The sequence below is a fragment of the Streptomyces sp. NPDC046379 genome (genome assembly GCF_055587785.1).
This window is the reverse complement of record NZ_JBVJFP010000002.1, coordinates 269442-671631: the sequence shown is the minus strand read 5'-3', so window position 1 is coordinate 671631 and position 402190 is coordinate 269442. Positions and strand designations below refer to the sequence as shown.

344 protein-coding genes and 5 pseudogenes are annotated in these 402190 nt (G+C 73.6%); 147 read left to right on the top strand and 202 right to left on the bottom strand.

Annotated features, from left to right (window positions below):
* Positions 1–22: 22 nt before the first annotated feature.
* The 14 genes from eboE to ACZ6KF_RS06795 form a co-directional block, all read right to left on the bottom strand.
* The gene (eboE, locus tag ACZ6KF_RS06860; protein ID WP_469237577.1) at positions 23–1192 is read right to left on the bottom strand and encodes a metabolite traffic protein EboE; all 1170 of its coding nucleotides are present in this window, start codon (positions 1190–1192) and stop codon (positions 23–25) included.
* Between the two features lie 3 nt (positions 1193–1195).
* Positions 1196–2044, bottom strand: a complete 849-nt coding sequence (locus ACZ6KF_RS06855) for a TatD family hydrolase (protein WP_469159829.1) — start codon at positions 2042–2044, stop codon at positions 1196–1198.
* Positions 2044–2694 carry an EboA domain-containing protein gene (locus tag ACZ6KF_RS06850; RefSeq protein WP_469159830.1) on the bottom strand — a complete coding sequence of 217 codons (651 nt, stop codon included), beginning with the start codon at positions 2692–2694 and terminating at the stop codon, positions 2044–2046. The genes ACZ6KF_RS06855 and ACZ6KF_RS06850 overlap by 1 nt, the downstream gene beginning before the upstream one ends.
* A complete protein-coding gene (locus ACZ6KF_RS06845; protein WP_356637501.1) occupies positions 2691–3641 on the bottom strand; it encodes a sugar phosphate isomerase/epimerase family protein in 951 nt (316 codons plus the stop codon). Before ACZ6KF_RS06845 ends, ACZ6KF_RS06850 begins: the two co-directional genes overlap by 4 nt.
* Positions 3638–4630, bottom strand: a complete 993-nt coding sequence (locus tag ACZ6KF_RS06840; RefSeq protein WP_469159832.1) for an SCO3242 family prenyltransferase — start codon at positions 4628–4630, stop codon at positions 3638–3640. The genes ACZ6KF_RS06845 and ACZ6KF_RS06840 overlap by 4 nt, the downstream gene beginning before the upstream one ends.
* Positions 4627–5778 (bottom strand): inositol-3-phosphate synthase, encoded by a 1152-nt coding sequence (locus ACZ6KF_RS06835; RefSeq protein ID WP_469237575.1) that lies wholly within the window; start codon positions 5776–5778, stop codon positions 4627–4629. Before ACZ6KF_RS06835 ends, ACZ6KF_RS06840 begins: the two co-directional genes overlap by 4 nt.
* A gap of 196 nt (positions 5779–5974) precedes the next feature.
* Positions 5975–8518: a PQQ-dependent sugar dehydrogenase gene (locus ACZ6KF_RS06830; protein WP_469159834.1), complete on the bottom strand. Its 2544-nt coding sequence runs from the start codon at positions 8516–8518 to the stop codon at positions 5975–5977.
* 96 nt (positions 8519–8614) lie between these two features.
* A complete protein-coding gene (locus ACZ6KF_RS06825) occupies positions 8615–9613 on the bottom strand; it encodes a sugar phosphate isomerase/epimerase family protein (RefSeq protein ID WP_469159835.1) in 999 nt (332 codons plus the stop codon).
* Between the two features lie 27 nt (positions 9614–9640).
* Entirely contained in the window at positions 9641–10870 is a 1230-nt protein-coding gene (locus tag ACZ6KF_RS06820) for a Gfo/Idh/MocA family protein (RefSeq protein ID WP_356636480.1), read from the bottom strand.
* A 94-nt stretch (positions 10871–10964) separates the two neighbouring features.
* On the bottom strand, positions 10965–12026 hold the full coding sequence (locus tag ACZ6KF_RS06815) for a substrate-binding domain-containing protein (protein WP_356636478.1): 1062 nt from the start codon (positions 12024–12026) through the stop codon (positions 10965–10967).
* 17 nt (positions 12027–12043) lie between these two features.
* Positions 12044–13066 carry an ABC transporter permease gene (locus ACZ6KF_RS06810; protein WP_469237573.1) on the bottom strand — a complete coding sequence of 341 codons (1023 nt, stop codon included), beginning with the start codon at positions 13064–13066 and terminating at the stop codon, positions 12044–12046.
* The gene (locus ACZ6KF_RS06805) at positions 13063–14580 is read right to left on the bottom strand and encodes a sugar ABC transporter ATP-binding protein (protein WP_469237571.1); all 1518 of its coding nucleotides are present in this window, start codon (positions 14578–14580) and stop codon (positions 13063–13065) included. The genes ACZ6KF_RS06810 and ACZ6KF_RS06805 overlap by 4 nt, the downstream gene beginning before the upstream one ends.
* 173 nt (positions 14581–14753) lie before the next feature.
* Positions 14754–15935, bottom strand: coding sequence for an ROK family transcriptional regulator (locus tag ACZ6KF_RS06800; protein ID WP_356636472.1), 1182 nt, complete (start codon positions 15933–15935; stop codon positions 14754–14756).
* A gap of 222 nt (positions 15936–16157) precedes the next feature.
* Positions 16158–17105 carry a beta-ketoacyl-ACP synthase III gene (locus ACZ6KF_RS06795; RefSeq protein WP_469237569.1) on the bottom strand — a complete coding sequence of 316 codons (948 nt, stop codon included), beginning with the start codon at positions 17103–17105 and terminating at the stop codon, positions 16158–16160.
* A 339-nt stretch (positions 17106–17444) separates the two neighbouring features.
* Between ACZ6KF_RS06795 and fdhD the strand changes: the two genes are divergently transcribed.
* The 4 genes from fdhD (at position 17445) to ACZ6KF_RS06775 (ending at position 23552) form a co-directional block, all read left to right on the top strand.
* Positions 17445–18293, top strand: a complete 849-nt coding sequence (gene fdhD, locus ACZ6KF_RS06790) for a formate dehydrogenase accessory sulfurtransferase FdhD (RefSeq protein WP_356636468.1) — start codon at positions 17445–17447, stop codon at positions 18291–18293.
* A 321-nt stretch (positions 18294–18614) separates the two neighbouring features.
* The gene (locus tag ACZ6KF_RS06785; protein ID WP_356636466.1) at positions 18615–20486 is read left to right on the top strand and encodes a sialidase family protein; all 1872 of its coding nucleotides are present in this window, start codon (positions 18615–18617) and stop codon (positions 20484–20486) included.
* 306 nt (positions 20487–20792) lie between these two features.
* Positions 20793–22619 (top strand): AMP-dependent synthetase/ligase, encoded by a 1827-nt coding sequence (locus ACZ6KF_RS06780; protein WP_469237567.1) that lies wholly within the window; start codon positions 20793–20795, stop codon positions 22617–22619.
* Between the two features lie 96 nt (positions 22620–22715).
* Positions 22716–23552, top strand: coding sequence for an aldo/keto reductase (locus tag ACZ6KF_RS06775; protein WP_356636461.1), 837 nt, complete (start codon positions 22716–22718; stop codon positions 23550–23552).
* Between the two features lie 81 nt (positions 23553–23633).
* Here the strand turns inward: ACZ6KF_RS06775 and ACZ6KF_RS06770 are convergent, their stop codons facing one another.
* Positions 23634–26978 (bottom strand): nSTAND1 domain-containing NTPase, encoded by a 3345-nt coding sequence (locus tag ACZ6KF_RS06770; RefSeq protein WP_469237565.1) that lies wholly within the window; start codon positions 26976–26978, stop codon positions 23634–23636.
* A gap of 64 nt (positions 26979–27042) precedes the next feature.
* Between ACZ6KF_RS06770 and ACZ6KF_RS06765 the strand changes: the two genes are divergently transcribed.
* Positions 27043–29133, top strand: a complete 2091-nt coding sequence (locus tag ACZ6KF_RS06765) for a glycosyltransferase family 39 protein (protein ID WP_469237563.1) — start codon at positions 27043–27045, stop codon at positions 29131–29133.
* Here the strand turns inward: ACZ6KF_RS06765 and ACZ6KF_RS06760 are convergent.
* Both ACZ6KF_RS06760 and ACZ6KF_RS06755 read right to left on the bottom strand, forming a co-directional pair.
* Positions 29130–30065, bottom strand: coding sequence for a class I SAM-dependent methyltransferase (locus ACZ6KF_RS06760; RefSeq protein ID WP_469237561.1), 936 nt, complete (start codon positions 30063–30065; stop codon positions 29130–29132). The two genes, ACZ6KF_RS06765 and ACZ6KF_RS06760, sit on opposite strands and share 4 nt — an antisense overlap.
* 138 nt (positions 30066–30203) lie before the next feature.
* Positions 30204–31955, bottom strand: a complete 1752-nt coding sequence (locus tag ACZ6KF_RS06755; RefSeq protein WP_356636455.1) for a glycoside hydrolase family 6 protein — start codon at positions 31953–31955, stop codon at positions 30204–30206.
* A gap of 358 nt (positions 31956–32313) precedes the next feature.
* On the opposite strand from ACZ6KF_RS06755, the gene ACZ6KF_RS06750 reads away from it, so the two are divergent.
* On the top strand, positions 32314–35229 hold the full coding sequence (locus ACZ6KF_RS06750) for a glycoside hydrolase family 48 protein (RefSeq protein WP_356636453.1): 2916 nt from the start codon (positions 32314–32316) through the stop codon (positions 35227–35229).
* A 152-nt stretch (positions 35230–35381) separates the two neighbouring features.
* Entirely contained in the window at positions 35382–38048 is a 2667-nt protein-coding gene (locus ACZ6KF_RS06745) for a cellulose binding domain-containing protein (RefSeq protein WP_469237559.1), read from the top strand.
* A 69-nt stretch (positions 38049–38117) separates the two neighbouring features.
* Here ACZ6KF_RS06745 and ACZ6KF_RS06740 read toward each other — a convergent pair.
* From ACZ6KF_RS06740 to ACZ6KF_RS06730, 3 genes and pseudogenes are all read right to left on the bottom strand, one after another.
* Positions 38118–38278 (bottom strand): annotated as a pseudogene (locus ACZ6KF_RS06740) (rhamnogalacturonan lyase family protein); the annotation flags it as partial.
* A 59-nt stretch (positions 38279–38337) separates the two neighbouring features.
* On the bottom strand, positions 38338–39078 hold the full coding sequence (locus ACZ6KF_RS06735; RefSeq protein ID WP_469159845.1) for a class I SAM-dependent methyltransferase: 741 nt from the start codon (positions 39076–39078) through the stop codon (positions 38338–38340).
* Positions 39079–39086: 8 nt separating this feature from the next.
* Positions 39087–39392 carry a 4a-hydroxytetrahydrobiopterin dehydratase gene (locus ACZ6KF_RS06730; protein WP_469237557.1) on the bottom strand — a complete coding sequence of 102 codons (306 nt, stop codon included), beginning with the start codon at positions 39390–39392 and terminating at the stop codon, positions 39087–39089.
* 167 nt (positions 39393–39559) lie between these two features.
* Here ACZ6KF_RS06730 and ACZ6KF_RS06725 point away from each other — a divergent pair, with 167 nt between their 5' ends.
* Both ACZ6KF_RS06725 and ACZ6KF_RS06720 read left to right on the top strand, forming a co-directional pair.
* Complete coding sequence (locus tag ACZ6KF_RS06725) at positions 39560–40423, top strand: helix-turn-helix domain-containing protein (RefSeq protein ID WP_469159847.1); 864 nt, start codon at positions 39560–39562, stop codon at positions 40421–40423.
* A gap of 59 nt (positions 40424–40482) precedes the next feature.
* Entirely contained in the window at positions 40483–41301 is an 819-nt protein-coding gene (locus tag ACZ6KF_RS06720) for an SAM-dependent methyltransferase (RefSeq protein ID WP_469237555.1), read from the top strand.
* 39 nt (positions 41302–41340) lie between these two features.
* On the opposite strand, the gene ACZ6KF_RS06715 is transcribed toward ACZ6KF_RS06720, so the two are convergent.
* The 4 genes from ACZ6KF_RS06715 to ACZ6KF_RS06700 form a co-directional block, all read right to left on the bottom strand.
* A complete protein-coding gene (locus ACZ6KF_RS06715; RefSeq protein WP_469237553.1) occupies positions 41341–42090 on the bottom strand; it encodes a glycerophosphodiester phosphodiesterase family protein in 750 nt (249 codons plus the stop codon).
* 65 nt (positions 42091–42155) lie between these two features.
* Complete coding sequence (locus ACZ6KF_RS06710) at positions 42156–42584, bottom strand: OsmC family protein (protein WP_356636439.1); 429 nt, start codon at positions 42582–42584, stop codon at positions 42156–42158.
* A gap of 109 nt (positions 42585–42693) precedes the next feature.
* Positions 42694–44793 (bottom strand): phage holin family protein, encoded by a 2100-nt coding sequence (locus tag ACZ6KF_RS06705; protein ID WP_356636437.1) that lies wholly within the window; start codon positions 44791–44793, stop codon positions 42694–42696.
* A gap of 79 nt (positions 44794–44872) precedes the next feature.
* A complete protein-coding gene (locus tag ACZ6KF_RS06700) occupies positions 44873–45286 on the bottom strand; it encodes a hypothetical protein (RefSeq protein WP_356636435.1) in 414 nt (137 codons plus the stop codon).
* 83 nt (positions 45287–45369) lie between these two features.
* Between ACZ6KF_RS06700 and ACZ6KF_RS06695 the strand changes: the two genes are divergently transcribed.
* Positions 45370–46143, top strand: coding sequence for an MBL fold metallo-hydrolase (locus tag ACZ6KF_RS06695; RefSeq protein WP_469237551.1), 774 nt, complete (start codon positions 45370–45372; stop codon positions 46141–46143).
* Positions 46140–46760: a DedA family protein gene (locus tag ACZ6KF_RS06690; RefSeq protein ID WP_356636431.1), complete on the top strand. Its 621-nt coding sequence runs from the start codon at positions 46140–46142 to the stop codon at positions 46758–46760. Before ACZ6KF_RS06695 ends, ACZ6KF_RS06690 begins: the two co-directional genes overlap by 4 nt.
* Before the next feature lie 226 nt (positions 46761–46986).
* On the opposite strand, the gene ACZ6KF_RS06685 is transcribed toward ACZ6KF_RS06690, so the two are convergent.
* The 4 genes from ACZ6KF_RS06685 to ACZ6KF_RS06670 all read right to left on the bottom strand — a co-directional run bounded on the left by ACZ6KF_RS06685 (position 46987) and on the right by ACZ6KF_RS06670 (position 50987).
* Positions 46987–48048 (bottom strand): MBL fold metallo-hydrolase, encoded by a 1062-nt coding sequence (locus ACZ6KF_RS06685; RefSeq protein WP_469237547.1) that lies wholly within the window; start codon positions 48046–48048, stop codon positions 46987–46989.
* A complete protein-coding gene (locus tag ACZ6KF_RS06680; protein ID WP_469237541.1) occupies positions 48045–49340 on the bottom strand; it encodes an aminotransferase class I/II-fold pyridoxal phosphate-dependent enzyme in 1296 nt (431 codons plus the stop codon). Before ACZ6KF_RS06680 ends, ACZ6KF_RS06685 begins: the two co-directional genes overlap by 4 nt.
* Before the next feature lie 87 nt (positions 49341–49427).
* On the bottom strand, positions 49428–50036 hold the full coding sequence (locus tag ACZ6KF_RS06675; protein WP_469237539.1) for a hypothetical protein: 609 nt from the start codon (positions 50034–50036) through the stop codon (positions 49428–49430).
* A gap of 156 nt (positions 50037–50192) precedes the next feature.
* Positions 50193–50987 carry an RNA polymerase sigma factor SigF gene (locus ACZ6KF_RS06670; RefSeq protein WP_356636423.1) on the bottom strand — a complete coding sequence of 265 codons (795 nt, stop codon included), beginning with the start codon at positions 50985–50987 and terminating at the stop codon, positions 50193–50195.
* A 253-nt stretch (positions 50988–51240) separates the two neighbouring features.
* Here ACZ6KF_RS06670 and ACZ6KF_RS06665 point away from each other — a divergent pair, with 253 nt between their 5' ends.
* Positions 51241–53052: a thiamine pyrophosphate-requiring protein gene (locus ACZ6KF_RS06665; protein WP_356636421.1), complete on the top strand. Its 1812-nt coding sequence runs from the start codon at positions 51241–51243 to the stop codon at positions 53050–53052.
* Here the strand turns inward: ACZ6KF_RS06665 and ACZ6KF_RS06660 are convergent.
* Both ACZ6KF_RS06660 and ACZ6KF_RS06655 read right to left on the bottom strand, forming a co-directional pair.
* Positions 52988–53356, bottom strand: coding sequence for a hypothetical protein (locus ACZ6KF_RS06660; RefSeq protein ID WP_469175929.1), 369 nt, complete (start codon positions 53354–53356; stop codon positions 52988–52990). The genes ACZ6KF_RS06665 and ACZ6KF_RS06660 overlap by 65 nt on opposite strands.
* A 61-nt stretch (positions 53357–53417) precedes the next feature.
* The gene (locus ACZ6KF_RS06655; protein WP_356636419.1) at positions 53418–53555 is read right to left on the bottom strand and encodes a hypothetical protein; all 138 of its coding nucleotides are present in this window, start codon (positions 53553–53555) and stop codon (positions 53418–53420) included.
* Between the two features lie 145 nt (positions 53556–53700).
* Between ACZ6KF_RS06655 and ACZ6KF_RS06650 the strand changes: the two genes are divergently transcribed.
* From ACZ6KF_RS06650 to ACZ6KF_RS06640, 3 genes are read left to right on the top strand one after another with little or no spacing between them, the layout of a single operon-like run.
* Positions 53701–54069, top strand: a complete 369-nt coding sequence (locus ACZ6KF_RS06650) for a DUF2795 domain-containing protein (protein WP_356636417.1) — start codon at positions 53701–53703, stop codon at positions 54067–54069.
* A 10-nt stretch (positions 54070–54079) separates the two neighbouring features.
* The gene (locus ACZ6KF_RS06645) at positions 54080–54493 is read left to right on the top strand and encodes a CBS domain-containing protein (protein WP_356636415.1); all 414 of its coding nucleotides are present in this window, start codon (positions 54080–54082) and stop codon (positions 54491–54493) included.
* An 8-nt stretch (positions 54494–54501) separates the two neighbouring features.
* Complete coding sequence (locus tag ACZ6KF_RS06640; RefSeq protein WP_356636482.1) at positions 54502–55050, top strand: type 1 glutamine amidotransferase domain-containing protein; 549 nt, start codon at positions 54502–54504, stop codon at positions 55048–55050.
* Between the two features lie 70 nt (positions 55051–55120).
* Here the strand turns inward: ACZ6KF_RS06640 and ACZ6KF_RS06635 are convergent, their stop codons facing one another.
* Positions 55121–55465, bottom strand: a complete 345-nt coding sequence (locus ACZ6KF_RS06635; protein ID WP_469175925.1) for a DUF6158 family protein — start codon at positions 55463–55465, stop codon at positions 55121–55123.
* 57 nt (positions 55466–55522) lie between these two features.
* Between ACZ6KF_RS06635 and ACZ6KF_RS06630 the strand changes: the two genes are divergently transcribed.
* Positions 55523–56653: a baeRF2 domain-containing protein gene (locus ACZ6KF_RS06630; protein WP_356627955.1), complete on the top strand. Its 1131-nt coding sequence runs from the start codon at positions 55523–55525 to the stop codon at positions 56651–56653.
* 49 nt (positions 56654–56702) lie between these two features.
* Here the strand turns inward: ACZ6KF_RS06630 and ACZ6KF_RS06625 are convergent, their stop codons facing one another.
* The gene (locus ACZ6KF_RS06625; protein ID WP_469159855.1) at positions 56703–58322 is read right to left on the bottom strand and encodes an ABC-F family ATP-binding cassette domain-containing protein; all 1620 of its coding nucleotides are present in this window, start codon (positions 58320–58322) and stop codon (positions 56703–56705) included.
* Between the two features lie 114 nt (positions 58323–58436).
* Here ACZ6KF_RS06625 and ACZ6KF_RS06620 point away from each other — a divergent pair, with 114 nt between their 5' ends.
* Positions 58437–59960 (top strand): phosphatase PAP2 family protein, encoded by a 1524-nt coding sequence (locus ACZ6KF_RS06620; RefSeq protein ID WP_469159856.1) that lies wholly within the window; start codon positions 58437–58439, stop codon positions 59958–59960.
* Positions 59961–60034: 74 nt separating this feature from the next.
* Positions 60035–60862, top strand: coding sequence for a methyltransferase domain-containing protein (locus ACZ6KF_RS06615; RefSeq protein WP_469237537.1), 828 nt, complete (start codon positions 60035–60037; stop codon positions 60860–60862).
* Between the two features lie 64 nt (positions 60863–60926).
* Here ACZ6KF_RS06615 and ACZ6KF_RS06610 read toward each other — a convergent pair whose 3' ends face one another.
* The 22 genes from ACZ6KF_RS06610 to ACZ6KF_RS06505 form a co-directional block, all read right to left on the bottom strand.
* Positions 60927–61211 (bottom strand): gas vesicle protein K, encoded by a 285-nt coding sequence (locus ACZ6KF_RS06610; RefSeq protein WP_356627951.1) that lies wholly within the window; start codon positions 61209–61211, stop codon positions 60927–60929.
* Positions 61208–61396, bottom strand: a complete 189-nt coding sequence (locus ACZ6KF_RS06605; RefSeq protein WP_356627950.1) for a gas vesicle protein — start codon at positions 61394–61396, stop codon at positions 61208–61210. The genes ACZ6KF_RS06610 and ACZ6KF_RS06605 overlap by 4 nt, the downstream gene beginning before the upstream one ends.
* Positions 61393–62184 carry a GvpL/GvpF family gas vesicle protein gene (locus tag ACZ6KF_RS06600; RefSeq protein ID WP_469159858.1) on the bottom strand — a complete coding sequence of 264 codons (792 nt, stop codon included), beginning with the start codon at positions 62182–62184 and terminating at the stop codon, positions 61393–61395. The genes ACZ6KF_RS06605 and ACZ6KF_RS06600 overlap by 4 nt, the downstream gene beginning before the upstream one ends.
* Positions 62181–62558, bottom strand: coding sequence for a gas vesicle protein (locus ACZ6KF_RS06595; RefSeq protein WP_356627948.1), 378 nt, complete (start codon positions 62556–62558; stop codon positions 62181–62183). The genes ACZ6KF_RS06600 and ACZ6KF_RS06595 overlap by 4 nt, the downstream gene beginning before the upstream one ends.
* Positions 62555–63664, bottom strand: a complete 1110-nt coding sequence (locus ACZ6KF_RS06590) for an SRPBCC family protein (RefSeq protein ID WP_469237535.1) — start codon at positions 63662–63664, stop codon at positions 62555–62557. Before ACZ6KF_RS06590 ends, ACZ6KF_RS06595 begins: the two co-directional genes overlap by 4 nt.
* Positions 63661–64233 carry a DNA primase gene (locus tag ACZ6KF_RS06585; RefSeq protein ID WP_356627946.1) on the bottom strand — a complete coding sequence of 191 codons (573 nt, stop codon included), beginning with the start codon at positions 64231–64233 and terminating at the stop codon, positions 63661–63663. The genes ACZ6KF_RS06590 and ACZ6KF_RS06585 overlap by 4 nt, the downstream gene beginning before the upstream one ends.
* A complete protein-coding gene (locus ACZ6KF_RS06580) occupies positions 64230–64496 on the bottom strand; it encodes a gas vesicle protein GvpG (protein ID WP_356627945.1) in 267 nt (88 codons plus the stop codon). Before ACZ6KF_RS06580 ends, ACZ6KF_RS06585 begins: the two co-directional genes overlap by 4 nt.
* Before the next feature lie 4 nt (positions 64497–64500).
* On the bottom strand, positions 64501–65274 hold the full coding sequence (locus tag ACZ6KF_RS06575; protein WP_356627944.1) for a GvpL/GvpF family gas vesicle protein: 774 nt from the start codon (positions 65272–65274) through the stop codon (positions 64501–64503).
* Positions 65271–65696 carry a gas vesicle structural protein GvpA gene (locus ACZ6KF_RS06570; RefSeq protein ID WP_356627943.1) on the bottom strand — a complete coding sequence of 142 codons (426 nt, stop codon included), beginning with the start codon at positions 65694–65696 and terminating at the stop codon, positions 65271–65273. The genes ACZ6KF_RS06575 and ACZ6KF_RS06570 overlap by 4 nt, the downstream gene beginning before the upstream one ends.
* A gap of 135 nt (positions 65697–65831) precedes the next feature.
* Positions 65832–66197: a gas vesicle protein GvpO gene (locus ACZ6KF_RS06565; RefSeq protein ID WP_356627942.1), complete on the bottom strand. Its 366-nt coding sequence runs from the start codon at positions 66195–66197 to the stop codon at positions 65832–65834.
* Between the two features lie 84 nt (positions 66198–66281).
* Positions 66282–68135: a transketolase gene (locus ACZ6KF_RS06560; RefSeq protein WP_469237534.1), complete on the bottom strand. Its 1854-nt coding sequence runs from the start codon at positions 68133–68135 to the stop codon at positions 66282–66284.
* A complete protein-coding gene (locus ACZ6KF_RS06555; protein WP_469159860.1) occupies positions 68132–69568 on the bottom strand; it encodes an NAD(P)/FAD-dependent oxidoreductase in 1437 nt (478 codons plus the stop codon). Before ACZ6KF_RS06555 ends, ACZ6KF_RS06560 begins: the two co-directional genes overlap by 4 nt.
* A gap of 244 nt (positions 69569–69812) precedes the next feature.
* Complete coding sequence (locus ACZ6KF_RS06550) at positions 69813–70175, bottom strand: phage holin family protein (protein ID WP_469159861.1); 363 nt, start codon at positions 70173–70175, stop codon at positions 69813–69815.
* A gap of 40 nt (positions 70176–70215) precedes the next feature.
* On the bottom strand, positions 70216–70848 hold the full coding sequence (locus ACZ6KF_RS06545; protein ID WP_469237533.1) for a GNAT family N-acetyltransferase: 633 nt from the start codon (positions 70846–70848) through the stop codon (positions 70216–70218).
* 18 nt (positions 70849–70866) lie between these two features.
* Positions 70867–71790 carry a S66 peptidase family protein gene (locus ACZ6KF_RS06540; protein ID WP_469175912.1) on the bottom strand — a complete coding sequence of 308 codons (924 nt, stop codon included), beginning with the start codon at positions 71788–71790 and terminating at the stop codon, positions 70867–70869.
* Positions 71787–73751, bottom strand: a complete 1965-nt coding sequence (locus tag ACZ6KF_RS06535) for a S9 family peptidase (RefSeq protein WP_469237531.1) — start codon at positions 73749–73751, stop codon at positions 71787–71789. The genes ACZ6KF_RS06540 and ACZ6KF_RS06535 overlap by 4 nt, the downstream gene beginning before the upstream one ends.
* A 3-nt stretch (positions 73752–73754) precedes the next feature.
* Positions 73755–75059 (bottom strand): M20/M25/M40 family metallo-hydrolase, encoded by a 1305-nt coding sequence (locus ACZ6KF_RS06530; RefSeq protein ID WP_469159865.1) that lies wholly within the window; start codon positions 75057–75059, stop codon positions 73755–73757.
* Positions 75052–75885: a M55 family metallopeptidase gene (locus tag ACZ6KF_RS06525; RefSeq protein WP_469159866.1), complete on the bottom strand. Its 834-nt coding sequence runs from the start codon at positions 75883–75885 to the stop codon at positions 75052–75054. Before ACZ6KF_RS06525 ends, ACZ6KF_RS06530 begins: the two co-directional genes overlap by 8 nt.
* Positions 75886–75996: 111 nt before the next feature.
* Positions 75997–77136, bottom strand: a complete 1140-nt coding sequence (locus tag ACZ6KF_RS06520; RefSeq protein WP_356627934.1) for a glycine amidinotransferase — start codon at positions 77134–77136, stop codon at positions 75997–75999.
* A gap of 96 nt (positions 77137–77232) precedes the next feature.
* On the bottom strand, positions 77233–77445 hold the full coding sequence (locus tag ACZ6KF_RS06515) for an MbtH family protein (protein WP_356627967.1): 213 nt from the start codon (positions 77443–77445) through the stop codon (positions 77233–77235).
* A 59-nt stretch (positions 77446–77504) separates the two neighbouring features.
* Positions 77505–84194, bottom strand: coding sequence for an amino acid adenylation domain-containing protein (locus ACZ6KF_RS06510; RefSeq protein WP_469237529.1), 6690 nt, complete (start codon positions 84192–84194; stop codon positions 77505–77507).
* 3 nt (positions 84195–84197) lie between these two features.
* Positions 84198–85019 (bottom strand): thioesterase II family protein, encoded by an 822-nt coding sequence (locus tag ACZ6KF_RS06505; protein WP_469237527.1) that lies wholly within the window; start codon positions 85017–85019, stop codon positions 84198–84200.
* A 228-nt stretch (positions 85020–85247) separates the two neighbouring features.
* On the opposite strand from ACZ6KF_RS06505, the gene ACZ6KF_RS06500 reads away from it, so the two are divergent.
* Positions 85248–86267: a diiron oxygenase gene (locus ACZ6KF_RS06500; RefSeq protein ID WP_356627931.1), complete on the top strand. Its 1020-nt coding sequence runs from the start codon at positions 85248–85250 to the stop codon at positions 86265–86267.
* Positions 86268–86389: 122 nt separating this feature from the next.
* On the opposite strand, the gene ACZ6KF_RS06495 is transcribed toward ACZ6KF_RS06500, so the two are convergent.
* Positions 86390–88021 (bottom strand): AMP-binding protein, encoded by a 1632-nt coding sequence (locus ACZ6KF_RS06495; protein ID WP_356627930.1) that lies wholly within the window; start codon positions 88019–88021, stop codon positions 86390–86392.
* Positions 88022–88349: 328 nt separating this feature from the next.
* Here ACZ6KF_RS06495 and ACZ6KF_RS06490 point away from each other — a divergent pair, with 328 nt between their 5' ends.
* The 5 genes from ACZ6KF_RS06490 (at position 88350) to ACZ6KF_RS06470 (ending at position 101513) form a co-directional block, all read left to right on the top strand.
* Entirely contained in the window at positions 88350–91574 is a 3225-nt protein-coding gene (locus tag ACZ6KF_RS06490; RefSeq protein WP_469237526.1) for an amino acid adenylation domain-containing protein, read from the top strand.
* Complete coding sequence (locus tag ACZ6KF_RS06485; protein ID WP_469237524.1) at positions 91571–98059, top strand: amino acid adenylation domain-containing protein; 6489 nt, start codon at positions 91571–91573, stop codon at positions 98057–98059. The genes ACZ6KF_RS06490 and ACZ6KF_RS06485 overlap by 4 nt, the downstream gene beginning before the upstream one ends.
* Before the next feature lie 244 nt (positions 98060–98303).
* Positions 98304–99383, top strand: coding sequence for a guanitoxin biosynthesis L-enduracididine beta-hydroxylase GntD (gntD, locus tag ACZ6KF_RS06480; protein ID WP_469237522.1), 1080 nt, complete (start codon positions 98304–98306; stop codon positions 99381–99383).
* A gap of 56 nt (positions 99384–99439) precedes the next feature.
* A complete protein-coding gene (locus ACZ6KF_RS06475; RefSeq protein ID WP_469237520.1) occupies positions 99440–100210 on the top strand; it encodes an SDR family NAD(P)-dependent oxidoreductase in 771 nt (256 codons plus the stop codon).
* 76 nt (positions 100211–100286) lie between these two features.
* Complete coding sequence (locus tag ACZ6KF_RS06470; RefSeq protein ID WP_356627925.1) at positions 100287–101513, top strand: cytochrome P450; 1227 nt, start codon at positions 100287–100289, stop codon at positions 101511–101513.
* On the opposite strand, the gene ACZ6KF_RS06465 is transcribed toward ACZ6KF_RS06470, so the two are convergent.
* Positions 101500–102288: a thioesterase II family protein gene (locus ACZ6KF_RS06465; RefSeq protein ID WP_469237518.1), complete on the bottom strand. Its 789-nt coding sequence runs from the start codon at positions 102286–102288 to the stop codon at positions 101500–101502. The genes ACZ6KF_RS06470 and ACZ6KF_RS06465 overlap by 14 nt on opposite strands.
* A gap of 153 nt (positions 102289–102441) precedes the next feature.
* On the opposite strand from ACZ6KF_RS06465, the gene ACZ6KF_RS06460 reads away from it, so the two are divergent.
* Together ACZ6KF_RS06460 and ACZ6KF_RS06455 are read left to right on the top strand one after the other, a co-directional pair.
* Positions 102442–102786 (top strand): acyl carrier protein, encoded by a 345-nt coding sequence (locus tag ACZ6KF_RS06460; RefSeq protein WP_356627923.1) that lies wholly within the window; start codon positions 102442–102444, stop codon positions 102784–102786.
* The gene (locus tag ACZ6KF_RS06455; protein WP_469175898.1) at positions 102783–104525 is read left to right on the top strand and encodes an acyl-CoA dehydrogenase family protein; all 1743 of its coding nucleotides are present in this window, start codon (positions 102783–102785) and stop codon (positions 104523–104525) included. The genes ACZ6KF_RS06460 and ACZ6KF_RS06455 overlap by 4 nt, the downstream gene beginning before the upstream one ends.
* A gap of 165 nt (positions 104526–104690) precedes the next feature.
* Here the strand turns inward: ACZ6KF_RS06455 and ACZ6KF_RS06450 are convergent, their stop codons facing one another.
* Both ACZ6KF_RS06450 and ACZ6KF_RS06445 read right to left on the bottom strand, forming a co-directional pair.
* Positions 104691–106055, bottom strand: a complete 1365-nt coding sequence (locus tag ACZ6KF_RS06450; RefSeq protein WP_356627921.1) for a helix-turn-helix domain-containing protein — start codon at positions 106053–106055, stop codon at positions 104691–104693.
* Positions 106056–106292: 237 nt separating this feature from the next.
* Positions 106293–106928 (bottom strand): 4'-phosphopantetheinyl transferase family protein, encoded by a 636-nt coding sequence (locus tag ACZ6KF_RS06445; RefSeq protein ID WP_356627920.1) that lies wholly within the window; start codon positions 106926–106928, stop codon positions 106293–106295.
* A gap of 128 nt (positions 106929–107056) precedes the next feature.
* On the opposite strand from ACZ6KF_RS06445, the gene ACZ6KF_RS06440 reads away from it, so the two are divergent.
* The 5 genes from ACZ6KF_RS06440 (at position 107057) to ACZ6KF_RS06420 (ending at position 112574) form a co-directional block, all read left to right on the top strand.
* On the top strand, positions 107057–108040 hold the full coding sequence (locus ACZ6KF_RS06440) for a helix-turn-helix transcriptional regulator (RefSeq protein WP_469237516.1): 984 nt from the start codon (positions 107057–107059) through the stop codon (positions 108038–108040).
* A gap of 179 nt (positions 108041–108219) precedes the next feature.
* The gene (locus ACZ6KF_RS06435) at positions 108220–109671 is read left to right on the top strand and encodes an MFS transporter (protein WP_469237514.1); all 1452 of its coding nucleotides are present in this window, start codon (positions 108220–108222) and stop codon (positions 109669–109671) included.
* A 32-nt stretch (positions 109672–109703) separates the two neighbouring features.
* A complete protein-coding gene (locus tag ACZ6KF_RS06430) occupies positions 109704–110732 on the top strand; it encodes a 3-oxoacyl-[acyl-carrier-protein] synthase III C-terminal domain-containing protein (RefSeq protein ID WP_469159876.1) in 1029 nt (342 codons plus the stop codon).
* A 46-nt stretch (positions 110733–110778) separates the two neighbouring features.
* A complete protein-coding gene (locus ACZ6KF_RS06425; protein ID WP_469237512.1) occupies positions 110779–111078 on the top strand; it encodes an acyl carrier protein in 300 nt (99 codons plus the stop codon).
* A complete protein-coding gene (locus ACZ6KF_RS06420; RefSeq protein ID WP_469237510.1) occupies positions 111075–112574 on the top strand; it encodes an AMP-binding protein in 1500 nt (499 codons plus the stop codon). The genes ACZ6KF_RS06425 and ACZ6KF_RS06420 overlap by 4 nt, the downstream gene beginning before the upstream one ends.
* A 79-nt stretch (positions 112575–112653) precedes the next feature.
* Here ACZ6KF_RS06420 and ACZ6KF_RS06415 read toward each other — a convergent pair whose 3' ends face one another.
* The 6 genes from ACZ6KF_RS06415 to ACZ6KF_RS06390 form a co-directional block, all read right to left on the bottom strand.
* Positions 112654–113613, bottom strand: coding sequence for an HAAS signaling domain-containing protein (locus ACZ6KF_RS06415; RefSeq protein ID WP_356627914.1), 960 nt, complete (start codon positions 113611–113613; stop codon positions 112654–112656).
* Positions 113610–113948, bottom strand: a complete 339-nt coding sequence (locus ACZ6KF_RS06410; RefSeq protein WP_356627913.1) for a PadR family transcriptional regulator — start codon at positions 113946–113948, stop codon at positions 113610–113612. Before ACZ6KF_RS06410 ends, ACZ6KF_RS06415 begins: the two co-directional genes overlap by 4 nt.
* 90 nt (positions 113949–114038) lie before the next feature.
* Positions 114039–114764: a class I SAM-dependent methyltransferase gene (locus ACZ6KF_RS06405; RefSeq protein ID WP_469237508.1), complete on the bottom strand. Its 726-nt coding sequence runs from the start codon at positions 114762–114764 to the stop codon at positions 114039–114041.
* Between the two features lie 114 nt (positions 114765–114878).
* On the bottom strand, positions 114879–117383 hold the full coding sequence (locus ACZ6KF_RS06400) for a SpoIIE family protein phosphatase (protein ID WP_469237506.1): 2505 nt from the start codon (positions 117381–117383) through the stop codon (positions 114879–114881).
* A gap of 157 nt (positions 117384–117540) precedes the next feature.
* Positions 117541–119916, bottom strand: a complete 2376-nt coding sequence (locus tag ACZ6KF_RS06395) for an MFS transporter (protein WP_356627910.1) — start codon at positions 119914–119916, stop codon at positions 117541–117543.
* A 104-nt stretch (positions 119917–120020) separates the two neighbouring features.
* Positions 120021–120467: an SRPBCC family protein gene (locus ACZ6KF_RS06390; RefSeq protein WP_469159881.1), complete on the bottom strand. Its 447-nt coding sequence runs from the start codon at positions 120465–120467 to the stop codon at positions 120021–120023.
* Between the two features lie 139 nt (positions 120468–120606).
* Between ACZ6KF_RS06390 and ACZ6KF_RS06385 the strand changes: the two genes are divergently transcribed.
* A complete protein-coding gene (locus ACZ6KF_RS06385) occupies positions 120607–121647 on the top strand; it encodes an Rv2578c family radical SAM protein (protein ID WP_469237504.1) in 1041 nt (346 codons plus the stop codon).
* A gap of 53 nt (positions 121648–121700) precedes the next feature.
* Here the strand turns inward: ACZ6KF_RS06385 and ACZ6KF_RS06380 are convergent, their stop codons facing one another.
* The gene (locus ACZ6KF_RS06380) at positions 121701–122282 is read right to left on the bottom strand and encodes an adenylosuccinate lyase (protein ID WP_356627907.1); all 582 of its coding nucleotides are present in this window, start codon (positions 122280–122282) and stop codon (positions 121701–121703) included.
* A gap of 405 nt (positions 122283–122687) precedes the next feature.
* Between ACZ6KF_RS06380 and ACZ6KF_RS06375 the strand changes: the two genes are divergently transcribed.
* From ACZ6KF_RS06375 to pssA, 9 genes are all read left to right on the top strand, one after another.
* Entirely contained in the window at positions 122688–124517 is a 1830-nt protein-coding gene (locus tag ACZ6KF_RS06375; protein ID WP_356627906.1) for a 3-hydroxyacyl-CoA dehydrogenase family protein, read from the top strand.
* A 136-nt stretch (positions 124518–124653) separates the two neighbouring features.
* Positions 124654–125481, top strand: coding sequence for a TetR/AcrR family transcriptional regulator (locus tag ACZ6KF_RS06370; RefSeq protein WP_469237502.1), 828 nt, complete (start codon positions 124654–124656; stop codon positions 125479–125481).
* A gap of 379 nt (positions 125482–125860) precedes the next feature.
* Positions 125861–127204: a crotonyl-CoA carboxylase/reductase gene (gene ccrA, locus ACZ6KF_RS06365; protein WP_356627904.1), complete on the top strand. Its 1344-nt coding sequence runs from the start codon at positions 125861–125863 to the stop codon at positions 127202–127204.
* A gap of 12 nt (positions 127205–127216) precedes the next feature.
* On the top strand, positions 127217–129265 hold the full coding sequence (locus tag ACZ6KF_RS06360; RefSeq protein ID WP_356627903.1) for a protein meaA: 2049 nt from the start codon (positions 127217–127219) through the stop codon (positions 129263–129265).
* Positions 129262–130281: an HpcH/HpaI aldolase/citrate lyase family protein gene (locus ACZ6KF_RS06355; RefSeq protein WP_356627902.1), complete on the top strand. Its 1020-nt coding sequence runs from the start codon at positions 129262–129264 to the stop codon at positions 130279–130281. Before ACZ6KF_RS06360 ends, ACZ6KF_RS06355 begins: the two co-directional genes overlap by 4 nt.
* A 5-nt stretch (positions 130282–130286) precedes the next feature.
* Positions 130287–130799 carry a MaoC family dehydratase gene (locus tag ACZ6KF_RS06350; RefSeq protein WP_356627901.1) on the top strand — a complete coding sequence of 171 codons (513 nt, stop codon included), beginning with the start codon at positions 130287–130289 and terminating at the stop codon, positions 130797–130799.
* 3 nt (positions 130800–130802) lie between these two features.
* Entirely contained in the window at positions 130803–132008 is a 1206-nt protein-coding gene (locus ACZ6KF_RS06345; RefSeq protein WP_356627900.1) for an acyl-CoA dehydrogenase family protein, read from the top strand.
* Between the two features lie 172 nt (positions 132009–132180).
* Positions 132181–132837, top strand: coding sequence for a phosphatidylserine decarboxylase (locus ACZ6KF_RS06340; RefSeq protein ID WP_356627899.1), 657 nt, complete (start codon positions 132181–132183; stop codon positions 132835–132837).
* A 22-nt stretch (positions 132838–132859) separates the two neighbouring features.
* Positions 132860–133678: a CDP-diacylglycerol--serine O-phosphatidyltransferase gene (pssA, locus tag ACZ6KF_RS06335; RefSeq protein WP_469237601.1), complete on the top strand. Its 819-nt coding sequence runs from the start codon at positions 132860–132862 to the stop codon at positions 133676–133678.
* A 97-nt stretch (positions 133679–133775) separates the two neighbouring features.
* Here pssA and ACZ6KF_RS06330 read toward each other — a convergent pair whose 3' ends face one another.
* The gene (locus ACZ6KF_RS06330) at positions 133776–134912 is read right to left on the bottom strand and encodes a glycerate kinase (protein ID WP_469237599.1); all 1137 of its coding nucleotides are present in this window, start codon (positions 134910–134912) and stop codon (positions 133776–133778) included.
* Positions 134913–135108: 196 nt separating this feature from the next.
* Between ACZ6KF_RS06330 and ACZ6KF_RS06325 the strand changes: the two genes are divergently transcribed.
* Complete coding sequence (locus ACZ6KF_RS06325) at positions 135109–135600, top strand: NUDIX hydrolase (protein WP_356627898.1); 492 nt, start codon at positions 135109–135111, stop codon at positions 135598–135600.
* 67 nt (positions 135601–135667) lie between these two features.
* Here ACZ6KF_RS06325 and ACZ6KF_RS06320 read toward each other — a convergent pair whose 3' ends face one another.
* Positions 135668–135865: a DUF2191 domain-containing protein gene (locus ACZ6KF_RS06320; protein ID WP_356627897.1), complete on the bottom strand. Its 198-nt coding sequence runs from the start codon at positions 135863–135865 to the stop codon at positions 135668–135670.
* Between the two features lie 79 nt (positions 135866–135944).
* Between ACZ6KF_RS06320 and ACZ6KF_RS06315 the strand changes: the two genes are divergently transcribed.
* Together ACZ6KF_RS06315 and ACZ6KF_RS06310 are read left to right on the top strand one after the other, a co-directional pair.
* Positions 135945–136682 (top strand): SIR2 family NAD-dependent protein deacylase, encoded by a 738-nt coding sequence (locus ACZ6KF_RS06315; protein ID WP_469159886.1) that lies wholly within the window; start codon positions 135945–135947, stop codon positions 136680–136682.
* 98 nt (positions 136683–136780) lie between these two features.
* On the top strand, positions 136781–137635 hold the full coding sequence (locus ACZ6KF_RS06310; RefSeq protein WP_469237500.1) for an endonuclease/exonuclease/phosphatase family protein: 855 nt from the start codon (positions 136781–136783) through the stop codon (positions 137633–137635).
* A gap of 51 nt (positions 137636–137686) precedes the next feature.
* On the opposite strand, the gene ACZ6KF_RS06305 is transcribed toward ACZ6KF_RS06310, so the two are convergent.
* The 3 genes from ACZ6KF_RS06305 to ACZ6KF_RS06295 form a co-directional block, all read right to left on the bottom strand.
* Positions 137687–138190 (bottom strand): methylated-DNA--[protein]-cysteine S-methyltransferase, encoded by a 504-nt coding sequence (locus ACZ6KF_RS06305; protein WP_356627894.1) that lies wholly within the window; start codon positions 138188–138190, stop codon positions 137687–137689.
* A 35-nt stretch (positions 138191–138225) separates the two neighbouring features.
* The gene (locus tag ACZ6KF_RS06300; protein ID WP_469237498.1) at positions 138226–139707 is read right to left on the bottom strand and encodes an AlkA N-terminal domain-containing protein; all 1482 of its coding nucleotides are present in this window, start codon (positions 139705–139707) and stop codon (positions 138226–138228) included.
* Between the two features lie 454 nt (positions 139708–140161).
* Positions 140162–142072 (bottom strand): heavy metal translocating P-type ATPase, encoded by a 1911-nt coding sequence (locus tag ACZ6KF_RS06295; protein ID WP_469237496.1) that lies wholly within the window; start codon positions 142070–142072, stop codon positions 140162–140164.
* Positions 142073–142139: 67 nt separating this feature from the next.
* Here ACZ6KF_RS06295 and ACZ6KF_RS06290 point away from each other — a divergent pair, with 67 nt between their 5' ends.
* The 3 genes from ACZ6KF_RS06290 (at position 142140) to ACZ6KF_RS06280 (ending at position 144350) form a co-directional block, all read left to right on the top strand.
* Complete coding sequence (locus ACZ6KF_RS06290; RefSeq protein WP_356627891.1) at positions 142140–142502, top strand: ArsR/SmtB family transcription factor; 363 nt, start codon at positions 142140–142142, stop codon at positions 142500–142502.
* A 426-nt stretch (positions 142503–142928) separates the two neighbouring features.
* Positions 142929–143411 carry a hypothetical protein gene (locus ACZ6KF_RS06285; RefSeq protein ID WP_469159890.1) on the top strand — a complete coding sequence of 161 codons (483 nt, stop codon included), beginning with the start codon at positions 142929–142931 and terminating at the stop codon, positions 143409–143411.
* 264 nt (positions 143412–143675) lie between these two features.
* Entirely contained in the window at positions 143676–144350 is a 675-nt protein-coding gene (locus ACZ6KF_RS06280; RefSeq protein WP_469237494.1) for a CAP domain-containing protein, read from the top strand.
* Between the two features lie 39 nt (positions 144351–144389).
* Here the strand turns inward: ACZ6KF_RS06280 and lpdA are convergent, their stop codons facing one another.
* The 8 genes from lpdA to ACZ6KF_RS06240 form a co-directional block, all read right to left on the bottom strand.
* Positions 144390–145811 carry a dihydrolipoyl dehydrogenase gene (gene lpdA, locus ACZ6KF_RS06275; protein WP_356627888.1) on the bottom strand — a complete coding sequence of 474 codons (1422 nt, stop codon included), beginning with the start codon at positions 145809–145811 and terminating at the stop codon, positions 144390–144392.
* 135 nt (positions 145812–145946) lie between these two features.
* Positions 145947–146228, bottom strand: coding sequence for a DUF6343 family protein (locus tag ACZ6KF_RS06270; protein ID WP_469237492.1), 282 nt, complete (start codon positions 146226–146228; stop codon positions 145947–145949).
* Positions 146229–146263: 35 nt separating this feature from the next.
* A complete protein-coding gene (locus ACZ6KF_RS06265) occupies positions 146264–146689 on the bottom strand; it encodes a CBS domain-containing protein (RefSeq protein WP_469237490.1) in 426 nt (141 codons plus the stop codon).
* A 23-nt stretch (positions 146690–146712) separates the two neighbouring features.
* Positions 146713–147354, bottom strand: a complete 642-nt coding sequence (locus ACZ6KF_RS06260) for a phosphoribosyltransferase (RefSeq protein WP_356627885.1) — start codon at positions 147352–147354, stop codon at positions 146713–146715.
* 233 nt (positions 147355–147587) lie between these two features.
* Complete coding sequence (locus tag ACZ6KF_RS06255) at positions 147588–148106, bottom strand: O-acetyl-ADP-ribose deacetylase (protein ID WP_469159894.1); 519 nt, start codon at positions 148104–148106, stop codon at positions 147588–147590.
* On the bottom strand, positions 148103–149512 hold the full coding sequence (locus ACZ6KF_RS06250) for a phytoene desaturase family protein (RefSeq protein WP_469237488.1): 1410 nt from the start codon (positions 149510–149512) through the stop codon (positions 148103–148105). The genes ACZ6KF_RS06255 and ACZ6KF_RS06250 overlap by 4 nt, the downstream gene beginning before the upstream one ends.
* A gap of 74 nt (positions 149513–149586) precedes the next feature.
* A complete protein-coding gene (locus ACZ6KF_RS06245; RefSeq protein ID WP_356627882.1) occupies positions 149587–150432 on the bottom strand; it encodes an inositol monophosphatase family protein in 846 nt (281 codons plus the stop codon).
* Entirely contained in the window at positions 150429–150965 is a 537-nt protein-coding gene (locus ACZ6KF_RS06240) for an isocitrate lyase/phosphoenolpyruvate mutase family protein (protein ID WP_469237486.1), read from the bottom strand. Before ACZ6KF_RS06240 ends, ACZ6KF_RS06245 begins: the two co-directional genes overlap by 4 nt.
* On the opposite strand from ACZ6KF_RS06240, the gene ACZ6KF_RS06235 reads away from it, so the two are divergent.
* The gene (locus ACZ6KF_RS06235) at positions 150964–151674 is read left to right on the top strand and encodes an ArsR/SmtB family transcription factor (RefSeq protein WP_356627880.1); all 711 of its coding nucleotides are present in this window, start codon (positions 150964–150966) and stop codon (positions 151672–151674) included. The genes ACZ6KF_RS06240 and ACZ6KF_RS06235 overlap by 2 nt on opposite strands.
* Before the next feature lie 157 nt (positions 151675–151831).
* Complete coding sequence (locus ACZ6KF_RS06230; RefSeq protein ID WP_356627879.1) at positions 151832–152494, top strand: hypothetical protein; 663 nt, start codon at positions 151832–151834, stop codon at positions 152492–152494.
* 58 nt (positions 152495–152552) lie between these two features.
* On the opposite strand, the gene ACZ6KF_RS06225 is transcribed toward ACZ6KF_RS06230, so the two are convergent.
* The 7 genes from ACZ6KF_RS06225 to ACZ6KF_RS06195 all read right to left on the bottom strand — a co-directional run bounded on the left by ACZ6KF_RS06225 (position 152553) and on the right by ACZ6KF_RS06195 (position 160972).
* The gene (locus ACZ6KF_RS06225) at positions 152553–154136 is read right to left on the bottom strand and encodes an NCS1 family nucleobase:cation symporter-1 (RefSeq protein WP_469237484.1); all 1584 of its coding nucleotides are present in this window, start codon (positions 154134–154136) and stop codon (positions 152553–152555) included.
* Positions 154137–154195: 59 nt separating this feature from the next.
* Positions 154196–155215 carry a TIGR03842 family LLM class F420-dependent oxidoreductase gene (locus ACZ6KF_RS06220; RefSeq protein WP_356627877.1) on the bottom strand — a complete coding sequence of 340 codons (1020 nt, stop codon included), beginning with the start codon at positions 155213–155215 and terminating at the stop codon, positions 154196–154198.
* 11 nt (positions 155216–155226) lie between these two features.
* Positions 155227–156630, bottom strand: a complete 1404-nt coding sequence (hydA, locus tag ACZ6KF_RS06215) for a dihydropyrimidinase (RefSeq protein WP_356627876.1) — start codon at positions 156628–156630, stop codon at positions 155227–155229.
* 42 nt (positions 156631–156672) lie between these two features.
* The gene (locus tag ACZ6KF_RS06210; protein ID WP_356627875.1) at positions 156673–157959 is read right to left on the bottom strand and encodes an aspartate aminotransferase family protein; all 1287 of its coding nucleotides are present in this window, start codon (positions 157957–157959) and stop codon (positions 156673–156675) included.
* Complete coding sequence (locus tag ACZ6KF_RS06205; protein WP_356627874.1) at positions 157956–158798, bottom strand: nitrilase-related carbon-nitrogen hydrolase; 843 nt, start codon at positions 158796–158798, stop codon at positions 157956–157958. The genes ACZ6KF_RS06210 and ACZ6KF_RS06205 overlap by 4 nt, the downstream gene beginning before the upstream one ends.
* Positions 158799–158954: 156 nt before the next feature.
* Positions 158955–160622 (bottom strand): hypothetical protein, encoded by a 1668-nt coding sequence (locus ACZ6KF_RS06200; protein ID WP_469175856.1) that lies wholly within the window; start codon positions 160620–160622, stop codon positions 158955–158957.
* 98 nt (positions 160623–160720) lie between these two features.
* Complete coding sequence (locus tag ACZ6KF_RS06195) at positions 160721–160972, bottom strand: helix-turn-helix domain-containing protein (RefSeq protein ID WP_356627872.1); 252 nt, start codon at positions 160970–160972, stop codon at positions 160721–160723.
* Between the two features lie 32 nt (positions 160973–161004).
* Here ACZ6KF_RS06195 and map point away from each other — a divergent pair, with 32 nt between their 5' ends.
* From map to ACZ6KF_RS06170, 5 genes and pseudogenes are all read left to right on the top strand, one after another.
* The gene (gene map, locus ACZ6KF_RS06190; protein WP_356627871.1) at positions 161005–161772 is read left to right on the top strand and encodes a type I methionyl aminopeptidase; all 768 of its coding nucleotides are present in this window, start codon (positions 161005–161007) and stop codon (positions 161770–161772) included.
* 294 nt (positions 161773–162066) lie between these two features.
* The gene (locus tag ACZ6KF_RS06185; protein ID WP_356627870.1) at positions 162067–164619 is read left to right on the top strand and encodes an ATP-dependent Clp protease ATP-binding subunit; all 2553 of its coding nucleotides are present in this window, start codon (positions 162067–162069) and stop codon (positions 164617–164619) included.
* A 115-nt stretch (positions 164620–164734) separates the two neighbouring features.
* The gene (locus ACZ6KF_RS06180) at positions 164735–165496 is read left to right on the top strand and encodes a hypothetical protein (protein WP_356627869.1); all 762 of its coding nucleotides are present in this window, start codon (positions 164735–164737) and stop codon (positions 165494–165496) included.
* Positions 165493–165786, top strand: a complete 294-nt coding sequence (locus ACZ6KF_RS06175) for a hypothetical protein (RefSeq protein ID WP_356627868.1) — start codon at positions 165493–165495, stop codon at positions 165784–165786. The genes ACZ6KF_RS06180 and ACZ6KF_RS06175 overlap by 4 nt, the downstream gene beginning before the upstream one ends.
* Before the next feature lie 111 nt (positions 165787–165897).
* Positions 165898–166162: pseudogene (locus tag ACZ6KF_RS06170) on the top strand (acyl esterase); the annotation flags it as partial.
* Between the two features lie 130 nt (positions 166163–166292).
* On the opposite strand, the gene ACZ6KF_RS06165 reads toward ACZ6KF_RS06170, so the two are convergent.
* A complete protein-coding gene (locus ACZ6KF_RS06165) occupies positions 166293–166700 on the bottom strand; it encodes a DUF6278 family protein (protein WP_356627867.1) in 408 nt (135 codons plus the stop codon).
* A 205-nt stretch (positions 166701–166905) separates the two neighbouring features.
* Here ACZ6KF_RS06165 and ACZ6KF_RS06160 point away from each other — a divergent pair, with 205 nt between their 5' ends.
* On the top strand, positions 166906–168660 hold the full coding sequence (locus ACZ6KF_RS06160; protein ID WP_469175852.1) for an SGNH/GDSL hydrolase family protein: 1755 nt from the start codon (positions 166906–166908) through the stop codon (positions 168658–168660).
* A gap of 57 nt (positions 168661–168717) precedes the next feature.
* Here ACZ6KF_RS06160 and ACZ6KF_RS06155 read toward each other — a convergent pair whose 3' ends face one another.
* From ACZ6KF_RS06155 to ACZ6KF_RS06140, 4 genes are all read right to left on the bottom strand, one after another.
* The gene (locus tag ACZ6KF_RS06155) at positions 168718–169497 is read right to left on the bottom strand and encodes an exodeoxyribonuclease III (protein WP_356627865.1); all 780 of its coding nucleotides are present in this window, start codon (positions 169495–169497) and stop codon (positions 168718–168720) included.
* 53 nt (positions 169498–169550) lie between these two features.
* Positions 169551–170183 carry an MBL fold metallo-hydrolase gene (locus ACZ6KF_RS06150; RefSeq protein WP_469175987.1) on the bottom strand — a complete coding sequence of 211 codons (633 nt, stop codon included), beginning with the start codon at positions 170181–170183 and terminating at the stop codon, positions 169551–169553.
* Positions 170184–170230: 47 nt separating this feature from the next.
* Complete coding sequence (gene pcaDC / locus ACZ6KF_RS06145; RefSeq protein ID WP_356627864.1) at positions 170231–171526, bottom strand: bifunctional 3-oxoadipate enol-lactonase/4-carboxymuconolactone decarboxylase PcaDC; 1296 nt, start codon at positions 171524–171526, stop codon at positions 170231–170233.
* A gap of 197 nt (positions 171527–171723) precedes the next feature.
* Positions 171724–172398, bottom strand: coding sequence for a lytic polysaccharide monooxygenase auxiliary activity family 9 protein (locus ACZ6KF_RS06140; protein ID WP_469159904.1), 675 nt, complete (start codon positions 172396–172398; stop codon positions 171724–171726).
* A 441-nt stretch (positions 172399–172839) separates the two neighbouring features.
* Here ACZ6KF_RS06140 and ACZ6KF_RS06135 point away from each other — a divergent pair, with 441 nt between their 5' ends.
* Complete coding sequence (locus ACZ6KF_RS06135) at positions 172840–173610, top strand: calcium-binding protein (protein ID WP_469159905.1); 771 nt, start codon at positions 172840–172842, stop codon at positions 173608–173610.
* Between the two features lie 23 nt (positions 173611–173633).
* Here ACZ6KF_RS06135 and ACZ6KF_RS06130 read toward each other — a convergent pair whose 3' ends face one another.
* Positions 173634–173882: a hypothetical protein gene (locus tag ACZ6KF_RS06130; RefSeq protein ID WP_469237482.1), complete on the bottom strand. Its 249-nt coding sequence runs from the start codon at positions 173880–173882 to the stop codon at positions 173634–173636.
* 144 nt (positions 173883–174026) lie between these two features.
* On the opposite strand from ACZ6KF_RS06130, the gene ACZ6KF_RS06125 reads away from it, so the two are divergent.
* The 3 genes and pseudogenes from ACZ6KF_RS06125 (at position 174027) to ACZ6KF_RS06115 (ending at position 175161) form a co-directional block, all read left to right on the top strand.
* Entirely contained in the window at positions 174027–174254 is a 228-nt protein-coding gene (locus ACZ6KF_RS06125; RefSeq protein ID WP_469159906.1) for a DUF6059 family protein, read from the top strand.
* A 104-nt stretch (positions 174255–174358) separates the two neighbouring features.
* On the top strand, positions 174359–174733 hold the full coding sequence (locus ACZ6KF_RS06120) for a helix-turn-helix transcriptional regulator (protein ID WP_469175985.1): 375 nt from the start codon (positions 174359–174361) through the stop codon (positions 174731–174733).
* Positions 174734–174743: 10 nt separating this feature from the next.
* A pseudogene (locus ACZ6KF_RS06115) lies at positions 174744–175161 on the top strand (VOC family protein).
* 194 nt (positions 175162–175355) lie between these two features.
* Here the strand turns inward: ACZ6KF_RS06115 and ACZ6KF_RS06110 are convergent.
* Positions 175356–175925: a DoxX family protein gene (locus tag ACZ6KF_RS06110; RefSeq protein ID WP_356627859.1), complete on the bottom strand. Its 570-nt coding sequence runs from the start codon at positions 175923–175925 to the stop codon at positions 175356–175358.
* 568 nt (positions 175926–176493) lie between these two features.
* Here ACZ6KF_RS06110 and ACZ6KF_RS06105 point away from each other — a divergent pair.
* Positions 176494–177405 (top strand): LysR family transcriptional regulator, encoded by a 912-nt coding sequence (locus tag ACZ6KF_RS06105; protein ID WP_469237480.1) that lies wholly within the window; start codon positions 176494–176496, stop codon positions 177403–177405.
* Between the two features lie 325 nt (positions 177406–177730).
* On the opposite strand, the gene ACZ6KF_RS06100 is transcribed toward ACZ6KF_RS06105, so the two are convergent.
* The gene (locus ACZ6KF_RS06100) at positions 177731–178303 is read right to left on the bottom strand and encodes a CGNR zinc finger domain-containing protein (protein ID WP_469237478.1); all 573 of its coding nucleotides are present in this window, start codon (positions 178301–178303) and stop codon (positions 177731–177733) included.
* Between the two features lie 160 nt (positions 178304–178463).
* On the opposite strand from ACZ6KF_RS06100, the gene ACZ6KF_RS06095 reads away from it, so the two are divergent.
* A complete protein-coding gene (locus ACZ6KF_RS06095; RefSeq protein WP_356627856.1) occupies positions 178464–178919 on the top strand; it encodes a VOC family protein in 456 nt (151 codons plus the stop codon).
* Between the two features lie 255 nt (positions 178920–179174).
* Here ACZ6KF_RS06095 and ACZ6KF_RS06090 read toward each other — a convergent pair whose 3' ends face one another.
* From ACZ6KF_RS06090 to ACZ6KF_RS05980, 23 genes are all read right to left on the bottom strand, one after another.
* Complete coding sequence (locus ACZ6KF_RS06090) at positions 179175–180287, bottom strand: prephenate dehydrogenase (RefSeq protein WP_469237597.1); 1113 nt, start codon at positions 180285–180287, stop codon at positions 179175–179177.
* 168 nt (positions 180288–180455) lie between these two features.
* Positions 180456–181307 carry a class II aldolase/adducin family protein gene (locus ACZ6KF_RS06085; protein ID WP_469158185.1) on the bottom strand — a complete coding sequence of 284 codons (852 nt, stop codon included), beginning with the start codon at positions 181305–181307 and terminating at the stop codon, positions 180456–180458.
* A 55-nt stretch (positions 181308–181362) separates the two neighbouring features.
* A complete protein-coding gene (locus ACZ6KF_RS06080; RefSeq protein WP_469158186.1) occupies positions 181363–182898 on the bottom strand; it encodes an FAD/NAD(P)-binding protein in 1536 nt (511 codons plus the stop codon).
* Positions 182899–182901: 3 nt separating this feature from the next.
* The gene (locus ACZ6KF_RS06075; protein WP_356627853.1) at positions 182902–183384 is read right to left on the bottom strand and encodes a flavin reductase family protein; all 483 of its coding nucleotides are present in this window, start codon (positions 183382–183384) and stop codon (positions 182902–182904) included.
* Between the two features lie 313 nt (positions 183385–183697).
* Positions 183698–185170: an MFS transporter gene (locus ACZ6KF_RS06070; protein ID WP_469237476.1), complete on the bottom strand. Its 1473-nt coding sequence runs from the start codon at positions 185168–185170 to the stop codon at positions 183698–183700.
* Between the two features lie 52 nt (positions 185171–185222).
* Positions 185223–186422: an acyl-CoA dehydrogenase family protein gene (locus ACZ6KF_RS06065; protein ID WP_469237474.1), complete on the bottom strand. Its 1200-nt coding sequence runs from the start codon at positions 186420–186422 to the stop codon at positions 185223–185225.
* A gap of 298 nt (positions 186423–186720) precedes the next feature.
* Complete coding sequence (locus ACZ6KF_RS06060; protein ID WP_469237472.1) at positions 186721–188373, bottom strand: AMP-binding protein; 1653 nt, start codon at positions 188371–188373, stop codon at positions 186721–186723.
* Positions 188370–189122 (bottom strand): class I SAM-dependent methyltransferase, encoded by a 753-nt coding sequence (locus ACZ6KF_RS06055; RefSeq protein ID WP_469158189.1) that lies wholly within the window; start codon positions 189120–189122, stop codon positions 188370–188372. Before ACZ6KF_RS06055 ends, ACZ6KF_RS06060 begins: the two co-directional genes overlap by 4 nt.
* A gap of 23 nt (positions 189123–189145) precedes the next feature.
* Positions 189146–190099, bottom strand: coding sequence for a helix-turn-helix domain-containing protein (locus ACZ6KF_RS06050; protein ID WP_469158190.1), 954 nt, complete (start codon positions 190097–190099; stop codon positions 189146–189148).
* A gap of 336 nt (positions 190100–190435) precedes the next feature.
* On the bottom strand, positions 190436–191296 hold the full coding sequence (locus ACZ6KF_RS06045; RefSeq protein WP_469237470.1) for a cytochrome c oxidase assembly protein: 861 nt from the start codon (positions 191294–191296) through the stop codon (positions 190436–190438).
* The gene (locus ACZ6KF_RS06040) at positions 191293–191787 is read right to left on the bottom strand and encodes a DUF2243 domain-containing protein (RefSeq protein WP_356627846.1); all 495 of its coding nucleotides are present in this window, start codon (positions 191785–191787) and stop codon (positions 191293–191295) included. Before ACZ6KF_RS06040 ends, ACZ6KF_RS06045 begins: the two co-directional genes overlap by 4 nt.
* Before the next feature lie 8 nt (positions 191788–191795).
* Positions 191796–192473, bottom strand: a complete 678-nt coding sequence (locus tag ACZ6KF_RS06035; RefSeq protein WP_356627845.1) for a hemerythrin domain-containing protein — start codon at positions 192471–192473, stop codon at positions 191796–191798.
* 17 nt (positions 192474–192490) lie between these two features.
* The gene (locus ACZ6KF_RS06030) at positions 192491–193024 is read right to left on the bottom strand and encodes a hypothetical protein (protein WP_356627844.1); all 534 of its coding nucleotides are present in this window, start codon (positions 193022–193024) and stop codon (positions 192491–192493) included.
* A gap of 151 nt (positions 193025–193175) precedes the next feature.
* Positions 193176–194351 (bottom strand): zinc-dependent alcohol dehydrogenase, encoded by a 1176-nt coding sequence (locus tag ACZ6KF_RS06025; protein WP_469237468.1) that lies wholly within the window; start codon positions 194349–194351, stop codon positions 193176–193178.
* Entirely contained in the window at positions 194348–194848 is a 501-nt protein-coding gene (locus tag ACZ6KF_RS06020) for an SRPBCC family protein (protein ID WP_356627842.1), read from the bottom strand. Before ACZ6KF_RS06020 ends, ACZ6KF_RS06025 begins: the two co-directional genes overlap by 4 nt.
* Before the next feature lie 105 nt (positions 194849–194953).
* Complete coding sequence (locus ACZ6KF_RS06015; RefSeq protein ID WP_469237466.1) at positions 194954–197203, bottom strand: SWIM zinc finger family protein; 2250 nt, start codon at positions 197201–197203, stop codon at positions 194954–194956.
* Positions 197200–200211, bottom strand: coding sequence for a DEAD/DEAH box helicase (locus ACZ6KF_RS06010; RefSeq protein ID WP_469237595.1), 3012 nt, complete (start codon positions 200209–200211; stop codon positions 197200–197202). The genes ACZ6KF_RS06015 and ACZ6KF_RS06010 overlap by 4 nt, the downstream gene beginning before the upstream one ends.
* Before the next feature lie 115 nt (positions 200212–200326).
* A complete protein-coding gene (locus tag ACZ6KF_RS06005; protein WP_469237464.1) occupies positions 200327–200923 on the bottom strand; it encodes a sugar kinase in 597 nt (198 codons plus the stop codon).
* On the bottom strand, positions 200920–202065 hold the full coding sequence (locus ACZ6KF_RS06000; protein WP_356627840.1) for an ROK family glucokinase: 1146 nt from the start codon (positions 202063–202065) through the stop codon (positions 200920–200922). The genes ACZ6KF_RS06005 and ACZ6KF_RS06000 overlap by 4 nt, the downstream gene beginning before the upstream one ends.
* Before the next feature lie 208 nt (positions 202066–202273).
* Positions 202274–203077, bottom strand: a complete 804-nt coding sequence (locus ACZ6KF_RS05995) for an ATP-binding cassette domain-containing protein (protein WP_356627839.1) — start codon at positions 203075–203077, stop codon at positions 202274–202276.
* The gene (locus ACZ6KF_RS05990; protein ID WP_356627838.1) at positions 203074–204111 is read right to left on the bottom strand and encodes an ABC transporter permease; all 1038 of its coding nucleotides are present in this window, start codon (positions 204109–204111) and stop codon (positions 203074–203076) included. Before ACZ6KF_RS05990 ends, ACZ6KF_RS05995 begins: the two co-directional genes overlap by 4 nt.
* Positions 204108–205112, bottom strand: coding sequence for a sugar ABC transporter substrate-binding protein (locus ACZ6KF_RS05985; protein WP_356627837.1), 1005 nt, complete (start codon positions 205110–205112; stop codon positions 204108–204110). The genes ACZ6KF_RS05990 and ACZ6KF_RS05985 overlap by 4 nt, the downstream gene beginning before the upstream one ends.
* Before the next feature lie 198 nt (positions 205113–205310).
* Positions 205311–206048: a GntR family transcriptional regulator gene (locus ACZ6KF_RS05980; protein ID WP_469175981.1), complete on the bottom strand. Its 738-nt coding sequence runs from the start codon at positions 206046–206048 to the stop codon at positions 205311–205313.
* Between the two features lie 130 nt (positions 206049–206178).
* Here ACZ6KF_RS05980 and ACZ6KF_RS05975 point away from each other — a divergent pair, with 130 nt between their 5' ends.
* Entirely contained in the window at positions 206179–207201 is a 1023-nt protein-coding gene (locus ACZ6KF_RS05975) for a Gfo/Idh/MocA family protein (RefSeq protein ID WP_356627836.1), read from the top strand.
* Between the two features lie 247 nt (positions 207202–207448).
* On the opposite strand, the gene ACZ6KF_RS05970 is transcribed toward ACZ6KF_RS05975, so the two are convergent.
* Both ACZ6KF_RS05970 and ACZ6KF_RS05965 read right to left on the bottom strand, forming a co-directional pair.
* Entirely contained in the window at positions 207449–208141 is a 693-nt protein-coding gene (locus ACZ6KF_RS05970; protein WP_356627835.1) for a response regulator transcription factor, read from the bottom strand.
* A 103-nt stretch (positions 208142–208244) separates the two neighbouring features.
* Positions 208245–209495, bottom strand: coding sequence for a sensor histidine kinase (locus ACZ6KF_RS05965; protein ID WP_356627834.1), 1251 nt, complete (start codon positions 209493–209495; stop codon positions 208245–208247).
* Between the two features lie 181 nt (positions 209496–209676).
* On the opposite strand from ACZ6KF_RS05965, the gene ACZ6KF_RS05960 reads away from it, so the two are divergent.
* Entirely contained in the window at positions 209677–209877 is a 201-nt protein-coding gene (locus ACZ6KF_RS05960; RefSeq protein WP_356627833.1) for a hypothetical protein, read from the top strand.
* 50 nt (positions 209878–209927) lie between these two features.
* Here the strand turns inward: ACZ6KF_RS05960 and ACZ6KF_RS05955 are convergent, their stop codons facing one another.
* The 3 genes and pseudogenes from ACZ6KF_RS05955 to ACZ6KF_RS05945 form a co-directional block, all read right to left on the bottom strand.
* Positions 209928–210323, bottom strand: coding sequence for a guanyl-specific ribonuclease (locus ACZ6KF_RS05955; protein WP_356627832.1), 396 nt, complete (start codon positions 210321–210323; stop codon positions 209928–209930).
* A gap of 84 nt (positions 210324–210407) precedes the next feature.
* Positions 210408–211313, bottom strand: coding sequence for a DMT family transporter (locus ACZ6KF_RS05950; protein ID WP_356627831.1), 906 nt, complete (start codon positions 211311–211313; stop codon positions 210408–210410).
* A gap of 143 nt (positions 211314–211456) precedes the next feature.
* Positions 211457–212084: pseudogene (locus ACZ6KF_RS05945) on the bottom strand (dihydrofolate reductase family protein).
* Between the two features lie 196 nt (positions 212085–212280).
* On the opposite strand from ACZ6KF_RS05945, the gene ACZ6KF_RS05940 reads away from it, so the two are divergent.
* Positions 212281–213060, top strand: a complete 780-nt coding sequence (locus ACZ6KF_RS05940) for a 3-oxoacyl-ACP reductase family protein (RefSeq protein ID WP_356627957.1) — start codon at positions 212281–212283, stop codon at positions 213058–213060.
* Between the two features lie 433 nt (positions 213061–213493).
* Here the strand turns inward: ACZ6KF_RS05940 and alc are convergent, their stop codons facing one another.
* Positions 213494–214624 (bottom strand): allantoicase, encoded by a 1131-nt coding sequence (alc, locus tag ACZ6KF_RS05935; protein ID WP_469237462.1) that lies wholly within the window; start codon positions 214622–214624, stop codon positions 213494–213496.
* A 211-nt stretch (positions 214625–214835) separates the two neighbouring features.
* Positions 214836–216173 (bottom strand): allantoinase AllB, encoded by a 1338-nt coding sequence (allB, locus tag ACZ6KF_RS05930; RefSeq protein ID WP_356627829.1) that lies wholly within the window; start codon positions 216171–216173, stop codon positions 214836–214838.
* Positions 216174–216374: 201 nt separating this feature from the next.
* Between allB and ACZ6KF_RS05925 the strand changes: the two genes are divergently transcribed.
* On the top strand, positions 216375–217172 hold the full coding sequence (locus ACZ6KF_RS05925; protein WP_469237460.1) for an IclR family transcriptional regulator: 798 nt from the start codon (positions 216375–216377) through the stop codon (positions 217170–217172).
* Positions 217173–217390: 218 nt separating this feature from the next.
* Here the strand turns inward: ACZ6KF_RS05925 and ACZ6KF_RS05920 are convergent, their stop codons facing one another.
* On the bottom strand, positions 217391–217705 hold the full coding sequence (locus ACZ6KF_RS05920; protein ID WP_356627827.1) for a DUF5955 family protein: 315 nt from the start codon (positions 217703–217705) through the stop codon (positions 217391–217393).
* Positions 217706–217901: 196 nt separating this feature from the next.
* Here ACZ6KF_RS05920 and ACZ6KF_RS05915 point away from each other — a divergent pair, with 196 nt between their 5' ends.
* Together ACZ6KF_RS05915 and aceB are read left to right on the top strand one after the other, a co-directional pair.
* Positions 217902–218501 carry a nucleotidyltransferase family protein gene (locus ACZ6KF_RS05915; protein ID WP_469237458.1) on the top strand — a complete coding sequence of 200 codons (600 nt, stop codon included), beginning with the start codon at positions 217902–217904 and terminating at the stop codon, positions 218499–218501.
* A gap of 211 nt (positions 218502–218712) precedes the next feature.
* On the top strand, positions 218713–220341 hold the full coding sequence (gene aceB, locus ACZ6KF_RS05910) for a malate synthase A (protein ID WP_356627825.1): 1629 nt from the start codon (positions 218713–218715) through the stop codon (positions 220339–220341).
* An 83-nt stretch (positions 220342–220424) separates the two neighbouring features.
* Here the strand turns inward: aceB and ACZ6KF_RS05905 are convergent, their stop codons facing one another.
* Together ACZ6KF_RS05905 and ACZ6KF_RS05900 are read right to left on the bottom strand one after the other, a co-directional pair.
* Positions 220425–220712 (bottom strand): Rdx family protein, encoded by a 288-nt coding sequence (locus ACZ6KF_RS05905; RefSeq protein WP_356627824.1) that lies wholly within the window; start codon positions 220710–220712, stop codon positions 220425–220427.
* The gene (locus ACZ6KF_RS05900) at positions 220709–221623 is read right to left on the bottom strand and encodes a HipA family kinase (protein ID WP_356627823.1); all 915 of its coding nucleotides are present in this window, start codon (positions 221621–221623) and stop codon (positions 220709–220711) included. The genes ACZ6KF_RS05905 and ACZ6KF_RS05900 overlap by 4 nt, the downstream gene beginning before the upstream one ends.
* Before the next feature lie 204 nt (positions 221624–221827).
* Between ACZ6KF_RS05900 and ACZ6KF_RS05895 the strand changes: the two genes are divergently transcribed.
* Positions 221828–222301, top strand: coding sequence for a hypothetical protein (locus ACZ6KF_RS05895; RefSeq protein WP_356627822.1), 474 nt, complete (start codon positions 221828–221830; stop codon positions 222299–222301).
* 14 nt (positions 222302–222315) lie between these two features.
* Here the strand turns inward: ACZ6KF_RS05895 and ACZ6KF_RS05890 are convergent, their stop codons facing one another.
* Positions 222316–222573 (bottom strand): DNA-binding protein, encoded by a 258-nt coding sequence (locus ACZ6KF_RS05890; RefSeq protein WP_356627821.1) that lies wholly within the window; start codon positions 222571–222573, stop codon positions 222316–222318.
* Between the two features lie 367 nt (positions 222574–222940).
* Positions 222941–223519 (bottom strand): Dps family protein, encoded by a 579-nt coding sequence (locus ACZ6KF_RS05885; RefSeq protein WP_356627819.1) that lies wholly within the window; start codon positions 223517–223519, stop codon positions 222941–222943.
* 212 nt (positions 223520–223731) lie between these two features.
* On the opposite strand from ACZ6KF_RS05885, the gene ACZ6KF_RS05880 reads away from it, so the two are divergent.
* Together ACZ6KF_RS05880 and ACZ6KF_RS05875 are read left to right on the top strand one after the other, a co-directional pair.
* On the top strand, positions 223732–223941 hold the full coding sequence (locus tag ACZ6KF_RS05880; protein ID WP_469175979.1) for a hypervirulence associated TUDOR domain-containing protein: 210 nt from the start codon (positions 223732–223734) through the stop codon (positions 223939–223941).
* A complete protein-coding gene (locus ACZ6KF_RS05875) occupies positions 223938–224282 on the top strand; it encodes a DUF3140 domain-containing protein (RefSeq protein ID WP_469158205.1) in 345 nt (114 codons plus the stop codon). The genes ACZ6KF_RS05880 and ACZ6KF_RS05875 overlap by 4 nt, the downstream gene beginning before the upstream one ends.
* Here the strand turns inward: ACZ6KF_RS05875 and ACZ6KF_RS05870 are convergent.
* Positions 224264–225817 carry an IucA/IucC family protein gene (locus tag ACZ6KF_RS05870; protein ID WP_469237456.1) on the bottom strand — a complete coding sequence of 518 codons (1554 nt, stop codon included), beginning with the start codon at positions 225815–225817 and terminating at the stop codon, positions 224264–224266. The genes ACZ6KF_RS05875 and ACZ6KF_RS05870 overlap by 19 nt on opposite strands.
* A 112-nt stretch (positions 225818–225929) precedes the next feature.
* On the opposite strand from ACZ6KF_RS05870, the gene ACZ6KF_RS05865 reads away from it, so the two are divergent.
* The 3 genes from ACZ6KF_RS05865 to ACZ6KF_RS05855 are packed head-to-tail and all read left to right on the top strand — an operon-like array spanning position 225930 to position 229573.
* Positions 225930–227423, top strand: coding sequence for an IucA/IucC family protein (locus tag ACZ6KF_RS05865; RefSeq protein ID WP_356627815.1), 1494 nt, complete (start codon positions 225930–225932; stop codon positions 227421–227423).
* A 60-nt stretch (positions 227424–227483) separates the two neighbouring features.
* The gene (locus ACZ6KF_RS05860; protein WP_469237454.1) at positions 227484–228755 is read left to right on the top strand and encodes a VWA domain-containing protein; all 1272 of its coding nucleotides are present in this window, start codon (positions 227484–227486) and stop codon (positions 228753–228755) included.
* The gene (locus tag ACZ6KF_RS05855) at positions 228755–229573 is read left to right on the top strand and encodes a hypothetical protein (RefSeq protein WP_469237452.1); all 819 of its coding nucleotides are present in this window, start codon (positions 228755–228757) and stop codon (positions 229571–229573) included. Before ACZ6KF_RS05860 ends, ACZ6KF_RS05855 begins: the two co-directional genes overlap by 1 nt.
* Before the next feature lie 48 nt (positions 229574–229621).
* Here the strand turns inward: ACZ6KF_RS05855 and ACZ6KF_RS05850 are convergent, their stop codons facing one another.
* Entirely contained in the window at positions 229622–230248 is a 627-nt protein-coding gene (locus tag ACZ6KF_RS05850; RefSeq protein ID WP_356627812.1) for a winged helix-turn-helix transcriptional regulator, read from the bottom strand.
* A gap of 81 nt (positions 230249–230329) precedes the next feature.
* Between ACZ6KF_RS05850 and ACZ6KF_RS05845 the strand changes: the two genes are divergently transcribed.
* From ACZ6KF_RS05845 to ACZ6KF_RS05830, 4 genes are read left to right on the top strand one after another with little or no spacing between them, the layout of a single operon-like run.
* Positions 230330–231538 carry a pyridoxal phosphate-dependent aminotransferase gene (locus ACZ6KF_RS05845; RefSeq protein ID WP_356627811.1) on the top strand — a complete coding sequence of 403 codons (1209 nt, stop codon included), beginning with the start codon at positions 230330–230332 and terminating at the stop codon, positions 231536–231538.
* 28 nt (positions 231539–231566) lie between these two features.
* Positions 231567–232169, top strand: a complete 603-nt coding sequence (locus ACZ6KF_RS05840) for a histidine phosphatase family protein (RefSeq protein ID WP_356627810.1) — start codon at positions 231567–231569, stop codon at positions 232167–232169.
* Positions 232170–232221: 52 nt separating this feature from the next.
* A complete protein-coding gene (locus tag ACZ6KF_RS05835) occupies positions 232222–232857 on the top strand; it encodes a hypothetical protein (protein ID WP_356627809.1) in 636 nt (211 codons plus the stop codon).
* Between the two features lie 58 nt (positions 232858–232915).
* Positions 232916–233338, top strand: coding sequence for an acyl-CoA thioesterase (locus tag ACZ6KF_RS05830; RefSeq protein ID WP_356627808.1), 423 nt, complete (start codon positions 232916–232918; stop codon positions 233336–233338).
* A gap of 167 nt (positions 233339–233505) precedes the next feature.
* Here the strand turns inward: ACZ6KF_RS05830 and ACZ6KF_RS05825 are convergent, their stop codons facing one another.
* The 6 genes from ACZ6KF_RS05825 to ACZ6KF_RS05800 all read right to left on the bottom strand — a co-directional run bounded on the left by ACZ6KF_RS05825 (position 233506) and on the right by ACZ6KF_RS05800 (position 237539).
* Positions 233506–234900: an 8-oxoguanine deaminase gene (locus tag ACZ6KF_RS05825; protein WP_469237450.1), complete on the bottom strand. Its 1395-nt coding sequence runs from the start codon at positions 234898–234900 to the stop codon at positions 233506–233508.
* A 58-nt stretch (positions 234901–234958) separates the two neighbouring features.
* Positions 234959–235861, bottom strand: coding sequence for a factor-independent urate hydroxylase (pucL, locus tag ACZ6KF_RS05820; RefSeq protein ID WP_469237448.1), 903 nt, complete (start codon positions 235859–235861; stop codon positions 234959–234961).
* Between the two features lie 7 nt (positions 235862–235868).
* On the bottom strand, positions 235869–236273 hold the full coding sequence (gene uraH / locus ACZ6KF_RS05815; protein ID WP_469158210.1) for a hydroxyisourate hydrolase: 405 nt from the start codon (positions 236271–236273) through the stop codon (positions 235869–235871).
* On the bottom strand, positions 236270–236785 hold the full coding sequence (gene uraD / locus ACZ6KF_RS05810) for a 2-oxo-4-hydroxy-4-carboxy-5-ureidoimidazoline decarboxylase (protein ID WP_469175802.1): 516 nt from the start codon (positions 236783–236785) through the stop codon (positions 236270–236272). Before uraD ends, uraH begins: the two co-directional genes overlap by 4 nt.
* A 140-nt stretch (positions 236786–236925) precedes the next feature.
* Positions 236926–237294 carry a helix-turn-helix domain-containing protein gene (locus ACZ6KF_RS05805; protein WP_356627803.1) on the bottom strand — a complete coding sequence of 123 codons (369 nt, stop codon included), beginning with the start codon at positions 237292–237294 and terminating at the stop codon, positions 236926–236928.
* Complete coding sequence (locus tag ACZ6KF_RS05800; RefSeq protein WP_356627802.1) at positions 237291–237539, bottom strand: hypothetical protein; 249 nt, start codon at positions 237537–237539, stop codon at positions 237291–237293. Before ACZ6KF_RS05800 ends, ACZ6KF_RS05805 begins: the two co-directional genes overlap by 4 nt.
* A 210-nt stretch (positions 237540–237749) precedes the next feature.
* Between ACZ6KF_RS05800 and ACZ6KF_RS05795 the strand changes: the two genes are divergently transcribed.
* Positions 237750–238319: a TIGR04222 domain-containing membrane protein gene (locus ACZ6KF_RS05795; RefSeq protein ID WP_469237446.1), complete on the top strand. Its 570-nt coding sequence runs from the start codon at positions 237750–237752 to the stop codon at positions 238317–238319.
* A 62-nt stretch (positions 238320–238381) separates the two neighbouring features.
* Positions 238382–238801, top strand: a complete 420-nt coding sequence (locus ACZ6KF_RS05790; RefSeq protein ID WP_469237444.1) for a hypothetical protein — start codon at positions 238382–238384, stop codon at positions 238799–238801.
* 103 nt (positions 238802–238904) lie between these two features.
* Here ACZ6KF_RS05790 and ACZ6KF_RS05785 read toward each other — a convergent pair whose 3' ends face one another.
* The 5 genes from ACZ6KF_RS05785 to ACZ6KF_RS05765 form a co-directional block, all read right to left on the bottom strand.
* On the bottom strand, positions 238905–240011 hold the full coding sequence (locus ACZ6KF_RS05785; protein ID WP_356627799.1) for a lytic polysaccharide monooxygenase: 1107 nt from the start codon (positions 240009–240011) through the stop codon (positions 238905–238907).
* Between the two features lie 163 nt (positions 240012–240174).
* Positions 240175–242388: a glycoside hydrolase family 6 protein gene (locus tag ACZ6KF_RS05780; protein WP_469237442.1), complete on the bottom strand. Its 2214-nt coding sequence runs from the start codon at positions 242386–242388 to the stop codon at positions 240175–240177.
* A 143-nt stretch (positions 242389–242531) separates the two neighbouring features.
* The gene (locus ACZ6KF_RS05775; protein ID WP_469237440.1) at positions 242532–244742 is read right to left on the bottom strand and encodes a glycoside hydrolase family 3 N-terminal domain-containing protein; all 2211 of its coding nucleotides are present in this window, start codon (positions 244740–244742) and stop codon (positions 242532–242534) included.
* A gap of 134 nt (positions 244743–244876) precedes the next feature.
* Positions 244877–246004 carry a glycoside hydrolase family 12 protein gene (locus tag ACZ6KF_RS05770; RefSeq protein WP_356627796.1) on the bottom strand — a complete coding sequence of 376 codons (1128 nt, stop codon included), beginning with the start codon at positions 246002–246004 and terminating at the stop codon, positions 244877–244879.
* Between the two features lie 254 nt (positions 246005–246258).
* Positions 246259–248673: a glycoside hydrolase family 9 protein gene (locus ACZ6KF_RS05765; protein WP_469237438.1), complete on the bottom strand. Its 2415-nt coding sequence runs from the start codon at positions 248671–248673 to the stop codon at positions 246259–246261.
* A gap of 812 nt (positions 248674–249485) precedes the next feature.
* Between ACZ6KF_RS05765 and helR the strand changes: the two genes are divergently transcribed.
* Both helR and ACZ6KF_RS05755 read left to right on the top strand, forming a co-directional pair.
* The gene (gene helR, locus ACZ6KF_RS05760) at positions 249486–251630 is read left to right on the top strand and encodes an RNA polymerase recycling motor ATPase HelR (RefSeq protein ID WP_469237436.1); all 2145 of its coding nucleotides are present in this window, start codon (positions 249486–249488) and stop codon (positions 251628–251630) included.
* 64 nt (positions 251631–251694) lie between these two features.
* Complete coding sequence (locus tag ACZ6KF_RS05755; protein WP_469158217.1) at positions 251695–251865, top strand: hypothetical protein; 171 nt, start codon at positions 251695–251697, stop codon at positions 251863–251865.
* 148 nt (positions 251866–252013) lie between these two features.
* On the opposite strand, the gene ACZ6KF_RS05750 is transcribed toward ACZ6KF_RS05755, so the two are convergent.
* From ACZ6KF_RS05750 to ACZ6KF_RS05740, 3 genes are all read right to left on the bottom strand, one after another.
* Positions 252014–253036, bottom strand: a complete 1023-nt coding sequence (locus ACZ6KF_RS05750; RefSeq protein WP_356627792.1) for a LacI family DNA-binding transcriptional regulator — start codon at positions 253034–253036, stop codon at positions 252014–252016.
* 69 nt (positions 253037–253105) lie between these two features.
* Complete coding sequence (locus ACZ6KF_RS05745) at positions 253106–254713, bottom strand: AMP-binding protein (protein ID WP_356627791.1); 1608 nt, start codon at positions 254711–254713, stop codon at positions 253106–253108.
* The gene (locus tag ACZ6KF_RS05740; protein WP_469237434.1) at positions 254710–256383 is read right to left on the bottom strand and encodes an AMP-binding protein; all 1674 of its coding nucleotides are present in this window, start codon (positions 256381–256383) and stop codon (positions 254710–254712) included. The genes ACZ6KF_RS05745 and ACZ6KF_RS05740 overlap by 4 nt, the downstream gene beginning before the upstream one ends.
* 145 nt (positions 256384–256528) lie before the next feature.
* Here ACZ6KF_RS05740 and ACZ6KF_RS05735 point away from each other — a divergent pair, with 145 nt between their 5' ends.
* From ACZ6KF_RS05735 to ACZ6KF_RS05725, 3 genes are all read left to right on the top strand, one after another.
* On the top strand, positions 256529–257335 hold the full coding sequence (locus tag ACZ6KF_RS05735; RefSeq protein ID WP_469237593.1) for a helix-turn-helix transcriptional regulator: 807 nt from the start codon (positions 256529–256531) through the stop codon (positions 257333–257335).
* Positions 257336–257761: 426 nt separating this feature from the next.
* Entirely contained in the window at positions 257762–260578 is a 2817-nt protein-coding gene (locus tag ACZ6KF_RS05730; protein WP_469175783.1) for a helix-turn-helix transcriptional regulator, read from the top strand.
* A 333-nt stretch (positions 260579–260911) separates the two neighbouring features.
* Complete coding sequence (locus ACZ6KF_RS05725; protein ID WP_356627787.1) at positions 260912–261718, top strand: S1 family peptidase; 807 nt, start codon at positions 260912–260914, stop codon at positions 261716–261718.
* Positions 261719–261853: 135 nt separating this feature from the next.
* Here ACZ6KF_RS05725 and ACZ6KF_RS05720 read toward each other — a convergent pair whose 3' ends face one another.
* Positions 261854–262957, bottom strand: a complete 1104-nt coding sequence (locus ACZ6KF_RS05720) for a winged helix DNA-binding domain-containing protein (RefSeq protein WP_469237432.1) — start codon at positions 262955–262957, stop codon at positions 261854–261856.
* Between the two features lie 140 nt (positions 262958–263097).
* Here ACZ6KF_RS05720 and ACZ6KF_RS05715 point away from each other — a divergent pair, with 140 nt between their 5' ends.
* The gene (locus ACZ6KF_RS05715; RefSeq protein ID WP_356627785.1) at positions 263098–264081 is read left to right on the top strand and encodes a polysaccharide pyruvyl transferase family protein; all 984 of its coding nucleotides are present in this window, start codon (positions 263098–263100) and stop codon (positions 264079–264081) included.
* A 347-nt stretch (positions 264082–264428) separates the two neighbouring features.
* On the opposite strand, the gene ACZ6KF_RS05710 is transcribed toward ACZ6KF_RS05715, so the two are convergent.
* Positions 264429–265472 carry a glycosyltransferase gene (locus tag ACZ6KF_RS05710; RefSeq protein WP_356627784.1) on the bottom strand — a complete coding sequence of 348 codons (1044 nt, stop codon included), beginning with the start codon at positions 265470–265472 and terminating at the stop codon, positions 264429–264431.
* A gap of 120 nt (positions 265473–265592) precedes the next feature.
* On the opposite strand from ACZ6KF_RS05710, the gene ACZ6KF_RS05705 reads away from it, so the two are divergent.
* Positions 265593–266057 (top strand): SRPBCC family protein, encoded by a 465-nt coding sequence (locus ACZ6KF_RS05705; RefSeq protein WP_356627783.1) that lies wholly within the window; start codon positions 265593–265595, stop codon positions 266055–266057.
* Positions 266058–266238: 181 nt separating this feature from the next.
* Here ACZ6KF_RS05705 and ACZ6KF_RS05700 read toward each other — a convergent pair whose 3' ends face one another.
* The 4 genes from ACZ6KF_RS05700 to ACZ6KF_RS05685 form a co-directional block, all read right to left on the bottom strand.
* Positions 266239–267411 carry an XdhC family protein gene (locus ACZ6KF_RS05700; RefSeq protein ID WP_356627782.1) on the bottom strand — a complete coding sequence of 391 codons (1173 nt, stop codon included), beginning with the start codon at positions 267409–267411 and terminating at the stop codon, positions 266239–266241.
* 157 nt (positions 267412–267568) lie between these two features.
* Positions 267569–269956 (bottom strand): xanthine dehydrogenase subunit D, encoded by a 2388-nt coding sequence (pucD, locus tag ACZ6KF_RS05695; RefSeq protein WP_469237429.1) that lies wholly within the window; start codon positions 269954–269956, stop codon positions 267569–267571.
* The gene (locus ACZ6KF_RS05690) at positions 269953–270639 is read right to left on the bottom strand and encodes a (2Fe-2S)-binding protein (RefSeq protein WP_469158226.1); all 687 of its coding nucleotides are present in this window, start codon (positions 270637–270639) and stop codon (positions 269953–269955) included. The genes pucD and ACZ6KF_RS05690 overlap by 4 nt, the downstream gene beginning before the upstream one ends.
* Positions 270639–271526: an FAD binding domain-containing protein gene (locus ACZ6KF_RS05685; RefSeq protein WP_356627779.1), complete on the bottom strand. Its 888-nt coding sequence runs from the start codon at positions 271524–271526 to the stop codon at positions 270639–270641. The genes ACZ6KF_RS05690 and ACZ6KF_RS05685 overlap by 1 nt, the downstream gene beginning before the upstream one ends.
* A 383-nt stretch (positions 271527–271909) precedes the next feature.
* Between ACZ6KF_RS05685 and ACZ6KF_RS05680 the strand changes: the two genes are divergently transcribed.
* Both ACZ6KF_RS05680 and ACZ6KF_RS05675 read left to right on the top strand, forming a co-directional pair.
* Complete coding sequence (locus ACZ6KF_RS05680) at positions 271910–273583, top strand: PucR family transcriptional regulator (RefSeq protein ID WP_356627778.1); 1674 nt, start codon at positions 271910–271912, stop codon at positions 273581–273583.
* A 153-nt stretch (positions 273584–273736) separates the two neighbouring features.
* The gene (locus ACZ6KF_RS05675) at positions 273737–274510 is read left to right on the top strand and encodes a hypothetical protein (RefSeq protein ID WP_356627777.1); all 774 of its coding nucleotides are present in this window, start codon (positions 273737–273739) and stop codon (positions 274508–274510) included.
* A 171-nt stretch (positions 274511–274681) separates the two neighbouring features.
* Here the strand turns inward: ACZ6KF_RS05675 and ACZ6KF_RS05670 are convergent, their stop codons facing one another.
* Positions 274682–275488: a GntR family transcriptional regulator gene (locus ACZ6KF_RS05670; protein WP_469237427.1), complete on the bottom strand. Its 807-nt coding sequence runs from the start codon at positions 275486–275488 to the stop codon at positions 274682–274684.
* 166 nt (positions 275489–275654) lie between these two features.
* Between ACZ6KF_RS05670 and ACZ6KF_RS05665 the strand changes: the two genes are divergently transcribed.
* Positions 275655–276518: a (2Fe-2S)-binding protein gene (locus ACZ6KF_RS05665; protein ID WP_469237425.1), complete on the top strand. Its 864-nt coding sequence runs from the start codon at positions 275655–275657 to the stop codon at positions 276516–276518.
* A 293-nt stretch (positions 276519–276811) separates the two neighbouring features.
* Positions 276812–277858 carry a DUF2637 domain-containing protein gene (locus tag ACZ6KF_RS05660; protein WP_356627775.1) on the top strand — a complete coding sequence of 349 codons (1047 nt, stop codon included), beginning with the start codon at positions 276812–276814 and terminating at the stop codon, positions 277856–277858.
* 117 nt (positions 277859–277975) lie between these two features.
* On the opposite strand, the gene ACZ6KF_RS05655 is transcribed toward ACZ6KF_RS05660, so the two are convergent.
* Both ACZ6KF_RS05655 and ACZ6KF_RS05650 read right to left on the bottom strand, forming a co-directional pair.
* Positions 277976–278434: an ATP-binding protein gene (locus tag ACZ6KF_RS05655; protein ID WP_469237422.1), complete on the bottom strand. Its 459-nt coding sequence runs from the start codon at positions 278432–278434 to the stop codon at positions 277976–277978.
* Between the two features lie 391 nt (positions 278435–278825).
* Entirely contained in the window at positions 278826–279455 is a 630-nt protein-coding gene (locus ACZ6KF_RS05650) for a hypothetical protein (protein ID WP_469237421.1), read from the bottom strand.
* Positions 279456–279693: 238 nt separating this feature from the next.
* Between ACZ6KF_RS05650 and ACZ6KF_RS05645 the strand changes: the two genes are divergently transcribed.
* Complete coding sequence (locus ACZ6KF_RS05645) at positions 279694–281220, top strand: helix-turn-helix domain-containing protein (RefSeq protein WP_469237420.1); 1527 nt, start codon at positions 279694–279696, stop codon at positions 281218–281220.
* 7 nt (positions 281221–281227) lie between these two features.
* Here the strand turns inward: ACZ6KF_RS05645 and ACZ6KF_RS05640 are convergent, their stop codons facing one another.
* Positions 281228–282469, bottom strand: coding sequence for a protein phosphatase 2C domain-containing protein (locus ACZ6KF_RS05640; RefSeq protein WP_469237418.1), 1242 nt, complete (start codon positions 282467–282469; stop codon positions 281228–281230).
* Positions 282470–282601: 132 nt separating this feature from the next.
* Between ACZ6KF_RS05640 and ACZ6KF_RS05635 the strand changes: the two genes are divergently transcribed.
* Complete coding sequence (locus tag ACZ6KF_RS05635) at positions 282602–283084, top strand: DUF456 domain-containing protein (protein ID WP_356632689.1); 483 nt, start codon at positions 282602–282604, stop codon at positions 283082–283084.
* Between the two features lie 2 nt (positions 283085–283086).
* On the opposite strand, the gene ACZ6KF_RS05630 is transcribed toward ACZ6KF_RS05635, so the two are convergent.
* The 5 genes from ACZ6KF_RS05630 to ACZ6KF_RS05610 form a co-directional block, all read right to left on the bottom strand.
* Complete coding sequence (locus ACZ6KF_RS05630) at positions 283087–283587, bottom strand: methylated-DNA--[protein]-cysteine S-methyltransferase (RefSeq protein WP_469237417.1); 501 nt, start codon at positions 283585–283587, stop codon at positions 283087–283089.
* Entirely contained in the window at positions 283584–284978 is a 1395-nt protein-coding gene (locus ACZ6KF_RS05625) for a bifunctional transcriptional activator/DNA repair enzyme AdaA (RefSeq protein WP_469237591.1), read from the bottom strand. The genes ACZ6KF_RS05630 and ACZ6KF_RS05625 overlap by 4 nt, the downstream gene beginning before the upstream one ends.
* A gap of 99 nt (positions 284979–285077) precedes the next feature.
* Entirely contained in the window at positions 285078–286178 is a 1101-nt protein-coding gene (gene rsgA, locus ACZ6KF_RS05620) for a ribosome small subunit-dependent GTPase A (RefSeq protein ID WP_356632685.1), read from the bottom strand.
* 310 nt (positions 286179–286488) lie between these two features.
* A complete protein-coding gene (locus tag ACZ6KF_RS05615) occupies positions 286489–287940 on the bottom strand; it encodes a cellulose binding domain-containing protein (protein WP_469237416.1) in 1452 nt (483 codons plus the stop codon).
* 250 nt (positions 287941–288190) lie between these two features.
* Positions 288191–289510, bottom strand: a complete 1320-nt coding sequence (locus ACZ6KF_RS05610) for a radical SAM protein (protein ID WP_356632681.1) — start codon at positions 289508–289510, stop codon at positions 288191–288193.
* A 124-nt stretch (positions 289511–289634) separates the two neighbouring features.
* Here ACZ6KF_RS05610 and ACZ6KF_RS05605 point away from each other — a divergent pair, with 124 nt between their 5' ends.
* From ACZ6KF_RS05605 to ACZ6KF_RS05575, 7 genes are all read left to right on the top strand, one after another.
* Entirely contained in the window at positions 289635–290246 is a 612-nt protein-coding gene (locus ACZ6KF_RS05605; protein WP_469237414.1) for a TetR/AcrR family transcriptional regulator, read from the top strand.
* 41 nt (positions 290247–290287) lie between these two features.
* Positions 290288–291547: an FAD-binding protein gene (locus ACZ6KF_RS05600; RefSeq protein WP_356632679.1), complete on the top strand. Its 1260-nt coding sequence runs from the start codon at positions 290288–290290 to the stop codon at positions 291545–291547.
* Between the two features lie 165 nt (positions 291548–291712).
* Positions 291713–292933 carry an ROK family transcriptional regulator gene (locus ACZ6KF_RS05595; RefSeq protein WP_469237412.1) on the top strand — a complete coding sequence of 407 codons (1221 nt, stop codon included), beginning with the start codon at positions 291713–291715 and terminating at the stop codon, positions 292931–292933.
* A gap of 281 nt (positions 292934–293214) precedes the next feature.
* Positions 293215–294426 (top strand): ABC transporter substrate-binding protein, encoded by a 1212-nt coding sequence (locus ACZ6KF_RS05590; protein ID WP_469158384.1) that lies wholly within the window; start codon positions 293215–293217, stop codon positions 294424–294426.
* A gap of 17 nt (positions 294427–294443) precedes the next feature.
* On the top strand, positions 294444–295433 hold the full coding sequence (locus ACZ6KF_RS05585; RefSeq protein WP_356632675.1) for a carbohydrate ABC transporter permease: 990 nt from the start codon (positions 294444–294446) through the stop codon (positions 295431–295433).
* Positions 295430–296377: an ABC transporter permease subunit gene (locus tag ACZ6KF_RS05580; RefSeq protein ID WP_469237410.1), complete on the top strand. Its 948-nt coding sequence runs from the start codon at positions 295430–295432 to the stop codon at positions 296375–296377. Before ACZ6KF_RS05585 ends, ACZ6KF_RS05580 begins: the two co-directional genes overlap by 4 nt.
* Before the next feature lie 12 nt (positions 296378–296389).
* The gene (locus ACZ6KF_RS05575; RefSeq protein ID WP_469237408.1) at positions 296390–299281 is read left to right on the top strand and encodes a glycoside hydrolase family 2 TIM barrel-domain containing protein; all 2892 of its coding nucleotides are present in this window, start codon (positions 296390–296392) and stop codon (positions 299279–299281) included.
* Between the two features lie 580 nt (positions 299282–299861).
* Here the strand turns inward: ACZ6KF_RS05575 and ACZ6KF_RS05570 are convergent.
* The 3 genes from ACZ6KF_RS05570 to ACZ6KF_RS05560 form a co-directional block, all read right to left on the bottom strand.
* Positions 299862–300374 carry a hypothetical protein gene (locus ACZ6KF_RS05570; protein WP_469237406.1) on the bottom strand — a complete coding sequence of 171 codons (513 nt, stop codon included), beginning with the start codon at positions 300372–300374 and terminating at the stop codon, positions 299862–299864.
* On the bottom strand, positions 300371–302110 hold the full coding sequence (locus ACZ6KF_RS05565; protein ID WP_469237404.1) for a PHP domain-containing protein: 1740 nt from the start codon (positions 302108–302110) through the stop codon (positions 300371–300373). Before ACZ6KF_RS05565 ends, ACZ6KF_RS05570 begins: the two co-directional genes overlap by 4 nt.
* Before the next feature lie 179 nt (positions 302111–302289).
* Complete coding sequence (locus ACZ6KF_RS05560; RefSeq protein ID WP_469237402.1) at positions 302290–302475, bottom strand: hypothetical protein; 186 nt, start codon at positions 302473–302475, stop codon at positions 302290–302292.
* Between the two features lie 456 nt (positions 302476–302931).
* On the opposite strand from ACZ6KF_RS05560, the gene ACZ6KF_RS05555 reads away from it, so the two are divergent.
* Together ACZ6KF_RS05555 and ACZ6KF_RS05550 are read left to right on the top strand one after the other, a co-directional pair.
* Positions 302932–304107, top strand: coding sequence for an NAD(P)/FAD-dependent oxidoreductase (locus ACZ6KF_RS05555; RefSeq protein ID WP_356632665.1), 1176 nt, complete (start codon positions 302932–302934; stop codon positions 304105–304107).
* A 65-nt stretch (positions 304108–304172) separates the two neighbouring features.
* On the top strand, positions 304173–305093 hold the full coding sequence (locus tag ACZ6KF_RS05550; protein ID WP_356632663.1) for an RNA polymerase sigma-70 factor: 921 nt from the start codon (positions 304173–304175) through the stop codon (positions 305091–305093).
* On the opposite strand, the gene ACZ6KF_RS05545 is transcribed toward ACZ6KF_RS05550, so the two are convergent.
* The 3 genes from ACZ6KF_RS05545 to ACZ6KF_RS05535 form a co-directional block, all read right to left on the bottom strand.
* Positions 305080–306789 (bottom strand): DUF2264 domain-containing protein, encoded by a 1710-nt coding sequence (locus tag ACZ6KF_RS05545; RefSeq protein WP_469237400.1) that lies wholly within the window; start codon positions 306787–306789, stop codon positions 305080–305082. The two genes, ACZ6KF_RS05550 and ACZ6KF_RS05545, sit on opposite strands and share 14 nt — an antisense overlap.
* A gap of 495 nt (positions 306790–307284) precedes the next feature.
* Positions 307285–308355 carry a rhamnogalacturonan acetylesterase gene (locus ACZ6KF_RS05540; protein ID WP_356632659.1) on the bottom strand — a complete coding sequence of 357 codons (1071 nt, stop codon included), beginning with the start codon at positions 308353–308355 and terminating at the stop codon, positions 307285–307287.
* 130 nt (positions 308356–308485) lie between these two features.
* Positions 308486–309895, bottom strand: coding sequence for an RICIN domain-containing protein (locus ACZ6KF_RS05535; RefSeq protein WP_469237398.1), 1410 nt, complete (start codon positions 309893–309895; stop codon positions 308486–308488).
* A 649-nt stretch (positions 309896–310544) separates the two neighbouring features.
* Between ACZ6KF_RS05535 and ACZ6KF_RS05530 the strand changes: the two genes are divergently transcribed.
* Both ACZ6KF_RS05530 and ACZ6KF_RS05525 read left to right on the top strand, forming a co-directional pair.
* Positions 310545–311495, top strand: coding sequence for a TIGR01777 family oxidoreductase (locus tag ACZ6KF_RS05530; protein WP_469175381.1), 951 nt, complete (start codon positions 310545–310547; stop codon positions 311493–311495).
* A gap of 162 nt (positions 311496–311657) precedes the next feature.
* Positions 311658–312734: an NADH:flavin oxidoreductase/NADH oxidase gene (locus ACZ6KF_RS05525; protein ID WP_469237396.1), complete on the top strand. Its 1077-nt coding sequence runs from the start codon at positions 311658–311660 to the stop codon at positions 312732–312734.
* A gap of 45 nt (positions 312735–312779) precedes the next feature.
* On the opposite strand, the gene ACZ6KF_RS05520 is transcribed toward ACZ6KF_RS05525, so the two are convergent.
* Positions 312780–313412, bottom strand: a complete 633-nt coding sequence (locus ACZ6KF_RS05520; protein WP_469237394.1) for a VOC family protein — start codon at positions 313410–313412, stop codon at positions 312780–312782.
* A gap of 61 nt (positions 313413–313473) precedes the next feature.
* Here ACZ6KF_RS05520 and ACZ6KF_RS05515 point away from each other — a divergent pair, with 61 nt between their 5' ends.
* Positions 313474–314097, top strand: a complete 624-nt coding sequence (locus ACZ6KF_RS05515) for a hypothetical protein (RefSeq protein WP_469158248.1) — start codon at positions 313474–313476, stop codon at positions 314095–314097.
* A gap of 93 nt (positions 314098–314190) precedes the next feature.
* Positions 314191–314835 carry a ThuA domain-containing protein gene (locus tag ACZ6KF_RS05510; RefSeq protein ID WP_469158249.1) on the top strand — a complete coding sequence of 215 codons (645 nt, stop codon included), beginning with the start codon at positions 314191–314193 and terminating at the stop codon, positions 314833–314835.
* An 18-nt stretch (positions 314836–314853) separates the two neighbouring features.
* Here ACZ6KF_RS05510 and ACZ6KF_RS05505 read toward each other — a convergent pair whose 3' ends face one another.
* From ACZ6KF_RS05505 to ACZ6KF_RS05480, 6 genes are all read right to left on the bottom strand, one after another.
* Entirely contained in the window at positions 314854–315897 is a 1044-nt protein-coding gene (locus ACZ6KF_RS05505; RefSeq protein WP_469158250.1) for a LacI family DNA-binding transcriptional regulator, read from the bottom strand.
* A gap of 101 nt (positions 315898–315998) precedes the next feature.
* On the bottom strand, positions 315999–317012 hold the full coding sequence (locus ACZ6KF_RS05500) for a hydroxyacid dehydrogenase (protein ID WP_469237392.1): 1014 nt from the start codon (positions 317010–317012) through the stop codon (positions 315999–316001).
* Between the two features lie 84 nt (positions 317013–317096).
* Positions 317097–318044: a homocysteine S-methyltransferase gene (mmuM, locus tag ACZ6KF_RS05495; RefSeq protein ID WP_469237390.1), complete on the bottom strand. Its 948-nt coding sequence runs from the start codon at positions 318042–318044 to the stop codon at positions 317097–317099.
* The gene (locus ACZ6KF_RS05490) at positions 318041–319648 is read right to left on the bottom strand and encodes a hypothetical protein (protein ID WP_356632639.1); all 1608 of its coding nucleotides are present in this window, start codon (positions 319646–319648) and stop codon (positions 318041–318043) included. The genes mmuM and ACZ6KF_RS05490 overlap by 4 nt, the downstream gene beginning before the upstream one ends.
* Positions 319649–319714: 66 nt before the next feature.
* Entirely contained in the window at positions 319715–319990 is a 276-nt protein-coding gene (locus ACZ6KF_RS05485; RefSeq protein WP_356632637.1) for a hypothetical protein, read from the bottom strand.
* 163 nt (positions 319991–320153) lie between these two features.
* Positions 320154–320459: a hypothetical protein gene (locus ACZ6KF_RS05480; protein ID WP_356632635.1), complete on the bottom strand. Its 306-nt coding sequence runs from the start codon at positions 320457–320459 to the stop codon at positions 320154–320156.
* Positions 320460–320815: 356 nt separating this feature from the next.
* Between ACZ6KF_RS05480 and ACZ6KF_RS05475 the strand changes: the two genes are divergently transcribed.
* A complete protein-coding gene (locus ACZ6KF_RS05475; protein ID WP_356632633.1) occupies positions 320816–321220 on the top strand; it encodes a VOC family protein in 405 nt (134 codons plus the stop codon).
* On the opposite strand, the gene ACZ6KF_RS05470 is transcribed toward ACZ6KF_RS05475, so the two are convergent.
* Positions 321206–321889: a helix-turn-helix domain-containing protein gene (locus tag ACZ6KF_RS05470; RefSeq protein WP_469237388.1), complete on the bottom strand. Its 684-nt coding sequence runs from the start codon at positions 321887–321889 to the stop codon at positions 321206–321208. The two genes, ACZ6KF_RS05475 and ACZ6KF_RS05470, sit on opposite strands and share 15 nt — an antisense overlap.
* Positions 321890–322116: 227 nt before the next feature.
* Here ACZ6KF_RS05470 and ACZ6KF_RS05465 point away from each other — a divergent pair, with 227 nt between their 5' ends.
* Both ACZ6KF_RS05465 and ACZ6KF_RS05460 read left to right on the top strand, forming a co-directional pair.
* Complete coding sequence (locus ACZ6KF_RS05465; RefSeq protein ID WP_356632628.1) at positions 322117–322386, top strand: hypothetical protein; 270 nt, start codon at positions 322117–322119, stop codon at positions 322384–322386.
* Positions 322387–322528: 142 nt separating this feature from the next.
* Positions 322529–322708, top strand: a complete 180-nt coding sequence (locus tag ACZ6KF_RS05460; RefSeq protein WP_356632626.1) for a hypothetical protein — start codon at positions 322529–322531, stop codon at positions 322706–322708.
* Positions 322709–322810: 102 nt separating this feature from the next.
* On the opposite strand, the gene ACZ6KF_RS05455 is transcribed toward ACZ6KF_RS05460, so the two are convergent.
* Positions 322811–323710 (bottom strand): NAD-dependent protein deacetylase, encoded by a 900-nt coding sequence (locus tag ACZ6KF_RS05455; protein WP_356632624.1) that lies wholly within the window; start codon positions 323708–323710, stop codon positions 322811–322813.
* A gap of 264 nt (positions 323711–323974) precedes the next feature.
* Complete coding sequence (locus tag ACZ6KF_RS05450; protein ID WP_469158252.1) at positions 323975–324937, bottom strand: AraC family transcriptional regulator; 963 nt, start codon at positions 324935–324937, stop codon at positions 323975–323977.
* A gap of 81 nt (positions 324938–325018) precedes the next feature.
* Here ACZ6KF_RS05450 and ACZ6KF_RS05445 point away from each other — a divergent pair, with 81 nt between their 5' ends.
* Positions 325019–325933 (top strand): Rossmann-fold NAD(P)-binding domain-containing protein, encoded by a 915-nt coding sequence (locus ACZ6KF_RS05445; RefSeq protein WP_469237387.1) that lies wholly within the window; start codon positions 325019–325021, stop codon positions 325931–325933.
* Here ACZ6KF_RS05445 and ACZ6KF_RS05440 read toward each other — a convergent pair.
* Entirely contained in the window at positions 325881–327035 is a 1155-nt protein-coding gene (locus tag ACZ6KF_RS05440; protein WP_356632618.1) for a YihY/virulence factor BrkB family protein, read from the bottom strand. The genes ACZ6KF_RS05445 and ACZ6KF_RS05440 overlap by 53 nt on opposite strands.
* Before the next feature lie 122 nt (positions 327036–327157).
* Between ACZ6KF_RS05440 and ACZ6KF_RS05435 the strand changes: the two genes are divergently transcribed.
* The 15 genes from ACZ6KF_RS05435 to ACZ6KF_RS05365 all read left to right on the top strand — a co-directional run bounded on the left by ACZ6KF_RS05435 (position 327158) and on the right by ACZ6KF_RS05365 (position 341977).
* A complete protein-coding gene (locus ACZ6KF_RS05435; RefSeq protein ID WP_356632616.1) occupies positions 327158–328795 on the top strand; it encodes an acyl-CoA dehydrogenase family protein in 1638 nt (545 codons plus the stop codon).
* 354 nt (positions 328796–329149) lie between these two features.
* Positions 329150–330373 (top strand): GAF domain-containing protein, encoded by a 1224-nt coding sequence (locus ACZ6KF_RS05430; protein WP_469237589.1) that lies wholly within the window; start codon positions 329150–329152, stop codon positions 330371–330373.
* 201 nt (positions 330374–330574) lie between these two features.
* Entirely contained in the window at positions 330575–331765 is a 1191-nt protein-coding gene (locus ACZ6KF_RS05425; protein WP_469237385.1) for a hypothetical protein, read from the top strand.
* A 17-nt stretch (positions 331766–331782) separates the two neighbouring features.
* Entirely contained in the window at positions 331783–332355 is a 573-nt protein-coding gene (locus tag ACZ6KF_RS05420; protein ID WP_356632610.1) for a GNAT family N-acetyltransferase, read from the top strand.
* A 127-nt stretch (positions 332356–332482) separates the two neighbouring features.
* The gene (locus ACZ6KF_RS05415; RefSeq protein WP_310739661.1) at positions 332483–332566 is read left to right on the top strand and encodes a putative leader peptide; all 84 of its coding nucleotides are present in this window, start codon (positions 332483–332485) and stop codon (positions 332564–332566) included.
* A gap of 150 nt (positions 332567–332716) precedes the next feature.
* Positions 332717–334414, top strand: coding sequence for a nitrite/sulfite reductase (locus ACZ6KF_RS05410; RefSeq protein WP_356632608.1), 1698 nt, complete (start codon positions 332717–332719; stop codon positions 334412–334414).
* Positions 334411–334590, top strand: a complete 180-nt coding sequence (locus ACZ6KF_RS05405; RefSeq protein ID WP_356632606.1) for a hypothetical protein — start codon at positions 334411–334413, stop codon at positions 334588–334590. The genes ACZ6KF_RS05410 and ACZ6KF_RS05405 overlap by 4 nt, the downstream gene beginning before the upstream one ends.
* A complete protein-coding gene (locus ACZ6KF_RS05400; RefSeq protein WP_356632604.1) occupies positions 334587–335297 on the top strand; it encodes a phosphoadenylyl-sulfate reductase in 711 nt (236 codons plus the stop codon). Before ACZ6KF_RS05405 ends, ACZ6KF_RS05400 begins: the two co-directional genes overlap by 4 nt.
* The gene (gene cysC / locus ACZ6KF_RS05395; RefSeq protein ID WP_469158257.1) at positions 335294–335920 is read left to right on the top strand and encodes an adenylyl-sulfate kinase; all 627 of its coding nucleotides are present in this window, start codon (positions 335294–335296) and stop codon (positions 335918–335920) included. The genes ACZ6KF_RS05400 and cysC overlap by 4 nt, the downstream gene beginning before the upstream one ends.
* Complete coding sequence (gene cysD, locus ACZ6KF_RS05390) at positions 335917–336855, top strand: sulfate adenylyltransferase subunit CysD (protein WP_356632602.1); 939 nt, start codon at positions 335917–335919, stop codon at positions 336853–336855. Before cysC ends, cysD begins: the two co-directional genes overlap by 4 nt.
* 2 nt (positions 336856–336857) lie before the next feature.
* Positions 336858–338192: a sulfate adenylyltransferase subunit 1 gene (locus ACZ6KF_RS05385; protein ID WP_356632600.1), complete on the top strand. Its 1335-nt coding sequence runs from the start codon at positions 336858–336860 to the stop codon at positions 338190–338192.
* 207 nt (positions 338193–338399) lie between these two features.
* Positions 338400–339509: an aliphatic sulfonate ABC transporter substrate-binding protein gene (locus tag ACZ6KF_RS05380; RefSeq protein WP_469237383.1), complete on the top strand. Its 1110-nt coding sequence runs from the start codon at positions 338400–338402 to the stop codon at positions 339507–339509.
* Positions 339510–339546: 37 nt separating this feature from the next.
* A complete protein-coding gene (locus ACZ6KF_RS05375; protein ID WP_356632596.1) occupies positions 339547–340335 on the top strand; it encodes an ABC transporter ATP-binding protein in 789 nt (262 codons plus the stop codon).
* On the top strand, positions 340322–341227 hold the full coding sequence (locus ACZ6KF_RS05370) for an ABC transporter permease (RefSeq protein ID WP_356632594.1): 906 nt from the start codon (positions 340322–340324) through the stop codon (positions 341225–341227). Before ACZ6KF_RS05375 ends, ACZ6KF_RS05370 begins: the two co-directional genes overlap by 14 nt.
* Positions 341228–341239: 12 nt before the next feature.
* Positions 341240–341977 carry a sirohydrochlorin chelatase gene (locus tag ACZ6KF_RS05365; RefSeq protein ID WP_469175356.1) on the top strand — a complete coding sequence of 246 codons (738 nt, stop codon included), beginning with the start codon at positions 341240–341242 and terminating at the stop codon, positions 341975–341977.
* A gap of 92 nt (positions 341978–342069) precedes the next feature.
* On the opposite strand, the gene ACZ6KF_RS05360 is transcribed toward ACZ6KF_RS05365, so the two are convergent.
* Positions 342070–343800 (bottom strand): glucuronyl esterase domain-containing protein, encoded by a 1731-nt coding sequence (locus ACZ6KF_RS05360; protein ID WP_469237381.1) that lies wholly within the window; start codon positions 343798–343800, stop codon positions 342070–342072.
* A gap of 232 nt (positions 343801–344032) precedes the next feature.
* Positions 344033–344590, bottom strand: coding sequence for a DUF1697 domain-containing protein (locus ACZ6KF_RS05355; protein WP_469237380.1), 558 nt, complete (start codon positions 344588–344590; stop codon positions 344033–344035).
* 211 nt (positions 344591–344801) lie between these two features.
* Between ACZ6KF_RS05355 and ACZ6KF_RS05350 the strand changes: the two genes are divergently transcribed.
* On the top strand, positions 344802–347057 hold the full coding sequence (locus ACZ6KF_RS05350; RefSeq protein ID WP_356632586.1) for an MMPL family transporter: 2256 nt from the start codon (positions 344802–344804) through the stop codon (positions 347055–347057).
* 164 nt (positions 347058–347221) lie between these two features.
* On the opposite strand, the gene mgt is transcribed toward ACZ6KF_RS05350, so the two are convergent.
* A complete protein-coding gene (gene mgt, locus ACZ6KF_RS05345) occupies positions 347222–348418 on the bottom strand; it encodes a macrolide-inactivating glycosyltransferase (RefSeq protein ID WP_469237378.1) in 1197 nt (398 codons plus the stop codon).
* Positions 348419–348662: 244 nt separating this feature from the next.
* On the opposite strand from mgt, the gene ACZ6KF_RS05340 reads away from it, so the two are divergent.
* Positions 348663–349526 (top strand): phosphotransferase enzyme family protein, encoded by an 864-nt coding sequence (locus ACZ6KF_RS05340; protein ID WP_469175347.1) that lies wholly within the window; start codon positions 348663–348665, stop codon positions 349524–349526.
* Positions 349527–349599: 73 nt separating this feature from the next.
* Here ACZ6KF_RS05340 and ACZ6KF_RS05335 read toward each other — a convergent pair whose 3' ends face one another.
* The 3 genes from ACZ6KF_RS05335 to ACZ6KF_RS05325 all read right to left on the bottom strand — a co-directional run bounded on the left by ACZ6KF_RS05335 (position 349600) and on the right by ACZ6KF_RS05325 (position 353212).
* Entirely contained in the window at positions 349600–350916 is a 1317-nt protein-coding gene (locus tag ACZ6KF_RS05335; protein ID WP_469237375.1) for an MFS transporter, read from the bottom strand.
* A 176-nt stretch (positions 350917–351092) separates the two neighbouring features.
* Positions 351093–351848 carry a 3'-5' exonuclease gene (locus tag ACZ6KF_RS05330; protein ID WP_356632578.1) on the bottom strand — a complete coding sequence of 252 codons (756 nt, stop codon included), beginning with the start codon at positions 351846–351848 and terminating at the stop codon, positions 351093–351095.
* A gap of 119 nt (positions 351849–351967) precedes the next feature.
* Positions 351968–353212 carry an SAV2148 family HEPN domain-containing protein gene (locus tag ACZ6KF_RS05325; protein WP_469158266.1) on the bottom strand — a complete coding sequence of 415 codons (1245 nt, stop codon included), beginning with the start codon at positions 353210–353212 and terminating at the stop codon, positions 351968–351970.
* 286 nt (positions 353213–353498) lie between these two features.
* Between ACZ6KF_RS05325 and glgX the strand changes: the two genes are divergently transcribed.
* From glgX to ACZ6KF_RS05310, 3 genes are all read left to right on the top strand, one after another.
* Entirely contained in the window at positions 353499–355616 is a 2118-nt protein-coding gene (gene glgX / locus ACZ6KF_RS05320) for a glycogen debranching protein GlgX (RefSeq protein WP_469237373.1), read from the top strand.
* A 187-nt stretch (positions 355617–355803) separates the two neighbouring features.
* Positions 355804–358152, top strand: coding sequence for a malto-oligosyltrehalose synthase (gene treY, locus ACZ6KF_RS05315; protein WP_469237371.1), 2349 nt, complete (start codon positions 355804–355806; stop codon positions 358150–358152).
* A gap of 77 nt (positions 358153–358229) precedes the next feature.
* A complete protein-coding gene (locus tag ACZ6KF_RS05310; RefSeq protein ID WP_356632570.1) occupies positions 358230–359480 on the top strand; it encodes a M14 family zinc carboxypeptidase in 1251 nt (416 codons plus the stop codon).
* Between the two features lie 483 nt (positions 359481–359963).
* On the opposite strand, the gene ACZ6KF_RS05305 is transcribed toward ACZ6KF_RS05310, so the two are convergent.
* The gene (locus ACZ6KF_RS05305) at positions 359964–360524 is read right to left on the bottom strand and encodes a DUF1707 and FHA domain-containing protein (RefSeq protein WP_356632568.1); all 561 of its coding nucleotides are present in this window, start codon (positions 360522–360524) and stop codon (positions 359964–359966) included.
* A 193-nt stretch (positions 360525–360717) separates the two neighbouring features.
* Here ACZ6KF_RS05305 and treZ point away from each other — a divergent pair, with 193 nt between their 5' ends.
* On the top strand, positions 360718–362463 hold the full coding sequence (gene treZ, locus ACZ6KF_RS05300) for a malto-oligosyltrehalose trehalohydrolase (RefSeq protein WP_469158268.1): 1746 nt from the start codon (positions 360718–360720) through the stop codon (positions 362461–362463).
* Between the two features lie 45 nt (positions 362464–362508).
* Here the strand turns inward: treZ and ACZ6KF_RS05295 are convergent, their stop codons facing one another.
* The 8 genes from ACZ6KF_RS05295 to ACZ6KF_RS05260 form a co-directional block, all read right to left on the bottom strand.
* Positions 362509–363447 (bottom strand): aminoglycoside phosphotransferase family protein, encoded by a 939-nt coding sequence (locus tag ACZ6KF_RS05295; RefSeq protein WP_469237369.1) that lies wholly within the window; start codon positions 363445–363447, stop codon positions 362509–362511.
* A 71-nt stretch (positions 363448–363518) separates the two neighbouring features.
* Positions 363519–364646 carry an aminopeptidase P family protein gene (locus tag ACZ6KF_RS05290; RefSeq protein ID WP_356632562.1) on the bottom strand — a complete coding sequence of 376 codons (1128 nt, stop codon included), beginning with the start codon at positions 364644–364646 and terminating at the stop codon, positions 363519–363521.
* A gap of 280 nt (positions 364647–364926) precedes the next feature.
* Positions 364927–365580 carry a PDZ domain-containing protein gene (locus ACZ6KF_RS05285; RefSeq protein ID WP_469175337.1) on the bottom strand — a complete coding sequence of 218 codons (654 nt, stop codon included), beginning with the start codon at positions 365578–365580 and terminating at the stop codon, positions 364927–364929.
* A 108-nt stretch (positions 365581–365688) separates the two neighbouring features.
* Positions 365689–366891, bottom strand: coding sequence for a damage-control phosphatase ARMT1 family protein (locus tag ACZ6KF_RS05280; RefSeq protein WP_469237367.1), 1203 nt, complete (start codon positions 366889–366891; stop codon positions 365689–365691).
* A gap of 5 nt (positions 366892–366896) precedes the next feature.
* Positions 366897–367595, bottom strand: a complete 699-nt coding sequence (locus tag ACZ6KF_RS05275; protein WP_469158272.1) for a ScbR family autoregulator-binding transcription factor — start codon at positions 367593–367595, stop codon at positions 366897–366899.
* A 430-nt stretch (positions 367596–368025) separates the two neighbouring features.
* A complete protein-coding gene (locus tag ACZ6KF_RS05270; protein WP_356632554.1) occupies positions 368026–369828 on the bottom strand; it encodes a S8 family peptidase in 1803 nt (600 codons plus the stop codon).
* 258 nt (positions 369829–370086) lie between these two features.
* Entirely contained in the window at positions 370087–371583 is a 1497-nt protein-coding gene (locus ACZ6KF_RS05265) for an aromatic amino acid lyase (protein ID WP_469237587.1), read from the bottom strand.
* Positions 371584–371632: 49 nt separating this feature from the next.
* Positions 371633–372598, bottom strand: a complete 966-nt coding sequence (locus ACZ6KF_RS05260; protein ID WP_356632550.1) for an ABC transporter substrate-binding protein — start codon at positions 372596–372598, stop codon at positions 371633–371635.
* A 364-nt stretch (positions 372599–372962) separates the two neighbouring features.
* On the opposite strand from ACZ6KF_RS05260, the gene ACZ6KF_RS05255 reads away from it, so the two are divergent.
* The 4 genes from ACZ6KF_RS05255 to ACZ6KF_RS05240 are packed head-to-tail and all read left to right on the top strand — an operon-like array spanning position 372963 to position 377013.
* On the top strand, positions 372963–375461 hold the full coding sequence (locus tag ACZ6KF_RS05255) for an ATP-binding protein (RefSeq protein WP_469237365.1): 2499 nt from the start codon (positions 372963–372965) through the stop codon (positions 375459–375461).
* Positions 375458–375934 carry a roadblock/LC7 domain-containing protein gene (locus tag ACZ6KF_RS05250; protein WP_356632546.1) on the top strand — a complete coding sequence of 159 codons (477 nt, stop codon included), beginning with the start codon at positions 375458–375460 and terminating at the stop codon, positions 375932–375934. The genes ACZ6KF_RS05255 and ACZ6KF_RS05250 overlap by 4 nt, the downstream gene beginning before the upstream one ends.
* A gap of 37 nt (positions 375935–375971) precedes the next feature.
* Positions 375972–376427 carry a DUF742 domain-containing protein gene (locus ACZ6KF_RS05245; protein WP_469158275.1) on the top strand — a complete coding sequence of 152 codons (456 nt, stop codon included), beginning with the start codon at positions 375972–375974 and terminating at the stop codon, positions 376425–376427.
* A complete protein-coding gene (locus ACZ6KF_RS05240; protein WP_356632542.1) occupies positions 376414–377013 on the top strand; it encodes a GTP-binding protein in 600 nt (199 codons plus the stop codon). The genes ACZ6KF_RS05245 and ACZ6KF_RS05240 overlap by 14 nt, the downstream gene beginning before the upstream one ends.
* A 149-nt stretch (positions 377014–377162) precedes the next feature.
* Here the strand turns inward: ACZ6KF_RS05240 and ACZ6KF_RS05235 are convergent, their stop codons facing one another.
* The 9 genes and pseudogenes from ACZ6KF_RS05235 to ACZ6KF_RS05195 all read right to left on the bottom strand — a co-directional run bounded on the left by ACZ6KF_RS05235 (position 377163) and on the right by ACZ6KF_RS05195 (position 384863).
* On the bottom strand, positions 377163–377831 hold the full coding sequence (locus ACZ6KF_RS05235) for an ABC transporter permease (RefSeq protein WP_469237363.1): 669 nt from the start codon (positions 377829–377831) through the stop codon (positions 377163–377165).
* Positions 377828–378508: an ABC transporter permease gene (locus tag ACZ6KF_RS05230; protein ID WP_469237361.1), complete on the bottom strand. Its 681-nt coding sequence runs from the start codon at positions 378506–378508 to the stop codon at positions 377828–377830. Before ACZ6KF_RS05230 ends, ACZ6KF_RS05235 begins: the two co-directional genes overlap by 4 nt.
* Positions 378505–379635, bottom strand: coding sequence for an ABC transporter ATP-binding protein (locus ACZ6KF_RS05225; protein ID WP_469158387.1), 1131 nt, complete (start codon positions 379633–379635; stop codon positions 378505–378507). The genes ACZ6KF_RS05230 and ACZ6KF_RS05225 overlap by 4 nt, the downstream gene beginning before the upstream one ends.
* Before the next feature lie 301 nt (positions 379636–379936).
* The gene (locus tag ACZ6KF_RS05220) at positions 379937–380824 is read right to left on the bottom strand and encodes a pectate lyase (RefSeq protein ID WP_469158388.1); all 888 of its coding nucleotides are present in this window, start codon (positions 380822–380824) and stop codon (positions 379937–379939) included.
* Positions 380810–381169: pseudogene (locus tag ACZ6KF_RS05215) on the bottom strand (RICIN domain-containing protein); the annotation flags it as partial. The pseudogene ACZ6KF_RS05215 and the gene ACZ6KF_RS05220, both read right to left, overlap by 15 nt.
* A gap of 222 nt (positions 381170–381391) precedes the next feature.
* Positions 381392–381799 carry a peptide-methionine (R)-S-oxide reductase MsrB gene (msrB, locus tag ACZ6KF_RS05210; RefSeq protein ID WP_356632535.1) on the bottom strand — a complete coding sequence of 136 codons (408 nt, stop codon included), beginning with the start codon at positions 381797–381799 and terminating at the stop codon, positions 381392–381394.
* 13 nt (positions 381800–381812) lie between these two features.
* Positions 381813–383198, bottom strand: coding sequence for a UDP-N-acetylmuramate--L-alanine ligase (murC, locus tag ACZ6KF_RS05205; protein WP_356632533.1), 1386 nt, complete (start codon positions 383196–383198; stop codon positions 381813–381815).
* A 254-nt stretch (positions 383199–383452) separates the two neighbouring features.
* Positions 383453–383926: an indole-3-glycerol phosphate synthase gene (locus ACZ6KF_RS05200; protein WP_356632531.1), complete on the bottom strand. Its 474-nt coding sequence runs from the start codon at positions 383924–383926 to the stop codon at positions 383453–383455.
* Between the two features lie 127 nt (positions 383927–384053).
* Positions 384054–384863, bottom strand: coding sequence for a pyrimidine reductase family protein (locus ACZ6KF_RS05195; protein WP_356632529.1), 810 nt, complete (start codon positions 384861–384863; stop codon positions 384054–384056).
* A 37-nt stretch (positions 384864–384900) separates the two neighbouring features.
* Here ACZ6KF_RS05195 and zapE point away from each other — a divergent pair, with 37 nt between their 5' ends.
* The 10 genes from zapE (at position 384901) to ACZ6KF_RS05145 (ending at position 396150) form a co-directional block, all read left to right on the top strand.
* Positions 384901–386004 carry a cell division protein ZapE gene (gene zapE / locus ACZ6KF_RS05190; RefSeq protein ID WP_356632527.1) on the top strand — a complete coding sequence of 368 codons (1104 nt, stop codon included), beginning with the start codon at positions 384901–384903 and terminating at the stop codon, positions 386002–386004.
* Between the two features lie 542 nt (positions 386005–386546).
* Positions 386547–387128, top strand: coding sequence for a carbonic anhydrase (locus ACZ6KF_RS05185; protein WP_356632525.1), 582 nt, complete (start codon positions 386547–386549; stop codon positions 387126–387128).
* Positions 387129–387136: 8 nt separating this feature from the next.
* Positions 387137–388651, top strand: a complete 1515-nt coding sequence (locus ACZ6KF_RS05180) for a SulP family inorganic anion transporter (protein WP_356632523.1) — start codon at positions 387137–387139, stop codon at positions 388649–388651.
* A gap of 130 nt (positions 388652–388781) precedes the next feature.
* Positions 388782–389777, top strand: a complete 996-nt coding sequence (locus ACZ6KF_RS05175) for a slipin family protein (RefSeq protein ID WP_469237359.1) — start codon at positions 388782–388784, stop codon at positions 389775–389777.
* A 63-nt stretch (positions 389778–389840) separates the two neighbouring features.
* Positions 389841–390695, top strand: a complete 855-nt coding sequence (locus tag ACZ6KF_RS05170) for a polysaccharide deacetylase family protein (RefSeq protein ID WP_469175326.1) — start codon at positions 389841–389843, stop codon at positions 390693–390695.
* Between the two features lie 96 nt (positions 390696–390791).
* Positions 390792–390989 carry a hypothetical protein gene (locus tag ACZ6KF_RS05165; RefSeq protein WP_356632517.1) on the top strand — a complete coding sequence of 66 codons (198 nt, stop codon included), beginning with the start codon at positions 390792–390794 and terminating at the stop codon, positions 390987–390989.
* A 57-nt stretch (positions 390990–391046) separates the two neighbouring features.
* Positions 391047–391745, top strand: a complete 699-nt coding sequence (locus ACZ6KF_RS05160; RefSeq protein WP_469237357.1) for an aminoacyl-tRNA hydrolase — start codon at positions 391047–391049, stop codon at positions 391743–391745.
* Positions 391746–391827: 82 nt separating this feature from the next.
* A complete protein-coding gene (locus ACZ6KF_RS05155) occupies positions 391828–392616 on the top strand; it encodes a DUF4142 domain-containing protein (RefSeq protein ID WP_356632513.1) in 789 nt (262 codons plus the stop codon).
* Positions 392617–392730: 114 nt separating this feature from the next.
* A complete protein-coding gene (locus ACZ6KF_RS05150; RefSeq protein WP_469237355.1) occupies positions 392731–394335 on the top strand; it encodes an MbnB/TglH/ChrH family RiPP precursor modification enzyme in 1605 nt (534 codons plus the stop codon).
* A gap of 117 nt (positions 394336–394452) precedes the next feature.
* Complete coding sequence (locus ACZ6KF_RS05145) at positions 394453–396150, top strand: alpha/beta hydrolase (protein WP_469237353.1); 1698 nt, start codon at positions 394453–394455, stop codon at positions 396148–396150.
* Positions 396151–396249: 99 nt separating this feature from the next.
* On the opposite strand, the gene hemQ is transcribed toward ACZ6KF_RS05145, so the two are convergent.
* Together hemQ and hemG are read right to left on the bottom strand one after the other, a co-directional pair.
* Positions 396250–396981, bottom strand: a complete 732-nt coding sequence (hemQ, locus tag ACZ6KF_RS05140; RefSeq protein WP_356634659.1) for a hydrogen peroxide-dependent heme synthase — start codon at positions 396979–396981, stop codon at positions 396250–396252.
* Positions 396982–396985: 4 nt separating this feature from the next.
* Positions 396986–398461 (bottom strand): protoporphyrinogen oxidase, encoded by a 1476-nt coding sequence (gene hemG, locus ACZ6KF_RS05135; RefSeq protein ID WP_469158282.1) that lies wholly within the window; start codon positions 398459–398461, stop codon positions 396986–396988.
* Positions 398462–398616: 155 nt separating this feature from the next.
* Here hemG and ACZ6KF_RS05130 point away from each other — a divergent pair, with 155 nt between their 5' ends.
* From ACZ6KF_RS05130 to ACZ6KF_RS05120, 3 genes are all read left to right on the top strand, one after another.
* Positions 398617–399627 (top strand): DUF4349 domain-containing protein, encoded by a 1011-nt coding sequence (locus ACZ6KF_RS05130; protein ID WP_469237350.1) that lies wholly within the window; start codon positions 398617–398619, stop codon positions 399625–399627.
* A 68-nt stretch (positions 399628–399695) separates the two neighbouring features.
* A complete protein-coding gene (locus ACZ6KF_RS05125) occupies positions 399696–401096 on the top strand; it encodes an FAD-dependent oxidoreductase (protein WP_356634653.1) in 1401 nt (466 codons plus the stop codon).
* Positions 401097–401242: 146 nt separating this feature from the next.
* Positions 401243–402061, top strand: coding sequence for a rhomboid family intramembrane serine protease (locus ACZ6KF_RS05120; RefSeq protein ID WP_356634651.1), 819 nt, complete (start codon positions 401243–401245; stop codon positions 402059–402061).
* The last annotated feature ends 129 nt before the right edge of the window (positions 402062–402190 follow it).

The window sequence follows — 402190 nt, the reverse complement described above, 5'->3', positions numbered from 1 at the left end:
GGGGTGGGGCCCTCGGGGCGGGTCATGGCAGCTCCTTGAGGCCGAGATCGGTCAGCAGGTCACGCGCGAGGGTCAGTTCGGCGGCGATGCCGTCGGTGAGCTGGGCGCGGGCGCGCGGGCGCAGCTCGGGCGGGAGGGCCTGCCAGGTGTAGGTCTCGACCTCGAGGTGGCGGGTGAGCGGGCGGGGGCCGCCGACGAGCCGGGCCAGGGCGGTCTTCAGGACGGGGAGGGTGGAGGTGAGGGGCGCGGCGGGGGCGGCGTGCAGGGGGACGTGGAAGTGGGCGCGCCAGGGTGCGTCGTCGGGCAGGGCGTGGCCGGCGAGGGCCTCGCCGAGGTCGTCGGTGCCGCGCAGTCCGGTAGCGGTGAGGGTGCGGGTCTGGTGCAGGAAGCGGGGTTCGTCGAAGGCGGCGAGGGCCTCGCGGACCTCGGGGAGGCGGGGGCGCTCGGCGTGCAGGGCGGCGGACAGCTGGGACTTGACGACGGGGACGCCCGCCCGGGCGAGGGCGTCCAGGGCGGTGTCCGGGTCTTCGAAGGAGGTGGCGAGGTGGCAGGTGTCGACGCAGATGCCGATGCGGTCGTGGCCGACGGCGGTGAGCGGGGCGATGGCGTCGCCCGTGGTCTCGACGACGCAGCCGGGTTCGGGTTCGAGGCCGACGCGCAGGGAGCGGCCGGTCAGGTCGCACAGGGCGTCGAGGCGTTCGCCGAGGGTGCGCAGGGCGGTGCGGGCGGTGTCGTCGCGTCCGGGGTCGCGGGCGGTGCGCCAGGCGAGCGGGAGGGTGGAGATGCTGCCCTCGGCGACGTCGTCGGGCAGCAGTCCGGCGAGGAGGCGGGCGAGGGCGGTGGTGTGCTCCAGGCGTTCGGGGTCCGCCCAGTCGGGCTTGTAGACGCGGTACTTGACCTCGCCGGCGCCGAAGCCCTCGTAGGGGAAGCCGTTGAGGGTGACGACCTCCAGGCCGCGCCGGTCGAGTTCGGTGCGCAGGGCGCGCAGCGCTGCCGGGTCGGTGACGAGGGCGTGGGCGGCGTCCTTGGCGAGCCACAGGCCGATGCCGAGGCGGTCGCGGCCGAGGCGGCGGCGGACGGGTTCGCAGTGGTCCCGGAGCTGGGCGAGGACGCCGTCGAGGGTCTCGGCGGGGTGCACGTTGGTGCAGTAGGCGAGGTGGACGGTGGTGCCGTCCGGATGGCGGAAGCGCATCGCTCACTCCCCGCCGCGCAGAATGGAGTTGCCCTCGTGGGTGGCGCCCGTCTCGGCGACGGAGAGGTTCAGCCGCCCGCTGAGCCCGTAGAAATCGACGGGGTTGCGCCACAGCACCCGGTCGACGTCGTCCTCGGAGAAACCCTCGGCCAGCATCAGGTCGCCGACCCTGCGGGTCTTCAGCGGGTCGCTGCGGCCCCAGTCCGCGGCGGAGTTGACCAGCACCCGCTCCGGCCCGTACGCGCGCAGGACGGCTACCATCCGCTCCTCGTCCATCTTGGTGTCCGGATAGACGGAGAAACCCAGCCAGCAGCCGCTGTCCCTGGCCTCCTCGACCGTGGTCTCGTTCAGGTGGTCCACCAGCACCCGCTCCACCGGCAGGTCGGACTCGCGCACCACGTCGAGGGTGCGGCGCAGTCCGGCGAGCTTGTCGCGGTGCGGGGTGTGCACCAGGGCGGGCAGACCGTGGTCGGCGGCCAGCTGCAGCTGGGCGGCCAGCGCGGTGTCCTCGGCCGGGGTCATCGAGTCGTAGCCGATCTCCCCGACGGCGACGACCTGGTCCTTGACCAGATAGCGGGGCAGCTCGTCCAGCACCGGCACGCAGCGCGGGTCGTTGGCCTCCTTGGGGTTCAGGGCGACCGTGCAGTGGTGGGCGATGCCGTACTGGGCGGCGCGGAACGGCTCCCAGCCCAGCAGGGAGTCGAAGTAGTCCAGGAAGCTGGCCGGCGAGGTGCGGGGCTGGCCCAGCCAGAACGACGGCTCCACCACCGCGCGCACGCCCGCGGCGTACATCGCCTCGTAGTCGTCGGTGGTCCGCGACGTCATGTGGATGTGGGGATCGAAGATACGCATCAGGAATCCTTGCCGTGGGGGGTGTCCGTGCCGTGCGGGGCGCGGGCGGACTCGGTCAGGGCCAGCACCCGGTCCAGGTCGGCGGGTACGGGACGGCCCGCGGCGGTGCGTTCGGCGGCGTAGTCGCCGAGCATCCGGGCGAGTTCGGCGTCCCCGCGGGCGCGCTCCTCCAGATCGGCCACCTCGGTGAGGGGCACCCCGGTGAACAGGCACTTCAGGACGGCGTGCCGCCAGCCGTGGGCGTCCAGGTGCCGGGCGGCATACGGGCCGACGGCGGCGGCGACGAGCCGGGTGTCGTTGGTGCGCAGGGCGTCCTCGACCAGCGGGAGGGCGTCCGGGCCCGGCACGAGGTGCGGCAGGGCGTGCAGTACGGCGCGGCGTTCGGCGGCGGTGCCCCGGCCGTAGACGCGGCGCAGTGCGGGCGGGTCGGCGTGGGCGGCGGCGAGGATCAGCACGCGGGCGGCGTCGGCGTGCTCGTCGCCGCACCGCCGCCCGGCCTCGGCGAGGCGCAGCTCCCACACGGAGACGGGCCCCTCGGCCCCGGGGTGGGCGGCGGCCTCGTCGAGGGCCTGGTCGAGCCAGGCGCGGGCGGCGCCGGGGAGGCGGGCTTCGAGACGGGTGCGCACTCCGTCGAGCGTGGGGTTGTTCATGAGGTGCTCCCTTGGGGGGTCGCCGGCCGCTGCGTCGCGTCGGCCGCGCCGGCCGTCACCGCCACTCCCGCCGCCCGTGCCGCCTGCCGCAGGAAGGGCAGGGACCGTTCGGCGAAGTGGGGGCCGGCGTGGGAGTGGCGGGGCAGTTCGACCACGGTCAGGCCCTGGTATCCGGTGGCGGCCAGCGCCGCGAGGACCGGCGGGAAGTCGATCTCGCCGTCGCCGAAGGGGAGGTGCTCGTGGACGCCGCGGCGCATGTCCTCGATCTGGACGTGGCGCAGCCAGGGTCCTGCGGCGCGTACGCAGTCGGCGGGCGGGAGGGGTTCGAGGCACTGGCAGTGGCCGATGTCCAGGGTGAGTCCGAGCGGGCCGTCCGGCTCGGGGTCGCCGAGCAGGCCGCGCAGGCGGTGGAAGTCGTCCAGGGTGGCGAGGAGGTGGCCGGGCTCGGGTTCGACGGCGAGCGGGACGCCGGCGGCGGTGGCGGCGTCCAGGACGGGGCCGAGGCCGTCGGCGAGCCGTCGCCAGGCGGTGTCCTCGTCGGTGCCGGGGGGTGTGATGCCGCTGAAGCAGTGCACGGCGTGCGCGCCGAGGCCGGCTGCGACGCGGACGGCGCGGACCAGCAGGTCGGTGCGGCGGGCCCGGTCGTCCGGGTCCGGGTCCAGCAGGGAGGGGCCGTGCTTGCGGCGCGGGTCGAGCACGTAGCGGGCGCCGGTCTCCACGGTCGCGGTCAGCCCGAGGGCCTCCAGGCGGCGGCCGGCCCAGTGGGTGCGGGCGGCCAGGTCGGGGGCGAGCGGGTCGAGGTGCATGTGGTCGAGGGTCAGGCCGACGCCGTCGTATCCCAGGTCGGCGAGCAGGCCGAGGGCGTCGTCCAGCCGGAGGTCGGCGAGGCCGTTGGTGCCGTAGCCGAACCGGAGGGGCGCCGGCTGCGGGGTGGGCGCGGTGGTCATGTGACGCTCACCCTTCTCGCGTACCGGCGGCCGAGGGGGGCGAGGGCGGCGACGGCGAGGGCGGTGACGCCCGCGCCGGCACGGGCTGCGAGGGCGGCCTGGAGGGGAATGGTGGCGCGGATGCCGCCGCCCACGGCGCGCTGGGTGAGCGGGGGCGACGGGTTGAGGGCGGCGTGCAGGTAGGGGCGGGCGGCGGTCGCGGCGTAGGCGGCGGCGAGAGCGGTGCCCAGGGTGGGCAGGGAGGCGGGGAGGCTCGCGGTGCCGTGCCGCGGCGTGGGCCGCCGGACGGGGCGCGCCGTCTCGTGCGGCGGCACCCGCTCGGGCCCCGGCGGACCGGGGGCGGCTGCTGCCCGCCGGCCCGCCGGGAGTCGGGAGGGGTGGCGTGTCACCAGATGGGTGAGCAGGCCCGTGGTGGCGAGGGCGGCGAGCGGCGGCAGGGCCGCGCCGCCCTGGGTCTCGCGGCGGGAGACGGCGGTGACCGCGAGGGTGTGCGCGCCCAGGAGCGCGGCCGAGGGCAGGGCCTCGCGGGTGCGGCCCGTGGTGGCCGCCGCGCCGAGCAGGAGGTCCAGGCCCCGGGCGGCGGCCATGGCGGCGGGTCCGGCGGGGGTGTGCTTGAGGGCGAGGTCGTACGCCCAGACGGTCGCCGCGAGCGGGGCGGCGACGGCGAGGGCGGGGCGGCCCGCGCGGGCGGCGAGGGCCAGCCCGGCGGCGGTGAGGCCGCAGGCCGCGGTGAGCGCGGCGGCGGGCCGGACGCGGCCGGAGGGCAGTGGGCGGTGCGGGCGTTCCACGGCGTCCTCCGCACGGTCAGCCCAGTCGTTGAGGGCCATGCCGGCCTCGTACAGGCACAGGGAGGAACCGATGGCGAGCAGGGTGCGCGCGTCGGGGCGCGCGGCCGCCGCGGCGGCGCCGGCCAGGGCGTCGCCGGGGACCGTGAACAGGGCGGGCAGCCGCAGGAGTTCGGCCCAGGCCCGGCGTCGGCCGCCGTTCACCGGCCCTCCCCCGTCCCGGCGGCGGCGCGCAGCCGCTCGGCGAACACGGCCAGTCGGCGGTACTGCTCGGCGAGCGCCGCGGGCGCCTGGCCCACCGGGTCCTTGAAGTAGAAGGCCAGTTCGGCGAGGGGGCCGCCGAGGCCTGCCTCGTGGGCGCGGGCGGTCAGCCGGGCCAGGTCCAGGACGAGCGGGGCGGCGAGGGCGGAGTCGCAGCCCTGCCAGATGGTCTGGAGGATCATGCGGTTGCCGAGGAAGCCGTCGAAGGCGATGTGGTCCCAGGCTGTCTTCCAGTCGCCGAGCGCGGGTACGTCGTCGATGTGGACCTCGCCCTCGGGGGTGACGCCCAGTGTGTCGGCGAGGACCCGTTCCTTGCCGGCGTTCTTCGCCGCGGCGGCGGCCGGGTCGGCGAGGGCCGCGCCGTCGCCGCCGCCGAGCAGGTTGGCGCCGGACCAGGCGCGCACGGTCAGCGCCCGCTGGGCGAACATCGGGCCCAGCACCGAACGCAGCAGCGTCTGCCCGGTCTTGCCGTCGCGTCCGGCGTACGGCAGACCGGTGGCCGCCGCCTCGGCGGCGAGCGCCGGGTGGTGCAGGCCGGTGGAGGGCGTGAAGTTGACGTAGGAACAGCCGGCGCGCAGGGCCGCCGCGGCGTAGAGGGAGCTGGGCGGCAGGGCGTCGCCGTGCGGCAGCGGTTCGGTGGAGGCGACGTTCACCACCACCGTGCGGGCGAGGTCGTGGCGCCGCTGGAAGTCGCGCAGGGCGGCGGTGAAGTCGGCGATCAGGTCGTCCGGGGTGCGGGTGTCGCCGGGGGTGGGGCCGCCTGGCCTGATCTCGCCGTCGGCGGCGGCGAGTTCGGCGGCGACGGCCGCGGGCAGGCCGGGCGGGAGGACGCCGCCCGCGGCGAGGGCCTCGGCGCGTTTGGGCAGCGGGCAGGTTTCGACGTCGTGCCCGCCGAAGACCAGGGAGGACAGCGGGGGCAGGGCGCAGCCCTCGAAGAGCGGGGTTTCGGTGACCATGCCGGTGGGCGGGTGGAGCCCGGCGGTCACGGCGGCGCAGCCGGCCACGACGGTCGTGGCGACGGAGCCGCGGGCGCCGATCAGCCAGACGCCCACGCGGGCGCCTGGGCTGGCGGGGGAAACGGACGCGGACATGGGCAGCCTCCTTGTCGATCGCGTCGTAACGGAACCCGGAGCGGAACGGAGCGGTACAGATCAGAACCGGACAAGATCGGAGCTGGACGGCCGGAAAGGGACAGGACCGGCACCGGATGGCGGCGGGCGGGAGTCCGGCGTCTCCCGCCCGCCGCCGCTCAGGGCCCGGTGCCGGTCGTACCGGGGGGTGGGCGGCTCAGCCGGTGGTGAAGGTGAAGTCGTCCACGTCGAACAGCGGGCCGGGGCCGGCGCCCTTGAACACCAGGTACAGCGTGGTGGTGCCGCGGGGCGCCGAGGACAGGTCCGCGGTGACGTCCCGGAAGACGTCCCAGCCGCCGGTCGCCGGCACCGCGGCCCTGCCGAGCAGGGTGCCGGCGGGCGAGCCGGCGCGGATCTCCAGGGTGCCGCCCGCGCCGCCGGAGGAGACGCGCGCCGTGACGCTCTCGGCGTTGGCGAGGAGGTACGGCTCGAAGGAGATCCAGTCGCCGTCGTGGACGTCGCCGACGGTACGGCCGCCGTGCGCGGTGTCCTTGGTGATCACCGTGACGCCGGCGCTGTCGCCGAAGTGCTCGGCCTGGCGGTGCCGGGGCTGGAGGACGTTCTGGTCGTGGGTGGTCAGCGGGGCCTGGCCGCCGCCTCCGCCGTCGGTGTACTCGGCGTCGAACACCCCGAAGATGTTGGCGTTCTCGTCGTGACCGCCGTCGGCGCTGGTCCGGATGGTGCCGGAGCAGCCGCTCGCGGAGGTGAGCGGGTGGCCGTGGGAGTCGTGGCCGAGGACGAAGGTGACCTTGACCTTGGCGCAGTCGACGGCCCTGCCGTCCTCGGGGTCGGTGACGCGGACCCGGAACGGGATGGCGTCGCCGAAGGAGAACAGCTGTCCCTCCTTCGGGGTCTCCAGGACCACGGTGGGCGCGGTGTTGCCGACGACGATCCGCACACTGGCGCTGCCGGTGCGGCCGGTCGGGTCCTTGGCGGTCACGGTGGCGGTGTAGGTGCCGTTCTCGCGGTAGCGGTGGGTGGGGTGGGCGGCGGTGGAGGTGGCGCCGTCGCCGAAGTCCCAGCTGTAGGTGAGGGCGTCGCCGTCCTGGTCGGTGGTGCCGGCGGAGGAGAAGGAGACGCGCAGCGGGGCCTGGCCGGAGGTGCGGTTCGCCGCGGCCTGGGCGACGGGCGAGTGGCCGTCGGTGGCGTTCTCGATGCGGTAGAGGGCGGAGTTCTCGTCGCCGCCGAACCAGGCGAGGCCGTAGTCGAGGACGTAGAGGGCGCCGTCCGGGCCGAAGGCCATGTCCATGACCTGGGTGCCGGTCCACGGCACGTCGTTGATGGCCTGGACGGCGCCGTCGGCGTCGCTGGTGATCCGCTTGATCCAGCGGCGGCCGAACTCGCCGGCGAAGAAGTCGCCGTCGTAGGCCTCGGGGAACTTCACCGGTGAGTCGAGGGCGGGGTCGTAGTGGTAGACCGGGCCGCCCACCGGGGACTCGGAGCCGGAGCCGAACTCGGGCACGGAGCCGCCGTCGTAGGGGATCCACGCGGGCTGGGCGGGCGGCAGGTCGGTGAGGCCGGTGTTGTTCGGCGAGGTGTTCTTCGGGGCGGCGCAGTCGAAGGCCGCTCCGGAGACGCCGGTCGCGAAGTCGTAGTCGCGGTAGGCGTCGTTGTCGCCGGTGCAGTACGGCCAGCCGAAGTTGCCGGGCCCGGTGACGCGGGCGAACTCGACCTGGCCGGCCGGTCCGCGCTCCGGGTCGGCGGCGCCGGCGTCGGGGCCGTAGTCGCCGACGTAGAGGACGCCGGTCTCCTGGTCGACGCTGAAGCGGAACGGGTTGCGCAGGCCCATGGCGTAGATCTCGGGCCGCGTCCGGTCCGTGCCCGGCGGGAAGAGGTTGCCCTCGGGGATCGAGTAGGAGCCGTCGGCGTTCACCTTGATGCGCAGGATCTTGCCGCGCAGGTCGTTGGTGTTGCCGGAGGTCCGCTGGGCGTCGAAGGCGGGGTTGCGGTTCTCCCGCTCGTCGATGGGGGTGAAACCGTCCGACTGGAACGGGTTGGAGTCGTCGCCGGTCGACAGGTACAGGTTGCCGGCGGCGTCGAAGTCGATGTCCCCGCCGACGTGGCAGCAGATGCCGCGCGTCGCGGGCACGTCGAGGATCTTCTTCTCGCTGGCGAGGTCGAGGGTGCCGTCCGTCCTCAGCACGAACCGGGAGAGCCGGTTGACGCCGTCGAAGGGGGCGAAGTCGGCGGCTGTGCCGGTCTCGGGCGCGTCGCCCGCGGGGGTGTCCAGCGGGGGCGCGTAGTAGAGGTAGACGAAGCGGTTGTCGGCGAAGCCGGGGTCGACGCCGATGCCCTGGAGTCCCTCCTCGTCGTGGGAGTACACGTCGAGCTTGCCGGCGAGGCGGGTGTTGCCGGCGGCGTCGGTGAGGCGGAGTTCGCCGTCGCGCGAGGTGTGCAGGACGGAACGGTCCGGCAGCACGGCGAGCGACATGGGCTCGCCGACCTCCGCCTCGCCCTTGGCCAGGGTGACCTGCTGGAAGTCCTCGGCGGTCACCGCCGCCCCGTCGTCGGCCCCGTCGGCCGCCGTGGCCGGGGGCGCGGCGAGCGTGAGGGACGCTCCCGCGAGCAGCGCGCCGGTCAGCAGCGCGACGGTTCTGCGGAAGGAGCGGCGGAGGGTGCCGCGGGTGGCGCCCTGCCTGCGCGGGGTGCGGTCGTTGCGGGTGGTGCCTTCCTTGCCGGTGGTGCGGTCGTTCCCGTGCACGTGTGCCTCCGGAAAAGGGGCGGGTTGTACGGGGCGGGTGCCTGCACCGGGGCGAGCGCGCCGCCACCCCGGTGGGGTCGTGCGAAGGTCGGTGCCTCAGTTGCCGAACGCCGCGTCGAAGGAGGCGGCCGGCGGCTCGAAGTCGTACGCCTTCAGCCGGGCCAGCGCCTCTGGGGCGCCGTGGAGGCGGTCCATGCCGGCGTCCTCCCACTCGACGGAGATGGGGCCCTGGTAGTCGATGGAGCGCAGCATGCGGAAGACGTCCTCCCAGGGGACGTCGCCGTGTCCGGCGGAGACGAAGTCCCAGCCGCGGCGGGGGTCGCCCCAGGGCAGGTGGGAGCCGAGGCGGCCGTTGCGGCCGTCGAGGCGGGTGCGGGCCTCCTTGCAGTCGACGTGGTAGATCCGGTCGCGGAAGTCCCACAGGAAGCCGACCGGGTCGAGGTCCTGCCAGACGAAGTGGGAGGGGTCGAAGTTGAGGCCGAAGGCGGGCCGGTGGCCGATGGCCTCCAGGGCGCGGTGGGTGGTCCAGTAGTCGTAGGCGATCTCGCTGGGGTGGACCTCGTGGGCGAACCGCACGCCCTCGGCGTCGAAGACGTCCAGGATGGGGTTCCAGCGCTCGGCGAAGTCCTCGTAGCCGCGGTCGATCATGGACGCGGGGGCGGGCGGGAACATGGCGACCAGGTGCCAGATGGCCGAGCCGGTGAAGCCGATGACGGTGTCCACGCCGAAGGCCGCCGCGGCGCGGGCGGTGTCGGCGATCTCGGCGGCGGCGCGGCGGCGCACGCCCTCGGGCTCGCCGTCGCCCCAGATGCGGTCGGGCAGGATGGCGCGGTGGCGCTCGTCGATGATGGCGTCGCAGACGGCCTGGCCGACCAGGTGGTTGGAGACGGCCCAGCACTTCAGGCCGTACTTCTCCAGCAGCTGGTGGCGGCCCTTGACGTACGAGGGGTCGGCGAGGGCCTTGTCGACCTCGAAGTGATCGCCCCAGCAGGCCAGTTCGAGACCGTCGTAGCCGAAGTCCCGGGCGAGCCGGCAGACCTCCTCCAGGGGAAGGTCCGCCCACTGGCCGGTGAACAGCGTGAAGGTGCGCGGCATGGGAAAGCTCCTCGTCAGGACGGTGGTTCAGACCGCGATCGGCGTGTAGACGGAGTTCTTCTCGGCGCTCTCCTCCACCGCCGCGAGCACCCGCTGCACCTGGAGTCCGTCGGCGAAGGACGGTTCGGGGCGGCTGCCCTCGGCGACGGCGTGCACCAGGTCGCGGGCCTGGTGGACGAAGGTGTGCTCGTAGCCGAGTCCGTGGCCCGGCGGCCACCAGCCCTCCAGGTAGGGGTGGTCGGGCTCGGTGACCTGGATGCGGCGGAAGCCGGCGTGGGCGCCGGGCTCGGTGCCGTCGTGGTACCAGAGCTCGTTGAGGCGCTCCAGGTCGAAGGCGAGCGAGCCGCGTTCCCCGTTGAGCTCGATGCGCAGGGCGTTCTTGCGGCCGGTGGCGTACCGGGTGGCCTCGAAGGAGGCGAGCGCGCCGGACGGGAAGCGGGCGGTGAACAGGGCGGCGTCGTCCACGGTGACCTGCCCGGTGCCGCCGGCCGAGCCCGCCGACAGCCCGCGGGCGGCGCCGTCGGGCAGCGGGCGCTCCCGGACGAACGTCTCGGTGACCGCGGACACCCCGGCGAGCCGCTCCCCGACCAGGTACTGGGCGAGGTCGACGATGTGCGCCCCGAGGTCGCCGAGCGAGCCGGAGCCGGCGAGTTCCCTGCGCAGCCGCCAGGTCAGCGGGGCCTGCGGGTCGACCAGCCAGTCCTGGAGGTACGACACCCTGACGTGCCGCAGGGCGCCGACGCGACCCTCGGCCACCATCCGCCGGGCCAGCGCGGTGGCGGGCAGCCGGCGGTAGTTGAAGCCGACCATCGCCACCTGGCCGCGTGCGTAGGCTTCTTCGGCGGCGGCCGTCATGGTCTCGGCCTCCTCGACGGTGTTCGCCAGCGGCTTCTCGCACAGCACGTGCTTGCCCGCGGCGAGCGCGGCGAGGGCGATCTCGGCGTGGCTGTCGCCGGGGGTGCAGATGTCGACCAGGTCGACGTCGTCCCGTTCGACCAGGGCCCGCCAGTCGGTCTCGGCCGCCGCCCAGCCGTGCCGGTCGGCGGCGGCGCGCACCGCGTCCGCGTCCCGTCCGCAGATCACGGCCAGCACCGGGCTCAGGGGCAGGTCGAAGACGCGGCCCGCGGTGCGCCAGCCCTGGGAGTGGGCGGCGCCCATGAAGGCGTAGCCGACCATGCCGACGCGCAGCGGCGGCCGTTCGGGCGCGCGCGCCGCGTTTTCGCTCTCCGCTTCTGCTGCCTGCTGCGGCTGTCCCATGGGGATGTCCTCCTCGTCGTCGTGGCGCGATGGGGGTGGGGCCCGGCCGGCGGGCCTGTCCGCGCCGCCGTGCCGGGCCGTCGTACGGGACGCCTCACTGGAAGCCGGTGGACATGTACTGGTCGACGTTGGTCTTGTCGACGACGGCCGAGTAGAGGGTGATGGACGCCGGGATCTCGTACTCGGCCATGCCGCCGACGCCCTTGCCCTGGCCGAGGGCGCGGGCGAGGTCGATCGCGGAGGCGGCCATGGTGGGCGGGTACAGGACGGTCGCCTTGAGGACGCCGCTGTCGGCCTTGATGGCCTGGAAGGCGGCGAGCGAGCCCGCCCCGCCGACCATGAGGAAGTCGTCGCGCCCGGCCTGCTCGATGGCGCGCAGGGCGCCGACGCCCTGGTCGTCGTCGTGGTTCCACAGGGCGTCGAACTTCGACTGCGCCTGCAGCAGCTGGGCCATCTTGGCCTGCCCGGACTCGACGGTGAACTCGGCGGCCTGGCGGGCGACCTTCTTGATGTTGGGGTAGTTCTTCAGCGCGTCGTCGAAGCCCTGCGTGCGCTGCTGGGTCAGCTCCAGGTTGTCCAGGCCGGCCAGCTCGATGACCCGGGCGTCGGGCTTGTCCTTGAGCTTCTCGCCGATGTAGTGCCCGGCGTTCAGGCCCATGCCGTAGTTGTCGCCGCCGATCCAGCAGCGGTACGCCTGCGGGGTGTTGAAGATGCGGTCCAGGTTGACGACCGGGATGCCGGCCCGCATGGCCTTGAGCCCGACCTGGGTGAGGGCCTTGCCGTCGGCGGGCAGGACCACCAGCACGTCGACCTTCTTGTTGATGAGGGTCTCGATCTGGCCGATCTGCTGGGCGGTGTCGTTGGAGCCCTCGGTGATCTCCAGCGTGACGTCCTGGTACTTCTCGGCGCGGCTCTTGGCGTTGTCGTTGATGGCGTTGAGCCAGCCGTGGTCGGCCTGCGGGCCGGCGAAGCCGATGGTGACCGGCTTGCCCGGCTTGTCCTCGGCGGCGGGCTGGTTGTCGGCGGCCTTGTCGCCGTCGCCCGAGTCGGAGGGCTCGTTGCTCGTGCAGCCCGACAGGAGGACGCCGGCCGAGACGGCGGCGGTCCCGAAGAGCATGCCTCTGCGCGAGGTGAGTCGCGTGGGGAGTTGTGTCATGGCGGTGAACCCTTTCCTCAGGTCGTGCTCGCGGTACGGCGCTGGACCAGCACGGCGGCGACGATGATCGCGCCCTTGGCGATCTGCTGGACGTCGCTCTGCAGGTTGTTCAGGGCGAAGATGTTGGTGATCGTGGTGAAGATCAGGACGCCGAGCACGGAGCCGGTGATGGTGCCGCGCCCGCCGCTGAGCAGGGTGCCGCCGATGATCGCGGCGGCGATGGCGTCGAGTTCGTAGAGGTTGCCGTTGGTGTTCTGGCCGGAGCCGGACAGGATGATCAGCAGGAAGGCGGCGATGCCGCTGCACAGGCCGGACAGCAGGTACAGGTAGAGCCGCTGGCGGCGGACGTCGATGCCGGCCAGCCGGGCCGCCTCCGCGTTGCCGCCGACGGCGACCGTGCGGCGTCCGAAGGTCGTGCGGTTGAGCACCAGCCAGCCGATGACGGTGACCACGGCGAAGACCAGGACCAGCGGCGGGACGCCGAGCACGTACGCATCGCGCTCGCCGAGGTCGAGGACGGAGCCGACGGTGACGATCTGCGTCTTGCCGTCGGTGATCTGCAGGGAGAGGCCGCGCGCCGAGGCCAGCATGGCGAGGGTGGCGATGAACGGCACCATCCCGCCGTAAGCGATGAGCAGTCCGTTGACCAGTCCGCACCCGAGGCCGACGACCACGGCGGTGAAGAGGATGCCGCCGAAGCCGTACTCCTGGGTGGCGACGGTGGTGGCCCACACGGAGGCGAGGGCGACGATGGCGCCGACGGACAGGTCGATGCCGCCGGAGGTGATGACGAAGGTCATGCCGACGGTGACCACGCCGATCACCGACGCCTGGGTGAGGACGAGTTGGAGGTTGCGGGTGTCCAGGAACTCGTCCGGCTTGGTGATGCCGCCGATCAAGATCAGCGCGGCGAGCACGCCCAGCAGGGACAGGGTGCGCACGTCGGCGCGGAACAACTTCTCACGCCAGGCCGGGGACTGGCCGCCGGCCGGCCGCACCTTGCCGGTGCCGCCCCGCGGCGGGGAGACGGGCTGCGTCATGACGCCGGGCTTCCTTCCATCACAAGGTCGAGTACGCGGTGTTCGTCGAGCTCACGGGCGGGGGCGGTGTGCACGACACGGCCCTCGCGCAGCACCAGCACGCGGTCGGCGAGGCCGAGCACCTCGGGCACCTCGCTGGAGACCAGCAGCACGGCGAGGCCCTCGTCCGCGAGGCGCCGGACGACCGCGTACAGCTCGGCGCGGGCCCCCACGTCGACGCCCCGGGTCGGCTCGTCGAGCAGCAGGACCCGGCAGCCGCGCAGCAGCCAGCGGGCCAGGACCGCCTTCTGCTGATTGCCGCCGGAGAGCGTGCGGACGGGCACGGAGGGGTTGTCGGGCCGCAGGGACAGTTCGCGGGTCGCCTCCCGCGCGGCACGCAGTTCGGCGCCCCCGTCGATCCAGCCGGCCCGGGAGAAGCGGGACAGGGAGGAGACCGAGACGTTGCGGGTGACGGACTCCAGCATCAGCAGCGCCTGCGCCTTGCGCTCTTCGGGGGCGAGCCCGAGGCCGGCGCGCACGGCCGCGCGCACACTGCCGGGCCGCAACGCCTCTCCCGCGACGACGACCTGACCGGCCGTCGGCTTCCTGGCCCCGTAGATGGTCTCCAGGATCTCCGAGCGCCCCGAGCCGACCAGTCCCGCCAGGCCGACGATCTCTCCGGGCCGCACGGTCAGGTCGAACGCCTCGAACTCGCCCTCGCGGGCCAGGCCCCGCACTTCCAGCAGCGGTTCGCCGCGAGCCGGTTCGGCGGGCCGCTCGGGGAAGACGTACTCGACGTTGCGGCCCGTCATCAGCGCCACGACCTCGCGGGTCGAGGTCGACTCGGCGGGCAGCCCGCCCGCCACGGCCCGGCCGTCCTTGAGCACCGTCACCCGGTCGCCGATGCGCCGGATCTCCTCCAGCCGGTGCGAAATGTAGACGACGGCGACGCCGTCCGCGGTCAGGTCGCCGACGATGCGGAAGAGGTTGTCGACCTCGTCCGGGTCGAGCGCGGCGGAGGGCTCGTCCATCACGATCAGCCGCACGTCGTGGGACAGGGCCCGCGCCATGGAGACGATCTGCTGCTGGGCGGCGGAGAGTTCGCCGACCAGCCGGCCGGGGTCGATCTCCGGATGCCCGAGGCGTTCGAGGAGCTGAGCGGTGGACGCCTGAGCCGTCCGCCGCCGTACGACGAAGCCGGCGGCGGTGGGCTCGTGGCCGAGGTGGACGTTCTCGGCCACCGACAGGTGCTCCACCAGGTCGAGTTCCTGGTAGATGGTGGCGATGCCGAGACGCATCGCGGCGATGGGCGAGCGCAGGACGACGGGTTCGCCGCGCCAGCGGATGGTGCCGCCGTCGGGCTGGTGGGCGCCTGCGAGGACCTTGATGAGCGTGGACTTCCCGGCGCCGTTCTGGCCGAGCAGGCAGTGCACTTCACCGGCCTGGACGTCGAGGTCGACGCCGTCCAGGGCGCGGACGCCGGGGAACGACTTGGTGATGCCGGACATGCTGAGCAGGGGTGTGTCTGATGCCATGTGGGTTCCCCTTGGCAGACGTGCGGGGCCGTTTCAGGGCAGGACGGGGCAGCGGGGGGGGCGGAGCCCGGGCTGGGTGTGGCTGGTGGGGCGGGTGGGGCTGGGCAGGGCGGAGCTGTGCTGTGCGAGGTGCGGTACCGGAGGGCGAGGCGCGAGGGGTCGCGCTCGTGGGGCTACGCGGGGGAGAACAGGTGGTCGCTGATGAGCCGGGCCGCGCCGATGACACCGGCGGTGGGGCCAAGCTCCCCCAGGACGATGGGCAGGTTGCCCGTCGCCAGCGGCAGGGACTGGCGGTAGACCTGGGTGCGGATCGCGGCGAGCAGGGTGTGGCCGAGGCCGGTCACCCCGCCGCCGATCACCACCAGGCCGGGGTTGAAGAAGCTGACCAGGCCGGCGATGACCTGGCCGGTGCGGTTGCCGCCCTCGCGGATCAGGTCGAGGGCGGTCGGGTCGCCCGCGGCGGCAGCGGCGGCGACGTCGGCCGAGGTGAGCGTGCCGGCCGTGTCCAGCCGGGACGCCAGTTCGACCGAAAGCCCCTGCTGGGCCGCCTCCAGTGCGTCGCGGGCCAGCGCCGCGCCGCTGAAGTGGGCTTCGAGGCAGCCGCGGTTGCCGCAGGCGCACGGGCGCCCGTCGGGCACGGCCTGGATGTGCCCGATGTCGCCCGCCGAGCCGGTCGCGCCGCGGTGGACGCCGCCGCCGACGACGATGCCGCAGCCGATGCCGGTACCGATCTTGACGCAGAGGAAGTCGCCCACGGAGCGTGCGACGCCCGCGTGCATCTCCCCCATCGCCATCAGGTTCACGTCGTTGTCGACCATGACCGGGCAGCCGAGTTCCTGGCTGAGCGCCTCCCGCACGGGGAAGCCGTCCCACCCCGGCATGATCGGCGGCGCCACGGGGACGCCCTCGGGGAAGCGGACCGGCCCCGGGACGCCGATGCCGGCGCCGTCGAAGCCCTCCGCGAGCCCCGAGGCCCGCAATTTGGCGGCCATGGCCAGGACCTGTTCGAAGACCGCGACCGGGCCCTCGCGCACCTCCATCGGCTGGGTGATGTGCCCCAGGATCTCCAACTCGGCGTTGGTGACCGCGACGTCTATGGAGGTCGCACCGATGTCGACACCGAGGAACCGGAGGTTGGGGGCGAGCCGGATGTTGTGCGACCGGCGTCCGCCGCGCGAGGCGGCGAGTCCGTCGGCCACCACCAGGCCCGTCTCCAGCAGCCGGTCCACCTCGACGGCCAGCTTGGACCGGGAGAGGTCGACCTGATCGCCGAGCTGCGCGCGGGAGTTGGGACCTCCGTCGCGCAGCAGTTTGAGCAGCCTGGCCTGGTGGGCGTTCGCGGGTCGCGCCGTCATGCGTCTCACGATCCCCTCCCCGCCTCGTATCGGCCGTCGTTGTCCGGCTTTCGAGGGGGAAAGTAGCAGCGGCTGCCGGGAGTGGGAAGAAGTCGCGCAGGAATTACCGCCGACTTTTTCCACTGACAGGACAAAGGCCGACGCTTGGCGCCTTTACGAGCGCCGTGCGGGCCCGGCGCCCCGGTCGGCGACGGAGCGGCCCGCGGAGGACGGGGCCGCCCCTCAAGGGCAGCGGACCACCTGCCCCGCATACGACAGATTCCCGCCGAATCCGAACAGCAGCACCGGATCGCCCGTCGTGATCGCGCCCTGCTCGATCAGCTTGGACAGGGCGAGCGGGATGCTGGCCGCCGAGGTGTTGCCGGAGTCGACCACGTCACGGGCGACGACCGCGTTGACCGCGCCGATCCTCTCCGCGAGGGGTTCGATGATGCGCAGGTTGGCCTGGTGCAGGACCACGGCGGCGAGGTCGGCCGGGGCGAGCCCGGCACGTTCGCAGGCCTGCCGGGCGAGCGGCGGCAGCCGGGTGGTCGCCCAGCGGTACACGCTCTGCCCCTCCTGCGCGAACCGCGCCGGCTCGCCCTCGATGCGCACGGCGTGCCCCATTTCGGGCACCGACCCCCACAGCGCGGGCCCGATGCCGGGCGGGGCCCCCTCGGGACACGCCTCCACGACGACGGCCCCCGCCCCGTCGCCGACCAGCACGCAGGTGGTGCGGTCGGTCCAGTCGGTGACGGCGGACATCTTGTCGGCGCCGACGACGAGGGCGCGGACGGCTCCCCCGGCGCGCACGGTGTGGTCGGCGGTGGCGAGGGCGTGGGTGAAACCGGCGCAGACCACGTTCAGGTCGATGACGGCGGGCGCGGGGACGCCGAGCCGGGCGGCGACGCGGGCGGCCGTGTTCGGGGAGCGGTCGACGGCCGTCGAGGTGGCGACGAGCACCAGGTCGATGTCGGCCGGGGTCAGCCCGGCCGCCGCGAGGGCCTTGGCGGCGGCGTGCGCGGCGAGCTCGTCGACCGGCTCGTCGGCGCCGGCGATGTGCCGGGTCCGGATGCCGACGCGGCTCCTGATCCAGGCGTCGCTGGTGTCGACCAGGCCGGCCAGGTCCTCGTTGGTGAGCACACGGGCGGGCTGGTAGTGGCCCACCGCGGCGATCCGCGAGCCGTTCATCAAGGGTGGTCCCCTCCTTGCGGTGAGTCGTGGGGATCATCAGTCTGAGCAGTGACTCACGGGTACAACGGCAGCCGGGACGACAGGAAACCGGCATCCGCGTTGTCGGCTTCCCGCAGTCGGGGCGCCGGGACCCCCGCGCCGGGCCACCCGGACTCCGGCGGTCGGGGCCCCGGAATCCGGCAGCCGGGCCCCCTGACTCCCATTCGAGGGCCTCGGACCGCACGATGAGCCCTCGGCGACCACGGTCGCGCACCGCACCCCACGGCACCCCGGCCGTGCGGGACAATGAGACCGCGCAGCGGAACCGGCGCCGACCGGAGCGAGGGACGCAGGGACATGGGACGAGTCACGGAACGACGCAAGGTGCTCCGCATCCGGGACGGCGCGGTCACCAGCCGCCCGGACACCCTCGTCGCCGAGGAGCCCCTGGAGATCCGGCTGAACGGCAGGCCCTTGGCGATCACCATGCGCACGCCCGGCGACGACTTCGCGCTGGCCGCCGGTTTCCTCGTCAGCGAGGGCGTCCTCGCCGAGGGCGCCGACCTGCGCTCGGTCGTGTACTGCGCGGGCGCCACGGCGGACGGCTCGAACACGTACAACGTCGTGGACGTGCGCACCGCCCCCGAGGTCGTCGTCCCGGACATCACGCTGGAGCGCAACGTCTACACCACCTCCTCCTGCGGTCTGTGCGGCAAGGCGAGCCTGGACGCGGTGCGCACGACGGCCCGCTGGCCGATCGCCGACACGCCGCCGCTGCGTGTCTCCCCCGAACTGCTCGCGAGCCTGCCCGACCGGCTCAGGTCGGCCCAGCGCGTCTTCGACCGCACCGGCGGACTGCACGCGGCGGCCCTGTTCACGGAGGACGGCGAGCTGCTGGACGTCCGCGAGGACGTCGGCCGGCACAACGCCGTGGACAAGCTGGTGGGCCGTGCCCTGCGCGAGGACGCGCTGCCGTTGTCCCGCACGATTCTGCTGGTGTCGGGGCGTGCGTCGTTCGAGCTGGCGCAGAAGGCCGTGATGGCCGGCGTCCCGGTGCTCGCGGCGGTGTCGGCGCCCTCGTCGCTCGCCGTAGACCTGGCCGTGGAGACGGGGCTGACCCTGGTGGGCTTCCTGCGCGGCGGCTCCATGAACGTCTACGCGGGCGAGGGGCGCATCGCCCTGCGCCCGGCCACCACGCACGGCTGACGGTCGGCGCAGCCCCAGGCGCACCTCCGAACGCACCCCCGGGCTCATCCTGGAACGCTCACTCGAACGCGCCCCGGGGGGGCGCACCTCCGAACGCACGCCCCGGGTCACCCGAGGACGCACCGGGGCGCACCCGGGCGCGCCTTCGCCTACTTCCCTATGAGCCGATTTACGCTCTTTCGCTGACGCTTCGTCAGACAGCATCCTGACCCTCCGTCACTCCGCACAGCCGTCCGGGGTGTGTCGTTGCCGCCAACCGCCTTCCGGCGTGCATACGTTGGAAATGGATGTCCATATGTTCTGACAAATGAAGGGTCACTTATGCCGTCCATGCCTCGCGCACGTCTGAGAGCCACCCTCACCGCGGGCGTCGTCATGGCGGCCGCGGCCGCCCTGCCGGGCCCCGCACAGGCCCGGGCCCTCACGGCCGCACCGGCGTTCCAGCAGCAGGTCGTCTTCAAGGCGTCCCAGGACCCGGGATACGCCTGCTTCCGCATCCCGGCGATCGTCCGCACCGTCCAGGGCACCCTGCTGGCCTTCGCCGAGGGCCGCGTCCTCAACTGCGGTGACGCGGCCGACATCGACATCGTCGTCAAGCGCTCCACCGACGGCGGCCGGACCTGGGGCCCCCTCCAGGTCGTCACCCACGGCGACGGCGACACCCACGGCAACCCGGCGCCCCTGGTCGACCGCAGGACCGGGCGGATCCTGCTGGCCGAGACGTACAACACGGGCCGTACGGACAGCGAGAGCTGCGACATCCCCTGCGACCGCAGGCCCCACCTCCAGTACAGCGACGACGACGGCCGCACGTGGTCCGCGCCGCGCGACCTCAGCCCGCAGATCCGGCCCGCGCACTGGAACTCCTGGTACGCCACCGGCCCCGTGCACGGCATCCAGCTCACCCGCGGCGGCCGCGCCGGCCGGCTGGTCTTCGGCGTCAACGCCGAGACGTGGGACGGCGCCCGCGTCACCCGCAACCACGCCGCCCTCGTCGTCAGCGACGACGGCGGCGCCACCTGGCGGATCGGCGCCACCGACACCTGGCCCCTCGCCCACGACGGCAGCTTCCGGCAGAAGCCCTCCGAGGTGACCCTCGCCGAACGCGCCGACGGCGCCATCCTGGTCAGCGGCCGGGAACAGGAGGGCACCGACCTCGGCCACCGCACCCAGACCGTCAGCCGCGACGGCGGCGACAGCTTCGAGGCCCCCTTCAAGGCCCTCCCGGACCTGTACACCCCGCAGGTGCAGGGCGCGCTCCTGCGCCTCGGCGACCGGATGCTGCTGTCCGCGCCGGCCGACCCGGACCGCCGCCGGACCATGATGATCCGCTCCTCCTACGACGGCGGCGGCACCTGGGAGAGCGTGGACCGGGGCGCGGTGGTCACCGAGGACTGGTCGGGCTACTCCGATCTGGTGGACATCGGCGGCGGCACCGTGGGGCTGATGTACGAGGGCGGCACGGCCGACGCCCGCGACGAGATCCGCTTCGCCCGCTTCACCGAGGACTGGCTCGGCCCGCGCCGCGCCGCCGACCCGACCACCGCCGACCACGCCGTGTTCGCCCGTCGTGCCACCGTCCTCGGCGGTCCCGCGCGCATCGACGGGGTCTTCGGCGGCGCGCTCGCCCTCGACGGCGCCGACGACGCCGTACGGCTGCCCTACCGCCCCGAACTCCCGCTCGGCACCAAGGACTTCACCGCGTCCCTGTGGTTCCGGTACACCGCGCGCTCCGGGGAGCAGCCGATGCTGTGGATGGGCGGGGTCGGCACCAGCCAGCCGCAGGTGTGGCTGCGCGGCGAGCCCGGCAGCGGACGGCTGCGCGGCCGGATCACCACGCGGGAGGGCGCGCGGACGGTGCGTACGGTCGAGGTGGCCACGGCCGGCGCGTACAACGACGGCAAGTGGCACCACGCGGCGCTGCGCCGCGGCGGGGGCCGGCTGACGCTGTTCGTCGACGGCCGGCCGCTGAGCACCCCGGACGTGTCCGGCTCGGTCAGCCGCAACTCGCCGTTCGGCGTGCACATCGGGCAGCGCGTGGACGGCCGGGCCCACTTCGCCGGCGCCCTGGACGAGGTCCGCGTCTGGGACCGGGCGCTGACCGACGCGGAGCTGGCCGCCGTGCGCGAGCGGAACAGCGGCCCGCTCTCCCACACCGTCGCCTGGCTGCCCCTGGACGAGGTGAGGCCCTGACGCCCCGCCGCGGACCGCTCCGACCGGGGGCGGACCGCTCCGGACCGGGGACTGGCCCGACCGGGACCGGACACGGGACACGGACCGACCCGGGACCGGACACGGACACGGGACCGACCCGGAACCGGACACGGCGAGGGATCCGACCCGACCCGGGCTGAAGACCATACGAAGGCGATCGTCCGGACTCGTACAGATTCCGTGGAGATTGCGGAAGCGAAACTTACTCCGTCGTCAGGAACCCGACCCCTGGGGTAGCTTTCACGCCCTGTATTGGCGAGTGTCGCAGGGAGAGGGGAGCCGGGTTTGCGCGAGTTCACCACCCCTCCGTCGGCGTCGGCGCCCCGGGCGGGCGGTCTGGCCGACGCCGTCTTCCAGTACGCCGAGGAGGACCCGGACCGCGTCGCCCTGGGCCGCAAGGACGCGGCCGGGCTGTGGCGGGACGTGACGTCCGCCGGGTTCCGCGACGAGGTGCTGGCCCTGGCCAAAGGGCTGCTCGCGGAGGGCGTCCGCTTCGGCGACCGGGTCGGGATCATGTCCCGCACCCGCTACGAGTGGACCCTGTTCGACTTCGCCCTGTGGACGATCGGCGCGCAGGTCGTGCCGCTGTACCCGACGTCCTCGGCGGAGCAGTGCTTCTGGATGCTCTACGACGCCGAGGTGACGGCCGCGGTCGTCGAGCACGAGGACCACGCGATGACGATCGCCACCGTCATCGACCGGCTGCCGCGCCTGAAGCGGCTGTGGCAGCTCGACGCGGGCGCGGTGCGCGAGCTGTACGACGCCGGCGCCCATCTGGGCGACGAGGTGGTCCACCGGCACCGCGGTGCCGTCACGCCGGACTCCGTGGCGACCGTCGTCTACACCTCGGGCACGACCGGCCGGCCCAAGGGCTGTGTGCTCTCGCACGGCAACTTCATGGCCGAGGCGGACAACGTCGTCGCCCGCTGGGAGCCGGTGTTCCACTCGAAGAAGGGCGACGAGGCGGCGACCCTGCTGTTCCTTCCGCTCGCTCACGTGTTCGGCCGGATGGTGGAGGTCGCGGCGATCCGCGGGCGGGTGCGCCTCGGCCACCAGCCGCGGCTCGACGCCGCCGCGCTCCTGCCCGACCTGGCCGCCTTCCGGCCGACGTTCGTCCTGGCCGTGCCGTACGTCTTCGAGAAGGTGTTCCACGCGGCCCGCCGCAAGGCTGAGCGGGAGCGCAGGGCGGGGCCGTTCGAGAAGGCGGTCGAGGTGGCGGTGCGCTACGCCGAGGCGGTGGAGGCGAAGGAGTGGGGCCTCGGGCCCGGTCCTTCGGCGGGGCTGCGGATGCAGCACCAGTTCTTCGACAAGCTCGTCTACGCCAAGGTGCGCCAGGCGCTCGGCGGGCGGGTGCGCAACGCCATGTCGGGCGGCTCGGGGATGGACCGGCGGCTCGGGCTGTTCTTCGCGGGCGCGGGCGTGCCGATCTACGAGGGGTACGGGCTGACCGAGTCCACGGCGGCGGCGACCGCAAACCCGCCCGGCCGCACCCGGTACGGCACGGTGGGGCAGCCCGTGCCCGGGGTGAGCGTGCACATCGCGGACGACGGCGAGGTCTGGCTGCGCGGCCCCACCGTCTTCCAGGGCTACCTCAACAACCCCAAGGCCACCGACGAGGCCCTCCGGGACGGCTGGCTGGCCACCGGCGACCTCGGTGCGCTGGACGAGGACGGCTTCCTGACCATCACCGGCCGCAAGAAGGAGATCCTCGTCACGTCGAGCGGCAAGACGGTGGCGCCGGGCGTGCTGGAGGAGCGCGTCCGGGACCATCCGCTGATCGCCCAGTGCGTCGTCGTGGGCAACGACCGCCCGTACATCGCCGCCCTGGTCACCCTCGACCGGGAGGCCGTCGACCACTGGCTGCAGATGCGCGGCGCGTCCCGGCCCTCCCCCGCCGACCTGGTGCGCGACCCGGACCTGGAGAACGAGGTGCGGCGCGCGGTGGTCGCCGCGAACACGCTGGTCTCCCAGGCGGAGTCGATCCGCACCTTCCGCATCCTCGCCCAGCCGTTCACCGAGGAGCACGGGCTGCTGACGCCGTCGCTGAAGCTGAAGCGCCGGGCGATCGAGCGGGCGTACGCGAAGGAAGTGGACGCCCTGTACGCGACGTGACCTGATTTTCCCGGTCAGGAATGCGCGGAGCCCCGTGATCGTTGACGATGGGAGTACCCGAGTACCATCTGACGACAACCGAAGGATCAAGAGCTCGTGAGCAGCAAGGTCCCCCCGATCATCCTCAACAACGGCGTCGAGATGCCCCAGCTGGGTTACGGCGTCTGGCAGGTGCCGGACGACGAGGCCGAGAGCGCGGTCGGCGTGGCGCTGGAGGCCGGGTACCGCAGCATCGACACAGCGGCGATCTACGGCAACGAAGAGGGCACCGGCAAGGCGATCGCGGCCTCCGGCATCCCCCGCGAGGAGCTTTTCGTCACCACCAAGCTGTGGAACAGCGAGCAGGGCTACGACTCCACCCTGCGCGCCTTCGACGAGTCCCTCGCCAAGCTCGGCCTGGAGTACGTCGACCTGTACCTGATCCACTGGCCGCTGCCGTCGAAGGGCCTGTACGTCGACACGTACAAGGCGTTCGAGAAGCTGCACGCCGACGGCCGGATCAAGGCCATCGGCGTCTCCAACTTCCTGCCCGAGCACCTGGAGCGGCTGATCGGCGAGACGTCGGTCGTGCCGGCGGTCAACCAGATCGAGCTGCACCCGCACCTCCAGCAGCAGGCCTCCCGCGACTACCACGCCCAGCACGGCATCGCCACCGAGGCCTGGTCGCCGCTCGGCCAGGGCAAGGGCCTGCTGGAGGTCCCGGCGATCGTGGCCATCGCCCGCAAGCACGACCGCACCCCGGCCCAGATCGTCCTGCGCTGGCACCTGCAGCTGGGCAACGTCGTGATCCCGAAGTCCGTGACGCCGTCGCGGATCAAGGAGAACATCGACGTGTTCGACTTCAGCCTCGACGACGAGGACCTGGCGGCGATCAGCGCCCTGAACGAGGACCGGCGCATCGGCCCGGACCCGGCCGTGTTCAGCATGGCCTGAGCCGGCGCACGACACCCCTCCGCGCGCGTGCCCCGGAACCCCACACGGGTTCCGGGGCACGCGCGTGCCGCGTACGCGCCGTCAGGAGCGGCAGACGTCCCGGTGGGGCACGGACGGCAGATACCGGCGCCACTCGGCCGGGCCCGGTCCGCCGCCCGCCCGCGCGCACAGGGCCTCGACGGCCGCGGCGGGCGACATCGCCCCCAGTTCGCGGTACGTATGGGCCGTGTCGACGGCCAGTTCCCAGCCGGACCCCACGAACCCGACGCCCCTCAGGGGCACGTCCCCGACCGGCACCACCGCCGCCGGGACCCGTGGCGCGGCCGTCTCCCAGATCCGTACGGTCCCGTCGGACGAGCCGGCCGCGAGCAGGGAGCCGTTCCTGGAGAAGCCGAGGGCGGTCCGGTCGGTGGTGGGGTCCACCGCGCGCAGCACGGCGATCCGCCGCCGCTCGCGGACGTCCCACAGCGTGAGCCGGCCGTGGACGTCGGAGACGGCGAGCAGCCGGCCGTCGCGGGTGACGGCGCCGGCGGCGAGATGGTCCTCGCCGGTCACCGCCTGCCGCGTGGTGCCGGCCCGCAGGTCCCGCAGGACGCCCTCGGCGGTGAGGACGACGCGGCCGTCCAGGTCGAGGGCGAACCCGCCCCCGCTCGGGGGCGGCTCGTCGACTGCCGGCCGGTTGTCCCGGTCCCACCCCACCACGCGCCAGGGTGCGCGGGCCAGGCCGTGCAGGGACAGGGTGCGCACGATGCTGGTGCGCCGGCTCTCGCGGTACCGCAGCACGCCGGCGCGCAGGTCCAGCCTGATGTCCCCCACGGTGAGCCCGCTGGCCGGGAACGTCAGCAGCGGCACGGGCGGGCGGCCGTCGTCGGTGGGGTGCGGCACGGCCGCCCGCCACAGGGCGAGCGAGCCGGGACTGCGGACGAGGGCGTAGGGGCCGGCGAACTCCACCAGGTGCGCGCCGGTCGGCGTCGGCATCCGGGTGCGTTCACGGCCGGCCCTGAAGTCCCAGGTCACGACTCCCTCGGCGGTAGCGGCGGCGACGGCCCGCCGGTCCGGGGTGAAGGTGAGCGACTCCCCCGCGCACAGCGCCCGCCGCGTGGCGTGCGGGACGCGGCCGGCGACCGGCCGACGGGTGGCGACGTCGAGGACGTTCAGCCGCTCGCCGCCATCGGAGCACCAGGCCAGATACCGGTCGTCGGCGCTCAGCGCGGGCAGCGCGCCGCCGTCGGCGACCGGAACGTCCTCGATCAGCGGCCGGCCCCCGCCCACGTCCCGGACCTGGGCCGTCGCCCGCCCGTCCATCAGCCGACGTACGACGAAGGTCCTCCCGCTCGGTCCGAACGCGCCGTCGGTGTCGGTCGCCGGGCCGGCCAGGAGTCTCCGGGTGCCGCCCGCCACCAGGTCGCTGACCAGCAGGTCGCGGCGGCCGGCACTCCAGTGGGCGATCAGCCGGCCGTCCGCCCGGACGTCCACGACGCCCTCCGACAGACCGGCGAACCGGTCCGACCGCAGCCGCCGGTGGGCGGTGACGTCCCACTGCGTGACCCGGTCCCGCACCACGGTGGTGAGGATCCGGCCGTCGCGGCTCAGCCAGGCGGGTGCGTTGACCGCCCGGCCGTTCTCCTCGGGCTGGACGAAGACGTCCTGCTCGCTCTGGGTGGCGGCCGTGCGCAGGGCCTGCCGGGTCTCCGGGAGGTCGGCGGTGGCCCAGGCGGCGAGGGCGAGCCGCATCGCGGTGCGCGGCTCGGCGGCGCGCAGGCCGTCGGCGAGCGCGACGGCGCGGCGGGCCTCCGCCTCGTCGCGGCCCCGCGCGTTGACCTCGCTCTGTCGCCAGGCGGCGAGACCTGCTGTCACGCACAAGCACAGCAGCACCGCGAGCGCCCCGGTCAGGACGCGCGTCCGGCGAGCCGCCCGGTTCGCGGCCGCGCGCTCCCGCTCGTCCGCCTCGATGCTCGCCGCCAGGAACTCCCGTTCCAGCACGCTCAGCCGACCGGCCGAGCCGTCCGGGAACGCCTCGCGCGCCTCGGTCAGCCGCACGCCCCGGTACAGAGACCCCTCGTCCCGCTCGACCTCGGCCCAGGCGCCGGCCGCCCGGGTGAGCAGGCGGTGGGCGCGCAGCCGTTCACGGTCCTCGTCGACCCAGCCGCGGAGCCGGGGCCAGGCGGTGAGCAGCGCCTCGTGGGCGAGCTGGACGGTGTCGCCGTCGACGGTCAGTAGGCGGGCGCGGACCAGGCGTTCGAGGACAGGGCCGGTCGCCGGGTCGCCGTCGAGTTCGGCGCGGTCGACGGGCCGGCCGGTGTCGGCGGTGCCGTCGCCGGGGTTGACCAACCGTGACAACAGGGCACGGGCGGCGGTTCGTTCGGTGGGCGTCCAGGCGGCGTGGACGGCCTCGGCAGTGTGCGCGACGGCGCCCCGCACGCCGCCCAGGGCCTCGTAAGCGGCGAGGGTGAGGGTCCTGCCGGTGCGGCGGCGCCACACCTCGCGCAGGGCGTGCGCCATGAGGGGCAGGCCGCCTGGTTCGCCCGTGACGTCGGCGACGATACGGGCGGTCAGGGCGCGTTCCACGACCAGTCGGCGTGCGGCGGCCGGCCGGACGACCGCCTCCCTCAGCTGCTGCGGGCTCATCGGCCCGACGAGCAGGGTCGAGTCGCGCAGCGCTTCGGCGAGCGGACCGTGCTCGGCGCAGCGGCCGTAGAAGTCGGCACGTACGGCGAGCACCACCCGCAGCCGGCTCGCCGGATCGGCCGCGGACAGCAACCGGCCGACGAACAGCTCGCGTTCGGCCCGGTCGAGGCCGTGCGCAAAAATCTCCTCGAACTGGTCGACCACCAGCAGCGTGTCCCCCGGCGCGGAGTGCGGCGCGAACAGGTCCTCGTGGGTGCCGGCCAGGATCGCCGTCGGCGTGAGGAGCCGCACCGCCGCCAGGTGACGCGCGCCGTCCCCGATGTCGCGCAGGGCTGGGACCAGCCCGGCCCGCAGCAGCGACGACTTGCCGATGCCGGAAGCGCCGACGACCGCCGACACCCTTTTGCGGACCGTCAGTTCGAGCAGTTCGGCGACGAGATCCGCGCGCCCGTGGAAGAGGTACCGGTCCCCGCCGTCGAACCGGGCCAGCCCTGGATAAGGGCTCTCGGCGTCGGCGGGCCCGGGCGGAGCGGCGTTGCCGGCCACAGCCTCGTGCCAGCGGCGTGTCCACTCCTCCGAGTCGCCGCCGCACGCGGTGACGTACGCGAGGAGCACGGGCAGCGTCGGCAGCCGTTCGCCCGCGGCGGCGGCGGACAGCGTAGGCCCCGAGTAGCCGGCGCGGGCCGCCATCGCCCGGTAGGTGGGCGTGCCCGCCTCGTCGCGCAGCCTGCGCAGGTCGTACGCGAAGCGCTGGACGGCCCCCGCCGCCGGGTCCAGCGGTTTCTCCCGTCGCCCCATCCCCGTCTCCCCCCCGTTCGACCGGCGGCCCTCACGCTAACAATCCGCCGCCCCGATCGATTGATTGACCCTTCGGACGGGGGCTGCCCATCAATCGCCGGGCGTCTGGAATCGACGGCATGCCCTCTCGGGCGCCGATTCCCCTCCCCTGCGACCGCCGGAGCCCGTCATCGCCGTCGACCAGCACACCAGACCCCTGCCCGCCGCCCCGGCAGGCGGGGAACCCCTCCCGAGCCGCGGACCCGTCGTCCTCGTCCCGGCCGCGCTCTCCCTCGCCCTCGGGCTGTGGGGCGTGCGGCGCGGCGGGGCGTGGTGGCGGGACGAGGCGGTCACCTACGACATGGCGCGACGCGGGCTGCCCGACATGTGGGCGACGCTGGGCCACAACGACGCCGTGCACGGCCTCTACTACCTCGTCGTGCACGGCCTGTTACGGGTCTTCAACGACGCCGACCCGCTGCTGGTGCTGCGGCTGCCCTCGGTGCTGGCCGTCGCGGTGGCCTGTGGACTGGTGGCGCTGCTGGGCCGGCGTCTGGCGGGGCCACGCGCGGGGCTGCTGTCCGGGATCGCGTTCGCCCTGCTGCCGCCGGTGCAGTGGTACGCGCAGGAGGCGCGGTCGTACGCGATGGTGTGCGCGCTCGTGGTGTGGGCCACGCATCTGCTGCTGCGGGCGGTGCGCGAGGGCACGCGCGGGGCCTGGGCGGCGTACGCGGCGGTGGTGCTGGCGGCCTGTCTGCTGCACGAGTTCGCGGTGCTGGCGCTCGCCGCGCACGCCGTGGCGGTGCCGGCCCGGACGCGCCGCGCCTGGCTGAGGGCGTCCTGGCCGGTGTGCGCGGCGCTGACGCCGCTCGCCGTGCTGAGTTCACGCCAGTCGGACCAGGTGGCGTGGATCGGCGGCCTGCGGTTCGGGGCGGTCGCGGCCTTCGCCGGCGTCGCGGCGCTGGGCGTGCTGTGCGCGTGGGCGGCCGGTCCGGGCACGGGGCCGGTACGGCTGCCGGTGCTCGGGCTGGCACTGCTCGTACTGCCTGCGCTGCTGCTGATCCTGGTATCCCTGGTGAAGCCGCTGTACGTGGACCGGTACGTGCTCTACGGCCACGCCGGCACGGCCCTGCTGATCGGCGCCGCCCTGGACCGGCTGATCTCGGCGGGCGTCCGGGTCCGGGCCTGCGCGGTGCTCGCTGCCGGGGCCGCCCTGCTGGCCCTCCTGCCCTCCATGGTCCACCAGCGGACGCCGGCCTCCCGCACCGACGACGTCACCGCCGTCGCCCGTGCCGTGGCCGAGGCCGCGCCCGACGCCGACGGCGTGCTCTACACGCCGAGCCGCCGCAGGGTGTGGTCGTACCCGGACCCCGCTCCCTTCCGGGGCCTGCGTGACCTCGCCCTGGACCGCGCCCCGTCCGACTCGCACACGCTGTACGGCACGGAGGTCGGGGCGCCGGAACTCCCCGCCCGGATGCTGGCGGCGCGGCGCATCCTCACGCTCGGCGACCCGGAGGGACAGCCCCTGGACGGCACGGCCGGGGAGCGGACCAAGCGCCGGCTGCTCGCCGCGTACTTCGCACCGTGCCGGACCTGGCACGTCGGGGGCGCCCGCCTCACGCTCCACGCCCGCCCCGGGCACTGCCCCCGACCGTCCCCTCCGGTACAGTCCGCGATCATGCGGCGCACCTTTCTCGCGCTGGTCACGGCCGGGGCCCTGACCGGCTGCTCGTTCCTCGCCGAGGACCGTCCCTGCACCCTGATGGACGTGGACTCCCAGGTGTCCGCGGTGTGGCGGCCCGGCGACTTCGGCGGGCGGGACGCCGTGACGGTGCGGCTGTGCGTCGAGGACGCCTGCGAGGAGCGGGTGTCGGGCGGCCCGGACGAGCACCTGGCGGGGGTGTCGGTGCGGCTGCCGGACGACGCCGGTCCGGGCACGGTGCCGGTGGAGCTGACCGTGACGTCCGGGAAGGACGGCGAGGTCGTCGTCGCCGACCGTACGCGGGCGCGGCTGCGGGAGGAGCACCCGAACGGCCGCTCGTGCCCGCCCACCGTCTGGACGGCGGCGTTCCGCGCCCACCCGGTCGACGGGCTCACCTCGACGAAGGGCCTGGCGGTGCGGCCGGCCGCGGAGCGCCGGGCGACGGGTGAGGCGGCGGGCTCGGCGGAGCACTAGGGGAGGCGTGCCGCCGTGTGGACCGTCTTCGCCGTCAGATAGAAGACGTCCCTGCGGTGGTGCAGGCTCGCCTTGTCGTCGGGGTCGAGCAGGCGGTCGAGGGTGGCGAGGTCGGTGGCGTCGAGGCGGTCGGCACAGGCCTCGCGGGTGCGGGTGAGGGTCGCCACCAGGGTGGCGCGGGCGCGGTCGGTGGTCGGGGCGGGCAGGTCGAGCAGGAAGCTGCGGGTGCCGGTGGGGCGCAGGCCGGCCGCGGCCAGGAGGGCCTGCCAGTCCTCGGGCTCGTCGACGCTGCCGGGCAGGGACGCGCGCGTCTCGGCGAACCAGTCGGCCGTCACCGCGTCGATGCGGGCCTGGAGGCCGGGGCGGCCGATGCCGATGTCCCGGGGCAGGAACCGTACCGGCAGTCCGCCCTCCACCAGCGCCAGGGTGCCGCCGGGGGCGAGGCGCTCGGCGAACGCGGTCAGGGCGGCGCGCTGGTCGCCGAGGTGGTGGAGGCTGTTGGCGGCCCAGATCAGGTCGGCCGGGTAGTCCAGGTCGTCCAGGACGGCCGGGAGTTCGCCGGACAGGGTGGTGAAGCGGTCGTCCACACCGAGGCGGCGGGCGCGGTCGCGGGCCCGTTCCAGCAGGGGCTCGGCGGAGTCGGCCGCGACGACCCGGGCGCCGGGGAATGCCTCGGCCAGCAGGCAGGAGATGACTCCGGGGCCGCTGCCCGCGTCGACGATCAGGCCCGGCTCGGTCTGCTTCTTGCCCAGCCAGGCCAGCGCCCGCTCGTACAGGGGGGTGTACAGCTCCGCCTCCTGCTCCAGCCACGGGGCCATCTCGACCCAGTCGAGGTGGGAGTGGTCGTGGTGGTGCCGGTGCCCGGGGGCATGGTCCTGGTCCTGTGCGTGCCGCTGGTCGTGTTCCTGCTGGTGGATGTGGTCGTGCGCCATGGGGTCAGCCTCTCCTGCGGTGTGCCGCCAGCGTGCGACGGCACACCGCGGGAGAGCAAGCTGCCTTGCCGTTACGGCAAACCCGCCGGGATCCGGGCCGCGCGGCCGGACCCCGGCGGTGCCGCTCAGTTCACCGGGTCAGGACAGGGGCGGGTACGCGTTGCGCACCAGTTCCTGGAACTGGGCCGAGAACCACTGACCGGCGATCGGCGCGTTCGCCAGCGCACCGGTCGGGTTGTTGCCGTTGCGGGCGTTGCCGCCGTACGTCGGGTCGCACATGCGGTCGAAGCGCTTGCCCTCGTTGTTCGGGATCTCCTCGCTCGCACCGTCGGACTCCCCCGGCGGCTTGACCCAGACGTAGGCGTCGATCCCGGCGGCGGGAGCGGCCTTGGGACGTTCACCGATGCCGGCACCGCTCTGGTTGCACCAGTTGCCGGCGTGGATGCGCCGGTCGATGCGGCTGCCGTTGACGTAGGCGTCGACGGAGGTCATCGGACCCGGGCCGGCGGGCCGGGCCGTGCCGCCCCAGCCGTTGCGGGAGGTGTCGATCATCATGCCGAGGCCGGACGGGAAGCCGGCCGCGACGAGCTTGTTGCGCAGCGCCTGCGCGAAGGTCTGCTCGTCCGTGTAGTTGTTCCAGTCGAGCCACTTGGACTGACGCACCGTCTGGCCGTTGACCGAGTCGGTGATCTTGAAGTAGGGCTCCACCGTGGCGCTGTAGTTGGCCGTGTTGGTGACGAAGCCGTGGACGTCGCTCAGGCTGGCGCCGTTGGTGGTGGCCACCTTCTTGAACAGCTGGACGGACGGGTCCAGGTTGGTGTCCCAGCCGAGCCAGCCGTGGTGCGCGGCGTCGATGTAGTTGTAGACGTTCGGGATGGCCCCGAGCTTGTCCAGGGCGTAGCTGACGCCCTTCTCGTAGTTGCCGTTGTTCTTCATGGTCACGCAGGCGTCGGTGGTGGTGTTGGTGCCGCCGGCGTTGGTGACCAGGTTGGGCAGCGAGTCGGGCTCGATGACGGTGGCGATGCGCAGACCCGCGTACTTCGGGTCGGACAGGATCGCCGCGATCGGGTCGATGTACTGCGTCTTGTACTTGTCGATCTCCGTCGGGCCCAGCTCGCCGTTGGAGGCGAGCGCGGCGCAGTCGCGGCCGGGCAGGTCGTAGATGACGACCTGGAAGACCAGTTCGCCGCTGCCCTTCTGCTTCAGCGCCTCGTCGAGGTGCGCACGCAGGCCCATGGACTCGCTGGAACCCGCGATGGCGGCGATGCGGTCCATCCACACGTAGGTGGGCTGGTTCGCCACGCGGCTGCCGCCCGGTTCGGCCGCGGCCTTCGCCGACCAGTTCGGGTTGACGTACACCTTGGCGCCGGCGTACGGGTTGTCGACCTTGGTGCCGGGGTTCGGCGGCGGGTCGGTGGGGCCGGGCGTGGTCGGGTCGGGGTCGGGCGTGCCGGTGCCGCCGCCGTCGTCGACGTTGCAGGTCACCCCGTCCAGGGTGAAGGTCGCCGGGACGGCGTTGGTGCCGCTGAACGTGCCCTGGAAGCCGAAGCTGGTCGAACCGCCGGTGGCGAGCGCGCCGTTGTAGCTCTCGTTGGTGGCGGTGACGGCGCTGCCGCTCTGGGACACCTTCGCGTTCCACGCGCTGGTGACCTTCTCGCTGCCGGCGTACGACCACTTCAGCGACCAACCGGTCTTGGCGGCGCCGTTGTTGGTCAGCGTCACCTGTGCGGTGAAGCCGGTGTTCCACTGGTTCTGGATCTTGTAGTCCACGGTGCAGGGCACGGCGGCGGCGCCGACGTCACCCGGCGCCGCGGCGATCGCGGTGCCGGTGCCGGCGGCCATGAGTGCCAGGGCGGCGAGCAGCGCCGTCCTCGTGCGGGTGGGGCTCATGAGTGTGGGGTCCTCTTCTCGCTCCGGAAGCGGTCGGTCCGTCCGCTGCGACCGGTGCGAGGAAGGGAGTCCCCGGGTGCCTTGGTGCTGAACACGGGGGTGTCGCATGAGCGACTCCTTGCAGACCGGACGTGCCGTGACGGACGCGTCGACTGATGGAACCGCTCCCACTGGTGAAGCGAAGGTAACGCCAAGTTCCTGTGAAGGACAGGGAGTTGCTTGACTTTTTCAAATCGATCCCCGTCGAATCTTTTCGACTCTTCAAGCGTCTTGACCCCCCACACCCCGATCCGCACTATGGGAGCGCTCCCACTGGTCAAGCCTTGACATCTCCCCGAGCCGCAAGGAGGGAGCAGCGATGCCCCCCAGAACCAGACGCCGCAGCGCGCGGCGGTTATGGACCGCCGTCGTGGCGGCATTCGCGGTGCCGTTGTCCATGCTCGCCGCGAACCCCTCGCCGGCGCATGCCGCCGCCGTCGCGTGCAGCGTCGACTACAAAGCCAATGACTGGGGTTCCGGCTTCACCGCCGACCTGACGATCACCAACCGCGGTACGGACGTCATCGACGGCTGGACGCTGACCTACTCGTACTCGGGCAACCAGCGCCTGAGCAACGGCTGGAACGGCAGCTGGTCCCAGTCCGGTTCGGCGATCACCGTGAAGAACGCCTCGTACAACGGCCGGATCGCCGCCGGCGCGGCCGTGACGACCGGTGCGCAGTTCAGCTACAGCGGGACGAACACCGCGCCGACCACCTTCTCGATCAACGGCACCCCCTGCCGGGGCGCCCACCAGCCGCCCATCGCGGTGCTGACCAGCCCCGCGCCGGGCGCCGTCTACACCCAGGGCGACGCGGTCCCGCTCGCGGCGACCGCCGCGGCGGCCGACAGCGCGACCGTCACCAAGGTCGAGTTCTACGACGACACGACCCTGCTCGGCACCGACACCACCTCGCCCTACACGTTCTCCGCCTCTGGCTTGACCGTGGGCAGTCATTCCCTGGTGGCCAAGGCGTACGACAGCCTCGGCGCGTCGGCGTCGTCGGCCCCGGTCGGCATCACGGTCGCGTCGGGCCCGTCCGTGGTCGCGACCCCGGCCCAACTGCCCATCCGCCAGGGCGAATCGGGCACGTACGAGGTCAAGCTGTCCACGCAGCCGTCCTCGAACGTCACCGTCACCACCACCCGCACCGGCGGCAACACCGGCCTGTCCGTCACCGGCGGCGCCTCGCTCACCTTCACGCCGCAGAACTGGAACACGGCGCAGAAGGTGACGATCACCGCCGACTCCTCCGGCAGCGGCGCGGCGACCTTCGAGTCGACCGCAACAGGACACGCCAAGGCGACGGTCACCGCCACGCAGATCGCCGGGGCGAAGGAGTACGACGCCCGCTTCCTGGAGCTGTACGGGAAGATCACCAACCCGGCGAACGGCTACTTCTCCCCGGAGGGCATCCCGTACCACTCGGTCGAGACGCTGCTCGTGGAGGCGCCCGACCACGGTCACGAGACGACCTCCGAGGCGTACAGCTACCTGCTGTGGCTCCAGGCCACCTACGGCCGGATCACCGGTGACTGGACGAAGTTCAACAACGCGTGGGAGATCATGGAGAAGTACATGATCCCGACGCACGCCGACCAGTCGACCAACTCGTTCTACAACGCGTCCAAGCCGGCCACCTACGCGCCGGAGTACGACACGCCCAACCAGTACCCGTCGAAGCTCGACACCGGCGTCTCGGTCGGCCCCGACCCGATCGCGGCCGAGCTGAAGAGCGCGTACGGCACGGACGACGTCTACGGCATGCACTGGCTGCAGGACGTGGACAACGTCTACGGCTTCGGCAACTCGCCCGGCAAGTGCGAGGCGGGCCCGACGGACACCGGTCCCTCGTACATCAACACCTTCCAGCGCGGTCCGCAGGAGTCGGTGTTCGAGACGGTGCCGCAGCCCACCTGCGACGCCTTCAAGTACGGCGGCAAGAACGGGTTCCTGGACCTGTTCACCGGCGACGCGTCCTACGCCAAGCAGTGGAAGTTCACCAACGCCCCCGACGCCGACGCACGCGCCGTGCAGGCCGCGTACTGGGCGGACAAGTGGGCCAAGGAGCAGGGCAAGGGCTCCGAGGTCGCCGGAACGGTCGCCAAGGCGGCCAAGATGGGCGACTACCTGCGCTACGCGATGTTCGACAAGTACTTCAAGAAGATCGGCAACTGCGTGGGTCCGGCCGCCTGCCCGGCGGGCACCGGCAAGGACTCCTCGCACTACCTGCTCTCCTGGTACTACGCCTGGGGCGGCGCGACCGACAGCTCGGCCGGCTGGGCCTGGCGCATCGGCTCCAGCCACGCCCACGGCGGCTACCAGAACCCGCTGGCGGCCTACGCGCTCGCCAACTACGCCCCGCTGAAGCCGAAGTCGCCGACCGGCGCGGCCGACTGGGCGAAGTCGTACGACCGTCAGCTGGAGTTCTACCGCTGGCTGCAGTCGTCCGAGGGCGCGATCGCGGGTGGCGCGACCAACAGCTGGGCGGGCCGCTACGCGACCCCGCCGGCCGGGACGTCGACGTTCTACGGCATGTACTACGACGAGAAGCCCGTGTACCACGACCCGCCGTCCAACCAGTGGTTCGGCTTCCAGGCGTGGTCCATGGAGCGCGTCGCCGAGGTGTACCAGCAGACCGGCAACGCGCTGGCCAAGTCGGTCCTCGACAAGTGGGTCGACTGGGCGCTGAAGCACACCACCGTCAACCCCGACGGCTCCTTCCGGATCCCGTCGACCCTGCGGTGGTCGGGCCAGCCGGACACCTGGAACGCCGCGAGCCCGGGCGCCAACAACAACCTGCACGTCACCGTCGTCGACTACACCAACGACGTCGGCGTGGCCGCCGCGTACGCCAAGACCCTGACGTACTACGCGGACCGCTCCGGCGACACGGAGGCAGCCAGCACCGCGAAGGCGCTGCTGGACGGCATGTGGGAGCACAACCAGGACGCGCTCGGCATCGCCGTCCCGGAGACCCGCGCCGACTACAACCGCTTCGACGACCCGGTCTACGTCCCCAGCGGCTGGACCGGCACCATGCCGAACGGCGACACGATCAACAACTCCTCGACCTTCCTGTCCATCCGGTCGTTCTACAAGAACGACCCGTCCTGGTCGAAGATCGAGAGCTACCTGGCGGGCGGCGCCGCGCCCACCTTCACGTACCACCGGTTCTGGGCCCAGGCGGACATAGCCACCGCCCTGGGTTCCTACGCGGAGCTCCTCGAATAAGTCCCCGCTGAAAGCTCCGCGTCGGGCGCCGGGCGGTCCCCCAAGCGCACAGGGGGCCGCCCGGTCGTCCGTCCCGGCATGCCGATGGCATGCCTCAGGCACATGCACCGCACCTTTCCTGTCCTTCTCCCCCAAGAAGGGATCCCCACACCGTGCGAAGAAAGCGCATTCTCACGACCGTGCTCGCGCTCGCGGCCGGTCTGATCGCCGGCGCGCCGCCGGCGATGGCGGCCGAGGCCGACGCCGACAGGGCCGAGGTGTCGATCGCGGCCGACACCTACACCTGGAAGAACGCCCGCATCGACGGCGGCGGCTTCGTCCCCGGCATCGTCTTCAACCGCAGCGAGCCGGACCTCGCCTACGCCCGCACCGACATCGGCGGCGCCTACCGCTGGCAGGAGTCGACCAAGACCTGGAAGCCGCTGCTGGACCACGTCGGCTGGGACGACTGGGGCCACACCGGCGTGGTCAGCATCGCCTCCGACTCCGTCGACCCGAACCGCGTCTACGCGGCGGTCGGCACCTACACCAACAGCTGGGACCCGGGCAACGGAGCCGTGCTGCGCTCCACCGACCGGGGCGCCAGCTGGCGAAAGGCCGACCTGCCGTTCAAGCTGGGCGGCAACATGCCCGGCCGCGGCATGGGCGAACGCCTCGCCGTCGACCCGAACCGCAACAGCGTGCTCTACCTCGGCGCGCCCAGCGGCAAGGGCCTGTGGCGGTCGACGGACTCGGGCGCCACCTGGTCGCAGGTGGCGAACTTCCCGAACGTCGGCAACTACGCCCAGGACCCGAGCGACACCTCCGGATACGCCAGCGACAACCAGGGCATCGTCTGGGTCACCTTCGACGAGTCCACCGGCAGCGCCGGCAACGCCACCAGGACCGTCTACGTCGGCGTCGCCGACAAGGAGAACGCCGTCTACCGCTCGACGGACGCGGGCGCCACCTGGTCCCGGCTCGCCGGGCAGCCCACCGGGTACCTCGCGCACAAGGGCGTCCTCGACGCGAAGAACGGCTACCTGTACCTGGCCTACAGCGACACGGGCGGCCCGTACGACGGCGGCAAGGGCAAGCTGTACCGGTACGCCACCGCCACCGGCGCCTGGACCGACATCAGCCCGGTCGCCGACGCCGACACTTACTTCGGCTACAGCGGCCTGACCGTCGACCGGCAGAACCCGGGCACGGTGATGGCGACCGCGTACAGCTCCTGGTGGCCGGACACCCAGATCTTCCGCTCCACGAACAGCGGCGGGACCTGGACCAAGGCGTGGGACTACACGTCGTACCCGAACCGCGAGAACCGCTACACCATGGACGTCTCGTCCTCCCCCTGGCTGACCTGGGGCGCCAACCCGTCGCCGCCCGAGCAGACGCCGAAGCTCGGCTGGATGACCGAGGCGCTGGAGATCGACCCGTTCGACTCCAACCGCATGATGTACGGCACCGGCGCGACGATCTACGGCACCGAGAACCTGAAGAACTGGGACACCGGGGCCAAGTTCACCATCAAGCCGATGGTGCAGGGCCTGGAGGAGACCGCGGTCAACGACCTCGCCGCTCCCCCGTCCGGCGCCCCGCTGCTCAGCGCCCTCGGCGACATCGGCGGCTTCCGCCACACGGACCTGACCAAGGTCCCGTCGATGATGTTCACCCAGCCGAACTTCACGTCCACGACCAGCCTCGACTACGCCGAGTCCAACCCCGGCACGGTGGTCCGCGCCGGCAACGTCGACTCCGGCCCGCACGTCGCGTTCTCCACGGACAACGGCGCCAACTGGTTCGCCGGCACCGACCCCTCCGGCGTGACCGGCGGCGGCACCGTCGCGGCGGCGGCGAACGGCAGCCGGTTCGTGTGGAGCCCGCAGGGCGCGGGCGTGCACTACGCGACCGGATTCGGCACCTCGTGGACCGCGTCGTCGGGCATCCCGGCGGGCGCGATCGTGGAGTCGGACCGGGTCGACCCGATGACCTTCTACGGCTTCAAGTCCGGCAGGTTCTACGTCAGCACGGACGGCGGCGCGACCTTCACCGCGTCCGCGGCGACCGGCCTGCCCTCCGGCGACAGCGTCCGCTTCAAGGCGCTGCCCGGCGTCAAGGGCGACGTGTGGCTCGCGGGCGGCGCGCCGGACGGGGCGTACGGGCTGTGGCACTCGACGGACGGCGGCAGGACGTTCACCAAGCTGTCCAACGTCGAGCAGGCCGACACCATCGGCTTCGGCAAGGCGGCGGCCGGCTCCTCGTACCAGACGCTGTACACCAGCGCGAAGATCGGCGGGGTGCGCGGCATCTTCCGCTCCACCGACAAGGGCGCGACCTGGACCCGGATCAACGACGACGCCCACCAGTGGGGCTGGACGGGCGCGGCGATCACGGGCGACCCGCGGGTGTACGGCCGGGTGTACATCGCCACCAACGGGCGGGGGATCATCTACGGCGACTCGTCGGACTCCGGCACCGTTCCGGATCCCGAGCCGGACCCGGATCCGCCGGCCGGCGCCTGCGCGGTGACGTACAAGGTCACCAACCAGTGGTCCGGCGGCTTCCAGGCGGACGTCCAGGTCACCAACACGGGCACGAGCGCGTGGTCCGGCTGGACGCTGGGCTTCACCTTCGCCGACGGGCAGAAGGTCGGCCAGATGTGGAACGCCGAGTTCACCCAGTCGGGCACGGCGGTCACGGTGAAGAACGTCGGCTGGAACGCCAACGTGGCGCCGGGTTCGTCGGTGGGCTTCGGCTTCACCGGCACTGCGCCGGGCACGAACACGAAACCGGCCGCGTTCAAGGTCGGCGGCCAGAGCTGCACGGTGAGCTGAACCAGGGCCGAGGGCGCGTGCCGGATGCGGCACGCGCCCTCTCCTCCTGCGCCGGCGGCCCGCCGGCCACGGTGTGTGGACCGTCGGCCGGGGGGCCGTCGGCATGCCCGCGCCGATGAAGAAGCTCCGGTGCGGCGGCGGTTGCAGCCGGTGTTCTGCCGGGCGACGCCCGTGCGGCACGTCGTGTCGTGCAGCAGCGTGGTGATCCGCGTGCCGGTCCCGTGCGGGGAGCCTCCCTTCCCTCAGTGGTCGCCGGCCGCCGTCGGGCTGCCGTGCGCCGCGAAGACCTTCACCGTTCGTTCCTGCGGAACGCCAGGACGGTGAACCAGGGATCGGGGCGCGGCCGGTCCTGGTCGGGGAGGGCCGCGAGGCGGGCGGCGAAACGGTCGGCGCGCGGGTCGCCGGGCGGCAGCGTCATGAACCAGCCGCGGTGCAGGTCGGCGATGGTGCGCCGGGGGCTGCGTCCCTGGCCGGCGCCCCGGAAGCGGGTCCGCCCGGCGGGCAGCAGCCCGTGTGCGGCGGCGTACGACGCGACGGCGGCCGCCTCGTCCACGGCGGGCAGACGGGGCCGGTCGGCGAGGACGGCGTCGATGTCGCTGCCGACGTTGTGGGCCGCGGCCTTGTCGACGGTGGTGACGTACACCCCGCCGGGACGCAGCACGCGGGCGCACTCGCCGACGACCGCGCGGACGTCCGCCGGGCCGGACAGCAGATGGAGCAGCCAGACGCTGCTCACCGCGTCGAACCGGCCGTCCGGGAAGGGGAGTCGGCGGCTGTCGGCGAGAACGACGGCGCCGGGGAGGCGGGCGGCGGCGCGCCGGGCCATGGCCTCGGTGAGATCGGCGCCGAGGACGCGCAGCCCGGGGCGGGCGAGGCGCCGGGTGACGATGCCGGTGCCGCAGGCCACGTCGAGCAGGCTGCGCGCGTCGCCGGGTATGAGGCCGAGGACGGCTTCGGCGGCGGCCTGCGCCCTGGGCTCGCCGCCGCGCAGGCCGTCGTACCGCTCGGCCTCCGCGCTGTAGTCCAGCACGGCGGGCCTCAGCCGGCGCCGTGCGCCGGGGCCAGGGACTCGACCCGGCGGGCCAGTTCGAAGTCGAGCGCGGTGAGCCTGCCGCCGGCGCTGTGGGTGCTGACGGTCAGGGCGACCGTGTCGTAGCCGAGCGTGAGGTCGGAGTGGTGGTTCAGCTCGTCCTGCACGGCGGCGACGTGCATCACGAGGGCCGCCGCCGCGACGTGCGAGGTGAGCCGGTAGGTGCGGGCGAGCCGGTTCCCGTCGGCGGTCCAGCCGGGCAGTTCGGCGAGCCGGTCCTCGATCTCCTGCGGCGACAGCGGTTCGACGGCCATGGCGCGCTCCCTCGGTACATGACATGGGGGTGTGGGGGGTCGTACGGGTGGAACCGGTGCCTGTTCAGCGTGCCACAGGCGGGGCGTGACGGGGCTGGTCTGTGAGACGGGTGGGTGAACATGACACACTGCAGACGGACTTCCGGCGCGTAGGGGAGGCGTGGCGCGTGAGTGAACGGCGGCCCGCGCCGACGGTCGGGCAGGTGGTGCTCGGCAAACGGCTCCAGGAGCTGCGCGAGGCGGCGGGGCTCAGGCGCGAGGAGGCGGCCCGCGTGCTGCGGGTGGCGCCGGCGACCGTGCGGCGCATGGAGACGGCCGAGGTCACCCTGAGAATCCCGTATCTGCAGATCCTGCTGCCCGCGTACGGCGTCCCGGAGGACGAGGTGGCCGCGTTCGTGTCGCTCGCCGAGGAGGCCAACCAGCCGGGCTGGTGGCAGCGGTTCCACGATGTGCTGCCGGACTGGTTCAGCCTGTTCGTCAGCCTGGAGGGCGCGGCGCGGATGATCCGCTCCTACGAGCCGCACTTCGTGCCCGGTCTGCTGCAGACCGAGGAGTACGCGCGTGCCGTGCTGGAGGCCGGGACGATCGGGCAGGAGGGCGCGGAGACGATCGAGCGGCATGTGTCGCTGCGGCTGGCCCGGCAGAAGCTGCTGCACCGGCCGGACCCGCCCCACCTGTGGGTGATCATGGACGAGACGGTGCTGCGGCGGCCGGTGAGCACCCGGCCCGAGGTGATGCGCGGCCAGTTGGACCGGCTGCTGGAGGCGGCCGAGCTGGACCATGTCACGCTGCAGGTCGCGGAGTTCGCCAACGGCCCGCACCCGGGCACGTACGCGCCGTTCGCGCTGTTCCGGTTCGCCGAGCCGGAGTTGCCGGACATGGTGTTCACCGAGTACCTCACCGGCGCGCTGTACCTCGACTCGCGTACCGAGGTCTCCGCGCATCTGGAGGTGCTCGACCACATGACGGCGCAGGCCGCGTCGGCGCAGCGCACGAAGAAGATCCTGCAGGAGTTCCGCGGGGACTTCTGAGGCCGGCCCGTTTCCGGACGCCCCGACTCCTGTCCGTCCATCCGAGGAGAGCAATCCGCATGACCGCTTCCGACGCCGAGTCCGCCGTCCGCATCGACACCAGCCGGCCGCATCCGGCGCGGGTGTACGACTGGTGGCTGGGCGGCAAGGACAACTATCCCGTCGACGAGGAACTGGCGCGCAAGATCCTCGCCGCGGACAGCACCGCCGTGCGCGGCGCCCGCGCGAACCGCCGGTTCATGCACCGGGCGACCCGGGCGGCGGCGCAGTCGGGGATCCGGCAGTTCCTGGACATCGGCACGGGCATCCCGACCCGGCCCAACCTGCACCAGGTCGCCCAGGAGGTCGCTCCGCAGGCGCGGGTCGTGTACGCGGACAACGACCCGATCGTGCTGCGGCACGCGGAGGCGCTGCTGCACGGCTCGCCGGAGGGCAGTACGGACTACGTGCACGCCGACGTGCGGGACCCGGACACCATCCTGCGGCTGGCCGCCGAGACGCTGGACCTGACCCGGCCGGTGTCGCTGTCGCTGGTCGCGCTCACCCACTACCTGGGCGAGGCGGCCGGACAGGGCAATGTGTACGACCTGCTCAGGACGTACGTCGACGCGCTGCCGTCGGGCAGCCTGCTGGTGCTGTCGCAGGTGACGCCGGACATCGCCCCGGAGGGCGTGGCGCAGGCGGCGCGGCTGTTCGAGCGCAGCGGCACGCCGTTCTTCCCGCGCACCCGCGAGGAGTTCACCCGCTTCTTCGACGGTCTGGAGCTGCTGGAGCCGGGGATCGTGCCGGTGACCGAGTGGCGGCCGCAGGAGGAGGACGTGGCGGCAGCGGCGGAGGGCGAGGTGCCGGTGTACTGCGGGGTCGCCGTCAAGGGCTGATCCGCACGATCCGCACGGGAGGACGGCCCCGCCCCGGCGTCAGTCGCGGCGGGGCGTCGGCGCGCAGGCGGGGCCCGCGAGGGCGGTCGCGCGCCGGGGGCGGTCGGTGACCACGACGTCCACCCGGGGGTCGCCGAGGAAGGTGCGCAGTCCGGCGTCGTCGTTGACCGTCCACACCATGGCGAACAGGCGGTGCCGGGCCGTCTCGCGCAGCACGTGGGCGCGGGCCAGGCGGTGGTGCACGGCGACGCCGTCCGCGCCGCAGGCGCGCACCCGGCGCAGCGGGAACAGCTCGCTCGCGCGGACCGCGGCGACCCGCCCGGCCGGGATCTCCTTGCGGTCCCTGCCCAGCGACAGCAGGGTGCGCACGCCGGGGAAGGCCCGCTTGATCTCGGCGACGGAACGGTCCTCGAGGGTGGTGGCGACGAATCCGTCCGCGCCGAGCAGCGCGACGGCCCGCGCGGTCAGCTCGCGTTCGTAGCCGGTCTCCTTCAGATCCAGGTGGCCGAGCATGCGGCCGGCGATCAGCTCCAGGACCTCGTCCACCACCGGCACCGGGCGGCCGGCGCGGGCGTTCAGCTCGGCGTGGGTGATCGCCGAAATTAGGGGTCCGGTGTGGCCCGCCCGGGCGTCGTGGTGCACGACGAAGACGCCGTCGGCGGTGCGTCGGACGTCGAACTCGGCGTACCGCGCGCCCGAGTGGGGCGCGTCCTCGTACGCCTCCCGGGAGGCGGCGGGGAAACGTTCCGTCCCGCCGCGGTGGGCGGAGACGGCGGGGCGTCGCGGCATGGCGGTCGGCTCCGGGGGTGTCGCGGGCCGCCCGGAGGGACGGCCCGCAGCGGGTGTCACGAGCGTCAGACGAGCTTGGCGTCGAGCGTGATCGGCACGGCCTTGAGGGCCTGGCTGACCGGGCAGTTCACCTTGGCGTCCTCGGCGGCCGCCTGGAACGCCTCGTTGTCGATGCCGGGGATGGTGGCCTCGACGGTGAGGTGGATGCCGGTGATGCCCTCGCCCGGCTGGAAGGTCACGTCGGCGGAGGTGACCAGCTTGGTGGGCGGGGTGCCCGCCTTGGCGAGGCCGTTGGAGAAGGCCATGGAGTAGCAGCTGGAGTGGGCGGCGGCGATCAGCTCCTCCGGGCTGGTCCTGCCGTTGGCCTCCTGGGCGCGGGAGGCCCAGGTCACCGGCTGCTCGCCGATGGCGCCGGAGGAGTCGAAGGTGACGACGCCGTTGCCCTGGAGCAGGTCGCCTTCCCAGACGGTGTGCGCGGAGCGGGTGGTTGCCACGGTTGTTCCTTTCGCATGCTGCGGACGGCCCCCGTGGGACCGGGGTCTTGGGCCCTATCCGATCACATTACGGCGCGCCGGGCGGCCAACGGCGGATGGCCGGCGTCGGTCAGGCCGCCGTCTCCCGGTCCGGCCGGGCGGGCAGCGGCGCCCGGTGTCCCGCGCACTCGCGCAGCCAGCGCCGCAGCACCCGGTGCACCTGTTCGGCGCCGACCGGCTCCGTCCCCTCCGCGGCGGGCGCGGACAGGGCGAGCGGCGACATCAGGAACGGCTTGGACTGGGCGCCGCCGAGGCCGCCGTGCGAGCCGATCTGCTCCTCGAAGGCGAGGACTTCGCCGTCGGCCGGGTCGTGGAAGGAGTTGACCATGATGTCGGCGGCGTGCGGGAAGGAGTGCGTACGGCGCACCGCCTCGGCCGCGCCGGGGCCGAACCCGGCGAGGGGGCCGGGGTGTTCGTCGTCCAGCTCGTCCACCGGCGCCTCGGCTCCGTACGCGCCGAGCACGACGCCGCCGTGCCGCTCGTCGGCGACCAGCAGGAAACCGATGCCGGGATGGTTGGCGAGGGTCGGCAGCAGCGCCGGGTGACGGGCGTCGATCTCCTCCTTGGTCATGCGGTGGTGCACGTCCGGGAACGAGATCAGCCCGAGGTTGCCGGAGGCCAGCACGATCGGCTCGGAGCCGCGCGCCGGGCGGTCCTGCCCGGCGTCCTCCTCCACGGGCCGGCGCAGCGCCGCGCGGACCGCCGCCCGGGCCTCCGCGCCGCTGCGGGTGCGCCCCGCCCGGCGCGGCACGGGCAGCCCGCAGCCGGCCCGCACCAGGTCGGCGAGGGTGAGCCCGTAGCGGGCGCGGAACGTCTCGCCGGGGCTCTGGCCGTGGTCGGACAGCAGGACGATCCGGTAGGGGCGCGGGGCGTGCTCGGCGACCTTCTCGATCAGCGCCAGCGAGCGGTCGAGCCGGGCGAGCACCTTCTCGGCGTCGCGGCTCGCCGGCCCGGAGTGGTGCGCCACCTCGTCGTAGGCCACCAGGTCGGCGTAGACGGCGGTGCGCCCGGCGAGCAGGTCGCCCACCACGGCGGCGACCACGACGTCCCGTTCGACGACGGTGGCGAAGGCGCGGACGAAGGGATACAGCCCGCCGCGGGAGACGCGCGGGCGGTCGCCGCGCAGCCGGGCCGCGGTGGACTGGGCTATCTCCCGTCCGGCCTCGGCGACGAAGGACAGGGCGGTGCGCACGGCGTTGGCGGGGTCGGAGAAGTAGGCGAAGTAGCCCGCGCGGGACCGGTTCTCCGTGCCGCGCCGCCGGGTGGCGATGGACAGCACCAGGGCCTGTTCGTCGGCGCCGCCGCCGAAGAGGTTGCCGCGGCTGGCGCCGTCCACGGCGAGCAGTCCGGGGTCGCCGGTGCGTTCCACGGCGCGGCGCTGCAGCAGGGCGGCGCTGGTCGGGCGGTTGCTGACCATCACCTCCTGGCGGTCCTTCTCGTACCAGCGGAACGCGGGGACGTCGAAGGTGCTGCCGTGCAGGATGCCGAGCTGGCTGGCGCCGGTCTGGCTGGACCAGTCGGTGCGCCAGGGGGTGAGCCGGTGGGTGGGGCCGCCGGGGGCGGCGGGGTCCCCCGGCGTCCCGCGGCCGAGCATGCGGGCGACGGTGGGCATCAGGCCCTTGGCCACGGCGGACGTCAGCACGTCGTGGCCGACGCCGTCGAGCTGGAGGAACACGATCCCGTGGGTGACCGGGCCGGGCGGCAGGGGTCTGCGGCGGCGGTCGGCGAGGCGGTAGAGCCGGCGCCGGTAGGCGTCGTCGTCGCGCACGGCGAGCGCCCCGCCGGTGGCCGAGGCGACGGCGGACATGGCGGCGGCGACCAGGACCGCCGTCTCCGGCTCGGCCGCGCCGCGTTCGGCCGGGTTGAGATCGAGGGCGAGCAGCAGCAGCGCGCCGTTGAGGAAGAACACCAGCAGTCCGAGGACCAGCGCGGGCACCAGCAGCAGCAGGCGGACCAGCAGCGGCCACACGAGTGCGGACAGCAGCCCGAACGCGCCGGCCCCGAACGCGGCCGTGACGGCGATGTCCGTGGCACTGTCGCCGTCCGCCGAGCGCAGTTGGAAATCCGGCAGGACGCCGGCGAGCACCAGCATGGTGACGGTGCCCGCCGCCCACACCGCGACGCTCCGCCCGACCTGGCTGACGATCCGCCGTCCACGCCCACCCAGCACGCCCTGCCCACCTCACGTCCCGGCCCGCCGGCTGCCCGGGCCCGCACCCAGCGTGTCACACCGTGCCGGCCGGGCCCCGCTACCGGCCGTCGTAGCCGGCGGTCGGCATGGACAGCCGGCGGTGCACCCGGGCCTTCATCTGCGCGTCGTACGACGGCTCCGCGCACCCGACCGTCTCCACCCGCACCCCGCGGCGGGCGCACTCCGCGGCGAACTCCTCGACCGACGAGAGCGCGCGTTCCAGCACCCGGCGGCTGGGCGCGACGAACACGTCGGAGCCCGCCCGCACCCCTTCCCACAACATGCCGTGGTCGGGCCGCAGGCCGCGCACCAGCAGCTCGCGGGTGACGACGTAGCCGCGCTCGGCGGCCCAGCGGGCGCACATGGCGTGCTGGCTGCGCGAATCCACCAGGAAGGGGTCGGCGTCGAGCTCCTCGAGCGGCGTCAGGCTGGCGATGGCCGTGACGCGGACCGGACCGGCGCCTTCTCCCATGGCGTCCCCCTCACCTCACGGTTTCGCCGCAGACCCTACTCCTGCCCGTACGCTTCGGGGAGTCGCGCGAAGGAGGCAAAGAAGTGCCGGTGGAGATCACCTGGTGGGGGCACGCCACCTGCACCGTCGCCGACTCGGACGTACGCCTGCTCACCGATCCCCTGTTCGCACGCCGGCTCGCGCATCTGCGCCGCCGCCGGGGCGCGTTGCCCCCGCCGGACGCCCGGCGCGCGGACGCCGTGCTGATCTCGCATCTGCACGCCGATCATCTGCATGTGCCGTCGCTCGCGCCGCTCGCGCCGGGCACGCGCCTGCTCGTGCCCCGGGGCGCACGCCGTGCGGTGCCGGCGCTGCGCCGGCTCGCGCATCTGGACGTGACCGAGGTGGCCCCCGGGGACGCGATGCGGATCGGGGCGCTGGACGTCCGGGTGGTGCCCGCGCTGCACGACGGCCGGCGGCTGCCGTTCGGCCCGCGCCGCGCCCCCGCGCTCGGGTATGTCGTCGAGGGCGGGGCGCGCACCTACTTCGCCGGGGACACGGGCCTGTTCGACACGATGACGGACGAGGTGGGGCCCGTCGACGTGGCGCTGCTGCCGGTCGGCGGCTGGGGGCCGTACCTCGGCGAGGGCCACCTCGATCCCGGGCTGGCGGCCGAGGCGCTGGCGCGGCTGGCGCCGGCCGCCGCGGTGCCGGTGCACTACGGCACGTACTGGCCGATCGGGATGGACGCCGTGCGCCCCCACGAGTTCCACACGCCCGGCGAGGAGTTCGCCCGGCTCGCCGCGGTGCGCGCGCCGAAGGTGGCGGTGCACCGGCTCGCCCACGGCGAGGGCGTACGCCTGGAGGTCGCCCGGTGACCTGGCTCGCGGCCGCCGCGACGAACCCGGAGACGACGCAGCAGGCGTTCGGCTATCCGACGCTGTTCCTGCTGGTGCTGGCCGGCGCGCTGGTGCCGGTGGTGCCGACCGGCGCCCTCGTCAGCTCGGCGGCCGTGGTCGCCTTCCACCAGACCGCCCCGTTCTCGCTGGCGCTGGTGTTCGTGACGGCGTCGCTGGCGGCGTTCCTCGGGGACGGCACGCTGTACTGGCTGGGGCGGCGCGGGATGCGGTCGAGGAACGGCTCGCGCTGGCTGGAGGCGATCCGGGCGCGGGCGCCGGAGGACCGGCTGGCGCAGGCCCAGGAGAAGCTGGCCGACCACGGAGTGGCGGTGCTGGTGCTGTCCCGGCTGGTGCCGGCGGGGCGGCTGCCGGTGATGCTGGCCTGCCTGCTGGCGAAGTGGCCGCTGCGCCGCTTCGCCCGCGGCAATCTGCCCGCCTGTCTGGCGTGGGCGGTGACCTACCAGCTGATCGGCATCCTCGGCGGCTCGCTGTTCCCCGAGCCGTGGGAGGGCGTGGTCGCCGCGGTCGCGCTCACCCTGCTGATCAGCGCGGCCCCGGCGGTGTGGCGGCGGCTGCGGAGGGCGGCGCGGGCGTAGGGCGGGCGGCGGAGGCGTGGGCCGGGGGCGCGGGCGTGGGTCGAGGGCGCAGGCCGGGCGCGCGGGCGTGGGTCGAGGGCGCAGGCCGGGCGCGCGGGCGTGGGCCGGGGGCGCGGGCCGGGGGCGCGGGCGTGGGCCGGAGTGCGCGACAGGCCGGGCGATCATGGGCCGGCAGCGCGCGACAGGCCGGGCGGCGCGGGTGTGCACCGGCCCGGCGCGCCGGCGGTCACTCCAGTACGCGCGAGCCGCCCACCGGCAGGTCCCACAGGTCGTCGCGGTCCAGGCCCGCCTTCCGCCACGCGGCCCGCACCCGGCGGAGCGGCTCCAGCACGGGCTCGGCGGACAGGACGAACGTCACCCAGTGCATGGGCGCCATCCGACGGGCGCCCAGGTCGCGCACCGCCCGCACCGCCTCCTCCGGGTCGCAGTGGACGTCGCTGAGCCACCAGCGCGGGTCGTAGGCGCCGATGGGCATGAGGGCCAGGTCGATGCCGGGGTAGCGGCGGCCGATCCGCGTGAACCAGTGGCCGTAGCCGGTGTCGCCCGCGAAGTACACGCGCCGGCCGTGCGGGTCGGTGAGCACCCAGCCTCCCCACAGGGAGCGGCAGGTGTCGGTCAGGGTGCGCTTGGACCAGTGGTGGGCGGGGACGAAGTCGAAGCGGACGCCGTTCAGTTCGGCGGCCTCCCACCAGTCCAGCTCGGTGACGCGGGTGAAGCGGCGGCGGTGGAACCAGCCGCCGAGGCCGGCCGGCACGAACACCGGGGTGTCGCGCGGCAGTCTGCGCAGGGTGGGGGCGTCCAGGTGGTCGTAGTGGTTGTGGCTGATCACCACCGCGTCGACGGGCGGCAGTTCGTGCCAGGGCACGCCGACGGGCGTGATCCGCGCGGGCGTGCCGAGGATGCGGCGGGACCAGACCGGGTCGGTGAGGACGGTGAGGCCGCCGACACGCAGCACCCAACTGGCGTGTCCCGCCCAGGTGACGGCGACGGCGCGGGCGTCCACGCGGGGCAGCGGGCGGGGCTCGAAGGGCAGGTCCCGCACCCCGGCGAGGCCCTCGCGGCCCGGCCGTATCGCGCCCTCGCGGGCGAAGCGGGCGGTGGCCTTCAGGCCGGGCAGGGGGGCGGTGAGCCGGTCGTGGAACGTGCGCGGCCACACCCTGCGCTCCCCCAGCGGGCGCGGTTCGGCGAGGGGCGGGAAGGGGGGCGCGAGCGGGGACCGGGACGGGTCCGCGGGGTCGTCGGCGTCCCGGGGGGACGTGCTCGCGGTCGACTCGGACTGCTGCGTCATCGAGGAGGCTCCCATCGCTGAGCGTCGTCGCTGAGATGGTCGAGGACCGACCCGAGTCTGCTCAACGCGCCGCGCACTCGCGGCAGTTCCAGCGGATCGGGCGCGTCGAGGCAGGCGGCGCGCTCCGCGTCGGGACCCGTCGCGCGCTCCGCGTCGAGACCCGTGGCGCGCCCGGCGTCGCCCGTGCCGAGCAGCGGGCCCGTGCACAGGCGGACGCGCAGCGCGCCCAGGTCGTCGCCGAACCGGTGGCCGCCGGGCGCGGGCATGTCCAGCCGGCCGGCCAGGAAGTCCTCCAGTTCCTGTGCGTCCCCCACGCCCCGCTCGGCGAGCGCGGACCGGAACGGGGCGAGGTCGGCGTACAGGTGGCGGCCCGCCCTCGGGGGCACGGCCAGGGCGCCGGCGGCCACCACGGTGTCGTGCACGGCGCGGGCGAGGCGGGCGTGCAGGGCGACGGTGGCGGTGACGCGGCGGCGCACCGGTTCGGGCTCGTCCAGGGCGTGCGCGGCAGCGGCGGCGACCGGGGCGGCGACGCGGGCGTCGAGCGCGGTGAGCACGTCCAGCACACGGGCGCGCAGCCCCTCGGCGTCCTCGCCGACCGCGAAGCGGGCGACGGCGGCGGGCCAGCCGGCGGGCAGCAGCGCGCCGGCCAGGTCGGTGACGACGGTGACCCGGTCGGGCAGCATCTCGGCGGGGCTGACGAGCACGGTGTCGCGCGGGGCGTGCAGGGTGTCGCGCCAGGTCTCGTCGCTGACCAGGTGCAGGCCCTCACCCGCGGCGGCCTCGACGGCCTCGTGCAGCACCTCGGGGGGCGCGACGGTGGCGGTCGGGTCGTCGGCGACGGACAGCACCAGCAGCCGCGGGTCACCGCCCTCGGCGCGCACCCGGCGCACCGTCTCCAGCAGGGCGTACGGATCGGGCACGCCCCCGCACTCGGCGGGCGTCGGGACGTGGAAGACGGGTCTGCCGAGCAACCGGGCGTACGGCGCCCACCAGGCGGCGCAGGGCCGGGGCGCCAGGACGTCGCCGCCGAGCGCGGCGGTGAGCGCGAGCAGCAGGGCGGGGGCGCCGGAGGCGGCGACGACGCGGTCGGGGCGGACCGGGAGTCCGCGCCGGTCCCAGTAGCCGCAGGCCGCGGTGAGCAGGGCGGCGCCGCCGCCGACGGGCTCGCCGCCGGGCCGGGTCGCCGCGGCGGCGAGGACCTCGGAGAGTTCGGGCAGGACCGGGAGCCCGTCCTCGGGGAGGGGCGGCCCGTAGCGGACGGGTCCGTGACCGGCCGGCTCCGTCCGCCGCATGGGTACCTCCGGTGTGCCGCTCGAGCCGCGTGCTGCTGGCGCCGCTGGTTGCCTGTCGTGCCTCTGCGTACCCAGACTGCCCCGGTGTCAGCCGTTCATGGGCGGACGCGTGCGGCGCAGCCGGTACGCCGCCCCGCCGAGGGCGCCGGCGATCAGCACACCGCCGGCCACCAGGGCGGTCGCCGACCCGCCGAAGGCGCCGCCCGTGCCGGCGCGGACGCCGTGCCGGACGGGGGCGGGGGTGCGGGTGTGGGCGGGGGGAGGGACCGGGGCGGGGGTGCAGGGGTCGTGCGGGGCGGGGTGTTCTCCGGGCTCGTGCTTTCCGGCGTCGTGCTTTGGGGGGGCGCCGGGCTCGTCGTGCTTCTTCGGGGGGTCGTGCTTCTTCGGCGCGTCGGGCTCGAAGGGATCCTCGGGCTCGACGGGCTCGACGGGCTCTTGGGCTTCATGGGGCTTCCCGGGCGCGAAGGGGTCCTCGTGCTCCCCCGCCCCCTCCGGCGCGAGGGGATCTCCGTGGTCCCGCTCCCCCGGCTTGGGACACGGCCCGTCCGGCGGCCCTGCGTCCGCGAAGACCGCGGCGGGGCGGGCCCGCTCCGCCGGTTGCGCAGGCGCCGCGGGGACGGCGCCGGCCAGGGAACCGCCGGCCAGGCAGCCACCCGCCAGGGCGGCGACGAACAGGACACGGACGCTGCGACGCATGGGCGGGCTCCTCGGGGCACGGGGACGACGGTGACGACGGCGGGAGCACGCCGTCCGTGCCCCCACGGCCATCACAGCCCTCCCCCGCGCCTCCCGCGCGCGGCCCGCACCCATTGGCGGCAACCGGGACCCCGTGCGGGTGACGCCAGACCGGCGTTACGTCGCGTCGCGCAGCACCTGCTCCCGCAGCCGGACGCAGCAGCGGTTGATCAGCCGGGACACGTGCATCTGCGAGATCCCCAGCTGCTCGGCGATCCGGCTCTGCGTCATGTCCCCGAAGAAGCGCAGGTACAGAATGGTCCGCTCGCGCTCGGAGAGCGCGGCGAGCCGGGGCCGCACGGCCTCCCGGTCCACCACCGTGTCCAGGGCGGGGTCCGGGGAGCCGAGCACGTCGCCGAGCGAGGAGCCGCCCTCGGCGCCGGACAGCTCCGCGTCGAGGGACAGGGCGCTGAAGGACTCCAGCGCCTCCAGGCCGGCCTTCACGTCCTCCTCGCTCAGGCCGGTGTGCCCGGCGATCTCGGCCACGCCCGGACGCTGCCCGGAGGTGGTCGCGGCCAGTTCCTGGCAGGCCGCCCGCACCCGGTTGCGCAGCTCCTGCACGCGCCGGGGCACGTGCAGGGTCCACATGTGGTCGCGGAAGTGGCGCTTGATCTCGCCGGTGACGGTGGGGACGGCGTAGCTCTCGAAGGCGTTGCCGAGGGCGGGGTCGTAGCGGTCGACGGCCTTGACCAGGCCGAGGGCGGCGACCTGGCGCAGGTCCTCGTAGGACTCGCCGCGGCTGCGGAACCGTCCGGCGATCCGTTCGGCCATGGGCAGCCAGGCCTCGACGATCTCCGCGCGCAGGGCGTCGCGGCGGGGGCCGGGAGGCAGGGCGGCGAGTTCGCGGAAGGCGTCCGCGGTGTCGGGGGCGTCGTCGTGAGGGTGGTGCTTCGCGGTCGCTGGGGTACGCATGATGCGCAGCAACTCCCTGCTGGGTGCTCTGGGTCGGGCGGTCACCGTGGGAGCGCGGGCGCGACCGGCGGCCGTGCGCGGGCGGCCCCCGCGGCGGGGGTCTTCCCACGGACGTGCCTCCGGTCCGAAGCACGGGGGTGCGCCTGCCCAACCCCCCGGGCGCCAAACCACGCCTTTTCCACGGCAGGTTTTCGGGCGGCGGGCGGGGTGACTCGTAGGGTCGCGCCACCGGGCGCCGAGAGGGAGGACGTCCATGAGCACCCAGGTCTCCGACCATGTCCTGCAGCGGCTGCGCGACTGGGGGGTGGAACATGTCTTCGGCTACCCCGGCGACGGCATCAACGGTCTGCTCGCGGCATGGGGCCGCGCGGAGAACCGGCCGCGCTTCATCCAGTCCCGGCACGAGGAGATGTCCGCGCTCCAGGCGGTCGGCTACGCCAAGTTCAGCGGCCGGCTCGGCGTGTGCGCGGCGACGTCGGGTCCGGGCGCGATCCATCTGCTGAACGGCCTGTACGACGCCAAGCTGGACCATGTGCCGGTGCTGGCGATCGTCGGCCAGACGCACCGCACGGCGATGGGCGGCTCGTACCAGCAGGAGGTGGACCTGCACTCGCTGTTCAAGGACGTCGCCTCCGACTTCCTGGAGACGGTGACGGTTCCCGAGCAGCTGCCGAACGTCCTGGACCGGGCGATCCGCACGGCGTACGCCCGCCGCTGCCCGACCGCGGTGATCATCCCCGGCGACGTGCAGGAGCTGGACTACTCGCCGCCGACGCACGACTTCAAGATGGTCCCCTCCAGCCTGGACCGCAGCGGCTGGACGGCGGTGCCCTCGGAGGAGTCCCTGCGACGGGCGGCGGAGGTCCTCAACACCGGGGACAAGGTGGCGATCCTGGTCGGCCAGGGCGCGGCCGGCGCGCGCCGCGAGGTCGAGACGATCGCCGACCTGCTCGGCGCGGGCGTGGCGAAGGCGCTGCTCGGCAAGGACGTGCTCAGCGACGAACTCCCGTACGTCACCGGCTCGATCGGGCTGCTGGGCACCCGTCCCTCGTACGAGCTGATGCGCGACTGCGACACCCTGCTCACGATCGGGTCGTCGTTCCCGTACTCGCAGTTCCTGCCGGAGTTCGGCAAGGCGCGGGGCGTGCAGATCGACCTCGACCCGCACATGGTGGGGATGCGCTACCCGTACGAGGTGAATCTGGTCGGCGACGCGCGCGAGACGCTCCAGCGGCTGATCCCGATGATCGAGTCGGGGCGCGGGCGCGAGTGGTTCGAGACGGTGTGCGACAACGTCAAGGACTGGCGGCAGGTGATGGAGCGCCGGGCGGAGCTGTCGGCCGACCCGGTGAACCCGGAGTACGTGGCCCGCGCCCTGGACCCGCTGCTGCCGGCGAACGCGATCGTCACCTCCGACTCCGGTTCGACCGCCAACTGGTACGCGCGCCATCTGACGATGCGGCCGGGGATGCGGGGTTCGCTGTCCGGGACGCTGGCGACGATGGGCTGCGCGGTGCCGTACGCGATCGGTGCGAAGTTCGCCCATCCGGACCGGCCGGTGGTGGCGCTGGTCGGGGACGGGGCGATGCAGATGAACGGGCTCGCGGAGATGATCACGGCGGCCAAGTACCGGGACGCCTGGGAGGATCCGCGTCTGGTGGTGGGCGTGTGGAACAACCGCGACCTGAACCAGGTGACGTGGGAGCTGCGGGCCATGGGCGGGGCGCCGTCGTTCCTGCCGTCGCAGGAGCTGCCGGACGTCCAGTACGCCGCGTTCGCCCGTTCCCTCGGCCTGACCGGCATCCGGGTGGAGAAGCCGCAGGACGTGGAGGCGGCCTGGCGGGCCGGACTGGAGGCGGACGGCCCGGCGGTGATCGAGTTCCTGACCGATCCGGCGGTGCCGCCGATCCCGCCGCACGCCACCTGGGAGCAGATGGAGGCCACGGCCGCGTCGCTGCTGCGCGGTGACGCGGACCGGGGCTCGGTGCTCAAGCAGGGCATCAAGTCGAAGATGCAGGAGTTTCTGACCCAACGGCCGGAGCAGGGCCCGGACGCGCAGGACTGACCTCGGCGGGGGCGGCGGCCCGGCGGCGGGCGAGCCACAGGCCGGCCGCCGTCGCCGCCGAGGCCGCGCCCAGGACGGCGACCGCGCCGGCCAGGCTGCCGGTGGCGGCGGCGACGCCGATCAGCGCGACGGGGCAGACGAACTCGCCGAGGAGGAACGCCGCCGTCCACAGCCCGGTGCCGCGCCCGCGGTCGGCGTAGTCGAGGCGGGACATCGCCGCCGTGACCAGCGAGGGCAGCAGCACGACCGTGCCCAGGCAGTTGATCACCGCGCCGGCGATCAGCACCGCCGGGTGGGAGGCCATGCCTCCACGAGCGGTGGGGCGGGGGGTGGAGCCGACTGTCCGCCCTGGTCACCGGCCACGCCTAGCCCTCCAGCGATCGAATCTCCGGATCGCCCCCATCCGTCCCGTGGATGCCCGGAAGCACCGTTTCCTCGTAACGCCCCATCGCCAGCATCACGCCGAGCAACAGGAACGGAATGAGCACAGCCAGCAGTGCCATGTGGCCTGTCCTTCCCCGGATCGCCGCGTGGGGGGTGGGGGTGGGATTCCGGCGTCGGGTGTCCGGCTTTCCGGCCCGCAAACCCGGTGTCGGCCTCCCCGGGCTCGGGTACGCGGAGCGCACCCCCGAACATCTGGAGCGAAACATGCAGCGAGGCAGTGACCGGCTGAGCGTCCACCGGGACGAGGAGATGAAGCACGAACTGCAGGGGCTGCTCAGGTCGGGCCATCCCACCCGCAGCGAGGAGTGGCACGACCCCGAGCCCGCCGCCGACGACGACCCGCGCATCGCGGGCGGGCCGGCCATGCCGGGCTCCCTGCCGGAGGTCCGGCTCGAGCTGGGCAGGATCCTCGGCCGCAGCGCGTTTCCGGCCGGGCCGGGCGAGCTGATGGGCGTACTGCGCCGCAAGAACGCGCCGGACGCGCTGATCGAGCCGCTGAAGCGGCTGCCGCGTTCGGCCCGCTACGCCAATGTCCAGGAGCTGGCGCGGGACCTGACCCGCGAGGAGCGCTGAGGAGGCGGCCATGGCCGAGTTCGTGAGGGAAGTGATGACCCCGGGCGTGGTCGCCGTCCGCCCGGACGCGTCGCTGGTGGAGGCCGCGCAGCTGATGCGCACCCAGGACATCGGCGACGTGGTGGTGGCCGACGGCCAGCGCGTCGTCGGCATGCTCACCGACCGTGACATCACCGTGCGGGCGGTGGCCGAGGGGCTGGATCCGCTGACGGTGAGCGCACAGCAGGTGTGCACCCCGGAGCCGCTGGTGGTCCGCCCGGAGGACCCGGTCTCGACGGCGGTGGCGCTGATGCGGGAGAAGGCCATACGGCGGCTGCCGGTGGTCGAGGACGGGCTCCCGGTCGGCGTCGTCACCCTCGGCGACCTGGCGATGGCCCAGGAGCCGGACAGCGCACTCGCCGACATCAGCAGGAAGGGACGGTGAACGACCCCATGCGCATCGCGTTTCTGACCGCACCCGAGGGCGTCGAGCAGGTGGAGCTGACCGACCCGTGGCAGGCGGCGGCCGACGCCGGTCACCGGCCGGTGCTCGTGTCGACGCAGCCGGGCGAGGTCCAGGCGTTCCATCACCTCGACAAGGCGGACACGTTCCCCGTGGACGAGGTGGTCGGCGAGACGTCCGCCGACTCCTTCGACGCCCTGGTGCTCCCCGGCGGCGTCGCCAACCCCGACTTCCTGCGCACCGACGAACAGGCGGTCGGCTTCGTGCGGGACTTCTTCACCCGGGGCAGGCCGGTCGCGGCGATCTGCCACGCCCCGTGGACGCTCGTCGAGGCGGACGTCGTGCGGGGCCGGGTGCTGACCTCCTGGCCCAGTCTGCGCACGGACATCCGCAACGCGGGCGGGACCTGGGTGGACGAGCAGGTCAAGGTCTGCGACCACGGCACGAACAAGCTGGTCACCAGCCGCAAGCCGGACGACCTGAAGGCGTTCTGCGAGACGTTCCTGGAGGTGTTCGCCCAGGAGACGGCGTCGGCGTAGCGGCCGGGCGGACAGCCGCGGGAGGCCGGCCGGGACCGACCCGGCCGGCCTCCCGCGGCTCTGCGACCGTCTACGACCGCCGGGCGCGGCCTCCGCCCGGGCCGCCGCCCGCGTCCCCGGAGCCCCACTTCCCCACCGGCGTCTCCCGCTCGCGCGTCCCGTCCGGCTCCCGCTCTCGCGCCCCGTCGCGGGTGCGGCCCGGGGCGACGAAGCGGTCCGGGTTGCGGCGCAGATACTCGCCCTCCAGCTGCGCCATGCGCTCGTTGTGGGCGCGCAGCGCGTCGTTCGAGCCGTGCAGCAGCGTGTCGTGGCGCGTGCGGTGGATGGTCTCCAGCTCCTTCATGAGCTGCTGGTCGTCCAGCCGGTCGGGTTCGACTCCGGTCATCGTGGTGCCCCGCTCGTCGTGTTCATTCATGCGGTACGGGTACCCGCCCGGCAAGCACTACCCCCGAGCGGCATCCGGGAGGGAGCCATGGATCTCGCGTTCCTGAATCCACTGTACGAACATCCCGGCCCCTGGGCCTCCGTGTACGTCGACCTCTCCCGGCACGCGGAGGACATGGCACACGAGCGGCATCTGACCGCGGAGGCGATGGCTCGGGACCTGCGCGCGCAGGGCGCCGACGAGGCCACCTGCCAAGCCGTCCGCGACGCGCTGGAGGAGCTGCGCCACTCGTCCGAGCCGCACGGCCGGGCCCTGTTCGCCCGCGCGGGTGAAGTGGTCCTCGATCCGTCGCTGACCCGCCCGCCGCAGGGCGGCAGCTGGGCCCAGTGGGCGCCGCTGCCGCGCGTCGCCCCGCTGCTGGACCTGGAGGGCGAGGACACCCTCTGTGTCGTGGCCTACGTCGACCGCAAGGGCGCCGACTTCGAGCTGCGCTCCGCGATCACCAGGGAGCAGGCCGGGTCGGTGACCGGACGCCAGTGGCCGATCCACCGCACGAGCAGCGTCGACTGGTCGGAGCGTCACTTCCAGCTGCGGGTGGAGAACACCTGGGAGCACAACGCGGCGGAGATCGCCGACGCCCTCGCCGTCTGCCAGGAGGAGACGCGGGCCGACCTGCTGATCCTGGTCGGCGAGGACCGCGAGCGGCGGTCGGTGCACGAACGGCTGCCCAAGCGGCTCCACGACCGGGTGGTCGAGGCCCGGCACGGTGCGGGCAGCAGGCTGCTGGACGCCGATGTGGAGGAGGCCCGGGCCGCCCACGCGCGGCAGCTGGCGCAGACGGAGCTGGAGCGGTTCCTGGCCGCGCGGGCGCCGGACGCCGAGGGGCGCGCGGCGGCCGTGGAGGGCGTGCCGGCGCTGGTGGAGGCGGCGCGGGAGCACCGTATCGACGAACTGGTGATCCGACCGGACGGCGCCGACACGCACCGGGAGGTGTGGATCGGCGAGGATCCGGACCAGCTGGCGGTGCGCCGTACGGAACTGAAGATCCTCGGCGAGCAGAACTCCTGGTCGGCCCGCGCGGACGACGCCCTGATCCGCTCCGCGGTGGCCACCGGCGCTCCGGCGATCTCCCTGGCCCCGGCCCTGGAGGGCGAGGAGCACCGGCAGGACCAGGACGTCCCGGTGGGCGGGATGGGCGCGCTGCTGCGCTGGGCCTGACGGCCTGACGGCACCCACCTGACCCGGGGCCGGCCCGCCCCGCCGGGCGTCAGCGCGCCCGTTCCACCCGGCGCTCGTCCCACACCGGCTCGGGCGTCTCGCGGACCCGGCCGTCGCTGCCGAAGACCAGGTAGCGGTCGAAGGAGCGGGCGAACCAGCGGTCGTGGGTGACCGCGAGGACGGTGCCGTCGAAGGCCTCCAGGCCTTCCTGGAGCGCCTCGGCGGAATCGAGGTCGAGGTTGTCGGTCGGCTCGTCGAGCAGCAGGGCGGTGGCGCCCTCCAGCTCCAGCAGGAGGATCTGGAAGCGGGCCTGCTGGCCGCCCGAGAGACGATCGAAGGTCTGTTCGGCCTGGGCGGTCAGCTCGTAGCGGCGCAGCCGGGACGTGGCCGCGCCCCGGTCCTGGGCGTGCTCGCGCCACAGGATGTCGAGCAGCGTGCGGCCGGTCAGCTCCGGGTGGGCGTGGGTCTGCGCGAAGTGGCCGGGCACGACCCGCGCGCCCAGCTTCCACTCCCCCGTGTGGGCGACGTCCTCGCCGGCCAGCAGGCGCAGGAAGTGCGACTTGCCGGAGCCGTTGGAGCCGAGGACGGCGACGCGTTCGCCGTAGAAGACCTCCAGGTCGAAGGGTTTCATGAGGCCGGTCAGCTCGAGGCCGGCGCAGGTGATCGCGCGTACCCCGGTGCGTCCGCCCTTCAGGCGCATGCGGATGTCCTGCTCGCGCGGCGGCTCAGGCGGCGGGCCCGCCTCCTCGAACTTGCGCAGCCGGGTCTGGGCGGCGGCGTACCGGGAGGCCATCTCGTGGCTCACGGCGGCGGCCTGGCGCAGGTTCAGCACCAGCTTCTTCAGCTGGGCGTGCTTCTCGTCCCAGCGCCGGCGCAGTTCCTCGAAGCGGGCGAAGCGCTCGCGCCGGGCCTCGTGGTACGTGGCGAACCCGCCGCCGTGCACCCAGGCGTCGGCCCCGGCCGGGCCGGGCTCCACGGAGACGATCTTCTCGGCGGCGCGGGCGAGGAGTTCCCGGTCGTGGGAGACGAACAGGACGGTCTTGCGGGTCTCCTTCAGCCGCTCCTCCAGCCAGCGCTTGCCGGGCACGTCGAGGTAGTTGTCGGGCTCGTCGAGCAGCAGCACCTCGTCGGTGCCGCGCAGCAGCGCCTCCAGCACGAGCCGCTTCTGCTCACCGCCGGACAGCGTCCGCACCTGCCGCCACTGCGCCTTCTCGTACGGCACCCCGAGCGCGGCCGTGGTGCACATGTCCCACAGCGTCTCCGCCTCGTAGCCGCGTACCTCGGCCCAGTCGGACAGCGCCTGCGCGTACCGGAGCTGGGCGGCCTCGTCGTCCACGGTCATGACGGCGTGCTCGGCGGCGTCGACGGCCCGCGCGGCCTCCCGGATGCGCGGCGGGGCGACGGACACCAGCAGGTCCCGCACCGTCGTCTCGTCCCGCACCGACCCGACGAACTGCCGCATCACGCCGAGGCCGCCGCTGACGGAGACCGTGCCGCCGTGCGGTTTCAGCTCGCCGGAGATCAGCCGCAGCAGGGTCGTCTTGCCGGCGCCGTTGGGCCCGACGAGGGCGACCACGGCGCCCTCGCCCACCCGGAAGGAGACGTCGCCGAGCAGCGTCCTCCCGTCGGGGAGGTGGTACTCGAGGTGCGCGGCTTCCAGATGTCCCATGGGGTGGCATTCTGCGGGCGGGGCCGGTCGCCCGGCAAACGCTTATCCGTGCGGACGAGGGCCGGGGCGGCCCGCGCGGACACCAAACCGCCGTCTCCGGGTATCAGCACTGTCATGAGCCCCGACGTCGACCTCACCCTCCCCGAGCCCGGTCCTCATCTTCTGCGGGACAAGCTCCTCGCCCTGGACAGCCGTCTGTTCGAGTTCGCCGCCGAGCGGCACTGGCCCGCCGCCGGGCCGGTGCTGCCGCGGCTGAGCCGGAGCGCGAACCACGGTGTGCTGTGGTTCGCCGCCGCGGCCGTGATGGCGGCGAGCCGTACCCCTCGGGGCCGACGCGCCGCCGCGCGCGGCCTGGCCTCGCTGGCCCTGGCGTCCGCCACCATCAACACCGTCGGCAAGCGCAGTGTGCGCCGCCCCCGCCCCGTCCTGGACCCCGTGCCGGCCGTGCGGCAGCTCAAGCGGCAGCCCATCACCACGTCGTTCCCCTCCGGCCACTCCGCCTCGGCGGCGGCCTTCGCGGCCGGCGTGGCCATGGAGTCGCCCGCCTGGGGCGCCGCCGTGGCGCCGGTGGCGTTCTCGGTGGCGATGTCCCGCGTCTACACCGGCGTGCACTTCCCGAGCGACGTCCTCGCGGGCGCGGCCCTCGGCGTGGGCGCCGCGTACGTCGTACGGGGTCTCGCGCCCGGCCGGGCCCAGGTGGCGCCGCCGGCCCGGCCGCGGGCGGACGTCCCGGCGCTGCCCGAGGGCGAGGGGCTGGTGATGGTGGCCAACAAGGCGGCGGGCAGCGCCGACCGGGTGCGCGCGGTGCGGGACGCCCTGCCGCGGGCGGAGATCGTGGAGTGCGGGGCGGACGAGGTGGGCGACGCCCTGGAGAAGGCGGCGGCGCGGGCGCGGGTGCTCGGCGTCTGCGGCGGCGACGGCACGGTGAACGCCGCCGCCGGGACCGCCCTGCGGCACGGGCTGCCGCTCGCGGTGCTGCCGGGCGGCACGCTCAACCACTTCGCCTACGACCTCGGCGTGGAGGACGTCCGGTCCTTCGTGCGCGCGGTCGAGCGGGGCGAGGCCGTGCGGGTGGACATGGGCCGGTTCGTCTGCGGCGACAAGCAGGGCGTCTTCGTCAACACCTGCAGCCTCGGCGTCTATCCGGAGCTGGTGCGCGAGCGGGAGCGCTGGGCGGAACGGATCGGCAGCTGGCCCGCGGGCGTGCTGGCGGCGCTGCGGGTGCTGAGCGCGGACCGGCATCCGCTGGAGGTCGAGGTCGGCGGACGCACCCGGCCGTTGTGGCTGCTGTTCGCCGGCAACGGCACCTACCGCCGGATGGGGCTCGCCCCCGCGCGCCGCCTCGACCTGGCCGACGGTCAGCTCGACGTGCGCGTGGTGCACGGCGGCCGTCGCCCGGCGCTGCGGCTGCTGGCCGCCGCCCTCGCCGGCCCGCTCACCCGCTCCCCCGCCCACGCCGCGGTCCAGGTCGCACGGCTGCGGCTGTCCGGCGTGGAGCCGGGCACGCTGCTCGCCCACGACGGAGAAGTCACCGAGGTGGCGGGCGAGGTGACGCTGGAGAAGCTTCCGGAGGCGCTGGTGGTGTACCGGCCGCTGCCTCACGCGCACGTTTGGCCGACGAACCGTCAGTCCGCATAGTGAAAGCATATGTCTCAGCATTCGGCACGCGCGTACCGTGACGATCAGTCGTCACGACGAGAAGGGGTACGGCCATGCCGAAGGCTCGGGAGACCGCCGTCTACACGCACGGACACCACGAATCCGTGCTGCGTTCGCACACCTGGCGCACCGCCGCCAACTCCGCGGCCCATCTCCTGGGCGTGCTGAAACCCGCCATGAAGGTCCTGGACGTCGGCTGCGGGCCCGGCACCATCACCGCCGACCTGGCGGCCCTGGTGCCGGAGGGCCGGGTCACCGGCGTCGACCGGGCGCCGGAGATCCTGGAGCGGGCGCGGGCCGAGGCGGCCGGGCGGGGACTGGTCAACGCGGACTTCGCGGTGGCGGACGTGCACGCCCTCGACTTCCCGGACGACTCCTTCGACGTCGTCCACGCCCACCAGGTGCTCCAGCACGTCGGCGATCCGGTGCAGGCACTGCGCGAGATGAGGCGGGTCACCCGGCCCGGCGGCCACATCGCCGTGCGCGACGCGGACTACGCGGCGATGACCTGGTACCCCGCCTCGCCGGGCCTGGACGACTGGCTGGACCTGTACCGCGAGGTCGCCCGCGCCAACGGCGGCGAGCCGGACGCGGGGCGGCGGCTGAAGGCGTGGGCGCTGGAGGCCGGGCTGACCGACGTCACGGCCACGTCCAGCACCTGGACCTTCTCGACGCCGGACGAGCGGGCGTGGTGGAGCGGGCTGTGGGCGGACCGCACGGTGGAGTCCGCCTACGCCCGCCGCGCCACCGAGGGCGGCCGGGCCGATGCGGCACGGCTGCGGGAGATCGCGGCGGCGTGGCGGGCGTGGGGCGAGTGCGACGACGGCTGGTTCGCGGTCCTGCACGGCGAGATCCTGTGCCGCGAGGACGACGGCCGCTGACTGCCGATTCCGCTCCCGATCCGCGGCTGCGGACCGGTCGTTCCCGGGCACCCTGCCGCCCCGGTCACTCCCGGGGCAGCAGAGGGCCGAGCGGTCCGAGGTCCAGGTTGAGGTCCTCGGGGCGCAGGCCGTAGCGGTCGCGCAGCTCGGCCATCCGGTCCTCCAGCAGCATCAGCGTCAGCCCGATCCGCTCCTCCTGCTCCTCGCTGAGGTCGCCCTGGTCGAAGCGGCGCAGCGCCTGCCGTTCCATGAGCTGGCGCAGCAGTTCCACGACGGTCAGCACCAGCTTGATCAGGTCCCGCTCGACGGTGTCGGGCTCGAACTCCACGCGGCCTCGGCGGGCGGTCACGTCGGATCACCCCACGGCGACGGCACGTTCTCGTTGACGGAGCTGATCAGGGCGTTGAGGTCGATGCGGACCAGGTCGACGTCGGCGATGCGCAGGGTGATGTCGCCGGCGATGACGACACCGCCGGCGAGCAGCCGGTCGAGCAGGTCCACGAGGGCGATCTCACGGCGTTCGACGACGGTCACGGCTTCTCCCCGGCGAACGAGTAGGCCGCCCAGGGGCCGGTCAGCTCGACGCGCAGGCCGGGCACGCCGGCGGGCGACTCGTCCTTCGTCCGGTCCACGATCTCCACGAACTCCTCCGAGCGGGCGCGCGGCACCAGATACGCGGCGTTGAGCACGTTGCGGCCCGCAACGCCGGAGAGCGCAGGGTTCTGCGGCGGGTGCAGCCGGACGTCCTCGGCGTGCTCGGCGAGCGTCCGGTGCAGGCGCTCGGCGAACCGCTCCGCCTGCTGGAGGCCGTCCTCGCTCTCCCGGAGCCGGCGGCTGCGCAGACGCAGGTAGTCGCGCCCCGAGGCGGGCTTCGCCTGCGCCGGGTCCTCGTCCCGCCCGGACGCCGGCTGCTCGGCCGGCGCGGACTCGACGTACACCTTGACGCCCCACTCCACCCGGCCCTCCAGCCGGTCCAGGGTGCGCTGGAAGTCCCGCTCGCGGGCCTCCAGCATCGTCCTGACGCCGCTGTCGTCCCGGAAGACGGTGGCCAGGCGCATCGGCAGCGGTGTGGTGACGGTGGTGAGCGCGTCGATCACGCCCTGGTGGGCGCGGGCGGTCGCGGTGAGCCAGTCCAGGTCCTCCAGATGGGCCCGCAGCGGCTCCTCCGCGAAGTCCCGCTGCGGGACCACGCTGACGACGGCGACCAGGCCGCCGTGGTGCAACAGCCGGGGCGGTTCCCCCGCGACGCCGGTGAGCTGGCACTGCAGCGGCTGCTCGAAGGGGCGGCACACGGCGTAGACGTAGCGCAGTCCGGTCGTCATGGCCTGTCCTCCTCACGCACGTCCAGGACCTCATGGACCTCACGGTCGTGGCCGCTGCGGTCCGGCGACTCCAGGGCCTCCAGGCGGGCCAGCCGCTCCCGCAGCTCGGCGTTCTCCCGGGCCAGCTCGGAGCGGCGGGCCTTGGAGGACAACGCGGGGTCGTCCTCCCACCAGTCGATGCCCATCTCCTTCGCCTTGTCGACGGAGGCGACGATCAGCCGCAGCTTGATGGTGAGCAGTTCGATGTCGAGCAGGTTGATCCGGATGTCACCGGCGATCACCACGCCCTTGTCGAGGACGCGCTCCAGGATGTCTGCGAGGTTCGCGCCGCTGCCGTGACCGTAGGGGTCGGGCAGCCGGCTCGCGGTCGTCATCGACGGCTCCCCGCCTCGGCGTCCTCGTCCTCCGTGTCGTCGGCGCCCTCCTCGTCCACGTACTCGTCGTCCTCGTACTCGGCGTCGGCTTCGGCTTCCTCCGGGGCCTCGGCCTCGGCGTCCGGCTCGGCATCGGCCTCGTCGTCGTACGCGGCCTCCGCGTCGTCCGCCTCGTCCGTCCGGTCCTGCTCCTCATCCTCGTACCGGTCGTCCGCGTCCGCATCCGCGTCCTCGTCCGCGAGCGCGTCCTCGTGGGAACGGACGACCTCGCCGTCGCGGATCTCGCCGCGCCAGCCGTCCTCCGCCTCCCCCTTGAGGGTGATGAAGCGGGCGAAGTTCTTCAGGTCCAGCCGCGCCCGGCGGCCCTGGGCGCGCCAGAGGTTGCCGGTCTTCTCGAAGAGGCCCTGCGGGTAGTACTCGACGACCAGCAGCACCCGGGTGAGGTTCTCGGCGAGCGGGTGGAAGGAGACGACGCCGCGCGTGGTGCCCTTGGCGCCCTCGGAGGACCAGGCGATCCGGTCGTCCGGCACCTGCTCGGTGGTCTTCGCCTTCCAGCTGCGGTTGGACCAGAAGACCTTCGCCTGCCAGTCGGACGTCGTGTCGTCGGCGCGGTTCGCGCTCTTGACGCCCTTGGCGAAGGTGCTGAAGTCCTGGTACTGCGTCCACTGGTCGTAGGCGGTGCGCAGCGGCACGCCGACGTCGATCTGCTCCATGATCACGGTCGGTTTGCGGCCCGACCCCTTCTTGCGGCCGCCCTTGCCGCCGCCGAGGTTCTTCAGGGCGCCGACCACGTTGTCCTTGGCGCGGGAGGCGCCCAGCTCCACGGCGGAGCGCAGCGGGCCCTTGCCCTCGGCGATCTTGCGCCCGCCGTCCCGCGCGAGCCTGGCGAAGCCGGGGCTCTTGCCGTCGGCGATGTCGTTGAGCCTGACCGTGGTCTCGCCGAGCTTGCGGCCGACGCCCGTCAGCATGCGCTGGGCCTGGGCGGCGAGGTACTCCTGCAACTCCGCCTTGACCCGGTCCGCGGCCTCGCTGCGGGCCACGCCGGTGAGGGGGTTCTTGGCGGCTCCGCCTGCCGCGGAGGCCGTCCGTCCCAGGGTCTCCGTCATGCGTCGTCGCCTCCCTTCGGCAGCCGGGCCCTGCTGCCCCTGGCCGCGGCCGTCTTCTTCGCGGGCGCCTTCTTGGCCGCCTTCGCCGTCTTGGCCGCGCGCTGGGCGGGGGCCTTCTTCGCGGCCCTGCCCGCCGACCGCCGGGGGCGCGGCTCGTCCTCCTCGCCGCTCTCGTCGTCGACGCCGTCCCCGGCGTCGTAGGCGTCCTCCGGGCCGTCGTCGGCATCGTCGTCCCGGTCCCGCCGCGCCGGGCCGCCGGTCAGCTGCTCGCGCACCTGGGCGGTACGGCCGTGCAGCCGGTCGGCGAGTCCGTCGAGCTGCCGTTCGACCATCGCGCCGGACGCCGCCTTGCCCATGCCGCGCAGGTCCTGGCGCAGCTGGTCGCCGATCTCCTTGAACTGCGGGTTGTTCCGCAGCTGTTCGGCGACGAGCCCGGTCACCGCCCGCGGAGTCAGGTTCAACCGCTTGCCGGCCACGAGGCCGCCGACGGCGACCGCCAGTTTCAGTTTCCTCGTCCGTCCGAGGACGTATCCGGCCCCTATGGCGAGGCCCAGTCCCACTCGGTTCATGGTGTCGTCCACTTGCCCGTTCCCGCGCTGTCGTCGCGCGCCGCCGTTTCCAGCCGGTCCAGGAGGTCGTCCTCCTGCCGGTCGAACTCCTCCTCGGTGATCTCCCCGGCCTCCAGCCGCTTCTCCAGGCGGGCCAGTTCGGCCCGGATGGTGGCCGGGTCGTAGTAGATCCGCTCGGCCTCCTGGAGCACCTGCCCGATGACCCAGGCGCTGCCGCGCACCGGTGCGAACGGCAGCAGCAGCACCTCCGAGATCAGTCCCATGGGCTCAGCCGGCGCCGGTGTCCGCGCCGGCCGTCGCGGCGCCCGCCGGCTCGCCCGGGCCAGGCTCGACGAAGCTGTACGGCGGCAGCGGGCCGTTCACCCGGATCTCCAGGTGCGGCAGGTCCTGACGGGCCCGTTCGACGGCCGCCAGGAACTCCTCGGCGGTCTTCCGGTCGACCAGGAAGGACACGTTGGCCAGCCAGCCGGTGGACTCGGGGCCCACGCCGACGGCCGCGGCGGCCGGCTCCAGGGTGCGGCGCAGCGCGAGGCCGTCGTCGGCCTCCTTCACCTTGACGGCGGAGGCGACCAGCTCGCCGAGCCGGATCTTGTCCTCGTAACTGCCGCCGCCCGCCTGCCGGTTGGCCTCGGCGAGCGCCCGGATCTCGGCGTTCTCGGCCATGACGTGGTGCAGGACGGCCTCTTCGACGTGGTTGGCCTTGATGTTGTACTCGACGCGGCCCTCCAGCTCGCGCAGCCGCTCCTGGTAGTGCTCGGCCCGCTCGGCGAGGACCCCGGTGACCGCGGCGTCGTCGGGGGCGACGCTGCCGAACCGCATGGGCAGCACGCAGCCGGCCGATCCGGCCTCGGCGAGCACGGTCTGATGGGCGAGCAGGTCCTTGCGCTTGGGGCGCAGGCCTTCGGGGGCGTCGCTGACGATCGCCGCGAGGTCGCCCTCGCGCAGGATGCGCACCGGCCGGGGCGGGTCGCCGACGCCGCCCATGCCGTCGGGGAGCGCGGGGTGCGAACCGGCGGTGATGCCGTAGACGTAGGTGCTCACTCCTGCTCCTCCTTCCGGCGCGCGGCCGCGGTCTTGCGGGCCCGCGGGCGCTCCTCCTCCTGGCCCTCGTCACGGGCCTGCTTGAAGGCGTCCGAGATGGTCTGCGCGGCGCCGGACAGGGCGCCCTTGGACTTGCCGCGCGCGCCGCTCTCGGTGATCTGGCCGACGACGTCGGGCAGTCCGGGGCTCTTGCGCGGACCGGCCTCGAGGTCGAGGCGGTTGCAGGCCTCCGCGAAGCGCAGATAGGTGTCGACGCTGGCGACGACGACGCGTACGTCGATCTTCAGGATCTCGATCCCGACCAGGGACACGCGCACGAATGCGTCGATGACGAGCCCCCTGTCCAGTACAAGCTCAAGCACGTCGTAGAGGCCGCTGCTGCCGCCTCCGCCTCCGGTCTGCTGTGCCGGTACAACGGTCATTCCGGCTCTGCCTCCTCGGTTGGGTCCCGATGGTGTGATCGGTGATGGGATGTGTCGGTATGTGGTGATAGGGGATGCACCGATGCGACGGTGCGTCGGATCGCGGGCCGTTGCGCGCCGATGCGCGCCGCGGTTCTAGCGGCCGCCGCTGCGGTCGGCCCGGCCGCGTTCGTAGCGCTTGACGCGCCGGTAGCCCGTGAGCTGCCCCTGCGGGTCGAGTTCGACCCGGTAACTGGCCATCAGGCTCATCGTGTCGGGCACCCGGGCCAGTTCGAGCACCTCGACGTCGAGTGCCCAGCCGTCCTCGGTCTGTTCGAAGGACGACACGGACTCGGCGGTCATCCCGGTCAGCTCCTCCAGTTGTGCCCGCGCCTGGCGCAGCACTTCCATGGGGCCGGGCCGGTCCCGGGCACCGTCCTGGTGCTGTGAGGACTGTGAACTCTGCGAAGCCTGCGGCTCCTGTGCGGTCTCGGATTCGGATGTGCTGTTCGTGTTCGACATGGCCACCTCACGCATCGGGTGGCCGCAAGAGCGTTCGCCAAACCTCCGCGAACGCTCCGCATCCGCATCCGCGTTCTCACACGCTCAGCGCACGACGCCCTGCTCCACCAGGAGTCGTACGGCGGCGGCGACGGACTCGGCGTCGATGCCGGCCGCGTGCAGCTGCTCCTCGGGCGAGGCCGAGCCCGGCATCGTGCGGACCGCGAGCCGCACCAGGCGGGGCGTGGGGCGGCCGTCGAGGAAGGCGTCGAGGACGGCGTCGCCGAGGCCGCCCTCCTCCCGGTGGTCCTCGACGGTGATCAGGCAGCCGGTGTCCTCGGCGGCCCGGCGCAGCGTGAGCCGGTCGACGGGCTTGACCGAGTACAGGTCGACGACCCTGGCCCGGATGCCCTCGCGGTCCAGCGCGTCTGCGGCGGTCAGCGCCTCGGGCACGGTGACGCCCGCGGCGACCAGCGTCACCCGGTCCTCGTCGGAGGAGCGCAGGACCTTGCTGCCGCCCACCGGGAAGTCCTCGTCGGGCCCGTAGATCACCGGGGCCGCGCCGCGCGAGGTGCGCAGATAGCGGATGCCGTCGAGGCCGGCCATGGCGGCGACGAGCTTGGCGGTCTGGTTGGCGTCGCACGGGTACAGCACGGTCGAGCCGTGCACGGCGCGGAACATGGCCAGGTCCTCCAGGCCCATCTGGGAGGGCCCGTCCTGGCCGATGGCGACGCCCGCGTGCGAGCCGACCAGGTTGACGCCGACACCGCTGATGGACGCCATGCGCACGAAGTCGTACGCCCGGGTGAGGAAGGCGGCGAAGGTGGAGGCGTACGGCACCCAGCCGCGCGTCGCCAGGCCCACGGCCGCGGCGACCAGTTGCTGCTCGGCGATGTAGCACTCGAAGTAGCGCTCGGGGTGTTCCTTGGCGAAGAACTCGGCGCGGGTGGAGTCGCTCACCTCGCCGTCGAGGGCGACGACGTCGCCGCGCCCGGCGCCGAGGGCGGCGAGCGCCTTGCCGTAGGCGTCGCGGGTGGCGACTCCCTTCTCGGCGCCCTTGTCCCAGCGGGGCAGCCGGATGTCGCCGGTGGGCACGGAGTGCAGGGCCCTGGTCTCGGGCGGTTCGTGCACCTGGACGCGCAGGTCGCGGGGGCCGCCGAGTTCGGCGACGGCGTCCTCGGCCTCGGGCAGCGGCTTGCCGTGCAGGCCCTCGCGGTCCTGGACGGCCTCGACGCCCTTGCCCTTGAGGGTGCGGGCGAGGATGGCGGTGGGCTGGCCCTTGGTGGAGATCGCCTCGCCGTAGGCGCGGTCGACGGCGTCGACGTCGTGGCCGTCGACCTCGACGGTGTGCCAGCCGAAGGCCTGGAAGCGGCGGGCGTAGGCGTCGAGGTCGTGGCCGTGCCGGGTGGGGCCGCGCTGCCCGAGCCGGTTGACGTCGACGATCGCGGTGAGGTTGTCGAGGTGCTCGTACGCGGCGTGCTCGGCGGCCTCCCACACGGAGCCCTCGGCGAGTTCGCTGTCGCCGCACAGCACCCACACCCGGTAGTCGGCGCGCTCCAGCCGTTTCCCGGCGAGCGCGATGCCGACGCCGACGGGCAGTCCCTGGCCGAGCGACCCGGTGGCCGTCTCGACCCACGGCAGCCGCTGCGGGGTGGGGTGTCCTTCGAGGCGGCTGCCCAGCTTGCGGAAGGTGAGCAGTTCCTCGTCGTCGATGACGCCGGCCGCCTTGTACGCGGAGTACAGCAGCGGGGAGGCGTGGCCCTTGGACAGGACGAAGCGGTCGTTGGCCGGGTGGGCGGGGCGTTCGAAGTCGTAGCGCAGGTGGTGGGCGAGGAGGACGGCCATCAGATCGGCGGCGGACATCGAGGACGTCGGGTGCCCCGAGCCGGCGGCGGCGGAGGCCCGGACGCTGTCCACGCGCAACTGCTGTCCCAGTTCGGCGAGTTCCCGGGTGTTCATCGGTCTCCTTCGGCGGGGGTGTCGGGCCGGTCGGCGGGCGGGTCCGTGCGCTTGACGGGTCCGGGGGTTGGATGGTCCCCGCCGGGCCGGCCGGGTGCGGGTTCGGCGGGGGGCCTTCCCGCAGAGGCGCCGTTCGGCACGCGTGCCAGTTCCGGCGACGAGGTGTCCAGCGGCACCGACCAGGACCGTACGAGGCCCAACTGCACGGCCTGGCGCGGCAGTACGGCGTCCAGCAGCCAGTCGGCGGCGACCCGGACCCGGTTGCCGGGCATGGCGGCGAGGTGGTAGCCGCGCGTCACGGCGCCGGCGACCGGTCCGGCCAGCGGCACCCCGAGCGGGTTGGCCGCGGCCTTCACGCCGCCGAGGTCCACGACGAACCCCATGTCACGGTGGCGGTAGGCCTTGCGCTCGCCGACGCCGAGGGAGGCGGCGACGTTCCGCGCGCAGAGCCTGCCCTGCCGCCAGGCGTGCTGGGCGGTCATGGGCGTGTACTGGCCGGGCTGCTCCAGGTCGGGCACGGCCGCGGCGTCGCCGCAGGCGAACACCTCCGGGCGGCCCGGCACTTGCAGGTGCGGGTCGACCAGCAGGCGTCCGCGTTCCAGGGGCAGGCCGAGGGACTGTGCGAGCGGGTCGGGCCGTACGCCCACGCACCACACGAGGGTGCGGGTCTCCACGAACTCGCCGTCGGTCAGCAGCACGCCGTCGTGCGTGGCCTCCTTCACGGAGGTGCCCATGCGCACGTCGACGCCGCGCTCGCGCAGCACCCGGTCGGCGGTCTCCGACAGACGTTCGTCCATCTCGGGCAGGACGCGGGGGGCGACGTCCAGCAGCATCCAGCGCGGGCGCATGCCCTCGCGCAGGGGGTGCCTGCGGACCTGGGAGTCGGTGAACAGCTGGCCGTGCGCTGCCACCTCGGTGCCGGTGTAGCCGGCGCCGACGACGACGAACGTGCAGCGGGCCGCGCACTTCTCGCGGTCCTCTGCCGCCGCCGCCAGCTCCACCTGCCGGGTGACGTGGTCGCGCAGGTAGAGCGCCTCGGGCAGGCCGCGGAAGCCGTGCGCGTGCTCGGCTACGCCGGGGATGGGCAGCAGCTTGTTGACGCTGCCCGCGGCGAGGACGAGGCGGTCGTACTCCAGCGTGCCCGGGTCGCCCTCGGGGCCGGTGTAGTGCACGGTGCGGGCGTCGAGGTCGATCGAGTCGGCCTCGCCGAGGACGAGGCGTACGTGCGGGAGGGTGCCGGAGAGGGACACGGTGACGCGGCGCGGCTCCAGGATTCCGGCGGCGACCTGGGGAAGCAGGGGCAGGTACAGGAAGTAGTCGGTCGGGTTGAGCAGGGTGATGTCGGCCTTGCCCCGGGACATCCGCGACAGCTCGCGGGCCGTGCGGTATCCGGCGAAGCCGGCTCCGACGATCACGATGCGGGGTCGACTCACGGTTCGCCTCCGGCGGTCGTCTCGTACGAGGTGTTCCGCGTTTCCCCTGCCGGGGGTGGCAAACGTTTCCCCTGCCGGGGCTGGTTCGGGGGTGGGGTGCGGCGCAGTGGGGGTGTTTGCGCAGTTCCCCGCGCCTGCGAAAGCTGCGGACGCCGGGGATCCGTCGCGACTTGCAGCTGCGGGCCGGCGGGGGTTTCTCGCGCAGTTCCCGCGCCCCCGGGGGCGTCGCGGTCCCCCGGCGTGTTCAGGAACGGGGGGTGTCCGGAGGGAAGGGCGGCATCGGCGGGTAGGAACGGGTGTCCGGCGCGGCGGGCGTCGTCGGCCGGGCGGCGTTGCGGAGCGCGTACGCGGCCGCCGCCAGGATCGCCGCCGTGATCAGGGCCGCCGCCCAGCCCGGCAGGGCAAGGGCGAGGGCGAGGCCCACGGCCAGCGCCACCGCCGCGCCCGCGTAGAGGGCGAGCGCGCCGGACGCCGCGTACAGGGACGCCCTGCGGCGCTGCTTGCGCGTCTGCCGGCGCAGTTCGTCGCGGACCGTCTCCCGCGCCACCTGGGCCAGCTCGTCGGCCAGGCCCTTGTCGATGTGCTCCAGATGTTCGAGGCGTTTCATCCGGTGCGGGTACCCGGCCGCACGCCCGGAACACCGGGGATCAGCCGGACGCCCGCATCTCGGTGGTGAGCGCCCACCGTTCGTGGTCGCGCCAGGCGCCGTCGATGAACAGCATCTTCGGGGAGAACCCCTCCAGGCGGAAGCCGCAGGCGCGGGCCAGGGCGATGGACGCCGTGTTGCCGGGCTGGACGTTGATCTCCAGGCGGTGCAGCCGCAGCGGACCGAACGCGTAGTCGATGACCAGGTCGAGTCCCTCGCGCATCAGCCCCCGCCCGGCCGCGTGCGCGAACGCCCCGTAACCGAGAGCACCGCTCTGGAACGCCCCGGCGACGATGTTGTTGATGTTGATGAACCCGGCGATGGCGTGCGGCTCCCGCTCACTCCCGCCGCCCCGCTCCCCCGCCTCGCCCCGCGCTCCCTTCCCGTCCTTCTCACCGTTCTCGCCCTTCCCGCCCTTCTCGCACACGAGGAAGCCGGCCTTCGTCGGGTCGTCGATCAGCCGGCCGGCGTAGCGGGAGTAGGCCGAGGGGGTGTCCGGCGGGAACAGCCACGGGTGGTGCAGGTCCTTGCTCTCCCGGACGCGGGCCAGGAACTCGGGGCCGTCGTCGAAGGTGAAGGCGCGTATGCCCACGCGGGGGCCCTCGGCGAGGTAGCGGGATGCGATGTGCGGCACCCCGCCACCTTACGACGCTCAAGCCAGGGCGGGCTCGTCGAGGACCAACGTCCCGGCCCCGGCGTCCAGTTCGGCGCTCACCCCGAAGGGCATGGTCAGCGCCCCCTCGCCGTGTCCGAAGCCGAACTCCTCGGCGACGGGCACGCCGAGGCCGCCGAGCCGGTCGGCGAACATGGCCCGGACCCGGTCGTGGGGATCGCAGCCCTCCCAGGACCCGAGCAGGATCCCGCGCACGCCGTCGAGCCATCCCGCGCGCAGGAGCTGGGTGAGATACCGGTCCAGGCGGTACGTCTCCTCCCCCACGTCCTCCAGGCAGAGCAGGCCGCCGGCCGCGGAGGAGCGGGCGTGCGGGGTGCCGAGTTCGGCGGCCAGCAGGCTCAGACAGCCGCCGAGCAGGACGCCGCGCGCCCGGCCGGGGACGAGGGCCCGGCCGTCGGAGGCGATGGTGCGGACCGTCTCCGGGGCGAACAGCGTGGCCCTGAGATGGTCCTGGGCGCGGGCGTTCTTGAGGAAGTCGACGCCCGCCGCCATCGGCCCGTGCAGGGTGACCAGGCCGAGCCGGGTGGCGAACGCCTCGTGCAGGGCGGTGATGTCGCTGAAGCCGACGAACACCTTCGGTCCGGCCGCGCGCATGGCCTCCCAGTCCAGGAGGTCGGCCATGCGCTGGACGCCGTAGCCGCCGCGGGCGCACAGCACGGCGTCCACGGCCGGGTCGCACCAGGCGGCCTGGAGATCGGCGGCCCGGTCGGCGTCCGCGCCGGCCAGGTAGTCGAACTCGGGGTGCCGGTCGAGGACATGCGGCGCGACGACGGGGTCGAGGTCCCAGCCGCGCAGCACGTCGAGCCCGGCCTGCAGGCGCTCCTCCGGCACCGGGCCGCTGGGCGCGACCACGGCGACGCGGGCGCCGGGGGCCAGCCGGGCGGGGCGGACGAGTTCCCTCACGTGGTCAGCTCCAGTCTCGGCACACCCGGCGGGTTGAACCCGAACACCTGCGCGTACAGGGAGAGTTCGGCCTCCAGTGTGCGGATCATCGTGTCGGCCCGCCGGAAGCCGTGGCCCTCGCCCTCGAAGGCGAGGTAGGCGTGCGGCACCCCGCGCCCCGCCATCTTGGCGAGGAACCGTTCGCACTGCGTGGGCGGGCAGATCACGTCGTCCAGTCCCTGGAGCAGCAGGAACGGCGCGGTGATCCGGTCGGCGTGCTCGGCCGGCGAGCGCTCGGCGTACCGTTCGGGCACCTGGGCGAGCGGGCCGACCAGGCTCTCCAGGTACTGCGACTCGAAGTCGTGGGTCTCGCCGGTCGCCCAGCCGGTGAGGTCGAGGATCGGGTAGATGATCGTGCCGCAGGCGTAGACGTCGGTCGTGGCGAGGGAGGCCGCCGCGGTCCAGCCGCCCGCGCTGCCTCCCCGCACGGCGAGCCGGTCCGGGTCGGCGCCGCCCTCGTCGGCGAGGGCGCGGGCGACGGCCGCGCAGTCCTCGACGTCGACCACGCCCCACTGCTCGCGCAGCCGGTCGCGGTACTCCCGGCCGTAGCCGGTGGAGCCGCCGTAGTTGACCTCGGCGACGCCGATGCCGCGGGAGGTGAAGTAGGCGATGGACAGGTCCAGCACCAGCGGCGAGCGGCCGGTCGGACCGCCGTGCGCCCAGACGACGTACGGCGGCAGCTCGGAGGCGGGCGCTGCGCAGCCGGGGTGGTGGGGCGGGTACACGTGGGCGTGGATGTCGCGGCCGTCGGGTCCGGTGAAGGTGCGGATCTGCGGCTGGGGGTAGTACGCCGGATCGACGGCGTCGTGGTGCTCGGCGCCGATGACGCGGGCGTGGCCGGTCCGCGTGTCCAGTTCCACGACCTCGTAGGCGCTGCGCGGGCCGGCGCCGACGGCGACGACGCGCTCTCCGTGGGCGGCGAGGGTGGGCGCGAACTCGGTCCAGGGGCCGGCCGCGTCGACGACCTCGCCGGTCTCGGGGTCGAGGACGCCGAGGGCGGTGGCGCCGCGTCCGTGCACGACGGCGACGAGGCCGCTGTCCAGCGGGGCGAACCAGCGCTGGCCCACCTTCCACAGCGGTCCGCCGAACTCCTCCTCGCGAGGGCACAGGGGCACGCCGTCGCGGTAGAGGTTCCACCAGCCGGTGCGGTCGCTCGCGTACAGCAGGGCGCCGTCGGGGGCGAAGTCGGCCTGGGCGATGGACTCCTCGGGGCCGCCGGCGAGCGTGCGGGGCGACTCCAGGACGCCGTCCGGCGTGACGTCGGCGACGATCAGCTCCGTGCCGTCCCAGGGCATCCGCGGATGGTCCCAGGCGAGCCACGCCGCGCGCCGCCCGTCCGGGGACAGGCGCGGTCCGGTGACGAACCGGTGCCGGGCGGGAGCGAGTTCGCGCACGGCGGCGCGGTCGTCGGCGGCGGAGCCGTCCAGCGGCACCGCGACGGGCACGCGGCGCACGTCGCTCGGGCCGTCGCCGGTGAACTCCTCCAGCACGCACCACACTTCGCCGCGCTCCAACACCAACCGCGGGTCCGCCCAGCGCAGTCCGCCGCCGACGGACAACAGCGGGGTGAGCGGACGCGGCTCGCTTCCCGGCTCCCAGCGGTACAGGCGCTGGTCGGTGAAGTGGGCGAACACCAGAAGCGGCCGGCCGTCCGCCTCGGCGCCGGCCCAGGGCAGGCCGCCGTATTCGATGACCCGGCTGCGCACGTTCCACGGCGCGGGCAGCACCGACTCCTCGGTGCCGTCGGCGTGCCGGCGCACGAGGGTGCGCCGGCCGCCCTCGGCAGGGCGCGGCTCGGTCCACCAGACCTCGTCGCCGACGAAGCCGACGTACTCGGGGTGTCCGTCGTGCGCGGCGGCGAGGGCCGCGTCGACGGGCGAGGGCCACGAGCCGTACGCCAGGGTCTGCATGGTCTCCCCCATCGGTCAGGCGCTTCGCAGGAAGCGGTCGAGGACACGGACGCCGAAGTGCAGCGCCTCCACGGGGACGCGTTCGTCGACCCCGTGGAAGAGCGCCTGGTAGTCGAAGCCCTCGGGGAGCTTCAGCGGCGCGAAGCCGTAGCCGGTGATGCCGAGCCGGGAGAACTGCTTGGCGTCGGTGCCGCCCGACATGCAGTACGGCACGACGTGCCCCTCGGGCGCGAACTCCTCGACGGCCGCCCGCATCCGCGCGAACGTCGGCGCGTCCACGGGCGCCTCCAGGGCGACCTCGCGGTGGTGGAACTCCCAGTCGACGTCCGGCCCGGTGAGCCGGTCCATGGTGGCCCGGAACTCCTCCTCGGCGCCGGCGAGGAAGCGTCCGTCGACATGGGCGACGGCCTCGCCGGGGATGACGTTGACCTTGTAGCCGGCGTTCAGCATGGTCGGGTTGGCGCTGTTGCGGACGGTCGCCTCGACCAGCTGGGCGGCCGGGCCGAGCTTCTCCAGCAGCCGGTCGACGTCCCGCAGGTCGGTGTCGATGCCGTACAGCGCGGCCAGCTCGGTGAGCGCGGCGCGCACGGTCGGCGTGAGCCGCAGCGGCCACTCGTACTCGCCGATGCGGGTGATCGCGGCCGACAGGCGGGTCACCGCGTTGTCCCGGTTGACCTTGGAGCCGTGCCCGGCGCGGCCCCGCGCGGTCAGCTTCATCCAGCCCGTGCCGCGCTCGCCGGCGGCGATGGGGTAGATGTGGCGGCCGGAGCCGTCGTGGAAGGTGAACGCGCCGGACTCGCTGACGCCCTCGGTGCAGCCCTCGAACAGGCCGGGGTGCCGGTCGGCGAGGAAGCCGGAGCCGTCGACGGCGCTGTCCTCCTCGTCGGCGGTGAACGCGATCACCACGTCCCGCCGGGGCCGGACGCCCTCGCGGGCCCAGGCGCGGACGACCGCGAGGATCATCGCGTCCATGTTCTTCATGTCGACGGCGCCCCGGCCCCAGACGACGCCGTCGCGGATCTCCCCGGAGAAGGGGTGCACGCTCCAGTCGGCCGCCCGGGCGGGCACCACGTCGAGGTGCCCGTGCACGAGGAGGGCGTCCGCGGACGGGTCGGTCCCCTCGATGCGGGCGACGACGTTGGTGCGGCCCTCGGTGCGCTCCAGCAGCACCGGCTCCAGGCCCGCCTCGGCCAGCCGTGCCGCCGCGTACTCGGCGGCGGGCCGCTCCCGGCAGTCGCCGCCGCCCCGGTTGGTGGTGTCGATGCGGATGAGGTCGGAGGTGAACTCGACGACCTCGTCCAGTGCGCGCTGGTCAGCCATACTGCTCCTCCACGGCGGCCGAGACGACGGTGGTGACCGCCTTGAAGGTGCGGATCCCCTCGAACATGGTGGCACTGGTGTACGCCACCTTGCGCTCGCCGACGCGTGCGACGCCCGGCACGACGGTGGCCGCCATGGCGAGGTGCTCGGCGTCGAACTCGACGGCGACGGTGTGCGGGCCGGCCTGCACGGGCTCGTGCCGCACGGCCAGGGCGGCGGCCTCCTTGGCGGCCGCCCGGATGTCGGCGGCGGTCCGGGCCGGCGTACGGCACACGGCGGCGTACCGCGAGACGTGGTCCTTGACGGCGACCTTCCGCGCCTCGGGGGCATAGCCGAGCGCGTCCTCGCAGGCCACGTCGTCCCCGGTGACCAGGACCACGGGCACCCCGTACTCGGCGACGACGTGCGCGTTCAGCAGGCCCTCGCTGGCCCGTACGTCGTCCAGCCAGACGCCGGTGATGGAGTTGGCGAGGTAGGTGTGGGCGAGGACGCCCTCGGCGCCGGCGCCGGCGTGGTAGCCGACGAAGGCGATGCCGTCGACGTCGCCGTGCTGCACGCCCTCGACCATCGACAGCGACTTGTGCCGTCCGGTGAGCATCTCCACGCGCTCGTCCAGCCGCTCCAGCAGCAGGTTGCGCATGGTCCAGTGCGCCTCGTTGACGACGACCTCGTCGGCGCCGCCGTCGAAGAAGCCCAGGGCCGCCGCGTTGACGTCGGAGGTGAACATGGAGCGGCACCGCTCCCACTGCGGTGTCCCGGGCAGGACGTCGGCCGGCCAGGTGACACCGGTGGCGCCCTCCATGTCGGCGCTGATGAGGATCTTCATGGTGCGCCACGTTACGCGCCGGGGCGCGAACAGGCCATGAGGGGTGTGCCGGGCCGGGCACGGGGGAATGCGGGGGCCCGGCACACCCGGTCGGGGGGACCGGCTACGGGGTCAGACCAGCGGCCGGTAGTCGAGGTTCGGGAAGTAGTCCTCGCGGGTGCCGGTGCGGCGCACGTCCCAGGTGGCGCAGTGCAGGGAGCCGCCGTACTCGAAGACGTGCCGGAACGGGACGGTGAAGACCTCGAAGTCGTACTTGGCGAGCAGTTCCTGCAGCGGCTTCTCCTGCTCCTCCACGATCACCTTGGTCGGGGAGATGCTGAGCACGTTCATCGACAGCCACTTGGAGGACTGGCAGTACTTCGGCATCTCGTCGTTGGTGAGCACCGGCTGGGGGGCCTCGACCAGCTCCCAGTCGTTGGCGTAGAACATCTTCTCCTCGCCCTCGCGCAGCGGCCGCTCGGGGTTGGTGAGGATGAGGCCGGGGCGCAGCGGGACGAAGGTGCAGTCGATGTGCGAGGGGAAGAAGTCCAGCGGGAAGTGGACCGTGTGGACGCGGAAGCCGCGCGGCTCCAGGTGCTGCTTGAGCCAGCGGATGCCGGCCCGGTTGGTGGTCATCGACTCCTGGACGAGGATGTCGCGGCCGAGCCGGCTCATGTCGGCGGCGTCGAAGACGACCTCGTCCTGGTTGATGCAGAACTCGAAGGAGTGCATCTCGGCGTGGCGCTTCTCCAGCGGCCAGTCCCAGAACTCCTCGCGGTACATGTCGTCGGCCATGGACGGCTTGGGCGCGGTGGTCCACAGCACGCGCGGGTCGGCGTTCCAGTACTCGTAGACCAGCTTGCGGTAGGGCTGGTACTCGAAGTAGCGGGCGCGGCGCGACATGGTCGCCTCGATGATCTCGTTGCCCATGGTGATCATCACGTCGCGCGGGCAGACCGCGCAGTACTGGTTGGGCACCTCGAAGTCGGGGGTGACGACCGGGCGGGAGAAGTCGTGCGGCTGGGGGCGGCGCACGGTGACGCCCTGGGACTCCAGCAGGGCGGCGAGACCCGCGAGTTCCGCGTTGGCGAGGTCGATGGCGTCCTGGGACTTGGGGCCGGTCGGGAAGGGCTCGCCGGGGGCGTTGCGGACGGCGGGCCGGCTGCCGGGTTCGACCGGCTCGAAGTTGGCGTTGTCGGCGGAGCCGACGACCATCTCCTCCAGCGGGTCCCATTCGTTCCAGGAGTTGACGACGACGGAGTCGGTGTTCATGTCTGCGGCCACCTGTCCTTGTGGAGGTGCGGGGGTGCGGGGTGAGGCGGTTCGTGGGGGGTGGGGGTACGGGGGTACCGGCGGCGGGGTGTGCGGTTACGCGGCGTCCGTGGCGGCGACGAGGCTCGCCGGGCGCATGTCGGTCCAGTTCTGCTCGATGTGGTCGAGGCAGGTCTGCCGGTCGCTGTCGGCCACGACGACGTCCCAGCCGGGCGGGACCAGGGCGAAGGCGGGCCACAGGCAGTACTGGCGCTCGGCGTTGACGAGCACGTGGAAGGTGCCGTCCTCGTTGTCGAACGGGTTGGTCATGTCGTTTCCCAGCTCTCTTTCCAGGAGTTCGTCGGCGGTGGCGCGCCGATCCACGGGGGTCAGGTGAGTTCGCCGGCGAGGGCGCGGGCCGTGCGGCACCGGAAGACGGTGCCCACGTCGAGGCTGCGGCCGAGGTCGGCCTCGATCCGGCCGGCGAGGCGCAGCGCGGTCAGCGAGTCGCAGCCGAGGGCGAAGACGTCGTCGTCGGCGTCGACGTAGGTCCGCTCCAGGACCTCCGCGATCAGCTCGCACAGCCGCTGTTCGACGGGTCCGGCGGCGGCGCCGGGCGCGGGCGGGCCGGTGAGCAGCCGCCCGGTCGGCTCGCCGAGCGCCGTCGGCAGCGTGGTGAGCAGTTCGAGCAGGTCGGCGGCGGTCCGCCGGCCGGCGTCGGCGTCGAGCAGGTCGGGGCGGTGGCCGACGACCAGCCGGAGCCGGTCGCCGGGTGCGGCCATCAGCTTCAGCGGATAGTGGTAGGGGTCGTGCCCCGTGAAACCCACCAGGCGCAGCCCGTCGTCGGGGCTCGGCAGGGTCTGCGCCGTGGGGTAGTTCTCGAAGACGACGCAGGTGTCGAACAGCGGGCCCCTGCCCACCGCGCGCTGGAGGTCGGCCAGGGCGAGGTGGTGGTACGGCAGCAGCTCGGCCTGTTCGCCCTGGAGCCGGCGCAGCAGGCCTGCCACCGTCTCCGCGGGGTCCAGGCGCACCCGGACCGGCACGGTGTTGATGAACAGGCCGACCATCTCGTCCACGTCCGGCAGATCGGCCTCGCGGCTGGAGACGACGGCGCCGAAGGTGATGTCCCGCTGCCCGGTGCGCCGGTGCAGGCACAGTGCCCACGCCACCCGGACCAGGGTGTTGAGGGTGACGCCGTGGGCGCGCGCCGCGTCGAGCAGGGCCGCGGTGGCGGCCTCGGACAGCTCGACCGTGGTCGTCTCGGGCAGGGCGCGCACCCGCGCGGTGTCCCGGCCGGGGCACACCAGCGTGGGCTCCTCCAGTCCGGCCAGCGCCTCGGTCCAGGCGGCCCGCGCCTCGTCCCGGTCCTGGGCGGCGAGCCACTGGAGGTAGTCGGGGTAGTGGCCGGGGACGGGCAGTCCGCGGTCGTCGCCGTCCTGGTCGAACAGGGCGAGCAGGTCCCGCAGCACCAGGGAGGTGGTCCAGCCGTCGACGAGCATGTGGTGCATGCTCAGCACCACCTCGTGCCGGTCCTCGGCGAGCGCCAGCACGGTGCAGCGCATCAGCGGCGGCCGGGCGGGGTCGAAGCGGCGGCGCCGGTCGGCCTCCAGCAGCTCCGTCCGCCGCGCGTCGCGTCCGGCCGGGTCGAGCGCGGTGAGGTCGTGGGTCTGCCACGGCATGGCGACCCGCTCGGGGACGGCCTGCACGGGCTCGCCCGACCGGCGCTGGAGGAACGCCGCGCGCAGCATCGGGTGGCGCTCCAGCAGGGCGTCGCAGGCGGCCCGGAACCGGTCGGTGTCGAGCGGGCCGCTGGTCTCCAGGGCGATCTGCACGTTGTGGACGTCGAGGTCGCCGCTGTCGTAGCGGGCGTGGAAGAGCAGCCCCTCCTGCGTCGGGGTCATCGGCAGCAGCCGCTCGACCGGCGTGCCGATCCGGGCGGCGAGCCGGGCCCGCTCCTCGGCCTCCTCGCGCTCGGCGCGCTCGGGCCGGGCGGTGCCGTAGGCCACCAGCGCGCGCAGCGCCGCGAACCACAGCTCGGCCAGCCGGCCGGCCTCCGCGTCGGACAGCAGCCGCCGGGCCCACAGCCACTGGGCGACGAGCCGGGGCCCGGCCGCGCCGCCGGCTCCGGCAGGTCCATCCTCGACTGCCGCGTTGACCTCGACGACATGGGTGAGCGGCATCCGCGGGTCCGCGCCGAGCGGCAGCGCGTCCGCCTCGGGCGCGACGCCCCAGTCGGCCTCCGCCTGCTCGGAACGGTCCTGCCGGCCCAGGTAGTTGAAGCACACCTGGGGGCGTGCGCCGCCGGCCAGTTCGGCCGCCGTGCCGGGGTTGAGGTGGCGCAGCAGTCCGTAGCCGATGCCGCGCCGCGGGACCCGGCCGAGCTGGGCGGCGACCCGGCGTACGGCCTCCCCGAGGCGGGCGTCGGACGCGGGGTCGTCGCCGGGCGTCCAGTCGGGGGCGCCCGCGTCGAGCCGTACCGGGTACAGGGAGGTGAGCCAGCCGACCGTGCCGGACAGGTCGGCGTCGTCGGCGAGCGACTCGCGGCCGTGTCCCTCCACGTCGACCAGGACCGCGCCGCCCGCGTCCGTCCCGGCGCCGCGCCAGGCGGTGACGGCGAGGGCGAGGCCGGCCAGCAGGACGTCGTTGGTGCGGGCGCCGAACGCGGCGGGCGCCTTGGACAGCAACGGCTCGGTGAGGTCCTCGGGGAGGGTGAGGCGCAGGGCGCCGGCGGTGGCGTGGATGTCCAGCGACGGGGACAGCCGGGCGTCGGTCAGGGTGACGCCGCCGGGGCTCACCGTCCGCTTCCAGTACGGCAGTTCGGCGAGCACCTCGGGCGACTGCGCGGCGGAGCGCAGCCGTGCCGTCCACTCCCGCAGCGGCACGGGTACGGGCTCCAGCCGCACGGCGCCGCCGGACGCGGCCTCGTGCCAGGCGGTGTAGAGGTCGGTGAGCAGGATGTGCCAGGACACCGCGTCGACGGCCAGGTGGTGGACGGTGACGAGCAGCCGCCCCTGGCGTCCTTCGCCCGCGTCGAACCAGGTGACCCGCAGCATCGCGCCGGCGCGCGGGGCGAGGGCGTCGGCGTCCTCGGCGGCGCGGGCGGCGATCAGGGCGCGCAGGGCCTCGCCGGTGGCCTGCGTGCCGGGGACCTCGATCCGCCGGACCGCTTCCCGCGCCCCGGCCGGGTCGGCGGGGGCCAGGGCGAGGTAGCCGTCCTCCCGCAGCCGGCCGCGCAGCGCCTCGTGCCGCTCCAGGACCGCGTGCACGGCGGTGACCAGCCGGTCGCCGGCGCCGAGGCCGGGCGGGACGCTGAGCAGGGTCGACTGATGGAACGCGTCGTAGGCGCCGCCGTGTTCGCGCAGGCGGTGCATGACCGGGGTGACGGCGGTGGGCTCGGGCGACGGGGCGGTGGCGGGCCCGGTCCCATGGGCGGCGGTGGCGGGGGCCCGGTGGGGCTGCGGCTCTGCCGTCGGGACGGACTCGGGACGGGTGGCCGGCCGGGACTCCGGCCGGTCGCGGCGGACGGGCTCGGCGGGCGCGGGCTTCTTCGGCGCCGCGCCGAGCAGGGCCGCGAGCGCGGCGGGCGTGCGCTGGGCGAAGACCTGTTTGGGCGTCAGCCGTACGCCGGCCTCGCGCGCCCGTGCCACGAGCTGGATGACGGTGATGGAGTCGCCGCCGAGCCCGAAGAAGTCGTCCTCGACCGCGACCGCGTCCAGGCCCAGCACCTGCCCGAACAGACCGGCCAGCGTGTCGGCGGCGTCGTTCCGCGCGGGCTCCGGGGCGGGGTCGGACGCAGCGGAGGGGGCGGCGGGCGCGGAGGCAGCGGCAGCGGCGGGCGCGGAGGCGGTGGGGCCGGTGGCCGGGGCGGGTTCCGGCGCCGTCCGGTCGGCCGGCGCCTGCGTTGCCGCGAGGGCGGAAGGCGTGCGGTGCGCGAAGACCTGCTTGGGCGTCAGCCGCACCCCCGCCTCGCGGGCCCGCGCCACCAGCTGGATCACCGTGATCGAGTCACCGCCGAGCGCGAAGAAGTCGTCCTCCACGCCGACGGGCTCCAGGCCCAGCACCTGTCCGAACAGCGCGGCGAGGGTGGTGGCCAGGTCCCGGGGGGCCTCCTCGGGCGGGGCCTGCCGGTCGGGGGCGGACTCCTCCGGGGCGGGCAGCGCCGCGCGGTCGACCTTGCCGTTGGGGGTGACCGGGAGCGCGGGCAGCGTGACGAACGCCGAGGGGACCATGTGGGCGGGCAGCCGCTCGGCGACGCGCTCGCCCAAGGTCGCCAGGTCGGCCTCCCTGCCGGGCACGGCGACCACGTAGGCGACCAGGCGCGGGGCGCCGCGCCGGTCCGCGCGGACGGCGGCGGCGACCTGCGCGACCGCGGGGTCGACGCCGATCATGGCCTCGACCTCGCCGAGTTCGATGCGGTAGCCGCGGATCTTGACCTGGTCGTCGGTGCGTCCGCCGTACATCATGACGCCGTCGGGCCGCCACCAGACGATGTCGCCGGTGCGGTACATCCGGGCGCCGGGCGCGCCGAAGGGATCGGCGACGAAGCGGCAGGCGGTCAGGCCGGGGCGGCCGGCGTAGCCGCGGGCGAGGACGTCGCCGCCGATGTACAGCTCGCCGGGGACGCCGGGCGGCACGGGGCGCAGGCAGGCGTCCAGGATGTAGAGGCGGGCGGCCGGGACGGGGCCGCCGATCGGGACGGCGCCGGTCGGCAGCGGGTCGCCGGGCTCGATGCGGTACTCCATGCAGCCGACGGTGGTCTCGGTGGGGCCGTACTCGTTGACGACCGTCACGTTCGGGTGGCGGGAGCGCCAGGGCGCGAGTGCCTCGCCGGTCAGCTGCTCGCCGCCCAGGACGAGTTCGCCCGTGGGCGAGTACCAGTCGTCGGAGGCGGCGAGCACCGGCAGGTGGCTCGGCGTGGCCTTGACGAAGGCCGGCGGGTGGTCCTCCGCGCCCGCCGGGGCGTCGAAGTCGGTCAGGTCGACCAGCCGGACCAGTCCGCCCAGGGTGAGCGGTCCGAACAGGCCGGTGACGGTGAGGTCGAACGACGGGTGCGAGTGCACCAGCGCCTGCCGCGCCAGGCCCGGATAGGCGGAGCGGGAGAAGGCGAGGTAGCCGTCGACGGTGCGGTGCTCCACGACGACGCCCTTGGGGCGGCCGGTGGATCCGGAGGTGTAGATGACGTAGATGACGTCGGTGGGGCTGGTCCGCACGTCCGGGGCGACGGCGGGCCGGGCGGTGAGCGCGGACCGCAGGGCCGGGTCGTCCAGGCCGATCACGACCGGGTGCGCGGCGAGCGCCGGGTGGGCGGCGTCGGCGCAGACGACGGCGGAGGGCGCGGCGTCGTCCAGCATGTAGGCGATGCGGTCGGCCGGGTAGGCGAGGTCGACCGGCACGTATCCGGCGCCGGCCTTGAGCACCGCGAGCAGCGCCACCAGCAGGTCGGTGGTGCGCGGGAGGGCGACGGCCACCAGGTCGCCGGGGGCGACGCCGCGTTCGGCGAGGAGTGAGGCCAGCCGGTTGGCGGCGTCGTCCAGCCGGCGGTAGGTGAGGGTGCGGTCTGCGTCGGCGACGGCCGGTGCGTCGGGGGTGCGGCGGACCTGGTCCTCGATACGGCGGGTGAGCGTGGCCGGTTCGGGCAGTCCGCCGGCGCCGCGGCCCCACTCCCCGAGCACCTGGTCGCGCTGCGGCGCGGTCAGCAGGCTCAGCCGGGCGACGGGGGTCTGGGGAGCGTGCGCGAAGGTGTCGAGGAGCAGGCGCAGCAGGGAGCGGATCAGTTCCAGGCGGGCGGTGTCGAACAGGTCCCTGCGGTAGCTGACGTTGAGCCGCATCCGGGGGCCGGCGACGGCGACGACGCTGAGCGGGTAGTGGGTCGCACCGGTGATCTCCGGCGCGCCGTCGGCCTCGGCGTCGGTGTCGGCGCCGGGCTCGGCCAGTTCGGTGAGAGGGGTGATCCGCAGTCCGGGCACGCCGTCGCGCAGGGCGTCGAAGCCCTGGGGCGCGGTGCCGAAGTTGACGGAGGTGTCGAAGAGGGTGTCGAGGCCGGTGAGGCGGCGCACCGCGGCCAGGCCGAGGTGCTGGTGCGGGGCCAGGGCGAGCTGCTCGTCCTGGCCCCGGGCGAACAGCGCGGCGAGCGTCTCGGCGGGGTCGATCCGCACCCGGACCGTCACGCCGTTCATCAGCAGGCCCACCACCGAGTCCGCGCCGGGCAGTTCGGCCGGACGGCCGTGCACGGTCTGCCCGAACACCACGTCGTCCCGTCCGGTGAGGACGGACAGCAGCAGCGCCCAGACGCCCTGGACCACGGAGTTGAGGGTGAGACCGTGCGCGCGGGCGGCCCGGGCCAGCGCCGTGCTGGTGTCCTCGGACAGGGTGACGTGGGTGAGCGCGGGCATCGCCTCGGGGTCGGCCTCGGCGGCGCCGGGCGCGACGAGGGTCGGCTCCGTCAGCCCGTCCAGCGCGGTGCGCCAGGCCGCCTCGGCGGCCTGCCGGTCCTGCCGGGAGAGCCAGCGCAGATAGTCCGTGAGGGGCGTGCCGGCGCGCGGGGCGCCGCCCCGGCCGCCGCGCTCGCGGTGGTAGAGGGTGAACAGGTCCTCCAGCACGAGCGGCAACGACCAGCCGTCCAGCAGGATGTGATGGTACGTCAGCACGAAGGCGTACTGGTCGTCGGCGAGGCGCACCAGGGCGAACCGCATCAGCGGCGGGTCCGCCATGTCGAAGCGGCGCCGGCGCTCCTCCTCCAGGAAGACCAGCAGCTTCTTGCGGCGCACGGACTCGTCCTCGGCGGAGAGGTCCAGCTCGGTCCACAGGGTGTCCACGGTGCGCCGGATCAGCTGCACCGGCTGTCCGTTGGCGCGCTCGCGGAAGCCGGCGCGCAGCACCCCGTGCCGGGCCAGCGTGCCGGCGCAGGCCGCCCGCAGCGCCGTCGGCGAGACGTCGCCGCGCAGTTCGAAGGGGGCCTGGATGGTGTAGACGTCCGCGGCCTCGGGGTCGTACAGGGCGTGGAAGAGCATGCCCTCCTGGAGCGGGGTGAGGGGCAGGACCGCCTCGATCGGCGACTGGGTCTCGTGTTGGGTCTTCAATCCTCACAACTCCCTGGGCGAAGGGCCCGGTTCGGCGTGCTCCAGCGCCTGCGTGATCGCGTCGAGCGTGTGCTGCGCCCCGCTGAAGAGGTAGTCGTGGCCGCCGGGCAGCAGTCGCAGCGAGAAGCCGTCGGCGGCGCAGGCGCGCCAGTCCTCCAGCCGCTCCCGGCCCACCAGCGGGTCGTCCGCGCCGCCGAGGACGTGCAGCGGGCAGCCGGGCGGGGTCGGCTCCGGGGCGGTGTACGCCTCGGCCAGCGCCAGGTCGCGGCGGACCGTGCGCAGGGCGTAGCTCAGGTACGCCGGGTACCGGCGCAGACTGGGCGGGAAGCCGCCGAAGCCGTCGAGCCAGTCGAGCAGGCCCTGGTCGTCCAGGTGCGAGACGCGCTTGAGGACGGGGGCGTGCGGGGCGCGGGAGGCGGAGACGAGCAGGGCGACGGGCGGGGTCAGGCCGCGGCGGCGCACGCGCAGGGCGATCTCGTAGCCGAGCAGCGCGCCGAAGCTGTGCCCGAACAGGCCGTAGGGGCCGTCGAGTTCGCCGCAGATGCCGTCGAGGACGGCGTCGGCCAGCGCTTCGAGGGTGTCCGGCAGCGGCTCGGCGCTGCGGACGCCGCGCCCGGGCAGTTCGACGGTGGCGAGTTCGACGCCGGCCGGGGCGAGCAGCCGCCACGGGGCGTACGAGGCGGCGCTGCCGCCGGCCTGGGGCAGGCAGATCAGCTTGAGACGGGCTCCGGGCGCGATGACCCGGCCGACGATCCACGGACTGTCCACGCCCCGCGCGGGGGTGTGCGCGGGGTGGGAAGGTCGTGCGGCGGTATGAGTTCGCATCCCGCTCCTTTCGTCGGCCGGCACTCTTGTCGGGGCGGTGACCCGCGGGGATCATCGTGCGGACCCCCGAACTCCCGTACCAGGCACGCCGACCGGCAACAGGTCTGCCGCCCAGTTGCCCAGCGCCTGCCTGGAGCCGGGGACGCGGCGCGGCGACGATCGGCGGGACACTCCTGCTGACGATCGGCGGGACACTCCTGCTCCTGTGCCGAGGGGATCGCAAACCCGATGACCGCCCTTCCTGACGAGGCAGCCGACCCGACGTTCTTCACCCTGGAATCCGCCAAGGCGGACCTCATGCAGGTGGAGAGCCTCACCCGGGCCTGCCTGAACTGGGACTACGGCAAGCGCGACAGCCGTGTGTGGAGCCTGTACGAGAAGAACAAGGCCGCCCAGTGGAACGCCACGACCGACATCGACTGGGACCACGACGTGCAGTTCGGCGCCGAGCTGACGGAGGAGAACGGCGCGAAGCTGGCGTCGTTCGTCGTCGGCGAGGGCAGCCCGGTCCCGCCCGAACTGCTCACCCAGTTCCGCTGGGAGTACCAGGCGTGGATGTGCAGCCAGTTCCTGCACGGCGAGCAGGGCGCGCTGGTGACCACGGCGCGCCTGGTCGAGACCGTGCCCGACATGGACGCCAAGACGTACGCCGCCTCCCAGGTCGCCGACGAGGCGCGGCACGTCGAGGCGTTCGCCCGTTACATGGACGAGAAGCTCGGCGTCGTCTACCCGGTCAACCCGGGCCTGGGGACGCTGCTGCACGACGTGCTGTCGGAGTCCCGCTGGGACATCGTCTACCTCGGCATGCAGGTCGTGATGGAGGGCCTCGCGATCACCGGACTGCGGCTGGCCAGCAGCGGCTTCGGCGACCCGCTGATCCGGCAGATCACCCGGATGGTGGCGGCCGACGAGGCCCGGCACATCGCCTTCGGGGTCACCATGCTCACCGGCATGTACCAGGAGGTGACGTCGGCGGAGCTGCGCGACCGGGAGGACTTCCTGCTGGAGGCGATCCGGCTGATGTCGCGCCGGTTCATGCTGCGCGAGCTGTGGGAGCGGATGGACCTCGACGTCGACAAGGGCGTGGTGTTCGCCCGGACGAACCCGATGATGTCGACGTACCGGCAGCTGCTGTTCCAGCAGGTCATCCACGTTCTGCGGCAGCTGGGGATGCTGACGGAGAAGGTGCGCGAGCTGTTGATCGCGGAGAACCTGGTCCGCACGGAGACGATGGCCGCGGTCCGCTGACCGGCCGGCCCGCCCCCGGCCCACCACTGCCCCGGCGCGAAACGGCGCGCCGGGGCAGTGGTGTGTGCGCATCGCGGGGCGGTCCCGGGCCGGGCCCGCCCCGGCCGGGGCGGGCCCGGTGGTCATCCCTCGGGCGTCAGGGGCCGGGTCGCGTCGGCGAACCAGCCCGCGCAGACGGCCTTCCAGATGACCCGGCGGCGGGGCTTGCCGCTGGTGGTGACGGCGATGCCGCCGCGCGGCACCTCCAGGGCGAGCAGTTCGGCGTCGCCCAGCCACTCCGACAGCACCTCGTGGGCGATGGCGTGCCAGCCCTCCTGGACGCCCGCGAAGACGGCCACGCCGGTCGGCGCGCCGTCGCGGACGCCGAGCAGCACGGCGACCCGGCGTTCGGGAATGCCCCGCTGGTGCAGCAGGGTCTCCAGGCTCTCGGCGAACACCATCTTGCCGTTGACCTTCAGCCCGTCGCCGAGCCGTCCGATCACGAACAGCTGGCCGTCGCGCACGAAGCCCGCGTCGCCGGTCTCGAGCCGGTCGCCGAGGCTGGTGCCGGAGGCGGTGCCGGCGTCGCCGACGTAGCCGGAGGCGATGGAGACGCCGCTGACGACGATCTCCCCGACCTGGCCGTCCGGCAGTTCCTCGCCGTCCTCGGAGACGATGGCGACCCTGCGGTCCTCCAGCGGCCCGCCGCAGCCGACCACCGCCGTCCCGGCGAGCGCGGCGGCGTCGCCGTCGTAGGGCTCCCCGGTCGTCCAGCCCGCGCCGGGGGCGAGGCCGGTGACGGCGAGGGTCGCCTCGGCGCTGCCGTAGGCGGGCAGCAGCGCGCCGCGGTCGAGGCCGTGCGGGCCGAGCAGGGCGTGGAAGTCGAGCAGCACCTGCGGGTCGATCCGCTCCGCGCCGATGATGACGCACCGCAGCGAGGAGAAGTCCAGGCCCTCCAGGTCGGCGGGCCGCACGCGGCGCAGGATGTACGACAGGCCGAAGTTGGGCATGGCCGTCATGACGATGCGCTGCTCGCTGATGTGCTTGAGGTAGCGCAGCGGCGAGCGGATGAAGTCGTCGGGCTGGAGCATGTGCCCGTCGAAGCCGGTGACGACGACGTTGAGCAGGAAGCCGACCAGGCCCATGTCGTGGTGGACGGGCAGCCAGCTGATCGCCGGGTACTCGGGGGCGCAGCCGAGCCAGCGGCGCATGCCGGTGAGGTTGGTGCGCAGGGCCTCGGCGGAGATGCGCACGCCGCGCGAGAAGCCGCTGGACCCGGAGGTGAACTGCACCAGCGCCGTCTCGGGCAGCGGGTGGGGGCGCTCCAACGGCTGCGCCCCTTCGACGAGTTCGTCGAAGACGACCGGCTCGGGGACGTCGGCGGCGGCGGAGATCTTGCGGATCCGCTCCAGCGACTCGTCGTCGCAGACCGTGATCCTGGGCCGCACGGTGCCGAAGAGGTGGGTGGCGTGCTTCTCGTAGTCGTCGGCCTTCTGGAAGGCGAACGGCGGCGCGATGGTGCACGGGGTCGCGCCGGCGGCGAGCGCGCCGAAGAACGTGGCGACGAAGCCGGGGCCCGAGCGCTGCACCAGCGCTACCACGTCACCGCTCTCGACGCCGTTCGCGCGCAGTGCGGCGGCGGTCCTCAGCACCAGGTCCCGCAGGTCCCGGTAGGACCAGAAGTCCCAGCCGTCGCCGCGCTTCGCGTAGTACAGGCCCCGCTCGGCGGACGCCTCGTCCAGCCAGTCGAGCAGGCCCCGGTCCGGGATTGCCAACGTCCTCGTCCTCCGGTGTGTCGGGCGTCAGGAAAGGTCCGCGGTCGCGGCGGGGCCCGCGCACGGGCGGGCGCCGCGCCCGGTGCCTGCCAGCCTTGGCGGGGCGGACGGGCGGCGCCAGGCAGGGACACCGGTAACTCGGCCACGGGGGGCGGCAGTTCCACCAGCAACATCGATTGCCGGTCGGTTGCCTGGTGACCGCCGCGGCGGCCGTGCAGCATCGAGCGGGGTTCCAGCTCCCGATCCGCCCCTGACGACGCGGACGGTCACGCATGCACGGAAGGCCTCGGAAGTCCCCCGGAAGTCCACGAGAGCGGTTACGAACCTGATGACATCACGCGACGCCGACGCCGGTCTGCTTCCCGACACCGGCCCGCTTCCGCTGACCGCCGCCCAGCGCGGGGTGTTCCACGCCCAGAGCCTCGACCCGAAGAACCCGGCCTTCAACACGGTGGCCGTCATGGAGGTCCGGGGACCGCTGGACGGGGAGCTGCTCAGCCGTGCGATCCGCCGGTCGGAGGCGGAGAGCGGCACCTTCGACGTCGAGTTCGCCGAGGGACCGGAGGGCGTGTTCCAGCGGCCGCTGCCGCCGGGCCGCTCCTCGTTCGAGGAGCTGGACCTGACGGGCGAGGACGACCCGTTCGCGGTGGCGCGGGAGCTGGTGGACCGCGACCGGAGCACCCCGCTGGACCTGACGCGGGACACCCTGTCCGCGCACTTCCTGATGCGCGTGGGCCCCGACCATCACCTGTGGTACCAGCGCAGCCACCACATCCTGTCCGACGCGTTCGGCTCGGTGCTGCACTCGCGCCGCATCGCCGCCCACTACGAGGCGCTGGCCGCGGGCGCCGAGGCCGCGGGCGAGCCGCTCGGCGCGCTGCGGGACCTGCTCGCCGAGGAGGCGGAGTACCGGGCGTCGGCGGACTACACCGCGGACCGGGACTACTGGAACGGCGTCCTGGAGGACCGGCCCGAGACGGTGAGCCTCGCCCCCGGCATTCCCACCGGCGCGGCCCCCTCGGCGCTGCGCGAGCAGGCGCGGCTGTCGGCCGGTGAGCTGACCGCGCTGCACGCGGCGGGCCGTGCGGCGCGTGCGCCGTGGACGGTGGCGCTGCTGGCGGCCGTCGCCGCGTACCTGCACGGCATGACCGGCGCCGAGGACCTCACGATCGGCGTCCCGGTCACCGCCCGCCTCGGCGCGCGCTCCCGGAACACGCCCGGCATGCTGTCCAACCAGCTGCCGCTGCGGCTGGCCGTGCGCCCCGCCGAGGGCCGCCTCGACCTGGTCCGCCAGGTGGGGCGCCGGCTCGGCGAGCTGCTCACCCGCCAGCGCTACCCGTACGACGAACTCCGCCGCGACCTGCGCCTGCTGGGCTCGGGCGAGCAGCTGTACGGCGTGCTGGTCAACATCATGCCCGCCGGTTCGGAGACGGCGTTCACCGGACGCGAGGCCACCCTGACCACGCTGTCCGGCGGCCCGGTGACCGACCTCAACATCACCTGCCACCCGGAGCCCGACGGCACCGGCGCGCGCGTCGACTTCGAGGCCAATCCGGACCGCTACACGCCCGAGGAACTCGCCGCGCACCGGCGCAGGTTCACCGCGTTCCTCGCCCGGTTCCTCGCCGCGCCGGGCGACCTGCCGCTCGGCCGGCTCGAGGTGGCGGGGCCCGAGGAGCGGGAGCGGGTGCTCGCGGCCGGCACGGGCGCGGGCGGGGTGGTGCCGCGCACCTTCCCGGAGCTGTTCGCGGAGCAGGTCCGGCGCGCCCCGGACGCCCTGGCGGTGCTCTCCCCCGCCGGCGCCCTGGACTACGCGGGCCTGGACGCGCGCGCGAACCGGCTGGCGCGGGCGCTGCTGGCGCGCGGTGCGGGGCCCGAGCGGCTGGTGGCCGTGGCGCTGCCGCGCGGCGCCGACGCCCTGGCCGCCGTGGTGGCCGTCCTGAAGTCGGGCGCGGCCTATCTGCCGGTGGACCTCGGCTATCCGCGGGCCCGGCTGACCGCCATGCTCGACGACACCCGGCCGCTGCTGATGCTCACCACGAGCGAGGCGGACGACCCGAGCCTCGCGCCCGGCGTGCCCCGTCTGCACCTGGACCTGGAGGCGCTGGACGGCTTCCCGGAGACGGACGTCGAGGACGCCGAGCGCCCCGCGCCGCTGCGCACCGGGCACCCGGCGTACGTCATCTACACCTCGGGCTCGACCGGCCGCCCCAAGGGCGTCGTCGTCCCGCACACCGGTCTCGCCGCCCTGGTCGCGCACCAGCGCGCGCAGCTGGACCTGGCGCCGGGCACGCGCGTGCTCCAGTTCGCCTCGCCCAGCTTCGACGCCTCGGTGTGGGAGCTGTGCACGGCGCTGCTCACCGGCGCCGCCGCGGTGACCGCCCCGGCCGAACGGCTGGCGCCGGGACGGCCGCTGGCCGACCTGGTCGCCGAACTCGGCGTCACCTGCCTGCTGCTGGCGCCCTCCGCGCTGGCGGCGATGCCGGCCGACGCCCTGCCCGAGGGCGTCAATCTGGTCGTCGGCGCGGAGGCGTGCTCGCCGGAGCTGGTCGCGCGCTGGTCGCCGGGCCGGCACATGGTCAACGCGTACGGGCCCACCGAGTCGACGGTGATCGCCACCCAGACGGGCCCGCTGTCCGGACGGATCGTTCCTCCGATGGGCCGCGCCGTGCCGGGCACCCGGGTGCGGCTGCTGGACGCGGCCCTGCGCCCGGTGCCGCCCGGCGTGCCCGGCGAGGTGTACCTCAGCGGCGACGGCCTGGCCCGTGGCTACCTGGGCCGTCCCGGCACCACCGCGCAGCGCTTCGTCGCCGACCCGTTCGGCGCGCCCGGCGCCCGCATGTACCGCACCGGCGACCTGGCCCGGTGGAGCGCCGGCGGCGAACTGGTCTACCTGGGCCGCGCCGACGACCAGGTCAAGGTGCGCGGCTTCCGCATCGAGCCCGGCGAGGTCGAGGGCGTGCTGACCGGCGCGCCGGGCGTGGGCGGGGCGGTGGTCGTCGCCCGCGAGGTGCGGCCCGGGACGAGGCTGCTGGTGGCCTACGTCGTCCCCGCCCCGGACGCCGCGACGGCCCCCGACCCGGTCGCGCTGCGCGCCTTCGCCGAGGAGCGGCTGCCCGGCTACCTGGTCCCGGCGGCGGTGACCGTGCTGGAGGCCTTCCCGCGCACGCCGGGCGGCAAGGTGGACGTCAAGGCGCTGCCGGAGCCGCGGTTCGAGACCGCGACCGCCTACCGGGCGCCGTCCACCGAGCGCGAGCGGATCCTGCACGAGGTGTTCACCGAGGTGCTGGGCCTGCCGCGGATCGGCGTCGACGACAGCTTCTTCGACCTCGGCGGCGACTCCATCACCGCGACCCGGCTGGCGGCCCGCGCGCACGGCGCCGGTCTGCTGCTCACCGCCAAGGACGTCTTCGGTCACAAAACCATCGCACGGCTCGCCGAGGCGGCCCGGGACACCGACCCGCAGGCCGCGCTGCCGAGCGCCGAGAGCCTGGTGCGGCTCGACGCGGACGAACTCGACGAGCTCGAAGCCCAGTGGGGGACAACACTGTGAGACAGACATCCCTGGAAGCGGTGCTGCCGCTCACGCCGTTGCAGCAGGGCATCCTCTTCCACGCCCTCTTCGACGAGGGCGGCGGAAAGGACGCGGCGACCGCGGCGGGCACCGCGAACGCGGCGGATTCCGCCGGGCGGAGCGTCGACTTCTACACCGTGCAGACGCCGCTGGAGCTGACCGGGGCGCTCGACGTGGAGGTGCTGCGCCGCTCCTGCGCCGCGCTGCCCGCCCGCCACCCGAGCCTGCGGGCCGGGTTCCTGCGCCGGCGTTCCGGCGAGGCGGTGCAGGCGATCGCCCGGTCCGTCGAACCCGCCTGGGAGGAGGTCGACTTCTCCGGCTTCGACGCCGAGGAGCAGGGGCCGCGCCTGGCGGGCCTGCTCGCGGGCGACCGGGCGCGGCGCTTCGACATGACGAAGCCGCCGCTGCTGCGTTTCACCCTGGTCCGGCTCGCGCCCGAGCGGCACGTCCTGGTGCTCACCAACCACCACATCCTGCTGGACGGCTGGTCGCTGCCGCTGGTCCTGGCCGACCTGTTCCGCATCTACCGGGACGGCGGCACGGCGGACGGGCTGGAGCCCGCGGTCCCGTTCGGGGACTACCTGGGCTGGCTGGCCGCCCAGGACCGGGACGAGGCCGAGCGGGCCTGGCGCTCCGCGCTGACGGGCCTCGACGGGCCGACGCTGGTGGCCCAGGGCGCGGCGGCGGACGCCGCGGACCGGGGGCAGCAGCGGGCGGTCGCCGAGCTGTCCGAGGCCGACACCGAGCGGCTGACCCGCGCGGCCAGGTCGCGCGAACTCACCCTCAACACAGTGGTCCAGGGCGCCTGGGCGCTGCTCCTGACCCTGCTGACGGGCCGTCAGGACGTGGTGTTCGGCAACACGGTCGCCGGGCGTCCGCCGCAGTTGCCGGGCAGCGAGCGCATGGTGGGACTGATGATGAACACCGTGCCCGCCCGGGTGCGGATCGACCCCGCCGAGCCGGTCGCGGACCTGCTGGCGCGCGTCCAGGCGGAGCAGTCGGCGCTCACCCGCCACGAGTACCTGGGCCTGGCCGACATCCACCGCGCGGCCGGCGTCACCGAACTCTTCGACACCACCGTCGCGTTCGAGAACGTCCCCGTCGAGAGCGCCGTCCGGGGCGCGGAGGTGCCCGGCCTGTCCGCGGGCATCCTGCGCGACATCGCCGACGGCGACACGGACGCCTTCGAGGGCACCCACTACCCGCTGAGCCTCGCCGTCCACCCCGACGAGCGGCTGCGGCTGGAGCTCAACCACCGCGCGGACGTGTACGACACCGACGCCGCGGCGGAGGTGCTGCGGCTGCTGTGCGGGCTGCTGCGCGACATCGCCGAGCGTCCCGAACTGCCCGCGGGCCGGCTGCCGGTGCGCTTCCCCGCCGAGCGGGAGGAGATCGTACGGCGCACCGGTGGCCGTACCGTGGCACGCCCCGCGCAGACGCTGCCGGAGGTGTTCGAGGCGCAGGTGCGGGCCACCCCGGACGCGGTCGCCGTGAGCGACGGCAGGACCGGGCTGACCTTCGCCCGGCTCAACGCCGAGGCCAACCGGCTCGCCCGGCTGCTGGTCGCCGAGGGCGCGGGCCCCGGCACGCTGGTCGGGGTGGCCCTGCCGCGCACGACGGACGCGGTGGTGGCGATCCTCGCGGTGCTGAAGTCGGGCGCCGGCTATCTGCCCATCGACGTCGAGTACCCGGCGGAGCGCATCGCCGCGATCTGCGCGGAGGCGGCGCCCGCCCTGGTCCTGGCGGCCTCGCAGGCCGCGCCCGCCCTGTCCGCCCGAACGCTCCTCCTGGACCGGGCGGAGCTGCCCGACGACGCCCGCGACCTCACCGACGCCGACCGCCCGGCCCCGCTGCGGCCGGCCCATCCGGCGTACGTGATCTACACGTCGGGGTCGACGGGCCGCCCCAAGGGCGTCGTGGTGGAGCACCGGAACCTGGTCAACATGTTCCACAGCCACCGGGTGAACTTCTTCGAGCCCGAGCGGGAGCGCCTGGGCGGGCGGGCGCTGCGCGCCGCCCTCACCAACTCCCTCGGCTTCGACGCCTCGTGGAGCCAGCTGCTGTGGATGGTCGGCGGGCACGAGCTGCTCCTCGTGGACGACACCGTCCGCAAGGACGCCCTCGCGCTGGCCGCGCTGGTCGCCGCCGCGGCCGTCGACGTGGTCGACACCACGCCGTCGGTGGCCCGGCAGATGCTCGCGGCCGGCATGTTCGGCCCCGCCGACGGGCGGCACCGCGTCGGCGTGCTCGCGCTGGGCGGCGAGGAGGTCGCCGCCGACCTGTGGGAGCGGCTGCACGAGACGCCGGGCCTGTCGGTCTACAACCTCTACGGCCCCGCCGAGTGCACGGTCGACGCCATGCTGTGGCACGGCGGCGCGACGGCGGGCCCCGCGATCGGCACCCCCGCCGACAACACCCGCGTGTACCTGCTCGACGCGTTCCTGCGGCCGGTGCCGGACGGGGTCGTGGGCGAGCTGTACATCGCCGGCGACGGCGTGGCGCGCGGCTATCTGGGCCGTCCGGGGCCGACCGCGGAGCGGTTCGTCGCCGACGTGTTCGGGGAGCCGGGCGCGCGCATGTACCGCACCGGCGACCTGGGCTGCCGCCGGCCCGACGGCGTGGTGGAGTACCGGGGCCGCTCCGACTTCCAGGTGAAGATCCGCGGACACCGCATCGAACTGGGCGAGATCGAGGCCGCGCTCGCCGCGGACCCGTCGGTGGCGGAGGCGGTCGCGGCGGTCTCCGCCGACGCCAAGGGCGTGCAGCGCGTCGTGGGCTACGTGCGTGCCGCCGAGGGCGCCGAGGTGCGGCCCGAGGACCTGCGCGCGTCCGTCGCCGGGCGGCTGCCGGCGTACATGGTCCCTGCGCTGGTCATGGCCGTGGACGCCTTCCCCCTCACGCCCAACGGCAAGGTCGACCGCAAGGCCCTGCCGGAGCCGCGGTTCCGGGCGACGAGCGTCTACCGGGCGCCGTCCACCGAACGCGAACGGGTGCTGCACGAGGTGTTCGCCGACGTGCTCGGCCGGGAGCGGGTCGGCGTCGACGACAGCTTCTTCGACCTCGGCGGCGACTCGATCATCGCCATGCAGCTCGCGGCCCGCGCCCACCGCGCCGGGCTCGCCGTGGGCGCCCGCGACGTCTTCGTCCACAAGACGATCGCCCGGCTCGCACAGGCCGCCCGCGACGTCGTGGAGCAGCCCGCCGAGGCGGCCGCGCCGACCGGGCCGCTGCTCGACCTCACCGAGGCGGAGCGGGCCGAACTGGACGCGCTGGGACGGCCGTTCGCCGAGGTGCTGCCGCTGACGCCGCTCCAGCAGGGCATGCACTTCCACGCGATGCTCGCCGCCGACGGCGTCGACGTCTACACCGCGCAGGCCCCCGTCCGGCTCGCCGGCCGCCTCTCCCCCGCCGTGCTGCGCACCGCGTTCGAGTCGGTCCTGGCCCGCCACACGGCGCTGCGCGTGTCGTTCGCCCTGCTCGGCTCGGGCCGTCTGGTCCAGGTCGTGCACGAGGACGTACGGGTGCCCTGGCGGGAGGTCGACGTCTCGGCGCTGGGCGAGGCCGAACGCGACGCCCGCATCGCCGAGTTGCTGGCCGACGAGCGGGTGCGCCGCTTCGACCTGGCCGAGCCGCCGCTGCTGCGGGTCACGCTGGTCCGGATCGCCGACGACGACCACCTCCTCGTCGTCTCGCACCATCACGCCCTGCTCGACGGCTGGTCGCTGCCGCTGTTCTTCCGCGACCTGTTCGCCTGCTACGCCCGCGGCGGCGCCGCCCCCGACGCGGCGCCCGCGCAGTTCACCGACTTCCTGCACTGGCTCGACGGGCAGGACGCGGACGCGGCGGCGCGGGCCTGGAACGAGGCGCTCGCCGGGTTCGAGGAGCCGACACTGGTCGCCCCCGACGCGGAGGCCGCCACCGCGACCGTGCCGCACCTGGTGACCGAGGCCTTCGACCCGCAGCGCACCGCCGAACTGGCCGCCGCCGCCCGCGCCGCGGGCCTGACCCTCAACACCCTGCTCCAGGGCGCCTGGGCCGTCGTGCTGGGCGGACTGCTGGGCCGCGACGACGTGGTGTTCGGCGCGACCACCGCCGCCCGCCCGCCGGAGCTGACCGGCTCCGGCGACATCGTCGGCCTGCTGATGAACACCGTCCCGGTCCGGGTCCGGCTCGACCCGTCCCGTCCGCTGGACGCGCTGCTCACCGACGTGCAGAACCAGCAGGCCGGGCTGCGCCCCTACCAGCACATCGGCCTGACCGAGGTGCAGCGCTCCCTCGGCCTCGGCGAACTCTTCGACACCGTCCTGGACTTCGCCAGCACGCCCTTCGACGGCTCGGCGATCCAGCAGCAGGTACCGGGCCTGACGATGTCGGTGGACGGCGAGCCCGTCCCCGGCGCCTCGCACTACCCGCTGAACCTGGTCGTGGTGCCGGGCGAGCGGCTGAGCCTCGAACTCAGCTACCGCGCGGACCTGTTCACCGAGGAGGCGGGCGCGGCCCTGCTCGCCCGGGTCCGCCGGGTCCTGGAGGGCTTCCTGGCCGCGCCCTCCGCGCCGCTGGGCCGGCTCGACCTGCTGACGGACACGGAGCACGAACTGCTGCGCTCCGCCGCCGAGGGGCCGGCCGCCCCGGAGCCGAGCACCTTCCCGGCGCTGTTCGAGGAGCGGGTCCGGGCCCGTCCCGACGCGCTCGCCGTGCTCGACGGCGAGCTGAGGCTGACGTACGCCGAACTCAACGAGGGGGCGAACCGGCTGGCCCGGGCGCTGGTCGAGCGGGGCGTCGGCCCGGAGGACGTCGTCGGGGTGGCGCTGCCGAAGTCGGCGCGGTCGGTCCTCGCGGTCCTCGCGGTGCTCAAGGCCGGCGCCGCCTATCTGCCGCTGGACCTCAACTATCCGCTGGAGCGGCTGCGGCACATCCTCGGCGACGCCCGCCCCACCCTGGTCCTCACCACGACCGGGGCGACCGGGCAGCTCGCGGAGGCGGGCGCCCGGCGGACCATGTGCCTCGACCTGGAGAGCGCCGACGCGTACGACGGCGGGAACCTGACCGACGCCGACCGGAGGGCGCCGCTGCGGCCCGCCCACGGCGCGTACCTGATCCACACCTCGGGTTCCACCGGCCGCCCCAAGGGCGTGCTGGTCCCGCACCTGGGCATCGCCGCTCTGGCCGCCCAGCAGCGCGCCGGGCTCGCCCTGCGCCCGGACGAGCGGGTGCTGCTGTTCGCCTCGCCCAGCTTCGACGCCTCCGTGTGGGAGCTGGCCACCGCCCTGCTCACCGGCGCCTGCGCGGTCACCGCGCCCGCGGACGAGCTGCTGCCCGGCCCGGCGCTCGCGGCCACGGTCGCCCGGCACGGCGTGACCGCGCTGCTGCTGCCGCCCTCGTCGCTCGCGGTGATGCCCGAGGACGGGCTGCCGCCCGGGGTCACCCTGGTCGTCGGCGCCGAGGCGTGCCCGCCCGACCTGGTCGAGCGCTGGTCGGCGGGCCGCCGCATGGTCAACGCCTACGGTCCGACCGAGGCCACCGTCATGGCCACGATGAGCCGTCCGCTGCGGGGCCGGGTCCGGCCGCCGCTCGGCGAACCCGTCGCCGGCGCCCGGGTGTACCTGCTCGACGACGCGCTGCGGCCGGTCCCGGCCGGGGCGCCGGGCGAGCTGTACCTGGCCGGGGACGGGCTCGCGCGCGGCTATCTGCGCCGGCCCGGCGCGACGGCCGAGCGGTTCGTCGCCGACCCGTTCGGGCCGCCCGGATCACGCATGTACCGCACCGGCGACCTGGCCCGCCGCACGGCCGACGGCTCCCTGGAGTACCTGGGCCGGGCGGACCACCAGGTCAAGGTGCGCGGCTTCCGCATCGAGCCGGGCGAGATCGAGGCGGTGCTCGCCGAGGACCCGGCGGTCGCACAGGCCGTGGTCGTCGTGCGCGAGGACCGGCCGGGGCACCGGCAGCTCGTGGCGTACGCGGCCGGCGTCGCAAACGCCCGCCCGGAGCCCGCGGCGCTGCGGCTGCGGGTCGCCGACGCGCTGCCCGACCACATGGTGCCCGCCGCCGTCGTCGTGCTGGACCGGCTGCCGCTCACGCCGAGCGGCAAGCTCGACCCGGCCGCCCTGCCCGCGCCCGACTACTCCGCCGCCAGTGAGAGCCGGGCCCCGCGCACCGAGCGCGAGGAGCGGCTGTGCGCCCTGTTCGCCGAGGCGCTCGGCGTGGAGCGGGTCGGCATCGACGACAGCTTCTTCGACCTGGGCGGCGACTCGATCGTCTCGATCCGGCTGGTCACCCTGGCTCGCGAGGCCGGTCTCGACCTCGCCCCGCGGGACGTGTTCACCCACAAGACCGTGGCCGCGCTCGCGGTGGCGGTCAAGGAGCTCTCCCCCGCCCCCGGCGCGGACCCGGCCGGGGAAGAGGAGGAGCCGCTGATCCAGCTGGACGCCGCCGAGCTGGACCGGTTCGCGGAGGACTGGCGCTAGCCGCCGGCTCCGCCGCACCACCCGCCGTACCACCCCGGCGACGCACCACCACGGCACCACGAGCACCACACCGCACAACCGCACCACCGCACGACCACTGGACCGCATCACCGGCCGGGACCCTGCTCGGCCGGTCCAGTGCGCACGACACGCGGTCCGGCCGCACCGACGAGGCGCGGCGCGGACCGCACAGGACCGAACGACGGACGACCCGAGCGGTCACGACCCGGTGAGGACACCGACCATGACAACCACCCTTCCGACTGTCGACGCCTCCCGCCGGGACGCGGCCGACTCCCCGGCGCCCTGCCTCGACTCCCCCGTCGAGTACCGCCTCGACGCCGACGAGGTCGCCGAACTGCGGTCCGCCGCCGAGAAGCTGGGCGAGGTCCACGGCGCCCCGAGCCTGCCCGAGTTCTACGACGGCGCTCTGGCCGCCGAGGAGTTGCTGCCCGCCGGACTGCGCACCTTCCTGCTGACGTACCGCAGGAGCGAGCGCAACGCCGCCTGCCTGGTGCACGGCTTCCCGGTGGACGACGCCGAGCTGGGCCCGACGCCGGGCCACTGGCGGGAGGCGATCCACGGCGACAGCGCCCGCCCGCAGGAGCTGTGGCTGGCACTGTGCGGCATGGCGCTCGGCGACCCGTTCGGCTGGGTGACGCTCCAGGAGGGGCGGATCATCCAGAACATCCTGCCGATCCGGGGCGACGAGGACCGGCAGAGCGGCTACGGCAGCGACGCGCTGCTGGAGTTCCACACCGAGGACGGCTTCCACCCCAACCGCTGCGACTACCTGCTGCTGTTCGGGCTGCGCAACCCCGACGCGGTGCCGACGATCGTGGCGTCCGTGCGCGACACCCGGCTCGACGACCACGACCGGGCGGTGCTCGCCGAGGAGCGCTTCCACATCCGCCCCGACACCGAGCACATCCGCCAGCTGGAGACCTACCACCCCGACCACCCGGCGCTGCCCCGGTTGCGCGAGATGGCCGCGAACCCGGTGCCCACCGCCGTCCTGTCCGGCGACCGGACCAGCCCGTACCTGCGGATCGACCGGCCGTTCATGGACGCGCTGCCCGGCGACACCGAGGCGGAGGCGGCGCTCGACCGGCTCATGGCCGAGCTCCAGCGCGTGCAGCAGGACATCGCGGTCGGCCCGGGTTCGATGCTGATCGTCGACAACTACCGCGCGGTGCACGGCCGCCGGCCCTTCACCGCCCGCTACGACGGCAGCGACCGCTGGCTGAAGAAGCTCACCGTCAGCCGCAACCTGCGGCGCAACTTCAGCGGGTACGCCCTCGGCAGCCCGCGCGTCATCGTCTGACCGGCCGTACCGAGCACCGCCGTCGTCACCCGCAGCTGAAAGGCAGGCAGCACCTCATGCGCACCGTCATCGTGTCCGGCGCGTCCAGCGGAATCGGGCACGCCACCGCCGAGCGCTTCGCCCGCGCCGGCGACTACGTCGTCAACCTCGACGTGCAGCCCCCGGCGCCGGACACGGCGACGGGGTCGCGCGAGGGCGGCGGCGAGGTCCACTGGGTGAAGCTGGACGTCTCCGACTGGGACGGCGTGCGCGACGCCGTCGACCGGGTGGCCGCCGAGCGGGGCCGCCTGGACGTCGTCGTCGCCAACGCCGGCATCAGCGTCCGCCACGGCATCCTGGAGATCACCGAGGCCGAGGCCCGGCGCACCCTCGACGTCAACCTGATGGGCGTCCTCGCCCTGTGGCGGCACTCCGTCCCGCACATGCTGCGCGCCGGCGCGGGCGTGCTGCTGGCCACCGCCTCGGTCAACGGCTCCCGCGGCTACCCGCTGTACGCCGACTACAACGCCAGCAAGGCCGGCGTGACGTCGCTGTGCCAGACGTTCGCCGTGGAGCTGGCCCCGCTGATCCGCACCGCGTGCGTGGCGCCCGGCGCGGTGCTCACGCCGATGCAGCGGGCCGAGTACACCGACGCCATGCTCGACGAGGTCAACGAGCGCATTCCGGCCCGCCGGCACGCCTCGCCCGAGGAGATCGCCGACGTGTTCCACTTCCTGGCCTCGCCGCAGGCGTCGTTCGTCTCGGGCCAGCAATTCACCGTGGACGGCGCGGAGACCGCCGGGGCGACCACGGCGTTCTTCCCGGGCCCGACCGAACCCGTCGGCTGACCGGCCGCCCCCCTGCGCAGCACCCCCTTCGCACCCGATCTTCCCTATCGCACCACCGAGTCCGAGGACTACGACCATGACGACCCGCCCCGTGCTCGATCCGGGAACGCTCGACGCGGTGGATCTCGCCGATCCGCTGCTGCACGCCGGCCACGACCTGGGGCCGCTGTGGCGCAGGCTGCGCACCGAGGCGCCGGTGCACTGGCAGCCGGAGGGGCCGAGCGGGCCCGGGTTCTGGGTGGTGACCGGTTACGCCGACGTGGTGTCGGTGCTCAGCGACAACGAGACCTTCACCTCCGAGCGGGGCAACGTGCTCGACACCCTGCTCGCCGGCGGCGACTCGGCGGCCGGGAAGATGCTCGCCGTGACCGACGGCGGCCCGCACAAGGCGCTGCGCAGCGCGCTGCTGAAGCCGTTCTCGCCGCGGTCGCTGGACGTCGTGGTGGACAGCGTGCGGCGCGGCACCCGGCGGCTGGTCGAGGAGGCGGTCGAGCGGGGCACGGTCGACTTCGCCGCCGACGTCGCCGCGCACATCCCGCTCGCCGCGATCTGCGACCTGCTCGGCGTGCCGGCCGCCGACCGGCAGCACATCATCTCCCTGACGTCGGGGGCGCTGTCGTCGGCGGACGGCGTGCCCGACGAGGAGGCGACCTGGTCGGCCCGCAACGGGCTGCTGCTGTACTTCTCCGAACTGGCCGCCGACCGGCGCAAGAAGCCGTACGACGACGTGGTCAGCCTGCTGGTGACGCGGGAGATCGACGGGCGCCCGCTGACGCACGAGGAGATCGTCTTCAACTGCTACAGCATCATCATGGGCGGCCACGAGACGACCCGTTTCGCCATGGTGGGCGGGCTGCACGCGCTGATGCACCGGCCGGACCAGTGGGCCGCCCTCACGTCCGGGGCGGCGGCCGTCTCCACGGCGGTGGAGGAGGTGCTGCGCTGGACCACGCCGGCCCTGCACAGCGGGCGCACCGCGACGCAGGACGTGCTGCTGGGCGATCAGTTCGTGGAGGAGGGCGACATCGTCACGACCTGGATGGCCTCGGCCAACCGGGACGAGCGGGTCTTCGAGGACCCGGACGTCTTCGACCTGTCCCGCACGCCCAACAAGCACGTGTCGTTCGCGCACGGGCCGCACTTCTGTCTGGGCGCCTTCCTGGCCCGGGCCGAGCTGTCGGCGCTGCTGGAGAGCCTGCGGGAGCTGGTCGCGGTCGCCGAGCCGGCCGGCGAACCGCGGTACGTCTACTCCAACTTCCTCAGCGGCCTGTCGGCCCTGCCGGTCACGCTCAAGGCCGCGTAGCCGCCGTCACGCCGAGCCGTTCCAGTTCGTCGAGGACCGCCGTCAGCGTCGCCTCCGGATGCGCCTGCGGGTAGGAGTGCCCGCCGGGCACCACCCGCGTCCGGGGCGGCGCTGCCGTCGTGTACGCCTCCCAGGGTTCCACCTGCGCCCGGGTCGCCACGCTGTCGTCGGCGCCGGCGAACGCGACGAGCGGGCAGCGCACCGGCGCGGGCCCGTCGAGCAGGTAGCGCTCGGCGAGTTCGAGGTCCGCGCGCACGGGGTGCAGCAGCATGTCCAGGAACTCCGGGTATTCCAGGAGCTGTTCGGGCAGGCCGCCGTGCTCGCGCAGCCAGGCGACCAGCCGGGTGCGGTCACTGCCGGTCAGCGGCTCGCGGGCGAGCGGCACGTGCGGGGCGCGCGATCCGGACACCAGCAGCGCCTCGGGGCCGCGCAGCCCGTCCTCCCGTTCGATGCGCCGGGTCAGCTCAAAGGCGACGACCGCGCCGAAGCTGTGCCCGAACAGCACGTAGGGCAGGCCGAGTTCGCCGCGCAGGCCGTTCAGCAGGGCCTCGGTCAGCGAGTCGAGGGAGTCCGGCACGGGCTCGTCGATGCGGGATCCGCGGCCCGGCAGCTCCACCGGGGCCAGCTCGACCCCCTCCGGCAGGAACGGCCGCCAGCCGCCGAAGGACGCCGAACTGCCGCCGGCCTGCGGCAGGCACAGCAGCCTCAGCCGCGGCCGGCCGACGGCGTACCGGGCGCTGATCCACTGCGTGGTCACGGGGTCGGGTGCACTCATGCCGGACAGCGTTACCGGCCCGGACCCACCACGGCCAGGCAGCGCGGCGGCAGTTTCGGCGGAAGCAACACCCCCGCCGGGCGGGCGAGTTGCCGAGAGCTTGCCGGGCCGGTTACCTGGGGCGGCCGTACGATCCTCCCTACCGTCGGCGTCATGACTGACACCCCTGCCGCAAGCTCCACCGAAGCCGTCGCGCCCGTGATCCTCGGGATGGTCCGGCTGATCGCCCCGCGCAAGCCCGAGGCCGTCGACCCGGGCGACCGTCTCATCGGCGACCTCGGTTTCCACTCCCTCGTCCTCGCCGAGCTCGGCTACAACCTGGAGGACCTGTACGGTCTGCGGTCGCTGACGCCGGAGGAGGCCATGAAGCTGGAGCGCGTCAGCGACGTGATCGACTGGGTGGGCACCGAGGTGGCGGCCGGCCGCGCCGAGCTGCCCGCCGAGGAGGAGGTCACGCTCCTCTTCGCCCGCTACGGCCTCGACGACACCGCGGCATGACCGGGCGCGCCTTCGACCGGCCCTCCTACGGGCTGGCCGCCGAGCTGGACGAACTGCTCGGCGACCCCGCCTCGGGGAGCGGCCCGTTCTCCTTCGCCCGGATCGTCGAGCACGAGGAGCGGGGTGAGCTGCCGCCGGGCGCGGTGGAGCAGCTGCGCGAGTGGGGATTCGCCCGCTTTCTGGTGCCGGAGGCCTTCGGCGGCGGGCTGCGGAACCTGGAGCAGCTGTTCCTGATCACACGGGTGCTGGCGCGCCGGAACCTGACGGTGTCGGTGATGTTCGGTTCGGCGCTGCTCGGGGTCAACCCGGTGTGGCTGTGGGGCGACGAGGAGCAGCGGGCGCGGGTCGCCGAGGGCATGCTCGGCGGCGACCTGGCGTGCTTCGCGGTGTCGGAGCCGGACCACGGCAGCGACCTCGGCACCAACGAGGCGGTCGCGGTGCCGGACGGGGACGACTACCTCCTCAGCGGCGAGAAGTGGCCGGTCGGCAATGCCACGCGGGGCCGGTTCCTCACCGTGTACGCCAACGTCCAGGGCGTGGGCTCGTCGCTGCTGCTGCTCGACAAGTCCCGGCTGGACGAGTCGACGTGGACCAACCATCCCTTCGTGCGCACGGTCGGCCTGCGCGGGCACGACCTGAGCGGGATCGTCTTCCAGGGCACGCGGGTGCCGCGGGGGTCGCTGCTCGGACGGCCCGGCGGGGGTCTGCCCGGCATCCTCCAGGTGCTCCAGATCACGCGCACGGCGATCGGCGCGCTGTCGATGGGCACGATGGACTCGGTGCTGCGGATCGCGCTGCGGCACGCGCGGGAGCGGGTGCTGTACGGGCGGGAGATCTACCACATCCCGGTCATCCGGCGGCACCTGGTCCGTTCCCATCTGGACCTGCTCGTCGCCGAGTGCACGGCGGTCCCGGTGACGCGGTCGCTGTCGGTGGCGCCGTCGCGGCTGAGCCTGTGGTCGTCGGTGGTGAAGTACCTGGTGCCGACGCTGGGCGAGGAGGTCGTCGCGGAGGCCGGGCGGGTGCTGGGCGCCCGGAGCTATCTGCGCGAGGGCGTGGCCGACGGCGCCTTCCAGAAGCTGCAGCGCGACCACGCGATCGCGAGCATCTTCGAGGGCACGACGCACGTCAACCTGCACAGCATCGCCTCGCAGCTGCCCGCGGTGGCGCGGGTCGCCGACCGGCCGGCGCGCGAGGGCAACACGGTGCTGCGCGCGCTGTTCGACTGGTCCGAGGAGGCGCCCGTGTGGGAGCCGTCGGGCCGGGCGCTGCGGCTGACCAACGCCAGCGAGGACGAGATCACCCGCGGCTGGGAGCCCGCCGTGGCGCGGGCCCGGCTGATCGCCGAGCGGGAGCTGCCGACGGCGGAGGCGGTCGCGCTCAGCCGGGTGCTGGACGAACTGTCCACCCGCCGCAAGGCGTTCTACGCGGTGATCGCGACGGGCGAGCTGGACGCGGGCACGGCCGAGGCGCAGGACGTGGCGGTGGAGCACTGCTTCCACCACGCGGCGGCCTCGTGCCTGTACACGTGGCTGTACTCCTTCGAGGAGGAGCGTACGACGCCCCTGGGCACGGCATGGGTGATCCTGGCGCTCCAGCGGGTGCTGTCCCGCCTCCAGCCGGGCGTGGAACTGGACGAGTCGCTGCTGCCGCGCCTGGAGTCACTGATGCTGTCCTGCCTGGACGGCCCCGACCACTTCTCGCTGGACGCGGTGAAGGCGGCCTGCCGGGCGGGGTGACGGGTGTGCGGGGCGTGTCGGGCCACGGGCCGCCGGCCGGCGGCCCGTGGCGTCCGAACCGACGGACCGTGGCCCGGCCGGCGGGGCCCGCGGCCCGCCGGCCGGGGCGTCCCCCGGGTCGAACGGGCCCGACCGGCGGACGCCTCACCGTCGGATCACGTCGGGTCAGGCCACGTCGACCGGGTGGCCGGACCTCGTCGTCGGGGCCGAGCCGACCAGGTCCTCGTCCGGGGACGGGGAGTGGGTGGCGTCGCCGGAGCGGGTGGCCGTGCGGGTGACGACGTGACGGACGAGAGCGTGGATGCGGTACTCGTAACGGCCCTGACGGTTCGTCTGGACGAGCGAGGCGTCGGCCAGTTCGGCCAGCAGATGCGCTACGCGCGTCATCTCGCGGTCTCGGTCGGGCCGGGTGGCGAGCACGTCGTCCAGGGAGAAGCCGTCGGGCAGCGTGACCAGATCGTGCAGCAGCGCCCGGTGCGGGGCGGGCAGCAGGTCGTAGCTCCACCGCACGCTGCCGGACAGGGTCCGGTGCGCGCTCAGGCCGCCCGCGTCGACCTGGTCGAGCAGCTGGAACAGCGTCTCCTCGCGCAGCAGCGAGGTCAGCGGCAGCGACCGCAGGCGCTGCGCGGCGATCTCGATGGCCAGCGGCACCCCGTCGAGGAGCCGGCACAGCGCGGTGACCTGCTCCATGTGCTGTGCGAGATCCAGCGTCGGCAGGCAGGCCTGGACCCGGCGGAGCAGCAGCTCCACGGCGCTCGGCACGGCGTCCCGGCCCGGGGCGTCGTCGACGGCGAGCGGCTGGACCTCCCAGCTCTCGGCCGCGCCGGCGGCCAGCGCCCGGCGGGAGGTGACGAGCAGATGCAGTCCGGGATGCCGGTCGAGCAGCTGACGGGCGAGGCGCGCGGTCTGCCGTATCACCCGCTCGGCGGCGTCCAGCACCAGCAGCCGACGGGTCGCGGTTCCCGGCTCGCCGACCAGGTCCCTGGTGATGCGGGCGAGTTCGGCCTGCGCGCGGGCCGGGTCCAGATGCTCCGGCGTGCAGTCGTGCAGTTCGGCGACGGCGACGCCGTCCGGGAACAGCGGGCGCAGCCGGGCCGCCGCCGCGAGCGCGAGCCGGGTCTTGCCCACGCCGCCGGGCCCGGTGAGCACGACCAGCCGGCTGCGCTGCGCGCTGGCGAGAATGTGCCGCATGTCGGCCTGCCGGCCCACCAGCGGGTCGCCGAGCGGCCGGGGCCCGTGCCAGGGGGACGGCGTCCCCGCGCCGTCCCCCGGCGTTTGGGTGCGCTGCTCCGGAATGCCCGGCATGAGCGGCCAGCCGGCGCCGCTCCAGGGCGCCGCGTCCGCGGGCGCCGCGCCGAGGGCACTGAGCAGCAATTCGACCGAAACCCGACGCGGATTGGTGTTGGTGCCGGTTTCGAGATTGCGGATCGTCCGGACGCTGACGCCGGAGCGCTCCGAGAGCTCCTCCTGCGTCCATCCGGAGATTTTCCGCCGATTGAGCAGAAACTCACGCAGTTGGTGAATGTCCATTCTGCCGTAGGAAGTGAACTCATCCTGAATCACCATTGACAGAATCCCCCTTGGAAATGAAACACACAGACCGCCGCATGATCACCCCGTGGCGGCGGACACGACGTGGTCCTCCGCCGTGTCAACACCGCCATGCCCCATGTTTTGGCCAAGACCGGACCCTACTCGACCGAAGAACCGAACGGGAGTTCCGCCCCTTACAGGAAGACGCCACCTGACCGCTTCCTGCCAGATTCCCTACACCAGGCACACCGCTGCCAGAAGGTACCCGGAACGCGCCGTCCAACGGCCCCGGAAGCCCCCGGACCCGTCCGGCGGATCGCCCCGGAACGTACCGTCGGGAGCCAACCTGACCCGAAAGTCATTAAATCCGAAACGACTTCCCAGCCGTGGCGAAAACGCCTTGTAGGAAGCCTCTTTCGCGCAGAACAGCAGGCGGTCCCGTGGCACGTCGGACGCGGTCCAAACGTCGTCTTCCAGCCACTGTGCGGCGGCGCTCGGCACGATCCGCGCGGCGACCGCGGCGGGCAGCGGCGCGGCTGGTTCCGCGTCGATCCCGAGCGCCGTGACGTCCGACGCGCGGGCCACGGCGGCGGCGCGGTAACCGCGGCAGTGCGTCATGCTCCCGACGACGCCCTCGGGCCAGCGCGGCGCGCCCGACGCGTCCGGGAGCAGCGGGCCCACCGGCGCGCCGAGCCGCCGAAGCGCCCGGCGCGCGCACCCGCGCACGGTCGTGAACTCCCGCCGCCGCTCCGCCACCACGCCCTCCACCAGCGCCTCTTCGGCGGCGAACAGCGCGATCGACGCCTCCGGCCCGTCGTCCCCGTACGCCTCCCGGGCCTCGACGCCCGGCGGCACGAGATCGCCGATCATGCCGGGACTTCGCAGGAAATAAGGGCGTTCGACACCCGCCGGACCGGAGGGACTTCTGCTTGATCCGCGAACTTCATGTGAGGATGATGCGCGAGATCCGGGGAGTGACGGGACCACGGGGGTGCTCCATGTTGCACAGACTAGGGTTGGACGACCTGAGCGATGCGGTGTACAAGCAGCTCATCGCCGGGCGGTACCGGAGCGCGGACGACCTGGCCGACCACCTGGGCGTCACCGCGGACGACATACGGCCGGCCCTGGACCGCCTGGCCAAGCTGGAGCTGATCCGGCCCGCGCCCGACGGCGTCGGCGAGCCGGTCGACCCCCGTCTCGGCCTCAAGCAGCTGCTGCTGCGGCAGATGTCCGGGATCGACGAGCGGCTGCGCGAGTTCGAGGAGGACCGCGCCGCCGTCATGGCACTGATCGACGAGTACACCGAGGCGCGTCCCGGCGCCGGGGAGGTGCCCGGCACCTCGTACGTCACCGGCCGCGAGGCGGTCGCCGAGGAGCTGCGTGAGCTGTCCGGCCGGGCCGGCGCCGAGTGGCTGGCGTTCGTGCCGGACGGTTCGCCGTCCGTGAGCTGGCTGGAACAGCTCCAGGTGCTCCAGCGGCGGGCCGGCGCCCGTGGCGTGGACACCCGTACCGTCACCACGGACAGCATCCGCGGCGACACCCGGGCCGGGCTGCGCGCCGCCTGGGAGGCCGAGCCGCACAACCGGGTGCGCACGGTGCCGTCGCTGCCGGTGCATCTGCTCGTCGTCGACCGTTCCCGGGCGCTGCTGCCCGCCGATCCCGCCGACCCCTGGCACAGCGTCCTGCACTTCACGGCGCCCGGCGCGGTCGAGGCGCTGACCTCGCTGTTCGAGAGCGTGTGGGAGAGCGCCGTGCCCCTCGGCGCCGCCGCTCCCACGGTGGACGAGCACGGACTGAGCCCGCGCGAGAAGGAGTTGCTGCGGCTGCTGGCGCGCGGCCTGAACGACGACGCCATCCGCCGGCGGCTCGGCGTCTCGCTGCGCACGGTGCGCAGGATCGTCGCCGAGCTGTGCGTGCGGCTGGGCGCGGCGAGCCGTTTCGAGGCGGGTTACCAGGCAGCCAAGCGCGGCTGGATCTGACGCCCGGCCGGCCCCCGGGCCCGGTCCGTGCCGAGCGGCAACTTTCTCCCCCGGAATTGCCGGTGCGCTGCCTGGCCGGGCCGGTGACGCATCGACCAGCATGCTCGTCGGGATCCGAGGCGCCGCCCCGGACCGGTGAGCACACGAGCGAGCACACGAGCGACGGGGGACGCACGACGATGGAGCGGTCACGTCCCGGGGGCTCCCCCGCGGAAGACGCCCCCGAGGAGGACACCCCCGCGCGGCCCGCGGGCGAGGAGACCTCCCCCGGTGAGGCCACCGCCACGGAGCCCACCGCCGCCGGCGGCCCCGCCGGGCAGTCCAAGCTCCCGTCCCTGTGGCGCAGCCGCGACTACGTCTACTGGTGGACCGGGGAAGGGCTGAACCAGCTCGGCACCAGCGTGTCCACGCTCGCCTTCCCGCTGCTGATGCTCTACGCGACCGGCTCCGCCGCGCAGGCCGGCACCATCACCGTGCTGCACATGCTCGGCAGGCTCGCCACCCTCGTCGTGGGCGGCGCGCTGGCCGACCGCGTCTCCCGGCGCGCCCTGCTGTGCCTGGCCGCGCTGGCCGAGGCCGTGTCGATGGGCGCCGTCGCCTGGCTGGTGTACCGGGGCGACCCGCCGGTGCTCGCACTGGACGCGCTCGCGCTGGCCGGCGGGCTCGCGGCCGGGCTGAGGTCGGGCGTCACCGCGCCGGTGATCCGGCGGATCGTGCCCAAGGAGCAGGTCGCCGACGCCACCGCCCAGGGCATGGGCCGCGACATGCTCGCCCAGCTCCTCGGCGCCCCGCTCGGCGGCCTGCTGTACGCGACGGCCCGCTGGGTGCCGTTCCTGTTCGACGCGATCACCTTCCTGTTCATCGCCCTGTCCTCGCTGCTGATCCGCCGCCCGCTCGGCCCCGACCGCACGCCCGGGAAGGAGCGGCGGCCCGGTCTGGCCGCCGACGTCCGTGCCGGGCTGCGCATGATCCGCCGCAGCGACTACCTGGTCTTCACGCTGGCCTGGGGCGCGCTGCTGAACACCGTGGCGCAGGGCTTCATGCTGCTGTTCGTCGTCATCGTGAACCACCGCGGCGGCAGCCCCACCACCATCGGCGTCGTCACCTCGCTCGCCGTCACCGGCGGCGTGCTCGGCGCGGTCGCCGGGCCGGCGCTGATGCGGCGCATCGGCGCCCGGCGGGTGCTGCTGCTGTCCGCGTGGCTGTTCACGGCGTCCTTCGCCGCCGTCGCCCTGGTCCCCCGGCCCTGGCACATCGGGCTCGTGATGCTGATCGGCATGACCAGCATGGTCCCGATGAACATCGTCACCGAGTCCTACGAGGTCCGGCTGGTTCCCGACGCCTATCTGGGCCGGGTGGCGTCGACGGGCCAGTTCTGCTTCCAGGCCGTGCAGTGGACCGGCCCGCTGGCCGCCGGCTTCCTCGCCGACGCGGTGGGCGTGGAGCGCGCGGTGCTGATCCTGGCCGCCGCGATGGCCGTCCTGGCGCTGGTCCTGCACGCCGGGCGTCGCCAACTGGCACTGTTGGACACGCCGTTGGAGGAGGTCCAGGAGCTGGCCGAGCCGGCGCAGCCCGCGGAGCCGGACCCCGAACCCGTCCTCACCCACCCGTCGAAGGGCCGGGCGGGCTGATCCACCCCGTTCAGCAGTGAAGGGACCACCACATGGCCACGTCAGTGGAGCCGGGCATCGTCGCGACGGGCATGGCCTTCGGCGAGCGGTACGGCGTGCGCGAGACCGCGGCCGGCTACGTTCCCGATCCCGAGACGGTCGTCGCCCTCGGCTACGAGACCTACCACCGCGTCGCCGAGGGCGTCACCGCGACCGACCTCGCGGCCGCGGCCGCCCGTGAGGCCCTGGAGAACGCGGACCTGACCATCGGGGACGTCGACCTGATCGTCGTCGGCAACTCCGACGTGCCCGACTACCTGGGCTGGGACCCCTCCGCCGCCGTGGCCCGGGCGCTCGGCGCGCACGGCACGCCCACCGTGCTGTTCACCCAGGCGTGCGCCGCCTGGTCGCCGGCGCTGGACCACGCGGCGGGCGCGATGGCCCTCTCCCCCGGCGTGGAGACCGTGCTGCTGGTCATGGTCAACGTGCTCAGCGAGGCGCACAGCAACCGCATGGACTTCAACGGCTGCGTCGCCAGCGACGGGGCCGTGGCGGCCGTCGTGCGGCGCGGGCACCCGAGGCTGCGCCGGCTGTCCTCCGCCCAGTTCACCAACCCCGAGTACGCGGACCTGTTCCGCATCGAGTTCGGCGGGGCCGCCAGCCCGCTGCCGCCGCCCGGCCGGGGGCTGAAGGACGTCAGTCCGATGGCCTCGGTCTACCGGCACTTCGGCCGGGACCCCGAGCGCTTCCAGGCGTTCATGAAGGAGCTCAGCCGCCGGCTGGCGGACGTCGTCGACGAGGCGCTGGCCCGCGCCGGACGCGACCGCGGCGAGCTGGCCCGGGTCATCCACATCAACGACAGCCAGCCGACGTTCCGCGCGGTCGCCGACGCGGTCGGCATGCCCCTGGACCGCACCAACGCCGCACTGGCCCGCGGCCTCGGCCACATGGGCGCCGCCGATCAACTGGTCTGCCTGTGGCGGCACATCGAGAACGGCGAACTGGCGCTCGGGGACCTGGTGGCGCTCACCGGCGTCGCCTCCCCCGGCATGCACTGGTTCTGCACGATCGTCGAAGTGTGAGGCGGCGGCGCGCAAGACGCCACGCACCTGCGAAAGGAATGACGATATGCCCGCCGAGCCCCCTGCCGCGCCGGTGATGCCCTCGGCCGTGTCCGAGGCGGACATCGCCGGCTTCGTCGTCGAGCGGTTCCTGCCCGGCGTCGACGCCGCCGAGCTGGACCCGGAGTACGACCTGCTGGCCACCGCCGTGATCGACAGCCTCGGCGTGCTGCACATCGCCGCCTGGCTCTCCGACGAGCACGGCGTCCTCGTGCCCGACGAGGAACTCACCACCCGCAACTTCCGTACCGTGCGGGCCATCCGGGCCACGGCGGAGCGCGCCGGGAGCGGGGAGGCGAGGGCATGAGCCGTTCCCTCGCCGCCGCGTTCGCCGAACGCGCCGCGGCGCAGCCGTCCGCGCCGGCGCTGATCTGGGACGGGCACGCGGTGAGTTACGCGGAACTGCACACGATGGCCTGCCGGGCCCGGGACCGGGTGGAGGCCGCCGCGCCGCGCGCCGACCGCCCGGTGGGCCTGCGGGTGCGCAAGTCGCCGGAGACGGTGGCCCTGGTGCTGGGCTGCCTGATGGCGGGCCGCGGCTTCCTGCTGCCGTCGCACGAACTGCCCGAGCTGCCGCTGAAGGAGCTGTACGGGCAGGCCGGCTGCGTGGTCGTCCTCGGCCTCGCCGACGACCCGCTGGTGGACGTCGTCGTGGACGTCGGCCCCGGCCCACAGGCCGCCGTGGGAGCGCTGGAGACGCGCCCGCCGGCCGAGGTCGCCGAGGACGCGACCGGGTTCATGCTGACGACCTCCGGCTCCACCGGACTGCCGAAGATCGTGCCGATCTCCTCCGGCGCGCTCACCCGCTTCACCGCCTGGGCGGCAGACGCCTTCGGCATCGCCCGGAGCACGGTCGTCCTCAACTACGCGCCCCTCAACTTCGACCTGTGCCTGCTGGACGTGTGGACCACCCTGGCGTACGGCGGCACGGTCGTCCTCGTCGACCCGGACCGCGGCGCCTCGGCGCAGTATCTGCACGGCCTGGTCACCGAGCACCGGGTCACCTTCGTCCAGGGCGTGCCGCTGCTGTTCCAGCTGCTCGCCCGGGCGGCGGCCGACTCGGGCCCGCTGACCACGCCCGAGCACCTGGTGTTCGCGGGCGAGAGCATGCCCGCGAAGATCCTGGCGGACCTGCCGGAGGCGTTCCCGTCGGCCCGCTGGTACAACAACTACGGCTGCACGGAGACCAACAACAGCTTCCTGCACGAGGTGGACCTCGGCCGTCCGGTCACCGCGCCGCTGCCGATCGGCAGACCGCTGCCCGGGGTGCGCTGGCTGCTCGTCGGCGAGGACGGCCGTGCGTTGACCGGCCGCGGCCAGGGCGAGCTGCTGGTCAGCACCCCGTTCCAGACGGCCGGTTACGTGAATGTGCCGGGCGGCGAGAAGTTCGGCCCGCATCCCGACGGGGAGCCCGGCGTCGTCTACTACCGCAGCGGCGACGTCGCCGTGCGCCACGAGGACGGCTCGCTGAGCGTGCTCGGCCGGACCGACTTCATGGTCAAGGTGCGCGGCACCCAGGTGAGCACCCAGCACGTCGAGAGCATCCTGCTGGAGCACCCGGCGGTCGTCGAGGCCGCCGTCGTCGCGCTCCCGGACCCGGAGGCGGGCCACCGGCTGCACGCCCGGATGCGGCTGACCGCGCCCGGCGCCGCGGGCGTCCTGGCGCTGCGGCAGTACTGCGCGGAGCGCGCGGTCCGCGCGGCCGTGCCCAGCGTGTTCGAGACCGTGTCGGAGCCGCTGCCGCGGACGTCGACGGGCAAGGTGGACCGCAACCGGATCAAGGCCGACCTGCTCGCGCGCTGACCGCGTCACAGGGCGGACGCGGGAACGCGGGAAGGGGGGCTGCCCGGCCGGGCAGCCCCCCTTTCCGCGTGACGGTGCCTCAGCCGCGCGCGCCCCGGAAGGCCTTGGCCACCGAGACCGCGCCGACGACGAGCACGATGAGCGCGGCGCCGCTGTAGACGGGGTCCGGTGACTCCCAGAGGGTCTTGCCCTCGGCGAGGAAGTCCGGGTTGAACAGCTCCTGCTGGTACAGCACCCACGCCAGCGGCAGCGTGAACAGCGCCTGGGCGACCGCGTGCCAGGTGGCCAGCCGCACGGTCCAGCCGCGTGCCACCACCCGGGCGAGCCCGATGCCCACCAGGCCGGCGAGGCCCGCGAGGACCGGCCAGATCCACCCCGACCACAGGTCCGGGTGGAGCACCTCCAGCCACTCGCCGTCCCCGGCCGCGCCGTCGCCGTCCGCCCAGAAGGGTTCGGCGGTGTGCTGCCAGACGATCAGCCCGAACAGGAAGGCGTCCCAGACCACTTGGGCGATGGCCCCGAAGCCGCCCTGGTCCGGCTGCCGTACGTCCGGCAGGTCGTCGGGGGTCCACCGAGCCGCGCCCGTCACCCCGCGGCGGTGCCGGACCCGCTCGGTCACGGCGAACACCAGCGTCAGCACGGCGACCAGTTGGGCCCCGACGGTGATCAGGGTGCCGACGCCGGAGCGCAGCGCGGCGCCCACGTCGTCGGTGTCGGCCAGCTCCAGCAGGACGAGGCCGACGGTGATCACCGGCAGGACGGTGGTCAGCAGGACGGTCAGCAGCCGGAGATAGGCGGGATAGAGATCGGGGCCGATCAGCGCGAGCGGCCGCTCGGTGTAGCGGGCGGCGCAGCGGACCGGGTCCCCCATCTCGGTGAGCACCTCGCGCTCCGCCGTCCGGGGGTCGGCGGCGTTGCGTCCCTCGACGGTGTCGGCGATCGTGGCGCGGAGTTCCTCCGCGATGTCGTCGCGCTGGTCGGCGGGCAGCCGCCGGACGACCTCGTGCACATAGCGTTCGGTGAGCACGCCCGTACTCATTCGTTCTCCTTGGTCAGTTGTGAGATCGAGGCGACGAGGTCCTGCCATTCGCGCACCAGCCCGGCGCGCACTCGCGAGCCGTCGGCGCTGACCTGGTAGAACTTCCGGGGCCGGGACTCGTCGGTGTTCCACTCGCTCGTGAGCAGGCCCTGTTTCTCCAGGCGTCGCAGCAGTGGGTAGAGCGTGTTGCCGTCGACGGTAACCCCCGCATCGTTGAGCGTCTCCAGCAGCGCGTAGCCGTAGCTCGGCTTCCGGAGCAGTGCCAGGCAAGCCAGCACGACCGTTCCACGACGCAGCTCCTGCGCCTGGCTGAGGGTCATCTCTTCTACGGACACGACTCACACGATACTGTGTGCCGCACACTAATGTCACGCGACCGGGTGCGGCCAACCGGTGAACGGAGTACGACGGTCGGGGGTTGCGGGTCAGACCGGCCGGCCCGCCACCAGCCACTTCGACGGCACCTGGATCGGTGCGCCGTCCGGTCCGGGCTCGGTGGTCGTCAGCGGCAGGTCGCCGCTCGCCAGCACGGTGAGTCCGGCGGCGCGCAGGAACTCGGGTATCGCGTCGTCGGCCACCTCCCCGGGGGCTATGCCGTGCCGGAAGATCGAGGCGAGCTTGGCGGGCGGGCCCCCGGGGCGGGCGGCCAGGTCGCGCAGGGCGGTTCCGGCGGCCTGGGCGAGCTCGACGAGGAAGGCCCTGCCGCGGGCGCCGACGAGGCTGGCGATGCCCTCCGCGAGGGGCCGGCGGTCGCCGGGCTCGCTCTGGTGCAGGACGCCGCGCATGTAGACGTTCACGTCGCCGAGTTCGGCGTGCAGGGCCGCGGCCTCGCTCGGCTCGGCCGCGTCCAGGGTCCGGTAGCCGGCCCGCCCGGCGGGGTCGGCCTGCCGGGCGTGCGCCACGGCCGCGTCGGACAGGTCGACGCCGAGGACGCGCGGGAAGCGGTCGGCGAGGAACCGGGTCTGGGTTCCGTTGCCGCAGCCCAGGTCGACCAGGGGCAGGTCCGGGTCGGCCAGGTGCGGCTCGAACAGCGGCAGATGCAGCCCGGCGGTCAGCTCCGGCCCGGCGTCCCACAGGACCGCGCCCTGCCCCTGCGGCGCCTCGCTCCAGAAGCCCTCCCAGGCCGCGCGGTACCGACTCGTCACGCTCATCGCCGACAACTCCCCTGATCCGACGCCGTGTTCGCCCGTGCGAGCCGACGGGCGAGTACGGTCTACCGCGGGCGGGCGACGCCCACAAGGCCGGGGGCGCACGCCCGCACGAACTCAGCGGCGCGGCAGGGTCAGTTCGAACCAGACCGACTTGCCGGACGCGGTGCGGTTCGCGCCCCACTCGCGGGCGAGGGTGCTCACCACGCGCAGACCTCGCCCCTTGAGGTCGCCGGGGCCGGCGCTGAGCAGCGTGGGCAGCTCGTGGTCGTCGTCGTCCACCTCGCACAGCAGCGTGTCCCCGCGCACCAGCCGCAGTTCCACGGGCCGCCGGTGCGAGTGGCGCACGGCGTTGGTGACCAGCTCGCCGACCATCAGCTCGGCGTTGTCCGCCAGACGGGCCAGTCCCCACGCGTGCAACTGCTCGCGCACCGCCGCCCGGGCGCGGCGCACCTCGGCCACGTCCAGGGGCAGCCGCCACTCGGCCACGTCCTCGGGCCCGATGCCGGTGAGGCGGGCCATCAGCAGCGCCACGTCGTCCTTGCGTCCGCCGCGGGTGTTGAGGGCGCGGATGATGGTGTCGCAGGCGTCGTCCATGGAGGCGGCCGGGTGCGCGGCGGACTCGCACAGCGTGGCCAGCCCGACGCCGATGTCCTCACCGCGCATCTCGACCAGCCCGTCGGTGCACATGACCAGCCGGTCCCCCGGCCGCACGCTCACCCGCACGGCCTCGAACGGCACCCCGCCCACGCCGATGGGCGCGCCGGTCGGCAGCTCCAGCAGCTCGCTGCGCCCGTCCTCGGCGCGGACCAGCACCGGTGGGATGTGCCCGGCGTTGGCGAGGTGCAGCTCGCCGGCGATCGGGTCGTACACGGCGTACAGACAGGTCGCGAGGTGGGTGTCGCCGAGCCGCTGGGCGAGGTCGTCGAGGTTGCGCAGCAGCTGGGCGGGCGGCAGGTCCAGGCCGGCCATGGTCTGCACGGCGGTGCGCAACTGGCCCATCATCGCCGCGGAGTTGAGGCCGTGACCCATGACGTCGCCGACGACGAAGGCGGTGCGGGCGCCGGGGAGTTTCACCGAGTCGAACCAGTCGCCGCCGACGCGTCCGAGCAGGGTGCCGGGCAGATAGCGGGTGGCGATGTCGCAGCCCGCCATGCGCGCCGGGATGTGCGGCAGCATGCTGTCCTGGAGGGTCTCGGCGACGTTCTCCTGGAAGGTGTACATCCGGGCGTTGTCGAGGACGAGGCCCGCGCGGGCGGCGAGTTCGGCGCCGGTGACCCGGTCCATGTCGTTGAACTCGGGGCGCTCCGGGTGCCGCAGCAGGATCATGAAGCCGAGGACGACGTTGCGCGCCTTCAGCGGGACCACCAGCATCGAGCGGCCGGTGATCAGCGGGCGGATGTCCCGCTTCTCGAACTGCGAGGCGATGGCGTGGCCCATCTGCTCGCTGATCCGCGGCACGAGGACGGGCTCGCCCGTGGTCATGCACTGGAAGAACGGTGTGTGGGCGGGGAAGGGCATGGCCTCGCCGACGGGCACGACGTCGTCCCAGCGGCCGGGTGCGTCGGTGTGCTCGACGGCGACCCGGTGCCACAGGGTGGTGGTGTCCGGCACGCCCTCGGGGAACCCCTCGCCGGCGACGACCTGCTCGCGCAGATAGGTGCCGGCGACGTCGGTGAAGCGCGGCACGACCGCCTTGCTGACCTCGACGACGGTGCGGGACAGGTCGAGGGAGGTGCCGATCCTGCCGCTGACCTCGTTGAGGAACTCCAGGCGCTCACGCACGGCGGCGTACTCGAGGTCCTCGCGGTCCTCCTCGGCCTCGTCGCGCAGGTCCGCGGGGACGGGTTGCCCGGCGGCGAGGGCGCGGGCGAGGCGCTCGCGGCGGGCCTTGCGCTCGGCGCGCCGGGGCACGCCCCAGTCGGGGGTGACGGGCACGCGGGCGTTCCGGCTGAACTCCAGGACGGGGTAGCCGAGTTCGAGGACCTGGGCGGCGATGCGGGCGCTCTCGTCCACGCTCATGCTGGGCAGGATCTCGGGCAGGCCGCGGGCGAGTTCGTCGGCGTCGGGGAGGTCGGTGTGGCGGGCGAGGCCGGGGGTGACGTGCTCCACGGTGCCGGGCTCGGCGTCGGCCCCGCCCTGCGGGTGGGCGACGGCGGCGTCGGCGGCGAGTACGAGGAGGCGTTCGGCGCCGGGCCCGACCAGCGGGTAGGCCCACCACAGGATGTCGGTGCGGTGACCGCCGCGCCCGGTGAGCCGGGCGCGGCCCGCGGCCGGGTAGGACAGCCCGCCGTCGAGGGTGGCGCCCAGGTCGGGCCCGAGGCCGCCGAAGCCGCCGTACGGGCTCTCGTGGCCGTCGGGACCGCCGTACGGACTCTCGTCGTCGGGCTCGGGCAGTGCCCCGGAGACGGGCAGCAGGTCGATCGCGGGGCGGCCGATCGCGTCCTGCCGCGCGGGGCCGAACAGCCGTTTCGCCCCGGTGCTCCAGTGGGAGACGAGGCCCTCCCGGTCGACCACGACCACGGCCAGCGGCACCCGGCCGGCCGGGGCGCGCCCGTTCGGCGGCGCGCCGTCCTCGGCGGGATGACCGGGAGGTGCTTGCCGATCGGCGCCACGGTCCATGGCCCAGGCCCTCTCTCCCCACGGCTGTGCAAGATCTGTGCCCCCGGCCACCACCGTAGGGCGCGGTCCGTCACGATGTGCGGCAATCCGGGAATTCGTGCGACCGCTCCGCGCGGGGCGCACGCCCGCCCGCGCGGGGGGTCGCGGAGGGCCGGAGTCAGTCCTCGTGGCCCAGCTGGAGATCGCGTTCGGTGCGTCCGCCGCCCGCCACTTGCAGCACGGTGGCCACCGGCGGGTAGCCGGCGGCGATGACGGTGTACTCGCCGGAGGACAGGTCGACGAACCGGAACGTCCCGTCGGCGCCGGTGGTGAGGGTGTCGACGACGTTCCCGGCGGCGTCCAGCAGCGTCACGCGGGCGTCCTCCACGGGCCGGCCTCCGGTCGCCCGGACGGTGCCGCGCAGCACGGCGCCGCCGGCGAGTTCGACGTCCTGGCGGGTCTCGCGGGCGGCCTGGACGCTGACCGGCAGGGCCGCCGGGCGGAACGCGGGCGCGCTGGCGGCGAGGGTGTACTCCCCGGCGACCAGCTCGGTCATCACATAGCCGCCCTCGCGTCCGCTGCGGGTGGCGGCGACGACCTCGCCGTGCACGTTGGTGAGGGTGACGGTGGCGTCGCGCACGGGGCTGCCGTCGGCGGTGAGCACGCTGCCGGCGAGGCGTCCGGCGCCGCCGAGGACGACGTCCAGCTCGACGGGCCGCTCCCCGACGGTCACGGAGACCGCCTGCGGCTGGTGGCCGCCCGCCGCGGCGATGAGGACGTACGACCCGGCGCCCGGCGTCGACAGCGCGTAGCGGCCGTCCTCGCCGCTGGCGCCCCGCCCGATCTGCTGTCCGGCGACGTCGATGAGGGTGAGCGCCGCGCGGGGCACGACGGTGCCGTCGGGGTGCTGCACCGTGCCGCAGACCGGGACTCCGGCCGCGTAGGCCGCGCGGGCCTGCGGGATCGTGGCCGTGTCGGTGACGGGGGCGTTGTGGGACACCAGCGGTTTCTCCTTGAGGAAGAAGGCGAGGAACAGGCCGAGCGCCAGCACCGGGACGAGGTACAGGAAGATCCTCGGCATGGCGTCGGCGTAGGCCTGGATGTAGCCCTCGCGCAGCTCGGGGGGCAGCGCGTGGACGGCGGCGGGGGTGATGGACTGCGGGTCGGGCAGTCCGGCCCCGGCCGGCAGCCGGTCGTGCAGGGAGTCGGCGAGCCGGTCGGCGAGCAGGGAGCCGAACACGGCGGCGCCGACGCTGCCGCCGATCTGCCGGAAGTAGTTGGTGGCGCTGGTGGCCACGCCGAGGTCGGCGGGGCGCACGGAGTTCTGCACGGCGACGACGAGGACCGGCAGCACCATGCCGATGCCCGCGCCGAGGACGGCCATCCAGACGCTGTAGTGGAGCCGCGGGGTGTCGGGCTCCAGGCGGGACAGCAGCCACATGCCGAGCACGGACAGGGCGCCGCCGAGGATCGGGTGGGCGCGGTAGCGGCCGGTGTGGCTGATGAGCTGGCCCGAGACGATGGAGGTGACGACGATGCCGCCCATCATCGGCAGCATCAGCAGCCCGGACTCGGTGGCCGAGGCGCCCTCGACCATCTGGAGGTAGGTCGGCAGATAGCCGGCCGCGCCGAAGAGGGCGACGCCGACCACCAGACCGACCAGGCCGGTGACGTTGAAGACGGAGTCGCGGAACAGCCTCGGCGGGATGAGGGGTTCGGCGGCGAAGCGCTCGGCGGCCAGGAAGAGCAGCGTGGCGGCGAGCGCGCCCGCGCCGAGGCCGAGGATCGTCCGGGAGCCCCAGGCGTACTCGGTGCCGCCCCAACTCGTCAGCAGGACCAGGCAGGTCGAGGCCGCGGCGAGCAGCAGCGCGCCGAGGACGTCGAAGCGGGGCCGGACCGCGGGCCGGGGCAGTTTCAGCACGACGGCGACGACGGCCATGGTGAACAGGCCGAAGGGGACGTTGACGTAGAAGCACCAGCGCCACGACAGATGGTCGGTGAAGTAGCCGCCGAGCAGCGGTCCGGCGACGGAGGCGAGGCCGAAGGCGGCCCCGATCATGCCCATGAACCGGCCGCGGCGCCGGGGCGGCACGATGTCAGCGATGATCGCCTGGACGCCGATCATCAGCCCGCCCGCGCCGACGCCCTGCACCGCGCGGTAGGCGATCAGCTGGTCCATGGTCTGCGCGCGGCCGGCGAGCGCCGAGCCGACGACGAAGACGGCGATGGCGAACTGGAAGACGCCCTTGCGGCCGAGGAGGTCGCCGAGCTTGCCGTAGATCGGCAACCCGACGGTGGAGGTGAGCAGATAGGCGGTGATCGCCCACGACATCCGGTCCAGGCCGTGCAGTTCGCCGACGATCCGCGGCAGGGCGGTGGCGACGATCATCTGCTCCAGGGCCGCGAGGAGCAGCGCGAGCATCAGGCCGAGGAAGACCAACCGCACGCGGCGCGGGCCGAGTTCGGCGGTGGCCGCCGGGGGCGGCGGGGCCGCGGGCGGCGGCGAAGGCGCCGCCACGACCGGCTCGTCCTGCACCAGTGTCGTCCCGCCCACGTACCGCTCCCCTCGTCGCGCTGCCGCACATTTCCGCGTAAAGCGTCAACTGCGAGCAGGCGCGACGAGTTACGGCTGGGCCGGCTTCCGTGACGGGAGCCGGCCTACTTCTTCTCGACCTCGGCGGCCAGGTTGGCCAGCAGGGCGTCGTAGATCCGGGCGAGGCCCTTGGGGGCGAAGGTGCGCTCGAAGAAGCCGCCGATGCCGCCGGCGCCGTCCCAGGTGGTGGTGACGGCGACCCTCGATGCGCCCTCACCCGCCGGGGTGACCCGCCAGGTGGTGACCATGGAGGAGTTGCGGTCCTTCTCGATCAGCTCGCCGTCGCTCGGTTCGGTGACCTCCAGCAGGCAGTCGCGGACGCGCTTGCTGGTGGCCTGGAGCTTCCAGTGGACGAGGGTGCCCTCGCCGTCGCCGCCCTCGCGGACCTCGTACTCGCTGAACTGCTCCGGAAGGATCTTCCCGCGCGTCCCGCTGTAATCGGCGATGGCGTCGAACACATCCTCCGGACCCGCCGCGACGACCCGTTCCGTGCCGGCCTCGACCTGCGCCATTGCGTTCCTCCAGTAGCTGGTTCTCGGGGTTGACGGCAAGCCAACCACCCCACGGCCCGGCCGCCCAAATCACACGGTCGCGCGCACGATCAAGGGAACATGTGTTCTATTCTGAGGCCAGTGCTACCGAGGAGGCGTCATGCGCTGGGAGAACCTCTCACTGGAGGCGGGCGGCCGCGGCCCTGCGGACGCCGGGCTGTTCGGCGCGGACGCCGTGGTCACGCGGACGTTCGACGCCCCGGAGTTCCGGGGGATCACCTTCCACGAGGTGCGGGCGAGGTCGATCGTGAACCGGGTGCCGGGGGCGTCCCGGATGCCGTTCGAATGGACGGTGAACCCCTACCGGGGGTGCACGCACGCGTGCGTCTACTGCTTCGCCCGCAAGACGCACAGCTATCTGGACCTGGACACCGGGCTGGGCTTCGACTCGCAGATCGTGGTCAAGGTGAACGCGCCGGACCTGCTGCGCCGCCAGTTGTCCTCGCGCCGCTGGCAGGGCGAGCACATCGCGATGGGCACGAACGTCGACTGCTACCAGCGCGCCGAGGGCCGCTACCGCCTGATGCCGGGCATCCTGGCCGCCCTGCGCGACCACGCCAACCCGTTCTCCATCCTCACCAAGGGCACGCTCATCCTGCGCGACCTGGAGCTGCTGACCGAGGCGGCGCGGGTCACCGACGTCGGGATCTCGGTCTCGGTCGGCTTCACCGACCCGGAGCTGTGGCGCACGGTGGAGCCGGGCACGCCCGCGCCGGAGCGGCGGCTGGACGTCGTACGGACGCTGGGTGGGCACGGCATCGGGTGCGGGGTGCTGATGGCGCCGGTGATCCCGTTCCTGGGCGACCGTCCGGACCAGCTGCGGGCCACCGTGCGGGCGATCGCGCAGGCCGGGGCGACCTCGGTCACGCCGCTGGTGCTGCACTTGCGGCCGGGCGCCCGCGAGTGGTTCATGGCCTGGCTCGCGCGCGAGCACCCCTACCTGGTGGCGCGCTACGAGCGGCTGTACGCGGACGGCGCGTACGCCCCCAAGTGGTACCAGCGGCGGATCACCCGCCAGGTGCACGAACTGGCCCAGGAGTACGGCATCGGACCGGCCCGCGCGGGCATGCCCCGCCGCGTCCGCGAACCGGAGCCGCTCTCGACGGAGCCGGCGGAGCCGGTCCAGCTGTCCCTCCTCTGAGAGGGCCCGCGCTGGAGGACGACCGGCGTCGGCGCCGGGGCGGGGCAGCGGCCTCACCCGCGCCGCTGCCCCGGGATCCGCGCCAGCGCCCGTACCGCCGCCTCCGCCAGGGGCGGGTGGGCCAGGGCCTCGTTCAGCACGGGGACCGCCCGGGCGTCGCCGAGTTCGCCGAGGCCCTCCACGCAGGCGAGGGCGACACGGCGGTACGGGTCGTGGGGGCGCAGGCGGCGCTGCAGTGTGGTGATCAGGGCCGGGACGGATTCCGGGGCACCGAGCCGGACCAGGAGGCGGACCGGGTGCAGGGCGTAGGCGACGCGCAGTTCGTTGGTGGCGAGGGCGGCGGCGGCGCGGGCGGTGCGGGGGTCGCCGAGGCGGGCGAGGGCGTGGGCGGCGGAGGCGCAGCGGGGCGGGTCGCGGTGGTTGAGGAGCAGGACGAGCGACTCGAACGCCCGCCGGTCGCCGGCCAGGCCCAGCCGGAAGGCGGCCAGTTCCCGCGCCCACAGCGGCCGGCCCGGCTCGGTGAGCACCCGGGCCAGTGCGTCGAGGTCCCCGGTCGCCGTCAGCTCCGCGAACTCGGGCGGGGCGCCGGACTCCCGCCGTAAGCGCTCCGTGAGCGATCGCAACTCTTCGTCCATGTCCCGAGGGTACAAACGCTCCCGCGCGGAGGGATCCACATCACACAGACATCGCCGGGACGGGGGCTGGCGCGCTCGTTACCGGCGAGTTAAGCTCAGACGAGCGAGCCACCCGCTCGCACCCCCTCGCCACGGCCTGGTGACGCAGCCGTGGCGGGCGCAGTCGGTTCGGTACCCCGTGTACCGCAGTACGGCTCGGCTCCGGGACAGGGCCGGCCGGCATCACCGTTCGCCGGACGTGTGCGCGTCCGCGGCGACGGCTCCCGGGCGTGTGCGCCGGGGCCTGCGTGTCAGGCCCCTGACAGCCCGGCATCACCCGCAACCGCAGCTCCGCACGCACCCGGTGCGCCCCTTCGGCGCACCGGGGCGCGTTCCCAGTCGTCACCCTCATCCAGGAGTCCCGCGATGGCCGCTCCCCTGTCCCCTTCTTCTCCCGCTTCCCCCGCCCCCGCCTCCGGCTCGCCCCTGCGCACCGTCGCCGTCGTCGGCCTCGGCACCATGGGGACCGGCATCGCCGAGGTGCTGGCCAGGGCCGGCCGCGAGGTCGTCGGCATCGACATCAGCGAAGCCCAGGCCGCCCGGTGCGTCGCCGCGCTGGAGGCCGCGACGGCCCGCGCCGTCGAGCGGGGCCGCATGACCGAGCGGGAGCGGACCGCCGCCCTGGCCCGCGTCCGCACCTCCACCGACCTGCGGGCCGCCGCCGACGTCGACCTGGTCGTCGAGGTGGCCCCGGAGTCGTACGAGATCAAGCAGCAGATCTTCCGCGAGCTGGACGGCGTCGTCCGCCCGGAGACGATCCTGGCCACCGGCACCAACGCCCTGTCCGTCACCCGGCTCGCCGCGGACTCCGCGCGCCCGGAGCGGGTGCTGGGCCTGCACTTCTTCAATCCGGCCCCGGCGATGAAGCTGGTCGAGATCGTCTCGTCGGTGCTGACCGCGCCCAGTGCCGTCGACGCCGTCACCGGCCTCGCCCTCGACCTGGGCAAGGAGCCGGTCTCGGTCGGCGACCGGCCCGGATTCGTCGCCGACGGCCTGCTGTTCGGCTACCTCAACCAGGCCGCCGCGATGTACGAGTCCCGGTACGCCTCCCGCGAGGACATCGACGCGGCGATGCGGCTGGGGTGCGGGCTGCCGATGGGCCCCCTCGCGCTGCTCGACCTGGTCGGCATCGACACCGCCCGCACCGTCCTGGACGCCCTGTACGCCGAGTCCCGCGACCGGTTGCACGCCCCCGCGCCGATCCTCAAGCAGCTCAGCGAGGCGGGCCTGACGGGCCGCAAGGCCGGCCGCGGCTTCTACACCTACGACGCCCCCGGCGGCGCCGCCGTCGTGCCGGACGCCCTGACCCCGGCCGGGGACGGCGAGCGGGCGCCCGGCCGCCCGGTGCGCTCCGTCGGCGTGGCCGGCTCGGGGACCATGGCCTCCGGCATCGCCGAGGTGTTCGCCAAGGCGGGCTACGACGTCGTGCTCGCCGCCCGCAGCGAGGAGAAGGCACAGGCCGCCAGGGCCCGGATCGGCGCCTCGCTGGCCCGCTCGGTCGACAAGGGCCGTATGACTGCGGAGGCCGCGGCGCAGACCCTGGAGCGGATCGTCCCGGCGGGCTCCTACGACGCCTTCGCCGACGTCGACCTGGCCGTCGAGGCCGTCGCCGAGGACCTGGACGTCAAGCGGCAGCTGTTCGCCGCGCTGGACAAGGTCTGCAAGCCCGGCGCGGTCCTGGCCACGACGACCTCCTCGCTGCCCGTGGTCGCCTGCGCCCGCGCCACCTCGCGCCCGCAGGACGTGATCGGCATGCACTTCTTCAACCCGGCCCCGGCGATGAAGCTGGTCGAGGTCGTCCGCACGGTGCTGACGGCCGACGACGTCCACGCCACCGTCCGCGAGGTCTGCGGCCGCATCCGCAAGCACCCCGTCGACTGCGGCGACCGGGCCGGGTTCATCGTGAACGCGCTGCTGTTCCCGTACCTCAACAACGCGATCAAGATGGTCCAGGACCACTACGCGTCCCTGGACGACATCGACGCCGCGATGAAACTGGGCGGGGGCTATCCGATGGGTCCCTTCGAGCTGCTGGACGTGGTCGGTCTGGACGTCTCGCTGGCCATCGAGAAGGTCCTGCACAGCGAGTTCCGCGAGCCGGGCCTGGCCCCCGCGCCGCTGCTGGAGCACCTGGTGGCCGCCGGCTGCCTCGGCCGCAAGACGGGGCGCGGCTTCCGCGAGTATGCCCGCCGCTGACCGTCCGGGTGACTGGTTCCGCAGGGACGCGGACTGGGGCGGACTGCTCGGCCCCGCCGGCGCTCCCCCGCCCTCCCCGGGCGGGGGAAGTGCCGGGCCCGCGCGCCGAACTGCGCACATGCAGTACGTTCGGGTCATGTCCCAGCCCGCCAAGTCCTCACGTACACCAGCCACGCCCGACGCACCGGAGAGCGCCGCGGGCAACCGCGCGGCGGCCCAGCGGCTGAAAATGCGCCGGGAACTGGCCGCCGCGGCGATGGAGCTGTTCGCGACCAAGGGCTACGAGGCGACCACCGTCGACGAGATCGCGGCCCGCGCCGGGGTGGCCCGGCGCACCTTCTTCCGCCACTTCCGCTCCAAGGAGGAGGCGATCTTCCCGGACCACGACGACACCCTGGTCCGGGCGGAGGCGGTGCTCAACGCCGCGCCCGCGCACGAGCATCCGCTCGACACGGTGTGCCGCGGCATCAAGGAAGTCATGAAGATGTACGCGGGACGCCCGGAGATCTCCGTCGCCCGCTACAAGCTGACCCGCGAGGTGCCCACCCTGCGGGAGGCGGAGATCGCGTCGGTGGCCCGCTACGAGCGGCTGTTCACCCGCTATCTGCTCGGCCACTTCGACGAGCACGCCCACGACGACGACGCCAACGACGACCCGCTGCTCGCCGAGGTCGCCGCCTCCGCCGTGGTCACCGCCCACAATCACGTGCTGCGGCGCTGGCTGCGGGCCGGCGGCCAGGGGGACGTGGAGGCGCAGCTGGACCACGCCTTCGCGATCGTCCGCAGGACGTTCGGCGCCGGGATAGGCGTCGGCCGCACCTCGGCGCCCAAGCCGCCGTCCGGCCCGGCGTCCGGCCCGGCGTCGATCTCCGCGCAGGGCGAGGTGCTGGTGGCCGTGGCCCGCACGGACGCCCCGCTGGCCGAGGTCATGCGCACGATCGAGCAGGCGCTGAAAGAGCGCTGAGTCACCCTCCCGCTGTGATGACGGCCACCCGCCCGGGTGGCCGTTTTGGCATGTCAGAGGCGCTTTTCGCCCGGCTCCGGCGGGCCGTTCGATCGATCATCGCTCATATGTCGCGTAAAGATTTCATCTGAGAGGAATTTCTGGCACCCAGTGCCTTGCGAGGTGTCACGGGGTGCCATACGTTGAGGGTGTCCGGGCTGTCCCCGCGGGACCGTCTCGTCCCGCGCGCCCGGACGCCTGCGTCACAGGCACCCTCCCGCGCCACAAAGCGCCGCCCACCGCACCACCCGCCGAACCGACGGCACACCCACACCCTCAGCAGCACCGACGCAACCCTCAGCGCCCTTCCCTCGGGGCGCTCACCGCCGGAGGCAACACCGTGACCGTGAAGGACATCCTGGCCGCGATCCAGTCGCCCGACTCCACGCCGGCCGACTTCGCCGCCCTGCCGCTGCCCGAGTCGTACCGCGCGATCACCGTGCACAAGGACGAGACCGAGATGTTCGCGGGCCTCGAGACCCGCGACAAGGACCCGCGCAAGTCGCTCCACCTGGACGAGGTGCCGCTGCCCGAACTGGGCCCCGGCGAGGCGCTGGTGGCCGTCATGGCCTCCTCGGTCAACTACAACTCGGTGTGGACGTCGATCTTCGAGCCGCTGTCGACCTTCGGCTTCCTGGAGCGCTACGGCCGCACCAGCGAGCTGGCCAAGCGCCACGACCTGCCGTACCACATCATCGGCTCCGACCTCGCGGGCGTCGTGCTGCGCACCGGGCCGGGCGTGAACTCCTGGAAGCCCGGCGACGAGGTCGTCGCGCACTGCCTCTCCGTCGAGCTGGAGTCCAGCGACGGCCACAACGACACCATGCTCGACCCGGAGCAGCGGATCTGGGGCTTCGAGACCAACTTCGGCGGCCTCGCCGAGATCGCGCTCGTAAAGTCCAACCAGCTGATGCCCAAGCCGGACCACCTGTCGTGGGAGGAGGCGGCGGCCCCGGGCCTGGTCAACTCCACCGCGTACCGCCAGCTGGTCTCGCGCAACGGCGCCGGCATGAAGCAGGGCGACAACGTCCTGATCTGGGGCGCGAGCGGCGGACTGGGCTCGTACGCCACGCAGTTCGCGCTGGCCGGCGGCGCCAACCCGATCTGTGTCGTCTCCAGCCCCCGGAAGGCGGAGATCTGCCGCTCGATGGGCGCCGAGGCGATCATCGACCGCAGCGCCGAGGGCTACAGGTTCTGGAAGGACGAGCGGACCCAGGACCCCAGGGAGTGGAAGCGCTTCGGAAAGCGCATCCGCGAACTCACCGGCGGCGAGGACATCGACATCGTCTTCGAGCACCCCGGCCGCGAGACCTTCGGCGCCTCCGTCTACGTCACCCGCAAGGGCGGCACCATCACCACCTGCGCCTCCACCTCGGGCTACATGCACGAGTACGACAACCGCTACCTGTGGATGTCGCTGAAGCGCATCATCGGCTCCCACTTCGCCAACTACCGCGAGGCATGGGAGGCCAACCGCCTCATCGCGAAGGGCAGGATCCACCCCACCCTGTCGAAGGTGTACGCCCTGGAGGACACCGGCCAGGCCGCGCACGACGTCCACCGCAACGTCCACCAGGGCAAGGTCGGAGTGCTCTGCCTCGCCCCCGAGGAGGGCCTCGGCGTGCGCGACCACGAGAAGCGGGCGCGCCACATCGACGCCATCAACCGCTTCCGGAACATCTGAGGACGGGCACGGATGTCAGAGCGTCAGACTGCGCAGGCGCCGAGGGAAAGGGACCGGCCGTGGCTCATGCGCACGTACGCCGGCCACTCCACGGCCGAGGCGTCCAACGAGCTGTACCGGCGCAACCTCGCCAAGGGCCAGACGGGTCTGTCGGTGGCGTTCGACCTGCCGACGCAGACCGGCTACGACTCCGACCACGTCCTCGCCCGCGGCGAGGTCGGCCGGGTCGGCGTGCCGGTCGCCCACCTCGGTGACATGCGCCGGCTGTTCCAGGACATCCCCCTGGAGCGGATGAACACCTCGATGACCATCAACGCCACGGCGATGTGGCTGCTGGCGCTCTACCAGGTCGTCGCGGAGGAGCAGGGCGCGGACATCACCCGGCTCCAGGGGACCACCCAGAACGACATCGTCAAGGAGTACCTGTCCCGCGGCACGCACGTCTTCCCGCCGGGGCCGAGCCTCCGTCTGACGACGGACATGATCGCGTACACGGTCTCCCACCTGCCGAAGTGGAACCCGATCAACATCTGCAGCTACCACCTGCAGGAGGCGGGCGCCACTCCGGTGCAGGAGATCGCGTACGCGATGTCCACCGCGATCGCCGTCCTCGACGCCGTGCGCGACAGTGGGCAGGTGCCCGAGGAGCGCATGGGCGACGTCGTCGGCCGCATGTCCTTCTTCGTGAACGCGGGCGTGCGGTTCGTCGAGGAGATGTGCAAGATGCGTGCCTTCGGCCGCATCTGGGACCGCATCACCCGCGAGCGGTACGGCATCCAGGACCCCAGACACCGCCGCTTCCGCTACGGCGTCCAGGTCAACTCCCTCGGTCTGACCGAGGCGCAGCCGGAGAACAACGTCCAGCGGATCGTGCTGGAGATGCTCGCCGTCACCCTCTCCAAGGACGCCCGCGCGCGGGCCGTGCAGCTGCCCGCCTGGAACGAGGCGCTGGGCCTGCCCCGGCCCTGGGACCAGCAGTGGAGCCTGCGCATCCAGCAGGTCCTCGCCCACGAGAGCGACCTGCTGGAGTACGACGACATCTTCGAGGGCTCGAAGGTGATCGAGGCGAAGGTGGCCCAGCTGGTCGAGGAGTCGCTCGCGGAGATCGACCGCATCCAGGAGATGGGCGGCGCGATGGCCGCCGTCGAGTCCGGCTACCTCAAGTCGCAGCTCGTCGCCTCGCACGCCGAGCGCCGGGCGCGGATCGAGTCGGGCGAGGAGAAGATCGTCGGCGTCAACATCTTCGAGACCACCGAGCCGAACCCGCTCACGGCCGACCTGGACACCGCGATCCAGACGGTCGACCCGGCGGTCGAGGCCCGCGTCGTCGCCTCGCTGCGGCACTGGCGGGACACCCGCTACCAGCCGCCCTTCAACCACCCGCGCCCGTGCAAGGCGCTGGAACGGCTGAAGGAGGCCGCGAAGGGCACCGACAACCTCATGGAGGCCACCCTGGAGTGCGCCCGGGCCGGCGTGACGACCGGCGAGTGGGCCGGGGCGCTGCGCGAGGTGTTCGGCGAGTACCGCGCCCCGACGGGAGTGTCGTCCGCGCCGGTCGCGGTCGCCGCCGAGGAGGGCACCGCGATGGCGCGGGTCCGCCGGAAGGTGGAGCTGACCGCGCGGGACCTCGGCGTCGGCAAGCTGCGCTTCCTGGTGGGCAAGCCGGGCCTGGACGGCCACTCCAACGGCGCCGAGCAGATCGCGGTGCGCGCGCGGGACGCCGGCTTCGAGGTGGTCTACCAGGGCATCCGGCTCACCCCGGAGCAGATCGTGGACGCGGCCCTGGCCGAGGACGTCCACGCGGTGGGCCTGTCCGTCCTCTCCGGGTCGCACGCCCAGCTGGTCCCGGACGTGCTGGAGCGGCTGCGTGTGGCCGGTGCCACAGACATACCGGTGATCGCCGGTGGCATCATCCCGAACGGTGACGCCGAGCAGCTGCGGGCCGCCGGAGTGGCCGCGGTCTTCACCCCGAAGGACTTCGACATCACCGGGATCATCGGCCGCATCGTCGACGAGATCCGGACAGCACACGAGCTCGACCCCCTGGAGGTCCCCGCATGACCGCCCGCCCGTCTCCCACCACCACCCTTTCAGCGAGCGGCTCCGCCGCCCCCCTTCCCCGTGTCGACCGCCTTCGCCCGCGGCGCTCCTGCCTGGCGGTGCCGGGCTCGAACCCGCGCTTCCTGGAGAAGGCCCAGGGCCTCCCGGCGGACCAGGTCTTCCTGGACCTGGAGGACGCCTGCGCCCCCCTCGCCAAGCCGGAGGCGCGGCACACCATCGTGAAGTTCCTCAACGAGGGCGACTGGACCGGCAAGACCCGCGTCGTGCGCGTCAACGACTGGACCACCGAATGGACGTACCGCGACGTCGTCACGGTCGTCGAGGGCGCGGGACCGAACCTCGACTGCATCATGCTGCCGAAGGTGCAGAACGCCCAGCAGGTCGTCGCCCTCGACCTGCTCCTCACCCAGATCGAGAAGACGATGGGGTTCGAGGTCGGCCGCATCGGCATCGAGGCGCAGATCGAGAACGCGCAGGGCCTGAACAACGTCAACGAGATCGCCCAGGCCTCCCCGCGCCTGGAGACGATCATCTTCGGCCCGGCCGACTTCATGGCCTCCATCAACATGAAGTCCCTGGTCGTGGGCGAACAGCCGCCCGGCTACCCGGCGGACGCCTACCACTACATCCTGATGAAGATCCTGATGGCCGCCCGCGCCAACGACCTCCAGGCGATCGACGGCCCCTACCTGCAGATCCGCAACGTCGACGGCTACCGCGCGGTCGCCCGGCGCGCCGCCGCGCTCGGCTTCGACGGCAAGTGGGTGCTGCACCCGGGCCAGGTCGAGGCGTCCAACGAGATCTTCTCGCCGTCGCAGGAGGACTACGACCACGCCGAGCTGATCCTGGACGCGTACGACTACTACACGTCCGAGGCGGGCGGCAAGAAGGGCTCCGCGATGCTCGGCGACGAGATGATCGACGAGGCCAGCCGCAAGATGGCCCTGGTCGTCGCGGGCAAGGGACGCGCCGCCGGCATGAAGCGCACCAGCACGTTCGAGATCCCGGAGGCCTGAGCGCGATGCAGTTCGGACGCACCTACGAGGAGTTCGAGGTCGGCGCGGTGTACAAGCACTGGCCGGGCAAGACGGTCACCGAGTACGACGACCACCTCTTCTGCCTCCTCACCATGAACCACCACCCGCTCCACCTCGACGCCCACTACGCCGCGGAGACGACGGACTTCGGCAGGAACGTGGTGGTCGGCAACTACGTCTACTCGCTCCTGCTCGGCATGTCCGTCCCGGACGTGTCCGGCAAGGCGATCGCCAACCTGGAGATCGAGTCGCTCAAGCACGTCGCGCCGACCTTCCACGGCGACACGATCTACGGCGAGACGACGGTGCTCGACAAGTGGCCGTCCAAGTCGAAGAACGACCGCGGCATCGTCCACGTCGAGACCAAGGGCTACAAGCAGGACGGCACGCTCGTGTGCGTGTTCCGCCGCAAGGTCATGGTGCCCACCGAGACGTACGTCAAGGAGCGCGGCGGCGAGCAGCCGGGCCGCCCCGAGCCCAAGGAACAGGGGAAGTAAGCGATGGCCCGTCTCGCCCAGACCCACGGCCTCACGGACGTCCAGCAGGAGATCCTGTCCACCGTCCGGGACTTCGTGGACAAGGAGATCATCCCGGTCGCGACCGAGCTGGAGCACCGCGACGAGTACCCGCAGCAGATCGTCGACGGGCTCAAGGAGCTCGGCCTGTTCGGCCTGATGATTCCCGAGGAGTACGGGGGCCTCGGCGAGTCGCTGCTGACCTACGCGCTGTGCGTGGAGGAGATCGCGCGCGGCTGGATGTCGGTGTCCGGCATCATCAACACGCACTTCATCGTGGCGTACATGCTCAAGCAGCACGGCACCCAGGAGCAGAAGGACCACTTCCTGCCGAGGATGGCGGCCGGCGACGTCCGGGGCGCCTTCTCGATGTCGGAGCCGGGCCTCGGCTCGGACGTGTCGGCGATCACGTCGAAGGCGGTGAAGGACGGCGACGAGTACGTCCTCAGCGGCCAGAAGATGTGGCTGACGAACGGCGGCACCTCGTCGCTGGTGGCCGTTCTGGTCCGCAGTGACGAAGGACACCCCGAGGGGACCGCCCCGCACAGGTCGATGACCACCTTCTTGGTCGAGAAGGAGCCCGGCTTCGGCGAGGTCCGCCCCGGCCTGACCATCCCGGGCAAGATCGACAAGATGGGCTACAAGGGCGTCGACACGACCGAGCTCATCATGGACGGCCTGCGGATTCCCGCCGACCGGGTGCTCGGCGGGGTCACCGGCCGCGGCTTCTACCAGATGATGGACGGCGTCGAGGTGGGCCGCGTGAACGTGGCCGCGCGTGGCTGCGGCGTCGCTCAGCGTGCCTTCGAGCTGGGCGTCCAGTACGCCCAGCAGCGTCACACGTTCGGCAAGCCGATCGCCCAGCACCAGGCGATTCAGTTCAAACTGGCCGAGATGGCTACCAAGGTGGAGGCCGCGCATGCCATGATGGTGAATGCGGCTCGCAAAAAGGACTCCGGGGAGCGAAACGACCTGGAGGCCGGGATGGCGAAGTACCTCGCCTCCGAGTACTGCAAGGAGGTCGTGGAGGACGCCTTCCGCATCCACGGAGGCTACGGCTTCTCCAAGGAGTACGAGATCGAGCGCCTCTACCGCGAGGCTCCGATGCTTCTGATCGGTGAAGGTACCGCCGAGATCCAGAAAATGATCATCGGGCGCAGGTTGCTCGAAGAGTATCGATTCCAGGGCTGAATGTCAGGGAACGGGGTGTTTTCTTCGAGAAGAAGATCACACCCCGTAGGCACTCTTCGGAAACCGACTCGGCTTCCCGCCTTACCCAGTTGTGGCTCACAGCCGCTACGATCGCGAGTAAGCCGCCGTCCCCCGTTCCGAAGCGCGGCATCATCCGCTACGAAGGTCATCCATGCCCCACAGCCAAACCTCTGCACCTCGCGACAGCCTCGCCGGCGTACGCCTCGCGCGCGGAGCATCGCCGTGGCTTCTGCCGACCGTCGCCACCGCAGCCCTCAGCCTCGTCCGCGCGCGCCGCTCCGGCGCCGCGAAGGCCGTCGCCGTTCCCGCCACCGCGCTCGCGGCGGGGATGCTGTGGTTCTTCCGCGACCCCGAGCGCGAGATCACCCAGGGCCGGGTCATCTCGCCCGCCGACGGTGTGGTGCAGAGCATCATGCCGTGGAAGGACGGACGCACCCGCGTCGCGATCTTCATGAGCCCGCTGAACGTCCACGTCAACCGCGCCCCGCTGGCCGGCACCGTGACGTCGGTCGAGCACATCCCCGGCGGTTTCGTTCCCGCTTTCAACAAGGAGAGCGAGAACAACGAGCGCGTCGTCTGGCACTTCGACACCGAGCTCGGCGACATCGAGATGATCCAGATCGCCGGTGCCGTGGCCCGCCGCATCGTCCCCTACGTGCCGCAGGGCACCAAGGTCGAGCAGGGCGAGCGCATCGGTCTCATCCGCTTCGGCTCGCGCGTCGACCTGTACCTGCCGGAGGGCGTGGAGGTCGCGGTCGAGGTCGGCCAGAAGACCGTGGCAGGGGTGACCCGAATTGACCGTGACTGATCCGGAGACACGCACCGGCTGGGTGCCGGAGGCCGCGGCGGAGGACGACGAGGAGGAGATGCCCCTCTCGCTCCGCCTGTCGATAGCGGACACGCTGACCCTGGGCAACGCCACCTGCGGCTTCATGGCGGTGTACTTCACCACCACCGGCATCCTGATCCCGCACCTCACCGGCAGCCAGGAGACCGGCATGGCCCGCCACAGCGCGGCCACGGCGGTCATCCTGATGCTCTGCGCGGCGGTCTTCGACCTGTTCGACGGCCTGGTCGCGCGCAAGCTGCGCTCCTCCCCCATGGGCGCCGAGCTGGACAACCTGTCCGACCTGATCAGCTTCGGCCTCGCCCCGGCGTACTTCGTCCTGGTCTACGGCATGGTCGCGGACGACGCGCACCAGCGGGTGGCCGCGGTCGGGGCGATCGTCGTCCTGCTCGCCGTGGTCCTCAGACTGGCGCGGTTCTCCTGCGTGACGGTGAAGGACGGCACGTTCCAGGGCATGCCGAGTCCCTTCGGCGCGCTGACGGTCGTGGCGATCGTGCTGCTGGAGCTGCCGTTCGTGGCGACGCTCCTGGCCATCCTGGGCACCGCGTGGCTGATGGTGAGCCGCGTCGAGTACCCGAAGCCGCGGGGACGGCTGGCCGGGGCGATGCTGTCCTGGATCGTCCTGAGCATGGGCCTGCTGGTGGCGTGGGCCTTCGGCGCCCCCAGCGGCCAGCTCCTGCTCCAGACGGGCTGCGCCCTGCAGCTGGTCATGGGCGCGGTGATCCCCCTGTTCGCCACGGCCCGCCGGGTGAACAACTTCCGCGACAACCGCCGCGAGGCGCGGGCGGCGCAGGCGCCGTAGCCGTAGCGGCCGCGCACCACGGAGTACCACGGAGAGGGCCCCGAACCGGAGATCCGGTTCGGGGCCCTTCGCCGTCCGCCCCCGCGGGGGCGCAGGGTCACACGAGGCAGTCGCGGGCGATGCGCTCCGCCACCCGCTCCAGGATGGGCCCCGCCTCGGCGATGCACGTGGCGACGTCCGGCTCGGCCTCGGTGAGCGGGTAGGCGCGCCGGATGCCGGCCGCCTCCAGCACCGTCGGGTCGAGGGCGAGGCGTCCGCACACGGCGACGACGTCCTTGCCGGCGGCGCGGGCCGCGGCGGCGACGCCGGCCGGGGCCTTGCCGTGCAGGGTCTGCTCGTCGAGGGAGCCCTCGCCGGTGATCACGAGGTCGGCCCGCGCCAGCTCGGGGGCGAAACCGAGGACGTCGAGCGTCACCTCGATGCCGGGGCGGAAGCGGGCGCCGAGGAGCAGCGCGCCGTACCCGATGCCGCCGGCGGCGCCCGCGCCGGGCGAGGCGGCGTATTCGGCGGCGCGCGGCCCGACGGACTCCTCCAGCACCTCGGCGAAGTGCCCGAGGGCCGCGTCGAGGGCGGCGACGTCGTCCGGGGAGGCGCCCTTCTGCGGGCCGTACACCGCGGGGGCGCCCTTCGGACCGGTGAGGGGGTTGTCGACGTCGCTGGCGAGCACGAGGTCGACCCCGGACAGCCTCGGGTCCAGCCCGGACAGGTCGGCGGAGGCCAGCGCGGCCAGCCCGCCGCCTCCCGGCGTCACGGGCTCCCCGTCCGCGGTCAGCAACCGCGCCCCGAGCGCGGACAGCATCCCCGCACCGCCGTCGGTGGTGGCGCTGCCGCCGACGCCGAAGACGATCGTGCGCGCCCCCGCGTCGAGCGCGGCGCGCAGCAGTTCGCCGGAGCCGTACGTGGACGCCGTCAGCGGGGCGAAGACCCCGGCGGGCAGCCGCTGGAGGCCGCTGGCCTCGGCCATCTCCACGACGGCGGTGTCCCCGCGCAGCGCGAAGGCCGCGGTGACCTCGTCCCCGAGGGGCCCGGTGACCCGTGCCACCCGCCGCTCGAACCCGGCGGCGAGGGCGGCGGCCACGGTGCCGTCCCCGCCGTCGGCCACGGGCAGGGCCGTCACGTCGAGGCCGGGCAGCACCCGCCGCAGCCCCGCCGTCACCCGCTCGGCTACCTCTACGGCCGTCAGCGAGCCCTTGAACTTGTCCGCGGCGATGAGCACCCGACGGGCACCGTCCACAGCGTCAGCCACTTCTCATTCCCCTTGCTCTACGGCCCCGCGCACGTCGGCGGGGCCAGTCGCGCCGCAGCGACCTTAACCGCCGCCCGCCCCGGCCGTCATGCCCCTGCCCAGCCCGTGGAACCGACGGGTCGCCGCCGCCCGGCCCCGTGACGGGACGAGCGGCCTCGTCGTCCGGGCTGGTTACCCTTCCGGGGTGACCACTCTCGATTACGCCGCCTACATCGCCGGCCTGCCCCGCGTCCTCGCCGGCGCCGCCGTGCTCTTCCGGGACTCCGAGGGGCGGGTGCTGCTCGTGGAGCCCAACTACCGTCAGGGGTGGGCGCTTCCGGGCGGAACCGTCGAGTCCGACGACGGGGAGTCCCCGCGGCAGGGGGCGCGCCGGGAGACCGCGGAGGAGATCGGCCTCGACCGGGAGCCGGGGCGGCTGCTGGCCGTGGACTGGGTGCCGGGCACGGGCCGGCCGCCGCTGGTGGCGTACCTGTACGACGGCGGCGTCCTCGGCGACGAGGACTTCGGGGCGATCCGTCTCCAGGAGGAGGAACTGCTGTCCTGGCGGCTCGTGCCCCGCGAGGAACTGGCCGAGCGTCTGCCCGGAGCGCTGGGGCGCCGCGTGCTGGCCGCCCTCGACGTGCTCGCCGAGGGCGCGGGAACCGTCGAGCTGGAGAACGGTCACCGGGTGGGCTGACCCGTCGTCGGGGAGCAGCCCGTCGGGCGCCGGCCCGTCGGCCGTCGGCCTGCCGGACGTCGGGCCGTCAGCCCTCTTCCCTGGGTTTGACGTCGATCTCGCGCAGCGCCTCGTCGCGCGCGGCGATCCGCGCCTCGGTGCGGTGCCCCTTCTCGATGTAGTCGCGCAGCACCAGCGACACGGCGTCCTGGGGGTTGCCGACACCCGACAGCACCATGGTCTCCACGACGAGTTCGGCGTCGAGGGACACGTTGACCTTTGCCATGCCGCGGACCCTAGCACCACCGTCCGGCCACCGGATGTCCGTTCGCCGCCCCGCACGGGCACGGCCTACCCTCAGCCGCATGACCAAGCCCCTCGTCGCCGTCCTCAGCGGCGCCGGCATCTCCACCGACTCCGGCATCCCGGACTACCGCGGGCCGGGCGGGGTGTGGCGCAAGGACCCGGAGGCCGAGAAGCTCGTCACGTACGAGTACTACATGGGCGATCCGGAGATCCGGCGCCGTTCCTGGCGGATGCGGCGCGAGACCGGGACGCTGCGCGCCGAGCCGAACGCCGCCCACCGGGCCGTGACGGAGCTGGAGCGGTCGGGCGTGCCGGTGAGGGTGATCACGCAGAACGTCGACGGCCTGCACCAGGCCGCCGGAATGCCCGCCCGCAAGGTGCTCGAACTGCACGGCAGCGCGCGCAGCGTGGTGTGCACCCGGTGCCATGCCCGCGGGCCCATGGAGGACGCCCTCGCCCGGGTCGACGCCGGCGAGGACGATCCGCCCTGCCTGGAGTGCGGGGGCGTCCTGAAGCCCGCGACCGTGATGTTCGGCGAGCGGCTCGACCCCGTCGTCCTCGGCGACGCCCTCGCCATCAGCAAGGCCTGTCAGGTCTTCATCGCCGTCGGCACGAGCCTCCAGGTCCATCCCGCCGCCGGCCTCGCCGGGGTCGCCGTCGACCACGGGGCCCGCCTCGTCATCGTCAACGCCGAGCCCACGCCGTACGACTCGATCGCCGACGAGATCGTGCGGGAACGCATCGGGACGGCGCTGCCCGGGCTGCTGCGGCGGCTGAGCGCAGGGGGCGCGCGGTGAGCGGGCGCCGACGGGGCACCGCGAGCCGGTGAGGCGGGTGCCTCTAACCTCGTGCAGAGGGACGTCGGTCGTCATCGGATATCCACGTCGAGGAGGCGATGGTGCTCGGAAGGGGCATGTGGTTGCTCGTGGGCGCCGTGTTCGTGGCCTGTGTGGTGCTCGTCGGCCCCAGCGCGCCGGGCGGCGCCCGCTTCCCCGGGTCGGCGGCCGGTGAGGCCAGGGACGTGGTGCCGAACCGCGTCATGACGTGGAACCTCTGCAACCCCTGTGAGGTGGGCGCCGCGGAGCAGGCGGCGGAGATCGCCGCGTACGCGCCCGAGGTCATCGGATTCCAGGAAGCGTGCCAGGGCCACGTCGAGAGGATCCGCGACCTTCTGGCGAGGCGCTTCGGGCTGGTCTACCACGTCGAGTACGGGACGGTCCTGCGCAATTGGGGCCGCTGCGGTGGAGTGCCGTGGCGTCCGGGGGCCTACGGCCAGGCGATCCTGTCCGCGGCGCCGATGACCGACCGCGTCAACGTGGAGTATCCCGACGGGGGTTCCGAGGACCGCGGGTACGTGGCGGTCACCACCATGGTGGGCGGCCGGCCCACCCGGGTCTTCAACACGCACCTCGCCGAGCGCCGTCAGGAAGCGGTCCGGGCGGACCAGGTCGGCGTCCTCGCCACCGTCGTCGCCCGGCACGACCGCGCGATCGCCCTCGGCGACTTCAACGCCGTGCCGTACGCCCCCGAACTCGCCGGGATGTGGGCACTGGCCACGGACACGGACCCCCGGTGTCACCCCTCGTCCGGCGGCGCCTGCGCGACGACGACCGACTGGGAGAGCAAGTTCGACTACATCTTCGTGCGCGGCATCGTCCCGCGCGAGCACGGCGTGCATCCCACCCCGCACTCGGACCACCACCTGGTCCGCGCCGACCTGGGTGGTCCGGAGCCGAGCCCGGACTCGTAGGGTCCGGGCTCCTGCGCGTCGGGACCCGTACGCGTCGGGGCTCGCGGGCGCCTAGAACAGCGCCGTACCCCGCTCGAAGTCCAGCAGGCGCTGCTTGCGGGGCAGGCCGCCGCCGTAACCGGTGAGGCCGCCCGTCGCGCCGACGACGCGGTGGCAGGGGACGATGATGCCGATCGGGTTCTTGCCGTTGGCCAGCCCGACGGCGCGGGACGCCCGGGGGTTGCCGAGCGCGGCGGCCAGTTCGCCGTAGGAACGGGTCTCGCCGTAGGGGATGCGGAGAAGCTCCGACCAGACGCCGCGCTGGAACGGCGTGCCGTTCAGGCGGAGTTCGAGGGTGAACTCCTTCAAGTCTCCCGCGAAGTAGGCCTCCAGCTGTTCCTCCGCCTCGGCGAAGGGGGACGCGTCGGGCCTGCCGAAGGACTCCTCCGGGGGGCGGTGGCGCTGGTCGGTCATGTAGAGGCCGCACAGGACGCCGTCCTCGGCGACCAGGGTGAGGGGGCCGTAGGGGCTGTCGATCACCGTGTGCCGCTTGGTCGTCGTGCCGGTCCTGCTCATCGGGTTCCTCTTGCTCGTCCTGTTCATCACGTGCCTTACACCGGGAGGAAGTTGATCGGGTGGTCGTCCGTCGCCCACAGGTACTGGACCGCGTACGCCCGCCAGGGCCGCCACGCCTGTGCCCGCGCCGTCAGGGCCGCCGGGGTCGACGGCAGGCCCAGGTCGCGGGCCGCGCGGCGGATGCCGAGGTCGGTGGGGAGGAAGGCGTCGGGGTCGCCTAGGGCGCGCATGGCGATGACGTCGGCCGTCCAGGGGCCGAAGCCGGGGAGGGCGAGGAGCCGGGCGCGGGTCTCGGGCCAGTCGCTCTCGACGCCCAGGTGCAGGGTGCCGTCGGCCAGTTGCGTGACGAGGGTGGTGAGGGTCGCGCGGCGGGTCCGGGGCATGGCCAGGGCCTCGGGGGCCAGGGACGCCAGCGCCTGCGGTGACGGGAAGAGGTGGGTCAGACCGCCCTCGGGGTCGTCCACCGGGTCGCCGTGCGCGGCGACGAGGCGGGCCGCGTGCGTGCGGGCGGCCGCCGTGGAGACCTGCTGGCCCTGCACCGCCCGTACGGCGAACTCCGCCTCGTCCACCGTGCGCGGGACCCGGCGGCCGGGCGCCTTGTCGACGAGCGGGGCGAGGACGGGGTCGGCGCGCAGCCGGTCGTCCACCGCGACCGGATCGGCGTCGAGGTCGAGCATCCGGCGGCAGCGGCTGATCGCCACCGGCAGGTCGCGCAGGTCGGCGAGGGTGAGGCGGCAGGCGATGTGGTCGGGGCGCGGGGTCAGGGCGGCGATTCCGTGGCCGTGGGGCAGACGGAGGGTGCGGCGGTAGGCGCCGTCGCGCCACTCCTCGACGCCCGGTACCGCGGTGGCCGCGAGGTGGCCGAAGAGGTTGTCGGGGTTGAGGGGGGTGCGGAACGGCAGCCGCAGCAAGAGGGCGCCCGGGGCGGCGCCGGCCCCGGAGCGGGGCGCACGGTCGCGCAGGCCGCTGGGGGTGAGGGCGAAGACCTCGCGGACGGTGTCGTTGAAGGTGCGGATGGAGGAGAAGCCGGCGGCGAACGCGATCCGCGCCATCGGCAGCGTCGTCGTCTCGATCAGCAGGCGGGCGGTCTGGGCGCGCTGGGCGCGGGCCAGGGCGAGCGGTCCCGCGCCCAGTTCGGCGAGGAGCTGGCGTTCGATCTGGCGGGCGCTGTAGCCGAGCCGGGCGGCGAGGCCGGGGACGCCCTCGCGGTCCACGACGCCGTCGGCGATCAGCCGCATGGCGCGGGCGACCAGGTCGGCGCGCCGGTTCCACTCCGGGGAGCCGGGGCTGGTGTCCGGACGGCAGCGCTTGCACGCCCGGAAACCGGCCTGCTGGCAGGCCGCCGCACTGGGGAAGAACGTCATGTTCTCCGGCTTGGGCGGCACGACCGGGCAGCTGGGACGGCAGTAGATGCGGGTGGTCAGGACGGCCGTGAAGAACCAGCCGTCGAACCGCCCGTCCTTCGACTGGACGGCGCGCACGCAGCGCTCGGTGTCGGTGTGCATCGCCCTCTGCATGCGTCCAGCATGGGCGACCGGCGGCCCGTTGGCTGGCGGGAATCCGACATCGTCCTCGCCGGGCCAGCGCGTCCGTGTGCCGCCGCGAGGTCGGTGAACGGTCCACGGCCGACGGCACGCATGCACGGCATCATCGGATCCGCGCGGCGGCCCTTGACCGACTCGCGCGCAGGGCCGCCGGCACGGAGGTGGGGCCGCCGGCACGGAGGTGGGGCCGTCGGCACGAGGGCGGGGCCGCCGCCGGCACGCGGTGGGGCCGTCGGCACGGTGCGGCGCGCCACGCCGACGCCCGTGCCGGGACCCGTGCGGCCCTGCGGACCCCCGGGACCCGTGCGGCCCCGGCGGCACGGCCGGGGCCGCCGGCCGACACGGGCGGGCGGGCCCGTCGACACGGGCGGGGGGACGTCGCCGTCCGTGTCGGCCGGGGCCGCCCGGCCCTGCCGGGCGGCCCGGCTCAGCCCGTGGCCGCGCGCCGCCACGCCGACTCGCGCAGCAGCCGCAGGCCGTTGAGGCCGACCAGGACCGTCGAGCCCTCGTGGCCGGCGACCCCCAGCGGCAGCGGGAGGTGGCCGATCAGGTCCCAGGCGACGAGCACGGTGATGAAGGAACCGGCGATCACCAGGTTCTGGACCACCAGACGCCGGGCGGCGCGGGAGAGCCGTACGGCCGCCGGCACCGCGGTGAGTTCGTCGCGTACGACGACGGCGTCCGCGGTCTCCAGCGCGAGGTCGGAGCCCGCGCGGCCCATGGCGACGCCGGTGTGGGCGGCGGCGAGGGCGGGGGCGTCGTTGACGCCGTCCCCGACGAACAGGACCTTGCGCCCGGCGTCCTGGAGGTCGCGCACGGCCCTGACCTTGTCCTCGGGGAGCAGTTCGGCGCGGACGTCGGTCAGTCCGGTCGCCGTGGCGACCCGGGTCGCGGCGCGCAGGTTGTCTCCGGTGAGCAGGACGGGCGGGGCGCCGGTGACGGCGGTGAGCGCCGCGGTGGCCGCGGGCGCGTCGGAGCGGATCCGGTCGGTGAGGGCGAGGGCGCCGACGGGGACGCCGTCGCGGGAGACCCGGACGGCCGTCTCGTCGCCCTCGGGGGCGTCCGCGCGGCCGACCTCGATCACGTGTCCCCCGACCGCGGCGGTGACCCCGCGGCCGGGCAGCGCCGTGAAGTCCCGGGCGGGCTCCACGGTCAGCCCGCGGGTGCGGGCGGCGGCCACGACCGCGCGGGCCAGCGGGTGCTCGCTCGGGTGCTCGGCCGCAGCGGCCAGCGCCAGCAGCGCGTCCTCGTCGAGCCCGGAGCCCGGCAGCGGGCGTACGGCGGTCACCTCGGGGGCGCCCTCGGTGAGCGTGCCGGTCTTGTCGAGGGCGGCGGTGTCGATCTCGCCGAGGCGTTCCATGGCCACGGCGGACTTGACGAGGACGCCGTGCCGGCCGGCGTTGGCGATGGCGGACAGCAGGGGCGGCATGGTGGCCAGGACGACCGCGCACGGCGAGGCGACGATCATGAAGGTCATGGCCCGCAGCAGGGCGTCGGCCAGTTCCGCGCCGAAGGCGAGGGGAACGGCGAAGACGGCGAGGGTCGCGGCGACCACGCCGACGGAGTAGCGCTGTTCGACCTTCTCGATGAACAGTTGCGTCGGCGCCTTGGTGCGGGACGCCTCCTCCACCAGGGCGACGATCCGGGCGATGACCGAGTCGGCGGGGTCGCGTCCGACGCGCACGCGCAGTGCCCCGGTGCCGTTCAGCGTGCCCGCGAAGACCTCGTCGCCGGGGCTCTTGAGGACGGGCAGGGGTTCGCCGGTGATGGTGGCCTGGTCGACCTCGCCGCTGCCGTCCAGGACCCGGCCGTCGGCGCCGATGCGTTCTCCCGGGCGGACCAGCAGCACGTCGCCGACGGCGAGTTCGGCGGCCGGCACGGTCTCCTCGGCGCCGTCGGGGGTGACCCGGGTCGCGGTGCCCGGGGCGAGGTCGAGCAGGCCGCGCACGGAGTCAGCGGTGCGGGCGGTGGCCAGGGCCTCCAGGGCGCCGGAGGTGGCGAAGATGACGATCAGCAGGGCGCCGTCCAGGACCTGCCCGATGGCCGCCGCGCCCAGTGCCGCGACGATCATCAGCAGGTCGACGTCGAGGGTCTTCTCGCGCAGTGCGCGCAGCCCTTCGAGGGCCGGTTCCCAGCCGCCGGCGACGTAGGCGACGGCGTACAGGGGGCCGTACGCCCAGGCGGGTGCGCCGCCGAGGTCGAGGACGAGGGCCGGCAGGAAGGCCGCCAGGGAGGCGAGCGCCCAGCGGGCCTCGGGCAGGGCGAGGACGCGGGTACGGCGGCGGGGCGGCGCCGGGGTGCGGGCGGGGGACGTGGTGGGAGCGAGAGTCGCGGACACGCGGACACCATACAGGAACACATGAAGACTCGTTCAAGTGTTCATGGGTGATGAGTAGGATGACGCCATGGGTCATGGAGCCGTCACCACCACGCAAGGCGCACCGGAGCGCGTACGCCTCGACGCGGACAACGTCGCCAAGGTGGCCACCACCCTCCAGGCCCTGTCCACCCCGTCCCGGCTGCTGATCCTCGCCCGGCTGCGCGAAGGGCCGCTACCCGCCACGGAGTTGGCCGCCCAGGTCGGCATGGAGCAGTCGGCGTGCTCGCACCAGCTGCGACTGCTGCGCAACCTCGGCCTGGTCGTCGGCGAGCGGCGCGGCCGGTCGGTGGTCTACGCGCTGCACGACCACCACGTCGCCGAACTCCTCGACCAGGCCGTCTACCACGTCGAGCATCTGCGGCTCGGAATCAGCGACGCGACCGAGTAGAGCGGGCCGGCCCAGCGGGCCGAGCGGGCCTCGGACGGACGGAAGACCGCGCCTTCGTCAACCACGCCCCCGCCCGGGAGCCCGAAGTCGCGTCCTGGTGCGAGTGTGGGTGATGACGGACGGGGAAAAACGACCGGTGGGTGGGTTTTTCCGGAACCGGCGAGCAGGCCACCGACCACTTCCAGCCAGAGCTCGATAATTGCTATTATAGGAATTCACCACATGAATTCCGTCAATTGCATTAAATTCACGGCCGCATCCTTCCCGCAGGCCGGTCACCGCATGAACCATTCTTCAGACGCCCGCCCACCCGACCAGAATTCACCCGCCTCCCTCATTCCCTGGATTGGCGCCGGAATTCCCCGGGGATTCCTCGCATTGAGCGTTCCGTTCCGGAGCGCCCCATCGATTCGAGGAGGTCCTCCCGTGGACAAGAACTTCGGCCGCCTGGCCGTCGCTGCCGTTGCGGCCATGCTGCTGGCCGGCGGAACCGCCGCCGGCGCCACTGCGGCCACCGCCGCCCCCACCCAGCACACGCAGGCGGCGGACCTGGAGAACGAGGCCACTCCCCTGGCCGACGCCTCCTTCCCCAAGGGCACCAAGATCTGCAAGAACCAGGCACTGACCTCGGGCAACGGCAGGACCGTGCTGCGCGTGCAGGAGGACGGCAACTTCGTCCTGTACAAGGACGGCCGACCGGTGTGGCAGGCCAAGGACGCCTGGCCGAAGGGCAACTGCGCCGTCTTCCAGGAGGACGGCAACTTCGTCCTGTACGACGCGAACGGCAGGCCGGTGTGGCACTCCAACACCTGGCACAAGGGCGAGCGGCTCGTCGTCCAGGACGACGGCAACGTCGTCATCTACGACGCGAACAACCAGCCGGTGTGGGCCACCGACACCGGGGACTGACCGCCTGACCGCCCCGTCCACGGAGGCGCTCCGCCCGTAGGCCCGGTACGCCCACGGGCGCCGGAGTGCCGCTGCTGAGACGTCGGCAGCGAGCCGGCCGACTGCCGACGCAGGCACGTCCGGGTACCGGAGCGACCCCGGCCGGTACCCGGAGCAGCGGGGGACGAGACGCTCGGCCTCGTCCCCCGCTGCCGTCCCCGCCGCGGTACCGCCGCCGCGCGGGGTACGGCCGGGAACCGCATCCGCACACCCAGAAGGAGGGACATGCCGCACGACGCCGCCCGTCACCGCCGACAGGACCGTGGGCGCCCACGTCCCGTCCGCTCCGCACTGCTGCCCGCTCTGATGACCGCCGCCGCGGTCGCGGTGACCGCCCTGATGGGCACGGCCGCCTCCCACGAACCGCCCGCGCACGGCCCTCGCTCCCCCACCGCCGGCGCCGGGACGCCGCCGCCCCCGGCTCCCCCCGCTCCCTCCGGCGGCACCACGGCGCCACGGCCGGACACCGCCGGCGAGCGAGCCCGGGTCGTCCGCCTGGTCAACACGGTGCGGTCCGAAGCCGACTGCCCCGCCCTCGAACTCCACCCGGGTCTCACCAAGGCCGCCCAGAGACACAGCGCCCATATGGCCCGCACCGGAATTCTCTCCCACGACGGACCCGGCGGGACATCACTGGCGCAGCGCCTCGAAGACGTGCGGTACGACGGGCGGAAGGCGGCGGAAAACATCGCCCGCGATTATCCGGACGCCGAGAGCGCCGTCGCCGCCTGGATGAAAAGCAGGCCGCACCGGCACAATATTCTCTCCTGCGCATTCCGGGAGATCGGCGTGGGAATCACGGCAGATGATTCCGGCGGCAATTCCGGTGGAGATTCCGGCTACGGCTCCGGCCACGGATCCGGTCTCTGGTGGACCCAGATCATGGGCGCCCCGCGCTGAGGCGCGACAGTCGCCTCAGCCGCTTCCGTTGCCGGGCGCTCACATATTGATCATGTGACCGGCCAGCCCGTGCACCGCTTCCTTGACGGCCTCGCCCAGCGTCGGGTGGGCGTGGACGTTGCGGGCGACCTCGTGGACGGTGAGGTCCCACTGCTGGGCGAGCGTCAGCTCGGGCAGCAGCTCGGTGACGTCGGGACCGATGAGGTGGCCGCCGAGCAGCTCGCCGTACCGGGTGTCGCTGATCAGCTTCACGAACCCGGTGGCGTCGCCGAGACCGTGCGCCTTGCCGTTGGCGGTGAACGGGAACTTGACGACCTTCACGTCGTGGCCCCGCTCGCGGGCCTGGGCCTCGGTGTAGCCGAAGCTCGCGATCTGCGGCCGGCAGTACGTGGCGCGCGGGATCATCGCGTAGTCGAGCTCCATGGTCTCGGCGTCCGCGAGGGTTTCGGCGGCGACCACGCCCATCGCCTCGGCGGCGTGGGCGAGCATCAGCTTGGCGGTGACGTCGCCGATGGCGTAGATGTGCGGCACGGAGGTGCGGCAGCGGCCGTCGACGTCGATCGCGCCGCGCTCGGTGACGCGGACGCCGGTGTTCTCCAGGCCGTAGCCGGTGACGTTCGGTGCGAACCCGATCGCCTGGAGCACCTTGTCGGCCTCCAGCACCTGCTGCGAGCCGTCCTTGCCGGTGACCGTGACCCGCACCCGCGGCCCCGACTCGTCGATCGACTCGACCCGGGTGGAAGTGAGCACGTCGATGCCGAGACGCCGGTACTGCTTGGCCAGTTCGGCCGAGACCTCGGCGTCCTCCAGCGGGGCCATCCGGTCCAGGAACTCGACGATCGTGACCTTGACGCCGTAGTTGTGCAGCACGTAGGCGAACTCGATGCCGATCGCGCCCGCGCCCGCGATGACGATCGACTGCGGCAGGTCATCGGCCAGGATCTGCTCCTCGTAGGTCACCACGCGCGCGCTGCGCTTGGTGCCGGGCAGCAGCTTCGGGGTGGCGCCGGTGGCGATGACGCAGTGCTCGAAGCCGATGGTGCGCGTCTCGCCGTCGTAGCCGGTGACCTGGAGGGTGTGCGGGTCGAGGAAGGCGCCGCGGCCGTCGTACTCCGTGATCCCGTTCTTCTTCATCAGGTAGTGGACGCCCTTGACCCGGCCGTCGGCGACCTTGCGGCTGCGCCGGAAGGCCTCGCCGTAGTCGAAGGAGATCTGCCCGTCCACCTTGATGCCGAAGGTCTTGGCCTCGCGGGTGACGATGTGCGCCAGCTCGGCGTTGCGCAGCAGGGCCTTGGTGGGGATGCAGCCGACGTTCAGACAGACGCCGCCCCAGTACTTCTCCTCGACGACGGCGACGCGTTTGCCCAGCTGGGCGGCGCGGATGGCGGCGACATAGCCGCCCGGGCCCGCGCCCAGGACCACGACGTCGAAGCGCTCGTCCAGCTCGACCTGCTCGGCCATGCGAAGGTCCCTTCCGGTGTGACGTCCGGTGCGGTGAAGACCGGGGTGCGCGGTGCGCCGGGGCCGGCACACGGTGCACGGGAATTCTTCCGCTCCGCGCCGGCCCCCGCCACACTGATCGCCATGACGCCGGTCTCAGCGACCGCCGCCGGCTCCCCGCTCCGCCCGCTCCTGCCGCATCCGGCGGCGTACGACGAGCGCGTCGACGGCCGCCACCACGGCGAGGGCGCCGCAGGCGACGGCGAGGCCGGTGAGCACGCCGGAGCCCGGGGTGTCGCCGGCGGAGGAGTCGGCGGCCCAGAGGCCGAACAGCACGGCCGCCGCGACGAAAACGGGCAGGAAGACGCCGGTCAGCAGGGCGCGCAGACGCAGCGCGCTGCGTGCGGTGCGCGGCTCGGTTCCGGTGCGTTGGACCACGGTCCGTGTCTCCCCTCGACGGGCGCCGTGCCGCTTCAGTGGTTCGGGACGGCCCGGCTGATGTCGGCCAGGGCGGAGTTCGGGGTCTCGATGGCGGCGAGGTCGCCGAGGCTGACCATGCCGACCGGGCAGCCGCCCCGCTCCACGACGGGCAGTCTGCGCACCGCGTGCCGGCGCATGAGCTGAACGGCGTAGTCGGTGGTGTCCTCGGGGACGAGGGTGGCCACGGGCGGGCGGGTGCACAGGGAGCCGACCCTGGTGGTGTTCGGGTCGCGGCCCTCGGCGACGGCCCGTACCGCGATGTCGCGGTCGGTGAGGACGCCGAACAGGTCGCAGTCGTACGCCACCAGGACGTCGCCGATGTCCCGCTCCCGCATGATGCGGGCGGCCCGCGCGACGGAGGTCATCGGCTCCACCGTGGCCGCGCCGGGCGACATCACGTCACGTACATGCCTGGTCATGGAATCTCCTGGAGCTGGGAAGGTCAGCCGCCGTGCAGGGCGTCCAGCACTTCTTCGTCGGTCACCTGGTCGAAGTCGTCGTACCAGAGGCCCACCGCGTGGAACGGGCTCGGCCGGGACAGGCACACCACGTCGTCCGCCTCGGCGCGCAGCAGGTCGGACGCCTCGTGCGAGCAGACCGGCGCGGCGACGACGACCCGCTCCGGTTCCTGACGGCGCACGGCCCGCACGGCGGCGCGCGCGGTGGCGCCGGTGGCCAGCCCGTCGTCGACCAGGATCGCGGTGCGTCCGCGCAGGTCGGGCGCTGGTCGGTCCTCGCGGTAGCGGTGTTCCCGGCGGTGCAGTTCGGTGCGCTCGCGCTCCACCACCGGGGCGAGTTCCTCCTCGTCCAGGCCGAGCTGCGCCAGGGCGCGGGCGTCGAACAGCGGCGGCCCGTCGCCCGCGATGGCGCCGACGCCGTACTCCTCGTGGAGGGGCGCGCCGATCTTGCGGACGACCAGCACGTCGAGCGGGGCGCCGAGCGCGCGGGCGACCTCGCGGGCCACCGTGACACCGCCCCGGGGCAGGGCGAGCACCACCGGGTCCGGCAGCGTCCCCTTCTCCTGCAGGATGCGCAGGTGCTCGGCCAGTTCACGGCCGGCATGGGCCCGGTCACGGAAACGCATGGCTGCTGCCCCTTTCCACGTCGGCGCCCACCGCTGGTGCGCCGTGCACCGGGTTTCCCCCGTGCCGTGTCCGACACGTGCCCGTTCGAGGGACCTGTTCGGTCATGCGTCCGAGGGCGGGGGTGCGCAGTACGCCGTCCGGGACGGGAGGGGTGGGCGCGGCGTCGGAACTCGCGGCCGGGAGGTTCGCCAGTGGGGCGCGCGGGGAGGACCCGACGAGCAGGCCGGGCCTGCTACTCGCGCACGCCGGCCCTCGCCGCGAACGCCGCGTACGCCCGCTCGTCGAAGAGCACGAACCGGACCTCCTCGACGGCCGTCCCCGCGGCCCGGACGGTCTCCACGGCGATCCGCGCGGCGTCGTCCATCGGCCAGCCGTAGATCCCGGCGGAGACGGCGGGGAAGGCGACCGTACGGGCGCCCAGCTCGTCGGCGACGCGCAGCGACTCGCGGTAGCAGGAGGCCAGCAGCGCGGAGCGGTCCTCCTCCCGGCTGTACACGGGACCGACCGTGTGGATCACCCAGCGGGCGTCCAGTTCCCCGGCGGTGGTGGCGACCGCGCGGCCGGTGGGCAGGCCCTTGCCGTACCGCGAGGCGCGCAGCCGGCGGCATTCCTCGAGGATGGCCGGGCCGCCGCGCCGGTGGATCGCGCCGTCGACGCCTCCGCCGCCGAGCAGGGAGGAGTTCGCGGCGTTGACGATCGCGTCGGCGCGCTGCCGGGTGATGTCGCCCTGGACGAGGGTGATCGCGGTCATGTCTGACGCAGCCTCCGCCATACGGCCTTGGCCGCGTTGTGACCCGACATGCCGTGGACTCCGGGGCCGGGCGGGGCGGCCGAGGAGCAGATGAAGACGGCGGGGTGCGGGGTGGCGTACGGGAACAGGGACAGTTTGGGGCGCAGGACGGTCTGGAGCCCGGAGACCGCGCCCGTGCCGATGTCGCCGCCGACGTAGTTGGCGTTGCGGGCGGCCATCTCGGGCGGGCCCGCCGTGGCGCGGGCGAGGACACGGTCGCGGAAGCCGGGGGCGAAGCGCTCCAGCTGGCGTTCGACGGCGTCGGTGAGGTCGCCGGTCCAGCCGCTGGGGACGTGGCCGTACGCCCAGAAGACGTGCTTGCCCGCCGGGGCGCGGCTGGGGTCCACGACGCTGGGCTGCACGGTGATCAGGAAGGGCGGGTCGGGGGCGCGGCCCTCGCGGGAGGCGGCGCGCAGCGCGGCGCCGATCTCCTTGCTGTCGGCGCCGATCTGCACGGTGCCGGCCCGGCGTGCCTGCTCGGCGGTCCACGGCACGGGGCCGTCCAGCGCGTAGTCGATCTTGAAGACGCCGGGGCCGTAGCGGTACCCGGCGTAGTGGCTGCCGAGGCCGGCGATGCGGGCGAGGGCGGTGGGCGAGGTGTCGAAGACGTAGGCGCGCGCGGGCGGCAGGTCGTCGAGGCGTTTGACCTCGTAGTCGGTGTGGATCGTGCCGCCGAACTCCTGGAGCAGCCCGGCGAGGGCGTCCGAGACGGCCTGGGAGCCGCCGCGGGCCACCGGCCAACCGCGGGCGTGCGCGGCGAGGGCGAAGACCAGGCCGATCGCGCCGGTGGCGAAACCGCTGAGAGGGGCCATGACGTGGGCGACCAGGCCGGCGAAGAGGGTCTTGGCCGGTTCGTCGCGGAAGCGGCGGGTCAGCCAGGTGGACGGGGGCAGCCCGGCGAGGCCGAACCGGGCCAGGGTGACCGGGTCGCGGGGCAGCGCGGTCAGGGGCAGGGACATGAAGTCCCGTACCAGCGTGTCCCACTTGGGCAGGAAGGGTTCGACCAGCCGCCGGTACGCGCCCGCGTCGCGGGGGCCGAAGGAGGCGGCCGTCTCGCCGACCGAGCGGGCGAGGACCGCCGCGGTGCCGTCGAGGAAGGGGTGCGCCATGGGAAGCTCGGGGTGCAGCCACTCCAGGCCGTGGCGCTCCAGCGGGAGGGCGCGGAACGCCGGGGAGTTGACGCCGAGCGGGTGGGCCGCGGCGCACGGGTCGTGGTGGAAGCCGGGCAGGGTCAGTTCCTCGGTGCGGGCTCCCCCGCCGACCGTCTCACGGGCCTCGAAGACGGCCACGGAGAAGCCGCGCCGGGCCAGCTCCACGGCGGCGGTCAGCCCGTTGGGCCCCGCCCCCACCACGACCGCATCGAGCATCGACGGCACCTTCGGACCCCTTCGTCAGCCGATGGCCACTGAGCCAGGATATGCCGGGGCACCGACGCTCCGGGTCACTGCGTCGCGCCCAGCAGCCCGGCCACCCGGCGCGCGGTCGCCGCGTCCCTCGCGGCCGTGAACGGCAGGGCGTTGCCCCCGGTGATGCGGAACGGCTCGCCGGTGAGCGTGAGATGGGTGCCGCCCGCCTCCTCGACCAGCAGCAGCCCGGCCGCGTGGTCCCACGCCGCCTCCCAGGAGAAGGCGGTGGCATCGGACTCGCCGCGGGCTACGGCGAGATACTCCAGGCCGGCCGAGCCGCAGGAGCGCGGCGCGACGCCGGGGGTCCACAGCCCGAGCAGGGCGCGCTTTTGCTCGTCGGTCGTGTAGTCGGGGTGCGAGACGGCGACCCTCAGCTCCCGAGCGGGCCGGGCGGGCCCGGCGTACAGGCGCTGCCCGTCGAGGAAGGCGCCCTGTCCTCTGACGGCGGTGGCGAGTTGGTCGCGGGCGGCGGCGTAGGTCCAGGACGCGAGGACCGTGCCGCGCCACGCCAGTGCGACCAGGGTGCAGAATCCGTCGTCGCCGTGCACGAACTGCCGGGTGCCGTCGACGGGGTCGACGATCCAGACCGGGGCAGCGCCCCGTATCGCCTCGTACGACAGGGGGTTGGCGTGCACCGCTTCCTCGCCGACGACCACGGAGCCGGGCAGCAGCCGGCACAGCGCCTCGGTCAGGTGCCGCTCGGCGTTGCGGTCGGCGTCCGTGACCAGGTCGTGCGGCCCGCTCTTCTCGTCGATCTCGTGCGCGGCCAGCCGCCGGAACCGCGGCATGATCTCGGCGGCGGCCGCCTTGCGGACCGCCTCCTCCACGTCGCCGGCATGCCGGGCGAGAAACCCGTCGATGGTTTCACTGTCTTCGATCATGCCTCCATGAGACCACGGGCCACTGACATTCCCCTCCCGGCCGGTGCACTCCGGGTGGAATCACCATGAACGCCGCCGGTCTCCCGTCGCCGGCCGCTGGACCTCGGCATGCGTGGCGGCGGGCGGCTCCCCGATTCCCCGCCCCGGACGGCCCTCGCGGTGGCCACCGCCGCCACCGGGGCCGTGCGGTGGAGCAGCGGGCCGAGGCCGACCCGGCGCGCGCACGGCGCGGCGAGCTGCGCGAGGGCGGGTCCGTCCGGGGTGTGGAGGACGTTCAGCGGCACGGTGAGGGGCCGGGTCGGCGCGGCGATCGCGGCCGGGTCCGACAGCCCCGGCACGAACACCCCGTCGGCACCCGCCTGTTTCCAGCGGGCGGGACGCGGCTGGGCAGCAGCGGGGCCGACCAGTGGTGCGGGCGGCCGAAGGGGGTTGCGAGGGGTGCGGCGGGAGGGCGCGGGTGCGTCACGGTCCCGACGCCAGAGCCGGGACGGTTCGACGCGGGCCGAACCGTCCGGGCGGGATGATGACCGCATGTCCCCGCTCGCCGAGACCGCCGGTCTGCTCGCCGACCGCACCCGCGCCGCCTTCTGCCAGGCCCTCCTCGACGGCCGCGCCTGGACCGGGGGCGAGCTGGCCCGGCACGCCGGGGTCCGGCCGTCCACCGCCAGCGAGCACCTCTCCCGCCTCGTCGCGGGCGGGCTGCTGGCCGAGGAGCGCCAGGGCCGGCACCGCTACGTCCGGCTGGCCGGCCCCGAAGCGGCGGCCCTGGTCGAGGCCGTCGCCTCCTTCGCCCCCGACGCCGCACGCCCGGGAGGCCTGCGCGAGTCGGCACGGCTCGGCGCCGAAGCGATGGCCCGCACCTGCTACGACCACCTGGCGGGGCGGCTGGCCGTGACCCTGGCCGACGCGCTGCTCGCCCGGGGCCTGGTCGCCGACGACTCCGGGCTCGCCGTCACCCCGGCGGGCCGGGCCTGGCTCGCCGACGCCCTCGGCCACCGGCACCCGGCGGACGCACGGCGCCCCTTGGTCCGCGGCTGCCTGGACCGGACGGAACGCCGCCCCCACCTCGCCGGCGCCCTGGGAGCCGCGCTGTGCGCGACGGCGCTGGAGCGGGGCTGGGTACGGCGGATCGGCTCCGGACGCGCGGTGAAGGTGACGCCGGCCGGGAGCGAGGCGTTCCGGGAACTGCTGGGAGCCGAGACGGAAGCCGGCTTCCGTGCGGACGACGGCCCCACCGCCTGACCGGACATAACACCGCATTCAGCCCACCGACGCTGGGTCACAGTCACCGCCCGGGCACGGAGCGAGTTGGCCCTTTCCCCCCACCGGGACTCGTGTGAAACTGGCGTCCCGTCCGCAGTGCGGACTCCTTCCGCACCGTCCCCACGAGAAGTGCGTCGTGCGTTCTCTTCCCCTGCCGCTCGCTCTCATCACCCGGCTGACCCCGGTCGCCGTGCTCGCCTGCGCGGGCTGGGCGCTCAGCTCCGGCCCGCAGACCTCCGCCCCGGCCGCCCAGGACAAGGCGGCCGGCAGGGGCGGCAGCCCGTCCGCCACCGCGCCCTCGCGGACGGCGGCCGTGAAGACGTACACCGCCGCGCCCGCGCCCTGCACCAGCCTGGCCAAGGGCACGATCTCCGCGCTGGTGCCGGGGGCGAAGACCTCGGGGAAGGAGATCCCCTCCACTGACGAGTCCGTGCGCCGCACCTGCTCGTGGAACGCGCTCAAGGGCTACGACTACCGCTGGCTCGACGTCTCCTTCGAGATCGGCGACTCCGACGAGCGGGCCGAGGCGCAGTTCCGGGCCCGCGTCGAGGAGAAGAGCGGCGGCGGCGACGTGCCCGGCGTCGGCGACGAGGCGTACTCCGTCGTCAACCTCGTCTCCGAGGACAAGCAGAAGACGCGCGAGGGCGTGGTGCTGGTGCGTGCCGCCAACGCGCTGGTGGTCGTCACGTACAACGGCTCCGACTTCGAGACGAAGGACGCGCCGAGCGCGGACGAGATCAACAAGGGGGCCATCAAGGCCGCCAAGGAGGCCGTGGCGGCCCTGGAGAGCGGCCAGTAGGTCGCCGTACCGCGCCGGCGCCGCCCACCGGCCGCCCTCCGTCGGCCGCGCCCGCCCGTCAGCCGGCGGCCGGCCGTTCGCGCGTCGGCGTCCGCTCCCGCTCCGCCTTCCGCTCGCGCGGCAGCATCAGGGCGACGTACAGCAGCAGCGAGGCCGCCAGGCCCACCGCCCAGCCGTAGTCGGCGAGCGGCTTGAGGAACGGGATCAGTCCGTCGGCCGGGAACGGTCCGGACGCCGTGCCGTCCGCGCCGACGGTCGAGTAGGAGCCGCCGACCGCGAGGACGCCGCCCACGGCGAACGCGGCGAGGGCACGCCAGTTCCAGCCCGCGGCGTACCAGTAGCGGCCGCCCGGCGTGTACAGGTCCGCCAGGTCGAGCACGGTGCGGCGGACGATCCAGTAGTCGGCGATCAGGATGCCCGCGACCGTGCCGAGCAGGCCGCCGACGACGCCGAGCCAGGTGAAGATGTAGAACTCGGGCGTGGAGATCAGCTTCCAGGGGAGGATCAGCACGCCCACGACGCCCGTGATCAGCGCGCCGGTACGGAAGGTGATGAGCTTCGGCGCGAGGTTGGCCAGGTCGTACGCGGGTGACACGACGTTGGCCGCGATGTTCACGGAGACGGTGGCGACCAGGACGGTCACCAGGGCGAAGAGCAGGCCGAAGGCGTTGTCGGCCTTGGCGGCGAGCGCGACCGGGTCCCAGATCGCCTCGCCGTACACCACCTGACTGCCGGCGGTGACCAGCACGGCGAGGATCGCGAACAGCGTCATGGTGGTGGGCAGTCCGAGCGACTGGCCCCAGGTCTGCGCCCGCTGGCTGGCCCCGAAGCGGGTGAAGTCGGGGATGTTGAGGGACAGCGTCGCCCAGAAGCCGATCATCCCCATGAGGGAGGGGAAGAAGACCGGCCAGAAGTCCGCGCCCCAGCCGAGTTCGGAGGGCTGCGACAGCAACCGGCCGAATCCGTCGGCCTTCACCGCGATCCAGACCAGCAGCACGAACGCGCCGACGATGACGAAGGGCGCGGCCCAGTTCTCGAAGTGCCGCAGGAAGTCCATGCCTCGGTGGATGATCGCCATCTGGACGGCCCAGAACGACAGGAAGCACAGCCACAGCGGCCACGGGTGGCCCGCGATCCGTCCGGCGGCCTCCCATTCCCCGCCGGTGAGTTTCGACCCGAGGGCGAAGATGCCGCTGCCGCCGATCCAGGTCTGGATACCGAACCAGCCGCAGGCCACGGCCGCCCGGATCAGCGCGGGGACGTTGGCGCCGCGCAGCCCGAACGAGGCGCGCGCCAGCACGGGGAAGGGGATGCCGTACTTGGGTCCGGCGTGGCCGGTGGCGAGCATCGGCAGCAGCACGATGACGTTGGCGAGGGCGATGGTCAACACCGCCTGCTTCCAGTCCATGCCGAGCGCGACCAGGCCGGAGGCGAGGGTCCAGCTGGGGATGCAGTGGGCCATGGAGATCCACAGCGCGGCGAAGTTGTACGTCGTCCAGGTGCGCTCGGCGACCGGGACCGGACGCAGGTCCTCGTTGGCGAAGGGGCTGTGGGCGGGGAACGCCTGGGGGGCGAGTTCTATCCGGCCGTCGGCGGCGGCGGTCCGGTCGGCCGGCGCCCCCGTGGGGACTGTTTCGGTCATGGGCAGGCCAATCGACGGGGTGGGGCGGGGAGAGCCGTGCGGGGCCTTGTCCTGGGCGATCAGTCGTTGATCGCGGGGATGACTCGAGCGCCGTAGGCGTCGATCACCGCTTCCTGCGCGTCGTGCATGTCGTAGACGGCGAACTGGTCGACGCCCAGCTCGCGCAGCCTGGTCAGCTTCTCGATGTGCGCCTCGGCCGTGCCGATGACGCAGAACCGGTCGACGATCTCGTCCGGCACGAACCGGGTGTCCGGGTTGCCGCTGCGCCCGTGGTGGGCGTAGTCGTAGCCCTGGCGGGCCTTGATGTAGTCGGTGAGTGCGCCGGGTACGGCGGCGGAGTGCTCGCCGTACTTGGCGACCAGGTCGGCGACGTGGTTGCCGACCATGCCGCCGAACCAGCGGCACTGCTCGCGCGCGTGGGCGAGCGCCTCGGGCGAGTCGTCCTCGGTGACGTAGGCGGGCGCGGCGACGCACACGGTCACCTCCGAGGGGTCGCGTCCGGCGGCGACGGCCGCGTCCTTGACCGCCTTCACCATGTACTCGGTGAGGTAGGGGTCCGCGAGCTGGAGGATGAACCCGTCGGCCTCCTCGCCGGTCGTCTTCAGCGCCTTGGGCCCGTACGCGGCCATCCAGACGGGGAGTTCGGCGTCCGGCCCGATCCACGGGAACCTGATCACGGTGCCGCCGAGGTCGGCCTCGCCCCCGCCGGCGAGCGCCCGGATCACCTTCATGGCCTCGCTGATCCGGGCGAGCGTGTTGGGCCTGCGGCCGGCCACGCGCATCGCGGAGTCGCCGCGCCCGATGCCGCAGATCGTGCGGTTGCCGAACATGTCGTTGAGGGTGGCGAAGGTGGAGGCGGTGACCTCCCAGGTGCGGGTGCCCGGGTTGGTGACCATCGGGCCGACCTTCAACTTCGTGGTGTTGGCGAGGATTTGACTGTAGATCACAAAGGGCTCCTGCCACAGCACCGCCGAGTCGAAGGTCCAGCCGTGGGTGAAGCCGTTGCGCTCGGCGCGCTGCATCAGGGAGACGACCCGCGAGGCCGGCGGGTCGGTCTGCAGAACGAGTCCGAAGTCCATGGGCTCCGCTCCTAGAGGAGGTACTGGCAGGTGGAGCGCGGGGTGTAGACGCCGTGCCCGGCGCGGCCGGTGAACTCCCGCTCGGTGATGACCGGTTCGCCGCGCGAGAGCACGGTCTCGACCCGGCCGGTGACGCGTTTGCCCTCGTACGCCGAGTAGTCGACGTTCATGTGGTGCGTCTCGGCGGACATGACCTGTTCGGCGCCCGGGTCGTAGATCACCACGTCGGCGTCGGCGCCCGGGGCGATGGTGCCCTTCTTCGGGTACATGCCGAACATCCGGGCCGGGGTGGCGCAGGCGATCTCGATCCAGCGGCGGCGCGAGATGCGCCCCTCGACCACGGCCTGGTGCAGCAGGTCCATCCGGTTCTCCACGCCCGGCAGCCCGTTGGGGATCTTCGAGAAGTCCCCGCGGCCGAGTTCCTTCTGGCCGGCGAAGCAGAACGGGCAGTGGTCCGTCGAGACCACCTGGAGGTCGTTGGTGCGCAGCCCCCGCCACAGCCGCTCCTGGTGCTCACGGGGCCGAAGGGGCGTGCTGCACACGTACTTGGCGCCCTCGAAGTCCGGTTCGGCGAGGTTGTCGGTGGACAGGAACAGATACTGCGGGCAGGTCTCCCCGAACACGTTCAGCCCGTCGTCGCGGGCCCTGGCCAGCTCCGCGACCGCCTCCGCCGCCGAGACGTGCACGACGTACAGCGGCGCCCCGGCGACCTGCGCCAGCCGGATCGCGCGGTGCGTCGCCTCCGCCTCCAGCAGCGCCTTGCGGACCTCGCCGTGGTGTCGCGGGTCGGTCTCGCCGCGGGCCAGCGCCTGCTCCACGAGGACATCGATGGCGATGCCGTTCTCGGCGTGCATCATGATCAGCCCGCCGTTCTCGGCGGAGCGCTGCATGGCGCGCAGGATCTGGCCGTCGTCGGAGTAGAAGACGCCGGGGTACGCCATGAACTGCTTGAAGGAGGTGACGCCCTCCTCCACCAGCCGGTCCATCTCCTTGAGCGTCTCCTCGTTCACATCGGAGACGATCATGTGGAAGCCGTAGTCGATCGCGCAGTTGCCCTCCGCCTTGGCGTGCCAGGCGTCCAGGCCCTCGCGCAGGGAGCGGCCGACGCTCTGCACCGCGAAGTCCACGATCGTGGTGGTGCCGCCCCAGGCGGCGGCGCGGGTGCCGGTCTCGAAGGTGTCGGAGGCGAAGGTGCCGCCGAACGGCAGCTCCATGTGGGTGTGGACGTCGACGCCGCCCGGGATGACGTACTTCCCGGTGGCGTCGAGGACGTTCTGTGCGGTCCAGGCCTCGGCGGCCCGGGTGCCGGCGGCGGCGAGGGCGGCGATCCGGCCGTCCTCGATCAGGACGTCCGCGTGCGTCTCGTCGGAGGCGGTGACGACGAGACCGCCGCGGATGACGGTACGGCTGCTCATGCTGCTGCCTTCCCTCCTGCGTGGTCGGTGCGGACGGCGGGGTCAGGCGACGCCGAGCAGGGCGCGTTCGAGGATCGCGGCGCCCTCCTCGGCCTCCGCGACGGTGAGCGACAGCGGCGGCGCGATCCGCAGCGCGCTGGTGTTGTGGCCGCCGCCCTTGCCGATGAGCAGCCCGCCCTCGCGGGCCGCCTCCAGCACGGCCGCGGCGGTCTGCGGGTCGGCCTCGTCGGTGCCCGGCCGGGCCAGCTCGATGCCGATCATCAGCCCCCGCCCGCGCACCTCGCGTACGGCGGGGACCTGCGCGGCGGCGGCCCGCAGCCGCTCGATGAGCAGGCCGCCGACCCGCCGGGCGTTGCCCTGGAGGTCGTGTTCCAGCAGGTAGGCGAGGTTGGCCAGGCCGGCCGCCATGGTGACCTGGGTGCCGCCGAAGGTGGAGATGCTGTTGGCGTCCAGGCAGTTCATGATCTCGGCGCGGGCGACGACCCCGCCGATGGACATGCCGTTGCCGATGCCCTTGGCGAAGGTGACGATGTCCGGCGGGCCGCTGCGGCCGTGCGCCTGCCAGCCCCAGAAGTGCTCGCCGGTGCGGCCCCAGCCGGTCTGCACCTCGTCGGAGATCCACAGGATGCCGCGTTCGTGCAGCACCTCGCGGAAGGCCGCGTACAGGCCGTCCGGCGGGGAGGTGAAACCGCCGACGCCCTGCACGGGCTCGGCGATCAGCGCGGCGGGCGGACGGGTGTGGCCGAGCAGGTCGGTGAGGTCCTCGACGCAGGCGGCGATGAACTCCCGGTCGTCCAGCGCCGCGTAGGGGCCGCGGGTGCGGACGCCGCCGTGGACGTACAGGGTCTGCAGCGGGGTGAGCGAGGTCGGGGACCAGCCGCGGTTGCCGGTGATGCCGACGGTGCCGAAGGAGCGGCCGTGGTAGCTGTTGCGCATGGCCAGGATCGTGTTGCTGCGCCGGTACGTCGTCGCCAGCAGCAGCGCGGTGTCGTTGGCCTCGGTGCCGGAGGTGGTGAAGAACACCCGGGCGTCCGGGATGCCGCTCAAGTGGGCGATGCGCTCGGCCAGTTCGACCATCGGCCGGTTGAGGTACAGGGTGGAGGAGTGGATGATCCGCCCGGCCTGCTCGGCGACCGCCTTGGTGACCTCGGGCAGGGCGTGCGCGGTCATGGTGGTGAGGATGCCGCCGAAGAAGTCGAGGTACTTGTTGCCGGCGGCGTCCCAGACGTGGCGGCCCTCGCCGTGGGTGATCTCCAGGGGCTTGTCGTAGTAGAGGGCGAGCCAGTCCGGCAGCACGGCCCGGTGGCGTCCCAGCAGTTCGTCGCTCACGGCTGCACCAGCCCTTCGTAGGCGTCGGGGCGGCGGTCGCGGTAGAAGGCCCACTGCTGCCGCACCTGCTCGATGACGTCGAGGTCGAGGTCGCGGACGACGAGTTCCTCCTCCTTGTCGCTCGCGGTGTCGCCGACGAACTGTCCGCGCGGGTCGACGAAGTAACTCGTGCCGTAGAAGTCGTTGTCGCCGTACTCCTCGACGCCGACGCGGTTGATCGCGGCGACGAAGTACTCGTTGGCGACGGCCGCGGCCGGCTGCTCCAGGCGCCACAGGTGGGAGGAGAGGCCGCGGTGGGTGGCGGACGGGTTGTAGACGAGCTGGGCGCCGTTCAGGCCCAGTTGACGCCAGCCCTCCGGGAAGTGACGGTCGTAGCAGATGTAGACGCCGATCTTCCCGACGGCGGTGTCGAAGACCGGCCAGCCGAGGTTGCCGGGCTTGAAGTAGTACTTCTCCCAGAACCCCTTGACCTGCGGGATGTGGTGCTTGCGGTACTTGCCGAGGTAGCTGCCGTCGGCGTCGATGACGGCAGCGGTGTTGTAGTAGAAGCCGGACTGCTCGATCTCGAAGACGGGGACGACGATCACCATGCCGGTCTCGCGCGCGAGGTCCTGCATGCGACGCACGGTCGGCCCGTCGGGCACGGGCTCGGCCCAGCGGTAGTGCTCGGGTTCCTGGACCTGGCAGAAGTAGGGGGCGTTGAACACTTCCTGGAAGCCGATCACTCGGGCGCCCTGCCGGGCCGCCTCCCGGGCGTGCTCCTCGTGTTTCGCCACCATGGACCCGGTGTCGCCGGTCCAGGTCGCCTGGACCAGAGCGGCGCGGACGACGTTCGCCATGAGCTGCTCCTTCGACGGGACGTCAGAGCCTCTACGCCCGTAGAGGCGGGTCGTAGAGGGATGAACGTATGCCTCGGGAAGGGCCTTGCCAAGACCATCGTCGTTAACCCGCGGGGTCGGTCGCGTTTCACACTCCGGTGGGTGATCGCCGGGCGTTCAGGCGGACAGGCCGGCGACCCGGAGGGCGTGCACGAGATCCCAGTGCCGCTCCGCCGAGACGCCCCGAGCGGCCTCCAGCAGCAGCGGCACGAGGGTCACCGGGTCGTGCTCGGCGCTGTGCGCGGCCTCCTCGGGCGTGCGCATCCGGACGTATGCGTCGAGCAGCGCGCGCACCTCCCGCAGCCGCCCCTCGGCGGCCAGCGCGCGCACGGTCTCGCCGATCTCGTACGCAGGCCGGACGACTCCCTGCCGCAGGATCTGCTCGCCGTCCCCGCCCCGGCCCGCGGCGACCAGCGCGTCGGCGGCCTCCACCAGCCGGTCGGCGGGCAGCGAGGCGGCCTCCCACAGCAGCGTCGCCCAGTCGGCGCCGAGCCCGGCGCGCTCCATCTCGGCGGCGAGCAGCGGATAGCGGGCGGCGGGCCAGTGGGCGGTCTCCGCCAGCAGGGCGTGCGCCTCGCCACTGCGTCCCTCGGCGCGCAGCCGGTGCAGCGCCCCCACCGTGGCGGCGATCTCGCGCCGGGCCTGTGCGTCGACGGGCTCGGCCCGCGGTCGCGCCCGTTCCTCCGCCGCCTCGTCGGCGGCGGCGCCGGCGAACCGGGCCCCGCGCGGCGTCCGCCCCTCGGCGGCACGCGGCGCGGCCGGCGCCGGTGCGGCGGCCTCCGGGGGCGCGACGGAGGGGGCGACGGCTTCCTCCTCCATTCCGGCGAAGCGCGCACTGCCGCGGCGGCGTTTGCGCTGCTTGGGGACGGAGGGCGAGGGGTCGGCGGGGGCGGGGGTGGGCCGCGCGGCGGTTCGGGGAGCGTCCTGAGCGGGATCCGGGAGGGCGGGGGCCGTGGACGGGGCCTGCCGGTGGGGCGACGGGCGCTGGACGGCGTGGTCGCCGGGGGCCGGCCGGGTGTGCGGGGTGTACGGGGTCCGCCGGACGCCGTCGCCGGGCCGGCCGTCCGCGGCCCGGACGTCGCGGGGGGCCTGCTCGGCGCCTGCCTCCGGGCGGGCGGTGCCGGCCCGGCCGTCGTCACCGGCGGGCCGGTGCCCGGCCCTCGCCTGCCGGGGGACCGGCCACTGGGGGGCCGACGCGGGCTCCTGGACCGCCGGGGTGTCCTCGGGCTGCGGACGCGGGACCACGCCGGTTCCGCCTGGGGACGGGGCGCCGGGTGGGCGGTGGGCCGTGCGTTCCATCCGGGCCCGCAGTTCCGCGCAGCGGGCGGTGGCGCGCTCGTGGTCGTCGCGGGCCCAGGCGAGGTCGAGACGGAGGGCGTCGGCCTGCTGCCGGGAGGCCGCGGAGGCCAGGGCTCGGCCGAGTGCGGCGATGCGCTCGGCGGCGTACCGCTGCTCGCGGAGCATCACGTCGAGCCGGTCGGCGAGGGCGTCCCGGCCGCCGGGCCGGTCGTCGTACGCCGCCAGCGCGGCGCCGTGCAGCGGCCGGGCGTGTTCCCGCTCGCGGTGCGCGGCCTCGGGCCCGTGCGCGGCGGCGAGATCCTGGAGCAGCGCCTCGACCACGTCCCACGGCGGCACCTCGCGTCCCTCGAGACAGGCCGTCATGCCGTCGGGATCGCGCTGCCAGAAGACCGCGCACCATCCGCCGCCCTGATCCAGGCGCGTCAGCAGACCGTTCAGATAGTTCGCGAACTCCCGTACCCGGCCCGGGAGTTGTTCCACCGCCATCGACCGACCCCCGATAGACCGGAGCACTCCGGTCCGTCAGACAACACCAGTCGTGTTACGAACTCGCTACGGGGAGTTTTCCACCGCGCGCATGCGCCTCAGAGCGTCAACGGCGCCAGCCTCCCGGCGAGTTCGTCCATCGACAGGCCGAGCGCGCCGGCCAGGGCGGCCACCGTGAAGAAGGCCGGCGTCGGGGCCCGGCCGGTCTCGATCTTGCGCAGCGTCTCGGCGGAGATGCCGGCGCTCGCCGCCACGTCCGCCATGCTGCGGGCGCCTCGGGCCTCGCGCAGCAGCATGCCGAGCCGCTCGCCGCGCTCGCGCTCTTCCGGGGTCAGTGGGGTGCGTACCATGACGCCATTCTAATACCGGTATAGTAATTGGCATGGTGGAACTGAAGACGGACACGTCCCTCGACGCGATGCACGAGACCGGCCGGATCGTCGGCCGCGCCCTGACAGCCGTACGGCAGGCCGCGGACGTGGGTGTGTCACTGCTGGAGCTGAACGAAGTGGCGCACGAGGTGCTGCGCGAGGCCGGCGCCGGGTCACCCTTCCTCGGCTATCGCCCCTCCTTCGCGCCCACGCCCTTCCCCGCCGTCGTCTGCGCCTCGGTGAACGACGCGATCGTGCACGGCATCCCGACGACGTACCGGCTGCGCGACGGCGACCTGGTCTCCATCGACTGCGGCGCCGAGCTGAACGGCTGGGCGGGCGACTCGGCGATCAGCTTCATCGTGGGCAGGCCCCGCCCGGCGGACGTACGGCTGATCGAGACGGCGGAGCGGGCGCTGACCGCGGGCATCGAGGCGGCCGTCGTCGGCAACCGGATCGGCGACATCGCGCACGCCGTCGGCACGGTGTGCCGCGCCGCCGGTTACGGCATCCCGCAGGACTTCGGGGGACACGGGGTGGGCCGCCGCATGCACGAGGACCCGCCGGTCCCGAACGAGGGACGGCCGGGCCGGGGGATGCGGCTGCGGCACGGCATGGTGCTGGCGATCGAGCCGATGCTGATCGGCGGCGGCACGGACGACTACCACGCCGCCGCGGACGGCTGGACCCTGCGTACGAACGACGGCTCCCGGGCGGCCCACGTGGAACACACGGTGGCGATCACGGACTCGGGCCCTCGCATCCTGACGGAGCGGTAGAGGAGCAGCGGCAGGGGCACGCGGGGAGCCGGACGCCCCGCGGGCACGGGAACGCCGCCGACGGACACGGGGCGACCGGGCGACGGGCCCCCACGCAGACGCCGCCAAGGGGCGCGGGGAACTGCGCGACCGGCCCACCACGACCGGCCCCAGGGGCTCGGGGGGAACCGCGCGAACACCCCGCCCCGCCCACAGGCGACCCTCCCCCGATCGTGCGAAGGTGGGTGTGACCGGCGCCCCTCCCGGGCACTGGTCGCACCCGGCAGCGCAGTCGAGGGAATGGAACACACGCCCATGACCAGCGGCTTCACCAGCCCGGAGGGCTACGGCCCCGACCCCTTCAGCGAGTTCCTGGCCCGCTTCTTCGGCGGCCCCCGCCCGGGCCCGCGCCAGATCGACATCGGCCGGCTGCTGAGCCATCCGGCCCGGGAGCTGGTGCGCGGCGCGGCCCAGTACGCGGCCGAGCACGGCAGCCGCGACCTCGACACCCAGCACCTGCTGCGCGCGGCCCTGGCCAAGGAGCCCACCCGCAGTCTGCTGAGCCGGGCCGGCGCGGACCCCGACTCGCTGGCGTCGGAGATCGACGAGCGCTCGGGCCCGGTGCAGTACCCGGACGCCGGCGTCCCCCCGCCCTCGGCCCTGTCCCTGACCCCCGCCGTCAAGCGCGCCCTGCTCGACGCGCACGACCTGGCCCGCGCGGCCGGCGCCGGATACATCGGCCCCGAGCACGTGCTCAGCGCCCTGGCGTCCAACCCGGACTCCGCCGCGGGGCACATCCTGAACGCGGCCCGTTTCAGCCCGGACGGCGTGCAGGCGCCGGACGCCCCCGACGCCCCGCCGGCCGCCCGGACGCGCACCGAGCAGCCCCGGCCCACCGGCACGCCGACGCTCGACAAGTACGGCCGGGACCTCACCGACCTCGCCCGGCAGGGCCGTATCGACCCGGTGATCGGGCGGGACGACGAGATCGAGCAGACCATCGAGGTGCTCTCCCGGCGCGGCAAGAACAACCCCGTGCTGATCGGCGACGCGGGCGTCGGCAAGACCGCCGTCGTGGAGGGGCTCGCCCAGCGGATCGCCGACGGGGACGTGCCCGACGTGCTCGGCGGACGCCGCGTGGTCGCCCTGGACCTGACGGGCGTCGTCGCCGGCACCCGCTACCGGGGCGACTTCGAGGAGCGGATGAACAACATCGTGGGCGAGATCCGCGCCCACTCCGACCGGCTGATCGTCTTCATCGACGAGCTGCACACCGTCGTCGGCGCGGGCGGGGGCGGCGAGGGCGGCTCGATGGACGCCGGGAACATCCTCAAGCCGGCCCTGGCCCGCGGCGAGCTGCACGTCGTCGGCGCGACCACGCTGGAGGAGTACCGCAGGATCGAGAAGGACGCGGCCCTGGCCCGCCGCTTCCAGCCGATCCTCGTCCCGGAGCCGACCGCCGAGGACGCCGTGGAGATCCTGCGCGGCCTGCGCGACCGCTACGAGGCCCACCACCAGGTCCGGTACACCGACGAGGCACTGGTCGCCGCCGTCGAGCTGTCCGACCGCTATCTCACCGACCGCCGGCTGCCCGACAAGGCCATCGACCTGATCGACCAGGCCGGCGCGCGGGTACGGCTGCACGCCCGCACCAAGGGGACGGACGTACGGGCCATGGAGCGCGAGGCCGAGCAGCTGGCGCGGGACAAGGACCAGGCGGTCGCGGACGAGAGTTACGAGCAGGCCATGCGGCTGCGCGACCGCATCACCGAGCTGAGGCAGCGGATCGCCGAGGCGGCCGGCGACGGGCAGGCCGACGAGGGACAGCATCTGGAGGTCACCGCGGAGGCGATCGCCGAGGTGGTGTCCCGGCTGACCGGCATCCCGGTGAGCCGGCTGACCGAGGAGGAGAAGCACCGGCTGCTCGGCCTCGAACAGCATCTGCACGAGCGGGTCGTCGGCCAGGACGAGGCGGTCCGCGTCGTCGCCGAGGCGGTGCTGCGCTCGCGCGCCGGGCTCGCCAGCCCGGACCGGCCGATCGGCAGCTTCCTCTTCCTCGGCCCCACCGGCGTCGGCAAGACCGAGCTGGCCCGCGCCCTCGCCGAGGCGCTGTTCGGCAGCGAGGACCGCATGGTCCGCCTCGACATGAGCGAGTACCAGGAGCGGCACACGGTCAGCCGGCTGGTCGGCGCGCCGCCCGGGTACGTCGGGCACGAGGAGGCCGGCCTGCTCACCGAGGTCGTGCGCCGGCACCCGTACTCGCTGCTGCTCCTGGACGAGGTGGAGAAGGGGCACCCGGACGTCTTCAACATCCTGCTCCAGGTGCTGGACGACGGCCGGCTCACCGACTCCCAGGGCCGCACGGTCGACTTCACCAACACGGTGATCGTGATGACCAGCAACCTCGGCTCCGAGGCGATCACCCGGCGCGGCGCGGGCATCGGCTTCGGACCGGGCGGCGCAGAGGCCGACGAGGAGGCGCGCCGGGAGCAGATCCTGCGTCCGCTGCGGGAGCACTTCCGGCCGGAGTTCCTCAACCGCGTCGACGAGATCGTGGTCTTCCGGCAGCTCTCCCCCGAACAACTGCACCGGATCACCGATCTGCTGCTGGAGCGGACACGGCGGCTGATGCACGCGCAGGGCGTGGGCGTGGAGTTCAGCGACGCGGCGGTGGACTGGGTGGCGCGCCAGGGCTACCAGCCCGAGTACGGCGCCCGGCCGCTGCGCCGCACCATCCAGCGGGAGATCGACAACCGGCTCTCGCGGCTGCTGCTGGACGGCCGGGTCGGCGAGGGCGACCGGGTGCGGGTGGACGTGGCCGACGGACGGCTTGACTTCCGGCCCCACAAGCCCGCCGCCGTGGAGTGAGCGAGACTTCACGCGCACGACTTCACGCGCACGACTTCAAGCTCAAGTCTTCACGCTCAAGTCTTCACGCACCTGTCGAACACCGGTACGGCGAGGGCCGCTAGCATGCGCGCCCATGACCGACGACGTACGCAACATCGTGCTCGGCGTGGTCGCCGCCGGCATCAGTGCCGCGCTGGGCTGGCTCGCCCGTACCTACCTGTGGAAACGCAGGCTCCGCCGCAAGCAGGCGTTCTTCGGGCTGCCGGACAACTCCGAGTCGCTGCTCGTCGTCAACCGGGACCCCGCCACCTCCGAACCGGCCGTCCACCGCTTCGACGTGTTCGCGATGCTGGAGCTGTCCGCGCTGATCAAGGACTGCGGGGCGCACATCCAGGTCGTCACCCAGGACACGGTCCACCAGGGCTTCGGCGAGCGCACGGAGTTCTGCGTGGGCGGGCCGGGATCGAGTCGGCGGATGGCGGCGCACATGTCGGCCATGCTGCCCGGCGTGCAGGTCAACACCGATCCCGAACCGGGCCCGGACCGTGCCTCCTTCCGCATCGGCGGCGAGCACTACCGCATGGACCACGGCGTCACCGAGTACGTGCTGCTGGCCCGGCTCACCGTCGGCGACCGCCGCGACGCGCGGCCCGTGTTCCTGTTCTGTGGTCAGCGGGCCATCACCAACCAGGCGGCGACCCGCTATCTGGCCCGCCACCACGAGAAGCTGGCCCGCAAGTACCGCGACGACGCCTTCGTCCTGCTGCTGAAGGTCGTCAACTCGCAGGCGTACGGGCCCGACGTGGTGGAGCTGGTCGCGGACGTGACACGGGCGGCCCGGACGCCTGCTCCCGCGGCGGAGAGCGCCGACGCCTCCGGCGGCGCGGACCGGTGAACGGACGCAGGACGGCCGTCGGACTCTGGGCGGCGCTCTGCCTCGGCGGGCTCGCCGCGACGTCGGCACTGGAGCCGGGCCCCGCCGACGGCGGCGGGCCGGAGCCGGAGGACACCGGAAACACGGCCCGGACGGCGGTCGTGGACTGCGAGCGCATCGCGGACGGGATCGCGGCGGACCGGGCCGCGGCGGAGGCCGAGTACCGGCGCCGGGAAGGCGGGACGTTTGCGTTCGATGTCGCCGTTCCCGAGGAGTGCGCGGACGAGCCGGCCGCCCGCGGCCTTCCCTGACCGGGCGCGCCCGGTGCGCGGTTCGCCACGCCGACGGCGCTGGGCGTGCGCCTGCCCAGCCGCACGCACCGCCGCCCACCCCGACCGAGGAGAGCGGGCCCCCGTCGCGTCCTGCGCGACGGGGGCCCGCCCGGCCTCGGCAAGCCGGTCGTCCTCGCCCCGTTCACCTTCCACGGGCGGGACACCGGGCCGGCCGTCCGCCGTCGGCCCGGAGATGTCCTCCGCGGCCCACGACGTCCCGGCCGGGCACCGGCCCGCCCTGGTCGTCGACACGGTCGACCCGCTCTGCTTCGAGCACAACCCGTCCGGCGCGCTGACCTTCTCCTCGCCGGCGAACGACCCGTCGTACGTGTCGGCGCCGCCGCGCGAGCAGTGATCTCCGGCCGCTGCCGGAACGAACCGGCTCGGGGAGGTTACGACTCTAAGGCCTGTGGGCCACGTTGAGGCGAGCGGGGGGCGCACTCCCCGCACACCGGGGTGCGGGCGGGGCCGAACTCCGGGGCGGGTCAGGACTCGGCGACCTCCGCGTACAGCTGGGACAGCTCGGGCGCGCCGTTGGCCGCCCATTCCTGCCCCGAGGCCACGACGTCGAACTCGCGCCCGGAGGCCAGCCGTACCACCGGCTGACCGTCCGGCCACAGCTCCCAGGCCGCGCCGGGGACGGTCCGCACGATGACGGTGCCGAGGTACAGCCCGGCGTCGTTGCCCAGCCAGGGCAGGATCTCCGCGTCGTCCCGCCAGCGCGGCAGCAGCTGGTCGAGCGCCTCCAGCGATTCGGCCGTGTCGTCGAGCCGGACGCCCTCCAGGCCCGCCTGGGAGCGGAGCAGTTCGCACTCGGCCAGGAGTTCGGCGATGCCCGCGGCGTCGGGCACCCCGGGTCGCTTGCGCCGGTGACCCAGGAAAGGGATGTTCATACCGACAGCGTGTCATTCGCACCCGCGTGCGCACCACAGGCGCGCGGGCGATCGCGTCCCGTCGTCCGGGCGGTTTCACGCCTCGTTCGCGCATGGTTCGTTGACCCCGCGAGACCTCCTCCATAGCTTCACGGAACGCCGTGCGTGCGATCCGCACCAAGCCCGAGGGCCGGAGGAGCCGTTGACACGCCGTGGAGTCCGAGGAGTGCGCAGGCTCGCCGTCGTCCTCCTGCTGTGCGCGTCCGTGCTGCCGGCGGCCTCGGCCCGCGCCACCGGCGAGCGGGGCGCGCCGGGCCCGCCGCTGCCGCTGGAGTCGCTCTTCGACAACACGGCGGTCAGCGACGACGCCCGCCCCGAGGAGGCGGACTTCGACGGCCGCGGCGCGTCCCTTCCGGCGCGGGACCTCGCCGCCGCCGGCTGGTCGCCGGGCCGGACCCTGACCGTGCAGGGCGCCCGGCTGCGGTGGCCGGACCGGGCGCCGGGCGAGGCGGACAACGTCGTCGCCGACGGGCAGCGCGTGCTGCTGCGCGGCCGGGGCGACGCGCTCGCCTTCCTCGTCGCGGGCACCGCCGGCCGCGACGTCAGTGGCACGGGCACGGTCGCGTACGCCGGCGGCGGCACGTCCCGCTACGAACTGACCGCGCCGGACTGGCGCCGGGGACCGCCGGCGACCAAGGCGGTCGCCGTGCCGCACGTCAACACGCTGTGCGGGCAGCTGTCCGAGCGGGCGCGGCTGTACGTCGTCACCGTGCCGCTGCCGCGGGGGCGCGAGGTGGCCTCGGTGACGCTGCCGAGGGCCGCCGGGCTGCACGTCTTCGCACTGTCGGTGCGGGCGACGGCGGACGGCTGGACCGGTTCCTGGGCGGCGGCGACGTCGGGCCGGCCGGCGGTGGGCCCGTGGACCGACCGGACGCTGCGGCTGGTGGTGCGCGCCTCGGCCGGCGGGGAGCGGGTGCGGCTGCGGTTCGACAACACCTTCGCGGGGACGCCGGTGCGGATCGGGCGGGCGACGGTGGCCGTGCGCGGAAGCGGGGCCGCGGCGGCGGGCACGCCGGCGCCGGTGCGCTTCGAGGGGGCGGCGGGCGTGGAGATCCCGGCGGGGGCGCAGGCGTACAGCGATCCGCTCGCCTTCGCCGTGCCCGCGGGCGCGGATCTGCTGGTCAGCTTCCATCTGCCGGGCACGGTGCGGGCGGCGCCCGTGCACGCGCTGGCCCTGCAGCGGTCGTACGTCAGCGAGCCCGGCGACCACACGAGGGACGCGGCGGGGACGGCGTACCCGGGGCGGCTCACGAGCTGGCCCCTGCTGACCGGGGTGGACGTGGGCGGTGGGCCCGGGTCGGTGGTGGCGTTCGGCGACTCGATCACCGACGGCGACCGGTCCACCGTGGACGCCAACCGGCGCTGGCCGGACGTGCTGGCCGCGCGGCTGCGGGCGCAGGACGCCGTCCCGCGCTACGGCGTCCTCAACCAGGGCATCGCGGGCAACCGGCTGCTGACCGACCGCTACCCCGGCGACGGACCGTCCGCCGCGGTCACCGGGGTGAGCGCGCTGCACCGGCTCGACCGGGACGTGTTCGCCCAGACCGGAGTGCGCACGGTGATCGTCCTGGAGGGCGTCAACGACCTGCTCTCGGGCACGGACTCCGACGCGGTCACCGACGCGCTGGAGGGGATCGCCGGGCGGGCACACGCGCGGGGTCTGCGGGTGCTCGGCGCCACGCTGCTGCCCTGCGGCGGGCGCGACGGCTGCACGGCGGCCGTGGAGGCCGAGCGGGCCGCCGTGAACGACTGGATCCGGCGGACGGGCGTCTTCGACGGCGTGCTCGACTTCGACGCGGTGCTGCGGGACCCGTCGGCGCCGGCGCGTCTGGCCCCCGCGTACGACAGCGGGGACCATCTGCATCCGGGCGACGCGGGTCTGGCGGCGCTGGCCCGCTCGGTGGACCTGACAGCGCTGTGACCGGCCCGGCCGGGACGGACGCTGCGGCGACGGACCCCGCTGTGACGGGCCTGCCGCCTAGACGTCCAGGTCGACGACCACGGGCGCGTGGTCCGAGGCGCCCTTGCCCTTGCGCTCCTCGCGGTCCACGTAGGCGTCCTTGACCGCCTTCGCGAACGGCGCGTTGCCGTACACCAGGTCGATGCGCATGCCGCGGTTCTTCGGGAAGCAGAGCTGGCGGTAGTCCCAGTACGTGAAGGGGCGGTCGTACTTCAGCGGGCGCGGGACCACGTCGGACAGGCCCGTCCCGCGCAGGGCGGCGAGGGCGGCGCGCTCGGCGGGGGTGACGTGGGTGAGGCCCTCGAAGGCGGCCACGTCGTGGACGTCGTCGTCGGTGGGCGCGACGTTGTAGTCGCCCATCACCGCGAACGGGCGGCTGCCGCCCGCGTCACCGGCCACGGCGGCCGTGAGGGCCTCGAACCACTGGAGCTTGTAGGCGTAGTGCGGGTGCTCCACCTCGCGGCCGTTCGGCACGTACACCGACCAGACGCGGACCGGGCCGCAGGTCGCGGAGATCGCGCGGGGCTCGACCGCGCCGTCGAAGCCGGGGTCGCCGGGCAGGCCCTTGACGACGTCCTCGATGCCGACGCGGGAGAGCACCGCCACGCCGTTCCACCGGCCGGTGGCGTGCACCGCCGCCTCGTAGCCCAGCTCGCGCAGCTGGCCGAACGGGAACTGCTCCTCGGCGACCTTGGCCTCCTGGAGGCACAGCACGTCGGTGCCGCTGCTCTCCAGCCAGGCCAGCAGCCTCGGAAGGCGGGCGGTGATCGAGTTGACGTTCCAGGTGGCGATGCGCATGCCTCACAACCTACCCGGCGCCTGTGACAACCCGGTCCGGGGCCGGGGCGGCCTCACAGGCGCGCGGAGTCGCCCGGAGCCAGCCGCAGGTGCTCGGCGCCGCCGAGGGCGCCGATCTGCCGGTCGTAGATCGGACGGGCGAGGTCGGTCAGGAGGGCGTCGTGGATGTCGTAGGCGCGGCGCGGCCGCACCTCGCGGACGTAGTCGATGACCTCGGAGATCTTGTTCCAGGGGGCCATCACCGGCAGCAGCAGGGTGTCCACCGGGTGGTCGGGGACGGTGAGCGCGTCGCCGGGGTGGAAGAGGCTGCCGTCGACGAGGTAGCCGACGTTGGTGATGCGGGGGATGTCGGGATGGATCACCGCGTGCAGTTCGCCGTGCACCTGGACGTCGAAGCCCGCGGCGGTGAAGGCGTCGCCGTGGCCGACCGTGTGGACCCGGCCGGGGAACGTCGCCGAGAGCTGTTCGGCGACCGACCGCAGGGTCCAGATCTCGACGGCCGGGTCGGCCTCCAGGGCGGCGCGCAGGCGGCCCTCGTCGAAGTGGTCGGGGTGCTCGTGGGTGACGAGGATCGCCTCCGCGCCGGCCGTGGCGTCCTCCTCGCTGAACCCGCCCGGGTCGAGGACCAGCGTGCGGCCGTCCTTCTCCAGGCGGACGCAGGAGTGCGACTTCTTGGTGAACTGCATGCCCGTTTCCATGCCCCCATCCTGCCGCGCGCCCCGGACGCGCCGCCTCACACGTCGGGGGTGGTCTCCTCCCGGACGACCTGCTGGGCCACCCGGAAGGCGCTGTTCGCCGCGGGCACGCCGCAGTAGACCGCCGCCTGGAGCAGCACCTCCTTGATCTCGGCCGGGGTGAGACCGTTGCGCAGGGCGGCGCGGGTGTGGAAGGCCAGTTCCTCCAGGTGCCCGCCGGCGGCCAGCGCGGTGAGCGTGATGCAGCTGCGGGTACGGCGGTCCAGCCCGGGCCGGTCCCAGATCTCGCCCCACGCGTAGCGGGTGACGAAGTCCTGGAAGTCCCCGGAGAACTCGTCGGCCTGCGCCAGCACCGCGTCCACGTGCGCGTCGCCGAGCACCTCGCGGCGGACCTTGATCCCGGCGTCGTACGCGTCGGACCGCCCCGCCGGGTGGGGCGCCGCGGCGGCCGGGGCGATCTCGGCGATCGGCGCGGACTGCGGGGGCGCGGCGACGACCGGCCTGGCCTGGGGCGTCACGATCGCCAGCTGGCCGGTGCCGGGGTCGACGGCGGGCACCCAGGCGGTGGAGAAGTGCGTCACCAGCAGGTCGGTGACGGCCGCCGGCTGCTCGACGGGCACCAGGTGGGACGCGCCGGGCACGACCGCCAGCCGGGCGTCCGGAATCCCGGCGACCAGCGTACGGGCCTCGGCCGGGCCGGTGACCTGGTCCTCGGAGCCCACCAGCACGAGCGTGGGCACGCCGACGCGGCCCAGCTCGGGGCGGACGTCGAAGGTGGCGAGCGCCTCGCAGGCGGCGATGTAGCAGCCGGGGTCGGTGGTGCGCACCATCTGCACGGCCCACTCGGTGATCGCGGGCTGGGCGGCGGCGAACCCTCCGGTGAACCAGCGGTCGGGCGCCGTGCGGGCGATCGGGTCGAGGCCGTTGGTGCGGACGATCACTCCGCGCTGGCGGAACTCGTCGGCGGTGCCGAACCGCGGGGAGGCCGCGATCAGCGCGAGCGAGGCGAGCCGCTCGGGGTGGCGCAACGCCAGCTCGACGCCGACGGCGCCGCCGAGCGCGCAGCCCGCGTACCCGAAGCGCTGCACGCCGAGCCCGTCGAGGGTGACGAGCAGCCGCGCGGCCAACTCGGAGACGGAGGGCGCCGGATGGGCCGGCGCACCGCCGTGGCCGGGGAGGTCGAACCGGAAGACCCGCCACTGCTTGGCCAGCTCCGGAACCTGCCGGTCCCACATGTGCCAGGTGGTGCCCAGTGAGGGACCGAGGATCAGGACCGGGGCCTCTTCTGGCCCGTCAAAGCGGTATTGCAGGGTGTTCGACGGTGTCTCACTCACGCCCCGCACCCTCTCACGTCTCACGAAATCTCACACAGCCGGGGGAAGCCGGCGGCTGGGGTTCACACCGGGAGCGAAGGAAGCCCCGTCGGGGCAGGGAGACCACATGGGTCCCCTGCCCCGACGGGGCTCGGCCGTCCGGGCGTCGGGTTACCGGCGCCCGGGACGGGCCGGTGCCGTGTGCGGCGCTCTCCGGCTCAGCCGAAGTTCACGTCGCTGCACCACATGTAGGCCTGGTCGAGGTGCGAGGCCTGCCAGATGACGAACAGGATGTGGTGGCCGGTGTAGCCCGAGGTGCTGACGTTGAACTTGATGTCCTGCGCCGGGGCGTAGCGGCCGGTCTGCGTGATGAAGTCGAGGTTGCCCCAGCCCAGGGTCTGGGTCTTGGGGTCGAAGCCCTGCTTGCTCACGTAGACCTTGAAGTAGTCGGCACCGTGGGACGCCTGGTCGTACAGGTGGACCGTGAAGTTGTTGGTGATGTTGGTCGTCTTCCACGGCCCGGGCTTGTTCACACTGGCGTTCCTGGAGAGGTTGTTGCTGCAGAGCGTCCCGTCGGGGGTCCGCGCCTGGAACTGGCCGCCGAGACCGTCACGGAGCTGGCTCATCCAGTTCCACATGGTGTCGGGGTTGGCCTGGAAGGCCTGCCAACACATGGGGTCCTGGGTCTGCATGGCCGGGTTCGTGTGGTTGCTGCCCCACGTCTTCCAGCACTGGTAGGCGCGGGAGGCGGGGCTGACGATGGTGCCGTGGGCCTGGGCGGGGGTCGACCAGGCCAGTGCGCCGACAACCACGGCGAACAGCATGACGAGCGCCTGGAGAGGCCGGCGGAGGGCCGACCGGGTACGCCCGGTCAATGGGCTCTGCTTGGGCATGTGGGGGGAACTCCTTCCAGTTGCGGGGACTGTCGTGGGAGCGCTCCCAACGGTACGTATTCTGAGTGAAATGTCAATGAAACAAGCGGAGTTGATCACACATGTGGGCGGTGAGCAGGGAACTCGCCGTGAGCCGGGGCCGGAACCCTCCCCTCGGGCCTCGATGAGCGGCTCCCGGTCGGACCGGACCCGGCCAACGTGGCGTGGCGCAGCCAGAATTGACCGCGCGAATCCTGCCACGGCGGCCTCGGGAGCATGTCCGACCAGCAGAAACCACCCGTCACATCCGCAAGGACTCCGTCTCCCCATGACGTTTCGTCAGTTCGGGGTCTTGCAAATCCTCCGGAACAGCAGGGGACACTGCCCTCACGACCGTCCGCCCGTCCCCGGCAGCACCACGCCGAGCGGGGCGACCGTCACCCCCCATCGAGATGAGGTCTCATGAACCGAAACCGAGCCACCGTCAGCGCGGTCGCCGTGACCCTGTTGACCGTCGGCCTCGCCGTCGGCCCGGCAGCCGCCGCCACCGCCGCCGAGGCGAAGGCCCGCGTCGGAGCCGACTGGGCGACTCAGTCGATCGTCTTCACCGCCGCCGCAGGTCAGACCAACGACCTCAACATATTCTCCATGTACACCAGTGACGGGATCCGGCGGATCGGCATCAGCGACGTGGTGCCGCTCGAACCGGGTGACCACTGTGCGTACTCGAGACCCGATGACACCACCTCCGTGGTCTGCGAACTCCCCGCCGACAGCCCCCGGCCCGACAGGATCGACGTCTTCCTCGGCGACGGCGACGACACCATCGCCGCCTTCACCCCCGGGGTCGGCACCGTCCGGGGCGGCCCCGGCAACGACGAACTGCACGCCCACACCGCCCGCACGGTGCTGGGCGACGCGGGGAACGACATGGTCATGGGACCCGCGGCCCTGCACGGTGGCGACGGCATGGACCATCTGATGGGTGACGGCGGCAACCAGCAGATGTGGGGCGGCCGGGGCGACGACATGATCGAGGGCTACGGCGGCGACGACGTCGTGTACGCCGGCCCGGGCGACGACCACGCCATGGGCGGGGACGGCCGCGACATCCTCCTCGGCGGCTCCGGCAGCGACACACTGGACGGCGAGGGTGGCGACGACCTGGTCTGCGGTGGCTCCGGGAAGGACGTCCTCGAAGGCGGACCGGGCCGCAACATCGTCCTGCCGTAGGCGCCTCCAAGCCCACCGGCAGATCACCAGGAGATCATCTCGGTGGCCCGCCGCGTCAACCGGACCGGGACGGAAGCCGTGAAGGGAGAGTGCAGGGCGAACAGGGCCGGCGGAGCACCCGTGATGCCGTGGCCCTGTTCCGGGAGCAGGCGTGCCTCGTGCCTCGCGCCCATGGGGGCGCCGTGGTCCGGGGCGGGGGTGCGCCTGCGGCCCGCCGAGGTGATGTCCAGGAGGAATGCCGTGCCTCGAACCGGCCGGCCGGGCAGCCTCACGCCCCGCGCCCCCCACCGCGCGGGGACCCGAGTGCCGGGCGCTTGAGTCGGCTTCGAACGCGGCTCGATCGGCCGCCCGCACAGTGACGGCAGACGGCGAAACGGGAGCCACCGCGGCGACGCCGTCGGAGGGACGATCCACCCATGGCCGGCTTGATCAGACGTCTCCTGCGCGAGGTGTACGCGGCCCTGCAGGCGTACGGCTCCAGCCACCTGTCGGGAGCCTTGGTCCCCCCGGCCCCGTGGCGCCAGGAGGGGGAGCCCGCAGAGTTGGAGGGTCCGCCGCCGGCGCATCCGGAGCGGCTCTGCCCGGAGGTCGCCCTGACCCCGGTGGAGCGCATGCTCGAGCGGGAGCTGGAAGCCGGCGCCTGACGCACCTCCCACTCTCCCTCGTGGCGCCGCGGGCAGGTGCCGTGTGGCATGGTGGCCGGGTGACGCTGGAAGATCTCGTCCGGCTGCGCCGGGCCCGTGACCGGATGGACCGCGACTACGCCGAGCCGCTCGACGTACCCGCCCTGGCGCGGGGCGCCCTCATGTCGCCGGCCCATTTCTCGCGCAGCTTCCGCGCCGCCTTCGGCGAGACCCCGTACAGCTACCTGATGACGCGCCGGATCGAGCGGGCCAAGGCGCTGCTGAGGCGGGGCGACCTGACGGTGACGGAGGTCTGCTTCGCGGTCGGCTGCACCTCGCTGGGATCGTTCAGCTCGCGGTTCACCGAGCTGGTCGGCGAGAGCCCGAGCGCGTACCGGGCACGCAGCCACGAGCAGGGCGTCGCCATCCCGGCCTGCATCGCGAAGATCCACACGCGACCGGTCCGCAAGGCACGGATGGACGCGGCCACGCCCCGGTAACGTGACGCACATGGGCATCTCGCTTTCACAGTGCTTCCTCGCCGTCGACGACCATGACAAAGCACTTGCCTTCTACCGGGATGTTCTCGGCCTGGAGGTGCGCAACGACGTCGAGTTCGAGGGGATGCGCTGGGTGACCGTCGGCTCACCGTCGCAGCCCGACGTGAACATCGTCCTCGAACCGCCGCTCCCGGATCCGAAGGCATCGTCCGCCGACAAGCAGGCCATGGAGCAGTTGCTGGCGAAGCCGGCTGCTGCCCGGCGTCATCTTCGAGACCGACGACTGCGACGCCACCTTCGAGCGCCTGCGCGCCGCGGGCGCCGAGGTACTGCAGGAGCCCTTCGACCAGCCGTACGGCGTCCGCGACTGCGCCGTCCGCGACCCTGCCGGCAACCTGCTGCGCTTCAGCCAGTCCCCTCGGAAGTAGCTGCGCCGCGCCCGTCCCCCGTCCCGGCGCCGTCCCTCCGGATCCCCGCACGCGACGCGCACGGTCCCGTGCACACGCTCACGCCCCTTCGGCAGCGGAGGATCCGCGCCCACCCCGCGGGAGTCGACGGCAGCATGCGGTGCGGAACGGAGCAGGCGAAGGGGCGTTCGGAGCTGCTGCTCCCGGACCACGGGTCACACGGGGGCCGAGGTCCCGGTCTCCGGGCTCGCCGACCGGCACGACGGACAACGCGCGAGCCGGAGTTCCTCCTCCGGGACGATGCCGGTCCCGGCGGGGACGCGGGCGGCCGCGGCGGCGACCGACAGGCACGCCGCCACCAGCACCAGGTTCTTGATGATGTACTGCCCCTCCAGCGAGGGGATCAGCGGGTGGCTCCAGACCTGGGCCGGGACGATCACGAGGGTGGCGAACACGCCCGCCATGTGGACGAAGAAGGTCCCCAGTACCAGGGCCGGCAGCCGCCCCGTGATCAGTCCGACCCCGATCAGCACCTCCATGAGGGCCAGGCAGGGCCGCGAGACCTCCGCCGGCACCATGCCGTGCGTCAGGACGCTCATGACGAGCGTGGCGATGTCCTGCGCGGGGCTCAGCGCGGGGAAGAACTTGAGCACGCCGAACCACACGTACAGCACTCCCACGCTCACGCGCAGGACAGCCGTTTCCCGGCGTTGGTATCCGGCGGCGAGGGACGCGAGCCGGCTCGGGTGCGGCAGTCCGCGGCGGGGCGTGCGAGGGCGAGTCATGAGAGTTCCTCGGTGTCGGTCGGTCGGCACCGGGAGACGTGCACACATCGGCCACGGGAGTGGTCACCCGGCGTCGGTGGGCCGACTGCCTCGGGTCGTTTCGTCCCCGGGGCTGTGCGCGGGGGGACGCCGACAGGCACGCCGACCACGGCGATTCCATCTCCTTATGGAAGGTATTGCGCCGATGTGGCTCGTCACCGAGGGATCCGCAGATGCCAGCCATCGGTAAGTCCGATGGCCCCGTGCGCATGGCAGGGCCACCGAATGAGCATCTCTTTCTAACGGTGCCATTCCCCTGGCCCGTTAGATTTCGCTCCTCACGGGACGGTCGAGGGCGGCAACAGGCGGTCTTGTGGCCGGTTCTGGCTCGTGGTTAGATCGAGAACCTAACGTACAACTGCTCTGTTAACCGTTAGTCCGGCAGCGGCCCGTCAGAGGGTCCTCCGGGGGAGGGCTGGGTTGTCGGAGATTGAACGATTTCCCGGAGCGCTGTCGGCCACCCCGATGAAGCAGCGGCTGAACGTGCCCGGGTCACAGTGGATTTGTTTCCTGGGGGACGAACGTGTCGTTGGATCTCGCTCTCTACCAGCTCAGAACCTTTCGCGAAGTGGCCCGGCTCGGCAGCTTCACGAAGGCCGCTCGCAGCCTCGGGTACGCGCAGTCGAGCGTGACGTCGCACATCCGGTCCCTGGAGTCCAGGGTCGGGATGCAGCTGGTGCACCGCTTACCCCACGGCGTCCGCCTGACGCACTCCGGGAAGATCTTCCAGGAGTACGCGCAACGGATCTTCCACGTGGTCGACGAGATGGCCACCGCCCTGAATCCGTCGGACGAGGCGGAAGGTCGCACCGCCGTCGGCGCCTCCGCGCTCCTGCTGGAGAGCCGGATCGGTCCGCTGATCCGCGACTGCCGGTACCGGTACCCCAGGGTCCATGTCTCCCCGCGCCATCTGTCGATCGGCCGCGCCCGGGAGGCGGTGCGCGACGGCGAGGTCGATCTGGCCCTGGTCCACGGCGGCTGCGTCCCCGACGAGTGGTCCGCCGCCGGGATCACGGTCGTGGAACTCCCCGACCTGGAGGTGGTGCCCGTCGGTTCGGCGGCGCTCCTCGCCTCCCCCGGCCTCCCGCCGGCGCCGGCCTCGCCGCGCGTGCTGGTGGTCGACCCCGACTGCACGTCCCATCAGGTACTGGTCGCCGCCCTGCGCTGGGAACACGGCGTCGAACCCGAGGTCGTCGAGGCCGGCTCGGTGGCCGGCGCGCGGGAACTCGCGCGCGCGGGCCACGGCGTCGCGATGCTCCCCGTGGAGTCGGTCGGACAGACGCAGGAGCCCGACGGCCTGGCGGTGCTGCCCGGACTCCCGCGCCTCCGGTTGCCCGTGCGGGCCCTGTGGGCCGGGCCGGAGTTCGCGCTGTCGGCGGCGACCGCCGTCTGCCGCGTGGCCACGCAGGTCGGCCGGGAAAGGGCGGTGCAGACGGCCTGACCGCGCGTCGCGCGCCCGACGCCACGCCCCGCGCGGGGCGGGCGGGACGCGAAGCGGAACATCCGCGATCCGTCCCGCCCGCCCCGCCCGCCCCCTTCCTCTTCGGTGGGCGGGGCGGGCAACGGCCCCATCGGAAATACCGATGCTCGGCATCGGTTCTCTCGCGGAACCGTCCGGAGTGAACCTCCCTAGCGTGTTCCGTGGCACATGAATACTGCACAAGGAGTGCGCGCGGGTGACAGGGAGTTGATGCGCCGACCCGCACGCCCGAGGACTGACGGACCCTGCCGGGCCGCAGGAGGGTCCGCCCGGTGCTCTTGCGCGGTCAGGCCCTCTTGCGGCGTGCGTAGTGGCGCTGCGCCTTCGCCCGGTTGCCGCAGCCGGCCATCGAACACCAACGGCGCGTGCCGTTCTTGGACACGTCGTAGAAGTGGAGGATGCACTCCGGGTTGCTGCACGCCCGGATCCGCTCCGGCCGTTCGCCGAGCAGCCGCAGATAGTCCTCGGCCGCCCGCCACGCGGGCAGCCAGGACGGGGCGTCCACCTCGATGAAGGTGCCCGGCCCGTCCGGGCGGAGCAGGTGGCCCGTCCGGCCGCGCGCCAGCACGTCGTTGAGGGCTTCGATCGCGCCGGGATGCGGGCGCTGCGGGCTGGCGATCGCCTCGTCCAGAGCGGCGCGGGCCAGGAGCAGCCGCTCCAGCGTCTCGTCGTCCACCGGGATCGACGCGCCGTCGAGGGCCTGGCTCACCAGAGGGCTGGCGAGCCAGGTCGCCAGCCCGTCGAGCGAGTCCAGCAGGTCGTGGCGGCCGGAGGAGTCGATCCAGCGGGTGTTGAGCAGGTCGATGCCGAGGGGCTCGTCGGTCAGTGGGCGGGGGTCGGCCCCCGGGGTTGGCGGCACGGCGCGGCGTCCTTCCTCTGCGGTGGCGGCAGGGTCACACGACAACCATAACCGGTCATCCAGTGATCACGGGTTGACACTGCCGAATTCTAACCTCTAAAGTCATTTTCATCGGTCACGAGAGAGGCTCGTGACGATGAGTGAAGGCATGTGATTGACCATGGCTAAGGCGAAAACCCTGCAGACCGGTCACGTGGGACTGAACGTCACCGATCTCGAGCGCTCCCTCGCCTTCTACCGCGCCGTCTTCGACTTCGAGATCATGGCGGAGGGCAAGGAGGACGACCGTCGCTGGGCGTTCCTCGGCCGCGACAACCGGATGTTCGTGGCGCTGTGGCAGCAGAGCTCCGGTGCGTTCCCCACCGACCTGCCGGGTCTGCACCACCTGTCCTTCCAGGTGGAGACCATCGACGAGGTCAAGGCCACCGAAGAGGTGCTGCGCGGCCTGGGCGCCGAGTTCAACTACGACGGCGTCGTCCCGCACGGCGAGAACGGCACGTCCGGCGGCATCTTCTTCACCGACCCCGACGGCATCCGCCTGGAGATCTACGCCCCCACCGGTGCCGACCCGGCCGCCGCCCCCACCCCGGGCGCCCCCACCTGCGGTTTCTTCTAGGAAGCCCGCTGGCCCTTCGGGCGCCCGGTCCGCCCGGGCGCCCGCCCCCCAGTCCTCAGAAGCTTCGCCGGCCCGGTCTCAGCGGCCTTCACCGGCGTCCCGGCCACGGGACGGCCGACGGCCGCTCCCCGATGCGGGAGCCCTGGCCCCGCCCTGGCGGCAAGGGCGCCGGCCGCCGCCCGAGAAGCCGAGCGGAGCGGTCCGTACCGACATCCCCCGGGGTAGGGACCGCTCCGCTCCTCGCGCTTGCCCGGTTCAGGGCTGCCGTGACAGCGGCCGGTCGGTTCCGGGGCGGACGCTCCACCCGTGGTCGGCGAGCCGCTGGGCCGTGGTCAGGACCGCCGCCGGATCGACCAGCAGCTCGACGAGGCCGCTGCGCTCGGCGGGCGAATGATCGATGGACACCTCCTCGACATTGACGCCGGTTCCCGCGACGGCGGCCAGCAGACGGGCCAACTCTCCGGGCTGGTCGCCGATGAGGACGCGCACCGGCGCCGTGTTCGACGGCCTCTCCCCGTGCTTGCCCGGTATGCGCGCATGTCCCCTGCCGCCGCGGCGGAGCAGATCGGTGACGCCGCGCACGCCGTCCGCCCGCTGCCCGGAGTCACCGGTGGCCAGGGCCCGCAGAGCGGCCACGGCGAAGGAGAGGTCCTGCGCGAGGTCGGACAGCACCTGGGCGACGGCCGGGGCGTTCGCCTCCAGGATGTCGATCCACAGACCCGGATCACTCCCCGCGATCCGGATGACGTCCCGCAGACCCTGTCCGGCGAGACGCGCCGCGTCGCCCTCCATGTGCTCCAGACGTGCCGCCATGAGCGCGGCGACCACGTGCGGGGTGTGCGACACGAGCGCGACCGCCCGGTCGTGGGCCGCGCCGTCCATGACGACCGGGATCGCACCGCACAGCGCCACCACCTCCAACGCGCGGTTCAGGGTGGCCGTCGCGGTGTCCGGGGTCGGGGTGAGGACCCAGGTCCGTCCCTCGAAGAGGGCGGCCGACGCGGCCAGCGGGCCGGACAGCTCCCGGCCCGCCATCGGGTGTCCGCCGATGAACCCCGCCGGATCGGCGAGGGAAAGGACGTCCCGCCCCGGCCGCTCCTTGACGCTCGCCACATCGGTGTAGACGTGCGCCAGTCCCTCGGCCTGCTGTTTGGCGAGCACCTCGCCGACCCTGCCGGGCGGCACCGCCAGCACGGCGATGTCGACGGTCCCGCCGGGCGCGCCCACCGTGCCGGCGCCGAGCGCGGCGGCCGTGCGGGCCGCCGACTCGTCGATGTCGAGGAGGTGGACGGTGACGCCGCTGCGGCTGAGGGCGAGCGCGATCGACGTGCCGATCAGGCCGGTGCCCACCACCGCCGCTGTGTGAATCATGGTTTCCTCCGGTGGTCGACGGAGCCGGGCGGGCCCGTCCCGCGTCCGCTCATCCGTCTGCTCGTCTCACTGGTCGCACCGTCGTACTCGTCTCACGGGTCGTCCTCGCCGCACGGGGCGCCCATGCCTCACAGGTCGCCCTTGTCCCCACTCGTCTCATCGGTCTCACTCGTCGAGCAGGTCGGGCTGCTCGGCGACGATCTCGTCCCACAGCAGCTGGAAGCTGAACCAGCCGAGCTGCTCGTCCCCGAAGCCCCGGCCGGCGGCCAGCGCCTGCTCGTGCGTCAGCCGCTCGGGAGTGCCGGCCGCCTGGGCGAGCAGCTGGACCTGGGCGCAGCTGTCGTAGGTGAAGAACCAGTGCACGGCCTCGTCCAGCGAGCCGCCCACCGTGATCAGCCCGTGGTGGCGCAGCAGGACGGCCCGGTTGTCCCCGAGCTTCTGCGCGATGTCCCGGCCCTGTTCGAGGGAGACGGAGGGGCCTTCGTACTCCCCGTACAGGACCTGCCGGCCGTAGAACGCCGCCGACTCCTGGTCGATGGGTTCCAGCAGCCGGCCGAGCGCCCCGAGTGCGCGGGAGTGCGCGGTGTGGCCGTGGGCGGCGGCGGTCGCGCCGGGGTGGAGTTCGTGGATCTGGGAGTGGATGACGAAGGCGCTGGGGTTGACGCGGTGTCTTCCGTGGACGACCCGTCCGGCGGAGTCCACGCAGATCAGGTCGGCCACCCGTACGTGCTTGAACGACACGCCGAACGGGTTGACCCAGAACCGGTCGTGGTGCTCGGGGTCGCGGACGGAGATGTGTCCGGAGATGCCTTCGCCGAATCCGTACTTGCCGAACAGGCGCAGGGCGGCGGCGAGGCGCTGCTTGCGGTGGCGCCGGGCCTCCTCCATCGTGTCGAACTCGGGCTCGCCGGGGATCGGCAGGCCGGTCGCCGTGTCCGCGAGGAACTCGGCGCGGGGGGCGGCGGCCGTGGTGTCGCGGTCCGCGGCCGGAGGGATCGTGTCGCTGATCGGGGTCATGACGGCTCCGTTTCTCAGTGGTGGCTCCGCTGGGTCTTCGGGTGTGCCGCCCGGGCTAGGCGGGGAGCAGTGCGTCCCGCGCGGGGGCGGTGTTCTCGGTCGCGGCGTGCCGCAGGATGGCGGCGACGATGTCCACGCTCCGGTCGACCAGGGACGGGACGCCGAAGGTGAAGAACAGCGCTCCGGCGCCGATGGTGCCGAGCCCGTACAGGCGCGGGTCGGGCAGGCCGGCGCTGACGAGCCGGCTCGTGGCCCGCTCCAGGCGCAGCCCGCCGTGCGGGTGGGGGCTCGCGGCACGGCTGTCGACGAGGGCGTTCACCAGGGGCAGGGCGCGCGTGGGAATCCGGCTCTCGGAGGCGCTGACGGCGTTGACCACGGTCCGTGCGTGGACGACCGACCCGTCCGACAGGACGGCGTCGAATCCGCCGCCCGGGCGCCGGGCGACCCCGCCGAGGCCCGCGCGGATCTCCAGCCGGCCCGCGTCGACGAGGTCGAGCAGCTGGGCCGCGCTGCCCGGCGGCATGGGGCAGCACAGGCTCATGATGGTGCGGTAGTGGGAGCGCAGGATCTCGGCCCGGTCCTTCTCCCGCAGCAGCGGCCAGACGTCGGGGCCGATGTCGGGGACGGCGTGCTGGAGGATGCGCAGCCCTCGGTCCGGTGCGTCCACGGCGGCGAACTGGCGCCGCAGCCGGTCCACCGGGGCCTCCCTGTCGAGGCCGGTGATCTCCTCGTACAGCGCGTCGAGGTCGGCGCCGGCCTCCCGGACCTCCCGCCCGACGAGGTCCGTCAGCTCGCGCAGGGACATCTCACGGCGCCCGCGGCCGAGTTCCCTCATCCGCTCCTGCGTGAGATGGCGCGGCTGGAAGGGCAGCGGACGCTGCCGAACGCCGGGCAGCGCGCCGCGCCGGGACAGCAGGCTGATCGGCCCCTGGTGCCCCTGGGCGACGAGGGAGAGAACGATGTCGACGGCCGTCAGCCCGCTGCCGATGACGGCAACGGATTCGTCCGGGCCCACCGGCCGCAGCTTCTGCGTGACGGGGTACGGGTCCGGGACGAAGCCCGGTGCGCCACGCAGCCCGTAGACGTCCTTGGGGCTGTCGCCGCCCACGCAGAGCACGGCGTAGTCGAAGGTGTCGGTGGCGCCGTGCTCGGTGCCCAGCAGCACCCGGCCGGAGATCCGCCGCGCCGTGGTGACGGCGGCGCCGACGAGGTCCACCCGCCAGCCCTGCCGGCGCAGCTCGGCGAGCGCCGCGTAGGCCGTCTGCTCCAGGTACTCGCCGTAGACGGTCCGTGGGGCGAACCGCACTCCGGAGAAGGGATCGGCGGCGGGGCCGTCCCCGACGAGGCGCGTACGGCCGTCGAGCCAGCGCTCGAAGTGGCCGGGGTCGCCGGCGCGCACCGACATGTCGTCGGGGGTCGCGTTGACCTTGACGCACTCACTGTCCACTTGATAGGCGCGGCCCCGCCACAAATGGGGCGACGGCTCGAAAACCGTAATGCTGCCCGGCTCGCCCTTCGCCTGGGCGAGCGCGTCGATCAGACATACCGCGGACGCTCCGCCGCCTATCACGCCAATGGATATTCCAGCCATGGGTCACCTGTTGCCGGTCGTCGGGGCGACGAGTCGATGGAATCCGCCGTGCAGGAATATGAGCGGCGAAAGGGAGTCCCGGATGCCGAGGCCGACGACCTCTCCGATGACGAGCTCGTGGTCGCCGGCCGGGACGTGGTTCCAGTAGCGGCACTCCAGCCAGGCCACCGAGTCGAGCAGCAGCGCGCCGGTGTGCGGGCCCGGTTCGGCCGGGAGGCTGTCGAGCGCCCGCCTGCGCTCGGCTTCGGGCCGGGCGAAGATCCTGGCCAGGTCGGCCGAGCCGGCGTCGAGTACGGAGACCGCCCAGAGCCGGGACGCCATCAGGTCGTCGAGGAACCCGGACCCGCGGCGGATGCTCAGCGACACCAGGGGCGGTTCCAGCGAGAGGGAGGTCAGGGAGTTGACGGTGAGTGCGCTGTGCCGCCGCCCGGACGGCGTATCGGTGAAGGTGCTCACCACGCACACTCCGGTGGCGAAATGACGCATGGCGGAACGCAGGTCCTTTTTCACTGCCGTTGTTTCCGGATGTGTTGCGGATATCTCGCCCATCATGAATCCTCTCCGAGGCGGGCCGATATCGCCGACTCTACAGATTGCCTTCACCCGCAATTTGTTGTGGCGCGCACCGGCGCTGGCCGGAATGTGCTTCGGTCCATTCGGATCCGGAATTTCGGCCGGCGGTCCGGAATCCGCCGGCGGTCCGGAATCCGGCCGGTGGCCGGGCGCAGAAAAGCCGGGGCCCCGTCCCACTCCTGCGCCTGGAGTGGGACGGGGCCCCGGTGCCGAGGGCCGGCGGCCGCTACCCGACGGCCGCCTTGCGGCGGGACGAGGCGCGCAGCGCCGCCACCAGGGTGAGCACCACGGTCACCGCGGACAGGCCGGTGATGACCCACAGGCCGTCGTGGTAGCCGGACAGCGAGGTGGCCGCCTCGCCGCCGCCGGTGTGGTCCGCCGCCATCACGGCGGTCACCAGGGCGAGCACGACCGCCGCGCCGACCTGGTAGCCGGTCTGCAGCACACCGGCCGCCACGCCCTGTTCGCCGTCGACCACGCCGGTGGTGGCCTGCACGTTGGCGGCGGGGAAGGAGAACGGGAACGCCACGCCGATGAGCAGGATGCTCGGCAGGATCACCCACAGGTACGAGGACGTCTCGTCGATCCGCAGGAACAGCAGGTACGAGGCGGTGTAGGCGACGAAGCCCATGAAGATCATCCACTGGACGCCGAACCTGCCGATGAGCTTGCCGGCCCGCGGCGCGATGGTGGCGATGAGCAGGCCGATGGGCAGGAAGGCCAGCGCCATCTCCATCGGCGACCAGCCGCGCAGCGACTGGAGGTACAGGCCCCCGATGAACTGGAAGCTCATGTACGTGCCGAGGATCGCGGCGGCGACCAGGCTCGCGCCCACCAACGCCCGGTTGCGCAGCAGGCCCAGGCGGAGCAGGGGCTGCGCCGCCCGCCGCTCGATGACGACGAAGGCCAGCAGGAGCACCGCGGCCGCGGCGAGGACCAGCAGCGTGCGCGCCGCGAGCCAGCCCGCGTTCGGCGCCTCGACGATGCCGTAGACGAGCAGCAGCATCGCGGCGGTGATGGTGACGGCGCCGGCGACGTCGAAGCCGCCCTCGCCCCGCTGCGCGCGGACGTCCCGCGGCACCAGCACCACGGCGCCGGCGAACGCGAGGGCGGCCACGGCGACCGGGAGCAGGAAGGTCCAGCGCCAGCTGATCTCGGTGAGCGCGCCGCCGACGATGACGCCGGTGGAGTAGCCGACGGCGCCGCACGCCGTGTAGATGCCGAGGGCCCGGTTGCGCTGGGAGCCCTCGGGGAAGCTGGTGACGATGATCGAGAGGCTCGCCGGCGCGGTGAACGCCGCGCCGACGCCCATCACGAACCGCGCGGCGATCACCACGATGCCCTCGTCGGTCACCCCGCCGATCAGCGACCCCAGGGCGAAGACGGCCACGCCGATCAGGAAGATCCGCCGCCGGCCCAGGAGGTCCGCCATGCGTCCGCCGAGCAGCAGGAAGCCGCCGAATCCGAGGACGTACGAACTGACCACCCACTGCACCGACGCCGTGGACATCCCGAGTTCCGCCTGGATCGGCGGGACGGCGATGCCGACCATGATGTTGTCGAGCGCGTCGAGGAAGAACGCCGCGCAGACGCTCACCAGCAGGCCCCACTGGCGGAATCCCCAGGATGCGGTGGCCTCCTGGCCCTCCTTCCGGTCCGGGACCGTCGGTTCGACTTGCACTTCTCCGGAAGCTGCCATGAACTGTCCTGATTCCTTGAGTGGGGTCGGGTGGTTCGGCGCGACGCCGGGGCTAGCCCTTGAGTCCCAGGGGGAAGGGCGCGTAGGGAGTCCCGCCGAGCAGGTGGGCGCCCGCGGACTGCACGATCTGCTCCTGGGCGAGGATGTGCTGGCACATGGTCTGGAGGTCGCGCATCCAGCGGTCCAGCGGTGAGCCGCGGTAGATGGACGCCGTGCCGACCAGGTCGCACAGGCGGGTGACGATCCTGCGCGCGGTGCGGAAGGAGTTGACGCGCGCGAGCGCGGAGGAGACCTGCTGGTCCGGGGTCGGCGCGGTGCCGGACTCCAGCCGCTCCCACAGGTCCTCTAGCGTGCCGTAGACGGCGTAGCGGGCGGCGGCCAGCTCCATCTCGCACTCCCCGATGGCCGTCTGCACCCGGTAGGTCTCCGCCCACGGCGTGCCCGTGGCCTTCTCGGTCCGCTCGGCCGCCAGCTCCCGCACGTGGTCGAGGGCGGCGCGGGCGACGCCGAGGGGCACGCCGGACACGTTGCCGAGGAAGGCGTCGGGGGCGGCGAACGGGCCGACGCCGCGCGGGGCGGTGAAGTCGAACGACCGCTCCTCGGGGACGAACAGGTCGGTCATCCGGTAGTCCATGCTGCCGCTGCCGGCGAGACCCGTGGTGTGCCAGGTGTCCACGATCTCGACGTCCTCGCGGCGGACGAGCATCAGCCGCCAGTTGACGGGGGCGCCGTCCGCGCCGGGCTCGGGCTCGCCGTCGCTGTGGACGACGCAGCCGCCGACGACCCAGTCGGCGTGGGTGACGCCGCTGCCGAACGGCCAGCGGCCGGTGACGCGGTAGCCGCCCGGCACGCGGTCGGCGCGGCCGACCGGGAAGATCAGGCCGGCGGTGATGGCGTCGGGGTCGGCGAGCATCTCCTCGACGACCGCCTCGTCGAGGTATCCCGCGTAGATCCAGGTGTCCATGCCGATCATGGCGCACCAGCCGGCCGCGGCGTCGCCGTAGGAGAGCGCCTCGATGACCTCGGTCTGCTGGGCGAAGGTGAGTTCGGGGCCGTTCCAGGCGCGCGGCATGCCGATGCGGAAGACGCCGGTGTCGCGCAGCAGCTGCACCGCGTCCTGGGGCAGGTGCCGGTTGCTGGCGATCTCCTCGGAGCGCGCGCGCAGCAGGGGGGCTGCCGCGCGGGCACGCGCCAGGATCGTCTCCGGGGTGAAGGTCTCGGGGGCGGGGGTGGGGGTCTCGGTGATCGTCATGGAAGGCTCCTCATGCGTGCCGGTGTTCTCGTCGTTCGGATGTCGGGTGCGCCGGCGTCCGCCGGTCCGGTGCGGGGCGGCCGATGCCCTCCGCTCTCGCTCCACGCGCCCTCACGCTAGGGACGACCGCGCCGTGGCCGTCGCGTGATCGCGCACGCGATCTGGTACGTCCGTACATGGCGCAGCGCGGTCCGGTGCACGTGACTGAACCCCCATGAGTAACTGGCGATCCAGACTTTAGGGGTTAGGACAGCGTCCGTGCAACCACTGATTCGCGGATGAGTAGTGAGGGGTCGGTTCAGGCCGCCGTGCGTGACGCCTCGAACCGCTCCCGCAGCTGGGCCCGGCGCAGTTTGCCGATGCCGGTCTTCGGGATGTCCTCCTTGGGGACCGGGACCACATGGCCGATCTCGATCCCGAGCGTTTCGGCCACCCGGTCGCGGACCCGGCGGCAGGCCTCGGACACCTCGGTCCCGCCGCGCGGGTGGAAGAAGACCGCCAGCTCCTCGCCCCGCCCGTCCGCCCCCGTCACGAGGGACGCCACGGTGTACGACGGCGTCACGAAGTCCAGTTCCTCCACCCGGGCCTCGATCTCATGGCCGTGGTAGGTGACCTCGCCCAGCCGGATCGCGTCGTCGGCCCGTCCGGTGACCGTCAGCACGCCGTTCTCGACGTACGCCAGATCACCGGTGCGGAACCAGCCGTCGGCCGTGAAGGACCGCCGGTTCTGTTCGCTGTTGCGGTAGTAGCCGGCGGTCACGCAGGCGCCCGTGACCTGGAGGTGACCGGTGACGCCGACGGGTACGGGGGTGTCGCGCTCGTCGACCACGCGCACGGACGTCCCCGGCTGCGGCCGCCCCACGGGCACGTGCCGGTCGTCCTTCGCGCCGACCGACCAGAACTCGCAGTCGGCCACGCCGGAGGACGTCTCCGACATGCCCCAGCCCGGGTGCATCGCGTCCCTCGGCAGGCCGAACGGGGACAGCAGCTCCAGGAAGCGGCGGACCACGCCGCTGCGGACCGCCTCCCCGCCGTTCATGATGTAGCGCAGGCGGCCGAGGTCGAAGGACCGCCCGTGGAGCCGGTCGGCCTGGTCGTTGATGAGGCCGAAGGCGAAGTTGGGGGCCCAGGTGGTGTCCACCCGGTGCCGGTCCATGGCGTCGAGCCACCGCAGCGGGTCCTGGAGGACCCACTCGAGCCGGGCGTGGACCTGGTGGCAGCCCAGGTACACGTCCCGCGCGTGGAACATGACCAGCCCGCCCACGTGGTCCAGCGGCATCCAGTTGAAGCTGCGCGTCGTGCCGTCGAGCCGGTTCGACCGGACCGTGGCCGCGGTGCGGCTGAGCACGTTGCGGTGGCTGAGCACCACGGCCTTGGGCACGCCGGTGCTGCCGGAGGTGAGCAGCAGCACCGCGGTGTCGTCGGGGGAGGCCCGGTGCCGGGCGGTGTCGGGCGGGTGGGACAGCAGGCCGCCGACGTCGCCGAGCCACGCGGACGCCCACAGCGGGTCGGCCGTGACCTCGGGCACGATCCGCTGCCCCGTCCCGGTGATCACCGTCGGCTTGCCGTGGCCGTTCCAGACCCGGCGCAGCAGTTCGGGCGCCGCCGCGCGCTGGTCCGCGGTCGCCCCCGCGCTGACGGGCATCGGGACGAAACCGCCCAGCACGCAGGCCCAGAACGCCGCCAGCAGCTCCCGGTCGTCGGCCGTCTGCAGGATCACCGTCTCGCCCGGCGCGACCCCGGCGGCGCGGATGCCGCGGAGCAGGCGCGAGGCCTCGTCCAGCAGCTGCCGGTACGTCAGCGCACGCTCGGAGCCGTCCGGGCCGATCAGGAGCAGCCCCCCGTCGGGTCCGGGCGCCGTCGCCGCCCGCACCAGGGCCTCGCCGAGGTCCCGGACGTCGGGCTCGGCCGCCGGGCCGCCGTCCAGCCGGGAAAGATCCGTGCCCGTCATGCCGACCCCTCCCCCGCGCGGGAGGCCACGATCACCAGCGGGCCCCGCCCGTGGCCGGGCGCCGGCTCCTTGCGGAACCCGCCGTACTCGGCCGTCACCGCGAGCCCGGCGTCCGCCAGCAGTTCACGGACCTCCGGTCCGGTCAGGACGGCCTGGTCGAAGAAATTGTCGTACAGCGACACCTGCCCGTCGGCGTCGCGCACCAGCAGCGTCTCCTCGTTGCGCCAGGTCGCCGCGTGCGGGTTGACCGACTGGCGGGCGAGCCGGGTGATGAGCACGCCGTCGCCGCGGTGATGGGCCACCGTGTGCTGCTGGTAGCTCTCCACGAAGTTGAGCAGGTGCCCGAACTCCAGGACGACATGGCCGCCCGGCAGCAGTTGCTCCGCCGTCCTGCGCAGGACCTGGCGCAGCTCGGTCCGCGGCAGCTGGTTCAGCGTCATGAACAGGCTGTAGACGAGGTGGAACCCCTCCTCGGAGGTGAACCGCTCGGCGCGTTCGTGGACGTACGCGACGCCCTCGCCGCCCGCTCGCCGGGCGTAGTCGATGAAGCGGGCGCTCTGGTCCACGCCCACGCAGGAGAATCCGCGGGCGCCGAGCTCGCGCAGAGTGGTACCGGTTCCGCAGCCGAGGTCGAGCACCCGGCCGCCGTCCGGCACGTACGACGCGAGGAAATCGGTTTCGGCGGCGAGATCGCGAAAACTCCGCCGTATGATCTCGTAGTACTCACCAGGGAATTCGAAACTGGACAACGCATCACCTTTCGCTCGATGATTCAGCCGGCGAACGCGACCGACCTTTTGTTCTTGCGATATTCTCGAGGGCTGATGCCGTACTCCTCCCGGAACAGGCGGCTGAAATGGGAGGCCTCGTAGAATCCCGACCGCTCCCCGATCAACGCGATGGAGAGATGGTCGAGCCCCGGGTCGTCCAGTTCGGACCGACATCGGGCCAGCCTTTCGCTTCTGATCCACCGGGCCGGGCTGGTACCGCGCTCGTGGAACAGTTTCTGGAGATAGCGCAGCGACACATTGTGATGCCGCGCCACGGTCAGCGGACTGAGATCCGGATCGGCGAGCCGCGCCCGAATATGACCCTGAATGGTGAGCATCAAGGCATTTCTGTCGACGCCCGGTTCGGCGGCGACCGCGCGTATTCGCTCCGCGAAGAGGGCCGCGGCCAGACCCGCCACGCTGCCGCCCAGGAGGTCGATCGCGGTCTCGATCTCCTCGCCGTACCGCTCCAGTCCGACGAGCAGGTCCGACATCAGGGCCCCCAGGCCCTGGGAGCCGTACCACGCCCTGGCGGTGAGCAGTTCGGCCTCCTTGGCGGTGAGGCCGATCAGCTGGTGCGGCAGCCGGAGCGTCACGATGCGGAACGGCTCCGGCATGAGGACCCGGTAGGGACGGGAACTGTCGTAGCAGACAATGCGCGATCCGGAGGCCACCGACCACCGGCCGTCCTGGAACACCTGCACTTCACCGACGAGCGGCCGGCACACCCCGACGAACGGCTCGGCGCCGTTCCCGATCATCCGGCCATTCCCGATCAGTTCGTACGGCCCGCCCTCGACAATGGAAACCCGCACCCGGCCGAACTGCCGAGAGGATGTGGTGCCTTCCATTTCCTCGTCGTGGGTCCGGACGATGTGCAAACGGCTTTGCGGCTCGCAGGCCGCCCTCCCAAGGAGGGTTTCCTGACGGAAACGTGGCATATCGACATGCTGCATCGAACCCCCCGAATGATTGGGACTCCGGTATGCGGCTCCTCCGCTGGTCCTTCGATATGTGAACACGCCGACAGGCCGGTTCTCTACATCAATCGAAACCTCTGATAACGCGTTTCCGATCCGGCCGGAAACCGTGCGCGATTCGTCAACCGCCACCCCGGCGACCGCGCTAACGTCGCGGACATGAGCGTTTTCGTTGTGATCACTGAACTCTTCACCCGGCCGCACGGCGGCGCCGGCCGGGCACCGCCGTTTCCCGACGTCCCTGCGCGAGGAACCCGTTCGCGTGAGGCGCGGCGAGGGCCGGCGACCCGGGCGCCGGGGATGGGGGAGGGACTACCCGGCTCCCCGCAGAGTCGGCCTGCCCGGCCCGTGCACGGGTGGCGGTCCGGACCGCTCCGTCGCCGGTCGGCGACGGAGCCGGGCCCGGCCGCCCGCCCGGTACCAGGTCAGGGCCAGCACCGCGCCGAGGGCTGCCTCGGCCAGGTCGCCGCCGTAGTACATCACCTGCGCCCCGACGCGCAGGTCCGCGGCGGCGAAGGCGGTACCGGGCGGCGGCTGCGCGTACAGGGTCTTGGCGAGGACGGCGTGGGCGGCGCCGGCGGCCAGCAGGGTCGCCCCGCGCAGGGGCAGGCCCCAGCGGCGGCGCACCGGGTCGAGCCCGCAGACGGTGAAGGCGAACAGCAGCCCGGCGGCGAGGACGTGCGCGTGCACGGCGGCGTGCAGCCACGGTTCGTGCAGCACGGCCGCGAACAGGTCCGTGCGGTACAGCAGCCACAGCCCGCCGACGTCGAGCAGGGCTGCCAGGGGCGGGAAGAGCAGCGGGCCCGCGACGCGGGAGTGTGCCAGGGCGGGCAGCGCCCGGCGCACCGGACCGGGCGGCAGGGCGCGCAGGGCCAGGGTGAGCGGCCGGGCCACGACGAGCAGCAGCGGAGCCGCCATGCCGACGGCCACGTGCTGGACCATGTGCGCGGTGAACGGCCCGCCCGGCAGCGGACCCGCCACCGCCCAGGCCGCGCCGGCGCACCCGGCGGTGAAGGAGACGTCCCGCCACCAGGGCCAGTGGTCTCCCCGCCGCCGCAGCCGGGTCGCGCCCGCCGCCCAGCAGGCGACCGTGACCATCGCGACCGCCACGGCGACCGGTTCCCACAGGCCGGGTCCCGCGGCGGGGCCGGGGTGCACGTGCGCGAGCGTCAAGGACCCGCTCCCGCTCCGCCGCGGCGGGTCGCGCGGACGGCCAGGGTCACGCCGGTCAGGAACAGCGCGAGGCCGGCGAGGTTCCACGCCCAGTCGTAGGGCGTGACGTCCACGCCGTAGCGGATCTGGTGCAGGCGCAGCAGTTTGTGGTCCACGATCCCGTCGAACAGCTGGAAGCCCCCGGCGCCCAGGAAGAACCCCGCGCGGGCATGGGCCGGGGCGAGGGCGTGGCGGCGGCGCAGATCGGCGTGGAGGAAGAAACCCGCGACCAGGGCCAGCAGTTCGGCGCTGTGCAGCAGCCCGTCGGACAGCAGGCCCACGGCGGGGGTGGAGCGGTCGTAGAAGTGGTGCCAGCCGAGAATCTGGTGGAAGACGATCTCGTCGACCGCGGCCGTCACCGCCGCGCCGATCACCGCCCACACCGCCGTCGACCTGCGTGGCTCGGACCGGGCGCCGGGCGCCGGGGGCGGCTCGGCGGGTGCGCCGCTCATGCCGGGATTCAGCGCCGTTTGCGCAGGACGGCGGCCGCGGCCACGGAGAGCAGTACCGCGCTCAGCGCGCCGAGGACCTTCCGGATCGCGGCCGCGGGAAGGGGCAGGCGGAGCGCGTCGCGGATGCGGTCGTAGACGCTGAGGGGCACGCCGAGGAGCGCGTTGCCGGGCGGGCGCCGGGGGATGGCGGGGTGCGGGTGCGTGGGGGCGCTCATGCGCACCGTCTCCCAGGCCGTGCCGAGGCGGCGCAGGGCGGCGGGGTCCAGGGCCTCCTGGAGCCGGGGCAGCAGGAAGTCCTCCTCGTCGCGGATGTCCTCCCGGATCAGCGCGAAGACCCGGCGCACCCGTTCCTCGCGCTGCGGGTCGCCCGGGTCGAGGCGCTCGACCTCGGCGACGAGGTCGTTGATCTGCTGGTGCTCCTCCTCGACGCGGGCGGTCAGCTCCTCCCCGTCGGCGACCGAGCGCCGCACCACCGGCCACAGCACGGTCTCCTCGGCGAACGCGTGGCTGAAGACGAGCTGGGTGAGTTCCCCGAAGATGCGTGCGCGTTCCTCGTCGTCGCCGTCGGCGGCGTGGTAGCGGTCCATCAGCCGGTCGATCTCGGCGTGGTCGCGGCGCTGGCGGGCCAGGACGCTGCCCTGGCCGCCCAGCTGTTCGACGGTCTGGTCCTTGATGGTGCCGGGCATGGCGGCTCCCTTCGGGTTCACCGGGTGTGCGCGTCCTTGCGGGGAAGGGGCCCCACTCCGGTGCGGCGGCCCGGGCGCAGGGCTGCGTGGCGCTGCCCCGGGCCTGGTCCGTCGCGGGCGGCGAGGGCGTCGGCGACGACCCCGGTGGCGAAGGCGTAGACGGCCTTGTGCAGAAGGTCCACGACGAGTTCGCGGCGGGGCCAGGTGGAGGGCGGGGCGCCGACGCCGGTCGCGTTCTCCAGCAGTTGGTCGTTGGTGAGACGTACGACGGCGAACTGGGCGGAGGCGAGCGGTCCGCGCAGCCCGGCCTGGGCCATGGCGGAGCGCAGCACGCCGAGAAGGGCGGCCTGGCCGTGGTGCATGGCCCAGTTCACCGGCAGCGGCTGGGCCCCTGGGCGTTCGGGCAGTCCGGTCAGACGCTGCAGCACCCGGGCGGGCACATGGGAGTCGGGCCGGCCGGTGACGGCCTGCTCGATCTTCTCGCCGAGGGTCATCACGACGGCGCCGGCGGCGCCGGCGACCAGTCCTTGCCACACTGCCCGCTCGATCATGTCCCGCCGGGTACCCGGTGCGGGCGCCTTCATCCGCCGTCCCGGCCGCGACCACCGTCCCGGCCGCGCGCACCGTCCAGGTCGCGTCCGCCTGCCCTGTGGCTGTGGCGCCGGCCGTTCCGCCCGCATCCGTCTCCCCGCTCCCCGGCCCTCAGCCGCCCGGGCGGATGACCGCGCGCACGCAGCCGTCCGTCTTGTTCTTGAACATGTCGTACGCCCGCGGCGCCTCCTCCAGCGGCACGGCGTGGGTGGCCAGATGGGCCGTGCTCAGCTCCCCGGCGGCCAGACGTTCCAGCAGCATCGGGATGTAGCGCTGCCCGTGCATCTGGGCGCCCCGCACGGTCAGGCCCTTGTTGACCACCGCGCCGAGCGGGAACTTGTCGACGGCGCCGGCGAAGACGCCGAGGACGAAGACCGTGCCGGCCTTGCGGCAGGCGTGGACGGCCTCGCGGACGGCGGTGGGGCGGTCGGTCTGCAGCCGCAGCTGCTGCTTGGCCTGGTCGTACAGGTGCACCGGGGTGTCGCTGTGCGCCTCCATCCCGACCGCCTCGATGCACACGTCCGGACCCCGGCCGCCGGTGCGTTCACGCAGCTCGGCGCCGACGTCGGTGGCCGTGTAGTCGATGACCTCGCTGCCGATGTACTGCTCGGTCATCGCCAGCCGCTCGGGAATCCGGTCGATCGAGATCACCCGTTCGGCGCCCTTCAGGATCGCCGCGCGGGCCGCCATCTGGCCGACGGCGCCACACCCCCACACGGCGACCACGTCACCCGGCTTCACGCCCGCCAGGTCGGCGCCCATCCAGCCCGTCGGCACGGAGTCCGACACGAACAGGGCGCTCGTGTCGTCCACGCCCTCGGGGACGGGGAAGGCGCCGTAGTCCGCGAAGGGCACGCGCACGTACTCGGCGTGGCTGCCGCGCAGTCCGCCCATCGCGTGCGAGTAGCCGAAGATGCCGCCGGTGTCGGAGCCGTAGAGGGCCTGCCCCATGCCCGGGTTGGTGTTGGTGTTGTCGCACAGCGACCACAGGTCGTTGGCGCAGTACCAGCAGCGGCCGCAGCCGACGAAGGAGCAGACCACCACCCGGTCGCCCGCCCGGTGCCGGCGCACCTCGGGGCCGACCTCGACGACCTCGCCGAGGAACTCGTGACCGATGACGTCCCCGGCCCGCATGAAGGGGATGTAGCCGCCGATGAGATGCAGGTCGGAGCCGCAGGTGGTGCCCGCGAGGAGTCGTACGATCATGTCCTGGTCGTTGCGCAGGACGGGATCGGGCACCTCCTCCACGGCCAGTTTGTTCACGCCTTCCCAGCACAGCGCCTTCACAGCACTCCCTCCCCGCCCGCGCGTCGGGTGAGCAGCCCGACCAGCTTCCCGCCCGGTGTTTCGCGGGTGGTGGGCGGCGCGTCGGGTTCGAGCACCTCGCCCGTCTCCAGCAGCGACTTCGCGTCGCGCAGGGCTCGGCGCAGGTCCTGGCGCGGGTCCCGGCCGGCGAGACGTGCGGCCAAGCCGTGCGCGGCGCCCTGCCGGGGTTCCCTGAGCCGGATCGCCAGTTCCGTCCCCCGGTCGCCGGGTGCCGGGCCGATCCGTGTCTCGATCCGGTCGCCGTACTCCCGCAGCGGCGGCGGGAGCGTGCCGGGCCGGATGTCGACCGGGTCGCGGTTGACCGTCACCGTCAGCCAGCGGTCCGCGGCCGAGGGGTCCGCGGGGCCCGCCTGCGAACGCCGCATGACGACGACGGCCCCGGCGGCGAGTCCCGCGGCGACCGCCCACAGTGCCGTCCCGGAGCGGGTCGCGTCGGGGGTGCGTGCGCGCGTGGTCATCGTGCCTCCGTGTCCTTCCTCCGGTGAGGGCGCGGATGAGCGCCACGCCGCCGCGAGTACCCACGCGCACGCGCCCCTACCGGTGGGGTCCGCGACGCGCGGTGGTCACGGCCCCGGAGCGCCGAGGCCGGTCAGGGCGCCGACCGGGTCGGTGTCGGGAGTGCCGCGTGGCCACCAGTCGTCCTGGCCCGGGTCGGACTCGTACGCGTACCAGAGGCCGTCGCGGCCGAGTCTGAGCTGGACGTGGCCCAAGGGGTGGGTGAGGCGGTTGCGCCAGGGGCGGAAGGCGGGGAGGTCGGCGGCGAGCAGCAGCGGGCGGGCGCGGTCGAAGCGGCCGGCCGGCGGGTCCCAGGGCTCCTCGAGGACGGCGAGCCCTTCGGGGCCGCCCTGCCGCCAGGCGGCGACGGCCCGTGCCAGCTCGGCCGGGGTGCGGCCGGCCGCGGCGGCGAGCGAGGAGTACAGGGTGCGGGTGCCCGCGGTGAGGCCGGAACCGGGGCGGGCCGCGGCGAGGCGTACGGCGTCCTGCCACAGCGTCAGTTCGCCGACCCGGTCGCGTCCGGTGGCCAGCAGTGCGTGGGCGCGGGCCGCGGCGTCGGTGGCGAGCTGGTCCAGCGCGAAGGGGTCCGGGCCGCCCGGCGCCGCCGGGTAGACGGGCGGCTGTCCCGGGTGCGGGGGCAGGGGCGACGGGGCCGGCAGCGGCGGGAGTTCGCGGGGGGCGAGGGCCTCGGTGGCGCGTACGCCGGGCAGTTGGGCCGGGGCGCGGTCCTGGGCGGCACGGGCCGCGCGCGCGGCGCTGAGCCGGGACAGCGCGTCGAGCAGCGGGCGTTCGCCCCGGCCGCGCAGCAGGAACAGCACGAAGGGGTCGGCGTCGAGCAGCCGCGCGGTCTGGTAGCAGAGGGCGGCGGCGTGCTTGCAGGGGTGGCCGCTGTCGGGGCAGCTGCACCGGGGGTCCAGGTCGCCGGGGCCGGGCAGCAGGGGCACGTCGCCCTCGGCGAGGGAGTGGGGCACCTCCTTGTCCAGCAGCGCGGCGATGTGCCCCGGCCGGTCGGCCGCGGCGTCCAGGAACCGCTCCCAGTCCGCGTCGTCCAGCGTCCGCAGCCGCACCTGGACGCGGTACGGGCGGGGGCGGCTGCCGTGTACGTAGGCGAGCACCAGGCCGGGTTCGACCGTGATGGCGGCCACATGGCCCTGCTCGGCGTAACGGCGTCCGCGCGCCAGCCGGTTGGCGTCCAGCGCGCCGTCCTCCAGCGCCGTGATCCAGGCGTTGCCCCACCAGGTCGTGGCGAACCGGGCGTCGTCCTCCCTCCGGCGGGGCGGGAAGGCGGGGAAGGTGCGGCGAAGGTCGCCGTCGCGATGGGGGGCGGCCGGGGAGGACGGGGTGCTCACGACGTCGGCGCGTGACTCCCCCGCGGTGCGCGAGCGCCTGCTTTCGGACGCGCGGGCGGTCGGGGCCCGGCGAGGGCGGGCGGCAGCCGTCGCGGCGCGGGCCGCCGCCACGGGCGAGGGCACGGGCGACGGCGCGGGCGCGGGTCGGCGCGTTGGCGAGGGCGAAGGGAGGCGCGAGGGTTCGGCGTCGCCCGCTCGTGCGTCCACACGGGACCGGCGTACCTCCGCCCGCGTCGCCCCCGCCTCCGCCTGCCGTTCACGCCGGGCGGCGCGCAGTGCTTCGCGGGCGAGGTCGGCGGGGCGGGTGTCGGGGGTCGGGGCGAAGGGGGCGGGTGTGGAGGGGGCGGTCGGGTCGGCAGGGTCGGCCGAGGCGGAGGGGGTGGGCGTCTCGTCGCCCGCGCGGTCGCCGAGGACCGTCGGCGGGTGCGCCTCCGGGATTTCGGCGGCGTGGAAGAGGGGGTGGGAACCGGAGCTTGAGCCCGAGGTTGAGCCCGAGGTTGAAACGAGGTCGGAGGAGGAGACGAGGTCGGAGGCGGAGACGGTGTCGGTTCGGTCCGCGTCGTTCGCGGTGGCAGCGGGTTTCCGGGCGGGCGGGTGCGGGTCTTGGTCCGGGTGCGGTTCGGAGTCCGCGCGCCGGTCGGAGTCCGCGTGCGGGTTTTGGTCCAAGTCCAGGTGCGGTTCGGAGTCCGCGTACCGGTCGGAGTCCGCGTGCCGGTCAGCGGCCGGACCACGCCCGTCCGCGACCGGGTCCTGCCGGTCCGCGACCGCACGGCGCAGAGCCGCGCGGGCCGCGTCGCCCGGCCTGGGCTCGCGGGCCCCGGCGGGCGCGGCCCCGGCCCCGCGCCCGGCGGCCGTCTCCTCGGCCGCGCGGGCCTCCCGCTCCCGCGCCGCCCGCAGCGCGCGCCGGGCGACGTCGGCCGGCCGCGACCCGCGCGCCTCCTCGCGGTCGCCGTCGCCGTCGCCGGTCATGCCGTCCTCCGCAGGGACACCAGGTCGGACAGTTCACGGTCCGTCAGCTCGGTCAGGGCCGCCTCGCCGGAGCCGAGGACCGCGTCGGCCAGCGCGCGCTTCGACTCCAGCATCTGCGCGATGCGGTCCTCGACCGTGCCCTCCGCGATCAGCCGGTGGACCTGGACGGGCTGGGTCTGGCCGATGCGGTAGGCGCGGTCGGTGGCCTGTTCCTCGACGGCCGGGTTCCACCAGCGGTCGAAGTGGACGACGTGGCCCGCGCGCGTGAGGTTCAGGCCGGTGCCGGCCGCCTTGAGGGAGAGGACCAGGACCGGGGTCGCGCCGTCCTGGAAGCGGTCCACCATGCGCTCCCGCTCGGGGACCGGCGTACCGCCGTGGAGCAGGTCCACCGGGACCGCGCGGGCGGCCAGATGAGCGGTGATCAGGCGGGCCATGCCGACGTACTGGGTGAAGACCAGGGCCGAGCCGTCCTCGGCGAGGAGGGTGTCCAGCAGCTCGTCCAGCAGGACGAGCTTGCCGGAGCGGGCGGCGAGCCGGTCGCCGCCCGCCTCGTCGTGCCGCTCCCTGAGATACAGCGCGGGGTGGTCGCAGATCTGCTTCAGCGAGGTCAGCAGCTTGAGCACCAGCCCGCGGCGGGCCATGCCCTCGGCCGTCCCGATGGCCAGCAGGGACTCGCGCACCACCGCCTCGTACAGCGCGGCCTGTTCGCGGGTGAGCGGCACCGGGTGGTCGGTCTCCGTCTTGGGCGGCAGTTCGGGGACGATGCCCGGGTCGGACTTCCTGCGGCGCAGCAGGAAGGGCCGCACGAGGCGGGCGAGCCGGGTCACGGCCTCCTGGTCCTCGCCGGTCTCCACCGCGCGCGCGTGCCGGGCACGGAACGACTTGAGCGGGCCGAGCAGTCCGGGGGTCGTCCAGTCCAGCAGCGCCCACAGCTCGGAGAGGTTGTTCTCCACCGGCGTGCCGGTCAGGGCCACCCGCGCGGACGTCGGGATGGTGCGCAGGGCCTTGGCGGTGGCCGAGTAGGGGTTCTTGACGTGCTGCGCCTCGTCGGCGACGACCATGCCCCACTGCCGGCCGGCGAGCGCCGGGGCGGCGGAGCGCATGGTGCCGTACGTGGTGAGGACGAAGCCGGCGCCGAGGCCGTCGAGGGTGCGGTCGGGGCCGTGGTAGCGGCGGACGGGGACGCCGGGGGCGAACCGCTCGATCTCGCGCTGCCAGTTGCCGAGCAGCGAGGCCGGGCAGACCACCAGCGTGGGCCGGGTGCGGGCGCGCTTGAGGTGCAGGGCGATGACGGTGATCGTCTTGCCCAGTCCCATGTCGTCGGCGAGGCAGCCGCCGAGGCCGAGGGACGTCATCAGGTCGAGCCAGGCCAGTCCGCGCAGTTGGTAGTCGCGCAGGGTGGCGTCGAGCCCAGGGGGCGGTTCGGCGGGGTCGACGCCGGCCGTCAGCCGGTCGCGCAGCGCGGCGAGGGCGCCGACGGGCACCGCCTCGACCGGCTCGCCGTCGACCTCGGCGGTGCCGGTGAGGGCGGCGGAGAGGGCGTCGACCGGATCGAGCAGCCCCAGTTCGCGCTTGCGCGCCTTGCGGACGAGGGCCGGGTCGACCAGGACCCACTGGTCGCGCAGCCGGACGACGGGACGGTGGGCCTCGGCCAGTTCGTCCATCTCGGCCTCGGTGAGGGGCTCTCCGCCGAGCGCCAGCTGCCAGCGGAACTGGAGCAGTTCGCCGCTCTCCAGGAAGCCCGTCCCATCGGTCGCCGAGCCCGGCGCGGGCCGTACGACCGCCGCCGCCGTCAGGTCACGGGCCAGGTCGCGGGGCCAGTGCACGGCGACGCCCGCCGCCGCGAGCCGGCCGGCCGCCACCCCCAGCAGGTCGCCCAGCTCGGACTCGGACAGCGCGAGCACGTCGGGCGCGTCCTGTTCTGCGAGCCGGTCGAGCGGGGGCCAGACGCGGGCCGCGCGGCGGACGGCGAGGGCGGCGTCGACCCGCGCGCGGGGGCCGAACCGGGCGTCCGCGTCGCCCGCCCACAGCGCCGCCGCGTCCACGACGAGGGTGGGGTCGGCGAGGCTGTGCACCTGCACGATCGCCGCGCCGGCGCGGCGCAGCACCGCTCCCCCGCCGTCCGCGGCGCCGGTCCCGTCGCCGATGCGGTCGTCGGTGCGGTCGTCGTCGGAGGTGTCGAAGATCGCGTACGCCGACAGGTCCAGGCGCAGCGAGATCCGCACGCCCGCGTCCATGCCGGCGGCGACTTCGGCGGCCCAGTCGTGGGCGTGGGGCAGGTGCTGGGGTGCGCGCACGGCGAAGGGGCCGCCGCAGGCGTGCGGGGCGGCGGGGGTGCGGGGCAGGGTGTCCGCGACGGCGTCCAGGAAGGACCGCATCAGCGCCTCCGGCTCGGGCAGCCGGATCGGGCCGGGGCCGGGCAGGGGCGTCGCGTGGCCCTCGGGGGGCAGGGCGGCGGCCACCGCGCGCAGGTGGGCGATGTCGTCGCGGCCGAGCGGCCCGGCCCGCCACGCGTCGTGGCCGGTGGGGGTGAGGCCGGGCAGCAGCCGGCCGCGGGCGACGAGCCCCAGCGCGTGCAGGGCGGCCGCGCCCCAGCAGGCGGTGGCGGGGTGGGCGGCCGGGTCGTGCCGCGCGCGGAGGAGCAGCGGCAGGGCCGCGCCGACGGGCAGGGTCAGCGCCGGCGTCCGCTTGCGCCGCACTGCGGCGCCGTGACGTCGTACGACGATCAGTTCCGTGCGTTCGACGGGCGGCGGCTCGTCGGCGGCCGGGGCGAGCGAGGCGTCGGCGACGTACGGCGGGACGGCAGCCCGGTCGGGGGAGGCACCGGCGGGGTCCCGCGGCACGGCGGCCGGATCCGGCGAGACGGCGGCCGGGTCCCAGAAGGCGACACGGCCCTCGCGCGGCACGGGCGCGGGCAGGAACACCGCGGCAAGCCCCGCGGGCACGGAACCTGTGGACCCGGCGGCGGACGCGGCGGCCCCGGCCGCAGGGCCGGAGGACTCGACCACGGCCGCGGCGGACCGGGCCGCGCCCGTCTCGCTCGTACGCACGATTCTCACCTCCCGCCCGCTCGTCGGATCAGACGTCTTCGACTCTACGGGCGGGGTCTGACAACCGGCCCCGTCAGGGATTGGTGCGCGAGACGACGTACACCATCGGATACGTCGGATTGCCGGTGTTCACGACGATCGCCCGCGTCGGCCTCGGGTCCTTCTGCTCGTGCACGACGCCGTAGTAGGCGCCGGGCCGGGAGCCGGGGCCGGAGAAGCGCCAGCCGGTGACGTGGCGGTCGCGGGCGCCGATGGTGATCTCGCCCTTGGCCAGGTCGGCGCGGGCGACGCCGACCTCCTTGAGGAACGCGTCCAGACCGGCGTGCGTGGTCTGGAACTGGACGTAGAGCCGGCTGGTGCGCCAGTTGTTGGTCTCGTACCAGGCGACCTGGTTGGCGGGGTGCGGTATCGGCACCTGGTAGAGGCGGCGCTGCACCTTCGACGGCCAGCCCTGGGTCAGCCCGCGCGCGGAGTACTTCTCCTCCTTGTCCTTGCCGCTGTCGCGGCTCTGGTTGGCGGAGATCACCAGGTAGCCGGCCGGGATGCCGATGAGCAGCACGATGATGAGCAGGGTGAGCGCCCGACGGCGGATCACGTGTCCGCGGCTCTCGGCCGGCGCCGCGTGCCCGTCCTCGGGCCCGCCCTGCTGGGGCAGCGACGACCCGCTCACAGCGACTCCTGTGAACGGCGGGCTTCCGTGTACCGCTCGTAGCGTTCGTAGCGCTCCACCCGGCGGCGTTTGGCGCGCCGGAAGCGGCGGGCGACGAGCCGGGCCAGGTCGGCGGCGCCCACCATGCCGGCCTCGGGGCCGAGCTGGGCGCGGACCAGGCGGGCCTCGGGACGGTAGCCGCGGCCGGTCAGATTCCGGCGGAAGGCGTCGCGCGCGGGGCCGATGAGCAGGTCGTCGGCGGCCGACACCCCGCCGCCGATCACGAAGCAGGAGGGGTCGAGGGCGGCGGCGAGGTTGGCGATGCCCACGCCGAGCCACTGGCCGATGTCCTGGAGCAGCTCGGTGCACATGGCGTCGCCCTCGCGGGCCAGCTCCGTGATCATCGGGCCGGTGATGTCGGAGACGTTGCCCTTGACGTGCTCGATGATGCCGTAGGCGACCGGCGAGTCGGCGGCGGCCAGCTCGCGCGCCTCCCTGACCAGCGCGTTGCCGGAGCTGTACTGCTCCCAGCAACCGCGGTTGCCGCACGGGCAGCGGTGGCCGCCGGGCACGACCTGCATGTGCCCGAACTCGCCCGCGACCCCGTACTTGCCCCGCTTGACCTGGCCGTCCTCGAGGATGGCGCCGCCGATACCGGTGCCGAGGGTGATCATGACGAGGTGGTCCTCGCCGCGCCCGGCGCCGAAGCGCCACTCGGCCCAGGCGGCGGTGTTGGCGTCGTTGTCCACCAGCACCGGCACGGACAGGCGGTCGGCGAGGCGGTCGCGCAGGGGTTCGTTGCGCCAGGACAGGTGGGGGGCGAACAGCACGCGGTTGCGGTCGGCGTCGACCCAGCCGGCCGCGCCGATGCCGACGGCGTGCACGTCGTGCCGGTCGGACAGGTCGAGGACCAGCTCGACGATGGTGTCCTCCACGACCCTCGGGCTCTTGGACTTGTCCGGGGTCTCCGTGCGGAGCTTCTCCAGGATGTTGCCGTCGGCGTCGACCACGCCCGCCATCACCTTGGTGCCGCCGATGTCGATCCCCACCGTGGGCACCCGGGGCGCCGTCAGGTGGGAGCGGCGCTCCCGGGTGCCCACGGTGCGCAGGACCGGGGCTCGGCGGGAGCCGATGGGGGCGGTGAGGTCGCGGTAGGTGCTCATCGTGGCCGATTGTGCCGCACGGTCACGCTCTGCGCCGAAACGGGGAGGGCGCGGGCTGCGCGGGACCCGCGCCTGCGGGCGTCCTCGCCGAGACCGCGCCCGCCCTCCCCGCCGTTGCGGCGAACCGGGCCGCGGTCGCCGTCGAGCGGCGCCCCGTGCCGGTGAGGACGGGCGCCCCGTGCCGGTCCCGACGAGCGCTCAACGCCGGTTACGAAGAGCGCTCCAGTTCGTGCCGCAGGTCGTCCAGTTCGTTGCCGCCCGCCATCTGCCGTGTCAGCTCGTCCAGGGTGATGTCGTCCCGGGTGTGGCTGCCCGTCATCGTGCCGCGCTTCAGCAGGACGAACCGGTCTCCCACCAGGTACGCGTGATGCGGGTTGTGGGTGATCAACACGACACCCAGACCCTCGTCCCGTGCCGCTGCCACATACTTCAGCACCACCCCGGACTGCTTCACGCCCAGCGCTGCGGTCGGCTCGTCCAGGACCAGCACCTTCGCGCCGAAGTACACCGCCCGGGCGATGGCCACGCACTGGCGTTCGCCGCCGGAGAGGGTGCCGATGGGCTGGTCGACGTCACGCAGGTCGATGCCCATGCGCAGGAGTTCGGCGTGGGTGGTACGGCGCATGAAGTCGACGTCCAGGCGCTTGAAGGGGCCGGCGCCCCTGCGGGGTTCGGAGCCGAGGAAGAAGTTGCGCCACACCGGCATCAAGGGGACCACGGCGAGGTCCTGGTAGACGGTCGCGATGCCGCGGTCCAGGGCCTCGCGCGGGGAGGCGAAGCGGGTCTCCTCGCCCTCGATGCGCAGGGTGCCGCCGTCGTGCTGGTGCAGCCCGGAGATGATCTTGATGAGGGTGGACTTGCCGGCGCCGTTGTCTCCGAGGACGCAGGTGATGTCCCCCGCGTGGACCTCCAGTGAGACGCCCTCCAGGGCGCGGACGTTGCCGTAGTGCTTGCTGACGTCGGTCAGCTCGACCAGCGGTGCGCCCTTCGCCGTGTCCGTGCTCGTCGTCATGCCGTGGCCTCCGCCCGCTTGCGGACCCAGGCGTTGAGCAGGGTCGCGAGGAGCAGCATCGCTCCGAGGAAGAACTTGAACCAGTCGGGGTTCCACTCGGCGAAGACGATGCCCTTGCTCGTCATGCCGAAGATGAACGCGCCGACCGCCGAGCCGACCGCGCTGCCGTAGCCGCCGGTGATCAGACAGCCGCCGATGACGGCCGCGATGATGTAGATCAGCTCGTTGCCGACGCCCTCGCCGGACTGGACGACGTCGTAGGAGAAGAGCAGGTGCTGGCCGGCGATCCAGGCGCCGAGCGCGACGCCCATGTAGAGGCCGATCTTGGTGCGGGCGACCGGGACGCCGACCGCGCGGGCGGCGTCCTGGTTGCCGCCGACGGCGAAGATCCAGTTTCCGGCGCGGGTGCGCAGCAGGATCCAGGAGGCCACGGCGACCAGGGCGAACCACCACAGGATGGTGATCTTGAAGTCGACGCCGCCGAGGGTGAGCGTGGAGGCGAACACGTCCTGGGCGGCGGGGAAGCCCTCCATGTCGGCGATGGTCTTGGTGGAGACCGTGCCGGAGATCAGCTTGGTGAAGCCGAGGTTCATGCCGGTGAGCATCAGGAACGTGCCGAGCGTGATGATGAAGCTGGGCAGCCTGGTGCGGGTGAGCATGAAGCCGTTGAAGGCGCCGATGGCGAGGGTGGCGAGCAGGGAGACGCCGATTCCGACCCAGACGTTCGCCGTCATCTGGTAGCTGAACATGGACGAGATCAGCGCGGACGACGTCACCAGGACGCCGGCCGACAGGTCGAACTCGCCGCCGATCATCAGCAGGGCGACCGGGACCGCCATGATGCCGATGGTGGAGGAGGCGTACAGGACGGTGCTGAGGCTGGACGCGCGCAGGAAGCTGTCGGCGGCGAACGCGAAGAACACGAAGACGGCGAGCGCGCCGACGACCGAGCCGAGTTCGGGGCGGCCGAGGAGCTTGCGCAGCGGCGAGGCGTGCAGCAGGCGCTCGTCCGCGCGGGTGGTGGCCGCGGTCATCGCGTGCCCCGCTCGGTGTACTCCTGGAGGGCCTCGGCCTGGTCCTTGGTGATGATCTGCGGGCCGGTCAGCACGGGCTTGCCCCCGCCGAGGACGTCGGCGTTGTACTTGTAGAGCCACAGCAGGTCGACCGCCTGGTAGCCCTGGAGGTACGGCTGCTGGTCCACGGCGAAGCCGAGGGTGCCGTCCTTGAGCCCGGCGGCCACCTTGGCGTTGAGGTCGAAGGTGTCGATCTCGGCCTTGCTGCCGGCGCTCTCCTTGGCCTTGACGGCGGTGTCGGCGAACGGGGCGCCGAGGGTGACGACGGCGTCGACGGCGGTGTCGGACTGGAGCTTGGCCTCCAGGGCGGACTGCACGTCGGGCATGTTGGTGCCGGTGACGTAGAGGTTCTGGACGGTGCCCTCGAAGGTCTCCTTCAGCCCGTCGCAGCGCTGCTCGTGGCCGACGTTGCCCTGCTCGTGCAGGACGCAGACGGCCTTCTTCTTCCCGCGGGCGTTGAGCTCCTCGCCGACGGCCTGGCCGGCGATGGTCTCGTCCTGGCCGATGTGGGTGAGCGCGCCGAACTCGGCGGACTCGGCCGAGCCGGAGTTGACGGTGATCACCGGAATGCCGGCCCTGACCGCTCGGGCGACGGCGGCCTTCATCGCGTCGGGCTTGGCGAGCGTGACGATGATGCCGTCGACCTTCTTGTCGACGGCGGCGTCCACCAGCTGGGCCTGCTGCTGGGCCTCGTCGTCGTGTGAGTAGAGGAACTCGATGTTGTCCTTGACGGCGGCCTGTTCCGCGCCGCTCTGGACGATGTCCCAGAACGTGTCGCCGTCACCCGAGTGGGTGATCATCGCGAAGGTCCAGCGGGGCGTGTTCACCGCCGCCCTGCCCTGCGCGGCCGCGGCCTTGCGGGCGTCCTCGGCGCGTTTGCCGCCGGTGCTGCTGCACCCCGCGAGGGACGCGCACAGCGCCCCCGCCACCGCGATGCCCACCCAGGTCCGAAACCGTGCCACGAGGCCGCGCCTTCCTTCTGTTTCCCATGTGTCACCCATGCGTTCAGGACGGGTTCTACCCCGGTCCAAACGCCCCAGTATCGAACACCCGGACAATGCGCCGCGCGCCCGGGGACCGCTAGTCCGTCATCTTGTCAGGACAAGGTGACGAATTCGGGGGCGGAGCCGGGGCGATGTCGGGGGCGAGGCCGGGAGGAGTCAGGGGCGTACGAGGAGCTGGAACTCGAAGGAGTAACGCGCCGGTCGGTAGGTGTGGGCGCCGTACTCGACGGCGCGGCCGGTGTCGTCGAAGGTGGTGCGCTCCATGGTGAGCAGCGGCGCGCCCGGCGTCTCGCCGAGCCGCTCGGCCTCCTCCGCGGCGGCGGCCCGCGCGCCGATGGACTGGCGCGCGCTGTGCAGGGTGATGCCCGCGGCGCGCATCAGCCGGTACAGGCCGGTGGTCTCCAGCCGGGCGGTGTCCAGGTCGAGCAGGCCGGGCGGCAGGAAGTTGCACAGGTACGCCATCGGCTCGGCGTGGGTGAGCCGCAGCCGTTCCAGCCGGTGCACCTCCCCGCCCTCGGGGACGCCGAGAGCCGCCGCGACCTCGGCGGACGCCGGGACGACCGCGTTGACCAGGACCTTCGTCGCGGGGCGCTGTCCGGCCGCCGCCAGGTCGTCGTAGAGGCTGCTCAGCTCCAGCGGGCGCTTGACATGGCTGTGCACGACCTGCGTGCCGACGCCCCGGCGGCGCACCAGGAGCCCTTTGTCGACCAGGGACTGGATGGCCTGGCGGACGGTGGGCCGGGACAGGCCGAGCCGCGCGGCGAGGTCGATCTCGTTGCCCAGCAGGCTGCCCGGGGTGAGGGTGCCCCGCTCGATGGCGGCCTCCAGCTGCTGGGACAGCTGGAAGTAGAGCGGCACCGGCGAGCTGCGGTCCACGCTCAGGCCGAGCGGCACGGTCGGGTCTGCTTCTGCTCTGGGCACGTGCCCGAGCGTAGCTTCGAGGGCAGTTGACGGGAAGTCGTGAAGTCCGATTGTCAGGACATAGGCGTTGACAGTGCGGTCGGTCGCACCCCACTTTGTTTCCATGCGCATCGGGGTCATCGGTACGGGCCGCATCGGCACGATTCATGCGATCACGCTCAGCCGGCACCGGGAGGTGGGTTCCCTGATCCTCACGGACACGGATCCCGCCCGGGCCGCCGAGCTGGCGTTACGGCTCGGGGAGACGGCCGCGCCCGGCGTGGACGAGATCTTCCGGTGGGGCGTCGACGCCGTGGTCGTCACGACGGCCACCGCGGCGCACGCCGATCTGATCGGCCGGGCGGCGCGCTCGGGCCTGCCGGTGTTCTGCGAGAAGCCGATAGCGCTCGACCTGCCCGGTTCCCTGACCGCCATCGCCGAGGTGGAGGCCGCCGGCACGATTCTCCAGATGGGCTTCCAGCGGCGCTTCGACGCGGGCTACGCGGGCGCGCGGGAGGCCGTGCGCTCCGGGCGGCTCGGCCGGCTCCACACGGTCCGGGCGCTGACCTCCGACCCGGCGCCGCCGCCGGCGGAGTATTTGCCGCTGTCCGGCGGGCTCTACCGCGACACGCTCATCCACGACTTCGACGTGCTGCGCTGGGTCACCGGGCGCGAGGTCGCGGAGGTGTACGCCGCCGGGTCCGACGCCGGTCCCGCGATGTTCCGCGAGGCGGGCGACGTCGACACCGCCGCGGTGCTGCTCACCCTGGAGGACGGCACGCTCGCCACGGCCACGGCGACCCGCCTGAACGGGGCCGGCTACGACGTGCGGATGGAACTGGCCGGGGAGCTGGACCAGATCGTCGTCGGCCTGGACGACCGCACCCCGATCGCCTCGACCGAGCCGACCGGCCCACCGGCGGCCACCAAGCCCTGGACGGGCTTCCTGGAACGCTTCGCCCCCGCCTACGAGGCCGAGCTGAACGCGTTCGTGGAGGTCGTCCGCGGTGAACGCGCCAACCCGTGCGACGGCCGCGAGGCCCTCCAGGCCCTCCGCGTCGCCGAGGCCTGCGACCTGTCCCGGCGGGAACACCGCCCGGTCCGTCTGGTGGAGATTCCGGGAGGCGCGGAACCGGTACTGCGGTGATCGGGGGGCGTCCCGTCGAGGCCGAGGGCGCGTTCCGGCGGCGCGGGCGGAGCCGCACGGCCCCCGCGGAGGGACTCGCCGACGGCGCTGTACGCCGGCCGGCCGCGGTCGGCGGGCGCCACGCGGACCTGGTCGTGCCCGACGGACAGTCAGGTCCCTCCCGGCATCTGCCGGCGACACGGACCCGCGGCCCGGTGCGCGCCGGCCGGACCGGACCCCGTGTGCGGCCTGATCCCGACCACAGGCCTCAACGGCCTCCTCCCGCGCCCTCCCCCGCACCGCCCTCGACGAGCCCCGCGTCGTACGCCAGCAGGGCCACCTGCACCCGGTTGTTGAGCTCCAGCTTCGCCAGGATGCGTGAGACGTGGGTCTTGACCGTGGCGACGCTCATGAACAGGTCGGCGGCGATCTCCGCGTTGGACAGTCCCCGGCCGACCGCGACGGCGACCTCGCGTTCGCGGTCGTTGAGCGCGGCGAGGCGTTCGCGGGCGCGGGCCTGGCGGGTGTCGGCGGCCGTGCCGACGGCGTGGGCCATCAACTGGCGGGTGACGGTGGGCGACAGCACGGGCTCCCCGGCGGCCACCCTGCGCACGGCGGCGACGATCTCGGCGGGCGGGGTGTCCTTGAGGACGAACCCGGCCGCACCGGCCCGCAGCGCCCGCAGCACCTGCTCGTCGGCGTGGAAGGTGGTCAGGACCACGACCTGCGGGGCGTCCGGGCGGGCGCGCAGCCGTTCGGTGGCGGTGAGCCCGTCCACCGCCGGCATCCGGATGTCCATCAGCACGACGTCGGGCCGGGTGCGGTCGACGAGCGCCTCGACCTCCGCGCCGTCGGCGGCCTCGCCGACGATCCCGATGTCGTCGGCGCCGCCCAGCATGAAGGACAGCCCGGCCCGCACCAGCGGGTCGTCGTCGACGAGAAGGACTCTGATCGCAGTCATGGCGCATACGTAATCACGCGGGTACGACAGCCGGGCACCGGCGTCCGGCGGTCGCGCCGGGGCCGGCGGATCCGGGCCGGGCCGACGGCGACACCGCCGCGGTTCACTCCCACGGCAGCCAGGCCCGCACCTCGAAACCGCCGTCCGAGCGCGGTCCGTGCATCAGCCGGCCCCCGGACAGCGCGGCCCGTTCGGTCAGGCCGATCAGGCCCTGCCCGGAGCCCGGCACCGGCCGCACCTCGCCCTCGGGCGGGGGGTTGCCCACGCGGACGTCGACGCCCTCTCCGGCCGCACCCGCGACGCACACCGTGACCTCGGCACCGGGGGCGTGCTTGCGGGCATTGGTCAGGCCCTCCTGGACGATGCGATAGACGGTGCGGCCGATCGACGGCGGCACGGCGTCTGGATCGGCGACGCGGAGGTCCAGGGCGATCTTCGGGCCCGCCTCGGCGCACTCGGCGACCAGCGCGGTCACGGCGGCGAGGGTGGGCTGGGGCCGGCCGGTCTCGTCGCCCTCCCCCGCACGCAGGACGCCGATGATCTCCCGCAGGTCCTGGAGGGCGTCGTGGGCGCTCTCCCGGATCACCCCGGCGGCCCGCGCGACCTCCTCGCGGGAGGCGTCGGGGCGGAACTCCAGCGCCCCGGCGTGCACGCTGAGCAGGGTCAGCCGGTGGGCGAGCACGTCGTGCATCTCCCGGGCGATGTCCTCCCGCGCGAGCCGCTGCGCCTGTTCGGCACGCAGCCTGGCCTCTGTCTCGGCCCGCCGGGCACGCTCGCGCAGGCTCGTCACGAGCTGGCGTTTGGCCCGGACGAACATGCCCCAGCCGATGGTGGAGACCGTCAGCAGGCCGGACAGCACGACGGCCGCCGCGTAGGGCAGGTCGGGCTCGGGGCGCAGCCAGAAGAAGACGGGGAGCAGCGCGAGGGAGGCGCCGCCGATCCAGGCCACGTACCGGAAGGGCCGGTGCACGGAGAGGGCGAACAGGGAGACGAGGCCCGCGCCGCCCGCGGTGTTGGAGAGGAAGCAGACCGGGACCAGGGCGACCGCCAGGCCGACGGGGTGCCGTCTGCGCAGCCAGACCGCCGCGCAGGCCAGCGCGCCCAGGCACTGGTCGGCCACGGCGAAGGCGTGCGGGAGGTTCGGGTCCCTGGCCACCGTCTCCGCGCCTGCGATGCCGGTGCCGACCGCCAGCAGGAAGCAGGAGAAGTCGACGATCCAGTCGCGTGCGGTGCGCCGGGGCCGTCGGGCCGACGGTCCGGCGTCCCGGTCGAGGCCGTCCAGTACGGCGGACGGGAACAGCCAGCGCCGCCCCTCGAACTCCGGGCTCCTCGGCGCCGTTCTGTCGCTTGTCACGGTCGGCAAATCTACGCAGCAGCCGGCCGGGTCCGGGCGCTCCCGCAGTGATCCGCGACCAAAGTTGCGCAAGCCCGCGACTTTGGTCGCGGACGGGCGGGCCCGGGCGGCGACTTGCGTCGCACACGACTCGCCCCGCGGCCGATGTGCGTGGGGGGTCCGCGGGGCGAGAGTGGTGACCATGAAGCAGTTGCTGGGATTTCTCGGGTTCATCGCCCTGGTGCAGGGCGTGTTGGGGCTGGTGCACGAGTTCACCGACTGGAAGGCCGGCCTCGTGCAGCGGCTGGACTTCCTCGACGGCCACGAGGTGTTCGCGAGCGTCGCTCTGCTCATATCGGCGTTCGCGCTGTTCGCCGCCTCGGAGAGCCGGAAGCCCGGCTGAGCGCCGCCCGGTTGGACGGGGGCCGGGCTTCCGGCGGGTCCGCCGGCCGGTCAGCAGGAGTAGTTGACCAGACGGAAGGAGGCGTAGTGGTCGGCGGTGTAGTAGTCCTCCCGGTACTCCTCACCGGTGACGATGCGGCGCGCGCCGCGGGTGGAGATGTTGGGGGTCTTGACCGTGTACTCGTGGTAGTAGCCGGTCGGCTGGCTGGGCAGGATGCCTTCGCGGTTGTAGAAGACGCTGCCGTCCTGGGAGTACGGGAAGGGGCCGCCCCGGGCGATCAGCCTCAGCGTGTCGTGGGCCTGCGAGGGCAGGTTGCTGTAGCAGATGCTGCCGACGGCCGTGGGGGCCGCGGCGGCGGTCTGGGCGGTGGCGGCGCCGCCCATGAGGAGGGCGGACAGGAGCGCGGCTGCGGCGCCGATGCGAGTGGCGCGTGGGGGGAATCTCATGGCGTTATGATGACGCGCGTAGACGCTGACATGTCAATGTCAACACTGAGAGTTTCCCGGCTCGTCGGCCGCGTTTTCGGCGAGTTAACCTGCCGCCCGGCGTCCCCACGCGGTCCCCACGAGGACCAGCGCGCCGCCCGCCAGGCCGAGCGCGCCGAGGCGCTCGCCGCCGATGGCGATGCCCGCCGCGGCGGCCCACAGCGGCTCGGTGCCCAGCAGCAGACTCACCCGGGAGGGAGAGGTGCGCCGCACGGCCCACATCTGCACGAAGAAGGCCAGCAGCGTGCAGAACACGGACAGGAACACCAGTCCCGCCCACTCCCGTGCCCCGAAGCCGGCCGCCGTCTCCCACGGAGTGGTGTCCGCGCCGGTCGACAGCAGTGCGAACACCAGGACGCAGGTGCCGAGCTGGACGGTGGTCAGCGGCAGCGCGGGGGCGTCCTGCACGGCCCTCACCCGGGACATCGCCATCACGTGCAGGGTGCGGGCGAAGGCTGCGAGCAGCATCAGCAGATCACCGAGGGAGGGCGGGGTGAAGCCGCCGCCCTGGGTGAGCAGCACGACGCCGAGCACCGACAGCGCCGCCGCGCCGAGGAAGGAGCGGGCTGGGAGGGTGCGGGTCGCGGCGGACTCGGCGAGGGGCGTGAAGATCATGGTGAGGCTGATGATCAGGCCGGCGTTGGTCGCCGAGGTGTGCACGACGCCGTAGGTCTCCAGCAGGAAGATGCCGCTGAGGATCAGCCCGAGGAGGGCGGCGCCGCGCCACTGGGCCGCGGTGAGGGCGCGCAGCGAGCGCCGGCCCGCGATCACGAGGACGGGCAGGGCCAGCGCGAACCGCAGCACGAGCACCGCGAGGACGGTCTGAGCGGTGGTGATCTCCTTGGCCGCGAGATAGCTCGCGCCCCAGACCACCGCCACCAGCAGGACGGGCAGGTCGGTGAGCCAGGCGCGGCGGGGCGCGAGGGCGCCCGGTACGGCGATCGACGTCATGCGGTGCGGCTCCGGTCTGCGGCGTCAGGGGGACGTGGAGACGGCGGCGGCTCGCACGGGACGATCACCGTATCGGGGCGATGGGTCTTGGACCAGGCTTTTTCGCCGGGTCCGGCGGCGTCCGGGGCTCGGGCGTCCAGGGCTCAGGCGTCGGCGGGCAGCTCGTAGCTGCCGTACTCGGGGCGGCCCGCGAGGTCGTACGACTGGATGGAGACGCCCGCCGCGGTGATCCGTCCGCCGGTGTGCCGGAAGGCGGTGGGCAGGGCGCCCTCGGTGAACAGGCGACGGCCCGCGCCGAGGACGACCGGGAAGGTCAGCAGATGGACGGTGTCCACCAGGTCGCGGGCGAGCAGGGACTGGGCCAGCGCCCCGCTGCCGTGCACCTGGAGTTCGCCGTCGGTGCGCTCCTTCACCTCGGTGACCTCCTTGGCGAGGTCACCGCGCAGCACGGTGGTGTGCGCCCACTCGGGGTCGGTCAGGGTGCTGGAGACGACGTACTTGGGGAGGGAGTTCAGCCGGGACGCGACCGGGTCGGCGGGGTCGGTCATCCGGGGCCAGTAGGAGGCGAAGATGTCGTAGGTGTGGCGGCCCAGGAGGAAGGCCCCGACGCGTCCGAAGACCTCGTCGACGAACCGGCCGAAGTCCTCGTCGCCGTAGGGGGACGCTCCAGCCGCCCTGCTCGAAGCCGTCCCTCCGGTCCTCATCGGGACCGCCGGGGGCCTGGTACACGCCGTCGAGGGTGACGAAGGTGGTGAGGACGAGCTTGCCCATGGCGGTTCCTTCTCTCGGTGCTGCGGGAGGTTCGCTGTCATCGGTTCAGACCCCTCGACCGCCCGCAACTCATCGGTGCTCCGGTCACCGCCGGTCCGGCGGGCACTTCGGTGTCCGTTCGCCGCCAGCACGCGCGCCGGGCCGCCGCTGGAATGGGCGCATGACCTACGACACGACCGGCGACACGGCCGGTGGCATGACCAGCGGAACGACCAACGGCACGACCAGCGGCTTCAGCCGCGAGCAGACGCTGAACGGACGGGTGGCCCTGGTGACCGGGGGCAGCCGCGGCATCGGCGCGGCCACGGCGCTGAGGCTGGCGCGGGAGGGCGCCGACGTGGCCGTGACCTATGCGCGGGAGAAGGACGCGGCCCATGATGTGGTGCGGGCCGTGGAGGCGCTGGGCCGTCGGGGCGTGGCACTGCGCGCGGACTCCGGGGATCCGGCGGAGGCGGCGGGGGCGGTGGCGCGCACGACGGAGGCGCTGGGCCGGATCGACGTGCTGGTGAACAACGCGGGCGTCGGGCTGCTCGGTCCCGTGGAGACCCTGACGCTCGCCGACGTCGACCGCGTCCTCGCGGTCAATGTGCGGGGCGTCTTCCTGGCGTCGCAGGCCGCCGTGGCGCGGATGACGGACGGGGGCCGGATCATCACGATCGGCAGCTGCATGACCCAGCGGGTGCCCGGGCCGGGCGGCACGCTGTACGCCATGAGCAAGGCGGCCCTGGTCGGGCTGACCAAGGCCCTCGCCCGGGAGGTGGGCGGACGCGGGATCACCGCGAACATCGTCCATCCCGGTCCGGTGGACACGGACATGAACCCGGCTGACGGTCCGTACGCGCCGGGCCAGGCGGCGATGACCGCGCTGGGCCGGTTCGGGAGGGCCGAGGAGGTGGCGTCGACGGTGGCGCATCTGACCCTGGCGCCGTACGTCACCGGCGCGGAGTTCTCCGTGGACGGCGGGCACGCGGCGTAGGCGGGGGGCGGCGGTCACGCGGGGCCCCGGCGGCCGGCCACCGGCGTGGGCGGCTGGGGCACGCGGCGGCAACCACCCGCCATGGGCCCCCGGCGACCGGCACCCCGCACCGCGCACCCCGCACCCCGCACCCCGCACCCGATGACCTTGGGGCCGGGGCACGCCCTGTGGCCGGGGCACGCGGCGACACGACCCCGCCACAGGCCCCAGCGACAGACGGCCGGGCACTGGGCACGCGTGGGCGGCGGTTACCCGCCGTATGCCCCGGCAACCGGTCGTCCGATCCCCCGTAGCCCAGCGGCTCAGCCGCCCAGCAGCTCAGCGGCCGGGCGGCCGAGCGACCGGGGCGCGCGGCGGCGGGCTCGCGGCGCAGCCCCGTCACCCGGGCGACGGACGGTAGGCGCGAGGGCGCGGGTGCGCGCCCCCGCATGGCTCAGCCGGCCAGTTCCTGGTGCCGTGCCGTCAGTGCCGCCGTGCCCGCCTGCGTGAGGGTGCCGAACAGGCGCAGGCGGGAGATGCCGCCGTCGGGGAAGATGTCGACGCGGGCGTGGGTCCCGACGGCCTCCTCCGGGAGGACGAAGCGGTGGTCGGTGTCGGGCTGGAGGCGGGTGCGGGGCACGATCTCGTGCCAGTCTCCGTGCTCGCCGTCGCGCACGGAGACCGCCGCCCAGCCGGCGCTGTTGCCCTTGAGGCAGGCGGTGTCGATCTCGACGGCGCGGATGCGGGCCTGGGCGGCGAGCCGGTAGCGGATCCAGTCGTTGCCGTGGTCGCGGCGGCGGCGGGTCTCCCAGCCGTCGTCCATCCGGTGGGAGCGGCCGGGCCGGATGGTGTTGTCGGCCGGCGAGTAGAAGCGGTCGGAGGCGTCCTCGACACTGCCGCCGTTCTCCAGGGCCACGACGTCGAACGCGCCGAGCGCGGCGAGCCACGCCGGGTCGGGCACGACCTCGCCGTGGACGCGCAGTCGGGCGATGCCTCCGTCGGGGTGCTGGTTGAGGCGCAGGTGGGTGAAGCGCTGCCGCACCGAGACGGTGAAGCCGTTCGCGGCGTGGCCGCCGACCGGCGTGCGCGGGACGAGCTTCGTCCACTTCACGTCGTCCGAGAGGAGTTCCTCCGGGGACGGCGTGCCGGATACGCACGCGCCCTGGACCGACACGGACTGCGGGTGGTTGCCACGGAAATGGGCCGTGTCGACGACGATGCCGCGGATCAGGCCGGGCGCGCCGAGGCGGATCAGCGCCCAGTCGTGGTCGTCCGCGGCGGGCCAGGGGTGGTCGGCGCCCGCTCCGCGGCGACGCCGGGTCTCCCAGCCGTCCATGATCTTGCCCTTGTGCCCGAAGTGCTCGGGGTCGAACACGGCGCGCCCGGGGAGCAGCAGGTTCTCGCGCTGGGCGAAGAACTCGTCGTTGGCGGCGACGACCGCGGCCCCGAGCCGGCGGTCGGCGAGGTCGGCGTAGCGGGTGAAGGGGAAGTCGGCGGTGCGGTAGTCCGCGTACGGGTCGCCGCCACCGTAGGGCTGCGCGTCGCCGGTGAAGCGGACCGGCGGGAGTGGGTGCTGCGCCGTCACGGTGATCGGGTCCTGCCTTTCGGGTCGGGGCGCCTTCGGGGACGGGCGTGCCTTCGGGTCGGGCCTGCCTCTCAGGGTGTGTCTTCGAGGGCGGGTCGTGCCTCTCGGGTGTGCCTCTCGGGTGTGCCTCTCGGGGTGCCTCTTGGGCGGGGGGGCCTCTTGGCCGGGGTGCCTCTCGGGGGTGTCTCTCGGGGGGCGGTTACTGCCGTGGTCAGTCGGTGCGGGTGAGGAGCCGTCCCTCCGGATCCGTGAACCGGCCGTCGGCGTGGATGCGCCGGCCGCGCAGCCATGTGGACTTCACGACGCCGCTGAGGGTGCGGCCGGCGTAGGCCGTGACGGGGTTGCGGTGCTGGAGGGCAGCCGGGTCGACGGTGAACGTCTCGTCGGGGGCGAGGACGGCGAAGTCGGCGTCGCGGCCGGCCTCGATGGCGCCCTTCTGCCGGAGACCGGCCAGTGCGGCCGTGCGGGCGGACATCCAACGGACGACGTCCTCCAGGGTGTGGCCGCGCTTGCTGGCCTCGGTCCACACCGCCGGCAGGCTCAGCTGGAGTCCGGAGATGCCGCCCCAGGCCGTGGCGAAGTCGCCGGTCTTCAGGTCGGCGGTCGACGGGGAGTGGTCGGTGACCACGCAGTCGATCGTGCCGTCGGCCAGCGCCTGCCACAGCAGGTCCTGGTTGGCGGCCTCGCGGATCGGCGGGCAGCACTTGAACTCGCTCGCCCCGTCCGGGACTTCCTCGGCGGTCAGGGTCAGGTAGTGGGGGCAGGTCTCGACCGTGACGCGTACGCCCTCGGCGCGGGCGGCGGCGATCAGCGGCAGCGCGTCGGCGGAGGACAGATGGAGGATGTGCACGCGTGCGTCGAGACGCCGGGCCTGGGCGACGAGGCCGGCGACGGCGGTGTCCTCGGCGTCGCGCGGCCGGGAGGCGAGGAAGTGGGCGTACTTCGGGCCGCCCCGCTGGGGGGCGGCGGCGAGGTGGTGCGGGTCCTCGGCGTGCACGACGAGCAGTCCGCCGAACCCGGCGATCTCGGCCATGGAGCGGGCCAGTTGATCCTGGTCGAGGTGCGGGAACTCGTCCACGCCGGAGGGCGACAGAAAGGCCTTGAAGCCGAAGACGCCAGCGTCGTGCAGCGGGCGCAGGTCGTCGACGTTGCCCGGCAGCGCGCCGCCCCAGAAGCCGACGTCGACGTGCGCCTTGTCGGCGGCGACCCGCTGCTTGGTGCGCAGGTGACCGACGGTGGTGGTGGGCGGCAGGGAGTTGAGCGGCATGTCGACCAGGGTGGTGATGCCGCCGGCCGCCGCGGCGCGGGTGGCGGTCCAGAAGCCCTCCCACTCGGTGCGGCCGGGGTCGTTCACATGCACATGGGTGTCGACCAGGCCGGGCAGCAGGGCGTCGTCGCCGAGGTCCTCCAGGTGTGCCCCGGCCGGGAGCGGGGCGTCGTACGGGAGCACGGCGGTGATCCGTCCGCCGGCGACCGCGACCGACGCGGCGCGCGTCCCCTCGGGCGTGATGACGCGCGTCGAGCGCAGCACCAGTTCGGACTCGGACACCTGGCCCCCCTCTCGACCGTCGTTCACATCCACGTAACGGAATTCAACGTTCTGTTGAAGGAGTCTTCACTCCGGCCCGGCACCCCGTCAAGGGCGCCCGTCCGGCACACACCTCCACAGCGATCCGGCTGCGCACGAACAGGGGGCAATCGGCCGCCGGGTACGCTTCTGCCCTTCCCGCCCGTCCGAAAGGAACGCGCCGTGCCGAGGTCCAGCGCCAGCACCTCCGACTCCGCCAGGTCCAGCGCAGGCGGCGTCCAGTCCCTGGAGCGCGCCTTCGACCTGCTGGAGCGCATGGCGGACGCGGGCGGCGAGGTCGGCCTGAGCGAACTGGCCGCGTCCAGCGGGCTTCCGCTGCCGACGATCCACCGTCTGATGCGCACCCTGGTGGCCTGCGGCTACGTCCGCCAGCAGCCCAACCGCCGCTACGCCCTCGGCCCCCGTCTGATCCGTCTGGGCGAGTCCGCCTCCCGCCTGCTCGGCAGCTGGGCCCGCCCTCACCTCGCCCGCCTGGTCGAGGAGACCGGCGAGACGGCGAACATGGCGCTGCTCGACGGCGACGAGGTCGTCTACGTGGCGCAGGTGCCGTCCAAGCACTCCATGCGCATGTTCACCGAGGTGGGCCGGCGTGTGCTGCCGCACTCCACGGGCGTCGGCAAGGCACTGCTGGCCGGCTTCCCGGACGAGGAGGTGCGCGCGCTGCTCGCCCGCACCGGCATGCCCGCCGCGACGGACCGGACGATCACCACCCCGGAGGGCTTCCTCACGGCGCTCGCGGACGTGCGCCGGCTCGGCTACGCGGTGGACGACAACGAGCAGGAGGTCGGCGTGCGCTGCCTCGCCGTCCCGGTGCCCGACTCCCCCACCGCCGCCGCGATCTCGATCTCGGGTCCGGCGGGCCGCGTCACGCAGGCGGCGCAGGAACGGATCGTGCCGGTGCTCCAGCAGATCGCCGCGGAGCTGTCGGAGGCGCTGGCCGGTTCCGGGCCGGGCACCTGACGGGGAGGGTTCGCCGCCGCAGGCCTCACCCGCACGGCCGTGCCGCCCGGCCCACGGCCACACGGCCCTGGGCCCGTCTACCGGTACGCCCGTCGAATGCCTCAGCCGCCCCGCACGCCTCCGCACGCACGCACCCCCGCGTGCCCGGCACCCCACCCCGCCCGCCCGGCACGCCCGGCACGCCCGGCACGCCCCCGGAAGGCTCACCCCGGGCGGCCTCAGCCCCGCGGCGGCTCCCCGAACAGCTCCACCGCCCGGCGCACCTCGGCGAGCCCTCGCCCGAGCGCGCTCACGGAACCGATCGCACCCGCGACCAGTAACAGCGAGTGGCGCAGACGCGGGACTTCGGGCGTCCCGTGGGCCGCCATCGCGGCGAGGGCGGCGAGTTCGTCCTCGGCCACCCCGCGGTCGGGGAAATCGGCCGGATGGACGGCGAGGGCCCGCCGCAGCCGGGACACGGCTGTGAGCAGCTCCGCCGCTCTGGGGTCCTCGTCACTGCCGGTCACTCGCTTCTGCCCCAAGCTCCGCAACACAGCTCTCCCCCCTGGCACGTCGCCGCGCCAGTCCCGCCCCGTACGATTCACTCCCCCTCGTACGCCCCGCAGCGCGCTCCGAGCGCCGGGGACGCGGGTCAGTAAACGCCACCCGCTCCCGAACCGCCACCGCGCGCACGGAAATTCAGCCCTTCCCCCGTCACGCGGTTGACGCGGTGTCAGGTATGCAGGACGTATGACACACACGGAGGACGAAGTCGCCGGGCTGCTGCTCGCGGCGGGCGGCGGGCGGCGGCTCGGTGGACGACCCAAGGCGCTGCTCCTCCACCAGGGCCGGCCCCTGGTCGAACACGCGGCGGGCGTTCTGCGCGCGGCCGGGTGCGCCCGCGTGCACGTGGTCCTGGGGGCCGCGGCCGACGCCGTGCGGGACCGAGCGGAACTGGCCGGATGCGTGCTGGTCGACAATCCGGCGTGGGCGCAGGGCATGGGCTCCTCACTGCGCGCCGGTCTGGAGTCGCTGGCCCGCACGGGCGCGCGGGCGGCGCTCGTCTTCCTGGTGGACCAGCCCGGCATCGGCCCGGAGGCGGTGGCCCGGGTGCGGGCGGCGTACCGGGACGAGACGTCACTGGCCTCCGCGACGTACGGCGGGACGCGAGGTCACCCCGTCCTCTTCGGCGCCGCCCACTGGGCGGGCGTCGCCGCGACCGCCACCGGCGACCGGGGCGCCCGCGCCTACCTCCACGCGCGGGCCTCGGCGATCACCCTCGTGGAGTGCGGCGACGTCGCCGAGCCGTACGACATCGACACCGCCGACGACCTCGGACGCCTTGAGTGACCCCCGGCCCGAAGCGCTTCGACCCGGAGCGCTCCCACGTCGACGAACATTGAGCTTCCACGATGAGGAAACTACTATCCATTTCAATTCCCAGAAGCTGCCGCCACCACCCACAAGCCGTCAGCCCTCTCCCACAAGCCGCCGGATCCACACCACCAGGCATCCACTCCCGGCATCCAGTCCAGACATCCACCCAAGGAAGTGACCGCTCATGTCCGCCGCACCTGCGCCGTCCCCGCCGGTCATCGTCGACGCCGAGCCCCTGCCCCGGCAGGACGAGGTCCTCACCGGCGCGGCGCTCGCCTTCCTGGCCGAGCTGCACCGCCGGTTCACGCCCCGCCGTGACGAACTCCTCGCCCGGCGTGCCGAGCGCCGCGCCGAGATCGCCCGCACCGGCACCCTCGGCTTCCTGCCCGAGACCGCCGCGATCCGCGCGGACGATTCCTGGCAGGTGGCCCCCGCCCCCCAGGCCCTGAACGACCGCCGGGTGGAGATCACCGGCCCGACGGACCGCAAGATGACCGTCAACGCCCTCAACTCGGGTGCGAGGGTCTGGCTCGCGGACTTCGAGGACGCCTCCGCCCCCACCTGGGAGAACGTCGTCCTCGGCCAGCTCAACCTGATCGACGCCTACGCCCGCGGCATCGACTTCACGGACGAGCGCACCGGCAAGTCGTACGCCCTGCGCCCCGACGAGGAACTGGCCACGGTCGTCGTGCGGCCGCGCGGCTGGCATCTGGACGAGCGTCACCTCACCGGCCCGGACGGCGCCCCGCTGCCCGGCGCCCTGGTCGACTTCGGCCTGTACTTCTTCCACAACGCACGGCGGCTGCTGGACCTCGGCAAGGGCCCGTACTTCTACCTCCCGAAAACGGAGTCGCATCTCGAAGCCCGCCTGTGGAACGACGTGTTCGTCTTCGCCCAGGAGCACCTGGGCATCCCGCGGGGCAGCGTGCGCGCCACCGTCCTCATCGAGACGATCACCGCCGCGTACGAGATGGAGGAGATCCTCTACGAACTGCGGGAGCACGCCTCCGGGTTGAACGCCGGCCGCTGGGACTACCTGTTCTCGATCGTCAAGAACTTCCGTGACGCCGGGGCGAAGTTCGTCCTCCCGGACCGCAACGCGGTCACGATGACCGCCCCGTTCATGCGCGCGTACACCGAGCTGCTCGTGCGCACCTGCCACAAGCGGGGCGCGCACGCGATCGGCGGCATGGCGGCGTTCATCCCGTCCCGCAAGGACCCCGAGGTCAACAAGGTCGCCTTCGAGAAGGTCCGCGCCGACAAGGACCGGGAGGCCGCCGACGGCTTCGACGGCTCCTGGGTCGCCCACCCGGACCTGGTCCCGATCGCCATGGAGTCCTTCGACAGGGTCCTCGGCGACCGGCCGCACCAGAAGCACCGGCTGCGCGAGGACGTCGACGTCAAGGCGGAGGACCTGCTCGCCGTGGACTCGCTGGAGGCCAGGCCGACGTACGCGGGCCTGGTCAACGCCGTCCAGGTCGGCGTCCGTTACATCGAGGCGTGGCTGCGCGGCCTCGGCGCGGTCGCCATCTTCGACCTGATGGAGGACGCCGCCACGGCCGAGATCTCCCGGTCGCAGATCTGGCAGTGGATCAACGCCGGCGTGGTCCTCGACAACGGCGAGCGGGTCACCGCGGAGCTGGTGCGCGGGGTCGCGGCGGAGGAACTCGCCGCGATCCGCGAGGAGATCGGCGCGGAGGCCTTCGCCGCCGGGAACTGGCGGCAGGCGCACGACCTGCTGCTGAAGGTCGCCCTGGACGAGCAGTACGTCGACTTCCTGACGCTGCCCGCCTACGAGCAGCTGGGGGGCTGATCAGCGCCTCGACGGCGGTCCAACGGCACACGCGTCATCAGCGCCCCAACAGCCGATCGGCGCCTCGGCGGCCGATCACCGCCTCACCGCTCCGAGTGGCCCAGGGTCCTGCCCGGGGCCACTCGGTCGCGTACGGCCCGCTTCACCGCCGTCGGCTCCGGGAAGCCCTGCTCGCGGCGGTCCCACACCACCTCGTCGTCGACGCGGACCACGAACACGCCGCCCGTGCCGGGTTTGAGGGCCAGCTCGGTCAGTTCCGCCTCGAAGGTCGTCAGCAACTCCTGGGCGAGCCAGGCGGCGCGCGGCAGCCAGCGGCACTGGGTGCAGTACTCGATCTGGACGCGACGGGGGTTCGGGGGGTTCTGGGTCATCCCAGGTGCACCGACCAATCCTGTTCCGCGGCCGGCTTGCCGTGCAGGTCGGGGACCCGCTTGAGCCAGCTCGGCCGTCCCTGCCGGGTCCGTTGCGCGCGCCGGGCGTCCTCGGCGGCGAGTTCCTCCCGGGTGGGGAAGTCGGTGGGCAGCCACGCCGCGGAGGCGCGCACGCGCGCGTGGAGGTGATCGACGTACGCGTCGCGGGCCTGCTGCGGGCTCTCGAAGCCGGGCTCCTCGGCGAGCCAGGCGTCGGGGACGGCCGCGGTGACCTCGCGCAGCAGCTCGCGGGTGACGCGGGGCGCCAGCTCGGCGTCGGCGGCGCGGACGTCGGGCGCGTACCGGCCGAGGGCGTGGTGGCGGAAGTCGTAGGCCTTCGCCGGGTCGGAGCCGTCCCAGCGGTGGTGGAAGACGAGGGCGGCGCCGTGGTCGATCAGCCACAGCCGGGGCGGGGCGACGCCGGCCGTGGGCCACACCAGCAGGTTGGAGCTGTGCACCGTCCGGTCGACGTTGACGGTGAGCGCGTCGAGCCACACGATCCGCCCGGCCTCCACCGGGTCGACCGGGAACACCTCGGCGACCTCGGGCGTGAAGTCCATGGCGCCCGGCAGGTGGTCCATGCCGAGGTTGATCCCGGCGCTGGCCGCGTGCAGGCCGCGCACCTCCTGGTGCGGCTCGTCGGCGGCGATGGCGGGGTCGAAGCGGACCAGCACCAGCTCGGGAAAGCGCAGTCCCAGGGCGCGGGCCAGCTCGCCGACGACCACCTCGGCGACCAGCGCCTTGCGGCCCTGCGCGGAGCCGGTGAACTTGACGACGTAGGTACCGAGGTCGTCGGCCTCGACGAGCGCGGGCACGGAGCCGCCCTCACGCAGGTGCGTGATGTAGCGGGTGGCGGTGACCTCGGTCAGCATGTTCTGCAGCCGGGAGTGACGACTGGCACGCTGGATCCCCCTGTCTCCCGAGCAGTCCGGCGACTGCGGTGTGCCCCGGGCCCCCCGCCTGGGCCGACGGGGAGGCCGTAACCGAGCGTACAGCCGGCCGTGGGTGCCCGGTGGCCCGACCGGGGTACACGCTCCCTCGCCTGCACCGCACCGGCAGGCCGGAGAGGAGTGGTCATGACGGAAGACGCGCGCAGCGGGGGCGACGGGCCGGACGAGGCGCACCGCCGTCCGCAGGGGGTGGACGACGCGACGGTGGAGGCGCTCGGATCACTGTCCAAGGCGCTGGAGACGACGGAGCGGGCCCGCGGGCACCTGTACTCGTTCCACCAGCTCACCGGCACGGCCGACCTTGAGCTCGACCGCGCCGTGGAGCTGCTGCGCAAGGCGGGCCACCCCGAGTGGGCCGACCGCGTCGAGACGGAGGTCCTGGGCCGCAACGTCATCCCGGGACACTGGACGTTCCAGATCGTCGAGGCGTACGACCGGACCTACTACGAGGCGTTCAGAAGCCTGCAGCGCGAGGCGGTGGAGCGGCTCGCCCAGGGGCGCGACCACCTGCACGAAGCGGAGATGAAGGAGGCCCGCCGGACCCGGAACCACCCGGACCACACGGCTCGCCCCGACAGCCCCGGGCGCCGGAACCGCTGACGGACGCCGCTCTCCTACCGGGTGTCGCCGTGGAGGTACTCGGTCAGGGCCCTGCCCGGTTCGAAGACGGCGGAGCCGCCGTCCGCGCGGAAGCGGCCGAAGCTGCCGACCGCGACCGTTTCGCCGTCCTTGAGTCCTTCGGCGATGACGCCCGCCGAGTCGACCGTGCCGAACAGGGCGTCGATCACCCGCTCGGCGTCCTCGGGCAGGATCTCCTGCCCGCTCTGCGCGGCCTTGCGTGCGCCGGCCTCGGCCAACTGAGCCTTGTCCATGTCTCGCCCTCGCCTCCTGTCCGGTACGGGTCACCGTGCCCCATGGGAGCACCGCCGCCCGGTCCGCGGGCGCAGGCGTGCCGGGGGACCCCTGATCGGCCTACGCGCCGATTGGCTCGGCCGAACGCGCCCGGAGTGCCGACGGCGTCGTCCGGGCCTACCGTGGGCGCCACGAGCGCCCGGTGAAGGAGCCGCCCCATGTCCATGTCCGCGAGTCCGCTGAACGGACGTACGGCTGTCGTGACGGGTGCGGCGCGCGCGCCGGATTCCGGGCGAGGCGGCGAACGGACGCCCCCGCCGCCGCAGCCGGCGCCTTCAGTCGTGGGCCGGGCCCCGTGCCGTTGCGCGGTCGGCCGGACCGGCCGTGTCAGGGCTGGTCGCGGGCCTGTTCGGCCGCACGGGCCGCGGCGCCGCTCTCGGTCGTGGCGCCACTGGTGCTCAGCACGCCGCCGCCGGACTCCAGGTGGGCCCGGACGAACCACTGGAAGAGCTCCAGGCCGCGCAGCTGTCCGATGAGCATGTCCTGCGTGACGGGATCGAGGGTCTCGGTGGCCTCCATCGCCTCGCGGTGGTCCTTGATGACGTTCGTGTACACGAGGTCGAGCGCGCCCAGGTGCTCGATGGCCTCGGCGCGGCCGATCGAGTAGTCGTCCCAGGTGCGCGCGGCCACCAGCGCGCCGGGAGTGCCGTTGGGCTCGCCGCCGAGGGTGGAGATCCGCTCGGCGATGTCGTCGGTCATGGAGCGGACCTCCTCGACCTGGGGGTCGATCATCTCGTGCACGGCGATGAAGTGCGGACCGACGACGTTCCAGTGGACGTGCTTGAGGGTCAGGTGGAGGTCGTTGAGGGAGTGCAGCCGCATCTGCAGCAGCTCGATGATCCGCCGGCTGTCCTCGGTGCTCATTCCCGGCACGGTGTACGAGAGGGACGGATGCTGTGACGGCACAGTGGCGCTCCTTGCCTGGTCGGACGCTGGGACGGTCAGCCAAGCAGGCGCCGCGGCCGGCACGGCGCCGCACCCTCCGCGGCCCGCCCGAGGCCACCGGTGTGGAGCACAGCGAGCGGCCCGTGTGGATGCATCCCGGGCGGGACTGGACGATCCTGGGGTGAGTGGGGGCCGTGTCGGCGAAGGGACGTGCCGTGTCCAGGAAGGACGACATGAAGAAGGGCGAGGCCGTCTCGTGGAAGAGCCACGGACGGGAGGTGGCCGGGAAGGTCAAGAAGAAGATCACGGACCGCACCCGGGCGGCCGGCCGCACCGTGGACGCCTCCGAGGACGACCCGCAGTACGAGGTGGAGAGCGACAGGACCGGCCGCTCGGCCGTGCACCGGCCCGGGGCCCTGCGCAGGAGGGGCAAGGGCGCGTGACGCCTCCCGGACGGCGGGACGACGACCGGGACGGGACTCTCGCCGCGTTCCACGAGGCGGTCAACATGACCGCCGGCGAGCTGGAGAAGTGGCTGGGCAGCGAGGAGTCCCGCAGCGCCGGGCAGAGCGACGGCGGTGAGAGCGTGGGGCACGCTTCCGGGCGGCGCATCGTCGAACTGCTGCGGACGAAGAAGTCCCAGCTCGGCGACGACGACATCGCCCACATGCGCAAGGTCGTCGGTTACGTCCGTCGGCACGTCGCACAGCGCCCCGGCGGCGACGTGTCGGACACCCGATGGCGTCACTCGCTCATGAACTGGGGTCACGACCCCTTGAAGTAGCGGGCGTCCCCGTCGAGCAGCGGGTTGGGCAGCGGGCGGTAGCGGGAGTCGGCGCCGTCCGCGCCGGTCCAGCGCAGCAGCAGGTTGGTCTTGGCGGGGAGCGTGGGCGCGGTGAGCAGGGCCGCGGCCTCGGGCAGGTCGGGGCGGCGGGCGGCGGCGAGTTCCGCGCGGGCGGCGGGCCAGGGGTCGAAGCCGGGATGGCGTTCCGCGAGGGCCTCGGCCAGCTCGACCAGGTGGTTGACGACGAGGCAGTACACGAGCCGCTCCCAGCCGGCCCGCCGCGACGTCTCCGGCAGCAGCTTCACGCCCTCCACGTCCCGGAACAGCGCCTGCACCGGCGTGCCGTCGGCGGCGCACGCGATCAGGGAGTTCTGCAGGTGCGCCTCGAGGACGACGCCGTGCTCGGCGAAGGCGGTGAGCACCGGCGGGACGACCTGGCGCAGATACGCCCGCCACCAGCCGGCGGGATCGGCCGTGGCGTCGGGCGGGCTGCCCGCGAACCCCTCCACCAGGCCGGCGGCGAGGTAGGGGATGGCGCCGGGCAGGACGTGGTCGCGCACGCCGTCGCGCACGACGACGGCCAGCTGTTCGAAGGCGAAGGAAGCGGTGCGGTAGCCGCGGTCGGAGAGCCAGGCGGCCGGGCCGGGCAGCGCGGCGAAGGCGGCGGTGACGGCGGCGTCGGTGCGGCGCAGCTTCAGCAGGTCGTGCCGCCACAGCCGGCGTACGTCGTTGGTGATGCGCACGTCCAGGCTGAACTTCAGGAACAGCTCGGCCCCGGGCACGTACACCGTGCGGACGGCGGCCGTGGGCCAGGCGGGGGCGGCGGTGGCGCCCAGCCGGATCAGGCGGCCGTCGGCGAAGGCCGCGGCCAGGTCGGGGGCGGCGAGGTCGAGCTGCCAGGGGTGGGCGGGCAGCAGCCGGTAGCCGGGCGGGGCCTCGCCGAGGGCGTCCAGCGCGGAGGTGTCGCCGTCGTCCACGACGGTGTCGGCGCGCACGCCGAGCAGGGTCAGCGGGAAGCGGGCGTGCGCTTCGGGGGCGTAGGGCAGCCAGCCGGCGGCCGGGCCGCCGCCGCGGGTCTTGGGGGCGGGGTGGTGGGGGTGGCCGGTGATCAGGGACTGCTCGGAGCGCAGATAGGGATCGTCGGGCGGGGTGGCGCGGGCGCGGGCGGCGAGGATCGCGGCGACGGCGTCGCGGCTGTCGAGCATCTCGGCGGGCAGCTCGTGGTTGGGCAGGCCGGTGTGGCCGCGCAGTTCCTCCGCGACGAGCGCGACCAGGCCGGCGTGGTCCAGGCGCCGCCAGCGGCCGGACTCGTGGACCTCGGCGGCGGCCGGGCGGCGCGCTCCGCGCACCCGCAGCAGCCGGCCGGCGGCGGGCAACCGGTGCAGCCCCGGTTCGCCCGGCGCCGGGCGGGCCAGCTCGCGCAGCAGGCAGTTCAGCAGCGGTGCGGCCGCGTACGCGTCGGCCAGGCCGTCGAGGCCGTCGCGCTCGGCGGCGTCGCCGCCTGCGCCTGGGGGCATGAGATCTACGCGTTCCACTCGTTCCCTACGGTTCTTTCGTGCGCGTTCCGTGCGGAGACGATCAGTATCGCGGTCGTCGTCGCCCGCCGGGACCGCGCGCCCGTCCCCTACCCGTACGGAGGAACCGCCCGTGCACCGTCCCCCGACCGCCGAGGCCGAGACCGCCGGCGAGCTGGCCGCCGTCCGCCCGGACCTCGCCGCCCGGTACGCGGCCGAACTGCCCGGGGCGCGCGCGGCCGTGCTGACCCGGCTGTGGCGGGCGCTCGCCCACGAGCCGCTGCCCTGGCTGGCGGGCCGCGTCCGGGACCGGGACGGCGTCACACTGCTGCTGCGCGACGGCCGCCGGCTGCGCGGCCCGGTCCCGGACCCGTACCGGACGGACGCGTACGTCACCGCCGTACGGCTCGACCGGGAGGTGTACGACCGTCCGGCCCGGCTGATGGCGGACCTCGCCGTGCCGCACGGTGCGGGCTTCGCCGCGGAACTGGACCACGGCACCGCCTCGTTGGCGCTGTCCCGCGCCGCGCAACCGGCTCACCCGGAAGAGTGGCCGGCGGTGGACTGGGAGTGGGAGCAGCGAGTGGTGGACGGGCATCCGTTCCACCCCAACTGCCGGTCCCGGCCGGGTTTCTCGGTGGCCGAGCAGCTGGCGTACGCGCCCGAGCACCGGCCGCTGGTGGGGCTCGGCGCGGTACCGGTGCCGGGGGAGGCGTGCCGGGTGGTGGGCGCGTGGCCCGCGCAGCTGCGGGAGGCGGGGCGGGTGCTGGTGCCGGTGCACCCCTGGCAGGCGGCGCATGTGCTGAAGCGGCCGGGCGAGCCGGTGCTCGACGGGCATCCGCTGATGTCGCTGCGGACGCTGGCGGTGGACGGCCTCGGGCACGTCAAGACCGCGCTGAGCGCCCGGTTGACGTCCTCGGTGCGGGACATCTCGGTCGGGTCGGTGACCGCGTCCATGCGACTGTCGTCGCTGGGCGAGGAGTTGGCGGGGCGCACGGACGGGCTGCTGCACGTCACCCGGACGCTGGGCGCGGTGACGGACGGGACCCCGGACCTCGCGGCGGTGCTGCGGGAGTCGCCCCAGCGGTACGCGGCGCCGGGGGAACGGGTGCTGCCGGTGGCGGCCCTGGCGGCGACCGGCCTGGCGGACTCCCCTCAGTGGCTCGGCGACTTCGCGCGGCTGGCGCTCACCGTGGGGCTGCGGCTGCTGGAGCTGGGGGTGGCGCTGGAGGCGCACGGGCAGAACCTGCTGGTGGTGCTGGCGCAGGACGGCGCCCCGCTGCGGCTGGTCTACCGCGACCTGGCCGACATCCGGGTCGGCCCGAAGCGGCTCGCGCGGCACGGCGTCCCGCTGCCGGAGCTGCCGGCGCGGATCCTCACCGACGACGTGACGGCCCTGCGCCGCAAGCTGTTCGGCTCGCTGGTCGCGGGCGCGCTGGCCGGTGTCGCCGGGTCGGGGCCGGCGCTGGGGGCGGCGCTGGAGAGCGCCGTACGGGATCTGCCGCGCACGCCCGATCTCACGGCGCTGCGCGAAGAGCCGCTGCCCGCGAAGGCGTTGACGCTGATGCGGTTGTCGCCGCGGACGCCCGGGGACCAGTGGACCGAGCTGCCCCGGCCGATGCGCTGAGCCGCGGGGGCCCGGGCCCGCGTTTTGGTGCGCCACGACCCAGGTCAATAGGATCCGCCGATGATCACAAGAAAACGGCGGGCGGCAGGGGCATTCGTCCTGCTCGCCGCGCTGGCGGCCGGGATCGCGCTCCCGGCCCCGGCGCTCGCCGACGAGACCACGGCCACCGCGCCGAAGGTGAACCTGGTCCTGGACGTCAGCGGTTCGATGCGGGCGCGGGACATCGACGGGCAGTCGCGGATGGCGGCGGCGAGGCAGGCGTTCAACGAGGTTCTGGACGCCACCCCCGAGGACGTGCAGCTCGGCATCCGCACGCTGGGCGCCGACTACCCCGGCGACGACCGCAAGAAGGGCTGCGAGGACACCGCGCAGCTCTACCCGGTGGGCCCGCTGGACCGCACCGAGGCGAAGGCGGCGGTGGCCACCCTGGCGCCGACCGGCTGGACCCCGATCGGCCCGGCGCTGCTGGAGGCGGCCGACGACCTCGACGGCGGCACCGGCTCCAAGCGCATCGTGCTGATCAGCGACGGCGAGGACACCTGCGCCCCGCTCGACCCGTGCGAGGTCGCCCGCGAGATCGCCGCCAAGGGCATCGGACTGACCATCGACACCCTCGGCCTGGTGCCCAGCACGAGGATGCGGCAGCAGCTCAGCTGCATCGCGGAGGCCACCGGCGGCACGTACACCTCCGTCGAGCACACCGACGAACTCACCGACCGCGTCAACCAGTTGGTGGAGCGCGCGGCCGATCCGGTGGTCACCCCGGTCGCCGTCGAGGGCGCGGACTCCTGCCCCGAGGCGCCGGCGCTGAAGTCGGGCCTGTACACCGACCGCGCGGAGTTCGGGCAGCAGCGCTGGTACCGGGTGGACGTCCTGGCCGGCCAGGAGCTGCGCGCCTCGGTGAGCCTGGCGGCGGACCGGGCGGTGAACCCCGACTACGGTGTGCTGCTGCGCGCGGTCACCGTGCGCGGCCGGGAGATCGTGCGCGGCGAGGCCGCCGGCCACGGCCGCACGGACGTGCTCTCCACCGGGCTGCGCTACCCGAAGCCCGAGCGGGACGACGACGACAGCGACAAGCCGGCCGCCGAGACCGTCTGTCTCCAGGTGACCGGCTCGTTCTCCGCCGCCCCGGGCGTCAGGACGACCCCGGGTCTGCCGCTGGAGCTGACCGTCGACGTGGTCGACGGACCGTCGGACGCGGGGGACGTGGCCTCGTTCGGCCTGGGCCGCGGCTGGTGGCTGCTCGGCGTACTGGTCCTGACCGGCTTCCTCGCCGGTCTGCTGTGGGGCTGGCTGTCCCGCTGGCGCGTCGCGGTGTGGAGGGCAGGCTGATGGGGACCGTACGAGCATGGGGCGCGGCCGCGCTGCTGGCGCTGGGCCTGTCGGTGTCCTCGGCGTCCCCGGCCGCCGCCGACTCCAGCCCGTCCCCGGGCGCCTCCGCGGACGGCGCGGGGCCGACGGAGGCGGGCACGTCGTTCCGTACGGCGGCCGAGGTCGAGGAGGGGCGGACGGCCACCGCGGACGCCTCCGCCGGCGACTACCTGTACTGGTCGTTCGCGGCCGACGCCGGCCGGCGTCCCACCGTCCGGGCGACGGTGAAGCTGCCGCAGGCGCACGCGGCGCAGACCTGGCAGGTCGACGTGTACGACGGCCTGCGCCGCCGCCAGGCCTGCCGGTACGGCGCCCAGACCCGCACCGCCGCCCCGGACGCGTCCTCGGTCGAACTGGCCTGCGTCCTGCGCACGGTGCGGGCCTGGTCCGAGCCGTGGGCGAACGACCCGCTGCCGGGCACGTACTACGTCCGGCTGACGGTGGTGGAGCTGGCCACGGCCGACCGGGGCCTTCCGGTGGGCGCCGAGGTGCGGGTGGAGGCCGAGGACATCGGCGGCCGGGCGGCGGTCGACGGCTCGCTCGCCGAGCCGCTGGTGCCGGGGATCGCCGTCACGGCGCAGGAGGACGAGTCCGGTGACGCGTCCGAGGAGGCCGTGCTCTCCGGCATCGAGCCGGAGGACGGCTGGACGTCGGGCTGGTGGTCCGACCGCTGGGTGTGGACGGCGGCCGGGGGCGTGCTGGCCGCGCTCGCGGGCGTCGGCGGTTACGCGCTGACCCGCGGCTCGGGACGCCCGCCGAGGGTCCCGCCGGCCGCCTGAGCCGCCGGTGGGTGGCAGGGCCCGGCGTGGGTTCGCGCCGGGCCCTCCTCATGCCTCCCGCAGCGCCTTGGCCACCGTCCCGTCGCCGGTCACCGTGACCCGCCCCGCGCGCACCGCCTCGGCCAGGCTCAACTCCCCGCTCGCGACGGCCGTGACGGCGCCGGTGTCCAGCACGAGCCGGGCGTCGGGCTCGGCCGGGGCGGGGCCGGCGCCGTACACGGGACCGTCCTGCGCGCCGACGTACAGATGGAAGTCCCCCTCGTCCAGGCGCACTTCGACCAGCCCCTCGCCTTCCAGCAGGCGCAGCAGCGGCAGCGCGAACCAGTGGGCGCGCAGCGCGTCGGTGGGCCGCCGCTCGCCCAGCTCGGAGCGCCCCCACTCCCCCAGCGCCTGCAGCACGGGCAGCAACTCGCGCCCGCGTGAGGTGAGTTCGTAGACGTAGGCCGCCCCGGGCGGCGGAAGCCGGCGGCGGGTGGACAGGCCGTCGCGTTCCATGTCCTTCAGCCGGGAGGCGAGGACGTCCGTGCTGACGCCGGGCAGGTCCGCGTGCAGGTCGGTGTAGCGGCGGGGGCCGGCGAGGAGTTCGCGGACGATCAGCAGCGTCCAGCGGTCGCCGACCGCGTCGAGGGCGCGGGCCGCGGAGCAGTACTGGTCGTAGCTTCGGCGAGGTGGCATGCGACGCAGTCTAGACATGTCGTTGGACTTTCCAAGCAGGTACTTGGTAAAACCAAGCAACACCAGATACCGGAGGGGCGCATGGAGTTCCGGCAGTCGAGCAAGCTCAGCGAGGTCTGTTACGAGATCCGCGGCCCGGTGATCGAGCACGCCAACGCCCTGGAGGAGGCGGGGCACAGCGTGCTGCGCCTGAACACCGGCAACCCGGCCCTCTTCGGCTTCGAGGCGCCGGAGGAGATCGTCCAGGACATGATCCGGATGCTGCCGCGGGCGCACGGCTACACCGACTCGCGCGGGGTGCTCTCCGCCCGCCGCGCGGTCGCCCAGCGCTACCAGACCCTGGGCCTGGAGGTCGACGTCGACGACGTGTTCCTCGGCAACGGCGTCTCCGAGCTGGTCTCCATGGCCGTGCAGGCGCTGCTGGAGGACGGCGACGAAGTGCTGATCCCCGCCCCGGACTTCCCCCTGTGGACGGCGGTGACGACCCTCGCCGGCGGCAAGGCCGTGCACTACCTGTGCGACGAGCGGGCCGACTGGTACCCGGACCTGGACGACATGGCGTCGAAGATCACCGACCGCACCCGGGCCGTCGTCCTCATCAACCCCAACAACCCGACGGGCGCGGTCTATCCGAAGGAGGTCGTCGAGGGCATCCTCGACCTGGCCCGGCGGCACGGACTGATGGTCTTCGCCGACGAGATCTACGACCAGATCCTGTACGACGACGCCGTGCACCACTCGGCCGCGGCGCTCGCCCCCGATCTGGTGGTCCTCACCTTCTGCGGACTGTCCAAGACGTACCGCGTGGCCGGCTTCCGCTCCGGCTGGCTGGTGGTCACCGGTCCCAGGCAGCACGCGAAGAACTACCTGGAGGGCCTGACGATGCTGGCCTCCATGCGGCTGTGCGCCAACGCCCCCGCGCAGTACGCCATCCAGGCGGCGCTGGGCGGCCGGCAGTCCATCCGGGAGCTGACCGCGCCCGGTGGCCGGCTGCACGAGCAGCGCGACGTGGCGTGGGAGAAGCTGAACGAGATCCCCGGCGTGTCGTGCGTGAAGCCCAAGGGCGCGCTGTACGCCTTCCCGCGCCTGGACCCCAAGGTGCACCGCATCCACGACGACGAGAAGTTCGTCCTCGACCTGCTGCTGCGGGAGAAGATCCAGGTCGTCCAGGGCACCGGCTTCAACTGGCCGACGCCCGACCACTTCCGCATCCTCACACTGCCGCACGCGGACACCCTGGAGACGGCCATCGGACGGATCGCGCGCTTCCTGGGCGGCTACCGCCAGTAGCCCCCGCCGTGCGCATAGCCTGTGCCGCATGGGTGATCTCTTTCTGGTCCGGCACGGCGAGACCGAGTGGTCCCGCTCCGGTCGGCACACCGGTCTGACCGACGTCCCGCTCACCGAGCGCGGCCGTCAGGAGGCGCGCCGGCTGGCGCCGCTGATCCGCTCGCACCGGATCGGGGCCGCGTTCGTCAGCCCGTCGCAGCGGGCGCGGGAGACCGCCGAGCTGATCGGTCTGACCGAGGACGTGCAGATCGACGCGGATCTGCACGAGTGGGACTACGGCGCCTACGAGGGCGTCACGACCGTCGAGATCCACCGCACCCGGCCGGACTGGTTCCTGTTCACGGACGGGGTCGAGGCCGGGCCGCCGGAGCGTCCGGGCGAGTCCCCCGAGCAGGTCGGGGAGCGGGCCGACCGGATGCTGGCCAAGGCGCACGCCGCGCTCGCCAACACCGAGGGGTGCGTGGTCCTGGTGGCCCACGGGCACTTCCTGCGCGTGCTGACCGCCCGGTGGCTCGGGCTGCCGCCGTCGTCCGGGGCGCTGTTCCAGCTGGCGACGGGCACGGTGAGCCGGCTGGGCGCCGAGCACGCCCGGCCGGTCGTCGCGGCGTGGAATGTCAGACCCACGTCGTAGCCTTCCGGCAGACGGTCCCGCCAGGGCCGTCCGCACCGGGAAGGAGCACGCCGTGACCCGACCGCCGACCGCCGCGCAGCGGCGTGTCATCGACGCCGCCGATCCCGTCACCGGGCGGCTTAAGGGCACTCAGGCACAGCTCGCGGCGCTGGTGCGGCGCGGGCTGGCCTTCCGTCACCCCAGACCGCCGCACGACCACTTCCTCACGCCGGCGGGGCACCGCCTGCGCGAGACCCCGCCGCAGGCGCCCCCGCCCGCCGCGCCGCCCCCGCCCCAATCCTCCGGCGGCGTGTTCGCCGCCCGCGTCGGCGGCGAGGACGACCCCCCGCCGTCGGGCCCGGCCCGTACCCGCGAGGTGAACAGCGCCTGGCAGGGCCTGCTGGAGCTGCGCCGCATGACCAACCCCGACGGGGCCGTCGACCGGCCGTGCGGCTGGGAGCGCACGCATCTGGTGCGGGCCGCCGCGCTCGCCCTGGAGGCGGCCGGGCACCCTCCCGCCGGTCCCGGCGCCGACGGCTACCGCGTCCGCGCCACCCCGCAGCCGGACGCCGTCGCGGTGCACGGACCGGACGACGGATCGCTGCGAGCCTGTGCCGCGACCCTGGAGGAGGCCGGCTGGCAGGTCGGCGAGCACACCGATCCCCGCAGCAGGACGCGCTATCTGCTGGCTTCCCCGCGCCGGGTGTGAGCGGCGTGCCAGGATCGGTGCACAGGACACCGATTCTCGCCGAGAAACAGGGGAAGCCGTGAGCGAGCCGTTTTCCGTCCGGGTCACCGTGCGGGGTTACGAGACCGACGTACAGGGCCATCTGAACCAGGCCGTGTACCTCAACTACGCCGAGCACGCCCGCTGGTCGCTGCTCCAGGCCGCCGGCATCACCCAGGCGGGCCTGACCGGCACGGGCATCGGCCCGGTCGCTCTGGAGACGACGATCCGCTACCGGCGCGAACTCCTCGCCGGCGACGAGGTCGACGTGACGTGCGCCTTCGAGTGGGGCGACGGCAAGACGTTCCGCATCGAGCAGACCATCCGCAGGACGGACGGCACGGTCGCCGCCGAGGTGAGCGCGGTCGGCGGCCTGCTCGACCTCGCGGAGCGCCGCCTGGTGGCGGACCCGCGGGAGCGCTTCAGGAAGCTGGCGACGAAGCCGGAGCTGTTCGGTCTCTGACGGCTGCCGGGGATCGGACCGGGCCGCGGACACGGCGTGGGCGGACGCGGCGTACCGCACACGACGTATCCGCGCGCCCGCCGGACCCGAGTACGCCGTATCCGCACCCGGCGGACCCGTACGCGGCGTACCCGGACACGGGGTACCCGCACCCGGCGGAAACCCGCTCAGTGCCCGGCGATCCCCGCCAGCCGCCGTGCCTCGGCGCGGGTCGAGCGGGCGATCGCCTCCTCGTCGACCGTCAACAGCCGGCCGTCGGCGACGATCTGGCGCCCGCCCACGAACGATGCGGTGACCGGGGCCGCCGCGCCGAGGACCAGCGCGGTCACCGGGTCGGCGATGGAGGCGTGGGCGAGGGTGTCCATCCGCCACAGCACCAGGTCGGCCAGCTTGCCGGGCTCCAGCGAGCCGATCTCGTGGGCCCGGCCGAGGACCTGGGCGCCGCCGTGGGTGCCGAGCCGCAGTGCCTGCCGGGCGGTCAGGGCCGCCTCGCGGTGCGGGCCGAGGCGGTTGACGAGCAGGGCGTTGCGCAGTTCGGTGTGGAGTTCGCCGGACTCGTTGGAGGCGGTGCCGTCGACGCCGAGGCCGACGGGGACGCCGGCGCGCAGCATGTCGGGGACGCGGGCGATGCCGGCGGCGAGGCGGGCGTTGGAGGAGGGGCAGTGGGCGACGCCGGTCCGCGTCCGGGCGAACGCGGCGATGTCGGAGTCGTTCATGTGGACGCAGTGGGCCATCCACACGTCGTCGCCGAGCCAGCCGGTGGACTCGAAGTAGTCGGTCGGACCCATCCCGAACAGCTCGTGGCAGAACTTCTCCTCCTCCACCGTCTCCGAGCCGTGGGTGTGCAGCCGCACGCCGAGCCGGCGGGCCAGCTCCGCGCCCTCGCGCAGCAGTGCGGTGGAGACGGAGAAGGGCGAGCAGGGGGCCACGGCGACCTGGGTCATGGCCCCGAAGGAGGCGTCGTGGTGGGCGCGTATCGTCTCCTCGGTGGCGGCCAGCGCGCCCTCCAGGGTCTCGACGGCGAAGTCCGGGGGCAGGCCGCCGTCCTTCTCGCCGCGGTCCATGGAGCCGCGGGCGAGGGTGAGGCGGACTCCCGTCTCGCGGGCGGCGCGGATGATCGCGCCGGACAGGTCGCCGGTGCCGCGCGGGAAGACGTAGTGGTGGTCCATGGCGGTGGTGACGCCGCCGCGGGCCATCATCGCGAGCGAGCCCTGGGCCGCCGCGTACACCATCGGCTCGTCGATGCGCGCCCAGGTCGGGTAGAGGGCGACGAGCCAGTCGAAGAGGTTGTGGTCGGTGGCCAGGCCGCGGGTGATCCACTGGTAGAAGTGGTGGTGGGTGTTGACCAGGCCGGGGGTGGCGAGGTGGCCCGAGGCGTCGATGCGCCGCGTCACGTTCCGCAGGTCGCGGGGGGCCGGGCCGGGGCCGAGCGTCTCGACGCGGTCGCCGGCGAGGACCAGATGGCCGCGGGCGTGCTCGGTGTCGTGGGCGTCGACGGTGGCGATCGCGCAGTTCTCGATGACAGTGCGCTGCGGTGGCGCGGAGGCGGAGGGTGCTGCCATGGTCGTCCTTTTCGCTCTGGGGCTTCGGCGGATCCCTCGGGACGTGGGGAGGAACGTCTCAGAGATGGGTGAGGTCCACCGGAATCCGCGCCTGGCAGCCGTCGCGCAGGACGGTCGCCTCGATCAGCCCGTAGGGGCGGTCGGCGGCGAAGTACACCTCGTTGTCGTTCGTCAGCCCGAACGGCTCCAGGTCCACCAGGAAGTGGTGCTTGTTCGGCAGGGAGAAGCGGACCTCGTCGATCTCGTCCCGGTTCTCGATGATCCGCGCGCCCATCCGGTACAGCGTCTGCTGGAGCGAGAGCGAGTACGTCTCGGCGAAGGCCTCCAGCAGGTGCCGCCTGGTCCGCGCGTACGACTCGTCCCAGTCGGGCGCCTGTTGGGCGTCGTCGGTCCAGTTGAACCGCCAGCGGCCGGTGACCTGGGTGGCCAGGATGCGGTCGTGGGCCTCCGGGAGGGTCGTGTACTCGTCCTTGGCGTAGCCCCGGAACTCGGAGTCGGTCGAGTTCATCACGACCAGGTCCTTCAGTCCGGAGATCACCTCCCACGACGAGCCGTCGAAGGTGATCCGGGTCAGGCGGGTCTCCTTGCCGCCGCGGACGAACGAGTGCTTCTTCCCGCCGGTGGCGGGGGTCTCGATCCGCTCCCAGGCGTACTCCTCGATGCGGATCCGGGCGCGGTGGATAGGCTCCTGGGAGGTGACGAAGTGGCGGGCGAGGTGGATGCCGAACTGCTCGGCGGACTCGATGCCGTGCTCCTTGGCGAACGCGTACACCGTGTTCTTCATGGTGTCGGTCGGCAGGACGTTGGCGTTGGAGCCGGTGTAGTGGACCTCGTCCATGTCGCCGCTGAGCGACACGGAGACGTTCAGGTCCTTGATGTGGTGGACGGCGCCGTCCCGCGTGATCTTGACGACTCGGTTCTCGGCCTTGCCGTACTGGTTCTGGGCCAGGATCGTGGGCATTCTCTAGCTAGCTCCCTCGGTATACGGAGTAGCCGAACGGGTTGAGCAGCAGCGGCACGTGATAGTGCTCGCCCGGCTGGACGGCGAACGTGATCGCCACCTCGGGGAAGAACACGGCACGGCCGCCGTCCCGGTTCGCGGGGGCGTCGTGCTGCGCCCCGGCTCGCTTCTTCTCGAAGTAGGGCTCGACCGCGAAGTCGAGCCGCACCTGGGTGGTTCCCTCCGGCAGGGCCGGCAGGTCCGTGCACCGTCCGTCCGCGTCGGTGGTGGATCCGCCGAGCGCCGTCCAGTCCGCGTCCCGCCCCGGGCGGGCGGCGAGGTGGACGGCGACGCCCTCGGCGGGGCGGCCGGCGCTGGTGTCCAGGATGTGCGTGGACACGGAGGCGGGGGTGGCCAAGTTGCTGGTGTTCATGGTCGGGCGTCCTCGACGAGTCGGGCCAGGCGGATGCGGTTGATCCTGCCCAGTTCGGTGCGGACGATCTCGCGTTCCCGCTCCGGCGTGTTGCCGAGCCGTTCCCTGGCCGCGTCCCGCATCTCCTCGGCGGTGCGGCCGGTGGCGCAGATCAGGAAGACATGGCCGAACTTCTCCTGGTAGGCCAGATTCAGTTCCAGCATCTGCTCCCTCAGCTCCGCGGAGGCGCCGGACATGCCGCGCTGTTCGCGGGCCGAGGCCGGGTCGCCGGGCGTGGGGCGGCCGATCGGCGGGTGCCCGGCCATCGCCTCCGCGAGGTCCCCGTCGGTCAGCGCGGCCGTGGCGGCGTCGCCGGCGGCGTAGAGGTCCTGGGGTGTGGCGTAGGGGCGGGCGGCCAGCAGCCGCCGCGCCCAGGCAGCGGCGGCGCAGACCTCGTGGAGCGCGGCGAGGGCCGCGCGCTCCTCCAGGTCGTTGAGCCGGGCCAGACCCGGCGGCATGGGGGTGGACGTCACGGAAGCCTCCGTGGCCGCGAACGGCCGTCGTGCTGAACGGGCGTGCCGACAGCTAACGCCCTCCGCACAGAGGAGGTCAACAGTTTGTTGAAAATTCGGCGTTACGCCGGCCGGACGGGTGACGGCCGACGCCCCGGGGCTCAGGCGCCCTTCTCCCGGTTGAGGTAGTTGTAGACGGTGAAGCGGCTGACCCCGAGCGCGCTCGCCACGGTCTCCACACCGTGCCGCACCGAGAAGGCGCCGCGCGCCTCCAGCACCCGTACGACCTCCTGCTTGGCCTTGCGGTCCAGCTCGGCCAGCGGTTTGCCGCGCTTGCGCTCCATGGCGGCGAGGATGTGATCGAGGGAGTCGGCCAGCTGCGGCAGCCGTACGGCGACGACGTCGACGCCCTCCCAGGCGAGCACGACGTCGTCTGGCCCGGCTTCGTCGGGTGGGAGCATCTCCCCGCCCATGGCGTCGACCAGGGGTTTCACCGCCGCGACGAACGGCTCGTCGCCGGCGCCGGTCACTCGGCCTCTCCGACCACGTTGACCTGGAACGAGATCCGCGTCGCCCCGGCTTCGAGGGTCCTGCGCAACAGGGCGTCCACGGCGCCGAGCACCGCGTCGGCGCCTCCTTCGACGGTGTTCCCGAACGGCCCGACGTCCACCGCGTCCAGCTCGGCCGCGCCGATGACCTCACGGGCGACCAGGGCGTGCGGGGGCGCCTCGTCGAGATCGAAGGGCTCGGTCGTGAATTCCACTCTGAGTCGCACCCGCTCAACCTAACGCCCGGTTCCGGACGCGCACGACCCCTGGCGGGTCCTCCCCGGCTACACCAGCGGTCGTAGCCGGCGTACGGCACCCTCAAATGAACCTCTGAACCGGTGTCGTGAGGCTTCAGGCAGCCCCCCGAGCGGGCACATCCTGGTCATGCGGGGCCCGCCGGCACGGGGGCGGCGGGCCCCGCGCACGGGGGTGACGCCATGGACGACGGGCCGGCGATCCGGCTGCGGCCGCACGAGATCGCACTGCTGCGGGGCGGGCCGCGCGCCGCCGTCACCGTCGCCGTGGTGGCCCTGCACCTGAAGGGCATGATGGTGGCCGGCCCGGCGGGCTTCCTCCACCCGCCCGTCTCGGACGCCGTGGAGCTCCCGCCGCTGGAAGCCGCGGTCCATGCCTCGCTCGAACAACAGCCCTGTACCTTGCGCGAGTTGGCGAAGCGCCCGGACGTCCGCCTGGCCGTCGCCCTGATGCGCGTCCCGCTCGCGGAGGCCGGGCTGCTGCGCTACCCGTTCCTCGGCCCCACCCGCACCGCCCGCCTCCGGCTGCGGGACCTGCGGCGGGGGCTGCCCGTGCCGCGGAGCGGGCGAGGGCTGACCGATCATGCCAAACTGCTCGCCGTGGCCTTGCACGGCGAGGCCGGACTGCGTGCGGTCGTCCCGCGCTTCGCGCTGCGCGCCGGGCTCATCCGCCGGGTGGAGGTCGCCGACCGAGGGCTGCTCAGGCACACGGGCCGCAACCCGTACTCCGGGGGCGGGGACGCCGGCGACTGACGGCGCCCGCCGCCCACGGCGACCGACGGCCGCTCCATGACGCCGGCACGCCCTGCGGCACGGTGCTGAGCATCGCGGTCGCGCGGCGGGGGACGGCGTCCGGTCCCGAGGAGAGCGCCGCCCGCGTGCTCACCGCGCTCGACGCGGTCATCGCCGCCGCGGCGCATCTGCACCGGCCCGGCCACCGGGACATCCGCCGCGCCGAGGGGCACCGGCCCGCCGGCGCCGGGCTCACCGCGCCGGGTCCGCCGGCCGGGGTGGAGCCGCCGGCCGAGCCGGTGACGGAGCGGGACGTGGAGTGCCTGTGGCCGGCGGCGACGGCGCGGGCGGAGGCCTGCGTGTGTTTCTCGGTCGCCGGCCATACCGACGCTGCCCGCGTCCGCGCCGACGCCCCGGGCGTCCCGCTGTTCGTCCTCGGCCCCACGGGCGCCGCCCTGCCGGTGAACGGCCCCGCCGAGCGGCCGCCCGCCGACGGCGCCTGACCACCCGGACGCACGACAGCGCCGGCTTCCCGAGGTGCGGAAGCCGGCGCTGCCCGGTACGACTACGGATTGCCGCAGTGCGACCACGAGTTGACGCAGTCGACTACGGGTTGACGCAGTCGATCGTGCCGGCCGGGAAGTTGTTACCGGTCGACGTGGCCGTGAAGCCGAAGGTGGTGCTGCCTTCCGGTGCGATGGTCCGGTTGTGGTCGACGTTCTTGACCGTGACCGTTCCGTCCGAGGCGGTGCTCAGCGAGCCGTTCCAGACACTGCTGATCTTTGTGCCCGTGCCCGGCTTCCACGCCACGGCCCAGCCGTTGCGTGCCGTCGTGCTGTGGTTCATGACCTGGACGGAGCCCTGGAAACCGCCGTTCCAGGAGTTGGTCACGTTGTAGACGGCCATGCACCCGGTGTGCGGGTCCGGCGTCGGGTCCGGGGTGGGGTCCGGGGTGGGAGTGGTCGGGTCCGGGGTCGGGGTCGGAGTGCTGCCCGAGCCGCGGATGCCGGTGACCTCGCCGTTGCCGCCGTCGAAGACGATGTCGGAGCAGGAGAAGAAGTTCTCCTGGCTGTCCGACCGCACCCACTGGATGAACATCATGGCGTTGCCCGAGCGACCCGAGGGCAGCGTCAGGTCCCAGTAGTAGTGGCCGCCGTCCGAGCCGACCGAGCCGGACTGGGGCGGGTTGGTGACGGTCTGGATCAGCTCCAGGTCACCCCAGCCCAGCGGGGAGGTCGGCGAGTAACCGGGCTTGGAGATGTACACCTTGAACGAGCCCGGGTGCGCGGCCCAGTTGCTGTGCCGGATCCGGATCGTCTTGCCGGCGGTCAGGTGCGTCTTCGGCCAGTCCGCGCGAGCGGCGTTGTACCCGGTGAAGTTGTACGGCGACCGGTCGCCCGCGCTGCACAGCTTGCCGTCCGGCACGTAACCCGGGCCGCGCCCGCCCGCGTTGGAGTCGAGCACCGCGAACCAGTTGTACAGCGAGGTCGCGCCGCTCTCGGCGAGGGCGGCCTTGCACGCCGGGTTGGTCGGGTCCATGGACCCGGTGGTGGTCTTGGCGTCCAGGTAGCAGAGGTAGGTCCGCGAGCCGGGCATCATCGTCACGCCGTGCGCCTGCGCGTTGCCCTGGCCCAGCAGGGCCAGACCGATGCCGCCGAGCAGCGTCGCGAAGACCGCCGCCAGCGATATCAGTCTCTTCTTGGGTCGAGCCATTGTGGTGTCTCCTGTGCTGTGTGGGGCTTTGGGCTTTCCTGCCGGGTGTTACCTGTCTCCTTGCGGCTCACAGTCGGTCGTGTCCGTCGGTTGTTGGAGCCCCCGCCCGTCCGGGGAGGACTCCTCCGGACGGGCGGGGGGATCTGGGGAGGGCGGGTGCGGATCAGGCGGGCGGAGCGCCCCAGGCGAGCGTGGTGCCCAGGTAGGCGGGGATCGCCGGGGCGTCGGCGTAGGCCGTGGCGGTCGTACGGCTGTAGTCGTTGACCTCGTTGAAGGCCGACCAGTCGGACTTGGCCATGCGCAGCTGGATGTCGCCGCTGTCCCGCCCGGCGGCGAGCGAGCCGGCGGAGAACCCGACCTCGAGGTAGGCGTCCGCGCCGGCCACCGGCGTGCTCAGCGGGACGACCCGGAGCTTGACGTTGGCGCACCCGACGGCCGCGTAGTCGCAGAAGGCGCGGACGTCGGTCGAACCGCCGTCACGGGTGAAGTAGTAGCGGGCCGTCACCTTGGTCAGGTCCAGCGCGGCGGTGCCGGTGTTGGCGATGCGCAGGCCGGGACGGATCGCGTTGTCGGTGGCGGAGGCGTCGTTGTTCTTGTAGCGGACCGCGACGCCGCCCGTCGGGTCGGGACCGCCGCCGCCCGCCTCGGTGGTGACGCTCAGCGCGGCGGAGGCCGCGGAGACGTTGCCCGCGGCGTCCCGGGCGCGGACGGTGTAGCTGTAGGCGGTGGAGGCGGTCAGGCCGGTGTCCGTGTACGTGGTGCCGCTGACCGGCGTCGTGTTGACCTTGGTGCCGTTGCGGTAGACGTCGTAGCCGCTCACGCCGCGGTCGTCGGTGGAGGCGGTCCAGGAGAGCGAGACGCTGGTCGCCGTCTTCGCGGTGGCGGTCAGGCCGGTCGGCGCGGTCGGGGCGGTGGTGTCGTCGCCGGGGCCGCCGCCGCCGTCGGTGGGCACGGCCGGGTTGGCGTTGCGGACCAGCATCGAGAACTGGTTGTGGAACCAGTGCCCGGCCAGCGGCGCGTCGGGCATGGCGCCCGTCTTGCTGTTACCGGCGCTGGGCGCGGTGTAGTCCGGGTCGCACATCGGGTCCTGGCGCTTGCCCTCGTTGTTCGGGATGTCCTCGCTCGCACCGTCGGACTCCCCCGGCGGCTTGACCCACAGGAAGGCGTCGAGGTGCGTGTAGCCGGCCGGGGCGGCCTGCGGGGGCTGGCCGATGCCGGCGCCGTTCACGTTGCACCACAGACCCCGGTGCGCACGCCGGTCGACCTTGGACTCGGCGACGTAGGTGTCGACGTTGGTGCTGGTCGACTCGGCGGTGGGCCGGCCGGCGCCGCCCCATCCGTTGCGGGAGGTGTCGATCACCATGCCGGTGTTGGCGGACCAGCCCTGCGCGACCAGCGCGCGGTGCACGTTCCTGGTGAAGTCGGCCTCGTCGAAGTTGGGGTTCCACTCGTAGTACTTGCCGCCCTTGACCATGGTGCCGCCGACCGTCTTGTCGGGGTTGGTCAGGAAGGGCTCGTCGAGCGGCGTGTAGTTGGAGACGTTGGTGATCAGGCCGTCGACGCTGTTGGTGCCGGCGATGGTGCCCTTGGCGACGTCCGTGTACAGCTGCACGGTCTGGGTGAGGTTGTTCTCCCAGCCGAGCCAGCCGGAGTGGGCGAAGTCCAGGTACGTGTAGACGTTCGGGATCGCGTGCAGCTTGTCCAGGGCGTACTGGACGGCCTTGACGTACAGGCCGCTGCTCTTGGCCTGGGCGCACTCCGGGTCGGAGAGGTTGGTGACCAGGTTGGGCAGGCCGTCCGGCTCGATCACCGTGGTGATGCGGATGTCCTGGTACTTGGGGTTCTTGAAGACGTTCGCGATGACGTCGATGTACTCGGTCTTGTAGCGGTCGAGACCGGCCTGGGTGAGGGGCAGTTCACCGTTGGACGCCAGGGCCGCGCAGTCGCGGCCGGGCAGGTCGTAGACCACGATGGTGGCGGTGATCGGCTGCCCGGGCTTCTTCTGCGCGAGGGCCAGGTCGAGGTGGTCGGCAAGGCTCTTGCGGTTGTCGTTGTTGGCGCCGCCGTGGATGGCGGCGATCCGGTCCAGCCAGACGGCCGTGGGGTAGTTCTTGACCGTCTCCATCTTCGCCTTGAGGGTGGCGTCGGTGGTCTGCGCGATGGAGGTGTTCACCCGGGTCGCGTAGTCGGGGTTCACGTAGAACGTGGCCCCGGCGAACGGGTTGTCGACATGTGCCTCCGCCGCTGCCGCGGGCTGCCCCGCGACCTGTCCGGCGACCCCCAGGAGCAGGGTCGCCAGCGCGGTGGCCAGGACCGCCGGGCGTCGTCGACGCGACAGGCGCGGGCGCGCGGAGGCGGATCTGGTCGGGTCGGTCATCGTGCTCTCCTCGGTTGTACGGGTGCGGGTGGTGCGGTCGTACGTCAGGAGGTGCGGTCGTACGTCTGTGAGTGCGCGTGCATCGGCCGGCGCGGTCGTGCGGGTGTGAGCCGCGCTCGTGCGCCGGCCGGCGCCGTCGTACGTCAGGTGCCGGTGCACTGCGGGGCCGGCGTGCCCGCCGAGCCGTTCGCGGTGAAGCCGAACGTGGTGGAGGCGCCGGGTGACAGGGCGCCGTTGTGGGCGGCGTTGCGGACGGTGGCGCGCCCGGAGGCGACGGTCAGCGTGCCGTTCCAGAGGTTGTTGATGGTGGAACCGCCCAGGTCCCAGGCGACGCTCCAGCCGGTGAGCGGGCCGGTGCCGGTGTTCTTGACGGTGACCTCGGCCTGGTAGCCGCCGTTCCAGGCGGAGGCGACCTTGAACTGCGCGGTGCACGCCTTGGGCGCGGGCTCCGGGTCCGGGTCGGGCTCGGGGTCCGGGTCGGGGTTGGCGCCGTAGGTCAGTCCGTGTCCGAAGGGGAACAGCGGGGTCTTGCCGTCGCCGTCGTTGATCGGCTGCTGGGAGGCGCTGCGCATCCACGTCATGGGCAGCTTGCCGGTCGGGGCGTGGTCGCCGAAGAGCACGTCGGAGACGCCGTTGCCCTCGGTGCCGGGCAGCCAGGCCGCCAGCAGGGCCTTCCAGTCGGGCAGTTGGGCGGCGATGTCCAGCGGCCGGCCGGAGACCAGGACCACGACCACGGGCACGCCGCTCGCCTTGAGCCGGGCCAGGGTGCTCAGGTCCTCCTGGTCCAGGCCCATGCCGTTCGGCCGGTCGCCGCGCATCTCGGCGTACGGCGTCTCCCCGATCACCGCGACGGCGGCGGTGTAGCTGCCGTCGATGCCGTTGCCGTACCGGTCGTAGGTGATCCGCGAGGGGTCGGTGGCCGCGGCGCGGATGCCCTGGAGGATGGTGGTGCCGTCGGTGACGGGGCCGCTGCGGCCCTGCCAGCCCACGGTCCAGCCGCCGCTCTGGTTGCCGATGTCGTCGGCGGACTTGCCGGCGACGAACAGCTTGGCGTTCTTTGCCAGCGGCAGGACGCCGCCGTCGTTCTTCAGCAGCACCTGCGACTCGCGCACGGCCTCCCGGGCGAGCGACCGGTGTGCGGCGGAGCCGACGGTGGAGGTGTAGGAGCGGTCCGTCAACGGCCGTTCGAACAGGCCGAGCTGGAACTTCTTGGTGAGGATGCGCCGGTTGGCGTCGTCGACGCGGGCCTGGGTGATCCGCCCGGCGTTCACCTCGCCGCGCAGCAGGGTGAGGAACTTCTTGTAGTCGTGCGGGATCATCACCATGTCGACGCCCGCGTTGACGGCCGTGGTGATCTCGGCGCCCGTGAAGCCGGTCTGCCCGTCGAGCTGGTCGACCGCGGCCCAGTCGGACACGACGAACCCGGTGAAGCTCAGTTCGCCCTTGAGCACGTCCGTGACCAGGTACTTGTGGGCGTGCGACCGGACGCCGTTCCAGCTGCTGTACGACAGCATCACGGACCCCACGCCGCGGCGCACCGCCTCCCGGAAGGGGGGCAGGTGGATGGCGCGCAGCTCGGCCTCGGTGAGCTGGGTGTTGCCCTGGTCGACGCCGCCGGTGGTGCCGCCGTCGCCGATGTAGTGCTTGGCGGTGGCGAGCACCGAGGCCGGGTCGGCGCCGAGGGTGCTCCCCTGCAGGCCGGTGACGAACGTGGCCATGGAGGTGGGCAGTTCGGGCTTCTCGCCGAAGGACTCGTAGGTGCGGCCCCAGCGGTCGTCGCGGGCCACGCACAGGCAGGGCGCGAAGTCCCAGTCCATGCCGGTGCCGGCCATCTCCAGGGCGACCGCGCGGCCGATGCGCTGCACCAGCTCCGGGTCGCGGGTGGCGCCGAGTCCGATGTTGTGCGGGAAGATCGTGGCGCCGCGCACCGCGTTGTGTCCGTGCACCGCGTCGATGCCGTAGATCATCGGGATGCCGAGCGGCGTGCCGAGGGCGGTGCGCTGCAGGGAGTCGTAGGTGTCGGCCCAGGTCTGCGCGTTGTTGGGGCTGACCGTGGAGTCGCCGCCGGAGAGCACCGAGCCGATGCGGTAGGTCGCGAGGTCCGACTGCGGGACCAGGGCGTCCTTCTCGACCTGGGTCATCTGCCCGAGCTTGTCGTCGAGGGACATGCGCGACATCAGGTCGGCGACGCGGTCCGCGACGGGCAGCGACGGGTCCTGGTACGGCAGCGCGGCGGCGGACGCCCGCTGTTCGGCGGGCGGCGCGGCGGCGGTCAGGCCGGTGACGCCGAGGACGGCGGCGCACAGCGCGGCGACGACCGCGCGGCGGCGGGGTGGGGCGGTGCTCGGGCTCATGAGCGGGGCCTTTCCGGGTGCGGCCGGAGGTGCTGGGGAGCGCGGGGGAGGTGTTCCGGGGCCCGCCCCCCTGTCGGCGCAGGGAGAAGAGGGGGCGGGTCCCGGAACGTGCGGGTGCGGTGGTGCCGGTCAGATCACGAGCAGGGGGTGCCGTTGAGGCTGAACCCGCTCGGCTGGGCGAACGAACCGCTGTAGGTGCCCTGGAAGCCGAACGACTGGCTGGCGCCGGCCGCGATCCGGGCGTTGTGGGCGACCGGGGTCGCCGTCACCGCGCCGGAGGACGGCGAGACGGTCGCGTTCCAGGCGCTGGTGATCCGCTGTCCGGAGGGCAGGGTGAAGGTGAGCTTCCAGTTGTCGACGGCGGTCGTACCGGTGTTGGCGACGGTGACGTTGGCGGTGAAGCCGCCCGACCAGACGCTGGTGCCGTAGGTCACCTTGCAGGCCGTCGTCGGGTTCGGCTCCTCACCGGGGCCGCCGGGGTCGCCGAGGTTCACGGACGACGAGAAGGAGTTCACCGCGAGCCCTGCGCCGTTCTGCCACGGCTCGAAGCCGGCCTGGACGCTCGTCAGGTACCAGTTGTTCTGGGCCATTCCGCGGCGGACGGTCTCGTCCACGAAGTCCATGACGTCGAAGCTCCAGCTGGCGATCGCCGAGGGGGCGACGAAGGAGATGACGTCGTTGGAGCCGTTGCTGCCGGTCCACACCTGCCAGGTGCGCCCGCCGACGGTGGCGGTGCCCACCTGGGAGCCGATCGGCTGGATCGAACCGACCTTGTTGAACCAGATCATGATCTCGGTCCGGTTCACCCCGTCCTTCTTGGGGGTCGGGTCGAGCCAGATGTCGTACGAGGCGTTGTAGACGGCGTTGCTGACGTAGCCGTACGAGATGCTGCTGGGCGCGCTGGCGATGTTGCTGACCTGCGCCGGCAGGTTGGTGCCCGGCGAACAGTTGGTGTAGTGGCAGCCGTTGAAGATGGAGGGGTACGACTTCGGGGCGCCGTTGGTGGGCACGGAGCCGTCGGCCGTGGTGAGCCGGAAGCCCGTGTCGGTGGCGGTGACGCACTGGGTGGCGGTGGTGCCCCAGCGGTTGTTCTGGACGACGTAACGGCCCTGGATCGTGGTCGACCCGAACTGGTCGCAGATCAGGGTGTCGGCCTGGGCCGCCGGCGCGGCGGTCATGAGGGCCGCGACGGTGGCGAGAGCGGTGAGGAGCGCGCCGAGCAGGGCGCGTGCCGTGCGGGGGAGGTGCGGTGTCGGTCGCATGCGGGGGGCCTCTCAAGAGGGACAACCGGAACGGGTGACAGAAAAATCGGGAGCGCTCCCAACTCCCCACTGATGGGAGCGCTCCCACCCACTGGTTCGGAGAGGACTGTAGGAGCGTCCTCAGCCCCCTGACAACCCATCGGAACCGAATGTGTCGAACTGATTTCGAAGCGGCTGGTCAAGGGGGGTAAGGGCTTCAAGATCCTGAACTCCTGGCATATGCCAGGGAGTTGGGAGCGCTCCCGAAAGTTTCGTCAGGTGCAATGACGGCCGTTGAGCGTGACGTTCGAGGGCGCGCCGGCGGAGCTTCCGCTCGCCTGGAAGCCGAACGTTGTCGAACCGCCCGCCGAAAGCGTCGCGTTGTGCCCGGCGTTGGAGGCGGTCACCTCCGTCCCGGACTGGGTGACGGTGGCGTTCCACGCGTTGGTGATCCGCTCGCCGCCCTTGAAGGTGAAGCCGAGCTTCCACCCCTGGATCGCCGTCGACCCGGTGTTGCGTACCCGCACCTCGGCCGTGAAACCTCCGTTCCACGACGACCCGACGGTGTACGCCACCTCGCACGACCCCGCCGGGCTCGGCGTGGGCGTCGGATCCGGGGTGGGCGTCGGAGTCGGGTCCGGGGTCGGGGTGGGCGTCGGGTCCGGGGTGCTGCCGTCGGGGAGGCTGCCCCACTGCCGCTCGGAACCCTCCAGCAGGACGATGTTCGGCGCGTCCGCCGGCGTGGTGCCCGGCGTGGTCGGAACGCCCCGGTAGGACCAGTCGTTGGACGGATCCCAGGCCCCCGTCGAACTGATCCGGAACTGCACCTCCTTGCGGTACGCCGACTGCCCCGCGGGCGCGATCACCGTCTGCGAGCAGTCCACGGTGACGTAGTACACGCTGCCCCGGTACTGGGTCGGTCCGGAGGCGGGCCCGCACTGGTTGTAGTTGGTCGTGACGCTGATCTGGCTCGGGCTCACGCCCGGTTCCAGGGTGAAGTAGTAGCGCAGCGAGGCGTCGTTCAGCGCACGCGCCGGCCAGGCCGACTTGTTGACCAGATATGCCTTGATCTCCGTGAAGCCGTTCCCCACGGCGTTCACGGACGCCTGCACGGACATCTCCGGGCCGTCGGGCCGCTCGGGCTTGGGGAAGTCCGCCAGCGGCGTGCCGCCGTACTCGGCGTAGAGGCGGGCGAGCGCCCCGGTGAAGGCGGCGTTGTAGTCGGTGGCGACCTCGTTGTTGACGTAGTTCTGCCGGTCGTCGGTGTAGGCGTCGTCCGGGGCGCTCGGGCCGCCGACGAGGGCGCCGTAGAGGGTGTGCCGGCTTTCGGCGGGGCTGGTGATCTGGTCGGTCCACGAGCCGTGGGCGGTGCGGTGGTGCGGCTTGGTCGGCGGGTTGGCGCCGAAGCCGACGACGTAGCTGGACTTGCGCGGATTGTCGCCGAGCGCGTAGTTGATCTGCCGTACGGCGAAGTCGTGGTAGCGGGTCTTGCGTTCGGGGTCGCCGGTGAGCCAGTCGGAGTAGACCAGTGCGGCGAAGGCGGTGTTGGCGGCGTACCGCAGGGAGCCCCAGCTGTCGAGCACGGCCTGGCCGCCCGGCGAGTAGCGCACCCGGTTGCCGTTCACCCCGGTGGTCCACCAGTCCAGCCACCGGTTGGCGTCGTCGATGTAGCGCTGCTTGCCCGTGAGCTGGGCGAGCAGGACGTAGGCGCCGTAGGAACTGTCGTCCCAGGACAGGGTCCAGCGGTAGGAACGGGTGGACGTCTGCGGCTCGGTGGACAGATCGTCGTAGTACTTCTCGGCCTTGGCGAGATAGGCCGGGTCACCGGTCGCCTTGTGGAGCCAGATCGCGCCCCACACGAGTTCGTCCCGGTAGCCGCTCCAGGAGTTGTAGTAGCTCTGCGCGTCGGTGATGCAGTCGCTGTACTCGCCGCGGTAGGTGTCGGCGAAGGTGTACAGCTGCTTGGCGTGCGTCAGCAGCTTGTCCGCGTAGGCCGCGTCACTGTCGGCGAACACCATGGAGGAGGCCGCCATCGCCGCCGCGGTCTGCCCGGCGAGGTCGGTGCCGGGGCAGGAGGCGTCGATCTTGTAGGCGGGCCGGTCCATCGGCATCACCTCGGCCGGCCCCCACCAGGCGTGGTCCCGGCCGCCGTGACCGACTTGCCCGTAAAGGACGTTGGGCGAGGGGTGGGCCTTGATGAAGTAGTCGTTGACGAACCGCAGGTTGTTCTTGAGATACGTCCACTGCCCCGCGGAGGTGTAGGCGGCCCGCTCCTCCAGACCTCCCCAGGCCAGCACGGTCGCCGAATAGGCCATCGGAAGGCCGAACTTGACGTGGTCCCCGGCGTCGAACCAGCCACCGGTCAGATCCAGGCCGACGTCCTTGCCGTCGTTCAGCGCGGAGTCGCCGCGCCAGGAGACGCGGTTGGTGTCCGGGAGTTCGCCGGACTGCTGGGCCTCGTAGAAGAGGAGCGACTTCTGCAGGGCCTCGCCGTAGTTGAACGCCGGCGCGGCGGCCGACGGGGAGGCTGCGGCGAGCGGAAGCAGCAGCCCGGCGGTGACGACGGCCGCGAGGGCGGCGACGGGGCCGGGGCGGGGGCGGCGACGGGGGGAGGTGGGGGTGGGCGCGGGGGTGCGGGGCTGCTGCCGTCTTGTGAGGGGTTTCAGCAGTCCGAGCAGGTGGGGGCGCAACGGATCGTCCTTTCCGTACGGCCGTGCGGGAGGAGGGATCGGGTCGTGCCGTGCTGGGGAGCGAAGGCCCGGCGCGGGTCCGGCCGGCCGGTGGCTGGAGCATGGCCGACCTTGCGCTGGGCATACGCGTGCGGGAGCCCGTGGGAGCGCTCCCACTTGCATGAAGCCAGCCCCGTAGCGGGCTGTCAAGGGATGGGAAAGCCTGGATCACGACTTTCGGTGGAGGGTGGGCGGAGCGGTGGGCGGGAGGCGGTGCGGGCGATGCCATGACTCCCCGGCGGTGTCATGACTCCCGGCCGTGTCATCGCTCCCCGGCCGTCGACCCGTCGACGGCCGGGGAGGACTGCCGGGAGGGTCCGGGGAGCAGTGACGACTGCCGGCGCGGCGACAACGACCCCTCGCCCGGCGGCGAGCACACGCAAACCGGCCGCCGACGCATCACTGAAGCGACGACGGCGGTGGGAGGGAACGACGACGCGGACCGGCGATGATGGGGAGAAGCCCACTGGCCGAGAAGGCGAAAGGCGCGCCCTGAGAACGAGACGCGCACGACGCGCACGACGCGCACTGAGAAGGTGATGGCGCGTGCTGGAGGCGAACGAAGATCGCAGGCGAACGGCCGGCACTGGAGTCCGGAATGATGAGTCCGGAGTGACATGACCCGGGGTGGGGTGTGGACCCACTCCTCGCCACTCTCAACGTATAGCGCACTGGGGGGCTTGCGGCAAGGCCCCCGTTCTGCCGCAGAATCGCAGGCCCAGGCCGCGTGCCGCCGGACTTCGCGCGCGCGGCCGCTGATCGGAGCTGATGCCATGACCCCCCTGACCACCAGTGCCTTCGACCTGCCCGAGCGCCTCTCGGCCAAGGCCGGCCCGGAGCTGATCGCCGGTGACGAGCGGCACTTCGCGGCCATCGCGGAGAGCCTGGAGCGAACGATCTCCGAACTCGACGAGCAGCTCGCCGCCGAACGCCGGGCCCCTGGCGGCGTGGGCCGGGCGGCGATGGACCGGGACGCGGAGATCCACCGGTTGACGGCCCGCCTGCGGGCACTGCGGCGCTTCGGCCTCGACCTGTGCCTGGGCCACATGGTCTTCGCGGACGACCCCGAGCCCGTCTACGTCGGCCGCCTCGGCCTCACCGACAGCACGGGCCGCCGGCTGCTGATCGACTGGCGCTCCCCCGCGGCCGAGCCGTTCTTCGCGGCGACCCACGCCAACCCCATGGGGCTGGCGAGCCGCCGCAGATACCGCTGGACCCGGGGCCGGATCAGCGACTACTGGGACGAGGTGTTCACCGCGGAAGGACTGGAGCGGCGGGCGGCGCTGGACGACCAGTCGGCGTTCATCGCGAGTCTGGGCGACAACCGGTCGTCGCGGATGCGGGACGTGCTCGCCACGATCCAGGCCGACCAGGACGCGATCATCCGGGCCGGTTCGCGCGGCGCGCTGGTCGTGGACGGCGGTCCGGGCACGGGCAAGACGGTGGTCGCGCTGCACCGCTCGGCGTATCTGCTCTACTCCGACCCGCGCTTCGGGCACCGCAGGGGCGGCGTGCTGTTCGTCGGCCCGAGCGGCCCTTATCTGGCCTACGTCGCCGATGTGCTGCCCAGCCTCGGCGAGGAGGGCGTACGGACGTGCACGCTGCGGGACCTGGTCCCCGAGGGCGCGGCGGCGGCGCCCGAGAAGGACCCCGAGGTGGCCCGGCTGAAGTCGTCCGCCGGCATGGTGAAGGCGATCGAGAAGGCCGTCCGGTTCTACGAGACCCCGCCCACCGACACCCTGACGGTCACGACTCCCTGGGGCGAGGCAGTGCTGACCGCCGACGACTGGGCCGAGGCCTTCGAGGCGGCGGAGTCGGGTGCTGCGCACAACGAGGCACGGGAGCTGATCCGGCAGGAGCTGGTCACGATCCTGCTGGACAAGCTGGGCGAGGAGGTGCCGCCGGACCAGTTCCGGAAGTTCCTGGCCCGCGACGCGGAGCTGACCGGCGCGCTGAACAACGCCTGGCCGCTGATCGACCCGCTCGACCTGGTCGGTGACCTGTGGTCGGTGCCCGCGTATCTGCGGATGTGCGCGCCATGGCTGAGCCGGGACGAGGTACGCCGGCTCCAGCGCGCGGACGCCCGGGCCTGGACGGTGTCGGACCTGCCGCTCCTGGACGCGGCGCGGCAGCGGCTCGGCGACCCGAAGGCGGCGCTGCGCAGACGCCGGCGCGAGGCCGCGGTCGAGGCCGAGCGAGAACGCATGGCCGGCGTCATCGACAACGTGATCGCGTCCGACGCCGACGGCGAGGGCGCGGTGACCATGCTGCACGGGCAGGACCTGCGGGACAGCCTGGTGGACGAGGCCGCGCTGCTGGCCACCGACCCGGAGCCGCTGTCCGGCCCGTTCGCGCACGTCGTCGTGGACGAGGCGCAGGAACTGACCGACGCGGAGTGGCAGATGCTGCTGCTGCGCTGCCCGTCGCGGAGCTTCACGATCGTCGGCGACCGCGCGCAGGCCAGGCACGGCTTCACCGAGTCGTGGCAGGAACGGCTCGCCCGAATCGGCCTCGACCGGATCGAGGTGGCGTCCCTGAGCATCAACTACCGCACGCCCGAGGAGGTCATGACGGAGGCCGAGCCGGTCATCCGCTCCGTCCTCCCCGACGCCAACGTGCCGACGTCCGTCCGCAGCAGCGGCATCCCGGTGACCCACGGCACGGTCACGGAACTGGAGCAGGTCCTCACCACCTGGCTCACCGAGCACACCGAGGGCACCGCCTGCGTCATCGGCGCCCCGTCCTACCGGGGCGCCTCGCGGGTCCGCTCCCTGACGCCGGAACTGGCGAAGGGGCTGGAGTTCGACCTGGTGGTGCTGGTGGATCCGGAGGCGTTCGGCACGGGTGTCGAGGGCGCCGTGGACCGGTATGTGGCGATGACGCGGGCTACTCAGCGGCTGGTGGTGCTGACGAGCTGAGCCGCGCGACGCCGGGGCTGAGCCAGGACACGGCCCTCTGCATCGGCGGAGCTGCGTCACTGCCGTGCCCGACACGACCCTCTGCGTCAGTGGAGGCTGCGTACAGACCGTTGACGACGCCACGACCGCCGGCCACCACCAGACCCACGCCCTCCCCCTCACCGACACCACGGTCAACGGCGGCCCCTACAAGCCCACCGGCGACGAGCTCAACAACCCCACGCCGATCGGCTGACCGCCCGCCGCAGCCCGTCCGGGGGCGGCCACCGCGCCCCGGACGGGTTACGGGGTCGGCTCGTGGTTCGGCCCGTCACCGCGTATCCCCGGCCTGCGCAGGCCGGGGATACGGCCATTTCCGGGCCGCCCTTGCGGACCGGCACCCCCTACGCCGACTCCCGCACCACCAGCTGCGTCCGCAGGATCACGTGCTGCCAGGCGACCTCCGGCTGGTCCATCTCCTCCAGCAGGAGGCGCACCATCGTGCGGCCGATCTCGTCCAGGGGCTGGCGGACGGTGGTCAGGGGTGGGTCGGTCTGTTCGGCCAGTTCGAAGTCGTCGAAGCCGATCAGGGCGACGTCGTCCGGAACCCGGCGTCCCGCCGCGTGCAGGGTGGCCAGGGCGCCGGCGGCCATGGAGTCGGAGGCGACGAAGACGGCGTCGACCTCGGGGTGCCGTTCCAGGAGCGTGGCCATCGCCCGTTTGCCGCTGGCCTCCGTGAAGTCGCCCTCGACCACCAGGGAGGGGCCGTTGTCCAGCCCGGCCTGGGACAGGGCCTCGTGGTAGCCGCGCAGCCTGCACTGGGCGACGTACATCTCGGGCGGGCCGGTGATGGCGGCGATCGCCCTGCGGCCGCCGTTCACCAGGTGGTTGACGGCGGCTCGGGCGCCGCCAACGTTGTCCGCGTCGACGTAGGTGACGCGTTCGTCGACCGAGCGGCGGCCCAGCAGCACCGTGGGCAGGCCGGCGTCGGCGAGCATGTCGGGCAGCCGGTCCTCGGCGCGCACGGACATCAGCAGGACGCCGTCGACCCGGCCGCCGCGGGCGTACTCCACGAAGCGCTGCCGCTCGGCGTCGGTGCGCACCAGGGTGAGCAGCAGTTGGACCGCCGTGTCGGAGAGGGCGTCGCCGACCGCGCGGACGACTTCCGAGAAGAACGGCTCTCCGAACAGCCGCCAGTCCGTCTTCGTCATCACGAGTGCCACGGCGTCGGCGCGCCGCCCCGCGAGTGAACGCGCCGCCAGATTGGGCACGTAGCCCAGCTCGGCGATGGCGCGCTGGACGGCGCGGCGCGTGGACTCCTTGACGCCCGCCGCGTTGTTGATGACCCGGGAGACCGTGCCCCGCCCCACTCCGGCGAGGGCGGCGACTTCCTCCAGTGTCGGCGTGCCGTTACTGCGCTTGACCATAAACCCCACCCCCAAGGCCCCCCGATCTTACGGGGCGAGCCCCGTGCTGCCGAACGGCCGGGCGGCGGGTCAGGCGGTGAATCGCTCCCTGAGTTCGATCTTGCGTACCTTTCCGGACACCGTCATCGGGAAGGAGTCCAGCACCTGGAGCCGGCTCGGGATCTTGTAGTGGGCGAGCCGTCCCTGGCAGAAGGCGCGGATGTCGTCCAGGGCGGGGGGATCGGCGGGGTCGCGGGGGATGACGCAGGCCAGCACTTCCTCGCCGTAGTGCGGGTGGGGCACGCCGACGACCTGGACGTCGGCGATCTTCGGATGGCCGTAAAGGAACTCCTCGATCTCGCGCGGGTAGATGTTCTCGCCGCCCCGGATGATCATGTCCTTGATGCGGCCGACGATCTCGACGTAACCGTCGGGGCGCATCACCGCGAGGTCACCCGTGTGCATCCAGCGTGCGGGGTCGACGGCCTCGGCGGTCTTGTCGGGCTCGTTCCAGTAGCCGAGCATCACGCTGTAGCCACGGGTGCACAACTCACCGGCCGCGCCGCGGGGTTGGGTCACTCCGGTGGCGGGGTCCACGATCTTCACCTCGATGTGGGGCAGGACGCGGCCGACGGTGGCCGTGCGGTGTTCCAGGTCGTCGTCCGCGCGGGTCTGGAGGGACACCGGGGAGGTCTCGGTCATGCCGTAGCAGATGGAGACCTCGCGCATGTGCATCTCGGCGACGACCCGTTTCATCACCTCCACCGGGCAGGGCGAGCCCGCCATGATGCCGGTGCGCAGGGAGGTGAGGTCGTAGGAGGCGAAGTCGGGGAGGTTCAGCTCGGCGATGAACATGGTCGGGACGCCGTAGAGGGAGGTGCACCGCTCGCGCTGTACCGCCTCCAGGGTCGCCCTCGGGTCGAAGGACGGGGCCGGGATGACGATGCAGGCGCCGTGGGAGGTCGCGCCCAGGTTGCCCATGACCATGCCGAAGCAGTGGTAGAAGGGCACGGGCAGGCAGACCCGGTCCTGCTCGGTGTATCCGATCGTACGGCCCACCCAGTAGCCGTTGTTGAGGATGTTGTGGTGGGAGAGCGTGGCGCCCTTCGGGAAACCGGTGGTGCCCGAGGTGTACTGGATGTTGATCGGGTCATCGCATGTCAATGCGGCCTCCTGCGAGGCGAGTTGCTCGGCGGGGACGGATCGCGCCGCCTCCGTCAAGGCGTCCCAGCTCCTGTCGCCGATGTACACCGTCTCCCGCAACTGCGGGCACCGGCCCCGCACTTGCTCCACCAGCGCCCGGTAGTCGCTGCCCTTGTGCGCGAGGGAGGCGACGAGCAGGGTCACTCCCGCCTGGCCCAGGACGTACTCCAGCTCGTGCGCCCGGTACGCCGGATTGATGTTGACCAGGATGACGCCGATGCGGGCGGTGGCGTACTGGATCAGCACCCACTCGGGGCAGTTGACCGCCCAGATGCCGACCCGGTCGCCCTTGCGCAGTCCCTTGGCGAGCAGCCCGCGTGCCACCTCGTCGACGGCCGCGCCGAACTCGGCGTAGGTCCAGCGGCGTCCGGACACCACGTCGACCAGCGCCTCGCGGTCCGGGTGGGCGGCGACGGCCCGGTCGAGGCTCGCGCCGATGGTGTCGCCGAGGAGCGGCGTCCGGCTCGTGCCGTGGCTGTAGGAGGCCGTCGTCACCGGAAGTCCTCCTCGCGGTACTCGTCGGCGGAGCCGGCGCCCGCGGCCGTCGCCTCGCGCAGCTCGATGCGGCGGATCTTGCCCGACACGGTCTTCGGCAGGTCGCCGAACTCCAGGCGGCGGATGCGCCTGTAGGGCGCGAGCACCTCGCGGGAGTGCTCGAACAGCACCTTCGCGGTGTCCGGGCCGGGCTCCCAGCCGTCGGCGAGGACGACGTACGCCTTCGGCACGGCGAGCCGCAGTTCGTCCGGGGCGGGCACGACCGCCGCCTCGGCGACCGCCTCGTGCTCCAGCAGCGCGCTCTCCAGCTCGAACGGGGAGATCTTGTAGTCGGAGGCTTTGAACACGTCGTCCCGACGACCGACAAACGTAATATATCCGTTCTCGTCCCGTGTTCCGATGTCACCGGTGCGGTAGTAGCCGCCGGCCATCGCCTCCGCCGTGCGATCCGGGTCGCCGTGGTAGCCGGTCATCAGGCCGACCGGGCGGGTGGACAGATCGAGCGCGATCTCGCCCTCGGACGCGCCGGGTTCGCCCGTGACCGGGTCGAGGAGTTCGACGCGGTAGCCGGGGCTGGGGCGGCCCATGGAACCGGTCTTCAGCGGCTGGCCGGGGGTGTTGGCGATCTGCACCGCCGTCTCGGTCTGCCCGAAGCCGTCCCGGACCGTCACGCCCCACGCCCGCCGGACCTGCTCGATGACCTCCGGGTTGAGCGGCTCCCCGGCGGCCACGGCCTCGCGGGGCGGGGTGCGCAGGTGGGTGAGGTCGGCCTGGATGAGCATCCGCCACACCGTGGGCGGGGCGCAGAAGGAGGTCACTCCGGCCCGGTCCATCTCGGCCATCAGGCGGGCCGGGTCGAAGCGGGTGTAGTTGTGGAGGAAGACGGTCGCCTCGGCGTTCCAGGGGGCGAAGAGGTTGGACCAGGCGTGCTTGGCCCAGCCGGGCGAGGAGATGTTGAGGTGGACGTCGCCCGGCTTCAGGCCGATCCAGTACATGGTGGCCAGATGCCCGATCGGGTACGAGACGTGGGTGTGCTCGACCAGCTTGGGGCGGGCGGTGGTCCCCGAGGTGAAGTAGAGCATCAGCGGGTCGTCCGCGTGGGTGGGGCCGTCGGGCGTGAAGCCGGCCGGGGCGTCGTACGCCTCCTCGTACCGCTGCCAGCCGTCCGGTGCGCCGCCTGCCGCGATGCGCGTGTAGTCGCCGGGGACGTCGTCGAACTTGCCGGTGTCGTCGGCCCGGACCAGTACGTGCCGGACCCGGCCGCGGTCGACGCGGTCGCGCAGGTCTGCGGGTCCGAGCAGCGGGGTGGCCGGGATGACGACGGCGCGCAGCTTCATCGCGGCCAGCGCGGTCTCCCACAGCTCGGCCTGGTTGCCGAGCATGACGAGGACGCGGTCGCCGGCGCGCACCCCGCGTGCGCGCAGCCAGTTGGCCGCCCGGTCGGAGCGTTCGGACAGCTCGGCGAAGGTGAGGCGCATCTCGGCGCCGTCCTCCTCGACGATGTGCAGGGCGGTGCGGTCGTTGCCGTCGGCGATGACGTCGAACCAGTCGAGCGCCCAGTTGAAGCGGTCGGGGCGGGGCCATGCGAAGTCCCGGTGGGCGGTGGCGTAGTCCTCTCGGTGCCGCAGCAGGAAGTCCCGTGCCTCGCGGAAGCGCTCCGTCGCCGTCATTCGTCCTCCTTCGTGCCGGACCATTGCCGGGCGGCTCGCTGTCATCGTGTAATCCGTGATGCAGGTCTCACTACCCCCGAACGGGGGGAGTGCGCTGCGGTGAAGGAGCGAACGCGTGGTGACGGAAGCGGCCGGTGCGGACGAGATGCGGGGCGCGCTGGTGCGGCTGCGACGGTCGACCGGGCTGCCGGTGGCCTTCGGCGGACTGGTGGAGCCCGGCCGGCCGCGGCTGCGGATCAGCGAGCTGAGCGGCACGCGGACGCTCGCGCTCAGCTCCCTCGCGGTGAGCACGGGCAGCGGTCTCGGCGGGCGAGCGGTGGCACTGGGCCGGCCGTGCGCGGTGCCGGACTATCCGTCGTCGCGGCGGATCAGCCACGAGTACGACGCACCGGTCGCCGCCGAGGGGCTGCGGTCGGTGCTGGCGGTGCCGGTGGTCGTACGGCGCCGGGTGCGGGGCGTGCTGCACGGCGCCCTGCGCGCGGCCCAGCCGCTGGGCGACCGCACGCTGAGCGCGGCGGTGGAGGCGGCACGGGACGTGGAGCAGGCGCTGGTGGTGCGGGAGGAGGCGCGGGACCTGCTGGCCGCTGCGTCGCCGGGGCCGGACCGGGACCCGGGCGCCGCGCGGGAGCGGGAGCGGGTGCGGGAGGCGCACGCGGCGCTGCGGGCGCTGGCTCCGCGGATCGCGGACGCGGCGCTGCGGGCCGAGCTGCTGGAGGCGTGCGGACTGCTGGTGGCGCAGGGCGGCGGCCCGGAGGGGGTCGGCCTGGCGCCTCGGGAGGTGGACGTGCTGGCGTGCGTGGCGGCCGGGGCGACCAACGCGGTGGCCGCGGGGCGGCTGGGACTGCGGCCGGAAACCGTCAAGGGCTATCTGCGGTCGGCCATGCGCAAGCTGGGCGCCCGGACCCGGGGGGAGGCGGTGGCGGCGGCGCGCCGGGCGGGGCTGTTGCCGTAGACGGGAGGGCCCGCCCCCGGGCGGGGGGCCGGAGCGGGGGCGGAGCGCGGCTGGACGGCATGGGAGGGAGGGACGGGCCCCGGGCACCGAGGCGGCGCAGGGCCGGTGGCGGCACGGCGCCGGTGTTGGCGCAGGGCCGCGGCGGACGGCATCGGAAGGGCGGCGGATCGACAACGGTTCAGCGGCGAATCGGCGACGGAGCGACAACGGAGCGGGGCGGACCGGTCGCCGATCGGTCGCGGATCGAGCACGGATGGGCGGCGGACCGGCGGCGAACCGGCGGCGGACCGGCAGTGAACCGGCGACGGATCGACCGCAGAATTTGCTTCCGCACCGAATCTGTTATTTCCCTCACCACATCGCCCCTCCGAATTTCAACGACACGTTGCCTAGAATTTGGCCCGAACACGACACTCGGAGGGAGCGGTGACCGTGCGACGGGACTTCCAGGAGCCTGCCAGATGCCGCCCCGACCTGGTCATCGGCCGGGACGAGCTGTTCACGGCCGCGCGTGACCAGCTCGGCCGGGGCGGCAGTGTGCTGCTCCACGGGCCCGCCGGAATAGGGAAATCGACCGTCCTGCGGTCGTTGACCGCGGATTACGCCCGCGCGGCGCGCACCGTGTTGCGCTGCTCCGCCACCGAGTCCGAATCGCATCTGCCCTTCCTCGCCCTCGCCGACCTCCTCGGCCAGGTCCTGCACAGGGTCTCCGACAAGCTGCCCGCCGCGCAGAGCACGGCCCTGGAGTCGGCGCTCACCGGCCGCGGCGAGTCCACCCTCCAGCGCGACGGTCTCGCGCTGCGCCTGGCGGTGCTGTCGGCGCTGCGCGCGCTGGCCGTCGACGGGCCGGTGCTGGTCGTCGCCGACGATGTGCAGTGGCTGGATTCGGCCAGTGCCGAACTGCTCGGGTTCGCCGCCCGCCGCCTGGGCGACACCCCGGTCCAGCTGCTGGCCGCGGTGCGCACCGACGGGCAGGAGTACGACCGTCATCTGCGCGCCGCCCCGCCGGACACCCTGGCGGTCCGCCTCGGCGCCCTCTCCCGCGCCCAGGTGTCCGCGCTGCTCGAGAACCGCGGCTACACCGGCCTGCCCCGCTCGACCGTGCGGGACATCCACCGCACCAGCGGCGGCAACCCGCTGTTCGCGCTGGAGCTGGGCCGTGCGCTGGCCGAGAATCCGACGCCGCCGCGCCCCGGCGAACCGCTGCCGGTGCCGACGTCGCTGCGCGCCCTGGTGCTGAGCCGGCTGGAGATGCTGTCGGCCGAGGCCCGGCACACCCTGCTGGTGGCCAGCGCCGGCGCCCGCCCCACGCTGGCCCTGCTGCGCGCGGCCGGCCGGGAGAACGCCGAGGCGGAGACCGCGCGGGCGGCGGAGCTGGGGCTGCTGGCGACGGAGCCGGAGGGGCCGGCCGTACGGTTCGCCCACCCGCTGATCTCGGCCGCGCTGTACGCGGAGGCGCCCGCGCACGAGCGGCGGGCCGCGCACGCCGCCCTGTCGACGGCGGCGTCCGACCCGATCGAGCGTGCCCGGCACCTGGCGCTGGCCACGGCCGGCACCGATCCGGGGGTCGCGGCGCGGCTCGCCGGGGCCGCGGCGCTGGCCCGGGACCGCGGGGCGCCCTCGGTGGCCGCCTCGCTCATGCTGCTGTCGGCCCGGCACACGCCGGCCAACGGCGCTCCGGGGCCGGACGAGCGCCGGCTGCAGGCCGCGGAGGACGCGATCATGGCCGGGGAGGTGGACCTCGCCCGGGACATCGCCCGCGAGGTGCTGACCCGGGCCACGGTGCCCGCGGACCGGGTGCGGGCCTGGATGGTGGTGATCGAGGCCGCCGGGCAGGCCCTCGGGGAGGTCGACGCCGTCTTCCCGCAGGTGCTGGCCGACGCGGGCGACGACCCGCGGCTGCTGGCGCTGGTGCACTACCAGCTGGCGTGGCGCGCCCTGGTCGTGGAGGGCGACTTCGCGGAGGGCCGGGAGGAGGCCGCGCACGCCGCCGAGCTGGCCGCCCGCGGCGGCGACCGGCGCACCGAGCTGCTGGCGCTGGCTTTCCAGGCTCAGGCCGAGACCCTGATGGGCCACCCGGACGCCCCGGCGACCATCAAACGCGCGCTGAAGGAGCCGCAGGACCCGCAGGTCGCCTGCCATCACAACGGCGCGGGCTCGACCCGGCTGCGCTGGCTGCTGATGGGCGACCAGCTGTCCGAGGCGCGCAGCACGGTCACGGCGCTGCTGCGGGAGGTGCGACGGCGCGGCATGGTCGAGAGCGAAGTGCACTTCCTGCGCATGCTGGCCGAGGCGGAGCTGCGCTCGGGGCACTGCGGGCGTGCCCTGGACCTGTCCCGCGAGAGCCTGCGGCTGGCCCGTGACTCCGGGATCGGCGAGGTGGCCTCCGCGGTGCTCACCTCGCTCGCGGAGGCCTCCGGCGGGGACGTGCAGCGCGGGCTCGCGCTGGCCGAGGAGGCGGTGCGGCACGCCGAGGACGACGGCGACCAGATCTACATGTCCCGTGCCCTGGCCGCCCTCGGCTACGTCCAGCTGGTCGCCGGGGACGCGCCGGGCACGGTGCGCTCGCTGCGCCGGGTGCGGGAGCTGGAGCACGGCCTCGGCGTCACCGACCCGGCGCGCGGGCGCTGGCACGGCGACCTCGCCGAGGCGCTGGTGCTGATCGGCGAACCGGACGAGGCGCGGGACCTGATCGAGGTGACGCGCGAGCAGGCGCTGCGGCTGGGCCGGGAGAGCACGCTCGCGGTGCTCGACCGGGGCGAGGCCCTGCTGCGCGCGGCGCGGGGCGAACACGACGCGGCGTGCGCGCAGTTGACGTCGGTTCAGGACCGGCTCGCCAAGCTGGGCTGCGGCCTGGAGGAGGCGCGGACCGCGTTCGCGCTGGCCCGGCTGCGCACCCGGCGGCCGGGTCCGACGTCGTACGACGAGGCGGCGCGGCTGTTCCGGCGGTGCCGTGCGCTGCCCTGGCTGCGTCAGGTGGACGCGGCGATCGCGGCCGGCGCCGCCGAGCCGGCCGTCCCCGCGCCCGCCCCGGTGGTGCCGGACGCGCTGGAGGGGCTGGCGTCGATGGAGCGTCAGGTCGCGGCGCTGGTGATGGAGGGCGCGACCAACCGGGAGATAGCCGGGCGGCTGTTCATCAGCGTCAAGACGGTCGAGGCGACGCTGACCCGGGTCTACCGCAAGCTGGGGATCCGTTCCCGGGTGGACATCGTCCGGCTGGCGGCGGCGCGGCACGCCCGGTAGGCGGCACGCGCAGGGACCGGGCGGGGGCGGCTGGTAGGGGCACGCGTAGGGACCGGCCGGGGCAACTGGCGGGGGCACGCGTACGGACCGGACCGGGGCAACTGGCGGGGCGCCCGCCCGGCAGAGGCTGTCCTCAAGCCGCCGCCGGGGGCGCGACCGAGGGTTTTCCCTGCCCCAACTCCACTAGGGGAGTCCCTCATTGGGGCGGTACGAAGGCCGGTCCTAGCGTAGGGGACGTGCCGCTCGCCGGGCACATGGGGGTCGGTCCCGAGACCCTCGTGAACCACCCCCCGCACCCGCGCGACCCCCCACCGGCAACCCCTGAGGAGACTCATGTTCGGGCTCATCCGCGCCAGAAGGAACGGTTCCGCGAGAAAGACCGCCGTCGCCCTCGCCGCTACGGCCGCCGCCGCGGCGACCGCTCTGGCCGGCTCCCCCGCCGCCGCCGCTCCGCAGCCCATCGTGGGCGGGACGACCACCACCACGACCACGTATCCGTTCATGATGCAGATCACCGACTCGTCGCAGAACCAGTTCTGCGGCGGCACGCTGGTCTCGCCGACGAAGGTCGTCACCGCCGCGCACTGCATGGTCGGGGAGACCACCAGCAGCGTCCGCGTCGTCGGCGGGCGCACCTACCGCAACGGCACCAACGGCACCGTCGCCCGGGTCAGCAGGATCTGGATCCACCCGAACTACACCGACGCCACCAACGGCGAGGACGTCGCCGTGCTGACGCTGTCGACGTCGATGCCGTACACCCCGGCGAAGTACGTCTCGTCGACCGAGACGTCCGTGTACGCGGCCGGCACCACCGCCCGCATCGTCGGCTGGGGCACCACCCGTTCCGGCGGCAGCTCCTCCAACCAGCTGCGCACCGCCACCGTCCCCACGGTCTCGGACACCAGCTGCCGCACCTCGTACGGATCCGACTACGTCGCCGCCGAGATGGTCTGCGCCGGCTACTCCTCCGGCGGCGTGGACACCTGCCAGGGCGACAGCGGCGGCCCGCTCCTCATCGGGGGCGTGCTGGCCGGCATCACCTCCTGGGGCGAGGGCTGCGCGGCGGCCGGCTACCCCGGCGTCTACACCCGGCTCACCACCTTCTCCAGCCTGGTGACCACTCAGGTCAACTCGTGACGGGCCGGTGAACCAAGGCTCCTGAGTACCACTCAGGTGAAAAACCAGGGGGCGTTGCGGGCCTCCACGAGCGGCCCGCAACGCCCCCTCTCCATGCGCCGGTTCACCGAGGCAGCGCGTCACCGGTCATCCGGTTCAGCCGGTCACCGTGCCGAACCGGAAGTCGTACGACTCCCCCGGCGCGAGGACCTCCAGCATCCGCTCCCCCTCGCCCGCCACGGCCGCGCGCTGCGCTCCGGTCAGCGCGTCGAACTCCTCGACGACCAGGGCGTCCTCGGTCAGCCGCCAGACGCCCGCCACGAAACCGTCCACGAGCAGCGGGCGGTGGAAGGTGTTCACCCGCCAGGTGCGGCCCCTGTGCCGGGCGGGCAGCACCCGGGTGCGGTCGGCGTGCGAGAGCAGCAGGTTGTCGAACTCGGGCAGGAAGCGGGGCGGTGCCGGGGTGTCCGGGTCGGGGCGGGGCGCGTCGGGCAGGTCGAACAGCTCGACGCCGTTCTCGTCCCGGAAGACCGCCAGCCGGGGCCGCAGGCCCTCGAAGGCGGCGCGCAGCCGGGTCAGCCCGCACCAGACCTGCATGTCCTTGACGGAGGCGGGCCCGAAGGCGGCCAGATAGCGCCGGACGACGTCCTCGACGTCCGCGGCGGGCGGGGCGGGCCGGCCGAGCCACCGCTCGACGGTGGTGAGGGCCACCTGTCCACCGCGCCCCCAGATCCCGCGCGGGGTGACCTGGACGAGCGGGAGCGTGCAGCGGGCGGCGACGGCGAGGGAGGCCGGGTCGGCGTCCGGCCACTCGGCCCCGAGCGCGTCCCTCAACTGCCGCATGGTGCGCGGCTCCTCCTCGACCAGCTCACGGGCGCGGGCGGCGAGGCGGTCCAGGTCGACGCCGGCCAGGCCCTCCCGGAAGTTCCTCAACTCCCGGAGCACGACCGGCTGGACCAGCGGGCGCAGGGCGAGGGCGTCCTCGGCGGTGTGCAGGTGGATGGTCGAGCGCAGGGTGACGATCCGTACCGCCTCCCGCCGCTCCAGGGGCCCGGCCAGCCGGTCCGGCGCGAAACCGTCCAGGCGGGCGGCGAGCGCGACGTACGGCGGCTTGACCTCCTGCGCCTGGAGGCCGACGAGGTGCTCCACGGCGGCCGGCGCGGACAGGGCCGAGCGGCGCAGGAGCAGCTGCCGGTCGAGGGTGGCGCGGTTGAGGGCGCGCGGGCCGAGGACGGGTGCGGCGGGGGTGGCCTTCGTCATGGGACGACCGTAGGGCCTGACGGGCACGCCCGAGGGGACCGGGCGGCAGGGCGGGGCGGGGTGATCGAGCGGGTCGACCGGGTGGGTGTGCCGGCGGCGCGGTGATTGGAGCGGAGCGTACGGGGCACCCGTGCCGCACTGTGGAGCCACGACTGCGCATCCTGGTCGTCGGGTGGTTCAGCTTCCGGGACGGGGAGGCGACCGCCGGGGACGTGCTGGCCCTGAAACGGGTGGAGGACGTGCTGGCGCGGCGCGGGGCGCCGTACGACGTCGTATGGAGCCCGGTGTTCCGGGAGCGGGCCCTGCACTTCGAGCGGGTGCGGCCGGAGGACTACTCCCATCTGATCTTCGTGTGCGGGCCGTTGCACGGTCCGCGGATCGAGGAGCTGCACCGGCGGTTCGCGCACTGCGTCCGGATCGCGGTCGGCACGTCCGTGATCGACCCGGCGAGCCCCGCCGTCACCGGGTTCCACCGGGTGCTGGCCCGCGACGCCCGGGACGAGGAACCGGTGGTGGACCTGTCGGCCCGGGCCCCCGCCACGCCGGTCAGGCCGGTGGTCGGGGTGATCCTCACCCACGGGCAGCACGAGTACGGGCGGCAGCGGCGGCACGCGGAGGTCGCCGAGGCGGTGACCCGGTGGCTGTCGGCCAAGCAGTGCGCGCGTCTGGAGCTGGACACCCGGCTCGACGCGCACGACTGGCGGCTGTGCTCGACGCCCTCCCAGCTGACGTCGGTCCTGGCCCGGCTGGACCTCGTCGTCACCGACCGGCTGCACGGGCTGGTGCTCTCCCTGCGCGCCGGCACCCCGGCCCTGGCCGTCGATCCGGTGGCGGGGGGCGCGAAGGTGACGGCTCAGGCGCGGGCGTGCGGCTGGCCGGCGGTGGTGCCGGCGGAGGCGCTCACGGCGGGCGGGCCGAACGGGCACGGGCCGGGCTCCGGCGGGCTGGACGCGGGCGGGCTGGAGCGATGGTGGCACTGGTGCCTCACGGCCGGGCGCCGTGAGGCACACCGGTTGCGTGCCGAGTTCCGGGAAGGAGCGGTGCGGGACAGCGCGGCGGGGCTGTGGCAGGCGCTGGAGTCGGCGTCCCCGGCGCCCGCGCACGAGGCGCACGAGGTCGGCTGAGTCGTCGCGGCCCGTCGGCCCCTCTGTCCTGCGGAGTCCTCCCGTCCCTGAGTCCTTCAGTCCTTCTCGTGTGCCCCCGAGCAGGTCGGGCGGCCCGTCGGTCCCGCGGCTCGGTCCGTGAGTTAGTCCGGGGATTTCGGGGGCACACGAGTGGGACGGAGACGCGCCGGAACCAGCCGGATTGCGGAGACGCGGGGATACGGAGATACGGAGACCGCTCCGAAGACCATTGCGGAGAAACGCGCACGGCCTCGGTCCGGGGGGCGACCCGGACCGAGGCCGTGGGCTCTTGTCCCGGCACTTCCCGGCACTTGGCTGGTCCCTGTCGTCGCTGCGCCGCTTGCCGCTCACGCCACTTCCTGCCAGGCGGGCGCCCTTCGGTGCCGCCAGAGTCCGCTGAGCCAGTGCCAGGTGGCCGTCGGCGGGATGAGCGCGCTGGTCACGACGACGGTCGTCACCTCGTCGCGGGTGCGCGGACCGGGCAGGATGCGGGCGCGGGCGTACTCGGCGGTGCCCACGGCCCAGACGAGTCCGGCGGCGAGAGCGGGCCCGCGGTGCCGGGTGACCGCGAGGGCGCAGGCGGCGGCGCCGGTCGCGGTGACGGCCAGATGGGCGCGGATCGGACCGCGCGGGGCGACCGCCTTGTGCCACCAGCCGGGACCGTGCAGCCGCAGCATGAGGGCGTCGTCGGCGTGGCCGCGCTGGGCGCGCACCGAGGCCCAGCGGTCGGCGCGGTGGACGGGGTGCCGGGCGCTGCGCCGCCCCTGCCGTATGCGCCGACGGTCGTCGAGGAGGCGCAGCGCGAGGTCGGTGCCGTCGCGGTGGGAGCGGCGGAACCGTTCGTCGAAGCCGTGGACCTGCTTGAGGGCGTCGGTGCGGTACGCCATGTCGGCGGTGCTCCAGCGGGCCCGCGCGCGGGCGACGGTGTCGCGCTCCCAGTCGGTGGGCGGGCGCGCGCCGGGCAGGGGGACGTCGATGACGCCCTGCACGGCGGCGGTGTCGGGGTCGGCGGCGCGCAGGTCCTCGGCGAGCTGCTCGCACCAGTGCGGCCCGACCTGGACGTCGTCGTCCAGGAAGACGACCCAGGGCGAGGCGACCGCGCGCAGTCCGGTGTTGCGGGCGGCGGAGGGGCCGTGGCCGTGGCCGTACAGCACGGTGGTGCGGTCCCGCAGGTGGCTGAGGACGGCGAGCGGGTGTTCGAGGTCGGCGGGGTCGGGAGCGGGCCGGTCGTCCACGAGGACGATCTCGCGGGGCTCGGGTCCGGTTGCGGCGGCGAGCGCGGCGAGGCAGTCGGCGAGGGTGTCCCGTACGACGGTGGGCACGACCACGGCGTACGCGGGGGCGTGGGCGGGTGCCGTCGTCGCTGGGGTGCTGGGGCCGGGATCGTGCATGAGGGACGACTTTCTGGCGGGGCAGGGCGGCGGACCGGGCGCGCTCTCGGTCTTCGCGGGTGCCAGGGTGGAGCCGTCTCAAACGCGGCGACGTGGCCGGGCTCCGTCTAGGCTCGCCCCGTGGCCCTCTTCCGCGTGCGCCGTACGACGTCCCTCGCCCCGTCCGAGGCCTGGCGCCGGCTGACGGACTGGCCCCGGCACGGCGACGCGGTCCCGCTGACCCGTGTCACGGTGACGACGCCGCCGCCCGCTGGGCCCGGCACGGAACTGGTCGCCCGCACGGGGATCGGCCCGCTGGCGTTCGACGACCGCATGGAGGTCACGGTGTGGCGGCCGCCGCGGGAGGGCGGCGGGGGCCGGTGCCGGCTGGAGAAGCGCGGGCGGCTGGTCCGCGGCTGGGCGGAGATCGAGGTCGCCCCGGACCCGGGCGGCGCCGGGCGGACGCTGATCGGCTGGCACGAGGAACTCCGCCTGCCGCTGCCGCTCCCCCGCCCCGTGGACGGCCTGCTGGCCCGCGTGGCCCGGCGCGCGTTCGCCCGCGCCGTGGACCGCCTGCTGGGCGACGGCACAGCCGGAGTTCCCTGACGGGCGCACCTCGAGATCGGCCCGGCCGCGCCGTACGCGCCGGGCGCGTGCAGGCACGGCGTCGGACGGCGGCGGCATGGGCGGCCGGTGCGGCCCGTGCGGCCCGTGCGCCTCACCGACCCGGCGGCACGGGTGCACGCCGTCCGCGCGCCCAACGCCGGCGACTGCGGCCCCGGCCTGCTCAGGCCGCGCCCGGCGGACGACCGCCGACGGAGACCGGCCGCCGGGCGGCGCCGGGCGGGGCGCCGTGGTGGATGGGCGTGTGGGCGCCCGCCAAGGGGATGCCGGTGCCGCCGTGGCGGGCGGCGACGATTTCCGCGGCGATGGACAGGGCCGTCTCCTCCGGGGTGCGGGCGCCCAGGTCGAGGCCGATGGGCGAGCGCAGGCGGGAGAGTTCTGCCTCGGTCACGCCGGCCTCGCGCAGGCGGGCCTCGCGGTCCAGATGGGTGCGGCGGGAGCCCATCGCGCCGACGTACGCCACCGGCAGCCGCAGGGCGCGCTTCAGCAGCGGCACGTCGAACTTGGCGTCGTGGGTCAGCACGCACAGGACCGTGCGGCGGTCGGTCGCGGTGCGCTCCAGGTACCGGTGCGGCCACTCGACCACCACCTCGTCGGCGTCCGGGAAGCGGGCCGCGGTCGCGAAGACGGGGCGGGCGTCGCACACCGTCACCCGGTAGCCGAGGAACGTGCCGATCCGCACCAGGGCGGAGGCGAAGTCGACCGCGCCGAAGACGATCATGCGGGGCGGCGGGGCCGAGGTCTCGACCAGCAAGGTGAGCGGTGCTCCGCAACGTGAGCCCTGCTCTCCGACCTCCAGCGTGCCGGTGCGGCCGGCCTCCAGGAAGGCGCCCGCCTCGGCCGCGACGGTGCGGTCGAGATCCGGATGCGCGCCGAAGCCGCCGGCGTGGGAGCCGTCGGGGCGGACCAGCAGCGCGCGGCCCAGGAGGGGCGCCGGGCCGGAGACGATCCGCGCCACGGACGCCGGTTCGCGCCGGGCCGCGGCGGCCACCGCGGCTGCCGTCACCTGCCGCGCAGGGTCGCCCGCGCGGACCGGCGTCACCAGCACGTCGATGACGCCACCGCAGGTCAGGCCCACGGAGAAGGCGTCCTCGTCGCTGTAGCCGAAGCGCTCCAGGACCGGTTCGCCGTCCCGCAACGCCTGCCGGCACAGTTCGTAGACCGCGCCCTCCACGCAGCCGCCGGAGACCGAGCCCACGGCCGTGCCGTCGGCGTCGACCGCGAGGGCGGCGCCGGGCTGCCGGGGGGCACTGCCGCCGACGGACACCACGGTGGCCACGGCGAAGTCCCGTCCCTGTGTCACCCATCGGTGCAGCTCGTCGGCGATGTCCAACATGTCTCGGTCTCCTTGCCTGCCGGCCGTGCGGTTGCCGGCCGTGCGACCGTCTGCCGTGCGGTTGCCGGCCCTACGACCACCGTCTGCCGTACGGCCGTCTGCCGTACGACTGCCCGCGGTGCGACCCGCGGGCACAGCCGCCCGGCGGCTGCTACGCCTACGCCGTCCCCGTCAGGTGTTCCGGCCGTACCGGTGTCCGGTCGAGGGGCAGGCCCGTCGCCGCGCGGATCGCCGCCAGGACCGCCGGGGTCGAGGACAGCGTCGGGGCCTCGCCCACGCCGCGCAGGCCGTACGGGGCGTGGCCGTCGGCCAGTTCGAGAATGTCGACGGGGATGGTCGGGGTGTCGAGGATCGTGGGGATCAGGTAGTCGGTGAAGGACGGGTTGCGCACCTTCGCCGTCCTCGGGTCCACCACGATCTCCTCCATCACGGCGATGCCCAGCCCCTGCGTCGTGCCGCCCTGGATCTGGCCCACGACGGACAGCGGGTTGAGGGCCTTGCCCACGTCCTGGGCGCAGGCCAGCTCGACGACCTTGACCAGGCCCAGTTCGGTGTCGACCTCGACCACCGCCCGGTGCGCGGCGAAGGAGTACTGGACGTGGCCGTTGCCCTGGCCGGTGCGCAGGTCGAAGGGTTCGGTCGGCCGGTGCCGCCACTCCCGCTCGACCTCCACGGCCTCGTCCTCCAGCACGTCGGCCAGGTCGGCCAGCACCTCGCCACCGTCGGTGACGACCTTCCCGCCCTCCAGCAGCGGTTCGGCGGTGGCCCAGGCGGGGTGGTGGGAGCCGAACCTGCGGCGGCCGATCTCCAGCACCCGCTCCCGCACGAGTTCGCAGGCGTGCTTCACCGCGCCGCCGGTGACGTACGTCTGCCGGGAGGCCGAGGTCGAACCGGCGCTGCCCACCGCGGTGTCGGCCGGGTGGATGGTCACCTGCGCGACGCCCAGCTCGGTGCGGGCGATCTGCGCGTGGACGGTGACGCCGCCCTGGCCGACCTCGGCCATCGCGGTGTGCACGGTGGCGACGGCCTCGCCGCCGACGACCTCCATGCGCACCCGCGCCGTCGAGTAGTCGTCGAACCCCTCGGAGAAGCCGACGTTCTTGATGCCGACCGCGTAGCCGACGCCCCGGACGACGCCCTCGCCGTGCGTGGTGTTGGACAGGCCGCCGGGCAGCTGCCGTACGTCGGCGCCCTCGCTGCTCTCCCACTGGCGCTCGGGCGGCATGGGCATCGCCTTGACGCGGCGCAGGAGTTCGGCGACCGGGGCCGGGGAGTCGACGCGCTGGCCGGTCGGCATGAGGGTGCCCTGTTCCATGGCGTTGCGCTGCCGGAACTCGACCGGGTCCAGGCCCAGTCGCCCGGCGAGCCTGTCCATCTGCGCCTCGTAGGCGAAGCACGCCTGGACCGCGCCGAAGCCGCGCATGGCCCCGCAGGGCGGGTTGTTGGTGTAGAGGGCGAGGGCCTCGATGTCCACGTGGTCCACGGCGTAGGGGCCGACGGCGAGGGAGGCGGCGTTGCCGACGACGGCCGGGGAGGAGGAGGCGTAGGCGCCGCCGTCGAGCACGATGCGGCACTTGACGTGGGTGAGCCTGCCGTCGCTGGTCGCTCCGTGTTCGTAGTGGAGCCTCGCGGGGTGGCGGTGGACGTGCCCGAAGAACGACTCGAAGCGGTTGTAGACGATCTTGACGGGTTTGCCGGTGCGCAGCGCGAGCAGACAGGCGTGGATCTGCATCGACAGGTCCTCGCGTCCGCCGAACGCACCGCCGACGCCGGACAGCGTCATCCGGACCTTGTCCTCGGGCAGTCCGAGGACGGGGGCCATCTGGCGCAGGTCGGCGTGGAGCCACTGGGTGGCGATGTAGAGGTGGACGCCGCCGTCCTCCTCGGGCACGGCGAGCCCCGACTCGGGGCCGAGGAACGCCTGGTCCTGCATGCCGAAGGTGTACTCGCCCTCGACGATCACGTCGGCACGCGCGCGTGCCGCCTCGACGTCGCCGCGCACGATGGGCTGGCGGTGGACGATGTTGGGGTGCGGGACGTGGTGGGCGTGGTGGTCGTCGCGGTGCTCGTGGAGGAGGACGGCGTCCGGCGCGGTCGCGGAGGCCTCGTCGGTGACGACGGGCAGGTCCCGGTAGTCCACCTTGATCTTCGCGGCGGCGCGGCGGGCGGTCTCGGGGTGGTCGGCGGCGACGATGGCGACGGGTTCGCCGTGGTGGCGCACCCTGCCGTGGGCGAGGACGGGCGTGTCCCGGATCTCCAGGCCGTAGTGGCGCACGTCGGTCGGCAGGTCGTCGTAGGTCATGACGGCGTACACGCCCGGGGTGGCGAGGGCCTCGCCGGTGTCGATGGAGACGATCTCGGCGTGGGCGACGGGTGAGCGCAGGATCTGGCCCCAGAGCATGTCCTCGTGCCACATGTCGGAGGAGTACGCGAACTCGCCGGTGACCTTGAGGGTGCCGTCGGGGCGGAGCGTGGACTCGCCGACGCCGCCCTTGGTCCGCGCGCCCTGGGTGATCCTGGCGGGGGCGCCGTTGGGGGACGTCATGGCCGTACCGCCTCCTGCTGCCGGGCGGCCGCCAGACGGACCGCGTCCATGATCTTCTCGTAGCCGGTGCAGCGGCACAGGTTGCCCGAGAGGGCCTCGCGGATGTCCGCGTCGGTGGGCTCGGGGTTGCGTTCGAGCATCTCGTCGGCGGCGACGAGCAGGCCGGGCGTGCAGAAGCCGCACTGGACGGCGCCGGCGTCGATGAACGCCTGCTGGATGGGGGCGAGTCCGGCGCCCTCGCCGGTATGCGAGTCGCTGCCGCCCTCGGCCCGCCACCGCTTGGCGTCGTCGAGTGAGGTGCCGGGGGCGGTCGTCGAGGCGCCGGAGGCGGGCGTTGCCGTGCCGGGGAGGTCCGTGGGCGTGCCGGACGCGGGCGCCGCCGTGTCGCAGGCCGCCCTCGACGGACCCGACGCCGCCGTTGCGCGCGAGCGCTGCCTCGCGTACTCGGCGAGGCCCTCTACGGTGACGACGTCCCGGCCCTCCGCCTGGCCGGCGGCGACGAGGCAGGAGCACACCGGCACGCCGTCCAGGCGGACCGTGCAGGAGCCGCACTCGCCCTGTTCGCAGGCGTTCTTGGAGCCGGGCAGGCCGAGCCGCTCCCGCAGGACGTACAGCAGGGACTCGCCCTCCCAGACGTCGTCGGCCTCCTGCGGGCGGCCGTTGACCGTGAAACTGACGCGCATCACGCGACTCCCTCCGTGGTGGCGGCGCCGCGGTACGCCTCCCAGGTCCAGGTGAGCGTGCGGCGGGCCATGACGCCGACCGCGTGGCGTCGGTAGCTCGCGGTGCCCCGTACGTCGTCGATCGGGTTGCAGGCGGCGGCGCACAGGTCGGCGAACCGCTTGGCGACCGACGGGGTGACGATCTTGCCGTTGTCCCAGAAACCGCCCTCCTCCAGGGCCGCGGTGAGGAACTCCTCGGCCGCCTTCGCCCTGATCGGGGTGGGGGCTGCGGAGCCGATGCCGGTGCGGACCGTGCGGGTCGACGGGTGCAGGGCCAGGCCGAAGGCGCACACGGCGATGACCATGGCGTTGCGGGTGCCGACCTTGGAGAACTGCTGCGGCCCGTCGGCCTTCCTGATGTGCACGGCGCGGATCAGCTCGTCCGGTGCGAGGGCGTTGCGCTTGACGCCGGTGTAGAACGCGTCGATCGGGATCATGCGGGTGCCACGCACCGAGACGGCCTCGACCTCCGCGCCGGCGGCGAGCAGCGCGGGGTGGGCGTCGCCTGCCGGGGAGGCGGTGCCGAGGTTGCCGCCGACGCCGCCGCGGTTGCGGATCTGCGGGGAGGCGACGGTGTGGGAGGCCAGGGCGAGGCCCGGCAGCTCGGCGCTCAGGTGCTCGATGATCCGGCTGTACGGCACGCAGGCGCCCAGCCGCACGGTGTCCTCTCCGGTCTCCCAGGCGTAGAGGTCGTCGATGCGAGTGAGGTCGATGAGGTGGCCGGGCCTGCGGTGGTCGAAGTTGATCTCGACCATCACGTCGGTGCCGCCCGCGATCGGCACGGCGGCGGGGTGCTCGGCCTTCGCGGCGAGCGCCTCCTCCCAGCTGGAGGGGCGAAGGAAGTCCATGACCGGCTCTCTTCTTCGATCTTCTTCGATTGCTGCGATCCACTGCGATCTGCTGCGTCTCGGAAGTGCTGCGGAAGTGCTGCGGACGGAGCCGGTCCGGTGCGGCGGGCGAGGCTCGTTTCCTGTCCTGTTCACAGGGAGCGCAGTCAGTACACAGCGCCGTACTCCGGTGGGGTCAGTCACCGAAACCATGAAGGAGTTGGCTGGCCACAGGGGTCATCTTGTAGATTCGTATGAATGGAGGACATCGGAAACCTCCCGGTTCTCCGGTGGAAACGTGCAGCTCCAGCGGCGCGTCCGAGCCCTGCAAGATCCATCGTAGTTTCAGACGCGAGTTCGAGACATTCGAGACTCCCGAGACGAGAGAACGGCGGCGACGACACATGCGGCTGCGCGCACTGCTGGACACCGACGCGCTGGGCCTGAAGCTGCTCGGCGGCGAGGACGAGCTGGACCGCGCGGTGCGGGGCGTGATGACCACCGACCTGCGGGACCCGAGCCGCTATCTGTCCGGCGGCGAGCTGGTGCTGACGGGGCTCGCGTGGCGGCGGGACGCCGCGGACTCCGAGAGTTTTGTGCGCATCCTGGTGCAGGCCGGGGTGGCGGCGCTGGCCGCGGGCGAGGCGGAGCTGGGGGACGTGCCGGAGGACCTGGTGGTGGCCTGCGCCCGGCACCGGCTGCCGCTGTTCGCGGTGCACGAGTCGGTGGCCTTCGCGACGATCACCGAGCACGTCGTGCGGCAGGTGTCCGGCGAGCGGGCCGGCGATCTGGCGGCCGTGGTGGACCGGCACCGCCGGATGATGACCGCGGGGCCGGCGGGCGGCGGCCCCGACGTGGTGCTGGACCTGCTCCGCTCCGACCTCGACCTGCGGGCCTGGATCCTCTCCCCCGCCGGGCGTCTCGTCGCCGGTCCCAAGGTCTCCGGGCCGGCCCTGCCTCCCGAGGTGTGCGCGCGGCTCGCGGCGGAGCACCTGGCCGCCGCCCGCGCCGGCCGCCGGGCCCCGCACCGGGTGACGCTCGGCACGACGACGTACTCCCTGTTCCCGGTCCGCGGCGGCGGCCGCGCCCCGGGGCCCGCGCGGGACGTGCGCGAGACGGTGCTGTCGGAGTGGCTGCTGGCCGTGGAGGCCGACGCCGGGGACTGGGCCGAGGAGCGGCTGGACCTGCTGTACGGCGTCACGCAGCTGATCGCGGTCGAGCGCGACCGCCGGGACGCGGCCCGTACGGTGCGCCGCCGGCTCGCGCAGGAGGTCCTGGACCTGGTCCAGACGGGCGCCGCGCCGGCCGAGATCGCGGCACGGCTGCGGGTGGCCGCGCCGGTGCTGCTGCCGGGCCTCGGGGCCGCCCCGCACTGGCAGGTGGTCGTGGCCCGGGTGGAGTGGGACGGCGCAGGCGTGGAGGCCGGTCCGGTGGCCCAGTCGCTGCTGGAGGAGATCCTCGTCGACCCGTCGGCCGGCGGGTCCGAGCCGTCCGACCGCATCGCCGTCGCGCACACCGGCGAGGAGGCGATCGCGCTCGCCGCGCTGCCCGCGGTGTCGGCGGAGCACGACGGCTCCGAGGCGGGCGTCCTCGCCGACGCGCTGCTGGAGTCCGTACGCGTTCCCCTGACCGCCGGTCTCGACGGCGACGGGCGGGTCACCCTGGGCGTGAGCGCGGCGGTGCACTCGGCGGAAGGGCTGCGCGGGGCGCTGGAGGAGGCGCGGCACGCCCGCCGGGTGGCGGCGGCGCGGCCCGGCCGGGTGTGCGCGGCGGGGCACCAGGAACTGGCCTCGCACGTCCTGCTGCTGCCGTTCGTGCCGGACGACGTGCGCCGGGCCTTCACCGCGCGGCTGCTGGACCCGCTGCGGGACTACGACCGGCGTCATCGCGCCGAACTCATCCCGACGCTGGAGGCGTTCCTGGAGTCGGACGGCTCCTGGACGCGCTGCGCCGGGCGGCTGCATCTGCACGTCAACACGCTGCGCTACCGGGTGGGTCGCATCGAGCAGTTGACGGGCCGGGACCTGTCGCGCCTGGAGGACAAGCTCGACTTCTTCCTGGCGCTGCGGATGAGCTGAGGCCCCGTCCGCCTGCCCGGGGGCGGCTCGAACCGGCCGCCTGTTCCCACGACTTTGTGAATTCCTTCACCCGCCCCCTTGGCCGGACGGCCGTAGGGGTGCTGAAATGCGGCCACCACTCAACAGCTCGATGGCGCGCTCGGGGAGGGCAACGTGGCGCATTCCGCCATGTCCGGTACCGGAACGACCTCTGATGACGATCCCCTCCAGACAGCGGTGTGGCGGCTTCGCTCGCGGGCCTGCTGGGTGGACGCGGCGGCCCTGCTGCCGCCGGCCACGGCCGCGGCGGCACTCCAGCGGGCGGCACTGCTGGTCGAACGGTGCCTGTTCACCGAACAGGGGTGGGAGGAGGCGGAGGACGCGCTGCGCACGGCCGAGGCGCAGGCCCACACCGACGAGGAACGCGGGGCCGCGGCCTGCGAACGCGGCCAGCTCGCCTACGCCGCCACCCTGCACTCCGTGCGCGACCGGGCCGACGAGGCGCGCGCCGCGCTGGGGCGGGCGGCGGCGCTGATCCCTCCGGGAACGCCGGGGCGGGCCCTGCTGGACTTCCGGCGCGGGCTGCTCGCCGAGAACCTGACCCGCTCACCGCAGGCGGCGCGCGCCGCCTACCGCCGGGCGCACGCGGCGGCCACGGCGCACGGCGACGCCCTGCTGCTCTCCTTCACCTGGCGTCATCTGGCCGGGCTGGCCCTGCGCGACGGCGACCTGGCCGAGGCACGGCACGGTTTCGCCGAGTCCCTGCGCATCCGCGAGGAGCTGGGCTTCCTCGTCGGCACGGCCCCGGCACTGGCCTCCCTGGCCGACACGGAACCCGAACCGGAGGCGTCCCGCCTGCGGGAGGAGGCCCGCCGCCTGTTCCGTCTCCTGGGGGGCGTGCCGACATGGCTGGCACCGCAGTTGGCGCCACCGGCGGCGGCGTCGTAGGCGTCGCATCGACGGGTCGACGGGTCGACGGGTCGACGGGTCGACTAGCGTCGGGTCGTCGGGTCGTCGCAGGAGCCGTGACCGGCCGGTCGTCCTCTCCGGCCGTCCCGCTGTCCCGCCCGTCCCGCTGTCCCACCGGTCGTCGCGACGGCCGTCGATCGCCACGACCGGTCAGTCATCCTCGCCGACATGTCCGAAGTGCTCGCGCACCAGCAGCCGGACCCTCTCCCCGTCGTGGGCGATCAGGGCATCCAGCAGGGCCGTGTGCTGGGCGGCGTCGGCGATCAGGTCGGTGCGGGCCTGGGGGCCGGCGGGGCCCAGGAGGGGCCATTGTGTGCGCCGGTGCAGGTCTTCGGCGACCCGGGTCAGCTGGGTGTTGCCGGCGAGGGCGAGGATCGCCCGGTGGAAGGCACGGTCCGCCTCCGCATACGTCGCCGTACAGCCGGCGGACGCCGCGCGGACCGTCGCCTCGGCCAGGGGACGCAGCCGGGCCCAGCCTTCCGGCGGCACCGTGCGGGCCAGGCGCAGGATGACCGGGGCCTCGATCAGCGCCCGCACCTGGGTCAGCTCGGCCAGCTCCCGCGGGTCCCGTTCGACCACCCGGAAGCCCCGGTTGGGCACGACCTCGACCGCGCCCTCCGCCGCGAGCTGCTGCATCGCCTCGCGCACGGGCGTCGCCGACACCCCGAACCGTTCCCCGAGCACCGGGGCCGAGTAGACCTCTCCGGGCCGCAGTTCGCCGGACATCAGCGCGGTGCGCAGGGCGTCGAGGATCTGCCCGCGCACCGACGACCGCTGCACGACAGGCCGCCCTGCCGGGGCCCCCTCGTCCCGCCGCGATCGCGCACCACGCTCCGGTCCGGGCGCCCGGCCGCGGTCCACGTCCGCCGCCGTCGGCTGCGCCGGCACCCGCGGCACCGACGGCCGCCCGGACCCCGCCCCGGAGGCGCCCCGCGCGCCGTGCCCGCCCTGTTCCACGGGTCCTCCTCCGGACGTGTCGGACTTGCGGTCGTTTCCGGGCGGATGTCACCCGCCCGCCCCACTCAGGGGGCACCTTATGGGCAGAACCGGGCAGTTCAAACTCCCGATCACTTGGGTAAGGTAAGGCTTACCTTTAATCGACGCCCGGAATCGGTGGTCCCGCATGCAGCCCGCGCCCGCGCCCCGCACGGCCGTCACGCAGGCGTACGCCCGCCTCGCCGAGGTCCTTCCCGGCCTCGCCGTGACCGAACTCTCCCCCGCCACCCCCCTCCCCCGGGAGGACGGCTGGATCACCGCCGCCGCGCTCGCGGAGGGCGGCGGCGGCCTGGACGCCTTCCTCGCCTGGGACGAGGAGCAGGTCGTCCGGGACTACGGACAGCGGGCCCGTCCGGACGTCATAGCCAGCTTCGGCCTGCACCGCTACGCCTGGCCCGCCTGTCTGCTGATCACCGTGCCGTGGCTCCTGCTGCGCCGCGTCCCCCGCTATCCCGTGACGCACGTGTCGTACAGCCGCACGGTCCCCGGCCTGTCCATGGGCGGCATCGCCGTGCGTCCCGGCTCCTTCGCCTGCCTTCCCGGCGACCCGGCCGCCGCCCTGCCCGGCGCCACCGTCGTCGCCGACGAGACCGCCCTGCGCGCCGAGGTGCGCGCGGCCGTCGCCGAGCACCTGGAACCCGTCCTCGCCGGCTTCGGGCCCCGGATGCGGCGGCGCGGACGCGCGCTGTGGGGCATGGCCACCGACGAGGTCGTCGAGGGCCTCGACCACGTCGGGCTGCTCCTCGGCGAGCGGGAGCGGGCGCGCCGCGAGCTGGAGCTGCTGCTGCCGGGCGCGACCGAGCCGTACGTCGGCTCCGCCGCCTTCCGCGCGCCGGCCGGTCCGGCGGCTGACGGGGCGCAGCCCACCCGCGACCGGGTGAGCTGCTGCATGTTCTACACCGTGCGCCCCGAGGACATCTGCGCCAACTGTCCGCGGCTGTGCGACGCGCGCCGCACGCCCGCCAAGCCGACGGCGCTCGCGGCCCGTTGACGGGCCGCGCCCGCTTCTGGCGTAAGATCACCTTGCGATGAGACCGCCCGCACGGTTACAGGTGATTCACCAATTCCTCACGCGTCACGGGAACTTTCCGTGGCACCACCGGGACGGGTAGTCTTATTCGAACTCAACTCCCGCCCCTCAAGCGGCAGTTCGAGCAGAACGCCGTCCTGGGCATCCCCTTGCACCTCCTTGGCGGCCTCTTGCCCCGAAACCCCCTGAGGGCCGGCGGGTCTGGGCCACCATGGCGGGCGTTACGCCCTATCCCAATGCAAGGGACCACCTAGATGAGACTGACCGACATATCGCTGAACTGGCTGCTCCCGGGCGCCGTACTGCTCCTGGGCATGCTGGCGGCGGTGGCGGTGCTCGCGCGCGGCAAGCGTGCCGCGGGAAAGGACGCGGGCGCCGAAGACTCGTGGGAGCGCAGCGAGGAGCGCCGCCGGCGCAAGGAGGCCATCTACGGCACCGTCTCCTACGTCCTTCTCTTCTGCTGTGCCGCGGTCGCGGCGGCGCTCTCCTTCCACGGCCTGGTCGGCTTCGGAGAGCAGAACCTCGGCCTGAGCGGCGGCTGGCAGTACCTGGTCCCGTTCGGCCTGGACGGGGCGGCCATGTTCTGCTCCGTGCTGGCGGTGCGTGAGGCCAGCCACGGCGACGCCGCGCTCGGCTCCCGCATCCTGGTGTGGACGTTCGCGTTCGCCGCGGCCTGGTTCAACTGGGTGCACGCGCCGCGCGGCGCCGGCCACGCGGGCGCCCCGCACTTCTTCGCGGGCATGTCCCTGTCCGCCGCGGTGCTGTTCGACCGCGCGCTGAAGCAGACCCGTCGCGCCGCCCTGCGCGAACAGGGCCTGGTGCCGCGCCCGCTGCCGCAGATCCGCATCGTCCGCTGGCTGCGGGCCCCGCGCGAGACCTACGGCGCCTGGTCGCTCATGCTCCTGGAGGGCGTGCGCACCCTGGACGAGGCGGTCGAGGAGGTCCGCGAGGACAAGCGCCAGAAGATGGAGGCCCGGCAGCGCAGGCGCGACCAACAGCGCCTGGAGCGGGCCCAACTCAAGGCGATCAGCCGCGGCCACGGCCGCGGTTTCCCCGGCCGCGGCGGCGGTCGCCGGGCCGGGCTGCCGGCCGTGGAGCAGGAGACCGAGCGGGTCGCCGCGGAGCCCGCCATACCGGCGCCGGAACTGCCGGCGCGCGCCCGTCCCTCGCTGCAGCCGGTGCGCAGCAGCGGCTCGGACCCGATCACGGTGGACCTCACCGCCGAGGACGACACGATGGCGCTGCCGCGTCTGGACTCCCTGGAGCGCAAGCTCAAGGACCTGGAGCAGCAGTTCGGCTGAGCGGCGCCGAGTGACGACGGCCCTGGTGCGGGGGCGCGGCCGGTACGGGCCGCGCCCCCGACGCGTGTCGTCGGGCCGCGTACGGTCGGGTCGTGAACGATCCCGGGTCCGGACCGGTCAGGCGGCGTCCAGCTCGAACCACACCGATTTGCCCACCCCGTGGGGCAGCACGCCCCAGGCGTCCGCCAGGGACTGCACCAGTAACAGCCCCCTGCCGTTCGTGCTGTACGTCCCGGGCCCGGTGTGCGTGCCGTCGTCGGCGTTCGGCACCCGCACGGCGGGCCGGCGGCCCACGAAGTCCCGTACTTCCACCCGCAGTCGGCGGGGTTCGACCGTGACCGTCAGCACCGCTTCGCCGTCGGTGTGGACGAGCGCGTTGGTGACGAGTTCGCTGGTGAGCAGTTCCGCGGTGCGGGACGACTCGGGTTCGCCCCAGTCCCGCAGCAGTTCGCGCAGGGCCCGGCGTGCCTGCGGCACCGCCCGCAGATCGGCCCTTCCGAGTCTGTGCCTGAGCTGCCTGTGTGCCGAAGTGGTCCCGATGGTCGCGGAACCGCCTCCCGACGCCTGCCTCTTCATGTCCCCCGCCCGCGTGCCGATGGTCGGTTTCCCTCCTGCTCGAACACGTTCAGGGGGATGAATGCCCCATCGGCACGGGGCCAGTCATGTGGAATCATCAACAACCGGTTGTTCGGCCACGGCCGGGGACGTCACCGGGCCACCCCGACAGGCGTCCGGAACCGCCGCGCCGCCCGTGCCTTGCGGCCGGTCGGGCGGTGAAGGGCGGTCACACACCGTCGCCGGCCGTGGACGCCGGAATTCCGTCGGCGCGGGCCGCGTCGCACGGCAGAACGGCCGTTCGGTGAAAACTGGCCGGAAACCGTCTGCCGGGTGGAGCACTGGCGGCTGTCCTCCCCACCCCCGTGAGGGGAGGACAGCCGCCCGCTCGGGCAGTCGCCCGGTACCCGGCTCAGTAGAGCTTGCCGACCGCGGTGGTGGTGGTCCGCTTGAAGGCGCGGACCGGGGCGTCGTCGAGGTCGCCGATCTGGGACCACTCGACGACGGTGACGGTCCGCCCGTCCCGGCCCACCGAGAGCAGGCGGACGTCGTTGGCGCCCCAGGACGTCTCGGTGTGCAGCCCGTGGACGCGGGCGCCCTCCTCGACGGGCAGCGCGCCGTAGCCGCGGTGGGTGGCCTCGACGTCGGGGTGCGCCTGCTCGACGCGCGTGGCGCAGGTCCGGATCTCCTGGTTCATCCGGGCGGCGAGCGCCTTCGCCTTGGCCGTGCTGCCGGTGACGATGGTCAGCTGGCGGGCGGTGGTGTCGAGGTCGGTGTGGAAGGGGCGGTAGCGGGAGTCGTAGCCCGGGAACACGTCGTCCAGGCACAGCCGCAGCTCGTCCGGGACGCCGTCGGTGACCTTGCCCGCGGTCCACGCGGAGGAGGGGTGCGGGGGCAGGTCGGCGGCCGAGAGGAACCGGGGCGAGCGGTCCGCCGCTGCGGCGGTGCCCGCGGTGGCGAGCACGGTGACGGAGGCCGTGGCGGCGAGCGCCGTGACGGCGGTGAGCGCGGCGCTGAGGCCGGCGCGGTTGCGGATGGGCATGGATCTCCCCGTTGCCGAGTGCGTGCATGGGTGCGGTGCCGTACGGTGCCGGATGGTCACGGCGGCGCCGGAAGCGGCTGCCAAGAGCATCGGCGCGGGCGGCGGCCGGGCGCAACAGCCGCCGCCGGGTTGGCCGGGGTGGAACCATCCCAGCCCTTCTGACGTGCAGGTACATGGGTGCCTGGGATGCCGTTGTGGGCCGGGACGCCCGGACGAGCGCGCGGAAGGCGGGGGTACGGTGCCGGAACGGGACGACGAGGTCGCCGGGTTCGCCCGGCTGCTGCGGGAGCTGAAGGGGCGCACGGACCGCAGCTACGGTCAGCTGGCCCGCCGTCTGGGCATGAACACCTCCACGCTGCACCGCTACTGCGCGGGCGACGCGGTCCCCCAGGACTTCGCCCCCGTGGAGCGCTTCGCCGCGCTGTGCGGGGCGACCGCGCAGGAACGCCTGGAACTGCACCGGCACTGGCTCCGCGCGGTGGAGGCGCGCCGACGGGGCAGGTCGCCGCAGCCGACCGCGGCGGGGCACCCGGAGACGGCCGCCCCGGCCGGGGACGCGGAGACGGACCGTACGCCGGAGACGGACCGGACACCGGAGACGGACCGTACGCCGGGGACGGCCGGGGACCAGGGCCTGGCCGGGGACCAGGACCTGGCCGGGGACGAGGACCTGGCCGAGGACCCTGAACCGGCCGCGAAGTCGGCCCTTGCCGGGAAATCGGTCCCAGCAAGGAAGTCGGTCCCGGCCGGCGGGGAGCCGGCCCCGGAGTCGGCCCCGGACCCCGAACCTCGCCCCGACCCCCGGCCCTGGTACCGACGACGCCGCCTCACCGTCACGGCGGCGGCGTCGAGCGTCCTGCTCCTGACCCTGGGCAGCCTCTCCGCCCTCACGTCGGACCGCACCCCCACCACGCAGGCGGCCCCGGCCACCCCCCGATCCGGCACGAGCGCACTGCCGTTACCGCCAACCGGCGCGGACACCGCTCCCCCTTCCCCCACCTCGTCCCCTCCGCTCTCCGCTTCCCCCTCCCCCGACCGCACCGGCCCCCGCCCCTCCCCCGGGAGGAAGGGCGACCGGTCCTCCACCGCTCGACCCGCCTCCCCGGCCTCCCCCTCCGCCCCGGCCCGCGCGACGGCACCCGCCCGCGCGCCCCTCACCTGGACCGCCGACTCCCATGTGTGGACGGCGGGTTGCGCACACGACTACGTCATCGCCAAACCCCCGGCGCAGGTCCCGCCGCCGCCGGTCCCGCAGGACGCCAGGACCTGGGCGGCGACGCAGGCGGCGGTGCACGGACGGGAGACGAACGTGCGGATCACCCTTCAGGGCCGGTCGTCCACGGCGGTCGTCCTGGAGGCGCTGCGCGTGCGCGTGGTGGGCCGCACGGACCCGGTGCCGGGCAACTCCTATGCGATGAGCAGCGGTTGCGGCGGCTCGATCACGCCCCGCCACTTCGCCGTGAATCTGGACGCCGACCGCCCGATCGCGCACTCGGTGGCCGGCAGCAACGAGGGCGACCCGATCCCGGCGGTGCGGCTGCCGTACCGGGTCTCGGCCGAGGACCCGGAGGTGTTGATGGTCAACGCCCGTACGGAGAACTGCGGTTGCGCCTGGTACCTGGAGCTCGACTGGTCCTCCGCGGGCCGCACCGGCACCCTGCTCATCGACGACGCGGGCCGCCCGTTCCGCACCAGCGCGATCAAGGGCCTGCCGCGCCACGGCTACGACACCGAGGCCCGGGCGTGGGGGACGTACGTCGAGTGAGGCCGGCTCACGCCTCCCAGACGGCCGCCGCCGTGCGGTCGTCGGAGTAGCCCTTCACCCGTACCTGGGTGTCGGCGAGGAACGCGGCGAGTCCCGGCGGCTGCGGGGCCGACCAGCGCTCGGTGAGGTGGGCGGACAGGCCCGGCTCGCCGCGCAGGGGGTCGGCGAGGCCGCCGGTGCACATCAGCAGCGTGTCGCCGGGGCGGGCGACCGAGGCGCGGAAGCGGAACGGCTCGCGGGACGGGGCCGGCGCCGGTTCGTACGGGCTCGGCGGGGCCGGGATGCCCAGCTCCCGGGTGAGCCGGTCGCCCTCGGGTGTGGCGGTGGACGGCGGGCCGTGGCCGACGACGGCTTCGCCGGTGGCGTCGGTGACCTGCGGTTCGATGTCCTGCCAGGCGCCGCCGCGCAGCCGGAAGAGACCGCCCGCGCCGACGCCGAAGAAGACACGGGTGCGGCAGCCGGGGTCGGCGGGGAGCAGGAGGCAGCGCAGGGTGGCGGAGTGCCCGTCGGGGTCGAGGCCCTGTTCGGCGGCGCTCGCGCGCAGCCTGCCGAGGCTTCGGTCGGTGAGCCGGTGCAGCCCGGACTTGAGGTCGCCGCGCCGGCCGGCCCGTATGTCATCGGTGAGCCGGGCGTGGCTGCGGCCGACGGCGCGGCCGATCCAGCGGCACAGCTCGACCGCCGCCCGGTGCGCGCCGGGCGTGGTCCGTGCGCCGGTCGCCATCGCCACCAGCACCAGCGCGTCGTCGCCGGCGCCGAACCGGGCGGTGAGCAGCGCGTCGCGGCGCGGCTCGCCGCGGTAGCGGGCGGAGTCCCCGCGCACGGAGGCCGCGCGCAGAACGCAGGCGCCGTAGCGGGCGCCGTCCAGCACGGTGTCGGGGACCAGGTCGCCGAGGTCGTCGGGGTCGGCCGCGGGCAAGGCGGTGGGTTCCGGTTCGTAGGTGGGCGGTCCGGAGCCGACGTGGTGGAGGGGGCCGGGGCGGGGCGGGGGCGGGGGGTCGACGGCGGGGGCGCCGGTCGTCGAGGCGGTCGGGCCGCGCGGGGCGAGGGGCGGCGACGGGTCCGCCGGCGGGGTGCGCGGTCCGGGGACGTCCGCCGTCCCGCCGCCGCTCACCGCCGTGGACGCGGACGCGAACCGGTCGTCCAGCGAGTCGGGCGTGCGCGCGGGACCCGTGTCGTCGGTGGAGTCGTCGTACAGCTGCCCCCACCAGTCGTCGGCGCGACCGGTGGGCCTTCCCCCAGGCTGGCTCATGCCGCCAATTGTCCACCGCTCGGGGCGGATGAAAACGGGGCATCCGGAAAATCCGCGCCCGCCGCCACCCACCGAACGGTCATGCGAGCGGGCCGGACTGCGGGCCGGGCCCGGGTCCGGCAGGCTGGACTGATGGGAGTGTGGGAGCTCCTGCTGGTCGGTCTGGTCATCCTGCTCGGCCTGTGCGGAGTGCTGGTGCCGGGGGTGCCCGGGGCGTGGCTGGTGTGGGCTGCGGTCCTGTGGTGGGCGCTGGAGGACCCCCGGCCGGTGGCGTGGTTCGTGCTGGTGGGCGCCACCGTCGTGCTGCTGCTGTCGGAGGCGGTGCGCTGGGCGCTGCCGCCGCGGAGGCTGCGGGCGGGCGGGGCGCCGCCGCGGATGACGGCGTACGCCGGCGCGGGCGCCCTCGTCGGCTTCTTCCTGCTGCCGGTCGTCGGCGCGATCCCCGGCTTCATGGCGGGCGTCTACCTCTCCGAGCGACGGCGCCTGGGCCGGCACGGAGAGGCACGGGCGGCGCTGCGCTCGGTGATGCGCTCGGGCGGGTCGAGCATGCTGGTGGAGCTGTTCACCTGCCTGCTGATCACGGGGGCGTGGGCCGGGGCGGTGCTGTGGGGCTGACCTCACATACCCCCCTTCGTGCCGTTCAGGACGCCCTCCAGCGTCAGCAGCCGCACCTTGCGGTCCAGGCCGCCCGCGTAGCCGGTGAGGGAGCCGTTCGCGCCGATGACCCGGTGGCAGGGGCGGACGATCAGCAGCGGGTTCGCGCCGATCGCCCCGCCGACCGCGCGCACGGCGGCCCGGGGCGCGCCGACCCGTGCGGCGATCTCGCCGTACGTCGTCGTCGCCCCGTACGGCAGCGTGTCCAGCGCCTCCCAGACCCGCTCGCGGAAGGCGGTGCCGTGGGCGCGCAGCGGCAGGTGGAACTCCTTCAACTCGCCGGCGAAGTAGGCGGCGAGCTGTTCCCGGGCCGCGCGGAAGGGCGCGGGGTCGTGCCGCCGGTCGTCGAGCGCGCCGCGGCCTGCCTTCTGGCCGGGGACGAAGACGGAGGTCAGCGCGCCGTCGGCGTCGGCGGTGAGGAGCAGCGCGCCGAGAGGGCTGTCGAGGCTCGTCCAGTAGGTCATGCGTGCTCCAGAGGTCGTGCGTGCTTCAGGTGCAGCAGGGCGTAGGAGCGCCAGGGGCGCCAGCTGTCGGGGGCGTGCGTGCCGGGCGGCGCGACGTCGGGGTCGCCGAGGGCACGGGTGCGGATGACGGCGACGGTGGCGGGGCCGAGGCCGGGCAGGGCGAGCAGCGCGTCGTGCGCCGCGTCCCGGTCGGCGCCCGGGTCCAGCCGTACGACGCCGTCGGCGAGGGCGGCGGTGAGCGCGCCCAGGGGTCCGGCGGGCTCGGCCTCGGCGAGGACGGCGGGCTCGGGGAAGAGGTGGGTGAGGGCGCCGCTGGGCGCGTCGAGGACCTTGCCGTACCGCCGTACCAGCCGCTCCGCCTCCGCGCGCCCCGCCACCGCCCGTACCGCCAGCTCCTCCGGGTCCGTCGTGCCCGGCGAGCGCAGCCCCGGCCGGGCCGCGACCAGCGGGGCGAGCCGCGGATCGGCGCCGAGCCGCTCGTCGACGGCGTACGGATCGGCGTCCAGGTCGAACAGCCGGCGCAGCCGCTGCACGGCGGTGGTGAGGTCGCGCGGGTCGGTCAGGTGCAGGCGGGCTTCGAGCCGGCCACCGCGCCGGGTGGCGGAGCCGGAGGCGCGGGAGCGTTCGCCGACGGCGACGACTCCGGTGCCGTACGGGAGGCGCAGGGTACGGCGGTAGGTGCGCGCGCCGGCCGGGCCGCGCACCTCCTCGACGCCGGGGACGGCCTCGCGCTGGAGCAGGTCGAAGACGGACGCGGCGTGGTAGGGGCCGCGGTGGGCGAGCCTGAGCGGTATCCCGGCGCCCCGGCAGTCCACGCGCCGGCTCCGGCCTCCCGGGGCGGCGGCGCGCAGGGCGGTGGGCGTCAGGCCGTACACCGCGCGGACGGTGTCGTTGAACTGCCGGACGCTGGCGAAGCCGGAGGCGAACGCGATCTGCGTGACGGGCAGGTCGGTGGTGCGCAACAGCACGCGCGCGGTGTGCGCCCGCTGGGTGCGGGCCAGTGCCACGGGGCCGGCGCCGAGTTCGGCGGTGAGCTGCCGCTGCACCTGCCGTGCGCTGTACCCGAGCCACGCGGCGAGGCCGGCGACGCCCTCCCGGTCGATCACGCCGTCGGCGATCAGCCGCATGGCGCGGCCGACGACGTCGGCGCGGACGTTCCACTCGGCCGAGCCGGGCACGGCGTCCGGACGGCACCGCCGGCAGGCCCGGAAACCCGAGGCCTGCGCGGCGGCGGCCGTCGCGAAGAACCGCACGTTGTGCCGCCTGGGCGTCACGGCGGGGCAGCTGGGACGGCAGTAGACGCCGGTCGTGACGACGGCGAAGAAGAACACGCCGTCGAAGCGGCCGTCCCTGCTGCGCACGGCCTCGTACCTGCTGTCCTCGTCCCGCAGACGTTCCCTCACGCGTTCCAGTCTCCGCCACGGCGGGGCACGCGGCTGGCGGAAATCGGACATGGCGTTGAGGGCTCCCCGGCCACGCCCTGCGGGCCGTCACCTCCAGCCGTTGCGCTTGGCCTCCATGGCCGCACGGCCCTCGGCGCCCTTGCGCTTCCAGTCCTTGCGGATCTCGGCGCGCAGCCGGGCGTCCGTCTTGGCGACGATGCGCTGGTTCTCCCGCAACAGCTTGCGGTAGCTCTCCAGCCGCCGCACCGGAAGCTCGCCCGCCTCGATGGCGGCCCGCACCGCGCAGCCCGGCTCGGACTCGTGGGCGCAGTCGTGGAACCGGCACTCCGCGGCCAGCTCCTCGATCTCGGCGAAGACCTGCCCGACGCCGGTTCCGGCGTCCCACAGCCCCACGCCGCGCAGGCCCGGCGTGTCGATGAGCACGCCGCCGCCGGGCAGGAGCAGCAGATTGCGGGTGGTGGTGGTGTGCCGCCCCTTGCCGTCCACGTCACGGGTGGCCCGGACGTCCATCACGTCCTCGCCGAGCAGGGCGTTCGCGAGCGTGGACTTGCCTGCGCCGGACTGCCCGAGCAGCACGGAGGTGCCGTGCCCGACGACGGCGGCGAGGACGTCGAGCCCGTCGCCGTCCCGGGCGCTGACCGTGAGCACGGGCACGCCGGGCGCGCTGGTCTCGACGTCCTGGACGAGGTGCGCGAGCGTCGCCGGGTCCGGCACCAGGTCGGCCTTGGTCAGCACGACCACGGGCTGCGCCCCGGACTCCCAGGCCAGGGCGAGGAAGCGCTCGATGCGGCCGAGGTCGAGCTCGACGGCGAGGGACACGGCGACGACGGCGTGGTCGACGTTGGCGGCGAGGATCTGGCCCTCTGACCGCTGGGAGGAGGTGGAGCGCACGAAGGCGGTGCGGCGCGGGAGGTACGCGCGCACGTAGCGCGGGTTGCCGCCGGGTTCGACGGCGACCCAGTCGCCGGTGCACACGACCCGCAGGGGGTCGTGCGGGGTGACGAACGCGGTGTCGGCGCGCAGCACTCCGCCGGCGGTGACGACGTCGCACTGCCCCCGGTCGACGCGCAGGACCCGCCCGGGCAGCAGCCCGTCGGAGGCGTACGGGGCGAACTCGGCCGCCCAGGCGTCGTCCCAGCCGTAGGGGGCGAGGACGGAGGAAACGGTGGTGGAAGACCACGAGGACAACAGGGTGACCCTTCGGAAGGGGCGGCCCCGGCGTGAAGGAAGTCGAGGAAGGTCAGCCGGCGGCCACGGAGGTGGACGTGAGGAGTTCCTGGATGCGGGCAGCGCCCGGCGCAGTGACAGCCATCGGTCGACACCTCCTGTTCTTCACTCGGATCTGTTCTCGCTCGAAACGTGAGGGCCTCACGGGAGACGCGAGGGCCTCACGCGAAGTCGGGGCCCAGCCTAGAGCGGCGCCCGCGCGGGGCGCCACCGAATATTGGAGCGGGCGTGCACGGGTCGGCCCGCGTGGCGGGCCCTCATGGGCGGACGTTCACGACGTCGCGCACACCCGCCCGTTCAGCGTGAAGTCGTACGCCGGGGAGTTGGCGCCCTTCCAGGAGGCGAGGAAGCCGAGGGACAGGGCGCCGCCCTCGGGAACCGCCTTGTTGTAGTCGGCGGCGCGGGCCGTGACGTCGGCGCCGGTCTGGGTGAAGGTCGCGTCCCACATCTGGTTGACGTGCTGGCCGTCGCGGAAGGTCCAGCCGACGCGCCAGTCGTCCAGGGCGCGGTCGGTGGTGATCTTCACGGTGGCCTGGAAGCCGTCGGGCCACTGGCCGACCAGGCGGTAGTCGACCCGGCAGGAAGCCGCCGGGGTGGGCGTGGGGGTCGGTGTCGGCGTCGGCCCGGGTGTGGTGGGGCGGGCGCCCTGGGGTGCGGGGGCGGGCGTCCCCGGCCGTGCACCGGACGGCGAGGGCCGGGCGGGTGTGCTCTCCTCGGCCGGCGACGACCACGGGTCGGCCACCGGCTGGCGGTCGGCGGTGTCGCCGGGAGGCGCCGCCTCGTCCGCGGGGTCGCCGGACGGCACCAGGGTGACGGCGAGGGCCAGCACGGAGACCAGGACGGCGGCGACCAGGAGACCGTTGCGCAGCACCCGTGTGCGGCCGGTGCCGCCCTGGAGGGGGCTGCCGTCGTCCTGGTCGGGGCGGCCGGCGCCGAGGCGGACGTCGGCCGCCCGGCGGCGGCGTTCCAGGTAGGCGAGGCCGCCCCAGCCGACGACGCCGGTGGCGAGCGCGCCGGGCAGGCCGCCGCCGTGCAGCCGCAGGCAGGCCGCCGTCTCCCCGCAGCTCAGGCACTGGGCGAGGTGCCGGGAGAGGTCGTCGGGGGTCTCGGTGACCGGGGAGCGGGTGACCGCGTCGAGCAGCCGGGCATATCTGCCGCACTCGGGGTCCATCGGGGTGTCGAGGTGATTGCGCAGGCACCGGTCCCGGAACAGGCCGCGCACGTCGGCCAGTTCGTCCGCGGCGACCTCGGGGGCGAGGCCGAGGCGGCGGGCCGCGACGGACAGCGGCAGGGCCTCCACCTCGGTCAGCCACAGCAGTTCCGCGTCGGCGGCCTGCATGTCGCGCAGGGCGCGCAGCGCGAGCGGGCGACGCGACGGAGGGCCGGTGAAGCGGGCGGCCTGCTCGGAGCCCAGCCACAGCCGCAGCTCCGGGTCGAGCCGGTGGCCCTCGCCCCGGTCCTCCCAGTCGGCCGCCGTGGTGCGGACGGCCGTCAGCAGCAGGGGGATCCGGGGCAGCCGGGCGGCACGCCGGCCCGCGCCGCGCGGTGCGGCGGCGTCGGCGGCGCGCAGTTGCCGCATCCCGTGCGCGAACGCCTCCCGGGCGAGCCGGGTCGCCGCGGCGGACCCGGACGTGCACAGGTCGGCGTACGAGAGCACCGTGTCCCAGCACTCGGTGAACAGCGCGGCCTCGGTCGCGTCCCGGGGCGTCGGCAGGTCGGGCATCGGTCTCCTGCATCCACATGCGAGGTCACCTGCGAGGTCAACTCACCATAAGGCCATGGGAGTTGAGGCGACCTCGGAGTGGTGCACGAGCCTTTCACGGGCTCGCCACGACTGACAAGCGACATTTTCGAACCCACCGCTCGTCCGACGGGTGCCCCCGAATCCGCGTTTCATTCCCGAGGGATCGGACCTCCGCGGGCGTCCCGGGGGCCGCGCCGTCCGCCGGCCCCTCGGCCGGCGCCCCGGCGCTTCAGACCTCCACCGGCTCCTCCGCCGACAGGCTGTCCATGAAGGAGCTGACCGAGAACACCGCGCGGCCGGGGCCGGGCGGGCCGTAGCCGGGCGGGGAGGTGAGGCCGAAGTCGTCCATGGTGGCGCGGTAGGCCTCCAGCAGGCGGATGTGGTACTCCAGCGGCGCGCCCTGCGGGTTGGCCTTGCCCAGCGGGGTGGTGGGCTCGGGGCACCAGGTGGTGAACCGGGGCGTGATGCCGTGCGACATGAAGAAGCGCAGGCCCTCGGTGGTCGACGCGATGGCCTCGTCGACGGTGGTGAAGCCGAAGGGCTCGGCCATCTCCACGCCGGCGACGAAGTTGGGGATGACGTTGCGCGGGCCGAAGACCTCCGCCGAGTCAAGGATGCGCCGGTGCCACTCGTCGCGGCCGACGTAGCGCTCCTTGCCGGGGCAGTACAGCTCGAACAGGCGGCGGTCCCACACCTCGTAGTTGGGGTGGTAGATCTGCACGCCGTAGTCCTTGAACCGCTGGACGTCGTCCCTGGGCAGCGCCTGCGCGACGACCTTGCCGATCCAGCGGCCTGGGAAGCGCTCCTCGATGGCCTTGGCGTAGTGGCCGTAGAAGTCGGCCTCGTCACGCCCGGCGACGGTCTTGGTGATCGCGCCGCCGGTGAGCGTGTAGGCGGTGGACGTCCTCTGGGTGTCGTACCGGTCGATGATCTCCAGCGCCTCCAGGACCTCCTCGACGTCCTTGACGCCGGTGTAGGGGCGTCCGGCGGCCTTGTGCTGGCGCCAGTTGTGGTTGATGTCGCAGTACTGGCACTCCTCCTTGGCGCCGAAGTACTGGCACACCCGGAAGACGGTGAGGTAGATCAGGTAGCCCCACTGGATGGTGGGGGCCACCTCCATGACCGACTTCCCGTTGGAGAGCGTGTGCCGGTAGTACTCCGGCATCGGGGGCACGCCGACGTCGGAGATTCGCCGGCCGTCGAGGTAGAGGCCGAGCATGCCGTCCTCGTCGGCGGCGACGCGGTACGGGGAGGACGGGTTCACGCGCACGGAGACGACCGTGCGGCGCAGGTCGTAGGGGCCGCCCGTGAGGATGATCTCCTCGGGCGGGCGGCGCAGCGCGGCCTCGCCCAGCTCCGGGAGGGTGCCGTGGTCGAAGGAGAAGATGAAGTACGACTTCGGCTTGACCTCGCCGCCCTCGTTGTCGCTCAGCGCGGAGGGGTCGAAGGCCACGCCCCCGCGAAGGAGGTCCTCCTTGAAGACGGCCTCCCGGGGAACGTGCGGGAAGCGCTCCATCAGATCCTCGACGAGCGCGGTGCGGCTGCCCATCCGTGTTCTCCTCCCTGGTCCGGCGTTCGACTCCTCACGGTATGCCCCGCGCCTCCACGGGCGTGCAGCCGGGTCACCCCTGACACCCGTCGACGATCCTGACACATGTCGTCAGGGTCGTCAGATGGGCAGGCGGGACGACATCGTGGCGGCGGCCGTCGAGGTCTTCGGGCGGCACGGCTTCCGGCACACCTCGATGGACCTGGTCGCACGGGCCGCCGGGGTGTCCCGGCCCGCGCTCTACCAGTACTTCCGCAACAAGCAGGACGTGTTCGCCGCGGTCACGGAGCACACGGCCGCCCGGCCGCCGGCGGCCGCGCGGCGCGCCCGGGAGGCGGAGGGGGACCTCGCCGACCGGGTCCACGGGGTGCTGCGGGTCGAGCTCGACGCGGGCGGCGGCGAGGGCTGGGGCGCGCAGGCGCGCCACCGGCAGGAGCCGGTCGCGGACGCCCCGGCGGGGACCGGCCGCGCGGACGACCGGCTGGTCGACGTCCTCGCCCGGCTGCTGGCCGAGGAGTCCGCGGCGCCCGACCCGCTGGAGACGGCCGTCGTCCTGCTCGCCTCGACCGCCGGCACCGGCCGCTCGGAGGGCGCCCCGGGTCCTGCGCCGACGGCTGCGCCGCCTGGTCGGCCTGGTCGTGGCGGGCCTGCCGCCCGCCGACCGCTCCTGATCGCCCTCCCGGACGTGATCTGCGTCATCTCGGCCGCCCGCGCCCTCACCGCGGTGATTAGCTGAGCCCGGCCATCCACCTCATTTCCTTCCGAAAGGGCGACCGCATGACCGAGACCGCCGAGGCCGGCCCCGTGCGCAACTGGGCGGGCAACATCACGTACACCGCCAAGGAGCTGCACCGTCCGCGCACGGCCGACGCGCTGCGGGCGCTCGTCGCGGGGAGCGACCGGGTGCGGGTCCTGGGCAGCGGGCACTCGTTCAACGAGATAGCCGAGCCCGGCCCCGGCGGCGTGCTGGTCGCGCTCGACGCCCTGCCGCCCGTCGTCGACGTCGACGCGCGGGCCCGTACGGTCCGGGTGTCCGCCGGGGTGCGGTACGCCGAGCTGGCCCGCCGGGTCCACGCGCACGGGTTCGCGCTGCCCAACATGGCCTCCCTCCCGCACATCTCGGTCGCCGGCTCGGTGGCCACCGGCACGCACGGCTCGGGCGTCGGCAACGGCCCGCTGTCCGACGCCGTGCGCGAGGTCGAGCTGGTGACCGCCGACGGCACGACCGTGACGATCGCCCGCGGCGACGGGCGGTTCGGCGGCGCGGTCACCTCCCTGGGCGCGCTCGGCGTCGTCACCGCGCTCACCCTCGACCTGCTGCCCGCCTTCGACGTCGAGCAGCGCGTCTACACCGAACTCCCCCTGGAGGGCCTCGACTTCGAGACGGTGATGGCGGCGGCGTACAGCGTCAGCCTGTTCACCGACTGGCGTGAGCCGGGCTTCCGGCAGGTGTGGGTCAAACGCCGCACCGACCAGCCGGAGACCGGCTTCCCCTGGGCGGCGCCCGCGACGACGCCGCAGCACCCGGTGCCGGGCATGCCCGCCGTCAACTGCACGGAGCAGTCCGGCCTGCCGGGTCCCTGGCACGAGCGGCTGCCGCACTTCCGGGCGGAGTTCACCCCGAGCAGCGGCGAGGAGCTGCAGTCCGAGTACCTGATGCCCCGCGAGCACGCCCTGGACGCGCTGCACGCGCTCGACGCGATCCGCGCGCAGGTGGCGCCCGTGCTGCAGACCTGCGAGGTGCGCACCATCGCGGGCGACGCCCAGTGGCTGAGCCCGAGTCACGGCCGGGACAGCGTGGCCGTCCACTTCACCTGGATCGCGGACACCGCGGCGGTTCTGCCCGCGGTGCGCCGGGTGGAGGCGGCGCTGGACGCGTTCGACGCGCGCCCGCACTGGGGCAAGGTGTTCACCGTGCCGGGGGCTGTGCTGCGGGAGCGGTATCCGCGCTGGGCCGACTTCCGGGCGCTGGCCCGCGAACTGGACCCGCGCGGCACGTTCGCCAACGACTTCGTGCGGGCGGTCCTGGACGACTGAGACGGCCGGGACGCCGACCCCGTACACCCGCCCCCAGCACCCGCCCCCCCTTTCTCCACCCCCTTTCCTAAGCCCTTGTCGAAAGCCGCCGCAGACCATAGCCTTGCGCCGCGCCGGTGCCGGACCCCGCTCCCGTACCGGCCGGACCGAAGGGATGGGGACCCGGTGAAGCGCACCTCACGCGACATCCGCACCGCGAACCGCTACGAGGTGCTGCGCCAGATCATCGCCGCGTCGCCCACCTCCCGGCAGGAGCTGGCCGCGGCGACCGGGCTGAGCCTCGCCACGGTGGCCACGCTCGTCGGTGAGCTGCTCGAACTGGGCATGATCACCGAGGTCGGCTTCGAGGACTCGGCGGGCGGCCGGCCGCGCGGACTCGTCGCCGTGAACGCGCCGGGGGGCGCGCTGATCGGCGTCGACATCGCGGAGACGTACGTCCATGTCGAGCTGTTCGACCTCGCGCTGAACGTCCTCGCCCGCGCCGACGAGAACATGCGCCCCGGAGAGAGCCGCCCCGAGCAGGTGGTCGGCCATGTCGCCGCCGCCGTCGGCTCGGTGGTGGCGCAGGCGGGGGTGGAGGGCGCGCGGGTGCTGGGCGTCGGGGTGAGCGCGCCGGGCCAGGTGGACCGCGACAGCGGCGTCTCCGCGTACGCGCCCAACTGGGACTGGCACGACGTGCCCCTGCTCGACCTGCTCGCCGAGCACATCGCCTACCCGCTGTATCTCGACAACCCCCTGCGAGCCTGCGCCGTCGCCGAGTTGTGGTTCGGGGCGGCGCGTGGGCGCGGGGACGCCGTCGTGGTCAACCTCGGCACCGGCGTGGGCGCCGGACTCGTGCTCGGCGGAGGGGTGCACCGGGGCGTCAGCAACAGCGCCGGCGAGTGGGGCCACACCACCCTGGTGCTGGACGGGCGGCTGTGCCACTGCGGCAACCACGGCTGCGTGGAGACGTACGTCGGCGCGCCCGGCATCATGCTCAACCTGCGCGAACTGAGCCCGGGGAGCGCCCTGTTGCACCCCGAGGACCAGACCGCCACCATCGACGCGCTGGCCCGCGCGGTCGCCGCGGGCGATCCGGTGGCCGTCGACGTCGTCAGGAGCACCGCCCGTTACCTGGGCGCCGGGATCGCCGACCTGGTCAACCTGTTCAACCCGGAGGTGGTCGTGCTCAGCAGCTGGGTGGCGGCCGCGCTGGGCGAGCCGCTGCTCGCCGAGGTGCGCGAGGCCGTCGCCCGGCGCGCGCTGCACCGGCCGCTGGCGGCCACCGAGATCGTGCTCTCCCCCATCCCCACCGACCCCGTGTCGCTGGGCGCGGCGACGTTCGCCCTGGAGGGGGCCCTGCAGTCGGGCGGCCGGCGGACGGCACGGCGCGCGGCTCGGGCGTAGCACCGGCCGCTCGCCGGGCACGGGCTCGTCACGTCCGGTGCGCCGTACGTGACGGTCCGCTTGCAACAGACTTCGTCCGACCCCTTGCCGAAGCCTTAGTCGAAGGTTAACGTCCCGCACCGCACTGCGAGTTCGGGCCGTAGCCGTACGACAGACAAGGACGTCAGATGTCGGCACACCGCAACAGCACCTGGAACAGCAGCCCTTGGAACCCCCTGACCGGGAATCGCGGGACGGGGAACCCCGCCGCCTGGAACCGCCGCTCCGTGCTCCGCGCCGCGATGGGACTGGCCGCGGCCGGCGGGCTGTCGGCGTGCGGCGGCAACAACGGGCGCGGCGGCGGGTCGGGTCCGGGCACGAACCTCGTGCAGTACTTCCACGCGTACGGCGAGGCGGGCACCGAGCAGGCCATCAAGCGGTACGCCAAGGCCTACGACCGGGCGAACGTCGGCACCCAATGGATCACCGGCGCGAACTTCGAGAGCAAACTGTTCTCCGCGCTGCTCACCGACAACGCGCCGGACGTCTTCGAGTTCCACCCGCAGATCCAGCTCGTCAGAAGCGGTCAGGTCGCCGACCTCACCGACCTGGTCGAGCCGGTGAAGGACGACTTCAACCAGGCCGACATCGCCTCGCACACCATCGACGGCAAGATCTGGGGCGTCCGCATGATCGACGACCCGCAGTTCTTCTACTACCGCAGGTCGATGCTGGAGGAGGCGGGCATCGAACCGCCCGCGACGCTGGACGAGTTGGTCGAGGCGGCGGCGAAGCTCACCACCGACAAGGTCAAGGGCGTCTTCCTCGGCAACTCCGTCACCCCCGTGATGAATCCGCTGATCTGGTCGACGGGCGCCGACACCCTCGACGAGGGCAACCGGATCGCGTACCACACGGACGCCGTGGCCGAGGGCCTCGGGAAGCTGCGGTCGATGTTCGCGGACGGCCATCTGCTGCTGGACGCGCCGGCCGACTGGTGGGACCCGTCGGCGCTCACCCAGGGCCTGACGGCGATCCAGTGGTGCGGCATGTGGGCGATGCCGGTGATCCAGAAGGCGCTCGGGGACGACGTCGGCATCATCCCGTTCCCGACGGCGGCGCAGGGCGGCCGGCCGTCCGTGACCAACGGCGGCTGGTCGATGTTCGTCAACGCCAAGTCCGAGCACGTCGACGAGGCGAAGGAGTACGTGAAGTGGCTGTGGATCGACCAGAAGGAGTACCAGGAGGACTGGGCGCTGTCGTACGGCTTCCACATCCCGCCGCGGACCTCGCTCGCCGAGTCCGCCGAGAAGCTGAAGTCGGGCCTGGCCGCCGAGGGCGTACGGCTGTTCAACGAGTTCGGCCACTTCGACAACCCCGCCTGGACCCAGGCGATGATCGTCGCCCTGGAGGGCGTGGTCGCCGACACGGTGCGCAAGGGCGGTGACCCGGAGGCGGCGCTGGACAAGGCCGACACGACGGTGAACCGCGAGCTGAAGAAGCTGTTCGGATAGGCCGGCGGACGGACGCCATGTCGACCTCCGAGACCGCGGAGACCTCCGCGAACGCCAAGTCCCCCAAGTCCCCCAGGACCCCTGAGACCACCCGGCGCGCCTATCCCACCGGCACCGCCGTCCGCGGCCGCACCCTCAGTTTCTGGCTCTTCACCGGTCCGTTCCTCCTGGGCCTGGTGATCTTCGTCTACGTCCCGATCGGCTGGAGCGCCTACCTCTCGTTCTTCGAGGCCCGCTACACGGTCACCCCCAGCGACTTCGCCGGCCTCGACAACTACCGCCACATGCTGACGAACGACAGGTTCACCGAGTCGCTCGTCACGTTCACCGTCTTCGCGGCCATCGTCGTGCCGGTCACCTGGGCCCTCTCCCTCGGCCTGGCGCTGATGGTGCACCGGCTGCGCTTCCTGCGGGCCTTCTTCCGCTCGGTGTTCTTCCTGCCGACCGCGGTCAGCTTCGTCGCCGCCTCGCTGATCTGGAAGATGTCCATCTTCAGCGGCGTCCGCTTCGGCCTCGCCAACACCGTCCTGAGCTGGTTCGGCGTCGAGAACATCGCCTGGCTGGCCGACCCCAGCCCGCCCTGGTACTGGCTGGTCATCGTCACCGTACGGCTCTGGCTCCAGGCAGGCTTCTACATGATCCTGTTCCTCGCCGCCCTGCAGAACATCCCGCCGGAGCTGTACGAGGCCGCCGCGATCGACGGGGCGAAGCCCGGCCGGCAGACGTTCTGGTACGTCACCCTGCCCCAGCTGCGGGCCACGTCCACCGCCGTGATCCTGCTGCTGCTCGTCGCGGCGTACCAGGCCTTCGACGAGTTCTTCAACCTGCTCGCCAAGACGACGTGGGGCCGGCCGCCGCTGGTCGAGCTGTACTACACGGCTCTGGGCGAGAACCAGGACTACGGCGCCGGCAGCGCGGGCGCGATGATCCTGACCCTGCTGATCTGCGTGGTCACCCTGCTCCAGGGCCGGATCATGGGCTTCGGCCGCGCGGAGGAGACCAGATGACCGCCACCGGACCAAGCACGGGACCGATCGCCGGACCAGCACCCGGGCCCGTCACCGGACCGACCGCCGGACCGACCGCCAAGCCCTCCGCCGGCGCCCCGCGGCGGATCCGGCGCGGCGGCGGCGTCCTCGCCTCCACCGGCCTCTACGCCGCCACCTGCGTCGCCGCCCTCCTCTTCCTCGTCCCCTTCTACCTGATCGTCCGCAACGCCCTGTCCACGGACGCCGAGATCACCGGGGAGAACTGGAAGCTGTTCCCCACCGACGTCCAGTGGGGCAACATCGGCGAGCTGTTCGACGACCCGACGGTCCCGTTCGCCCGCTCGCTGTGGAACAGCGCGGTCGTCGGCGTGCTGCACACGGCCGGCACGCTGCTGGTCTGCTCGCTGGCCGGCTACGGGCTGGCGAGGATTCCCTACCGGCACGCCGACAGGATCTTCTACGCCGTTCTGGTGACGCTGATGGTGCCGACGGCGGTCACCTTCGTGCCCAGTTTCGTGCTGGTGTCCTCACTCGGGTGGGTGTCGAGCCTGCGCGGACTGGTCATACCGGGGCTGTTCAGCGGTTTCACCTGCTTCCTCTTCCGGCAGTACTTCCTGGGGTTCCCCAAGGAACTGGAGGAGGCGGCGCGGATGGACGGACTCGGCTACTGGGGCGCGTACTGGCGCATCGTCGTGCCGAACTCGCTGAACTTCTTCGCCGCCATGGCCACCATCACCTTCATCAGCGGCTGGAACGCCTTCCTGTGGCCGCTGGTCATCGGCCAGGACGAGGAGTTCTGGACGGTGCAGGTGGCGCTGTCCTCGTACATGACCAACCAGACCGTGAACTTCCATCTGATCTTCATGGCCACCGCCATCTCGATCCTGCCCCTGGTCCTCGTGTTCCTGTTCCTCCAGCGCTGGCTGGTGCAGGGCGTCGCACAGACCGGCATCAAGGGCTGAACAAGGAGACCGATGTCTTTGCGCACCACGGGCCACTACGTCGAGGACGTGTCCCCGGGCCGCGGGGTCCTGCCGCCCCGCGCCCGGTACGCGTCCTCGGACGCCGCCTCCCTGTCCCTGAACGGCGACTGGCTCTTCCGGCTGTCGCCGACGGCCGACGCCGAGGACGAGTCGTTCGCCCAGGAGGGGTACGACGCCGCGGACTGGGCGCGGGTGACCGTGCCCGGCCACTGGGTCCTCCAGGGCGACGGGGCGTTCGGCGGGCCCGTCTACACCAACCACCTCTACCCCTTCCCCGTCGACCCGCCGCGCGTCCCGACCGAGAACCCCACCGGCGACCACCTGCGCGTCTTCGACCTGCCGCCCGACTGGCCGGCGTCCGGCGGCGACGCGGTGCTGCGGTTCGACGGCGTGGAGTCCTGCGCGCGGGTCTGGCTGAACGGCACGGAGCTGGGCGGGTTCACGGGCTCGCGGCTGCCGCACGAGTTCGCCGTCGGGCGGTTGCTGAGGCCGGCCGGGAACGTCCTCGCGGTCCGGGTCCACCAGTGGTCGGCGGGCTCGTACCTGGAGGACCAGGACCAGTGGTGGCTGCCGGGCATCTTCCGGGACGTCACCCTGCTGCACCGCCCGGCGGACTGCGCGGGCGACTTCTTCGTGCACGCGTCGTACGACCACCTGACCGGCGAGGGCACGCTGCGCGTCGACTCCGAGGCGGCCGGCCGGGTCACCGTGCCCGAGCTGGGCGTCGACGTGGCGACCGGGGAGGCGGTGACGGTCCCGGTGCGGCCGTGGACGGCGGAGACGCCGAGGCTGTACGACGCCGTACTGGACACCGGCGGCGAGCGGGTGCCGCTGCGGATCGGCTTCCGGACGGTCGCCCTGGAGGACGGCCTGATCAAGGTCAACGGCAGGCCGCTGCTGTTCAAGGGCGTCAACCGGCACGAGTGGCACCCCGAGCGAGGGCGCGCCCTGGACCTGGAGACGATGCGGACGGACGTGCTGCTGATGAAGCGGCACAACGTCAACGCCGTGCGGACGTCGCACTATCCCCCGCATCCGGCGTTCCTGGATCTGTGCGACGAGTACGGCCTGTGGGTGATCGACGAGTGCGATCTGGAGACCCACGGCTTCACCGAGCAGGGCTGGCGGGACAACCCGGTCGACGACGACGCCTGGACGCCGGCGCTGCTGGACCGCGCGGCGCGGATGGTGGAGCGGGACAAGAACCATCCGTCGGTGATCATCTGGTCGCTGGGCAACGAGGCCGGGACGGGCCGGGGCCTGACGGCGATGGCCCAGTGGATCCGGGCCCGCGACTCCTCCCGCCCGATCCACTACGAGGGCGACGCCACCTGCCGTGACACCGACATGTACTCGCGGATGTACCCCTTCCACGAGGAGGTCGAGCGCATCGCCCGCGGACTGGACGGCGGACCGCGGGGACGCCGCGAACTGCCCCTGATCCTCTGCGAGTACGCCCACGCGATGGGCAACGGCCCCGGCGGCCTGGCCGACTACCAGCGCCTGTTCGAGTCGTACGACCGGCTCCAGGGCGGCTTCGTCTGGGAGTGGATCGACCACGGCGTCCGCCACCCGGAGCTGGAATTCGCGTACGGCGGCGACTTCGGCGAGGAGTTGCACGACGGCAACTTCGTCTGCGACGGCCTGGTGTTCCCGGACCGTGCTCCCTCCCCCGGCCTGGTCGAGTACAAGAAGGTGATCGAGCCCGTCCGCATGGAGGGCGACGGTGCGACGGGCACGGTGCGGGTGCGCAACGCGTACGACTTCGCCGACCTGTCGGCGCTGTCGTTCGAGTGGTCGTTCCAGGTGGACGGCGAGACGGTGGACTCGGGACCGCTGTCGGTGCCGCTGCTGGGCCCCGGCGAGTCGGCGGAGGTGAAACTGCCGCCGGCGCCGTCGCCGGGGGGCGACGGGGAGCGGCAGTGGCTGGTGCGGGCGGTGCTGGCGCAGGACGCGCCGTGGGCGGAGCGGGGCCACGAGGTGGCGTGGGCGCAGCTCCCGGCCACGGACCGGCGTCCGGCGACGGCCCGGCGACCGGTCACCGTGGCGGCGACCGCCCGCCCGGCCCGCGTCGGCGGCCTGATCCATCTGGGCCCGGGATCGTCCTTCGACGCCCGCACCGGCGCCCCGCGCACCCTCGCCGGTGTGCCCGTCACGGGGCTGCGCCTGGACGTGTGGCGGGCGACGACCGACAACGACGACGGCGCCCCCTGGCAGCCGGACGCACGCTACGGGCTGCTCTGGCGCAAACTGGGCCTGCACCGGATGCGGCACCGGCTGGACGCCGTGGAGACGGACGAGGGCGCGCTGACCGTGCGGACGCGGGTGGCGCCGGCCGGGACGGAGGCGGGGCTGCGGACGACGTACCGCTGGACGTCGGACGGCGAACGGCTGAGGCTGGCGGTGTCGGTGACCCCGGAGGGCGAGTGGAGGCTGCCCCTGCCGCGGCTGGGCGTGCGCTTCGGGCTCGACGCGGCGGACGCGGTGACGTGGTTCGGCGGGGGTCCGGGCGAGGGCTACCCGGACACCAAGTCGGCGACGCGGCTGGGCCGTTGGACGTCCACGGTGGACGCCCTGCAGACCCCGTACGTGCGCCCGCAGGAGAACGGCGCCCGCCCCGACGTGCGGTGGGCGGAGCTGGGCGGCCTGCGCGTCCAGGGCGACCCGGAGTTCTGGCTCACGGCCCGCCGCTGGACCACGGAGGAACTGGACGCGGCGACCCACCGCACGGACCTGGCCCCCGGCGACACGGTGTGGGTCAACCTCGACCACGGCCTGATGGGCATCGGCTCCCAGTCCTGCGGGCCGGGCGTGCTGCCCCGGTACCGACTGCGCGCCGAGCCGACGGAGTTCGCCTTCGTGTTCTCGCCCGCGGACGCCTGACACCCGACCCGGTATCGCGGGCGACCGCCCCCGCGGGCGCCCCGGCCTCACGGCCAACCCGCGCACGGCGCCCCGGCCTCACCGGGGCGCCGTGATCCGTGCCCACGCCTCCGGCAGCACGGCCTGCCCCGTCACGAACTCGCTCCACCGGCCGGCCCCGAGCCTTTCGCGGGCCGGGCCGGTCAGGGGCGTGAAGGGGCCCCGGAGCACGAGGCGCTGCGCGCCTTCTGGCCGCTCGCCGGCAGGGCGCACACCGCCCGTCAACGCCGCCACCCTGACGCTCATACCACTTATGTCCCTCTTTCCGGCGAAGGCGCGTGTCGCTGTCAGTGACGAGGGGGATCCCCATTGCATGCGGTCCGTGACGGCCGTACCCCCAGGCGGCGCACGCCGGGAACCCAACCCCACAGCACGAGGAGATTCGCCATGCCCGAAAGCCGTTCTGTCGAGCACACGGCACCGTCCGCCCTGCCCCAGCAGACGCTTCACATCCCCACCGACCGGAACGTGTGGATCGACCACCTGGCCAGCTCGCTGCACCTCAAAGCGGGTCCGTCGAGAGCAGGCGGTGCACCGACGCTCAGTGGTCCGCGCAGCACGGTGTCGGGGAGGGGAACTCGAAAGGCACCAGGACGCCGCCCACCGCGGGCATCGCCTTCAGGACCAGCTCGCCCGCCTGCCACTGCGGCCTGACGTGGTCCTGGGTGGCGAGGCGGGTCTCCGGGGGCGGCGGGGCCGGGGAGCCCAGCACCTGCACCGCGTCGATGGCGGAGCGGGACAGGATCTCCGCGATCGTCAGGGTGCCGGTCAGCTCGTCCGCGCCCGGGAACAGGACCGCCCGGCCCGCCCCGTCGGGAGCCCCGTCCGTCACCTCGTAGCCCCGGTCCCCCAGTTGCTCGCGCACCGCCCCGAGCACGTCCGAGGCGGCCGACAACGACACCGCCACCCGCGGGCGTTCGTCCCTGATCAGGTGGGTGCAGCCGAACGTGTCGGCGGGCAGGTCCAGTTCCGCGGCCAGCGTCCGCAGCAGGTGGTCGGCCGGCCCGAGGTCCTTCAGGTTCCCCGGGTCGACCGTCACGGTGAAACGGGTCACGACGGCAGGACCCACACCGGGTTGGAGTAGAACCACAGGTCGCGCCACGGGTCGGCGTCGCCGACGACGTCGAGGAGCGGGCCGTTGGGGTCGACGGCCGCCCCGTTCGGGCCGACGCCGTTGCGGTTGCCGTCGGTGCCGCGCAGCCGCAGGTACACCGGGCGGTCCACGCGACCGAGGTCGAAGGTGAGGCGGACGGTGCCGGTCGCCTTGTTGACCTCGTACGACTGGACGACCTTCGCCGTCGGCGCGGTGAACGTGTCCGGGTCGGACACCGGGCCGGTGACGTCGCCCTGGATGACGTCGACGCGGGCCAGCGTCGGCAGGAACCCGGCGAAGTTCGGCCCGCCGGCCAGCGCCACGTCGGCCGTCAGCTTGACGTGCGTGCCCTTCTTGACGTGCAGCGCGCCGCCGAGGGTGGCCCAGCGGCTGCCCCCCGAGACCCGCACGTCGAGGCCGCTGATCAGCTGGCCGTGGTCCACCCAGATGCGGCCGGCGCGGATGCCGTCCATGACGGCGGCGTAGGAGAAGCCGTCGGCGCCGACGTGGGTACGGCTGTAGTAGCCGGGCCAGTAGTCGCCCTGCGTGATGTCGATCTTGCCGCCGTAGACCGGGTCCTCGTACCGGCCGTTGGCGTTGAAGTCGCCGCCGGGGCCGCGCACCGCGGTGTCGGCGTAGACCTGGTGGGAGTCGGAGTTGGCGGTGATCCACCACGCCTTGCCCTCGGCGAGGAGGCTGTCCCACAGGCCGCCGACCGTGGCGGTCATCCAGTCGAAGCCGCCCCAGGTGCGGTAGCTCTCCGGCGGGTAGCCGGCGAAGGAGTTGGCGCTCGGGTTGTTGTCGTAGATGCCGCGCGCCCGGCCGGGGCCCAGCGGCGCGGGCAGGCCGGCGGCCTGGTGGCCCGGCGCGCCCTCGAAGCCGACGGCGATCTGGTGGCTCGCGGGCGTCGCGTCGCGCCAGGCACGGATCTCGTGCGGGGAGTCGACGCCGCGGCGCGCCGGGTGGTTGGCGAGCATCAGCGCGTCCTTGACCTTCCGGCGGCGCACCTGCTCGCCGAGGAACGCCAGACCGGCGACGGCGAGGGCCTCGTTGGCCGGCGTCGAGTCGGAGGCGCCCTTGACGCTGCCGTCGTAGTCCGTCTCGAACTGCTTGAGGACCGACACCTCGTTCTTGCCGGGGTGCACGAACACCGTGCCGTGCTCGGCGGCCGGGATGTTCCACTCCAGGCCCTGGAAGACCAGCGTGTCCTCGTACGCGGCGCGCGCTTCCTGGATGTCCGGGTTGACCTTCTCCACGCCGATCCTGGCGTGCGTGGCGCTGCCGTGGTCGGTGATGACCAGCCAGTCCATGCCGTACATCGCGCCCTGGCGGACCTGGTCCACGACCCGGTACTTGCCGTCGCTGCTGTACTGGGTGTGGATGTGGTGGTCGCCGGCCAGCCACAGGAAGCCGTTGCTGCGCCGGCCGCCCGCGGCGGGGGCGGCAGCGGCGGGGGCGGCAGCGGCGGGCGCGGCGCCCGCGAGCACGCCGCCCGCGGCCAGGCCCGCTCCCAGCAGGCCGGCGCGGCGCAGCAGCGAGCGGCGGGACTGCTGCTCGGGGGTCAGGGCCTCGTCCGGCACCGAGGTGTCGAAGGCGGCGGGCAGCGCCTTCTGCTCGTGGTCGTGGTCGTGGTCGTGGCTGTGACCGTGACCGTGGTGGTGATGGTGCCCGTGACCGGGACCGTGGCTGTGACCCATGGTGTGCCTCCTGATGCCGCTGCCGACCGCGGCCGCTCTCCGTGACGCTGCTGCGTCGCGTGAGGAGGATCAAGGCAGAAGATGAAAAATGAACGACTCAGGGGTGAGCGTCAGGCGGCGCCGACACGGCCGCTCGTCACATCGTCCACAGTTTTCCCAACCCGCCTTGTATGGAGCATTCAGTTGACACAGCTGATCGGCGCGGTGAGCCGCGGCTGCGCCCGTACGACCTTGTGCGCCGCGCCCGGCCGGGTCTCGGCTCGCCACTTCTCCGCCGCCGCCAGCAGCAGCCCGCGCCCGCCCTCGCCGTGCGGGCAGTCCGCCACGGCCGCCGGCCGCTCGGCCCGGGCGTCCGGCGCCTCCACCCGCCACAGGTCCCCGGCTGCCCGCAGCCGTACGCGGAAGTCCGCCCCCGTACCCTGCCGTGCCGCACGGCGTTGCCGGCCGGCTCGCCGACGACGAGCGTCACGGCGTCGTTGACGTCGTTCCCGTAGCCGTACCTGCCATGACCGACGGCCTCAAGGCATTCGGCGCCGTCCACAAGGCCCTCCCCGCCGGCTCGCGGACAAGGCGGAGGAGGTCCTGGGCGGAGCCGGAGAAGACGAGCAGTGCGCTCCACCGCGCCATGCGAAACTGCGCTCACAGGCTCTCCGCCCGGACGAGTCCCGGAGCCTGCTGAAGCGCACGCGAGGAGCGTCATGAGTGAACCGACACGGTTCGAGAGCAGCCGCAGCGGCGGAAAGTGAGCTGCGTCACATCCTGTCACGAGCCGCCTACAGCCGGTGTCTTGAGGTCGAACCCCTGGAAAAACAGGAGGCACCATGACTGAGAACACCGAAGTCGTCGTGATCGGTGGTGGATACGCCGGCGTGACGGCCGCCAACCGGCTGATGCAGCGCGACGACGTGACCGTGACGCTCGTCAACCCGCGCCCCGCCTTCGTGGAGCGGATCCGTCTGCACCAGCGGGTGGGCGGGTCCCACGACGCGACGGTGGACTACCGGGAGGTCCTGAGCGAGGACGTCCGGCTGGTGGTCGACACCGTCACCGGGATCGACAGGGCGGGGCGCACCGTCACGCTGGCGAGCGGCGGCACGCTTCGCTACGACTATCTCATCTACGCGGCCGGAAGCGGCAGTTCGGTGGACCGGGTGCCCGGGGCGGCCGAGTTCGCCCGTCCGCTGACGTCCCTGGAAGAGGCCGACCGGCTGCGGCCGGTGCTGGACGCCGCGGCGCCGACGGCCCCGGTGACGGTCGTGGGGGCGGGCCCGAGCGGTATCGAGATCGCCGCCGAGCTGGCGGAGCAGGGCCGTGCCGTGACGCTGGTCTGCGGCGGGGTGCTCGGCCCCTATCTGCACCCGAAGGCCCGCAGTGCGGTGGCGGGCCGGCTGGCCGACCTCGGGGTGACCGTCCTCGAGGGCACCGACGCCAGGGTGACGGCGGTGTCGCGGGAGGCCGTACGGCTCGCCGACGGGCGTGAGGTGGCGAGCGCGGTGACGATCTGGGCCGCCGGGTTCAGCGTGCCGGACCTGGCCGCCCGCAGCGGGCTGAGCACCGACTCGGTGGGCCGGCTGCGCACGGACGAGACGCTGACGAGCGTGGACGACGAGCGCGTCCTCGCGGCCGGGGACTGCGCGGCGCCGTCGGACCGGCCGCTGCGGATGAGCTGCCAGGCCGCGGGTCCGCTGGGCGCGCAGGCCGCCGACACGGTGCTCAGCCGCCTCGCCGGCGAGGAGCCGGCCACCATCACCGTCGGCTTCACCGGTCAGTGCCTGAGCCTGGGCCGCAAGGCCGGCATCTTCCAGTTCGCCCACAAGGACGACACCCCGAAGGGGTTCTACCTGGACGGCTGGACGGGGGCGCGGCTCAAGGAGTTCGTGTGCAAGGTGACCGTCAAGCAGATGGTGGAAGAGGCGCGCAAGCCCGGTTCGCACACCTGGGCCAAGAACGAGAAACGGCGGCAGCTGGCGACGGCCGGCTCCGAACGGACGGCCTAGCCCCCGGCGTTGGCGGCCGGTCCGGACGCCCGGCGGGACACCGGCGTCCGGACCGGCGGCGTGAGATGAGGAGTCGAGACGTGAGCGACAGCGACGACCGCACCACCGACCCGGCGACCGATGCCTTCGTCGCCCACCGCAATCTGCTGTTCACCGTGGCCTACGAGATGCTCGGCTCGGCGGCCGACGCCGAGGACGTCCTTCAGGAGACCTGGCTGCGCTGGGTCGAGGTCGACCTGGAGCAGGTGCGGGACCGGCGGGCGTATCTGGTCCGGATCACGACCCGGCAGGCGCTCAACCGGCTGCGCACGGTGCGCCGCCGCCGGGAGGCGTACGTCGGCTCGTGGCTGCCCGAGCCGATGCTGACGGCGCCGGACGTGGCGCAGGACGCGGAGCTGACGGAGAACGTGTCGATGGCGCTGATGCTCGTGCTGGAGACGCTGTCGCCGACGGAGCGGGCCGTGTTCGTCCTGCGCGAGGCGTTCGGCCTGGACTACGACGAGATCGCGGCGGCCGTGGACAAGACTCCGGCGGCCGTCCGGCAGATCGCCCACCGGGCCCGCCGGCACGTCGACGCCCGCCGTCCGCGCCGGCCGGCCTCCCCGGCCCAGACCCGGGCGGCGCTGGACTCGTTCCGGCGCGCGTTGGAGACGGGCGACCTGCAAGGGGTGCTCGACGTGCTCGCCCCGCACGTCGTGCTCGTCGGCGACGGCGGCGGGGTCAAGCTCGCGGCGCTGCACCCGGTGGCGGGAGCGGAGAAGGTGAGCCGTTACGTCATGGGCGTGACGGGCAAGGCCGCGGACCGGCTCCGCATCGTGCCGACCATGGTCAACGGCAATCCGGCGCTGCTGATGCTGATCGACGACGAGATCGACGGCGTCCTCGCCCTCCGTGTGGAGGACTCCCTGATCAGCGGCCTGTACTTCGTCCGCGACCCGGCCAAGCTGTCCCACGTGGAGTCGGAGACGCCGCTCACTCTGCGCTGACGGTCCAGAGCCCGTCCCGCGACGGCGCGAACCGGAACCGGCGAAGCCCGCCGCCGCTCCACCGCACCACCAGCCGCACCCCGTCCTCCACGTCGACCGAGACCAGGTCACCGAGGGGGGCGGGGTCCTCCTGCGCCGTGAGCCGGGCCAGGACGACGAACAGCCCCGGCGCCTCACCGACGGTCCCGGTCAGCCGGGTGTCCAACCCGGCCACGGGCGCGACCTCCGCCCGCGGCCCGCCTTCCCGCACCGGCGCCTCCCACCCGGTGACCCGCACCCGCGTCCCGGCGGCGGCCCCGTCGACCAGGTGCGCCCGCACCTCGACCGCGCCCTCGGCGACGACGAGGTTCGTCACCCGCACGCCGCCGTCGCCCACGGTGTGCCGGGAGGCGGCCCACCCCTCCCCCACGCCCAGCGGCACGATCCCGGTCCGGCTCGCGTCGCCGCCGACGATCACGCTGTTGTCGTACGACGACGAGGGCCACGTCGCCGTCGAGTAGGCGAGGCGTGTGTAGAACGGGTCGTAGCGGACGTCTTCGCTGCCGTGGTTGTGCAGGCGGACCAGGCCGTCGGAACGGGTGGACTGCAGCAGCCAGTTGGGCGGTCCGACGGGCGTCACCGCGTCGGCGCGCTCGACCGGGGCGGGTTCCTCCGTGGCCGTCCACACCGCGTGGTCGGGCGGCAGCAGCAGGCCCAGGAAACCCTTGCCGGCCCAGTAGGGCGACGCCGGGCCCGAGTAGCCCTGGAGCACCGAGGCGTCGGGGCCGTGCCAGCCGAGGGTGAGCAGGCCGCGCTCGTCCACCGCGCCCCGCTCCAAGAAGTGGCGCAGCGCGCCGGACGCCAGCCGCCGGGTCTCGCCCGGTGCGAGGGGGGTGTGGCCGGTGAGCGCGCCCAGCCACAGCGGGGCGGTCGTGGCGAAGCGGTAGGTGAGGGAGCGGCCCTGGCGCACCGGGCCGCCGTCGCCGCCGAACAGCCGCGCGTAGTCGGCGAGATGGGCCGACAGCCGGGCGCCGTAGAAGTCGAGCAGCCGGGCGTCCTTCGCCAGCCAGGCGTGGAGCACCGGATACAGGTGCATCGCCCAGCCGTTGTAGTAGTCGAAGGCGCGGTTCGCCCCGTCGGAGTACCAGCCGTCGCCGACGTACCACTCCTCGATGCGGGCGAGACCGCGCTCCACCGCCGCCCGGGAGGCCCGCGTCGCGCAACCGACCTCGGCGAGAAAGCCGCCGACCGTGACGGGGAACAACTCCCAGTTGCAGGGCCAGGGTTCGGCGGTCAGCGTGTCGGCGAGCCAGTCCGCCGCACGTTGCCGCACGGAGTCGTCCAGTCGGTCCCAGAGCAGATCCCGGGTCAGTCGCAGGGCCAGGGCGATGGACGCGGCCTCCACCATCGGCTGCCCGCGATCGGTGACACGGGGCCAGACACCCGCCGTACCGGCGGCCAGCCCGGCGGCGTAGCGCTCCAGAACCTTCCCGTCCCGCCGGAAGGCCGCCGGGAGCAGCGTGCGGGCGTACCCCTCCAGCCCGTCGGAGAGCCGCCCCGACCAGCTGACCCGGTCGCCGGGAAGGTGATAAAGGGCGAAGTCCTCGGTGGCGTAGGGCTCCACGGCGGCGAGCAGCGCGTCGGCCGCCGCCTCCCAGTGGGCGCGGGTGTAACCGGTGTACGGACTGTGCGCACGGTCGTCCGCGGGCAACTGCATCGTTTCCTCGCTCCTGCCGAACGAATCGGACCCGGAGCGCCCCTCCTCCGCCCGGCACGCCCCAGCCGTACTCATCCCACCCACCGCGCCCCCGTAAGCACCGCGCCACCGGCCGGCCCATATCGGCACGCCGCTCCCACAGGAGATTGTGGACTGGTAGGAGACGATGCGGTCGCGGAGAAGTGGCGGCGGCGATGGAGTCCGGCGACGAGCGGACCGCCTCGGACGTCGGGGCGCAGTGGCGTGCTCGGTGCGGCGTACCTTGCCGGCCCAGCCGGCCGCCGCCGCCGAACTTCGGGGGTCGCGCAAGCAGTTGGCGACCGATCGGGGGGAATCGGCAAGTGGCCGATGTCCGCAGTGCGATCAACGGGGGCGTGCAGCACGGCCCGGTGATTCAGGCCGGCAACGTGGGCTCGCTCAACGGGGCGACGGCCGGAACGCCGAGCGAAGCGAACCTGGGACGCCCCGGTTCCGGTCGGGGCGCCCCAGGCGTTCTCATCCCACCCTGACCTTGCCCTCCGGCACCAGACCCTGGACGACGAGTTCGTCGCGGACCAGGCCGGCGTACACGGTCGCGCCGTGGACGGACGTGTGGGTGTTGTCACGCTTCTCGTTGTGGAGATACAGCGCCTTGGACGCCTCCGGGCCGAGCGACTCGACCAGGGCCTTGGTCTTCGCGGTCAGGTCGATCAACGGGACGCCCCGCTCGGCGGCGACCGAGCGGACGACGGCCGGGTGGTCGACGCCGAGGCCGTTGACCAGGAGCGCGGTGCCGTTGTCCAGGGTGCCGTCGGCGTTGAACCAGCGTCGCACGACGGGGGTGACGAGGACGGGCTCGCCCCCGCGGGCGCTGATCCTGTCGACCAGCGTTTCGAGGTTGGCCCGGTAGGTGGGCCCGTCGGTGGTCTTGTCGTTGTGGGCGAGTTGGACGAGGACCAGGTCGCCGGGGTGGATGCGGGGTTCGACGGTCGCCCAGAGCCTCGGGTCCTGGAGGTAGCTGACGGTGCTCTCACCGGAGTCGGCGTGGTTGGCGACGGACAGGCCCTTGCGCAGGAACTGCGGCAGTTCCTGGCCCCAGCCGGCGTAGGGGGCGACGGCCTGGTCGCAGACGGTGGAGTCGCCGACGAGGAGGATCTGCCGGGCGTGCCGGGCGGGGGTGACGCTGATGGCGGCGAGCGCGGGGGCGTCTCCGCCGAGGACCAGGTCGAGTCCCGGGGCGCCGTCCGCCTGGGTCGGCTCGCCCTCGGGCACGCGGACGTCCACGGTGAAGCTGCGGGCGACCCGCTCCCCGGCCGGGACGGCGGTCTCGGGGAGCAGGGCGCGCCGCGCCTCGCCGTGCACGGCCGTGCTGGACGGGGCGTCACCGCCGAGCAGCACGCGCACCTCGTAGACGCCGGGCGGGACGTCGAAGTCGCAGGCCGTGGCCGTGCAGTTCTCGATGCCGAGCGGGGTCACGCGCTCCTGCCGGGCGTGGGCGGGCACGGCGGACAGGGCGCTGCCCAGCGTGGCCGCCACCAGCACGGCGACAGCGCTGCGACGGTGGGTGCGTCTGGTGCGGGACGTCATTCACGGCTCCTCGGGCCCGACGGCATGACCTGGCGCGGTGGACCGTACCGCGCGGGGGCAAGCGCTTTCTAGACTGCGGGCCGGATCAGTCTCCGCGGATCGACTCCCGCGGATCCCACAGATCGCGCGATCAACTCCCCCGTGCCCACTGCTGGTTGGTTCCTCCGTTGCAGGCGTGGGTGATGACCGCGGCGGAGTCCGCGGTGGATCCGCCGTTCACGTCGAGGCATTCGCCGGTGGCGCGGGAGCGCACGGTGACGTACGACCCCGAAGTCGTGAGCTGCCACTGCTGGTCGGCGGCGGAGGCGTCGCAGTTCTCCTGCGTGACGGTGCCGGCGTTCTCCCGCACGCACAGCGAACTGCCCCGCGCGACCAGTTGGTGGTAGCCGCCGACGAGGGGCTTGAACCAGAACCTCTGGTTGGCGCCGCCGTTGCAGGCGTACTGCTTGATCTGCGCGCCCGCCCACAGCGACTGGCTCGTCACGTCGGCGCACTTGCCGGAGTGCCGTGCGATCAGCGTGCTGTACGTCGCCGAGACCCCGGTCACGGTCCCGGCGGCGGTGTCGATCGTCACCTCGGGAGTCCAGGACATCGACATGCTGGTGGACGTCGGGAAGGTCAACGGCAGCCACACGTAGCGGGAGTCGTTGACGGTCCCGCCGAAGGAGTTGCCCCAGCGGTCGCCCAGGTAAAGGTAGGACGTTCCTGAACTCCCCTGCACGGGTAGGACATACGTCGTCTGGGAGCCGTAGGCCGTGGAGTCGCCGACGTTCGTCATGGCGCTCCACGGCCCTCCGAGGCTGGTGGCGGTGGCGTAGCGCTGCTGGTTGGGGCTCCAGCCGGTCGCACCCGACGTCAGCATGAAGTAGACGCCGCCCCGCTTGAACAACGCGGGCGCCTCGCGGTGTCCGCCCGGCCACGGGTTGGCGACCAGGCTCGCGACGCCGGTGTAGTCGGCGGTGAGCCGGTAGATGTGCAGGTCGTAGTTCTCGCGGGCGGCGGAGACCATGTATCCGGCGCCGTCGGCGTCGGTGAAGACCGTGATGTCCCGCGACATGTGGCCGAGCGGGCGGAAGCTGCCCCGCCAGGCGTAGGCGCCGTCGACCGTGTCGGAGACGGCGACCGCGGCGCGCGCCTCGCCGTAGTCGGAGCCGTTCTCCTTGTGCATCCACATCACGAACTTGCCGGTGGACGCGTTGTACATGACCTTCGGCCGCTCGATGTTGGCGACCGCCAGCTCGGAGTGGCTGGACTGGGTCAGGACGCGGTTGCGGAACTCCCAGTTCCTCAGGTCCGTCGAGCGGTAGGCGTCGACCGAGCGGAAGGTGTTGTCGGCGTTGCGGTGCTCGCCGAACCAGTAGTAGTACGCGCCGACCTTGAGGACGCCGCCACCGTGGGCGTGCACCGGGCTTCCCGAAGTCGTCGTGAACTGGACGCCGTTGGGCACGGTCTGGGGCGCGGCACTCGCGGGGCCGGCCGTGGCCAGCACTCCGGTCAGGCAGAGGGCGAGGGCGAACAGTACTGCGCGGGCACGGGTCATCGAGCGTTCCCTTCTCCCGTGTCGGTCACCGGGACGCCGGGCCGCGGGCGTGATGTCCGGCCGGGCGGGGGCCACGGGGTGGCGGTTGGGGTCGTGCAGGGCGTGCAGGGTCGTGCAGCGGTGCGCCGTCGGTCCGCTGGTGCGGACGGGGCGTGGTGCGCGAGGACGCCTGTGCCGCGTCGCGTGCCGCCTGCGGCAGGCGCGGTGCGATGCGGTGCGATGCGGCACAGGAGGATGATTCGAAATTTCGGACAGGACCTGCCATCCCGAACGCCGAAAAGGTATGGGCGTGGAACGAGGAGGTCAACGGTTCGGAAGGAAGCGAGGCGTCGCCGGCCATTCGCACACGCCGCCCATTGCCGCAGGGTGCGGCAGGTCACGCGCACCCCAGGCGCGCGACAGGCCGGCGCCCCTGCCACCGAAGCGGGTGACACGGGACACCGGCCGACGGAAGCCCTGCAGAGAGGGTCAGCACCGCGGGCCCGGCGTACCGTGCGTGGCGCCGGCCCCCTTCTGACGCCGCCCTCCCCGGCAGAGCCCCGCGCCCCGGGAAGGGCGGCCATCCGAACCGACCTGCCCCTGCTGCTGCAGCCAGATTTGAACATGTTCAAATCTGGGATAGGTTGGCCGCACAAGGAGGGCAGTGCTGATGAAGATCGTGATCCCCGGGGGCACCGGGCAAGTGGGCACGGTGCTGAACCGCGCGCTGAGCGCGGCCGGGCACGAGGTCGTGGTGCTGACCAGACGGCCGGGAGCGCCGGACGAGGTGTACTGGGACGGCAGGACCCCGGGGCCCTGGGTCGACGCAGTCGAGGGCAGCGACGTCGTGATCAACCTGGCCGGCCGCAGTGTGAGCTGTCGCTACACCCGCGCCAATCTCCAAGCCATGATGGACTCGCGGGTGCTGTCCACCCGGATCGTGGGCGAGGTGATCGGTGCCGCCGCGCGCCCTCCGCGGGTCTGGCTCCAGATGAGCACCGCCACCCTTTACGCCCATCGCTTCGACGCCCCCAACGACGAGACCACCGGCCTGATAGGCGGAACGGAACCCGGCGTACCGGGCTACTGGTCCTACAGCGTCGACATCGCCAAGGCTTGGGAGCAGGAGCAGGAACAGGCCGCCACTCCGCACACCCGCAAGGTGGCCCTGCGCACCGCAATGGTGATGAGCCCCGACCGGGGCGGCGTCTTCGACGTCATGTCGTGGCTGGCCCGAGTCGGCCTGGGCGGGCCCGTCGCAGGCGGTGCGCAGTACGTGTCATGGATTCACGACCACGACTTCGTTCGCGCGGTCGAGTTTCTGATCAGCCGGGACGACCTCGCCGGCCCGGTGAACCTGGCGGCCCCCCATCCGGTTCCGCAACGCGTCTTCATGCGTGACCTGCGCAGGGCATGGAGCATGCCCGCGGGTCTGCCCGCGACGCGCTGGATGGCCGAGCTGGGCGCCTTCGCGCTCCGCTCGGACACGGAACTCCTGCTCAAGAGCCGACGGGTGGTCCCCGGCCGACTGCTCGACGCCGGCTTCGACTTCGCCCACCCGCACTGGCCGGAGGCCGCCGTCGACCTGGCGCGCCGCCGCCGGGGCCGATCGCGCCCATAGCGGCGACGGCACAGCCGACAGGCCGGGACAGAACCAAGCGTCTGCAGTATTTGCACACGCTGTCTATTGCGTAAGCGGTTATCTTCGATACGCTACTACCTGGCTTGTCCGACGTCCGCGTACCGGACGTGTGTCGACGCACCATCGGAGTGACCTGTGAGCGTGAGTGCCCTTTTCCAGCCGTACACCCTGCGGTCGGTGACCTTCCCGAACCGCGTGTGGATGCCCCCGATGTGCCAGTACTCGGCCGCCCCCGACGGGCTCGCCCGGGGCGTGGCCACGGACTGGCACTTCCAGCACTACGGCGCCCGGGCGGCGGGCGGCACCGGGCTGATCATCGTGGAGGCGACCGGGGTGTCCCCGGAGGGCCGGATCTCCCCCCACGACCTCGGCCTGTGGAACGAGACCCAGGCGGGCGGCCTGCGCCGGATCACCGACTTCCTCAAGAGCCAGGGCACCGTCCCGGGCATCCAGCTCGGCCACGCCGGGCGCAAGGCGTCGACCAGCCAGCCGTGGAAGGGCGACCTCCCGGTCGGCCCGGAGGAGCACGGCTGGCAGCCCGTCGGCCCGAGCCCGGAGCCGTACCCGGGGCTGAAGGTCCCGCACGAGCTGACCGTCGAGGAGATCCGCGGCATCGTCGCCCAGTGGCGCGCCTCCGCACGCCTCGCCCTCGCCGCCGGCTTCCAGGTGATCGAGATCCACGGCGCCCACGGCTACCTGATCGGCAACTTCCTCTCCCCGCACAGCAACCGCCGCACCGACGCCTACGGCGGCGGCTTCGACAACCGCATCCGCCTCGCCGTGGAGATCGTGGACGCCGTACGCGAGGTCTGGCCGGACGAACTCCCGCTGTTCTTCCGGCTGTCGGCGACCGAGTGGCTGGACGGGAACGGCTGGACCCCCGACGAGTCCGTCGCCCTCGCCCGCGTCCTCACCGAGCACGGCGTGGACCTGATGGACGTCTCCACCGGCGGCAACGCGGCCGGCGTCGCCATCCCCGTCGGCCCCGGCTACCAGGTGCCGTTCGCCGCCCGCATCCGGCGCGAGACGGACATGCCGGTGGCGGCCGTCGGCGACATCACCGACCCCGGGCACGCGGAGAAGATCCTCGCCGCCGGCGACGCGGACGCGATCCTGATCGGCCGTCAGCTGCTGCGCGAGCCCACGTGGGCCCGGTGTGCCGCCCGCGAACTCGGCGCCGAGGTGCGGATTCCCCCGCAGTACGGCTGGCGCCCCTGAGCCGGGCGCACCGGCCCCTCACCGGCGACGCCCCGCCCCTCCGCCTCAGTCGAACGTCACCGGCCCCCGTGGCGTGTCCACCGTGAAGCTCATGCCCACCGGGCCGCGCGCCAGGGCGAGTTCGGTGTCCAGGGCGGCCAGCAGCGGACGGATGCCGTCGGGGTCGGGGGCGGTCGCGGACACCGACAGCAGCGGCGTGACCGGCAGGCCGGAGTCGGTGGGGTGGGGCGAGGAACCCCAGTCGATGAGGAACGGCACCAGGCCCGAGGGGTGCGCCGCGCCGCCGTTCGTCAGCCGCCACCGCAGCAGGGCGCCGTCCGGGGTGCGCCGGCTCATCGGCTCCGCGTCCCCGGGGTCGTAGCCCCGCGCCCGCGCCGCCGCCACCGCCGCGTCGAGGTCGGGCGGGCTGATCGCCCAGGTCACGGTGCGCGGCGCGGGCAGCAGGCCCACGCCGAACGGGCGCGGACCCTCCGGGTCGGTCTGCTCCGGGTCCGGGCCGATGATCTCCAGGTAGGCCGCCCCGCCCAGCCCGACCAGATGGTTGCGCGTGCCCAGCCCGACGTGCGCGCCCCCGAGGGCCGGCCGCACTCCCGTACGGCGGGTGAAGTCGGCGACCGTGGCCGCCAGGTCGGGGGTCGCGAGGACGAGGTGGTCGAGATGTGCGGGAATCGTGTCCATCCCCGCCGAGGCTACGCACTGCGCCGCCCACTGTGGAACAGCTGTGCGACAGGATGGCCGCATGACGCGTCTTTCCCTGCGCCGCCTGCTGCCGCCGCCGCTGCTGCTGCTCGCCGCGCCCCTGCTGCTCGCCGGCTGCGGCAGCGAGACGGCGGACCCGGCCGGCCCCGCCGAGATCGCCGCCCGCGCCGACCCGATGGGCATCGCGCCCGAGCACGTCTACGTGATCGAGGCGGACGGCTTCGACGTCGCCGAACAGTCCGTGGGCGTCTCCGGCGACGACGGCTTCTCGGCCCACTACGTCTCTCAGGGCACCGGCGGACAACTCCACCTGCGCGTCGACCGAGGCGCCTTGACGGACTCCGACTGCGCCGAACAGCCCGTGGCCGGCACGTCCGGCACGACCCGGTGCACGCGCGACGGCGACGCCTGGTACCGCGCCACGGGCGACCGGCGCGAGTACGCCGTGCCGAAGGACGGACACGTCGTCCACGTCACCGGCGGCCCCGACGTCCCCCGCGACGTCCTGCGCGAGGCCGCCCTCGGCGCCCGCCGCCCCTCCCCCGCCGAACTCGACGAACTCTTCTCCGACGCCCCCGACTTCGACGGCAGCCCGGTCGAACGCGGCGACCTCCCCACGGTGGGCGACGGCGCCCCGGACAACGAGCCGGGCGTCGGCGGCTGAGGCAGGGACCGGGGCCGGGGCATCGGCAGCCGAGCGGAGGGGCCGGGCGGCCGGCGGCTGAGGCCGGGGCCGGAGGATCTAAGGTCGGGAGCCATGGCACCCCGACTTCTCGTCTTCACCCGTACCACCGGCTACCGCCACGACTCCATCCCCGACGGCGTGGCCGCCCTGCGCGGGCTCGGCGCGTTCCACGTCGAGCACAGCGAGGACCCGACCGCCCTGGAGGGCCCGCTCGACGGCTACGCGGCCGTGGTCTTCCTCTCCACCAGCGGCGACGTCCTGACCGACGCCGGCCGGCAGCGGCTCGCGGCCTACGTCGAGTCCGGCGGCGGCTTCGCCGGCGTGCACGCGGCGGCCGACACCGAGTACGGCTGGCCGTACTACCGCGACCTGCTCGGCGCCCGCTTCACCCGTCACCCCGCGTACCAGCCGGGCCGGGCCGTGATCGAGGACCGCGACCACCCGGCGACCCGCCATCTGCCGCCCGTCTGGGAGTTCACCGACGAGTGGTACGACTTCGACGCCAGCCCGCGTGGCAGCGTGCACGTCCTGGCGTCCGCCGACGAGTCCTCGTACGAGGGCGGCGGCATGGGCGAGGACCACCCCCTGGTCTGGTGCCGCGAACAGGGCGCCGGCCGCGTCTTCTACACCGCCCTCGGCCACGCCCCCGCGGCCTACGCCGACCCCGCCTTCCGGGCCCACCTGCTGGGCGGCATCACCTGGGCGACGGGCGCCTGACGTGCGGCGGCGGCGCCCCTACCGCGACGGCGGCGCCGTGCTCGCCCGTTCCACCAGACGGGTCGACAGCTCGGTGCGCGTGCTCTCCGGGCAGTGGCCGTCCATCATGCGGACCAGCAGCCGCAGGGCCGTCGCCGCCATCTCGCCCAGCGGCCGGCGGACCGTCGTCAGCGCCGGGGTCGCCCAGCGGGCCTCGGGCAGGTCGTCGAAGCCGACCACGCTGACGTCGTCCGGGATGCGCAGGCCCCGCTCGGCCACGGCCTCGTACACGCCCGGCGCCATCGCGTCCGAGCAGACGAACACGGCGGTCGGCGGCGCGGCCAGATCGAGGAGCGCGCGCATGCGCTGCCGGGCCGTCGCCTCGTCGAAGCCGCCGTTCACGACGTACTCGGGACGCTCCTCCAGGCCCGCCGAGGCCAGCGCCGAACGGTAGCCCGCCAGCCGCGCGCCGCCGCACACCGAGCGCCGCCGCCCGGTGATCACCGCGATGCGCTCGTGGCCCAGGCCGATCAGATGCTCCGTCGCGCTCACCCCGCCCTGCCAGTCGGCCGTGCCCACCGAGATCACGCCGGGCGGCGGTTCCTGGACCGGGTCGATCAGCACGAACGGGATCTGCTGCTGCGTCAGCCACGCGTACTGCGACTCCGCCGGCTCGGCCGGGCCGAACAGCACCCCCGCCGAGCCGCGCGCGGTCAGCCTGTCCAGCCAGCCTCGCCGCGGCAGCCCGGCCCGCCCCCGATCGCCGACGGCCGACACGACGACGTCGAGACCGGCCTCGTACGCCTCCTCCTCCACGCCCCGCAGCACCGCGCCCGACGAGGCGCTGTCCAGGGAGTGCAGCACCAGGTCCACCAGCGCCGGAGTGCGCGCGGTGTCGAACCGGGGCCTGCGGACGTAACCGAGCCGGTCCAGCGCCTCGGTGACCCGGCGTCGCGTCTCCGGGGCCACGTCCTGGCGGCCGTTGACCACCTTGGACGCGGTCGGCACGGACACGCCGGCCTCCCGTGCCACCACCGCGAGCGTCGGCCCGGCCGTCAGCCCCGCGTTAGCCGTACGGCCCATCGGACCACACCACCCCTCCGGCCCGCCCGAGGGCCCGTAGAAAGCGCTTCCTGTCGACAGCGGTTTTCTACAGTAGGCGGACGGCCGGTGGACGTGAAGACTCAGGCGACCCGGACCAGGTCCGCGTGCCGCACCTCGTGGGCGAGCGGCAGGCCCGCGGCCAGCCGCTCCAGTTCCTCCACGACCGTGCGGCCGAGCCGCTCCAGCTCGTTGCCGAGCGAGCCCGCGACGTGCGGGGTGAGGAAGACGTTGGGGAGGCCGTAGAGCGGCGAGCCGGCGGGCAGCGGCTCGGGGTCGGTGACGTCGAGGATCGCGCTCAGCCGCCCGGAGACCAGTTCGTCGGTGAGGGCCGGCTGGTCGATGAGCGCGCCCCGCGAGGTGTTGACGACGACGCCGCCGTCCCGGACCAGCGCGAGCCGCGCGCGGTCGAGCAGGTGGCGCGTCCCGGGGAGGGCGGGGGCGTGCAGGGTGACGATGTCGCTCTGCCGCAGCAGTTCCTCCAGGGACACCGGCCGGGCGCCGAGCGCGGCGGCCCCGGCGGCGTCCACGTACGGGTCGTGCAGCAGGACCTCGAAGTCGTGCGGCCGCAGCAGTTCGAGGAGCCGGCGGCCGACGCGCGAGGCGCCGACGACACCGACCCGCCGGCCGAAGTTGCCGGTCGCGGCGGACTCGGCGGGGACCGGGAGAGCGTGCGTGGCGCGGTAGCGCTCGCGGTGGGCGAAGACGTCCTTCCCGGCGAGCAGGATCATCCCGAGGGTGTACTCGGCGACCGGCAGCGCGTTGGCCTCGACCGCGCTGGACACGGCGATCCCCCGCTGCCAGACCGCCTCGCCGGCCAGGTGGCGCACGGACCCGGCGGCGTGCAGGACCGCACGCAGCGCCGGCGCCGCGGCCAGCACGCCGTCGTCCAGGCGCGGGCAGCCCCAGCCGGTGATCAGCACCTCCGCCCCGGCCAGCGTGTCCGCGGCGGCCGGGTCGGCGACGTCCTGGACCACGACGCCGGGGTCGATCTCGGCCGTCCGCCGCAGCCGTGCCATGAGACGCTCGGGGAAGAGCCCCGGCAGATGGACCGGGTCCATCGCGAAGACGGCTCTGGGCGGCGGCGCACTGGGCATTGCTCTCCTCTGACCGTGCGGAAGCGATGGGCAGGCGATGTGCAGGCGTGCGCGAGCGGTGGACAAGCGGCGCACAAGCGTTTTCTACGCGCCTTCACCGTAGGTTCGCCGCGGACCGCCGGTCAATCGCCGTACCGTCGCGATGGTTTCGGGGCCCACCCGGCAGCACCCGCCGATCAGCCGAGCCCCGGCGGCGCGCCAGCACTCGACCAGGGCGGGCGTGAAGGTCCCGGCCCCCTCCCAGGCCCGGGCGCCGGCGTCCCATCTCTCCCCGCTGTTGGGGTAGACGACGACCGGCTTGCCGCCGCCGACCCGCGCGGCGATGCGCACGGCCCGCTCCGCGTCCTGGGGCGCGCAGCAGTTGACGCCGACCGCGATCACGTCGTCGGCGCCGGCGGCCAGGGCGAACGCCTCCTCCAGCGGCTGCCCGGCACGGGTGCGGTCGCCCGCGATGGTGTACGACAGCCAGGCCGGCGTGCCGAGCCCGCGCACCGCCCGCAGCAGGGCCCTCGCCTCGTCGGTGTCCGGAACCGTCTCCAGCGCCAGCACGTCCGGCCCGGCGGAGGCGAGCACCTCCAGCCGGGGCCGGTGGAAGCGCTCCAGTTCGTCCACGGTGAGGCCGTAGCGGCCGCGGTACTCGGAGCCGTCCGCGAGCATGGCGCCGTAGGGTCCGGCGGAGGCGGCCGTCCACAGCGGGCGGCCGATCCCCTCGGCGTGCGCCCGGCCGGCGGCCTCGCGCGCCAAGTCGACGCTGAGCCGCATGAGTTCTGCGGCCCGCCGCCGGTCGATGCCGCGCCGGGCGAACCCTTCGAACGTGGCCTGGTAGCTCGCGGTGATCGCGACGTCCGCCCCGGCGCGGAAGTAGGCGAGATGTGCCTCGGCGACCGCCTCGGGCCGCTCGGCGAGCAGCCGCGCCGACCACAGGGCGTCGCTCAGGTCGTGCCCGGCGGACTCCAGTTGGTTGGACATGCCGCCGTCGAGGACGAGGGGGGCGCCGGCGGCGAGGGCGCCGGCGAAGGTCGTACCGGTCATGGCACGACGCTAGTGCTCCTCGGCGTCAGCTTCACGGGCGTGCCCTGCGCCGCCGGCCCGTCCGCGGTCGCGGATCCGGAGTCGCCGGCGGGATTGGAGCCGTAGCCGAAGGTGGTCGCCCCGATGGGGGTGCCCGCCCGCCCCCGGCCGCCCTCGAAGGGGCGGAACTCGCAGGCGATGACGGGCCGGGGTGCGGCGGCGCCCTCGGCCTCGGCGCGGCGCACGCTGATCCTGCTCATCATCCACAGCAGATAGGCCACGGTCAGGGCGAGCAGCATGTGCAGCGCGCCCCACAGCACCGCGGACGGCGTCGGCAGGCCGCCCGCGGTGTGCATCTTGTTGGCGGCCAGCCGCACCACGGTCCGCACCAGCGACCACAGCACCAGCCCGACGCCGATGATCGGCAGCAGCAGGAAGAGCATCTGCAGGACGGACGCGGCGATGCCGAGCGGTGAGGCCGCGGAGCCGATCAGCCCGCCGGCCGTGTCCCAGGCCTGCACGAGCATGTCCGGCAGCCGCAGCACCACGACGCCCAGCTGGAGCACGAGCGCGGGCAGGACGAGCAGCACCCAGAGGGTGACGACGGTCTGCGGCCACGGTTTCAGCTCACGCAGCCTCGGCTCCGGGGGACGGCGCAGGATCTTGTGCCGCAGGATGGGGCCGATGTACTTGAACAGGTCGGGGATGCCGACCAGGTCCGACATGATGTAGTACCCGTCGAACCGGAGCGTCGGCAGCAGCTGCTGCACCACTTCCAGGTTGATCAGCAGGATCGCGGCGAGCAGGACCGGCGTCGGATGCTGCGCGTAGACGGCGGTGAGGCCGAGGATGAACAGGCCGTTGAAGTAGACGCCGCCGAGGTCGGTGCGCAGCCGTCCGGCCCGGCCGAGCCGGTAGGAGTTGGTGACGTCGGTGTAGAAGGCGGGCCAGACGACGTAGATGCCGCAGCCCATCGCGCCGGGGCGCACCTTGCCGTAGCGGCAGGCGGAGGCGTGGCCGATCTCGTGGAAGGCGGCGGACAGCAGGGTGAGTCCGACGGTGACCAGGACGCCGACGGGCTCGGCCATCACGCCGATCATCGCGCCGCCGGTGTCCTGGGTGGTGAACAGCCAGGTCTCGGCGGCCAGCAGCGCGGCGAGCACGGGGATCACGGCGGCGGGATGGAACAGCCAGGCGAACAGCCCGGCGATCACCCAGGTCGTCTGCTCGGAGACGAGGGCGGCACGGGTGCGCAGGCCGAGCACCGCGTGCTCCGACTTGGTGACCACGGGTGCGGTGCCGTCGCTGCGGGTGGTGATGCCGAGCGGGGCGAGCTTCTCGTCCAGCAGGTAGGCGATGTGCTCGGCGGCGAAACCCCGTCCGGTGGCCTTGGACATGGCCTCGGCGACCCGTCCGAGGAGCGCCTCGGCGGTGTCCACGGTGCCGCTGTGGCGGTGGAGTTCCTTGACCGTGCGGTAGAGCAGGTCGGGGAGGTGGATGACCTGGCCGTCGCGGCGCTGGACCATGTGCGGGGGCTTGCGGTAGCCCGAGCCCGCGTACTCGCCGACGAGTTCGGTGCCGTCGGCGAGGGCCGGCAGGTTCTCCCGGACAGAAGGGGAAGGCATGCGGATCTCCCGGTGAGACGACGGGGCCCGGCACACCCTGCCGGGCCCCTCGTCGCGGTGGAGCGGTCAGCTGGTGGTGACCGCGGCCGGCACGCAGGTCACGCTCGAACTCGGGTTGTTGGAACCGAGTCCCAGCGAGCCCAGCAGGCCGGGGGTGCCGTGCGTACGCTCGGCCTGGCAGGCGAAGGCGACCGTCGAGTTGCCGTCGCCGTTGCCGCCCTGCGGGAAGTCGTAGTGATACGTCGTGGAGCTGTTGTCGATCGTGATCAGCGACAGCATGTTCCGCGGCGGAAGGAACTCCCCAGCGAGCACATTGAGTTCGTGGTAACCGATCTCGTCCATGGCTTCCTTCCTCGGGTTACCCTCATACCGGCTCTGCGCCCGTTACGTGCCGTTCGTTTCCTGCCGGCACTCACGGTCGGGACGCGGAAACCCGAACGGCCGGGGATGGCGATTTCCGTGGTGGCGGAAACGCCATCCCCAGCCGCAGACAGGGGGTGTACGACTAGAACACCGCGACCTGGCTCGGCATGCAGGTCATGCTCTGGCTCGGGTTGTTGGAGCCCAGGCCCAGCGAGCCCAGCAGACCCGGCGTGCCGTCCGTCTCCTGGACGTGGCAGGCCGAGCTGCTGATGCCGTTCTGGTCACCGCCGTGACCACCACCGGCGACGGCAGCAGCAGACGACGAGGAGCCGCCCTCGGAGCCGCCGCCACCCCAGTTGTTGAAGGGAACGACGGTGGACAGCACGGCACGCTCGGGCAGCATCTCGCCGGCGAGAACGTCGAGCTCCTCGAAGCTGATCTTCGACATGTGAGATTTTTCCTTTCTGTTTCCTGCACTCCCGGCTCGCAACCCCGACCGAGCCGGTGTCCATCACGGTGTGGACACACAGGTAACCGCGGGGGCCTCCCGCCGGAAACGGAGCATCACGCTTTCCGGCAATGTTCCGGGCAAATGGGTGCAGTCGTCCGCGCGCACCCCAGGGGTGTGATAACGGAACAGAAACGTCACTGTCAGGCAAAAGCCGCAGGTCAGCAATGTGCGCGCAGCAAAACCGCAAGAGTGCGGACATCACGGCGCAATGGGACAGATGTCCAGCTCTGGGCAGGAGATCACCGTCCGATTCCTTCAAGACGCCCGCCGCCCGCCCTTCCTACCGTGACGGCATGACTCCACGTTTCGACGCCATCGGTCTGGTGGTCTCCGACATGGCCGCCTCCGTCGCCTTCTACCGCCGTCTCGGGTTCGCCTTCCCGGAAGGGTCCGAGGACCAGCCGCACGCGGAGGCGGCGCTGCCCGGCGGGGGCCGGCTGCTGCTGGACACCGAGGACACCGTCCGCTCCTTCCACCCCGGCTGGCGGCCCCCGGACGCCGGCTCCCGGTCCGCGATCGCGCTGCGCTGCGCGGGGCCCGCGGAGGTCGACGCGGTGTACGAGGAGATGGTGGGCGCGGGGCACCACGGCGAGCTGAAGCCGTGGGACGCGTTCTGGGGGCAGCGGTACGCCGTCCTGCACGACCCCGACGGCAACGGCGTCGACCTGTTCGCCCCGCTGCCGTCAGCCCCGCAGTAGCTCGCCCAGCGTGACGCCCGCCAACTGCCGGACCTCGCGCGCCAGATGGGCCTGGTCGGCGTAGCCGCACCGGGCCGCCGTGTCGGCGTGAGGAGCGCCGGAGCGGGCGAGGGCGAGGGCCCGCTGCAGACGCAGCACACGGGCCAGGGTCTTGGGGCCGTAGCCGAAGGCGTGCAGCGCGCGGCGGTGCAACTGCCGTGCGCTCAGGCCGAGTCGGTCGGCGGTCGCGGCGACCGGGCGGCCCTCGTCGAGGGCGGCGACGACCTGCCGCAGCAGGGGGTCGGGCGGCCCGGACTCGGTCGCCAGGTCCACGGCGAGGGCGTCCAGGCCCGCGGCGGGGTCGGCGGCGGCGTTCACCCGGTCCGTCAGCCGCCGCACCCGCGCGGCCGGCCACAGGTCGGCCAGTTCCACCCGGCGGTCGCGCAGGGCGTGTGCCGGGACGCCGAGCAGGCCGGGCGCCGTGCCCGGGTGGAAGCGGACGCCCGCCCAGGGGCCGGCCGCGCCGTCGGTGAGGTACGCACGCGTGTCCGGGCCGGCGACCAGCAGCCGGCCGTCGTGCCACAGCAGGTCCATGCAGCCGTCGGGCAGGACCCGCCCGGCGCCGGGCCCGGCAGGTGTGTGCGTCCACACCACCGCCCCGGCCAGCCGCGAGGCCCGTTCCGCGTACATGCGGCCCAGGTTACGACGGGTGGCGGCGAGCCGTACGGCGTGAACCGTCCCACCCTTCGCTTGGCGGCCTTCACCCGGGGTAACCGGGAAGTCTTCCGGTCTGCCGGGACGAACCCCACGGAGGCTCGAGACAGCCGAAGAGAGCGGGCGGGGCGGCGTACGAGGCGGCCGAGCCCCGCAGACCGGCCCGCAGACCGACCGGACACAGACGCGAAGGGACACCAGCCATGGGAGTACGCCAGGGGCACGGCGGCCGGGAACTCGGCGATCTGGAACCGGGCACGCGTCAGCGCGCCCAGTTGCGCGCGCGCGTCACCGACATCGCCCTGACGGCGCTGTGCGCGGTGCTCGCGCTGTGGGCGGCGTGGAGCGTCGTCGGCGCGGTGCGCGGCACACAGGGGTGGGCGTACAGCGGGGCGGCCTGCGCGCTGCTCGCCATCGCCGTGACCGCGCGGACGGTGGGCCCGCTGCGCCGTGGCACCCGGGCGGGGCGGTAGGGCCGGCTGGGGTGCCGACGGGGCGGGGCCGGGACACCGGGGCCGGACGGCGATCTGTGGTGCGAGGGGCGGGGTGTGACGGTGGGGGACCGTGGGGAACTCGTGCCGCGTACGAACCTGCACGACGAGGAGGGAGAAGCCGGTGACCGTTCCCGAGGAGAGCCGCCGGAAGACCGACACGACCGACGAGGTGATCCGCGAGGCCGCGCCGGGCGCCGACGACGAGCGCGCCGGTGGTGAGGGGTCGACCATCAGGGAGGCCCTGCAGGACGCCGGCGTCAGGCCCGAGGACTACGAGGAGCGGGACCGCGAGGGGTCCTGACCCGCAGGGATGAGCCGCGCGGCGGTCCGGCGCGGTCCCGTGGGGCGGCCGGGGGGGTTGCGACCGGCTCCGCCCCGGCCGTCCCACGGGGCCGTCGAGCCGTCAGGCCGCCGCCTGCCCGTCCACGGGGATGTCCAGCCGGCCGGCCACGGCGGTGAGGGCCTCTCCGAGCGGGAGGGCGACGCGGGTGCGGGCGTGCCGGTCGCCGCGGGTCGGGTCGCGATTGACGATCAGGACCGGCTTGCCGGCCTCGGCCGCCTGGCGGACGAAGCGCAGACCGGACATCACCGTCAGCGAGGAGCCGAGGACCAGCACGGAGGCCGCCTCGCGGACCAGGGAGCGGCAGTGCTCGACCCGCTGGGGCGGGACGTTCTCGCCGAAGAACACCACGTCCGGCTTGAGGACGCCGCCGCAGACCGCGCAGGGCACGACGCGGAAGTCCACCACCTGTGCGTCGGTGAGTTCGGCGTCGCCGTCCGGGTTGATGCCCGCGGCCACCGGCGCGAAGCCCGCGTTGGCCTCCTGCAGCCGCCGGGCCAGTTCGGCGCGCGGGCCGGGGGCGCCGCAGGACAAACAGACGACCCGGCCGAGGTTCCCGTGGAGTTCCACGACGTTCTCGCTGCCGGCGGCCTGGTGCAGTCCGTCGACGTTCTGGGTGATCAGCCCCGACAGCAGGCCGTGCCGCTCGAACGCGGCCACGGCCAGGTGCCCGGCGTTGGGGCGGGCGCGGCCGAAGGTGCGCCAGCCCAGATGGCTGCGCGCCCAGTAGCGGCGGCGGGCGCCGGCGTCGGCGACGAAGTCCTGGTAGGTCATCGGAGTGTGCCGGCTCAGGCTTCCGCCCTCGCCCCGGTAGTCGGGGATGCCCGACTCCGTGGAGATGCCGGCCCCGCTGAGCACCAGCACACGGCCGGCGCGCAGCGCGTCGGCGACCGGCTCCAGGTCCGTGGTGGCCGGCGGCAGGTCCTCGTCGGGGGTCCAGCTCAGGGTGGGGCGCATGCGCATGCCGCCAGCGTACGGAACCGCGGCCCGGCGAGGGGCCCGCTCGCCCACCGGCTCGCCCCGGTGCCGGGCGCGCTGTCGGCGGGCGGTGGTCTTGAGGGCGGCACCACGGCGGCGGAGCCGGTCCCCCGGCTCGGGCACCGGCCCCGCTGCCGGGCGGGCCTCCCGCGTGCGTGGTCCTCGGCGCCGACGCCACGGCGACCGGGCGAGACTGCCCGGTGAAGCCCGGCAAGGCCCGGCGACGCCCGGTCGAGCCCGGTGCGGCCCCTACTCGGCCACCGCCCCCGCCGTCGGGCGCGCCGCCCGCGTCCGGTGCTCCTGGGGGCTCACGCCGTACCGCCGTTTGAACGCGGTCGACAGGGCGAAGGCGCTGCTGTAGCCGACGCGGCGGGCGATGGCCTCCAGGGTGTCGCCGGTGTCGCGCAGCCGGTCCGCGGCCAGGGCGAGGCGCCAGGCGGTGAGGTGGGTCATCGGGGGTTCGCCGACCAGGTCGGTGAAGCGGCGGGCGAGCGCGGCCCGGGAGACGCCGGTCCCGGCGGCGAGGGACGCCACGGTCCAGGGGCGGGCGGGGTCGTCCTGGAGCAGGCGCAGGGCGCGGCCCACGATCGGGTCGGACAGCGCCCGGTACCAGGCGGGCGCCGCCGCCTCGGGGCGCGCGAACCAGGCACGCAGCGCGGCGATGACCAGCAGGTCGAGCAGCCGGTCCAGGACGACCTCCTGGCCGGGTTCGTCACGGGTGATCTCCTCCATGAGGACGGGGGTCAGCGGGCAGCGCCAGGCGTCCGCGGTCAGGCTCAGCAGCGGCGGAAGGGCCTCCAGCAGCGGGGCTCCGATCTCGCCGGGCCACAGGTAGGAGCCGATCAGCATGACCGCGGAGCCGTCGAGCCGGTCGCCCCAGGTGCGCACGCCGAGGTCCATGGAGCCACGCAGGGACGTCCCGTCGGGATAGCGGCACTCGCCGCCCGGCAGGATCAGGGCCTGGGGGGCGGTGGCGGGGTCGTCGGCGCAGGTGTAGGGGTCGGGGCCGCGCGCGATGGCGACGTCGCCGGGGCGCAGTCGTACGGGCTCCGCGGTGTCCGGGAGGAGCCAGGCGTCACCGCGCACCATCAGCATCACCGACAGCGGGGCGCGGTCCTCGACGCGCACGGCCCACGGCGGTTCCAGACACGCCCGGATCAGGAAGGCGCCCCGCGCGCGGGGGCCCGCCAGCAGGCCTGCGAGAGCGTCCATGGCAGAAGCGTAGACGCGCGCGTATGCGGGTGAGCCGCTCGGGCATGGGCCGGTGGACGGGGCGGCGGTTGACTGGGCGTCATGAGGAACACGACGGGTGAGCGGGACACGAGGGGAACCACGGGTGTGACGGGCATGACGGTGGTGGTGACCGGGGCGTCCGGTCGCAGCGGGAGCCGGGTGGCGCGGGCCGCGCGGGCGGCGGGGATGACGGTGCGGCCGGCGTCGCGGACGACGGGCTTCGACTGGGCGGACCGGTCCACCTGGGCGGGCACGCTGCGCGGCGCGGACGCCGCGTATCTGGTCCACCCCGGGGACGTCGGCTCCCCGGCGGCGGCCGAGGGCGTGGGGCTGCTCGCGCGGGAGGCGGTCGCGCTGGGGGTACGGCGGCTGGTGCTGCTGTCGGCGCGCGGGGAGGACCAGGCGCTGCCGGCCGAGGAGGCGCTGCGCGGGTCCGGCGCCGAGTGGACGGTCGTACGGGCGGCGTGGTTCGCGCAGAACTTCAGCGAGGGACCGCTGGTGGAGGGGTTGCGGCTGGGTGGGGAGCTGGCCTTTCCCGGGGGTGCGGTGCGGGAGCCGTTCGTGGATCTGGCGGACGTCGCGGACGTGGTCGTCGGGGTGCTGGCAGGGGGCGGGCGGTATGCGGGGCGGGTGCTGGAGGTGTCGGGGCCGCGGCTGCTGACGTTCGGTGAGGCGGTGGCGGAGATCGGTGCGGCGGCGGGGCGGGAGCTGTCGTACGTGCCGGTTCCGGTGCGGGAGTACGGGGAGCGGCTGGCCGGGTTCGGGGTGCCGCCGCGGGAGGTGGAGCTGCTCGTGGACGTGTTCGCGACGCTGCTCGACGGGCGCAACGAGCGGCTGTCGGACGGGGTGGAGCGGGTGCTGGGCCGCGCGCCCCGGGACTTCGCCGCGTTCGCCGCCGAGGCCGCCGCGGCGGGCGTGTGGGCTACTCCTGCGGCGGCCGGGACTCCCCGTTCGTCTTCTGCGGCGGGTTCTTGACCTGGGCGCGCAGCCGGGACGTGACGTCCTCCGGGGGCAGAAAGCGGGACCAGCGCTCGGGGAACTCCGACGGCATGTCGGGGTCGTCGGGGTCCGGGTCGCCCTCGCGCAGGGCGGCGGCGCGGGCGACGTACTCGGCGACCTGGGCCTGGCGGATCCGCTCGTTGGCGGCGCGGGCGGCGGCGGTGGCGGCGGCCGGCCAGACCCGGTCGATGGCGGCGTTGACGGCCGCGCCGACCAGCACGGCGAAGGCGGACACGCCGATCCACAGCAGTACGGCGACGGCGGCGGCGAGCGAGCCGTAGATGGTGGCGCCCTCGATGGTGTTCGCCAGGTAGATGCGCAGCAGGAAGCTGCCGAGCACCCACATGGCGAGCGCGACCAGGGCGCCCGGGACGTCCTCCACCCAGGGCGAGCGGACCGGTACCGACACGTGGTAGAGCGTGGTGAGGAAGACGATCGACAGGACGATCACCACGGGCCAGTACAGGACCTGCACGACCGTCGTGGACCAGGGCACGACCCGCACCACGGCGTCGGGTCCGGCCACCATCAGCGGCAGCGCGACCGAGCCGATCAGCAGGGCCACGATGAACAGGGCGAACGCCACCAGCCGGGTCTTGACGATGCCGCGGACGCCGTCGAGGCCGTACATGACGGTGATGGTGTCGATGAAGACGTTCACCGCGCGGGAGCCCGACCACAGGGCGAACAGGAACCCTATGGAGACGACGTCGGGCCGGCCGCCGTTCATCACGTCGTCGAGGATCGGCTGCGCTATCTGCCGCACGCCCTTCTCGGACAGGACCGTGCGGGACGCCTCCAGGAGGTTGGCCTCCAGGCTGGAGATGGTGTCGGTGCCGGTCAGGTCGTCGACGTAGCCGAGCAGGCCGATCAGGCTGAGCAGCAGCGGCGGCACGGACAGCAGGGTGAAGAACGCGGCCTCGGCGGCGAGGCCGAGGATGCGGTACTCGATGCAGGAGTTGACGGTGTCCTTCAGCAGCAGCCAGGCGGTGCGTCGCTTGGAGACGTTCCGGTAGAGGGCACGTGCCCGGTGGAGACGGCCCGGGGGGCCCGCGGGGAGATGACTTGCTGGCTGCACGAGGCAACGGTATCCGCCGCGCGGGCCCGCGCTCACCCTGGTCACTCCGGTTGTCCGGGTGACCGTGCCCGCGGGCGGGGCCCCGGTGCCTTTCGCCCGTCCGTGGGGGTAGGTTCGCAGACATGGCACGCAGCACCCACACGGTGACCAATCAGGCCCCGCCACTGGTCGGCTACGACGTCTTCGGCGCCGACCGTGCCCTCGTGGCCGCCGTCGAACGGCATCTGGATCCGGCCCTGCTGGACGAGGCGATGAGCGAGCTGGGCGCCCTGGGGCGGACCTCGGGCTCGGCGCAGGTGCAGGAGTGGGGCGCCCTGGCCAACGCCAACCCTCCGGTCCTGCGCACCCACGACCGCTACGGCAACCGGATCGACGAGGTGGAGTTCCACCCGGCGTGGCACCGGCTGCTGGGCAAGGGCGTGTCGGCCGGGCTGACCGCGGCCTGGGGGCGGCCCGGCGGTCATGTGCGGCGGGCGGCCGGGTTCCTGGTGTGGACGCAGGTCGAGGCCGGCAACGGCTGCCCGCTGTCGATGACCCACGCGGCGGTGCCCGCCCTGCGCGCGGACCCGGACCTCGCGGCCGAGTGGGAGCCGCGGCTGACGTCGATGATCTACGACCGTGATCTGCGGCCGGCGCCCGCCAAGGCCGGCGTGCTGTTCGGGATGGGGATGACGGAGAAGCAGGGCGGCAGCGACGTGCGGGCCGGCACGACCGTCGCCCGGCCGCTCGCCGAGGCCGGGACGTACGAGCTGACCGGGCACAAGTGGTTCTGCTCGGCGCCGATGTCCGACGGCTTCCTGGTGCTGGCGCAGGCCCCGGAGGGGCTCACCTGCTTCCTGGTGCCGCGGGTGCTGCCGGACGGCACACGGAACGTGTTCCTGATCCAGCGGCTCAAGGACAAGCTCGGCAACCGGTCGAACGCCTCCGCCGAGGTCGAGTTCGACGGCACCTGGGCGCGCCGGGTCGGCGAGGAGGGGCGCGGGGTGCGGACCATCATCGAGATGGTCGCGGCCACCCGGCTGGACTGCGCGCTGGGCTCGGCGGGGCTGATGCGGCAGGCGGTCGCGCAGGCCGTGCACCACTGCGAGCACCGCTCGGCGTTCGGCGGGAAGCTGATCGACAAGCCGCTGATGCGCAACGTTCTGGCCGATCTCGCGCTGGAGTCGGAGGCGGCGACGACACTGGCGCTGCGGCTGGCCGCCGCCTACGACGACGGGAGCGAGCAGGAGCGGGCCTTCCTGCGCCTCGCGGTGCCGGCCGCGAAGTACTGGGTGACCAAGCGGTGCGCGCCCGTGGTGGTGGAGGCCGCCGAGTGCCTGGGCGGCAACGGCTACGTGGAGGAGTCGGGGCTGCCCCGGCTGGTGCGCGAGTCGCCGCTGAACTCGGTGTGGGAGGGCGCGGGCAACGTGCAGGCGCTGGACGTGCTGCGGGCGCTGGGGCGGGAGCCGCAGGCGCTGGACGCCTACCTGCGCGAGGTCGGCCTGGCTCGGGGCGCCGACCACCGGCTGGACGCGGCGATCAAGGGGCTGCTGACCGAACTGGCCGATCTGGAGGGCGTGGAGGCCCGCGCGCGGCGGCTGGTCGAGCGGCTGGCGACGGTGCTGCAGGGTTCGCTGCTGGTGCGGTTCGCGCCCGCCGAGGTGGCCGACGCGTTCTGCGCCTCGCGGCTGGGCGGCGACTGGGGCGCGGCGTTCGGGACGCTGCCGCACACCCTGGACCTGGCGTCGGTGGTGGAGCGGGCGCGGCCGGTCGCCGGCTGACCGGGAGCACGCCGACAGGGGTGGTGCTGCGCCGACACGGCACCACCCCTGCCACCACTGGCCCGTTGAGGCCACGAGCGCCGCACGGGCGACGCCGGTCAATCTTCAAACAACGTACGGCTGTTCACCAGGGTTGCAGGGGGTTGCAACTTTCCGGTCTCGGTGACCGGACTGTGTCCCTCCGTGACGGACGGGCGGCAGTATGGGACAACCAATGGGGAAGCGACCGGAATGAGACGCCCCCCGGCCTTGACAGCCGGTCGCACAACTGGCCGATCCCGGGAGGACCTTGTGCCGCAGACGCCGCTGGACGTGTCGCAGCTCGCCGCCGTCGACGCCACGCGGGCGGCGCGCATGGTCCGGGAGATGCGCGACGCCGCCCTCGCCGGACGACGCTCACGGCCGGGTCCGCGCCCGGTGATCGAGCAGTCCTGGGACCGGATGCTGCGCGGCGGGGTCGACCCCGAGCGCGGGGCGCGGTCGAGACTGCTGACGCCGGACGAGGTGCGGCGGCGGCGCGAGGAGTCGCCGCTGCGGCATGTGCTGCCGGTGCTCAGGGAGGGGCTGGTCTCGGTCGCGGACGCCGCGCACCACATCATGGTCGTGGCCGACGCGGACGGCAGGGTGCTGTGGCGCGAGGGCAGTTCGGCGGTGCTGCGGCAGGCGGACGGGCTCGGGTTCATGCTCGGCGCCGACTGGCGGGAGAGCGTCGTCGGGACCAACGGGGTGGGGACGACGGCGGTGCTGCGCCGGCCCGTGCAGGTCTTCGCCGGCGAGCACTTCCTGCGCGCGCACGCCTCGTGGACCTGCGCCGGGGCGCCCATCACGGACCCGCGCGACGGTCGGCTGCTCGGCGTGGTCGACGTCAGCGGCCCGCTGGAGACGGTGCATCCGGCCACGCTGGCCTGGGTGGACTCGGTGGCCAAGCTCGCCGAGGCGCGGCTGCGGGAGCGGCACCTGGCGTCGTTGGAGCGGCTGCGCGCGGTGGCCGCCCCGGCGCTGGCCCGGCTGGCGGGGCGGGCGCTGGCGGTGGACCGGGACGGCTGGACGGCGGCGGTGACGGGGATGCCGTACACCGACCGGGTGGCGATGCCCAAGTCGCTGACGGCGGGGCGGCGATGGGTGCCCGGGCTCGGGGTGTGCGCGGTGGAGCCGCTGGCCGAGGGGTGGCTGGTGCGGCCGACGGACGAGCCGCTGCCGGGCGGTTCCACCCGGATCGTGCTGGACCTCGCGCAGCCGCGCCGCTGTTCGGTGACGGTCTCGGGCAGCGCGGGTTCCTGGACCCACGAGATGAGCCCGCGCCACAGCGAGCTGCTGTTCCTGCTCGCCGAGCACCGCGAGGGCCGCACCGCCGCGCAGCTCGCCGCCGACATGTTCGGCGACCCGGCCCGCACGGTGACGGTGCGGGCCGAGATCTCGCGGGTGCGGCGGTATCTCGGGGGGTTCCTGGAACACCGGCCGTATCGTTTCTGCGACGCCGTCGACATCGCGGTCGTCCTTCCGGCGGACCCTCGGGAGCTGCTGCCCCACTCGACGGCCCCCGCGGTGCGCAGGGCCCGGACCGCCGCGCCGGTATGACCGGGTGACCGTACGGGGAGCGCGCAGGGGCGCGCGTATGGGGCGTACGGGTACGGGCCGGAGTCTTCGGCATATTTGCGCAGTCCGCGTCCGCGACCGTATACGTCTGCCGTAGCATCGCCCTACGGGCCGCCCCACCTGTTCCTCGGTTCAACACTCGAACCGTCGGGCGCAGTTGGCCCGCACCGGGAGGACGAGGTCATGAAGCATCGCGGCAGACACCGTCGGCGCAGGCGCGGCCGGGCCCTGCGCGCGACCCTGGCCGGGACCGCGCTCGCGCTCACCGCGGCGGCCACCCTGATCAGCGCCTCCCAGGCCACGAACGGCACCGACCCCGGCGCCCTGCAGCCGCTGACCTCGCCCGCCGAGACGCGCGCGCTGGAACTGCGTCCGGCGTCCCTGCGGTCCGCCCCCCGGCCGGTGGCGCCCGTCGGCGTCGGCGCCGTCCTCGCGGAAGCCGACCGCACCCTGCGCAACGACGGGGAGTGCACCGGCGCCGAGCGCGCCGCGCTGCCCGTCGAGCCCGCCGCCGCTCGCGCCTGGTGCTGGGGCGAGGCCGACACCGAGGGCTGGCTGCCCGGCGCGGTCACCACCTCGGGGGACGCCGACGACGACGGCCGCTGGGGCGCCGACCGCGTGATCCTCTCCGGCTGGAGCGACGCCGAGGGCGCGGCCCGGGTGGCCTTCGTCGACGCGGGCACCCCGGGCAGGCTCGCCTACACGCTGGTGCCGCTGGTCGTGCCGACGGCACAGGGGCGGGCGTACCGGCCGCTCGAGTCACGGCTGTCCGGCATGGTCTGGTACCAGGACAAGCTGCTGGTCACCGGTGGCGACGGTGAGACGCTGCACGTCTACGACCTGGACCGGATCGAGCGCACCGGAGTGGGCGCCGCGCGCGGCGACCGGTTCGTGCTGTCCGCCGTCGCCACGTACCGGCTCGGCGGGGACGCCCGGATCGGCAGCCTGTCCCTGGACCGCAGCACCACGCCGGACACCCTGGTCGCCAGCGAGTCCGTGCCGGCCGGCAGCGACCGCCCCACCCGGCTGTGGCGCTACTCCCTGCGCGAGGGCGCCTCGGGCGCCGGGCTGCTGAGCACCAGCCCGAGGGATGCGTACGAGACCCGGGCGGCCGGGGTGCGGGGCGTGCTCGCGCGCGGGTCCGACTGGTACCTGGCGCGCGCGGCCGACGGGCACGACGGCAACGGCACGCTGTGGCGGCAGGACGCCGAGGGGGCGCGGGCGGCGCGCTGCGGGACCGACGAGACGTATCTGTGCTGGAGCGGCCCCGCGCAGCCGCTGTCGTACTGGGCCGAGACGGGCGAGGTCTGGTCCCAGTCGGGGCGGATGCTGTTCTCTCTGCCGCTGGCCAGGATCGACAGGTCGCTGGGATAGATGATTCTCTGACCGGTATGACCAACATTCCCGTGACCACCTGGTCCCTGGAGCAGACCGCGCCGAGCGACCTGCTGCCGGCCGCCGCACCCGAGGGCGACGTGCGGATCGTGCGCGCCGAGGTGCCCTCCCCGGAGCTGAGCCGCTACCTCTACGCCTCGGTCGGCGGCGACATCCGCTGGACCGACCGGCTGGGCTGGACGTACGCGCGGTGGCGGGAGTACCTGGAGCGGCCGGGTGTGGAGACCTGGGTGGCGTACGACCGGGGCACGCCCGCGGGCTACGTGGAGCTGGAGGCGCAGGACGAGGGCGCGGTGGAGATCGTCTACTTCGGCCTGATTCCGGCCTTCCGCGGCCGGCGCATCGGCGGGCACCTGCTGTCGTACGGGACCGCGCGCGCCTGGGACCTCGCCGAGCGGTGGCCCGGGCTGACGCCGACCAAGCGGGTCTGGCTGCACACCTGCACCAAGGACGGCGAGCACGCGCTGGCGAACTACCGGCGCCGGGGCTTCACCCTGTTCGACACCAAGGTCGAGGAGGAGACGGACGCGCCGACGCCGGGCCCGTGGCCGGGCGCCTACCCCGTCTGACCTGCTACGACAAGACGGCGTTCACGCCATGTGACCGACACCACCCTTGTCCCGCCATGTGGGACAAGGGTGTCCGCATCGCGGACGAAGCTGGACTGTGTCCAGATCGGCGTGACACGCTGCCGTCATGCCTGGAACTGGAATTGCCTTGGTGAGTCGGCGGCACGTCGACCTCGGCCGCATGTCCAGCGCCATCTGTCCGGCGAGCTGAGCTGCGCCCATCGGTGGCTCTGAGCCACGGGCCCGCATCGCCGTAACCCGCGTACAGCCTCCCTGCGCAATGACGCGCACGTATGCCTCCATGCGCCCGTATGCGCTGGTCAGAGCCGCATTCCCGCCTGTCCCGAAGGACGTAGAAACCATGGCCGCCAACCCGCAGAACCCTGCCGCCGCGACTCCCCGCCGCAAGGTGAGCCGTCACCGCGGCGAGGGCCAGTGGGCCGTGGGTCACTTCACCCCCCTCAACGGCAACGAACAGTTCAAGAAGGACGACGACGGTCTCAATGTGCGGACACGCATTGAGACGATCTACTCCAAGCGCGGTTTCCACTCCATCGACCCCAACGACCTGCGCGGGCGGATGCGCTGGTGGGGCCTGTACACCCAGCGCAAGCCCGGCATCGACGGCGGCAAGACGGCCGTGCTGGAGCCGGAGGAGCTGGACGACGAGTACTTCATGCTGCGCGTCCGTATCGACGGCGGCCGGCTCACCACCGAGCAGCTGCGGGTGATCGGCGAGATCTCCCAGGAGTTCGCGCGCGGCACCGCCGACATCACGGACCGGCAGAACGTCCAGTACCACTGGATCCGGATCGAGGACGTGCCCGAGATCTGGAACCGCCTGGAGGCGGTCGGCCTGTCCACCACCGAGGCATGCGGCGACACACCCCGTGTGATCATCGGTTCGCCGGTCGCGGGCATCGCCGAGGACGAGATCATCGACGGCACCCCGGCCATCGAGGAGATCCACCGCCGGGTCATCGGCAACAAGGCGTTCTCCAACCTGCCCCGCAAGTTCAAGTCCGCGATCTCCGGCTCCCCGCTGCTGGACGTGGCGCACGAGATCAACGACGTCGCCTTCGTCGGCGTGGTCCACCCCGAGCACGGTCCCGGCTTCGACCTGTGGGTCGGCGGCGGTCTGTCCACCAACCCCAAGATCGGCGTCCGGCTCGGCGCCTGGGTCCCGCTGGCCGAGGTCCCGGACGTCTACGAGGGCGTCATCTCCATCTTCCGCGACTACGGCTACCGCCGGCTGCGCAACCGCGCCCGGCTGAAGTTCCTGGTCGCCGACTGGGGCCCGGAGAAGTTCCGCCAGGTGCTGGAGGACGAGTACCTGGGGCGGGGGCTCGTCGACGGCCCCGCGCCCGCCCAGCCCGTCGAGCGGTGGCGGGACCACGTCGGCGTGCACCGTCAGCAGGACGGCCGCTTCTACGTCGGCTTCGCCCCGCGCGTCGGCCGCGTCGACGGCGCCACCCTCACGAAGATCGCCGAGCTGGCCGAGGCGCACGGCTCGGGCCGGGTGCGCACCACCGTCGAGCAGAAGATGATCGTCCTCGACGTCGAGGAGTCGCGGGTCGACTCCCTGGTCGAGGGCCTGGAAGCGCTGGACCTCACGGTCAGCCCCTCCCCGTTCCGGCGCGGCACCATGGCCTGCACCGGCATCGAGTACTGCAAGCTCGCCATCGTCGAGACCAAGGCACGCGGCTCCGCGCTGATCGACGAGCTGGAGCGCCGCATCCCGGACTTCGACGAGCCCATCACCATCAACCTCAACGGCTGCCCCAACGCCTGCGCCCGTATCCAGGTGGCGGACATCGGTCTCAAGGGTCAGCTGGTCCTGGACGACCGCGGCGAACAGGTCGAGGGCTACCAGGTGCACCTGGGCGGCGCACTCGGCCTGGAGGCCGGCTTCGGCCGCAAGGTGCGCGGTCTGAAGGTCACCTCCGAGGAACTGCCCGACTACGTGGAACGGGTCCTCAAGCGCTACCGGGCCGAGCGTGAGGAGGGCGAACGTTTCGCCGCCTGGGTGGCCCGCGCCTCCGAGGAGGCCCTGTCATGAGCGAACGCGCCGCGCCCTTCTACTGCCCCTACTGCGGCGACGAGGACCTGCGGCCGAGCGAGGAGGGCCCGGGCTCCTGGGAATGCGGGGCGTGCAGCCGCGCCTTCCGCCTGAAGTTCCTCGGACTGCTGGCCCGCGGGCCCCGGCACGACACCACGGGAGGGGACGAGACATGACGACGGTTCAGGACCGGCACACCGGCGCCGACCTCAAGGCGCTCGCCGAGCGGGCGGGACGCGACCTGGAGGACGCCTCCGCGCTGGAGATCCTCCAGTGGGCGGCCGACACCTTCGGCCGGCGCTTCTGCGTCACCTCCTCGATGGAGGACGCCGTCGTCGCCCATCTCGCCTCCCGGGTGATGAAGGGCGTCGACGTGGTGTTCCTCGACACGGGCTACCACTTCGAGGAGACCATCGGCACCCGCGACGCGGTCGAGGCCGTGATGGACGTCAACGTCATCACCCTCACCCCCGCGCAGACGGTCGCCGAGCAGGACGCCGAGTACGGGCCCAAGCTGCACGACCGCGACCCCGACCTGTGCTGCTTCCTGCGCAAGGTCAAGCCGCTGGAGCAGGGCCTCGCCCGCTTCGACGCCTGGGCGACGGGGCTGCGCCGCGACGAGTCCCCGACCCGGGCCAACACCCCGGTCGTCGCCTGGGACGAGAAGCGGCAGAAGGTGAAGATCTCCCCGATCGCCCGCTGGACCCAGGACGACGTGGACGCCTACGTCACCGAGCACGGCGTGCTCACCAACCCGCTGCTCATGGACGGCTACGCCTCCATCGGCTGCGCCCCCTGCACCCGCCGGGTCCTGGAGGGCGAGGACGCCCGCGCCGGCCGCTGGGCGGGGCGGGGCAAGACCGAGTGCGGGCTGCACGGATGACGGCCGCCGAGGCTGCGCGCACGGCGTCCGCTGCCGCGCCCGTCACCGCCGTCCACCATGCGAACACTGCGACCCAGGAGACACACGTGACGACCGGAGCCACCGTCTGGCTCACGGGTCTGCCGAGCGCCGGCAAGACCACGATCGCCTACGAGCTGGCCGGCCGGCTGCGCGCGGAGGGCCACCTCGTCGAGGTGCTCGACGGCGACGAGATCCGCGAGTTCATCTCGGCGGGCCTCGGCTTCAGCCGCGAGGACCGGCACACCAACGTGCAGCGCATCGGCTTCGTCGCCGAGCTGCTCGCCCGCAACGGCGTCAAGGTGCTGGTGCCGGTGATCGCGCCGTACGCCGACAGCCGCGACGCGGTACGCAAGCGGCACCAGGCGAACGGCACCGGGTACCTCGAGGTGCACGTGGCCACGCCGGTCGAGGTGTGCTCCGTGCGCGATGTGAAGGGGCTGTACGCCAAGCAGGCCGCGGGCGAGCTGACCGGGCTGACCGGGGTGGACGACCCGTACGAGGAGCCCGAGACGCCCGACCTGCGCATCGAGTCGCAGCACCAGACCGTCCAGGAGTCCGCCGCCGCGGTGTACGCCCTGCTCAGCGAAAGGGGACTGGCATGACGACGACCGTCGCCACGGTCGGGGAGGGTACGGACACGCCGTACGCCCTCTCGCACCTCGACGCCCTCGAGTCCGAGGCGGTGCACATCTTCCGCGAGGTGGCGGGCGAGTTCGAGCGGCCGGTGATCCTCTTCTCCGGCGGCAAGGACTCGATCGTCATGCTGCATCTGGCGCTGAAGGCGTTCGCGCCGGCGGCGATCCCGTTCTCGCTGCTGCACGTGGACACCGGGCACAACTTCCCCGAGGTCCTCGACTACCGCGACCGCACGGTGGCCCGGCACGGGCTGCGCCTGCACGTCGCGTCCGTGCAGGACTACATCGACCGCGGTGTGCTGCGTGAGCGCCCCGACGGGACCCGCAACCCGCTGCAGACGCTGCCGCTGACGGAGAAGATCCAGAGCGAGAAGTTCGACGCCGTGTTCGGCGGCGGGCGCCGCGACGAGGAGAAGGCGCGGGCCAAGGAGCGGGTGTTCTCGCTGCGGGACGAGTTCTCGCAGTGGGACCCGCGCCGCCAGCGGCCCGAGCTGTGGAACCTCTACAACGGCCGCCACGCTCCCGGTGAGCACGTCCGCGTGTTCCCGCTGTCCAACTGGACCGAGCTGGACGTGTGGCAGTACATCGCCCGCGAGGGCATCGAGCTGCCCGACATCTACTACGCGCACGAGCGTGAGGTGTTCCGGCGCGGCGGGATGTGGCTGACCGCCGGTGAGTGGGGCGGGCCGAAGGAGGGCGAGACCGTCGAGAAGCGGCTCGTGCGGTACCGGACGGTGGGCGACATGTCCTGCACCGGCGCGGTCGACTCCGACGCCGACACCATCGAGAAGGTGATCGCCGAGATCGCCGCCTCCCGGCTGACCGAGCGCGGCGCGACCCGCGCCGACGACAAGCTCTCCGAGGCCGCGATGGAAGACCGCAAGCGCGAGGGGTACTTCTAACCATGAGCACGACCACGACCGAGGAGCTCTCGGCCACCACCCTGCTGCGGTTCGCCACCGCCGGCTCCGTCGACGACGGCAAGTCCACCCTCGTCGGCCGCCTGCTGCACGACTCCAAGTCGGTCCTCGCCGACCAGCTGGAGGCCGTCGAGCGGGTCTCGGCCAGCCGCGGCCAGGAGGGTCCCGACCTCGCGCTGCTCACCGACGGCCTGCGCGCCGAGCGGGAGCAGGGCATCACGATCGACGTGGCGTACCGTTACTTCGCCACGCCCAGGCGGCGGTTCATCCTCGCCGACACGCCGGGCCACGTGCAGTACACCCGCAACATGGTCACCGGCGCCTCCACGGCCGAGCTGACGGTCATCCTGGTCGACGCGCGCAACGGCGTCGTCGAGCAGACCCGCCGCCACGCCGCCATCGCCGCCCTCCTGCGCGTCCCGCACGTCGTCCTCGCCGTCAACAAGATGGACCTCGTCGGCTACCAGGAGAAGGTGTTCGCGGCGATCGCCGAGGAGTTCACGGCGTACGCCACCGAACTGGGCGTCCCCGACGTCACCGCGATCCCGATCTCCGCGCTCGAGGGCGACAACGTCGTGGAGCCGTCGGCGCACATGGACTGGTACGGCGGCCCCACCGTGCTGGAGCACCTGGAGACCGTCCCGGCCGCGCACGACCTCACGCACTGCCACGCGCGACTGCCCGTGCAGTACGTGATCCGGCCGCAGACCGCCGACCACCCCGACTACCGCGGCTACGCCGGGCAGATCGCGGCCGGCACCTTCCGCGTCGGCGAGTCCGTGACGGTCCTGCCGTCCGGGCGGGCGACGAGGATCGCCGGCATCGACCTGCTGGGCGAGCCGGTCGACGTGGCGTGGACGCCGCAGTCGGTGACCCTCCTGCTGGAGGACGACATCGACATCTCCCGCGGCGACCTGATCGTGCCCAGCAAGGACGCCCCGCCGACCACGCAGGACATCGAGGCGACCGTCTGCCACGTCGCCGACGCCCCGCTCACCGTCGGCCACCGGGTGCTCCTCAAGCACGGCACCCGCACCGTCAAGGCGATCGTCAAGGACATCCCCTCCCGGCTCACCCTCGACGACCTGTCCCTGCACCCGCACCCCGGACAGCTCGTCGCCAACGACATCGGCCGGGTCAAGGTCCGCACCGCCGAACCGCTCCCCGTCGACTCCTACGCCGACTCCCGCCGCACCGGCTCCTTCATCCTGATCGACCCCGCCGACGGCACCACCCTCACCGCCGGCATGGTCGGCGAGTCCTTCGCCTCCCCGGAACCCGTCCGGGACGAGACCGAGGACGACGGGTGGGACTTCTGACCACGCACCACGCCCGGGGCAGCGGGCGGAGGAGAGCGGCGCGACGCGCGCAAGGCACGCGATGCCTGCGATGTGCGTGAGGGCGCACGCGCATCGCCCGCGCGCCCTCGCCCGCCGCCCGCGCCCCCGCGCCAGCGAAGATCCGCCGACATCCCGGCCACGACCCGACAGAACGTGACCGCCGGGCCTACGAGAGGAAACCCTCCCGTGCCTGCCAGCACCGCCCTCCGCCGCGGCCTCGCGGCCGTGGCCGTCCTGCCCCTGCTCGCCCTCGCCGCCTGCGGCTACGGCTCGCAGGCCCAGGACGTGCCCGCGCAGCAGGCGATCGCCCCGGGCGCGAAGAAGACCGACGGCCTGGACTCCGTCCGCATCGGCTACTTCGGCAACCTGACCCACGCGACCGCGCTGGTCGGCCGGGAGCGGGGCTTCTTCCAGAAGGAGCTGGGGGCGACCAAGGCGGAGTACGCGACGTTCAACGCGGGTCCGTCCGAGATCGAGGCGCTGAACTCGGGGTCCGTCGACATCGGCTGGATCGGCCCCTCCCCCGCCGTCAACGGCTACCTCAAGTCGGGCGGCAAGAACCTCAGGATCGTGGGCGGTTCGGCGTCCGGCGGCGTCAGGCTGGTCGTCGACCCGGAGAAGATCAGGTCCGTCGAGGACGTCAAGGGCAAGAGGATCGCCACCCCGCAGCTCGGCAACACCCAGGACGTCGCGTTCCTGAACTGGGCGAGGGAACAGGGCTGGACGATCGACGCGGAGAGCGGCCGGGGCGACGTCTCCGTCGTGCGCACCGACAACAAGATCACCCCGGACGCCTACAGGTCCGGCTCCGTCGACGGGGGCTGGGTGCCGGAGCCGACCGCCTCCAAGCTGGTCGCCGAGGGCGCGAAGGTGCTGCTCGACGAGGCGGACCTCTGGCCGGACGGGAAGTTCGTGATCACCACCGTCGTCGTGTCGCAGACGTTCCTCCAAGAGCACCCGAAGGCCGTCGAGGCGGTGCTGCGGGCCTCCGTGCGGACCAACCGGTGGATCACCGCCCACCCCGCCGAGGCCAAGGCGTCGGCGAACCGGCAGCTGGAGGCGGACACCGGCAAGCCGCTGCCGGCCGAGGTCCTGGACCCGGCGTGGGAGTCCATCGAGGTCACCGACGACCCGCTGGCCGCCACCCTCGAAACCCAGGCGGAGCACGCGGTGAAGGCCGGACTGCTGGAGAAGACCGACCTGACCGGCATCTACGACCTCGCGCCGCTGAACAGGGTGCTCGCCGCCGAGGGCGAACCCACCGTGGACGACGCCGGTCTCGGCGTCGCGTCGTAAGCCCGGATCCCCAAGACAGTTACAGGAGGTGACGACCATGGCCACCACCCTCGCCAAGGCCGCCGACGGCACCGAGACGGTCACGCACGCCGCGCGCATCGAGCACGTCTCCAAGTCGTTCGCGGGCCCCGCCGGGCAGCAGCTCGTGCTGGACGACATCAGCCTCGATGTCGCTCCCGGCGAGTTCGTCACCCTCCTCGGGGCGTCCGGCTGCGGCAAGTCCACGCTGCTCAACCTGGTCGCGGGCCTGGACCGGCCGAGCGCCGGCTCCATCACCACCGACGGCCGCCCGGCGCTGATGTTCCAGGAGCACGCGCTGTTCCCGTGGCTGACCGCCGGCAAGAACATCGAACTCGCGCTGCGGCTGCGCGGCGTGCCCAAGGCCGACCGCCGCGACCGGGCCGAGGAACTGCTCGAACTGGTCCGCCTCAAGGGCGCGTACGGCAAGCGGGTGCACGAGCTGTCCGGCGGCATGCGCCAGCGGGTGGCGATGGCCCGGGCACTGGCGCAGGACAGCAAGCTGCTGCTGATGGACGAGCCGTTCGCGGCGCTGGACGCGATCACCCGCGACGTCCTGCACGACGAGCTGACCCGCATCTGGGGCGAGACCCGGCTGTCGGTGCTGTTCGTGACGCACAACGTGCGCGAGGCGGTGCGGCTCGCGCAGCGCGTGGTGCTGCTGTCGTCCCGGCCGGGCCGGGTGGCGCGCACCTGGACGGTGGACATCCCGCAGCCGCGCCGTATCGAGGACACCGCCGTGGCGGAGCTGTCCCGAGAGATCACCGAGGAACTGCGCGAGGAGATCCGCCGCCATGGCCAGCACTGACACCCCCGCCGCCAAGGACAAGGGCGGCGCCGCGGGCGACCTCGCCGGTCTGGAGGCGGGCCTCGACGCGCTGGAGACGGTCCAGACGAGCCGTACGCCACTGCGCACGACCCTGGTCCAGAAGGTCCTGCCGCCGGTCACCGCGATCGCGCTGGTGCTGCTGGTGTGGCAGGCGCTGGTCGGGTTCGGCGTCGTCGACGACCCGAGCAGGCTGCCCTCCCCCTCCGACGTGTGGGGCGAGGTGGAGCACGCCTGGCTCCAGGGCACGCTGTTCGACTACATCTGGACCAGCGTCTCGCGCGGCCTGCTGGGCTTCCTGCTGGCGCTGGCCATCGGCACGCCGCTCGGGCTGCTGGTGGCGCGGGTGCGGTTCGTGCGGGCGGCGATCGGGCCGATCCTGTCGGGCCTGCAGTCGCTGCCGTCGGTGGCGTGGGTGCCGCCGGCCGTCATCTGGCTCGGCCTGAACAACTCGATGATGTACGCCGTCATCCTGCTCGGCGCCGTCCCCTCCATCGCCAACGGCCTGGTGTCCGGCGTGGACCAGGTGCCGCCGCTGTTCCTGCGCGCCGGGCGCACGCTGGGCGCGACGGGGCTGCGGGGCACCTGGCACATCGTGATGCCGGCCGCGCTGCCCGGCTACCTCGCCGGACTGAAGCAGGGCTGGGCGTTCTCCTGGCGGTCGCTGATGGCCGCCGAGATCATCGCCTCCTCCCCGGAACTGGGCGTGGGGCTCGGCCAGCTGCTGGAGAACGGCCGCAACACCAGCTCGATGTCGATGGTGTTCCTCGCCATCCTGCTCATCCTGATCGTCGGCATCGCCATCGACCTGCTCATCTTCAGCCCGCTGGAGCGGCGGGTGCTGCGCAGCCGCGGCCTGCTGGTCAAGGCCTGATCGAGGTACGTCATGTCCCGTCCGGTCCTCCTCGTCATCGCCCACGGCAGCCGTGACCCGCGGCACGCCGCGACCGTGCACGCCCTCGTGCAGCAGGTGCGGTCGCTGCGCCCCGGCCTGCGGATCGAGACGGGCTTCCTCGACTTCAACATCCCCTCCGTGCGGGGCGTGCTGGAGTCGCTGGCGGCCGAGGGCGTCCGGGACGTCGTCGCGCTGCCGCTGCTGCTGACCCGCGCCTTCCACGCCAAGGCGGACATCCCCGCCGTGCTGCGGGAGGCGCCGGCGCGGCTGCGAATCCGGCAGGCCGAGGTGCTCGGACCGTCGCCGCTGCTGCTGTCCGCGCTGGACCGGCGGCTGTACGAGGCCGGGCTGACGCCCGCCGACAAGTCCTCGACCGGGGTCGTGCTGGCCTCGGCGGGGTCCACCGACCCGGAGGCGATCGCAGTGATCGCAGAAATCGCGCGGGAGTGGCGGCACACCGGTTGGTGCGCCGTGCGGCCTGCGTTCGCCTCCGCATCCCTTCCGCGCACCGAGGACGCCGTGCGCCGGCTGAGGGCCCTCGGCTGCGAGCGGGTGGCGGTCGCCCCGTATGTGCTGGCGCCCGGCTTTCTGCCGGACCGCATCGCACGGGGCGCCGCCGGTGCGGACGTGCTCGCCGACGTCCTCGGACCCGCGCCGGAGGTGGCGCGGGTCCTGCTGGACCGCTACGAGGCGGCGCGGGCGCCGCTGCGGGCGGTGGTGGGGGCCTGACGGCTCACAGTCGTGGCCGCCTGACGGCTCGCAGCCGTGGCCCGGGACATGGCCGGGCTTGAGGGCTCGGGCCGTGGTGGAGGGCCGAAGGCTCAGGAGCCGGCGCAGGTGAGGTTCGCCGGCGCCGCAGAGCCGCCGCTGACCACGAACCCGAACGTGGCGCCGGCGCCGGGTGCGACGGAGCCGTTCCAGGCGGTGTTGCGGATCGTGACGGTGCCGCTGGTGCCCGTGTTCTGGCCGTTCCAGACCTGGCTGAGGGTCTGGCCGGAGGCGAGGGTCATGCCGACGCTCCAGCCGCCGAGGGCGGTGGTGGAGGTGTTCCGGACGGTCACCTCGCCCTGGTAGCCGCCGGACCAGCTGTTGACGATGCGGTGGGCGGCGGTGCAGGAGTCGCCGGTGCCGCCGGTGGATCCGCCGGTGGTGGTGCCTCCGGTGGTCGTGCCGCCGGTCGTGGTCCCGCCCGTCGTCGTCCCGCCGGTCGTGGTCCCGCCCGTCGTCGTCCCGCCGGTCGTGGTCCCGCCCGTCGTCGTCCCGCCGGTGGTGGTGCCACCGCTCGTGCCGCCGTCCGTCAGGGTCGGCGTGGTCCAGTCCCGCCACTGGGACAGCGAGCCCGACTTCGACGGGGCGACGCGGAACACGCCGGGTGCGCTGCCCGTCTGGCGCAGGAACTTGCCGATGCTCTGCTGCAGCGGCGTCCGCCACTCCGGCCGGACCGCGCAGTGGGTGCCGTCCTGGACGTCGGACCAGTAGGAGATGTTGCTCCCCGCGCCGAGGGCCTTGTAGACCTCCGCGCCGCCGAGGGCCGCCACGCTGCCGGAGCGCGCGCCCAGCCACTCGATGTGCGGGTTCTCCATCACGAGGAGCCCGCGCGGCGCGACCATGGCGACGATCTGGTGCGTGTCCACCGGGAGCCCGGCCGGGTTGCCCGTGTACGAGCCGAACGCGTCGCCGAGCCACGGCTGTTCGGAGTAGGCGCTGCTCAGCGGCTGGGCGCCGCTCTCCCCGGGGATGCCCCGGAAGATGTTGGTGCCGCCGCTGCCCGACTCGATCGGCATGGTCAGGGCGATGCGCTGGTCGAACGCCCCCGCCACGAACGCGCCCTTGCCGTAACGCGAGCAGCCCGTGACGCCGGTGGCGTCGGCCCGCAGGATGCCGCCGCCCGACTGCTCGATGACGTCGATGATCCGGCTCACGCCCCACGACCACGCCATCAGCAGCCCGGTGCTGCTGGAGGCGCCGTAGATGCTGTAGAAGGCGCCCTGCTTGTTGCTGCGCGGGGTGCCCTCCCGGCCGACCGTGGTGGGATCGAAGCTGACGACGGCGGCGCCGGAGGCCTTGATGGTGGCGGTGTCCGCGCCCAGCCCGCCGAGGACGACGACGGCCGGGAAGGGGCCCGTGCCGCTCGGCAGGTCGACGGTCGCCGAGAAGCTCGCGCTCCGGCCCTGGTCGGAGACGTTCACGGTGATGCCGGTGCGCGACACCGTGCCCGTGACGCTGCCGGGCTTCGCCGGCTTCTGCCCGTAGACGGACCGCTCCGCCAGCTCCCGGATCTCCGCCCGGCGGCACCGCCAGTCCGACGTGCTGGTGATGCGGGTGCCGTTCATCCGGGTGAAGGGGTCGGGCAGCTTGGAGTTGGCGGCCGGCGAGCCGGAGGACACGGCGCAGTCGGCGCCGTCGTCCTCGACGCCCGCTGCCGCCGCCGCTACGGCAACCAGCCGGTCGGCGCCCCGGTCCCGCGGGACCAGCACGGCGGCCGCCAGGCTCGCGACGGCCGCGAGGACGGCGACGGCCCATGTCCAGGGCCGATATCGAGACATGCGCATGGAGGACCTCCAGAGGCCGGGGTTGCGGGAGCGCTCCCAGGCTAGGAAGGGGTCTTGGGCATGACAACAGACCCGACAGGGCCGCGTCAGGTTGGCTCTTTCCGATCGTTCGCCGGAAGCCGAAGGGTGCGCCGCGACCAGCGACGACGAGCCTGAAATCGCTCTCGGGCGACTGCCCGGAGCCCTTCCGTTCCAGGAAACTTTCGGCCAGGCGGCGAAAGTTTCGACCCTCTCAGCCCGCCGTCTCCCCCGTCATCTCCACCAGCTTGACGACCGTGTTCCAGTTCCGGGTGGTGGCGATCAGGCCTTTGTTCACCCGTGGCTTGGCGAGCGCCTCGGCGAGCCTGGACCGGCCGAGGCCGTTCGGCGCGTACAGGTACAGGGCGCGGTCGCCGAGCCGGAACTCCTCGGGCCGGAAGGCCGCCTGGTCGATCTCCGCGAAGCGCGCCGCCTCGACGGGCGCCGAGAAGTACGTGACGTGGAGTTGCTTGGCCTCGAGTTCGGCGGCCGGGAAGGGGCAGGCCTCGGCGATCGCGCGCAGATAGGCGTGGCTGCGCACGATCACGTCGACCGCGAATCCGAACCGCTCCGCGATCGCCCGCTCCAGCGCGGCGGCGAGGGACTCCTCGTCGCCGTGGTCCGAGGTGAAGACGGCCTGGCCGCTCTGGAGGTGGGTGCGCACGCCGGTGTGGCCGAGACCTTCGACGAGGACGCGCAGTTCGGCCATCGGAACCTTGCGGTTGCCGCCCACGTTGATGCCGCGCAGCAGTGCCGCGTAGGTCGTCGTCATGGGGACCACCCTAGAGCCCGAGTACCCAGATAGATGTAGGGGACCGGCGGCCCGGCGTCCTCCCCAAGGGGGAGGTCAGGGGGGCCGATGAGAGGACCCGGGGGCCGGCCGCTTCACCGGACGGTACGACGCCATTCCTTTATGCGGGCCATAGCTTCGGAGAGGAAGGTGACGGCAGGGGGCTGTCACCGCTCACGAGGGGCAGCCCGTCATGGGGAACGGCAGCAACACACGCGTGCGGGGATTCGCCGCCCGGGCCGGCGGATGGAGCGCCCGGCACCGCTGGGCGGCCGTCGGGATCTGGGTGCTTTTCGTCGTTCTGGCAATGGGGCTCGGCTCGGCCGCCGGCCGGGTCGACGTCAAGGAGAGCGACCAGCTCAGCGGCGAGATACACACCGCCGCCAAGATCCTCGAGGACGCCGGGATCGAGGAGCCGGCCAGCGAGACCGTGCTCATCCAGTCGAAGGACGGCAGCGTCAAGGCCACGGACCCCGAGTTCCGGGCCGCCGTCACCGACGTCGTCGAGGCCGTGGAGGCGACCGGCGAGGTCGCCGACGTCACCACGCCGTACCAGACCAAGACCATTTCGCGGGACGGGCTCAGCGCGCTCGTCCAGTTCGACATCCGCGGGGAGTCGGACACCGCCGGCGAGCGGGTCGAGCCGGTCCTGGAGGCCGTCGAGAAGGTCCAGAAGAGCCACGAGTCGCTGCGGATCGAGGAGATCGGCGGCGCGAGCATGATGAAGACGTTCGACGACGCGTTCGGCGACGACTTCAAGCAGGCCGAGTACTCGGCCGTGCCGGTGGCCCTCGGCATCCTGCTGATCGCCTTCGGCGCGCTGGTCGCGGCGCTGCTGCCGGTGCTGCTGGCGATCACCGCGATCATGGCGACGATGGGCCTGATGGGCGTGGTCAGCCATGTGATGCCGATGAGCGACACCGCCAACTCGGTGATGCTGCTGGTCGGTCTGGCCGTCGGCGTCGACTACTGCCTGTTCTACCTGCGCCGTGAGCGCGAGGAGCGGGAGGCCGGCCGGGACGCGCAGACCGCGCTGCGGATCGCCGCCGCCACCAGCGGCCGGGCCATCGTGGTCTCCGGCGTCACGGTGATCGTGGCGATGGCGGGCATGCTGTTCACCGGGATCGCCGAGTTCGAGGCGATGGGCCTGGCGTCGCTGATGGTCGTGGGCGTCGCCATGGTCGGTTCCGTCACCGTGCTCCCGGCGCTGCTGTCGCTGCTGGGCGAGCGGGTCGAGAAGGGCAGGATTCCCTTCCTGCGCCGCCGCCGTCAGGGCACGGACAACGGCAGCCGGTTCTGGACGGCCGTGCTGAAGGGCGTGCTCGCCCGCCCGGTGATCTCCGTCGTGGTCGCGGCCGGCGCGCTGCTCGCCATCGCCGCTCCGGCACTCGGCATGAAGACCCAGAACCTCACGCTGGACCAGGAGTTCGGCGACTCGCTGCCCATCGTGCAGACCTACAACCGCGTCAACGAGGCCTTCCCGGGCGGCTCCGAGCCGGCCGAGGTGGTCGTCAAGGCCGACGACATCAACGCCCCCGAGGTGCAGTCGGCGCTCGCCGACTTCCGTGAGCAGGCGGTCAGTTCGGGCGCCTCGCAGGGCCCGGTCGAGATCAAGCTGAACGACGAGCGGAACGTCGCCTTCGTCTACGTCCCCCTGGTCGGCGGCTCCGACCTCGACAAGGCGGGCGCGAGCCTGGTCAAGCTGCGCGACGAGGTGCGGCCGGCCACCCTCGGCAAGGTCGACGGCGTCGAGGCGCCGATCACCGGTCAGGTCGCCGGGTCCCACGACTTCAACGACCAGCTGACCGGCGCGGTGGTCCCGGTGTTCGCCTTCGTCGTGGTGTTCGCCTTCCTGCTGATGCTGCTCTCCTTCCGCTCGCTGACGATCGCGGTCACCTCGATCGTGCTGAACCTGCTGTCGGTGGGCGCGGCCTACGGCATCCTGGTCGCCGTCTTCCAGCACGGCTGGGGCGCGTCCCTGGTGGGCGCGGAGGGCGTCGGCGCCATCATCAGCTGGCTGCCGCTGTTCCTCTTCGTGATCCTGTTCGGCCTGTCGATGGACTACCACGTCTTCGTGGTCTCCCGGATCCGCGAGGCGCGGCTGCGGGGCCGGACCACGCGGGACGCCATCACGCACGGCGTCGTGACCACCGCGGGCGTCGTGACCAGCGCCGCGGTGATCATGGTCGCGGTGTTCGCGATCTTCGGCACGCTGTCCATGCAGTCGATGAAGCAGATGGGCGTGGGCCTGGCGGCGGCGGTGCTGATCGACGCGACGGTCATCCGCGGTGTGCTGCTGCCGGCGGTGATGGCGCTGCTCGGCGAGCGCAACTGGTACCTGCCGAAGTGGATGAACCGCCTGCCGGACCTCACCCACGACGAGTCGGCCGAGGCCGTGATCGAGGAGCGGCGCCCGCCGGCCGTGGAGGGCGAACGGGTGGGCGTCTGACACCCGCCGGTCCCGGCACTGGTGACCTGAAAGGCCGGTGAGCCGGAGGCTCGTATGCGGCAGGGGCTCGTCGTTCCGGGGGGATCGACGAGCCCTTCGCCGTGTCCGGGGCGGCCGGCGGTACGCATGGGGGCGCCCCGCCGGGCGGGGCGCCCCCATGGCGTCTACCGCCCCGGCAGCTCCGCCTCGATCAGGTCGGCCGCCCGCCGCGCGCCGCCCTCGCGGGCCATCTCGGCCTGAATCTCCTTCAGGCGGCGGGCCACTTCCGGGTCGTCGACCAGGGCGAGGGCGGCGGCACGGAGGTTCTCGGCGGTGGCCTCGCCGGCCGGGACGTGGCGGGCGACGCCGAGGGCCTGGAGCATGTCGGCGTTGCCGAACTGGTCGACCGCCTGCGGGACCGCCACCATCGGGGTCGCCGTCGCCAGTCCCTCCTGGCTGCCGCCCGCGCCGGCGTGGGTGACGAACAGGTCGGCCCGGCGCAGGACGGCGAGCTGCGGCACCCAGGACCGCACCTCCACGCCGTCCGGCACCTCCCCCAGCTCGGCCGGGTCCACATGCCGGCCGATCTGGAGCACGGTGTGCCAGCCGGGCAGGTCGCCGAAGGCCCGCACGCACGCGCGGTAGAACTCCGGCCGCTTGGTGAAGGCGGACCCGAGCGACACCAGCGCCACCTTCTCCGCGCCGACGGGCCGCCGCCAGTCGCCCTCCGCCCTCCGGTCGCCCTGGCAGGCGCCGACGAACGTGTACACCCTCTCGTCCACCTGGTCGGCGTGCGGCTGGAGCGCCCTCGGGATGAGGACCAGCGAACGGGCGGGCCGGGCGACGAACCGGTCGGGGTGCTCGGTGATGCCGTTCTCCTCCAGCCAGGCGTGGAAGCGGGCGTAGTAGGCCCGGCCGCGTTCGGTCTTCTTCGGCTCCGCCCACATCGGCTCGGCGACCTCCTGCTCGTAGCCCTCCCAGGCGACCAGGTTCGGCGACAGGGAGATCGCGGGGACGCCCCAGCGGTGGGCGAGGACCCGCGCCGGGTAGGCGGTGATGTCGTGCAGCACGAGGTCGGGCTCGTCCCCGTCGTACGCCGCGAGCAGCTGGGGCAGCGCCTGAATCGCGTCGTCGAGGAACGGCTCGACGTTGTCCAGCAGCGTGGTCCCCCACGCCGCGGGGTCGTCGTCGGGGCCGGGCAGGGTCGAGTGCCACGGCCTGGGCTCGGCGCCGGTCGCGGCGACCTTCTCGGCGAAGGCGGGCGGGATGGCGTACGTCACCCGGTGCCCGCGCGCGACGAGTTCGCGGATCACCTCGAGGCTCGGGTTGACGTGGCCGTGCGCGGCGATGGAGAACATGGCGATGTGCGCGGGAGTGGTCATGCCGTCGAGACTATGTGAGACGATACGTCTCGTCCAGTTAATGGGGTGGCAGACTTTCCGCGACGACGGAGACGACGGACAGCCGACACGGCCGGCGGACGCACGACGGACGACTCGGCCGGCCGCCGCACGACCGACGTACGACCGACGACACGCACGTCGGACGGACAGGGGGCGGACGGCGGACGGGCGACCGACGCATGGCGGACGACGGACGACCGACGCCGGACGGAAAGGCGGACGCATGGACGAGGCACGGGCGCGGGACGTGCTGGCCCGGGCCGGGGTGCTGCCCGGCCCGGCGCGGGACGCACGGCTGCTCTCGCTCGGCGAGAACGCGGTCTTCGCCGCCGGCGACCTGGTCGTCAAGGTGGGCCGCGACGCCGAGCTGCTCGACCGCGCGCGCCGCGAACTGGCCGTCGCCCTGTGGCTGGCCGAGGAGGGCGTGCCCGCGGTCCGGGCGGCCGAGCCCGAGCCGGTGCTGGTGGAGGGCCACCCGGTGACGGTCTGGCACCGCCTCCCCGACCCGGTGCGCCCCGCCGGGCCCCGCGATCTCGCCGGGCTCCTGCGCATCGTGCACGCACTGCCCTCACCCTCCTTCGGCCTGCCGCCCCGTGAGCTGCTGGGCGGGGTGGAGCGCTGGCTGCGGCTCGCCGGGGACGCGATCGACCCGGCCGACGCGGCCTATCTGCGCGAGCGGCGCGACGGCTTCGCGGCGGCCGCGGCGGCTCTCGTCCCGCACCTGCCGCCGGGCCCCGTCCACGGCGACGCGCTGCCCCGCAACGTCCACGTCGGGCCCGACGGACCGGTCCTGGTGGACCTGGAGACCTTCTCCGCCGACCTGCGCGAGCACGACCTGGTGGTCATGGCCCTCTCCCACGACCGCTACGGGCTGCCCGCCGAGGCCTACGGCGCCTTCACCGAGGCCTACGGCTGGGACGTGCGCGCGTGGGAGGGCTGCGCCGTACTGCGCGGCGCGCGCGAGACGGCCAGCTGCGCCTGGGTCGCCCAGCACGCGCCGGGCAATCCCAAGGCGCTGGCCGAGTTCGAACGCCGGGTGGCGTCGCTGCGGGACGGGGACACGACGGTGCGGTGGTATCCCTTCTGACGGTTCCTCGGGCACTCCCTCGGGGAACCGCCGGCCGTCCTGCGAAGGACCTCGGGGGCGAGCCGCACCGGCGTCACACGGGCGATGCCGACTGCGCCCTCGCGGGCGCGGCGACCGTGCGCCGCAGCCGCCGGACCGGAGCCGTCGCGATCAGCGCCGCCGCGCACCCGGTGCTCATCACGGCGGCGAGCAGCAGCAGTTTCCGGACGCCCACGACCGAGCTGGCCGGCCCGGCCACGACCTGCCCGAGCGGGACGGCGAGGATCGAGCCCGCGATCTCGTACGCGGATATCCGGTTGAGCTTGTCCTCGGGGATCTGGGTCTGCACGGTCGTCGCCCACTGCACGCCCCAGAACGCCCAGCCGATGCCGCCGACCGCGTAACCGAGGAGCACCGGCCACAGCGCGAGGTCCGGGGCGAGCCCGGCGGCCAGCGGCATCATCGGGAAGAGGAACATCGCGACGGCCCCGCCGAGCAGCGGCCGCGCGGGCCGGACACGGATCGCCGCCAGCCCGCCCAGCACGCAGCCCGCGCCGAACGCGCCCTCCGCGTAACCGAAGGCGGCGCTGCCGTGCTCACCGGTGATCGAGGCCGCGCCGAGCGGCGTGACCGGACCCCAGACGAACACGCCGAGCACCCACCAGATGAGGATGACGGCCCACAGCCAGGACCGGGACCGGAACTCCTGCCAGCCCACCCGCAGGTTCTCCAGAGTCGACGCCGAACGGTCGACGGTGTACGGCCCGAGCCGCAGCGCGAGCAGGCACAGCCCGCTCGCCCCGAACGTGCCCGCGGCCACCGCGAACGCCCACGCCGGCGAGAACGCCGCGAGCAGCCCGGCGAGCGCGGGACCGGCCATGGTCGAGACGCCCTGGGCCACCCGCAGCACCCCGTTGGCCTGCTGCGCGTCGGAGGCGACCTGCGGGACCAGGCCGTTCACGCCCGGCTGGAACATCGCGGTGGCCAGACCGCCCAGCGCCGTCACGCCGATCAGGAACCACAGTTCGGGGCGCCCGGCGGCGAAGGCGAGCGCGGTCGCTTCGATGAGCGCGCAGCGCACCGCGTCCGCACCGATCATCACCGGCCGCGGATGGATGCGGTCCGCGAGGACGCCGCCGAACACCACGAACAGGGCGAAGGACCCCATCCAGGCGCCGAGCGCGTATCCCACGGCGCTCACCCCGTAGCCGAGGGCCAGCATCGCCACGGACAGGGTGACGGGCAGCATCGCGTCGCCGAGCAGCGACGCGATGCGCGCCACGAAGTAGAGGGCGAAGTTGCGCGTCCACAACGGCCGTCCGTCCACCGTCGGCCGGTCGGCCGGGCCCACCGCCTCGGCCTTCTCGGTCACGGCGCCGCCCGGCTCGGTCTCCGCGCCATCGCGCCCCACGGGTCCCACGTGCCCACCCCAACACCAGTGCTCGGTACGGCTCCCACGGAGCCCCGGTACCGCTCATGGTGGCCATGCCGCCCTGCGGACAGCAAGGTCTATACCTATGTCCCGGGCAGGCGCTCCCCTCGCCGGCTGTGGCCGCTCATGGCCACGGTCCGCTCCCCCGCGGCCGGTCAGACGGTCTTCGCCGGGGCCGCGTGCGCCGCGTCCGTCTCCCCCGCGGCTCTGGGGATGAGCGGCCAGGCCGACTCGACCACGGCCGCCGGGTCCGCGGTACGCCGCAGATACGCCTGCAAGGACGCCGACTGCTCGGCCGCCGCGCGCACCTGGAGGTCGTGGAGGTCTTCCAGGGACATGGCCGCCACGGACCGGTGCCGCTCGGCCATGCGACGCACCACCTGGGCGGCGGCCACCGCATCGGCTCGCGCGTCGTGCGCGTCGTCGAGCGGCACGCCGTAGTGGGCGCACAGCGCGTGCAGGGCCCGCCGGCCCTTCCGGTACTTGTCCACATGCTTGTCGATCACGAGCGGATCGACGACCGGCAGAGGTCCGTCGCCGAGCCGCTCGCTGAGCGACGCGACGCCGTGCCGCCGGCACTCACGGTCGAGCAGGGACAGGTCGTAGCGGGCGTTCATCACCACGAGCGGGATCCCCGAGCGCATGCCCTCGGCGACGGCCCGCGCGATCTCCTCGACCGCGGAGCCGGGCGACGCTCCCCGCGCGCGGGCGTGATCCGTCGAGATGCCGTGGATCGCCGACGCCTGCTCCGGTATCGCCACCCCCGGATTGAGCAGCCAGGTGCGCTCCTGAGCCACGCCGCCGCCCGGATCCAGCCGCACGACCGCCGCCGTGACGATGCGGTCGGTCTCGACGTCGGTGCCCGTGGTCTCCAGGTCGAAGGCCAGCAGCGGCCCGCTGCTCCAGCCCATGGGCGGTCCCCCTTCTTGTGGTGCTTTCCCCCAGTGGTTCCCACGATCGCACGCACCACTGACAATCGGAGGATCGCGTTCCGCTCAACCCCCGGACACGCCCGCCCACTGACGCCATTTCAGGACACAGGACGCGAATCAGCCCACGCCACCTCGAACTCCTCGCGGTACGTGGAGAAAAGCCCGCCTTCGTCCGCATCGCCCGACTTGAGCACCCGACTGCCGTTGCGCAGCACCAGCACGGGCGCCTCCATGCCCCGCGCCCGGCGCAGATAGGACTGCACGACCGCCACGCCGTCGGCCCCGTCGCCGTCGACCAGGTAGGCGGTGAAGCGCGGCGTCTCGTCGTAGACCTGGATCTCGAAGGCGCCGGGGTCGCGCAGACGGGCCCGCACGCGGCGCATGTGCAGGATGTTCATCTCGACGGCCCGGCTCAGTTCGCCCCGTTTGATCCCGAGTTCGCGCTCGCGCCGTTTCACCGCCCCGGAGGCCGGGTTGAGGAACAGCAGCCGCACCCGGCAGCCGGCCTCCGCGAGCCGTACCAGGCGGCGTCCGGAGAAGTTCTGCACGAGCAGGTTGAGGCCGATGCCGATCGCGTCCAGCCGGCGGGCCCCGCCGAAGATGTCCTCGGCCGGGAACCGGCGCAGCAGCCGCACCCGGTCGGAGTGGACGGCCACCACGTCCGCGTACCGGTCGCCGACCAGGTCCTCGACCGCGTCCACGGGCAGCCGGCGCGCGGAGGGCACGTCGCCGCCCGCGCCGAGGATCTCCAGCAGCCGCGCGGAGGCCCGTTCGGCCTGGCCGAGCACCGCCTCGGACAGCGCCCGGTTGCGCGAGACGACGTTGCGGGTGACCTCCAGTTCGTCGAGGGCGAGTTCGACGTCCCGGCGCTCGTCCACGTACGGCTCGAAGCAGGGCCAGTGCTGCACCATCAGCTCGCGCAGCTGGGGCAGGGTGAGGAAGCTGAGGACGTTGTCGTCGGCCGGGTCGAGCAAGTAGCCCTTGCGGCGGCTGACTTCGCGCACGGCGACCGCGCGCTGCACCCACTCCTGGCCGGCCGGGCCGGCGGCTGCGACCACCCAGTCGTCGCCGTGGACGGGTTCGTAGATGGGGCGCAGCACGGCGGCCACGACCGCGCGCAGCCGCTGCTCGACCAGGTTCAGCCAGATGTAGGCGCGGCCTGCGCGCTGGGCGCGGGTGCGGACCTCGTGCCAGGCGTCGGCGTCCCAGTCGAGCTCCGGGCCGATGGAGTGCGTCTCCATCGGACGGGCCAGGGACGACACCGTGCCGGGCGGGACGTCTGCGGAGTCGTTCCCCTCGTGACCGTCGTCACCAGAGGGCAGCTCCAGGCCTCCCGAGCCCACCCGCGCACCGCCTTCCGCTCCCCCGAGCACTCCCCTTGTCAATGATCAAGGAAGCCTACTCCGGTAGCGGCGGGCGGTGCAGCCGGATGCACAGGCTCGTTTCCAACTTGCCCGTTCGCGCGCACCGTTCCGGTCCGCCGGTGCGGAGGAAGTGAGCGGATTCATGGCGGCGACGTCACGCGGGGCGCGGCACAGCGGTGGTTTCCTCAGTTTTGGGCAGACTCGAAGCGGCAGACGGAAGCCAAGGCGCACCCACCGACACGGCACACCTGAGAGAGTCGTATCCATGCAGGTCTGGCCTGGAGAGGCATATCCGCTCGGCGCGACGTACGACGGCGCCGGCACGAACTTCGCGGTCTTCACGGAGGCCGCCGACCGAGTAGAGCTGTGTCTGCTGCACGACGACGGCTCGGAAACCGCGGTGGAGCTGCGCGAGAGCGACGCGTTCGTGCGGCACGCGTACCTGCCGGGCGTCATGCCCGGACAGCGGTACGGCTACCGCGTGCACGGCCCGTACGCCCCGGAGCGCGGGCTGCGCTGCAATTCGGCGAAGCTGCTCCTCGATCCGTACGCGCGTGCGATCAGCGGCTCCATCCACTGGGGTGAGGAGGTGTACGGCTACCCCTTCGGCTCGCCCGACGAGCGCAACGACCTGGACTCGGCCCCGCACACGATGACCTCGGTCGTGGTGAACCCGTACTTCGACTGGGGCGACGACCGGCCGCCCCGCACCGAGTACCACGAAACGGTGATCTACGAGGCCCATGTGAAGGGCCTGACGATGACCCACCCGGAGCTGCCGGAGGAACTGCGCGGCACCTATGCGGCGCTCGCGCATCCGGCCGTCATCGAGCATCTGACGAAGCTCGGCGTCACGGCCCTGGAGCTGATGCCCGTACACCAGTTCATCAACGACCACCGTCTGGTGGACATGGGCCTCAACAACTACTGGGGCTACAACACGATCGGCTTCTTCGCCCCGCACAACGCCTACGCCTCCTGGGGCGACCGCGGGCAGCAGGTGCTGGAGTTCAAGTCGGCGGTGCGGGCGCTGCACGAGGCGGGCATCGAGGTCATCCTCGACGTGGTCTACAACCACACCGCCGAGGGCAACCACCTGGGCCCGACGCTGTCCTTCCGGGGCCTGGACAACCCGTCCTACTACCGCCTCGCGGACGACCCGCGCTACTACATGGACACCACGGGGACCGGCAACTCGCTGCTGATGCGGTCGCCGCACGTCCTCCAGCTGATCATGGACTCGCTGCGGTACTGGGTCACCGAGATGCACGTCGACGGCTTCCGCTTCGACCTCGCGGCCACGCTGGCGCGGCAGTTCCACGAGGTGGACCGGCTGTCGTCGTTCTTCGACCTGGTGCAGCAGGACCCGGTCGTCTCCCAGGTGAAGCTGATCGCCGAGCCGTGGGACGTGGGCGAGGGCGGTTATCAGGTGGGCAACTTCCCGCCGCTGTGGACGGAGTGGAACGGCAAGTACCGCGACACCGTGCGCGACCTGTGGCGGGGCGAGCCGCGCGCGGTCGGGGAGTTCGCCTCCCGGCTGACCGGCTCCTCCGACCTGTACCAGGACGACGGACGCCGGCCGCTGGCCTCGATCAACTTCGTGACCTGCCACGACGGGTTCACGCTGCACGACCTGGTGGCGTACAACGACAAGCACAACGAGGCCAACGGGGAGGACAACCGGGACGGCGAGAGCCACAACCGCTCCTGGAACTGCGGCGTCGAGGGCGACACCGACGATCCGGGTGTGCTGGAGCTGCGGCGCCGGCAGATGCGCAACTTCATCGCCACGCTGATGCTGTCCCAGGGCGTGCCGATGATCAGCCACGGGGACGAGTTCGCCCGCACCCAGCGCGGCAACAACAACGCCTACTGCCAGGACAACGAGCTGGCGTGGGTGCCCTGGCCGGACCCCGGCCAGCCGGCGGACGAGCTGCTGGAGTTCACCCGGGCGATGGTGTGGCTGCGCCGGGACCACCCCGTCTTCCGGCGGCGGCGCTTCTTCCACGGGCGGCCCGTGGAAGGCACGCACGACGACCTGTCGGACATCGCCTGGTTCACCCCGGAGGGCCGGGAGATGACCCAGCGGGACTGGGAGTCGGCGCGGGCGTCCGCCCTGTCGGTGTTCCTCAACGGCAACGCGATCTCCGAGCCCGGCCCGCGCGGGGAGCGCATCACCGACGACTCCTTCCTGCTGATGTTCAACGCCACCCACAAGGCGCTGGACTTCCTGGTGCCGGCCGATCACGGGCGGCAGTGGCAGGTGGTCGTCGACACCGCCCGCGCGGACGTCGTTCCGCCGGGCACGGGCCCGAAGGTGCAGGGCGGGGAGCGGCTGACCCTGCCCGAGCGCAGCCTGACGGTGCTTCAGCGGCCCGTCTGACGCGGCGGCCGGCCGGGGTGCGCGGCGCCCCGGCCGGCCGCTCCGCATGCGCCCCGGCCGGTCACCTCGTGCGCGTCCCGTCCCCTCACGTCGTCCACGCCCCGTCCGGTCGTCCCGGAGCCCGGCCGGTCACCCCGTAAGGGGGGGTGATGACAGGAAAGGCGGCCGGGCGGGTACGTAGCCTCACATGACACCTGAGCGTCCTCACCCCGTGCTGCCCACGGCCACCTACCGGCTCCAGCTCCAGCCAGAGTTCCCCTTCGGGGCCGCGGCGGCGGCCGTGCCGTACCTGGCCTCGCTCGGCGTCTCGCATCTGCACCTCTCCCCCGTCCTGGAGGCCGTGCCGGGTTCCCTGCACGGCTACGACGTCACCGACCACGCGCGCGTGCGCGCGGAACTCGGCGGCGAGGAAGGGCTGCGCGCCCTGTCCGCCACCGCGCGGGAGCACGGTCTGGGGCTGGTGCTGGACATCGTGCCCAACCACATGGCGATGGCGCCCCGGCACAATCCGGCCCTGTGGGAGGTGCTGCGGGAGGGCCCGAAGTCGCCGTACGCGCGGTGGTTCGACGTCGACTGGGAGGCCCAGGGCGGGCAGCTGCTGCTGCCGGTGCTCGGCGGGCCGCTCGGGGAGGTGCTGGACCAGCTGGAGGTCGACGGCGACGTCCTGCGCTACCACGACCACGCCTTCCCGCTGCGGGAGGGCACCGAGGATCAGCCGCTGCCGCAGCTGCTGGACGCCCAGTGGTACCGCCCGGTGTGGTGGCGGCTGGCCCGCACCGAGCTGAACTACCGCCGCTTCTTCAGCATCTCGGAGCTGATCGGGGTCCGCGTGGAGGACCCGGAGGTGTTCGAGGCCACCCACGGCAAGATTCTCCAGTTGCTGCACGACGGGGTGATCGACGGCCTGCGCGTCGACCACCCCGACGGACTCGCCGACCCGACCACGTACCTGCAGCGGCTGGACGAGGCCACCGGGGGCCGCTGGACGGTCGTGGAGAAGATCCTCGCCGACGGGGAGCGCCTGCCCGCCTCCTGGCCCGTCGCGGGCACCACCGGCTACGACGCCCTGCGCCACGTCGACGGGCTGTTCACGGACCCCGCGGGCGCCGGGGAACTCCTCGGCCAGTACCGGCGTTTCGCGGCACCGCAGACGGACCGGGGCGGGCAGTGGGAGGCGACGGTGCGGCGGGCGGCGTACCGGGTGCTGGAGCACGAGCTGGCCGCCGAGACGGACCGGCTGACGCGGGTCGCGCACCGGCTGTGCCTCGCCGCTCCCGATCCCGTGCTGCGCGACCGGGCCCCCTGGGCGCTGCGCACCGCCCTGCGCGAGCTGCTCGTCCGGATGGAGGTCTACCGCCCCTACACCGCGCAGGACGCGGCGCGGCTCGTCACCGAGGAGGCCGCGGCCGAGGCCCGGGCGGCCTTCGTCGTGCCCGAGGAGGCCGGCGCGGTCGACGTCGTGCGCGGACTGCTCGCCGGGCGGTACGGCGACGGGCCGGATTACACGGAGTTCCGCACCCGGTTCGCGCAGACCGCGTCCGCGCTGCGCGCCAAGTCCGTCGAGGACACCGCGTTCTACCGCTACGTGCCGCTGCTGTCGGCGACCGAGGTCGGTGGGAACCCCGGCGCGCCCGCCGTCCCGGTGGAGGACTTCCACGCCTACTGCGCGCGCGTGCAGCGCGACTGGCCCGGCACCGGGACCGTCGTGTCCACCCACGACACCAAGCGCAGCGCCGACGTGCGCGCCGCCCTGGCCGTGCTCACCGAGTGCCCGCAGCGGTGGGCGGACGTGCTGGCGGAGGTCACCCGCACCGGCGAGGGCGTGCCCGACCCGCAGCTGGCGTGGGCGGCCTGGCAGACGGTGTTCGGGCTCGGACCCGCGGAGCCCGGGCGGGTGGAGCAGGCGCTGCTCAAGCATGTGCGCGAGGCGGGCCTGTACACGAGCTGGACCGAGCAGGAGCCGCCGTACGAGGACGCCGTGACGGCGTTCGTGGCGGACGGTCCCTGCGGGCCGCCGGCGGCGCACGTGGCCGCGCTGCGCGAGGAGCTGGCCCCGCACATCGCCGCCAACGTGCTCGGCACGGCGCTGGTCCATCTGACGATGCCGGGCGTGCCCGACCTGTACCAGGGCACGGAGGCCGAATACCGGGCGCTGGTCGACCCGGACAACCGGCGGCCCGTGCGGTACCCGCCCGAGGCCCCCGGCGACAAGGGGGCGGTGACCGCGGCGGCGCTGCGGCTGCGCCGGCGGCGGCCCGAGGTGTTCGGCGACGCGGCGACGTACGCCCCGCTGGCGGCGGAGGGCGCGTCGGCGGGGCACTGCGTGGCGTTCACGCGCTCGGGCGAGGTCGTCACCGCGGTCACGCGCTGGTCGCTGCGGCTGGCGCGGGCGGGCGGCTGGCGGGACGCGCGGCTGGCGCTGCCGCCGGGGCGGTGGACCGACGTACTGGACCCGGAGCGGGAGTTCGCCGGTGAGGTGCGCGTGGCGGAGCTTTTCGCGCGGCTGCCGGTTTCACTTCTGGAACGGACGGGCTGAACCGGGGCTTCCGCGTTGACAGCGGTGCGAACCCGTGGGGTACTGCGGGTGCGAGGGCCGGGCGGAACGCGACGGGGGTGAGTCTGCTGGCGGAGCTGCGCTATCCCACGGTGCCGGAACTGGTCTCGTCGGCCAGGGCGCTCGCCGCGCGGCAGCCCGCCCTGTGCGCGCTGCGGCAGATCGGCCGCTCCCGAGCGGGACGGCCCCTGCACCTGCTGTCCGTGGGCCGCGCGCGGCGCGCGGTGCTGGTCGTCGCGGGCGCCCACGCCAACGAGCCCGCCGGCGGCCCGACCCTCCTCGCGCTCGCCGAGCGGGTGCTGGAGGAGCGGCCGCTGCGGGACGGCACGTCCTGGCACTTCCTTCTGTGCGCGGACCCGGACGGGGCGAGCCTGCACGTCACACCCGCGCCGCGCAGCCTGCTCGACTACCACCGCGGCTTCTTCCGGCCCGCCGGCCCCGAGCAGCCGGAGTGGTCCCCGGCCGTGCTCCCGCCGGACCGGCTGCCGCCCGAGACCCGGGCGCTGACCGGCGTCATCGACGAACTGCGCCCGTACCTCCAGGTGACCCTGCACGGCACCGACCTGGGCGGCAGCTGGGTGCAGCTGACCGAGGACATCCCGGGCCTGGCCGAGCCGTTCGCCAAGTCGGCGGCGGAGCTGCACATCCCGGTGGAGACGGGCGCCTCGGACGCCGCGGGCTGGCCCGTGTCGGGTCCCGGCGTGCACGTGATGCCCGCGCCGGGCTCACGGCTGCCGTACCCGAGCCTGCCGGACGACGCGCGGCACAGCACCTGGTACCACGCGCACCGGTACGGCGGTCTGACAGCGGTCGTGGAGGTGCCGATGTGGGCGAGCGACCTGGTGGACGACGTGGCTCCGCATCCGGCGCCGGCCGAGGCGATGCGGCGTCTGGCGGCCCGGCTGGTGCGGGACGCCCGGGAGGTGGACCGGGTGCTCCGCGACGCCCTGCCGCGCCTGGAGGGCGCCGACGGTCCGCTGCTGCGGGCGGCGCGGTGGGTGCTGGAGCTGGCGCCGGGCCTGGCCGCGGACTGGCGGGACACGCCGCCCGCCGACGACACGATGGCCTACGTCGGCAGCGTGGACGCGTTCGCGCGCCGGCTGCCGCTGCGGGCGGCGGCGATGCTGCTGCGCGTCCTGCGTGAGACCGACGACCGCGCGGCGCCCCGCCTGGAGCGCCTCGTCGCCGAGTGGAGCGACTCCTTCGCCGAGCGCTTCCGGGCACGCTGGGTCCCGCTGGAACACCAGATCGAACACCAGTCCCGTACGGTCGTGGCGGCGGCGCTGCACGCGCGGGAGCGGTCGGCCTGAGCCGGCCGGCGCGGACGCACGGCGGCGCCGCCCACCGGCTCCCCGGTGGACGGCCCGGCCACACCCGGGCCCGGCGGCTGCCGTGTCCCGTCGGCGGGCGGCAGCCGCGGGACGCGCCCGCGCGGGACACGCGACCACGCACAACCGGACGCCGCGCAGGCGGCGGACGACACGCGGCGAGGACGACGACCCGGCCGGCCGAGGCGGGCGCACGACGGCGCCGCCCACCGGCTCGCCCGTGGGCGGCCCGGACGCACCCGGACGCCGCGCGGGCGGCGACGGCCCGCGGCCCGGCTCCTCCACGGTCGGGGGCAGCGCGGGAGGACCCGCGGGGCAACGCCTCCGCGGCGCCGTCGGCCCGCCTCGTGCCGGTCGGCCCGTCCATGTGCAGATGGTCTCCGTCCGGCCGGTCACGCGGCGCCGGCGTGCGTCAACGGCTCCGCGGCGAGCCCGTCCGGAACCCCGCCCCGGCCCCCGAACGGCTCAGGCCACCGCCAGCCGGTACGTGACCTGCCCGAAGCCGACCTGGTCGCCCTCGCACACCACGACGGCGCCGACGACCCGCCGTCCGTTGACCGTGGTGCCGTTGGTCGAGCCGAGGTCGCGCAGCACCCATGCCCCGCCCCGGCGGCTCAGCTCGGCGTGCACGCGGGAGACGGTCTCGTGGGCGAGTCGCAGGCCGTTGCCGGGGTCGCGGCCTATGCGCAGCGGGTGGTCGTCCGCCGGATGCGGCAGCAGCAGCTTGGGCAGCCGCTCGGCCCGCCAGGCGCGCCGCACCCGTTCGCCGAAGCCCGACACGGCCGCCACCGCCCCCACGGCGCCGAGCACCAGCCGCGAGGCGCGCGACTCGGTGGGCAGGTCGGCGGTGAGGAGGGCCAGTTCGTCGGACCGGCGGGCGGCGAGCGCCAGTTCCATGCGCCGGACGAACGTGTCGTGGGACAGCCGCCCCATGGCGACGCCGTCGCGCAGCGCCTTCAGCGCCTTGTCGCGCTCCGCGTCGGACAGCCGCGCGGGGTGCACCGGGAACTCGAAGGACGACGTCACACCGGTGATTGTCGGTCAGTGAACGCCGGGTGTCCAGAAATCGGGGAATCGGCCGCCACGCGCGCGTACCGGGCGACAGCGGACGCAAAAGGGGGTATTCACAAGCGCATTGATCGTGTGGGAACGACGATGGTCCGGCCGGGCGGCGAGCCGTCCGGCCGTGTCCCGGTGGAGCGACGAAGGGGAACCGTCCGTGCAGTTCGAGGTGTGGGCACCGCAGGCCGAGCGCATGACCCTCCAGTGCGACGGCGTCACGAGCGCGATGGAGCGCGATCCGGCGCGCCCAGGGTGGTGGACCGGGCAGGCGCCGGCCGGCGACGGCAGCCGGTACGGCTTCGCGGTGGACGACGGGCCGGTGCTGCCCGACCCCCGCTCGCGCCGGCAGCCGGACGGCCCGGACGGGCTGAGCGCGGTCGTCGACCACGCCGGGCACGCCTGGCGCGCCGACTGGGCGGGACGTCCGTTGCCGGGGGCGGTCCTCTACGAGCTGCACGTGGGCACGTACACCCGCGAGGGCACCCTGGACGCGGCGGCCGAGCGGCTCGACCACCTCGTGGAACTGGGAGTGACGCACGTCGAGTTGATGCCGCTGTGCCCGTTCCCGGGACGGCACGGCTGGGGGTACGAGGGGGTGTCGCTGTGGGCGGTGCACGAGCCGTACGGCGGCCCCGCGGCCCTCATGCGTTTCGTGGACAGGGCGCACGAGCTGGGGCTCGGCGTGGTGCTGGACGTGGTGCACAACCACCTCGGTCCGTCCGGGAACTACCTGCCCGCGTTCGGCCCGTACTTCACCGACCGGCACCACACCCCCTGGGGCGTCGCCGTCAACCTGGACGCGCCCGGCTCCGACGAGGTGCGGGCGTTCCTGATCGGCAGCGCGCTGGCGTGGCTGCGGGACTACCGGATCGACGGGCTGCGGCTGGACGCGGTGCACGCGCTGGTCGACACGCGCGCCCTGCACTTCCTGGAGGAGCTGTCGGCGGCCGTGGACGAACTCGCCGCCGAGACCGGGCGCCCGCTGTTCCTGGTCGCCGAGTCCGACCTCAACGACCCGCGGCTGATCACCGCCCGCGAGGAGGGCGGCCTCGGGGTGCACGCGCAGTGGAACGACGACCTCCACCACGCCCTGCACACGGCGCTGACCGGCGAGTCCCAGGGCTACTACGCGGACTTCGCGCGCGCCCCGCTGCGGGCGCTCGCCAAGACGCTGACGGGCGGCTTCTTCCACGACGGCACGTACTCCAGCTTCCGGGAGCGCGCGCACGGACGCCCGCTGGACCGCACGCGGGTGGCCGCGCACCGGCTGCTCGGCTACAGCCAGACCCACGACCAGATCGGCAACCGGGCGCAGGGGGACCGGCTTTCGGCCCTGGTCTCCCCCGGTCTGCTGGCCTGTGCCGCCGCGCTGACGCTGACCGGGCCGTTCACGCCGATGCTGTTCATGGGCGAGGAGTGGGGCGCGGGCACGCCGTGGCAGTTCTTCACCGACCACACCGACCCGGAGCTGGCGGAGGCCGTACGGCGGGGCAGGCGGCGGGAGTTCGCGGCGCACGGCTGGGCTGAGGAGGACGTGCCCGACCCGCAGGACCCGGCGACGCGGGAGCGGTCGTGCCTGGACTGGTCGGAGCCGGAGCGCGAGCCGCACGCGCGCCTGCTGGACTGGTACCGGCGGCTCGTCGCGCTGCGCCGGGAGCAGCCCGACCTGACGGACCCGGACCTCTCGGACATCAAGGTGGCGTACGACGAGGAGGCACGGTGGCTGGCCTTCCGGCGCGGTGACGTGTGCGTGGTCGTGAACTTCGGGCTGTCGGAGGCGGAAGTCCCGCTGGGGGCGCGGCCGGTGGAGGTGCTGGCGGCGTGGGAGCCGGTGGCGGGCCCGGACGGGGACGGGGTGCTGCGGGTGCCCGGCCGGTCGTGCGTGGTGGTGGCGCAGCCGTAGGGGGTCCGGGGGCGCGGGGGCGCGCGCCCCCGCCCTTGCCGGGTGTCACTGCGCGTCGTCGTCCTCGCGCAGCTCCGTGACCCGTTCCAGGAGGATCGGCTCCCAGGCGTTCCGCAGCCTGCGGCGCAGTCGCGGCAGGTCGGCGGGGACCGGGGCTTCCAGGGCCTCGGCCAGGGCGACGACGCTGTCGCAGCGGGCCAGCCACAGGCCGCGCAGGCACGGGCGGGCCGCGTAGCCGGCGAGGGTGGCGGCGCGGACGGCGGCCGGGGAGCCGACGGCCTGGGCGAGGCCCGCGATGTCCTCGGCCGGGTCGCCGAGGACGGCGTCGGCCCAGCCGAGCACGCCGCGCACCCGGCCGTCGGCGCTGACCACGAGGTGCTCGGCGGTGAGCGCGTGATGGACGAGGACGGCCGCGCCGGGCTGGGCGGCGAGCTGGGCCGCGGCCGGCGCGGCGAGCTGCTGGAGCCGCGCCGCGTCGAACTCGTCGGCGGCGGCCAGGCGTTGCGCGGCCCGTCCGGCGGCCCGGCGCAGGGCCTCCAGGAAGCGCGCGGCGACCCGGGGCACGCCGAGCGCCTCGGCCTGCCGGGCGGGGACCTCGCGCAGCCCGGTGAGCAGTCCGGCCAGGTCGGCCTCGCCGAGGGCGGACACGTCGTGCTCGGCCGCCGAGGCCCCGGGGACGCGGGTGTCGAGGGTGTAGCCCAGGCCGGGCGCCCAGTCCCCGTGGGCCACGCTGACCGGCACGGTGACGGGGACGTGCGCGCGGACCAGGTCGCGCAGCCGCAGCTCGCGGCGGCGGCGGACGGCGGCCTCGCGGTCGTGGGCGAGGCGCAGCACATGGCGGGAGCCGACCCACCAGGCGCCGTGGTCGCCGTCGTCCGCGACGGGGCGGACCTCGGGGCCCGCCGAGTCCGCCGCGCCCTCCTTGAGCAGGGAGCGGACCAGTCGGCGGACGGTCTCCGCGGTGGGTGTCGGTGCCTGGGTCATGATCGGATCGTCGTCACTCGGGTCTTAGTGGTGCGGCGGGGCTGCCGCGGGCCTCCTGGCGTCCGGGTTCCCTACTCCACTATGACCATCTCGCGCGTGGTGTCGTTCAGCCTCCGGCCGCCGTCCTCGGTGACGGTCACGATGTCCTCGATGCGCACCCCGAACCGGCCGGGCAGATAGACGCCGGGCTCGACGGAGAAGCACATGCCGGGCACCAGAGGCCGCTCCTCGCCCTCGATCATGTACGGCGGCTCGTGCGTGGTCACGCCGATGCCGTGCCCGGTGCGGTGGATGAAGAACTCCCCGTAACCGGCCGCCGTGATGACCGCGCGGGCGGCCCGGTCGACGTCCTGGCAGGCAGCGCCCGGCCGCACCGCCCGGAAGCCGGCCTCCTGGGCCTCGCGCACCAGGTCGTGCACCCGCCGCTCCTCGTCGGTCGGCGGGCCGACGTGGACGGTGCGGGAGGTGTCGGAGCCGTAGCCGTCCTTCAGGCCGCCGAAGTCGAGGACGACCATGTCGCCGCGTTCGATGACCCGCTCGTCGGCCTCGTGGTGCGGGTCGGCGCCGTTCGGGCCGGAGGCGACGATGGTGAAGTCGACCTGGGAGTGGCCGAAGCGGCGCAGCAGCCGGGCCAGGTCGTGGGCGACGTCGGCCTCGCGGCGGCCGGAGAAGCGGACGCCGCGGATCTCCTCGAAGGCCGCGTCGGCCGCCGCGCCCGCCGCCGCCATCAGCTCCAGCTCGGCGGCGTCCTTGACCGCGCGCAGCATCGGCAGGGCGTCGGTGAGGGCCGCGTAGGACGAGCCGGGCAGCGCCCGCTGGAGGCCGAGCAGATGCAGGGCCCAGGTGTTGTCGCTGATCCCGAACCGGCCGCCCGCGTCGAGCAGGCCGGCGGTGGCGGCGTAGGGGTCCTTGCCGTCGGTCCAGTCGCGCAGGGTCAGCGCGGGCCCGCCGGCGGCCCGGGCGGCGTCGGGGGCCTCCAGGGCGGGCACCACGAGGACGGGGTCCCGGCCGGGGGCGAGGACCAGCAGGGTGAGCCGTTCGGTGACCGCGGTGGGGGCGTAGCCGGTGAGCCACACCAGGTCCGGGCCCGGCGCGACCAGCAGGCCGGCGAGTCCGGCGTCGGCGGCGGCCCGTGCGGCGCGGTCCATGCGCGCCCGGTAGTCGTCGACGGTGAAGGGCGCGGCCGTGCTGCCGCTCATCCGGGGCCTCCTCGAACCGGTACGGGAACCACGGGCAGCATCCTGCCCGTCCCGCGGGGCCCGCGCGAGCCGATTCACCGCAGATGCCCGGGCCTTGCGCCGAAGATGCCGGAGCGCTCGCAGGCCCCGTGAGGCACGCGGGCCCGCGGGCCCGCGTGCCCCACGCAGTGCACCCCGGTCCGCGGTGTCACGCGGTCAGCGGGGTGGTACGCGGGCGTGCGGTGGCACGCGGGGGTGCGGGTGGCACTCGGGTGTGCGGGTGGCACGGGACCCGCGGTTCTCAGGTGACGACGCCGGGGGTGATCGTCACCTGCCGGTGGTCGCCGTCCGCCCGGCGCACGGTGACGGTGATCCGCTCCCCCGGCCGGACAGCGTCGAGCGCGCGGACGAGGCCGGCCGCGGAATCGACCGGCGCACCGGCGCAGGACAGGAGTACGTCGCCGCGCCCCAGCCCGGCCGCCGAGCCGGGGCCGGGCACATGCACGGCGACGACCAGGGCGCCGTACTTCTCGGCGTCGGTGACCTCGACGCCGAGGGTCGCCCGGGTCGGCACGGCGGTGGCGGACGGGGCGGCGGCCGGCCGCACCGGCGCCGCACGACCCGCCTGCTCCGCCCGCTCCGCCGGCCCGGGCTGCACCTCCTGCCCTGCCCGTTCCGCCGGGGCCTGTAGCCGCTCCAGCTCCGCGACCTTGCTCATGCCGATCACCGTCGCGCCCACCGTGCCGAGGCCGACGCCCGCCAGCACCAGCGCGACGCCGGCCAGCAGGCCGAGCAGGAGCGTGACGACCCGGCGGCCCCGCCCGGGCCCCGAGTGCGGGCGCGGACCCGGGTCCGTCCTCCGGGCGACGGGGCCGACGCGATCGCCGGTGTCGCCGCGGTCGGCGTCCGGGTCGCCGCCGGGCAGGGGCTTGGGTCGCAGCGCAGTGTGTTCCATGGTTCGTTCGCCTCCGGCTGGGTGCATACCCGGCGCACCGGCCGCCGACCTGCCACGAACGAGTGAGACTGACCGGGCGGACCGGAGATGATCACACCGGCGCGCGTCTCACGCCCGTACCTGGATCAGGGCGTGCGTCCCCGCGGTCCGCCAGCGCTGTCCCTCGGCAGCGGTCAGCGCGGCCTCCGTGTCCGGGTCGAGGCCGCAGACCACGTCGGACTTCAGCGTGCGCAGGGCGGCGACCGGGCCGGGGAAGTACGCGGTCGGGCCGGCGAAGGGTGTGGTCGGGGGCCGGCTCCGGTCGCCCACCAGGCGCCGGTAGTTGAGGTCGCCCTTGACCACGGTGAGGCCGGCGGCGGCGAACTCCGCGCGAAGGTCGGCGGGCATCTCGGCGTAGGGCAGCGGGGCGCAGGAGAAGGGGTGGGCGCGCAGGGCGAGCCGGCCGTCGGTCATCGCCTCCCACAGGCGGCGTCCGTACGTTCCGGCGGCGCCGGGGTGGGCGATGAGGCGGCGCAGGGCGTCGAGGACGTCGGCCGGGGTGGCGTCGGAGACGTAGTACGGGTGCGGTTTGACGTGCAGCACCGCGCGGGCGACGCGGCCCTCGGCGAGGAGGTGGCCGATGAGCAGCAGGTCGGGGACGAGTTCGCGGCCGGAGTTGTCGGCGACCAGGCAGAGGGTGGCGCCGGGGCGCAGGAGCGTCCACAGGGCCTCGCCGTCGTCGGCGACCAGGCGGGGCGCGGCGGTCCCCTCGTCGGCTGCGGCTTCGGTGGCGGCCACGGTTTCGGCTTCGGCGGAGAGGCGGAAGCTCAGGTCGGCGCGGTTGCCCCAGAGGGAGCCGTGCAGCAGCGCCCGGTCCCACTCGTCGGACGGGCGGTCCGCCAGGGCGTCGAGCGCGTCGAGTTCCTCGTCGGTCGCCGGGTCGTGGAGTTCGGCGAGTTTGACGGGGCGGAAGGGATCGACGCCGTGCCAGGGCCCGTCCGGGTCGAAGTGGCCCACGGCGTCCAGCAGCCGGCGGTAGAAGTAGCTCTCGGACCAGAGCCAGGGGACGTCGTACCAGGACTGCCCGGTGTACGCGTCGAGCCCCCAGGCCGCCCAGCGGTCCCGGTCGGGTGCGCCGTCGGGCAGCGGCTCGATCACGCCGTGCAGGCAGCTGTCCCGCAGCGCGTCGAGGGCGCGGCGGCGGTCGGGATCGAACGGGAAGGACTCCCGCACCTGCCGGATGATCGCGGGATGGCGTTCGGCGAGCACCCCGTGCGCGAAGGAGCCGGGTTCGTTGCCGCGGAGCACGGGCGCGGGCGCGAGGTCGGGCATGCCGCTCACCGTATCGCGCCGCCCGGCCTCCCTCCGGCGCGCGCGCTGCCCTGCATCTCCCCCGCCCTGATCTCCCGTTCGAGCTGCGCGGCGAGCCCCAGATAGCGCGGGCGACGGGTCACCGGGACCAGACCCCGGATGATCACGTACCACATCTCGGACATCCGGCGGGGCAGTCGCACGACCGGTTCGAGGGTGCGGCCGGTGACGCGGACGCCGACGAAGAAGCTCACCAGGGAGTGCGCGACGGCCTCGACGTCGACGTCCGCGTGGATGTCGCACTCGCGGACCGCGGCGAGGAGCTTGCGGGTGGCGATGTCCAGCCACTCGGTGAAGGGGTGCGGCATCGGCGGGCGGATGCCCACGCCTCCGGTGGCGAGGCGCAGTCCGGCACGGGCGACCGGGCCCTCGACGGCGAGCCGGGCCAGCCCGAAGGTGATGCGCATCAGCGCCTCCAGGGAGGTACAGTCACGGTCCTCCACCTCACGGGCCAGTCTCCGGGCGGCCTGCGACTGGATTTCCATGATGGCGTGCGCCAGGTCCTCCTTCGCCGCGAAGTGGAAGTAGAGGGCGCCCTTGGTGACTTGGGCGTGCTCGACGATGTCGCTCAGGCTGGTCGACTCGTAGCCGTGACGGTCGAACAGGTCAGCGGCGGCCGTGATGATCGTCGCGCGGGTCTGCTCTGCTCGTAACTGCCTCGCCATCGGCTGGACTCACTCCCGGGCCTAAAAACGGGTTATGCCGTTTGTTCTTACCCCAGGCACACGATAGCTCACTCTGTGACGAGGCCCACCAACCGTGCAAGGACCTTCGCCGCGCCCGGAGTTCGAGGTGCGTCAACAGTACGCCGAACAGGACGAACCGGCACCGGCGGGGTCGCCCGGCGCACGGAGCGGAGTGGGGGCGTGACGGAGAGACGGGGGCGGATCGGGCACCGGACAAAACCGCGCGGGCGGTATCGACTGCGTTCGACTGTCCGCGCGGTGCGGTCCCCGTGGGTCCTGGAGGTTTCCGGTTTCTCCCGGTACGACGAAAGGCGGGCCGGCCGGCGCCCATCCGCACCGGCCGGCCCGCCCGTTGAGGCGACGCCCTTGAATCACGTCGGAAGATGCCCGTGGTTCACGGGCTCGGGGTTCAGAACGTCAGGCTCCAGCTGTTGACCGTGCCCGAGTCCTGTGCGGCGACGTCCTGGACGCGCAGCTTCCAGGTGCCGTTGGCCGCCTCGGTCGAGGCGTTCACCGTGTAGGTGGTGTTGACGTTGTCCGCGGAGTCCGAGGAACTGGAGGACTTCAGGCGGTAGGCGGTGCCGTCCGGCGCGATGAGGTCGAGGACCAGGTCGCCGCGGTAGGTGTGGGTGATGTTCACCGCCACCTGGAGGGCGGAGGGCGCGTTGCCGGTGCGGCCGGTGACGGAGATCGGTGACTCGACGGCCGAGCCCGCGTCCGGGATGGCCACGGCGGAGGTGCTGGAGAAGGTCGAGCCGGTCGGCGTGGTGCCGGTCACCGCCTTGACCGTCTTGGTGGCGTCGGCCAGGCCCGCGCCGCAGCCGCCGGAGCAGGCGCCGGGCAGCGGACGGGCGTTGGCCTTGATCGCCGACTCGATCTGGGCCGGGGTCAGCGTGGACTTGGCCGACTTCATCAGCGCGGCGAGGCCCGCGATGTGCGGGGCGGCCATGCTGGTGCCCTGGTAGAAGGCGTACGACTCGGTGGACGGCGTCCTCGTGCCGGAGTTCAGCGTGGAGTAGATGCCGTTGGCGGTGCCGGTGCTGGTCTGGCCGCCGGGTGCCGAGATGTCGATCAGGGAGCCGTAGTTGGAGTAGGACGCCTTGGCGCCGGTGCGGCTGGTGGCGGCGACCGAGATGACGTTGTTGCAGTTGCCCGGCGAGTGGCCCGACACGTTGGCGTTGGAGTTGCCGGCGGCCACGACGACGGTGGTGCCGCGGTTCACGGCCGCGTTGATGGCGCTCTGCGTGGCGCTGGTGCAGGCCCCGCTGCCGCCGAGGCTCATGTTGATGACCTTGGCGACGTTGGTGTTGGCGGGCACGCCCGAGACGGTGCCGCCGGACGCCCAGGTGATGGCGTCGATGATGTCGGAGTCGTAGCCGCCGCACTTGCCGAGCACGCGCACCGGGGAGATCTTGGCGCCGTGGGCGACGCCCGCCATGCCCTTGGCGTTGTCGGTGACGGCGGCGATGGTGCCGGCGACGTGGGTGCCGTGCCAGGAGGAGTTGCTGCCGGAGGCCTGCCCGCACTCGCCGGCGGCGTACCAGTCGCCCGGGTCGGCCGGGTTGCTGTCGCGGCCGTTGCCGTCGACGGCGACGGCGGTGTCGGAGATGAAGTCGTAGCCGCCGACGACGTTCGCGGCGAGGTCGGAGTGGGCGACGTAGCCGGTGTCGATGACGGCGACGGTGACGCCGGCGCCGGTGGAGGTGGTCCAGGCGCCCGGCACGTTCATGCCCGCGGTGGCCTCGAACAGGTCCCACTGCTTGGCGTAGTCGGTGTCGTTGGGGTCGGCCTGCGGCGTGTTCAGGCGGTCCGGGACGACGTAGGCGACCTGCGGGTCGGCCTCGTAGGCGGCGACGACGTCGGCGACGTCCGCGCGGGTGGGGTCCGCGCCCAGGTCGACGAGGGCGGCGCCGGTGCCCAGGCGGCGCTGGAAGTCGACGTCCTCGCCGGCCTTCGCGCCCTTGGCACGGGCGTCCGCCTCGGCGGCCTTGTTCGACTTCGCCTCGCTCGCGCCGGACTTGTAGCCGACGATGAGGCGCTCGGCCGGGGCGCCGGGGGCGGCCTCGGTCCGCGCCGCGGGGACGGCGGCCGGGGAGTCCTGAGCGGCGGGCTCCTGGGCCACGGCGACCGTGGCGCCGGCGGCCGTGAACAGCGCCGCGGAGAGCGCGGCGACGGATATCAGCTTGCGTCTGACGGCTGGGGAGGTTCGCAAGGTATTGCCTTTCGTGGCCGTACTCCGGACAGCACGGAGCGGCGGTCGGTGCGCTTCGGCGTCGAAGCGGAGGGGGGTTCATGCGAAAAGCGCTGCGGCCGGCCTGGCGTGAACACCGACCCGGGAAGGGGTTACCTGTGGGTCGGCTGTGCAGGAACGATAGGCAACCGGAACCTCGTGCGATACAGGGGAAACCCTCGGAGCGGCCGGAAACCCACCCTCGAACCGGCGGCGGGACCGGGGGGTTTCCTGGGCGGGTTACAACTGCGCGAGCCTCGGCAGCAGTTCGCCCGCCCGCGCCACGTCGGCCGTCAGCGGGCGGTCCTCCGTGCCGGGCGGCAGATCCGCGGCGGCCGTGTCGTAGGCGGGGATCGGCGGGGGTGCCGGGTGCAGCCGCAGCGCCCGGACGGCGGCGACGAGTTCGCAGGCCAGGACGGTGGTGTAGGCCTCGGCGGCGCGCAGGGCCTGGCGGGCGGCCTGGGAGGCGAAGCTGGCGGCCTCCTCCAGGCCGTGGGAGAGCACGGCGTGGCCGGCCGAGGCGGGCGCGGCGGCCTGGGAACGCAGCTCCGCGAGCGCGGAGTTCGCGGTGTACTCCAGGATCATGGCGCCCGAGCTGCCGGCGGGGCCGGTGGCGAGGAAGGCGGGCAGGCCGGTGAGATCCGGCCGCAGCAGGGCGGCGAGACGGGCCGCGGACAGCCGGGCGGTGCCCAGCAGGGCGAGGGCGCAGCCGTCCAGGGCGAGGGCGAGGGGGGCGGCGTAGAAGCCGCCGTGGTGGTGGGCCGCGGCGCTTCCGGTATCGATCAGCGGGTTCTCCGACGGGCTGTTCAGCTCGGCCTCGACGGTCCGGCGCAGGTGCGCGGCGGCGTCGAGGGCGCAGCCGTGAGCCTGCGGGAAGGCGCGGAAGCCGTACGGGTCCTGGACGCGCCGTCCGCCCCCGTCGTGCGGCCGGTCGGGCAGCCCGAGGACGCGGCGGACCTCGGCGGCGGCGTGGGCGGCGCCGGGGTGGGGGCGCAGGGCGTGCAGGGGGGCGGCGTAGGCCTCGGGCGAGCCGGACACGGCGGCGAGGGAGAGGGCGGCGACGACGTGCGTGGCGCGCAGCAGCACGTCGAGCCGGTGGCAGCCGAGGCCGGCCTGGCCGAGGGTGAGGGCGTTGCTGCTCAGCAGGGCGAGGGCGTCGCCGGGGCGCAGGGTGACGGGGGCGGGCAGGCGGCCGGGGGGTTCGGCGGCCGGCGTCGTGGGGTCGTCCGTCGCCCAGGCGCGTTCCCCGATGAGGGTGAGGCCCGTCTCCGCGAGCGCGGTCAGGTCGCCGGTGCCCAGGCCGCCGTACTCGTGCACGACCGGGTGGACGCCCAGGCGCAGCGCCTCGGTGAGGGCGTGGACGAAGTCGGGGTGGATGCCGGAGCCGCCGGCGAGGAGCTGGTTGGCGCGGACGGCGAGCATCGCGCGGATCTGGCGGGCGGGCAGGGGCCGGCCGGCGCCGCCCGCGTGGCTGCGCAGCAGGCGCAGCCCGTGGCCGGTCTCGTCGGCGGCGTCGACGGCGACGGAGCGCTGCGCGCCGACGCCGGTGCCGCGGCCGTAGAGCCGGCCGGTGGCGGCGAGGCGCTGGGCGGTGCGCCAGGCGTGCCCCGCGCGCTCCAGGGCGGCGCGGGGCACGTCGGGTGTGGCGGCGCCGTCGGCGAGGCGGACCAGGCCGGCAACGGTGAGTCCGGTGCCGTCGAGGGTGACGCGGGTGGTCCCGGTGGGCCGGGGCGGCACCCGTGTCGGATCGTCGGCTGCGGTGCTCACGGCGTGAGGGGACGGGGCGTCAGGACAGGCCGACCGACTTCAGCCAGGCCTTGGCGACGTCGAGCGGGTCCTTGTTCTCCAGCTGCACCTGGGAGTCCAGGTCGAGCAGTGTCTTGGTGTCCAGCTTGGCGGAGACCGCGTTGAGGGCGTCGACGCCCTCCTGGGGCAGGTCGCTCTTGTGGACCAGCGGGGTCACGTTGGCGAAGCCGAAGAGGTTCTTCGGGTCCTGGAGGACGACGAACCCTTCCTTGGTGATGGTGGGGTCGGTGGTGAAGATGTCCGCGGCCTGCACGGTGTTCTTGGTCAGCGCCGCCTGGGTGAGCGGGCCGCCGGCGTCGAGGGCCTTGAACGACTTGAACTTCAGGCCGTATTCCTTCTCCAGCCCGACCAGGCCCTGGTGGCGGGTCTGGAACTCGGGGGAGCCGCCGATGACCATCTCGGGGGCGATGTCCTTGAGGTCCGCGAGGGTGGACTCGGCGGACAGACCGTACTTCTCGGCCGTCTCGGCGTTGACGGAGACGGAGTCCTTGTCCTCGGCGGGCGCGGACTCCAGCAGCGTCAGCTTGGCGTCGAGCTTGGCCTTGACGGCGGCGTTGACCGCCTCGACCGACTTCTGCTCGGCGTCGGGCTCGAGGTAGGCCAGGAGCGAGCCGTTGTACTCGGGCAGGACGGTCACGGAGCCGTTCTTGAGCAGGCCGTAGGTGGTCTCGCGGCTGCCGATGTTGGGCTTGTAGGTGACCTTGATGCCCTTGGCCTTCAGGGCCTCGCCGTAGATGTCGGCGAGCAGGATGCTCTCGCTGAAGTTGTTGGAGCCGACGACGACGGTGCCGCCGTCCGCCTTGCCGCCCTCCGCGAGCGGGTTGTCGGAGTCGTCGTCGGACGAACCGCACCCCGTGACGACCAGCGCCGCCGTGACGGCGAGGGCGGCGGCGGCCACGCGGTGGTGTCTCGTGCTGAACCAGCTGCTCTTCACGGTAGAAGTCACAATTCCCGTTCCGGGCTCGGGTGTCGAGGAAGCTTGCGGGGCAATGGCCGGGACGCGCGGGTGCGGTGCGCGCAGGCGCCGACGTACGCGGGACGCACACATCGATCACATCGCACCCACTGATCCAATCCAGCGGCTTCTCGGTCAGTCAAGAGAACCCAGGTCACCAATTGGCTTCGATACGTGACTGGTTGTGAAGGGAAATTGAACGAACCCGCGCCCAAGCGGCTCGGGTTGTAACGGATTCTTGACGTGGGACCGCGCGGTCCGGCCGCACCGGAAGAGATAGTCTCCCCCGGAGTCGCTCTCCGGTCACAGCGGTGACATCGACCATCACCGCCGGCGAGAGAAGCTACGACACCCCATGAATGGAGGCCTGGTGTCCGGGAACGAGCACGCCCCGCCGGCGCCGCCGCCGGACAGCGGGCGCACCCGGGGTTTCGCGGACCGCTGGCCGTTCCGCCGCAAGCTCAACGTCCTGGTGGGCGTGCCGCTCGCCGGCCTCGGGCTGCTGCTCACCTATCTCATCGCCGACCAGGTGCAGGCGGCCCGCGACGCGGCGTCGGCCGCCCGGCTGGTGCGCGACAGCGCCCAGGTCGCCGAGTTGGTGGACCGGGTGGAGACCGAGCACCAGGAAGCCATCCTGCTGTCCGTGCGCTACGAGGCCGGCGGCAGCGGCGCCACGCCCGCGCTGACCGACTACCGCAAGGCGCAGAAGGCGGTCGACGAGCAGGTCGAGCGGGTGCGCGAGGCGTTCGGCGACGACCTGCCCGCCACCGAGGCGCAGGCGCTGCGGGAGATCAACGGCCTGGGCAGCCTGCGGCTGACCGTCGAGCAGGGCTATCTGCCCGCCGACAACATCGACCCGGCCTACACCAACGCCGCCAAGAGCGTGATCGCCGGCCTGGGCCTGGACACCGACCCCGTGCTCGCCGGCACCTACACCGGCAACCTGCTGGACTCCCTGCTGCGCGCGAGCGCCGCCCACAGCGCCTTCGAGACCAGCGTGTTCTCCGCGACGACCGGGGACTCCAACGCGCTCATCGAGTTCATCGGCGCCGTCGGCTCCCGAGAGCTCTACGAGCATCAGGCGGAACGATTCAGCCGGTTCGCCACCGAGGCCCAGGCGAAGGAGCTGCGGGGGATCGAGTACAGCTCCTTCCAGGCGACCATCCTGCGCCAGTACGCGGAACTGCAGATCGACCCGAGCGCCCTGCAGGCCGGCACCCCGGAGGAGATCCGGGAGCGGTTCACCGCCGCCATCGCCCTGCACCCCACCTACCGGGCGCAGGCCGGGGAGCGGCTGGAGATCACCTCCTCGCTCATCGACCAGATCGCCGACCGCGCCGACGACGCCTCCGCCGACGCCTGGTGGAACGCGGCCTGGCTGCTCGCTCTCGCGCTGGCCGGCTTCCTGCTCTGGGGCGCCTTCTCGGTGGCGGTACGGCGCTCCGTGGTGCGGCCGGTGCAGGCGCTGACCGGCGCCGCCCGGCAGGTCGCCGAGGTCGCCGAGCGCGAGCTGGCCCGGGTCGCCGACGACGACGCCGAGGACGACGCCCCGCCGCGGCTGCGGGAGATGCCGGTCACCGCGCGGGACGAGATCGGCGATCTGGCCGAGGCGTTCAACCACGTGCAGACCACGGCCGCCGCGCTGCTGGAGCGCCAGGTGCTCAGCCGCCGCAACGTCGCCGAGATGTTCGGCAACGTCGGCCGCCGCGTCAGCAACCTGACGACCCGTCAGCTCGCGTTGATCGACGCCGTGGAGCGCGGCGAGACCGACCCCGCGCTGCTGGAACGGCTCTACTCCATCGACCACATCGCGGTCCGCCTGCGCCGCAACGCCGACAGCCTGATGCTGCTGGCCGGCATCCGCGAGACCGTGCTGGACGGCGGTCCCACCGCGCTCACCAACGTGGTGCGGGCCGCGCTCGGCCAGATCGAGGGCTATCAGCGGGTCCAGCTGCACGCGGGCACCGAGATCATGGTCGAGCCGGACATCGTCGGCGACCTCACGCTGATGGTGGCCGAGCTCCTGGAGAACGCCGTGTCGTTCTCGCCCGAGGGCAGCCCCGTCGAGGTGACGGTGCGCTCCGGCGGCGACGGCGCGACGATCACCGTGGCCGACCACGGCCTCGGCATGAGCGCCGAGCGGCTGGCCGAGGAGAACGCCCGGCTGATCCGCCGCGAGCGCCTGGACCTGGTGCCGACGAAGGTGCTCGGCCTGTTCGTGGTGGGCAACCTGGCCCGCCGCTGGGACATCGGCGTCACCCTCTCCCGTACGCCCGGCGGCGGTGTGACGGCCGAGGTGGCCATCCCGTCGACGCTGCTGCTGACGATGAGCCCGGTCGGCCCGGCCGGCTCCGCGAGGACCGCGCCCACGATCGCCGCGGCCCCGGCCCGTTCGGTGCCGGCGGCCCCGACCCGCCCCGCGCTCCCTGTGGGCACGGCACGGAAGACGGACGCCCGGCCCTCCGACCGTGACGGGTCCGCGGACGGCGACCGGCCCGACGAGGCGCGCCCCCTGCCACGCCGGGTCCCCCGCCGGGACCCCGCAGGCGGCGAGGACAAGCCGCTGATCCCGCGCGCCCGCACCGAGCCGGACGCGGGCGGTCCGCGCCCGCTGCGCCGCCGGGTGCGCGGCGCGACCCTCCGCGACACGGCGACGGAGGCCGACCGGCACGCCGCGCGCCCGGCCGCGCCGCCCGCCGACGCGGAGGCGGTGCGCAGCGCACTGGAGGAGTTCGAGGCGGCCGTGGAGCGCGCCCACCGCGACAGCGTCGCCCCGGACGCCCCGCAGAATTCGGACGGCGCCGGCAAGGAGCCGCACGACCAGAACCACCTCCCGGAAGGAGCGGAGCAGTGAGCACGTCGACAGGTGGTACCCCGACGGGAGACGCCACGCCGGACGAACTGCGGGCCGCCGCAGCCGACTTCACCTGGCTGCTCAACCGTTTCGCGACCGAGACCGCGGGTGTCGTCGACGCCATCGCGGTGTCCTCCGACGGCCTGCTGATCGCCGTCGCGCAACTGCGGGAGCGCGCCCACTCGGAGCGGCTGGCCGCGATCGTCTCCGGCCTGACCAGCCTGGCCGCCGGTGCGTCCGGCAACTACGGCCTGGGCGCCCTCAACAAGGTCATCATCGATCTGGAGGGCGGCCATGTGCTGGTCTCCGCGATCGGCAGCGGGGCGGTGCTGGGCGTGGTCGCCGACAAGGAGGCCAAGCTCGGCAACATCGCGTACGAGATGACGCTGTTCGCCAACCGCGCGGGCGCGGCGCTCAGCCCGCAGCTCGTGCTGGAGCTGAAGAACAACGTCGGCGTCCCGTCGACGGGCTGACCGGTCGCGGCCCGGTCGAGAGAGGGAGAGACCAGCCATGGCGGACGGCCGCATCCCGAGCGGCGGCGACGGGTTCTGGCCGTCCCCGGGTGCCGACCCGGTGGCCGGCCCCGTCCCCGCCGTACGGCCGTTCCTCGTCACCGCCGGCCGGGTGGCGGGCAAGGACGAGGCGGCGGCCGGCCGGCCGATCCCGGTCGAGACCCAGGTGATCGCCACGGCCGAAGGGCTCGCGGCGCTCGACGGGCTCGTCTTCGAGCGGCACGACATCGTCGCCGCCTGCAAGCAGCCGCAGTCCATCGCCGAGATCGCGGCCCGGCTGCGGCTGCACCTCAACGTCGTCCGGGTCCTCGCCGAGGACCTGCGGGCCGTGGGGCATCTGGCGGTGTACGTGCCGAACACGGCCGCCACCCATGACGCGTCCGTCCTGCGAAGGGTTATCGATGGCCTGCGCGCCATCCCCGACTCCCGGGGGGTACTCCGTGACATCGACTGAACCGCTCGCCGCCGGCACGGCCGCGGAGCCCGCCGTACGGCCGCCGCTGCCGGTCAAGATGGTGATCGCGGGCGGTTTCGGCGTGGGCAAGACCACCGCCGTCGGCGCCATCTCCGAGATCGAGCCGCTGACCACCGAGGCCGCCATCACGGAGGTCGCGGCGGGCGTCGACGACCTTTCCCACACGCCGGCCAAGACGACGACCACCGTCGCCATGGACTTCGGGTGCATCACCATCGACCCGACGCTGAAGCTGTACCTGTTCGGCACGCCCGGCCAGGACCGGTTCGGGTTCATGTGGGACGACATCGTGGAGGGCGCGGTCGGCGCGCTGGTCATCGTCGACACCCGGCGGCTGGACGACTGCTACGCGGCCGTCGACTACTTCGAGCACCGGGAGATCCCGTTCGCCGTGGCGGTCAACGCCTTCGACGGGACGGTGGAGCACGCGCTGGAGGAGGTGCGCTGGGCGCTGGACGTCGCCGAGCACGTCCCGGTGGTGGTGTTCGACGCCCGTGAGCGGGGCTCGGTGCGGGACGCGCTGCTGGTCGTGCTGGAACTGGCGCTGGCCCGCTCGGAGGGCTGAGCGTATCGCTCGCGTACGGCTTGCGTACGGCTGCGGGGCGGGCGATCGGGCGCCCGCCCCGCGGACGTTCGGCGCACGCCGCTCGTCAGCCGCCCGTCATGCGCCTTTCGTCGTACGCCGTTCGTGGTACGCCGTTCGGCACGGGCCGTTCAGCCGTTGCCGCGCACCCCGCGCGAGACGGTGCAGCGGGCCGCGGCCCAGAACACCGCGAGGGTGGTCAGCGCCATCGCGGCGACCAGCGTGGCGCCGCCCACGACCTTCTCGTAGTCGTGCTGGTAGAGGCCGTCGACGATGTAGCGGCCGAGGCCGCCGAAGCTGACGTAGGCGGCGATGGTGGCGGTGGACACGATCTGGATGGCCGCCGAGCGCAGCCCGCTGAGGATCAGCGGCAGAGCCATCGGCAGTTCCACGCGGAAGAGGACGTCCGCCTCGGCCATGCCCATGCCGCGCGCGGCGTCCACCGGCGCGGGGTCGACCGAGCGCATGGCTTCGTAGGTGGTGACCAGGATCGGCGGGACGGCCAGCACCACCAGGGGGATCAGCACCGGGGCCATGCCCAGGCCGAGCAGCAGGAACATCAGCACCATCAGGCCGAAGCTGGGCAGGGCGCGGCCGATCGTGGCGATCAGGGCGAGGGCGTTGCCGCCCCTGCCGGTGTGGCCGGTCACCAGGCCGACCGGGAGTCCCACGGCGGCGGCGATGCCGAGGGCCATCAGCGTGTACTCGATGTGCTCGGCGACGCGGGTGGGGATGCCGTCGTAGCCCTGCCAGTGGGCGCCGTCGCCGAGGAAGGCGCCCATGTGGTCGAGGACGTTCACCGGGCGGCCTCCTTCACGGTGAGCCGGCGCGTGGCCGAGCCGCGGGGCATCCACGGCGTCAGCAGCAGGCGCAGCCCGATGAGCGCGGCGTCTACGGCGGTGGCGAGCACGGCGGTGCCCACGACGGACAGCCACACCAGGCGCGGCTGGTCGTTCCTCATCCCGGCGTCGAGCATGTTGCCGAGGGCGCCCTGGTTGCCGATCAGCATGCCGACGCTGACCAGGGAGATGCTCGACACGGACGCCACCCGCAGGCCCGCGATGATGGCGGGCGCCGCGATCGGCAACTGCACCTGGAGATAACGGCGTACGGGGCCGAACCCCATGGCGGTGGCCGCCGAGAGCGTCTCCTGCGGCACCGCGCGCACGCCCTCCACGATGGCCGGGACCAGGACGACCAGGCTGTAGACGGCCAGCGGGATCATCACCGTGGTCTCGCTCAGACCGGTGTAGTCGATGAGGACCACGAAGAACGCCAGCGACGGGATCGCGTAGAGGACGGTCGTCACCCACAGCACCGGCGGGTACAGCCAGCGCACCCGCACGCACAGCTGGGCGAGCGGCAGCGCCACCACCAGACCGGCCAGGACCGGGATCAGCGCCTCGCGCAGATGGAGGGCGACCAGGCCGGCGTAGCTGTACTCGAGATAGCTCGGCATGTCGAAGAGTTCGCTCATCGTGCGGCCTTCTCCGTCCGCGCGCTCGTGGCGTGGGCGCCGCGGATGGCCTCGGCGATGGTCTGCTGCGAGACCACTCCGGCCGCCCGGCCCTCGCCGTCCACCGCGACGGCCCAGCCGGTCGGGGAGAGCACGGCGCAGTCGAGCGCGGCGCGCAGCGAGTCGGCGCCGGCCGCGAACGGGCGGCCGTAGGGCAGGAGCCGGCCGGGGTCGGCCTTTCCGGCGGTCAGCTCGCGCGGCTCGGCCCAGCCGAGCGGCCTGCCGTCCAGGTCCGTGACGAGGAGATAGGGGGCCTCGCCCGTGTCGCGGGCGGCGATCTGCTCGGCGGTGGCGTCGACGGCGACGATCGGCGAGGTGAGCAACTCCAGCCCGGCGGAGGGGAAGAAGGACAGCCTGCGGATGCCGCGGTCGGCGCCGAGGAAGTCCTCCACGAAGGCGTCGGCGGGGCTGGAGAGCAGCTCGGCGGGCGGCGCGAACTGGGCGAGCCGGCCGCCGGTGCGCATCACGGCGACCATGGTGCCGAGCTTGACGGCCTCGTCGATGTCGTGGGTGACGAACACGATGGTCTTGCCCAACTCCGCCTGAATGCGCAGAAGTTCGTCCTGGAGGCCCTTGCGGACGACGGGGTCGACGGCGGAGAACGGCTCGTCCATCAGCAGCACGGGCGGGTCGGCGGCCAGCGCCCGTGCCACGCCGACGCGTTGCTGCTGGCCGCCGGAGAGCTGGTAGGGATAGCGCCCCGCCAGGGAGGCGTCCAGGCCGACGCGGTCCATCAGTTCGCGCGCCCGGGCGCGGGCCCGGTCCTTGCCCCAGCCGAGCATCCGGGGGACGGTGGCGATGTTGTCGACGATCGTGCGGTGCTGGAAGAGTCCGGCGTTCTGGATGACGTAACCCATGGACCGGCGAAGCGTGTTGACCGGCTGCTGCCTGCTGTCGACGCCGTCGATGAGGATCGTGCCCTCGCTCGGCTCGACCATCCGGTTGATCATCCGCAGGGTCGTCGTCTTGCCGCAGCCCGAGGGACCGACGAGGACGGTGATCGAACGGTCCGGTATCTCCAGCGACAGCCGGTCGACCGCCACCGTGCCGTCGGGGTACCGCTTGGTGACTGAATCTATCCGTATCAAAACGCCGAACACCCTTCGGGTTTGGCAGTTCCTGCCCGCTCCCGCCGGGGCGGCCGGGCCGTTGCGGGGAGAGTCTAGACCCGTTGTGTCGTCGCCGGTTCAACCAGATCGCCGGTCGCGGTCGGGGCGCCGACGGCACTCCGGCGGCCCCGCTCACCCGGCGGTCGGCGTGTTCGGGGTGCTGACCGGGACCGCCGCGCACAGCCCGGCCGGGCCCGAGGCGTGCGTGGCGGTCCCGGCCCCGGCCGGGGCGGTCCCGGTTCACCGTCCGGCTCCCGCTCGGCGGCGGCCGGGACGGGGATCAGGAGTAGGTGACGTCCGAGGCGCTGTAGCGGCAGTACGTGCCGTCGGGGCCGCTGCCCAGCGAGGTCGGCTCGGCGCCGCTGCTGTTGCCCCGGAAGCGCTCGCAGACCTTGATCTTCTTGCTGCTGTCGCCGACGATCGTGATGTTCGAGAACGTCGCGGTGTCGCCGTAGTTGGTGTTGATGCCGGCGAGCACCTTGCCGGGCGCGGTCACCTTGACGTTGCTGACGACCACGGCGCGCTTGTACTGGGTGGAGCAGTTGCCGCAGGAGCGGTACAGCTTGCCGAAGTCGGAGACCTGGAAGTCCCTGATCGTCAGCGTGCCGGCGCCGTTGTGCTGGAAGACCTTGTCGTCCGCGCCCTTCGCGCCGCCGCCGGAGACCAGGTACGCCGCGGAGGCCGACTTGCCCTTGAAGCTGGCGGCGTCCTCGCCGACGTTCTCCCACCACACGTTCTGCAGCGTGCAGCTGCCGAGGCAGTGGACGCCGTCGGCGGCGGGGGTGCCCAGCACCACGTTCTTCAGCACCGCGCCGTCGGCGAGGGTGAACAGGGGGTCCTGGCCCTCGTCCTGGCTCTCGTCGCCGAGCGCGCCGGAGCCGTAGAAGCGCTTGAGGGAACCGTCGTAGGTCCCGGAGACCTGGATCGTGGAGGTCACCGCCTGCTGTCCGGCCGGGGTGGGCCAGGCGCCGAGCGCGGAGGTCGCCGTCGCGGTGGGCGTGGCGGGCCGCGTCGCGGTCGCCGACGGCCTGGCGGTGGCGGTGGGGGACGCGGACGGCGAGGCGGGACGTGACGTGGACGACGCGGTGGCGGACGGGGCGCCGGCAGTGGTCGCGGCGAGCGTCCAGGACTTCGTGGCGGCCTTGTCGCAGGAGTTCTGCTGGGCCAGGCCGCCCTTGAGGTTCAGGCACTTGGCACTGAGCCCGTTGACCAGGTGGTGGGCCTCGCCGACCGCGCTGAGCTTCCAGACCTGGGCGGCGCCGCCGTCGCAGTCCTGCCGCTCGACGGGCTTGCCCGCCGAGGTGGAGTCGCCCTGCACGCCCAGGCACAGCGCGCCGTTGGTGACGGTGAACCCGCCCTCGGCGTCGGCCAGCTTCCACACCTGCGCGGCGCTTCCGTCACAGGCGGCGGCGCCGGGCTGCACGCCACCGGCCGGCGCGGTCAGACAGGTGTCGTCGGCGCCGTTGACCAGCCGGTACGTCCCCGCACCGGGGCCGGACGCGGACGCCGACATCAGCACGCCGGTGGCGACCGCGCCACCGGTCAGCGCGGTCGCCAGCACGGCCACCACGATGCTTCTACGACCCTTGGTGCTCCTGCGCCTCGACCGGCGCGGGCTTGCGTTCTCGCTCACGTGATCTCTCTCGTTGGACACGTTCCGAACCCCCGTATGCACCCGTTGGTCGCCGCCGGGGGCGGGGAGGTTGCCGTGTCCGTCGAAAAAGATCGACGCGTTTCACTCCCCGGCCGGCTCCAGGCGCAGGGAGATCGAGTTGATGCAGTACCGCTGGTCCGTCGGAGTCGGATAGCCCTCGCCCTCGAAGACGTGCCCGAGGTGCGAGCCGCAGCGGGCGCAGCGCACCTCCGTGCGGACCATGCCGTGCGAGCGGTCCTCGATCAGCTCGACGGCCGCGCTGTCCTTCGGGTCGTAGAAGGACGGCCAGCCGCAGTGCGACTCGAACTTGGTGTCCGAGGTGAACAGTTCCGCTCCGCAGGCGCGGCAGGAGTAGACGCCCTTGGTCTTGGTGTCGGTGTACTCGCCGGTGAAGGCGGGCTCGGTGCCGGCCTGCCGCAGTACGGCGTACTCGGCCGGGCTCAGCTCCGCCCGCCACTGCTCGTCCGGCTTCTCGACGTCGTACGGCATGTGCGTCAGCCCCTCACTTCGACAGGCGGTCCAGGATGAGCGGGCCGAGGTCCGTGACGTCGCCCGCGCCCATGGTGAGAACGAGATCGCCGGGCCGTGCCATTCCCGCGATCACCGCGGGAGCCTCGGCCTTGTCGCGCACCGCCGTCACGTCCGCGCCCGCCGCGCGGGCCGCGTCGATGATCAGCTCGCTGGTCACGCCGGGGATCGGGTCCTCGCGGGCCGGGTAGATGTCGAGCACCACGGAGGCGTCCGCGAGGGCCAGCGACTGCCCCATCTCCTTGCCCAGCTCCTGGGTCCGGGAGAACAGGTGCGGCTGGAAGAGGACCACGATCCGGGCGTCGCCGGCGGCGGCCCGCATGGCCTCCAGGTCGGCGGTCATCTCGGTCGGGTGGTGGGCGTACGAGTCGATGACCTGGACGCCCGCCGCCTCGCCCTTGAGCTGCAGCCGCCGCTTCACGCCGGTGTAGGCGGCCAGGGCCTGCGCCAGCTCGGCGGCCGGCACGCCGAGCGCCGCGCCGGCGGCGAGCGCCGCGACCGCGTTGTGGGCGTAGTGCCGGCCGGGCACGGAGACGGTGAAGGTCAGCTCGCTCCCGTCCAGGACGACGGTCACCTCGCTCTTGAGGCCCTGCGCGACGACGGACAGGATCCGCACGTCCGCGTCCTCGGACTCGCCGTACGTCACCACCCGCACGCCCTCCACGCGCCGGGTCAGCTCGCGCGCGCCCTCGTGGTCGGCGGAGATCACCAGCGTGCCGCCGGGCACGATCCGCCCGGCGAACGTCCGGAAGGAGTCGTGGATCTCCTCCATGGACGCGTAGTTGGCGTGGTGGTCCAGCTCGACGTTGAGCACGATCGCCACTTCGGGCGCGTACTTGTGGAAGCTGCGGTCGCTTTCGTCCGCCTCGGCGACGAAGATGTCGCCCCGGCCGTGCAGGGCGTTGGAGCCGGGCGCGTCGAGGTCGCCGCCGATCGCGTACGACGGGTCCAGGCCCAGCTCGGTCAGCGACACGGCCAGCATCGAGGTCGTGGTGGTCTTGCCGTGCGTGCCGGCGACCGCGAGCCCGCGCAGCCCCTCCATCAGCGCGGCGAGGGCGTCGGAGCGGTGGACGACGGGAATGCCCAGCTCGGCGGCGCGCACCAGCTCGGGGTTGTCCTGGCGGATCGCCGACGACACGACGACACAGCTGGCGTCGTCGGCGAGGTGCCCGGCCGCGTGCCCGATGTGCACCGTCGCACCCAGCGCGCGCAGCGCCTCGGCGGTGGCGGAGTCCTTGGCGTCGCTCCCGGCGACCTTGGCGCCGCGCTGGGCGAGGATCTTGGCGATGCCCGACATGCCGGCCCCGCCGATGCCGATGAAGTGCGGTCGGTCCATGGCGGTAGGAAGGCCGGCTGCCATGCGTGTTTCTCCCCGGGTGCGGTGCGTAGGACGATGAGCGGCCCCAGCCTATTGCGTACGGCGGGGGCACGGCGCCAAGGGCACGGGGCCGTGCCGACGCCTGTGCCGTACCGTCTCCGGGTCCGGACTGCCGCGCTGCGCGGCCTGCCGGCGCACGGCCCCGGTGCCGGCCGCCGTGGGCCACGACGCGCGGTGCCGGTGCCGGCCGCCGTGGGCCACGACGCGCGGGCGCGACCTGCCGTCCGCCCGCCGGACTACGCCTTGCTGTGCGAGAACAGCTTCAGCACCGGCACCCCCACCTTGTGCCGGGCGCGGGACGCCCAGTCGCGGTGGAAGAACTCCTCGACGTAGTGCGGATCGGTCAGCACGATCACCTCGTCCGCCCCCGTCTCCTCCACCAGCCGCTTCAGCGCGTCCAGCGGATGGTCCTCGATCAGCCGCCCCACGGCCTGGGCCCCGGCCGACCGCAGCGCGACGAGGGACACCTCGAGGGCCCGCTGCCCGACGCTCAGGGCCTCCTCGCCCTCGGGGGTCTCCCCCTCCCGGACGGCCTCGTCGAGTTCGCCCAGGGCCACGTCGTCGATGGCCCGCAGCAGCCGGTCGGCCTGCTCCCCGCGGGGCTGCAGCAGCACGTGGAAGGCCACCGGCTCGTCCCCGTGCAAGGTGGTGACGAACTCCACGTCGGCGGACGTCAGGGCCTTCTCGATCATCAAAACGCTGGTGAACACCGCGCCCCATTTCTCCCTGCGGAAACCATCCTTCCCCGTGATCGCACGGGTACTGCGAGTCCTAGTGTGCCCCGCCGAGGGGAAGCGGAACGGCAGATTCCGAAGAAACGGAAGGAGAGATTCCGCTTCATCGGGCCCGCCGGTAGCGGGAGTAGAGGAACCCGTCCTCCTCCAGCAGGGACGCCAGTTCGAACCGGTGCGGCACCGCCACCGACGGCCCCCCGGCGATGCGCTGCGCCCCACCCGCGGCGAGCATCGGCGACACGGTCAGGCACAGCTCGTCCAGCACCTCCGCGGCCACGAGCTGGCCCAGCAGCCGCGGGCCGCCCTCGGTCAGCAGCCGGGTGTGGCCGAGCCCGGCGAGCGCGCGCACCGCACGGGCGGGCTCCACACCGACGCCGTCGCCCGCGACCACCACCCGGGCGCCCGCCTTCTCGGCCGCCGCGACCCGGTCGGGCGCGGCGGCGGCGCCGGTGAGGATCAGCGTGGGGACCAGGGGCGAGGTGAACAGCGGCAGCGAGTAGTCCAGCTCCAGACCGGCGCTGACCACCGCGATCGCCGGGGCCGGCCCCTGCCCCGCGGCCTCGCGCAGGTCCGCGAACTCCTTGCGCTCGCGGGCGGGCCGGTACCCCTCCAGACGAACCGTTTCCGCACCGACCAGGACCACGTCCGCGAGGGCTCGCAGGGTGCCGAAGATCCGCATGTCGGCGGCGTTGGAGATGGGGTGGGAACGGCCGTCGTGCTGGGCCGCGCCGTCGAGCGTGGAGACCATGTTGGCGCGCAGCCAGGGCCGCGGCTCGCCGGGCGGGGTCTCGGGGTAGGCGTAGGCGGCGGCCAGCTCGGCCAGGCTCCACTCCCGCGCGCCCTCGTCCGCCCCCGGGGTCCCGCCACAGGCCGGGGCAGCTGTCTGGTCGGTCACAGGGAACAGGCGTCGCATGTTCTGCAGTCTGACACGCCCTTTAGCATGGGTAACCGTGTCGTCCTCCCCCGCCGCATCCGGCGCCCACCCGATAGCCGACGCGGCTCCGCTCTCCCTGTGCGCCCGCGAGCCGCACGTTCCCGCGGAGCGGCTGGTCGCCGAGATGGTGCCGCCGCCGCGCTTCGACTCGGTGCGCTTCGGCACGTACATCCCGGACCCGAACCAGCCGAGCCAGAGCGAGGCCGTACGGGTGCTGGAGGGGTTCGCCGCCGGGCTCGGCGGCGCTCCGGACGGCGGCGGCAGGCGGGGCTTGTTCGGATTCGGCAGGGCCAGGGCGCCCAAGGCGCCGGCCGGCCCGCGCGGCGTCTACCTGGACGGCGGCTACGGCGTCGGCAAGACCCATCTGCTCGCCTCCCTGTGGCACGCGACCCCGGCCGAGCCCGCGCTCAAGGCGTTCGGCACCTTCGTGGAGCTGACCAACCTGGTCGGCGCGCTCGGCTTCCAGCAGACCGTGCGGACCCTGTCCGGGCACCGGCTGCTGTGCATCGACGAGTTCGAGCTGGACGACCCGGGCGACACCGTCCTGGTCTCCACGCTCCTCGGCAAGCTGGTCGAGGCGGGCGTCGCGCTCGCCGCCACTTCGAACACGCTGCCGGGCAAGCTCGGCGAGGGCCGGTTCGCGGCGGCCGACTTCCTGCGCGAGATCCAGGGCCTGTCCGCCCACTTCCGCGCCCTGCGCATCGACGGCGAGGACTACCGCCACCGCGGCCTGCCCGAGGCCCCGGCGCCGTACGGCGCCGACCGGGTGACCCGGGCGGCACACGCCACCGAGGGCGCCTCGCTCGACGCCTTCCCCGACCTGCTGGACCACCTCGCCCGCGTCCACCCCAGCCGTTACGGCGCGCTGACCGACGACCTGAAGGCGGTCTGCCTGACCGACGTGCGCCCCGTCCCGGACCAGTCGACGGCCCTGCGGCTCGTGGTGCTGGCCGACCGGCTCTACGACCGCGAGGTGCCGGTCCTCGCCTCCGGCGTGCCCTTCGATCGCCTGTTCAGCGAGGAGATGCTGCAGGGCGGCTACCGGAAGAAGTACTTCCGGGCCATTTCGCGGCTGACCGCCCTGGCCCGCGACGCGCAGCGGCTCGTCGAGCACCGGTAGCCGACGGCGGTGCCCCGGCGGCCGGTCGAGCCTCAGCGACCGGTCGGGCCCCGGCAGTCGGCGTGAGCCCCGGTGAACCGGTCGGGCCCCGGCAGTCGGCGTGAGCCCCGGTGAACCGGTTGAGCCCGAGCCGCCGACAGGAGCCCCGTAACCCGTTCGGCGCAGCATGGATCACGCCAATCACCCGCTGTTTTCAGGCGGTCTGCGCTCTGTGACACTGAGTTAACCCTGCAAAGAACTTTGCAGGGTTAATGTCTTTCTTGACCAACCGTTGACCAACCGTTGGTGCGGACTAGAGGCGTGCAGAAACCGGAAGGGTGCTCATGTTTCGAGGTGCGACGGTCAAGGCCCCGATCCCGGGCCACATCGCCGACCCGTGCACCCGCCCGCCCTTCGCTCGGCACGCTCCCTTCGCAGACGCGCACATGCCCCGCCACCGCGGGGCCGTGGCCCAGCGGCCCGCAACCATGCGACGGCCCTCCCCCACCACTGTCCCTACCGCCCGACGCGCCGTACCGCGCGCCAGGAGGAATCGACACATCATGCAGCCCCTCATCGACAACGCCCGCACGTTCGGACAGCGCCCTGAGGAGTTCGCCGGCCTCGCCCAGGGCCAGTCCCCGGACGTCCTGTTCATCACCTGCTCCGACTCCCGGGTCGTCCCCGCCCTGATCACCGGCGCCCGCCCCGGCCAGCTGTTCGAGCTGCGGACCGCGGGCAACATCGTGCCGCCCTACACCGCCGGGCGTCCCACCGGCGAGGCCGCCACGATCGAGTACGCCGTGGAGGTGCTCGGCGTCCAGGACGTCGTCGTCTGCGGCCACTCGCACTGCGGCGCGGTCGGCGCGCTGGTGCGCGGCGACGACCTCGAGGCCGTGCCCGCCGTGCGCGACTGGCTCGCGCACGCGGCCGACGAACCCAAGTCGGCCGACCCGGCCGACCCGACCGTCGCCGACGCGGTGCAGCACCATGTGCTGTCCCAGCTGCTGCGGCTGCGCTCCTACCCGTGCGTGGAGCAGAGACTGGCGGACGGCCGTCTCCGGCTGCACGGCTGGTACTACGAGGTGCACACCGGGGCCGTGCTCGAACACCGCGCCGCCACCGACGCGTTCGAGGCCCTGTGAGGACCGCGATGAACTCGTCCCCCCGCAGGCTCACCCGCGAGTTCCCCTACCTCAAGCAGGACTTCGCGGCCTCCCTCGTGGTGTTCCTGGTCGCCCTGCCGCTGTGCGTGGGCGTGGCCGTCGCCTCCGGCGTCCCGGCCGAACTGGGCCTGGTCACCGGCATCGTGGGCGGCATCGTCACCGGACTGCTGCCCGGCAGCAGCCTCCAGGTGTCCGGTCCCGCCGCCGGGATGACCGTGCTGGTCTTCGAGGCGGTCCAGGAGTTCGGGCTGCCGGCGCTCGGTGTGATCGTGCTGGCCGCCGGGCTGCTCCAGCTGGCCATGGGCGCCCTGCGACTGGGGCGCTACTTCCGGGCCATCTCGATCGCGGTGGTCGAGGGCATGCTGGCCGGCATCGGTCTGGTGATCATCGCCGGCCAGGTCTACGCGGCGGCCGGTCTGGAGGCTCCGGACTCCGGCCTGGGCAAGATCCTCGGCCTGCCCGGCGCGATCGTCGACGCCGCAGGCGACGGCACGGCGCTGATCTCGGCCACCGTCGGAGCGGTCACCGTGGCCGTGATGGTGCTGTGGCCGCGGCTGCCGCACAAGCTGCGCTCGGTGCCCGGCGCGCTCGCCGCCGTGGTCCTGGCCACCGTCGGCACGCTCGTCCTCGACCTGGACGTGGCCACCGTCGAGGTGCACGGTCTGCTGGACTCCATCCAGCCGCCCGGCCTCGGCGAGTTCGGCGAGCTGGCGACCCCGGCGTTGCTCGGCACGGTCCTGGCGTTCACGCTGATCGCCTCCGCCGAGAGCCTGTTCAGCGCGGCGGCCGTGGACCGGCTGCACGACGGGCCCCGCACCCAGTACGACAAGGAGCTGATGGCCCAGGGCGCGGGCAACACGGTGTGCGGCGTGCTCGGCGCACTGCCGATGACCGCGGTGATCGTGCGCAGCTCGGCCAACGTCCGGGCGGGCGCCCGCACCAAGGCGTCCCGGGTGATGCACGGCGTCTGGCTGCTGCTCTTCGCGGCGATGCTGCCCGGAGCGCTGGCGCTGATCCCGGTGCCCGCGCTGGCCGGCATCCTGGTCCACGCCGGCTGGAAGCTGATCCCGTTCCGGCAGATCGCCGCGATGTGGCGGGGCCACCGGGGTGAGGCGCTGATCCTGGTGGTCACCGCGGTGTCCATCGTCGCGGTGAACATGTTCGAGGGCGTCCTGATCGGTCTGGCCCTGTCGGTCGTGAAGACCGCCTGGGAGGCCTCGCACGTCAAACTGGAGGTCGTGGACAAGGGCGCCGGGCCGATCCAGGCCTATCTGTCGGGCAACGCCACGTTCCTGCGGCTGCCGAAGATACTGGACAGCCTGGAGGCCCTCCCGCAGGACCGGCCCATCGAGCTGGACCTGTCGGGCCTGCACCACCTGGACCACGCCTGCCGTACGGCGCTGGAGAACTGGGCCGAGCGGCACAGCGCCTCCGGCATCGACCCGGTGAAACTGATGCTCGCGTCGGCCGCACCCGCCGACCGGCAGCTGAGCAGTACCTGACCGCGTCCGCGTCCGGGACGACGCCCGGTGTCGTCTCCCTGTCCGCCCATGGCCAGGGAGACGACACCGGGCATATCGTTGCAGGAGCGGGCAGAGCGGACGCATCAGACCTCTGGGTGAGGAGGTCGTCATGGTCGAGGAACTGCTGGCGGCGGGCGCGGCGGCCGGCTGCGCCGGGGTGGTGTACCTCGCGGCGGCGGCACGGGTCGTCAAGCAGTACGAGCGCGGGGTGGTCTTCCGGCTGGGCCGGCTCCTCGGGGACGCGCGGTCGCCCGGGTTCACGCTGGTGGTGCCGTTCGTCGACCGGATGCACAAGGTCAACATGCAGATCGTGACCCTGCCGGTGCCGGCCCAGGAGGGCATCACCCGCGACAACGTCACGGTGCGGGTGGACGCGGTGGTGTACTTCCGGGTGGTCGACGCGGCGAGCGCGCTGGTCAAGGTCGAGGACTACAAGTTCGCCGTCTCCCAGATGGCGCAGACGTCGCTGCGCTCCATCATCGGCAAGAGCGACCTGGACGACCTGCTGTCCAACCGCGAGCAGCTCAACCAGGGCCTGGAGCTGATGATCGACAGCCCCGCCGTGGGCTGGGGCGTGCAGGTCGACCGGGTGGAGATCAAGGACGTCTCGCTGCCGGACACGATGAAGCGCTCCATGGCCCGCCAGGCCGAGGCCGACCGCGAGCGCCGGGCCCGGATCATCAACGCGGACGCCGAGCTCCAGGCGTCGAAGAAACTGGCCGAGGCGGCGCAGGCGATGTCCGAGCAGCCCGCCGCGCTCCAGCTGAGGCTGCTGCAGACGGTGGTGGCGGTGGCCGCGGAGAAGAACTCCACGCTGGTTCTGCCCTTCCCGGTGGAACTGCTGCGGTTCCTGGAGCGGGCGCCCGCGCAGGACCACGCGCCCGCGCCGAACGCCACGAAGATCGCGGACCGCGCTGCCGCCCCCGGCGTCGCAGAGATCCCCGACCGCCCGCCCTCCCCCGGCGTCACACAGACCCCGCACCTCGCGCCTTCCCCCGCCGTCCCCCAGACCCCCGCCTCCGCGCCCGCGCCCTCCCACGGCGTCGCAGATCTCCCCGCCCCCGCCCCCGGCGTCGCGCGGGCCCCGGACCGTCCGGCCGGGTGACTTCCGGCGGACCGGGCGCGACGGTCGCACCGATCATCCGCTTTACATCGTTACGTTCGTCCGGTGATCCTTCCCGTACGACGCCTCGCCGCGCTCTGCGCACTCGGCGCCGCCCTCACCGCCTGCGGCGCCCCCGAACTTCCGCGGCGGGCCGTGCACCGGGTCCCGACGCCCGCCGAGGTCTCCTCCCGTCCGCCCACCCTGGCGCCCGGCCCCGCGGGTCTGACCCCGGTCTTCGAGCGCGGCGCGCGCACGCCGGACCGGACGGTGGCGCTCACCTTCGACGCCGACATGACCGCCGACCAGGGCGCGCGGGCCGCCGCCGGCGAGCGCTTCGACAACCCGGAGCTGATCGCCGCACTGCGGGCGCTGCGCGTGCCTGCCACCGTGTTCATGACGGGCCGATGGGCGGAGGAGTACCCGGTGCAGGCCCGCGCCATCGGCCGCGACCCGCTCTTCGAGGTCGCCAACCACTCCTACAGCCACCACGCCTTCACCGGGGACTGCTACGGGCTGCCCACCGTCCCCGAGGAGCGGATGCGGGCGGACGTGGAGCGGGCGTTCGCGGCGTTCCGCAGGGTGGGCGTACGGGACCCGAAGCCGTACTTCCGCTTTCCCGGCGGATGTTACGACCGCCGGGCGCTGCGCGCGCTGAGCGGCGCCGGGGTGACGGCGGTCCAGTGGGACGTGGTGGGCGGCGACGCCTTCGCCACGGACGCCGGCGCGGTCGCCCGTCAGGTGCTGGACGGCGTACGGCCCGGCTCGGTCGTCGTCCTGCACTGCACCCGCAGCGCGGCCCCGGCCACCGAGCGGGCCATCCGCACGATCGTGCCCGAGCTGCGCCGCCGCGGCTACCGCTTCGTCAAGGTCTCGGAGCTGATCGGGACGGCGGCCGGCCGCCCCGGGACCGGTCTCTGAGCCCCGGCCGCGGAGCCCTGCGGACCTGACCACGAAGCCCTGCGCGCCCGGCCTCGGAGCCCTCCGGACCCGGCCACGGGGTCCTACGCTGGAGACATGAGCGAAGCGAAGGACGACGAGGCGACCGGCTACTGCCTGATCGACGCCACGCGCCCGCCCAGGGCCGACGGGCCGCCGTACGCGGACTGCGTGCTGTGCAGGGAGCCGACGGAGTACCCGGAGTCGTACAAGGGCATCACGCTCTGCCCGGTCTGCGAGTGGCAGGAGGCGCAGCGGACGGCCTGTTCGGGCTGACCCCGGCGGCCGGGAGGAGCGGAACGGAACGGATCTTCCGCCTGGCAGACTTGGGGCGTGACCCACGCATCTCCCGAGCAGTCCGTGCGCGACCTCGCCCCGCAGTTCGTCCTCCCGCTGGTGGTCCGGATGGAGCGCGACGCGCGCCCGGCCCGGACGGACGCCCTGGAGACGGCGGCGCGCGCGGTGCTGGTGCTGCTCACCGACGAACGCTCCGTCGGCGAGGGCGCGTGGGCGCGGGCCGTGCGGGACTGGCAGGACGCCCGGATCCGCAAGGTCGTGCGCCGGGCGCGCGGGGCGGAGTGGCGGCGGGCAAAGGCTCTGCCCGGCATCACCGTCACCGGCGAATCCGCGGAGGTACGGGTCTTTCCTCCCGTGCCGCTGGACGGCTGGCCCAAGGACCTCGCCCGCCTCCAGGTCTCCGGCACCGACCTCGACGACCCGGAGCCGCCGGTCGAGGCGGACCGCACCGCGCCGGTGCTGTGGCTCAACCCCGAGGTGTCCATGTCGGCCGGCAAGGCCATGGCCCAGGCCGGGCACGGCGCCCAGCTGGCCTGGTGGGCCCTGTCCGACGAGAACCGCGCCGCCTGGCGGAAAGCGGGCTTTCCCCTTTCGGTGCGCACGGCCGCCCCGGACCGCTGGCGCGAGCTCACCGCGTCCGGCCTGCCGGTGGTCCGCGACGCGGGCTTCACGGAGATCGCCCCCGGTTCGGCCACGGTGATCGCGGACCACCCGGCGCTGCGCCGCGCCCGCTGAACACCCCGCCCCTCCCGTACGTACCTCCTGGCGCCGACGCGGCACGAACGCGCCCACGCTCAGCAGTCTCCGGGAGGCACCTTTGCGGCGTATCAACGGTACGGCCCTGATCATCGCGGCCCTCGTCGCCACCGCTGCGGCGCTCGCGTTCCCCGTGTGGTCGTACGCCGACCGCTCCGGCACCGGACAGGCGAACGTCGCCGCCGGGACCGTGAACACCCGGTGGGGGCCGTTGACGGCGGCCGACCGGGATCTCATCGTGCGGGTGCGGCTGGCGGGGCTGTGGGAGCTGCCCGCCGGTCAGCAGGCCATGGAGCGGGCGCCCAGCGAGGCGATCAAGGAGGCCGCGGACCACCTGATCGTCGGCCACACCGACCTGGACAAGCGGGTGCGGATCGTCGCCGCCCAGCTCGGCGTCGAACTGCCGAACCAGCCGAACGAGCAGCAGCAGGGCTGGCTGGACGAGCTGACCGCGGCGACCGGCGAGGAGTACGAGTACAAGTTCGCCAACCTGCTGCGCGCGGCGCACGGCAAGATCTTCCCGGCGATCGGCGCGGTGCGGAACAGCACCCGCAACACGCTGGTGCGCCAGCTCGCCTCGGACGCCAACCTGACCGTCCTGGACCACATCACCGTCCTGGAGAAGACCGGCAAGGTCGACTTCGACGCCATCGCCGACGACGCCGCGAACGCCTCCACCGCCAGCCCGACCGGCCCGCCGCCGCCCGTTCCCGGGCAGATCGCGCCGTCGGCGCCTCCCGCCGAGCCGAGCGGCGAGATCGGCACCACCTCCCGGCCCTCGCCGGGCGAGCCCGGCACCGTCGACACCGGCCGCCCCGATCCGGTGGACTCGGAGGGTGCGCTGCGGTGACACGGCGCCCACCGACGCAACCTCAAATGTTGCTCTGAAGGCGGTCGGCGCGGGGTTCGGGGCCGGGGCGCGGGGCCATACCCTCCTCACGCGGGGACACGGAGGCGGGGGATCATGGAGCGACCGGGACAGCGACGGGAACTGGGCACGGGCATCGGATGGCGGCCGGAGATCGCGGACGCCGTGGAGGCCATGGCGGGCGTCGACTGGGTGGAGGTCGTCGCCGAGAACGTCTGCCCCGGCCACCTCCCCGACTCCCTGCGGCGGCTGCGCGCCCGCGGGGTGACCGTCGTCCCGCACGGCGTCTCCCTCGGCCTCGGCGGCGCCGACCGGCCCGACGAGGGGCGGCTGACGGCGCTCGCCGAGCGGGCCGAGGCGCTGGAATCGCCGCTGGTCACCGAGCACATCGCGTTCGTCCGGGCCGGCGGCGCGCTCACCGCGTCCCCCGCGCTGGAGGCCGGGCACCTGCTCCCGGTGCCGCGCACCCGCGACGCCCTCGACGTGCTCTGCGAGAACGTGCGCATCGCCCAGGCCGCGCTGCCCGTCCCGCTGGCCGTCGAGAACATCGCCGCGCTGATCTCCTGGCCCGGCGAGGAGATGACCGAGGGACAGTTCCTGTACGACCTGGCCGACCGCACCGGCGTACGTCTCCTCATCGACGTGGCCAACCTCCACACCAACCACGTCAACCGCGGCGAGGACCCGGCCAAGGCCCTGGCCGACCTGCCCGTGGAGGCCATCGCGTACGTCCATGTCGCGGGCGGCTTCGAGCGCGACGGCGTCTGGCACGACAGCCACGCCCACCCGGTCCCGCGCCCGGTGCTCGACGTCCTCACCGACCTGGCGGCACGCGTCGCACCGCCGGGCGTCCTGCTGGAGCGCGACGAGAACTTCCCCCGGCCCGAGGAACTGGAGAGCGAGCTGACGGCGATCCGGACAGCCGTGGCGGAGGGACGACGGCTCGCGGACGCCGGGGCCGGGGAGGCGCGACGGCCCGCGGACGCCGGGACCGGAGAACCGCGACGGCCCGCGGACGCCGGGACCGGAGAACCGCGACGGCCCGCGGACGCCGGGACCGGAGAACCGCGACGGCCCACGGACGCCGGGACCGGAGAAGCGCGGCAACTCACCGCCGCCGCAACTGATGCAGCACGGCCCGCCGCCGCAGGAACCGAAGAAGTGCAACGGCCCGCCGCCGGAACCGGGGAGGCGCGGGCAAAGACGCCCGGCGGCCCGACGACCCCCGTCGCCGCTGCCGTCTCCGCCTCCGCTCATGCCTGCGTCCCCGCCGCCACCCGGCAGCGCGTCGCCCTCGCGCAGGCCGCCCTGCTGTCCGCCCTGGTCGCCGGGACGCCCGTGCCCGAGGGGTTCGACCGGGTGCGGCTGGGGGTGCAGGCGCGGGCGCTGGCCGCCAAGCGGGCGGACGTCGTCGCCAGGGTCGCGCCGGAGCTGCCCGCGATCCTCGGCGCCGGTTACCGCGCGGCCTTCCTCGCCTACGCGCAGGGCCGGCCCATGACCGGCGGCTACCGGCACGACGCGCTCGCCTTCGCCGAGTGGCTGCTGCGGACGGGCCGCGTCCGGGACGCGCGGGCGCGCGGGGAGCTGCGGGACTGGTGGCTGGAGCGGTCGGGACCGGCGCCGCGCTCCCGCTCGGGCATCGCGGCACGCGCGCGGGCCGGAGTGGCGGCGCGGGCGCGCCGGGTCCTGTCGCGCCGCTGACGCGCCCCGGGGGCGCACGGAAGCACTCGGCGCGACACCGGCCGACGGTGCTTGTCTTCTCCCGTACCCGAACCAAACATCCCTTTTGTCGCCGCCGAGCTCCGAAAGGGATACGCGATGAGAGCTGCCGCCCTGTACACGGCCGCCGGTTCCCTGCTCCTGACCACCCTCGCCGCCGTCCCGGCCGCGCCGGCCGGCCGGGCGGTCCCGGCGGCCGAGGCGGTCCCGGCGGCCGAGGCGGTCCCGGCGGCCGAGGCGCGGGGCGTCGCCGTGGCCGCCGCGCGGGCCGCGGCGACCGGGATCGCCTTCGGCAAGTGCGCCGACGCCCAGGATCTGCCCGGGCACATGGAGTGCGGCACGGTCCGCGTCCCGCTCGACTACGCCCGCCCGAACGGCCGGCAGATCACCCTCGCCGTCAGCCGCGCCCGGGCCACCCACCGCGACCCCGGCAACAGCAAGCGCAACGTCCCCAGGCAGGGCGCGCTGGTCTACAACCCGGGCGGACCGGGCGCCTCCGGCCTCTACTTCCCGCTGGCCGGACTGGTGCCCGAGTGGAAGCGCCTCGCCGCCGCCTACGACCTCGTGGGCTACGCCCCGCGCGGCGTCGGCCGCTCGGCCCCGATCTCCTGCGAGGACCCGAAGCTGCATTTCAAGGCGCCGACGCTCTCGCCGACGCACCCCACCGAGGCGTACAAACGGGAGCGCGTCGCGCGGGCGAAGGCATACGCGCGCGGCTGCGCCGAACGGTCGGGCGACGCGCTGCGGCACTACCACTCGCTGAACAACGCCCGCGACCTGGACGTCCTGCGCGCAGCGCTCGGCGAGAAGCGGCTGACGTTCATCGGGGCGTCGTACGGCACCTACTTCGGAGCGCTCTACGCGACGCTGTTCCCGTCGCACGTACGGCGCATGGTGTTCGACTCGGCGGTGAACCCGGACCCCGCCAAGATCTGGTACCGCAACAACCTCGACCAGTCGGCCGCGTTCGAGGACCGCTGGGAGGACCTGAAGGAGTGGATCGCCGGGCACGACGACGTGTACGGGCTCGGCGTCACCGCGAGCGGGGTGCAGCGCAGTTACGACCGGGCGCGGGCACGTCTGGCCGCCGAGCCCGCGGGCGGGAAGGTGGGGCCGGGGCAGCTGCAGGGCGTGTTCCTCCAGGCCGGGTACTACGACGACTACTGGCCGCACCGCGCCGCGGCCCTGTCGGCGTACCTGAAGGGCGATCCGCAGCCGCTGATCGACCTCGCCGCTCCGGTCGAGGAGGCGGCGGCCGAGGCGGAGAACTCCAGCGCGGTCTACACGGCCGTCGAGTGCAACGACGCGCCCTGGCCGACGGACTGGAGGGTGTGGGACCGGGACAACACGCGGCTCGCGCGCGTCGCGCCGTTCGAGACCTGGGACAACGCGTGGATGAACCTGCCGTGCGCCTTCTGGCCCGCGCCGCGGCAGCGGCCGCTGGACGTGCGGACCGGGCCGGGCGAGCTGCCGCCGACGCTGATCCTGGCCGCCGAGCGGGACGCGGCGACGCCGTACGAGGGGGCGCTCGAACTGCACCGGCGGCTGCCGGGGTCGGTGCTGGTGACGGAGCGGGACGCCGGCACCCACGGGCTGGCGGGCGGCCCCAACCGGTGCCTCAACGGCCATCTGGACGCCTACCTGCTGGAGGGCCGGCTGCCCGGCCGCCGCGCCTCGTGCGCGGGGCGGCCCGAACCGGTCCCGGCCGCCCCGGCGGCTGCCGGTCCGGAGACCGGCCCGGCGGCCGAGGGGGAGCCGACGGCGAAGGCCGGCCCGGCCGGCCAGGGGCGGCGCTGACCCGGTCCCGGACCGCGCCGGCCCTGGCCCGCACCTCCCCGCCCCGCCTCGCCCGACCGGGGCCGTCGCGCGGTCGGGCGAGGCGGGGTGGAACGTCCGTCAGGCCAGGCCCGCGACCAGGTCCGCGACGTCCTTGCGGCGGCCGGTGAAGAACGGCACCTCCTCGCGCACGTGCAGCCGCGCCTCCGAGCCGCGCAGGTGACGCATCAGGTCGACGATGCGGTACAGCTCGTCGGCCTCGAAGGCGAGCAGCCACTCGTAGTCGCCGAGGGAGAAGGAGGCGACGGTGTTGGCGCGCACGTCGGGGTAGCCGCGGGCCATCTTGCCGTGGTCGGCGAGCATCCGGCGGCGGTCCTCCTCCGGCAGGAGGTACCAGTCGTAGGAGCGCACGAAGGGGTAGACGCTGACGTAGGCGCGCGGCGTCTCGTCGGCGAGGAACGCCGGGATGTGCGAGCGGTTGAACTCGGCGGGGCGGTGCAGCGCCATGTTGGACCACACCGGCTCCAGTGCGCGGCCCAGCCGGGTGCGGCGGAAGAGGTTGTACGCCTCCTGGAGCTGGTCGGAGGTCTCCGCGTGCCACCAGATCATCAGGTCGGCGTCGGCGCGCAGCCCGGAGACGTCGTAGGTGCCGCGGACGGTGACGTCCTTGGCGGCGAGCTGGTCGAACAGCTCCTGGACCTCTTCGGCGTACCCCGCGCGGTCCTCGGGGAGCACGTCCTTCAGCCGGAACACGGACCACAGGGTGTAGCGGATGACCTCGTTGAGGTCCTTCGCCAGCTTGCCCTTGTTCGGGATCCGGTCGGGGGCGGTGGTGGGGGCGTCGTCACTCATGGCCTCATTCTCCCGCTCCGCCGTGCAGGCTCTGCACCGGGTGGGCGGTGAGTTCGCGCACGGCGCGCAGGTCGCCGCCCAGTTGGTCGGCCGCGGCGTGGGCGCTCGCGATGCAGGCGGGGATGCCGACGCCGTCGTAGGCCGCGCCGCACACCGCCAGTCCGGGCAGCCTTCCGAGGTGCTCGCGGATGCGGGCCACGCGCGCGTGGTGGCCGACCGGGTACTGGGGCAGGCCGGCGTCCCAGCGGGTGACGCGGGTCTCGACGGGTGCGGCGTCCAGGCCGACGGCCGCCGCCAGGTCGCGCCGGGAGACGTCGACGAGTCCGGCGTCGTCGCGGCCGAGGATCTCCGACTCGCCGTACCGGCCGACGGAGGTGCGCAGCACGGTCAGGTCCGGGTCCTGGTCGGCGATCCAGCCCCATTTGCGGGAGGCGAACGTCGACGCCTTGATCGTCCGTCCGTCCACCGGCGGCACCAGGAAGCCGCTGCCCTCGGGGAGGCGGGCGTCGATGCTGCGGTAGGCGAGGGTGATCAGCGCCATCGACGCGTATTCCACGGCGGCCAGCTCGGCCGCCGCCGCGGGGGCCTCGGCGCGCAGCAGGCCGGCGGCGGCGGGCGCGGGCACGGCGACGACCACGGCGTCGGCGCCCAGCACCCGGCCGGCCGCGGTGACCCGCCAGCCGCCGGACGGTTGTCGGCGCAGCTCCGTGACCGGCGCCCGCGTGACGATCTCGCCGCCTGCGGCGCGCACCGCGTCCGCGACCGCGAGGGGCAGGGCGCCGACGCCGCCCCTGATGCCCAGGAACACCGGGCCCGCTCCCGCCCCCGCCGGGGCCTCGGCCGCCCTGCGCTGGATCTCCCGGACGGCCTCGGTGAGCGAGGTGTGCGCGCGGGCGGCCTCGAAGAGCTGGGGGACGGCCGAGCGCATCGAGAGCCGGTAGGCGTCGCCCGCGTAGACCCCGCCGAGCAGCGGCTCCACGAGCCGGTCGACGACCTCCCGGCCGAGCCGGCGCGCGACGTACTCCCCCACCGCCACGTCGTCGCCGATCTCGGTACGGGGGAGGTCGGCGTCGCGCTCGATGCGGCGCACGCCCTCGTCGGACAGCACGCCGGAGAGCGCGGCTGCGGTGCCGGGCACGCCCATGACGTGGCCCTTCGGCAGGGGCCGCAGGGCGCCGCGGGTCCAGATCGACGCGGTGGCGGTGGCCGGCGGCTCGAGCCGGTCGGCGAGGCCCGTCTCGCGCGCGAGGCCGACCGCCTCCGGACGCCGGGCCAGCAGCGACTCGGCGCCCAGGTCGACCCGCACCCCCGCGATCTCGCCCGGCAGCAGCTTGCCGCCGACCCGCCCGGACGCCTCCAGCACGGTCACCCGCGCTCCGCGCCCGAGCAGCCGGTGGGCGGCGGCCAGCCCGGCGATTCCCGCTCCGATCACGACGACGTGCCCGGCGCGCCCGGCGTCGTCCGTACGTGCTGCGTTCATGCGTCCACCTTCTCAGACACCACTGACAGCGCCGCCGGGGCCGTGTGGCCCCACCGAGTCCCGACCGTGACCGCATCGGGACCCGGGACCGCCAACGCCCGGACCGGCTCCCGCGTCGAAGGAGCGTCACTGGTCATCACCGAGGGGGGACCCACATGTCCGCACCATGTCCCGCACCACGCGCCACACGCCTGCCCGCGCGGCGGCCGCTCGCGGCCCTGGCCGGCATTCTGCTGGCCGCCGCCCTCGCGCTCACCGGCTGCTCCGGCGCCGACGACATCGGAGGGGGTGGCACGGCGGCCGACGGCAAGGCCGAAAAGGGCGCCCTCCAGGAGGGCGCGGCCGGGTCGGGCGCCGCCGACCGCGCCTCCGCGGCGCCCCGGCCGCCGGCGCAGGTGCAGGTGCAGGGCCACATCATCCGCACCGCGTCCCTGTCCGTCCTGGTCGAGGACGTGCCCAAGGCACTCGACGAGGCCCGCGCCACCGTCGAGGGCGCCGGCGGCCATGTGGGCAGCGAGTCCACCAGCCGGGACGAGAACGGCAACGAGTACACCCGCGTGGTCCTGCGCGTCCCCACCGAGCGCTACGACGACGTCCTCGCCGACCTGGAGGGAGCGGGCAGGCTCCTGGAGCGGACCGCCAAGGCGCAGGACGTCACCGACCAGGTGGTCGACGTGGAGAGCCGGATCAGGACGCAGCGCGCCAGCGTCGCCCGGATCCGCGAGCTGATGGACCAGGCCGTCAAGCTCAGCGACGTGGTGGAGCTGGAGGGCCAGTTGAGCAGCCGTCAGGCGGATCTGGAGGCCCTGCTCGCCCGGCAGGCGTCCCTGAAGGACCGCACGAGCCTGGCCACCATCAGGCTCTCCCTGTCCGAGACCCCGGTGGAGAAGGCCGCCGAGGACGGCGACCCGGGGCTCGGGGACGCGCTGGCGGGCGGCTGGGACGCGTTCGTGGGGATGCTGCGCTGGATCCTGGTGGCCGTCGCCGCGGTGCTGCCGTTCGCCGCGCTGGCCGCGCTGCTGCTGTTCGTCTGGCTGCGGGTGCTGCGGTCCCGCGGGACCGGCCGCCCGGCCGCCGGCGAGGCGATGACCGCCCTGGGCCCGCTGCCGGCCGCGCGGCCGGCGCCGACGCCCGCCCCCGCGCAGGGCACGGGTGAGGAGGACTGAGAACGTCCGCGCCCGCGGAGGGGACGGGCGAGCGGGACCCAAAACGCCCGCCCCCGTAGCGTGTTGGTATGAGCGAGCGCGCAAGCGGTACCGGGAGCAGGCAGCGGCTGGTCGTGATCGGCGGTGACGCGGCGGGCATGTCCGCCGCGTCACAGGCCCGCCGGCTGAAAGGGCCGGACGAGCTGGAGATCGTGGCCTTCGAGCGGGGCCGCTTCGCCTCCTACTCGGCGTGCGGCATCCCGTACTGGGTGGGCGGCGACGTGCCCGACCGGGACCGGCTGATCGCGCGCACGCCGGACGAGCACCGCGCGCGGGACATCGACCTGCGGCTGCGGACCGAGGTCACGGAGATCGACGTCGACCGCGGGCGGGTACGCGCGCGTGACGTCGATTCCGGGGCCGAGTCCTGGACGTCGTACGACAAGCTGGTGATCGCCACCGGGGCACGCCCGGTCCGGCCCGACCTGCCGGGCGTCGACGCCGCCGGGGTGCACGGGGTGCAGACCCTGGACGACGGCCAGGACCTCCTGGACACCCTGGCCCGCACCCCCGGCCGGCGCGCAGTGGTCGTCGGCGCCGGGTACATCGGCGTGGAGATGGCCGAGGCGCTCATCAAGCGCGGCCATCGGGTGACCGTCGTCAACCGCGGCAGCGAGCCGATGGCCACCCTGGACCCGGACATGGGCCGCCTGGTGCACCGGGCCATGGAGGGCCTCGGCATCACCATGGTCAACGACGCCGAGGTGACCGCGCTGGACACGGACGGCGACGGGCACGTCCGCGCGGTCGTCACGGACGACGCCGCGTACCCGGCGGACGTCGTCGTGCTCGGCATCGGCGTACGCCCCGAGACGGAGCTGGCGCGGGCCGCGGGGCTGCCGCTCGGGGAGTACGGCGGGCTGGTCACCGACCTGGCGATGCGGGTGCGCGGGCACGAGAACGTCTGGGCCGGCGGCGACTGCGTCGAGGTCCTGGACCTGGTGTCGGGCAGGCTGCGGCACATCGCGCTCGGCACCCACGCCAACAAGCACGGCCAGGTCATCGGGACCAACGTCGGCGGCGGGTACGCCACCTTCCCCGGCGTCGTCGGCACCGCGGTCAGCAAGGTGTGCGACCTGGAGATCGCGCGCACCGGCCTGCGCGAGAAGGACGCCCGCCGGGTGGGGCTGCGCTACGAGGCGGTCACCATCGAGTCGACCAGCCGGGCCGGCTACTACCCCGGCGCCTCCCCGATGACGGTCAAGATGCTCGCCGAACGCCGCACGGGCCGCCTGCTCGGCGTGCAGATCGTGGGCCGCGAGGGCGCGGGCAAGCGGGTGGACGTCGCGGCGGTGGCCCTGACGGCCGGCATGACGGTGGAACAGGTGACCGCCCTCGACCTGGGCTACGCCCCACCGTTCTCCCCGGTCTGGGACCCGGTCCTGGTGGCGGCCCGCAAGGCGGCCCAGGCGGTACGGCGAAACCCCTGAGCAGCGTCCGGAAGGGGCGCGGGGAACTGCGCGCTCGCCCCGCGCCCGGCACCCCGCCGGGCACCTCACCGCGCCATGCCTCCCCCAGCGGAGCGACCCCGCCCCGTCCGCCGGTTCGCCGACGGCATCCAGGGCAGTAGTTCCTCGTGGTCATCCCCGTCCATGACGTGAACCCCGCCCGCCGCACGCCCTGGGTGACATACGCCCTGATCGCGGCGAACGTCGTCGTGTTCCTCCTCATGCCGGGCATGGCCGGCGCCGTGGCCGGCGACAGCAGCCTGGCCCAGACGTGCCATCTGCACGCGTTCCTGGAGCAGTACGCGGTGGTGCCGCGGGAGCTGCTGCATCACCACGTGCCCCGGCTGGTGCCCACCGGTGAGGTCGGGGTCGGCGCGCAGGGACCCGGCTGCCTGGTCGGCCCGCCGGACTACGACAAGTCGCCCGAGCTGAGCGTGCTCACGGCGATGTTCCTGCACGGGGGCTGGCTGCACCTGCTCGGCAACATGCTCTTCCTGCTGATCTTCGGCAACAACATCGAGGACCGGATGGGTCACGTCCGCTTCGCGCTGTTCTACGCCGTCTGCGGCTACGCGGCGTCGTACGGCTTCTCGCTGGCGAACGACGAGTCCGGCGACCCGCTGATCGGCGCGTCCGGGGCGATCGCCGGCGTCCTCGGCGCCTACCTGGTGCTCTATCCGAAGGCCAGGGTCTGGGTGCTCGTGCCCTTCCTGATCTTCCTGCCGCTGCGGCTGCCGGCCTGGACCGTCCTCGGTCTCTGGTTCCTGCTCCAGGCCGTCTACTCCGCCGGGCAGGGCGTCACCGGCGCCGGCACGGTCGCCTACCTCGCCCATGTGGTCGGCTTCGTCGCGGGCATGCTGCTGGCCTGGCCCCTGCGCCGCGGCACTCCCCCGCCCCCTCAGCCGCGGGGCGTCCTCTTCGGCCGCCGGGCGCGGCCGGGCTGGTAGGCGCGGGAACTCGGCCCCGGCACGGGGCGGAGGCCCGGCACGGGGCGGAGGCCCGGCACGGGGCGGAGGCCCGGCACGGGGCGGAGGCCCGGCACGGGGCGGAGGCCCGGCACGGGGCGGAGGCCCGGC

What these genes read in the sequence shown, in the direction of transcription:
- ACZ6KF_RS06085 (WP_469158185.1), bottom strand. Translation starts at nt 181,307, where the DNA reads ATGACCCCGATCAGCGACACGATCCCTCCGGCCGCGGACCGCGACACC.
- ACZ6KF_RS06685 (WP_469237547.1), bottom strand. Translation starts at nt 48,048, where the DNA reads ATGACGCAGCAGTCCGAGTCGACCGCGAGCACGTCCCCCCGGGACGCC.
- ACZ6KF_RS06855 (WP_469159829.1), bottom strand. Translation starts at nt 2,044, where the DNA reads ATGCGTATCTTCGATCCCCACATCCACATGACGTCGCGGACCACCGAC.
- ACZ6KF_RS05840 (WP_356627810.1), top strand. Translation starts at nt 231,567, where the DNA reads ATGGGTGATCTCTTTCTGGTCCGGCACGGCGAGACCGAGTGGTCCCGC.
- ACZ6KF_RS05420 (WP_356632610.1), top strand. Translation starts at nt 331,783, where the DNA reads ATGACCAACATTCCCGTGACCACCTGGTCCCTGGAGCAGACCGCGCCG.
- ACZ6KF_RS05970 (WP_356627835.1), bottom strand. Translation starts at nt 208,141, where the DNA reads ATGACTGCGATCAGAGTCCTTCTCGTCGACGACGACCCGCTGGTGCGG.
- ACZ6KF_RS05360 (WP_469237381.1), bottom strand. Translation starts at nt 343,800, where the DNA reads ATGCGCATGTCTCGATATCGGCCCTGGACATGGGCCGTCGCCGTCCTC.
- ACZ6KF_RS06490 (WP_469237526.1), top strand. Translation starts at nt 88,350, where the DNA reads ATGACATCACGCGACGCCGACGCCGGTCTGCTTCCCGACACCGGCCCG.
- ACZ6KF_RS06095 (WP_356627856.1), top strand. Translation starts at nt 178,464, where the DNA reads ATGGCTAAGGCGAAAACCCTGCAGACCGGTCACGTGGGACTGAACGTC.
- cysC (WP_469158257.1), top strand. Translation starts at nt 335,294, where the DNA reads ATGACGGCCGCCGAGGCTGCGCGCACGGCGTCCGCTGCCGCGCCCGTC.
- ACZ6KF_RS06240 (WP_469237486.1), bottom strand. Translation starts at nt 150,965, where the DNA reads ATGCGGTCATCATCCCGCCCGGACGGTTCGGCCCGCGTCGAACCGTCC.
- ACZ6KF_RS06110 (WP_356627859.1), bottom strand. Translation starts at nt 175,925, where the DNA reads ATGACTCGCCCTCGCACGCCCCGCCGCGGACTGCCGCACCCGAGCCGG.
- ACZ6KF_RS05585 (WP_356632675.1), top strand. Translation starts at nt 294,444, where the DNA reads ATGTCGACCTCCGAGACCGCGGAGACCTCCGCGAACGCCAAGTCCCCC.
- ACZ6KF_RS06350 (WP_356627901.1), top strand. Translation starts at nt 130,287, where the DNA reads ATGCAGTTCGGACGCACCTACGAGGAGTTCGAGGTCGGCGCGGTGTAC.
- ACZ6KF_RS06750 (WP_356636453.1), top strand. Translation starts at nt 32,314, where the DNA reads ATGCCCCCCAGAACCAGACGCCGCAGCGCGCGGCGGTTATGGACCGCC.
- mgt (WP_469237378.1), bottom strand. Translation starts at nt 348,418, where the DNA reads ATGACCACTCCCGCGCACATCGCCATGTTCTCCATCGCCGCGCACGGC.
- ACZ6KF_RS06800 (WP_356636472.1), bottom strand. Translation starts at nt 15,935, where the DNA reads ATGACGGCGCGACCCGCGAACGCCCACCAGGCCAGGCTGCTCAAACTG.
- ACZ6KF_RS06595 (WP_356627948.1), bottom strand. Translation starts at nt 62,558, where the DNA reads ATGACGACCGCGAGCCGGCTGCCCGACCCCTACGGTCACGGCAGCGGC.
- ACZ6KF_RS06415 (WP_356627914.1), bottom strand. Translation starts at nt 113,613, where the DNA reads ATGAGTACGGGCGTGCTCACCGAACGCTATGTGCACGAGGTCGTCCGG.
- ACZ6KF_RS06165 (WP_356627867.1), bottom strand. Translation starts at nt 166,700, where the DNA reads ATGAACATCCCTTTCCTGGGTCACCGGCGCAAGCGACCCGGGGTGCCC.
- ACZ6KF_RS05605 (WP_469237414.1), top strand. Translation starts at nt 289,635, where the DNA reads ATGGGCAGGCGGGACGACATCGTGGCGGCGGCCGTCGAGGTCTTCGGG.
- ACZ6KF_RS06265 (WP_469237490.1), bottom strand. Translation starts at nt 146,689, where the DNA reads ATGACCAGGCATGTACGTGACGTGATGTCGCCCGGCGCGGCCACGGTG.
- ACZ6KF_RS06580 (WP_356627945.1), bottom strand. Translation starts at nt 64,496, where the DNA reads ATGGGACTGATCTCGGAGGTGCTGCTGCTGCCGTTCGCACCGGTGCGC.
- ACZ6KF_RS05590 (WP_469158384.1), top strand. Translation starts at nt 293,215, where the DNA reads ATGGGACTGGCCGCGGCCGGCGGGCTGTCGGCGTGCGGCGGCAACAAC.
- ACZ6KF_RS05940 (WP_356627957.1), top strand. Translation starts at nt 212,281, where the DNA reads ATGACCAGCGGAACGACCAACGGCACGACCAGCGGCTTCAGCCGCGAG.
- ACZ6KF_RS05775 (WP_469237440.1), bottom strand. Translation starts at nt 244,742, where the DNA reads ATGAGCCCGAGCACCGCCCCACCCCGCCGCCGCGCGGTCGTCGCCGCG.
- msrB (WP_356632535.1), bottom strand. Translation starts at nt 381,799, where the DNA reads ATGCCGTACGACGTCGAGAAGCCGGACGAGCAGTGGCGGGCGGAGCTG.
- ACZ6KF_RS05900 (WP_356627823.1), bottom strand. Translation starts at nt 221,623, where the DNA reads ATGCTGACCGAGGTCACCGCCACCCGCTACATCACGCACCTGCGTGAG.
- map (WP_356627871.1), top strand. Translation starts at nt 161,005, where the DNA reads ATGGTGGAACTGAAGACGGACACGTCCCTCGACGCGATGCACGAGACC.
- ACZ6KF_RS06620 (WP_469159856.1), top strand. Translation starts at nt 58,437, where the DNA reads ATGAGCCCCGACGTCGACCTCACCCTCCCCGAGCCCGGTCCTCATCTT.
- ACZ6KF_RS05550 (WP_356632663.1), top strand. Translation starts at nt 304,173, where the DNA reads ATGAGGAGTCGAGACGTGAGCGACAGCGACGACCGCACCACCGACCCG.
- ACZ6KF_RS05720 (WP_469237432.1), bottom strand. Translation starts at nt 262,957, where the DNA reads ATGACGAAGGCCACCCCCGCCGCACCCGTCCTCGGCCCGCGCGCCCTC.
- ACZ6KF_RS06640 (WP_356636482.1), top strand. Translation starts at nt 54,502, where the DNA reads ATGCGCATCGCGTTTCTGACCGCACCCGAGGGCGTCGAGCAGGTGGAG.
- ACZ6KF_RS05245 (WP_469158275.1), top strand. Translation starts at nt 375,972, where the DNA reads ATGGCGGACGGCCGCATCCCGAGCGGCGGCGACGGGTTCTGGCCGTCC.
- ACZ6KF_RS05400 (WP_356632604.1), top strand. Translation starts at nt 334,587, where the DNA reads ATGACGACGGTTCAGGACCGGCACACCGGCGCCGACCTCAAGGCGCTC.
- ACZ6KF_RS05350 (WP_356632586.1), top strand. Translation starts at nt 344,802, where the DNA reads ATGGGGAACGGCAGCAACACACGCGTGCGGGGATTCGCCGCCCGGGCC.
- ACZ6KF_RS05740 (WP_469237434.1), bottom strand. Translation starts at nt 256,383, where the DNA reads ATGACGGCGACGGAGCGCTTCCGCGAGGCACGGGACTTCCTGCTGCGG.
- ACZ6KF_RS05845 (WP_356627811.1), top strand. Translation starts at nt 230,330, where the DNA reads ATGGAGTTCCGGCAGTCGAGCAAGCTCAGCGAGGTCTGTTACGAGATC.
- ACZ6KF_RS06715 (WP_469237553.1), bottom strand. Translation starts at nt 42,090, where the DNA reads ATGCCGCGACGCCCCGCCGTCTCCGCCCACCGCGGCGGGACGGAACGT.
- ACZ6KF_RS06670 (WP_356636423.1), bottom strand. Translation starts at nt 50,987, where the DNA reads ATGCGTACCCCAGCGACCGCGAAGCACCACCCTCACGACGACGCCCCC.
- ACZ6KF_RS06730 (WP_469237557.1), bottom strand. Translation starts at nt 39,392, where the DNA reads ATGGCCGTCGAACCGCTGTCGCCGCAGGAGATCGAGGACCGGCTCGCC.
- ACZ6KF_RS06770 (WP_469237565.1), bottom strand. Translation starts at nt 26,978, where the DNA reads ATGGGGCGACGGGAGAAACCGCTGGACCCGGCGGCGGGGGCCGTCCAG.
- ACZ6KF_RS06135 (WP_469159905.1), top strand. Translation starts at nt 172,840, where the DNA reads ATGAACCGAAACCGAGCCACCGTCAGCGCGGTCGCCGTGACCCTGTTG.
- ACZ6KF_RS05665 (WP_469237425.1), top strand. Translation starts at nt 275,655, where the DNA reads ATGCAGCCCGCGCCCGCGCCCCGCACGGCCGTCACGCAGGCGTACGCC.
- ACZ6KF_RS05680 (WP_356627778.1), top strand. Translation starts at nt 271,910, where the DNA reads ATGCGGCTGCGCGCACTGCTGGACACCGACGCGCTGGGCCTGAAGCTG.
- ACZ6KF_RS05610 (WP_356632681.1), bottom strand. Translation starts at nt 289,510, where the DNA reads ATGGGCAGCCGCACCGCGCTCGTCGAGGATCTGATGGAGCGCTTCCCG.
- ACZ6KF_RS05475 (WP_356632633.1), top strand. Translation starts at nt 320,816, where the DNA reads ATGACTCCACGTTTCGACGCCATCGGTCTGGTGGTCTCCGACATGGCC.
- ACZ6KF_RS06810 (WP_469237573.1), bottom strand. Translation starts at nt 13,066, where the DNA reads ATGACGCAGCCCGTCTCCCCGCCGCGGGGCGGCACCGGCAAGGTGCGG.
- ACZ6KF_RS06470 (WP_356627925.1), top strand. Translation starts at nt 100,287, where the DNA reads ATGACGACCCGCCCCGTGCTCGATCCGGGAACGCTCGACGCGGTGGAT.
- ACZ6KF_RS05995 (WP_356627839.1), bottom strand. Translation starts at nt 203,077, where the DNA reads ATGACGACGAGCACGGACACGGCGAAGGGCGCACCGCTGGTCGAGCTG.
- ACZ6KF_RS05370 (WP_356632594.1), top strand. Translation starts at nt 340,322, where the DNA reads ATGGCCAGCACTGACACCCCCGCCGCCAAGGACAAGGGCGGCGCCGCG.
- ACZ6KF_RS05540 (WP_356632659.1), bottom strand. Translation starts at nt 308,355, where the DNA reads ATGACGTCCCGCACCAGACGCACCCACCGTCGCAGCGCTGTCGCCGTG.
- ACZ6KF_RS06530 (WP_469159865.1), bottom strand. Translation starts at nt 75,059, where the DNA reads ATGGCTGACCAGCGCGCACTGGACGAGGTCGTCGAGTTCACCTCCGAC.
- ACZ6KF_RS05530 (WP_469175381.1), top strand. Translation starts at nt 310,545, where the DNA reads ATGAAGATCGTGATCCCCGGGGGCACCGGGCAAGTGGGCACGGTGCTG.
- ACZ6KF_RS05470 (WP_469237388.1), bottom strand. Translation starts at nt 321,889, where the DNA reads ATGTACGCGGAACGGGCCTCGCGGCTGGCCGGGGCGGTGGTGTGGACG.
- ACZ6KF_RS05405 (WP_356632606.1), top strand. Translation starts at nt 334,411, where the DNA reads ATGAGCGAACGCGCCGCGCCCTTCTACTGCCCCTACTGCGGCGACGAG.
- ACZ6KF_RS06315 (WP_469159886.1), top strand. Translation starts at nt 135,945, where the DNA reads ATGACCAAGCCCCTCGTCGCCGTCCTCAGCGGCGCCGGCATCTCCACC.
- gntD (WP_469237522.1), top strand. Translation starts at nt 98,304, where the DNA reads ATGACAACCACCCTTCCGACTGTCGACGCCTCCCGCCGGGACGCGGCC.
- ACZ6KF_RS06070 (WP_469237476.1), bottom strand. Translation starts at nt 185,170, where the DNA reads ATGGCAGCTTCCGGAGAAGTGCAAGTCGAACCGACGGTCCCGGACCGG.
- ACZ6KF_RS06600 (WP_469159858.1), bottom strand. Translation starts at nt 62,184, where the DNA reads ATGACGACCGGACTGCGCTACGTCTACGCCGTGTGCCGCCCCTTCGAG.
- ACZ6KF_RS06805 (WP_469237571.1), bottom strand. Translation starts at nt 14,580, where the DNA reads ATGGCATCAGACACACCCCTGCTCAGCATGTCCGGCATCACCAAGTCG.
- ACZ6KF_RS05375 (WP_356632596.1), top strand. Translation starts at nt 339,547, where the DNA reads ATGGCCACCACCCTCGCCAAGGCCGCCGACGGCACCGAGACGGTCACG.
- ACZ6KF_RS05255 (WP_469237365.1), top strand. Translation starts at nt 372,963, where the DNA reads ATGAATGGAGGCCTGGTGTCCGGGAACGAGCACGCCCCGCCGGCGCCG.
- ACZ6KF_RS06650 (WP_356636417.1), top strand. Translation starts at nt 53,701, where the DNA reads ATGCAGCGAGGCAGTGACCGGCTGAGCGTCCACCGGGACGAGGAGATG.
- ACZ6KF_RS06455 (WP_469175898.1), top strand. Translation starts at nt 102,783, where the DNA reads ATGACCGGGCGCGCCTTCGACCGGCCCTCCTACGGGCTGGCCGCCGAG.
- ACZ6KF_RS06200 (WP_469175856.1), bottom strand. Translation starts at nt 160,622, where the DNA reads ATGGCGGTGGAACAACTCCCGGGCCGGGTACGGGAGTTCGCGAACTAT.
- hemG (WP_469158282.1), bottom strand. Translation starts at nt 398,461, where the DNA reads ATGAACGCAGCACGTACGGACGACGCCGGGCGCGCCGGGCACGTCGTC.
- ACZ6KF_RS05950 (WP_356627831.1), bottom strand. Translation starts at nt 211,313, where the DNA reads ATGACGTCGATCGCCGTACCGGGCGCCCTCGCGCCCCGCCGCGCCTGG.
- ACZ6KF_RS05130 (WP_469237350.1), top strand. Translation starts at nt 398,617, where the DNA reads ATGTCCGCACCATGTCCCGCACCACGCGCCACACGCCTGCCCGCGCGG.
- ACZ6KF_RS05960 (WP_356627833.1), top strand. Translation starts at nt 209,677, where the DNA reads ATGAAGCAGTTGCTGGGATTTCTCGGGTTCATCGCCCTGGTGCAGGGC.
- ACZ6KF_RS05450 (WP_469158252.1), bottom strand. Translation starts at nt 324,937, where the DNA reads ATGGACGCTCTCGCAGGCCTGCTGGCGGGCCCCCGCGCGCGGGGCGCC.
- ACZ6KF_RS06015 (WP_469237466.1), bottom strand. Translation starts at nt 197,203, where the DNA reads ATGACCGGCGACGGCGACGGCGACCGCGAGGAGGCGCGCGGGTCGCGG.
- ACZ6KF_RS05330 (WP_356632578.1), bottom strand. Translation starts at nt 351,848, where the DNA reads ATGGGCTGGAGCAGCGGGCCGCTGCTGGCCTTCGACCTGGAGACCACG.
- ACZ6KF_RS05165 (WP_356632517.1), top strand. Translation starts at nt 390,792, where the DNA reads ATGAGCGAAGCGAAGGACGACGAGGCGACCGGCTACTGCCTGATCGAC.
- treY (WP_469237371.1), top strand. Translation starts at nt 355,804, where the DNA reads ATGACACCTGAGCGTCCTCACCCCGTGCTGCCCACGGCCACCTACCGG.
- ACZ6KF_RS05905 (WP_356627824.1), bottom strand. Translation starts at nt 220,712, where the DNA reads ATGACCCAGAACCCCCCGAACCCCCGTCGCGTCCAGATCGAGTACTGC.
- ACZ6KF_RS06465 (WP_469237518.1), bottom strand. Translation starts at nt 102,288, where the DNA reads ATGAGTGCACCCGACCCCGTGACCACGCAGTGGATCAGCGCCCGGTAC.
- ACZ6KF_RS06320 (WP_356627897.1), bottom strand. Translation starts at nt 135,865, where the DNA reads ATGGCAAAGGTCAACGTGTCCCTCGACGCCGAACTCGTCGTGGAGACC.
- ACZ6KF_RS06225 (WP_469237484.1), bottom strand. Translation starts at nt 154,136, where the DNA reads ATGACCGAAACAGTCCCCACGGGGGCGCCGGCCGACCGGACCGCCGCC.
- ACZ6KF_RS05650 (WP_469237421.1), bottom strand. Translation starts at nt 279,455, where the DNA reads ATGCCCATCCGCAACCGCGCCGGCCTCAGCGCCGCGCTCACCGCCGTC.
- ACZ6KF_RS05415 (WP_310739661.1), top strand. Translation starts at nt 332,483, where the DNA reads ATGCCTGGAACTGGAATTGCCTTGGTGAGTCGGCGGCACGTCGACCTC.
- ACZ6KF_RS05410 (WP_356632608.1), top strand. Translation starts at nt 332,717, where the DNA reads ATGGCCGCCAACCCGCAGAACCCTGCCGCCGCGACTCCCCGCCGCAAG.
- ACZ6KF_RS05195 (WP_356632529.1), bottom strand. Translation starts at nt 384,863, where the DNA reads ATGCGACGCCTGTTCCCTGTGACCGACCAGACAGCTGCCCCGGCCTGT.
- ACZ6KF_RS05685 (WP_356627779.1), bottom strand. Translation starts at nt 271,526, where the DNA reads ATGGACTTCCTTCGCCCCTCCAGCTGGGAGGAGGCGCTCGCCGCGAAG.
- ACZ6KF_RS05750 (WP_356627792.1), bottom strand. Translation starts at nt 253,036, where the DNA reads ATGGTCAAGCGCAGTAACGGCACGCCGACACTGGAGGAAGTCGCCGCC.
- ACZ6KF_RS06150 (WP_469175987.1), bottom strand. Translation starts at nt 170,183, where the DNA reads ATGCAGTTCACCAAGAAGTCGCACTCCTGCGTCCGCCTGGAGAAGGAC.
- ACZ6KF_RS05710 (WP_356627784.1), bottom strand. Translation starts at nt 265,472, where the DNA reads ATGCACGATCCCGGCCCCAGCACCCCAGCGACGACGGCACCCGCCCAC.
- ACZ6KF_RS06380 (WP_356627907.1), bottom strand. Translation starts at nt 122,282, where the DNA reads ATGGACGAAGAGTTGCGATCGCTCACGGAGCGCTTACGGCGGGAGTCC.
- ACZ6KF_RS05465 (WP_356632628.1), top strand. Translation starts at nt 322,117, where the DNA reads ATGGGAGTACGCCAGGGGCACGGCGGCCGGGAACTCGGCGATCTGGAA.
- ACZ6KF_RS05955 (WP_356627832.1), bottom strand. Translation starts at nt 210,323, where the DNA reads ATGAGATTCCCCCCACGCGCCACTCGCATCGGCGCCGCAGCCGCGCTC.
- ACZ6KF_RS06050 (WP_469158190.1), bottom strand. Translation starts at nt 190,099, where the DNA reads ATGCAGCATGTCGATATGCCACGTTTCCGTCAGGAAACCCTCCTTGGG.
- ACZ6KF_RS06120 (WP_469175985.1), top strand. Translation starts at nt 174,359, where the DNA reads ATGGACCGCGACTACGCCGAGCCGCTCGACGTACCCGCCCTGGCGCGG.
- ACZ6KF_RS06825 (WP_469159835.1), bottom strand. Translation starts at nt 9,613, where the DNA reads ATGCCGCGCACCTTCACGCTGTTCACCGGCCAGTGGGCGGACCTTCCC.
- ACZ6KF_RS05385 (WP_356632600.1), top strand. Translation starts at nt 336,858, where the DNA reads ATGAGCACGACCACGACCGAGGAGCTCTCGGCCACCACCCTGCTGCGG.
- eboE (WP_469237577.1), bottom strand. Translation starts at nt 1,192, where the DNA reads ATGCGCTTCCGCCATCCGGACGGCACCACCGTCCACCTCGCCTACTGC.
- ACZ6KF_RS06385 (WP_469237504.1), top strand. Translation starts at nt 120,607, where the DNA reads ATGCGCTGGGAGAACCTCTCACTGGAGGCGGGCGGCCGCGGCCCTGCG.
- ACZ6KF_RS05340 (WP_469175347.1), top strand. Translation starts at nt 348,663, where the DNA reads ATGGACGAGGCACGGGCGCGGGACGTGCTGGCCCGGGCCGGGGTGCTG.
- ACZ6KF_RS05295 (WP_469237369.1), bottom strand. Translation starts at nt 363,447, where the DNA reads ATGACCCAGGCACCGACACCCACCGCGGAGACCGTCCGCCGACTGGTC.
- ACZ6KF_RS06625 (WP_469159855.1), bottom strand. Translation starts at nt 58,322, where the DNA reads ATGGGACATCTGGAAGCCGCGCACCTCGAGTACCACCTCCCCGACGGG.
- ACZ6KF_RS05145 (WP_469237353.1), top strand. Translation starts at nt 394,453, where the DNA reads ATGAGAGCTGCCGCCCTGTACACGGCCGCCGGTTCCCTGCTCCTGACC.
- ACZ6KF_RS06450 (WP_356627921.1), bottom strand. Translation starts at nt 106,055, where the DNA reads ATGGACATTCACCAACTGCGTGAGTTTCTGCTCAATCGGCGGAAAATC.
- ACZ6KF_RS06675 (WP_469237539.1), bottom strand. Translation starts at nt 50,036, where the DNA reads ATGCGTCGCAGCGTCCGTGTCCTGTTCGTCGCCGCCCTGGCGGGTGGC.
- ACZ6KF_RS06370 (WP_469237502.1), top strand. Translation starts at nt 124,654, where the DNA reads ATGTCCCAGCCCGCCAAGTCCTCACGTACACCAGCCACGCCCGACGCA.
- ACZ6KF_RS06635 (WP_469175925.1), bottom strand. Translation starts at nt 55,465, where the DNA reads ATGAATGAACACGACGAGCGGGGCACCACGATGACCGGAGTCGAACCC.
- ACZ6KF_RS06290 (WP_356627891.1), top strand. Translation starts at nt 142,140, where the DNA reads ATGGGTCATGGAGCCGTCACCACCACGCAAGGCGCACCGGAGCGCGTA.
- ACZ6KF_RS05355 (WP_469237380.1), bottom strand. Translation starts at nt 344,590, where the DNA reads ATGACGACGACCTACGCGGCACTGCTGCGCGGCATCAACGTGGGCGGC.
- ACZ6KF_RS06000 (WP_356627840.1), bottom strand. Translation starts at nt 202,065, where the DNA reads ATGAGCACCTACCGCGACCTCACCGCCCCCATCGGCTCCCGCCGAGCC.
- helR (WP_469237436.1), top strand. Translation starts at nt 249,486, where the DNA reads ATGACCCCCCTGACCACCAGTGCCTTCGACCTGCCCGAGCGCCTCTCG.
- ACZ6KF_RS06755 (WP_356636455.1), bottom strand. Translation starts at nt 31,955, where the DNA reads ATGAGCCCCACCCGCACGAGGACGGCGCTGCTCGCCGCCCTGGCACTC.
- ACZ6KF_RS05480 (WP_356632635.1), bottom strand. Translation starts at nt 320,459, where the DNA reads ATGTCGAAGATCAGCTTCGAGGAGCTCGACGTTCTCGCCGGCGAGATG.
- ACZ6KF_RS05895 (WP_356627822.1), top strand. Translation starts at nt 221,828, where the DNA reads ATGACGGAAGACGCGCGCAGCGGGGGCGACGGGCCGGACGAGGCGCAC.
- ACZ6KF_RS05500 (WP_469237392.1), bottom strand. Translation starts at nt 317,012, where the DNA reads ATGCCCAGTGCGCCGCCGCCCAGAGCCGTCTTCGCGATGGACCCGGTC.
- ACZ6KF_RS06660 (WP_469175929.1), bottom strand. Translation starts at nt 53,356, where the DNA reads ATGGCCTCCCACCCGGCGGTGCTGATCGCCGGCGCGGTGATCAACTGC.
- ACZ6KF_RS06035 (WP_356627845.1), bottom strand. Translation starts at nt 192,473, where the DNA reads ATGCCCGGCACCATCAAGGACCAGACCGTCGAACAGCTGGGCGGCCAG.
- pucL (WP_469237448.1), bottom strand. Translation starts at nt 235,861, where the DNA reads ATGCCCACGATCCTGGCCCAGAACCAGTACGGCAAGGCCGAGAACCGA.
- ACZ6KF_RS06345 (WP_356627900.1), top strand. Translation starts at nt 130,803, where the DNA reads ATGGCCCGTCTCGCCCAGACCCACGGCCTCACGGACGTCCAGCAGGAG.
- ACZ6KF_RS05630 (WP_469237417.1), bottom strand. Translation starts at nt 283,587, where the DNA reads ATGACCTACTGGACGAGCCTCGACAGCCCTCTCGGCGCGCTGCTCCTC.
- ACZ6KF_RS06435 (WP_469237514.1), top strand. Translation starts at nt 108,220, where the DNA reads ATGGAGCGGTCACGTCCCGGGGGCTCCCCCGCGGAAGACGCCCCCGAG.
- ACZ6KF_RS06390 (WP_469159881.1), bottom strand. Translation starts at nt 120,467, where the DNA reads ATGGCGCAGGTCGAGGCCGGCACGGAACGGGTCGTCGCGGCGGGTCCG.
- hydA (WP_356627876.1), bottom strand. Translation starts at nt 156,630, where the DNA reads ATGAGCAGCCGTACCGTCATCCGCGGCGGTCTCGTCGTCACCGCCTCC.
- ACZ6KF_RS05700 (WP_356627782.1), bottom strand. Translation starts at nt 267,411, where the DNA reads ATGTTGGACATCGCCGACGAGCTGCACCGATGGGTGACACAGGGACGG.
- ACZ6KF_RS05490 (WP_356632639.1), bottom strand. Translation starts at nt 319,648, where the DNA reads ATGCCTTCCCCTTCTGTCCGGGAGAACCTGCCGGCCCTCGCCGACGGC.
- ACZ6KF_RS06400 (WP_469237506.1), bottom strand. Translation starts at nt 117,383, where the DNA reads ATGGACCGTGGCGCCGATCGGCAAGCACCTCCCGGTCATCCCGCCGAG.
- ACZ6KF_RS06250 (WP_469237488.1), bottom strand. Translation starts at nt 149,512, where the DNA reads ATGCTCGATGCGGTCGTGGTGGGGGCGGGGCCCAACGGGCTGACCGCC.
- ACZ6KF_RS05125 (WP_356634653.1), top strand. Translation starts at nt 399,696, where the DNA reads ATGAGCGAGCGCGCAAGCGGTACCGGGAGCAGGCAGCGGCTGGTCGTG.
- ACZ6KF_RS06205 (WP_356627874.1), bottom strand. Translation starts at nt 158,798, where the DNA reads ATGGCGAACGTCGTCCGCGCCGCTCTGGTCCAGGCGACCTGGACCGGC.
- ACZ6KF_RS06355 (WP_356627902.1), top strand. Translation starts at nt 129,262, where the DNA reads ATGACCGCCCGCCCGTCTCCCACCACCACCCTTTCAGCGAGCGGCTCC.
- ACZ6KF_RS06570 (WP_356627943.1), bottom strand. Translation starts at nt 65,696, where the DNA reads ATGACCGTTGTACCGGCACAGCAGACCGGAGGCGGAGGCGGCAGCAGC.
- ACZ6KF_RS05725 (WP_356627787.1), top strand. Translation starts at nt 260,912, where the DNA reads ATGTTCGGGCTCATCCGCGCCAGAAGGAACGGTTCCGCGAGAAAGACC.
- ACZ6KF_RS05545 (WP_469237400.1), bottom strand. Translation starts at nt 306,789, where the DNA reads ATGCAGTTGCCCGCGGACGACCGTGCGCACAGTCCGTACACCGGTTAC.
- ACZ6KF_RS06460 (WP_356627923.1), top strand. Translation starts at nt 102,442, where the DNA reads ATGACTGACACCCCTGCCGCAAGCTCCACCGAAGCCGTCGCGCCCGTG.
- ACZ6KF_RS06195 (WP_356627872.1), bottom strand. Translation starts at nt 160,972, where the DNA reads ATGGTACGCACCCCACTGACCCCGGAAGAGCGCGAGCGCGGCGAGCGG.
- ACZ6KF_RS06590 (WP_469237535.1), bottom strand. Translation starts at nt 63,664, where the DNA reads ATGACGGAGACCCTGGGACGGACGGCCTCCGCGGCAGGCGGAGCCGCC.
- ACZ6KF_RS06305 (WP_356627894.1), bottom strand. Translation starts at nt 138,190, where the DNA reads ATGAGCAGGACCGGCACGACGACCAAGCGGCACACGGTGATCGACAGC.
- ACZ6KF_RS06560 (WP_469237534.1), bottom strand. Translation starts at nt 68,135, where the DNA reads ATGAACACCCGGGAACTCGCCGAACTGGGACAGCAGTTGCGCGTGGAC.
- ACZ6KF_RS06030 (WP_356627844.1), bottom strand. Translation starts at nt 193,024, where the DNA reads ATGATCGAGCGGGCAGTGTGGCAAGGACTGGTCGCCGGCGCCGCCGGC.
- hemQ (WP_356634659.1), bottom strand. Translation starts at nt 396,981, where the DNA reads ATGAGTGACGACGCCCCCACCACCGCCCCCGACCGGATCCCGAACAAG.
- ACZ6KF_RS05635 (WP_356632689.1), top strand. Translation starts at nt 282,602, where the DNA reads ATGGGAGTGTGGGAGCTCCTGCTGGTCGGTCTGGTCATCCTGCTCGGC.
- ACZ6KF_RS05860 (WP_469237454.1), top strand. Translation starts at nt 227,484, where the DNA reads ATGATCACAAGAAAACGGCGGGCGGCAGGGGCATTCGTCCTGCTCGCC.
- ACZ6KF_RS06280 (WP_469237494.1), top strand. Translation starts at nt 143,676, where the DNA reads ATGCCGCACGACGCCGCCCGTCACCGCCGACAGGACCGTGGGCGCCCA.
- ACZ6KF_RS05735 (WP_469237593.1), top strand. Translation starts at nt 256,529, where the DNA reads ATGCGGGGCGCGCTGGTGCGGCTGCGACGGTCGACCGGGCTGCCGGTG.
- fdhD (WP_356636468.1), top strand. Translation starts at nt 17,445, where the DNA reads ATGGGACGAGTCACGGAACGACGCAAGGTGCTCCGCATCCGGGACGGC.
- ACZ6KF_RS05855 (WP_469237452.1), top strand. Translation starts at nt 228,755, where the DNA reads ATGGGGACCGTACGAGCATGGGGCGCGGCCGCGCTGCTGGCGCTGGGC.
- ACZ6KF_RS06020 (WP_356627842.1), bottom strand. Translation starts at nt 194,848, where the DNA reads ATGACCACGCGCGCACGCACCCCCGACGCGACCCGCTCCGGGACGGCA.
- ACZ6KF_RS05880 (WP_469175979.1), top strand. Translation starts at nt 223,732, where the DNA reads ATGAAGAAGGGCGAGGCCGTCTCGTGGAAGAGCCACGGACGGGAGGTG.
- ACZ6KF_RS05640 (WP_469237418.1), bottom strand. Translation starts at nt 282,469, where the DNA reads ATGAGCCAGCCTGGGGGAAGGCCCACCGGTCGCGCCGACGACTGGTGG.
- ACZ6KF_RS06505 (WP_469237527.1), bottom strand. Translation starts at nt 85,019, where the DNA reads ATGCGAACTCATACCGCCGCACGACCTTCCCACCCCGCGCACACCCCC.
- ACZ6KF_RS06615 (WP_469237537.1), top strand. Translation starts at nt 60,035, where the DNA reads ATGCCGAAGGCTCGGGAGACCGCCGTCTACACGCACGGACACCACGAA.
- ACZ6KF_RS06445 (WP_356627920.1), bottom strand. Translation starts at nt 106,928, where the DNA reads ATGATCGGCGATCTCGTGCCGCCGGGCGTCGAGGCCCGGGAGGCGTAC.
- ACZ6KF_RS05600 (WP_356632679.1), top strand. Translation starts at nt 290,288, where the DNA reads ATGACCGAGACCGCCGAGGCCGGCCCCGTGCGCAACTGGGCGGGCAAC.
- ACZ6KF_RS06680 (WP_469237541.1), bottom strand. Translation starts at nt 49,340, where the DNA reads ATGCGGCGGACGGAGCCGGCCGGTCACGGACCCGTCCGCTACGGGCCG.
- ACZ6KF_RS05455 (WP_356632624.1), bottom strand. Translation starts at nt 323,710, where the DNA reads ATGCGCATGCGCCCCACCCTGAGCTGGACCCCCGACGAGGACCTGCCG.
- ACZ6KF_RS05485 (WP_356632637.1), bottom strand. Translation starts at nt 319,990, where the DNA reads ATGGACGAGATCGGTTACCACGAACTCAATGTGCTCGCTGGGGAGTTC.
- ACZ6KF_RS06180 (WP_356627869.1), top strand. Translation starts at nt 164,735, where the DNA reads ATGACCGACGACGTACGCAACATCGTGCTCGGCGTGGTCGCCGCCGGC.
- ACZ6KF_RS06500 (WP_356627931.1), top strand. Translation starts at nt 85,248, where the DNA reads ATGACCGCCCTTCCTGACGAGGCAGCCGACCCGACGTTCTTCACCCTG.
- ACZ6KF_RS05690 (WP_469158226.1), bottom strand. Translation starts at nt 270,639, where the DNA reads ATGCGCGTCAGTTTCACGGTCAACGGCCGCCCGCAGGAGGCCGACGAC.
- ACZ6KF_RS06080 (WP_469158186.1), bottom strand. Translation starts at nt 182,898, where the DNA reads ATGGCTGGAATATCCATTGGCGTGATAGGCGGCGGAGCGTCCGCGGTA.
- ACZ6KF_RS06300 (WP_469237498.1), bottom strand. Translation starts at nt 139,707, where the DNA reads ATGCAGAGGGCGATGCACACCGACACCGAGCGCTGCGTGCGCGCCGTC.
- ACZ6KF_RS06420 (WP_469237510.1), top strand. Translation starts at nt 111,075, where the DNA reads ATGAGCCGTTCCCTCGCCGCCGCGTTCGCCGAACGCGCCGCGGCGCAG.
- ACZ6KF_RS06040 (WP_356627846.1), bottom strand. Translation starts at nt 191,787, where the DNA reads ATGAGCGGCGCACCCGCCGAGCCGCCCCCGGCGCCCGGCGCCCGGTCC.
- ACZ6KF_RS06525 (WP_469159866.1), bottom strand. Translation starts at nt 75,885, where the DNA reads ATGAAGATCCTCATCAGCGCCGACATGGAGGGCGCCACCGGTGTCACC.
- ACZ6KF_RS05795 (WP_469237446.1), top strand. Translation starts at nt 237,750, where the DNA reads ATGGACGACGGGCCGGCGATCCGGCTGCGGCCGCACGAGATCGCACTG.
- ACZ6KF_RS05565 (WP_469237404.1), bottom strand. Translation starts at nt 302,110, where the DNA reads ATGGGTCACAGCCACGGTCCCGGTCACGGGCACCATCACCACCACGGT.
- ACZ6KF_RS05430 (WP_469237589.1), top strand. Translation starts at nt 329,150, where the DNA reads ATGGTCCGGGAGATGCGCGACGCCGCCCTCGCCGGACGACGCTCACGG.
- ACZ6KF_RS05575 (WP_469237408.1), top strand. Translation starts at nt 296,390, where the DNA reads ATGTCTTTGCGCACCACGGGCCACTACGTCGAGGACGTGTCCCCGGGC.
- ACZ6KF_RS06550 (WP_469159861.1), bottom strand. Translation starts at nt 70,175, where the DNA reads ATGAAACGCCTCGAACATCTGGAGCACATCGACAAGGGCCTGGCCGAC.
- ACZ6KF_RS05180 (WP_356632523.1), top strand. Translation starts at nt 387,137, where the DNA reads ATGAACTCGTCCCCCCGCAGGCTCACCCGCGAGTTCCCCTACCTCAAG.
- ACZ6KF_RS06820 (WP_356636480.1), bottom strand. Translation starts at nt 10,870, where the DNA reads ATGGGACAGCCGCAGCAGGCAGCAGAAGCGGAGAGCGAAAACGCGGCG.
- ACZ6KF_RS06075 (WP_356627853.1), bottom strand. Translation starts at nt 183,384, where the DNA reads ATGCGTCATTTCGCCACCGGAGTGTGCGTGGTGAGCACCTTCACCGAT.
- ACZ6KF_RS06425 (WP_469237512.1), top strand. Translation starts at nt 110,779, where the DNA reads ATGCCCGCCGAGCCCCCTGCCGCGCCGGTGATGCCCTCGGCCGTGTCC.
- ACZ6KF_RS06700 (WP_356636435.1), bottom strand. Translation starts at nt 45,286, where the DNA reads ATGGGAGAAGGCGCCGGTCCGGTCCGCGTCACGGCCATCGCCAGCCTG.
- ACZ6KF_RS05425 (WP_469237385.1), top strand. Translation starts at nt 330,575, where the DNA reads ATGAAGCATCGCGGCAGACACCGTCGGCGCAGGCGCGGCCGGGCCCTG.
- ACZ6KF_RS06140 (WP_469159904.1), bottom strand. Translation starts at nt 172,398, where the DNA reads ATGCCCAAGCAGAGCCCATTGACCGGGCGTACCCGGTCGGCCCTCCGC.
- ACZ6KF_RS05175 (WP_469237359.1), top strand. Translation starts at nt 388,782, where the DNA reads ATGGTCGAGGAACTGCTGGCGGCGGGCGCGGCGGCCGGCTGCGCCGGG.
- uraH (WP_469158210.1), bottom strand. Translation starts at nt 236,273, where the DNA reads ATGAACACCAGCAACTTGGCCACCCCCGCCTCCGTGTCCACGCACATC.
- ACZ6KF_RS06260 (WP_356627885.1), bottom strand. Translation starts at nt 147,354, where the DNA reads ATGCGTTTCCGTGACCGGGCCCATGCCGGCCGTGAACTGGCCGAGCAC.
- ACZ6KF_RS06535 (WP_469237531.1), bottom strand. Translation starts at nt 73,751, where the DNA reads ATGGGGGAGACCATGCAGACCCTGGCGTACGGCTCGTGGCCCTCGCCC.
- ACZ6KF_RS06405 (WP_469237508.1), bottom strand. Translation starts at nt 114,764, where the DNA reads ATGAGCGTGACGAGTCGGTACCGCGCGGCCTGGGAGGGCTTCTGGAGC.
- ACZ6KF_RS05505 (WP_469158250.1), bottom strand. Translation starts at nt 315,897, where the DNA reads ATGGGCCGTACGGCTAACGCGGGGCTGACGGCCGGGCCGACGCTCGCG.
- cysD (WP_356632602.1), top strand. Translation starts at nt 335,917, where the DNA reads ATGACGACGACCGTCGCCACGGTCGGGGAGGGTACGGACACGCCGTAC.
- murC (WP_356632533.1), bottom strand. Translation starts at nt 383,198, where the DNA reads ATGGCAGCCGGCCTTCCTACCGCCATGGACCGACCGCACTTCATCGGC.
- pucD (WP_469237429.1), bottom strand. Translation starts at nt 269,956, where the DNA reads ATGACGTCCCCCAACGGCGCCCCCGCCAGGATCACCCAGGGCGCGCGG.
- ACZ6KF_RS06360 (WP_356627903.1), top strand. Translation starts at nt 127,217, where the DNA reads ATGTCAGAGCGTCAGACTGCGCAGGCGCCGAGGGAAAGGGACCGGCCG.
- ACZ6KF_RS05825 (WP_469237450.1), bottom strand. Translation starts at nt 234,900, where the DNA reads ATGGCAGCACCCTCCGCCTCCGCGCCACCGCAGCGCACTGTCATCGAG.
- ACZ6KF_RS05975 (WP_356627836.1), top strand. Translation starts at nt 206,179, where the DNA reads ATGCGCATCGGGGTCATCGGTACGGGCCGCATCGGCACGATTCATGCG.
- ACZ6KF_RS06475 (WP_469237520.1), top strand. Translation starts at nt 99,440, where the DNA reads ATGCGCACCGTCATCGTGTCCGGCGCGTCCAGCGGAATCGGGCACGCC.
- ACZ6KF_RS05850 (WP_356627812.1), bottom strand. Translation starts at nt 230,248, where the DNA reads ATGCCACCTCGCCGAAGCTACGACCAGTACTGCTCCGCGGCCCGCGCC.
- ACZ6KF_RS05185 (WP_356632525.1), top strand. Translation starts at nt 386,547, where the DNA reads ATGCAGCCCCTCATCGACAACGCCCGCACGTTCGGACAGCGCCCTGAG.
- ACZ6KF_RS05580 (WP_469237410.1), top strand. Translation starts at nt 295,430, where the DNA reads ATGACCGCCACCGGACCAAGCACGGGACCGATCGCCGGACCAGCACCC.
- ACZ6KF_RS06565 (WP_356627942.1), bottom strand. Translation starts at nt 66,197, where the DNA reads ATGTCGAACACGAACAGCACATCCGAATCCGAGACCGCACAGGAGCCG.
- ACZ6KF_RS05280 (WP_469237367.1), bottom strand. Translation starts at nt 366,891, where the DNA reads ATGCCCGACCTCGCGCCCGCGCCCGTGCTCCGCGGCAACGAACCCGGC.
- ACZ6KF_RS05915 (WP_469237458.1), top strand. Translation starts at nt 217,902, where the DNA reads ATGACACACACGGAGGACGAAGTCGCCGGGCTGCTGCTCGCGGCGGGC.
- ACZ6KF_RS06815 (WP_356636478.1), bottom strand. Translation starts at nt 12,026, where the DNA reads ATGACACAACTCCCCACGCGACTCACCTCGCGCAGAGGCATGCTCTTC.
- glgX (WP_469237373.1), top strand. Translation starts at nt 353,499, where the DNA reads ATGCAGGTCTGGCCTGGAGAGGCATATCCGCTCGGCGCGACGTACGAC.
- ACZ6KF_RS05655 (WP_469237422.1), bottom strand. Translation starts at nt 278,434, where the DNA reads ATGAAGAGGCAGGCGTCGGGAGGCGGTTCCGCGACCATCGGGACCACT.
- ACZ6KF_RS06520 (WP_356627934.1), bottom strand. Translation starts at nt 77,136, where the DNA reads ATGAACACCGACTCCGTCGTCGTCAACTCCTGGAACGAATGGGACCCG.
- ACZ6KF_RS05535 (WP_469237398.1), bottom strand. Translation starts at nt 309,895, where the DNA reads ATGACCCGTGCCCGCGCAGTACTGTTCGCCCTCGCCCTCTGCCTGACC.
- ACZ6KF_RS05435 (WP_356632616.1), top strand. Translation starts at nt 327,158, where the DNA reads ATGGCACGCAGCACCCACACGGTGACCAATCAGGCCCCGCCACTGGTC.
- ACZ6KF_RS05890 (WP_356627821.1), bottom strand. Translation starts at nt 222,573, where the DNA reads ATGGACAAGGCTCAGTTGGCCGAGGCCGGCGCACGCAAGGCCGCGCAG.
- ACZ6KF_RS05780 (WP_469237442.1), bottom strand. Translation starts at nt 242,388, where the DNA reads ATGACCGACCCGACCAGATCCGCCTCCGCGCGCCCGCGCCTGTCGCGT.
- ACZ6KF_RS06340 (WP_356627899.1), top strand. Translation starts at nt 132,181, where the DNA reads ATGCCCCACAGCCAAACCTCTGCACCTCGCGACAGCCTCGCCGGCGTA.
- ACZ6KF_RS06310 (WP_469237500.1), top strand. Translation starts at nt 136,781, where the DNA reads ATGGTGCTCGGAAGGGGCATGTGGTTGCTCGTGGGCGCCGTGTTCGTG.
- ACZ6KF_RS06585 (WP_356627946.1), bottom strand. Translation starts at nt 64,233, where the DNA reads ATGAACCGAGTGGGACTGGGCCTCGCCATAGGGGCCGGATACGTCCTC.
- ACZ6KF_RS05275 (WP_469158272.1), bottom strand. Translation starts at nt 367,595, where the DNA reads ATGGCGAGGCAGTTACGAGCAGAGCAGACCCGCGCGACGATCATCACG.
- ACZ6KF_RS05555 (WP_356632665.1), top strand. Translation starts at nt 302,932, where the DNA reads ATGACTGAGAACACCGAAGTCGTCGTGATCGGTGGTGGATACGCCGGC.
- ACZ6KF_RS06235 (WP_356627880.1), top strand. Translation starts at nt 150,964, where the DNA reads ATGTCCCCGCTCGCCGAGACCGCCGGTCTGCTCGCCGACCGCACCCGC.
- ACZ6KF_RS05660 (WP_356627775.1), top strand. Translation starts at nt 276,812, where the DNA reads ATGAGACTGACCGACATATCGCTGAACTGGCTGCTCCCGGGCGCCGTA.
- ACZ6KF_RS05365 (WP_469175356.1), top strand. Translation starts at nt 341,240, where the DNA reads ATGTCCCGTCCGGTCCTCCTCGTCATCGCCCACGGCAGCCGTGACCCG.
- ACZ6KF_RS05515 (WP_469158248.1), top strand. Translation starts at nt 313,474, where the DNA reads ATGACGCGTCTTTCCCTGCGCCGCCTGCTGCCGCCGCCGCTGCTGCTG.
- ACZ6KF_RS06835 (WP_469237575.1), bottom strand. Translation starts at nt 5,778, where the DNA reads ATGTCCGCGTCCGTTTCCCCCGCCAGCCCAGGCGCCCGCGTGGGCGTC.
- ACZ6KF_RS06645 (WP_356636415.1), top strand. Translation starts at nt 54,080, where the DNA reads ATGGCCGAGTTCGTGAGGGAAGTGATGACCCCGGGCGTGGTCGCCGTC.
- ACZ6KF_RS05445 (WP_469237387.1), top strand. Translation starts at nt 325,019, where the DNA reads ATGAGGAACACGACGGGTGAGCGGGACACGAGGGGAACCACGGGTGTG.
- ACZ6KF_RS05150 (WP_469237355.1), top strand. Translation starts at nt 392,731, where the DNA reads ATGGAGCGACCGGGACAGCGACGGGAACTGGGCACGGGCATCGGATGG.
- ACZ6KF_RS05615 (WP_469237416.1), bottom strand. Translation starts at nt 287,940, where the DNA reads ATGCCCGACCTGCCGACGCCCCGGGACGCGACCGAGGCCGCGCTGTTC.
- ACZ6KF_RS06155 (WP_356627865.1), bottom strand. Translation starts at nt 169,497, where the DNA reads ATGCGCATCGCCACCTGGAACGTCAACTCGATCACCGCCCGCCTTCCG.
- ACZ6KF_RS05285 (WP_469175337.1), bottom strand. Translation starts at nt 365,580, where the DNA reads ATGGAACACACTGCGCTGCGACCCAAGCCCCTGCCCGGCGGCGACCCG.
- ACZ6KF_RS05770 (WP_356627796.1), bottom strand. Translation starts at nt 246,004, where the DNA reads ATGCGACCGACACCGCACCTCCCCCGCACGGCACGCGCCCTGCTCGGC.
- ACZ6KF_RS06430 (WP_469159876.1), top strand. Translation starts at nt 109,704, where the DNA reads ATGGCCACGTCAGTGGAGCCGGGCATCGTCGCGACGGGCATGGCCTTC.
- ACZ6KF_RS06785 (WP_356636466.1), top strand. Translation starts at nt 18,615, where the DNA reads ATGCCGTCCATGCCTCGCGCACGTCTGAGAGCCACCCTCACCGCGGGC.
- ACZ6KF_RS06185 (WP_356627870.1), top strand. Translation starts at nt 162,067, where the DNA reads ATGACCAGCGGCTTCACCAGCCCGGAGGGCTACGGCCCCGACCCCTTC.
- ACZ6KF_RS05510 (WP_469158249.1), top strand. Translation starts at nt 314,191, where the DNA reads ATGGCACCCCGACTTCTCGTCTTCACCCGTACCACCGGCTACCGCCAC.
- ACZ6KF_RS06375 (WP_356627906.1), top strand. Translation starts at nt 122,688, where the DNA reads ATGGCCGCTCCCCTGTCCCCTTCTTCTCCCGCTTCCCCCGCCCCCGCC.
- ACZ6KF_RS06245 (WP_356627882.1), bottom strand. Translation starts at nt 150,432, where the DNA reads ATGATCGAAGACAGTGAAACCATCGACGGGTTTCTCGCCCGGCATGCC.
- ACZ6KF_RS06065 (WP_469237474.1), bottom strand. Translation starts at nt 186,422, where the DNA reads ATGACGATCACCGAGACCCCCACCCCCGCCCCCGAGACCTTCACCCCG.
- ACZ6KF_RS06845 (WP_356637501.1), bottom strand. Translation starts at nt 3,641, where the DNA reads ATGACCACCGCGCCCACCCCGCAGCCGGCGCCCCTCCGGTTCGGCTAC.
- ACZ6KF_RS06515 (WP_356627967.1), bottom strand. Translation starts at nt 77,445, where the DNA reads ATGACCAACCCGTTCGACAACGAGGACGGCACCTTCCACGTGCTCGTC.
- ACZ6KF_RS06060 (WP_469237472.1), bottom strand. Translation starts at nt 188,373, where the DNA reads ATGACGGGCACGGATCTTTCCCGGCTGGACGGCGGCCCGGCGGCCGAG.
- ACZ6KF_RS06440 (WP_469237516.1), top strand. Translation starts at nt 107,057, where the DNA reads ATGTTGCACAGACTAGGGTTGGACGACCTGAGCGATGCGGTGTACAAG.
- mmuM (WP_469237390.1), bottom strand. Translation starts at nt 318,044, where the DNA reads ATGACCGGTACGACCTTCGCCGGCGCCCTCGCCGCCGGCGCCCCCCTC.
- ACZ6KF_RS06255 (WP_469159894.1), bottom strand. Translation starts at nt 148,106, where the DNA reads ATGACCGCGATCACCCTCGTCCAGGGCGACATCACCCGGCAGCGCGCC.
- ACZ6KF_RS05290 (WP_356632562.1), bottom strand. Translation starts at nt 364,646, where the DNA reads ATGAGCGGCAGCACGGCCGCGCCCTTCACCGTCGACGACTACCGGGCG.
- aceB (WP_356627825.1), top strand. Translation starts at nt 218,713, where the DNA reads ATGTCCGCCGCACCTGCGCCGTCCCCGCCGGTCATCGTCGACGCCGAG.
- ACZ6KF_RS05785 (WP_356627799.1), bottom strand. Translation starts at nt 240,011, where the DNA reads ATGGCTCGACCCAAGAAGAGACTGATATCGCTGGCGGCGGTCTTCGCG.
- ACZ6KF_RS06630 (WP_356627955.1), top strand. Translation starts at nt 55,523, where the DNA reads ATGGATCTCGCGTTCCTGAATCCACTGTACGAACATCCCGGCCCCTGG.
- ACZ6KF_RS06760 (WP_469237561.1), bottom strand. Translation starts at nt 30,065, where the DNA reads ATGGCGCACGACCACATCCACCAGCAGGAACACGACCAGCGGCACGCA.
- ACZ6KF_RS06655 (WP_356636419.1), bottom strand. Translation starts at nt 53,555, where the DNA reads ATGGCACTGCTGGCTGTGCTCATTCCGTTCCTGTTGCTCGGCGTGATG.
- ACZ6KF_RS06125 (WP_469159906.1), top strand. Translation starts at nt 174,027, where the DNA reads ATGGCCGGCTTGATCAGACGTCTCCTGCGCGAGGTGTACGCGGCCCTG.
- ACZ6KF_RS05230 (WP_469237361.1), bottom strand. Translation starts at nt 378,508, where the DNA reads ATGAGCGAACTCTTCGACATGCCGAGCTATCTCGAGTACAGCTACGCC.
- ACZ6KF_RS06665 (WP_356636421.1), top strand. Translation starts at nt 51,241, where the DNA reads ATGAGCACCCAGGTCTCCGACCATGTCCTGCAGCGGCTGCGCGACTGG.
- ACZ6KF_RS06720 (WP_469237555.1), top strand. Translation starts at nt 40,483, where the DNA reads ATGACCGCTTCCGACGCCGAGTCCGCCGTCCGCATCGACACCAGCCGG.
- ACZ6KF_RS05520 (WP_469237394.1), bottom strand. Translation starts at nt 313,412, where the DNA reads ATGGACACGATTCCCGCACATCTCGACCACCTCGTCCTCGCGACCCCC.
- ACZ6KF_RS06795 (WP_469237569.1), bottom strand. Translation starts at nt 17,105, where the DNA reads ATGAACGGCTCGCGGATCGCCGCGGTGGGCCACTACCAGCCCGCCCGT.
- ACZ6KF_RS05990 (WP_356627838.1), bottom strand. Translation starts at nt 204,111, where the DNA reads ATGACCGCGGCCACCACCCGCGCGGACGAGCGCCTGCTGCACGCCTCG.
- lpdA (WP_356627888.1), bottom strand. Translation starts at nt 145,811, where the DNA reads ATGGCCGAGCAGGTCGAGCTGGACGAGCGCTTCGACGTCGTGGTCCTG.
- ACZ6KF_RS06850 (WP_469159830.1), bottom strand. Translation starts at nt 2,694, where the DNA reads ATGAACAACCCCACGCTCGACGGAGTGCGCACCCGTCTCGAAGCCCGC.
- ACZ6KF_RS06220 (WP_356627877.1), bottom strand. Translation starts at nt 155,215, where the DNA reads ATGGACTTCGGACTCGTTCTGCAGACCGACCCGCCGGCCTCGCGGGTC.